The sequence below is a fragment of the Pseudomonas sp. B21-054 genome (assembly GCF_026016345.1).
Classification (GTDB): Bacteria; Pseudomonadota; Gammaproteobacteria; order Pseudomonadales; family Pseudomonadaceae; genus Aquipseudomonas.
Genome location: NZ_CP087204.1, coordinates 6,346,442 through 6,803,122, shown reverse-complemented (window position 1 = coordinate 6,803,122; position 456,681 = coordinate 6,346,442). Strand labels below are relative to the sequence as shown.

Sequence of the window (456,681 nt, the reverse complement as noted above, 5' to 3'; positions counted from 1 at the left end):
TCGAATGGCATCGGGTAGGGGGCCAGCTCGATGTGCGCGCTGTGGGCACCGAACTGGGTAATGGTGCCCGAATGGCGGGTTTCACCCGTGACGGTAAATTCGAAATTATAGATACGCGCCAAGCGTCGTCGTCCGTTTGCATCTTTCACGAAGCCGATCTTTTTCAGCGCCACGTTCCCGTCCAGCAGCTCGATCTTGAGGTTGGCGCAATGCTGCATGACCCTCGCCAAGGCCCGTTCGCGCAAGCCATGGTTATGCCACAGCCAGGCGCCGCCGGTAGCCAGCAGCATCAGCACGAAAATATTTCCAAGGGTCAGCATGAACGAAGTGCTCCAACAAGTTGCGGTCAGCTTAACTGTGTCGCCGGTCTGTCGTATAGGCTGCGTTTAGTCGCATACTGCGCGGCTCGAATTTCAATCGTTTTACGGAAACTTCCCGCATGAAACGTACACCTCATCTGCTTGCCATCCAGTCTCACGTGGTATTCGGTCACGCCGGCAACAGCGCTGCCGTGTTTCCGATGCAGCGGATTGGGGTGAATGTATGGCCGCTTAATACCGTGCAGTTCTCCAATCACACTCAATACGGGCAATGGACTGGGGAAGTGCTTGCACCGCATCAGATACCGGCCTTGGTGGAGGGCATCGCGGCGATCGGTGAGCTGGGTAATTGCGATGCGGTGCTGTCCGGTTACCTGGGCAGCGCCGCCCAGGGGCGGGCGATCCTGACGGGGGTAGCGCGGATCAAGGTTGCCAACCCCAAGGCCCTGTACCTGTGCGACCCCGTCATGGGGCATCCAGAGAAAGGCTGCATCGTGGCGCCCGAAGTGAGTGAGTTTCTGCTGGAAGAAGCCGCTGCCGTGGCGGACCTTATGTGCCCGAACCAGCTGGAGCTGGACAGTTTTTCGGGGCGCAAGGCGCAATCACTGCTGGACTGCCTGGCCATGGCCCGTGCATTGCTCGCTCGTGGGCCCAAAGCGGTGTTGGTCAAGCATCTGGCCTATCCCGGCAAGCCCGATGACAGCTTCGAAATGCTGCTGGTGACCGCCGACGGCAACTGGCATCTCCGCCGTCCGCTGCTGGCTTTCCCTCGCCAGCCGGTGGGCGTGGGTGACCTGACGTCGGGGTTGTTCCTGGCGCGGATACTGTTGGGGGATAGCCTGGTGGCGGCGTTCGAGTTCGCCGCCGCAGCGGTGCATGAGGTGCTGCTGGAAACCCAGGCCTGCGCCAGCTACGAGCTGCAACTGATCCGAGCCCAGGATCGGATTGCCCATCCACGAGTGCGTTTCGAGGCGGTGCCGATCAGCCTCTGATCGGCACCGTGGAAATGCTGCAAATCCTGTGGGAGCGAGCTTGCTCGCGATGAGGGCATCACATTCAACATAGATGTTGGCTGTGACATCGCCATCGCGAGCAAGCGCGCGCCCACATTGATCTTTGTCGATCCGTTAAGGCCCGTCCGCCTTGATCTCCTGATACCGCTTTTCCAGCTCCTGGCGGATCTGCCGGCGTTGCTGGGCTTGTTCATAACGGCGCTTTTCTTCGCCGTTCTGCGGTTGCAACGGAGGGACAACAGCCGGCTTGCGCTGGTCATCCACCGCAACCATGGTGAAAAAACAGCTATTGGTGTGGCGTACCGAGCGTTCGCGAATGTTTTCGGTCACGACTTTGATCCCCACTTCCATCGACGTGTTGCCGGTGTAGTTCACCGACGCCAGGAAGGTCACCAGCTCGCCGACATGAATCGGCTCACGAAAGATCACCTGGTCGACCGAGAGGGTCACCACGTAGCGTCCGGCGTAGCGGCTGGCGCAGGCATAGGCGACTTCGTCGAGGTATTTGAGCAGGGTGCCGCCATGGACATTGCCAGAGAAGTTGGCCATATCGGGGGTCATCAACACCGTCATCGACAGTTGGGCGTTTCCGGGTTCCATAACGTTCTCACGGTTCAAGGCAGCAATTCGGGGAGTGCACCTCTGCGGGTGCTGGTGAGTGGCCGAACAGGCCACCAGGTTTTCAAAACCACCGATATCGGGACGCTGCGCCTGTGGTTGCCGTCACGCGCCGATGGATCTGTTTCCATATATTGCACCGTCTTTTTGTCGGAAGTCGCGGTGTTACCCTTCAAAAGCCCGTTGCGAGGGCAATTCCTACAAGGGAAACGGACTTATCTGGCTCTGGGATGAGTCACTTTTTGAACAGGGAGCCCCGACATGCATGCCATCAGCTTCATCCAAGACTTGGCGATCATCATGATGGCTGCGGGGCTGGTGACCGTACTCTTTCATCGCTTCAAACAACCGGTGGTACTGGGCTACATCGTGGCCGGCTTCATCATCGGCCCGCATACACCACCGTTCGGCTTCATTCACGATGAAGACACGATCAAGACATTGGCCGAACTCGGGGTGATTTTCCTGATGTTTTGCCTGGGCCTGGAATTCAGCCTGCGCAAGTTGTTCCAGGTCGGGGCCACAGCGTTTATCGCAGCGTTCCTCGAAATCGTGCTGATGATCTGGATCGGCTACGAAATTGGTCGCTGGTTCGACTGGAGCACCATGGACTCGCTGTTCCTCGGCGCCATCCTGGCGATCTCCTCGACCACCATCATCGTCAAGGCCCTCAACGACCTGAAGATGAAGAACGAGCGCTTCGCGCAGCTGATTTTCGGGGTGTTGATCGTCGAGGACATCCTGGGTATCGGCATCATCGCCTTGTTGTCGAGCATTGCCGTCAGCGGCACAGTGAGTTCCGGCGAGGTGTTTTCCACCGTCGGCAAGCTGTCGCTGTTCATGATCGTCGCGTTGGTCATCGGCATCCTGTTGGTGCCGAGGGTGCTGGCCTACGTGGCGAAGTTCGACAGCAATGAAATGCTGCTGATTACTGTGCTAGGCCTGTGTTTCGGTTTCTGCCTGCTGGTGGTGAAGCTGGAATACAGCATGGTGCTGGGAGCGTTCCTGATCGGTGCGATCATGGCCGAATCCCGGCAACTGCTGAAAATCGAGCGGCTGGTGGAGCCGGTGCGTGATCTGTTCAGCGCGATTTTCTTTGTCGCCATCGGGCTGATGCTCGATCCGGCCATATTGCTGCAATACGCCTGGCCGATTGCCGTGATCACTGGCGCCGTGGTGCTCGGCAAGATGCTGTCCTGCGGCCTCGGTGCCTTTATCGCGGGCAACGACGGACGCACCTCACTGCGCGTTGGGATGGGGCTTTCACAGATCGGCGAGTTTTCCTTCATCATCGCCTCGCTGGGGATGACCTTGCAGGTGACCAGCGACTTCCTCTATCCGGTAGCGGTGGCCGTCTCGGTGTTGACCACACTGATGACGCCGTACCTGATCCGGGCTGCCGATCCGTTGTCCGTCAAGTTGGCAACGGTCATGCCGCAACGGCTGACGCGGGTGCTGGGGATGTATGGCGAGTGGCTGCGCAGCATCCAGCCCCAAGGTGAGGGGGCGGTGGTAGCCTCGATCATCAGACGGATTTTGTTGCAGGTCGGGATCAACCTGGCCCTGGTCATCGCGATTTTTGTCTCGGGTGGCTATTTTGCCGAACGGATGTCGGCCTATCTGCAAGCGTGGATCAGTGATCCGAGCTGGCAGAAAGCATTGATCTGGGGCGGGGCTTTGTTGCTGTCGCTACCGTTTTTGATTGCCGCGTACCGCAAACTCAAGGCGCTGTCGATGTTGCTGGCGGAGATGGGCGTGAAGCCGGAGATGGCGGGCCGCCACACCCAGCGCGTGCGCCGGGTGATCGCCGAGGTGATCCCGCTGCTCTCGCTGCTGGTGATCTTCCTGCTATTGGCCGCCTTGTCGGCCAGCATCCTGCCGACCAACAAGTTGCTGGTATTGATCGCCGTGGTGGCGACTGCCGTGGCGGCACTGCTCTGGCGCTGGTTCGTCCGCCTGCATACGCGGATGCAGGTGGCCTTGCTCGACACCCTGGACAATCACAAGGACTCGTCCGGGCATTGAACGGCGGCGGGCGCCCGGCGGATCAGCTTTCCAGCCAGACGTCCCGGGCCCAGTGCCAAACCGATTCCCAGGTCTCCTCGGCGATCAGTTCTTCTTCGGCCTGCCACAGCACGACGGTGCCATCTTCTTCGACGCAATAATAATCGTCGCCGTCCTGGCAGATCGGGATCAGGCTGCGGTCGACACCGGCATCCCAGGCATTGGCGGCCACGTCCGGCAGGTAGGTGTGGGATTGTGGATCGGTGACGGTCACCGGTTCCAGGCTGCCGTAGACCACATCGCTGACGGTCAGCAAAAACTCCCGGAAGACGAATGGGATATCGATGAACAACTGCTCTTCGATCTCTACCAGCAAGTCTTCGTCGGGCAACTCCAGCGGGACCGGTACGGGCTCGTTGGCTTCACGCAATTGTTCGATGATTTCTTCCACGTCCGGGGATCCTCTTTCTCGATGGCGCGGTTTGTATGGAGCGGTTTATACAGTAGCTCGCCATAGATGCAACCGCGAAATAGAAAACCCCGGCCAGAGCCGGGGTTCTTTTATTTCAACATGCGAAATGCGAAAAGGTTCAACCGTTCTGGCGGATACCGGCCACCAGCCAAGGCTGGTCATCGCCCTGGGCACGTTCCATGTTCCAGCTTTCGCTGAACGCTTCGCCCTTGTCGAAGCGAGAGTCCTTCGACAAGCCGCTGAAGGTCAGGGTGGCGATGGTCTTGTCGGCGCGATCGTCGACACCGTCCAGTTGCACCTGCAGATTGTCGATGTAGGTGGACTGGAAGCCATCACCCAGTTCGCTGCGCTCGCGCTTGAGGAACTCCAGCAATTGCGGGGTCACGAATTCGGCGATCTTGTCCATTTCGTTCGCGTCCCAATGCTGCTGCAAGGACATGAAGTGGCTGCGCGCGGCTTCGATGAAGCGTTGTTCGTTGAACCAGGCCGGCGCGTTGATGACCGGACGAGCGGCCACAGGCGCCGCCGAACCACCGAAGATGGAACCACTGGCAGGCTGCTGGTTGAACACTTCACGTTGCATCGGCGCATGGCCAGCCGGAGCGAGCTGCTCTTGCTGCTTGCGGCGACGGGCGGCAATGAAGCGGAAGACCAGGAAGGCGATGACCGCCATGATCAGGATGTCGAAGATCTGCATGCCCTGGAAGCCGTCGCCCATGAACATGGAGGCGAGCAGGCCACCGGCGGCGATGCCGGCCAGGGGGCCGAGCCAGCGCGAAGCACCGCTGGCCTTGGTGGCTGCGCCAGCGGCACCGGCCGCACCTGCGGTGGCAGCGGTAGAACCGGCGGCAGAGGACGGCGCCATCTGGCTGGTCTGGTGAGTCGGGGCTGCCCCCGAGCTTTTACCACCGCCAAAGCGCTTGGCGGCATTGGCGTCGATGGCCATTGTCAGGCCGATGCACAACGCCATGGCGACGCTAAGAAAACGTTTCATATAAAGGCATTCCCATTTGTGGATAGCACGCGCGCCATGTTGCACAGCTGAACTGTTGCTGGCTAGCGACAGAGTGTTTCGGGCTTTTGCGTGACAGCTGAGGTTCAGCTTCAGCTATGCAAGAGGGCTTGTTCGCTTTGGGCTGTAGGAAAGGGGAACAAGTTCTATCGGAAATTCCTTGGAGTCCCTAGAACAACTGTGGGAGCGAGCTTGCTCGCGATAGCGGTGTGTCAGTCAGCATCAATAATGACTGATCGACCGCTATCGCGAGCAAGCTCGCTCCCACAGGGCCTACACAAATCTCTAGATCGCCTCGAGCTTGGCATACCCAAGCATCAGCCACTTGCTGCCTTCGCTGAAGTTCACCTGCACCCGGGCTTGGGCGCCGGCGCCTTCGAAGTTGAGGATTACGCCGTCACCGAATACCGAATGCCGAACGGTCTGGCCGAGGCTGAAGCCGGTTTCCGGGATATCGCTGCCGCCGAACAGGCTGCTGGTGCTTTGCTGCTGGCCACCGCCGAACGGACGGCTGACGCTGTTGGACAGCCGGACTTCCTGGATAAGACCCTTTGGCACTTCGCGTACGAAGCGCGACACCTTGTTGTAGGTCTCGCTGCCATACAAGCGTCGGGTTTCGGCGTAAGTCAGCACCAGGTTCTGCATGGCGCGAGTGATGCCGACGTAGGCCAGGCGGCGTTCCTCTTCCAGGCGTCCCGGCTCTTCCAGGCTCATCTTGTGGGGGAACAGGCCTTCTTCCATGCCTACGAGGAACACGTAGGGGAATTCCAGGCCCTTGGCGCTGTGCAAGGTCATCAGTTGGATGCTGTCTTCATGCTCGTCGGCCTGGGTGTCGCCGGCCTCCAGGGACGCGTGACCGAGGAACGCCGACAGCGGCGTCAGGTCGGCGTCTTCTTCGGTGGTCTCGAAGTTGCGTGCGGCGCTGACCAGTTCCTCAAGGTTTTCTACCCGTGCCTGGCCTTTCTCGCCTTTTTCCGCTTCGTGATAGGCGATCAGGCCGGACTGCTCGATGACCGTCTGGGTCATCAAGTGCAGCGGCATCTCCCCACACTTGGCGGCCAGGTCTTCGATCAGGTCCATGAAGGCCTTCAGGGCACCCGCGGCGCGTCCGGTCACGCCTTTATTGGCCACCAGTTGACGCATGGCTTCCCACATCGACACATGGCTGTGGCGTGCATGATCGCGAATCGCTTCGACGGTCTTCTCGCCGATGCCCCGCGTCGGTACGTTGATCACCCGCTCCAGGGCGGCGTCGTTGCCGCGCCCTTCGAGCAGGCGGAGATAGGCCATGGCGTTCTTGATTTCGGCGCGCTCGAAAAAGCGCTGGCCGCCATAGATGCGGTACGGGATCCGTTCGCGCAACAAGGCTTCTTCCAGCACCCGCGACTGGGCGTTGGAGCGATACAGAATGGCGATGTCGCTGCGGGCCAGACCGGTTTTCAGCGCGCTCTCGATGGTTTCCACCACGTAGCGGGCTTCATCGTGTTCGTTGAAGGCCGCGTAGAGATTGATCGCTTCGCCTTCGCCGCCATCAGTCCACAGTTCCTTGCCCAGACGCCCGGTATTGTTGGCGATCAGGGCGTTGGCGGCCTTGAGGATGCCGGCGGTAGAGCGGTAGTTCTGTTCCAGGCGGATGACTTCGGCGTCAGGAAAATCCGCCGAGTACTGGTGGATGTTCTCGATCTTGGCGCCGCGCCAGCCGTAGATCGACTGGTCGTCATCGCCCACGACCATCAGGCTGTCGCCGCCTTTGGCCAATAGGCGCAACCAGGCGTATTGCACGGCGTTGGTGTCCTGGAACTCGTCCACCAAGACATGCCGGAAGCGCTTTTGATAATGAGCCAGCAGGCCTGGGTGATCGCGCCACAGGTCCAATGCTCGCAGCAGCAGTTCGGAAAAATCGATGACCCCGGCACGTTGGCACGCCGCCTCGTAGGCTTCGTAGATGCTGCGCATGGTCGCCAGGAACAGGTCGCCGCTGGCCTGGATGTGTTGTGGGCGCAGGCCTTCGTCTTTCTGGCCGTTGATGAACCACTGGGCCTGACGGGCCGGCCAGCGCTGCTCGTCCAGGCCCAGCTCGCGGATCACCCGCTTGACCAGCCGCTGCTGGTCATCGCTGTCCAGGATCTGGAAGGTCTGGCTCAGGCCGGCTTCCTGCCAGTGCGCCCGCAGCAGGCGATGCGCCAGGCCGTGGAACGTACCGACCCACATGCCGGCCGGGTTGATGCCCATCAACTGCTCGATGCGATGACGCATCTCGGCAGCGGCCTTGTTGGTGAAAGTCACCGACAGGATCGAATGAGGCGAGGCGTTTTCGACCTGGATCAACCAGGCGATACGGTGCACCAGCACTCGGGTTTTACCGGAGCCGGCACCGGCCAGGACCAACTGACGGCCCACGGAGGCGGCTACGGCCTGGCGTTGGGCATCGTTGAGGGAGTTCAGCAGAAGGGAGAGATCATCGCGCATCGGGGCATTCTAGGGTGCGGCGTCACCCCGGGCAAACCGAGCTTTGCCTTTGCCGATAAAAGACCGGTCGATGATGACCGGTTGGTCATGGGCTACAGGCACTGGCGGGGCTCGCTTGAGGGCCGTTACGCCCAATAAAATAGCGACTTTTTCAGCACTTTTATGAGCTGGGGCAGTGTGGGATGGCGTTTGGCTTGTGTATGCTCGGTGCACGTTTCAGGTTCTCCATGCTTCACTGAATAAGAACAAAAACAGTGCCTATGACCCTCAATTCCGATCTGGCGGGCCCCTGTGTGGAGCCGCGGGTCATTCGCAAGCAGTACGCCATGGAAATGGCGGTCGAACGCACGCGTCTGCTTTACCAGGGTTCACTGCTGCCCACGCTGTTCATGCTGGTCAACGGTCTGGTCTGCGCCGCTCTGCTATGGGGGCCGGCGCACTACTTTCTGGTCAGTGTCTGGCTGGTCTGGTTGCTGTCATTGGTCGCGTTACGGGTGATTCAGGTGGCCGCCTTCGATTCGGCGATGCCAAGCCGTCAGGCGCACCCGGTCTGGTTGCGGATGTTTTTGCTGGGCTCGGCGATGACCGGTCTTACGCTGGCTGGGGCTGGTATCGCCCTGGTCCCGGCTGACAGCTTCCAGCAACAGGCCTGGGTCTTCGGCCTGATTGGTGCGGCCACGCTGTCGGCCAGCGTGGCTTATGCCGTGAGCCTTCCGGCGTTCCTGTCCTTTACCTTGCCGTGTCTGTTACCGGCCATCGGCTATCTCTTCTGGGGCGGTGATGAGCAGCAGCGCGGGTGGGGCTGGCTCGGGCTGGTTGTGCTGGTCTCGCTGAGCGTGGTGGCCTGGCAGGTCAACCGATTGATACAAAATGGCCTGTTGCGACGGTTTCAGAACCAGGCATTGATCGAGCATTTACAGCAGGCGCAAACCCGCAGCGCACAGCTCAACGATGCGCTGGCCCGGGAAGTCGAGCAACGTCGCTGCGCCGAGGACAAATTGCGGTTAGCCCAGGTGGGTCTTGAAGCGCGGGTCGCGCAGCGCAGCCTCGAGCTGGAGGTGGCCAGCCAGGCCCTGGGCAAGAGTGAGACGCGCTTGGCCCTGGCCCTCAAGGCCAGTGAGCTGGGGTTGTGGGACTGGAACCTGCAGACCGACGAAGTTCATCACACTCAGCTCAAGGAGCTGTTTGGCCTGGAGCCCGAGTACGTCACGGCGATGCTCAGCCATCTCACCCCGCGCCTCCATCCTCAAGACCTGCCGGCCCTCAAGCGCGCCCTCGTTGAACACCTCAAGGGCCGCAGCGAGGATTACCAGATCGAATACCGCGTGCGCCACGGCGATGGTCATTGGGTCTGGATCGAGGACCGCGGTCGGGCCGTGGAGCGCAGCGCGAGCGGGCGGGTGCTGCGCATGGTCGGCACCCGACGAAACATCAGCGCCAGTAAGGAGCTCAAGCAACAGCAACAACTGGCTGCCACGGTGTTCGAGGCCGCCAGTGAAGGCATCGTGATTTTCGATCCAGGTTTCGTGCTGCTTGCCGCTAACCAGGCGTTCACGCGGGTCACCGGCTTCAACATCGAGGACATGCTCGGGCACAACGTGGTCGACCTGCCTTGCAGTCGCGATGCTCGCCGGCATTACCCCGTCATTCGCCAAGCCCTCAAGCAGCATGGCTCCTGGCAGGGCGAGCTGGTGGAGGCGCGGGCCAATGGCGAACTGTATCCGCAGTGGCTGCAACTGAACGCGGTGCGCGATACCCGGGGAAATGTCAGTCATATAGTGGGCTTCTTCGCCGATCTGTCGGCGCGGCGTGAATCCGAAGAGCGGATGCGCTACCTCACCCATTACGACGAACTGACCGGATTGGCGAATCGCTCGCTGTTCCGTGAGCGCCTGAACGAGGCACACCAGCGGGTGCGTCAGGGCGGACGGCGCAGCCTGGCGTTGCTGCATATCAACCTGGATCGCTTCAAATTGCTCAACGACAGCCTCGGCCACGATATTGCCGACCAGCTGTTGCAGAAAATGGCGCGGCGCCTGGTCAATGCGCTGCCCGAGGCTGACACCATCGCCCGATTGTCCGGCGATGAGTTCGCGGTGCTGTTCGATGCCTATGGCAATCTATCCAGCCTGGCGCGGGTCGCGACCCGATTGTCCGCCAAGCTGCGCGTGCCGCTGACCATCGGAGGCCATGAGCTGGTGGTCAGTGCCTCCATCGGCATCAGTATGTTGCCTGACAACGCGCGCGAGATTTCCACGCTGATCAGCCAGGCGAACATGGCCATGCAACATGCCAAGCACCTGGGCGGCAACAACTTCCAGTTCTACACGGACAGCCTCCAGGCCAGCACGCTGGAGCGCCTGCAGCTGGAGAATCAGCTGCGCAAGGCCCTTGAAGAGCATCAATTGAAGGTCTTCTATCAACCCAAGTTGTGCCTGGCGACCGGACGCCTGAACGCCGCCGAGGCGTTGGTGCGCTGGGATCATCCGGTCATGGGCCGGGTTCCGCCGGTGGATTTCATTGGCCTGGCCGAGGAGACCGGGCTGATCGGGCCGATTGGCGAGTTCGTGTTGCGCCAAGCCTGCTGGCAGGCGTGCGAATGGCAGCGCCAGGGGCTCGCGCCGATCCGGGTGTCGGTCAACCTGTCAGTGCATCAGTTGCGTCAGGGCAAGCTGGTCAGCCTCGTGCGGCAAGTGTTGGAGGAAACCGGGCTGGAGCCTCAATACCTGGAATTGGAGCTGACCGAGAGCCAGTTGCTCGACAGCGTTGAACACATCATCGCCACGTTCCAGCAATTGCGCGACCTTGGGGTCAAGTTGGCGATCGACGATTTTGGCACCGGTTATTCATCCCTGAGTTACCTCAAGCGTATCCCAGTGGACTACGTGAAGATCGACCAGGCGTTCATTCGCGGGTTGGAGGAGGGGGGCGAGGATGCGGCAATTACCCGGGCGATCATTGCCATGGCTCATGGGTTATCGCTCAAGGTCGTGGCGGAAGGTGTGGAGCGGCGGGAGCAGCTTGAGTTCCTGGAGGCCGAGCGATGCGACGAGGTCCAGGGCTACCTCATCAGCCGACCGGTGGAAGCCGAGGGCCTGGCTCAACTGCTGCGGGAACAACGCCAGGAGTGAAACGCCCCGCCGAAGTGGCACGCGTGGTGTCGCTCCGACGGGAAGATTATGAGGTATTAATGCGTAATCCTGACTCGCTACATGGCGCGCTCTCCGGGAAAACAAGGGGTGGAAAGCTCATTCGGTTACGTATTGGAGCAGGCAAAAAGCCAATTCTTGTAGTATAACTACAAGCTTGCTACATCCCGGCACCTGCCAATAACAAGAGTCCAGCCCCTTGAACCTGTTGCAACACATCGCCCAATCACGCCACCTGCTGCGCAAATCGGAGCTGAAAGTCGCCGATCACGTGCTGCTTGATCCTGCGGCCGTGATGCACAGTTCCATGGCTGATCTTGCCCACAGTGTCGGCATCAGCGAGCCGACCATCGTGCGTTTCTGCCGGGCCATCGGTTGCTCGGGGTTCCAGGACCTGAAACTCAAATTGGCGCAAAGCCTGGCCGCCGGTGCGAGCTTCGGCCAGTTTGCGATCCATGAAGACGATTCGGTCGCCGACTACAGCCTGAAAATCTTCGACACGACCCTGCACACCCTGATGGAGGTTCGCGAGAAGCTCGACCCGGTGGCGTTGCAAAAAGCCGTCACGGCCATGTCCCAGGCCCAGCGTGTCGAGTTCTATGGCTTTGGTGCATCGGGCGCAGTGGCGGCCGATGCCCAGCACAAGTTTTTCCGCTTGCTGCTCACGGCGGCGGCCTATTCCGACCCGCACATGCAGGCGATGTCGGCGGTTACGTTGAAACCCTCTGATGTGGCGATCTGTATCTCCCAGTCAGGGCGTTCCAAAGACCTGTTGATCACCGCGAACCTGGTGCGCGAAAGCGGTGCCTCGCTGATTACCCTGTGCCCAAGCCAGACGCCATTGGCCGAGCTTTCGACGGTGAACCTGGCGATTGACGTGCACGAAGACACCGAAATCTATACGCCGCTGACCTCGCGCATTGCCCATCTGGTGGTGATCGACGTGTTGGCGATGGGCGTCGCCATGGCGCGCGGCCCGAGCCTGGTCAACCATCTCAAGAGCGTGAAGCGCAGCCTGCGCAGCTTGCGGCTGTCGCCCAAGTCGGTGAAAGCGCTGGATGACTAATCGGGTCTCTCCGATTCTTTGTCGAGGACGCTTTTGTGGCGAGGGGATTTATCCCCGCTGGGGCGCGCAGCGGCCCCGTTTTTTGCGGTTGCTGCGCAACCGAACGGGGATAAATCCCCTCGCCACAAAACTGCATTTGCCCGAATTCATCGTTCTGTAACGTTTGCGCCGCCAAACCGTCATCCCGCGCCTTCATCGTAAAGCTCCCGTATACGTCTTGGGAGACTCGACATGACCCAGTCCTACGAAGAACGCAGCGCCGTGAAAACCCGTCGTCAGCAGGAAGACCAACGCCGCATGGCATTCCGTCGTGCCATCGAAGACCGCTGTGAGCAGCGCCAGCTCCTGGCTGAGATCAGCGAATTTCCTGACGCAGTAGAGTTCAATTACTGGCAGGCACCGGCGGCTTCCCGTCGAAACGTTCAACCAGGCCAATGATCTGAGCGCGCTCGCCGCGAACGAACGCCAGGAAGGCGTGGGCCACGGGTGACAGTCGCTTCGCCCTGGCCTGTACCAGGCACCAACTGCGGTACAGCGGCAGTTCCTCAACCGGCAACTCGATGAGTGCGCCGGACGACAGCTCCCGGCTCACGGCGTGGCGCGTCAACAGCGCCACGCCCAGCCCGGCCACCACGCATTCGCGCTGGGCCTCCGCCGACGCCACTTCAAGCGTCTGGGTGAAATGCACCCGTTTCTCCTTGAAGTATTCCTCGCAAGCCAGTCGCGTGCCTGAGCCTGGCTCACGCAGCAGCAGCGTATACGGCTCCAGGTCCTGCAGGCGCAGCGGGCCCATGTGGCACAGCGGATGATCCGGCGGCGCCACCGCTACGATCGGATTGTTGAGAAACGGTAGGAATTCCAGCCCCATGTCCTGGGGCACCATGGACATGATCACCAGGTCATCACGGTTGTCGGAGAGTCGTCGAATGACTTGCCCGCGATTGACCACCGTGAGGTTGAGGTTGACCTCCGGGTGTTGGCGCTTGAACGCGGCGAACAGGTGTGGGACGAAGTACTTGGCGCTGGATTCCACCGCCAGCTTCAATTGCCCTTGCAGCGAGCCCTGCATGTCCGAGAGCTGCATATCGAGGTTTTCCAGGCGTCCGAAGATGTCCCGGCTGGCGCGTTGCAGCGCTTCGGCGGCCTCGGTCATGTAGAGTTTTTTGCCTACATATTCAAACAACGGCTGGCCGATCAGTTCTTCAAGGGATCGAATCTGTAGGCTAACGGCCGGTTGTGTGAGAGACATTTCGTCGGCAGCACGGCTGTAGGACCTCAGGTCGCACACCTCGTTGAAAATCTGCAATTGACGCAATGTCATACGCATCAATGACTTACGCATTTTCTAAGTACTCAGGGCCGAGACGGATAGCTCAACTATAAGTCTTTGCTTATGCATGACCCAATAATTATTCATTTTTGTTAATCAACAGCCAGGACTAGTGTGGAGCTGCGACCGATTGTTACATCTGGTCACGCGTCGGCCTGGACCCCAGGCCGTGGTATCACCGGCTCAAGGGAACCTCCAATTGATAACAAAGATCCTGATCGCCAACCGTGGTGAAATTGCCGTTCGAATCGTGCGCGCCTGCGCCGAGATGGGCATTCGCTCGGTCGCGGTCTACTCCGACGCGGACCGCCATGCGTTGCATGTCAAGCGTGCGGACGAGGCCCACAGCATCGGCGCCGATCCGCTGGCCGGCTACCTCAACCCGCGCAAGTTGGTGAACCTGGCCGTGGAGACCGGTTGCGATGCGTTGCATCCCGGCTACGGCTTTCTTTCGGAAAACGCCGAGCTGGCGGACATCTGCGCCGAACGCGGTATCAAATTCATTGGCCCCTCGGCGGAAGTCATTCGCCGCATGGGCGACAAGACCGAAGCGCGCCGCAGCATGATCAAGGCCGGTGTGCCGGTCACACCGGGCACCGAAGGCAATGTGTCGGGCATCGAAGAAGCCCTGACCGAGGGTGATCGGATCGGTTATCCGGTGATGCTCAAGGCCACGTCCGGTGGCGGTGGTCGTGGTATCCGTCGCTGCAACAGCCGTGAAGAACTCGAACAGGCCTTCCCCCGGGTCATCTCCGAAGCCACCAAGGCGTTCGGTTCGGCGGAAGTGTTCCTGGAAAAATGCATCGTCAATCCCAAGCACATCGAAGCGCAGATCCTCGGTGACAGTTTCGGCAACGTGGTGCACCTGTTCGAGCGCGACTGCTCGATCCAGCGCCGCAACCAGAAGCTGATCGAGATCGCCCCGAGCCCGCAATTGACGCCTGAGCAGCGCGCCTACATCGGCGACCTGTCGGTGCGCGCCGCCAAGGCCGTGGGCTACGAGAATGCCGGCACCGTGGAGTTCCTGCTCGCCGAGGGCGAGGTGTACTTCATGGAGATGAACACCCGGGTGCAGGTGGAACACACCATTACCGAAGAAATCACCGGCATCGACATCGTTCGCGAGCAGATCCGCATCGCCTCCGGGCTGCCGCTGTCGGTCAAGCAGGAGGACATTCTGCACCGCGGGTTTGCGTTGCAGTTCCGGATCAACGCCGAGGATCCGAAAAATAATTTCCTGCCCAGCTTCGGCAAAATCACGCGCTACTACGCCCCCGGCGGCCCTGGTGTGCGCACCGACACGGCGATCTATACCGGCTACACCATTCCGCCGTTCTACGATTCGATGTGCCTGAAACTGGTGGTCTGGGCATTGACCTGGGAAGAGGCGATGGACCGTGGCCTGCGGGCCCTGGATGACATGCGCCTGCAGGGGGTCAAGACCACCGCCGCGTATTACCAGGAAATCCTGCGCAACCCGGAATTCCGTAGCGGCCAGTTCAATACCAGCTTCGTGGAAAGCCATCCGGAACTGACCAACTACTCGATCAAGCGCAAACCCGAAGAGCTGGCCCTGGCCATCGCCGCCGCCATTGCCGCCCACGCAGGCCTGTAAGGAAAGTATGACCATGTCCAAGAAGATCTTTGTTACCGACACAATCCTGCGCGACGCCCACCAATCGCTGCTCGCCACCCGCATGCGCACCGAAGACATGCTGCCGATCTGCGACAAGCTCGACAAAGTCGGCTATTGGTCGCTGGAAGTCTGGGGCGGCGCAACATTCGATGCCTGCGTACGCTTCCTGAAGGAAGACCCGTGGGAACGCCTGCGCCAACTGCGCGCGGCACTGCCCAACACCCGTCTGCAAATGCTGCTGCGCGGCCAGAACCTGCTGGGCTATCGCCACTACAGCGATGACGTGGTCAAGGCGTTCGTGGCAAAAGCCGCGGTCAACGGCATTGATGTGTTCCGTATTTTCGATGCGATGAACGACGTGCGTAACCTGAAAGTCGCCATCGAAGCGGTGAAGGCTGCCGGCAAGCACGCCCAAGGCACTATCGCCTACACCACGAGCCCGGTGCACACCATCGAGGCGTTCGTGGCCCAGGCCAAACAGATGGAAGCCATGGGTTGCGACTCGGTGGCGATCAAGGACATGGCCGGTCTGCTGACGCCGTATGCCACTGGCGAGCTGGTCAAGGCGCTGAAGAGCGAGCAGTCGCTGCCAGTTTTTATCCACTCCCACGACACCGCTGGCCTGGCTGCGATGTGCCAGCTCAAGGCTATCGAAAACGGCGCCGATCACATCGACACCGCGATCTCCAGCTTCGCCTGGGGCACCAGCCATCCTGGCACCGAATCGATGGTCGCCGCCCTCAAGGGCAGTGAGTTCGACACCGGCTTGAGTCTGGAATTGCTCCAGGAAATCGGCCTGTACTTCTATGCGGTGCGCAAGAAGTATCACCAGTTCGAAAGCGAGTTCACGGCGGTGGATACCCGAGTCCAAGTCAACCAGGTACCGGGCGGGATGATCTCCAACCTGGCCAACCAGTTGAAAGAGCAGGGCGCGCTGAACCGGATGAACGAAGTGCTGGCGGAAATCCCGCGGGTGCGCGAGGACCTCGGCTTCCCGCCGTTGGTGACCCCGACCTCGCAGATCGTCGGTACCCAGGCGTTTTTCAACGTATTGGCCGGTGAGCGCTACAAGACCATCACCAACGAAGTGAAGCTTTATCTGCAAGGCGGTTACGGCAAGGCGCCGGGTTCGGTAAATGAGAAGCTGCGTCGCCAGGCTATCGGCAGCGAGGACGTGATCGATGTGCGTCCAGCCGACCTGCTCAAGCCGGAAATGACCAAGCTGCGCGGCGAAATCGGTGCGCTGGCCAAATCCGAAGAGGACGTGCTGACCTACGCCATGTTCCCGGACATCGGTCGCAAGTTCCTCGAAGAGCGCGAAGCCGGCACCCTGACCCCGGAAGTGCTGTTGCCGATTCCAGAGGCCGGCAGCGTGAGCTCGGCGGGCGGCGAAGGGGTGCCGACCGAGTTCGTCATCGACGTTCACGGCGAAACCTACCGCGTCGACATCACTGGGGTGGGCGTCAAGGCTGAAGGCAAGCGTCACTTCTACCTGTCCATCGACGGCATGCCCGAAGAGGTCGTGTTCGAACCGCTCAATGAGTTTGTCAGCGGTGGCAGCAGCAAGCGTAAGCAAGCCACTGCGCCGGGCCACGTCAGCACCACCATGCCGGGCAACATCGTCGATGTGCTGGTCAAGGAGGGCGATGTGGTGAAGGCCGGTCAAGCCGTACTGATCACCGAAGCCATGAAAATGGAAACCGAAGTGCAGGCGGCCATCGCCGGCAAGGTCACCGCGATTCATGTGGCCAAGGGCGACCGGGTCAATCCGGGCGAGATCCTGATCGAGATCGAAGGCTGAGTTAACAGCCTCGATACACCGTTTTAACCTCGGGGGGGCATGTGCTCCCCTTTTTTTTGCCTGCAAGAAGCTCAGAACATCATTCGCCATTGACCCATCAACGCACTGTTGCGGTTGTCTTGGCCGGTTTCACCGTTGTAACTGACCCCCAGGGTATGCCGGGGCGAAACGGCCAGGTCCAACCCCGCCTTCAGAAACAGGCTGTCACGGTCCAGTTCGATTCCTTCGATGGTGTACGTAGTGCCTCCGCTGGCCAGGCGTTGACGGGAACTGCCCCTGACGTCGCCGTATAGGTGTTTCCAGCCAAGATTCAAGCGGGGAGTCAGTCGCACGCCTTGGTCAAGAGCGAAGGACCGGGCGAGGCGCAGGCCCAGGTTGCTGCTGTAATGGTCCTGAGCCTGGCTATTGAACCGCAGCGCCGCGTCACCACCTTTCTCTGCATAGCGATCGCGTTGATAGCGTTGGTAGCCCAAGTGGACATAGGGCTCGACATTGAAATGACCGAGGTTCAGGTTGTAGCCGACTTGCCCAAAGACCTGCTGCGTGCTGGCATCGTAACGACCCTTGGGGCGATCCCGGAAGCCGTTGAAAGCTACGTGGCGCTTGGTGCTGCCGTCATGTTCGCCGTAAATGGCGCCAAGACGCAGGGCCAGCGGCCCGTCCTGACGCAAGGCATAAGCGCCCAAATGCCAACTGTCGAGCCCTCCGTCGAAGTGATGACCGTCCAGCCGGGTTCGCGTCTTGCTGCCGATTACCCCCAAACGCCAATCTGGGCTGACGGCCCAGTCAGTTCCCAGCAGCAAACCCTCTGTCGAGTGTTTCAGGGCATCGTTGCCCAGTTGTTTTCCAATGCTGCCGCTGTTGCCGATGGCCTGGACCCAGACTTGGCCGTCGGTATGCACGCTTTCTGAATTTCTCTGGTCCATGGCCGAGAGCATTCCGGTGCCGATTGGCGCGATGCTGCTCAAGGTGGCATTGCCCAGATCGGCGGTGTCATAGCCGGCCAACCGGTCGATGGCGTTGGTGGCGGTGGCCATGTTGGTGCCGAGCAGGGCACTGATGGCGGCGTTGGGTTTTGCGACGGCTGTTGCGGTTTTCAATGGACTGGTGTTTTTTTCTGCGGTCTCGATAGGTTTTGACTCTATAGATTCGACTGGTTGCGGCTCTTGGATACTGGCGACAAATTCCCGTGCGTTATCGGACTTCGCTGCGGCCTCGAGCGGGATGTCGTTGCGCGCATAGGTCAGGCCAACCTCCGTCCCGCTGTAGTGCGGGGTCGCCGTCATGAAGGTGAGATTGCTAATGACCGTGCCGAACTCACCCTCAATGGCCCCCGCTCGGATCACCGTGTGCTCGCTTGTGCCCATGTCCTCAACCTGTACAGCGTCGATTCTCAGGGTCGCATCATTCAGCCTAGCCGTGCCTGCGACATTGACCGTGGCGCTGGCGCCCGCAGCATCGATGCCGTAGATCAATTCAGCGCCTTTCAATAGTTCAAGGTCTCCGCTGATCGAGGGTGCACCGACTTCAGGACCGACCTTCAGCTGGCCCGCCACGCTCAGGAACCCTACAGATCCGTTGCCGCTGAAGCTGGCCTTCTCAAGTACATGGGCTGCCCCATTTACGGCACCTGAGTTGCTCATGCTTGCGCCTTGCTCGACGATCACGTTATTGGCGACAACGCCCTTGTTATCGAACATACCGAGCACACCGATTTGTCCGTTGATATGGCCGGTGTTGGTCAACGTGGTCTCCGGCTCGATCACTCCCCAGCCAGCGAAATTCCCGGTGTGTTCCCATTCGCCTTTTGTGACGTGCAAAGCCTGGAAATTGCGGGTTTGCGCCAACGTCGGATGATTGGCTGCGTCCAATTGCAGAATGTTGGTTCCACCGCCGCCATCAACGGAGCCGGGGAATTTCCCGTTTTGGCTGACGATGACCAGGTCGTTTTTGCCGGTCCATTTCACGTTGCCTTTACGGGGAGCGTCCACATTATGCCTCTTGGTATCCGCAGCTTCGGCGAACGCCTTGAGGCGCTCTTGCTGCTCGGCGGTTGTGGAGATATCGGCCGGTTGTTCAGCCAGCGAAATGTCGGCGCAGCCAAGCACCAAAGCAATTGCCAGGGCTAGGCGTTGGGGTGGGTAAAAGTGTTGGATAGACATCGAATGCGACCTCCCGTGAGTGAGGTCGAACTTTAAAAATCTTACCCAGGGCGACGATGCCAGCCTTCTTCTCTCCGAGGGCAAGATTCGGCAGATGGAATTTGTAGGCTGCTTGTGCTGCGATCAGCGTGTCGTCATGTCGACTTTCACGGTTCTAGGCTTTGCCCTACAGCGCGTACGGACCTTTCAATTTTGTCCGGCATCTACTCCGCGAACGGCAGTAGCTCCTATGCCTAGCGATTCGCTACACGTCGGGCAGATATTTCCGCTTGACCATTGAGCGGGGTGGGATTTTTGCGGGTGGTGTGTATATCCGTTTCTGCGGTAACGGCCACTTAGGGTTCCGCCCTGACGGCGGCTCACTTTTGAAAAGCGCAAAAGTAAGCAAAACGCTTTTGCCCCACCACTCGGTGCCTCGCCTAGGCTCGGCATGCCTGAACGAAGGCATTGCTCCGTGGGCCGCCGCGAAGGGCCATCCATGGCCCAGCGCGGCTAACCCGGCATCCATGCCGGGTTGCCCACTGCGCAACACCTTCGTTCAGCCAGCGTGGTTAATGGGGCGCCGAGATCAACGTCCATTGCGAGGCGGCCTGATAGCCGACCTGGTTCTTGATGGGGATCGCGTTTCTCCTGTGGGAGCGAGCTTGCTCGCGAAAGCGGTGGGGCAGTTTGCGGTGATGTTGGCTGTGCCGACGTCATCGCGAGCAAGCTCGCTCCCACATGTTTTTGCGTCGTATGAGCGCCCGTAAGCCCATTGGGAGTGAGCTTGCCAGTTAAAAACTGTTACCTATGTGCGTGAACTGATTTGTCACCCATGTGGGTGAGTCATGTCGGCAACGCTGGCAACGGCTCAGCGGTTATTCAGATACGCCTTCCCATAATGCCGCTCCATCCGCGCCTGGATCAGTTCCAGCGCAATGGACATCAACCAGTAAATGATCGCCGCCGTGGTAAGCATTTCGATGTAGCGATAGCTGGAACGACCATAGGATTGCGCCAGGAACATCACTTCCCAGACCCCCATCACCGAGATTAGCGAGGAATCCTTGAGCATCGAGATGAACTGGTTGGTGGTTGGCGGGATGATGGTGCGCATGGCCTGGGGCAGGGTGACGCGCCAGAAGATCACGGTTTCGCTCAGGCCCAGGGCGAGGGAGGCTTCGCGTTGGCCGTGGGGGACGCCGAGGATGCCGGCGCGGAAGATTTCGCTCAGGTAAGCGCCGTAGTTCAGCGACAGCGCGATGATCCCGGCGGCGATGGCGCCCGGGACCACGCCCAGTTGGGGCAGGCCCAGGTAGATCAGCAGGATCTGGATCAGCAGCGGCGTGCCGCGAAAGAACGATGCGTAGAAACTGGCGATGCCGAACGCCACCGCGCTGCTGGACAGCCGCGCCAGGGCGGTGATGAAGCCCAGCAGTGACGACGCGACGATCGAGCACAGGCACAGGAACAGCGTCAGCACCGCGCCCTGCAAAAAGCCGTTGGGCGCCAGGTGCACGCCCAGCAGGTTCGGCAGTTTGTCGAGGATGATGGAGAACTTCAGGTCGAAGCTCAGGAAGAAACTCGCGAACAGCACCAGCATCGCCGCCCAGGTCAGGTACAACCGGGTGCGAAAACCGAAGATTTTCTGCAGGCGTGACTCAGCCACCGGTGGCGGTGGCTGAGGGGGTGGAAAAGAAGTCATTGGGTAATGTCGGCGCCGATCCATTTCTGCGAGAGTTTGCTCAAGGTGCCGTCCTGTTTCAACTGGGCGAAGACTTCTCGCACCTTGCTGTCCCACTGGGCGTCGCCTTTTTCGATGGCCACCGAGTTCGGTTCGGAGTAGAGCGACTCGCCCGCCAGTTTGAAGCGCTTGTCTTCGGTCAGGCGCGGCTGTGCGGTCACCAGGTTGGTCAACACCGCGTCCAGGCGCACCCCGGCGCCGAGGCCCAGGTCTTGGAACGCCACGTTGTCGGTGTCGTACGGGGCAATCTGGACGTTCTCGAAGGGGTAGCTCAGCCGGGTGTCTTCGGCGCCTTCGATCACCAGGTTCTTGTTCAGGTAACTTTCATAGCTGGAGGCGCTGGTGAGGCCGACTTTCTTGCCGCTCAAGTCCTTGGCGCCGTGGATACGGTCGTCCTTGGCGTTGACGACGATGACGGCTGGGGAGGCGTAATACTGCACCGGGAAATCGAAGACTTCGGCGCGGGCCTTGCTCGGGGTCATGGAGCAGATGCAGATGTCATAGCGCCCGCTCCAGTGCCCGGCCGCGATCACGTCCCAGGAAGGGGTTTCCAGGCGCAGCTTCACGCCCAGTTTCTGCGCCACGGCCTTGGCCACGTCGACGTCAAAACCGTCGAGCTGGTTCTGATCGTTGAGGAACGAGAAGGGCGGATAGCTTTCCATCAACACGCCGACCAGTTCTTTTTTCTGTTCGATGCGATCCAGCGTGGCGCCGGCGAACGCTTGCGACGAGGCGGCCAGTAGAGTGAGGCCCAGGGCCAGCAATGGTTGTCGTTTCACGTGAGGTCCCTGGTAGAAAAATAAGTTGTAGTTAATCGGTTGCTGCGTATTAAATAGTTATAAGAATAACTCCGGTAGTGAGTATTTTTTCATAAGCTTATGAGTGAATCGCATATGGGCGCAGCAACGACAGTCATTCTCGATGGCGGCATGGGCCGCGAACTGCAACGCCGTGGCGCGCCGTTCCGGCAACCCGAGTGGTCGGCCCTGGCCTTGAGCGAAGCGCCCCAGGCGGTAGAGGCGGTGCACGCGGCTTACATCGCCAGCGGCGCCAACGTGATCACCAGCAACAGCTATGCGGTCGTGCCATTCCATATCGGCGAAGCGCGTTTCGCCGCGGAAGGCCAGGCACTGGCCGCCCTCGCTGGAGAGCTGGCGCAGCGGGCGGTGCAGGCTTCAGGCAAAGCGGTACGGGTGGCCGGGTCGCTGCCACCGTTATTCGGTTCCTATCGCCCCGACCTGTTCGACGCTTCCCGCGCCAGTGAACTGTTGACGCCCCTGGTGACCGGCCTGGCGCCCCATGTCGACCTGTGGCTGGCCGAGACTCAAAGCTCTACCGTCGAAGCGCGAGCGATTCACGCCGGGTTGCCGCAGGACGGCAAGCCGTTCTGGCTGTCGTTCACCCTGAAAGATGAAGACACTGACGAAGTGCCGCGCCTGCGCTCCGGCGAACCAGTGGCGGACGCGGCGGCGATCGCGGCCGAGCTGGGCGTCGAGACACTGCTGTTCAACTGCAGCCAGCCGGAAGTGATCGGTGCGGCCATTGATGCGGCGCGAGACACCTTCGAGCGTCTGGGGGTGAAGATCCACATCGGTGCCTACGCCAACGCCTTTCCGCCGCAACCCAAAGAAGCGACCGCCAACGACGGGTTGGACCCGCTACGCGAAGACCTCGACCCACCGGGTTACCTGCAATGGGCGGCGGACTGGCGCAAGCGCGGGGCCAGCCATTTGGGCGGCTGCTGCGGGATCGGGCCGGAGCATATTGCGGTGTTGGCGCAACAGCTGGCCTGAACCGTTGGGATAACCTGTTTTGATCGGGGACACGGTACCCCTGTGGCGAGGGGATTTATCCCCGTTGGGCTGCGCAGCAGCCCTGAAACCTACCGCTGAGGTGTGTCAGGTTGATTGCATTCAGCGTCTTTGGGGCTGCTGCGCAGCCCAGCGGGGATGAATCCCCTCGCCACAAAAGTAGACGCTGCCGCCTGTATCCATTGAGACGCACTGGACTGCCTTTGTGACGAGGACATCCCGGCTTACGCTTTTCTCCGAGCCCGCCAGCCATCCCTATACATATGTATGTCATTTCCGGTCGAACGGCGCGATAGGGTCCCAGCCCTCATCACAACCGGGACACCTCAATGTCTGTCTTTTCTGAACATGAACCTGGCGCGTCGTCGCCTCTTCCTGCCGCGCGCCTGAAGCCCATCAGCCTGCTAGCCAACGGCGCTCGCTTTCAACCGCATGTATTCGCCGATCAATGGCTAGGTCAATGGGGCCTGACCGGCGATGCGCAGGTCAACGTCACGTATCAAGAAGTCGAGACCATCGACTCGGCCGCCGCCACCCAGAGCACCTCGGTGCCTTTGCGTGACGCCGTGACCCGAGGCTTTCTGATCGCTCATCAAAGCCGCGGGTCTTCCTCTGGCCATTCGCCGCGCGAAGGTTGGATTTACCCCCACATCAGTCACATGTCCCTGGACTTCTCGGCACTGCGGGTCAACGGCAAGGCCCTTGCGCCAGACGTTTTGCAGCAATTGCGCGCCGGCATTGCGCCCGGCTATCAGGGCATCGGCCAGCCCGTCATGACTGAGGTGGATGCCCAGGGCAATGTGCTCAGTGCCCGTGAAAAAGAACAGGTCAGGCAATTGGCGTTGCTGGACACCAATCAGGTGAAACTGGCGCGCTTGTTTGCCGCTCTTCCAACGTTCGACTCGGTGCTCAAGAATCTGCTGGCCAGCCGGATCAAGGCGAAGATCCCGGAGAAAAAATTCCGTGGATCGCTGCTTCAAGACATCGACCCGGATCACTGGTATGTGAATCACTTTACCGTGGACGCGGCGGGCGGCCGTTCATTGACCTCGTCGCAGCGTTTTTCCGACGTGATGTTGGACTGCCTGGTGACGGATACACCGCCCACTTACTCGGTCGGTAGCGTGGGGTTTTTCAGTCGCCCAGACTCGGTGGAGGAGGTCGACAGCATTTTTGCCGGCCCGCTGGATGCGAAAACGGCAGCGACCCTGGAGGCCGTGTTCTATATCGCCCAGCCCACCGGCAATGAAGAATTGAAACAGCAGTGGCGCGACGATCTCATCCGCTTTCGTAACAGCAGCGGCGCAGACGTTCTCGATACGCCAACCCCGGCGTCCACCACGCACGCGGCACTCGCTCATCTGCTGTCCCGACGTTTTTTGCACTTGTTCGACCTGTACAGGATCGATCGCGATCCAGGCACCCAATCAAGCCCGGACGCCCGAACCCGGCAGGCTGAGGAAGATCGCCTGTTGGACCTCATCACCACCCACCCTTCCATGGCCGATAGAAACCGCTTGCTGCGGGCCCCCATTCCCCATGTCTACGCCGTCATGCTCGATATGGGCAGCGCCGCGCCCCGGAAATGGCCGGCGGCGATGGTGATCAAACGGACCGATCAACCCTATCTGTTCCTGTACTCCCTGGAAGGCGGAATACAGCGATTCAGTTCCGTCCAAGACCTGATCAATAAAGTGAGTCCGATCTACGAAGGGCAGAAGCGTGCGATCCGGGATATCTCCTCTGAATTGTCCGGGCCTGTGTTTGAAGTGGCGGCAGACGACTTGCTGCAGGCCCAAAGCGCTGCCCTGGAAAGGTATTTGAAGGCTGCGCAAAACGAGACGGTGGCTTTGACGGCGTTTGCCCTGAGTGCTGAAGATGCGTTGGACTTGCCCATGTTGTCGCTGGCCGGGCCGCTGGCGGTCCGCCAGGAAATCCTGGTTGAAAACAGTCGCGGTGATTTCTATAAAACCGCCACGCGTTCGGAGAAGTCGACCTATCGCAGCCTGGAAACGCAGGTCTTGGAGGCGGCCTATCAATTAGGCCGTAGCGATATCCAGACCTTGTTGCAGTTCACCCGCCAGAAGGTCAAAGAGTACCTGCAAAAAACCGTGCACCCCGGCATCGATGCCGATCCGGACCAGAGCCTGGTCACTTTCTTCTATGGCAAACGCGCCAACCCAAGGCAGTCCCGCAGCGCCAGCCTGACCCAACTGTTGCTCGACAACCTGCGCCCGGCTCAATACCCGAACGGCATGCGCGAAGTGTTGAGCGCTTACCTGGTCGATGAGGACGGCCAACGCATCCGGAATCCGGCCAACGGCTATTTCATCACGTTGACGGGACGTGAACTGGCCCGAATGGTGACGAGCATCGATGCCGGCGGCAGCTATCAAGCCATGCTCAAGGAGGCGATGAATAAACCGGACTACAAAAAGACCTGGCAGACCGCCTATCTGGCCAATTTGAAATTCAAAGGCTACGAGGCCTCGCTCAAGGGCGACGAGGTGTTCAAGGCCAGCCTGATCGATAAGGCCTTCAATCCGCCGAAACCGACAAAGAAACTAGGGCTTTGGTTAGACGCGGTCCTGCGCTCGCCATCAGCCAGGCACCGCACGCCGGTCATGGGGCGCACGGTGCACGTCTACGGTCTTTTGCTGGGCGGCAGCATGGCGGCAGGCGGGCAGCAGGCCAGGCAGAGCAATGCGATCAGCATCGATGGCGCGCTGATTTTTTCCGATCGGGCGGGGCCGGATATCAAGGGCACCGTTGGCGTTTATTTCCCGGATGCGCCCGAGGGGGAAGACTTTCATGAGTTTGCCGATCTGAGCGATGGCATTGCGCAGTTGTTGCCCCGTGAGGACTGGCAGGCATATTTCCGGGCGCGCATTTCCACCAGCAACCCGGCAGAGATCAAGCGGACACTGGGGCAGCAGGGTGGTCGTCCGCTGATTCGCGGCGCGTTGATCGCCGGTGACCTGCTTGAGGAGCTGCATCGAGCGCATGTGCACTTTCACAGCGCCCATGCTGATCACCGCTCCAACAGCAACCGGGATGTTCGCCATCAAACCTATGGCCGGTTCGGGCAGATGGTGATCGAGATTGTCCTGGAACTGGCCGGGCTGTTCCTGGCGCCCGGTATCCAGATGCTCAAGAGCGCCATCAAGACCGGTTTGCTGATATTCAGGACCGGGGCTATTCCGCTGAACTTGAGAACCCTGGCGCTGGTGCACACCATAGCGAACCACGGTGGATGGCGCCTGTCCGCAGGCGTGGCGGTGCCCACGCGAAGCCAGTCGTTTTTCCGCGCGGTGACGGCACGCCAGAGTCCGGAGGAGGCGCTGACCGGATTGCCGTTGGACAGCGCGATCTACGGCCGTTATGCCGTGGCGGATACCTCGGTTATACGAGGCCTGGCAGCCGACACGCGGGGCTTCTATCGTGCGACGGTCAGCGACGCCGCCACCGGTAGTGTCACGGCTCGTCCGGTGTACGTACGCCAGCCCGACGGGACGGTGTTCCGGGTCCACGACCAGACGAAGCTGAACGCCACCGAGGCTGTGTTGGTCGATCCGCTGACAGGGTTGAACATCCGCTCCAGCGGCGTCATGAGAAGTACGGTGGCGCGAATGTCGGACGGAGAATGGCGCACCGTGGGATTCGGTCGGGGAGGCGGTAAACGACCGGCGGACTCATCGCCTCAGCCCGGGCCATCCAAGCCCAAGATCCCGACCATGGCGCTCTCTACCGTTGCCGCTTCGATTCGGACCCCGGGTACCTGGAACACCCAGGTCATGGACCTGGTCCCGTCGATCATGACGCGTCTGGCGAGTTGGCCACAGAACCGTAGCCTGTTGATCATCGATGAGTTGACGCCTGAGCGTGTCTGGTCGGTGCGCTATAGCCCTGGGCAGGACGAAACCATTTTTCCAATGGATGGCCATCCGGATCGAGCAGACACCGATGTGGTGTTGCGTCGAACGGCGCAGAATCATTACAGCGTGGTGCTGGGCGAAGAGATCGTCGAGATTCCTGCCGACGGCGATTGTTTCTTCAATGCTATGACGCGTGGCTTGAATGAAGGGCAAGCGCAGGAAACGTTTTCGATGCAAGGTTTGCGAAACGAAGTGGCCGATTATGTCGATCAGCATCCGCAGCTAGGCCATTACCTGCCGCCGCAAGCCACCCGGATCCAGGAAGCGCTTTTTGAAAATGCGCCTTCGCTGGTCAACCTGATGGGGCAGGCGGCGATGCTCGATCTCACTCGGATTGTTTATGGCGCGCCCAATCCGCTTCGCCTGTTTCAACCGGTCCTGCGTTATCTGGACTTGTATGCGAACAGTTCGGTGCGCACGGCGATCACTGCACACCCTGGAACCAGGTTGCCGCCAGAAATCCTCGAGCAAGTCGGGCGTATATTGTCTGATCGGCCTCCGGCCAGATTGGTGCCAAGCATCAACGCTCCCTTCACAGGGCAGGAAAGACAATCCATGGACCAACTGTTCCAGGACATCCTGGAGGGGCCCTTTGAGCCTGAACTGATCCAGGCGCTGCTTGATGACCAGTTCCTCCTGATCACTCCTGACGTGGCCCATATCCTGCTGGAGTACGGCGTGACCGCAAGGCAACTGGTCAATCACCATCCCAATAACAGTTCGGCTTATATCCTGTATGACGAAGCGCTGCACGGTCATCTGGACGAAGACCAGCTTGAAGCCCTGCTCGATGGGGCCTACCTGGTCAATAGCGATGATCTGGATGATGCCAAGAGTCTGTTGGTGGCCGATTCTGGCAAGTACGTCAGTGATACTTCGGAGCTGTTCGATCATTTCATTTACACGGACAGGGCCGATAGGACTGTCAACTTGTTCAAGACCGCTCTCGGGCGTTTTCCCGTCTTGCTGAGACGGGCGAATTTTCTGTTCAGGTCGCCGATCATCGCGCATAACCTGGGCGGTTTGTTGCGGGTCGGCGAAGTGGCCCGGTGGCTACGTAACCCGACCTTGTCCGATAGGCGTTTCCAGCTTCTTGCGGAGTATGCGAGTACCCGCTACAGCGAATTGCAGCGCACCGAAAGCATCGATGTCGACTGGATGCAGTTGTTTGACGACCGGAACCTGGAGAATATCGTCACGCGTCATGAAGAACTGGCGGATTTCCTGGTGTTCCTGGGGGGCGCGTGGGGCAACATCATGGACAACGACATTCCCGCGGTCGCAAAACTGTTTAGCTTTGCGGGGCAGCCGCCGTCCAACGCCAGGGTTGCCCTGTTGTTCGAGACCCCGAATCTGTGGAGCTCTCTGCAGAAACTCCGAAAGGAGTACGCCAGCCAGATCTGGGCCGACCTGATCGGGCCGCACTTCAGCGACGCCACCATCCGAAAGACACTGGCCGAACCCCGGGCACTGAATTCCGAGTTGCATCTTGCCCTGGCCTTGAGAGGCAGCCTTGCACCGGAAGAATTCCGCGCGAACCAGATTATCCAGCGTCTGCTGTCCATCGGCCAACGGCGGGCCCAGCAGTATCTGTATAACTTCGATTTCCCGACCGATCGCCTGGGCCATAGCCGCCTGGATTTTGCCGTGTACGTGGAAAGCCATCTGGCCATTCCGGACTGGGCCTGGCAGTACGCAAGGCGAGGTGTGACCCCGGATTCACTCAAGAAGATTGGTGAGGTGAAGCCTAAACCTGAGTGACACCGCCAAGCCCTGTGGGAGCGGGCTTGCTCGCGAATGCGGTGGGTCAGTTGGCAATAATGTTGACTGTAACGCCGTCTTCGCGAGCAAGCTCGCTCCCACAGGGATTCTTCAGTGTGCACAGATCCAGTGCTCACCGCAGATCCCTTGTGGGAGCGAGCTTGCTCGCGATCGGACCCTCAGTCACCCACAACCGATGAACGACACTCCACCAACCCCAGCACCTGCCCACCCTCGCGCTGGTTCTCCTCACTCAGCCACCGCTCGAATCCCGCCCCAATCGCCGGCCATTCCGAGTCGAGCATCGAATACCACGCGGTGTCGCGGTTCTGCCCCTTGACCACCATGTGCTGGCGGAACACGCCTTCAAAGGTGAACCCCAACCGTTCGGCGGCGTATTTGGAGCGGGCGTTGCCGTTGTTGCACTTCCATTCCAGGCGGCGATAACCCAGGGCGAAAGACTCCTTGGCCAACAAGTACACCGCCTCGGTGCTTTTCGGCGAACGTTGCATCGGCGCGCCGAAGGTCACATGGCCGATCTCGATGCGACCCTGGGCCGGGACGATGGACATCAGGCTGAGAATGCCTTGCACGTCACCACTGGTGCGGTCGATCACGCTGAAGAAGTACGGGTCGGTATTGGCTGCATGATTCGCCAGCCAGGCATCGAAAGCGTCGCGGTCCTTGAACGGGCCGTAAGGCAAGTAATCCCAGAGCTTCGGGTCGGCCCCGGGACCTTCGAGGGCTTGCCACAGACCGTCGGCATGCCGTGCCGGGTCGAGTTTTTCCAGGCGGATGAAACGCCCTTCGATCAGTTGCGTAGAGGGCGCCGGGACACCTTTCCAAGCGGCGAGTGAAGTCGACATGCTGCGCTCCTTACAGGGCTTTGCGAAATTGGATGAAGCCTGGCCGCTCGGCGATGCGCTCGTAGAGCTGGATCGCGGTCGCGTTGGTTTCGTGGGTCAACCAGTGCACCTTGCAGCAACCCTCGGCCTTGGCTGTTCGGTAGACGAACTCGATGAGCTGGCGACCGACGCCGGTGCCACGGCTCTGCTCCGTCACCAGCAAGTCTTGCAGGTAGCAGGAGTTTTCAATGCTCCAGTTCGAACGGTGATAAATGAAATGCACCAGGCCCACTGCCGTGTCGCCGTTCCAGGCGAGGGCGCCGTGGGTTGGCTCGCGGTCATCGAGCAAGCGTTGCCAGGTGCTTTGGCTGACCGCGTCCGGCAATTCGGTGTTGTAGAAACGCAAGTAGGCCTGCCACAACGGCAGCCACGCGGCGTGATCGTCAGCGCTGACGAGGCGGATTTCGATCTGGCTCATATTCACTCCTTGGACGATGGGTCAGGCATCAGCCGCGCGAGCGTCTGGTCCTGTGGGTCGAGGCTGGCGGCGAGGCCGTTGCGCACGCCGGCGGCGTCGGCTGGGCTGCGGTTCTGGCTGAGCTTGCGCTTGCCTTCCAGGCGCTGGATCGGCAGGGCGAAGCCGACGATGGCCTTGAGCATGCTGTCGATGTACTCGGCCGGTGCGTCATCGATTGTCCACGGTTGGGCGCGGCCGCTTTCGTGGCGATCGGTGAGGGCGCCGACCAGGTCGCGCAGACGATGAGGGTCGCTGAACACCTCGGCCGTGCCGTAGGCGTGTACCGCCACGTAGTTCCAGGTCGGCACGACTTTGCCGTGTTCGGCCTTGCTGGGGTAGAAACCCGGGCTCACATAGGCATCGGCTCCGGCGAAGATCACCAAGGCTTCGGCGCCGGCCTGCAAGTCGCGCCATTGTGGATTGGCCCGGGCCATGTGCCCGTAAAGGCTGCCATTGGGGCCTTGCTGGGTGTCCAGCAACAGCGGCAAGTGGCTGGCCTGCAAGCCGTGTTCACCGTGAGTGATCAATACGGCCAGACGGCAATCATTCATCATGCCATGCAGTTGGGGCAGGTCTTCGACGGCAAAGGCTTTCGGGTTGTACATGACGATTTTCCTTGGCGAATGCGAGCATCCTAGGCAGGCTATTGGTCTGTTGTAAGAGCCACTTATGATCAATTCGATAGGTCCATTTGCGAGGATTGTCATGAACAACGCCGTGCCGCCACTGTCGTTCAATCCCGCCGGAATCGAGTTGGACCGCCGTCAGGGGCTCAGTCGTCAGCTTTACCAGGCTTTACGCACGCGGGTGTTGGACGGGCGCCTGGCCAGCGGCACGCGTCTGCCCGCCAGCCGTGACCTGGCGGCGGCCTTGTCGATCTCGCGCAACAGCGTGGTACGGGCCTACGACCAGCTCTACGCCGAGGGCTTCATCGAAGGGCGCGTGGGCGATGGGACTTATGTGGCAAAACTGTCTTCGACGGCGCTGCCGCTGAAAAACATATCCACAAAAATATCCACAGGGTTTTCAACAGGCTTACCCACAGCCTTATCCACAGATTGGCTCGATTTACCTGTGGGCCCATCCAGTAAAGTTATCCACAGCGATGCCTTGAACCGCGTCGAAAAACACCATTTACCCCAGCCGCCCAGTGGTCCGCCCAAGGCGTTCCGGGTCGGCGTTCCGGCGTTCGATCTATTCCCGTTCGACGTCTGGGCCAAGCTGAATGCGGCTTTTTGGCGCAAGCCGGATCTGCAACAGCTGTGCTACGGCGATTCCCAAGGCGACGCACGTCTGCGCGGTCTGATTGCCGCTTATTTGCGCAGCTCCCGTGGCCTGCACTGCACCGCTGAACAAATTGTGATCACCAGCGGCGCGCAGCAGGGCATCAGCCTTTGTGCACAGCTGTTGGTGGACCCCGGCGACGTCGTGGCGGTGGAAAATCCCGGCTACCGCGCCGCCGGGCATGCGTTTGCCGTGGCCGGTGCCGAGGTGAGGGGTGTACCGGTCGATAGCGATGGCCTTGATTGCACGGCGCTTGGTGCGTTGAGCCACTGCCGGCTGGCCTACGTCACGCCGTCCCATCAATACCCGACCGGCGTGGTCATGAGCCTCGCGCGGCGGCTGGAGCTGCTGGCCTGGGCTGAACGCAACGATGGTTGGATCGTCGAGGATGACTACGATGGCGAGTACCGCTACAGCGGCGCGCCCCTGGCGCCCTTGGCGGCACTGGATCGCCAGGGCCGTGTGCTCTATGTCGGCACGTTCGGCAAAGTGGCGTTTCCGGCCCTGCGCCTGGGCTACCTGGTGTTGCCGCCCGGCCTGGTCAATGCGTTCGCCCGCCGCCGCGCGGTAGATGTGCGCCATTCGGAAGTCAGCACCCAGGCCGTGATGGCCGAGTTCATGGCCGCCGGGCATTTCCAACGGCACATCCGGCGCATGCGGCGGGCCGCCCTGACGCGGCGTGATGCGCTGCTGGTCGGTTGGCCGAAGGGCGTTGCGGGCGTCGGTGCCATGCCCACGGTCGTGGCCGGGTTGCATGTCACCGTACCGGTGGACAGCCTTGAGCGTGAGCGCGAACTGATCGCCCGGGCCACCGAAGCCGGCGTCGAGGTCAATGGCTTGAGCAGCTACTGGTTGCCTGCCACTACCCCGACGCAGGTACGGGCGGGGCTGGTGCTGGGGTTCGCGGCGGTCCCGCCAGCGGCGATCGATGCCGCGCTGGCGCGTCTGGCGAAGGCTTGGCAGACATGAGTGCCGGGCCTTCGCCAGACGCCTGGCTTTGTCCGTCACGACAGTCGTTTTGGAAAGAACACCTCCCTGGCTTGGTCCACGGCAATTTCGCTGCGGTAAAGATCGATCAGTTGCCGCTGGGTCAATTCCTTGGTCGAGTCGGCGGCCCGGCCCAGGCTGACTTGTTCCGGTGTTTTCAAACGCGCCGAAAGATAAGCATGGGCAGGCGCCCAGTCAGTGGAATAACGGAAGTCGGCGAACCACAGCGTTTTGTTCTCTTTCAGGTCCTTGATCTCGTACCGGTCCAGATAGCCATAAACAGGACCTCTGAGGCGTTGCCGGTTCTTTTGCCGAGTGATGGAAATCTGGTTCCGGCTTTTAAGCCATATCAGGCCACTCATGGTCGGTGGCCGTTGTTTGATGACCTTGAGGATGCCTTCGAACCCTTCCTCATAAAGGGTCTTGGACGCCTGCTTGAGTGTTTTGCGGGTGGACTCGGCCAACTGCCGGTCTTGGGCCGACACACCCACCGTTTCGTTAGAGGCATTGTCCAGCGCCTTGGTGATCGCCACGGCGACTTTCTCCATGCGGCCTGCGTGTGCATTCAGAATCATCCCGATGCCGGTGGGTGATCGACTGGGTTTGTTGGCGTATTCCTGGATTTGCGTCTTGAACGCTGCCAGCCCGTCAATCAGGGCCTTGCCCTTGGTGATGCTGGTTGCCAACGCAGGAACGGGCGCCGGCGCTTCGGCGATGACGTGAGGCACCCATTCACCGGTTTCCTTGCGATGAAATGTGGCAATGATTTTTTCTGAAAGCGGGTTTTTCACATCGACCCAGCCCGTCTCTTCCTTGGTCTTCGAGAGCCGGGGTTCGCCACTGACCAGACCCCAGAAACGCGCCCTGATGAACTTTTTCCGAGGCCGGGGGCGCTGCTCGTACGGGTTGCCGACGCTGCGCCGGTTGCTTCGCTCATCGAGGGTCCAGGCCAGGTGACGGACTGCGCGTTTCTTGATCTGGCCAATCTGCTTTATCAGTCGATTGAGTTCTGCCGGGCGCACACTGGCCTTATATTCATCGCCCAGGTATTCGAGATGTTCTTCGATGGCGGTGAACTGTTCCGTCAGGCTGCCGAATGCATCGATCTGTTCGTCCAGCCTGATCACACTTCGCTCCTCGATAGCGTCGTGCAGGCTTTGGAACGCAACCGTGATGTTATCGACCACTTGGTTGAGATCTACCCACCCCTCAGGCACGGTGTGGATGCTGTCGAGCGACAGGCAGAGGTGGCGATACATGTCCAACTGGATCAGGCGGATCGCATCGCTTTTGTAGGCCGGCATTTTCCCGCGGTGCTGGCGCAGGAATTCAAAGCCTTCGCGCCCCTGCTTCTTGAGTCGGTAGAAGCGGGTTTCCATGTAATCCAGGCGCTCGATCATGTCGTCACCGACCCGGATCATGGCATCGGCAGCATCGACGTGTTGCTGCTCGACTTCCTCGATAGTCGAAGTGGCCATGTCCAGGGCTTCTCTCAGGGCGGGGGTGAAGCGAGCCTTCAGTGCGTCTATTTCCTCGAACGTAAAATTGATCTGCGCGTTCAAGTAGCCGAGTCGGAGTTGAGGCGCGTCAGGCCTTGATTGAAAGACCGGCCATTCGGTCAGGATCTTCAACGCTTCTTCGTAGCTTTCCCGTTGGGTCTTCAACGTACTCAAATAGACGATGCGTTTGAGCTCCTTGGCAGAGCCGGACGCCTTACCCAGCTCCTTGGCATCCATGGTCAGCAACTTCTGGCCTTCGATTTTCTTTTCTTCGAAGCGAGTCAACTGCGCCAGCAACTGAGTGCCACGGCGCCTGGCATCGGCGATGACCTCCTGCCGGGCACCTTTCGATCCTCTACCGTGCAGACGCAGGCGCGTGTCGACATGCCATTCGCCGTGGGCATGGCGCATCAGCGCCGGCCCTGGGTGGGAGGGGTCTTTTTCGTCGACGATGGACACATGGTCCCCTTCCACCTTTACCTTGAACCACTTGTCGGCCATTTTGGCGAACCAGTCATCGCCCTGTTGGTAGAGGCCCTTGAGCGGGCCTTCGCTCTTGAGCTGTTCGGCGTGCTCGGGCTTGTTGACGCTCAAGGGCCTGAGCAGCTTGGCATGCTCGCCGGACTTGCCCGCCAAGGCGCCACTGGAATGAATAGTGTCGTAGTGCTCGGCGGGCAGTCTGGTGTCCTTGGGCGGTATGAATTGCTCGATGATGGGCGCAGGCTTGGCCAGTTTTTCCAGCTCGGGCACGACCGGGGGGGCTTCTGTCAGGCGGCTGCCAGTATTCTCCCGGGCGCGCTCGATGGCGTGTGCGGTAATCGCCATGGCCATGTTCAGCAACAGGTCGACAAATGCTTCCCACGTGGCCTGGCTGTCGGTTTCTTCGTCGCCTTGTGTCATCGTTTCAACGTCGTCGAGGATTTGCCAAAGCCAGATGGCGGTGCCTACCGCAGCCCCGAGGTAGGGCAGGGCCAGGTTGAAAATCAACCAACTGGCCTGTTTGAAGGTTTCCCAGCGGTTCTCGTTATTGGACACAGACTGACGGTCAGCGAGGGCGGTCAGGGCCTCGGCATTGGACCTGAACAACCGCGGCAGAAAATCCGCCCCCAGAGTCTGGTTGCTCAAGCTGACGGGGGCGCTGTTGGTCCACGAAGAGAAGGGGTCGGTGGCGAATTCGACGATCATCCAGGGCGAGGGGATCGGCCCGGAAAAGAGGTATCGGCTGTAGTTCTCGCGTACTCCGTCGGGCAGCCAGGCCAGCACCGATTGACGCAAGGAGGGTGTCTGCCGGATGGCGTAGATCAGATTGCTCGGCGTCGGATACTGGCACAGCTGCGGTTCCAGCAGCGGGCGATAGAGCACGCAGGGACCTGCATCGAAATCCAGCGGACCGATCACGAACATGTTGGTCACGACGTCCCCCGCAGTGCCCTGGGACTGGCCGGAGACGAAAGCCAGCTCGCGCACGACGATCGTCTGCCCGTCGACCTTGCGCTCGGCTTCGTCGGTCTCCATCACGGCGGCGATGTAACGGTAGCCGCGCTCGTCGATGTTGCAATCGCCGCGAATCTTGCTCTCCAGCGCCAGCATGGGTAACTGGATGCGTAGCTGAGCAGTGTAGAGATTTTCCCGGCGGGTCGATTCGACGGTATCGCCCAGTAGCTTGCTCTTGACCAGTTCGGGATAAACGCGACCGACGTCGACCTTGGTCACCAGATTTTCGACGTAATCGACCGTCATCCATCCGGGCAGCTTGTCGCCGTCGAGAGACCGGACCACTTTGTCGCCAAGGGGCAGCGCAATCAGGTTCTGTAGCGCCAGGTCGACGAGGTTGAGCCGCGTGATCTCGATTTTGCCGGGAACAACGAAGGTGCCCCAGACGACGGGGCTGCGGATTTGCAGTTCGATCCGTTGCGGGTCGAGCGTCGCGGCGTCGGCATGCTCCGCTTGCATCTGCTGTTTCAACGCGTTCAGCGCATAGTGTTTGATGGGGGGAATATCGTCCAGGTAGGTCTTGCCGGCATGGGAGCTGCTCAGCGCGGACAGGTTCTTCATGTGTTGGGCGAACAGGATCTGGTCGGACGTCGATGCTTGCTGGAGCCAGTCAGGCATCTGCTTCTCGTACCAGGCCGCATCAGGACCGGTGTCGGTCTGTGTTCCATTGAGCGCGGGCTGCTCGCTGTCGTCGGCCATGAACCCTTTCAGGATTTCGGGAGAGCCCAGGATCTGTACCTGGGTGGCAATCAAACCGCAGGCCTTGTGATCGAAAATGTTGCCTTCGGGCTCAAAGAAGCGCCACTGGATCTTCTTGCCCTCCACGTTGCCCAGATGATCAGGCAGGGTCTGCTCCAATGCTTGCAGCGAGTCGAACTTCTCGTAGCTGCGACGCAGCGAGTAGGCGAGGATGGTCTGTTTTTTGTCGACGGTTCCGATCAGCACCACCAGGGAGTTGTCGACCATGCGTGTCAACTTGTCGCCATTCACTTCATCGATGTCGATCAGGTACGCATGGGTGTCATAAGGGTCGTTGGCCTTGCGGTCCTGCAGGTCGGGGTACAGGAACAGTTGCCTGGCCATGGCACAGTCGGAGTCCGTCCAGCCCTTGACCTGCTTAACGTCCCAGAGTCTGTGCAGCAGACTGGAGAGCTCATGCCAGCGCGGCGGCGCGGTGCCGATCGTGGCGTTCCAGTACACCAGTTGCTGTTCCTGGCAGGCGGACACCATGACGGGCGCGAGTTCATTGATCAGGCTGCCGATCTGAGCGATGCGCACCGGCAGGTGCACCTCGGGGGTCGTCAATGGCAGGTGGGTCAGAAAGTGAAAGCCCTCTATCAGCAGCGTCGCATAGTCCTCATTCATCCGTGCCGCCAGCATGTTGCTGAGTGTCTGGTAACGCGTGGGCCGCTCAACGATCTGGCCGTCGACGATTTCCCAGTCCGGCTCAGCGACCACAGTATTGTTCGGGTCCAGATGCAAATGGGGATAGAGCTTCTTGAGCGCACTGCGCAGAAGGGCGGCGGCTACCTCCGGCGAGGTCGGGCCGGCGAGTAACTGGTTGAGCACCGCGTCGCCAAGGCTGGCGTCGGGTGCGGCGGGTGTAGGGGTTAAGGGTTGGGTCATCTGAGTCTCCCTGTCTCGCGATACATGGCATGCCCAAAGCCGAACGCTTCGGGAACGCCATGCTAGGGCGCGGCAAAACAGGGATGGTGGTAACTATGTATAGGGCGCAGTGTCAGCCCGGGTGAGAGGCCACCCTATCCCCGGGCCAGACAAACGCCTTGCTACAGGCTGAGCTACTGGCCGGACTTGATCCGCGTCCAGGCCCGAGTACGCGCCCGTTCGGCGTCCCTGGGCAAGGGTTGCAAGGTGTAGAGCGTGGTCATCGCCGCCTCGGTCGGATACAGGTTGGGGTTGTTGCGGATCGCCGGGTCGACCATGTCCGTGGCGTCCTTGTTCGGGTTCGGATAGCCGACAAAATCACTGACCGGCGCGATCACCTGCGGTTGCAGCAAGTAATTGATGAAGGCGTAGGCGTCGCCTGGATTGGCGGCCCCTTTGGGAATGGCGAGCATGTCGAACCAGATCGGCGCGCCTTCCTTGGGCAGGCGCATGTCGACCGTCACACCGTTCTTGGCCTCTTTGGCGCGGTTGGCCGCCTGGGAGAAGCTGCCGGAGTAACCCACCGCCACGCAGATGTCGCCGTTGGCGATGTCGGCCATGTACTTGGAGGAGTGGAAGTAGGTGATGTGTGGGCGAATCTTCATCATCAGCGCTTCGGCCTTGGCGTAGTCCGCCGGCTTCTTGCTGTTGGGGTCCAGGCCCAGGTGCTGCAAGGCCAGGGGCAGGATTTCCGAAGGTGAGTCGAGCAGCGCCACGCCGCACTGCTTGAGCTTGCTGATGTTCTCTTCCTTGAAGATCAGGTCCCAGCTGTCCACCGGCGCGTTGTCACCCAGGGCCGCCTTGACCTTGTCCGGGTTGAAGCCGATCAGGATGGTGCCGTACATGTAGGGCACGGCGAATTTGTTGCCTGGGTCATTGGCTTCGATCAGCTTCATCAGCTTGGGGTCGAGGTGGTTCCAGTTCGGCAGTTTGCTGCGGTCCAGGGGCTGGAACACGCCGGCCTCGATCTGCTTGGCCAGGAACACGTTGGACGGCACCACCACGTCGTAGCCGGAATTACCCGTCAGCAACTTGGCCTCCAGGGCCTCGTTGGTGTCGAAGATATCGTAGACCAGCTTGACCTGGCTGTTCTGCGCCTTGAAATCATCCAAGGCCTTTGGCGTGATGTAGTCGAACCAGTTGTAGACACGCAAGGTGCGCTCTTCGGCCTGGACAGCGCCGCAAAGCAGCGCGGCGCATAGGGCCGGAGCCATTAAACGCTTGAGTCTTTTCATGCTTTATTCCTCATTGGGCGCTTTGAAAACCTTCGAGAACGTTCACCGCATTGATGCCGATTTCTGCCACCGCGTAGCCGCCTTCCATCACGAACAGGGTCGGCTTGCCGAGCGCCGCGATGCGCTTGCCCATCGCCAGGTAATCCGGGCTGTCGAGCTTGAACTGGGAGATCGGGTCGTCCTTGAAGGTGTCCACGCCCAGGGACACGACGATGACATCGGCGTCGTAGCCTTGGGTTTCGCCGCAGGCTTGCTCCAGCGCGGCGCTCCAGGTGTCCCAACCTGAACCTGCGGGCAAAGGGTAGTTGAAATTGAAACCCTCGCCGGCGCCTTCACCGCGCTCGTCGGCGTAACCGAGGAAGAATGGAAATTCGAATTCCGGGTGGCCATGGATCGAGGTGAACAATACGTCGCTGCGCTCGTAGAAAATCGATTGGGTGCCGTTGCCGTGGTGGTAATCGACATCAAGGATCGCGACCCTTTTATGGCCCTGGTCAAGGAACGCCTGAGCGGCGATGGCGGCGTTGTTCAGGTAGCAATAACCGCCCATCAAGTCGCTGGCGGCGTGGTGCCCTGGCGGCCGGCACAGCGCAAAGGCACTGCGGGCACCGCGCTGGATTTCAGCCTGGGCGGTGAGGGCAACCTGGGCGGCGCTGTACGCCGCTTGCCAGGTACCCGCGGTAATCGGCGCGCCGCCGTCGAAGCTGTAATAACCGAGCTGACCGTGCAAGCTTTTCGGAATGACCGCGCGCAGGGTCCGCGCCGGCCAGGTGAAGGGCAGCAAATCGCCGTCGCGGTGGTGTTCCGCCCAGCGATCCCAAGCCCCTTTGAAGAATTCCAGGTACGCCGCGCTGTGGATACGCTGGATCGGCGCGAGGCCGAAATCCTGCGGCGCCTGCACCGGGCCCAGTGCCTGAGCCTTGACCCGATCCAGCACATGGTCGGCCCGGGACGGCATTTCGAAGCAAGGCATCAACTGCCCGTCCATCAACTCGCAACGTCCGTGGTGCAGGTGGTGATCGTCTGAGTAGATCGTCAGCATTGTTGTTCTCCGCAGGGCTGATTCGTTGAATCACAGTCTTGCGGCGCAGGGCGTTTCAGAGAACGGCAGGAGAGGCCAAAAGGGGATCAAAATGGCCAAAAGGTTTGACCGTAAATCGCCCCTTGTTGGCGCGGGTGTGCGCGGGGTTGGGGCATAGACGATGCTTGCATGGCTGCCGGCAACCTGTGGCGAGGGCGCTTGCTCCCGTCGCAAACCGGTCGACGCGGTGTGCCTGGAAGCATGCGTTTTGATCGTTCCCACGCTCCCGCGTGGAAACGCCGCCAGGGACGCTCCGCGTTCCGCTCTGGAGGTGACGCAGAGCGTCACGGGATGCATTCCCACGCAGAGCGTGGGGAACGATCAATCCGCGTTTGCCGGTCCACACACTTTGTTCCATGAGCGCTTGCTCCCTCGCCACAGGGGTTGGAGGGGGCGCGGTTAGCGTGGGTCGACGTTATCCAGCGCTCGGTTCGCCAGCAATGAACTGAGTTCGATCAGTTGCTGGATGCCGAGAGCGATGTGGCGGCGGGAACCTTCCAGTTCGAAGGCCAGGTCGCCGACCATCGCATCAGCTGAAGCCAGGGTTTCGCTGAGGTTGGCCAGGAGGGATTCATTGTCGATGTCTTTTACGACGGTGAATAGCTGCCCGGGTTGAATGGTTTCCGCAGGTTTTACGGGTTTGGGCGCCAGGTAATAGTCCAGTGCGCGCTTGGAGGCTTCGTCGAGCTTTTTTGCGTTGAGGCCATCCAAATAGGGGGAGTTGGGATCTGTTTCTGCTGGGTTTGGTTTGCTCTTGAACATAGTGAAGCTCCTTTCACATGAGGAACTTTCGTCAACCGGGCCGCCAAACCCGTTCGCTGGTGTCAGCGACAGGGAGACGATAGGTGGTGAGAGCAAGGCGCACAAGCCGGCGGATTCTGGCGTAGTTGTAGGCAATGACGCAGGAATGCGTGGGTTGGGAGAAGGGTGGCGGAAGGGGAATAAACAAGCCATTCGTAACGCCCTGAGACTTGTGGCGAGGGTGTAGCGGCTATCGTGGGTAGACGTTATCCAGTGCATGGTTCGCCAGTAATGAACTCAGTTCGATCATTTGCTGGATGCCGAGGGCGATGGGCCAACGGGAGCCTTCCGGCGCGGAGGCAGTTCGTTGACCACCACATCGGCAGAAGCCGGGATTTCGCTGAGATTGGCGGGCAATGCTATTCGCTGTCACAGGATAAACACAAAAAAGGCGACCAAGGTCGCCCAGTTCTCACTCTGTCGTGGTTTACGCACTGGCAGAAAGCTTGGTCTGACGCGAACCAGCGAGCGCACCCTCTGGCTCATCGGATGAACCACGACGGATGCGGTCGAGCATCCGCAGATCCATCGAGCTAGTGACACGAGCTTTGCGCAAGCCGCGCGCGTACAAGTAGCCAAAGGTGTCTTGCCCTTTGTGCTTGCCGGCCTTACCGCTTTGGGTTGCTTTCAATTTGCTCATTTTTCGATCACCTCTGAAATGATGCTATTGCTCATCAAGAGTCAACGCAAGGGCGCCGTTGGTCCCACAGGGGTTAGGTGTTGTACATGAAAATGGCGGTTACCGGGGGGAGGTCAAGACCTGAACTGACTCGGCGCCACCCCACTCCAGCGCACGAACGCATGGCGAAAGCTGGCCGTTTCACTGAAGCCGAGCCTTTCGGCAATCCGATAGATCGGCAATTGATCCTCGCAGAGCATCTGCTTGGCCCGCTCGAAGCGCAGTTCGTCGAGCAGCTCCTGATAACTGCAACCCTGCTCCTTGAGGTGCCGGCGCAAGGTGCGCGCCGAGCAGTTCATTTGCGCGGCCAGGCCTTCCAGGCCGGGGGCGGCGTCCAGTTGTGCGCTGAGCAACTGGCGAATCCGCCCCAGCCAGGCCTGGCGCCCGGTGAATTCGGTGTTCTGTCGGCGGCAGCGTTCGGCCATGGCGTGGTGGGTGATGGGATCGGCCAGGGGCAGGGGCTGTTCGAGCCAGTGGCGGTCGAAGGCGAAGGCGTTATCGACGCTGTCGAAGCGCATCGGGCAATTGAATAGCGCTCCGTAGCGCGCCTGGTAATCGGGCGCCGGATGTTCGAAACGCGCCGCGCGTAACGGCAGCACATGGCCGAGCAGGTCATTGCAGATGACTTTCAACGAAACCATGCAGAACTCGGCGTTGAATACCGCCAGGGTCGGGTTCTCTCGATAATCGCTGGCGCTGAGCCAGACCACCTCATCGTCTTCTTCCAGGTTCAGCTCGAAGAGTGTTCCCAATAGCGCCGGATAGCGCAGCGCCAGGCGTAAAGCGTCACCTAAGGTGGCACTGGTGAGCAGGGCATAGCCGAGCATGCCGTAGGACGATACGTGCATGCGCAGGCCCAGTTCCAGGCCGATGTCACGCTTGAGGGCCACGGCGTTGGCGCAGACCTGCATTTCCTGGTTGGTGGTGATGCGCGTGTCGGCCCGGCTCAGATCCGCCGCGCTGATGCCGCTGCCGGCCAGCAGTGCGTCACTGGACAGGCCTTCGTTTTTGAAGGCGTTGAGCACCAGGGAGACGGCGTTGAGAGTGGTGAGGTGGGAATGAAGCATGTCCGTTTCCAGCCTGGGGAGGCTGGAAACGGAGCAAGTTGTATGCCGGATGAAAATCGGAAGTTCAACACAACACCCAATGTGGGAGCGAGCTTGCTCGCGATGGCGGTGTGTCAGTCGACGCTGATGTTGACTATAAATCCGCTATCGCGAGCAAGCTCGCTCCCACAGGGTTTGTCGGGTGTCAGATAAGCTCACCGCACAGGTCCAGCTCAACCAGCCGCCGCACCTCTTCCACCGGCAACCCTGCGCCAATCAACGCCTGCAGCTTGCCGAACGCCGCCTCGCGGGTCATGCCGCCGCCGGACAACACGCCGACGCCACGCAAGCGACTGCCGGCCTCGTACACGTCCAGTTCCACGCCACCTTCATGGCATTGGGTTACCGCCACGACCACCACGCCGCTGTCCCGCGCCCGCTCGAGGCTGGCGAGGAAGGCTGGGTTGTCGCTCGGCCCGGTGCCGCTACCGTAGCACTCCAGCACCAGGCCCCGGATACCGCTGCCAAGCAAGCCATCCAGGATTTCTGCGCTGATGCCGGGGAACAGCGGCAACGCGGCGACATTCGCCACTTGCTTGGGCTGGTTGTAATTCAACTGTGCCGGCAGCGAAGCGGCTTTGGCGCCGCCACCTTGGCGCTCCAGGCGCTTGAACGGGTGACGACCGAAGCTGCGCACCTTGGCGCAACGGGTCGGCTCCAGCAGCTCGCCGTGGAAATACAGATGCACCCCCGGAGCCAGGCCCTGGCCGAGGGCGACCAGCGCGCCGCTGAGGTTTTCCCAGGCGTCGCTGTCGGTCACGCCGGCGGGCAGCATGGAGCCGGTGAAACACACCCGCGCATGCAGGCCGAGCAATTGAAAGCTCATCGCCGCCGCGCTGTAGGCCAGCGTGTCGGTGCCGTGCAGGATCAACACGCTGTCGCAGCCTTGCACATCCACGGCATCGACCACCGCTTCGCGCAGTTGCTGCCAATAGGCCGGGGTCATGTTGGCGCTGTCGATCAGCGGCGACATTTCCCGGAAACGCCATGACGGGATGACGAGTTCCGGTTGGCTGTGCAGGTAGTCGCGCATCCGCGCTTCGAAACCGGATGCCGGGGCCAGGCCGTGGGCGCTGGCCTGCATGCCGATGGTACCGCCGGTGTAGAGCACCATGACGTGCTGGGCGGCAGGGTAGGTCGAGGGGTTCATGGTTGTTCTCCGAGGACGAAAACGGCAGCTTTACTTCGCCGCCACAACATAAGGCCGAGCATGACGCCGACCTTAGGTTGTGTCACGCCGGACGCAGGGGATGCGTCCGGTTTTTTCCAGACAGCTTGTTACCGATCAGCGTTGCGCTGCGGTCACGCCAGCCGTAGCGGCGTCAGGCTGGGCAACCGGTGCCGACGGATTGGCAGGCCAGGCCTTGCGGTCCAGATCCAGGTCCGGGAACTTGCTGGAGTCGAAGACCGGAACCTTGATGCCGGCCGAACGCTGGTCATCGTAGTCACGCAGGATGCGCATGCCGACCTTGAACAGCAGGAACAGCGCGATCAGGTTCACGAACGCCAGCAGCGTCATGGTGATGTCGGCGAAGGCGAACACGGTGCCAAGGTTTTCGATGGCGCCCCAGAAAATCAGGACCAGCACCAGCGCGCGGTAACCCATCAGCGCCTTGCGGTTGTCGCCGATCATGAAGCGCAGGTTGTTCTCGCCCAGATAGTAGTTGTAGAGGATCGAGGTAAACACGAACAACGACAGCGCCACGGAGATGAAAATCCGGCCCCAGTCACCCACTACCGCCGCCAGGGAGTTCTGGGTCAGGGCAATGCCGTCGCCTTCGAAGCCAGGGGTGTAGAAACCCGACAGCAGGATCAACAGCGCGGTGCAGGTGCAGATCACGAAGGTGTCCAGGAATACGCTGAACGCCTGAACCACACCCTGTGCCACCGGGTGCTCGACCGACGCCACGGCGGCGACGTTAGGCGCACTGCCCAGGCCGGCTTCGTTGGCGAACACGCCACGCTTGACGCCCATGACGATGGCGCTGCCGATCAGGCCGCCGAAAGCCTGGTCCAGACCGAAGGCGCTCTTGACGATGGTCGCCAGCATGCCCGGTACGTGGTCGAATTGCAGCACGATCACGTAGAGGGTCACGGCGATATACGCCAGGGTCTTGACCGGTACCAGCAGGTCGGCAACTTTGGCGATGCGCTTGATTCCGCCGATGAACACCAGACCCAGCAGCACCGCCAGGCCGAGGCCAGTGTAGGTGGTGTCGAAGCCGAAGGCGTTGTTCAGGGAATGGGTAACCGCGTGGGCTTGCAGGCCGTTGAAGGCGAAGCCGAAGGTGACCAGCAACAAGAACGCCATGATCATGCCCAACCAGCGTTTCTGCAGGCCGTGCTGGATGTAATAGGACGGGCCGCCACGGTACTGGCCTTCGGAGTCGCAGCGCTTATAGAGCTGGCCGAGGGAGCATTCGAAGAAGCTGCTGGACATACCGACCAGTGCGGTCACCCACATCCAGAACACCGCACCAGGCCCACCGAGAGTCACGGCGATGCCGACGCCCGCGATGTTGCCCGCGCCAACACGACCGGCCAGGCTGAGCATCAAGGCCTGGAACGAGCTGAGCTGGTCAGTGCTGCTTTTTAGGCTGTCACGAAACACCGTGAACATATGGAAGAAATGACGGAACTGGACGAAACGCGAGCGGATCGTGAAGTAGCCACCGAGCCCGACAATGAGCACGATCAGCACTTTCCCTGAAAGGAAGTCGTTGATGACTTCAAGCATGAGTATTCCTCGCTATTTTTTGTTTAAGCAAATGCTGGCCATTTGGAAACATCGCGTTACATCGGCCCTTGGGCGGTTCGACAGGTAAGGCGATATTTCGTCCCGGTCCATTTTCGCGGGTTTGTTATTAGTTCGGTTTTCGCATGTTTAGGGTCTCGCTACTGACGACCGCTCACGCGAAGAGGGGCGGCACTATACCCATCAGTGCGGCACTCGTCTGCACGATTGTGGTGCGTCCGACGAAACGGACCCTTTGAAGCTCCTGGCCGTCCGGTCAGGTTTCCGTGGGGGCGAACTGGCTCGCGATGGCTGACGATGCGGTATATAACGGGCAGCGCACCGTCGTTTATCGCGAGCAGGTTCCCTCCTACAGGTTCGGTCATCCTTTGTGGCTATCAATTAAAAAAAGGGCTTGGGGAAGAACCCCAAGCCCTCAAAAGGTGAGAGGTGTCTAGTCCCTCGACCTGGTGAGCAATGGTCGCGTCGATCACGCTTTCAGCGGGACCAGACGCGGAGCAATCATGTTTTCCGGGCGCAGGATGTCGTCGAGCATGGCGTCGTCGAGCAAGCCTTCTTCGCGCACCAGTTCCAGCACGCCACGGCCACTTTCCAGGGCGACGCGGGCGATGCGGGTGGCGTTTTCATAACCGATGTACGGGTTCAGGGCGGTGACCAGGCCGATCGAGTGCTCGACCAGTTCGCGGCAGCGTGCTTCGTTGGCGGTGATGCCCACGATGCAATGCTCGCGCAGCATGTCCATGGCCCGTTGCAGCAAGCGGATCGAGTCGAAGATCTTGAAGGCGATCAGCGGTTCCATCACGTTCAACTGCAGTTGGCCGCCTTCGGCCGCGATGGTCAGGGCCAAGTCGTTGCCGATGATCTGGAACGCAACCTGGTTGACCGCTTCCGGGATGACCGGGTTGACCTTGCCGGGCATGATCGAACTGCCTGGCTGGCGAGCGGGCAGGTTGATTTCGTTGATGCCGGTGCGCGGGCCGCTGGACAGCAGGCGCAGGTCGTTGCAGATCTTCGACAGCTTGACCGCGGTGCGCTTGAGCATGCCGGAGAACAGCACGAAGGCGCCCATGTCGGAAGTGGCTTCGATCAGGTCGGCGGCTGGAACCAGCGGCTGGCCACTGATGGTCGCCAGGCGCTGTACGGCCAGGGCTTGGTAGCGCGGGTCGGCGTTGATGCCGGTGCCGATGGCGGTGCCGCCCAGGTTCACTTCGGTGAGCAGTTCAGGCGCCAGGGTTTTCAGGCGCGCCAGGTCTTCGCTCAGGGTGGTGGCGAAGGCGCGGAATTCCTGGCCGAGGGTCATCGGCACAGCGTCCTGCAGCTGGGTGCGGCCCATTTTCAGGACGTGGCTGAATTCTTCACCCTTGGCGGCGAACGCTTGGATCAGGCTGTCGAGGCTGGCCAGCAACGCGTCGTGACCCAGCAGCAGACCCAGGCGGATCGCGGTCGGGTAGGCGTCGTTGGTGGACTGCGCCATGTTCACGTCGTTGTTCGGGTGCAGGTACTGGTACTCGCCTTTCTGGTGACCCATGGCCTCCAGCGCGATGTTGGCGATGACTTCGTTGGCATTCATGTTGGTCGACGTACCGGCGCCGCCCTGGATCATGTCCACCACGAACTCTTCGTGGAAATCGCCGCGGATCAATCGTGCACAGGCTTCGCTGATGGCGGCGTGCTTGGCTTCGCTGAGCTGGCCCAGCTCGCGGTTGGCGTCAGCGGCGGCCTGTTTGACCATTGCCAGACCGACCACCAATTTAGGGTAATGCGAGATCGGGACGCCGGAGAGACGGAAGTTGTTTACCGCTCGTAGGGTCTGGATGCCGTAATACGCTTGCGCCGGTACTTCGAGTACGCCAAGCAGGTCTTTTTCTGTGCGGAATGATGCAGCGGAGGACATGATAGAAATCATCTCGATAAGGACCCGGTCTGAGCCGGAACGCTGTGAATCCTAGGCTTTCGAAAAAATTAGGGCCAATGCTGTTAAACACTGGCCTATGCATATTCGGCATAATGCCGGTGTGACGTTGGCAGTGCGGCGAACGTGTGACCTGTTTTGGTGCGTGTAACGGGAGGACGTGATGAATCTTGAAAGCAAGTGGCTCGAGGATTTCAGTGCCCTGGCCGCGACCCGCAGTTTCTCCCAGGCGGCCGAGCGGCGCTTCGTGACGCAGCCGGCTTTCAGCCGGCGAATCCGCAGCCTCGAGGCGGCGCTCGGGCTGACCCTGGTCAACCGCTCCCGTACGCCTGTCGAGCTGACGGCGGCGGGGCAGTTGTTCCTGGTGACGGCGCGTACGGTGGTGGAGCAATTGGGTGAAGTGCTGCGTCATTTGCATCATCTGGAGGGCGGGCAGGGCGAAGTCATTCAGGTGGCGGCGGCCCACTCCCTGGCGCTGGGCTTCTTCCCGCGCTGGATCGCGCAATTGCGCAACGAGGGGATGAACATCGCCACGCGGCTGGTGGCGACCAACGTCGGTGATGCGGTCCATGCATTGCGCGAAGGCGGCTGCGACCTGATGCTGGCCTTCTACGATCCGGATTCGGCGATGCAGATGGATCCGGAGATCTTTCCGTCGTTGCACCTGGGCCAGACCGAAATGCTCCCGGTGTGCGCCGCCGATGCCAACGGCAACCCGCTGTTCGACCCGGAAGGCGAGGCCAGCGTGCCGCTGCTGGCCTACAGCGCCGGCGCGTTTCTCGGCCGCTCGGTCAACCAGTTGTTGCGCCAGCGGGCGTTGCGTTTCACCACGGTCTACGAGACTGCCATGGCCGACAGCCTGAAAAGCATGGCCCTGGAAGGCCTGGGCATCGCCTGGGTGCCGCACCTGAGCGTGCGCGCTGAATTGGCCCGGGGCGAACTGGTGATCTGTGGCGGCCCGCAATGGCACGTCCCCCTGGAAATCCGCCTGTACCGCTGCGCCCTGGTGCGCAAGGCCAATGTGCGGTTGTTGTGGCGCAAGCTCGAAGGCGGTGCGGCGCAAGGTGTGGGCGGGGCCTGAAGACAACATAGGACCCCTGGTGGGAGCGGGCTTGCTCGCGAATGCGGAGTGTCAGTCATGTAGGTGGCGACTGACACTCCGCATTCGCGAGCAAGCCCGCTCCCACAGGGGTTCATGCTTTCCCACGCTGACCTGCGAGTCAATAAAACCGCCACTTCACCCCAAATGACAGATGGTCGGCGAAAGTGCGTTTAACGCACCATTTTCGGTATACTGCCCGGCCTTCGGTCGGTTCGCCCGGCCATTATTCGTACAACAAGCCACGCCGGTTTCCTGCGTGGCTTGTTGTTTTTTGACGCGCCTGCGGGCGCCCAGAGAGAAGAGGCACGACGATGAGTGCACTGGTTGGCGTGATCATGGGCTCCAAGTCCGATTGGTCCACCCTTAGCCACACCGCCGATATGCTGGAAAAGCTCGGCATCCCTTACGAGGTGAAAGTGGTTTCCGCCCACCGTACCCCGGACCTGCTGTTCCAGTACGCCGAAGAGGCCGAGTCCCGTGGCATCGAGGTGATTATCGCCGGTGCCGGTGGCGCGGCCCACCTGCCAGGCATGTGCGCGGCCAAGACCCACCTGCCGGTGCTGGGCGTGCCGGTCCAGTCGTCGATGCTCTCGGGCGTCGATTCGCTGCTGTCGATCGTGCAGATGCCGGCGGGCATTCCAGTGGCGACCCTGGCCATCGGCAAGGCCGGCGCGATCAACGCGGCCCTGCTCTCGGCGAGCATCTTGGGCGCCAAGCATCCACAGTTTCATACCGTGTTGAAAAAATTCCGCGCTGAGCAGACAGACAGCGTCCTGGACAATCCAGACCCACGCATTGCCTGAGGTTGTTGACGAATGAAGATCGGTGTAATCGGTGGCGGCCAGTTGGGTCGCATGTTGGCCCTGGCGGGTACGCCGCTGGGGATGAACTTCGCTTTCCTGGACCCGGCACCGGACGCCTGCGCCAGCGCGCTGGGTGAACACCTGCGGGCCGACTATGGCGACCAGGATCACCTGCGCCAATTGGCCGACGAAGTCGACCTGGTGACCTTCGAATTCGAAAGCGTTCCGGCCGAAACCGTGGCGTTCCTGTCCCAGTTCGTCCCGGTCTACCCGAGCGCCGAAGCCTTGCGCATCGCCCGTGACCGCTGGTTCGAAAAGAACATGTTCAAGGACCTGGGCATCCCCACCCCGGCCTTCGCCGACATTCAGTCCCAGGCCGACCTGGACGCCGCCGTAGCCGCCATCGGCCTGCCCGCCGTGCTCAAGACCCGCACCCTGGGCTACGACGGCAAGGGCCAGAAAGTCCTGCGCAAACCAGAAGACGTGGTCGGCACGTTTGCCGAGTTGGGTAGCGTGGCCTGCCTGCTGGAAGGTTTCGTGCCGTTCACCGGGGAAGTCTCGCTGATCGCCGTGCGTGCCCGCGATGGTGAAATCCGCTTCTATCCGCTGGTGCACAACACCCACAAGGACGGCATCCTCAAGCTGTCCGTCGCCAGCACCGATCATCCGTTGCAGGCCCTGGCCGAGGACTATTCCAGCCGGGTGCTCAAGCAACTGGACTATGTCGGCGTGATGGCGTTCGAGTTCTTCGAAGTGGACGGCGGCCTCAAGGCCAACGAAATCGCCCCGCGGGTACACAACTCCGGGCACTGGACCACCGAAGGCGCCGAGTGCAGCCAGTTCGAAAACCACCTGCGGGCGGTGGCCGGGCTGCCGCTGGGGTCGACCGCCAAGGTGGGTGAAAGCGCGATGCTCAACTTCATCGGCAAGGTCCCGGACACCGAGAAAGTCCTGGCCATTGCCGACTGCCACTTGCATCACTATGGCAAGGCGTTCAAGGCCGGGCGCAAGGTCGGTCACGCCAACCTGCGTTGTGCTGACCGGGCCACGCTGGCCCAGCAGATCATCAAGGTCGAGACGCTGATCGCCGAGCAATAATCTGGAACGACGGTGGAACCATTCGTCGGCTAATCTCTCTCATGGCTAAGTGCCAAAGCCTGAACGGGCTTTGGCTTAGCGACTCAATGAGAGAGGAAATGCCATGGGAATCATCGGAACCATCTTTATCGGCTTGATCGTTGGCCTGCTGGCGCGCTTCCTGAAACCGGGCGATGACAGCATGGGCTGGATCATGACCATCCTGCTCGGTATCGGCGGTTCGTTGGCAGCCACTTACGGCGGCCAGGCCTTGGGCATCTACCAGGCTGGCCAAGGCGCTGGCTTCATCGGTGCCTTGGTGGGCGCGGTGGTGCTGCTGGTGATCTACGGCCTGATCAAAAGAAACTGATCCAAATGCGTCAAAGCCCTCTCTGCGGGCGCGCAGAGAGGGCTAAAATGCCCGGCGTTTTACCTTTCCTCCATTGCCGAGCTCTTTCATGCGCCGTCTAGTGTTGACCCTTATTCTTCTGGGCAGCGGCCTGGCCCATGCCGCCGAACTGCCGGAAACCGACTGGCTCGAATTGATGCCCAAGTCGGACCAGAAAGCCCTCGAAGCCATGCCCGAGATCGACCACGACTCCCCCGAGGCCAGCGGCACCTTCACCGAAAAAGGTGGCCTGAAACAAAGCAAAGGCTTGCCGGCGGTGATGTATTCGACCAAGACCGTGGCGTCGATGAACGACAAACACATTCGTATCGGCGGTTACCCCGTGCCATTGGAAACCGACGCCAAGGGCCGCAGCACGCTGTTTTTCCTGGTGCCTTACCCCGGCGCCTGCATCCACGTCCCGCCACCGCCGCCGAATCAACTGGTGCTGGTGCGCTACCCCAAGGGCCTGAAGCTGGACGACATCTACACGCCGCTGTGGGTGACCGGCATGCTGAAGATCGAAAAGGTCGACAATGACCTGGCCAGCGCGGCGTATGCGCTGGAGGCGGAGAAGGTGAGGGTGGTGCAGGAGGCGGATTTGTAGGTGTCAGTAAATTTGGCATGGATCTAATGTGGGAGCGAGCTTGCTCGCGATAGCGGACCGACAGACAACATCTGCGTTGACTGATACACCGCTATCGCGAGCAAGCTCGCTCCCACAATGGTTTTATGTGTGGCTCAGAGCGGCTTGCTGCGGATGCTCACGCCAAGGGTATGGCTGGCCTCGGGTAACAACGTCACCACATCGTCCATCACATTCGCCGTCTCGATGCACAGCATGCGCTGCCAGCCGTCGTCGGCCATGTCGCTGAAGGCCTTGGCGCGTTCGGTCCACGGGTTCCAGATCACCGCCGTGCGCGAACCGCTGCTGGTCAGTTCGATCCGTCGTTCCCAGTGCGGGTCGATGATGCTCAGCGTCGGCGGGGTATCGAGGTAGATGCGGTCGGTCTCGCTGGCAAATGTCAGGTCGCCGGCCTGGGTGTGGGTATTCCAGTCGTCCAGGGTCTCGATGTAGCTCAAGCCATCCACCCCTTCGACCTGCACGTTGCGCACATCGCTCACGGCGAAGTAACTGTGCAGCGCCTGGCTGAGGCTGACGGTTTCGCTACCACGGTTATGGCTGGTGAGGCGGATATGCAGCTGCTCGTCCATCACGATGGTCAGCGTCAGGTCCACCTGATGAGGCCAGCCCGAGAGGCCGTTTTCAGGGTAGGGCAGCACGAACTCCACCTTGAGGCTTTCGCCTTCGGCTTCGATGCCCTTCAATTCCCAATCCATCGCCCGCACCAGGCCGTGGGCCGTGGCTGCGTCGTTGGTCACGCGCATGGCCTGCACGCTGTCGGGGTTGCGCGTCAGGTTGCCGAACCACGGCCAGCACACTGGCACGCCGGCGCGGATGCTCTTGCCGGCCTTGAATGTGGCCTGGTCGTTGAGCCAGATCAGCGGCGGCTGGCCGTCCACTTGATAGCTGAGGATGTGCGCGCCTTGCTGGGTCACCAGTAACTCGGCCTGACCGTGGCGGATACGCCAGCCGTTCAGTTCATCCAGTTTAACGGCTTCGACATGGGGCGTTGGCATGTTGCAAATCTCGCTCAGGAACAGGAACTGCAATGGACCGCAAAACGGCCGCCGTGTTTAACGGGCGCGCGGCGGAACCGAGCGGGTACGACCACTGCCGTCGATGGCGACGAAGACAAATACCGCCTCGGTCACCTTGCGCCATTCACTGGACAGCGGATCGTCGCTCCAGACCTCGACCATCATCTGGATCGAACTACGGCCGATTTCCAGGGCTTGGGTATAAAAGGACAGCTGCGCACCCACCGCCACCGGCACCAGGAAGGCCATGCGATCGATCGCCACGGTGGCCACGCGTCCGCCAGCCACTTTGCTGGCCATGGCGGTGCCGGCCAGGTCCATCTGGGACACCAGCCAGCCGCCGAAAATATCGCCGAAGCCGTTGGTCTCGCGAGGGAGCGCGGTGATTTGCAGGGCCAGGTCGCCTTGCGGGATTGGATCTTCTTGTTCGAGCTCTATCATGCCGAGGGGCCTCTGACCCGTAACGCTGTCTTGTGCTTCAGGTGAATAGCCGTCCTTGAAAAAAACGATTCAGCCCGAACTGACTACGTTCGTCACGTTTTTCGTAAAGGCGTGCCAAAGGGATACTCTGCGAAACCGGCTGGTTCTATTACTTCGTCACCAACGACGTTTTCGCACAGCAACCCCTTACAGAGTGGTGCAACGTTGCGAGTATATCGGGCGATAGACGTCGAGACGACCACTGGGTTCTGATTTCGACCGTCAATTACGCACCTCTATGTGCTTTTTCGAACAATTTGTTATCGTGCCGAACCTGCCCAGGCCCCAACCCGTGTTGTCAGGGTTGCAGAACCGACTAATAAGAGAAGCCCTTGCCATGACCTCTGCGCCTTCGAGCACAGCGACGCCCGCACAACCCGCACGTCCACTGACCCGCAACGATTACAAGACCCTGTCGCTTTCAGCCTTGGGCGGTGCGCTGGAGTTCTACGATTTCATCATTTTCGTATTCTTTGCCACCGTGGTCGGCAAATTATTCTTCCCGGCCGAAATGCCCGAGTGGCTACGTTTGATGCAGACCTTCGGTATTTTTGCCGCCGGCTACCTGGCCCGGCCGCTGGGCGGGATCATCATGGCCCACTTCGGCGACCTGCTGGGGCGCAAGAAAATGTTCACCTTGAGCATTTTCATGATGGCTGTGCCGACCCTGATCATGGGCCTGTTGCCCACCTATGCCCAGATCGGCATGTGGGCACCGATCCTGCTGTTGCTGATGCGGGTGATCCAGGGCGCGGCCATTGGCGGCGAAGTGCCGGGGGCTTGGGTCTTCGTTTCCGAACACGTTCCGGCGCGCCACATCGGCTATGCCTGCGGCACGCTGACCTGCGGCCTGACCGCGGGGATTCTCCTGGGGTCGCTGGTGGCCACAGCCATCAACAGCATTTATACGCCGGTGGAAGTGACGGATTACGCCTGGCGGATTCCGTTCCTGCTGGGCGGTGTGTTCGGTCTGTTTTCGGTGTACCTGCGCCGCTGGCTCCACGAAACCCCAGTGTTCGCCGAGCTGCAACTGCGCAAGGCCCTGGCCGAGGAAATACCGCTGCGAGCCGTGCTGCGCGACCATCGCGGCGCCATCGCGATTTCGATGCTGCTGACCTGGCTGCTGTCGGCCGGCATCATCGTGATCATCCTGATGACCCCGACGGTATTGCAGACCGTTTACCACTTCAGTCCGACCACCGCGTTGCAGGCCAACAGCCTGGCGATCGTATTCCTGAGCTTTGGTTGCATTGGCTCTGGTGTGCTGGCTGACCGTTTCGGCGCCGGGCGGGTATTTGTCTTCGGTAGCACGTTGCTGTTGATCACCTCGTGGACCTTCTACCACAGCCTGTTCGACCACCCCGAGTGGCTGTTTCCGCTCTACGCCCTGAGCGGGCTGTTGGTGGGTACCATCGGCGCAGTGCCTTATGTCATGGTCAAGGCCTTCCCGGCCGTGGTGCGCTTCAGCGGCCTGTCGTTCTCCTACAACCTGGCGTATGCGATCTTCGGCGGCCTCACCCCGATGATCGTCACCCTGCTGCTCAAGGAAAGCCCGCTGGGGCCGGCCTATTATGTGGCGGTGATCTGCGGTATCGGGATTGCGGTGGGTGGTTATCTCTGGAAGAAGGGGCGCTAGGGGGCGCTGAACAGGCTTCTGTGGTGAGGGGATTTATCCCCGTTGGGCTGCGAAGCGGCCCTCAAGCCAGCGCGCCTCGGTGTTTCAGATTGATTGCGTCCAGCCATTGGGGCTGCTTTGCAGCCCAGCGGGGATAAATCCCCTCGCCACAACATCTTGTAAGCTCAATGCTGGCCTTTCATCCAATTGTCATATTTCAGCCATAGAGTGTTCACACGGCCTACCGATACTTGGCCGACTTAACACACCCTATCTGCTAGGAGTAAGGCATGAAACTGAAGCGTTTGATGGCGGCAATGACTTTTGTCGCTGCTGGCGTTGCGACTGCCAACGCGGTTGCCGCTGTTGACCCTGCGATCCCGAGCTACACCAAGACCACTGGTGTGTCGGGGAACCTGTCCAGCGTCGGCTCCGATACCCTGGCCAACCTGATGACCTTGTGGGCTGAGAACTACAAGAAAGAATACCCGAACGTAAACATCCAGATTCAAGCCGCCGGTTCCTCCACCGCGCCGCCCGCACTCACCGAAGGTACCGCCAACCTGGGCCCGATGAGCCGCAAGATGAAGGACAACGAACTGCAAGCCTTCGAGCAGAAGTATGGCTACAAGCCAACCGCTATCCCGGTGGCCGTGGATGCCCTGGCTGTATTCGTGCACAAGGACAACCCGATCCAGCACCTGACCATGGAACAGGTCGACGCGATCTTCTCGTCCACTCGCCTGTGCGGCGCTAAAGCCGACGTGAAAACCTGGGGTGACTTGGGCGTGACCGGCGACCTGGCCAACAAGCCGGTGCAACTGTTCGGTCGTAACTCGGTATCCGGCACTTACGGCTACTTCAAGGAAGAAGCCCTGTGCAAAGGCGACTACAAGCCCAACGTCAACGAACAACCCGGCTCGGCTTCGGTCGTGCAGTCGATCAGCAGCTCGCTGAACGGTGTGGGTTACTCGGGCATCGGCTACAAGACCGCCAGCGTGAAGACCGTGGCCCTGGCCAAGAAAGGCAGCACTGACTTCATCGAAGACACCGAAGAAAACGCCCTGAACGGCAAGTACCCGCTGTCGCGTTTCCTCTACGTGTACGTCAACAAAGCGCCGAACAAGCCTCTGGCCCCGCTGGAAGCCGAGTTCGTGAAGCTGATCCTGTCCAAGCAAGGCCAGGAAGTCGTGGTCAAGGACGGCTACATCCCAGTGCCAGCCAAAGTAGCCGCCAAGGCCCTGGCTGACCTGGGGCTGTCGGAAGGCGGCAACGTCGCCAAGAAGTAACACCTGAGCCCGGGCCAACGCCCGGACTCTCTGTGGGAGCGGGCTTGCTCGCGAATGCGGTGGATCAGTCGGCATCCATGTCGAATGTGCTGGCCCCTTCGCGAGCAAGCCCGCTCCCACAGACACGAATTTTCCGTCCGCTGCCGCTTCTAGCTGGCGGCGGATTTGTTGCGTCACTTCACTGTCATCTTTCTGTCATACAGGATCGCTAGGGTGTGCGCATGAATGATCTGGCCAACTCCACAATGACTACGACTTCCCCTCCCAAGCGCATTGACTTCAATACGCCTGAGCTTCAACGCAAGCGCCGTATGCGCGCGCTCAAGGATCGCCTGACCCGCTGGTACGTGCTGGTCGGCGGCCTCGCCGTCCTGGCCGCCATTACACTGATTTTCTTCTTCCTGGCCTACGTGGTGCTGCCCCTGTTCCAGGGTGCGGACCTGACCGCCAAGGACTCGATCACCCCGGCCTGGATGCAAGACGCCGGCAAACCCCTGATGATCTCCATCGAAGAGCAGAACCAGGTGGCCATGCGGGTTTCCGACAAGGGCCAGGCGCTGTTTTTTGACCTCAGCAGTGGCGCCGAGCTGCGCCGTGTCGACCTGCCGATTCCCGCCGGTGCCAGCGTGACTTCCATTGGCGAAGATCAGCCCGGCCATCCGCTGGTGGCAATCGGTCTGTCCAACGGCCAGGCCCTGGTATTCCGTCACACCTATAACGTCACCTACCCGGACGGCAAGAAAACCATCTCGCCGGCCATCGAATACCCCTACGGTGAGACGCCCATCGCGTTGAACGAGCAGGGTGCGCCTCTGGAACATGTCAGCCTCAACGCCACCGATTCGACCCTGCTGCTGGCCGGTTCCAGCGGTGCCCAGCTGCAAGTGCTGTCCCTCAGCAGCGAAGAAAACATGATGACCGGTGAAGTCACCAGTGAGCAGACGCGTATCGATCTGCCGCAGATGACTGAACCGGTGAAAAACATCTTCGTCGACCCGCGCCAGCAATGGCTGTATGTGGTCAACGGCCGGGCCCAGGCTGACGTGTTCAGCCTGCGGGACAAGAGCCTCAACGGTCGTTACAAGTTGCTGGAAAACGGCGAAGCCCAAGTCACCGCCGCGACCCAGCTGGTGGGCGGGATCTCATTGATCGTTGGTGATTCCAAGGGTGGCCTGGCCCAGTGGTTCATGGCCCGCGATCCAGACGGCGAAATGCGCTTCAAACAGATTCGTACCTTCCAGATGGGCAGTGCGCCCATCGTCGAGATCAGCGCCGAAGAACGTCGCAAAGGCTTCGTCGCCCTCGACGCGGCCGGCAAGCTTGGCGTGTTCCACAGCACCGCTCATCGCACCCTGTTGGTAGACCAGGTGGTCGATGGCCAAGGCCTGTTCGGCATGTCGCCTCGGGCCAACCGCCTGATCGTCGAGCAAGGCGGCAAGCTGCAACCGCTGACGCTGGACAACCCGCACCCGGAAGTGTCGTGGAGCGCGCTGTGGAGCAAGGTCTGGTACGAAAACTACGACGAGCCTAAATACGTCTGGCAATCGACCGCCGCCAACACCGACTTCGAACCCAAGCTGAGTCTTTCGCCGCTGACCTTCGGCACCCTGAAAGCCGCGTTCTACGCGATGCTGCTGGCTGCGCCGCTGGCGGTTGCCGCAGCGATCTACACCGCCTACTTCATGGCGCCGGGCATGCGCCGCAAGGTCAAGCCGGTGATCGAGCTGATGGAAGCGATGCCGACGGTGATTCTCGGCTTCTTCGCCGGCCTGTTCCTGGCGCCGTACGTCGAAGGGCATCTGCCGGGCATTTTCAGCCTGCTGATGTTGCTGCCGATTGGCATCCTGGTGGCGGGTTTCGTGTTCAGCCGCTTGCCTGAAGCCATCCGCCTGAAGGTGCCGGAGGGCTGGGAAAGCGCGATGCTGATCCCGGTGATCCTGTTCGTCGGCTGGCTGTCGCTGTACATGAGTCCGTACATGGAGGCCTGGTTCTTCGGCGGCGACATGCGCATGTGGATCTCCCACGACCTGGGCATCACCTACGACCAGCGCAACGCCCTGGTGGTCGGCCTGGCGATGGGCTTCGCGGTCATCCCGAACATCTATTCCATCGCCGAAGACGCCGTGTTCAGCGTGCCGCGCGGCCTGACCCTGGGTTCCCTGGCCCTCGGTGCCACGCCGTGGCAGACCATGACCCGCGTGGTGATCCTCACCGCCAGCCCCGGCATCTTCTCGGCGCTGATGATCGGCATGGGCCGTGCGGTGGGTGAAACCATGATCGTGCTGATGGCCACCGGTAACACGCCGGTCATGGAGATGAACCTGTTCGAAGGCTTGCGCACCCTGGCGGCCAACGTGGCGGTGGAAATGCCCGAATCGGAAGTCGGCGGCAGCCATTACCGCGTGCTGTTCCTCTCGGCGCTGGTGCTGCTGTTGTTCACCTTTGTCATGAACACCCTCGCTGAGCTGATCCGTCAGCGTCTGCGCAAGAAATATTCGTCGCTTTAAGAAAGGTAGAAGTCTGTGAAACAGAACTCCCTGAAAGGATGGTTCAAGAGCGGCGCCCCCGGCGTCTGGATCAGCGGTGGCGCGGTGTCCATCGCAGTCATCATGACCATTGGCCTGCTGGCGGTGATCGCTGTGCGCGGCCTGGGTCACTTCTGGCCGGCGGACCTGATCCACGCCAACTACAACGTGCCGGGCATGCCTGCGCACCTGGTGGTCGGCGAAGTTGTGCAGAAAGAAGAAGTACCTCGCGAGCGCCTGAAGAGCGCCGGCCTGCCGGTGCCGGACGAAGGCCCCGAGTTCATGACCCGCGAGCTGGTCAAGGTCGGTAACCGAGACCTGAACGGCACCGACTTCACCTGGATCGTCGGCGATTGGCTGACCAACCAGACCACGCCGCCAGAGCTGATGGCCATCGAGCGTCGTGAGTGGGGCAACTTCTACGGCTACCTGGTCAACGTCAAGGAAGACGGCAAGGTCATCGCCGAAGGCGAGGCCGCCTGGCCGCAACTGCAGGCCCGCGTAGAGCGCGTCAACCAGTTGGCCGCCCAACTCAAGACCCTGGAAAAAGTCGACATCGGCGCGATCAACGCCGGCCTGGAGCGCATCCGTCTGCACGGTCGCAAACTGGAGCTGGAGGGCAGGCTCGATGCGACCGCCCAAGCCGACCTGGAAAGCGAGCGCGCCGAACTCAATGCCCGTTACAAAGACATCGAGGCGCGCCTGTCCGACCTGCACGCACAGTTCAACCGTGACAGCCTGACCGCCCGCGACGCCAACGGCAAGGAAGTGGAAATCGGCATCGGCAAAGTGGTGCACGCCTACCAGCCGAATGGCATGGGCACCTTCACCAAGATCGGTTTCTATTTCAGCAAGGTCTGGGAATTCCTCAGCGACGACCCTCGTGAAGCCAACACCGAAGGCGGGATCTTCCCGGCGATCTTCGGCACAGTGATGATGACCCTGATCATGGCCATGATCGTGACCCCGTTCGGCGTGCTGGCGGCGGTGTACCTGCGTGAATACGCTCGCCAAGGACCGATGACCCGCTTGATCCGCATTGCGGTGAACAACCTGGCGGGGGTGCCGGCCATCGTTTACGGGGTGTTCGGCCTGGGCTTTTTTGTCTATGTGCTGGGTGGTTCGGTCGACCGTCTATTCTTTCCCGAAGCCTTGCCTGCACCGACCTTCGGTACCCCGGGCCTGCTTTGGGCGTCCCTGACCCTGGCGCTGCTGGCGGTGCCGGTGGTGATCGTGGCCACAGAAGAAGGCCTTGCGCGGATCCCGCGGACCGTGCGCGAAGGCTCCCTGGCCCTCGGTGCGACCAAAGCCGAGACACTGTGGAAGATCGTGCTGCCCATGGCGAGCCCGGCAATGATGACCGGCATGATCCTCGCCGTGGCCCGCGCTGCCGGTGAAGTGGCACCGCTGATGCTGGTGGGCGTGGTGAAACTGGCCCCGTCGCTGCCGCTGGACGGGAACTACCCGTACCTGCACCTGGACCAGAAAATCATGCACTTGGGCTTCCACATCTATGACGTGGGCTTCCAGAGCCCCAACGTCGAAGCGGCGCGACCGCTGGTATACGCCACGGCGCTGCTGCTGGTGCTGGTGATCGCTACGCTCAACTTGTCGGCGGTGTGGATCCGTAACCACCTGCGCGAGAAGTACAAGGCACTGGATAGTTAATGGTCCACGCGGATCCTGTGGGAGCGAGCTTGCTCGCGAAGCTTTTGGCGGCCTTGGTGGTCCCTTCGCGAGCAAGCTCGCTCCCACACTGATCGGCGTTCACTGGAATTTTATGGAGCCGCCGTAACGGCGTTCCGAACCGAATTTGTTAGCACAGGGAGCCTCCCATGCAACACGAAGTACAAGCACGCGGCATCAACATGTCGGCCCTGGGCCGCGACAAGCAAAGCCTGGACCTGGCCCAGGAAACCGTCGCCATCGAAGTGCCCGGCCTGAGCCTGTTCTATGGCCAGAAGCAGGCGCTGTATGACGTCAGCCTGAACATCCCGAAACAGCGCGTCACCGCGTTCATCGGTCCGTCGGGTTGCGGCAAGTCGACCTTGCTGCGCACCTTCAACCGCATGAACGACCTGGTGGACGGTTGCCGCGTCGAGGGTGAAATCAACCTCTACGGCCACAACATCTACCGCAAGGGCGAGGACGTGGCCGAGCTGCGCCGCCGGGTAGGCATGGTGTTCCAGAAGCCCAACCCGTTCCCGAAAACCATTTACGAGAACGTGGTCTACGGCCTGCGGATCCAGGGCATCAACAAGAAACGCATCCTCGACGAAGCGGTGGAGTGGGCGCTCAAGGGCGCGGCGTTGTGGGATGAGGTCAAGGATCGCCTGCATGAGTCGGCACTGGGTTTGTCCGGTGGTCAGCAGCAGCGTCTGGTGATTGCCCGCACCATCGCCGTGGAACCGGAAGTGTTGCTGCTCGACGAACCTTGCTCGGCCCTGGACCCGATCTCGACGCTGAAAGTCGAAGAGCTGATCTACGAGCTCAAGTCCAAGTTCACCATCGTCATCGTCACCCACAACATGCAACAGGCGGCCCGGGTTTCGGACTACACCGCGTTCATGTACATGGGCAAACTGGTGGAATTCGGCGACACCGACACCCTGTTCACCAATCCGGCCAAGAAGCAGACCGAAGACTACATCACTGGTCGCTACGGCTAGTCGAGGCAACTGCATAGCCGCACTGCGCTATCAGGATCAACATTTAACTGCTTGAAGCTTGCAGCTTGAAGCTTGCAACTTTCGCGGAGCGAACAAGATGATTTCGAAGGAAGGCCTTACTCACCACATTTCCGCACAGTTCAACGCCGAGCTGGAGGAAGTGCGCAGTCACTTGCTGGCCATGGGCGGGCTGGTGGAAAAGCAGGTCAACGACGCGGTGACCGCACTGATCGAGGCCGATTCGGGCCTGGCCCAGCAAGTGCGCGAGATCGACGACCAGATCAACCAGATGGAGCGCAACATCGACGAGGAATGCCTGCGCATCCTGGCCCGCCGTCAGCCGGCCGCGTCCGACCTGCGCTTGATCATCAGCATTTCCAAGTCGGTGATCGACCTGGAGCGGATCGGCGACGAAGCCACCAAGATCGCCCGTCGCGCCATCCAGTTATGCGAAGAAGGTGAAGCGCCGCGCGGCTACGTCGAGGTTCGCCACATTGGCGACCAGGTGCGCAACATGGTCCGCGATGCCCTGGACGCCTTCGCCCGCTTCGACGCCGACCTGGCGCTCTCGGTGGCCCAGTACGACAAAATCATCGACCGCGAATACAAGACGGCCCTGCGCGAGCTGGCGACCTACATGATGGAAGACCCGCGCTCCATCTCCCGGGTGCTGAGTATCATCTGGGTGCTGCGTTCCCTGGAGCGTATCGGCGATCATGCGCGCAACATCTCGGAACTTGTGATCTATCTGGTGCGCGGTACCGATGTACGGCACTTGGGACTCAAGCGAATGAAGGAAGAAGTTGAGGGCACGCTGTCCGAAACTGCTAATGTTCCGGGCGAAACTGACGATAAGTAAGATTGCCCGAGAAAAGCGCCCGGCCTTCTGGCCGGGCTTTTTTTTGTGGCCTTTTTAATCGACAGCAGCACCCCGCGAACGAAGAGTCCCGGCGTGACTGAAGGTTTTTTGGCAATGTGCCATCAGTAAAAGCGGTATGCTTGCCGGGATTTTTTAGAGGTGTATCTGGATGAGTAAGGTCAGTGTGTTGGTCGTGGACGATGCTTCGTTCATTCGTGACCTGGTGAAGAAGTGCCTGCGCAACTACTTCCCGGGCATCCGCATCGAAGACGCCGTGAACGGCAAGAAAGCCCAGTCCATGCTGGCCCGTGAGGCGTTCGACCTGGTGCTGTGCGATTGGGAAATGCCGGAAATGTCCGGCCTGGAACTGCTGACCTGGTGCCGTCAGCAGGACAACCTCAAGGGCATGCCGTTCGTGATGGTCACCAGCCGGGGTGACAAGGAAAACGTCGTCCAGGCGATTCAGGCCGGCGTTTCCGGCTATGTCAGCAAGCCGTTCACCAACGAGCAACTGCTGGGCAAGGTCAAGCAAGCGCTGCACAAGGTCGGCAAGCTCGACACCCTGATGAACAGCGCCCCGACCAAAATGAATTCGGCATTTGGCAATGACTCCCTCAGCGCCCTGACCGGCGGTAAGGCGGCTCCGGTTGCCGCAGTGGCGTCGGCGCCCGCGGTGAACCCTTTTGCCAAACCCGCCGTGGTTGCAGCTGCCGCTCCCGCCGCCGCTGCGCCGGCCCGCGGCTTGCTCAACAGCCCGCCCGTCAAAGCCCCGGCCGCCTCCGCGCCGACCGCCAATCGTGGCCAGGGCCAGTTGCGCCTGTCCAGCGGCACCCAGCCATGCGTGATCAAGGCCCTGAGCCTCAAGGAAGCGCTGTTGGTGGTCAAACGCACCGACACCCTGCCGCAAGTGCTCGAAAGCGCAGTGCTGGACATGGAGCAGGGCGACAACGCTGAAACCGCTCGCCTCAATGGTTACCTGCACGCCATCGTCGCCCATGAACAGACCCCCGATAGCGAATGGCTGCAGCTGACTTTCCGCTTCGTCGACAAAGACCCGCAGAAGCTCGACTACATCTCCCGCCTGATCGCCCGCGGCACGGCGCAGAAACACTTCGTACCTGGCGCCTGATCCGGCGGCGCCTTCGAGGCCGCTATCGCGAGCAAGCTCGCTCCCACACTCGATCCAGTGAATACTGAAGATTCCGTGTGGGAGCGAGCTTGCTCGCGATGGGGCCATAAGATCCAACACCGATCGCTGATCCAATTTTGAAACATCCGTCGACTACGCTGGTCCATCCCAGCTGCTAGGCTGCTGTGCAGGCCTTCATTTTCGACAGAACCTTTGCCCATGCTCGTGCCCCTGCTGTTTGCCTGTGGTCTTGTCCTGGCCTCCACTTCGGCCGTGGCCATGACGATCTACAAATCCACCGATGCCAATGGCGTGGTGTCCTATAGCGACCGCCCCAGCAAGGGCGCCCAGGTGTTCGTGTTTCGCGATCGCATGGTCGAACGGCTGGAGCGGCAGGTGTTTCTCGATATCAAGAAGCAGAACGGCGCCGATGCGGTGTTCGTGCGCAATGACTTGTACGCGCCGGTGGAGATCGAGTTGAGCTTCGCCGGGCTCAGGAACGTGAGCGGCGCGCCGAGCCGGCCGATTCGTCGGGTGCTGCCGGCGCGCAGCAACCTGCGCCTGGCGCTGCTCACGGCCACCCGGCCCGGCAGGCCGCTGGTGTATACCCCACGGTTCGAATATTCACTGGGCGACCCTGCAGGCGCCGCCGAGGCCTATCGGTACCCGCTGCCTTGGCGCGGCGGGCCGTTCCGGCTGAGCCAGGGGGCCAACGGCCAATACAGTCATTACGGCCCGAAGAACCGCTACGCCATGGACATCGCCATGCCCGTGGGTACGCCGATCATCGCCGCGCGGGGCGGCGTGGTCATCAAGACCGAAAATGAGCAGACCGGTCGGGGGGATGACCCCTCAGGCAACTTCGTGCGGGTGCTGCACGATGACGGGACCATGGGCGTGTACCTGCACTTGCAGAAGGGCTCGGTGAGCGTGCAGGAAGGGCAGCGGGTCGTGGTGGGCACGCCGTTGGCGCTGTCGGGCAACACCGGCAACAGCTCCGGCCCGCACCTGCATTTCGTGGTGCAGCGCAATACCGGGTTGGGGTTGGTGTCGATTCCCTACCAGTTCAATCAACCGGTGGGTGACTTGCCCAACTTTGCGTTGGGCAAGCAGTAGCCTCTGCACAAGCGAAGAAGCTTTTGTGGCGAGGGGATTTATCCCCGCTGGGTCGCGAAGCGGCCCCGACACTGCCGACTCAATTCACCAGGCAAACTGGAATTTCAGGTTTTAGGGCTGCTGCGCAGCCCAGCGGGGATAAATCCCCTCGCCACTGGAGGCCAGTCGCCGGAAAGCGGCTGACACTCAATCGAGCATCAACACCTTCGCCAGAATGATCTTCGGTCCTTTCATCTTCTTGATAATGATCCGCAGGCCTTCGACTTCCAGCACTTCTTCCTCTTCCGGTACCCGCTTGAGGGTTTCATAGACCAGCCCGGCGAGGGTTTCGGCTTCGATATGGTCCAGGTCGATTCCCAGCAGGCGCTCGACCTTGAACAGTGGCGTGTCGCCGCGCACCAGCAGCTTGCCCGGCTGGTAGGCCAGGATGCCGCGCTCGGCCTTGCGGTGTTCGTCCTGGATATCGCCCACCAGCACTTCCAGCACGTCTTCCATGGTCAGGTAGCCGATGATGTTGCCGTCGGCTTCCTCGACCAGGGCGAAGTGCGAGCCACCCTTGCGGAACTGTTCCAGCAACTGTGACAGCGGCATGTGCCGCGACACGCGCTCCAGCGGCCGGGTCAGTTCGGCCAGGTTGAACGACTCGGGAATGTGATCCAGGGCCGCCAGCTCCAGCAGCAGATCCTTGATGTGCAGCAGGCCGACGAACTCCTGGCGCTCGCTGTCATACACCGGATAACGGCTGAACTTGTGGCGACGGAACATCGCCAGGATTTCCTTGAGCGGCGCGTTGAACTCCAGCGTCACCAGGTCTTCCCGGGAGTTGGCCCAGTCCACCACTTCCAGCTCGCCCATCTCCACGGCCGAGGCCAATACGCGCATGCCTTGGTCGCTGGGGTCCTGGCCACGGCTGGAGTGCAGGATCAACTTCAGTTCTTCACGGCTGTAATGGTGCTCGTGATGCGGACCGGGCTCGCCTTGACCGGCGATGCGCAGGATGGCGTTGGCGCTGGCGTTGAGCAGGTAGATCGCCGGGTACATGGCCCAATAGAACATGTACAGCGGCACGGCGGTCCACAGCGACAGCAGCTCGGGCTTGCGGATCGCCCAGGACTTGGGCGCCAGCTCACCGACCACGATGTGCAGGTACGAAATGATGAAAAACGCCGTGAAGAACGACACGCCCTTGATCACTTCCGGCGACTCGACGCCGACCGCGCCCAGCAGCGGTTCGAGGACATGGGCGAACGCCGGCTCACCGACCCAGCCCAGGCCCAGGGAGGCGAGGGTGATACCCAGCTGGCAAGCCGACAGATAAGCGTCGAGCTGGCTGTGGACGGTGCGCAGGATGTGCCCGCGCCAGCCGTTCTGTTCGGCGATGGCCTCGACCCGGGTCGAGCGTAGCTTGACCATGGCAAATTCCGCCGCAACGAAAAAACCGTTGAGCAAAACCAGGATCAGAGCAAAAAGAATCATGCCGAATTCGGCGAAGAGTGTTGCGAGGGACAAGCCAGGGGAAGGGTCCATGATGGAGTTTTGCGGGTTCCGTATGTTCGTAAAGGTTAGAAATGAGTACCTGAAAAGGCAGGCACAAGTCAGCCAATGTAGCGGCTGACTCGACGGTTGCCTAGTGGTGAGTGCCGGTTGGTATCAATCGGCACGGCTGGCCAGACGCGCGCGAACCACCTGCGCCGGGGCGAAATGGCAGGTAAACGTGCTGCCGTGGCCGGGCACGCTGCTGATTTCCATGCGTCCGCGATGACGTAACAAAACGTGTTTCACGATGGCCAGGCCCAACCCGGTGCCGCCGGTATTGGAGTTGCGGCTGGAGTCGACGCGATAGAAGCGTTCGGTCAGGCGCGGCAGGTGTTTGCTGTCGATGCCGATGCCGGAATCCTGCACGCTCAGGTGCGCGCCTTGCTCATCGCCCCACCAGCGCACGCGGATCCGGCCCTGCTCGGGGGTGTACTTGACCGCGTTGAACACCAGGTTGGAAAACGCGCTGCGCAGTTCCGCTTCGCTGCCTTTGAGTTGCACGGCCGAGTCGGCTTCCAGCGTGATGCTCTGCTGTTTGGCGCCGGACAGTTCCTGCGCATCTTCAGCGATGGTTTGCAGCAGATCGTCGATGGGCACCGGTTGGTTGTCCGACGGATAATCGGTGGCTTCCAGCTTCGCCAGCAGCAGCAAGTCGTTGAGCAGGGTTTGCATGCGCCCGCTTTGCTGGTGCATCTGCTGCAAGGCCCGGCTCCAGCGCGGGTTCACTTCCTCGACGTTGTCGAGCAGGGTTTCCAGGTAACCGCAGATCACCGTCAACGGCGTGCGCAGTTCGTGGGAAACGTTGGCGATGAAGTCTTTGCGCATCTGCTCCAGCTGATGGATGCGCGTGACGTCCCGCACCAGCATCAAATGCTCGTTATTGCCATAGCGGGTGATGTAGAGCTGGATGCGCAGCCGATCATTAGTGGGCGAAGGAATCTCCAAGGGTTCGGCGTAATTGTCCTGCTCGAAATACTCCTTGAAGCGTGGATGACGCACCAGGTTCGTCACCGGCTGGCCGCTGTCCTGTGGTGTCTTGAGGCCCAGCAGGGTCTCGGCGGCGCGGTTCCACCATTCCAGGTTGCCATCGCTGTCGAGCATGATCACGGCGTCTTTCAGCGCCGCAGTGGATTCCTGGACCCGATCGATCACTGCTTGCAGACGTCCGCGCACGCGCTGGTCGCGCCGTTGCAGGTGGTAAATGCTGTCGAACACCTCACCCCACAGGCCATAGCCGTCGGGCGGGGCTTCGTCGGGTTGGTGCAGGCGTAGCCATTCATGCAGGCGCAGCAATTGCTTGAGGGTCCAGGCCAGGTAAAGCGCCAGGCCCGCGGCCAGGCTCCAGCCGTAGTAGCCGCTGATCAAGCCGACCACCAGACAGCCGGTCACCAGCAGCAACATGTGGCGAATCAGGGTGCCATGCCAGTTTTGATTCACGTGACGCGCGTCCTTGTCAGCTTGTCGGGCGGTAAGGGCTCGGATCAGGCCTTGGTAGAAAAACGATAACCGGTGCCGCGCACGGTTTGTACCAGATTCTCATAGGCATCGCCGAGGGCCTTGCGCAGGCGCCGGATGTGCACGTCCACGGTGCGTTCTTCCACATAGACGTTGCCGCCCCAGACCTGGTCCAGCAGTTGGCCTCGGGTGTAGGCGCGCTCTTGGTGGGTCATGAAAAATTGCAGCAGGCGGTATTCGGTCGGGCCCATCTCGGCGGGTTTGCCGTCGATGGTCACGCGGTGGCTGATGGGGTCCAGCAGCAGGCCGCCGACTTCAATCGGCGCTTCGCCATCGGTCGGCCCGGCGCGGCGCAGCACGGCTTTCAGGCGCGCCACCAGTTCCCGTGGGGAGAACGGCTTGGTGATGTAATCGTCGGCGCCCACTTCCAGGCCCTGGATCTTGTTGTCCTCTTCACCTTTGGCGGTGAGCATGATGATTGGAATATCACCGGTCAGCTCATCGCGCTTTAGGCGTCGCGCCAATTCGATGCCTGACGTGCCGGGCAGCATCCAGTCCAGCAAAATCAGGTCGGGCTTGCGGTCGACGATGATGGCATGGGCCTGTTGAGAGTTTTCCGCTTCCATGCAGTCATAGCCGGCCATCTCCAACGCAACGGCAATCATCTCGCGGATGGGCGCCTCGTCATCGACGATCAGAATGCTCCTGCCAACCATGGGGTAATCCTCTTGTCATTTAACTGTCTTGCGCCGCATTAGATAACGGAATTATTGCAGTCGTGTGACAGTTATTTCGTGAGTCGGCAGCGAAGGGGATCCTGAGCTACGCTTTTCAGTCCGAATCCTGACAACCACACAAGAAGGTTTCCATGACTTACCTTACCCAATCCATCCGGGCACTGGCGGTAACGGCTGCACTGGCGCTGCCGGCATGGGCGTTCGCGGCTGAGCCGGCGATGGTCGATAAAGAGAAAGGCATACTGACGGACCACCAAAACATGACGTTGTATACGTTTGCCAAAGACTCGGGCGGCAAGTCGATGTGCAACGACAAGTGCGCCGCCAACTGGCCGCCGCTCATGGCCGAAGAAAGCGACAAGCCCATGGGCAAATGGACCGTGATCACCCGTGACGACGACAAGAAGCAATGGGCCTACAATGGCAAGCCGCTGTACACCTTTGTGAAGGACACAAAGGCCGGTGCCATGACCGGTGACGGCTTGATGGACGGCGCCTGGAAGGTCGCCAAGCCCGACTGACCTACTGTGGCGAGGGAGCTTGCTCCCTCGCCACAAAGCCTTTCATGACCCAAGGTTCAGTGCTGGGTCAGCGGCCTCAACGCAACGCGTAATCCAGCACAATCCCGACGAAAATCGCCAATCCGGCCCAGTGGTTGTGCAGGAACGCCTGGAAGCAACGTATCCGGTCCTTGCTGCGGGTGTACCAGAACTCCCAGGCAAAGCACGCGGCAGCGGCCACCAGCCCCAGGTGGAACCAGCCGCCCAGTTGGAACTTCGACCCGGCCAGCAGCAGGCAAGCCAGCGCCAGGCCTTGTAGCGTCAGGATGATCACCCGGTCAGCATCGCCAAACAGAATCGCCGTGGACTTCACGCCGATCCTCAAGTCATCGTCCCGGTCGGTCATCGCGTAATAGGTGTCGTAGCCCACCGTCCACAGCAAATTGGCGATATACAACAGCCATGCGGCCGCCGGCAGATGGCCGGTTTCGGCGGTGAACGCCATCGGCATGCCCCAGGAAAACGCCGCGCCCAGCACCACTTGCGGGTAGTAGGTATAGCGCTTCATGAATGGGTAACTGAACGCCAGTGCCAGCCCGCCAAGGGACAGCAAAATGGTCGGCGCATTGGTGCACAGCACCAGCAGGAAACTCACACCCATCAGCACCGCAAAGAACACCAGCGCCTCTTTCGAACTGATCTTGCCGCTCACCAGCGGGCGTTGTTCGGTGCGTTTGACGTGGCCGTCGACCTTGCGGTCGGCCCAATCGTTGATGACACAACCGCCGGCGCGGGTCAGCACCACGCCGAGGACAAAAATCACGATGTTGGCCAGAGACGGCGAACCTTCGCCGGCAACCCACAAGGCCCACAGGGTCGGCCACAGCAGCAGGTAAATACCGATGGGCTTGTCCATGCGGGTCAGTTGCAGGAAGTCCCAGGCCCGCGGGTTCAGGCGGTTCAAGGACTTGAGCAGTTGCGTGTACATCAGCAATTCTCCGAATAGGCGCGGGCGACGGTCCACAAGCGCGGCAGGAAGATTTCCGCCACCAGCACGCTCAACGCACCGCGATCGAAACGCGAACGGCGACCCCACAGTTGCGTGGTGCGAACCTCGTCCGGCAACCAAGGCGCGGGGTAATGGCACACCTCGATGGCTCGGCGCTGGAACGCCTGGTCGCAAAACAGCAGCTCCCCCAGGGAACGGCTGCCCAGCTCATCCATCTGCAACCCATCGCCCTGCAACGCGCTGCGCGCCGCCACACTGCGAGCAAACACCCAAGGCTGGCCGTGGCCGCGCAGGTACACCTCGCGCACCCAGCCCTCGCTGCCTTCGGCCAGATCCAGCGCGGTACATTCATCGGCGCGCAACGGCTGCCAGCCCTCGAACAACGGCGTCACGCTGAAGTGGTCGTCCGACAGGCGCGTCAGGCGTCGGGTCAGCGAGCCTTCGTCAAACAGCCAGTCGAGCACACAAGCGTCGGGGCGCGGCGACAGCAGGGGCTGGGGCAGCCATTGGAGTGTAGGAAATATCGAATTTGTCTGCGGCACGAGAGTCTTGATAGGCAACAAATGAGGTCGCGAGCTTATCATGACGATCGCCGATTTGACGGCGCCGGCCTGCTGCGCTGCCGATCATGCTTGCATCTGCGGCGACCGATCAGTACAAAACGCCCTGAGCCGGAAAACAGCCTTGAGCGACCCCATACCGGCAAACGCCTGACACCTGAGGAAGTACCTGAATGAAGAAGTGGCAATGTATCGTCTGCGGCCTGATCTACAACGAAGCCGATGGTTGGCCGGATGATGGCATCGCCCCCGGCACTCGCTGGGAAGACGTCCCGGCAGACTGGCTGTGCCCGGACTGCGGCGTCGGCAAAATGGATTTCGAAATGATCGAAATCAACTGATCGTTTCCCACACGCATGGAAAGCCCCCCATGGAGAGCAGCATGAGCGCACCTGTCATCATCGTCGGTACTGGCCTTGCCGGTTACAACCTGGCCCGGGAGTTTCGCAAGCTCGACAGCGAAACCCCGTTGCTGCTGATCACCGCCGATGACGGCCGCTCGTACTCCAAACCCATGCTCTCCACCGGTTTTGGCAAAAACAAGGACGCCGACGGCCTGAGCATGGCCGAGCCGGGGACCATGGCCGAGCAACTGAAGGCCGAAGTGCGCACCCACACCCGCATCAGTGGTATCGACCCGGGCCACAAACGGCTGTGGATTGGCGAAGAAGCGGTGAACTACCGCGACCTGATCCTGGCCTGGGGCGCCGAAACCGTGCGCGTACCGGTGCAGGGCGATGCCTCGGACCTGATCTTCCCCATCAACGACCTGGAAGACTACGCACGCTTTCGCGCCGCCGCTGCCGGTAAACGCCGGGTGCTGCTGCTCGGCGCCGGCCTGATTGGCTGCGAATTCGCCAACGACCTCATCCTCGGTGGCTACGAAGTGCAACTGGTGGCGCCGTGCGAGCAAGTCATGCCGACCTTGCTGCACCCGGCCGCCGCCGCTGCGGTGCAGGCCGGGTTGGAAAGCCTCGGCGCGCGCTTCCACCTGGGGCCGGTGCTCAACCGCCTGCAACGGGTCGCCGACGGGTTGGAAGCCCACCTGTCCGACGGCCAGGTGATTGCCTGCGACCTGGTAGTCTCGGCCATCGGCCTACGCCCCCGCATCGACTTGGCCGCCGCCGCTGGCCTGGTGGTCAATCGCGGCTTGGTGGTCGACCGCCACCTGAAAACCTCCCACGCCAACATCTACGCCCTGGGCGATTGCGCCGAGGTCGATGGCTTGAACCTGCTGTATGTCATGCCGCTGATGAGCTGCGCCCGCGCCCTGGCGCAGACCCTGGCCGGCAACCCGACCGCTGTCAGCTACGGCGCCATGCCGATCACCGTGAAGACACCGGTCTGCCCACTGGTGGTTTCGCCACCACCGCGGGGCCGCGAAGGCGAGTGGAGCGTCGAAGGGCAGGGCGGCGACATCAAGGCCCTGTGTCGCGACACCCAAGGCAACCTGCTGGGCTACGCCCTGACGGGGGCTGCGGTGATGGAAAAACTGGCTTTGAACAAAGAGCTTCCGGCCCTGCTGGCGTAAATACTGGTCGTTCTGTCGCAAAAACCCTACTTTTGGTCCCACAAAGGTCGTTGGGACACTGGCGCCGCCTGCGGCCCCGTGCCATCCTCACTCCCGTCTGCCGCAGAGTAGAGCCTGCGGCGCCTTAGGGGCTGTTCCAAAGAGAACAGCACGGACATAACAACAAAAAAACCGTCAAAGGGGCTTCATTCATGCGTAAACCAGACCTCGCTGCCGCCATCGCGGAAAAAGCGGACCTCACCAAAGAACAAGCCAACCGCGTGCTCAACGCCGTTCTCGAAGAAATCACCGGCGCCCTGCACCGCAAGGACAGCGTCACGCTGGTAGGCTTCGGCACCTTCCTACAGCGCCACCGCGGCGCCCGCACCGGCAAAAACCCACAAACTGGCGAGCCTGTAAAAATCAAGGCCAGCAATACCGTTGCGTTCAAGCCCGGTAAGTCTTTGAAGGACAGTGTTAATCCGTAATTGCTGCGAACTCCTCAGAGAGAGGGAAAAGCGGTAACAAAAAAGGCACGTCGATGGAGTCGGGTGCCTTTTTTATTGCGCATGAAATGCTTGGTGGTTGATGTCTGCGGTCTGGTTTTGTGGCGCAGTGCATCAAGGCAACTCCAGCCCTCCACCCGCTTTGTGCAGTTTGCGCAGATGCTCGCCGATCTCTTTGACGTTGGCTTCACTCGCGGCAATTTCAGCGGCGCGGCTCGGCTCAAGCAAGGCCCGGACTTCCTTATCCAGATCGCCTGTCAGCGTTTGAAGCTGTTTCTGACGCAAGCTGCTTTCCGACTCCAGTCGTTGCCACTCGCTAGGTTGCGGCAGCCCGTAACCGCTACTGCCCAGCAATTCCGCGGGACGGCTCAGGAAACCGCTATTGGCGAGAATCTGCTGCAGCGTCGCGTTGGCTCTTTCCATGCCGCCATTCTGCAATTCACGGGCACCGAGGTAGCGCTGCTTGACTTCATCTTGAGCCAGCAGCAACTGCCGGCGATAACTGGCCTGTTCCAGCAGCAACAACGCGGCGCTGGTGCGCAGGTCGGCTCGTTCGAACCAGACGCGGCGTTCGGCGGCGTCCAGGGCCAGCCAGTCTTCCACCGTTTGTTGCTTGATTGGCAGGTACTTCTTCAGCACGTTGAACATGGCCTGATACCGATCGCGGAATGAGTCGAAGCGGTAGCCCAGGCGCAAGGCTTCCTTGGGGTCATCGAGTACGCTGGTATCGGCCAGGCCCCGTCCCTTGAGCACTTCCAGCAAGCCGTTGGGCATGATGCTGTCCAGGCCCTTGAGCTGCTGGTTATTGCTGCCGCTGCGCAGCAGTTTCAGGCTTTCCACCGCGCAGTTATTGGACAGGAAATAGTAGTTGCCGTCGTAGCTCCAGTGCATTTCGGCGGCGTGTTCGACGGTTTCCTCGATTTCGGTCCGCGACAGGTTCAGCGGCACCGACGCCAGGCTGCGCAGTTCAGTCTTGGTGTACTCATCAATCACCTGGGCCAACGGCAGTACGAACAGGCGCGACGGGTATTTTCCCACCAGCCCGTCCCAGCTCGACAACTGCACATCGCCCACGAAGGCGCGATACGACAGCACCAGGTGTTGATCCAGATCCAATCGACAATCCGGGCCACGCGGGCGACCTGGCGCGCAGATCACCAGCCGCAGCATGCTATGGCCCCAGCGGCTGACCCAATTCTGGTTGGCTTCGGCCAGCAGATAATCGACGGCATAGACGCGTTCCGGATCGACCTTGCCCAGGGGCGTCTTGGCGAAGTCGTTGCCAGCGTTGAGAAAGGCGAATGACTTGGCGCAGGTATCCTTGGCGGCAGGTGCCCAGCCGAAGTGTTCCTGATAATAGCGATACAGTGCGGGCCGCCGGCAGGCGTAGCTGGGGTCCAGGAGAAAGTACTCCATGTTGACCGCGACAAACTCCTTGGGGCTGCTCGTCTCGTAGATGTCCGGGCTGCGGGCGACCTGGCGGTTGTGCTGTTCCCGTTCACCGCGACGGCCGACGTATTGCGGCCAGCCGGCGAGGTCCAGCAACCGTGGATCATCGCTGAGAGTGAAGCGGCGGTCGTTCTCACCTCGGCATTCATCCGGAAGGCCGATCAGGCCGGCGCTGCTGTTGCGTCGGGTACAGCGCTGGATCAGTGCGCGTTCGGCGTCCGGCCATAGGCGCGAGCGGTCATAAATGTGGGTCAGTTCATGCAGGACCGTGGCGAGCATTTCCCGCCGCACCGTGCCGTGGGGACGATGGGTCTTTTGCGTGGCGGCGCTGCCGTCGGTGAGGCTGTCGAGCAGATTGCGATTGAGGTCCAGCTGCGACACCAGCGAGGCTTGGCCGTAGGCGTTGGCGGGCATCTGGTCGGTCCAGCCGACATCGATGCGCCGGTCCAGTCGCTCGATGAAGCGCGGTGGCAGCGCCTGCAAGGCTTCATCGAGTAATGCCTGGCTGGCCTGCTGTTGCGCCGGGCTCAAGCCGTCGCCGTTGAGGTGTAGTTGCAGGCCGGCCTGGGCGTTGCTGCCCATGAGCAGCAACGCCCCGACCGTCAGCCAGGCGGCGAGCCGCCTCACAATGCGAGGATGGCTTCGGCGAGAACCTGATCACTGGCGTCGCGGGCTTCCGGCACGCGAGCGCGCAAGGTGTCGAAGGCGGCCTCGAGATGAGCGCCACGAATTTCACCATTGCTGGCGACAAAACTGGCCGCATCGTCATGGGCTTCACGGACAATTTTCGAATCACGGATGGACGTGGTGGTGTCGGATGTGAAATCGATCGTGCGCTGGGAAGCACGGACAATGATGTTACTGGTGGCTACCAGGGTATGTGCCTGGGCCACATCGGCCAACAACAGCAGGCCTAGGGTGGCAGCAATCAGCGGGCTACGCATGGAACGACTCCGAAGAATAAAGATAACTATTGGACGAGAATTGCTTGTGCCAGTTCAAGGTCGCTGACGTGAAGTTTTGGCTGGGTCCGGCGTAGGTAAACCAAGGCCGACTCCAGTTGTGCCCCTCGTAACTGCCCGTCACTGGCGATAAATGCCGCAGCGTCATCGTGAGCGGCGACGATCAGTTTATGGTCGAAGGGCGCGGAGGTCACCATGCTCGTGGCATAGCCGCTGACCACCACTTGCTGGGTGGACACATCGAAGGCATGGGCCGGAACGGACCAGCAGAAAACGCTTAAGAAAGATGCGATGAACAGATTTGAGTAGAAACGCATGGGACTCGACATTTGATGGCGAGTCCAAAGGCTAGCGCAAACGCCCGGCCCAGAGCCAGCGCTGAAACATCGGAACACCATTGGCGACCCGATGTTTCATGTTGGATCAGATAACCAGGATGGCCTGGGCCAGCTGCGCGTCGGTGGCGTTGAGCTGCGGCGCCTGCTGGCGGATGTAATCCAGGGCACTTTCCAGTTTCACACCACGGATGGCGCCTTCGCTGGCCACGAAGCTGGCAGCGTCATCACGGGCGGCCTGGACGATTTTATTGTCCCGCAGCGACGAGGTTGCATCGGAGGTGACGTCGGACGTGGCCTTGAGTGCACCCACGATGGAATCGGTGGTCACGATAAAGCTGCTGGCATTGGATTGGGCGGCTACGGCCAGCAAGGCGGCAGCGCTGAGCAGACGAAGACGGATCATGATGAAACTCCTTAAATAGAGAAGGGAGGCTGGTGCGTGTAGCTGAAAGAGGAGACGCATGCTCGACTCGCTTCGCCACGTTCGGTTCGATATTAGGTCAGAACGCGTCTGGTGACAGCCTCGGAAAGTCCGGCCGCCATTTATAGAGGCTCTGGAATCAAACTGTACTGGTCAATTTTTTGTTTGTTTAAACTGTTTTTTTCTTGCTGCGGCCATCAAGGCCAGGCCTGAAAACGACAAGACCCGTCGTGGTTTCCCACGACGGGTCTTGTTTGTTCAATTCGGTGCTGGCGGTGGACCCGGTGGGTCAGGGCCAGCGACGCTGAGTTAGCGCCAGAACGGCTTGCTCAGCTCTTCGTAGCGTTGTGCTTCGCTGATACCGGCGTCAGCCAGCAGGCGCGAATCAAGACGAGCCAGTTGGTGACGGCTGGCGATGCGGCGCTGCCACAACATCAGGTTAGCGATAACGCGAAGAGGCAGGGAAGCCTGGTTTTTTTCAGCTTTGTCTTCGAAGAACAGCTCGGAACTGAGTGTACGTTCCATGGTGAACATCCTTCCGCTTATGGCGGGATTAGGTAGTGGTTTACTGGTGCCCATATTCCTCTCGTTTGGCCAGTCTCTGTAGATACAGTTCACCTGTATTGTGAGAGACCAGTTAACTGTTAAAAGGCAGTGTACTGGTCAATTTTGAGGCAACTGTACCTGCGTGCACATAAATGGTGCGTTTTTAGGTCTTTGTCGGTGTTTTGTGGGAAAAGACTGTAAGAAAGCACCGGTACAGCAGTACAGTTTTTGTCATGATCGACTCGAATGGCGGAGTCTGATCAAAACTGTTTTTGCCATAGCGGTGTTTCGGCTGTATCAGACCGCCAACATGCGTCCGGTTTCTTCCAGGTTCAGGTGCCAACTCAGTGCATCGCGCAGGATGTGCGGGGTGTGTCCACCCAAGAGGCAAGCCGCTTCAAAATATTCATTCAAGGCTTGGCGGTAGGACGGGTGCACGCAGTTATCGATGACCACTCGAGCACGTTCCCGCGGTGCCAGGCCTCGCAGGTCGGCCAGGCCGATCTCGGTCACCAGAATGTCGACATCGTGCTCGGTATGGTCCACGTGGCTGACCATCGGCACGACACTGGAAATCGCGCCGCCCTTGGCGATCGATTTGGTGACAAAAATTGCCAAGTGCGCATTCCGGGCGAAATCCCCCGAGCCGCCGATGCCATTCATCATCCGCGTACCACAGACATGGGTGGAGTTGACATTGCCATACAGGTCGAACTCCAGCGCCGTATTGATGGCAATGATGCCTAGTCGACGCACCACCTCTGGATGGTTGGAAATCTCCTGCGGACGCAGGACCAATTTATCCTTGTACCGTTCCAGACTTCCGAAGACATCGGTATTGCGCCGAGCAGACAACGTGATGGAGCTGCCCGAAGCAAAGCTCAGTTTGCCGGCGTCGATCAGATCGAACGTGGAATCCTGTAGCACCTCGGAGTACATGGTCAGGTCTTCGAACGGAGAGTCGATCAGCCCGCACATCACGGCGTTGGCGATATTGCCGATGCCGGCCTGCAACGGTCCGAGCTTGTTGGTCATACGCCCCGCAGCGACTTCCTGCTTGAAGAAATCGATTAAATGATTGGCGATGGCCTGAGTATCGTTGTCCGGCGGCAAAACGGTCGAAGGCGAGTCGGCTTGGTTGGTGATGACGATAGCGGCTATTTTTTCCGGTGGGATCGGGATCGCGGAACTGCCGATACGGTCGTCGACTTTCACCAAGGGGATCGGTGTGCGGGTCGGTCGATAGGAGGGGATATAAATGTCGTGCAACCCTTCCAGGTTCGGGTTGTGCGCCAGGTTGATTTCAACGATCACCTGCTTGGCGAAGATGGCAAAGCTGGCCGAATTACCCACCGAAGTGGTCGGTACGATGTGCCCTTGTTCGGTGATGGCCACCGCTTCGATCACCGCAATGTCGGGCAGCTTGAGCTGGGCGTTGCGCATTTGCTCGACGGTTTCCGAGAGATGCTGGTCAATGAACATCACCTCGCCTGCGTTGATCGCCTTGCGCAGCGTGCTGTCGACCTGGAAGGGCATGCGTCGCGCCAGCACGCCGGCTTCGGTGAGCTCCTTGTCCAGATCGTTACCCAGACTTGCGCCGGTCATCAGGCTGATTTTCAGCGGAGTGACCTTGGCGCGCTCGGCCAGGGCGTGGGGGACCGCTTTCGCTTCACCGGCGCGGGTAAAGCCACTCATGCCGACGGTCATGCCGTCCTGAATCAACAAGGCTGCTTCGGCAGCGCTCATCACTTTATTCAACAACGAAGGCAAGCGGATGCGATCACGGTACATGGGAGGTTATCTCGGGCTGGAAGCAGGATGCGCAGTCTAGTGAATTCGCGCTGTGCCCGACCCGCTACAAAAGTCGCATTTTGGGCGTCTATTACGGGCGTCTCAGGCAAAACATTATTACTGGATCGGTAACGTTGGCCCTTGATACAAATCAAAACGCCCCGACAAGTCGGGGCGTTAGTGGTGAAGCGGTGAGCGTTATTCCACCGCTTTGACCATGTCTTCGATGACCTTCTTGGCGTCACCGAACACCATCATGGTCTTGTCGAGATAGAACAACTCGTTGTCCAGACCGGCATAGCCGCTGGCCATCGAGCGCTTGTTGACGATGATGGTCTTGGCCTTGAAGGCCTCGAGGATCGGCATACCGGCAATCGGCGACTTCGGATCGTTCTTCGCCGCCGGGTTCACCACGTCGTTGGCGCCGAGCACCAGCACCACATCGGCCTGACCGAACTCGGAGTTGATGTCCTCCATCTCGAACACCTGGTCGTAAGGCACTTCGGCTTCGGCCAGCAGCACGTTCATGTGTCCAGGCATGCGACCCGCTACCGGGTGGATCGCGTATTTAACGGTCACGCCGCGATGGGTCAGCTTCTCGGTCAGCTCTTTCAGTGCGTGTTGCGCACGGGCCACCGCAAGGCCATAGCCTGGGACGATGATGACCGTGTCGGCGTTGGTCAGCAGGAAGGTGGCGTCGTCTGCCGAGCCGGACTTCACCGGGCGGGCTTCTTTGGAGCCTGCCGGGCCAGCAGCATCTGCTGTGTTGCCGAAACCGCCGAGCAACACGTTGAAGAACGAACGGTTCATCGCCTTGCACATGATGTACGACAGGATCGCACCGCTCGAACCCACCAGCGAACCGGCAATGATCAGCATCGAGTTGTTCAGCGAGAAGCCGATACCCGCCGCGGCCCAACCGGAATAACTGTTGAGCATCGACACCACCACCGGCATGTCCGCGCCGCCGATCGGGATGATGATCAGCACGCCCAGCACAAAGGCCAGGGCCAGCATCAAGGCGAACGCGCCGAGGTTGCCGGTGAACATGAACATCAGGCCCAGGCCCAGCGTGGCAAGGCCCAGGATCAGGTTGAGCTTGTGCTGGCCGCCAAACTGTACCGGTGCGCCTTGGAACAGGCGGAACTTGTACTTGCCCGAGAGCTTGCCGAACGCGATCACCGAACCGGAGAAGGTGATTGCACCAATGGCTGCGCCGAGGAACAGCTCCAGGCGGTTACCGGCCGGGATCGAATCACCCAACTGCTTGACGATACCCAGGGACTGCGGCTCGACGACGGCGGCGATGGCAATGAACACCGCTGCGAGGCCGATCATGCTGTGCATGAACGCCACCAGCTCGGGCATCTTGGTCATCTCGACGCGCTTGGCCATGATCGAACCGGCGGTACCGCCAACCAGCAGGCCGACGATGACGTAGCCGATACCGGCGGTAGCCAGCTCAGCACCGAGCTTATAAATGAGGCCCACGGTAGTGAGCACCGCCAACGCCATGCCGAGCATGCCGAACAGGTTGCCACGGCGTGACGTGGTGGGGTGCGACAGGCCTTTGAGGGCCTGGATGAAGCAGATCGACGCGATCAGGTAGAGCGTCGTTACCAGGTTCATGCTCATTACTTGGGCGCCTCTTCTTTTACGGCTTTCGGGGCTTTTTTCTTGAACATTTCAAGCATGCGGCGCGTCACCAGGAAGCCACCGAACACGTTCACGGCGGCCAGGGCTACGGCGAGGGTGCCCATGGTCTTGCCCAGCGGCGTCACGGTCAGCGCGGCGGCGAGCATGGCGCCGACGATCACGATCGCCGAAATGGCGTTGGTCACCGCCATCAACGGCGTGTGCAGTGCAGGTGTCACGTTCCAGACCACGTGGTAACCGACATAAATCGCCAGCACGAAGATGATCAGGTTGTAGATACCGGGGGAGATGAGCTCTTCCATTGTCTGAATCCCTGCTTAGGCGTTTTTGCGGATGACTTGGCCGTCGCGGCACATCAGGCACGCGGCGACGATGTCGTCTTCTAGGTTCACGTCGAACTGACCTTCCTTGGTGAAAACCAGCTTCAGGAAGTCCAGCAGGTTGCGCGCGTACAGCGCCGAAGCGTCAGCCGCGACTTCACCGGCCAAGTTGGTCGGGCCGCAAATGGTCACGCCATTCTCGACCACGACCTGATCAGCCACGGTCAGCGGGCAGTTACCGCCCTGGGCGGCCGCGAGGTCAATGACCACCGAGCCAGGCTTCATCTGCGCGACGGTTTCGGCGCTCAGCAGCGTCGGTGCCTTGCGGCCCGGAATCAACGCCGTGGTGATGACGATGTCAGCCTGTTTGGCGCGCTCATGCACGGCCTGGGCCTGACGCTGCATCCAGCTGGCGGGCATGGGCCGGGCGTAACCGCCGACGCCGACAGCGCATTCACGCTCTTCATCGGTTTCATAAGGCACATCGACGAACTTGGCGCCGAGGGATTCGATTTGCTCCTTCACCGCCGGACGCACGTCCGAAGCCTCGATCACAGCGCCCAGGCGCTTGGCCGTGGCAATCGCCTGCAGCCCGGCCACACCGGCACCGAGAATCAGCACGCGCGCCGCTTTTACGGTGCCCGCGGCGGTCATCAGCATCGGCATGAAGCGTGGATAGTAGTGAGCGGCCAGCAACACGGCTTTATAGCCGGCGATGTTCGCTTGGGACGACAGCACATCCAGGCTCTGGGCGCGGGAGGTACGTGGCGCAGCCTCAAGGGCGAAAGCGGTAATGCCGCATTCGGCCAGCTTGGCAATGGTTTCGTTGTTGAACGGATTGAGCATGCCCACCAGCACGGTGCCGCTCTTGATCAACGCCAGCTCGCTGTCGCTGGGGGCGACCACCTTGAGGATCAGTTCGGCGCCGAACGCATCATTGGCGCTGCCAATGGTTGCGCCCGCCGCTTCATAAGCACTGTCGATGACGCTGGCCTTGATGCCGGCGCCGCTCTGAACAGTGACCTTATGGCCTTGGCCGATCAGTTTCTTGATGGTTTCCGGGGTAGCAGCAACCCGTGTTTCACCCGTTTGGGTTTCGAGGGGAACACCAATGTGCACGTCAAATCTCCTGCGTGATCTTATTGAGTAAACCCAGGCACTTCGGATGGTGCGGTTGGGGCGGCCGATCAGCACGATCCCGCCAAACCAGGCGGGGCGCGGCATTTTGCAGGCGAAAATTCAGCCCTTCAAGGGATTATGACGGGTGACGGAAAATTAACTACAAGTCACCCTGTGACCGAATGTCGCAATTATTGATCGGCGTCCCTTGCGGGCCGTGCTTTTCAAGGGTTCAGGCTTAAATTGACAAATTTTCCCATCGGCCAGATGAATAAGCCCTGATGCGCTGCGCGATGTGGCTCAAAGCCATGTATTTAAACGCTTTAGAGACTACTGTACTGACTTCATAACAGAATGACTGAATGCGACATATAGTTATATCTGTAGCGACTTTGCTTAGTTGACTACCTAAGTCGGTTAAATGTTTTCCCTTATTAATCAAGGTGATAGTTGATTGCCTGTTTCACAAGCCAGTCACGAAAAGCCCGAAGAGAGGCGGATTCCACTTTTCGCTCGGGAATCATCAGGTAGTAGGCCTTGATACTCGACAGTGCGTTGCGGTTGGCAACGACCAGTCGTTTCTCTGCCAGCTCGCGCTGAATCAAAAAGGGCGGGATCAACGCTACCCCCATGTCATGCATGGCCGCTTGGGCAAGCATGGAGAATAGTTCATAACGCGGGCCTGTCAGGTCGCGTGCAATGTTCAGGTTCTGCGAGCTGAACCATTGGCGCCAGGCATACGGGCGAGTGGTTTGTTGCAGCAAGGGCAGTTCGGCGATGGCTTGCGCTGTCAGGCTGTTCTGATTGCCGAGTAAGGCGGGGCTGCACACCGGCATTGGGTTTTCGCCCATCAGCTTGTGGGATTCGGTACCGGACCAGTCCGCATCCCCGAAATAGATGGCAGCGTCAAACTCCGTATCCGCAAAAAGAAAGGGGCGCGTGCGGTTGGTCAGGTTTACGGTGACTTCCGGATGCTGCTGCTGGAAATCCTTGAGGCGTGGTAACAGCCATTGAGTGCCGAACGTCGGGACCACGGCCAGTTCGATCACATTCGCGCCGGTGTGTCCCATCACCGAAAGCGTATCGCGCTCCACGGCGTCGAGTTGGGTGGCAATCCGACGGCTGTAGGAAAGGCCTGCTTCGGTCAGTTTGACTCCGCGTCGCGAGCGTCGGAACAGCTCCACGCTGAGGAAATCCTCCAGGCTGGCAATCTGTCGGCAAATAGCCCCTTGTGTCAGAGAAAGCTCTTGCGCGGCCTTGGTAAAGCTCTCGTGGCGTGCAGCGGCCTCAAAACTGATCAGGGCGGCGGTGCTGGGGATTTTACGGCGCATATACGCAAGTCTCACTCAAGATGGGCATAAACGGGGTTTATGACGTTTACGGAGTGAGAAATTAGCACAAGACTATGCGGAATCCTCGTTTGCCCTTGTAGGCAACCGCGCCTAGGATCAATCCACGATTTTCATTTAATTGGCGAGGACTCTTTCATGGCCGGTAAAGCGAGCTTCAACTGGATCGATCCATTGTTGCTGGACCAGCAGCTCACCGAAGAAGAACGCATGATTCGTGACACTGCCGAACAGTTCGCCCAGCAAAAGCTCGCGCCGCGGGTGCTGGAAGCGTTCCGTCATGAGAAAACCGATCCGGCGATCTTCCGTGAGATGGGTGAGGTGGGGCTGCTGGGAGCAACCATCCCCGAACAATACGGCGGCAGTGGGCTGAACTATGTCAGCTATGGCTTGATCGCCCGCGAAGTGGAGCGTGTCGATTCCGGCTATCGCTCGATGATGAGCGTGCAATCTTCGCTGGTCATGGTGCCGATCAATGAATTCGGTACCGAGGCGCAAAAACAGAAGTACCTGCCGAAGCTGGCCTCCGGTGAATGGATCGGCTGCTTTGGTCTGACCGAGCCGAACCACGGTTCCGACCCGGGCGCGATGATTACTCGGGCGCGCAAAGTGGAAGGCGGCTACAGCCTGACAGGCAGCAAGATGTGGATCACCAACAGTCCGATTGCCGATGTTTTTGTCGTCTGGGGCAAGGACGACGCGGGTGATATCCGCGGCTTCGTCCTCGAGAAGGGCTGGAAAGGCCTGAGTGCGCCGGCCATTCATGGCAAGGTCGGCCTGCGTGCGTCGATCACGGGCGAGATCGTCATGGACAACGTGTTCGTTCCGGAAGAAAACATCTTCCCGGATGTGCGTGGCCTGAAGGGGCCGTTTACTTGTCTGAACTCGGCACGCTACGGCATCTCCTGGGGCGCCCTGGGGGCCGCCGAGTTCTGCTGGCACACCGCTCGCCAATACACGTTGGATCGGCAGCAGTTCGGTCGTCCTCTGGCTGCCACTCAGCTGATCCAGAAGAAACTGGCCGACATGCAGACTGAAATCACCCTTGCCTTGCAAGGATGTCTGCGTCTGGGGCGAATGAAAGATGAAGGCACGGCTGCGGTTGAAATTACTTCGATCATGAAGCGCAACTCCTGCGGCAAATCCCTGGATATCGCACGCATGGCCCGGGACATGCTGGGCGGCAACGGTATCTCCGATGAGTTCGGCATCGCTCGTCATCTCGTGAACCTGGAAGTGGTGAACACCTACGAAGGCACGCACGACGTTCATGCGCTCATTCTTGGGCGTGCGCAAACCGGTATCCAGGCGTTCTATTAATAGGAGGACGGTATGGGCGCGCTTTCGCACCTGCGGGTATTGGATTTATCGAGGGTGTTGGCTGGGCCTTGGGCTGGACAGATCCTGGCTGACCTTGGGGCTGAGGTGATCAAGGTTGAGCGTCCTGGCAATGGTGACGATACGCGCGCCTGGGGCCCGCCCTTCCTGAAGGATGCGTATGGCGAGAATACGACCGAGGCGGCGTATTACTTATCGGCCAATCGCAACAAGCAATCGGTCACCATTGATTTCACACGTCCTGAGGGGCAGAGGCTGGTGCGGGAATTGGCGGCCAAGTCCGACATCCTGATCGAGAACTTCAAGGTGGGTGGGTTGGCGGCCTATGGCCTGGACTACGAATCGCTAAAGGCGGCCAACCCGCAATTGATCTATTGCTCGATTACCGGGTTCGGTCAGACCGGTCCTTACGCCAAGCGTGCCGGGTATGACTTCATGATCCAGGGGCTGGGGGGCTTGATGAGCCTTACGGGTCGGCCTGAAGGCGATGAAGGGGCGGGGCCCGTGAAGGTTGGGGTTGCGCTGACGGATATCCTTACGGGTGTCTATTCGACGGTTGCCATTCTGGCGGCACTGGCGCACCGCGAGCATGCGGGTGGTGGGCAGCATATCGATATGGCCTTGCTGGATGTTCAAGTCGCTTGCCTGGCCAATCAGGCGATGAATTACCTGACCACGGGCAATGCACCGAAGCGGCTGGGCAATGCTCATCCAAACATCGTGCCCTATCAGGATTTTCCTACGGCTGATGGTGACTTCATCCTTACTGTGGGGAATGACGGTCAGTTTCGAAAATTCGCCGAGGTGGCTGGCCAGCCGCAGTGGGCTGATGATCCGCGTTTCGCCACAAACAAATTGCGGGTGGCGAACCGTGCGGCCTTGATTCCGTTGATTCGCCAGGCGACGGTGTTCAAGACCACTGCCGAGTGGGTGGCTCAGTTGGAGCAGGCCGGGGTGCCCTGTGGACCGATCAACGATCTGGCTCAGGTGTTTGCTGACCCTCAGGTTCAGGCTCGTGGATTGGCGATGGAGTTGCCCCACGCGCTGGCAGGTACAGTGCCGCAGGTGGCCAACCCTATCCGGCTGTCGGAGACGCCGGTGGAGTATCGCAGTGCGCCTCCTTTATTAGGGGAGCACACGCTGGAGGTGCTGCAGCGTGTGTTGGGGTTGGATGTGGCTGCGGTGACGGCGCTCAGGGGGGCAGGGGTTCTTTGAGCCTCTCTTCTATATAGAGATAGGCTTTGAGAAGGCGCGGGTTTCCAATGTTTCGCAACTTATTGATAGAAAAGCGAAATTAAGGGTTGACGGCAGATTCTGGATGTCTATAATTCGCCCCACTTCCGGCGCAGTAGAAACGGAAAACTCCTTGAGATTCAATGAGTTATCCTTGTTTTGAAAGTGCCAGGCTTCAGTTCATCGAAGCCTGGGAAGCAGTTGATAAGGTGGTTTGTTTGGCCTTGTTGGCGATTCGATCTTCTCGGTCGAAAGCGGTGAAAAAGAGGTGTTGACAGCAGCGAGTAACGCTGTAGAATTCGCCTCCCGCTAACGAGAGATCGGAAGCGCAAGTGGTTGAAGTTGTTGAAAATAACCGCTTGACAGATACACCAGGCGCTGTAGAATGCGCGCCTCGGTTGAGACGAAAGGCTCAATCCACCGCTCTTTAACAACTGAATCAAGCAATTCGTGTGGGTGCTTGTGGAGTCAGACTGCTAGTCAACAGATTATCAGCATCACAAGTTACTCCGCGAGAAATCAAAGATGTAACCAACGATTGCTGAGCCAAGTTTAGGGTTTTCTCAAAACCCAAAGATGTTTGAACTGAAGAGTTTGATCATGGCTCAGATTGAACGCTGGCGGCAGGCCTAACACATGCAAGTCGAGCGGTAGAGAGAAGCTTGCTTCTCTTGAGAGCGGCGGACGGGTGAGTAATGCCTAGGAATCTGCCTGGTAGTGGGGGATAACGCTCGGAAACGGACGCTAATACCGCATACGTCCTACGGGAGAAAGCAGGGGACCTTCGGGCCTTGCGCTATCAGATGAGCCTAGGTCGGATTAGCTAGTTGGTGGGGTAATGGCTCACCAAGGCGACGATCCGTAACTGGTCTGAGAGGATGATCAGTCACACTGGAACTGAGACACGGTCCAGACTCCTACGGGAGGCAGCAGTGGGGAATATTGGACAATGGGCGAAAGCCTGATCCAGCCATGCCGCGTGTGTGAAGAAGGTCTTCGGATTGTAAAGCACTTTAAGTTGGGAGGAAGGGCAGTTGCTTAATACGTAACTGTCTTGACGTTACCGACAGAATAAGCACCGGCTAACTCTGTGCCAGCAGCCGCGGTAATACAGAGGGTGCAAGCGTTAATCGGAATTACTGGGCGTAAAGCGCGCGTAGGTGGTTTGTTAAGTTGGATGTGAAATCCCCGGGCTCAACCTGGGAACTGCATTCAAAACTGACAAGCTAGAGTATGGTAGAGGGTGGTGGAATTTCCTGTGTAGCGGTGAAATGCGTAGATATAGGAAGGAACACCAGTGGCGAAGGCGACCACCTGGACTGATACTGACACTGAGGTGCGAAAGCGTGGGGAGCAAACAGGATTAGATACCCTGGTAGTCCACGCCGTAAACGATGTCAACTAGCCGTTGGGAGCCTTGAGCTCTTAGTGGCGCAGCTAACGCATTAAGTTGACCGCCTGGGGAGTACGGCCGCAAGGTTAAAACTCAAATGAATTGACGGGGGCCCGCACAAGCGGTGGAGCATGTGGTTTAATTCGAAGCAACGCGAAGAACCTTACCAGGCCTTGACATCCAATGAACTTTCTAGAGATAGATTGGTGCCTTCGGGAACATTGAGACAGGTGCTGCATGGCTGTCGTCAGCTCGTGTCGTGAGATGTTGGGTTAAGTCCCGTAACGAGCGCAACCCTTGTCCTTAGTTACCAGCACGTTATGGTGGGCACTCTAAGGAGACTGCCGGTGACAAACCGGAGGAAGGTGGGGATGACGTCAAGTCATCATGGCCCTTACGGCCTGGGCTACACACGTGCTACAATGGTCGGTACAGAGGGTTGCCAAGCCGCGAGGTGGAGCTAATCCCACAAAACCGATCGTAGTCCGGATCGCAGTCTGCAACTCGACTGCGTGAAGTCGGAATCGCTAGTAATCGCGAATCAGAATGTCGCGGTGAATACGTTCCCGGGCCTTGTACACACCGCCCGTCACACCATGGGAGTGGGTTGCACCAGAAGTAGCTAGTCTAACCTTCGGGAGGACGGTTACCACGGTGTGATTCATGACTGGGGTGAAGTCGTAACAAGGTAGCCGTAGGGGAACCTGCGGCTGGATCACCTCCTTAATCGACGACCGCAGCTGCTCCATGAGCTCCCACACGAATTGCTTGATTCATTGAAGAAGACGATTGGGTCTGTAGCTCAGTTGGTTAGAGCGCACCCCTGATAAGGGTGAGGTCGGCAGTTCGAATCTGCCCAGACCCACCAATTTCATGGTGTCCCCTGTAGCGATACGGGGCCATAGCTCAGCTGGGAGAGCGCCTGCCTTGCACGCAGGAGGTCAGCGGTTCGATCCCGCTTGGCTCCACCATAAACTGCTTCTGAAAGCTTAGAAATGAGCATTCCATCAAGGTGATGGTGAATGTTGATTTCTAGTCTTTTGATTAGATCGTTCTTTAAAAATTTGGGTATGTGATAGAAAGATAGACTGGACGTTGCTTTCACTGGTAACGGCTCAGGCTAAGGTAAAATTTGTGAGTTGCTCTTAAGTGAGCAAGCGTACGAATTTTCGGCGAATGTCGTCTTCACAGTATAACCAGATTGCTTGGGGTTATATGGTCAAGTGAAGAAGCGCATACGGTGGATGCCTTGGCAGTCAGAGGCGATGAAAGACGTGGTAGCCTGCGAAAAGCTTCGGGGAGTCGGCAAACAGACTTTGATCCGGAGATGTCTGAATGGGGGAACCCAGCCATCATAAGATGGTTATCTTGTACTGAATACATAGGTGCAAGAGGCGAACCAGGGGAACTGAAACATCTAAGTACCCTGAGGAAAAGAAATCAACCGAGATTCCCTTAGTAGTGGCGAGCGAACGGGGACTAGCCCTTAAGCTTCTTTGATTTTAGCGGAACGCTCTGGAAAGTGCGGCCATAGTGGGTGATAGCCCTGTACGCGAAAGGATCTTAGAAGTGAAATCGAGTAGGACGGAGCACGAGAAACTTTGTCTGAATATGGGGGGACCATCCTCCAAGGCTAAATACTACTGACTGACCGATAGTGAACTAGTACCGTGAGGGAAAGGCGAAAAGAACCCCGGAGAGGGGAGTGAAATAGATCCTGAAACCGTATGCGTACAAGCAGTGGGAGCCCACTTTGTTGGGTGACTGCGTACCTTTTGTATAATGGGTCAGCGACTTATTTTCAGTGGCGAGCTTAACCGAATAGGGGAGGCGTAGCGAAAGCGAGTCTTAATAGGGCGTCTAGTCGCTGGGAATAGACCCGAAACCGGGCGATCTATCCATGGGCAGGTTGAAGGTTGGGTAACACTAACTGGAGGACCGAACCGACTACCGTTGAAAAGTTAGCGGATGACCTGTGGATCGGAGTGAAAGGCTAATCAAGCTCGGAGATAGCTGGTTCTCCTCGAAAGCTATTTAGGTAGCGCCTCATGTATCACTGTAGGGGGTAGAGCACTGTTTCGGCTAGGGGGTCATCCCGACTTACCAAACCGATGCAAACTCCGAATACCTACAAGTGCCGAGCATGGGAGACACACGGCGGGTGCTAACGTCCGTCGTGAAAAGGGAAACAACCCAGACCGTCAGCTAAGGTCCCAAAGTTATGGTTAAGTGGGAAACGATGTGGGAAGGCTTAGACAGCTAGGAGGTTGGCTTAGAAGCAGCCACCCTTTAAAGAAAGCGTAATAGCTCACTAGTCGAGTCGGCCTGCGCGGAAGATGTAACGGGGCTCAAACCATACACCGAAGCTACGGGTATCACTTAGGTGATGCGGTAGAGGAGCGTTCTGTAAGCCTGTGAAGGTGAGTTGAGAAGCTTGCTGGAGGTATCAGAAGTGCGAATGCTGACATGAGTAACGACAATGGGTGTGAAAAACACCCACGCCGAAAGACCAAGGTTTCCTGCGCAACGTTAATCGACGCAGGGTTAGTCGGTCCCTAAGGCGAGGCTGAAAAGCGTAGTCGATGGAAAACAGGTTAATATTCCTGTACTTCTGGTTATTGCGATGGAGGGACGGAGAAGGCTAGGCCAGCTTGGCGTTGGTTGTCCAAGTTTAAGGTGGTAGGCTGGAATCTTAGGTAAATCCGGGATTCTAAGGCCGAGAGCTGATGACGAGTTACCCTTTGGGTGACGAAGTGGTTGATGCCATGCTTCCAAGAAAAGCTTCTAAGCTTCAGGTAACCAGGAACCGTACCCCAAACCGACACAGGTGGTTGGGTAGAGAATACCAAGGCGCTTGAGAGAACTCGGGTGAAGGAACTAGGCAAAATGGCACCGTAACTTCGGGAGAAGGTGCGCCGGTGAGGGTGAAGGACTTGCTCCGTAAGCTCATGCCGGTCGAAGATACCAGGCCGCTGCGACTGTTTATTAAAAACACAGCACTCTGCAAACACGAAAGTGGACGTATAGGGTGTGACGCCTGCCCGGTGCCGGAAGGTTAATTGATGGGGTTAGCTAACGCGAAGCTCTTGATCGAAGCCCCGGTAAACGGCGGCCGTAACTATAACGGTCCTAAGGTAGCGAAATTCCTTGTCGGGTAAGTTCCGACCTGCACGAATGGCGTAACGATGGCGGCGCTGTCTCCACCCGAGACTCAGTGAAATTGAAATCGCTGTGAAGATGCAGTGTATCCGCGGCTAGACGGAAAGACCCCGTGAACCTTTACTATAGCTTTGCACTGGACTTTGAATTTGCTTGTGTAGGATAGGTGGGAGGCTTTGAAGCGTGGACGCCAGTTCGCGTGGAGCCAACCTTGAAATACCACCCTGGCAACTTTGAGGTTCTAACTCAGGTCCGTTATCCGGATCGAGGACAGTGTATGGTGGGTAGTTTGACTGGGGCGGTCTCCTCCTAAAGAGTAACGGAGGAGTACGAAGGTGCGCTCAGACCGGTCGGAAATCGGTCGTAGAGTATAAAGGCAAAAGCGCGCTTGACTGCGAGACAGACACGTCGAGCAGGTACGAAAGTAGGTCTTAGTGATCCGGTGGTTCTGTATGGAAGGGCCATCGCTCAACGGATAAAAGGTACTCCGGGGATAACAGGCTGATACCGCCCAAGAGTTCATATCGACGGCGGTGTTTGGCACCTCGATGTCGGCTCATCACATCCTGGGGCTGAAGCCGGTCCCAAGGGTATGGCTGTTCGCCATTTAAAGTGGTACGCGAGCTGGGTTTAGAACGTCGTGAGACAGTTCGGTCCCTATCTGCCGTGGACGTTTGAGATTTGAGAGGGGCTGCTCCTAGTACGAGAGGACCGGAGTGGACGAACCTCTGGTGTTCCGGTTGTCACGCCAGTGGCATTGCCGGGTAGCTATGTTCGGGAAAGATAACCGCTGAAAGCATCTAAGCGGGAAACTTGCCTCAAGATGAGATCTCACTGGGACCTTGAGTCCCCTGAAGGGCCGTCGAAGACTACGACGTTGATAGGCAGGGTGTGTAAGCGCTGTGAGGCGTTGAGCTAACCTGTACTAATTGCCCGTGAGGCTTGACCATATAACACCCAAGCAATTTGAGTCGAAAGGCCAGATTGCGGTGTGTGAAGACGAGATGAACCGAAAGTTCGACGCTGCTCACAAAGCAACACACAAACTATCGCATACCCATTCGCTGGAACGTGACCGCAAGGCACGCGCTGGCTACCGAATTTCTTGACGACCATAGAGCATTGGAACCACCTGATCCCATCCCGAACTCAGAAGTGAAACGATGCATCGCCGATGGTAGTGTGGGGTTTCCCCATGTGAGAGTAGGTCATCGTCAAGATTAAATTCCGAAACCCCTATCTGCTGATGCAGGTAGGGGTTTTGTTTTAAGTAGAAGTTATCGATTTTCACTGACTCGTTGCTGTTGAACGGGTCGGTCACAGAATTTCTTGACGACCATAGAGCATTGGAACCACCTGATCCCATCCCGAACTCAGCAGTGAAACGATGCATCGCCGATGGTAGTGTGGGGTTTCCCCATGTGAGAGTAGGTCATCGTCAAGATTGAATTCCCAGAACCCCTATCTGCTGACGCAGACAGGGGTTCTGTCGTTTTGGGCCGGTAATCGGATCGCCCCCTCTGATTGCTGTCGACGCCCGGCAAACCCCGAGGTCGTTGCTATGCTGAGAGAGTCGGGGCACTGGCGAAAATGGAGCCCGCGACGTCACTGGTCATGGGGATTCCAATAATGAAAAACCCTTATGCTCCCGGCTTCTGGTGCGCTATTGCGGCGTTGTTGCTGCTTTCGGCCACTTATTTCTATGGCGTCATGCTCACCCACCAGATCGACAAGGCACTGCTCTTCCTGGATAGCGCGGCGGCGTTGATCGCTGTGATATCCATTGCAATCGTGGCCTGGGCATCGCTTCAGGGTCAGCGCATCAAGAAAAAACACCTTGAGCAGGGCAAGACGCTGGTCCTGATCTGGGACACCAAGGTTGCGCTCCGGCGGGTCGAAACGGTATTCGATCGTTACTTCTGGGGCAGCTACTGGCAGCCAGGCCGCACGTTCCAGGAAGTCATGGGGGAACTCACCGGTACCCCGCTGGAAAAGAGCCTCGAGGCGCTCAAGACCCAATGCGCCGCTTTGGACAAGCAAGTCACCCAGGATGGCTGGCATTGGCTCAACAACGCCCGTGAGCTCTGTGACGTCGCTAACGCCATGGCGCGGGAGCGTTATCAGCTGGACTTCTGCGATTCGCGCGCAGAGTCATCAGGCGCGCCTGTAATCAATCGCGATTTTGAAGTGCTGGTGTACACCTGGACGGCACGCCTTAAGACATTCGACCATCAACTCGACGAGATTGAAGTCCAATATTCGTAGACCACCTCGCAAGAATATTCTTTTCCCCCTTTAAACATTGGGCCCGCAGGGGTGCCTGATGGTAATCTCCCTCCACTTTACGGCGTCGAGCCACCCCCTTTGCGGGTCAGGGAAGACGACGGCTTTCTTCAACCATGGACATCGATCGGGTTACTCATGAATAAATCAGCAAGCGTACTTCTTGGCATCGTTGTGGTTATCGGTGCAGTCAGCGCAGGCGGCGCCTGGTATACCGGCACGAAGCTCGAAGGCGTACTGAACACCGCTATTGCCGATAGTAACAAGCAGATGCAAACGGCTTTGGCCGGGTCCAATAGCTCCGCTTCGATCGAACTGGTTTCCCTCGACCGTGGGACTTTCAGCAGCACCGCCCACTATCGCCTCAAGGGTGAGGGCGAGATATTTGGCGCAGAGCCGGTTGAGTTGCTGTTCGTCGACAACATCGAACACGGCCCACTGCCATTTTCGCGCCTGATGACACTCAAATGGCTGCCGGTCATGGCCACCAGTCACACTGCCCTTGAAAGAACCCCACTGACCGAAAAATGGTTTGTCGCCGCCAAGGACCAATCGCCGCTCAAAGGCGTGGTCAACCTGGGTTACGACCAATCCACCAACGGTACGTTCGAGCTGCTGCCCCTGGACACCAAGCTGGATGAACAGACCCAGCTCATCTTTTCCGGCCTGAAAATCGACGTGGCCGCCAGCGCCCAGGCGCAGAAGATCAAGGCCGACGGTTACATGGACAGCTTCAAGCTGACCACTGTCGCCGAAGACCAGACGCCGGTACAGGTTGAAGTGAACGGCCTGACGCTGGCCAGCAACCTGAGCAAAAGCCCTTACGGTTACTACATGGGTGACAACACCCTGCTGCTGAGCAGCACCAAGGCCACCTTCGGTGAGCCGAAGTCGGTGGTGGGCATGAAGAACTTCGAGATGAAGAACAACAGCACCGAGACCGGCACCAGCGCTTCGGGGCGTGCTGATTACAAGATCGGTGAATTGTCGTACAACGATAAGACCATCGGCTCGGCACAGATGGCAGTCAGCCTGAAGAACCTCGATATCCCGGCCACCATGTCGCTGATGCAGGTTTACCAGACCAAGCTTCAACCCTACGAAAAAGCGGCTGCCGAAGCGGCTGAAGCGGGTGAGCCGACTCCAGAGTTGAACCTGACCGAAGCTGAAGAAGCGCAAGTCAAAGCCGATCTGGAAAAACTCCTGGCTGGCGGCCCACAAGTGGCACTGGAAAACCTGTCGTTCACAACCACCAACGGTGAAAGCCGTGCGAGCCTGGTCGTCGATTTCGCCAAGCCGCAATCCATGGACCTGCCACCCGATGAACTGGGCCGTCAGTTGCTCGCCCTGCTGGACTTCAACCTGAAAGTGTCCAAGCCAATGCTGGTGGACCTGATGACCGTGCAGGCGCAGATGGAAGGTCAAACCGACGCTAAACTGATCGCCGATCAGGCCACCGCTACCAGCGACATGTTCGGTGCCATGGCAGTCGGCACGGAACTGGCGAAACTTGAAGGCAGCGATGTGGTAACCAAGCTTCACTACGCCAACAATCAAGTCGATTTCAACGGCCAGAAAATGACCGTTGAGCAATTCACGGCGTTCGTCATGAGCAAGCTTGGCGGTGGCGTCGCTGTTCAGTAACTGCTTAAGTAATGCCCAAACCCGGCCCGTGCGTTACGCATGGGGCGGGTTTTTTTATGACTTTTTTATCATTTAGATCTGTTCTCGACCTCAAAAAATTCGGCGTTCCTTGAGCAAATCTACAACCGTCGAATTTCTGAAGAATATTCGCAGAATGGTGATGTAAGTAATGTGTAGCTTGGCGTGAGCACGGTCGTCAGGACACGAGCCCCCTGTATTGGGCACCCCTGGTCGACTTGTCGGTAATGGCAACGCGACATACCATCTGGTATCCATTGGCGTGATAAACGAAATGGACTGGGCAGTTCCAGACAAAGGAAGGTGAGCAATGGCGATTCAGAGCGGCAGTGAGCGCGGTTCAGAGTGGCGGCAGTGGGATTTACATATTCACACTCCAGCGTCATTCGAATGGAGCGGGACGAAGTTTGATCGGAAGAACCTGGGTTCGCCTGCTAACAATGCCCTTGTGGATGAGATGATTAAGGCGCTGAATGAGGCGGAGCCGGGTGTTTTTGCGCTGATGGATTATTGGACGTTTGACGGGTGGTTTGCGCTGAAACGCAGATTGAGTGAGGCGGACGCCCCGAAGTTGACGAAAACGGTCTTTCCTGGGATTGAGCTAAGGCTTGCTGCTCCTATGAAGGGGCGCCTTAACGCCCATGTTCTGTTCTCCAACGAGCTTGATGATCAGATCCTCAAAGACTTTTTATCCCACCTCCGACTAGCCGAAAACAGCAGGCCATTGTCAGATGGGGCTCTCATTGATTTCGCCAAGCAAGCCCCGGACGCACTCCTCAGGCATCACGGTTTCAAGCCTGAGCAGGTGGCAGCAGATGATGCGCAGGCCTACATAGCTGGCGCTAAAATCGCCGAGTTGACTTGTGACAGCTACAAAGAGGCGATAGCCAAAGTTCCTGATGAGCAAGCTATTGGGTTCATGCCATACGATACGAACGATGGCCTGAGCGATGTGAGATGGACAGATCACTACGCTTATTTCATTGGGCTGGTGCGATGTTCTCCGATTTTCGAAAGTCGAAATCTAGATGTCCGTGCTGCTTTTGTCGGAGAAGAAACACCCGGTAATGCCAAGTTTTATGCTGGTATCAGAGAGGGATTGAAAGATGTCTCTCGCCTAGTGGTGGCCGGGAGTGATGCGCACTGCTTTGTTGGCATTCCTGGAAGCAATGATCGTCGTGGATACGGCGACTTTCCGTCAGACAAGAAAACTTGGATCAAGGCTGACCCCACATTCCGTGGGTTGCAGCAAGCAATACTAGAGCCCGCAAAGCGCTCATTCATAGGGATCTCACCTCCCAAGCTAGATCATATCGCGGCCAACAAAACGTATTTCATCGACCATGTGATGATCAGCAAGGTGCAGGGATCTGCACTGGCCTCGCACTGGCTGGACGATGTCCAGATTCCGTTGAACTCCGATCTTGTCGCCATAATTGGCAACAAGGGGAGTGGCAAAAGCGCTCTGGCTGACGTCCTGGCTCTGTTGGGCCATTCGCGCCAGACCAATCACTTCTCCTTCCTTCGAAAGGAGCGGTTCCGGGGGAAGGCTGGAGAGCCTGCTCGACAGTTCGAGGGTTTCATCATCTGGCATGATGGAACCATTAACACCTGCAATCTCAACGCGGACCCGCCCGCCGAGATGGTTGAGATGGTGAGGTACATCCCTCAAGGACACTTCGAAGATCTCTGCAACGCACATGTTACTGGCCAATCTCACGCTTTTGAAAATGAGCTTAGGGCGGTCATTTTCTCTCATACCGATGATGCAATCCGTTTAGGTGCACTGGATTTTGACCAACTAATTGAGCAGCAGGAAAGCACGTACCGCCTTCAGCTGAACGAGTTCCGTAAGGATCTGAAACGGGTCAATCTTGAGATCGCTACCTACGAAAACCAACTCCATCCTTTAGTTAAGAAAAGCCTAACGGAACAACTGACCCTCAAACGACGGCAGCTTGCAGAGCATGAGGCTGTGAGGCCAGCGGCGATTGAAAGGCCTTCTGCTGAGCTGTCACCTGAGCAAAAAAAGACGGCCGAGGCCCTTGAGGCAATCGCTGCTAATCTCAAACGCTTGGAAGATGAACACAACAAAGCTAATGAGAAGGCCTCACAGCTAGCGGCCAAGAGCAAGGCCGTCAAGGACGTGAAAGAGCAAGTCCGGTTGCTCCAGCGCACCTACGACCAGTTCGTGAACGACACCAGTAAAGATCTCAAGCTATTGGGATTGGCTGTCACCGACGTGGCGAAAATCGACTTAAATCTTGGTACGTTGGGCCGGCTCGAAGAGGCGTTTCTAGGTGAGCAAACGACCATTGGCATTAGAGCCACCGCAGCGGAAGGTGAGCGCAAGGAACTCATAGGGAAGCAAGTCGAAGCTAAAGCGAAGTTGGATCAACCTCAGCTGTTTTATCAGAATCATCTGCTCGCAGTCCAAGAGTGGCAGAGGAAGTATCTGGACCTTGTTGGTGCTAGTGACTCTCCAGAAACGGTGAAAGGACTGGAGACTAGGATCGCTCAAATAGATGCTCTACCAGAGCTGTTGAAGGCGCATCGAAGCGTTCGACTGGCGTTGGCAGGGGAGGTCTACGACATCCTCGATGCTCAGCGACGAGCTAGGGAGGCACTGTTCAAGCCGGTTCAAGAACTAATTCAGGGGAACAGTCTGATTCGCGAGGAGTACAAGCTCCAATTCAAGGCGAAGCTCGGCGGCTCAATTGACGCTTTTGCCACCAGCCTTTTCACCCTGCTGAAGCAGAACGTCGGAGAGTTCCGAGGCGACGACGAGAGCCTCAACACAGTGCGCCGACTGGGCGAAGCTGCTGATTTCGACAATCGTGGAGAGGCTGTGGCCTTTGCTCAGGCGCTGCACGACAGGATCTCAGCTGCGGCCGCTACGATTGGCGACAAGGTTGAATACGGCATCGACTCAATGCTGCGTAAGGACAAGAGTGCGAATGAGGTTTATGACCTCCTGTTTGATCTTTCCTACCTGGAACCCCGGTATTCACTGACGTTCCAAGATGCTGAGATCGAGCAGCTCTCGCCCGGTCAACGGGGTGCTCTGCTCTTGATCTTCTATCTGCTGGTGGACAGGGGGCGCAACCCAATCATTCTGGATCAGCCGGAAGAAAACCTCGACAACGAAACTGTGGTGAGTCTTCTTGTGCCAGTGCTCACCGAGGCTAAGAAGCGTCGGCAGATCATCATGGTTACGCACAACCCGAACCTTGCGGTTGTCTGCGATGCGGAGCAAATCATCTGGTCTCATTTTGTTCGAGCGAACAGCCAAAAAATCTCCTATACCGCAGGAGCCATCGAGAGCCCTGCTATCAACGGGCATGTGGTGAAGGTGCTTGAGGGGACGAAGCCTGCCTTCGATAACCGCAGGTTCAAATATCATTGATGAGCGCCCTGCCCAATTTATCAGTACCGATGCAAAACCGTGCCGGGTGTTTCCTTGCTGGAGTTCAGCCGAGCGTTACTTCCGACTCAGCGAGGTAATGCTCGATGGCATGTTTTAATCGACGGCGGAGGCTCTAGCTGCATTGCCCCTTTGAGGCATCTGAACCTCAGGCCATAGATCCGCAAACAATGCTGGTGGGAGGCAAATTTGTAGCTGCTGGGTAGTTGCGAGTTTGGAGGCTAGACATTCACCAACTCCACGCGTGCTAGTGACAGGCTGTCTGGTGCCAAGGCTCCTTGAGTTAGCATTTGCCCTTTCGTATCGGCTGGAAGTCGGAAGGGACAACGCTGAGCCTTCTTTAACACTCGGGACACACAGGAGCGTCAATTGCGGACTCGGCCTTTGTAGGCAATGCAGGAAGTGGTGGAGGAGTGGCAGGGATGGCCAAACGGCGCTTAGCATCTCGATCTTTCCTGCGCTGTTTCCGTCTCTTTTCGGCCTCGAATTCCTGCATAGGATGTTTCACAAAATGTTGTTCGTATGTCTTTAGCAGCCCGACTTCTTTGCTCGCCTTTGCTTCGGCGAGAACGTATTCAGCGTCGCGAAGTTGAATTACCAACTTACTGCTTTCTTCCTGTCTGGCACTGACGAGGGCTATTGCTTCTTCTGAAAACCCGCCACTAGTCCACAGCTCATAGCGCTGGCTCAGAGTTGCCCAATCCGAATGAATTTTCGCGGCTCCCCTCAGGACAGGGATTCGTTTATCCAGCCATTTGATCACCTCTTCGTCGTCAAGGGTGCTGGCCGGATGGATACCTTTGCACTCAATGAAGATGACCTCATGATTTTTGCGTACAGCGAGAACGTCGATCTCCGCCTGTTTCCCCATCACGTCTTTCACGATGCGGTTCATCTGTTGATCGTATCCGGCGAACGTAGACCTAGCGATCTGCGCCACTGCAAATTCGAAAAGGCTTCCACGTAACGAATAGGACGCTCCCTCTATACGGGATAGGTCGTTGAAGACTTTATCAAGTGCAGCTGGGCTTTCTGTGAGCTTGGCTGTGTCGTTCAGAACGTTGCATAAGTTTTTCAGCGCAAGAGCTACGTCGTGGCCAAATAGGCTTTCGGTAGTTGCCGGGATAACGCCTTCACCTTTCAGCAGCGCAAATGCCTCAGTTTGATAGGCCTCAGCAACGAACACCTGAAGGCATTTGCCGACTTTCGGTAAGCTGCGCAGGGTGACGCATTTGTGCAGGAACGCGCCTACATCATCCGGGGAAATCCATCCGTTCAAGGCTATATCGCAAACGAAAAAGCCAGGTTTTAAGGTTGTGCTGTCGTAAGTCCGCATTGGATACAGGTAGGAGGGACCTGCGAGGTCCCAGTTGAATGTGCCGACCTTAGGCAACGATTCGCGATCCTCGTCCTCTCTCGTCTCAACTGACTCATAGCTCACCATCCCAAGGTTTCTCGCCCAGTCTTTGACAGCCAGGAGCGTAACCTTCTCTGCGATTAGGCGGCCTTTCATTTTTCCCCACATCGTTGGAATATCCGACAATTGCTCCCTATCGCATCGCATGATGGAAATCTGTCCAGCGGGAAGATCAACTTCCTTCACCAGACCAGCTTTGCTCAGCCGTTCGAGCAGGCTTTCGGCTGAGATGTGTCTCTTCTGCGCGATGGGGGCGCCGCACGCGATGAGGAAATGTGCCCGAGGCATTATATTGTCGCGCAGCTCTAGCGCCCTCAAAGCCAGGTAGTACGCACTACGTGTTCTCTTCAGAGCTTCCATCAGGTTGTGAAAAAAGTACGGGGAGCCGTAGCTTTGTTCTAGATACACAAAGCGAGCCCGGTGTGGGAAAACGATCTGGCTCAGCTTGTTAATTCCATCACCGCAGCGCTCAACGCGTTTTCTAGCAGCTGTTGGATTCAGGCCGTACCGCTGCTCCAGCAGTTTCGACAGATCACTGCTCAGCATCGGTCCTTCACGCTTGAGGATATCCGCAATGGGGTTGTCGCTCATGATGGTCACCCGAAATGTCACACAGCGCTATTTATACTACTTGTAAACAAGTCAGGGTCGCTATTTCGCGATTCTGTACGAAGGGCTCGAAAAATAAGGCGCGTAGAGCATCGAAATACCGCTTTCCATGAAAATGTCACAATAGGATATTTCCCAAATGCATGGGTGGGTCTAGGAGGCTGGTCTACTGGGTTGCGCCAAAGTAAATTTTGTTCGTGTTACTGCTCAAATTGCCGGCATGACCGGAAAGCGATGGTCGCGGTGTTGGTACGAGCGTTTTTGCCGCGACATATGATCTTGGCTGCTTATCTCCAGGCCAAGGTTGTCATCACGCCCCCGGGCCATCGTCTTGCTTCAACGCCTTAAGGAACCAGGTAGGTGGATTCAAATCATCATGATCAAATATGTTCTCAGGAACCTCGCTCCAGAATGCAACGATGGCGTCAGAGATACCTTCTATCTGATCATCGCTCACAGTCAAATGGGTATGGTCTAGCCAATCCAAGGTAGCAGCAGGTAGGCCATGCTCTGACCGGATTGGATCAGATAGATACTCCGGACATTGCTGCTTAAGATCTGCAAGAGCTTTTCCATCCCCATGTTTGTAGACGTTCACAAGGCACCGGCAGCCATTCAAGGTCTGCCAGTATCTTTGGGTGGAAACCGGCCACCCTAGGCTTTCTAATAACAACATGATCGATGGGAAGTCCGCAGACCATACCTTCGCCGGAGCGGCTGGGCCGCGATGCCAGTGCCGCATCTCATCGGTGATCCAGCCTCGGAGTTTCTTCTCCCAATTATGGAACATACCGGCGACGACGCTCAGCCGCGTCTGCATGCGCATTTCATCAAGGAGAAGGTAAAACTCCGTGCCTGCCTCTTCGGAAGCCTCATAGATTGCGCCGACATCATCTCTATCAGGATCGAAATTCTTTGAGCGCTCATCTAGCCACGCATCCGCCGCTCGGTCGGCGTCTTGCGTCATGTCTGCAAATTGGCTAAGGAGGCGTTCACGTGCCTGCTGAATGTAGAAATTGTGCTGACCTATGAGCGACTGCCGATACGGTTCCCACATTTGAAACAAAACTTGAGCACTAGACATAATGTGACATCCGTCTAAATGGTAGGCCCGCGACTTCGAACGCTCTAGTGAAGCATCGGAGCCGCACGTTTCGCACTGCCGTTGCGAGGTCTGGCGCCATGCCGTTGCGGTACGGCGTCCCGCCTAATAGCTTATGATTGCAGCGACTTAAGATCTTGGTTGAGGTCGATGGTATGGTTTTCTGTAGGGATGCGTCGGCCTTTTTTGGGGCGGCTTCGCCGCCCAGCGGAAGCGGCTCCCTCGCCACGGAGGTTGGCGCTGTGGCGGCTATCAAAAACATGGCGTGCAAACACCGTTTGAGTTTGAATCCAGCATTCCCGATAGGAATGCAGCACATAAAATTAATGAATTTTTCTTATCGAAACGGCTGGCGTAGCTTGATTCAAGGACACGGAGAACCGCCTTGAAATCATCCTCTAGCACTTCAGCTGAAAAATTCGATACCGCCCGAGCCAATGAGTACGGACGCCAGAGCCGTATCGCCCTGGCCGGGTATGACGCCTGCCAAGACCTGGCTGCGTGCATGTTGGCGGCAAGCCTCGGCCCGGCACGCTCGGCGAAAATCCTGGTGGTGGGCGCCGGCGGTACCGCGCAGGAGATCATTGCGATGGCCTCGCTGGAGCCCGGTTGGCGCTTTACGGCGGTTGATCCCTCCGGGCCGATGCTGGAGGCCGCGAAGCAGCAGTTGGAGGCCCACCATTTGCTCGAAAGAACGAGCCTGCACCTTGGGACTGTCGAGGACTTGGCGGCAGATGCGTCATACGACGCCGCCACTTTGATCGGTGTCTTCCATCACCTCGAAGGCGATGAGGCCAAGCGGCAGATTTTTCGAGCCATTGGGGCTCATCTCAAACCCGGTGCACCGCTGATCGTGGCAGGCAATCAATACGCTTATAGCAGCCAGCCGTTATTGCTCGCCGCCTGGGGGCAACGCTGGCGGCAGCATGGCGCTAGCGCGGATGAGGTGAAGGCCAAGCTTGGGAAAATCCTGCAGGGCGCTGACCCGCCACACTCCGAGGCAGCGGTTCAACAGTTGTTGCATAAGGCCGGGTTCGGCGATGCCACGCGGTTCTTCAGCAGCCTGTTCTGGAGTGCTTGGTTGACGTGTAAAACGGGCTGAAGCGACAGCGCTATGCACTGACCAACAATCCCCTGTGGGAGCGAGCTTGCTCGCGAAGGCGGCAGTGCATAGATACCTGGCCTCAAGGTGTACGAAGGTCTGTGGCGAGGGGGCTCCCGCTCGGTGGTGCTGCGGTTTTTCTGTAGGAATGCGCCGGTCTTTTTTGGGGTGGCTTTGCCGCCCAGCGGGGATAAATCCCCTCGCCACAGGTTGGTGGTGTAGCGGCTAGCGTGGGTCGACGTTATCCAGTGCTCGGTTTGCCAGCAATGAGCTCAATTCGATCAGTTGCTGGATACCAAGAGCGATGTGGCGGCGAGAGCCTTCCAGTTCGAAGGCCAGGTCGCCAACCATCGCATCGGCTGAAGCCAGGGTTTCGCTGAGGTTGGCCAGTAGGCTTTCGTTGTCGATGTCTTTTATGACGGTGAATAGCTGGCCTGGTTTGGGCGCGTCTTCAGATTTTGTCTTTGGCGACAGGTAGAAGTCCAAAGCACGCTCGGCAGCTTCGTCGAGCTTTTTGGTTTTGGATTTGGTGCGCGGGGGAGCTTGGTCCGCCTGTGGCGGATTGGGCGTAGGTTTGAACATGTGCTGATTACTCCATGGTTAAGCCGCAACCTCTTCCCTACTAAAAGAAGGGTGGCGGCTGTACGCAGGTTAGTAGACCGGGGAGATCAGCATTGCCGGCGCGCCGAAGCGCCCTGCGCACAGCCACCATCAAGGGCAAGGTAAGAACCTACCTGGATGGAGAGCTCATGCAACTTACTGACACAACCCCGGGCTACTAAACCCGACCACTGATGGGCAGTGGCAGGGAAACGATAGAGGCCGGAGACAAGGCGCACAAGCGGGCGGATTCTGGCGTAGTTGTAGGCAACGGCGCAAGGATGCGTAGCTCGGTTCAAGGGGCGGCAATCAGGATGTAGGCACGCTCTGAAGGTCGCTCCGGGGGGGGGGCAGTACCTGTTAGTTCTTACAGGTGACGCTCAATCATTCCGGCTGTTAAATCAACGTCTCGAAGGGCGCTATTTTGCGCGCTTTCTCAAACTGATTGAGGACGCCGGCAATGGACATCAAAAGAGGGGTCTATCTCGTAGTCTTGGTCTTTGCGTTTACCCTGCAACCCACGAACGCCGATACAACGGCTGCCGCCTCCAAGGTGGCCACGGACGCCGTTAAGGCTCAAGACACAACGCCTGCGGCTCCCGTCACGGCAGAGATTCGGAATAACACCACGACTACCATTACCGTCACAGAAAGTGGCGGCTCCCCGGCCCAATCGCTTGAGGAAAAACAAAATTTTGGAAGCCAGCGCTTTCCTGGATCCGATATCACGATCCAGATTCCGGCAAACGCTGAGGCCAGACTCATAAAGGTCTACGGGCAGGGCAGTTCTGAGTGTGGTTTCTCCGTTTGCGTAATGGTCCAGTAAGCCAAGCACCGGGCCGTGACGAAGTGAGGGCGGGCTACATTGAGGGGGTAGCGGCCAGCGCGGGGTGATGTTATCCAGCAGCGGTTCTTCTGCTGGTGGGTTACGGCATGCTCATCAAGGCCATTCTCAGGCGCTTGATCAGGTTCGGGGCCTTGAGGCAATCGGCCGGGCGTTTGTTACCCAGGGCGGGCACGGACTGTTCCAGCCACCAGAACCCTTCCTTGAGCCCTCTTTTTCCGTAGAGCACGACGGCCATGTCGAGGTTGCCATCCATGGCCTTGGCCAGCTCGCGGGCGTTGTCGTCGAGGTAGTCCTCTTCGTACAACCGTACGAACTGCTGCCAGTCGGCATCGCCGACGTATTCGTCTTCCAGTCCCATTTTAAAAACCTGCAAAGGAAATCAAGTTGCTGCTGGTGATATGACTCACCCACATCTGCTCTTCGCCACCCCCCTCGACAGCCCATACAGGACACTAGAGCGATAACGCTCGCCTCATAATGAAGTGTGTTACTCGAGGGAGAAAAGCCCGGATCTTGATTGTTCCCAGGCATTACTTGAATATTCATTCCTTCGCGCCCCACCTAACGTCTATGGAAAGCGATTACTGTGGCCTCCTACCGCATTCAAGAAGCCGATCTCGACATCCCCGATACCTGGCAGGACCCGCGCATCAATAGTTTCAAGCTGCCGGCAGTGGGTCCCGCTAAAGAAGCCAGGTAGAGGCACGCAATGGATGCACAGGCAGCAGCACGTCTGGGTGACGAAATAGCCCACGGCTTCGGGCTTGCCGCGATGGTCGCCGGTGCCGTGGCCGGCGCCTTGATCGGCGCGGCGGTCGTTGCCGCGACGGTTGCCACGGGCGGCGTGGCGCTGGCCATCATGGCGGGCTCGATTGCCGCCGGCGGCTTGTCGATGTTCCAGATCGTCAAAGGCCTCTCCACCATTTTCAACCTGCCCGAGCCCACCACGGGGGCGTTGATAATGGGCAGCTTCAACGTCTACATCAACAGCCGCAATGCCATGAGGGCGGGTGAAGACACTTCATCTTCCTGCACCGGGCTGCCGATGAACCATCCGATCTGGCCCTTTCCGGTGCTGATCGCCGAAGGCAGCGCCACGGTCTTCATCAACGGCAAACCCGCCGCACGTTTGCACAGCAAAATGGTGTGCGGCGCGCACATCAAGACCGGCAGCCCCAATACGTTTATTGGTGGGCCGACGGTGTCGGTGGCGTTTGTCCTGGACCTCGAAGGTTGGTTGCATACTGGCCTGGAAGCGCTGGGGATCGTGGCTGCGGGGGCTGCGCTGGTACTGGCCGCCATGGCCGGTGTCGCCGTCCTTGCTGCTGCCGTCACCCTCGGCGTTGCCACGATTGCAGGCATGGCCCTGCTGGGCGACCTGGGCGACCGCTTGGGGCCGGGTTACCGGGATTTACTGCAGGGCGTGGCGGGAATGGCATTGCTGGGCCTAGGGCCGAAGTTGGCGAAGCTGGGCAAGCCAGCCAGCACCCCCAAGACGCCCAAGACCTTCGAAGAGGTTTACGCAAAGGCCCCCGCCGCCAAAGCAGAAATCGACACCATCGCCGATGACATCGCCGCCCAGTATGGGGGCAAGGTCGCCAAGGCGCCGATCAAATCCGAGGCGCGTGCCCGAGAGAAAATCGATAACGACTACGGCGGGGATGCGACCCGGATCAAGGACCTGGCCAGGAACACCATCATTGTGGAGTCCGATCAGATCAGTTCCGTTGCGGCAGAGCTCGGCAAGCGGGGCGCGAACGTGAAAGTGATTGAGGGTGCCGCTAACGAAATGGGCTATAGCGGCGTCAATTCCACGATGCAAACCCGCGCTGGAATACCGGGAGAAATCCAAGTGAACTCACCCGAGATGATTTACGCCAAAGAGCCAGAGCCGCTGGCTCGGGTACTGTTAGGGGACGACACCTACAATGCCGTCGCCGCTAAAACCCAGGTGCCTGGCGGGCTGGGCCATAAGTATTACGAGGACTTCCGGGTTTTGGACAAGGCCAGTCCAGAGGCGCAAGCTATCGCGGACAAGAGCAAGGCCTATTACGAAGCAGTCAGGGGGAACGGTGGGAATTAAAGATTTAAGTGCCTTCGCTAGCCGGGATGTGTTTCTGGACTACGACTTCGAAGAGGTCACCTACCGTTGGGACCATCGCACCCGGACCGTATTCGTGAAATTTTACGGTGCTGCGGAAAGCGATCGACCGGTTCCGGCGGATAACAGGCTGTACAACGACGCCATCTTGTATGGTCGTGAGATTTCCAAAGAAGAATACGAGAAAGGCTTTGATCGCCGATGAGCATTCTGGACGCTGCAATTGCCCTGGCCTCAAGGGTCCACGCGGGCCAGGTGGATAAAGCAGGCAAGCCCTACATCCTCCATCCCTTGCGCCTGATGATGAAGTTCGACGGCCTTGAAGAGCAGCTGGTCAGCTTGCTTCATGATGTGGTCGAAGATGGCGACGTCACGCTTGATGAGCTGCGCGAGCTCGGCATTCCGGAGACGGCGGTGACGGCGATCGACTGCCTGACCAAGCGCCAAGGCGAGTCTTATGATCAGTTTATTGCCCGGATTCGTCCCAACTCACTGGCGACCAAAGTGAAGATAGCGGACATTCACGACAATCTTGACCTCACTCGGCTTCCTGTCCTGCGAGACAAGGATCTGGAGCGCGCGGCGAAATATCATCGGGCATTGCTTTACCTGCAAAAGCAGCCTGAGTTGTAGCGTTGCAGGATTGTTTCAAACGGCTGATGTACAGCCAGGCATGAGAGCATCACGCCGATGCGACCCCCCCTCGACCGCTCGTACAGAGGCGTGTAATCGCCAGAGTGGTGACGCTGATCGCATAATGCAGTTTGTTACTTGAGGGAGAAGAACCTGGTTCTTGATTGTTCCCAGGCATTACTTGAATATTCGATCCTTCGCGCCCCACCCCACGTCTATGGAAAGCGATTACTGTGACCTCTTACCGCATTCAAGAAGCCGATCTCGACATCCCCGATACCTGGCAGGACCAGAGCATCAATATTTTCAAGCTGCCGGCAGTGGGGCCCGCTAAAGAAGCCAGCTTCGTGATCAGCCGTGATGCCTCCCAGGGCAACGCCCCCTTTGCAGAGTACGTGGACCGCCAACTCAAGAGTGCGGAGCAGCAACTGCCGGGCTTCAAGCTGGTTCAGCGCTGGGACACCGTACTGCATGGGCACACCGCTACATTGCTGGACTACACCTGGCAACGCGAGGGGCGCGACCTGATGCTGCGCCAGGTGTTCATCGAGCGTAAGCCGGCCGTGGTGATCACCACCTTGACCACCACACCGAACGACTTCGCCTATCACGAGCCGGCCTGGAAGGTGGCGATGCATTCGTTCACGCCACAGCCTCCCATCATCTGAGCATCCACACGTCCCACTGAGCAGTCATACACATCAGTCAGGTAGATGCGCGCAATGGATGCACAGGCAGCAGCCCGTTTGGGTGACGAAATAGCCCACGGGTTCGGACTTGCCGCGATGGTCGCCGGTGCCGTGGCCGGGGCCTTGATCGGTGCGGCGGTCGTGGCCGCGACGGTTGCCACGGGCGGCGTGGCGCTGGCGATCATGGCGGGCTCGATTGCCGCCGGCGGCTTGTCGATGTTCCAGATCGTCAAAGGCCTCTCCACCATTTTCAACCTGCCCGAGCCCACCACGGGGGCGTTGATAATGGGCAGCTTCAACGTCTACATCAACAGCCGCAATGCCATGAGGGCGGGTGAAGACACTTCATCTTCCTGCACCGGGCTGCCGATGAACCATCCGATCTGGCCCTTTCCGGTGCTGATCGCCGAAGGCAGCGCCACGGTCTTCATCAACGGCAAACCCGCCGCACGTTTGCACAGCAAAATGGTGTGCGGCGCGCACATCAAGACCGGCAGCCCCAATACGTTTATTGGTGGGCCGACGGTTGCGGTGGCGTTTGTCCTGGATCTTGAAGGATGGATGCATACCGGGTTGGAAGCGTTGGGGTTGTTGGCGGCGGGTGGAGCCTTGTTGCTTGCGGCTTTTGCCGGAGCCGCCGCTTTCTTCGGCGCCCTGGCCGTCGGTGGTGCGCTGTATGCCGGCATGGAACTGCTGGGGGATTTGGGCGATCGTCTCGGCCCCGGATATCGGGACTTGTTCCAAGGCGTGGCAGGGATGGCCCTGCTCGGTGCCGGACCGAAGCTGGCACGCAGGCCCATGACTGCGGCCGAGCGGACGATCTTGGCTCGCCAGCGACAGGAACAGATGCTCAAGGACAATCGAGGGTTCAACATTAGCCCGACGGCGTGGGACGCCTATCCGACGATTGGCCGGGCCGGTACTTTTGTCTCTGATAAGAAAGGCATCACCGATGTTATCGGCAATTTCTCGGGGCGTTCCAAGGTGACCATCAGTGGCAAAAAAGCGGCGGAACTGGAACGCGCCTTTGGTTTGGAAAAAGATGCGCTTAAAGGCGGCTTCAAGATCAGGCAGGTCGATGATCTCGTGGGGCGGATGCCGAGAAGCCCGATGGAAGGAAACCAGTATTTCCTGGGGCCAGGTAAACACTTGCCGGGTGGCGCCCCGGAAATGGTCGTCGAGTCGATTCCGACAAAGGATGCGAACGGCATTAAAACTTTAACCGAGGTATTTGTCAGTGATTAATGATGTGCTGAAAGCGTACGTGGAAAAAGCGGACGGCGACGTGATTCGTGTTCAAGTCATCGATAACGCGTTGGATTCGCCCCTGCGCGCTATCGGGTTTTCGAATGCGGCAGAGAAAGATGTCTACGTTTTGCAGGTCGCGGACAACACGCAGAAGGCTAAGGTATTCGATGCACTCCGCTCATTGGGTGTAGCCTTTTCGGCGGGCAAGGAGTGGTGTCCCTCCGAAGTCTTTGAGTATCTTCGTGACGAGCAATTGCTGAGCGGTAAATATTTGCGAGTCGCGTGGACGCAGCCCGGTCAATACCGGCTTACGAACGAGTGAAATTTCAAGATGCCTTGGTCCACCGCGAACATAGGTTCTGCGTGGGGACCGAACAGGACTCGGGTCGCTTCTACGTCTCCGTACCGGTCAGCAACGGCATGGTCGATTACGAGCAATACTACGAAATCGATCATGCGACCTTTGAGCTGTTCAGGCGTGACCCGGACGCGGCGGTGCCGTTTGTGGCGCGTTGCAGAAAGCGCGAGCTGGACGAGCTGTTGATTGTTCCGCCGGGAACGAGCCGCGGAACGGCCATCTGATCGTCGCAAGGGCTGGTGAGGCCGCAATGCTGTTCAGTTAAGGATGGCTTGAATCATTGTGGCGAGGGGATTTATCCCCGTTGGGCTGCGCAGCAGCCCCAAAAAGGCTGAATGTAACCAACCCGGCATACTGCGTTGGCTGGGTTAAGGGCCGCTTCGCAGCCCAACGGGGATAAATCCCCTCGCCATAGATTCATCGACTGCCTTCAGCCCTTGGCTTTTGCCGGAAAAAAAGCTTTCACCGCCGCATCGATCACTCCCTTGATGCCTTTGCCCTTGGGGTCTACGGCGCTTGCGCCACCGGAGTTGAGGTCCAAACGGCCGCCGGTGTCGATGTTGCCATTGCCGCTGGCGTAGATATTGAACGCCGTGCCCGAGATGTTGATCTCGCCACTGGCATTGAACTCCAGCACGCTTTTGCCACAGACCAGTCGAATTTGCGATCCCGCCTCCACGAGGTATTGGGTGCTTATGCTGTCGCTCTTGGTTCCACCGACAAGCAATGCATCGTTGCGTTGCACGGCGCGCAGGCGGTCTTCGCCAATACGTACTGTTTCGTTGTGGCCGATGCTCTTGTTACGGTCATGGCCCACCGAATGGCTCTCATCCACCTCGACCACGATGTCCTGGTTGCGCTCGGCGTGGATGTACAGCTGCTCGGCACCCTTTTTGTCTTCCATGCGGATTTCATTGAAATTCGCCGGCGTGCCGCCCTTGCTGGAGCGGCTTTTGGTACCGCTTTGGGTCGCATTGGCCGGCAATGCGTACGGTACGGTTTGCTCGGCGTTGTAGACACGGCCGGTGACGATGGGTCTATCGGGATCACCTTCAAGGAAGCTGACGATCACTTCCTGGCCAATGCGCGGGATCTGCACCGAGCCCCAGTTTTTCCCGGCCCAAGCCTGGGACACGCGAATCCAGCACGAGCTGTTTTCGTTGGACTGGTCGTGACGGTCCCAATAGAAATGCACCTTCACCCGGCCGAACTGATCGGTCCAGATTTCCTCGCCTTTCGGGCCGACCACCAACGCAGTCTGCGGGCCCTTGACGATGGGCCGATGGGTGATGGGCAACGGGCGATAGCTTTGCTGGGCGTCGATGCAGGTCAGGCTGCTTTCGAACTGGGCCGACGGCGCGCCGCCGCTGGTTTCGCCGCTTTCCTGGGAAATGTAATAGCGGGCGCCGACGATCAGGTATTCGCGATTCTGATCCTGGCGGCTGAAGCCGGTGAGGCTGAACAGATGCCCCGAACCAAGGCCCCGGGCGTTGCCGGCCAGTTCGACCTGTTCGTGCTGGGTCTGCAAGGCTTCGATGCGGGTGCGGGCGTAGTGTTCGCCGTCCTGGCTCTGCACATAGGCGCCGGGGTAGTCGTACAGCGGATAGTCGCCAGCGGCGTGCGGGCGAGGCATGGCCGAGCGCACATCGATGCGTGCGCTGGGGCGCTGGAAATCGTAGTCGTTGAGTTCCAGCGAGCCCGGCTGGACTTCCTGGGCCAGGTGCCAATCGTGAATGTGGTCACGCTCGCGCTGCTGCTCATTCTTCGGGTAGTAGGGCACCGAGCCGTAGCCGGGGGCCTTGGTGTGGGCGCCGTAGGCGTCGGCCAGCACCAGCACATGACGGCCCTGCTCGTGACGGAAGAAGTAGTAGATGCCTTCCTGCTCCATCAGCCGGCTGACGAAATCGAAGCTGGTTTCGCGATACTGCACGCAGTATTCCCACTCGCGATAGGAGCGGCTCAAGGCGTCTTCGAAATCGGAAAAGCCCAGGTCGCGGAACACCTGCTTGATGATCTGCGGGATGGTCAGGTTCTGGAAAATCCGGCAATCGGAGGTGCGAGTCAGCAGCCAGAACCACGGCCGCAACGTCGCCTGGTAACTGGCGAACTGACCCTGGTCGACGTTCTGGCTGCAGCGGGCCACGATGCCATGGAAGTAGCGCTCGCCACCGCCGTCCAATTGCAGGCTCACACACATGGGCTTGCCGAGCAGTTGGTTGAGGTCGATGGCGTTGTCCAGCGAGTGCAGCTGCAACTCATAGTTGAACAGCCGCCCCAGCTCTTCGCCGCCACCCATGTCTTTGAGCAACAGCACCTCGGGGCCCAGGGGGCTGGTGATCTTGGCCAGGCGTGAGGCTTGGTTGAATAACATCGAGTGTCTCGTGCAAGTTGTAGTAACTGAAGGAACGCAAACCCCTGTGGGAGCGAGCTTGCTCGCGATGGCGTCGTCACATTCAACAGGGATGCTGAATGTCAGGACCTCATCGCGAGCAAGCTCGCTCCCACAGGGTTATCGCGGTTCCTGTCAGGTCAGGCCGCGTCGCTGAAATCGTACTGCAATTCGTTATCCACGGCGCTGATCCGCACGCCCGCCAGTGCCTTGCCTTCGAGCATGCGGGTCAGGAACTCGCGGCTCATGTCCGGTAGCAGGCTGTTGGTCAGGATGGTGTCGATCATGCGCCCGCCGCTTTCGGTTTCGGTGCAGCGCGAGACGATCAGGTCGATCACCGCGTCGTCGTAGTCGAAGGCCACTTTGTGGGTGCTCTCCACGCGCTTCTTGATGCGGTTGAGTTGCAGGCGGGTGATGGCCTTGAGCATCTCGTCGCTGAGCGGATAGTACGGAATCGTCACCAGGCGACCCAGCAGGGCCGGTGGGAAAATTTCCAGCAGCGGCTGGCGCAGGGCCTTGGCGATTTCTTCCGGCTCCGGCACGTTCTGCGGGTCTTTGCAGACCTGGGCGATCAGCTCGGTGCCGGCGTTGGTGGTCAGCAGGATCAAGGTGTTCTTGAAGTCGATCACCCGGCCTTCGCCGTCCTCCATCACGCCCTTGTCGAACACCTGGAAGAAGATTTCATGCACGTCCGGGTGAGCTTTTTCCACCTCGTCCAGCAGCACCACGCTGTACGGTTTGCGCCGCACGGCTTCGGTCAACACGCCGCCTTCGCCATAGCCGATATAACCCGGTGGCGCGCCCTTGAGGGTGGACACGGTGTGGGCTTCCTGGAACTCGCTCATGTTGATGGTGATGACGTTCTGCTCGCCGCCGTACATGGCTTCGGCCAGGGCCAGGGCGGTTTCGGTCTTGCCCACGCCGGAGGTGCCGGCGAGCATGAACACCCCAATCGGCTTGCTCGGGTTGTCGAGGCCGGCGCGGGAGGTCTGGATCCGCTTGGCGATCATCTGCAGGGCATGGTCCTGGCCGATGATGCGTTTTTTCAGGTGCTGGTCGAGGTTGAGCACGGTTTCCAGTTCGTTGCGGGCCATGCGGCCCACCGGGATACCGGTCCAGTCGGCGACCACCGAGGCCACGGCCTGGTAATCCACAGTCGGCAGGATCAGCGGGGTTTCGCCTTGCAGGGCCGTCAGGCGCTGTTGCAGGTCCACCAGTTTCTCGCGCAGGGCGTGGCTTTCGTTGTCGGACGCTTCGCTGGCGTCTTCGCTGTCTACCACGCCGACGCGCTCGCGCAAGGTGGCGCGGGTGGCGAGCAGCTCGTCCACCAGGGTTTTCTCTTCGGCCCAGCGGCTTTCCAGCTCGGCCAAGCGCTCGCGCTCGGCGCTCAGCAGGGTCTCGCTCTGGGTCTGGCGGGTGCCGATGGCGATGCCGATGGCGTGCTCACGGGCGATGATTTGCAGCTCGGTTTCCAGCGCTTCGATGCGCCGACGGCTGTCGTCTACTTCGGCCGGCACGGCGTGCAGGCTGATGGCGACGCGGGCGCAGGCGGTGTCCAGCAGGCTCACGGATTTGTCCGGCAACTGGCGCGCAGGAATGTAGCGGTGGGACAGCTTGACCGAGGCTTCCAGGGCTTCGTCGAGGATCTGCACCTGGTGGTGTTTTTCCATGGTCGAGGCCACGCCGCGCATCATCAGCAGGGCTTTGTCTTCCGACGGCTCGGCCACTTGCACCACTTGGAAACGCCGGGTCAGGGCCGGGTCTTTTTCGATGTGTTTCTTGTACTCGGCCCAGGTCGTGGCGGCCACGGTGCGCAAGGTGCCACGGGCCAGGGCCGGCTTGAGCAGGTTGGCTGCGTCGCCTGTGCCGGCGGCGCCACCGGCACCCACCAGGGTGTGGGCTTCGTCGATGAATAGAATGATCGGCTTGGGCGAGGCCTGGACGTCTTCGATGACCTGGCGCAGGCGCTGTTCGAATTCGCCTTTCATGCTCGCGCCGGCCTGCAACAGGCCCACGTCGAGGCTGCGCAGTTCCACGTCCTTGAGGGCCGGCGGTACGTCGCCGGCGACGATGCGCAGGGCGAAACCTTCGACCACGGCAGTCTTGCCCACGCCGGCTTCACCGGTGAGGATCGGGTTGTTCTGCCGGCGACGCATGAGGATGTCCACCAGTTGGCGGATTTCTTCGTCACGGCCGACGATCGGGTCGAGCTTGCCGCTGCGGGCCTGTTCGGTGAGGTCGACGGTAAAGCGCTTGAGGGCTTCCTGCTTGCCCATGGCGCTGGGGGCCATGGCGCCGCTGGCTTCGCCCGGCACCGCGCCAGCATTGAAGCCGTCGCTGGCGGTCAGGGCGTTTTCCGGCGAATCGCCGACGTATTCGTCAAAGCGCTCGCTCAGGGCTTCGACCTTGACCTTGTCGAACTCCGACGACAGGCCCAGCAACGCGTGGCGCAGGCTCGGCGTCTTGAGGATGCCCAGCACCAGGTAACCGGTGCGTACCTGGCTTTCGCCGAACATCAGGCTGCCGTAGACCCAGCCACGCTCCACCGCTTCTTCCACGTGGGAAGACAGGTCGGTGATCGACGTCGAACCCCGTGGCAGGCGGTCCAGGGCTTCGGTCAGGTCACGGGCCAGGCGCGCCGGCTCGATGTTGAACTGGCGGATGATGCGGTGCAGGTCCGAGTCCTGCAGTTGCAGCAACTGATGAAACCAGTGGGCCAGTTCCACATAGGGGTTACCGCGCAACTTGCAGAACACGGTGGCGGCTTCGATGGCTTTGTAGGCCACGCTGTTGAGTTTGCCGAACAACGCGGCGCGACTGATTTCACCCATGCTCATGGCTCCTTGAGGTCTGTGAGGTGTTGGCCTGTTCGGCGTAATGCCGGGCCAGTATTAGATCGTTGGCATCGGTTTCCGGGCGCCCCAGCCAGGTATTGAACCCCAGGCGGAAACGACCGTTGAGTTGCAGTGCCGGGACTTCGGGCTGCTCCAGGACCAGGTTCAGGTCCCAGTCCAGTTCGTGGCCCAGGTATTCGGCGACCCAGGCCACCAGCTCGTTGAACGGTTGGCTGCCGGGTAACATGCCCATGTAGTCGACGAGCTTGAGCGGCCCCAGGCGAATGCGGAATTTGTGCTGGCGATCCCACACGTAGCGGCCCAGGCAGAAGTCCACGCCCAGTCGGGCGTTGACACCGACGCGGCTGCGTTCGGGCAATTCCAGCCATTGGCCGACGTATTCTTCGATCTCCACCGGCAGCCCGAAATACTCGCCGAGGATCGCCTTCAAGCCATCCGGGTAGCGGGTTTGCGCCGACAGGTGACCGCTGTAGTGCAGCTTCGCCGTGTCGGGAATCAGCCCGTGTTTCAGCAGGCTCGGCATGCCCCGGCCGCTGAATGCAGCCAGGCGCGCCGACCAGTAGTCATCGTCCGGGCGGTCATGGCTGATCGTCGGCCGCGCTTCGGCCCAGGCCCGATAGAACAGGCTGAGCAAGCGGTGGTGAAACACATCGAGAAAGCGTTTGCTGGTGCTGTCGCCGTTGTTGCGCTGGCGTTCACGCACGTATTCGGTGATGTGCAGCGGCATCGGGCCGTTGGGGCCGCCGAGGCCGAAGAAGAACTGCTCCAGGCGTGCCGGTGCACCGTCAATGCCCGGTTGCACCGAGGCCAGGGTCGCCGGGGCGAAGGTGCAGTCGGCCTGTTGTCCGAGGCGCAGCGGGTCATCGGCCAGGCGCAGGGAATGGCCCAGGCGCGGCAGCTCGGGGGATTCGCACTCGATGCGCCGCAGCGCCTGGAAGAAGTCGTATTCCCAGGGCTCCTGGTGCATCGCGTCCAGGGTACTCACAGGGTCGGACGACGTCCGGGCTTGGCTTTCCATCGCATGATCTCGCCGCGTTCGGTGGTACGGATCACCGTCTCGGTAAAACTGTTGATCGACACGTAGCGTGCCAGGAAGCGCTCGAACACGGCGCCGAGCAGGAACACGCCGGTGCCGCGAAACGCGTTTTCATCGAATTCCAGGGTGATTTCCAGGCCCCGGCCAAACACGATCGGGCCGGGCATCGGCAAGCGTCGGGTGCAGGCTTTGCTGCTGACTTCCCGCAGGCCTTCGATCTGCAACTGCAACGCCGCGTCGTTGCTGTCGCCATACAGGCGCAGCAGTTCACGCAGGGCGGCGGCGCCTTGGCCTTGCTCGCTGAGGGACAAGTAATTCAGCGAGAGCTGGCTGATCAGGCGCCAGGCCTTGGCGTCGTGGGCATGGCTGGCCCGTGGCCGACTCGGCCCGGCCACGCAGCGCACCGCGCCCACCGGGGCACTGTCGGCCAGGGTGAAGTCGGTCTTGCCGTTGCCCACGCTCATGAACAGCGGCAGGTCGCGGTTGGTGCACAACGCCGTCACGCCCAGTTGGCGCAGGTCATGGCGATAGGGCGCCTGCTGGCTGTCCACCAGGCTGACGAAGGTTTCGCTGCCGATGTAGGTCGAGCGCGGGCCGTTGCGACGCTGGCCGCTGGACAACACCCGCGGCTCACGCCGTACGGTGTAGTAGGCCAGGTCGCGCCCGTAGCGGGAGGGATCGCGCACGGCATAGAACGGCAGGAAGGGTTGCTCGGGCCCGGTGCCGTGGCCGGTAAGGCCGGTCAGCGAATGCACTTCGAAATCCATCGGCCGGGTGCGGTCGGCGATCACATGGTGTTCGTTGACCCGCTCCGACAAGTGAATACGATCCAGGCGCTTGGGAAACAGGTTGATGGCCGGGGTGCAGAACGGCAGGAATTGCGCGGCACCGACACTGCCTTCCAGGCTGGGGTCGTGACGGTCGAACAGCACGATCAACTCCAGCTCCTGGCCAGCGCAGCGCTTGACCGCCCGGCTCAGTTGAGTGAAGTCGACAAACAGGAAGCGGTGGGGTAGGGCGAAGTATTCCTGCAACAGGCGATAGCCCTGGAAGGCCCGCGGGACCACCGGCAGCGCGGCGTCGGCATCATCGAAACCTCGCGAACGCAGTGCGTCTTGTGGCAGGCGTTCCACCCAATTGCCGCCGGGTTGGCGGGCGAACACCGCGCAAGCGTTGCTCAGCAGTTGTTCGTAGAGGCGGAAGGGCTGTTCGTCGGCACCGCTGAGGTACAGCGGCAGATTGTCTAGGGCCAGGCTGCTGAACGGCAGTTCGGCACCGGTGCGCAGGGTCAGGCGCAGGCCGGCCTTGGCCTTGGGCTCACTGGCGGCCAGGCGTCCGAGCACGGCGGAGGGGTTGCCGAAGTACTCGGCCTGGCTGACCTGCAACGGCCACAACGTCACCTCATGGGCGGTGCGGTACTCGCAACAGGTCTGGCTTTCACGCCCGAGGGCGGCCCGCAGGATCGTGTCCCGGGGCAGCGGGAAACCGCCGCTCAACGAGCCCTCGTCGGGATCGGCCTGCATTTGCACCACGGTCATCGACGGCGTTGGCGCCAGGTAATGGGGATAGGCGATTTCCAGCAGGTTATGGGTGAAGGTCGGGTATTCGGCATCGAGCTTGAGCTGCACCCGCGCCGTCAGGTAGGCGAACCCTTCCAGCAAACGCTCGACGTAGGGGTCGGCGCAGTCCATGCCGGACAATGACAGCCGACTGGCAATCTTGGGATATTCCTTGGCGAACTCCGCCGCGCTTTCGCGCACGTGGTGCAGTTCCTGGTTGTACAGCTCCAGCAGGCGCGGGTTCATGGGCGTCTCCGCTGGTCGGCATTGACCACGCGCACATGCCCGGACTCCAGGTCCAGGTCGGTTTGCAACATCAGGCGCAGTGGCACAGGCTGGGCCCACAGATCGCCTTCGATCTCGAAACTCAAGGCGTTGTGGTTCATCTCGGCCGTCGCCCGGGCGCGCACGCGCAGGGTGTGGCGCAGGATCCGCGGTTCGAACGTGGCGATGGCCTGGTGGATCAGCGTTTCCAGGGCCGAGACATCGACGTTCGACGCGCTGTTGCCGGCCAATGCGGGTAGGCCGAAATTCACCACCGACGTGCCCGCCGGGGTGTGCAACGTGGCATCGGCGCCTAGCAACGACGTGGTGTTGAGCAGCCACGCCAGGTCACGCAGCACCGAGGCTTTCAGTTGGGTCAGGGACAGCACGCGTTTGTCGGCGCTTTCCTTGGGATTGGTCGGATCGTCGTCGGTCAACCGGTCCAGCAGGGACGGTTGCAGGCGATCGCGTGCGGCGATTTCGGTTACCACGTAAAAGGTGCCACGTACATTTTCTGGTCTCCGCCGGAGCCGCAAGCTGCATACAGGCTGACCGTTCCCGCCTCAAAACCTTCCGGCATCTGACGAATAGCCTGCATTTTGCTCAGACAATCGCGGCTGGGGGCGGGCATGTGTTCGCTGCGCCAAACCGCAAATATCGGGATGTTGTTGAACATTTCGACGCGCAGTTTCTGCTGTTTATCCAGGCTGAAGCCGCACGGCCATTCCATGTCCAGCTTCATGCGGCTCTGGTCGGGTTTGACCAGCGTGCATTGGCCCTGATCGTCAACCAGGCTGAGTGGCTGACCCACGAAAACGGCCTGGGTCGTCGGTGTCCCGGTATGCTCGGCGCATGCGCTCAGGCTGGTCAGGCTGGTCGCCAGGCATAGGGCGAGCAGGGGCTTGTTCATTAAATGAGCTCCCAGAACCAGACCTTCTTGGATCGATAGAAAAGGTCGCTGGTTTGGGTCAGGCCACGATTCCACAGGTCGATATGGTCGCCGCTACGACCTTCGGCAGTCTCTCCGGATTGCTGAAAGCAATCCTTGAAGAAAATCAGCCCGGTCTTGCCCATCAATGTCTTTCGGTCTTCGGGGCTGTTAGTGAGAATCGTTGGACGGCCCAGGTGATGTTTCCACAACCAGTTCGCCAACGATTCGGCGCCTCTGGCGTGTTCATGCGCACACTTGGGTTCGGTGTAGGTGGATTTGTTGACCTTGATGGTCTTCTCCGCATTGAGCGTCAGGCTCATGCGTATGGCGCATTGGTTTGCCCAGGGACCTTCACAAGGTTTTGCGTCAGGATGGGCAATCAGCAAATCGGAATACGCTTTCCACAAATTGATAAACGAAGGCTTGGCCATGACTCAGACACCGAAAGGGAAAAGATTGGATTCGAGCAAGCACCAAACACCCCCGGCGCGTGGCACCGGGGGTGTGTTCGATTACACCTTGACGTTCTGACGGATGTTCCAGCCGAACTTGACCGGACCGCCTTCCTTGGTGCCGTCGGCTTTCTGTGGCTGGTAGTCCACCAGCACCTTGGCGAAGTTCAGGGTGACGTTTTCAGTCAGGCGATCATCGCCGCCCGAGCCGCCGGTGCTCAGGGAAGTGACCAGCACTTCTTCCAGGTTGATGATCATGTACTCGACCTGGCTTTCACCGCCAGCCTTGCGCACGGTCAGCTTGACCTTGTCGATGTGCTTGCCGCTGGCGCAGTGCATCATCAGGTTCGGCGAAGCCTTGTCGACGAACTTGGTCAGCGACAGGTCCTGGACGTTGACCTTGCCGGCACCACCGCCGCTGCCCACGTGCATGTTGCCGGACTGGGACATGCCCCAGCTCCAGTTCAGGACGTCGATCTCGTCCTTGTGGGCCTTGTCCATGGACTCGCCCTTGATGTCGCCGATCTTGATGAAAATATCAACAGCCATGTTTTCTCCCTGTGTGGTTTCTAACCACATTGTTTGGTTGACGCTGACCTTGCGAAATTACGGGTGCTGAACGGGGTGGAAGACGATCTCCAGCCTGCTGGAGATCCCCTGTGGGAGCGAGCTTGCTCGCGATGGCGGCGTCACATCCGACATCAATGCAAGCTGATCCACCGCTATCGCGAGCAAGCTCGCTCCCACAGGGTTACCGCCACCCGTTTCAATAAGTTTTTACGCGCCCTTGGCCGACGGCAGTTTCGATACCAGGCGCAGCGACACAGTCAGCCCTTCGAGCTGGTAGTGCGGACGCAGGTAGAACTTGGAGCTGTAATACCCCGGGTTGCCTTCGACTTCTTCGACGATCACCTCGGCCGCTGCCAATGGGTGCTGGGCCTTGGTGGTCTCGGTGGAGTGCGCCGGGTCACCGTCGACGTAGTTGAGGATCCAGTCCTGCAACCAGCGCTGCATCTCGTCGCGCTCTTTGAAGGAGCCGATCTTGTCGCGCACGATGCACTTCAGGTAATGGGCGAAACGGCAGGTGGCGAACAGGTACGGCAGGCGCGCGGCCAGGTTGGCGTTGGCGGTGGCGTCCGGGTCGTCGTATTCGGCCGGTTTCTGCAACGACTGGGCGCCGATGAAGGCGGCGAAGTCGGTGTTTTTCTTGTGCAGCAGCGGCATGAAACCGTTCTTCGCCAGTTCCGCTTCACGGCGGTCCGAAATGGCGATTTCGGTCGGGCACTTCATGTCCACGCCACCGTCATCGGTCGGGAACGTGTGGGCCGGCAGGTTTTCCACTTCGCCGCCAGATTCAACGCCACGGATGCGCGAGCACCAGCCGAAGTGTTTGAACGAACGGTTGATGTTCACCGCCATCGCATAGGCGGCGTTGGCCCAGGTGTACTTGGAGCTGTCGGCGCCGTCGGTGTTCTCTTCGAAGGCGAAGGCTTCCACCGGGTCGGTCTTGGCGCCGTACGGCAGGCGCGCCAGGAAGCGCGGCATGGTCAGGCCGATGTAGCGCGAGTCTTCCGATTCACGCAGCGAACGCCAGCCGGCGTATTCCGGGGTGGTGAAGATTTTGGTCAGGTCGCGCGGGTTCGACAGTTCCTGCCACGAGCCCATGCCCATCACGGTCGGCGATGCCGCGGCGATGAACGGGGAGTGCATGGCCGCGCAGACTTTCGACAGCTCGCCCAGCAACTCGACATCCGGTGGCGACTGGTCGAAGTAGTAGTCGCCCACCAGACAACCGTAAGGTTCGCCGCCGAACTGGCCGTATTCTTCTTCGTACATCTTCTTGAAGATCGGGCTCTGGTCCCACGCGGTGCCCTTGAATTTCTTCAGGGTCTTGTGCAGGTCGGTCTTGGAGATGTTGAGCACGCGGATCTTGAGCTGCTCGTCGCTCTCGGTGTTGTTGACCAGGTAGTGCAGGCCACGCCAGGCGCTTTCCAGTTGCTGGAAATCGGGGTGGTGGATGACCTGGTTGACCTGGGCGGTGAGCTTGGCGTCAATGGCGGCGATGATCGATTCGATCGACTTGATGGCGTCGTTGGACACCAGGTCAGTCTGCGCCAGGGCCTGCTCGGCCAGGGTCCGCACGGCCGTCTCGACGGCTTCGCGAGCGCGCTCGGTCTTGGGTTTGAATTCTTGCATCAGCAGCGAGGCGAACTCGCTGGGTACTTCGGCAGTGCCCAGGGGCTGGGACTGATTTTCACGTACTGATTCGGTCATGATCGGGGTCCTGATTAAGCCTTAGGCTCTGCATCGGCGGGCTTTGGCGCACTGGCCAGGGCCTGCAACAGGGCAGGGTCCTTGATCGCTTTCATGATGATTTCTTCGGCGCCGGTCTTGCCGTCCATGTAGGTCAGCAGGTTGGCCAGCTGGGTGCGCGCTTCGAGCAATTTGTTCAGCGAGTCGACCTTGCGGGCCACGGCTGCCGGGCTGAAGTCGTCCATGCTTTCGAAGGTCAGGTCCAGGCTCAGGTTGCCTTCGCCGGTCAGTTCGTTGGGCACATGGAACGCCACGCGAGGCTGCATGGCCTTGAGGCGCGAGTCGAAATTGTCGACATCGATCTCGAGGAACTTGCGATCGGCCACCGGGGCCAGAGGCTCGGCGGGCTTGCCGGCGAGGTCAGCCATTACCCCCATGACGAAGGGCAACTGGACCTTTTTCTCGGCGCCGTAGAGCTCGACGTCGTACTCGATCTGCACTCGAGGCGCGCGGTTGCGCGCGATGAACTTCTGAGAACTTTGCTTCGCCACGTTGCTGCTCCTGGTCGCTTGAGCGACGGTGTTGGCGTCATCGGGGGTGCCGGTGACGTGACTGCGTGATCCGCTCGCTTTTTATTCGCTGTCTGGGCCGCGCAGGTTTTCAAATTGACTCATGCCGTCGGGAATCAGGTTGCGCACGATGGCCGCGAAATCGGCATGCACCAGATTCTTGGCCCGATTCAACAGCACCGGCAGCGGGCTGGAGGGCTCATGACGGGTGTAGTAGGCAAGAATTCGGTCCAGGCTGCGCAGCACGTCGTCGCGGTTGTTGATTTCGCCGCTGACGGTGCTGGTGCCGGTGTTGCGCGGCGCGCTTGGCGCGCTGGCATATTCAGTTGGCGCGGCGTTGTCGTCGCCGCTGGCGTCGGGCAGTTCGCTGTCGCCGCTCTGCGGGGCGAATTGGCCGAGAATCTGCAAAGCCATCTTGAGCGGTTGCTTCAACGGACCAAGGTCCACGCCCTGGGCGGAACCGACTTGATCGCTGACTTGTTGTTCGATGGCTTCGGCGGCGCCGCGCGCTTCCAACAGGGCGGCGCGGGTGAGCTCCAACTGCTCGGGATCGCTGTCGAGCAAGGCCCCGGCGAGCTGTTCGGCGCCAAGGCTTTCATCGGGAAAACTTTGCAGGCCGCTGGCGTTGGCGGCGGCGCGCAGGCTGACGGCACCGAAGGTCCGCGAACGGGCCAGGATGCTTTCGCGCAGCAGGCGAATGGTGACGTCGGATGTCAGGCCGGCGAGGGCATTGATGCGCACGGTGGGGTCGTTGTCGTCATCGGCGTCCAGGCGCGGATGCAGCTCGGCCCAGTATTGCTTGAGCAATTCGCTGATCAGCGTCAGTACACGGGCCAGGCCCGTGATGCCTTCGAGGGCCAGGGAGCTTTGCAACAGGAAATGGGTGATGCGCAGGTCTTTGCTGCGTTGCAGCAAGTCCAGGCTCTGTTGCTGGATGCTGCGCCACTCAGGTGGTTCGGCAGGCAAAATCGAATCGCCCATGCTGCGCTCGGGCTGGCCTCGAGAATCGCGTTCCAGGCGCAAGAAATCCGCGTCATATTCCAGATCTTCACCGCAGGGCGAAGTCGCGGAAACGGCGGCGAGCAACAAAGGCACATCCACTTGGATCGATCTCCCTATCACCCGCTGAAGAAGTCGGGCAGTTCACACGCAAGTTTCGGATGAAACTTTGCATGTCCCTTGACGGTAATGGCGCTTTAATCGCTGTGTGATTTTAAAGTGCCATCATCTATATTCAAGAAGTTGTGCATTTTTGGTGTAGTACTTATCGCTTGTCAAGGTAAGCTATTTCGCCTGTGTGACAGTTGTGAGGCGCTTAACAACCCGCGCGACCAGTAGGTCGAAGCAGGCACCGATGCAGGTTTTTTTGTCACGCAAGCCGGTTAAGATCAGCATTCATGCTGGCAAAAAGCCGTTTCGAGGTTGTTTGCAGAGGTTTGTTGGCGAGACACCAAGGCGTAGACCCCATAACCGCCTGCGTGCGACGACGCGACAAGAAGTATTCAGCAAGGAGGCGAGATGCCGCTGTGTTTGACTATCACTAGTTATCACAAAATTACCCCGGGCCAGTGTTCTGAAAAGTCCATGGATCAGGGGGTGATGGCAATTGGCCGCAATTCCGATAATGACTGGGTATTGCCTGACCCTGAGCGTCTGGTTTCCGGCAAACATTGCGTTATTCAATACAAAGACGGGCGCTATTACTTGACCGATAACAGCACTAATGGTGTGGAATTGGTCAAGGCCGGTATTCGTTTGCGCAAGGGCAACAGTGAGCCGCTGCAAGATGGCGAAGTTATCCGTATCGGCGATTATGAAATCCAGGCGCGCGTCGATTTCAACCTGCCGGTCACCGACAGCAACCCGTTCGCCGAATCGCCCAGCAGCTTTGAAGCCTTGATGGGGCAGCAGAGCGCCGCGGTGAACACGCCAGCGTCGATACAAGTGGCCCCGCCGGCGCACTTCCAGGGCGTGTCGTCCATGGACACCCTGCCGGATCTGTTCGATTTTCTCAGCCCGAGCAGCGTTCCGCCGGCCACCCAGCCTGACCATGTCCCGGCCGAACAGCATGATTTCCGTCCGCCCACGCCGATTCCCCGTCCGAGCCCGCCGCCCGTGGTCGAACCCGTGGCGATAACGCCGGCGCCGTTGATTCCGGACGATTGGGACCTGTTCAGCGACAAGCCTGCGCCCGTGGCGGTTGCCCCGATCGCGCCGCTGCCTGTTCCACCACCTGTAGCGCCGCCGGTGATTGAACCGGTGCCGACGCCCGTCCCTCAAGCGCCGGTCGCTGAAGTCCGCGTACCGACCGAGCCTGCGCCCTTGCGTGAGGCGCCGGTCACCCGCGTCGAGCCCCCGATCACGCCAGTCGACACTTCACAACCCGACCTGCTGCAGGCTTTCCTGCGCGGTGCCGGGCTGGATCAGTTGCGTCTGGACAAGGCCCAGGCCGAAGCGCAGATGGAAAGCATCGGGCGCAGCTATCGGCTGATGGTCGAAGGCCTGATCGATGTCTTGCGCGCCCGCAGCAGCCTCAAGGGTGAATTCCGCATCCAGCAGACGATGATCCAGCCGGTGGAAAACAACCCGCTGAAGTTCGCCCCCAATGTCGATGAAGCCTTGCTCTTGCTATTGCGCCACGGCAACCAGGCGTTCATGGCCCCGGACGCGGCGGTGCGTGACAGCTTTGATGATCTGCGGGCCCACCAACTGGCGGTGATGGCCGGCGTGGAAGCGGCGATCAAGCATTTGCTGGCGCGCTTCGAACCGGCGCAACTGGAAGAGCGCATGGCCAAGCCCGGCGGGCTGTCGGGTATTTTCAGTGGCTCGCGACAGGCCCAGTACTGGCAACAATTTACCGAGCTCTACAGCAATATTTCCCGGGAGGCCCAGGAGGATTTCCAAGACCTGTTCGGTCGTGAATTCAGTCGCGCCTACGAAGAACACAGCACACGACAGCGACGCCGTTGAGCGTCGCCGTCTTATAACAATACCGATAAGCCAACAACGGATAGCTCAAACGTCATTGAGGACGCAGGATGATTCCCAGGTTTTTACTCGCAGTCGCCACCGCGCTTCTGCTGACGGCGTGCGCCAAGGATGCGGCCAGTCCCCAGGCCGAAGACGCTGAGGCCGACACCGCCGCCGTCGAGCTGCACTTTCATGCCATCTCCGGGCTCAACCCCGGCGCCACCGGCCAGCCGGCCCCGGTCCGGGTGCGCATTTTCGAGCTGAAGAATGCCGCCACCTTTAGCCGCTCCGATTATTTCGCCCTGGCTGAACGGGCCCAGGCGACGCTGGGCGCCGACCTGATCGACCAGGACGAAGTGCTGATCCAGCCCGGCCAGCAATTGAGCCTGCAACGCGACCTCGACCCAGCCACGCGGCACATCGGCCTATTGGTGGGCTATCGCGAGCTGGACCAGTCGCTGTGGCGCACGGTGATCAATGTCCCGGCCCGCGAATACACCGAATACCAGATCAGCCTCGATGTGCGCGCCGTGCGCAGCGCCGTCGTCGTTCCCCCATCCAGCCCTGCCCAATAAGCAATCGGAGCCCCCATGTCCTGGAACAATCGCGTGGTCTGGTCGGAAGGCATGTTCATTGGAACGCAGCACTTCCAGCAGCATGACCGTTACCTGGAAAACCTCATCGACGCTCGCAGCCGCCCGTTGTCGGCCGGCGCCTGGGGTTTTTCCGAATTGCTGATCGACCAGGGCCTGCTGGCCCAGGGCAAACTGGCGATCATCTCGGCGCGTGGCCTGTTGCCGGACGGCACGCCCTTCAACATTCCCCAGGATGACCTGGCGCCCACGCCGCTGAACGTCGACGACAACCTGCGCGATGGCCTGGTGTACCTGGCCTTGCCGCTCAAGCGCGCCGGCGCCCGTGACACCGTGGATGAAGGTGAAGACCTGGGTGCGGCGCGTTACGTGAGCCAGGTGTGCGAAGTGCGCGACGACAATGCACCGTTCGAAAACCGCGCGCCGGTGGCCCTGGGTTCTCGGGCCCTGCGCTTGTTGACCGAACAGGATGGTATCGGTGACTACGCCGCCATCGGTGTGGTGCGCATCAAGGAAAAACGTGCCGACCGTGCGCTGGTGCTCGACGACGCCTACATCCCACCACTGTTGGATGTCATCGCCTCCAAACCGCTGGCGGCGTTTCGCAGCGAACTGCTGGGCCTGCTCCATCAACGCGGCGAAGCCTTGGCCGGGCGGGTGGTGGCTTCCGGGGCCGGTGGCGCTTCGGAAATCGCCGATTTCATGCTGCTGCAACTGGTCAACCGCGCCCAGCCGTTGATCCAGCACCTGAGCCAGTTGAGCCCCTTGCACCCCGAACGGTTCTACAGCGAGCTGGTGAGCCTGGCCGGAGAGTTCTCCACCTTCACCGCTTCCGGGCGACGACCGCAGGAGTACCCGCAATACCAGCACGATGACCTGGCGTTGAGTTACGCGCCGGTGATGCAGGCCCTGCGCGAAGCCTTGTCGATGCTGATCGACAGCCGCGCCACGCCGATTCCGATTGTCGAGAAAGCCTACGGCGTCCACGTGGCGATGCTGGCCGACAAGACCCTGCTCGACAGCGCCAGCTTCATCCTGGTGGTGCGCGCCGATGTACCGGCCGAAACCCTGCGCAGCCGTTTCGGCCAGCAGAGCAAGGTCGGTTCGGTGGAACACATCCGCGACCTGGTCAACCTGCAACTGCCAGGCATCGGCCTGCTGCCATTGCCGGTGGCGCCACGGCAGCTGCCGTACCACGCCGGCTCCACCTACTACGAACTCGACCGGGGCAGCGAGCACTGGCAGCAACTGGGCAATTCCGGCGGCTTTGCATTCCACATCGCCGGCCAGTTCCCAGGGTTGAACCTGGCTTTCTGGGCGATCCGAGGATAAACCGCGATGAGCAACGACGATCGTACCCAGTTCATGCCGACGCCCGGTGGCCGTGGCGCAGATCCTTTTCGCCCGGACGCTGGCCGCCCTCAACCGACACCTTCGCCGACACCGCTGTCGATGCCGGCCGCACCGGTCCTGACCGGTAAGGCCCAAGGCCTCAACCCGTTGGAGAGTGCGGCCGGTCCGCTGCTGGCCTTGCTGACGCGCCTGCGCAGCACCATCGCCCACCCGGCGCCGGCCAGTTTGCGCGCGCAACTGCTGGCCTACCTGCGCCAGTTCGAAGAGCGCGCCGAGGCCGCCGGCGTGGTGCGCAACGAGGTGCTGCTGGCCCGTTACGCCTTGTGCACCGCGCTGGACGAAGCGGTGTTGAGCACCCCGTGGGGCGGCACCAGCGACTGGGGCAAGCAGAGCCTGTTGATCACCGTGCATAACGAAGCCTGGGGCGGCGAAAAAGTCTTCCAGTTGCTGGAACATTGCCTGCAAAGCCCGCGGGAACGCCTGTACCTGCTGGAGCTGTTGTACCTGTGCATGTGCCTCGGTTTCGAGGGGCGCTACCGGGTGATGAACGACGGGCGCAGCCAATTGGAAGCGTTGCGCGAGCGCACCAGCGCGGTGATCCGTAGCGCCCGTGGCGACTACGAGCGTGAGCTGTCGCCCCATTGGCGCGGTGTCACCGTGGCCCGTGATCGCCTGGCGCAATTCATGCCGCCGTGGATCGCCGTGGCCATCGGCGCTGCCTTGTTGCTGGCGTTGCTGTTCGGCCTGCGCATGAAATTGGCCTCCGACGCCGAGCCGGTGTTCAAGAACATTCATTTCCTCGGCGAAATCCCGGTGCAGGCCATCGACCGTCCCGTGGTGCAGCCGAAGGTGATCGAACGCCCACGCCTGGCCGGTTTCCTGGCCGATGAAATCAGGGCCGGTCGGATCGCCGTGGAAGACGCCGTGGATCGCTCGGTGGTGACCATTCGTGGCGACGAGCTGTTCGCCTCCGGCAGCGCCAGCATCAAGGACGATTTCCAGCCGTTGATGCTGCGCATCGCCGATGCCGTGCGCAAGGTCAAGGGCCAGGTCCTGGTGACCGGCCACAGCGACAATCGTCCGATCGCCACCCTCAGGTTCCCGTCCAACTGGGCGTTGTCCGAGGCACGGGCCAGGTCGGTGCTGGAGATTCTCTCGGCCAAGACCGGCCAGCCCGAGCGCTTCAGTGCCGAAGGCCGCAGCGACACCGAGCCGCTGGCGTCCAACGCCACGACCGAGGGACGCGCGCGCAATCGTCGGGTTGAAATCACAGTATTGGCGGAGGGGGTCGAGTGAAGGCGTTTTTCAGTTTTATGACCCGTTGGGTCATCCCATTGCTGGGGCTGATCGCCCTGAGCCTGATCATTTGGTTCGTGGGCCCGCTGCTGGAGTGGCTGGTGCCCGAAGGCCGGCGCTGGGCGTTGATCATCCTGGTGTTCGCGGTGTGGATCGCCTTCCGGGTGTTTCGCATCATCCAGGCCCGCCGTCAGGCAGCCGAAGTCATGCGCAGCCTCGCCGCGCAGACCCCGCCCGACCCCACCAGCATCGCCACCGCCGAAGAACTCGAAACCCTGCGCCAGCGCATGGACGAAGCCCTGGCCCTGCTCAAGAAAGCCAAGCTGGGCGGTGACGAACGGCGCAACCTCTATGAACTGCCGTGGTACGTGATCATCGGCCCGCCGGGTTCGGGCAAGACCACCGCGCTGGTCAACTCCGGGCTGCATTTCCCCCTGGCCGCGCAACTGGGCGCCGGGGCGGTACGCGGCGTGGGCGGTACGCGCAATTGCGATTGGTGGTTCACCGACCAGGCGGTCCTGCTCGACACCGCCGGCCGCTACACCACCCAGGACAGCGACGCGACCGTCGACAAGGCCGCCTGGCTAGGCTTCCTTGGACTGTTGAAAAAACAGCGGGCCCGTCGTCCGATTGACGGTGCCTTCATCGCCATCAGCCTGTCTGACCTGCTGCTGGGTAGCGACGCCGAGCGCGCCGCCCATGCCGCCGCGATACGGCTGCGGATCCAGGAGCTGTACACCCAACTGGGCGTGCGCTTCCCGATCTACCTGATGCTCACCAAGCTTGACCTGGTGCCCGGGTTCATGGAGTTTTTCGACACCCTGAGCAAAGAAGAACGCGCCCAGGTCTGGGGCATGACCTTCGCCCTGGACGATGGCAAGAGCAACGACAGCCCGCTGGCGCACCTGCAAAGCGAATTCACCGGCCTTGAGCAACGCCTCAACGACCGCTTGGTGGAACGCTTGCAGCAAGAGCGCGACCCGGCGCGGCGCGACCTGATCTATGGCTTTCCGCAGCAGTTCGGCGCCTTGAAAGATTGTCTGCAAAGTTTCCTCGAAGGCGTGTTCAAGCCCAACGCCTTCGAAGAGCGCGTGTTGCTGCGCGGTGTGTATTTCACCAGCGGCACCCAGGAAGGCAGCCCGATCGACCGCCTGATCGGCTCCATGGCCCAGAGCATGAACCTGGACCGTCAACACCTGGCGCGCCAGACCGGCACCGGACGCAGCTACTTCATCGAAAAGCTCTTCACCGCTGTGGCGTTTGCCGAGCGTGGATTGGTGGGCGTAGACCCCAAGGTCGAGCGACGACGCAAGTGGATCGCCCGCGGTGTTCTGGCCTCCACGGTGGTACTGGTGTTGGTGGTCAGCACGTTGTGGTGGGTCAGCTACCGCGCCAACCAGGCCTACATCACCCAGGTCGACCAAAAGGTCGCGCCATTGGGGCAGACCGTGCAGAACCTCAGCCCAGCACAACGGGATGTGCTCGCGGTATTGCCGTTGCTCAACGCCGTGAAGCACCTGGCCGACGACGCCCCCGATTGGGCCGAAGGCCTGGGCCTGTACCAGGGCGACATGCTCGAAGCCGAGTCCGGCAGCGTCTATCGCAAGTTGCTGATCGCCGTATTCGCGCCTCGCTTGCTGACGCGGGTCGAAGAACAACTGCACGGCGGCGGCAATTCGGATTTCCTCTACGAGGGTCTGAAGGCCTACCTGATGCTCGCCGATACCGAGCACTACGATGCCGACTTCATCAAGGCCTGGATCGCCCTGGATTGGGATCGCAGCCTGCCGCGTGACCTGCCGGCCGAGCAACGCCTGGCCTTGAGCGAGCATTTGCAGGCGTTGTTCGAGCGCCGTCCGCCAACCGCGCGTCTGGACCCGCGCCTGATCGAAGACCTGCGCCGGCAATTGCAACAATTGCCGGTGGCCCAGCGCGTCTATGACCGCATCAAGCGGCAGAAACTGCCCGAGGGCGTACCGGACTTCCGCATCAATGAAGCGGCCGGGCGTGACGCCGCGCTGGTGTTCAGTCGCAAGAGCGGCAAGCCGTTGGGCGAACCCCTGAGCGGGTTCTTCACCGTCAAGGGCTACCGCCAAGGCTTCTTGCTCACCAGCTTGAGCCAGACCGGCACCCTGGCTGAAGAACAATGGGTGCTGGGCCATGAACAGGCCGATCAGCAGAACGTCGCCAGCCTGGCCGCCGACGTCCGTCGCCTGTACTTCCAGGACTACCTGCGCCAATGGGACGCCTTGCTGGCCGACATCGACTTCGTGCCGATCACCAGCGTGGCCCAGGCGGCCGATGTGCTGCGGGTGATTTCCGGGCCGACCTCGCCGTTGAAAAAACTGTTGGTGGCGGTGGCCAAGGAAACCGACCTGCAACAGGACGAACGCCTGCTGGCCGCCCAAGGCGCGCCGGCGGGAGGCAGTGTGGACAAGCTCAAGGAGCGCCTGGGCAGCTTGCTCGGCCAGGAGCAGGCGACGCAAGACGCACCGCAGGCCATCGATGACCCGATCACCGCGCACTTCGCCGAGCTCAACAGCATCGTCAATAAAAACGAAGGCGAACCGGCGGCCATCGACGGCCTGCTGGCCGACATGAACGCCCTGTACGTGCAGGTCAGCGCCATGGTCGGTGCCAGCGGCGACGCCTTGCTCGGCGAAGCCAAGAACCAGGCCAGCGCCGCCGCCACCCGGGTCAGCCTCAACGCTGAGCGCCAGCCGCCGCTGGTGCAGGGCTTGGTCAAGTCGGTGGTCAACTCCACCACCAACAGCATGATGGGCGGGGTGCGCAATCAACTGAATGCCGCCTGGACCAGCGAAGTGGTGAACATTTACCGCCAGTCCCTGGCCGGGCGTTACCCGATGTCGCCGGGCAGTGCGCGGGACGCGACCCTGGATGACTTTGGCCAGTTCTTCGGCGTAGGCGGGGTGATGGACAACTACTTCCGCAAGTACCTGCAGCCCTACGTCGACACCTCCACACCGACCTGGCGCTGGCAGCCGGGCGCTGCACAGAAACTCGGCATCGCCCCGGGTGTGCTGCAAACCTTCCAGCGGGCGGCGACCATTCGCGATGCGTTCTTCCGTTCCGGCGGCACCCAGCCGATGGTGCGCTTCGAGCTCAAACCGGTGGCGATGGATTCGACCATCACCCAGTTCCTGCTTGACCTTGACGGCCAACAGTTGAGCTACGACCACGGCCCGAGTCGCCCGACCGCCATGCAATGGCCGAACCCGGGCAGCATCGGCGTGGTGCGGATCTCGATCATGCCGCCGTCCGCCAACGGTCGCTCCGGCATCACCCTGGATGGGCCATGGGCCTGGTTCCGGTTGCTGGAGCAATCGGACCTGACCGCCGGCAATTCGCCGGATCGCTTCAACTTGCGGCTGCGGGTCGATGGCGCCAGCGCTTCTTACGAGCTGCGGGCCAACAGCGCCTTCAACCCGTTCAAGAGCCGGGTGCTCAGCGGCTTCAGCCTGCCGGAGCGGCTATGAGTACACCGGGCTTCTATGGAAAGTTGGCCAGCCGCGGCGACTTCGTCAGCCGTGGCTTGCCCCAGAGCTTTATCAGCCCCTGGGATTCGTGGCTGGCGGCGGGTTTGCTCGCCAGCCAGACCAACCTTGGCGAGCGTTGGTTGGATGCCTATCTGGTCAGCCCGCTGTGGCGCTTCATGGTCGCACCCGGCGTGTGCGGGCCGGACGCCGCGGTCGGGGTGGTGATGCCGAGTATCGACCGGGTCGGCCGTTATTTTCCGCTGACCGTCGCGGTGCTGCTGGAGCCCGACGCGGACCCGGCGTCCGTGGTGGGCGGTGCGGACGAGTGGTTTGAGCGGGTCGAGAACCTGTTGCTGAGCACGTTGAGCGTGGAGGCCAGTTTCGAGACGTTCAACGAACAGCTGGAAACCCTCGGTAGCCCGATGTACCTGCCGCGCACCCCGAGCAGCCGTTTCGCTAGCCTGCATCGCTTCGATGCCACTGACCCGCAGCGGCGCACGAGTGCCCTGGCCGAGTCGGCCTGTGAGGGCGCGAGCCTGTGGTGGGGCCAGGGTTCGGAGCGCATCGTGCCCGGTTTGATGCGTTGTCAGGGGCTGCCGGCCGCTGCCGATTTTGCTCAATTTTTGCTCGGCCAAGAGGGTGTTGTGTAGATGCGTCCAAGTGCCGGAAAAGCATTCAAGTCTGCAAGCAAGAGCCATGTCGGCATGGTCCGCCAGGTCAACGAAGACGCCTGCCTGGACCTGCCGGAAAACGGCCTGTGGGTCGTGGCCGATGGCATGGGCGGGCACGCGGCGGGCGACTATGTCAGCAGCCTGATCGTCGACAGCCTGCGCGGCATCGCCGTGGGTCGCTCGCTGGACGAATACGTCGCGGCGCTGCAAAGCGACCTGCTGCGGGTCAACGCCGCCGTGCGTGAAGAAACCGCCAACCGTGGCGTGACCATGATGGGCAGCACCGTGGTGGTGTTGGCCACCCGCGACCTGCGCGGCATGTGCCTGTGGGCCGGTGACAGTCGCCTGTATCGCCTGCGCGACGGCGTGCTCGAAGGCATCTCCCGGGACCACAGCTACGTCCAGGATCTGCAGGACAGCGGCCTGCTCAGTGAAGCCGAGGCCCGGGTACATCCACGGGCCAACATCGTCACCCGGGCCATTGGCGTCGAGGCGCAACTGAACCTGGCGCTGACCGAATTGCTGCTGGTGCCTGGCGACAGCTACCTGTTGTGCAGCGACGGGCTGAACAAGACCGTCGAAGACGAGGAAATCCGCGAAGTGCTGAGCCACGACGAGCCCGGCGAAATCGCCAGCAGCCTGGTGTCCCTGGGCCTGATGCGCGGCGCGCCGGACAACATCACCGTGGTTGTCGTGAAGGTGCCGTCATGAGCTTGACCCTGAACATTGTCATCCCCGGCTACGACATTGAAGGGCCGATCGGTGAAGGCGCGATGGCCAGCGTGTACCTGGCGACCCAGCGTTCGCTGGAGCGCAAGGTGGCGTTGAAAGTCATGGCCGCCGCGCTGGCCGCTGACCCAACGTTCTGCGAGCGCTTCCTGCGCGAAGGCAAGACCCTGGCGCGCCTGTCGCACCCACACACCGTCACCATCCATGACATCGGCAATGTCGGTGAGCTGTACTACATGGCGATGGAGTACCTGCCCAACGGCACGCTCAAGGAACGCATCGCCGCGGGCCTGACGCCGGAGCAGGGCCTGACCTACATCCGCCAGATCGCCTCGGCATTGGGTTATGCCCATGGGCTCGGGCTGGTGCACCGCGACGTCAAGCCGGCCAACATCCTGTTCCGCGCCGATGGCACGGCGGTGCTCTCGGACTTCGGCATCGCCAAGTCCCTGGACGACCGCACCCAGTTCACCCAGGCCGGCTTTGCCGTCGGTACGCCCAGCTACATGAGCCCGGAACAGGCCCGAGGGCAAGACATCGACGGCCGCGCCGACCTGTACGCCCTGGGCGTGGTGCTCTACGAAATCCTCGTCGGCAAATTGCCGTATACTGGCAACGACGCGCTGTCCACGGCCCTGGCCCACCTGACCGAACCGTTGCCGGAATTGCCGGTGCACCATGGTCGTTATCAGGACGTGTTGCGCAAACTGTTGGCCAAGGATCCGGCGGAACGCTTCCCGGATGCGGCGGCGCTGCTGCGGGCGCTGGATAACCTGCCTCAAGAATCTGAAGCGACGCTGATCCGGCCGTTGTCGTTGCAACTGCCGACCACGCCGCCTGCGGTGGATGACTTGGCGGGCTTGACGCCCATGTCCATCGACATTCCCAGCGGCCCGGCTTATTCGCAACCACAGTCGCAGTCAAAGCCCGTTCCGCCGCCGATAAAACCGACGGTTCAATCCTCGGTGTCGGAGCAACGCAAGGGACCGGTGTTCGCCCTGGCCGCTGTCGCGGTGGCCGTGGCGCTGGCGCTAGGCGGCGCGGGTTATTGGTGGTTGGCCGGTGACGATGGCAAAGAAGTGAAGACGCCGGTGGCCACGACCAATTCGGTCAAGCCATCGGAAGTGAAGCCGCCGAAAGCCCCGGACGTGCCGGCGGTCAAGCCTCCCGTCATCCCCGCGGGCCAGCCTCCCGTGGCGACCGAGGCCGACGGCGGACAGCGGCCGTTGCTGATGGCCGGTAAGAAAACCCTGTTCCAGCGGGTGCTCAGCAAGCCGGGGGCCACGCTCGCCGATGAACCGGGCGCCAAGCCTGGCAAGGCACTGCCGGCGTTTTCCGTGCTGTACGTGTATCAGCGCAAAGACGTCGATGGCAGCCCGTGGGTACGGGTCGGCGCGGCCACCGACGGGCGCAGCGACGGCTGGCTGCCCGCCGCCCAGGTCAGCGACTGGAAGCAAAGCCTGGTGCTCAAGTTCACCGAACGTTCCGGCCGTGCGCCGGTGATGTTCCTGCGCCAGCCGGGCGAAGTGGAAAAGCTCCTGGCCAACCCTTCAGCGGCCAAGAACGTGCTGCTCAAGGCCCAGCAGAACCCGACCAGCGACCAGCAAGTGCTGGCCCTGGAACCGGCCGCCAGCGCCGTGCCGCAGAACCAGTTCTACCTGCTGCCGATCTTCGATTCCCGCGAGAGCATCGACGAGAACGGCCAGCCGGTGCAGTTGCTCAACGTGGCGTCCATCGACCCTGGCAACACCCCGCGCGCCTCGACCAACACGCCGATCACCACCGCCAACGCCGACGCGTTCCGCACCGCCGTGGTGCTGGTGGTGGACACCACCGTGTCCATGCAGCCCTACATCGATCAGGTCCGCGACGTGGTTCACCAGTTGCAGAGCCGCATCGCCGAGCGTGGCGAGTTGGACAGCGTCAGCTTCGGCATGGTGGGTTTCCGCAGCAGCATCAAGAAAACCCCGGGCCTGGAATACGTCGCCAAGACCCTCATCACCCTCGAGCAGGGCCGCGATCCGCAGCGCTTCATGGACCTGGCGCGGCAGGTCAAGGCATCCACGGTGTCGAGCCATTCGTTCAACGAAGATGCGTTCGCCGGGGTCATGGAAGCCGTCGAAGGCATGGACTGGTCCGGTTACGGTGGGCGCTTGATCCTGCTGGTCACCGATGCCGGCGCCCTGCGCAAGAACGACCCGTTTGCCGCCACGCAAATGAACGAGGCCGAAGTGCGCCAGGCCGCGCTGGGCAAACAGATCAAGATCTATGCCCTGCACCTGCTCAGCGACGCCGGCAAGAAAACCCACGCGGGTGCCCAGAGCCAGTACCGCATCCTCACCGCCGACGCCAACCCGCAGATCGGCGACTTGTACATTCCGGTGCCGGGCGCCGACGTGCGCAAGTTCGGCGAGCGTGTCGACGAAATCGGTTCGGTATTCGCCGACCTGGTGCACCAGGTGCGCAGCAACAAACCGCAAGCCGTGCCGCTGTTGAGCGCCGCGCCGAGCCTGGCGGATAAATCGGCGGCGGTCGGCTACGCGATGCACATGGACTTCCTGGGGCGTAAATCCGCCAGCCAGGCGCCGCAACTGGTCAGCGCCTGGACTGCCGACCGCGACCTGACCAACCCGGCGCTGCCGGCGTTCCAGGTCTGCGTGATGCTGACCAAGCTGCAACTCAACGACCTGCAGCAATCGCTGAAGCTGATCGTCGACGCGGCCCGCAAGACCCAGAGTTCGCCCAAGGATTTCTTCCAGGAAATCGCCAGCGCCAGCGCCTACATGAGCCGCGACCCATCGGCCCTGCGCAAGGGCGGCAACCTGGCCGACGGCGGGATTCTGGGCGAGTACCTGGAAGGGCTGCCGTACCGCAGCAAGTCGCTGAACATGACCCAGGATTTGTGGCTGTCGTTGAGCGTGGCCGAGCAGGAAGACTTCATCGACGAGCTGGATTCGAAAATCCGCCTCTACGAAACCTTCCACAACGACCTGGCGAACTGGGTGCGTTTCGGCGATGCCGAGCCGGGTGATGCCTTGTACCGCGTTCCGTTGTCGACGCTGCCGTGATGCTGAACATGAGCGCGGTGCACAAAAGCCGGGGCGCTGGTAGCCAGCGCTACAGCCTGGTGATTCCACGGCTGCAACTGCGTGCTGGTGAACAACTGGCGGTGGTCGGCCCCAGCGGCTGCGGCAAAAGCACTTTGCTCGACTTGCTCGCGCTGGTGCTGGCGCCGGATCAGGCCGGGCGGTTCGACTTCAGCCCTGCCAATGCGCCGCTGGACATCGCCAAATTGTGGCGTGGGTCGCAACAAGGCACCTTGGCCGAGCTGCGCAGCCGTCACCTGGGTTATGTTCTGCAAACCGGCGGCCTGTTGGGCTTCCTGGACGTGCGCGGCAACATCGAGTTGTCGCGAAAACTGTTGGGTTTGAAGGATGACGGCAGCGTGACGCGCCTGGCTGGGCAGTTAGATATTGCCGATCAACTGGACAAGAAGCCGGCGGACTTGTCCGTCGGCCAGCGCCAGCGAGTCAGTTGCGCCCGCGCCCTGGCCCATGGTCCGCGCCTGCTGCTGGCGGATGAACCGACCGCCGCCCTCGACCCGCTGAACGCCGAGCGCGTCATGCAGTTGCTGGTGGCCCAGGCCCGCGAACACGGTGTGTGTTGTGTGGTCGCCACCCACGACGAAACGCTGGCCCGCGCCAGCGGTTTGCAGGTGCGGCGCATCAGTTGCCGTCGCGACGACGACGGTGGTGTCACCGCCACCCTCGGGGAGGCTTGCTGATGCGCAGCGCGCTGGTGGCTTCCCTGGCCTGGCAGGATTACCGCAACGATGCCTGGCTGTCGGCCTGCTCGGTGCTTGCTCTGGTGGCCGTTGTGGCGCCGTTGCTGGTGTTGTTCGGCCTGAAGTTCGGCCTGGTCAGCAGCCTCACCGAACGCCTGCAGAACGACCCGGCCACTCGGGAAATCATCCCCTTGGGCGGCGGTCGCTTCAGTGCCGAATTCATCGAACAATTGGCCCAGCGCAGCGACGTGGCCTTTGCCTTGCCGCGCACCCGACAAATTGCCGCGACCGCCGATTTGAGCGGCGACGCAGCCGCCGTCACCGTAGAAATGATCCCCACGGCGGCCAACGATCCCTTGCTCGACCGCTTGCCCGTGCCCCAAGGCCTGGATCAAGTGGTGCTCAGCCAGACCGCCGCCGAAAAGCTCGGCGCCAAGGCCGGCGATTGGTTGCAGGCCAGTTTCGGTCGGCAGGTGGCCGGTCGCAGCGAGGCGCAGCGCACGCGGGTTCAGGTGTCGCACGTGCTGCCGCTGGAAGCCTTTGCCCGGGACGGTTTGTTCGCGCCACTGGCTTTGCTGGAAGCGGCGGAGGATTACCGCGACGGTCGTGCCGTGCCCGCGTTCGGCTGGCCGGGTGATGCGGTGGGCGTGAGTGGGCAGCGGGTGTATCCGGCGTTTCGCCTGTACGCGCGCCGCCTCAGTGATGTCGAGCCGCTGCGGCAGTATTTCGCTGGGCAGAACTTGTTGGTGTCGACCCAGGCCCAGACCATCGCACAAGTGCAATCGCTGAGCCGCAATCTGTCGATCGTGTTCTGGATCATCGCCGGGTTGGCCTTGGCCGGCGCGTTCGCGGCGATTTTTGCCGGTGCCCTGGCGGCGGTCGAGCGTAAGCGCCGGGAGCTGTCGGTGTTGCGCCTGCTGGGGGTTTCCACCGCGGCACTGTTGTTGTTTGTGGTGTTGCAGGCGCTCTACAGCGCCACCTTTGCGGCCCTGCTGAGTGTCGGGCTGTATGGCCTGGCGCAGTCGGGCCTGAACCATTTATTTGCGCAGATGCCGGGCGAGTACGCCAGCCATCTGCTGGTGCGTCACTACACCTTGGCCCTGCTGGCCGTGCTCGGCGTCAGTGCCGTCGCGGCGGCGTGTGGCGGCTGGCGGGTGGCGCGCATCCAGGCGTGTGAAGGAATTCGCGATGTATAAGTTATTGGGCGCCGCCGTGGCGTTGAGCCTGGCCAGTTTGGCCTGGGCCGATGAAGGCACCGACAAGTTGGACAACCCCAAGCCGTTGCCCGATGACGTCAGCCTGCCGCTGCCGTGCGAAGGGCAGATGGTGTTCCGTTACGTCTACATCCTCGCCCAGGGCACCCTGGACGACCGTGAGATCAGCCTCGGTTACCCGTTCAGTGAAGGTGAGGCCGGTTACCAGCAGTCGTTCATTTCCGGCTACCGGCGCGACTTCATCAACGGTCAGTTCACCCTCAAGGACCTGCCCAAGGCCTGGAACACAAGCATCACGCCGTTGATGCCCAAGACCGACGCCAAGACGCCGCTCAAGCCGATGCTGTACTTCATCGGCAAGTACGAGGTCACCGCGCGCCAGTACGCCCAGGTCATGGCCCAGGCGCAATCGCTGGCCAGCGGCGAACCGGCGCCGGCCTGTGAGGCCTTGCAAGCCGATTTGCCCCAAGGCATGGCCGGGCGCTTGCCCAAGGTGAAGCTGTCGAAGTTCGAGGCTGAGCGCTTCGCGGCGGTGTACAGCGCCTGGCTGATGAAATACCACAAGGACTTGCTGCCAGTGAGCGGTCGCGGCACCTCTGCCGAAGATGGCGGGTTGGGTTTCGTGCGCTTGCCGACGGAAGTCGAGTGGGAATTCGCCGCCCGTGGCGGGCAGGCCGTCAGTCGTCAGGACCTGGAAGGACGCCTGTTCCCCCGGCGCCTGGAAGGCAGTGAAAGCGACGGGCCGCTGGCCGATTGGGCGGTGTTCAACCAGGTCGCCGGTGGCACCGGGCAAGCGGCGCGGCTGATGCCCATCGGCACCAAGTTGCCGAACCCCATTGGCCTGTTCGACGTGGTCGGCAACGCCGCGGAAATGGTCCAGGAATCCTTCCAGTTGGTGCACGCCGGTCGCCGCCAGGGCGCCTACGGCGGCTTCGTGGTCAAGGGCGGCAACTACCTGGAAGGCGAGGGCACGCTGTTCACCGGGATGCGCCGCGAATACCCGTTGTTCGCCGCCGACGGTACCGAGCAGAGCAACGAAACCACCGGCTTTCGCGTGGCCGTCGGGGCGTTGTCGGCGCCGCGTTCGCGCTACAAGGAATTGTTCGCCCAATGGCAGAAAGAGGGCCGCCTCGCGTCCCTGACCGACGCTATCGACGACGCCGACGACCCGACCAAGCGCCTGGACAGCATCATCGCCGCCAGCGCCGACCCGCGCCTGCAAGCCGAACTCGGGCTGGTCAACGAAGAGCTCAAGCGCAACGTCTCGCTCATCGCCCAGCAACGCGAGGAAGCGGCGGGCAACCTGATTCAGTCGTCGGCCCTGGTGGCCGAGACCGTCAACAACTACAACATTCGCCTGACCAATTTGCAGAACAGTCGGCAAGCCGCGCTGGACGCCAAGGACGAGGCCAGCGCTACGCTGTTCGCCACTGCCATCGACAACGGCCGCAGTGCACTGGATGGTGCGGTGGCGATCTACATCGACAACCTGGCCACCGGCACGCGCTACACCGATGCCGTGATCCAGGCGCAGTTTCAACGCGTCAAGGAAGAGTTGGAGCGCAAGCCGGTACTGGGCAAGAGCCTGGTGGCACGCGCAACGTTATTCGTTCGTCATGTCGGGGACTATCGTCAGCAAAAACGAGCCGACCCGGCGGCGATCTTGAAGGAATTGCTCGCATCGAGCGCTCAGCGGTCTTGAGCGTTCGTTGTCAGCGAGCTTGGAAGGGACTCAGGCGGCAATGGGGCTGCGCTGAGCTGGTCAAAACTTAAACGAGAACACAACTATGCTTTTCTCCCGTAAACCTTTTGCTTCGGTTTCCAAGCGTCACTTGCTGATGGTCGCTGTTGGCTTCAGCACCGTACTGACCGGCTGCGCCACGTCGCCGACTTCCAAAGTCGCCTCGAGCACCAAGGTCGAGTACTACCCTAACTGCTACGAGCCTGTGCAGCACCTGCGCTCCACCGAAGGCAACATGACCAAGTCGGTTGTCACCGGTGCGGCCGTTGGCGCGGTCGGCGGTGCGCTGCTGGGCGCCCTGACCGCCGACAAGGAAGACCGTGGTCGCAACGCCGCCATCGGTGCCGCGGGCGGCGCCCTGGCCGGTGGTGCCGCCGGCTACTACACCGAGCGCCAGAAGCAGATCGCCGATGACAACCAGCGCATCGCCTCCTACGCTGCCGACGTCAACAAAAGCGTCTCCGACATCGACCGCAGCACCGCTTACGCGAAGACTTCGCAGCAGTGCTACCAGAATGCGTTCAGCAAACTGGTTGCCGACCGCAAGGCCAAGACCGTCAACGACACCGAAGGCCGCAAGCGCCTGGCGGAAATCGTTTCCGGCCTGAAAGAGTCGAATGACCTGATCGTCGCGGTCAATGGCAAGGCCTCGGAAGACCTGAATAACTACACCCAGGCTTATGAGAAAGACTTGCAGCAGGTGGGTGTGCAGCGTACTGATGTGGTGACTGTGGCCACTGCTGATACCCCGGCGGTCGTGGCTCAGACCACCAACAAGAAAAAGAACAAGATCGTGCAGCCGGCCAAGAAGAAAGACTTGCCAGTCGTGCCGAAAGAAGCGGTGACCACTGAGAAAACCCTGCAGACCGCCAAGGCCAAGCAGGATGAGAGCAAGCAGGTTGCCAGTGCGGGTACCACTCAGGTCAACAGCATGTGCAAGAACCCGGACCTGGGTGACTGGGCGCCGGTTCCTTGCCCGAATGTTTGATTGAGTGAGGGCTGCTGATCATTCCCTCGGGGAGTGATCGCTGCGTTAAACCTGTGGGAGCGAGCTTGCTCGCGATAGCGTCCGTTCAGTTGGCATCCATGTCGACTGACCCGCCGCCATCGCGAGCAAGCTCGCTCCCACAGTGTTTTGTGTTGCCGGTGATATCTGCGACACCTTCAATCCCCTGTGGGAGCGGGCTTGCCCGCGAAGGCGGCCTGACAGCCGGCCAGGATGTTGTTGACTGAGTACATATCCGTTGCTGCGGTAACGGCGGCTTATGGTTCCGCCCTGACGGCGGGTCACTTTCGAAAAGCGCGAAAGTAACCAAAGCGCTTGTGCCCCACCACTCGGCACCTCGCCTAGGCTCGGTGTGCCCGAACGCAGGCATTGCTCCGTGGGCCGCCGCGAAGGGCCATCCATGGCCCAGCGCGGCTAACCCGGCATCCATGCCGGGTTGCCCGCTGCGCAATACCTACGTTCGGCCATCGTGGTTAACGGGGCGCCGAGATCAACGTCCACCGCGAGGCGGCCTGATAGCCGGCCTGTCTCTTTTGTCGTACTCCGATCCAATTGTGGGAGCGGGCTTGCTCGCGAAGGCGGCCTTACAGCCGGCCTGTCTCTCCCGGCTGTACCCCAATCCAATTGTGGGAGCGAGCTTGCTCGCGAAGGCGGCCTGGTAGCCGGCCTATCTCCTGCGGTTGTACCCAATCCAATTGTGGGAGCGAGCTTGCTCGCGAAGACGGCCTGGTAGCCGGCCTATCTCTTGCGGTTGTACCCAATCCAATTGTGGGAGCGGGCTTGCCCGCGAAGACGGCCTAATAGCCGGCCTATCTCTTGCGGTTGTACCCAATCCAATTGTGGGAGCGAGCTTGCTCGCGATGGCGTCGGCTCAGCTTGCATCAATGCCAGCGCTACCCCTTGGCGTCAGGCGCCGCCATTCCCTTGTTTTCCAGATCATCCAACGCCCGCTCGACCAACAATTGAACCCCATCGGCCATGCGACTGATCGCCAGGGCGACGCAGCGGCGTGAGTCCTCGACGTCGTCAGCCAGGTCGGCGGCGATGGTGCTGATGGACAGCAGGTCTTCGGAGGCGTTGGCCAGCAGGGTTTCGGTGTCGATGTGGGGGGAGACGATGAAGAGCTGGTTTTTGTCAGGTTCGGGCGGGGAGGGTTGGGGTTTGAGGTAGTAGTCGAGGGCGCGGGTGGCGGCGTCTTCGAGCTTTTTTTCTTCCTGCGCTTGGACGCGGGATTTGTGGCCGCTTTGTGGCGGATTGGGAGTTACTTTGAACATATTATTTTTCCGGGTAATGGGGCTGGCATCCTCTCGCTTGCATTCGAAAAGGGTGGCAACTGTGCGTAAGTGTGCAAGACCGGCCCGGAGTATCCGGCAGACCCGAAGGTCTCCCACGCACAATTGCCATAACGGGGCGCGAGCATAAAAAAATGCTCGTTCAATAGCTATAACCAATTGTGCTCCAGGTCGGACTTGCACGTCCGTGTCACCGTTTTTGCGATGACGAATAGAGGTTAGCCGCGCTTTAGAGCCCTGCCTAGTTCATGAACAGCCCGACGTTTTGAAGGAAATCTCCGAGGAACCTGAAGGACAATGAAAGCCGCAATCACCCGCCGCTAAAACGTGACTTGGCAGTCATCATGCAAGAAAACTAATCCATCTTCCGCTAAAGCGATCCGATGATGGCGTTCCGTCGCGGAATCGCTAAACTGCCAGCCATTCATCTTTCTTCACGAGGCGGTGCCCATGAAATTTCGTTTTCTACTGTGGATGCTGGGGCTGTTGATGGGCAAGGCCAGCCGGAGCAATCCGGCGTTCCAACAGCAGTTGGGCGATAAGGAATTGGTGTTCCAATTGCAAACCCTGGACGGCAAAGTCGCCCGGCATTTCACGGTGAAAAACCAGCGCATCACCAGCCAGTCCGGCACCTACCCGACGCCGGCATTCTCCATCGCCTTCAAGGACGCCGCCTATGGCTTCGCCACGATGCAGGCCAGGAACAAGCAACTGGCATTCATGACGGGGATCCAGGACCAGTCGATCCAGATCAAGGGCAACCCGGCGCTGGTGATCTGGTTCCAGGGGCTGACCAAGTACTTGAAGCCGAAGAAAGCCAAAGCGAAGATCTGAGGTGCTGCGATACTTGTGGCGAGGGGATTTATCCCCGCTGGACTGCGCAGCAGGCCCAAAAAGGTTGACTGTGTTTAGCCTGCCTGAGTGGGGAGGTTGGTTTTAGGGCCGCTTCGCAGCCCAGCGGGGATAAATCCCCTCGCCACAAGAGCTTCACTTACCTGCACAAGCCAGGTGAGTCTATTCAGCCGTGGCTGAACTGCGAAGCCAGTTCACGCAGCAGCGCTTCGGCCTCGAGCACTTTACTGACCACGTCATTGACCTTGTCCCGAGACAGTCCTACGCGCTCCAGCAGTGCGTCGGGGATTTCTTCATCCGGGCCGGTGCCGATGCCCCGGGAGCGCAGCAGGCGTACGGCCAGGCACACCAGGTTCGGGTAAGCGGCGTATTCGCCGTCGTAGTGCGGGTCGTGTTGGAAGCGCAGGGCGGTGGCCAGTTCGTCGGGCATGTCCCAGTAGCGCATCAGCCATGAGCCGATCTGCTCGCGGCTGATCCCCAGCAGGTGCTGTTCCACGTAGCTGTGGCACAGGTGCGGGTTGACCTCCAGGTGCCGGCAGATCAGCGAGAAGTGCGGCGGGAAGACGTGGGCCAGCAGCAGGTAGCCGAAGTTATGCAGCAGGCCGGACAGGTAGGTCAGGCCGCCTTCGGGGCGCTGGGGGCGCGGCATGGCGCGGGTCAGGCCTTCGATGACGGCGGCGGTGTAGATCGACTGGTGCCAGTACGGCGTGGTGTGTTGCGGGTGGTCCTTGGGCAGGCTCAGCGTCTTGCCCAGGGCCAGGCCGAGCGCCAGGTTGATCACCAGGTCGAAGCCCAGCACCCGTACGATGGCGTCTTCCACCGAGCGAATCTTGCCCGGTGAGGCGTAGTACGGCGAGGCGGCCCAGCTCACCACTTGTGCAGCCAGGGCCGGGTCGGTTTCGACGACGCCGGTGATGTCGTCGATGGTGGCGTCCGGGTCGACCCGCAGCTTGATGATTTTCTGGGCGGTTTCGGCCAGGGGCGGAATCTCGATGGTTTCTTCCAGCCGTTGCTGGATGCGCCGGGCGGTAAACGCCTGCACGGCCTGGGTGATTTCCGCGCGGTCGTCGTGCGGGCGGTCCAGGTTGGGGGTGATGTTGCTCACGGCTTCGCCGAACGTCGCGGCGCTGGCCTTGGTGAGCATGCTCTTGAACGCTTCGCTGGTGACTTCCAGCAGCAGCCCCGGCTCGCCCGAGTTGATCAGCAGCTTCGGCTCACGCAGCAGGCTTTCTTCGTACAGGCAGGGGGAGCTGGTCAGCGCCGGCAGGCCGGGCAGCAGGCTCAGGCTGTGCTTGCCGAGCATGCGTTCCAGGCGGTCGGTCGGCACCGCCGTGAGTTTTCGTCCAGTGAGTTCGGCCAGGCGGTTGAGGTCCAGCAACTGGCTTTGTGGAAACAGCACCATGAGCGCGCCAACGGCATCGTGCAGCAGGACAGCTTGCACTTTGCGAGCGGGGTTCAGGCCTGGTCGCTCGAGCACTTCGTCAAAGGCGATGCCCAGTTTTTCGAGCAGCAGCCGAATAACAGACGGAGCGTGCGGGGATTCTGGGACGAGGGCAGCTTCAGTCATGGTCTGTATCCGTTTTCCTACAAGTTCAGCAGTATAACCAGCTTGCCGGGCAGGTGCGTCCGGAAACTGAGAGCGTGCTCACACTTGGCCATATTGCTGCCCATGACGCAGCCAGCGGTCCAGCAGCGGGCTGACGTGGTCGGGCCAGCGTTCCAGCAAAGCCTGGGCGGCGTCGCGTACGGCAGGGAGCAGATCGGCGTCGCGCATCAGGTCGGCTACCTTGAATTGAAGCAGACCGGTCTGGCGCGTGCCGAGCATTTCACCGGGGCCGCGCAGTTCGAGGTCTTTTTCGGCGATGACAAAGCCGTCGTTGGTTTCGCGCATGATGCCCAGCCGCTGGCGACCGATCTGGGACAGCGGCGGGTGATACAGCAACACGCAATGGCTGGCGGCGCTCCCCCGGCCGACACGCCCGCGCAACTGGTGCAACTGCGCCAGGCCCAGGCGCTCGGGGTTCTCGATGATCATCAAGCTGGCGTTGGGCACATCGACCCCCACCTCGATCACCGTGGTGGCGACCAGCAATTGCAGGGCCCCTGCCTTGAATTCGGCCATGACGGCGGCTTTCTCGGCCGGTTTCATCCGCCCATGGATCAGCCCGACTTTTAACTCGCCGAGGGCGGCGGTGAGGTCCTCAAAGGTGGTTTCGGCGGCCTGGCACGTCAATTCTTCCGACTCTTCGATCAGCGTGCACACCCAATAGGCCTGCCGCCCTTCGGCACAGGCGCTGCGCACGCGCTCGATCACTTCGACCCGGCGGGTGTCGGTGACCAGCACGGTGTTGACCGGAGTGCGGCCGGGGGGCAGTTCGTCGAGGATCGAGGTGTCGAGGTCGGCGTAGGCGCTCATGGCCAGGGTCCGCGGGATCGGCGTGGCGGTCATGATCAACTGATGCGGACACATCCGTCCGCCCACGCCTTTCTGCCGCAGGGCCAGGCGCTGTTGCACGCCGAAGCGGTGTTGTTCGTCGATGATCACCAGCGCCAGGTTCTTGAATTGCACTTCGTCCTGGAACAACGCGTGGGTACCGACCACCATCGGTGCGCCTTCGGCGATCTGCGCCAGTGCGGCTGCACGGTTCTTGCCCTTGAGCTTGCCGGCCAGCCAGGCGACTTCGATGCCCAGCGGTTCGAGCCAGCGCTGGAAGGTGATGAAGTGCTGTTCGGCGAGGATCTCGGTGGGCGCCATCAACGCCACTTGGTACCCCGCTTCCAGGGCCTGGAGCGCGGCGAGGGCGGCGACCACGGTCTTGCCGGCACCGACATCGCCCTGGATCAGGCGCAGCATCGGCTCGGGCTGGCTCAAGTCGTAGGCAATTTCGTTACCGACCCGTTGTTGGGCGCCGGTGGGCGTGAAGCCCAGGTTGGCCAGGTATCGAGCGGGCAGGTCGCGGGCCTTGGGCATGGCCGGCGCGCGCAGGGAGCGCAGGCTTTCGCGCAGGCGTTGTTGCGACAGCTGATGGGTCAGCAGTTCTTCGAACGCCAGGCGGTGCTGGGCCCAGTGATGGCCGAGGGCAAGCTCGTCGACATCGGCATCGGCCGGCGGATGGTGCAGGTAGCGGATCGCATCGGCCAGCGGCGCCAGGTGGTAGTCCCGGGCCAGCTCCGTGGGCAGCCAGTCGGGCAGGCTGCTGGGGCCGAGCAGGGTCAGGGTTTGTTGGCAGAGCTGGCGCAGGCGTTGTTGGGTCAGGCCTTCGGTGAGTGGATAGACCGGGGTCAGGGTTTCATCCACGGGCGGCGGCTCGTCACCGGTGATGCTGCGGTATTCCGGATGATAGATCTCCAGCCCCGACGCCCCGGGCCGCGCCTCCCCGTAGCAGCGCACGCGGGTGCCCCGCTTGAGGCCTTCCTTTTGTGCATTGCTGAAGTGATAGAAGCGCAGGCTGAGCCCGCCAGTGCCGTCTTGCAGCCGCACCACCAGGCTGCGGCGGCGGCCCATGACCACGTCGGCGCCGCTGACGGTGCCTTCGATCACCGCGTCCTGCCCGGGCCGCAAATGGCCGATGGGCACCACGCGGGTGCGGTCCTGGTAGCGCAGCGGCAGGTGGAACAGCAGGTCCTGGAGATTTTCCAGGCCAACCTTGGCCAATTTCTCGGCCATGGCTTCACCGACACCCTTGAGTGTCGTGACCGGCACCTTCGACAGCTCAGTCATGACAGCGGCTTACTTGCCAGCGGGCGGCTTGGCCACGGAGCACAGGCGGATCGAGTCAGCGAGGATCTCGATGGCCTTGGGCCGCGGGAAGCTGGCGCGCCAGGCGATGGCGACGGTGCGGAACGGCGCGGGTGGCGTCAGCGGACGGACTTCGATCACACCGGGGGCGTAGTGATGGCTGTCCACCGCCGACAGCGGCAGGATCGAAATACCCAGGCCCGAGGCAACCATGTGACGGATGGTTTCCAGGGAGCTGGATTCCACCGTGGTGTGCTTGGCGCCTTCGCTGCCCTTGGTCAGGGTCGGACAGGCTTCGAGCACCTGGTCGCGGAAGCAATGGCCTTCGCCGAGCAGCAGCAGGCTCTTGTCGTTGAGCAGGGCGGCGTCGATGGTTTTTTTCTGGGTCCAGGAGTGCTGGGCCGGCATCAAGACGTAGAACGGCTCGTCGTAGAGCGGCAGGGTCAGGACGTCGGCTTCGTTGAACGGCAAGGCGATGATGATCGCGTCCAGCTCGCCGTTGCGCAGTTTGTCGCGCAGCACGTGGGTGAAGTTTTCTTCGATGTACAACGGCATCTGCGGGGCAACCCGGTGCAGTTGCGGAATCAGGTGCGGGAACAGATACGGGCCGACGGTGTAGATCGCACCGACCTTCAGTGGGGCGGTCAGCTGGTTCTTGCCAGCCTGGGCCAGCTCACGGATGCCTTGGGCCTGCTCCAGGACTTTTTGCGCCTGGGCCACGATGCCTTCGCCGACCGGCGTCAGGCGCACGGCGCTTTTGCTGCGCTCGAAAATCAGCACACCGAGCTCGTCTTCAAGCTTTTTCACACCCACCGACAGCGTCGGCTGGCTGACATGACAACGCTCGGCCGCATGGCCGAAATGCTGCTCTTGGGCGAGGGTGACGATGTAGCGTAATTCTGTGAGGGTCATAGCAAGCGTCCATGAAGTTGCGAGCCAAGCATACCGGCTGCAATCGATAGACGCACGTTATCAGAGTGGAGGCGCGCTGTGACACTGTCCAATGTCTGTGTGGCGAGGGGATTTATCTGTGGCGAGGGGATTTATCCCCGTTGGGGTGCGAAGCACCCCTTAAACCAGACACCTAGACCTATCAGGCTGGACTGCATCGATCAGGTTGGGGACGCTACGCGCCCCAGCGGGGATAAATCCCCTCGCCACAGATAAAGCCCCCACCCGGATAAATCTCCACAAAAATAAGAAGCCCCTGTTACAGGGGCTTTCAAATTTGAGGTCAGCGTCGGCGCTTTTCGATGGAATACACAAACGGTGCCGTCAGTTCGATGGTGCCGTTGGTCAGCAGCTCCGCCGGTGGCTTGGGCAGCGGTTGGGCTTTGCGGATCATTTCCAGGGTGGCCCGGTCCAGCGAGTCGGTGCCGGAGCTGCCCACCAGTTCGTATGACAGCACGTTACCTTCGGCATCCACCACGAAACGCAGGCGGTTCATGCCTTCCTTGTTCATCTGCTGGGCCCGGGGCGGGTACTTTTTGTACTTGCCCAGGTGCGCCAGCAGCGTGCCCTGCCAATTGGCCTTGGCTGCCGATTGAGCGGGCGAAGGGCCTGGGGCCGGCTGCGCGGATTTCTCGGTCGGTGCCGGGGTGGGCGGGGTATCGCTGGGCTTTTGCTCCGACGGTGTTTCCTTCGGCGGCTCCGGTTTTTTCTCCACGGGCTTGGGCTTGGGCGGTTGAGGCTTCGGCTTGGGCTTGACCGGTTTGGGTATGGAGATCTCCGGCTTCGCCGCTTCGGCGAGCTTAGGCAGCGGCAGTTCTTCGACCGGCTCAGGAGGCTGCGGCGGTGTGACGACTTTCGGCGGTGCAGGCGGTGGTGGGGCCGGAACCGGCGCCAGCTCGACCATCATGGCCTGGGGGGGCAATTCGATGGGCGGGCGTGACGTCCAGTTCAGTGCCAGCGCGATGGCGAGCGCATGCACGCCCAGCACCACGGCCAGGCTACCGCTGTAACGCGTCAGCTTTTGGCGCGTCGTGATCATTTCTTCGGCGCCGTCTCGAGTCCGACCAGGCCGACCTTCAAGTAACCGGCGGCGCGCAGGGCGTCCATCACGTTCATCAAGTCGCCGTAGTCCACGCCTTTATCGGCCTGGAAGAAGATCGTCGTGTCCTTCTTGCCCTGGGTCTTGGCGTCGAGGGTCGCGCCGAGGCTTTCGGTCTTGACCTCGTCTTCGCCGAGGAACAGGCGCTGGTCGGCCTTGACGCTCAGGAACACCGGTTTCTCCGGCCGTGGCGATGGCTTGGCCGTCGAGGCCGGGAGATCGACCTTGATGTCCACGGTGGCGAGCGGGGCGGCCACCATGAAGATGATCAACAGCACCAGCATCACGTCGATGAACGGTGTGACGTTGATTTCGTGGTTCTCGGCCAGATCGTCGTCTGCGCCTTCTTTCAAATGCAGGCCCATGGCCGATTACCCCACTTTCACCATGTGCGGTTGCGAGCCGCGCTCGGGCGGAAGGTGGTCGAGGTCGCGGCTGACCAACAGCAGGACTTCAGCCGAGGCGTCGGAGACCTGGGCCTTGTAGCCGGCGATGGAGCGGGCGAAGACGTTGTAGATGACCACGGCCGGGATCGCTGCGACCAGGCCGAGTGCGGTCGCCAGCAGGGCTTCGGCGATGCCGGGCGCCACGACGGCGAGGTTGGTGGTCTGGGTCTTGGCGATGCCGATGAAGCTGTTCATGATGCCCCATACGGTGCCGAACAGACCGACGAACGGCGCGGTGGAACCAATGGTGGCAAGTACGCCGGTGCCGCTGCTCATGTTGCGGCCACAGGCGGCGACCAGGCGTTCGAGGCGGAAGCTCACGCGTTCCTTGATGCCTTCTTTCTCACGGCTGTTGGCCGACAGGCGCATCTCTTCGAGCGCGTCGTGCACCAGCAGGTTGGCGAGGGTGCCTTCTTTCGCGGCGCTGGCGCTGGCCTCCTTCAGGGTGGTGGCTTTTTTCAGGGCGGCGATTTCACCCCGCAAGCGACGCTTGGCGCCCAGCAGCTCGAAGCCTTTGGCGATCCAGATGGTCCAAGTGATGATCGAGGCGATGGCCAGGCCGATCATCACGATTTTCACGATGATGTCGGCGTTCTGGTACATGCCCCAGGGCGACAGGTCGTGGGCCATGCCCAGGGAGTTGTCGGCTTCGAGCACTGGCGGCGCGTCTGCGGCGCCGGCTTCGACGGCCTGGGCTGGATCGGTGGCCACCGGTGTGGCAACGGGAGCCGCTGCGTTGGCTGGCGCCGGGGCCGTTGCGGCAGGGGCGGTGGCCGGTGCCGTGGCGGGTGTCTGTGCATCGGCGAACGCGGCGGCGGGCGCCAGCAGCAGGCTGAGCAGCAGGGCTGCCATGGCACTCCAGACGCGAGGTCGGTTGGTTGGCGAAGCGGAGGATTGAGAGCGTTTCATGCTGGCCGGACCTGAGAGGAAAAGAAGGTTGATGTTCTTCCAGGCCTCGTGGGCCGAGAACAAAAGTGGCGGGCATTATTGCAAGTAATTCTTGTTAACAAAAGTAATAGAGTATCTTTTTTTCCTGCATTGCTAGCCGTTCATCCCTGGGGAAGGCTAGTCTGCGGCTTTACGAGAGGAGATTTTGATGTCCGCGCCTTCTGTTTTAATCGCCGGCTGCGGTGATATCGGCGGCCGCCTGGCCAGTCAGTTGTTGGCCGACCATTGGCAGGTCTACGGGCTACGGCGCACGGTTTCGCGCCTGCCGGCCGGGGTTGTCGGGGTGACGGGCGACTTGTTCAACGAGCAATGTCCGGCCGATTGGCCCGCCGGCCCCCTGGATTACCTGGTGTACAGCGCGGCCGCCACCGAGCATGACGAAGCGGGTTATCGCGCGGCTTATATAGAAGGGTTGCAGCATGTGTTGGGCTGGTTGAAGCAGCATGGCCAACAGCCAAAACGTTTGCTTTTTGTGTCCAGCAGCAGTGTTTACGGGCAGCAGAAGGGCGAATGGGTCGATGAAACCTCGCCCACTGAGGCCGGTGGTTATTCCGGACGGCTGATGCTCGAAGCCGAGCAAGTGGCGCTGGACAGCGGCATTGCGGCCAGCCGCGTGCGCTTGACCGGCATCTACGGCCCGGGTCGTGAATGGCTGTTGAGCCAAGTGCGCCAGGGCTATAGCGTGGTGGAAGACCCACCCCTGTATGCCAACCGCATCCATGCCGACGATGCGGCGGGCCTGCTGGCATTCCTGCTGGAAGCCGATCGCCAGGGCAAAAACCTGGAAGACTGTTACATCGGCGTCGACGACGCCCCCGCCGCGCTGGCCGACGTGGTGGGCTGGCTGCGCGACTACATGGGCGTCACCCAATGGGCCGAAAACGCCAGCGTACGCCGCGCCGGCAGCAAACGCTGCAGCAATGCCCGGGCCAAGGCCTTGGGTTGGACGCCGCGTTATCCGAGTTTTCGTGAGGGGTATGCGGCGATTCTGGAAGGGCTCTGCTGACTTCCAATCGCCTCAAAACACCTGTGGGAGCGAGCTTGCTCGCGATGAGGCCCTAACAGTCAACATCAAGGTTGGCTGTTACACCGCTATCGCGAGCAAGCTCGCTCCCACAGGGTGTTGTGCTATTGCTTTTCCAGCAGCCACTGCCGAGTACCCGGCGTGAACGAAGGCATTTCATCGGCCAATGCCGCATTGACGGTCTGGAAAATTTCCAGCTTCTTGCCGTCGCGGGCAAAGATCCAGGTGTTGCCCTGGCCGTTCTGTTGCAGCCAGATGTTGTCGTTGCCGCCGCTCATGGAGGCGCAGTCGCCGGCCAGGCACAGGGCGTAACGATCGGCGCCCGGCAGGCCGCTGACCTGGCCGTCGGGCTGGAATTGCACGCTGGCGCCTTGGCCGGGGCCGTTGACGATGTTCCAGGTGCCACCCAGGTAGGCGGCATACAGTGCTCGCTCGAAACTGGCGCCGATTGGCGCGCCTTCTGGTACCTGGACCGATGCCCGGTCGAACACCTGCTGCGGTTCGTTCTCGGTGGCGGCCTGGCTCAACTGGTTGCCGTCGCGCTTCAGTTCACTGGCGGAGCTGCCGTAGAAATCGACTTTCCACGTACCGTCTTTTTCGCCCAGTAACTTGCCTTCGACGTTCTCAAAGCCGTTGGTGTAGCGCGCCTGGCCAGCCCGGGTGTTGACGTCCCATTCCAGGTTCGGGCCATAACCCTGCAGTGCCTCGCGAAGCGGGCCACCTTTGGCGGCAGCGTCGATGGCTGCCTGGTTGATCCAGGTGCCGCTGATGTCACGGTCGGCAGGGTCGCTGGCGCAGCCGCCCAGAAACAGGGCGACCAGCGAGAGAGCAAGCGCTTTGCGCATGGTGGAATCCTTTCAGAACGAAAACGGCGCAGCAGGGGTGGGCTGCGCCGGCCTTTTTACTCGATGACCAGGATGGCATCCATCTCAACCTGCGCACCCTTTGGCAGGGCTGCCACGCCAATGGCGGCGCGGGCAGGGTAAGGCTGGTCGAAGTACTTGCCCATGATCTCGTTGACCTTGGCGAAGTGGCTCAGGTCGGTGAGGAAGATGTTGAGCTTGACGATGTCCTTGAACGAACCACCGGCAGCCTCGGCCACGGCCTTGAGGTTTTCGAACACCTGCACGGTCTGGGCTTCGAAGCCTTCCACCAGCTCCATGGTTTTCGGGTCCAGTGGGATCTGGCCCGACATGTACACGGTGTTGCCCGCCTTGATCGCCTGGGAATAAGTACCGATGGCGGCTGGGGCCTTGTCGCTGGTGATAACGGTTTTGGTCATGAATGACTCCTTGTAATGGGTGGGCCTGATTGCGCCGCTATGCGCGCATCCGGGTGATGCGGATGACGCCGGTCAGGGCGCGCAGTTTCTTGATCACGCGGGCCAGGTGCACGCGGTCGTGCACGCTGACCACCAGTTGGACGACGCTGATGCGGCCATCGCGTTCGTCCATGCTGATTTTCTCGATATTGCCGTCGGCGGCGTTGACGCTGCTGGCCAGCAGGGCGATCAGACCACGCTGGTGCTCCAGCTCGACCCGCAGCTCGACGTTGAATTCGCCGGTGACATCCTTGGCCCAGGAGAGCTGGATGCATTTTTCCGGGTTATGGCGGATTTCGCTGATGTTGCGGCAGTTGTCCAGGTGCACCACCATCCCTTTGCCGGCGGACAGATGGCCGACAATCGGGTCGCCCGGGATCGGTGTGCAGCACTTGGCATAGCTGAGCACCAGGCCTTCGGTGCCGCGAATCGCCAGCGGGCCTTCGGGGCTTGGCAATTGCTCGCCTTCGCCGAGCAGGCGGCGGGCGACGACGTAGGCCATGCGATTGCCCAGGCCGATGTCTTCGAGCAGGTCTTCGATCAGTTCGAGGCGGTATTCGTGGAGCATGAGCTGCACGCGCTCGACCGGGATCTTGTCCAGGGAGCTGTCGAAACCGTTCAGCACTTTGTTCAGCAGGCGTTCGCCCAGGCTGATGGATTCGGAGCGGCGTTGCAGTTTCAAGGCGTGGCGGATATGGGTACGGGCCTTGCCGGTGACCACGAAATTAAGCCACGCCGGATTCGGCCGGGCACCGGGAGCGCTGACGATTTCCACCGTGGAGCCGCTTTGCAGCGGCTCGGACAACGGCGCCAGGCGGCGGTTGATCCGACACGCGATGCAGCTGTTGCCGACGTCGGTGTGCACCGCGTAGGCAAAGTCCACGGCCGTGGAGCCTTTGGGCAGCTCCATGATCCGGCCCTTGGGCGTGAAGACATAGACCTCGTCCGGAAACAGGTCGATCTTGACGCTTTCGATGAATTCCAGGGAGTTGCCGGCCCGCTGCTGCATTTCCAGCACACCCTTGACCCACTGCCGGGCACGGGCGTGGGTGTTCTTGGGTTGTTCGTCGCCGCTGGATTTGTAGAGCCAGTGGGCGGCGATGCCGTTGTTGGCCATCTCTTCCATTTCACGGGTGCGGATCTGGATTTCGATCGGGACGCCGTGCATGCCGAACAACGTGGTGTGCAGCGACTGGTAGCCGTTGGCCTTGGGGATCGCGATGTAATCCTTGAAGCGCCCCGGCAACGGTTTGTACAAATTATGTACAGCACCCAGCACGCGATAGCAGGTGTCGACCTTGTCGACGATGATCCGGAACGCGTAGACGTCCATGATCTCGTTGAAGGCCCGACGCTTGCCGCGCATTTTCTTGTAGATGCCGTAGAGGTGTTTCTGCCGGCCGCTGACTTCGCCTTCGATGCCGTCGATGGCCAGGCAGTGGCTCAGGGACTCTTCGATCTTGTTGACGATTTCCTTGCGATTGCCCCGGGCGCGCTTGACGGCCTGGTTGATCCGTGCCGAACGCATCGGGTGCATGGCCTTGAAGCCGAGGTCTTCGAACTCGATGCGAATCGCGTGCATACCCAGGCGATTGGCGATGGGCGCGTAGATCTCCAGGGTTTCCTTGGCGATCCGTCGGCGTTTTTCGCCGGACAGCACTTCCAGGGTGCGCATGTTGTGCAAGCGGTCGGCGAGCTTGACCAGGATCACGCGGATGTCGCGCGCCATGGCCATGGCCATTTTCTGGAAATTTTCGGCCTGGGCCTCGGCCTTGGTCTCGAAGTTCATCTGGGTCAGTTTGCTGACCCCGTCGACCAGTTCGGCCACGGTTTCGCCGAACTGCGCTTGCAGCGCTTCCTTGGCAATGCCGGTGTCTTCGATCACGTCATGCAGCATCGCCGCCATCAGGCTCTGATGGTCCATGTGCATGTCGGCAAGAATGTTCGCCACCGCAAGCGGGTGCGTGACGTACGCCTCGCCGCTGCGGCGGCGTTGGCCGTCGTGGGCTTGTTCGGCGTAGAAATAGGCTCGGCGGACCAGGTTGACCTGGTCCTTGCCGAGGTAGGCCGATAAGCGATCGGCGAGGGCGTCTATGCTCGGCATGATGATGACTCCTGCCGTTTGCTGTGACCCCGCGCCGTGCTACGTCGACCAGGCATAGGCTTAGACCGCCTCGTTGGACTCGTCCTCGAACGCTGCGAACAGCGGTTCGTCTTCAACGATTTCAGCGTTGGCGATGAACTCGTAGCTCATCAGGCCTTCGGCGATTTCACGCAGCGCTACCACGGTAGGCTTGTCGTTTTCCCACTGGACCAACGGCTCTTTGCCACCGGTGGCCAGTTGACGGGCACGCTTGGTAGAGAGCATGACCAGCTCAAAGCGGTTTTCCACGTGTTCTAGGCAGTCTTCAACGGTTACGCGGGCCATGGTATTCCTCGGAGCGAATGCAATATGCGCGCTGCCCGGTTGGGCGAGCGGACTCGACAGTTTAAAAAAACACCAGCGTTTAGGGAAGCGCTGATTTTTTAACCAAACCCCTCGGCGCGCTGCGAGTACCAATGTAAAGCCGTCGCAGCGGTTTTGGGAAGGGCCCTTCAGCCCAACAATTCGGCCAATAATTTACCGAAACGTTGCTGCTGGCGTTTCTGCTGAAGTTGGCTGGCGCGGAAAATCGCCTTCAGATCGTCCAATGCGTGGGCGAAATCGTCGTTGATGATCAGGTAATCGTAGTCGACGTAGTGGCTCATTTCGCTGACCGCTTCGCGCATCCGGCCTTCGATGATGTCGTCGCTGTCCTGGCCACGGTTGGTCAGGCGCTGGCGCAAGGCCTGCTGGCTCGGTGGCAGGATAAAGATCGAGCGAGCCTGGGGCATCAGCTTGCGCACCTGCTCGGCACCTTGCCAGTCGATTTCCAGGATCAGGTCATGGCCTTCGTCCAGGGTCTGCTGCAGGTAGCTTTGCGAGGTGCCGTAAAGGTTGCCGAAGACTTCGGCACGCTCCAGGAAGTCGCCGTGTTCGGCCATCCTCACGAACTCTTCGCGGTCGACGAAGTGATAGTTCACACCGTTCACTTCGCCCGGACGCATGGCGCGGGTGGTGTGCGAGACCGAGACGCGGATCTGCGGTTCAGCGTCGATCAGGGCCTTGACCAGGCTGGTCTTGCCGGCGCCCGAGGGCGCGGAAATGATGTAGAGGGTGCCGGTGCTGTGGGTCATGTCGTTAGCCTTACTCAATGTTTTGCACTTGTTCGCGCATTTGCTCGATCAACACCTTGAGGTTGACCGCAGCCTGGGTGCTGCGCGGGTCGAAGGCTTTGGAGCCCAGTGTATTGGCTTCGCGGTTGAGCTCCTGCATCAGGAAGTCCAGGCGGCGACCGGCCGCACCGCCGGACTTGAGCACCCGGCGAACTTCGATGATGTGGGTGCTCAGGCGATCCAGTTCTTCGGCCACGTCGCTCTTTTGCGCGAGCATGACCATTTCCTGTTCCAGGCGCTGCGGGTCCAGTTCGGCCTTCATGTCAGTGAAGCGATCGAGCACTTTCTGGCGCTGGGTGGCGAGCATCTGCGGGACCAGCTCGCGCAGGGTGCTGACGTCTTCTTCAATGGACGTCAGGCGCTCGTTGATCAGTCGGGCCAATTCCGCACCTTCACGCTCGCGGCCGGCCTTGAGTTCCTTGAGCCCTTCGTTGAACAGCGCCATTGCCTCGGCGTTCAGCGCTTGCGGGTCGCTGGCATCGCCCACCAGCACACCCGGCCAGGCCAGGACTTCCAGTGGATTCAGGGCGGCGGGGTTTTTGATCAGGCTGGCGATGGTTTCGGCGGCGGCCACCAGTTGCGCGGCGCGCTCGCGGTCCACCTGGAGTGTCTTGCCGGCGCTTTCTTCGGTGAAGCGCAGGGTGCATTCCAGCTTGCCCCGGGACAGGCCCTGGCGCAGCGCCTCGCGCACGCCGCCTTCCAGGTCGCGGAAGGACTCGGGCAGGCGCAGGTGTGGCTCCAGGTAGCGGCTGTTGACCGAGCGCAGTTCCCAGCTCAGCGTGCCTTGGGCCCCGGCTTTTTCGACGCGGGCGAAGGCGGTCATGCTGTGCACCATGGAGGTTCCTCGCAATGAGGCGGCCACGACCGGCGGTCGTGGAGCCTGATATCTGTGAATAAAAGCCCAAGGGCAGCAAAGGCGCAGGATTGTAGCGCAGTGCGACGCATGCCCCAAACCGCGCGTGTGACAAAGCGCTGCAACCTGTCGGCCGGGGCTTCGGGAGGCTTGGCTCGCGTCGGCTTTTTAGAACGGCGCTACGTTTAACTGCCCTATGACGATTCACGGCTCTATAATGCTCGGCAGTTTTCCGTCCTCTGTACAGGTGTTCCCTATGAAACGTCCAAGTGGTCGCGCTGCCGATCAGCTTCGCTCGATCCGCATTACCCGCAACTACACCAAACACGCCGAGGGATCTGTACTGGTCGAATTCGGTGATACCAAAGTCATCTGCACGGTCAGCGTCGAAAACGGTGTGCCACGCTTCCTCAAGGGCCAGGGCCAAGGCTGGTTGACGGCCGAATACGGCATGCTGCCGCGCGCCACCGGTGAGCGGAACCAGCGCGAAGCCAGCCGTGGCAAGCAGGGCGGCCGGACCCTGGAAATCCAGCGCCTGATCGGCCGTTCGCTGCGGGCTGCGCTGGACATGTCCAAGTTGGGCGATGTGACGCTGTATGTCGACTGCGACGTGATCCAGGCCGATGGCGGTACGCGCACGGCGTCCATCACCGGCGCCATGGTCGCGTTGGTCGATGCCTTGAAAGTGATCAAGAAGCGTGGCGGCCTCAAGGGCGGCGATCCGCTCAAGCAGATGATTGCCGCGGTGTCGGTGGGCATGTACCAGGGCGAGCCGGTGCTGGACCTGGACTACCTGGAAGACTCCGCCGCCGAGACCGACCTGAACGTGGTCATGACCAGCGCTGGCGGCTTCATTGAAGTCCAGGGCACTGCTGAAGGCGCGCCGTTCCAGCCGGAAGAATTGAACGCTATGCTGGAGTTGGCGAAGAAAGGCATGAACGAAATTTTCGAACTGCAAAAGGCCGCATTGGCTGACTGAATTGTTTCGCGCTTCAGACAAGGAGAATGTCATGAGTGATGAGCAAGTCCTACTGCCCCAGCCCAGCAAGGAGGCGCGTCAATGGGCGATGTTCTGTCACCTGTCCGCCTTGCTGGGGATCTGGATTCCGTTCGGTACGCTGATCGGGCCGCTGGTGATCTGGCAGCTCAAGCGCGAATCCGACCCGTTCATCGATGCCCAGGGCAAGGAAGCGCTGAACTTCCAGATCACCGTGGCGATTGCCTCGGCGATCAGTCTGCTGCTGATGGTCGTGGTGATTGGCTTCTTCTTGTTCGGCCTGGTGGCCATTGGTGCGCTGGTGCTGACCATCATTGGCGGCGTGAAGGCGAATGAAGGGCAGCCGTATCGGTATCCGTTTACCTGGCGGTTGGTCAAATAACGATCAATCAGGTTCCTTTGTGGGAGCGAGCTTGCTCGCGATAGCGGCTGTTCATTCAATATTGATGTTGGCTGATCCACCGTCATCGCGAGCAAGCTCGCTCCCACAGTTGATTTTCAGTGGCCACAAAAAAACCGACATCTCTGTCGGTTTTTTTGTGGCTGCGCAAACGACACTCAGATCGTCAGCGTCCAGTCGTAATCCACGATCAACGGCGCATGCTGCGAGAACCGTGGTTGGCGCGGCAGGCGGGCGCTGCGTACGAAGCGGCGCAGGCCGGGCGTCAGCAACTGATAGTCGAAGCGCCAGCCGAGGTTGAGCATCTCGGCCTGTTCATTGTCTGGCCACCAGCTGTACTGGTCGCCTTCACGGCTGACTTCGCGCAGGGCATCGACATAACCCATGTTGCCAATGATCTCGTCCATCCAGGCCCGTTCCGGCGCCAGGAAACCTGGGGATTGTTGGCTGTCGCGCCAGTTCTTGATATCCAGCTTCTGTTGCGCCACGTACAGCGAGCCACAATAAATGTACTCGCGACGTTTGCGTCGCTGTTTATCCAGATAACGGGCGAAGTCGTCCATTAACTTGAATTTCTGATTCAAATCTTCATCGCCGTTCTGTCCCGAAGGGAGCAGTAAGGTCGCGATGCTGACCTTGTCAAAATCGGCTTGCAGGTAGCGCCCGTAGCGGTCCGCCGTCTCGAAACCGAGACCGTTGATGACAGCCTTCGGTTGCAGCCGCGAGTACAAAGCCACGCCACCCTGGGCGGGGACTTCGGCATCGCAGGCATAAAGGAAGTAACCATCCAGTTGGAAGGCTGCATCGTCCAGTTCAAAGGCGGAGGCGCGGGTGTCCTGCAGGCAGATGACGTCGGCATTCTGTGCTTGCAGCCAACTGAGCAAACCTCGCTCCACTGCAGCCTGAATACCATTGACGTTCACACTGATGATCCGCATAAATGGCCCCAAAAATCACGTGCGTGTATGATACACGGCGTGTACCTATTTAGCTAAATCCGTGGTATTTGGGGCTTTTTTCATGCAGGCGTATCAGCGCGATTTCATTCGTTTTGCCATCGATCGCGGCGTTTTGCGCTTCGGTGAGTTCACCCTCAAGTCCGGTCGCACCAGCCCGTACTTCTTCAATGCCGGCCTGTTCAACAGCGGTGCCGCCCTGGCGCAGCTGGGCCGTTTCTATGCGGCGGCCATCGTCGAGAGCGGCATCCCGTTCGACGTATTGTTCGGCCCGGCCTACAAAGGCATCCCGCTGGCCGCCACCACCGCCGTCGCCCTGGCCGAACACCACGACCGCGACCTGCCTTGGTGTTTCAACCGCAAGGAAGCCAAGGCCCACGGCGAAGGCGGCAGCCTGGTCGGCGCGCCGCTGACCGGCGATGTGCTGATCATCGACGACGTGATCACCGCCGGCACTGCCATCCGCGAAGTGATGCAGATCATCGCTTCCCAGGAAGGCGCCAAGGCAGCCGGTGTGCTGATCGCCCTGAACCGCCAGGAGCGTGGCAACGGTGAATTGTCGGCGATCCAGGAAGTGGAGCGCGACTTCGGCATTCCGGTGATCAGCATCGTGTCGCTGAACCAGGTGCTGGAATTTTTGGCCGACGACCCGCAGCTCAAGCAGCATTTGCCGGCGGTTGAGGCTTATCGGGCGCAGTTCGGCGTTTAAAAGACTAACTAGGAGGCCCTGCGAGACAGGGCCTTTTGTCCAGTGGTGCTCACTCCCGAAGGCGAAGAGCGCGCAGTAAAGCATCCACTTGTCCGAACGCATCCTGTTGCCACTGGTCCGGAGTCCTATCCTCAAGGATTTGGCTGTCTTCGACGAAACGCCTTACAGAGGTCGGGCCATAGCCTTCGGCCACATCAAATTTTTGGCAGATGTGTAGAAAGCCTTGCTCGCCACTTCCGGTTTCAATGACGGGGCGGCATTCTTCAGCGAGTGCCGCTATGCCACCTGGATAATTACGGACGCAATAGTAGATGTCGTAGGCGTCTTTTTGCTTATGTCGTCCGTTAAGGGCATAACCCTTCATCGCGAGCAGTGCCGGGATAGAGCAAACGGCAACCTCGACGCGATTTGTGCCTCCAGTTGGCATGGGGCCTTCAATGGCGACCATCTGATAGAACCGCGTTGCCAAATCGGCGCCATCGGCGCGTTGAACCGCAAAGTCATTGAGGATGGGTGGTTTATTTTGGATGATCTCGGCATCGCGAGGCATCAAGAAATCCACGATCACATTTATCGGGGCACCCCCATCATCCACGGGAACCTGGCGAACAAGTTGGAAACGTCGTAGTTCTCCTCTTTGCTCATACCCATTGCCCATCAGGGCCTCGACCAGTGTTGCGTACTCGCCATCGCCAAGTGCTTCTGCATCTAGGCTCAAGTCGACGTCGAGCGTACCCACATGTTGCATGTCATTATGGGCAAGGAGCAGCCATGGCACCGCTCCCCCGATCACTGCGAACTTACCTTTGAAACTTCCCAGAATCTGGCCCATTTCGACGAGCACCGCCTTCACTGCGGCCGTGGTCCTATCCTCATAGTCCGAGGCAGATTGAGGTTCTTGCGGCACTAACGGGGCCATGTCAATTTTTCCTGACGTAAATACTCAGCTGCTTCTTTTGCGCGTTCTCCGGCCACCGTCAAATCCAGATAAGTCTGAACCGGGCTGGTGCACAGCACGCCGGGTGCTGCCTCGACAGTATCCAGTAAAAGTCCTTCGTCCCTGGGAACGGTGATCACCACGTTTTCGCCCTTGGATGCAGGGACAAGCTGTAAAGCCTCGATCAGTCTATCCAGCCCTTCACTGTCCGCATAAAAGTATTGCGTGTTCACGCGGGCGTAGGGCGCGAGCCATTGCGCGGCGGAAAACGAGGAGAAAAGCATGCGCCCATTGCTTTGTTCGCCAATAACGCTCCGTGCCGCATTTTCCAGGGCGCTGCCATGTAAGGTGGTATAGAACTTTTTACGCTCCCCCGATGGAGGTTCGTAGGCCTCGACCCATGCATCCAGAAGGGCCTGGGGATCGCATAGGAATAATCCATTGCTTGTTACCCGCCCCCATTCTCGATCAAGCAGGGCGGTACGCACATTGCTGACTTGGCCCAAGCTTGCGCTGGCCGCTTCGGAGAGTTCAATTACCCGCCAGGCATGGGCCGGTTCGCGCAGCATTGCACGAAGGATCTGTGCTGATTTCGGCTTGAAGAGCGACTTCAGCTCCCTATGTTCTGCAGGCGGTTTGTCTGCAACTTGATGGTCGATGAATATGCCATCGAATGAAATCCAGGCATTACCCTCCAGATCCAAGTAACCGACACCTTTTTTCCGACATGCCTGCCTGGCAGCTGGTGAGAGATAGGGGGCGATTAAGATAGCGGTGACATCAATGTCCCACGCACTTACGTAGTCACGAAGCTGGAGGATGGCTGCGTTTACAAATCTGGGCTGCCCACTGGCTTTAACCTCGCAGACCAGAGAGCGAGATTTACCCGATATGGCTATTTCAACGATGAAGTCGGGGCTCCAGGCTTTTGTCTGCGGCGCGGCTTCCAGGCTTTTTATTTCGATGATTGGCACTTTGCGCAGGAGATTGCACAAAGCCTCTCTGGAGCTTTCTTCGAAGTGTTTCATTGGCAGAGCCCTTTTCAACGAATGTTGAAAATAAGCTTATTGGTGAAATTCGTCCATTATTTTCAATGCATCTGATTGTTTCAGCATTCGTTGAAATGGGTATTTATGATGAAAACATAACGCCTCTCGACATTTTCTGCGCGCAAAAAAATCGCGAGCCTCGCCAGCTCCAATTGGATATCGCAGATCCGAAAATCCAATTGGAGCTGTAAAGGTCGCGATCTGTTGCGTTTGCGGTATTAAGGACGCTTGCGATTGCTGATCAACGTACCCACACCCGTATCGGTGAAGATCTCCAGCAGGATCGCGTTCGGTACCCGGCCGTCGATGATCAGCGAGCTGCCGACGCCGCCCTGTACCGCTTCCAGCGCGCAGCGAATCTTCGGCAGCATGCCGCCGTAGATGGTGCCATCGGCGATCAGGTCGTCGACCTGTTGCGTCGACAGCCCGGTCAGGACCTTGCCGGTCTTGTCCATCAGGCCGGCGATGTTGGTCAGCAGCATCAGCTTTTCAGCTTTCAGTGCTTCGGCAACCTTGCCCGCCACCAGGTCGGCGTTGATGTTGTACGACTCGCCGTTGGCGCCCACGCCGATGGGCGCGATCACCGGGATGAAGTCGCCCTTGACCAGCAGGTTCAGCAGGTCGGTGTTGATGCCGACCACTTCGCCCACGTGGCCGATGTCGATGATTTCCGGCTGGGTCATCTCCGGCGTCTGGCGGGTGACGGTGAGTTTCTTCGCCCGGATCAGCTCGGCATCCTTGCCCGTCAGGCCGATGGCGCTGCCGCCATGGCGATTGATCAGGTTGACGATGTCTTTGTTGACCTGGCCGCCGAGGACCATCTCCACCACATCCATGGTCTGCGCGTCGGTGACGCGCATGCCGTCGATGAAATGGCTTTCGATCGACAGGCGCTTGAGCAGGTCACCGATTTGCGGGCCGCCGCCATGCACCACCACCGGGTTGATGCCCACGGCCTTCATCAGCACGATGTCGCGGGCGAAGCCGGTTTTCAGCTCCTCGCTTTCCATCGCGTTGCCGCCGTATTTGATCACCAGGGTCTTGCCGACGTAGCGTCGGATATAAGGCAACGCTTCGGACAGGACCTTGGCGGTATTGGCGGCGGCTTCGCGTTCGAGGGTCATTCAGGGCTCCGGTAGTGCTTCAAAAAATCAAAACGGTAGTTGGAGATCAGGTGCAACACGTTTGAGCTGGGTGTGGAACACGTCCTTGATGCGCTGCAGTTCGGCCTCGTTGTCGGCCTCGAAACGCAGCACCAGCACCGGCGTGGTGTTGGACGCGCGAACCAGGCCCCAGCCTTGTGGGTAGTCGACCCGTACACCGTCGATGGTGGTCAGTTCGGCGCCTTCGCCCCATTGGGCGTCGTGCAGTGCATCAATGATGCTGAATTTGCTCTCTTCGGTCACATGGATATTGATTTCTGGCGTAGAAATATCGTTCGGGAAGGTCGCAAACAGCTCTTCAGCACTGGATTTCTCCTTGCTGAGGATTTCCAGCAGGCGTGCGGCGCTGTAGATGCCGTCGTCGAAACCGAACCAACGCTCCTTGAAGAAGATGTGGCCGCTCATCTCGCCGGCCAGCAGGGCGCCGCTTTGTTTCATTTTTTTCTTGATCAGCGAATGGCCGGTTTTCCACATCAGCGGACGACCGCCGTATTCCTTGATCAACGGCACCAGGCGACGGGTGCACTTAACGTCGAAAATGATTTCGGCGTTCGGATTGCGTGCCACCACGTCGCGAGCGAACAGCATCAGCAGGCGGTCCGGGAATACCACGCTGCCGGTATTGGTCACCACGCCCACGCGGTCGCCATCACCGTCGAAGGCCAGGCCCAGGTCAGCGTTGGTTTCCTTGACCTTGGCGATCAGGTCTTGCAGGTTTTCCAGCTTGCCCGGGTCCGGGTGATGGTTGGGGAAGTTGCCGTCTACGTCGCAGAACAGCGGAATGACTTCGCAGTTCAGGGCTTCGATCAGTTGTGGGGCAATGACGCCGGCCGCACCGTTGCCGCAGTCGACCACCACTTTCAGGCGACGGGCGAGTTTGACGTCTTTGACGATCTCGTCGTTGTAGCGCTCGAGGATATCGACCTTGGTGATACTGCCTTGGCCGCTGCTCAGGTCGTTGGTCTTGAGGCGGGTGTGCAGGGCCTGGATCTGCTCGTTGGCGAGGGTGTCGCCGGCGATGACGATCTTGAAGCCGTTGTAGTTCGACGGGTTGTGGCTGCCGGTGAGCATCACGCCGGATTTACCAGCCAGCACGTTGGCGGCGTAGTACAGCGCCGGGGTCGGCACCAGGCCCACGTCGCTGACGTGGCAGCCGCTGTCGGCAACGCCTTTGATCAACTGCTCGACCAATTCCGGGCCCGACAAGCGGCCATCGCGGCCGACGGACACGTTCGGTTCGCCCTGGGCCAGGCTCTGGGAGCCAATGGCGCGGCCGATCCAGTAGGCGGTTTCGGCGGTGAGGGTTTCCGGTACCACGCCACGGATGTCGTAGGCGCGGAAGATGCTGTCAGGGAAGATCGGGGCGATTGCAGCTGGGGTGTTCATGGGCGGGGCGCTCTATCAGGAAAGTGACTGGACAGGCCGACGGGTAGCGTCGGCAGGCTCAAGCTGAAGGGTATGACGGCGTTTTTGACAGAGAGTTCGCGGTGGGAAAGTGCCATGAGACAGCGTTACCTCGAACACAGCGGCCTAATACGTTGATTCCGGATGGGAAAACCTTGCTCAGAGCTCTTGCGCATTCTTTGTCCTGAAACAGAAGCTTAACAAACGAGCCGGGCAGGACGCCCGGCTTGAAACAGCCGGATCAGTGGCTGCCCGAATGCCCGAAACCGCCGGCGCCGCGCTGGCTTTCGTCGAACTCTTCCACCAGTTCGAAGTGAGCCTGGACCACCGGCACCAGCACCAGCTGGGCGATGCGCTCGCCCACGGCAATGTTGAACGCCGTTTGACCGCGGTTCCAGCACGACACCATCAGTTCGCCCTGGTAATCGGAGTCGATCAGGCCGACCAGGTTACCCAGCACGATACCGTGCTTATGGCCCAGCCCGGAACGCGGCAGGATCAGCGCGGCCAGGCCCGGGTCTCCGATGTACACCGACAGGCCGGTAGGGATCAGCAAGGTCTGGCCCGGCTCCAGGATCGTGTCCTGCGTGAGCATTGCCCGCAGGTCGAGGCCGGCGGAACCCGGTGTGGCGTATTGCGGTAGCGGGAATTCGTTGCCGATGCGTGGATCGAGAATCTTGGCTTGTAAGGCGTGCATGAAAATTAAACCTGGTTTAGACGTTCGGCGATAAAAGTGACCAACTGGCGGGCAATCTTGCTCTTGCTGGTCTGGGCGAAAAGCGTGGCGTGCAACTGGCGGTCGATCACGCTGCAGGCGTTTTCTTCGCTGTTGAAGCCGATGCTCGGGTTGGCGACGTCGTTGGCAACGATCAAGTCCAGATTCTTGTCCTTGAGTTTGCGCGCGGCGTAGTCGAGCAGGTGTTCGGTCTCGGCGGCGAAGCCGACGCTGAAAGGGCGATCCGGGCGAGTGGCGATGGTGGCAAGGATATCCGGGTTGCGCACCATTTGTAGTAGCAGGCCGTCGCCGCTCGTAGGGTCTTTCTTCAATTTTTGTGGGGCGACGACTTCAGGGCGGTAATCCGCTACCGCCGCCGAGGCGATGAACAGGTCGCACGGGATGGCGGCTTCGCAGGCCGCGAGCATGTCCCGGGCGCTGACCACGTCGATGCGGGTGACCCGATCCGGGGTCGGCAGGTGCACGGGGCCGGTGATCAGCGTCACCCGGGCACCAGCCTCCACCGCCGCTTCGGCCAGGGCGAAACCCATTTTCCCGGAGCTGTGGTTGGTGATGTAGCGCACCGGATCGATGTTTTCCTGGGTCGGTCCGGCGGTGATCAGCACGTGTTTGCCGGTCAAGGCCTGGCGCTGGAAGCAGTCGGCGGCGCACTGGGCAAGGTCAGTGGCTTCAAGCATGCGACCCATGCCGACGTCGCCGCAGGCCTGGCTGCCGGAGGCTGGGCCGAAGACTTTCAGGTCACGGCTTTCGAGCAATTGCAGGTTGGCCTGGGTAGCGGGGTCGCGCCACATGGCCTGGTTCATGGCCGGGGCGACGGCGACCACGGCGTCGGTGGCGAGCACCAGCGTGGTCAGCAAATCATCGGCGATGCCCTGGGCCAGGCGAGCGATCAGGTCCGCCGTGGCTGGGGCGATCAACACCAGGTCGGCCCACTTGGCCAGTTCGATATGGCCCATGGCGGCTTCGGCCGCGGGGTCGAGCAAGTCCAGGTGAACCGGGTGCCCGGACAGTGCCTGCATGGTCAGCGGGGTGATGAACTCACTGCCGCCGCGGGTCATGACAACCCGTACTTCCGCGCCCTGGTCGATGAGTCGGCGAACCAGCTCGGCGCTCTTGTAGGCGGCAATGCCGCCGCCGACGCCCAGAACGATGCGTTTCCGATACAGCCGCTGCATAGGCCTGCCTTTCGAGTTCAATGGTCAGTGCAAGGCGAACCCCCATGGCAGCAGCTGCCAGGGTGCAAATCGCCTGCAAAAAAGATGGGCTACGATATCACAGCGACCGCTACGGAACAGCGGCGCCCAATTCACACGGAGGTGCTATGAGCATTCGCGATTGGCCTGCGGCGGAACGCCCGCGGGAGAAACTGCTGGACCAGGGCCCTGCAAGCCTGTCTGACGCCGAGTTGCTGGCGATTTTCCTGCGCACGGGCGTATCCGGCAAAAGCGCGGTGGACCTGGCGCGACACCTGCTGCATCAATTCGGCAGCCTGCGGGTTTTGCTGGAGGCCGACCTGCGTACCTTCAGCGCGCAACTGGGCCTGGGCCCGGCGAAGTTTGCGCAGTTGCAGGCGGTGCTGGAAATGGGCCGACGGCATCTGGCCGAAGACCTGCGCCGAGATTCGGTACTGGAGAGCCCGTTGGCGGTGCGCGACTACCTCAAGGCCATGTTGCGCCACGAACCGCATGAGGTATTCGGTTGCCTGTTCCTGGATTCACGTCACCGGGTATTGGCGTATGAGGCGCTGTTTCGCGGCTCTATCGACAGCGCCAGTGTCTACCCGCGGCAGGTGGTCAAGCGTGCCCTGGCCCACAACGCCGCTGCGCTGATCCTGTGCCACAACCACCCCTCCGGCAATACCGAGCCCAGCCAGGCCGACCGGCTGCTCACTGATCGACTGCAAGAGGCGCTGGAGTTGATCGATGTGCGGGTGCTCGACCATTTCATCGTGGGCGACGGGCAGCCGCTGTCGATGGCTGAGTATGGGTGGATGTAGGCGATATCGGGTGCTCAAAGATTCCTTTGTGGGAGCGAGCTTGCTCGCGATAGCGGTCGGTCAGTCAACATCGATGTCATCTGACATGACGCCATCGCGAGCAAGCTCGCTCCCACAGGGGTCACTGCAGTTTCAAACCATGCACACAACAGTCACTTGAGGCTGACCTTGGAATAATCCTGCCGCCCAAACGGGCTCACCGCATAACCCTGGACATCCTTGCGGGTCAGGGCGAAGGCAGTCGGGTGCGCCAACGGCAGCCACAGGGCCTGTTGCTGGATCTGCGCCTGGGCCTGTTCGTAGAGCTTGGTGCGCACGCCTTGTTCGCTGGTGGTCTTGCCGGCGCTGATCAGTTTGTCCAGGTCTGGGTTGCAGTAGCGGGCGAAGTTGGTGCCCGCCTTGACCGCCGCGCAGGAAAACTGCGGCGTGAGGAAGTTGTCCGGATCGCCGTTGTCGCCGGCCCAGCCCATGAACAGCAAGTCATGTTCGCCGGCCTTGGCGCGACGGATCAGTTCGCCCCATTCGATCACCCGGATTTCCGCCTGAATGCCGATTTCCGCCAGGTCGGACTGCAGCAATTGCGCGCCAAGGCTGGGGTTGGGGTTCAGCAGGCTGCCGGAAGGGCGGGTCCAGATAGTGGTCTGGAAGCCTTCTTTCAAACCGGCCTTGGCCAGCAGGTCTCGGGCCTTGGCTGGGTCATGGGCGTAGCCGGGCAAACTTTTGGCGTAGCTCCAGGTGTTCGGCGGGTAAGGGCCGTTGGCCGCTTCGGCGGTGCCTTCGAAGACGCTCTTGAGGTAGCTGGCCTTGTCGAAGGCGAGGTTGATGGCCTGGCGCACCTCGGGTTTGTCCAGCGGCGGATGCTGGCTGTTGATCGCCACGAACGCGGTCATGAAGGCGTCGGTGTGAGCCACATTCAGCGTAGGCTCTTGCTTGGCGGCTTGTACGTCCAGCGGCTTGGGCGACAGGGCGATCTGGCATTCGTTGCGGCGCAATTTCTGCAGGCGCACGTTGGCGTCCGGCGTGATGGCGAAGATCAGGGGATCTACTTGGGGCTTGCCGCCGAAGTAATCGCCGTTGGCCTTGTAGCGAATCGAAGCGTCTTTCTGGAAACGGTTGAAGACGAACGGGCCGGTGCCGATCGGCTGGCTGTTGAGTTTTTCCGGCGTGCCGGCCTTCATCAGCTGATCGGCGTATTCGGCCGAATAAATGGAGGCAAACCCCATGCTCAACGTCGCCAGGAAGGTCGAGTCGGCGTGATCGAGGGTGAAGCGCACGGTCAACGGGTCCAGTGCATCGATTTTCTTGATCAGCGCCGGCAGCTGCATGGACTGGGCATGGGGGAAACCGCTCTGCGCCACCTTGTGCCAAGGGTTCGCCGGGTCGAGCATGCGCTCGAAGCTGAATTTCACATCCTCGGCGGTCAGGTCGCGGCGCGGCGTGAAGTATTCGGTGTGGTGGAACTTGATCTGTGGGCGCAGCTTGAACACATAGGTCAGGCCGTCGGTCGAGACTTCCCAGTGGTCGGCCAGGCTGGGGACCACTTTGCCGCTGGCGGTGTCGAAATCCACCAGGCGATTCATCAGCACATCGGCGGAGGCGTTGGTGGTGGTCAGTGAGTTGTACTGGACGACATCGAACCCTTCCGGGCTGGCTTCGGTGCAGACGCTCAGGGCGGCGGCGAAGGCCTGCGGGGTGATCAGCAGAGGGGCGAGCAACAACGGTAGGGCAGCGAGGCGCATGGTCGGTTTCCTGTGCAAGTCGAAGGCCCATCTGCGAGTGCAGTCTGGAAAAGGCCTACCCTAGTGGGCTCGCTGGCAAATGACTATCCCCTTTTTACATTTTCCGGCACTCTGCGGCGACGGGATGGGTGGCCGGAACCTGCCGCACGTGAAAAAAACCTGCGTGCAGCGACGAGCGGTCAGGGGCCGTGCCAGCCTCTGCCCCAGCCGTCCGGGGCGGTGAGCCGATGTTTCTCCAGGAAGACAAATCACATCGGCTGTTGTTGCACTGTGGTCTTTCTGGTATAAAGCAGCGCTCTTTTCTAGGGGCCCGGTTCCTTCACTGTAGGTGTAGCCGGTAAGACCCTTAAAGAAACGCGGCGCCTGGCGCCAAATGACTGAGAGATTAAGCGGCCAACCCATGCCGGGTTGGGCATGTGGTTTTAGAGGGCTGAGGCATGTCGAGAGTCTGTCAAGTTACCGGTAAGGGTCCGGTGACTGGGAATAACATTTCCCACGCAAACAACAAAACCCGTCGTCGTTTCCTGCCGAACCTGCAGCATCACCGCTTCTGGGTTGAAGAAGAGAAACGTTTTGTGCGTCTGCGCGTATCTGCCAAGGGCATGCGTATCATCGACAAGCGTGGCATCAGTGTCGTGCTGGCCGAACTTCGTCGCGATGGCAAGGTTTAAGGGAGCTAATCATGCGTGAATTGATTCGTTTGATCTCGAGCGCCGGTACTGGTCACTTCTACACTACCGACAAGAACAAGCGTACTACCCCGGACAAAATCGAGATCAAGAAATATGATCCGGTTGTTCGCAAGCACGTGATCTACAAGGAAGGCAAAATCAAGTAATTGATTTTTCCTTCTTACGAAAAAGGCCCGTATCGCGAGATACGGGCCTTTTTTGTTGTTTTTTGGCCGACCAGGCGCTCATGGGAGCAGGCCTGAGGGGCAGCAAAGTCTCAGGCTTTGTGCTCGAACACCACATAAATCTTGCGGCATGGCTCCAGCACTTCCCAAGTGCCCTGGAAACCCGCCGGGATCACAAACCGGTCGCCGGCCCGCAGGGTCTTGGCATTGCCATCTTCGTCGCGCAGTACGGAAACGCCCTGGACGATTTCGCAGTATTCATGTTCGGTGTAATTGACCGTCCATTGGCCAACGGCGCCTTCCCATACGCCAGCGTTCATTTGCCCACAGGGGCTGCTGTAGTGGTTGAACACGGTTTGCTCGGGATCGCCCTTGAACACTTTGGCCGGGTCCGGGCGATAACGCTCGGCGGTGGTATTGGCCTGGCTGAAGTCGACGATGTCCTGAATGCTCATGCGGTTGATCCCCAGTGATCGCTTGGAAGGCCTCGAGTCTATGTTTATTAAAACGAACATCGCAAGGCTGTTTGCCGCGGTTGTGTCAAATATATTGAAACATGACCGGCCGCTGGTTTAGGGTGGCGGGTGCCCCATGCCAAAAAAAGCGCCCAACCAGGCTGGCCGGGAATTCTTGAAACGCTGCGCATTGCGTGGCGTTCGTACTCAATAAGAGGAGGACACACGCATGACCACCCTGACTCGTGCCGACTGGGAGCAACGCGCCCGCGACCTGAAGATCGAAGGCCGCGCCTTCATCAACGGTGAATACACCGATGCGGTGTCCGGCGAAACCTTTGATTGCCTCAGCCCGGTCGATGGCCGCCTGCTGGGCAAGATTGCCAGTTGCGACGTCGCCGACGCCCAGCGTGCTGTCGAAAACGCCCGGGCGACGTTCAATTCCGGCGTCTGGTCGCGCCTGGCGCCGAGCAAACGCAAAGCCACCATGATCCGTTTCGCCGGCCTGCTCAAGCAGAACGCCGAGGAATTGGCCCTGCTCGAAACCCTGGACATGGGCAAACCGATCAGCGACTCCCTGAACATCGACGTTCCTGGCGCGGCGCAAGCGTTGAGCTGGAGCGGTGAAGCCATCGACAAGATCTACGATGAAGTGGCCGCGACCCCGCACGACCAATTGGGCTTGGTGACACGCGAGCCGGTGGGCGTCGTGGGCGCTGTCGTACCGTGGAACTTCCCGTTGATGATGGCCTGCTGGAAGCTTGGCCCGGCGCTGTCCACCGGTAACTCGGTGGTGCTCAAGCCGTCGGAAAAATCCCCGCTGACCGCCATCCGTATCGCTGCCCTGGCGGTCGAGGCCGGCATTCCGAAAGGCGTGCTGAACGTGCTGCCTGGCTACGGCCACACCGTCGGCAAGGCCCTGGCCCTGCACATGGACGTCGATACGCTGGTGTTCACCGGCTCCACCAAGATCGCCAAGCAACTGATGATTTACTCCGGTGAATCCAACATGAAGCGCATCTGGCTGGAGGCCGGCGGCAAGAGCCCGAACATCGTGTTCGCCGATGCCCCGGACCTGCAAGCCGCCGCTGAATCCGCCGCCAGCGCCATCGCGTTCAACCAGGGCGAAGTCTGCACCGCCGGCTCGCGTTTGTTGGTGGAGCGCTCCATCAAGGACACGTTCCTGCCCCTGGTGATTGAAGCCCTCAAGGGCTGGAAACCGGGCAATCCCCTGGACCCGGCAACCAATGTCGGTGCCTTGGTGGATACCCAGCAGATGAACACCGTGTTGTCCTACATCGAGGCCGGTCACAATGACGGCGCCAAACTGGTGGCCGGTGGCAAGCGGATTCTCGAGGAAACCGGTGGCACCTATGTTGAGCCGACGATTTTCGACGGTGTGAGCAACGCGATGAAAATCGCCCAGGAAGAGATTTTCGGTCCGGTGTTGTCCGTCATCGCCTTCGACACCGCTGAAGAAGCCATCCAGATTGCCAACGACACGCCGTACGGCCTGGCCGCGGCCGTATGGACCAAGGACATCTCCAAGGCTCACCTGACCGCCAAGGCCCTGCGTGCCGGCAGCGTTTGGGTCAACCAATATGATGGCGGCGACATGACCGCGCCGTTCGGTGGTTTCAAGCAATCGGGCAATGGTCGCGACAAGTCGCTGCATGCATTCGACAAGTACACCGAGCTGAAGTCGACCTGGATCAAGCTCTGACAGTGGCGGCCCCGGATCCAGTCCGGGGCTACATGTCACGCAGGTCATTGTGGGAGCGGGCTTGCTCGCGAAAGCGGAGTGTCAGTCAACTTAGCTGTTGAATGTGAAACCGCCTTCGCGAGCAAGCCCGCTCCCACATTTGCTTTGCGCAGGACTGAAAGATAACTGTCCACAGGAGCGTGGAAATGCGTTGGGCGACCTATTTCGCCGTGCTGGCGTCTGTCCTGAGTGTCGGCCTGGCCCTGGGCGTGAGCATGCCGCTGGTATCGCTGCGTCTAGAGAGCTGGGGCTATGGCTCGTTTGCCATTGGGGTGATGGCCGCCATGCCGGCGGTTGGGGTGTTGGTCGGGGCCAAGGTGTCGAGCCGGCTGGCGGCACGGTTCGGCACGGCGGCGTTGATGCGCCTGTGCCTGTGGGGCGGTGCGGTGTCCATCGGGTTGCTGGCGTTGTTGCCCAGTTATCCGGTCTGGCTGGTGCTACGGCTGGTGATTGGCGTGGTCCTGACCCTGGTTTTCATCCTCGGTGAAAGCTGGATCAATCAACTGGTCATCGAACGGTGGCGTGGGCGACTGGTGGCGCTGTATGGCAGCAGCTACGCCCTGAGCCAACTGTCGGGTCCGTTGCTGCTCGGTGCGCTGGGGACCGGTCATGATTACGGTTTCTGGGTGGGTGTCGGTTTGCTGCTGGTCTCGCCATTGCTGTTGCTGGGGCGTGGCGGGGCGCCCGCCAGCGAGGCCAGCAGCGTTACTTTCGCAGATTTGTGGACGTTTTGCCGAGGCTTGCCGGCCATTGCCTGGGCCGTGTCGTTGTTCGCGGCGTTCGAAGCGATGATCCTGACTCTGTTGCCGATTTATTGCCTGCGCCAAGGCTTCAGCGCCGACATCGCGTTGGCGATGGTCAGTACGGTGGTGGTCGGTGACGCCTTGCTGCAGTTGCCCATCGGCGCCCTGGCCGATCGCCTGTCTCGCCGGTCGTTGTTCACCGGCTGTGCAGTGGCACTGACGTTATCGAGCCTGGCGGTGCCATTGCTGATCGATACGGTGCTGATCTGGCCACTGTGGGTGCTGTTTGGCGCCAGCGCAGGCGGTTTGTTTACCTTGTCGCTGATCCTGATCGGCGAGCGTTACCGCGACGATGCGCTGGTGCGGGCCAACGCCCATGTGGCGCAGCTGTGGGGGATTGGCTGCCTGGTCGGCCCGCTGGTGGCGGGGGCGGGCAGTCAGTGGATCAGTGGGCATGCGCTGCCGTTGTTCATGGCGGCGGGGGCGTTCGGGTTGGTGATCCTGTTGTTGCGCCAAGGGGCATTTGGGGCGACCCAACCTGCCTGAGCAGCACCCGGTTTGTGCAGGCCTACAGCATCTGTTCCAGTCCGATGGTCGTGCTGAACCAGGCATTGAACCGGCGCCACCAGCTGCCCGGTTCGCGGTCCAGGTCATGCAATTTGCCGTTGTCTTCGGTCGTCCACACCAGCCTTCCATTTTCCAGGCGGGCCTGATAACTCAAGGCCGGCGCCATGCCTTGCAAGGCCAGTTCACGCACTTGACCGGCGAGTTCCGGGCTGTCCACCAGTACGCCGACTTCGGTGTTCCACAGCACTGAGCGTGGGTCGAAATTGAACGAGCCAATGAAGGATTTCTGGCGGTCAAAAATGATCGCCTTGCTGTGCAGGCTCGAGTCCGATTCGCCGTAGGACTTGCTGTAGAACAGGTGAGGGCTGCTGCCTGTGTCGCCCGGTTGCCGTCGCAACTCGAACAGGTGTACGCCATGTTGCAGCAGCGCCTTGCGATAGGGCGCATAGCCGCCATGCACCGCCGGCACGTCAGTGGCCTCCAGGGCGTTGGTCAGAAGGCTCACCGACACTCCGGCATCGGCGCGGCTGGTCAGGTACACCAGGCCTGTCTGGCCAGGCACGAAATAGGCCGAAATCATGATCAGTTCTTTACTGACACCCGTCAGCTCCGGGGCCAGTTGCGTGGTCAGCAACAGGTGTGGATCCGGCTCACCTTTGGCCAGCACCTTGCTGGGCGCGTCCCACAGGGCCTTGTTCCAGGCCCAGACCAACTCATTGCGCCAGATGTCCAGGCGTGGCTGGGTTTTGTAGCGGGTCAACTGCTGATAGAGCGCGTGGTTCTCTTTGTGCGTCTGCTCCATCGACTCTTGCAGGCGCAAGCGGCTGTTGGCCAGGTCCTTGGGGGTTGGGCGGTGGGACAGGAATTGCTCGATGGGTTTGCTCAGGGCGCTGTTCCAGTATTGGTCGAAGCCGTGCCCCAGTTGTTCGGCCACCGGCCCGACGCTGAGCAGATCGATGTCGGTGAAGTTCAGGTTGGGTTCGGCGTCGAAATACTCGTCCCCCAGGTTGCGACCGCCGACAATGGCCATGCTGTTGTCCGCCAGCCATAGCTTGTTGTGCATCCGGCGATGTTGCTGCGACAGATTCAGCAGGCGCCCGAGACCACGCGTCACGCCGGTGGCGCGTCCCAGGTGCAGTGGATTGAACAGGCGAATCTGGATTTGCGGATGAGCGGCGAGGGTGGCGATGATCTGGTCCTGGCCATCGCTGGTGGTGTCATCCAGCAGGATTCGCACGCGTACGCCCCGGTCGGCGGCCTTGAGCAGTTCATCCACCAGCATCCGCGTGCTGATGCCGTCGTGAACGATGTAGTACTGCAAGTCCAGGCTGCTTTGGGCGTTGCGAATCAGCTCCGCCCGGGCGGTAAAGGCATCGGTGCTGTCCGAGAGCAGGCGAAAACCCGACTGCCCTTCATGGGGCGCGGCCTGGGCCTGGACCGAGCGACCGAATGAAGATTCGGAGGCCGGTAACGCCTGGGAGGGCTCGCGGGTGACATCAAAGCTGGCGCAGCCGCTCAGTAGCGCGGCGACAAACAGAAGCACATGCAGGATCGGGCTGGATCTCACGTAGGATCGTTCCGCTTGTTTGCGTTGATCGGCTATTGGGTGCTGCTTCTTTGCGTACAGTTCAGACGGTGTCGCACCGGGTTTCGTTCAACAGCGCGATAGCGGCGGCACCGACTTTGCGGACAGCCTCTTCGATCTGTGCCGTTGGCTTGGCAGCGTAGTTCATGCGCAGGCAATTGCGGTACTTGCCTGAGGCCGAAAAAATACTGCCGACGGCCACCTGCACGCCTTGGTCGAGGAGGACTCGATTGAGCTTGAGCGTATCGAAGCCATCCGGCAATTCGACCCACAGCATGAAGCTGCCTCGCGGGCGACTGGCGCGGGTTCCCAGCGGAAAATAGCGGCTGACCCAGTCGATCATCACGTCACGATTGCGCTGGTATTGTGTGCGCATCCGCCGTAAATGCGGTTCGAAATGCCCGCCTTTCAGGAATTCGGCAATGGCGATCTGCGGTTGTGGCGCGGTGGAGCCCGTGCTGATGTATTTCATATGCAGAACCCGCTCCAGGTAGCGGCCCGGTGCGACCCAGCCAATTCGCAGGCCCGGTGCCAGGGTCTTGGAGAAAGAGCTGCAGAGCAGGACGCGGCCGTCTTCGTCGAAGGACTTGATCGTGCGTGGTCGTGGGTAGGTGTAGGCCAATTCGCCATACACATCGTCTTCGATAATTGCCACGTCGAAGCGCTGCGCCAGGGTCAGCAGGGCGCGCTTGTTGGCCTCGGGCATGATGTAGCCCAGCGGATTATTGCAACTGGGGGTCAACTGTATGGCCTTGATTGGCCATTGCTCCAGTGCCAGTTCCAGTGCGTCCAGGCTGATGCCGGTCAGCGGATCGGTGGGGATTTCCAGGGCCTTCATGCCCAGGCCCTTGAGGGTTTGCATGGCCCCGTGAAAGCTGGGCGAATCCACCGCGACGATGTCGCCTTGTTCGCAGGTGGCGCGGATGCTGACGGACAGCGCTTCGTGACAGCCTGTGGTGACGATCAGGTCGCCGGGGTCCAGCTGGCAGCCGGAGTCCAGTGACAGGCGGGCGATCTGCTCCCGCAGCGCGAGGTTGCCGTAGATGTTGTCGTAATACAGGCCGGGCATGTCTTGCCGACGACTGATCTGCGCCAGGCTGCGCAGCAGCGGTTTCATGGTCGGCGAATGAATGTCCGGCATGCCGCGCCCCAGTTGCACCACATCCGCACGCGGCACAGCGCGTATCAGCTCCAGCACTTGGTCCCATTGGGAAATATCCACTGGTCGCTGGGCCGGCCGGCCTACCGCTGGCAGGTCTGGCAGTTCGCGGCTGGCCGGTACGAAATAGCCGGATTTGGGTTTCGGCATCGCCAGCCCGCTGTCCTCCAGCACGCGATAGGCCTGCTGCACCGTACTCAGGCTGACCCCATGTTCCGTGCTCAAGGCGCGCACGGATGGCAGCCGGTCGCCGGGGCGGTAGAAGCCCTGTTCGATGCGGGTACCGAGTAATTCGGCGAGGTTCACGTACAGGGTCATTGTGTGCTCCCAATGAGATGGACAACGGCAACCAATACAGTTGAGCCAGAAAAAGATGATTCAGTCGCGAAAAAGCTAAATCTGTATGTTTATAAAATATACCGGTTGAATCTGTATTGCTTTAGACCGTCCGCGCATCATGAAACCTCTGGCAACCCAAGTAAACAGGAGCGATCAAAATGAACGGCTTGAGCGATGTGCGGCTGACGTTACACAGTCAGGAACTGGCGGCAGGGCGGGAGAAGGAGCTGCGCGATGCGATGTTGCGCAACGCGCCGTCCTGCCTGGGTCGCTGGGGCCTGTTCTGGCATCGCCTGCATACACGCAAAGCCTTGCTGGAGCTGACACCCGAACAGTTGCGTGATATCGGGCTGAGCCCGGAGCTGGCGCGGGAGGAGGGGCTCAAGCCGTTCTGGCGGCTTTGAAGCGTGATTCGTTGGACGCAGAAACCTTGTGGCGAGGGGATTTATCCCCGTTGGGGCGCGAAGCGGCCCTGGAACCTGATAACTCGGTGTATCAGATTCGCTTTGGGGGCCGCTTCGCAGCCCAGCGGGGATAAATCCCCTCGCCACAGACAGTAGGTGCCCGGCTCCATTGGCGGGTACCCGCAGGATTAAACCAACTCTTTGAACCTATGCCACAACATCCCCAGCGCCAACAGCGGCGAACGCAGGTGCCTGCCGCCAGGGAAGGTCATGTGCGGCACCCGGTCGAACAGATCGAACCCACCGCTTTGCTGGCCGCTGATGGCCTCGGCCAACAGCTTGCCCGCCAGGTGCGTGGCGTTCACGCCATGGCCGGAGTAGGCCTGGGCGTAATACACATTGGGTTGGTCCTTGAGCCGGCCGATCTGCGGCAAGCGGTTGGCGCCGATGCCGATCATCCCGCCCCATTGATAGTCGATCTTCACATCCGCCAGTTGAGGGAAAACCTTGAGCATCTTCGGACGCATGTAGGCGCCGATGTCCTGCGGGTCGCGGCCCGAGTAATGACAGGCGCCGCCGAACAGCAAGCGTCGATCCGCCGAAAGCCGGTAATAGTCCAGCGCCACCCGCTGATCACAGACGGCCATGTTCTGCGGCAACAAGGCCTGTGCCTGGTCCTGGCTCAAGGGTTCGGTGGCGATGATGTAGCTGCCGGCGGGTAGCACTTTGCCGCTGAGCTGCGCATTGAGCCCACTGAGGTAGGCGTTGCAGCCCAGCACCAGGGTCTTGGCACGGACGGAACCCTGTTGGGTATGCGCCTTCACTTCGGGGCCGTAATCGATGCGCGTGACCGCCGATTGCTCGAACAGCCTGACGCCCAGTTGCTGCGCGGCGGCGGCTTCCCCCAGGGCCAGGTTCAATGGGTGCAAATGGCCCGAACCCATGTCGATCAGGCCGCCGACGTAGCGATCCGAACCCACGACGCTGTGCATTTCATGGGCTTGCAGCAGCCGGGTCTGATGGCGATAACCCAGGCTGCGCAGCTCTTCGGCCTCCTGCGCGAAGCCTTCCAGGTCGCCGGGCTTGTTGGCGAGGTCGCAGTAACCCCAGGTCAGGTCGCAGGGGATCTGAAAACGCTCGACGCGTTGTCGGACGATTTCCACGGCTTCCAGCCCCATGAGTTTCATCTGGCGTACGCCGTCGGCACCGATGATCGGGGTGAACTGATCGAGGCCATGGCCGACGCCGCGAATCAACTGGCCGCCGTTACGCCCGCTGGCGCCCCAGCCAATTTTGTGCGCTTCGAGCAGCACCACGCGCATGCCGCGCTCGGCCAGTTCAATCGCCGTGTTCAGCCCGGAAAACCCGCCGCCGACCACGCAGACATCCGCTACCAGATCACCTTGCAGCGCCGGATGGTCCGGTTGCGGCAGGCTGCTGGCAGCGTAATAAGAGGCGGCGTGCGCGTGGTTCGGGACAGGTTGCTGAACACGGGCGTTCATGTGCGTAATCCTGATTATTGTGTTTGAGAAATTTTACGGAGCATAAGCCGTGGCTTCATGGGTGGGCAACACCGGTCGGCTGGCGCTGTCTGGGCTAAGGCTTTTAGGGCAGAATCGTGAACTGTCCCACCTCGGTAACCGCCTCGATGAGCTGCAACAGTCAAAAAATTCGTACGCTGCGCCAACAGATTCCCTCGTTCGAGTGCGTACCGGGTTGCCATGACTGCTGTGGTCCGGTGACCACTTCTCCCGAAGAAATGGCCCGCTTGCCGCGTAAAAGTCGTGCCGAACAGGACGCGGCCATGGAGTCACTCGATTGCGTGCACCTGGGGCCGAACGGCTGCACGGTGTATGACGAGCGGCCGCTGATCTGCCGGCTGTTCGGCACCACTGCAACGCTGCCGTGCCCCAACGGACGGCGGCCGGTGGAGCTGATCCATCCGCGGGTCGAAAAGCAGATTCATGAATACATGGCTGCTAATCGCCAGGTCCTGGTCTAGCGCTCTCCCACGCTCTGCGTGGAATGATCGATGCCAGGCTCAATCGGGAATCGGCAGGTTCAAGCTCTCCTTCACCTCTTCCATCACGATGTAGCTCTTGGATTCGCGCACGTGGGGCAGCTTGAGCAGGATGTCGCCCAGTAGCTTGCGGTACGAAGCCATCTCGGAAATCCGCGCTTTCACCAGGTAGTCAAAATCCCCCGACACCAGGTGGCATTCCAAGACATGGGGCAATTTCAGCACTGCGCGTCGGAATTCTTCGAAAGTGTCGCCGGACTTGTAGTCGAGGCTGATCTCGACGAACACCAGCAGGCTGCCCTTCAAGTGTTGCGGGTTGAGCCGGGCGTTGTAGCCCATGATGATCCCTTCACGCTCCAGGCGCCGCACCCGCTCGGTGCAGGGCGTCGTGGAGAGGCCGACCTTTTCCCCCAGCTCGGTAAAGGAAATCCGCCCGTCCGCCTGGAGGATGCGCAGGATGTTGCGGTCGATCTTATCCAGCTCGCGTTTGGTCTGGGTATTGGTACGCACAGGTGATGCGCCTCCATGAAAAGGGTTTTTGCCGAGAATTCTCGCCAAATATAGGCAGTTATATAGTGAAAAGCACTGGCTAATCTTTTTTACACTGCGTTCATCAAAGCTTTGTATAACAAACGTCAGCGGTTATCCGCGATGAGGGCATCAACATGCGCGTTCTGGTCTTGGGTAGCGGCGTCATCGGTACCGTCAGTGCTTATTACTTGGCCCGGGCCGGGTTTGAAGTCGTCGTGGTCGATCGGCAACCGGCGCCAGCCATGGAAACCAGCTTCGCCAACGCTGGCCAGGTGTCGCCGGGTTACGCCTCGCCGTGGGCCGCGCCGGGTGTGCCGCTCAAGGCCATCAAGTGGCTGTTGCAGCGCCACGCACCGCTGGCAATCAAGGCCACCGCCGACATCGACCAGTACCTGTGGATGGCGCAGATGCTGCGCAACTGCACCGCCAGCCGCTATGCAATCAACAAGGAGCGCATGGTCCGCTTGTCCGAGTACAGCCGTGATTGCCTCGACGAGTTGCGCGCCGAAACGGGGATTGCCTACGAAGGCCGCAGCCTGGGGACTACCCAACTGTTCCGCACCCAGGCACAGCTCGACGGCGCGGCAAAAGATATCGCGGTGCTCAAAGAGTCCGGTGTGCCGTTCGAAGTGCTCGATCGCGCGGGCATTGCCCGGGTCGAGCCGGCCCTGGCCAATGTCACCGACATTCTGGCCGGTGCCTTGCGCCTGCCTAACGACCAGACCGGTGACTGTCAGATGTTTACCACGCGCCTGGCGGAAATGGCCGTGAAGCTCGGTGTGCAGTTCCGCTTTAACCAGGATATCCAGCGCCTGGACTTCGCCGGTGACCGCATCAACGGCGTCTGGATCGACGGCAAGCTGGAAACCGCCGACCGTTACGTCCTGGCCCTGGGCAGCTACTCGCCGCAGTTGCTCAAGCCCCTTGGAATCCGCGCACCGGTCTATCCGCTCAAGGGCTATTCCCTGACCGTGCCGATCACCAACCCGGCGATGGCACCGACCTCGACGATTCTCGACGAAACCTACAAGGTTGCGATCACCCGGTTCGACAACCGTATTCGCGTGGGCGGGATGGCGGAAATCGCCGGTTTTGACCTGTCTCTCAACCCACGGCGACGCGAAACCCTGGAGATGATCGTCAACGACCTTTATCCTCAGGGCGGCAATCTGGCCGAGGCCAGTTTCTGGACCGGCTTGCGCCCGACCACCCCGGACGGCACGCCAATCGTGGGTGCGACACCTTTCAAGAACCTGTACCTGAACACCGGCCACGGCACCCTCGGATGGACCATGGCCTGTGGTTCCGGTCGCTTGTTGGCGGACCTGATGGCGAAGAAAAAGCCGCAGATCAGCGCCGAAGGCCTCGATATTTCCCGTTATGGCAGCAAACACCAGGAGTCCGCAAAACATGTCAATCCAGCGCCAGCTCACCAATGACCGCATGAGCCAGGTTGTCGTGCACAACGGCACCGTTTACCTGGCGGGGCAGGTCGGCGACGACATGAGCGCCGGTATCGAGCAGCAGACCCGCGAATGCCTGGCCAATATCGAGCGTTTGCTGGACCTGGCCGGGACTGACAAGAATCGTCTGCTGTCGGTGACGATTTACCTGAAGGACATTGAGGCCCATTTCGAAGGCATGAATTCGATCTGGGACCAGTGGCTGCCCAAAGGCGTTGCCCCGGCCCGTGCCACAGTGGAAGCCAAGCTATGCGAACCGGAGATTCTGGTGGAGCTGTCCGTTGTGGCCGCGCTGCCTTAATACCTGGCAAAAAGATCCCTCTCCCGGTGCTGTTGGTGGTCAAGCCCATCAGCCAGCACCGGTTTTTTATCCCATGACCGCCTAGAAGCCTGCCGCCATGCGTCCTGCCCGTGCCCTGATCGACCTTCAAGCCTTGCGTCACAACTACCAATTGGCCCGCGATGTCACAAGAGCCAAGGCCCTTGCGGTGATCAAGGCCGACGCTTATGGACACGGCGCGGTGCGCTGCGCCGAGGCTTTGCAGGACACGGCCGATGGGTTCGCCGTGGCGTGTATCGAAGAGGCGTTGGAACTGCGGGCCGGCGGGATTCGTGGGCCGGTCCTGCTGCTGGAGGGTTTCTTCGAGGCCGATGAGCTGCCGTTGATCGTCGAGCATGATTTCTGGTGCGTGGTGCATTCGTTGTGGCAGCTCGAAGCGATTGAAAACGCGACGCTGAGCAAGCCGATCACGGTCTGGCTCAAGCTCGATTCGGGGATGCACCGGGTCGGGTTGCACCCGGCGGACTACCAGGCGGCCTATCGTCGACTGCTGGCCAGCGGCAAAGTGGCGAAGATTGTGCTGATGAGCCACTTCGCCCGCGCCGATGAACTGCACGATCCCAGCAGCACCGAGCAACTGGCCGTGTTCGAGGCGGCTCGCCAGGGGCTGGCGGCAGAGATCAGCCTGCGCAATTCCCCGGCGGTGCTGGGCTGGCCGCAGATGCCCAGCGACTGGGTGCGACCGGGCATCATGCTCTACGGTGCAACCCCCTTCGACGAGCCCAACACCGTCGCCGCGCGCCTGCAACCGGTGATGACCCTGGAATCGAAGATCATCTGTGTGCGTGAATTGCCCGCCGGCGAGCCGGTGGGCTACGGTGCTCGCTTCGTGACCACGCAACCGACCCGGGTCGGGGTGGTGGCCATGGGTTATGCCGACGGCTACCCGCGTCAGGCGCCGAACGGCACGCCGGTGCTGGTGGATGGGCAGCGCAGCCAACTGGTCGGGCGGGTGTCAATGGACATGCTGTGTGTCGACTTGACCTCTATTCCCCAGGCTGGGCTCGGTTCGACCGTGGAGTTATGGGGCAAGAACATCCTCGCCAGCGACGTCGCCAAGGCTGCCGACACGATTCCTTACCAGATTTTCTGCAACCTGCGCCGGGTGCCAAGGCTCTATTCCGGGCGCTGAGGCAACGCGCAAGCTACCGAAAGTCGCTTCACCGCACAGGATTCGGGCCAAAGTGTTGTAAATACTGAACGCTGTCGCCATGATAACGCTCACTTTCCACACAACCTGATTCCCTGGAGGCTCCAGCATTGGACGTCGGTGAACGACTGCAATCCATTCGTAAACTCAAAGGCCTTTCCCAGCGTGAACTCGCCAAGCGCGCGGGCGTCACCAACAGCACTATTTCGATGATCGAGAAGAACAGCGTCAGCCCCTCGATCAGCTCGCTGCGTAAGGTCCTTGGCGGGATTCCCATGTCCATGGTCGAGTTTTTCTCCGAGGAAATCCTTCAGGAGAAACCCACTCAGATCGTCTACAAAGCCAACGAACTGATCGACATCTCCGACGGCGCCGTGACCATGAAGTTGGTGGGCAGGGCACACCCGAGCCGGGCGATTGCCTTCCTGAACGAAATCTATCCGCCTGGCGCCGACACCGGTGACGAGATGCTCACCCATGAGGGCGAGGAAACCGGGATTTTGGTGGAAGGGCGGCTGGAGCTGGTGGTCGGCGCCGAAACTTTCGTGCTCGAAGCGGGCGACAGCTACTATTTCGAGAGCACCAAGCCACACCGTTTCCGTAATCCGTTCGATGTGCCGGCGCGACTGATCAGCGCAGCTACACCGGCCAATTTCTAGAAAAAGAGGCGCCGAGCCGTACGGCAACGGCGCCCAAGGAATGAGCCGTCATTGCAAACAAGACCCTTGCGACTTTGGGGTTGTTTCAGTGTGACGGGCTTACCGCTATACTTGCGCCCGCCTGCAAACCGTGGCCGCAGGCGTGACTAGCCACCATTGAGGGTGTACGCGTGAACCTAATTATGAAAATGCTGGCTGCACCAGCAACCGTATTGGCCCTATGGGCTGCGAGCGCTCAAGCGGCGCCCAACGACGAAATCGCCAAGCGCCTAGAACCCGTCGGCCAGGTTTGCGTTCAGGGGAAGGAATGCAAAGGCATGGAAGTCGCCGCTACCGCGGGTGGCGCTGGCGGAGCCAAGGAGCCGGCCGATGTCATTGCAAAACACTGCAATGCTTGCCACGGCACTGGCCTGCTGGGCGCCCCGAAAGTGGGTGACGCAGCCGCTTGGGGCGAAAGGGCGAAAAAAGAAGGTGGTGTTGATGGCCTGCTGGCCAAAGCTATCTCTGGCATCAATGCCATGCCGCCTAAAGGCACTTGTGCCGACTGCTCGAATGACGAGCTCAAGGGCGCCATTAAAAAGATGTCTGGCCTGTAACAGCCTGCATCTATCCAAAAAAGCCGCTTTCGAGCGGCTTTTTTGCGCCTGGGATTTTTCAGGGCTGTTCAGCGCAACCAACTCCCGGCAAGCTCGGTCCAACCCACATTCATGGAATGTCCTGGAGGGTCGGATGGTGCAGTTGTGTTCAATCGAACAGGTGGTGGACGACGTGCTCGAGCGCCTGCCCGCGCATATTCACCTCGGCATGCCCTTGGGGCTGGGCAAGCCCAACCTGTTCGCCAACGCGTTGTACCGGCGTATCGCACAATTGCCTGAACGCCAACTGACCATTTACACGGCCTTGAGCCTGGGCCGGCCGAAGCTGGGCGATGGTTTGCAGAAGCGCTTTCTCGAGCCCTTCGTCGAGCGCGTCTTCGGCGACTACCCCGAACTGGATTACCTCGCTGACCTGCATCAGGACAGCCTGCCGGCCAACATCCGGGTCGAACAGTTCTTCATGCAGCCCGGCAGCCTGCTGCACAGCGCCTCGGCCCAGCAGAGCTATGTCAGCAGCAACTACAGCCACGCCGCCCGGGACATCAACGCCGCCGGCTTGAACCTGGTGGCGCAACTGGTGGCGAGTGACCCCGAACATCCAGATCGCCTGAGCCTGAGCTGCAACCCGGACATCACCCTCGACCTGTTGCCGATGATCGCCAAGCGGCGCGCAGCCGGGGAGACCATCCTGATGGTGGGCCAGGTTCACAGCGATTTGCCCTATATGCCGGGGGACGCGGAGATCGGCATCGACGGTTTCGACCTGTTGATCGATGAGAAGGACAGCCACACATTGTTTTCCACACCGAACATGCCGGTGGGGTTCCAGGATCATCTGATCGGCCTGCACGCCAGCACCCTGGTGCGCGACGGTGGGACGCTGCAGATCGGCATCGGCGCCATGGGCGACGCGTTGACGGCGGCGCTGCTGGCGCGCCAGGCCGATAACGCCGGCTACCAGGCCTTGCTGGCCGACCTGAATCTCAGTCAGTGGGCACAATTGATCGAGCGCGAAGGCGGGGTCGAGCCGTTTGCCAAGGGGCTTTACGGCTGCAGTGAGATGTTCGTCAACGGCCTGTTGGTGCTGGCGGACGCCGGGATCATCCGACGCAAGGTCTACCCCGATGTTCCGACCCAGGAGCAGGCCAACGCCGGAACCCTCGACGAGGCGGCGCAACCCGACGGCATCTGCGTACACGGTGGGTTTTTCCTCGGCCCGCGCAGCTTTTACGAGCGCCTGCGCGAGCTACCACAGAGCCGGCGCCTCGAATTCAACATGACCCGTATCAGTTACATCAACGAACTGTACGGCCAGGAACCACTCAAGCGCTTGCAGCGACTCGATGCCCGCTTCATCAACACGGTCTTCACCATGACCCTGTTGGGGGCCGGCGTGGCTGACCAGTTGGAAGATGGGCGAGTCCTCAGCGGCGTGGGCGGACAGTACAACTTCGTCGCCCAGGGCCATGCGCTGGAAGGCGGGCGCTCGATTCTGCTCTTGCGCAGTTGGCGTGAGGCGGGCGGCGATATCAGCTCGAACATCGTCTGGGAGTACGGGCACTGCACGATTCCCCGGCACCTGCGCGACATCGTGGTGACCGAGTACGGCATCGCTGATCTGCGAGGCAAGACCGACGCCGCGGTGATCGAGGCGTTGCTGAACATCAGCGACTCACGCTTCCAGCCCGGGCTGATCGAGCAGGCGCAAAAAGCCGGTAAGTTGCCGAAGGATTTTCGCCTCGATCCGCGCTTCGCCGACAACACCTCGGAGCGTTTGCAGGCGATCCAGGCGCGGCATCCGAACCTGTTTCCGGAGTACCCGCTGGGCTGCGATTTTGACGACTTAGAGCGAGACCTGTTGCGGGCGCTGAACTGGCTCAAGAGCAAGTTCAAGCTCACCGAGATCCTGGAACTGGGCAAAGCCGCCCTCGATGCTCCGGAACCCTGGGAATATGCCGGGCATTTGGAGCGGATGCAGCTGACCAACCCTGAAGGGTTGAAGGAGGAGTTGTTTCAGCGGCTGTTGTTGGCCGGCCTCAAGGCCACTGCGCTATCGCGAACAACCTAAAACCCCTGTGGGAGCGAGCTTGCTCGCGATAGCGGCCTGTCAGACACATTTTATGTAACAGATACACCGCTATCGCGAGCAAGCTCGCTCCCACAGGGGCACTGGGTTAGTCGATGAAGGTCACGACCCCACCCGCCAGCGACTTCACCCGGGCCAAGGATTCAACGCGATAGCCCTGGGCATCCAGTTCGGCGCGACCACCCTGGAACGACTTCTCGATCACGATCCCCAGCCCGGCGACAGTGGCACCGGCCTGCTTGATGATCGAGATCAGCGCCTGGGACGCCTTGCCGTTGGCCAGGAAGTCATCAATGATCAGCACCCGATCGCTGCTGGTCAGGTGGCGCGGGCTGATGGCCACGGTGCTTTCGGTCTTCTTGGTGAACGAATACACAGTCGCCGACAGCAGGTTTTCCGTCAGGGTCAGGGACTGTTGCTTGCGGGCGAAAATCACCGGTACGCCAAGGATCAGGCCGGTCATGATCGCCGGGGCAATGCCCGAAGCCTCGATGGTGACGATCTTGGTAATGCCCGAATCCTTGAACAGCGCGGCGAATTCGTCGCCGATCAGCTTCATCAACTGCGGGTCGATCTGGTGGTTGAGAAATGCGTCGACTTTCAGAACCTGGTCGGAAAGCACGATGCCTTGCTCGCGGATTTTCTGGTGCAGGGCTTCCATGAAGCCTCCTCTAATGACGCCTTCAGCGCCTGAAGTCGGTGAAAAAAGTAGTCGATTCTAGCGCTTTAACATCGCGCGTATGTCAGCCAGGGCGCTGTTTCCCCGGACGACTTTGACTTCCGTCGGTGTGTCGTCGTTGCCTTCCCAGGCCAGGTCGTCCGGCGGCAGCTCATCGAGAAAGCGACTCGGGGCGCAGTCGATCACTTCGCCGTATTGCTTGCGCTTGGCGGCGAAGGTGAAGGCCAGTGTCTGACGTGCGCGGGTAATACCGACGTAGGCCAGGCGTCGCTCCTCTTCGATGGTGTCGGCCTCGATGCTGGAGCGGTGCGGCAGGATTTCCTCTTCCATGCCCATGATGAACACGTAAGGGAATTCCAGGCCCTTGGAGGCGTGCAGCGTCATCATCTGCACGCCTTCGGCGCCGTCTTCCTCTTCCTGCTGGCGTTCAAGCATGTCCCGCAGCACGAGTTTGCCGATGGCGTCCTCGACGGTCATCTCGCCGTCTTCGTCCTTTTCCAGGGTGTTTTTCAACGCCTCGATCAGGAACCAGACGTTGCCCATGCGGTAATCGGCGGCCTTGTCGCTGGAACTGTTGGTGCGCAGCCAGTTCTCGTAGTCGATGTCCATGACCATGCTGCGCAACGCCGAGATCGGATCTTCGCCGGCGCACTGTTCACGGACCTTGTCCATGAAACGCTTGAAGCGCGCCAGGCGATCGGTGAAGCGGCTGTCCAGGTGCTCGCCCAGGCCGATTTCGTCGGTGGCGGCGTACATCGAGATCTTGCGCTCGGTGGCGTAGTTACCGAGTTTTTCCAGGGTGGTCGAACCGATTTCCCGGCGCGGGACGTTGATCACCCGCAGGAAGGCGTTGTCGTCGTCCGGGTTCACGATCAGGCGGAAGTAGGCCATCAGGTCCTTCACTTCCTGGCGGCCGAAAAAGCTGTTGCCCCCTGACAGGCGATAGGGGATCTGGTGATGCTGCAATTTCAGTTCGATCAGCTTGGCCTGGTAGTTGCCGCGGTACAGGATCGCAAAGTCGCTGTACGGCCGGTCGGTGCGCAGGTGCAGGCTGAGGATTTCCATGGCCACGCGCTCGGCTTCGGCGTCTTCGTTGCGGCAACGGATCACGCGGATTTCGTCGCCGTGACCCATCTCGCTCCACAGCTGCTTTTCGAACTCGTGGGGGTTGTTGGAAATCAGCACGTTGGCGCAGCGCAGGATGCGGCTGGTGGAGCGGTAGTTCTGCTCCAGCATCACCACTTTGAGCGACGGATAGTCGTCCTTGAGCAGCATCAGGTTTTCCGGCCGCGCGCCGCGCCAGGCGTAGATCGACTGGTCATCGTCGCCCACCACGGTGAACTGGTTGCGTTTGCCGATCAGCAGCTTCACCAGCAGATACTGGCTGGCGTTGGTGTCCTGGTATTCGTCCACCAGCAGGTAGCGGACCTTGTTCTGCCATTTTTCGAGAATGTCGGCGTGGTCCTGGAACAGCTTGACCGGCAGCAGGATCAGGTCGTCGAAATCCACCGCGTTGAACGCCTTGAGGGTGCGCTGGTAGTGGGTGTAGACGATGGCGGCGGTTTGTTCCTTGGGGTTGCGGGCGTTTTCCAGGGCTTCGGCGGGCAGGATCAGGTCGTTTTTCCACGAACCGATCATGTTCTTGATCTCGTCCACGCCGTCGTCGCCCGAGTACTCCTTCTGCATGATGTCGGTCATCAAGGCCTTGACGTCGGTCTCGTCGAAAATCGAGAAGCCCGGCTTGTAGCCCAGCCGCGCATGTTCCTTGCGGATGATGTTCAGGCCCAGGTTGTGGAAGGTGCAGACCGTCAGGCCGCGACCTTCACCGGCGCGCAGCAGGCCGCCGACCCGCTCCTTCATTTCCCGGGCGGCTTTGTTGGTAAAGGTCATGGCGACGATGTACTGGGCGCGGATGCCGCAATTCTGGATCAGGTGCGCGATCTTGCGGGTGATCACGCTGGTCTTGCCGGAGCCTGCACCGGCGAGCACCAAAAGAGGGCCGCCGACATAGTTCACGGCTTCTTGCTGCCGGGGATTGAGTCGGGACATGACAGAGTCAGGGAGTCGTTTGCGAAATGGGCCGGCATTTTAACAGGCTCTGAGAATTGTGCTGCCCTGTCCGACTTGTGACCCATCACATCATTGTCATTTGCCGCTTTTGCTACTTTCACGCAGGATGTCGGGCGGACTGGCGTTTAACGTCGACTTCGCATGGAAAAAACCGCCGAAAGCAGGTGTTTGAGAACCGTTTCCATTGGTCATTGCTGATCGGCAGGTCATAATGCCCAGCGCCTACCACCTTGCAGAGTCTAGGGAGTCAGCTTGTCTACGCCTGTCGAACCCTTGCGTTTGCTATTACTGGCCGAAACGCCTGAGTGGTCAGTGATATTGCGCGAGTGCCTGGTGCCCATGGGGCCGTCGGTCGTGCTGATCAGTGCCCCAAACTGGGACTCGGTCAGCAGCCTGTTCGAAGACAACCGTAACGCGGTATTGCTGACCATTGCGGCGTTGCAGCCGGCGCCCGGCCGCTGCCGCTTGCCGACGGTCCTGCTGCTTGAGCATGAACCCGCGACTGCACCCGATGGCGTCAGTGACTGGCTGGTGCGCGATGTACTCGATAGAGCCACCCTGCGCCGTTGCCTGCGGCATGTGCGTGAGCGTGGCGTGCTGGAAAACACCCTGCAGCGCCTCGCCGAACAGGACCCGCTGACCGGCATCGCCAATCGCCAGGGTTTCCAGACTTTGCTGGCGGCGCGCCTGGCTGAAAACGAAGGTCGCGGCCTGGCACTCGGTCACCTCGACCTGGACAACTTCCGCCACGCCAACGATGCCCTGGGTCACCAGGCCGGTGACCGCTTGATCTTGCAAGTGGTGTCGCGGCTCAAGGGGGCACTCGAGGCCGGCGACCAACTGGCGCGGCTGGGCAGCGACGAATTCGCCTTGCTGATCGACACCCGCCGTGCCCCGCAGCGGGCCGAGTGGATGGCCGAGCGCATCACCGAAGCCATGGCTGAACCTTACTGGGTGGACGGCGAAAGCCTGCTGATCGGTTGCAGCCTGGGCATCGCTCACGCCCGCGCCCAGGCCGGCGCGGACCCCTTGATGTGGCACGCCCACATCGCCATGCAGCAGGCCAAGAGCACTCAAGGCTGCACTTTTCATATCTTCAATGAGCGCATCAACCGCAATGCCCGCAGCCTCGCCGACCTGGAAAGCGAACTGCGCCGGGCGCTGCGTCGCGACGAGTTGGAGCTGCATTATCAGCCTCGGCTGAACCTCGAGGACGGCAACATCGTCGGCCTCGAAGCCCTGGTGCGCTGGCGCCACGGCGAACGCGGGCTGCTGCCACCGAGTGAATTCGTGCCGCTGGCCGAGCAGAGTGGCCTGATCGTACCGCTGGGCTACTGGGTGATTTCCCGGGCCCTGCGCGACATGCAGGCCCTGCGTGAACGGGGGCTGGCGCCCTTGCACATGGCGGTCAACCTGTCGTTCCGGCAGTTCCAGGACAGCCAGTTGCTGCCGACCCTGAGCCGGCTGATTGCCGAACGGGGCGTCGAGGCCCAGTGGCTGGAATTCGAACTCACCGAAACCGCGGTCATGCGCCGCAGCGAACTGGTCAAGCAGACCATGGATGCCTTGGGCCGCCTGGGGGTGCGTTTCTCCCTGGACGACTTCGGCACCGGGTTCTCCTCGTTCGTGCACCTCAACAGCCTGCCCATCGCCCTGCTCAAGATCGACAAGAGCTTCGTCGGCGGCATGGAGCAACGGGAAGAAAACCGCAAATTGGTGCATGCCATGATCAACCTCGCTCACAACCTCAACCTGGAGGTGGTGGCCGAAGGTGTGGAAACCCAGGAGCAACTGGACCTGCTGCGCGGTTTTGGTTGCGATCAGGTGCAGGGCTTCTTGATCAGCAAACCGTTGCCACTGCCTGAATTGGTTGAATACCTGACGTTTGATGGCAACCAATCGACGCAGGAAGTCGTGGTCTGACACCAAACCTTGTGGGAGCGAGCTTGCGATGACGGCGTGTCAGCCACCCCAACTGTAATGGATACACCGCTATCGCGAGCAAGCTCGCTCCCACAGGGGCCTCACTCGGCTTGAATGCTCTCGAAACGCCGCAGCCCAGGCTCACTGCGAATCATCCGTTTCATTTTCCATTCAAACGCCGCCGTCAGGCTCACCGCCGCGCAGGCCAGCCCCAGGGCCAAGCCCCACCAGACGCCGGTCGACCCCCAGTTGAAGTGGAAGGCCATCCACCATGCCGCCGGTGCACCGATCAGCCAATAGCACCCCAGGCCGACCAGGAAGGTGGTCTTGGCATCCTTGAGCCCGCGAATGCAACCCATCGCGATGGTTTGCGCGCCATCGAAGAGTTCGAACCACGCGGCCACGGCCAACAGGCTTACGGCCAAGTCGATCACCGGACGGAAGGCCGGGTCGTTGTGGTCCAGGAACAAGCCGATCAGTTGGTTGGGCAACAACCAGAAGACCATGGCGAACGCCAGCATCACCGCCGCACCAAAACCAATACCGACCCGCCCGGCCAGCCGCGCCATCAGCAGTTGCCCGGCGCCGTAGTGCTGGCCGATGCGCATGGTGATTGCATACGACATCCCCGCTGGAACCATGAACGCCACCGAGACGATTTGCAGGGCGATCTGGTGTGCCGCCAGTGGCGTGCTGCCCATGGTGCCTATGCACAGCGCGGCGAACGCGAACAGCCCGACCTCCACCGCGTAGGTGCCGCCAATCGGCAGGCCCAGGCGCCACAGTTCCTTGAGGTATTGGCGATTCGGCCGCGACAACCCTTCAAGCAGCGGATAGGCCCGGTAGGCCGGATGCCGATGAATATGCCAGGCCAGTGCCAGGGCCATGCAGTTGGCGACGATGGCGGTGACCAGGCCAATACCCATCAAGCCGAGTTTCGGCAGGCCGAACAGGCCGGTGATGAGTGCGTAGTTGAGCAGAAAGTTGGCCACGGTGCCGCCGAGGCTGATCACCATCACTGGCGTGGCCCGGCCGATGGCGCTGGTGAAGCCGCGCAGGGCCATGAAGCTCAAATAGCCGGGCAGGGCGAACGGCAGCGCCAGGAGGAACTGGCCGGCGGACAGCACGTTGGTTTCGGTCTGGCCAAACAGCAGCAGCACAGGCTTGAGGTTCCACAACAGCAGCCCGGCCATCAACGCCATCAGCCACGCCAGCCACAATCCGGCCTGGGTCAGTCGAGTGGCCCCTTCGACGTCGCCGGCGCCCTGACGGATCGCCACCAGCGTGCCTACCGCTGCGATCACGCCGATGCAGAAAATCGACACGAACGAATAGGTGGCCGCCCCGAGCCCGCCGCCGGCCAGGGCTTCGGGGCTCAGGCGCGCCATCATCACGGTGTCAGTGAGCACCATCAGCATGTGTGCCAACTGCGAGGCAATCAACGGCCCCGCCAGCCGCAGGATGGCCCAGAGTTCGGTACGCACCGGATGCCGCATGATCATCACACTCCATGTCCAGACTAGGCAGTAAAGCGATGATTCTCGGCGCTTGTGGCCGTTTGCACAAAAGGATAAAAAAGATCGCTGGCATGATTAAAACTCATACTAAAGAACTTTCTGGTAGGGTTCGTCAAAGGCTATAGGAGCTTGCCAATGTCTCGTCGTCTCCCTCCTCTTTATGCGTTGCGAGCCTTTGAAGCGGCGGCGCGATACAGCTCGTTTACCCGGGCCGCTGAAGAACTGTCGATTACGCAAAGTGCGGTCAGCCGGCATATTCGTACGCTGGAAGAGCACTTTGCCTGTCGGTTGTTTCAGCGCAGTGGCCGCAATCTGCAGTTGACCGAAGCGGCGCGGTTGCTGCTGCCGGGCGTGCGTGAAGGATTCATGGCCCTGGAGCGGGCCTGTCATACCTTGCATGGTGAGGACGATATCCTGCGCATGAAAGCGCCCTCGACCCTGACCATGCGCTGGCTGCTGGCGCGACTGAGTCGGTTCCGGCATCTGCAACCCGGCAACGAGGTGCAACTGACCAGCGCCTGGATGGACATCGATGCAGTCGACTTCAACACCGAACCCTTCGATTGCGCTGTGCTGCTGGGCAACGGGCATTTTCCCGCGGACTGGGAGGCCAGTTTGTTGTTTCCCGAGGAACTGATCCCGGTGGGCGCGCCGAACCTGTTGAACGATCAGCCCTGGGATGTGGCGCGGTTGGCCAGCGCCGAACTGCTGCACCCCACGCCGGATCGCCGGGACTGGCGCAACTGGTTGCAACGCATGGGGTTGTCGGACAAGGTCTCGCTCAAGGGCGGGCAGGTGTTCGATACACTGGAGCTGGGCATGATCGCGGCGGCGCGGGGTTACGGCGTCTCCATGGGTGACCTGCTGATGGTGGCCGAGGATGTCGCCCAGGGGCGCTTGAGCTTGCCGTGGCCGACCGCCGTAGCCAGTGGTGAGCACTATTACCTCGTCTGGCCGAAAACCCGGCCCGGCGGTGAACGTCTGCGCCGGCTCAGTGATTTTCTCCAAGGAGAAGTGAAGGCCATGCAATTACCCGCCGTGGAACGTCTAGGCTGAAACGTTGCAGTGTCCGTGCTAGCCACTTGGCAGTATTCCTTCCAAACCGCTCAAGTATTCGCCATCGCTGCCGAATCCGTGAACATGGAACCCTCGTTCAGAAAGGGCTAAACACACCTTATCCTTGAATAAAATGCCGAGCGTGCGACGTGATCAGGATGATCCGGTCTCTCGGCCAGGAGTCGTCATGTCTCAACCCCGTGCCCGAATCGCCTCACAGCTAGGCCTTGCCCTTGCCGTGATACTGGCGGTCGTGATCTCCGGCAGTACCGTCTTTGCCTTGCGTTCGCTGGATTCCGCCAACCTCTCGACCCGTGAAGAACACCTGGCCAGCGAAGCGCGCCTGATGGCCGACCAGCTCAATACGTTCCACAGCACCTTGCGCGAGAGCACTCAGCGATTGGCAGGTTTGTTCGAAAAGCGCTTCAGCGCGGGCCTGAGCGTGCATCCGGACCAGCCGGTAACCGTGGCGGGTGTACAGACCCCTGGCTTGAGCCTGGGTGGCGAAGTGTTGAACAACAATTTCAAGGAAGTCGATGACTTCAAGGCGATGACCGCCGGGGTTGCCACGCTATTCGTGCGCAGCGGCGATGATTTCATTCGTGTCAGTACCTCAGTCAGTAAACAGGACGGTACGCGGGCCATCGGTACCGTGCTCGACCGTACCGGGCCAGCCTACGGCCCGGTGATCAGCGGGCAGAGCTACATCGGTCGGGCCCTGCTTTTCGGGCGTTTCTACATGTCGCAGTACACGCCCGTACGCGACAGCAGCGGCAAGATCATTGCCGTGTTGTACGTGGGATTCGATTACACCGACGCGCAGAACGCGCAGTTCGAGAACCTCAAGCGCTTCCGCATCGGCCAGACCGGTTCGCTGGCCTTGCTGGACGAACAAAACAAATGGCTGGTGCCGCCGGCGGGCGTGCAAGCGCTGGACCAGGCGGTCACGACCATCAATGGCTTGGTCAAGACGCCGGGTAAGGGTGCGTTCTGGAGTGACACCGCCGAAGATTTCTACAGTGTTGCCGTGCCGTTCGAGGGCGGGCCGTGGGCGGTGGTGGCGAGCATGCCGAAAACCGAAATTCGCGCCGTGACCTGGAGCGTCGGTACGCAACTGGCCATTGGCAGCCTGTTGGCCATGTTGCTGGCGGTTGGCGCGGCCATGTGGCTGCTGCGCAGCAAGCTGGCACCGTTGGGTGACCTGGTGCGTCAGGCCGAAGCGTTGGGCGCCGGCGACCTGAGCGTGCGCCTGAACGTGTCGAGCCACGATGAGATCGGCCAACTGGCCCGCGCCTTCAACCAGATGAGCCAAGCCCTGTCGACCATGGTCGAGCACATCCGCAAAGCCTCGCAAGAGGTCAACAGCCGGGCGCAGGCCCTGTCCGGGTTGTCCAACGGCGCATACGAAGGGATGGAGCAGCAGTCCGGGGAAATCACCAGCATGGCGGGTGCGGTGGAAGAGTTCAGCGCTACCTCGCTGGATATCGCCGATAACATGGGCAACACCCAGCGCCTGGCTCAGGAGAACGCCCAGCAAACTCAGATCGGTCGTACCTCGATGGGTGAAGCGTCGTCGTCCCTGGAGCAAATTTCCAGCGCGTTGAACAGCACCGCTACGGTCATCAACACCTTGGGCCAGCGTTCCCAGGAAATCGGCGGTATCGTCGGGGTCATCACCTCGATCGCCGAACAGACCAACCTGCTGGCCTTGAACGCCGCCATCGAAGCCGCGCGTGCAGGGGAGCAGGGTCGTGGTTTCGCCGTGGTGGCTGACGAAGTTCGCAGCTTGGCGTCCCGTACCCGTCAGGCCACTGACGAAATTTCCGGCATGATCAGCAGCATCCAGCAGGAAACCGGCAACGCCATCAGCACGATGGAGCAAGGCAAAGTGTTGATGCAGGAAGGCTTGTCGCGCAACGCCAATGTGGCCTCGGCCTTGGAGCGTATCGACGAACAGAGCCGCTCCGCCGGCCAGCAATTCGCGGCAATCACCACCGCCACCCAAGAGCAAAGCAGCACCGCGACCTTGCTCAGCAGCAACCTGCAAAGCATCGCCATGGCCAACAGTGAACAGCGCCAGGTGGTCTCGAACCTGGCGGTCACCGCCAAGGAACTGGAAAAATTGGCCCAGGACCTGCGCCAAGAGGTTGATCGGTTCCGCTGAGGCACTGCACACAGTTTGGCGGTGAACATCAAGCTCGCAACTACCGGATAACCCTGTGGGAGCGAGCTTGCCCGCGAAGGCGATCTCACCGCCAACATCATCGAAACTGATCCGGCGCTTTCGCGAGCACGCCCGCTCCCACAGTTTTTGCTCACGGATGTTCGCGCATTTGGCGGGCACTCCAAATCCCTGTGGGAGCGAGCTTGCTCGCGAAGGCGCCGGCATAGCCACTTCTTTACCCGCTGACCCACCGCTTTCGCGAGCACGCTCTCGCAAAGTCCCTGCCTAGGATTCTTCCTTCTTTTACGGAATTTGCTGTTTTTAGGCTTGCTGAAACGTTTCTTCAAGTCTATAAAAACCGCACAACTCCAATAAAAGGCCGTGTCCATGACTTCGCTCAAACTCCTCGTTGCCCTTAGCGCCCTGGGCGCTGCTTCCCATGCCATGGCTTGGGATTATGTCCTGCTCGATACCGATAAAGCGGCGCAGCCCTGGCAAATCACCAGCCAGCAGCTCGGCGTGAAAACCGATAAGCCCTTTTCCGTGACGATGCGCACCCTGCACGGTGGCCGGCAAGAGGGTGTCAGTGTCGTCGATATCGACAACGGCACCCTGAAGCTTTCGGTCGTCCCGACCCGTGGCATGAATGTGCTGCAGGCGTCGGTCGGGAATGTGCGCATGGGTTGGGATTCGCCGGTCAAGGAAGTGGTCAATCCGGCTTTCATCGAACTCAATGGTCGCGGTGGGTTGGGCTGGCTTGAAGGTTTCAATGAGTTGGTGACCCGCTGTGGTTACGAATGGGTCGGCCATCCCGGCATGGACAACGGTGAACTGCTGACCCTGCATGGTCGTGCGGCCAACATACCGGCCAACAAGGTCACCGTGCACATCGATGAAAAGCCTCCATACGCCATCACCCTGCGGGGCGAGTTGAAGGAGCAGGCCTTCAAGAAGGTCGACTTCTCGGTGCAGACTGAACTGGTTACCGAGCCGGGTAGCGTGACGTTCGCCCTCAGCGACACGTTGACCAACAACGGCGACTATCCGAAGGAATACCAGGCGCTCTATCACAGCAACTTCAGCACGCCATTCCTGGAGCAGGGCGCGCGTTTCGTGGCGCCGGTCAAGCAGGTCTCGCCGTTCAACGACAAGGCCAAGGGCGATTTGCCGGATTGGCAAACTTACCGGGCCCCCACCAAGGATTACGACGAAACCGTTTATAACGTCGTGCCCTACGCTGACGCCAAGGGCGACACGCTCACCGTCCTGCACAACAAGGCCGGTAGCCTCGGCGTGTCGGTGGGCTTCAACACCGGCACGCTTCCGGTGTTCTCCCTGTGGAAAAACACCGATACGCAAGGCCAGGGCTACGTGACCGGGTTGGAACCCGGCACCAGTTTTTCCTATAACCGCCGGTATCAGCGGCCACTGGGCCTGGTGCCCACGATCGGACCGAAAGAGCACAAGCAATTCCAGATTCACTACAGCCTGTTGGCGGACAAAGGCGCTGTGGATAAAGCGCTCAAGCGCATCGACGCCATCCAGAACGGTCAAAAAACCGAGGTACGGGAAACGCCGCTGGTTGACCTGAGCAAGCCATGACGCAGTTCAAGACGTGGCGGGCCGATACTGCAGCGCTTCGGCCAGGTGGTCCCGACTGATTCGATCTGTGCGCTCAAGGTCCGCCAGCGTACGGGCAACCTTGAGCAGGCGGTGGGCGGCTCGCAGTGACAAGGTGAGCCGTTCGCAAGCGGTTTCCAGCCACGTTTCATCGGTTGTGGATAACTTGCAATGCCGACGCAAACCCGGCAGGTCCAGGAAAGCGTTGGCACAACCCTGGCGTTTTTGCTGGCGTTCCCGGGCTGCGGCCACCTGCTCGGCAACGGTGGCCGTGTCATCGCCGGGTTCGCTTCGGGGATTCAACGCCGTGGCCTCCCGGGCGACGGTCAGGTGCAGGTCGATGCGGTCCAGCAGGGGACCGGAGAGTTTATTGCGGTAGCGCTGCACCATGTCCGGCGTACACGAGCAACGGCCGCTGGGCTCGCCAAGATATCCACAGGGACAGGGATTCATCGCCGCCACCAATTGGAAGCGTGCCGGAAAGCGTACACGGTCACGGGCACGAGAAACCACAATGTGGCCCGACTCCAGCGGCTCCCTCAGGACCTCCAGTACCTTGCGGTCGAACTCCGGCAGTTCATCCAGAAACAGCACGCCGTGGTGGGCGAGGGTGATTTCCCCAGGTTGCGGTTTTGATCCGCCACCCACCAGCGCCGGGCCGGAGGCCGAGTGGTGTGGCTGGCGAAAGGGACGTTGCGGCCAGTGGCTCAACGGTACACAACTGGCGACTGACTGAATGGCCGCCACTTCCAGCGCCTCACTTTCCGCCAACGGCGGCAACAGCCCCGGCAAACGGCTCGCCAGCAATGTCTTGCCGGTGCCCGGTGGCCCGCTGAACAACAGGTTATGCGCCCCCGCGGCGGCGATCAGGAGTGCACGCTTGGCCCCGGCCTGGCCCTGTACTTCACTCAGGTCGGGGTAGGGCTTGCTGGCGCAAAGCAGCCCATTGGAAACATAAGCGTCGATCGGAGTATGCCCATTCAAATGAGCCACGGCTTCGAGCAGATGATTCACGGCAATCACCTTCAGTCCCGACGCCAGGCAGGCTTCCTCGGCATTTGCCCAGGGCACCACCAGTGTGCGCCCGGCCTTGCGCGCCGCCAGCGCTGCGGGCAATACCCCGCGTACCGGTCGCACGGCACCGGATAGCGCCAACTCGCCGAGGCACTCCACATCGTCCAGGGTCAAGGTGGGCACCTGCACGCTGGCGGCCAGGATTCCCAAGGCGATGGCCAGGTCAAACCGCCCGCCATCCTTCGGCAGATCCGCCGGCGCCAGGTTCAAGGTGATGCGCCTGGCCGGGAAATTCAGTCCCGAATTGATGATCGCGCTGCGTACCCGATCCTTGCTTTCCTTCACTGCCGCCTCCGGCAAGCCAACCATCGTCAGCGACGGCAAGCCATTGGCCAGATGGACCTCAACAGTAACGGCAGGAGCCTCCACCCCCACCTGGGCGCGGCTATGGATAATGGCAAGCGACATGAATCGTTCCTTGAGTGAATAGGGAGCCGCGTCCTGCGGCTCTTGAAGGTTAGTCGTGGGGGCATGCAGTGGCGTGGTAATTGATGGGGAAATTTTCGCAGAATGTTGCGGGGTGACGCTCGTTTGCACCCTGATCCATTGCACGCGCTTGGCCGCTTGCGTCCATTTGCTCGCTCAAAAATGACCGAGCCAGGCCTCTGCTAGACTGCGATTTGCCCCATCGGCACTTGGCGGCATCAATGGCGCAGGGAGGAAGTGGCCATGAACGATCTGCTGGCTCTGTTAACCGATAAACGCTTCATGCCCCATGGGCATTGCTATATGTGGCGCCCTGATCTGCTGTGGACCAATGTCATCGCCGATGGCTTGATCACCCTCTCCTACGTCACCATTCCCTTTACGCTCATCTACTTTATCCACAAGCGCAAGGACGTGCCTTTCGACTGGATGCTGGCGGCCTTTGGCGTGTTTATCCTGGCCTGTGGGACCAGCCATGTGATGGAGATCCTGACCATCTGGCAGCCCTATTACTGGCTGTCGGCGCTGGTCAAGGTAATCACTGCGATAGCGTCGGTGATTACCGCCATCCTCCTGGTCCGGCTGGTGCCGGCAGCCCTGAAGATCCCCAGCCCGCAGCAATTGGCCAAGGTCAACGACGAGTTGCGTGAGGCACAGGCCGAGCTGGTCACCACCGCGCGCCGGGCCGGTATGGCAGAGATCGCCACCAATGTGCTGCATAACGTGGGCAATGTGCTCAATAGCGTCAACGTGTCAGCCCAGGTCCTCTACGAGAAGGTGCACACCTCCAAGGGGCCCGGGGTGGCCAAGGTCGTCCAGTTGATGAAGGAGCATCCCGACGACCTCGGCGACTTCATCAGCAGTGATCCGAAAGGGCGCGCACTACCGGACTATCTCGACAAGCTGGCCGACGCGCTGGCCATCGAGCAGCAAGGCATGATCGCCGAGTTGGCGCAGTTGACCCGCCGAATCGACCACATCAAGGAAATCGTCGCCACCCAGCAATCCTATGCCGGCAATGCCAGCGTTCTGGAGCCGGGCTCGTTGCGAGAGCTGGTCGAGGATGTCGTGCGCATTTGCGATGTGTCCCTGGCCCGCCACCACATCTCGCTGATCAAGGAGTTCAGCGATGTCCCGCAGATGCCACTGGACAAGCACCGAGTGCTGCAGATCCTGGTCAATCTGATCAACAACGCCAAGCAGGCGCTGGACGCGGGTGTGAACCGGCCGCCGCAGATCGTCCTGCGCCTGAAGGTCGTTGACGATAGGCGCGTGCGGGTCGAGGTCGAGGACAATGGCGAGGGGATTTCGCCGGACAATCTTGCGCGGGTGTTCGAGCACGGTTTCACTACGCGCGCCAACGGCCACGGCTTTGGCCTGCACAGCTGTATCCTCGCCGCGCACGAGATGGGTGGCGAGCTGACCGCGCAGAGCGCGGGGCCGGGCAAGGGGGCGCTCTTTATCCTGGAGCTACCACTCGCGCTTGTTCAAGACCCATCGCCGAGGGTCGCGAGTGGTTGAACGGCCCCGATAACCTTGCCTACACCTCCCTCAGCAACTGATCGGCGATACGAATGCTCAGGGCGGCGCCTGTCAGTGTGGGGTTCACGCAAGATGATGACGGCATCACGCTGGTCCCGGCGATAAACAGGTTGGCGTGGTCGTGGCTACGGCAGTCGCGGTCGACCACCGAGTTCTTCGGATCGTCGCCCATGATGGTAGTACCCATGATGTGCTGACGGTTCTGGAAGTTGACGTCGGTGCTGATGATGTCGGCGTCGAGCAGGTGGGCGAACTGCTTGAGGTCCTCCAAGGCCTTTTCCTTGCCCGCGTGCCAGTAGTCGGGAACGCTGTAGTAGATCTCCGGTACCGGCAGGCCAATCGCGTCGAAGCGAGTCTTGCTCGGGGTGACACGGTTTTCCGGCAGTGGCAGGGTTTCGAAGTCCACCGCCCAGTTCAGGGAGCGTGCCGACTGCAGGCGGATCTGCTCGTCGAGCTTGGAGCCCAGCACGCCCTTGGCGATCAGATTGGTGGTGATCTGCGAGGTGGGCACCGTGTTGCGGACCTTGATCTTGTAGCTCGGGTAGTCCTTGCGGAACGCGCCGTCGCGGCTGTTCAGGTAGACCAGCAACTGGGTCGGCCCCTCGCCGGGCCACATGTCCTCCTTGGTCATCACGTTCATGCTCACGCCGGTGTGGTCCATCAGGTTGCGACCGACCTGATCGGAAGTGTTGGCGATGCCGTTGGGGTATTTCTCGGACGTGGACATCAACAACAGCTTCGGCGATTCGATGCCATAGGCCGCCAGCACGAAGTACCGGGCGGTCAGGCGATGCTGGGTCTTGTCGGGGCGCATGTACCAGATTGCGCTGATCTTACCGTTGTCGCCGGCCTCGATCCGGTACACCACCGAGTTGTCCAGGACCTTGGCGCCATGGCGCTCGGCCTCGTCGATATGCATCGAACCGTCGTACTTGGCGGCAATCGGGCAAACCGGGTTGCAGTTGTTGTTGCCCGCGCACGGTGGGCGTTTGCCATAGGGGCGGGTGGCGCGCCCGTTGGGTTCGAGGATCGGGTTGTAGCCGCCCTTGCTTAACAGGCTCGAGAGTCGCTTGAACATGTAGCTGGGCTTCAGGCCTTCCATCGGGTAGGGAATCGAGCGCGGCGGATAAGCCGCACCACCCTGGCCGCTTTCATCCTGGCCGTCGACCCCGGACACGCCCAGCTCGGTTTCGGCGCGGGCGTAGAAGGGTTCGAGTTCGTCATAGCTGATTGGCCAGTCGCGCCCGCGTCCGTAGAGGGAGTTGAGGCGGAAGTCGTTGGGCAGCATGCGCCACAGCGAGGAGCCGAAGTGCCAAGTGGTGCCGCCGACCACCCGCAGGTAGGAGGTGTTGTATTTCACCGGGCCGACCTGCTGCAGGTAGTCACCATAAGTGGAGGGCGCATGGGGCAGGCTCGGATAGGGTGAGCCGGCGCCCTGCAGCTTGGCATTGGCCAGCGAGAGCTTGACCGGCGCATTGCGGAAGGTCTCGACGATGTCGCGGCGATTCACCCGTGGGCCTGCTTCGAGGACGATCACGGATTTTTTCGCCTTGGCCAGCTCGCTGGCAATCAGGCCACCCATTACGCCGGAGCCGATGACGACCACGTCGGCGTCATAAACAACGCTGCTCATAGTTTGAAATCCTGCGTGTCGGCTGGCTTGTCACCCCAGGAGTCGGGGCCACCACCGTAGGTTGGAATGATGAGAATGCCGTGGGTCGGGCGATACATCAGCGCCTCGGAGTAACTGATCAGTTCGGCGTCGGCGAGCTCGCCGACGATGCCCAAGTACCAGGCCGAGATGATGCTGGTGGCCGTCGCTTTCAACGATGGGTCCGGGTTGGCCTGGGCCAGGTATTCATCCACATGCTTGAAGCCCTGCCCGTCGACCAGTTGCCTGAGGGCGCCGACATTGCCGCTGAAGTTCGGTGCGCGCTGGCTCAGGGCGCGGTAGTAGCGTGCCGCCAGGATCGGGTTGACTGGACGGCTGACGAGGAATTGCGACAGGACGATAAAGTCCTGGTCGCCCTCGGCCAGCACCGATTGCCAGGGGCCAAGGCCACCGACCAGGGCCGCCAGGCCCAGGGTGATCGACCCGCGCAGCAGGCTGCGGCGGGACAGCTTGCCGGAGGGTGTGGATGAAACGGGCATGTGTCTGTTTGTCATTGAAGTATCCATTGCTCAGGCCTCCTGCAGCCGGCGACGAGCCTTGAGTCTGTAAAGCCCCAGGAGGATCAGCAGGCCGAGCACAACCAGTGCCGGTACGCTGTAGCGTGCCAGCACGGCGATAGGGGCCTTGGGTCCGCCTTCGCGCACCTGTGCCACATCGGCGGCAGTCACGCTCAAGCCGGCATTGCCGTAGCGGGACAGAACGTAGTTGCTGACATCGGCGATCTGCTGGTCGTCGAGGCGATCGGTGAACAGCGCACCGGGACCGAAGGCCGGCATGTCGATTGCCACGCCGTCGACTTCGCGATGCACGCCGTGGACGATGGTCGCGATCAGGTTGTCGCGGCGGCTGGTCGCGGTGTTGTGGAACAGCGATGGGTACTCGCGGGTGCCCTGGCCGTTGGCCTGGTGACAGTTGGCGCAGGTGCCGCTGAAGATGTGCCAGCCCGGATTGTCCTGCGGCTTGCCGCCGCGCAGGTTGAGTTCGTCGTTCGAGGCCTGGCCGAAGGTATGACGGGCCTGGCGTTCTCCGGTGGCGATTGGCTGAGTCTGCAGCAAGTAGGCGGCGATGGCCTTGAGGTCATCCTCGCCGAGGTATTGCAGGCTGTTCTCGACCGCCTCGGCCATGGGCCCGGCAGCCTGCGCCTTGCCCTCCACATGACCGCTGCGCAGATAGGCCACGAGCTCATCGCTCGACCAGGCACCGATCCCGCTGATCTTGTCCGAGGTGATGTTCGGGGCGTACCAGGCCCCCAGCGAACCACCGGAAAGCGCCTTGCTGTTATCCGCGGCCATCAGGAGGTTGCGTGGGGTATGGCAGGTGTCGCAGTGGGCCAGTGCATTGACCAGGTAGTCGCCGCGATTGACCACTGCGGACTTGCCCGGATCCGCTTCGAAGCGTTTCTGGCTATGGAACAGCGCGTTCCAGCCGAGCATCGAGGCGCGGATATTGAACGGGAAGTCGAGTTCGGTCTTGGGGCTGGGCGTATCCACCGGCGCGACTTCATTCATGAAGTACTGGTACAGGTCGGCGATATCGCTGTCGGTCATCTTCGTGTAGGCGGTGTAGGGCATTGCCGGGTACAGGTGAGTACCGTCCGGGGTCACGCCGTCGCGCACGGCGCGGGCGAAATCGGCCTGGCTGTAATGACCGATACCGGCGCTTCTGGAAGGGGTGATGTTCGTCGAGTAGATGACGCCCATCGGCGAGTTGATCGGGTACCCGCCGGCAAAGGGCTTGCCGTCGGTGGTGCTATGGCAGGCCACGCAATCGGCGGCTACCGCCAGCCGTTTGCCGGGCGAGGCGCTGGTGTCGAGCGTCTCGCCGTGGATCGCGAGGCTGATCATCATCAGGGCCAGGCCGCCCGCAAGCATATTTCTCATGGGCTTCGCCTTGCGCACGCCGGGCAATGGCTGACCCCTCCTCTGCGGATGCATGTGTCACTCCTCACGGTTGGGCTTCGACGCGTGACCTTCGGTTCGTCAAGAATTGCATCAGTTATACGATGTCGTATATTGCGATCAATATTTCACATGCTGTAACATTTCTCAACGAATATAGCTAAGGGCCACTATTTATTTTTTTAAACAAATGGCTCTAGTTCGTGTGTTTTAGAAGGTGTGAGTCAAAATTGTTGTCAATGCAACCGGCAGGAGAGGCAGGAATCGTCGTTACCTAACTTAAGGGTGAGCAGGGGGTTTGGCTTGTATTTTTGCCTAGTTGTACGACGACATGACGAAAAACCATCAAGCGTCGTGCCAGCAGTGCCCTGTAGATGGGCGGACTCGAGCGGCGATGGAATCCGGACACAGGCCCTTTACCTGGCGTTACGCGGGGCAGGGAAATGCACACATAACAGGGCTGCTGGACCAGCACCCATGAGGATCCACCGATGAACTGGCTCCATGATGCAAAACTCTCGACCAAACTGATTACCTCGTTTTTCCTCTGTGCCTTGATCACGCTGGCCGTGGGCCTGCTTGGGGTCAGTGGTGTTTCCGCGCTTTCGGCACGCCTGCAGGCGGTGTTCAACAACAACCTGGTCTCGGTTGCCAATACGTCGCAGACCAAGACCAAGGCGGTCGGCCAGACGCGCGACATGTACCGGCTGTATGTCGCTACCGCCGGCAATGCTCCGCAGAGCATGAAGGATGAGTTTCTCGCTTCGATGAAAGCCAATCAGTTGGCCAGCGAAAAGGCTTTCGCCGATTACCGCAAAGGCAATCTGGCTGAAGACGAGCGCATCGCCGGCGACCAGATGGCCCGCGATTGGCCTGTCTACCAGGCCATGGTGCAGCAGTACGTGGCGATGATGGCGGCTGGCGACCTGGAGAACGGCCGCACCCTGTTGCTCGGTGACTTGCAGAAGGCTTATCGCAAGGTGATGGACCAGTTGACCATCATGATCGACTCCAATGACCGTCAGATCAGCGAAGACGCCAAGGCCGCCACGCGGCAGGAGGCGACGGCCAAGACCGTGTTGTACAGCGGCATCGTCGTGGCGTTTATCGCCGCGCTGCTGTTGGGCATGTTTATCAGCCGCCTGATTAGTCGACCGATTACCACGGCGGTCGATTGCGCACAGCGCATCGCCCAGGGCGACCTGACCCAGCACATCACCAGCCGCAGTCGCGACGAGGCCGGCCAGTTGCTCAAGGCCTTGGGGGACATGCAGGCGAGCTTGAAGACCACCATCCAGCAGATTGCCAGCGCTTCGGACCAGTTGGCTTCCGCCGCCGAGGAACTGACGGCAGTCACCGATGACGGCAGTCGTGCCTTGACCCGGCAGAATGACGAAATCCAGCAGGCGGCCACCGCTGTGACTGAGATGACGTCGGCGGTCGAGGAAGTGGCCCGTAACGCGGTCTCCACTTCGCAGGCGTCGCAATCGACCAGTTCGCAGGCCAGCAGCGGCCGTGATCAGGCCCGTAGCGCGGTGCAGGCGATCAACACCGCAACCCAGGAAATCACCGCGTCCACCGGGCTGGTCAGGGATCTTGCCGTGCAGGTTCGTGATATCGGCAAAGTGTTGGATGTGATCCGCGGGATCGCTGAGCAGACCAATCTGTTGGCGCTCAACGCGGCCATCGAGGCTGCCCGCGCCGGGGAGCAGGGCCGGGGCTTTGCCGTGGTGGCCGATGAGGTTCGCGCCCTGGCGGCGCGCACCCAGGCGTCCACCGGTGAAATCGAGAGCATGATCCACGCGGTACAGGATCGTGCCGACAGCGCGGTCGACGCCATGGGCAAGAGCCAGGCGCTGGTGACCGAGACCCAGAGCCTGGCCCGGGCCACTGGCGAGGCACTGGAGCAGATCGCCGACGGTATTTCGCAGATCAATGACCGTAACCTGGTGATTGCCACGGCGTCCGAGGAGCAGGCCCATGTGGCCCGCGAGGTTGATCGCAACCTGGTGAACATCCAGGATCTCTCCACCCAGACTGCGGCTGGAGCGAACCAGACCAATGCTTCGAGCCAGGAACTGTCCAACCTGGCTCTGTCATTCAATACCCTGGTCGGTCGTTTCCGTCTCTGACCCCATGGGTTGAATACGCCTGGGCCGCCAGGCGTGTCGCGCCGGCGGCGGCTCAGTGTCCGTGGTCCGCCGGGCGGTGGCCCGAGGCGGGTTATTCCTGTGCTGGGGCCAGTCGCGCTTCCAGCTCCGCGACCTTGGTTTCCAGACTCTCGAGCCGTGCCCGGGTTCGGGCCAGCACGACCATCTGGCTATCGAATTCTTCCCGACTCACCAGGTCCAGCTTGCTGAATCCGCTTTGCAGCAGGGCCTTGAACTGGCTTTCGATTTCGCTTTTGGGCAGAGGGGTATCGCCGCTCAAGAGGCGGGAAGCATGGCCGCTCAGGGCGTCGAGGAGGTCTTTGGGCGCAAGCATGGCAGGTGTCCTGGAAACAATGGCAGGCAGTGTATCACGCAGTGTCTATAGTCAATTCGCGAGCAACGGATGCACGCTTTTCGCGCACGAGGCCGGGCGTCGTCGCACTGTTGTTGTGCGTAACGCTGCGGTTTGTGGCGCAGCGCAGGCCGGCAGACGCTTGAAAGGATTGAAATCAGTGGGGTTGGGCACAGATGGCAAGCTTTCTGCTTAGAGGCTGATGACCCATGCACTGATGCAGTCGTTGTGACGAATGCAGTGCAACAGGCGGAGCGGGGAGTTTCGTCAGGAGCGGTTAACTGGCACCAGTCGGGCAACTTGGGCCGACGATGCGTTACAAAGCCAGGCACTGCGCTTAGACTTGAGTCGGGTTTGTTTTCCTGGGGCAAGTCCACCAATTCGGGAGAAAGTTTCATGAAGCTAGTCACTGCCATCATCAAGCCGTTCAAGTTGGACGACGTGCGCGAGTCGTTGTCCGAGATCGGCGTGCAGGGCATTACCGTTACTGAGGTCAAAGGCTTCGGTCGGCAAAAAGGTCATACCGAGCTGTATCGCGGCGCGGAATACGTGGTCGATTTCCTGCCGAAAGTGAAGATCGATGTCGCCATTGACGACAAGGATCTTGACCGGGTGATCGAGGCAATCACCAAGGCCGCCAACACCGGCAAGATTGGTGACGGAAAGATCTTTGTGGTCAATCTGGAACAGGCTATTCGCATCCGTACCGGCGAAACCGATACCGACGCTATCTAAGCCGCCAAACCCAACGCCCCAGGAGAAAACAATATGACTCTGCGTAAATTCGCAGGGCTAGGAGCCCTGTTGTCCTTCGCAATGCCTGGCCTGGCCATGGCAGAAGAAGCGGCAGCCCCAGTCCTGAATTCCGGCGACACCGCCTGGATGCTGACTGCCACGATTCTTGTACTGTTTATGACCATTCCCGGTCTGGCGCTGTTCTACGGCGGCATGGTTCGGTCGAAAAACCTTCTTTCCGTGATGATGCAGTGCTTCGCCATTACCGGTCTGATCAGCGTCCTGTGGGTCATTTATGGCTACAGCATCGCGTTCGATACCACGGGCATGGAGCAGGGCGTCGTCAATTTCAATTCCTTCGTGGGTGGCCTGGGCAAAGCGTTCCTGGCGGGCGTTACCCCGTCCAGCCTGACCGGTCCGGCGGCGCTGTTCCCTGAAGCGGTGTTCATCACCTTCCAAATGACCTTCGCCATCATCACCCCGGCGCTGATTGTCGGTGCGTTTGCCGAGCGGATGAAGTTCTCCGCCATGCTGGTCTTCATGGGCGTGTGGTTCACCCTGGTGTATGCACCGATTGCACACATGGTCTGGTCCGGTAACGGCGGCCTGCTGTGGGACTGGGGCGTGCTGGACTTCGCTGGCGGCACCGTGGTGCACATCAACGCCGGTATCGCCGGCCTGGTGGCGTGCCTGGTACTGGGCAAGCGCAAAGGCTTCCCGACCACGCCAATGGCACCGCATAACCTGGGTTACACCCTGATGGGCGCCGCCATGCTGTGGGTCGGCTGGTTCGGCTTCAACGCCGGTTCCGCCGTCGCCGCCAACGGCACCGCCGGCATGGCGATGCTGGTCACCCAGATTGCCACCGCCGCTGCCGCGCTGGGCTGGATGTTTGCCGAGTGGATCACCCATGGCAAGCCAAGCGCACTGGGCATTGCCTCGGGCGTAGTGGCGGGTCTGGTCGCGATTACCCCGGCTGCCGGCACCGTGGGCCCGATGGGCGCCCTGGTCATCGGCCTGGCAGCAGGCGTGGTGTGCTTCTTCTGCGCCACCACCCTCAAGCGCAAACTCGGTTATGACGATTCCCTGGACGCCTTCGGCGTGCATGGCATTGGCGGTATCCTCGGCGCGATCCTGACCGGCGTGTTCGCAGCACCGGCCCTGGGTGGCTTCGGCACTGTGACCGATATCGGTGCGCAAGTGTGGATTCAATTCAAGGGTGTGGCTTTCACGGTGGTCTACACCGCGATCGTCACTTTCATCATCCTCAAGGTGCTGGACGCCGTCATGGGTCTGCGTGTCTCCGAGGAAGAAGAAGCCGTGGGCCTGGACCTGGCCCAGCACAACGAGCGTGGTTACAACCTGTAAACACGCGCGATAAAAAAATGCCCGGTTCGCCGGGCATTTTTTTGTCCGGGATTTGTCAGTGCTCACATAGCGCGCTGGTTTTCCCGACGTCTTTTGTTGTGGATGCGACATCGGTTTTTCTACGGCCAAAGGCTTACGTAGAGGCAGGCGCATTAGGCCCTTTGTTTTTTCCCAGAGCGCGCTAGAATGCGCGCCGAACGTGCGGAGATCTGTATGTGGCAACAGACGCTGATAACCCTGCGGGCAAGGCCCCGGGGCTTTCATCTGGTAACGGACGAGTTGCTCGCCGGCCTGCCTGAACTCCAGGCGTGTCGTGTCGGTCTGTTGCATCTGTGGCTGCAGCATACCTCGGCCTCGTTGACCATCAACGAGAACGCCGATCCGGCGGTGCGTCGAGACTTCGAACGATTTTTCAATCGGCTGATCCCACAAGGAACCGCCGATTATGAGCACAACGACGAAGGCCTGGACGACCTCCCGGCGCACTTCAAGGCCAGCGTGCTGGGTTGTCAGCTCAGTCTGCCGGTCACGGCAGGACGGTTGGCGCTGGGTACCTGGCAAGGTGTCTATCTGGGCGAGCACCGTGATCATGGCGGTGCTCGTAAAGTCCTCGCCACCTTGTACGGTGAAGGGGCATAACCGCTGTTTGCTGGCGGATGTTGAATTTTTTCTGGCAGCCTTCGACAGATGGCGAAGCTGGGCTATAACTAATCTGCTTTTCGCAAGTCATGAGGTAGAACATGAGCGACGATGATCTGGAAAACGACGACCTCGAAGTAGGTGACGAAGACGAGGCCGAAGAAGGCCTGGAAGCAGCGGCTGAAGACGTTGCCGACGATGATGAAGGGGCCGATGTACCGGCACCGACCGCCAAAGGCAAGGCCAAGGCGGCGGTATCGGTCGACGAGTTGCCGAGCGTAGAGGCCAAGAACAAGGAGCGTGATGCGCTCGCCAAGGCCATGGAGGAATTCCTGGCCAGGGGTGGAAAGGTGCAGGAAGTGGAGGCCAACGTGGTCGCTGATCCGCCCAAGAAGCCTGATAACAAGTACGGCAGCCGCCCTATCTGAGCTTTTGCTTCTTGCTTGCTGAAAAAGCCCGCCGTCGCTGCGGGCTTTTTCATGGGCGCAGTTCCCAGGCCAGACGCAGTCCCTGTGGGAGCGGGCTTGCTCGCGAAGGCGGCGCTACATTCAACAACTGTGCAAGCTGACCCACCGCTTTCGCGAGCAAGCCCGCTCCCACAGGATTTGTATCCGGCATAGCGCCGCAGTACACCGCTTCAAAGGGTTCAGGGCTGGCTATGCCACCCCGCCAGCAGCCCTGGCAATTCAGTCAGGCTGCGAATCTCCGCATCCGGCGCGTGATCGGCGTCCCAGGCCTTGCCCGCCGGGTTGAACCACACGGCGCGCAGGCCGGCCTGTTGGGCGCCGGCGATGTCATCGCCCGGATGATCACCGATGTGCACGGCGGTCTGCGCCGTGGCACCGCCCCGTTGCAAGGCCTCGTGGAACAGTCGCGCGTCCGGCTTGGCGATGCCGATGTCTTCGGCGCACAGGGCGAATTTGAAATAATCTGCCAGCCCCAGGCGACGCACATCGGCGTTGCCATTGGTGACCACGCCGAGGGCGAAATGATTGGCCAGGATTTCCAGGGTGGGCTGCACCTCGGGGAAAATGTCCAGTTGATGACGGGCCTGCAGGAACGTCTCGAATGCCTGGTCCGCCAGCTCGGACGCTTGCCACTGGTCATAGCCGGCTTCCTGCAAGGCCCGAAACAGCACGCGCCGGCGCAATGCACTGATGCGATGCTTCAAGCCTGGCTCTTCGCGCAGTACTTGCTCGCGAATTGCCCAAAGGTGCTCCACCGGCAAGCCACCCAGATTGGGGGCGTTGTCGGTCAGCCACTGGCGTAATACGGCTTCGGCGCTGGCGATCACCGGGGCGGTGTCCCACAGGGTGTCGTCGAGGTCGAAAGTGATGAGCTCGATGGTCATGATGCGTCGCCCTTGATGCGTTTGGCCCTGGGATGGGCACTGTCATAGACCGTCGCCAGATGCTGGAAATCCAGGTGGGTATAGATCTGTGTGGTCTTGATGTCCGAATGGCCGAGCAACTCCTGGACGGCGCGCAGGTCCTGGGAGGACTCCAGCAAATGGCTGGCGAAGGAATGCCTGAGCATGTGCGGGTGCAGGTTCTGTCCCAACTCACGTTCGCCGGCCGCCTTGACCCGCACCTGGATCGCTCGCGGGCCGAGGCGTCGACCCTGTTGGCTGACGAACACCGCGTCGTCGGCGGGGTTGGTCAACGCCCGCAGCGGCAGCCATAGAGCCAGGGCTTCGCGGGCCTTGCGGCCGATGGGTAGCAAGCGTGTCTTGCTGCCTTTGCCGAGCACCTGGACCATGCCGTCGGCCAGGTCCAATTGATCCAGGTTCAGCCCTGTCAGCTCCGAAAGCCGCAGGCCGGAAGAATAGAACAGCTCGAGAATCGCCTGGTCCCGTCGCGCCAGGAAGTCATCCTCAACGGCACCTTCAAGCAGTTGCAGGGCGCGATCGGTGTCGAGGGTTTTCGGCAGCCGGCGTTCGCCCTTGGGCGGCGCCAGGCCGGTGGCCGGGTCGTGATCGCACAGGCCTTCGCGATTGAGGTAGTGGTACAAGCCGCGCACCGCCGACAACAGGCGCGCCAGGCTGCGGGAAGATTGCCCCTGTTGATGCAAGCGCGCGATCAGGCTGCGCAAACGCTGGATATCCAGGGCCGTCCAACTGCTGATGTTCTGTTTCTGGCACCAGCCCAGCACTTTTTCCAGGTCGCGGCGATAAGCCGACAACGTATGGGGCGACACCTGGCGCTCACTGCGCAGGTGTTCGCAGTAGGCGTCCAGTTGTCGTTCCATCATCAGCGTACCGAGCGCAGCGAGCCGGCAACCCGTGGCAGTACCCGGCCGGTGACTTCGGCGATGTAGCTCAGGAACAGCGTACCCACCGAGCTCTTATAATGCTGCGGATCGCGGCTGGCGATGGCCAGCACGCCATGCACGCCTTGATGGGCAATGGCGACGACGGCAGTGGAGCCGATCTGCTTGCGCTGTTCTTCGCCGAACAGGAAGTCCAGCTCATGCTCGCGCAGGCTGCCACTGACGCTTTTGTTTTCCGTCAGCAGGCCGCCGATGGCGGTCTGTGCATCGGCGTGGGTCACCCAGCGGCCCACCGGCATGGCGCTGTCGCCGAACAGGATCAGGCTGACAAAAGGCACCTGGAAATCCTGGCGCAGGCTGTCTTCGACGCTCATGACCAGGTCTTCTAGGGTGCTGGCGTCCATCAGGGCCAGGATCAGCCGACGGGTCTTGTCGAAGAGCCGGTCGTTGTCCCGGGCCACGTCCATCAGGTGCGAAAGACGATGGCGCATTTCGATGTTGCGCTCGCGCAGGATTTTCATCTGGTGCTCCACCAGCGACACGGTGTCGCCGCGCCGGTGGGGGATGCGCATCGTCGCAAGCAGTTCTTCATGCTCGACGAAGAAGTCCGGATGAGCCTCCAGGTAAGCGGCCACGGCCGCGACTTCTGGAAGGCTGGGAGATTCGTCGGGCTGTGGGGCTGGAACCTGTGGCTGATCGGTCATGGGTTTGGCTCACTCAAAGACGAACTTGTCCTTCGTATACGCGCACTGCCGGGCCGGTCATCATCACCGGTTGGCCAGGGCCTGCCCATTCGATGGACAGGCGCCCGCCGGGCAGGTCGATCAACAATGGCGAATCCATCCACCCCTGGCTGATCGCAGCGACGGCAGCGGCACAGGCGCCGGTACCGCAGGCTTGGGTTTCCCCGGCGCCGCGTTCCCAGACGCGCAATTGTGCGCGGTGACGGTCGATGACCTGCAGGAAACCGACATTCACCCGCGCGGGGAAGCGCGGATGGTGTTCGATTTTAGGCCCCAGCTCATGCACCGGGGCGCTGTTGATATCGGCCACTCGCAGCACGGCATGGGGGTTGCCCATGGAAACCGCCGCCAGTTCCACCGTGTTGCCATCGACTTCCAACGGATAGCTCAGAGCCTGGGCCGGCGCTTCGAATGGAATGTCCGCCGGTACCAGGCGCGGAGCACCCATGTTGACGCCGATCTGGCCGTCGCTGCGCACATCCAGTTCGATGATGCCGCTCTTGGTCTCGACGCGGATCTGCCGCTTGGCCGTCAGGCGCTTGTCCAGCACGAAGCGGGCGAAGCAGCGCGCGCCGTTGCCGCATTGCTCCACTTCCGAGCCGTCGGCGTTGAAGATCCGATAACGGAAATCCACGTCCGGGTTGTTGGGCGCCTCGACGATCAGCAATTGGTCGAAACCGATACCGGTGTGCCGGTCTCCCCATTGCTTGGCATGCTTGGGCAGGATATGCGCGTGCTGGCTGACCAGGTCGAGGACCATGAAGTCATTGCCCAGGCCGTGCATCTTGGTAAAACGCAGCAGCATGGTTCTACTCCGGCAGCAGGCTTTCGCCGGCAAACAACTCGGCTACCGTCTCGCGGCGACGCACTTCGAATGCCTGATCACCGTCCACCAGCACCTCGGCGCAACGGCCGCGGGTGTTGTAGTTGGAACTCATGACAAACCCGTAGGCCCCGGCCGAATGCACGGCCAGCAAATCGCCTTCTTCCAGCGCCAGTTCCCGGCCCTTGGCCAGGAAGTCGCCGGTTTCGCAGATCGGCCCGACGATGTCGTAGGGGCGGGCGGCTGTATCGCGAGGGCGCACGGCGGTGACGTCCATCCACGCCTGGTACAGCGCCGGGCGGATCAGGTCGTTCATGGCCGCATCGACGATGGCGAAATTCTTGTGCTCGGTGTGCTTGAGGTATTCGACCTGGGTCAGCAGCACGCCGGCGTTGGCCACGATGTAGCGGCCCGGCTCGAACATCAGCGCCAGGTCACGGCCTTCGAGGCGCTCGCGCACCGTCTTGATGTAGTCGGCCACCAGGGGCGGCTCTTCATCGCGATAGCGCACGCCGACACCGCCACCGAGGTCGATGTGACGCAGGTAGATGCCGCAGTCGCCGAGGCGGTCGACCAGCGCCAGCAGGCGGTCGAGGGCATCGATGAACGGTTCGAGGGTGGTCAGCTGCGAGCCGATGTGGCAATCGACGCCGAGCACTTCCAGGTTCGGCAGTTGGGCGGCGCGCACGTACACGTCTTCGGCGTCGGCAATGGCGATGCCGAACTTGTTTTCCTTGAGACCGGTGGAGATGTATGGGTGGGTGCCGGCGTCGACGTCCGGGTTCACGCGCAGGGAGATCGGAGCGCGGACGCCCAGCTCGGCGGCGACGATTTGCAGGCGCTCGAGCTCGTCGGTGGATTCGATGTTGAAGCAATGCACGCCAACTTCCAGGGCGCGGCGCATGTCTTCACGGGTCTTGCCGACGCCGGAAAACACGATCTTGTCGGCGCTGCCGCCGGCCGCCAGGACGCGTTCGAGCTCTCCGCCGGAGACGATGTCGAAACCGGCGCCCAGGCGCGCCAGGACATTGAGCACACCCAGGTTGGAGTTGGCTTTTACGGCGAAACACACCAGGTGCGGCATGCCGGCAAGGGCATCGGCAAAGGCCAGGTATTGGGCTTCGATGTGGGCGCGGGAATAGACGTAGGTCGGCGTGCCGAAACGTTCGGCGATGGCGGACAGGGCAACCCCTTCCGCGAACAGCTCCCCGCCACGGTAGTTAAAAGCGTCCATGGCGTTCCCTTAGTAAGTGGTGTGGGTGTCGTGCGCGTGGGATTTGGCTTGCGACGACTTGGCCTGCTCTTCAGGGGACTTGCTGTCGTCAGGCAGGTACAGCGGACCTTTTTGACCACAGGCCGTCACAAGGCAGGCAACCGCGACGAGCGCAGCAAGGGAAGAGATCAGGCGCTTCATGGCGAAATCCTTGAAAATGCGTTAATTGCGCCGGAGTATACCGGCCACCCGGCGGCTTGCCTATGCAACGGGGCTCCCGTCCGACAGGCCACCGGGCATTTCCCGGCGCGGGCTGTCGCCGGTCGGTATATCCTTTGCAATCGCCGGGAAGCGTCCGTATCTTTGCGGCGCTTGAGCATGAGCAGACATTTTCGAGGTTGCCGCAATGAGTTTGACTGAAGCCCGTTTCCACGATCTGGTCGATACCACCCAGCAAACGCTGGAGGATGTGTTTGACGACAGTGACCTGGATGTCGACCTGGAAAGCTCCGCCGGCGTGTTGACCGTCAAGTTCGAGAACGGCACCCAGTTGATCTTCAGTCGCCAGGAGCCGTTGCGGCAGTTATGGCTGGCGGCGGTGTCTGGCGGGTTCCACTTCGACTACAACGAGGAAAGCGAGCGCTGGCAGTGCGACAAGAGCGAGGAGCAGTTGGGCGAGATGCTCGAGCGCATCGTCAAGCAGCAGGCGGGCGTGGAACTCGAGTTCGAAGGCCTGTGACGGCGTGAGCCAGATCGCCCCGCCACGGCCCCCCAAGCCGCTCTACAGCAACGTCAGCCCCACCGTGCCGTCACCCTGTACCAGCGTGTGCAAACTGGATGAACAGAAGGTCTGCCTCGGCTGTTTCCGTCATGTGGAAGACATCCGCGAATGGCGCTCGGCCGACGATGAGCGCCGCCGGGTTATCTGTGCCGAGGCGCTTGAGCGCCAGTCGCTGAGGTAATTTGTGGCGAGGTGATGTTGCTTCCCATGACAATGAGTAGACCCCGCCCGGGTTGTTTATTTATTGAGCTGTGATAGTGTCCGGCTACGCCTCAACTCATCGAGGCCCGTGAAAACCCCGTCTTCTTGTGGCGGGGTTTTGCTTTTTTTGTGCAGAAGAAAGGAGTCTGCCAGGATCATGACCGCACCTTCCATCACCCTTACCCGTCTGGACGTACAGCGTCTGGAACGCCTGATCGACAGCCTCGATGAAACGCTGCCGGGCGTGATTGCGTTGCAAACCGAACTGGATCGCGCCGATAACCTGGTGGGCCACGATGAAGTGCCCGCCGATGTCGTGACCATGAACTCACGCGTGCACTGCCGCGAAGAAAGCAGTGGCAAGGACTATCACCTGACCCTGGTCTACCCCCAGGACGCGAATGCCGACGAAGGCAAGATTTCGATCCTCGCCCCGGTGGGCAGCGCATTGCTGGGGCTGAAGGTCGGCCAGCACATCGACTGGCCGGCCCCAGGTGGCAAGACGCTGAAACTGACGTTGCTGGCCGTGGAATATCAGCCTGAAGCGGGCGGTGATTTCCACCTCTGAGGGCGTCAGACCGAGGCCAGCGCCTCGTTCAGCGCGCGTTCCAGGTCGGCCTTGTAGCGCAGGTACAAATTACTTGAACAGGCGCCATCGCCCACCAGGCCCGAGAGGTCCAGGTCGGTGATGTAGCAACGGTAGCGCTTGGCCTCGCGGCGTTGCTCGACGATCTCCCTGGCGACCACGCTGAACAACTGGTCGCCATGTTCCAACTCCGAAAACTCCTGCTGATCGCAATACAGGGTGACGTGCACCTGCCCGTGCGCGGCTTTGCCGATGATGGCCTGCACGTCGTAGAACGGCTTGTTTTCTGGCGTCTGCGGCGTTTGTCGCGCCTCGATCCGCCGTGCTCGTCCGGGGCCTGAGGGCAGGAGCTGGTAGTACAGGGTTTCCAGGGTCAACGGCTGGGCGGCATCCATCGGCAGCAGGGCGTCGCGGCGGTACAGCACCGATTGCAGGAAGCGTTGCAGTGGCACCAGCAGGCTGTGCTCGTCGTGGTACGGCAGGCGTTGTTGCCACAAGGCGTTGAATTCATCGAGCACGTACAGCTCGGCGTCGTCCTCGTTGATCCGGTAGAACACCTGAATGCACTCGGGCTGGCCCATGGGCAGGACCAGCGCCAGGTCGTGGTCTTCCAGGGCCATCGAGTCCAGATGCAGCGGGCTGTAGGCCGTCAGTTCCTCGCCCAGGTAATCCATCAGTGCCGACAGGCTGCCCAGCGCCACATGGTTGACATGGCCGGGCACCAGCTCCAGTACGTGATAGTGCTGCTGGACCTGAAGCAGATAGCGATGGTTGAGCCGGCTCAACAGCAGGGTCTGGGCCGTTTCGATGACGTCCTCGACCCGTCGTGCGATGAACTGCGCGCGGTTGTGGCAGAAGCAGCGTACCTGCAAGCGCGGCTGGCGCTGCGTGACGGGCAGGTCGTTGAGGTAGTCGCGCAGGCAGTCGAGCAGGGCGTGCTCGCCGTCGAAGCGGTTGACCAGCACTTCATTCCAGCTGTTGAGCGTGATCTGGTCGAGGGTCAGCACCAGGTTCTCCCGCACCCCGGCGTAGCTCAGGGAGTCGGTGCGCTCGGTGGTCATCAGGATATTCAGGTCGCGGTGATGCTTGAGCGGGTCGACGCCGACGTTCACCAGGATCAACACTTCGCTGGGTACGCTGGCGCGCAGCAATTGCTCTTCATCCACGGTGGTCAGGGGCAGGGCGATGGACTGTTGCAGGCTGCCCAGCAGGTTGAACAATTCGAACTCGCTCAGGTCGCTGTCCCCTGGGTGCAGCGCCAGGCGCGTGCTGCTGTCGATCACGCCGTTGCGATGACACCAGGTCAGCAGTTCCAGCAACTCGCGGCTGCGTTTGATCGGCGCGAAGTTTTCCCACTCCAGGGCGTTGAGGCTGCCGTTGTACAGGCCCCACTGATTCTGTCCCGGTTCTTTCTTGTTGGGTGACTGCACCAGCGTCAGGGTGTCTTCGGCCAAGTCCGGGGCAATGCCAGGGTTGATGAACTCGACCTTGTCGGCCTTGCGTTCGAAAGCGGCGTACAACCGCCTGCCAAGGACGTTAAGGTCGCGCCTGTTGATCAGGCTGACGGTTTTCTCGGTGCGGGCGAACTGGGTCAGGAAGCGATAGCTGTGGGTGAGCTCGTTGACCAGCGCTCGTCGCTCGTGGCTGACCTGGCGCACCTTCCATTGGCTGCGACTGTCCAGCAGCGCCAGTTGACGCTGGTCCCAGCCCCATTCCTGGGCCAGTCGTTCGAGCAGCACCCGTTGCCAGCCGCTGCTGCGCCCCTGGCCGGTTAGCTTGCGATTGACCTTCAGGTACAGCGCCCGTCGGATCAACTCCAGGCGTTCGGGTTCGCCACGGGCATTGAGGTATTCCTCCAGGCGGCGGTAGACCACCATGTACGGGTCGAGCTCTTCCAGGTCCAGGCGATTGGCAAACACAGCCTGCTTGAAGCGCAGGCTCAGGCAGCGCACGTTCGGGTGCTCGCTGGCATAAACCTCGGTCAGCAGTAGCTTGAGCACAGACTTGTACGGCGATTCGATGCCTTTGAATAATTGCCAGAGCCCGGCGCCGATGAATTCTCCCGCGGGGATGTAGGCCAGATGCCCGAGATCCAGGGTTTCATCCGCGCGGATGAAGCGCTTGGAAATCAGCGTATGGGTGTACTGCTCATAATTGTCTTCTTCATAGACCGGCACCAGCCACCAGATCGGTGTGCGCCCGGCCAGCCAGATCGCGGTGCGGTAGAACTCGTCCAGCAGCAGATAGTGCTGGGTCGTGCCGCAATCGTCGGAACTGAGCTGATTGTCCCGGTCTCCTCGCACGAAACGCGCTGGGTCGATCAGAAAAAAGTGGGCTTCGGCGCCCTGGGTCGCGGCCCAGGCCTCCAGCAGCTGGCATTTCTTGCGCAACTCGGCCAGTTCGTCGTCGCTCAGGTCCGGCCCGTGGCAGACCCACACATCCATGTCGCTCTGATCGGCCTGGGCCAGCGTGCCCAGGCTGCCCATCAAAAACAGGCCAAGAATCGGGCGCGGCGGATTGCTGCCGTGGCGCGGCTTGTAGGAGAACGAACGGGTCAGCCGCTGGGCCTCGGCCAGGACGCTGGCGTCGGGCTCATAGTTCGACAGCCCGGCAGGCGTACCGCCCGAGACGTAGCCAGGCAGCAGTGGATGGTTGACGTGGAAAAACAGCGGCAGCAACGTCAACACGCCTTGCTGGCGGGTCGACAGGCCTTCCAGGGCGCGCTCCATCCGGACGCTGTTGAGCTTGAGAAAACGTGCGCGCAACTGGCTCAGGACCTTGCGGTCGATTCCCTCGTCCAGATCGGGGCGTATTTCGTGATTGCGGGTCATGTCGGCTCAAACCGGCTCGCGGCGTCGAACGTGGGAGATCACAGCTAATGGCAGTTTAGCGCCCGACCTTGGGAATTCTTAAGCTGAAAATGGGTTTTTGACGTCAGATTTTTTACACGGGGTGCCAGTGCGCCTGCGGAAATCTCGCTGAAGGAGATTTCCGTGGGCGGCAGGGGGAGTCAGGCGGCTTCTTGAACAACGTTAAGAATGGTCAACAGGCTTTGCACATGCTCGGCGGCATCTCGGCCCAGGCTGGTCAGGTAACCGCCATCGGACAGGGTGATCAGGTCTTTTTCGTACAGGCGTTTGGCAGCAGCGATGGCAGAGGGGGCAGCGGTCTGATGGATTTTCAGGCCTTCCTGGGAACTGTCCAGGTTGAAGAGTGCAAGGATTTCCAGTTCGGCAACCAGCTCAGGGGTAAGCGACATAAGGACTCCAGACTTTCTAGGAATGTGGACGACAGCGTTACTAAGGTGAGCGTAGTCGGCCGGGCTGTCCAGTGTCAGCGTCATGGTTTTTTTGTTTCGGGTGACGGAACACCGCTGTTCTGCAGGTGGAACACCCTGTGGCGAGGGGATTTATCCCCGCTGGACTGCGAAGCAGGCCCAAGGAAACAGGCGCGCTCGTTGTTGGGGCCGCTTCGCGACCCAGCGGGGCGGTGCGACGTTTCGCTAAATCCCCTCGCCACAGGAGCAACTTTGCCTCACGGTTTATTTCTTTTCCGGCGGCAACTCGGGAAGGGCGCGCAGCGCCGTTTCGTACCATTGGGTATCGAACGGGCGGTCTTCTTCGAGAATGGCATCGATCTCATACGCCAATACATGGGCCATGAGGTTGAGGATTTCTTCGCGCTCGTAACCGACCAGGGTCAGCTTGTTGAAGGTGGCCTTGGCCGCTGGTGGGTTGTCGCTTTCGATCTGGTTTTCGATGGCTTCGATCAGCGTGTTCTCGACGAATTCTTCTTCGTCGCTGTCGATGTCGGTTGGCTCGCTCATGGCAGGCTCCTTGGAGAAAGGTCGCCAGTTTACCTGCATTCAGCGCGGTGATGCGCCTGGCGGAACGCACCTTGGCAGTCTATAACGCAAGGCTGCCAACCCCGCACGGCCTGGAGGCTTTGTAATGCTTAAGCTTTATGGTTTCTCTGTCAGTAATTATTACAACATGGTCAAGCTGGCACTGTTGGAGAAGGGCCTGCCCTTCGAAGAAGTGCAGTTCTTTGGCAACCAGACCCCGCAAGCCCTGGCCATCAGCCCGCGCGGCAAGGTCCCGGTGTTGAAGACCGAACAAGGGTTTATCAACGAAACCAGCGTGATTCTCGAATACATCGAGCAAACCCAGCCAGGCAAGGCGCTGCTGCCCAGCGACCCGTTCGAGCGTGCCCAGGTGTTGGCCTTGTGCAGGGAGATCGAGTTGTACATCGAGCTGCCGGGGCGAGCCTGTTATGGCGAGGCGTTTTTCGGCGTGCCGGTGCCTGATGCCATCAAGGAAAAGGCCAAGGCCGAATTGCTGCTGGGGTTCGCCTCGCTCGGCAGGCACGGCAAGTTCTCGCCCTACGTGGCGGGCGATAGCATGAGCCTCGCCGATCTGTATTTCTTCTACAGCTTATCCCTGGCCTTGCAGGTGGGCAGGAAGGTCTTCGATCTCGATTTGCTGGTGGACATGCCGGCGGCCAAGACGCTGATGGAGCGCTTGGAGCAAAATCCGAACGTGCGGCGTATCGCTGCGGACAGGGAGACAGAGATGCCGGCGTTTTTGGCGATGATCGCTGCCAAGAAGTGAGCTTTTCGGTGATTTGAAGTCAGCTATCGCGAGCAAGCTCGCTCCCACATTTGAATCTCCGAATGTTCACAACAGTGTGTTCACGGGAGATTGACTGTGGGAGCGGGCTTGCTCGCGAAGCTTTTCAGCTTTTAGCGGCTGGCGAGCAACGCCTGGCCGCGCACCACGGCCGCCTTGACCTGCGCCGGTGCGGTACCGCCGATGTGATCACGGGCGTTGACCGAGCCTTCCAGGGTCAACACCGCGAACACGTCCTGCTCGATCTGGTCGCTGAACTTGCGCAGTTCATCCAGGCTCATCTCCGCCAGGTCTTTGCCGCTGTCCACGCCATACTTCACGGCGTGCCCGACGATTTCGTGGCAGTCACGGAACGGCAAGCCACGGCGTACCAGGTAGTCGGCCAGGTCAGTGGCGGTGGAAAAGCCGCGCAGGGCTGCTTCGCGCATCACCGCATGCTTGGGCTTGATGGCCGGGATCATGTCGGCAAAGGCCCGCAGTGAATCGCGCAGGGTGTCGGCGGCGTCGAACAGCGGTTCCTTGTCTTCCTGGTTGTCCTTGTTGTAGGCCAGCGGCTGGCCTTTCATCAGGGTCAACAGGCCCATCAGCGCACCGAACACGCGGCCACTCTTGCCCCGTACCAGTTCCGGCACGTCGGGGTTTTTCTTTTGCGGCATGATCGAGCTGCCGGTGCAGAAGCGGTCTGGCAGGTCAATGAATTGGAATTGCGCGCTGGTCCACAGCACCAGCTCTTCGGAGAAGCGCGACAGGTGCATCATCGCGATGCTCGCGGCGGCGCAGAATTCGATGGCGAAATCGCGGTCAGAAACGTTATCCAGCGAGTTGCCACCCACGGCGTCGAAGCCCAGCAGTTGTGCGGTGTATTCGCGATCGATCGGGTAGGTGGTACCGGCCAGCGCCGCGCTGCCCAGGGGCATGCGGTTGGTGCGTTTGCGGCAATCGACCAGGCGCTCGTAGTCGCGGCTGAGCATTTCGAACCAGGCCAGCATGTGATGCCCGAACGTTACAGGTTGGGCGGTTTGCAGGTGGGTGAAGCCCGGCATGATGCTCTCGGCCTCACGCTCGGCCTGTTCCAGCAGGCCTTTTTGCAAGCGCGTGATCTCGGCCAGGATCAGGTCGATTTCATCGCGCAGCCACAGGCGGATGTCAGTGGCTACCTGGTCGTTGCGGCTGCGACCGGTGTGCAGCTTCTTGCCGGTCACGCCGATGCGATCGGTCAGGCGCGCTTCGATGTTCATGTGCACGTCTTCAAGGTCGATGCGCCAGTCGAACTGGCCGGCCTCGATTTCACCCTGGATGGTCTTCAGGCCATCAATGATGCTGTCGCGCTCGGCATCGGTCAGCACACCGACCTTGGCCAGCATGGTGGCGTGGGCGATCGAACCCATGATGTCGTGGCGATACAGGCGCTGGTCGAAGTTGACGGAGGCGGTGAAGCGGGCGACGAAGGCGTCGACGGGTTCACTGAAGCGGCCGCCCCAGGACTGATTGGTCTTGTCAGTGCTCATGAATTCGCTCGTGATCGGCTGAAGAAAAAATAGCGGTTAAAGGCTGCGGCGGATGATAGCAGGGTTGCCGGGGCTGGCGCTGGCACTGGTCGGCAGGTTTTTTGCGCACAACCTGAGCATTTAATGAGGCTTTTTGCGCAACGATATTTTCCGATTGAGCAATATCGTCGCGGCAACCGTCTACAGTGGACGGTAGGACTTTTGCTTTTTCCATCCATGGCGCAGCGGACGAATAGAAAAAGGGGGAGCTCATATTGATCAGATCGAGTGTTAACAATCCCTATGGCGACGCCGTGCGACAACGGGCCTCGAGCATCTATCGGCAAGCGTTGGTAAAGATAGGCAACTGCCTCGCGGCACTTTTTGGCCCTCGAGCGAGTCTTAGCGTGGATCGCGGTGACGGATGTCACTTCCCCTGTCTACGCTATCCTTGTGCGAGACTCACGCAGGAATCCAGCGCAATATGAATGTCCTGATCGTTGATGACGAACCACTGGCCCGTGAGCGCCTGAGCCGAATGATTGGCGAACTCGAGGGTTACAGTGTCCTGGAGCCGAGCGCCACCAATGGCGAAGAGGCGTTGGCCCTTATTGAAAGCCACAAGCCGGATATTGTGCTGCTCGACATCCGCATGCCTGGCCTGGACGGCTTGCAGGTCGCGGCGAAGCTGTGCGAGCGAGAGTCTCCGCCCGCGGTGGTGTTTTGCACCACGCGGGACGACTTTCCGCCGGAGGTGCTGCAGGCCGGCGCCGTGGGCTATCTGATCAAGCCGATCTCCGCCGAGGCGTTGGTTGAGGCCTTGCGCAAGGCCGAGCGACCGAACCGGGTGCAACTGGCGGCGCTGACCCGCCCGGCCGCCGAAAGTGGCAGCGGCCCGCGCAGCCACATCAGTGCTCGAACCCGCAAGGGGATCGAGCTGATTCCGTTGAACCAGGTGGTCTACTTTATCGCCGACCATAAATACGTGACCTTGCGCCATGAGAGTGGCGAGGTGCTGCTGGACGAGCCGCTCAAGGCCCTTGAAGACGAGTTCGGCGAACGGTTTGTGCGCATCCACCGCAATGCCCTCGTGGCTCGTGAGCGAATCGAGCGTTTGCAACGCACTCCGCTTGGACACTTCCAGCTGTTTCTCAAAGGCCTCAATGGTGATGCGTTGATTGTCAGTCGGCGACACGTGGCCGGTGTCCGCAAGATGATGCAGCAGCTCTAGTGCCGTGCGGCAAGACATTCCATTTCCAGGACATTGACGGCCAGGGAGGCTTTGGGGTCGTGATTCAAATCAAAGCGGTTTTGGCTGAGCTGTTATTATCCGCCGTATCTTTTAAGTACGGATTGATCCATGTCCCCTCGCGAGATTCGCATCGCCACCCGTAAAAGTGCCCTGGCTCTCTGGCAGGCCGAATACGTTAAAGCCCGTCTGGAAGCCGCCCACCCCGGCCTTAACGTGACGCTGGTGCCCATGGTCAGCCGCGGTGACAAGCTGCTCGACTCGCCGCTGTCGAAAATCGGCGGCAAGGGTCTGTTCGTCAAGGAGCTGGAAACCGCGCTGCTGGACAACGAAGCCGACATCGCCGTGCATTCGATGAAAGACGTGCCCATGGACTTCCCTGAAGGCCTGGGCCTGTTTTGTATCTGCGAGCGGGAAGATCCGCGCGATGCCTTCGTCTCCAACACTTTCTCCAGTCTCGATGCGCTGCCTGCCGGGAGCGTGGTGGGCACGTCCAGCCTGCGTCGCCAGGCGCAGTTGCTGACTCGCCGCCCTGACCTGCAGATCCGTTTCCTGCGCGGTAACGTCAACACTCGCCTGGCCAAGCTCGACGCCGGTGAGTACGACGCGATCATCCTCGCCGCCGCGGGCCTGATCCGCCTGGGTTTCGAAGATCGCATCACCTCGGCCATCAGTGTCGACGACAGCCTGCCAGCCGGTGGGCAGGGGGCGGTGGGCATCGAATGCCGCAGCGCCGATAGTGACATTCACGCCCTGCTGGCATCGTTGCACCACGAAGACACGGCCACTCGGGTTTTCGCCGAGCGAGCCCTCAACAAACACCTCAATGGCGGTTGCCAAGTGCCCATCGCCTGTTACGCCGTGTTGGAAGGCGAACAGGTCTGGTTGCGTGGCCTGGTGGGTGATCCGAACGGTGGCCGGCTGATCAGCGCAGAGGCCCGGGCGCCGCGCCACGATGCCGAGGCGTTGGGTGTGCGAGTGGCTGAAGATCTGCTCAGCCAGGGCGCCGATGACATTCTCAAGGCAGTCTACGGCGAGGCAGGCCACGCGTGACAGGCTGGCGTCTGCTACTCACCCGGCCCGCAGACGAGTCGTCGGCGCTGGCGGCTGTCCTGGCCGAAGCGGGTGTATTCAGCAGCAGCCTGCCGTTGCTGGATATCGAGCCGATCCCCGTGTCTGATGCCGGGCAAGCGATCCTTCAAAACCTGGACCGGTACTGCGCCGTGATTGTGGTCAGCAAGCCTGCCGCTCGTTTGTGCATGGAGCTGCTGCGCCAATACTGGCCCCAGCCGCCAGACCAGCCATGGTTCAGCGTGGGGGCGGCCACCGGGCAGATTCTGACCGACGCTGGCCTCACCGTGTTTTATCCCGATAACGGCGACGACAGCGAAGCCTTGCTGGAGCACCTGGTGTTACGCCAGGCTATCACCCGTCCCGATCCCAAGGTTTTGATCGTGCGTGGCGAGGGCGGGCGCGGTCTGCTGGCAGAGCGTTTGCGCGAGCAAGGTGCTAGGGTCGATTATCTGGAATTGTACCGGCGCGGCCTGCCGCACTACCGCGAAGGTGAGTTGCCAGCGAAGGTTGAAGCGGAACGCTTGAACGCGCTGGTGGTCAGCAGTGGGCAGAGCTTCGAGCATCTGCAGCGGCTCGCTGGCGATGCGTGGCCCGCCCTGGCGCGGCTACCGCTGTTTGTTCCAAGCCCGAGGGTTGCCGAGATGGCGCGTGCCGCCGGGGCCCGAACAGTTGTGGATTGCCGTGGCGCCAGTGCCGCGGCTTTGCTGGCGGCGTTACGGGAACAGTCCGTGCCGTTTTCTATTGCAAAGGATGGATACGTGAACGAAACAGCCTTGCCAAAAGATCAAGACCAGCCAGCGATCGATGCGCCGGTTGAAACCCCGGCCCCGATGGCGCCGCGTCGCGGCAACGGACTGGCCATTGTCGCGTTGTTACTGGGAGCTGCCGGCGTGGCCGTTGGCGGCTGGGGCGTGTGGCAGGTGCGTCATCTGCAAGCCAATAACCAGCAGCAGTCCACCCAGGTCCAGGCGCTGAATGACCAGGCCCAGACCCTCAAGCTCAATGAGCAGCGCCTCAGTGAGCGTCTGGCGCAGTTGCCACCGGCTGAAGAGTTGGAGGAACGGCGGCGTCAGGTCGCCCAACTGCAAGGCGATCAGCAACGCCTGAACCAGCGCCTGGAAACCGTGCTGGGTGCCAGCCGCAAGGACTGGCGCCTGGCTGAAGCCGAGCATTTGTTACGCCTGGCCAGCCTGCGTCTTTCCGCCTTGCAAGACATCAGCAGTGCCCAGGCATTGGTCCAGGGGGCTGACGAGATCCTGCGCGAGCAGAACGACCCTGGCTCGTTCGCCGCCCGCGAGCAGTTGGCCAAGACGCTCGCGGCGTTGCGCAGCACCGAACAACCGGATCGCACCGGGCTCTTCCTGCAACTGGGTGCCCTGCGTGACCAGGTGTTGCAACTCACCGAGCTGGCGCCCGAATACAAGGACCGTGGTGAATCCCTGCTGGGCCTGACCGCCGATGGCGATGGTGCCAGCCGCTGGGCACAGTGGTGGGACCAGATCTCGCGCTACATCCGCATCGATTTCAACGCGGACGAGAACGTCCGTCCACTCCTGGCCGGGCAGAGCCTGGTGCAGGTGCGCCTGGCCTTGAGCCTGGCGCTGGAGCAGGCGCAATGGGCTGCCCTCAATGGCCAGGCGCCGGTGTACACCCAGGCGCTGACCGAAGCGCGGGACGTGCTGAAGAGCAACTTCAACCAGGACAATCCGCAAAGCAAAATAATGCTTGAGCGCGTGGTCGAGCTGTCCAAACAGCCGGTGACGGTGGTCACGCCGGACCTGACGGGTACCCTGAGCAGCGTCCAGGCCTACCTTGAGCGTCGCAACCTGAATGCCGAGGATTCGGTCAAGCCGCTGCCCAAGCCTGGCGAGCAGGAGACCGCGCCATGAAGCGCCTCTACGTGATTCTGTTCGTGGTCATCGCTGCCGCTGCGTTGCTGGGTGTGGCGATCGCCGAGCATTCAGGTTACGTGCTGGTGGCGTACAAGAACTTTCGTTACGAGGCCGGCCTGTGGGTCACCCTGGCGCTGGTGGCGGTGCTCTGGCTGTTGTGGCGGGGCGTGAGGGCCTTGATCGGGCTGGTGACCACGTCCAGTGACGTGGTCAACCCATGGTCGCGGCGCAACCGCAGTCGCCGTGTGCAGGTGGCAATCGAGCACGGCCAACTGGACCTGGCCGAAGGTCGTTGGGCCAGCGCCCAGCGTCATTTGCACCGTGCCGCCGAAGCCGAGCGCCAACCGTTGCTCTACTACCTCGGAGCCGCCCGCGCGGCCAATGAGCAGGGGCTCTACGAGCAGAGCGACAGTTTGCTGGAGCGTGCCCTGGAACGTCAGCCCCAGGCGGAATTGGCCATCGCCCTGACTCACGCGCAATTGCAGACCGACCGAGGTGACACCGACGGCGCGTTGAGCACGCTACAAGCCATGCATGAACGTCATCCACATAACGCCCAGACCTTGCGCCAGTTGCAGCGACTGCATCAGCAACGGGGTGACTGGTCGGCGGTGATTCGGTTGTTGCCGGAGCTGCGCAAGGACAAAGTCCTGCCGCCCAGTGAACTGGCTGAGCTGGAGCGCCGGGCGTGGGGCGAGAATCTCACCCTGGCGGCCCATCGTGAAGAGGACGGCAGCGTCGGTTTGCAATCGCTCAACCGCGCTTGGCAGCAACTGACCTCCGCGCAGCGTCAGGAGTCGGCGCTGGTGCTGGCCTATGCCGAGCAGCTGCGGCAACTGGGGGCCCAGGTCGAGGCCGAAGAAGTGTTGCGGGTTGCGCTCAAGCGTCACTATGACAGTCACCTGGCACGCCTGTACGGGTTGGTTCGGGGCAATGATCCGATTCGCCAGCTGCAAACGGCCGAAGGCTGGCTCAAGGATCATCCGGCCGATCCAAGTCTGCTGCTGACACTCGGGCGCCTGTGCCTTCAGGGCAGCTTGTGGGGCAAGGCGCGGGACTATCTGGAAAGCAGTTTGCGGGTTCAGCGCAATCCCGAAGCCTGCGCTGAATTGGCGCGGTTGTTGGCGCAGCTGGGGGATGCCGAGCGCAGCAATCAGTTGTTCCAGGAAGGGTTGGGGCTGCTGGATGAGCGTCTGCTGGCCGCGCCTTTGCCGGTCCCGGCTCAGGTCCTGTCCACTTGATCTGCGTTTGAGTCGTTTTGGCGGGGGAGCGTGCTCCCTCGCCGCAAATACAGGGGTTTAATCGTGACCACGGGAAAGTCCTACAAAGGATTGCGCTGAATCCGCTCGTGCCTGTCGGGAATTCCCTACACCCCTGGTGAAGTGTCTGCACGGACCTGCCTTGAAAGGCCCGAGGGCTTTCCTCTACCGTAACTGCTTGTCTCTTTTGTTACGGAACCGCCATGTCTTTGGCCAGCTCACGCTTCTTGTTTCTCATGGCTTCCATTGCCGCTGCCCTGGCTTTGGGCATCTCCAATTATCTGGAATATGCGGTCGGCCTGACGCCTTGCAGCCTGTGTGTTTTGCAGCGGTTGTGCCTGATGCTGTTTCTGGTGAATGGCCTCGTAGCCTGTGTACACGGTCCAGGTGAAAAGGGCAGCATCTTCTATGGGGCGATAGGGTTGGTTTTTGCATCGGCGGGAATGACCCTCGCGTGGCGTCAAGTCCTGATGCAAAGCATTTCGTTCGAGCAGTTGCCCGATTGTATTGTGCAGATGCAGAGATCCGATTCCTGGTGGTGTGCCTTGCATCGCGTCCTCGAGGGTGCGGTCGACTGCGCGAACCTCACTTGGACGCTGTTCGACCTGAGCATCCCCGAATGGAGCCTGTTGTTTTTTCTCGCGGTGTCCAGCGTGATGAGCTATTTGCTGTTGCGCCTTGTCTGGAGTGCTCTGGTACGACCGCTCAGCGGCGATACGTCGCACCTGGTCCGGGTGTTGGATTAAACACTTGTATGAACTTTATCTCCTGCGTACCTTGAAGCGGTTGTCGTGCGGGCATAATCTGGCCCGCACGTGTTATTGGAATTGTGCCGCTCGATCATGTTATGTCTGGCTTGTCCCTGATCATTCAGGCGTGTGCAGACTGCGAGGGGGCATGACTCACAAGGGAAGAAATCACCATGCTCGAAAGTTGTCAGAATGCTCAGGAACGCTGGGGTGGGGTGCATCTGCTGATCGACCGCTGGTTGCAGGAGCGTCACGAACTGGTTCGGGCCTATGATGCTCTCGGCGACAAGCCTGAAGCGCTGAGCGAAAGCCGCAAACCGTTGCAGGAATTCTGCGGTGTGCTGGTCGACTATGTGTCTGCCGGTCATTTCGAGATCTACGAACAGCTGACAGGCGAGGCCAAGGCCTTCAACGACAAGCGTGGCCTGGAGCTCGCCGAGCAGATTTACCCGCGTATCGACGTCATCACCGAAAAACTGCTGGCGTTCAACGACCTTTGTGATGAAGGCAAGTGCGTAGCGGAAAAATTCAAAGAGCTGGGCGGCTTGCTGCACGAGCGCTTCGAACTGGAAGACTGCCTGATCGAAGTGCTGCACAACGCCCACAAGGAAGAGGCTGCGGTCCAGGCCTGAAGGGCTCGCGGTCATAAAAAACGGTGCGCATTGCGCACCGTTTTTCGTTTGGGACAGTGTCAGGTTGTCGCGCCCAGTAACTCGATTTCAAACACCAGAGGCGTGAATGGCGGGATCAAATCCCCGGCACCTTCGGCGCCATAGGCCTGGGTCGATGGAATCACCAATCGCCACTTCGCGCCGACCGGCATTTGCGGCAATGCACTGCGCCAACCGTCAATCACGCTGTCGAGGCTGAACCACTGAGCTTGCCGGTTGGAGTCGAATACGGTGCCGTCCGGCAACCGGCCGATGTACAACACTTGGACCTTGCCGTGGGGACCGGCTTTCGCGCCGTGGCCTGGCTTGAGTTCGGTCAGCAGGATGCCGTCTGCCAGCTGTTGGACGCCGGGGCGGTTTTTTTCTTCATCGAGAAATTTCTGTTCGGTCTTCAGTGCGACTTCGATCTGCGGAGTCGTGGATTGCGCCGTCAGTTGCGCCTGGTGCGCCGCCAGGATCTGTTCGATGCGTTCATCCTTGAGGGCCAGTGGCTTGCCCAGATAGGCCTGTTGCAGACCTTCCACCAGGGCCTGGATCTGCAAGTCGGGTACGTCCTGGCGCAGACGTTCACCCAGGCTCGCACCCAAGCTGTACGCCAGATCGCGAGCCTCGTTTGCGTTGGTTTTTTCAACGGCCTGAGTCATGGAGCAAACCATGCACAGGCTTAAAAACAGGTGACGCGACATGTGTGCTCTCCGGCCTCGAATCGAGGAATTATGCCAGTGTCGATATCTGTAGCGGTGGATTGCCCAGGCACGGATGTAGAAGATTTTTCGTCTCTTGCAACGCAACGTCTTGTGTACTGTCAACATGCCCTAGCGGCGGTTGCAGCAGAGGTCTAGTATGAGCCGCACTCACGTCAGTCAGGAGGTAAACCATGTCGGCCACCAAGAAGCCAGTAAACACTCCGTTGCACCTGCTCCAACAACTTTCGGGCAGCTTGCTCGAGCATCTGGAAAATGCCTGCTCCCAAGCCCTGGCTGATGCTGAAAAACTGCTCGCCAAGCTGGAAAAACAACGCGGCAAAGCCCAGGAGAAACTGCACAAGTCGCGCACCAAGTTGCAAGATGCAGCCACCGCTGGCAAGGCCAAGGCACAAGCCAAGGCCAAGGACGTTGTGAAAGAACTCGAAGACCTGCTCGATGCCTTGAAGGATCGTCAGTCCGAAACCCGCACCTACATTCTGCAACTCAAGCGTGATGCCCAGGAAAGCCTGAAACTGGCCCAGGGCGTCGGTCGCGTGCAAGAGGCTGCGGGCAAGGCGCTGTCGCTTCGTGCTGCCAAGCCTGCTGCTGTATCGGCCAAGAAGCCGGCAGCTAAACCCGTCGCGGCAAAAGCACCCGCTAAAGTGGCTGCCAAGCCAGCTGCGAAAGCACCGGCCAAAGCAGCAAGCAAGCCGGCTGCCAAATCGGTCGCTGCCAGCGCTGCAAAACCAGCGGCAAAAAAACCAGCTGCTAAAGTTGCCGCCAAACCCGCTGCAAAAACGGCCGCCGCTAAGCCTGTAGCCGCCGCTAAGCCTGCTGCAAAAGCTGTCGCTAAACCTGCCGCTAAAACCGCCGCCGCCAAACCTGTTGCAAAAGCTGCTGCCAAACCTGCCGCTGCGAAACCAGCTGCCAAACCTGCGGCAACAAAAACTGCTGCGGCCAAGCCAGCTGTGAAACCGGCTGCCAAGCCAGCTGTTGCCAAAGCACCTGCCAAAGCGACGGCTAAACCCGCTGCCAAACCCGCTGCGGCAAAACCTGCGGCCAAGCCAGCCGCCGCGAAACCTGCCGCTGCAAAACCTGCAGCCAAGCCAGCCGCCGCGAAACCTGCCGCTGCAAAACCTGCAGCCAAGCCAGTCGCCGCGAAACCTGCCGCTGCAAAACCTGCCGCTGCAAAACCTGCGGCCAAGCCAGCTGCCGCGAAGCCAGCTGCTGCAAAACCTGCGGCTAAGCCAGCGGCGAAACCCGCCGTGAAAAAGCCAGCCACCGCAAAAGCCTCGACTGCGCCAGCAGCCAAGCCTGCGACATCGGCACCGGCTTCGACCACGACCGCGACACCTGCTCCAACCGCCAGCACTCCGGCCCCGGCGATCAGCCCATCCGCTGCCGTAGCGCCGAGCTCCAGCAACCCAACCAGCGCTTCCTAAGTGCCGGACACCGCGACGCGCAGCTGATGCAGCGCGTCGCGGTTCGCTGGGTCGGCATTCGCCGCCAGCCCTTGCAGCCATTGCGCTGAATCGCTCCGTTGTCCCTCAGGCCAATCCTCGGTCGTTGCCTGCAATCGCTCCAGCAATCGCCGTTCGGCTTCCAACTCCAGTCCCTTGAGCTGTTCGCGCAGGCTATTGAGTGCTGTGTCTTGCAAGGCGCTGGTTTTCCATTGGCTGCGCAGCGAGCGCAAGGGCCTTACCACCTCAGCATCCCAAGGCTCGGTCAATTGCCGAAGCTGTTGCAGCCGTTGTTCATTGCAGGTTACGCCGCGCCGTTCCAGCCAAAGTCCGCAAAGCAGCAGGCACACATTGGCGCCAGCGTTCTGTAGCGCCAGGCAGGCTGGCTCTACGCCAGGCTTGGCATAGAGGTCGAGGGAAAAGCTCCACAGGTCAGGGGACATCGTGCTACTCGCGCCAGTTGTGAGCGAAGCTGGTAGACTCCGCCGCCATTATGATCCGACTTCAGAACCTGACTTTACAGCGTGGCCCGCAACGTCTGCTAGAAGACGCCGAGCTGACCCTGCACGCCGGCCACAAAGCTGGCCTCATCGGTGCCAACGGCGCCGGCAAATCGAGCCTGTTCGCCTTGCTGAGGGGCGAGCTGCACCCGGACTCGGGCGACTGCTTGCTGCCGGCCGATTGGCGTATCGCCCACATGCGCCAGGAGGTCGACACCCTCGAGCGCCTGGCAGTGGACTACGTGCTCGACGGCGACCTGCGCCTGCGCCAGGTTCAACGCGACCTGGCGGCGGCCGAGGCGGCCCACGACGGCGCCGCCCAAGCCCGTTTGCATTCGGAACTCGACAGTGCCGACGGCTACACCGCCGATGCCCGCGCGCGCAAATTGCTGGCAGGCCTGGGGTTTACCAATGAGCAGATGGACCGTCAGGTCGGGGATTTCTCCGGTGGCTGGCGGATGCGCCTGAACCTGGCGCAGGCCTTGATGTGCCCCTCGGACTTGCTGCTGCTCGATGAGCCCACCAACCACTTGGACCTCGACGCCATCATCTGGCTCGAAGATTGGCTCAAGAATTACCCCGGCACGCTGCTGTTGATTTCCCATGACAGGGACTTCCTCGACGCCGTGGTCGATCACGTAGCCCATGTCGATCAACGCAAGCTCACCTTGTACCGCGGCGGCTACAGTGCTTTCGAGCGAGCCCGTGCCGAACGCCTGGCCCAGCAACAGCAGGCATACGAGAAGCAGCAGGCGCAGCGTGCGCACATGGAAAGCTACATCGCCCGCTTCAAGGCCCAGGCCACCAAGGCCCGCCAGGCCCAGAGCCGGATCAAGGCGCTGGAGCGGATGGAGGAGCTGTCCGCGGCCCACGTCGATTCACCGTTTGATTTCGTCTTCCGCGAGTCGACCAAGATTTCCAGCCCGCTGATCGACCTGTCCGACGCGCGCCTGGGCTATGGCGACAAGACTGTGCTGGAGAAGGTCAAGCTGCAACTGACCCCGGGTGCGCGGATCGGTCTGCTGGGCCCTAACGGTGCCGGTAAGTCGACCCTGATCAAAAACCTTTCCGGTGAACTCGAACCTCTGGCCGGGCGCCTGACCCGGGGCGAGAACACCGTGGTTGGCTACTTCGCCCAGCATCAGCTCGACTCCCTGGATTCCAAGGCCAGCCCGCTCCTGCATTTGCAGCGTCTGGCGCCGACCGAGCGCGAGCAGGTCCTGCGGGATTTCCTCGGTGGTTTCGACTTCCGTGGCGCGCGTATCGACGAGCCGGTGCTGAATTTCTCCGGTGGCGAAAAGGCTCGCCTGGCGCTGGCGTTGATCGCCTGGGGTCGGCCGAACCTGCTGCTGCTCGACGAACCGACCAACCACCTCGACCTGGAAATGCGCCTGGCCCTGACCATGGCCTTGCAGGAGTTCAGTGGGGCCGTGCTGGTGGTGTCCCACGATCGACATTTGCTCAAGAGCACCACGGATAATTTCTTCCTGGTGGCCGACGGCAAGGTCGAGGAGTTCGACGGCGATCTGGAAGACTACGCGCGCTGGCTGGTGGAGTACCGTCAGCGCAATGCCCCGGTCAGCACCACGCCCGTCAACCCGGACAAGACCGACAAGAAAGCCCAGCGCCAGGCCGCAGCGGCCCTGCGTCAGCAGTTGGCACCTCACAAGCGCGAAGCCGATAAGCTCGAAGTCGAACTGGGCAAGCTCCATGAAAAGCTGCAGAAAATCGAAACCAGCCTCGGCGACAGCGGTCTTTACGAAGCGGCGCGCAAGGATGAGCTGCGTGATCTGCTGGCCGAACAGGCCAGGCTGAAGGTTCGGGAAGCGGAGCTTGAGGAGGCGTGGATGCAAGCCTTGGAGCTGCTGGAAAACTTGCAAGCGGAGCTGGAGGCTTTGTCCTGATGGAAGCGTTGGCGTTGCCTGTCCCTGTCATGTGGATCGAGCCGATCTGGCTCGGTGTGCAAATCCTGCTGATCCTGTTGGTGGGATATATCGCCCAGCGCTTCGTTGCGCGTGCGCTCACGGGGCTCGGCGAGCGCTACCCACTGCCGACGCAATTGGTGATCATCCTGCGCGGTGTGCTGCGCTGGCTGATCATGGGCAGCGCCGTACTGGTGGCGCTGGAGCGCCTGGGTGTCTCGGCCACGGTACTCTGGACGGCGATCTCGGGTTTCGTGGCGGTGGCAGCGGTGGCGTTCTTCGCCATCTGGAGCGTGCTGTCTAACCTGTTCTGCGCCGTGTTGATCTACACCGTTGGACCGTTTCGCCTGGGGGATGTGGTCGAGCTGGTGGACACCACCGACAAGCCTGGCATCAAGGGTCGCGTGGTGGCGATCAACCTGCTGTACACCACATTGATCGAACCCGAGGAGCTCGGCACCGGCAGCGCCATGGTGCAAGTGCCCAACAGCCTGTTTTTCCAGCGTTCGGTTCGGCGCTGGCGTGGCAGCGAGGCGTTTCCGGTTGGCGGTTTCGTCGAATGACCGGGCCGTGCCGATTGGCTGTTTTTTGCGAAAAAGCGATGGTCAATCCTGCGGCGGCGGATTAGCTTAGTCGTTTTCGACTAATCCGAGCCGAGGTGTGCAATGTTGCTGGAAACATGGCTGGCGTTTTTCGCTGCCTGTTGGGTGATCAGTCTTTCCCCGGGTGCCGGTGCCATTGCATCGATGTCCAGTGGCTTGCGCTACGGTTTTTGGCGCGGTTACTGGAACGCCCTCGGCCTGCAGCTGGGCCTGGCGTTGCAAATCGTGATCGTCGCCGCCGGTGTTGGCGCGATCCTCACCGCATCAGCCACCGCGTTCTACGCGATCAAATGGTTCGGTGTGGCCTATCTGGTTTACCTGGGTATCAAACAGTGGCGAGCCATCCCCGGCGATATCAGTGATGACTCCGTCGTGCGGCCTATCGGCAACCCTTTGGCCCTGGTGTTTCGCGGCTTTCTGGTCAACATCAGCAACCCCAAGGCGCTGGTGTTCATGCTGGCGGTGCTGCCGCAGTTCATCGACCCCCATGCCCCCTTGCTCAAGCAGTACCTGATCCTGGGCGTGACGATGATCTGCGTCGACCTCATCGTCATGGCCGGGTACACCGGGCTGGCGTCCAAAGTCCTGCGCCTGTTGCGCACACCGAAGCAGCAACGGCGGATGAACCGCACGTTTGCTGGCCTGTTCATCGGGGCGGCGGGCTTGCTCGCGACGATTCGCAAGGCTGCGGTGTAACCGGCTTATAAACAACACCTGTGGCGAGGGAGCTCCCTCGCCACAAAAGCACCTACCTATCCCTTTGATCGTTCCACGCTCCGCGTGGGAACGCCGCCAGGGACGCTCCGCGTTCCGCTTCTGGAAGGTGACGCAGAGCGTCACGGGCTGCATGCCCACGCAGAGCGTGGGAACGATCATTGCGCCCTATCCCGCGGTGTGGCTCAGCGCAGGATTACCGGCGCGGTATCCCGGGGCAGATTATTGCGCTGCATCGGCTCGCCGGGCTGTTGGTGGCTCGGGCCACCGAGTTGTTCGCTCATTTGCCGCGCCACGTCTTCACCCAGGGCCTTGGACACGTCGCGCACCACCCGCGGACGGTTGAGGCTGATGTGGACGTCCCGGTGGTTCAACAGCTTGGTGTCCTGGCCTTCACCCATGGCGGTGAAGGCCGAGGTGATTTCGAAGGTCTTGGTGTTGATCAGGCTGAAGTCCGCCACCAGTGTCAGTGCAAGCACTGCCGAGTAGCTGTCGGTGTTGGCCAGTTCGTTGATGTCGCGGGTGAAGTCGATGTCGGACACGGTGCCGAACAGCACGTAATCGGCGCCCTTGAAGTGGCCGCCCTTGATGCGCTTGATGACGTCATAGACATCGCCGGTGGACGACGCGGTGTACGGTGTGCCCTGCACCAGCTGGAACATCCCGCTGCGCAGGATCTCGCCCTTGATGTCACCGGTGAACTTGCGCAGCTCGCCCTGCTCGATGTAGCTGCTGGTGGCTTCCATCTCGTCGTAGCTCGACGACGCGCTGGCGCTATAGGCATTGGCCTGGAAGTTACTCTGGGCGGAAACGGTGTGGATGTACTCTTCCACCCGCGCCTGGTACGCCAGGTCAGTGACCGCGACTTTTGGGGCCGCCTGCGCGCCGAACGCGCAGGCCAGGGCCATGATGCCGATCCATGTGCGCATGGCTTAACGCTCCGTGGTCTTGCGGATTTCTTTTTCGTCCATCCACTCGGCCAGACCGCTTTCGACGTCGATCAACTGCAGGCTGAATTTATAGAAGACGTCCTTGTAGTCGCTGCTGCGCTTGACGATCGAGCTGATGGAACCCTCGATGCGGTATTTGGCGGCGATCATGTTGCCGGTCTTGGCCACGGTGCTTTTCTTGTACAGGCCGCTCTGGTTCTGCAGCTTGAGCTGGTCGACCTGGCTGTCCATGGCGGTGTTGTCGCTGGCGAAACGGGCGGCGCCGGTCTTCATCAGCTGGGTCTTGATGCTGGTGGTGATTTCGCGGGTGTCGATGTACTCGCTGGTCTTGTTCTTCACGTCATAGACCTGGACCACCGGACGGCCCTGCAAAACGCCGGACTGGGCCAGGGAGCGGGTCATGGATTCGGCGATCATCTGCAGGTCGGTGGAACCGAACTCGTTGGTCACGGTTTCCACGGCCTTGGTATCGCCGTAGCTGATGTTCTTGTTGCCCAGGACCGGGGAGTTGTTGGCACAGCCGCTGACCAGCAGGGCGGCGAGGGCGATGGAGGAAATGCGTACAAACATGGGGATGCTCTCGAAAACTGAAAAAGGGATAACGCGTAATACCTGTCACTCGGTCGCTTTCTGTGGGAGCGAGCTTGCTCGCGATAGCGGTGTGTCAGTCAGCATCATTGCTGGCTGATCCAATGCCATCGCGAGCAAGCTCGCTCCCACAGGTTGTGCGGCTCAAGGGGTATTGATTTCCAAACGGAAATCCACAGCCTTGGGCGTCGGCGCGATGGCCGGCAGGAAGCGGGTCTGTTCGCCGTACAGCGTCAGGGTTTTCCAGGTTTCTTCCTCGGCGATCGGAAAGCCTTCCGGCCCCAGCCAGGCAAAACGGTAATACATCGTCTTGTTGTTGAAGCTGGTGTTGCTCAGCTGCACGTTGACGGTCAGGTAGCCGTTTTCCCGGGCGACGCGCATGGCGCCCACCACGATGTTTTTCGTCTTGCCCATCGCCACGACCTTGCTGGCGGCACTGCCCGGCTCCGGTGGTGGCGGGGTGGCGCAACCGGCCAGCAAGGCCAGGGCGCCGACGGCGATCAGTTTTAAACGCATGTGAACAAGACTCCGTTCTTAAGGTTGCTTAAGGGCAATGGCGGTCGGGTTGGCGCTGGGCATCACCTGGGCAGCCAGGCCACCAGCGAACACTTGGTTGCCCACCGCCCGCAGGCTGATGACCTGGTAACGCTGGTCGACGGTAACCTTGACCACCGAGCCACCCACGGCGCTCGGCAAGGTGACCTGGTGCTCGCCTTTCTTCAGGCGCAGGCGCACCACCTGGGTGTAGTCCGGCAAGGTGCGCCAGGTCCGGGTGTCAGCACCTTCGAGCACGGCCGAGGTGATGCCCACGGCCAGGCCGGCCAGGGGATTGGTGTCATTGATCTGCTTTTGTGCCACACCACGGGTGATCGCCCGCACGGTCGTGCGCAGGATGATGCCTGGCATGTCATCGCGCAGGGCCCGGCGGGACATGGCGGTGGTGCTGTTGAGCTGGGTCAGGTCGAGCTGACGGCCGTCGACGCCGATCTGGGCGAAGGTGGCGGTAGAGGTGTCAGGCTTGATCAGCGGGAACGACAGTGGCGTGATGACCAGGTTGCCGCTGATAGGCAAGGGCAGGGGAATGCGGATCGAGTCCCGGGACGGCGCCAGGCCGCTCTGGACGACGATCAGGATGTCGCTGTCGTCGTTCTTGGCTGGTTTGTCGAGGTTGAGCAGCGCCTGTTCCAGCAACGGGGTGTTCGGGCGCAGTTCGGCGGCCTTGCGGTAGCCCGGTGCGGCCAGGTCCTTTTCCCCCAGGGCTTCGTAGACGAAACCGGCCAGGTAGTGGCTGAACGCACTCTGGTAACTGTTTTTCAGGCTGACCACTTCCGGCGCGTCGAGGCTGGCCACCGGGTAGCCCTTGAGGTCTTTGTACTCGGTCTTGACCCCTTGCTTCTCGGCATCCTCTTCGCGCTTGAGGTATTCCTTGTCCCGCAGGTCGGCAATTACCGCTTCGCGTTCGTGGGTCTTCTTGATTTGCGTCCGCGCACCGTCGAAGTCATTCACCGCCAGCAGATTCAGGGCCATCTGCGTGGTCAGCATGACCTTCTCGTAGTCGTAGCCCTCGTAGCGCCGGACTTTATCGTTGACCAGGAAGCTGCCGAACTGCGCCAGGTACTTGGCCGTGTCGAGCTTGACAGCGTCTTCCCACTGGCCGACCTGCTGGTCGGCGCTGGTCCAGGCGGTCTGGCTGCCGGACAGATCGCCCTTGGCGCGTAGCAGCTCGCCTTTCTCGAAGAAATACAGCAGGTCTTTGTCCTGGCTGCTGTTGTTCTTTTCCAGCAGGGTCAACGCGGCGTCGACGTTGCCGGAAGCCAGCTGCTGGTTGGTCTGGGCCAACTCACTGTCGTAGTTGCGAAAGGCCGAACAGCCGGACACCAAGATGATTGCACCGAGGACGAGCGAAAAAGCGGCACGGGAGGCCATGTCTACATCTTCCCTGAGGTATCAGCCGGGTATGCGGGTCGGGCTGGAGCGATCCCACGGACAAGCGTCGAGACGCCGTCAGTTCCTCATAAAGCGAGGAGCTTTTATGCCATCTGACCATAAGAAGGCGGCGCGATTATAAACAGGGCTCGGGGTTATGTAATGGCTTTTCAATGTCTAAGTGCTGTTTTTGTGACATCACCTCCAAAGCATGAAAGTCCGATGAAAATGTGCTGCCAATGCACATCAGCCCTTGAGCCAAAGTCATTGGAAGTGAACAATGTGTTACTTCTTATTTCCAATCGAGAGTCATTCATGACTGCGCCGTTCCGTTTTCTGGCCTGGCTTGCACTACCGTTGCTTGCACTGTGCAGCCCCCATCTGCTGGCCGACACCGTTGAGGGTGCCCCTCAGGCACTGCATCTGCTGGATTACATCGGGGCGGATTATCCGGAGACGGTCGACGCGGGCAAGGTCATCGACGACGCCGAATACCGCGAGCAACTTGAATTCACCCAGGTGCTGGAAGGGTTGATCGCCGGGCTACCGGCCAAGCCGGAAAAGGCTGAGCTGGCCCAAGGCGTCGGCGCCTTGCGCAGCGCGATCAGCCAGCATCAGGACGGCGGTGAGGTGGCCCGTCAGGCACGGCAACTGGGTGCCAGATTGGCGGTGGCTTACGAAGTGAGCCAGGCGCCGATCATCACTCCGGACCCCACACGCGGCGCGCCGCTGTATGCCCAGAATTGCTCGGTGTGCCACGGTGACAGCGGTGCCGGCGACGGTCCCGCCGGTGTCGGCCTGGAGCCACCGCCTGCCAATCTGCGCGACGGTCAGCGCCTGGATCGCCTGAGCCTCTACGCGATCTACAACACCCTCGGCATGGGGGTCGAAGGCACCGATATGCCGGCCTTCGCCGATCAGCTCGATGATCGTCAACGTTGGGACCTGGCGACCTACATCGCCAGTTTCAGCGCCGACCCGGCCGCCGCCAAAAGTGCGCAGACCTTCAACCTTGCCGACCTCGCGCGTCAGACACCGGCCGAAGTCCTCGCCGCGCAGGGCCCAGAGGCGGCCGCCACCTTCCGTGCCCAGCGCGCCCAGCCGCCGCAGGTGCAGCGCGGTCCGGCGCAGTTGCTCGACTACACCGCCGCCACCCTGGACAAAAGCATCGCGGCGTATCGCGCCGGTGACCACGACCAAGCCTATGACTTGTCGGTAGCGGCCTATCTGGAAGGGTTCGAGCTGGTAGAAAGCTCGCTGGACAATGTCGATGCCAACGTGCGCAAAGACACTGAAAAGGCCTTGATGGCTTACCGTCAATCGCTGCAGGACGGGTTACCGGTCGAGCAGGCCGCACAGCGTCTGGACGCGGCCAAGGCTAAATTGAAGGAGTCCGCCGGCCTACTGGGCGGTGACGGCTTGAGCTGGTCACTGAGCTACATCTCCGGGTTGCTGATCCTGTTGCGCGAAGGGCTGGAGGCGATCCTGGTGCTGGCGGCGATCCTGGCGTTCCTGCGCAACACCGGCCAGCAGTCGGCGGTTCGCAGTGTCAACGTGGGGTGGGGCCTGGCGCTGTTGGCCGGCCTGGCGACCTGGGGCCTGGCGGCGTATGTGATCGACGTCAGTGGTGCCCAGCGCGAATTGCTCGAAGGCGCGACGGCGTTGTTCGCCAGTGTGATGGTGCTGTGGCTGGGGGTATGGATGCATGACCGGCGCCATGCGGCGGCCTGGCAGGATTACATCAAGAGCAGCCTGGTGGGCGGCGGCGGCCGTTTCGGTTTCGCGATCCTGGCGTTCTTCTCGGTCTATCGCGAGCTGTTCGAAGTGATCCTGTTCTATGAAACCCTGTGGTTGCAGGCCGGCCCCGCCGGGCACAACGCCGTGTTGGCGGGCGGCGCGACGGCGCTGGTGCTGCTGGTCGGCCTGGCCTGGGTGATTCTGCGCGGTTCGGCGAAACTGCCGCTGGCGCTGTTCTTCAGTATCAACGCCGCGTTGCTGTGCGCGCTGTCGGTGGTGTTCGCCGGTCATGGCGTGAAGGCGTTGCAGGAAGCCGGGATCTTCGGTACCCATCCGGTGGCGTTCTTCGACTTCGACTGGTTGGGCATTCACGCCGATGCCTATTCGCTGACCGCTCAAGTGGTCGCGATCCTGGCGATTGTGGTGCTGTATGGGCGCAGTTGGGTGGCGGAGAAGCGCAAGGTTCAGGTTTCCTAAAAACATTCGCTGCGCTCACAATCGCGCCGTGCTTTTAACGAGGAACAACCCATGCGCGTATGGATCGACGCCGATGCCTGTCCCAAGGCGGCGAAGGAACTGGTGGTCAAGTTTGCCTTGAAGCGCCAGTTCGAAGTGGTGCTGGTGGCTGGCCAGCCGCAGATCAAGCCGGGCCTGGCCTGTGTGAAGCTGATCGTGGTGCCCAGCGGCCCCGATGCGGCGGACGATTACCTGGTGGAACACGCCGTGCCGGGCGAGCTGGTGATCTGCAGCGATGTGCCCTTGGCTGACCGGTTGGTGAAGAAAGGCGTCGCCGCCCTGGACCCTCGGGGCAAGGAGTTCGATGCCCAAAACATGGGGGATCGGCTGGCGGTGCGCAACCTGTTCACCGATCTGCGCGAACAGGGCCACGTGGGCGGTGGCCCAGCGGCGTACAGCGAGCGGGACAAGCAGGGATTTGCCAATGCCTTGGATCGGATACTGACGCGCTTGGCCCGAATGGCTTGAGCCCGGTGTAAAAAACCTGTGGGAGCGAGCTTGCTCGCGAAGGCGGTGTATCGGCCGATAGATTGGCCAACTGATCCGCCGCTATCGCGAGCAAGCTCGCTCCCACAGGGGCTCGGCGTGTTGCTAGGCGTCGTTCTCGTGCGTCAATTCCAACACCCGGTCCACCAGTTTATTGATGCCCGAGGCCGCTTCGCTGATGTTCTGCGCCAGCATGTAGGCCGGGGTGCTGACCAGTTTGCGCGCGGTGTCTTCGACGATATCGGTGACGGTGCAGTCTTCGTGGGTGCCGCCCATCTTGACCACGGCGGCGGCGGTGTCGACGTCGTTGCCGATGGTGCAGACCACGCCAGGACCATAGATCTTGGCCGCCAGGGCTGGGGAAATGCAGATCAGCCCCACTGGTTTACCGGCCTCGGCAAAGGCTTCGGTCAGCGCCAGGACCTCTGGCTGCACGGTGCAACCCGGGCCTTCGACGGCAAAGTTGGAGAGGTTTTTTGCCGAGCCAAAACCGCCGGGCACGATCAAGGCGTCGAAATCCTCGGCCCTGGCTTCGCGCAAGTCCTTCACGTTGCCCCGGGCGATCCGCGCCGACTCCACCAGTACATTGCGGCTCTCGGGCATTTCCTCACCGGTCAGGTGATTGATCACATGCAGTTGGGCGATGTTGGGGGCGAAACATTGCACCTGCGCGCCGCGCTGATCGAGACGCAGCAAGGTGATCACGCTTTCATGGATCTCGGCGCCGTCATACACGCCACAGCCGGAAAGGATCACTGCAATTTTTTTGCTCATGGGATTTTCTCCAGATTCATGGCGTTAAATGTCCACTAATTTGTCACTCGTTGCCATAGGGTTCTCCAGCGGCTACACCTAATCTGCCGGTTACCTCCAAGCTGGGGCGGGTCATGAATTTCATTCTGTATGCCGTGCCGTTCTTCTTCGTGCTGATCGCCGTCGAGTTGCTGGCTGATCGCTGGCGTGGTGTGAGTCACTACCGTGTGGCAGACGCGATCAATAGCCTGAGCACCGGTGTGTTGTCGACCACCACCGGTTTGCTGACCAAGGGCGTGGGGCTGGTGACCTACGCCTTTGCATTGAAACATCTGGCCGTCACTCAACTGCCTGCCGACCGGGCCTGGGCCTGGGTGTTTGCCTTTGTGTTCTACGACTTTTGCTATTACTGGCTGCACCGCATGGGCCATGAACGCAATATCCTCTGGGCGGCCCATTCAGTGCATCACCAGAGCGAGGACTACAACCTGTCCACCGCGTTGCGCCAGACCAGCACCGGATTTGTGTTGAGCTGGATCTTCTACCTGCCGCTGGCCGTGCTGGGCGTGCCGCTGGTCGTGTTCGTCAGCGTGGCGGCGTTGAATCTGCTGTACCAGTTCTGGGTCCACACCCAGCACATCCCCAAGCTCGGCTGGCTGGAGTGGTGCTTCGTTACGCCGTCCAATCATCGTGCCCACCATGCACAGAACCCTCTCTACATGGATCGCAACTACGGCGGGGTGTTCATTATTTGGGACCGTCTGTTTGGCACCTTCCAGGAAGAAGACGACAACGAGCCGGTGATTTTCGGTGTGACCACGCCGCTGGCCAGCTGGAATCCGTTGTGGGCCAACCTGCAGTTCTATGCACAGCTATGGGCAGATGCCCGTCGGGCCGAGCGCTGGAGGGACAAGCTGCGGATCTGGTTCATGCCCACCGGTTGGCGGCCAGCGGACGTTGCCGCCAGATACCCGCTGAACAAGCCGCAGCTCAGCCAGTTCCGCAAGTTCGAGGTGCCACTGGACGGGCGCCAGCAGGGGTATGTGGCGCTGCAGTTCTGTGTCTACATTGCGCTGGGCAGTTACTTGATGAACTTGGAGAACAGCCTGCCGGTCGCCGCCCTGGTGCTCGGTTGGGGAGTGGTGGCATGGGGGTTGTTCGTGCTGGGCGTGGCCCTGGAGAATCGCCCGTGGGCGTTGAGGCTGGAGCTGTTGCGGCTGGCTTCGAACCTGCCGCTGGTGTGGCTGGCGCCGCTGGTCGGCTTGTGGTCGGCCGGCCCAGCGGCCTGGGTCGGGTTGCTCAGCTACAGTTTGCTCAGTGGTATTGGCCTGTATTGCTGCCGCAACCGGTTTACTCGGTTGGCGTCGTAGGTTCGCCGGTCTTGGCTTGTTCCAGGCGCTCGGCTTCGAGGACCTTCCTGGCCTGCCGCGCGGTCTTGAAGCGCCGACGCAGCCACAGGCACAGGCCCAGCAGCAACAGGGCACCAAGCACCCATAGCTCGTATTTCTTGATGCTGCCCAGCATGCCTTCGAGCACCGCGCCGAAGTGGTAGGCGGCGGCCGCCAGCGCCGTGGCCCAGATCGCCGCACCGATGCCGTTGAGCAACAGGTAACGGCCCGGCGGGTAGCCTGACAGGCCGATAGCCACCGGCATCACCGTACGCAGGCCATAGACGAAGCGAAAGCTCAGGACCCAGATGTCCGGATGCTTGCGGATATGCTCCAGCGCGCGATCCCCCATCAATTGCCAGCGTGGCTTGCGCGCCAGTAGCTTGCGCCCATGCTTGCGGCCCAGGAAATACCACAGCTGATCGCCCGCATAGCTGCCGCAGAACGCCACGACCACCACGAGATTGATATCCATATAGCCACGGAACGCCAGGAAGCCTGCGAGCACGAGGATGGTTTCGCCTTCGAAGAACGTGCCGATAAACAGGGCCAAGTAGCCGAAGTCATGCAGAAATTGTTGGAGCATTGTCTGGGTGCTGGCGAAATGAACGCGCAGCCTAACCCTTCGAGCACATTCAGGAAAGTATCGAAATGTGTCTCGACGTGAACAATTCCTACAATGACAATAACTGCGACGACAGGTCACAGCTGCGCACAACTGTAATGCTTTGGTCATAATGGCCGCTTATAACTGTCACGCTCGCCCGTCAGCACGGGCTCAGGAGTCCGCCGTGAGCTTTACCCCCGCCAATCGTCTGTTCCCTGCTACCCGCCTGCGTCGCAATCGCCGTGATGAGTTCTCTCGTCGGCTGGTGCGTGAAAACGTACTGACCACCAACGACCTGATCTTGCCGGTGTTCGTGCTGGACGGTGAGAACCGTCGCGAAGCGGTGGCGTCAATGCCTGGCGTGGAGCGCCTGACCATCGATCTGTTGCTCGAAGAAGCGGCCCAGTGGGTCGAGCTGGGCATTCCGGCGCTGGCGCTGTTCCCGGTGACCCCGCCGGCCCTCAAGTCCCTGGACGCTGCCGAGGCCTGGAACCCGGAGGGCATTGCCCAGCGTGCCACCCGTGCCCTGCGCGAGCGCTTCCCGGAGCTGGGGGTGATCACCGACGTGGCGCTGGACCCGTTCACCACCCATGGCCAGGACGGCATTCTTGATGAAGAAGGCTATGTGCAGAACGACATCACCGTCGATGCACTGGTGAGGCAGGCCCTGTCCCACGCCGAGGCCGGCGCCCAGGTGGTGGCACCGTCGGACATGATGGACGGGCGCATCCAGGCGATCCGCGAAGCCCTCGAAGTGGCCGGCCACGTCAACGTGCGGATCATGGCTTATTCGGCCAAGTACGCCAGCGCCTATTACGGCCCGTTCCGCGACGCGGTCGGCTCGGCCCTGAACCTGGGCAAGGCCAACAAGGCCTCTTATCAGATGGACCCGGCCAACAGCCACGAAGCCTTGCACGAAGTCGCGGCTGACTTGTCAGAAGGGGCAGATATGGTCATGGTCAAGCCGGGCATGCCTTACCTCGACATTCTTTGCCGGGTCAAGGATGAATTCAAAGTGCCGACCTTTGTTTATCAAGTCAGCGGCGAGTACGCCATGCACATGGCGGCGATCCAGAACGGTTGGTTGAGCGAAGGCGTGATCCTCGAGTCCTTGACCGCTTTTAAACGTGCAGGAGCTGATGGCATCCTGACTTACTTTGCCGTGCGCGCTGCCCAATTGTTACGAGAGCAGAAATAGCCTCCCAGGAACTTGCGATGAATACCGAAGGACTCTCTGAAGTTGCCGTAAAAGATGCTCAACCCGTGGTCGAGCAAGTCGCTGAGACACCGCCGGAGTTGGAGCCCGCTCCCCCGGCTGTCATCGAGCCTGCCCCGGCCCCGGTGATTGCCGTTCCCAACCTGGATGACAGCAGCCTATACATCCATCGGGAGCTGTCGCAACTGCAGTTCAACATCCGCGTGCTGGAGCAGGCGCTGGACGAGTCCTATCCGTTGCTCGAGCGCTTGAAGTTCCTGCTGATCTTTTCCAGCAACCTGGATGAGTTCTTCGAAATCCGCGTCGCCGGGCTGAAGAAGCAGATCACCTTTGCCCGTGAGCAGGCCGGTGCCGACGGCCTGCAACCGCATCAGGCCCTGGCGCGCATCAGCGAACTGGTCCACGGCCACGTTGACCGCCAGTACGCGATCCTCAACGACATCCTGTTGCCGGAGCTGGAAAAACATCATGTCCGCTTCATCCGTCGCCGCAACTGGAACACCAAGATCAAGACCTGGGTGCGTCGCTATTTCCGCGATGAGATCGCGCCGATCATTACGCCGATCGGCCTCGACCCGACACACCCGTTCCCGCTGCTGGTCAACAAGAGCCTGAACTTCATCGTCGAACTGGAGGGCATCGATGCCTTCGGCCGCGACTCCGGCCTGGCGATCATCCCGGCACCGCGCCTGCTGCCACGCGTCATCCGCGTACCGGAAGATGTGGGCGGCACTGGCGACAACTACGTGTTCCTGTCGTCGATGATCCACGCCCATGCCGATGACCTGTTCCAGGGCATGAAGGTCAAGGGCTGCTACCAGTTCCGTCTGACCCGAAACGCCGACTTGTCGGTGGACACCGAGGACGTCGAAGACCTGGCCCGCGCCCTGCGCGGCGAGCTGTTCTCCCGCCGCTACGGCGATGCGGTGCGCCTGGAAGTGGCCGATACCTGCCCGAAACACCTGTCCGATTACCTGCTCAAGCAGTTCAACCTGCATGAGACCGAGCTGTATCAGGTCAACGGTCCGGTCAACCTGACCCGACTGTTCAGCATCACCGGCCTGGACAGTCACCCTGAGCTGCAATATTTGCCGTTCACGCCGCAGATCCCGAAACTGCTGCAGAACAGCGAGAACATTTTCAGCGTGATCAGCAAGCAGGACATCCTGCTGTTGCACCCGTTCGAGTCGTTCACCCCTGTGGTCGACCTGCTGCGCCAGGCAGCCAAGGATCCTCACGTATTGGCGGTGCGCCAGACCCTGTATCGCAGCGGCGCCAACTCGGAAATCGTCGATGCCCTGGTGGACGCGGCGCGAAACGGCAAGGAAGTCACGGCGGTGATCGAATTGCGCGCGCGCTTCGATGAGGAATCCAACCTGCAACTGGCCAGCCGTCTGCAAGCGGCCGGTGCGGTGGTGATCTACGGTGTGGTCGGCTTCAAGACTCACGCCAAGATGATGCTCATCCTGCGGCGCGAAGCCGGTGAGATCGTGCGTTACGCCCACTTGGGCACCGGCAACTATCACGCCGCCAACGCCCGTCTCTACACCGACTACAGCCTGCTGACCTCTGACGATGCCTTGTGCGAAGACGTCGGCAAGCTGTTCAGCCAGTTGATCGGCATGGGCAAGACCCTGCGCATGAAAAAACTGCTGCATGCGCCCTTTACCCTGAAAAAGGGCATGCTCGACATGATCGCCCGGGAAACCCAGTTCGCCCTGGAAGGCAAGCCGGCGCACATCATCGCCAAATTCAACTCGCTGACCGATCCGAAAATCATCCGCGCGTTGTACAAGGCCAGCCAGTCGGGCGTGCGCATCGACCTGGTGGTACGTGGCATGTGCTGCCTGCGGCCGGGCATTCCGGGGGTGTCCCATAACATCCACGTGCGCTCGATCATCGGGCGCTTTCTGGAACATACCCGGGTGTTCTACTTCCTCAACGGCGGCGAGGAGCAGATGTTCCTGTCCAGTGCCGACTGGATGGAGCGCAACCTCGACAAGCGGGTCGAGACTTGCTTCCCGGTGGAAGGCAAGAAGTTGATCCTGCGGGTCAAGAAGGAGCTGGAAAGCTACCTCACCGACAACACCCACAGCTGGAGCCTGCAGTCGGATGGCCGTTACATCCGCAACACGCCGACCGGCAACCAGAACCCGCGCAGTGCCCAGGCGACGTTGCTGGAGCGCTTGAGCAGCCCGGTGTTGGCGGTTCGTTAAACGTGCTCCGGGAGGGGGGCGCTTTTGTGGCGAGGGGATTTATCCCCGCTGGGCTGCGAAGCGGCCCTAAAATCTGCCAGCCCATTGTGCCAGGCTGATTACCTTTCAACTCTTTGGGGCCGCTTCGCGGCCCAGCGGGGATAAATCCCCTCGCCACAGAGATCTGTGTTGTGGCGGGGCTTAGTGGATGTTCAGCACAATCCCGACCCGGGTCAGCCAGTCGGCTTCCTGGGCGAAGTCGGCCTGGGTCAATTGGTTCTCTTCCAGCCAGTTTTCAGGAAATAGCACATCCAGATGATCGCCATCGGCGCGCAGGACCACCTGGGGCATTTCCTGGGTGCCACGGATGTGGTGGAACAGGATCGCGAAGCGCAGCAGCACGCACAGGCGAATCAGCTTGATGCCGTCATCGCCGAATTCGGCAAATTTATCCTTGGGAATGTTGCGACGGTGTCCACGCACCAGGAGCGCGAGCATCTGCTGGTCTTCCCGGGAGAAACCCGCCAGGTCCGAGTGCTCGATCAGGTAGGCGCCATGCTTGTGGTAGTGGTAGTGGGCGATGTCCAGGCCCACCTCATGCACCTTGGCGGCCCAGCCCAGCAGCTCGCGCCAGACGCCGTCGTTCAGGTCCCAGTCATCGGCCACCTGGTCGAAGGCATGCAGCGCCTTGCGCTCGACCCGAGCGGCTTGTTCCTGATCGACGTGATAACGCTCCATCAGCGAGCCCAGGGTGCGTTCCCGCACGTCTTCGTGATGATGACGCCCCAGTAAGTCATACAGCACGCCTTCGCGCAGGGCGCCCTCACAGTGGTCCATGCGCTGCAATTCGAGGGCGTCGAAGATGGCTTCCAGAATCGCCAGGCCCGCCGGGAAAATCGCCCGGCGGTCGGGCTTGATGCCTTCGAAATCGATCTTATCGGTATCGCCGAGCTTGAACACCCGGCGCTTGAGCCAGGCCAGGCCCTCGGCGTTGACTTCGCCGGTGCCATGCCCGCCGGCCTTGAGCGCCAGGCCAATGGCGCGAATGGTGCCCGAGGAGCCGATGGCTTCATCCCAGGTCAGGCGGTGCAGGGCATGTTCGATGCTCATGATTTCCAGGCGCGCCGCCGTATAGGCCTGGGCATAGCGGGCCGGGGTAATCTTGCCGTCGCGGAAATAGCGCTGGGTGTAACTGACGCAACCCATCTGCAGGCTTTCGCGCAGCAGCGGTTCGAAGCGCTGGCCGATGATGAACTCCGTACTGCCGCCGCCGATGTCCGCCACCAGGCGCTTGCCCGGTGTGTCGGCCAGGGTGTGGGAGACGCCTAGGTAGATCAGGCGGGCTTCTTCACGGCCAGAGATGACCTCCACCGGATGGCCGAGGATCTCTTCGGCACGGTGGATGAATTCACCCCGGTTGCGCGCCTCGCGCAGGGCGTTGGTGCCGACGATCCGCACCGCGCCCAGGGGCATGCCGTTGATCAGTTGGGCAAAGCGCTTGAGGCAATCGAGCCCGCGCTGGATGGATTCTTCGCTGAGCTTGCGCTCTTCGTCGATCCCGGCGGCCAGTTGGACCTTCTCGCCGAGCCGCTCAAGAATGCGGATTTCCCCGTTCTGGGCCTTGGCGACGACCATGTGGAAGCTGTTGGAGCCCAGGTCTATGGCAGCGATCAGGGACAGATTCTTGGCTTGGGATGGCGGCATGGTCAAAAAGTCTCGGTCGATAACCTCGCCATCCTGCCACGATCAACCGCTTACGCCAACGCACCTGAACCAAACCCTTGAGCCAGAGCAGCTTGCAGGGTGCTCTTGTGGCGAGGGGATTTATCCCCGCTGGGCGGCGCAGCAGCCCTAAAGCTGTGAACTCAATCATCCTGGCACGCCGAGTTGCCTGGTTTGGGGGCCGCTTCGCAGCCCAACGGGGATAAATCCCCTCGCCACAGAGTGTTCCTTGGCTGAGAAAATCAGGCCGGCTCGACGGTCCCGATAAAGTTTGCCAGCTCCGCCGTCTGCGGAGCGGCGAACAACACCTTGGGATCCCCCACCTCATGCACCTTGCCCTGGTGCATGAACACCAATTTATCCCCGACTTCCCGGGCGAAGCGCATTTCGTGGGTGACCATGATCAGGGTCATGCCTTCCTTGGCCAGTTGCCGCACCACGCTGAGCACTTCATTGACCAGCTCCGGGTCCAGGGCCGAGGTGATTTCGTCACACAGCAGCACTTTCGGCGACATCGCCAGGGCCCGGGCAATGGCGACCCGTTGCTGCTGGCCACCGGACAAACGGTCGGGGAAGGCATCGAATTTCTCGCCGAGGCCGACTCGTTCCAGCATCTGCCGCGCCAGTTCGGCCGCCTTGGCCTTGGTGACTTTCTGTACAACCTGCGGCGCGAGCATCACGTTCTCACCGACCGTCAGGTGCGGGAACAGGTTGAACTGCTGGAACACCATCCCGACTTTCTGCCGCAGGCTGCGCAGGTCGGCACGAGCGGCGTCGAGGTATTCGCCATCCACTTCGATCACGCCGTCGTTGATCGACTCCAGGCCGTTGAGGGTGCGCAGCAAAGTGGATTTGCCCGAGCCGCTACGGCCGATGATCGCCACCACCTGACCCTCCTCGACGGTCAGGTCGATGCCTTTGAGCACGTGGTGATCGCCGTAGTATTTATGCAGGGCGGAAATTCTAAGCAGAGGCATGCAGTCTCCTTTCCAGGTAGCGCGCACTGAGGGACAAGGGGTAGCAGAGCAGGAAATAACCGAGGGCCACCAGGCCATACACCATGAACGGCTCGAACGTGGCGTTGGCGAGCATGCCGCCGGTCTTGGTCAGTTCGGTAAAGCCAATGATCGAGGTCACCGCCGTGCCTTTGACCACTTGCACGGAAAAGCCCACGGTCGGCGCCACGGCGATACGCAGGGCCTGGGGCAGGATGACGTAGCGCAACTGCTCCAGCGGGTTGAGGGCCAGGCTGGCGGAGGCTTCCCATTGGCCGTTGGAGATCGCCTCGACGCAACCGCGCCAGATCTCCGCCAGATAAGCGCTGGTAAACAGCGTCAGGGCAATCGCCGCGGCCATCCACGGCGAAATCTCCACTCCGGCCAGGGCCACGCCGAAGAACACCAGGAACAACTGCATCAACAGCGGCGTGCCCTGGAACAACTCGATGTAGGTGCGGGCGACGTTGCGCGGCAGGGCGTTTTTGGAAATGCGCAGCACCATCACCAGTAAGCCGATCACGCCGCCGCCGATAAACGCCACCAGCGACAGCGCCAGGGTCCATTGCAGGCCCGTGAGCAGGTTGCGCACCACGTCCCAGAAAGTGAAATCGCTCATGGACGGCTCCTGGCAATGTAACGGCGACCCACCCAGTTCAAGAACTGACGGATCAACAGCGCCATGCACAAGTAGATCAGCGTGGTCAGCGCGTAGGTTTCAAAGGCGCGGAAATTGCGCGATTGAATGAAGTTCGCGGCGAAGCTCAACTCTTCGGTGGCGATCTGCGAACAGACCGCCGAGCCGAGCATCACGATGATGATCTGGCTGCTCAGGGCCGGCCAGACCTTGCCCAATGCCGGCAGCAGCACCACGTGGCGGAAGGCCTCGAAGCGGCTCATCGCCAGGGCTGCGGCCGCTTCCAGTTGCCCCCGCGGGATCGCCTGGATACCGGCGCGGATGATCTCGGTGGAGTAGGCGCCGAGGTTGATCACCATTGCCAGCACCGCCGCCTGCCATTCGGAAATCTGCAGGCCCAGGGACGGCAAACCGAAGAAGATGAAAAACAGCTGCACCAGGAACGGCGTGTTGCGGATCAGCTCCACATACACGCCGAAGATCGCCGCGAACGGACGAATGTTCCACGCCCGCACCACAGCCCCGACGATGCCCAGGCTGACGCCGAGCAACGCGCCGATGGCGGTGAGTTCCAAGGTGAACAAGGCGCCGCGCAGCAGCAGCTCGGTGTTTTGCACCACCGGCAGAAAATCGAACTGGTAAGCCATGCTCAGCCTCTCACGCGACGATCAGAGGTCGGCTGGCAGTGGCTGCTTGAGCCAGGTCTGGGAGTTTTTTTCCAGGCTGCCATCAGTCTTGGCGGTCGCCAGGATCTGGTTGACCTTATCCAGCAAGGCCGGCTCGTTCTTGTTCACGCCCACGTACACCGGCGAATCCTTGAGTTTCACTTTCAGGGCCGGGACGCGCTTGGGGTTGCGCTCGCTGATGGCGACCATCACCACGTTGCCGCTGGCGATCAGGTCCACTTGGCCGGCGAGGTAGGCGGCAATGGTCGAGTTGTTGTCTTCGAAGCGCTTGATGGTGACGCCTTCGGGCGCGACCTTGGTCAGCTCGATGTCTTCGATGGCGCCACGGGTGACGCTGATGGTCTTGCCCTTGAGGTCATCCAGGCCATTGATGGCTGCATCGGGCGGGCCGAACACCGCCAGGTAGAACGGCGCGTAGGCACTGGAGAAGTCGATGACTTTTTCCCGCTCCGGGTTCTTGCCCAGGCTGGAGATGACCAGGTCGACCTTGCCGGTGGTCAGGAATGGGATGCGGTTGGTGCTGTTGACTGGCGTCAGTTCAAGCTTGACCTTGAGCTGGTCGGCCAGCAGTTTTGCGGTGTCGATGTCCAGGCCGCGGGGCTTCATGTCCGGGCCCACTGAGCCGAACGGAGGGAAGTCCTGAGGCACTGCGACCTTGAGCGTGCCACGCTTGACCACGTCTTCCAGGCCATCGGCGTGGGCGGGTAGTTGACAGAGCATCAGGCTGGCAAACAGGGCAGTGAGCAGGGCGCTGCAACGCTGAATCATGGCGAATCTCCGCAGTCGGTGATGTGATTTCTGCGTTCGGACAGAGCACAGGCCATGCCAAGGCGGGATTTCATCTGCCAAAGCCACGGTTTTACTGGTGGGGCGTGGTCTTACTGGTCTGAACAGTTAGGCCGCGTTTCGCACCGTTATCGGGCATCGGCAAGGACCGCCGAACCCTGCTGGGGCACGACTTGCCGGGCGCGGCGAATAGCTTTACAACTAGCTGCTCACTGGTCCGGTTCGTCTGAAAAAATCATGAATTCCATCGCTCGCGCCGTTCCTGAAGTGGCCCTGCAAGCCATCCGCAAACTGATCGCCGATGAAGGCTTCGGTCCCGGGGATGCGTTGCCGTCGCAACGGGACCTGGCGCTGCAGCTGGGGGTGAGTCGGGCGTCGTTGCGCGAGGCGCTTTCATCGTTGAGCGCCTTGGGCATGATCAGCGTGCAGCCGGGCAAAGGGGTTTTCGTACAATCGCTGACGGAGGTGTTGCGCACCGAGTCGGCGCTGGGCTGGCCGTTCGCGGCCCAGGCTTCGCCGGTGGATATTTTCCAGTTGCGTTATGCCCTGGAGGGTTTCGCGGCCGGGTTGGCGGCGGTGACGCTGAGCGCCGATGAGCTCGACACGCTGCAAGACAACGTCGAGGCCATGCGCAGGGAGTTGAAGCTTGGGGATTTCGACGCTGCGGCGCGCCTGGATTTCGAATTTCATCGGCGCATCCTCCTGGCCAGTGGCAATCAGGCGATGCTGAGCATTCTCACCGCCAGCGCCGACATCTTCCTGGAGAGCCAGAAACTACCGTTCATCAGGGCGGAGCGGGCGATGGAAACCTGGCAGGAACATCGCAAGATCCTGCGCGCCTTGGCTCGCCGCGCTTCGGGCGCCGCGCAAAAAGCCATGCAGGAACATGTACGTAACGCGGCGTTGCGTACCGGGATTGCCTTCGTCGCCCCCGCCGCTTCGTGAGTTGAGCTATACCCAAATACGTCTTTCGTCATAGCGAGACTCAATCAACTGCGGCTTCCTGAACCCGGGAAGGGCCGCTATGATGGGCCACGTTTTTTTGCTGACAACCCCGGAGATTTCCATGAGCAGCGATCTGATCAAACACGTTAGCGACGCTAGCTTCGAGGCTGACGTACTCAAGGCCGAAGGCGCGGTACTGGTCGACTATTGGGCTGAGTGGTGCGGCCCGTGCAAAATGATCGCGCCGGTCCTGGACGAGATTGCCGAGACCTACAAGGACAAGCTGACCGTTGCCAAGCTGAACATCGATGAAAACCAGGAGACTCCGGCCAAGCACGGCGTGCGTGGTATCCCGACCCTGATGCTGTTCAAGAACGGCAACGTCGAAGCCACCAAGGTCGGTGCGCTGTCGAAGTCGCAACTGGCCGCTTTCCTCGACGCCAACATCTAAGCGCCGAATGCCATTGAAAAAGCCCCGCAAATCGCGGGGCTTTTTCGTTATCCGGGGCTAGACGCTTGCAAACCCAGGTGTTACATTCGGCCCCGCACTGGTTTCTCCATTGCCCCCTGCAAGCCGTCGCCGACGCTCTCCTTTCGAATAAGTACGCGATCCTGTCGCCTTCTCCGCGGCGCGGCCTCATTAAGCCAAAAGCTTAATTTCCCCCCTCCATAAATGATTACGTCATTCCTATATGAATCTGACTGAACTCAAGCAAAAGCCGATTACCGAACTGCTCGAATTGGCCGAACAGATGGGCATAGAAAATATGGCCCGTTCGCGCAAGCAGGACGTGATTTTCTCCCTGCTCAAAAAGCACGCGAAAAGCGGCGAGGAAATCTCCGGTGATGGCGTGCTGGAGATTCTCCAGGACGGCTTCGGCTTTCTCCGCTCTGCAGACGCTTCCTATCTCGCCGGCCCAGACGATATCTACGTCTCGCCGAGCCAGATCCGTCGCTTCAACTTGCGCACCGGTGACACCATCGTTGGCAAGATCCGTCCTCCGAAGGAAGGCGAGCGTTACTTCGCGCTGCTCAAGGTCGACACCATCAACTTCGACCGTCCGGAAAACGCGAAAAACAAGATTCTCTTCGAGAACCTGACCCCGCTATTCCCGACCGTGCGCATGAAGATGGAAGCCGGCAACGGTTCCACCGAAGACCTCACCGGTCGAGTCATCGACCTGTGCGCACCCATCGGCAAAGGCCAGCGTGGCCTGATCGTGGCGCCGCCGAAGGCGGGCAAGACGATCATGCTGCAGAACATCGCGGCCAACATCGCCCGTAACAACCCTGAAGTTCATCTGATCGTGCTGCTGATCGACGAGCGTCCGGAAGAAGTGACCGAGATGCAGCGCACCGTGCGCGGCGAAGTGGTCGCCTCGACGTTCGACGAACCACCGACCCGCCACGTGCAGGTGGCCGAAATGGTGATCGAGAAGGCCAAGCGCCTGGTTGAGCACAAGAAAGACGTGGTGATCCTGCTGGACTCCATCACCCGTCTGGCCCGGGCCTACAACACCGTCATCCCGAGCTCCGGCAAGGTCCTGACCGGTGGTGTCGATGCCCACGCCCTGGAAAAACCCAAGCGTTTCTTCGGCGCGGCGCGCAACATCGAAGAAGGCGGCTCGTTGACCATCATCGCCACCGCGCTGGTTGAAACCGGCTCGAAGATGGATGAAGTGATCTACGAGGAATTCAAAGGCACCGGCAACATGGAACTGCCTCTGGATCGCAAGATCGCCGAAAAGCGTGTCTTCCCGGCCATCAACATCAACCGTTCCGGCACCCGCCGCGAAGAGTTGCTGACCGCCGACGACGAGCTGCAGCGCATGTGGATCCTGCGCAAGCTGCTGCATCCGATGGACGAAGTCGCTGCCATCGAGTTCCTGGTCGACAAGCTGAAACAGACCAAGACCAACGATGAGTTCTTCCTGTCGATGAAACGCAAGTAACACCCAGCACGCTTCAAGAAAGGGCGCCCTGAACAGGGGCGCTCTTTTTTTTCGTGGCTTTGTATCAAAAAAGACAACTTTCCCAAGCCGGTAGTGTCCGTGCTTGCATCAGCTCGTAAACGACAAGGATTGTTATGCACACATTCGGCAGCCGCCGTGACATCGACGGCCTGAGGGCGCTGGCTGTTATTCCTGTGGTGCTGTTTCACTTCGGTTTCAGCACGTTCAGTGGTGGCTTTGTCGGTGTTGACGTTTTTTTCGTCATTTCCGGTTTCTTGATAACCAGCATCCTGTTTCGCGAGATCAGTGCGCAGCGTTTCAGCTTCGTCGATTTCTGGGCGCGGCGTGCGCGACGCATCATTCCAGCCTTGAGCGTGGTGCTGGTGGCAACGCTGGCCCTGGGCTGGTTGCTGCTGACACCCAAGGATTTTTCGGAGCTGGGCAGGACGGTTCGTTATCAGGCGCTGTTCATTTCCAACATCTTGTTCATGCGCCAGGACGGTTACTTCGAGCCCGCATCGGACCTCAAGCCCTTGCTCCACACTTGGTCCCTGGCGGTTGAAGAGCAGTACTACATCTTCTTTCCACTGCTGATGGTGTTGTTGATGCGCCATATTCGCCATTGGCGCTGGATGCTGTTTGCCGTGTTGCTGGTTTCTTTCGGATTGAATGTCACCTCTATCGATCGCAAACCTGACTTCGTGTTCTTTTCGCTGCCGACACGGGCCTGGGAGTTGTTGTGCGGGGCAATGCTCGCGGTGTTGCCGACATCAAAATACGTCGTGAAGCCATGGTTCTATCAATGTGCAGGCGCGCTCGGCTTGGCCGCTGTCCTGGTGGCGGTTTTCACCTTTGACGAGAACACGGTTTTTCCGGGTTGGACGGCCTTGCTGCCTGTCCTTGGTACCACCGCGCTGATCTGGTCTGGTGCACAGGGTTCGACCTGGGTCGCCCAGTTGCTGAGTGCCAGGGCACTGGTCTGGATTGGCCTGCTGTCCTATTCCTTTTATCTGTGGCATTGGCCGGTCTACGTGTATGCCAATACCATCTCGATCGACGGTATTCAGTCTTGGGAAGCTGTAGGCTGGATACTGCTGGCGCTGGGCCTTGCCTGGTTGAGCTGGCGTTTTGTCGAGCTTCCGTTTCGTGAAAAGCGCCTGCTGGCTGCACGCAAGCCGGTGCTGGCCGCAGGTTTGCTGGCCATGGTTGCCCTGGCGGTGACGGGGTCAGTGGTGCGCTCGGCCGATGGCTTTCCCCAGCGCCTTACCGGCAAGGCCCTGGAATATGCACAGGCGCGAGAGTGGCGGGCTGGGCAGATGAAATGCATGTTGATGACCTCGGACAAGAGTCTGGACAAGGCGTGCCTGATTGGCAGGAACAAGGAGGCGCCGGCGACTCAACTGGTCTGGGGCGACAGTCATGCCGCCGCATTGTTGCCGGCGATTGAAGCGGGGGCCGCCCGTGAGGGGCGGCCGGTATGGCTTTACACTATGAGTGGTTGCCCGTCGATCCTGAGCGAAGGACCTCGCCAGCGGTGCAGGGACTTTAACGAACGAACGATGGAACAGGTTCGCCGCCTGCAGATCAGGGACGTGGTGCTGGCGTCCAGCTGGAGTCTTTACGTCTACGGCCGGGAGGACGGCAATAAGACATTGTTGCTCAATACTCGCGACAGTACCGCCGAGGCCGAGGCCCGTATGGCCGCGGCGCTCAAGGCGCAAGTGGCGGCGATAAGGGCGGCGGGGGCGCAAGTCTGGTTGTTCAAGGAGGTGCCGCTGCAGCGCAAGGGTACTATTAGCCGATTGACGAGCTTGGCCCGGGTCGGTCGTTCGGCCGAAGGATTGGGGCGCCCGCTCCAGGAACATTTGGCCCGCCAGCGTTTCCTGAGTGACTTGTTCGACTCGATGAGCGCCGCCGACCCGGGCGTGCATGTCATCGACCCGACCCCGCTGATGTGTGCGGACGAGGTCTGCAGCATAGAGGTCAATGGTCATTCGCAGTACAAGGACGAGGATCATTTGTCTGACATCGGCAGCACCCGGCTCAGCCCATTGTTTGCTCCGGTGCTGTTGGGTACAACCGACAATTGATCATTGCCGCGCACGTGCGGGCTGCTGTTTGGGCGTTAGAGCAGGTAGGATGTACGCCTATTTTCGGGGTGGCATCTCAATGAAATTCAAGGATCTTCGGGATTTCGTGCAGCAACTGGAGCAGCGCGGCGAGTTGAAACGCATCCAGGTTCCCATCTCTCCGGTGCTGGAGATGACGGAAGTCTGCGACCGCACGCTTCGGGCCAAGGGCCCGGCGTTATTGTTCGAGAATCCTACGGGCTACGATATTCCGGTGCTGGGCAACCTGTTCGGCACGCCTGAGCGCGTGGCGCTGGGCATGGGCGCCGAGGCGGTTAGCGAACTGCGCGAGATCGGCAAGTTGCTGGCGTTTCTCAAGGAGCCCGAGCCGCCGAAAGGCCTGAAGGATGCGTGGTCCAAGCTGCCGATTTTCCGCAAGATCATTGCCATGGCGCCGAAAGTCGTCAAGGACGCCATTTGCCAGGAAGTGGTGATCGAGGGTGACGATGTCGACCTGGCGATGCTGCCGGTGCAGACCTGCTGGCCGGGCGACGTAGGGCCGCTGATTACCTGGGGCCTGACCGTCACCAAAGGCCCGAACAAGGAGCGCCAGAACCTCGGCATCTATCGTCAGCAAGTGATTGGCCGCAACAAGGTGATCATGCGCTGGCTGAGCCACCGCGGCGGGGCGCTGGACTACCGCGAGTGGTGTGAAAAACATCCCGGCCAGCCGTTCCCGGTATCGGTTGCCCTGGGGGCGGACCCGGCGACCATCCTCGGCGCCGTCACGCCTGTGCCTGACAGCCTTTCCGAATATGCCTTCGCCGGTCTGTTGCGCGGCAATCGCACCGAGCTGGTGAAATGCCGTGGCAACGACCTGCAAGTGCCGGCCACTGCCGAGATTATCCTTGAGGGCGTGATCCATCCCGGTGAAATGGCCGATGAAGGGCCGTATGGCGACCACACCGGTTACTACAACGAAGTCGATAGCTTCCCGGTGTTCACCGTCGAGCGCATCACCCATCGGATCAAGCCGATCTACCACAGCACCTACACTGGCCGTCCACCGGACGAGCCGGCCATTCTCGGGGTGGCGCTGAACGAAGTGTTCGTGCCGATCCTGCAGAAGCAGTTTCCGGAAATCACCGACTTCTATCTGCCGCCGGAAGGCTGTTCGTACCGAATGGCCGTGGTGACCATGAAGAAGTCGTATCCGGGGCACGCCAAGCGGGTCATGCTCGGTGTCTGGTCGTTTTTGCGACAGTTCATGTATACCAAGTTCGTTATCGTCACTGACGACGATATCAACGCACGGGACTGGAACGATGTGATCTGGGCCATCACCACGCGCATGGATCCCAAGCGCGACACAGTGATGATCGAGAACACGCCGATCGACTACCTTGACTTCGCCTCGCCAGTGTCTGGCCTGGGGTCGAAGATGGGGCTCGACGCCACGCATAAGTGGCCCGGTGAAACCTCCCGTGAGTGGGGCCGGGTTATCGTCAAGGATGAAGCCGTTACCCAACGGATCGATGCCATCTGGAATCAGTTAGGAATAGATTGATGCGTGTAACCTTGCAGCCTTCCGGGGCGGTGCTGGACATCCGGCCCGCTGAGCGGATTCTCGATGGCGCGCGGCGCCTGGGCTATGAATGCCCGCAAAGCTGCCGCAACGGCAACTGCCATGTGTGTGGCGCGTTGTTAGTGGAGGGCCGCGTCGAGCAGGCTGGCGAAGTGCGTGATCACGGTGAGATTTTCACCTGCATCGCCGAACCTCTGGAGGATTGCGTGGTGTTGTGGGATGGCGTGCTGTCGCCGGGTGAGTTGCCGGTACGCAACCTGGCCTGCCAGGTCATCGAGTGCGCCGACGTGGGCGGCGATGTCTGGCGAGTGCGCCTGCGGGCGCCAGCGGGCAAGCCACCGCGCTATCACGCCGGACAGTACCTGATGATCGAACGGGAAAACGGCGAAAAATCGGCGTTCTCCCTGGCCTCGGCACCGCATTCGGGGCGCGACCTGCAATTGCACGTATTAGTGCGCGAAAGCAGTGCGCAGGCGCTGCTGGAGCAACTGCGGCGCAACCCCAGCGTGCGCGTCGAAATGCCCTTCGGTGACACCCACCTGTCAGAGCTGCCCGACGGCCCATTGGTGCTGATCGCCGCAGGTACCGGCATGGCGCAGATGCACAGCCTGATCGAACATTGCCGCGCAGCGGGGTTCAAGCACCCGGTGCATCTGTATTGGGGAGTGCGTCGTCCCGAGGATTTCTATGAGATCGAGCATTGGGACGAGTGGAAAAAGCTGCCGAATCTGTTCCTGCACAAAGTCGTCAGTGACGTGTGTGGCTGGGAAGGGCGCTGCGGGATGCTCCACGAAGCGGTGTGCCAGGACATCGACGATCTCTCCGGTGTGTATGTCTACGCCAGCGGTTCGCCGGCCATGATCTACGCCACGCTCGATGCGTTGGTCGATGCCGGAATGGACGCCCATCAAATGCGTGCCGATGTCTTTGCCTACGCGCCTCGGGCTTGAGTAGAGCTCATTTAGCCCAGGCTAAGGTGCTTTTGTGGCGAGGGGATTTATCCCCGTTGGGCTGCGAAGCGGCCCTCGAAATTAGAAATCAATTGATCTGACACACCGAGTGCTCGGATTTTTGGGCCGCTTCGCGCCCCAGCGGGGATAAATCCCCTCGCCACCGAAGTATAGAACTGCACATATGCCTATTCGATATTTAGCTCCTGAGCTAGATGCCGTTAAGGTATATGCCAGCGCCCCCCACCCTTAATGGCATCCAATTTGCCTGGGTTCTGCCAAGCGTCAGTGTCATGACGGCGCGCCACCCAGCTTTTTTGAATCGCGAGGAGCCCTACGCTACCGGCCATGACCGTTATCGAATCCGCCATTACCTGTGCGCCGTACCCGCCACGACTCGACTTGGGACCACAGTTGACCCGTGAGCAATTGCTCGCCTCGATGCAATCGACCATGCGCCTTCACCTGGGCGGTCCGGTCTGGCTGTTCGCCTATGGTTCGTTGATCTGGCGGCCGGAATGCACGGCGGTGGAGCGGATGCGTGGCCGGGTTCATGGTTATCATCGTGGCTTGTATTTGTGGTCCCACGAACACCGTGGTACCCCGGAGTTGCCGGGATTGGTGTTCGGGCTGGATCGCGGCGGCTCCTGCAGCGGTTTCGCTTATCGTTTGCCGCAAGAGAATCTCGAGGACTCGCTGTTTGCCTTATGGCAACGCGAGATGCCGTTCCCGTCCTATCGTCCACACTGGCTCAGTTGCCGTCTCGAGGATGGCAGCCAGGTGCAAGCCTTGGGGTTTGTGCTGGAGCGGCACCTGCCCAGCTATGCCGGTAATTTGCCGGACCATGTGCTGAGCCAGGTGTTCGAAAGCGCTTGCGGGCGCTATGGCACCACCCGCGATTATGTCGAGCAGACCATCCACGCCCTGCGCAGCCACGCCATGCCAGACCGGAATCTGGAGGCGCGACTCAAGCGCTGCCAATCAGCGCTGGATCAGGCCACCGCTTCGCGGCTCTGACTGGCGACTTGCTTGTGCCACAGGGTTGGCGCGAGGAACGCCATTGCCAGCAGGCAGGCGCCGATCAACAGCACAAAACCACCGTCCCAGCCGAAATGGTCCACGGTGTAGCCCATGGCGGCGCTGGCCGCGACTGAGCCACCCAGGTAACCAAACAGGCCGGTGAAGCCGGCAGCTGTACCGGCAGCTTTCTTCGGTGCCAGTTCCAATGCTTGCAAACCGATCAACATCACCGGGCCGTAGATCAGGAAGCCGATGGAAACCAGGGCGATCATGTCGACGGTCGGGTTGCCGGCCGGGTTCAGCCAGTACACCAGCGTGGCCACGGTCACCAGGGCCATGAACACCATGCCGGTCAGGCCACGGTTGCCACGGAAGATCTTGTCCGACATCCAGCCACACAGCAGCGTGCCGGGAATGCCCGCCCACTCGTAGAAGAAATAGGCCCAGGAACTCTTGTCCACCGTGAAGCCCTTGGCTTCCTTGAGGTAGGTCGGCGCCCAGTCCAGCACGCCGTAGCGCAGCAGGTAAACGAAGACGTTGGCCATGGCGATGTACCAGAGCATTTTGTTGCGCAGCACGTATTTGACGAAAATTTCCTTGGCGCTGAATTCGTTCTCGTGGCTCGCGTCGTAGCCTTCGGGGTAGTCGTTCTTGTATTTCTCGATGGGCGGCAGGCCCACGGATTGCGGTGTGTCGCGCATGGTCACGAAGGCAAACACCGCAACGACGAGCGCTACGGCAGCGGGCACATAGAATGCCGCGTGCCAGTCGTTGAACCAGCCCATACCCAGCAGGAACAGCGGGCCGATCAGGCCGCCGCCGACGTTGTGCGCCACGTTCCACACCGACACCACGCCGCCACGTTCCTTCTGCGACCACCAGTGCACCATGGTCCGTCCGCTTGGCGGCCAACCCATGCCTTGGGCCCAGCCGTTGATGAACAGCAGGATGAACATCATGGTCACGCTGGAGGTTGCCCAAGGCGCGAAACCGAACACGAACATCACCCCCGCCGATACCAACAAGCCGAAGGGCAGGAAGTAGCGCGGATTGGAACGGTCGGACACCAGGCCCATCAGGAACTTCGACAGCCCGTAGGCGATGGCGATGGCCGACATGGCCAGGCCCAACTGGCCACGGGTATAGCCCTCGTCGATCAGGTACGGCATAGCCAGGGAGAAGTTCTTGCGCAGCAAGTAATACCCGGCGTAGCCAATGAATATCCCGGCGAAGATCTGCCAGCGAAGGCGTCGATAGGTGCTGTCTATTTTTTCTTCAGGCAGAGCTGCCTGGTGTACGGCAGGTCGAAAGAAAGCAAACATTCAAGAGCTCCAGATTTCTTGTTTTGACTGCGGATGCGAATGTTACAGTTTCGTTACCGAAAATAGCATCGGTTCGCATCAACAAAAAGCAGGAATGTTGGCGATAACGTGTTCTTTTATGAACACGTCGCTCAGGTATAAATGAAGGGCGGTTTGGGGATGGCGGAACCGGGTCGTAGGGTTACGGCCCGGTATAAACAGTTGGGGTAAGCAATCAGCGCACCTGAACCACTACTTTTCCGACCGCCTTGCGTTGGCCAAGATCATTGATGGCTTGTGCCGCGTTGCTCAGCGGGTACACCTGCGACACCAGCGGCTTGAGCTTGCCCTCGGCGAACCAACCGAACAATTGCTGAAAGTTGGCGGCGTTGTCCTCGGGTTGGCGTTGGGCGAAGGAGCCCCAGAATACGCCCACCACGGCGGCGCCCTTGAGCAGGGCCAGGTTCACCGGCAGTTCGGGGATGCGTCCGCTGGCGAAGCCCACCACCAGCAGCCGGCCGTTCCAGGCGATGGCGCGGATGGCCTGGTCGAACAGGTCGCCACCCACCGGGTCGTAGATCACATCGGCGCCCTGGCCGTCGGTGAGGCGCTTGATTTCATCCTTCAGGCTGGTTTCGCTGTAGTTGATCAATTCATCGGCGCCGGCTGCCTTGGCCACGGCGAGTTTTTCCGCGCTGCTGGCAGCAGCGATGACCCGGGCGCCCATGGCCTTGCCGATTTCCACGGCCGCCAGGCCAACGCCACCGGAGGCGCCGAGCACCAGCAAGGTTTCGCCGGGTTGCAGGTTGGCCCGCTGCTTGAGGGCATGCATCGAGGTGCCGTAGGTCATGCTGAAGGCGGCAGCGGTGTTGAAGTCCATGGACGCGGGAATCGGCAACACGTTGTAGCCCGGCACCGCCACTTGTTCGGCAAAGCTGCCCCAGCCGGTCAATGCCATCACCCGGTCACCGACCTTCAGGTGGCTGACTTTTTCACCCACCGCGCTGACAACACCCGCCGCTTCACCGCCAGGGGAAAACGGGAACGGTGGCTTGAATTGATATTTGCCCTCGATGATCAGCGTGTCAGGGAAATTTACCCCGGCGGCGTGCACGTCCAGCAGCACTTCGTTCTTCTTGGCGACGGGGCTGGTGACGTCTTCCAGCACCAGCGATTCGGCGGGGCCGAATTCTTTGCACAGCACGGCTTTCATCAGGGCTATTCCTTTGGGAGTGATGGCCGATAAGTGTAGGTGTGAGAGTCAATGGGTCAACGAGCATGCCCTGTCCTGATAGCCGGCTATAAGCTTGTGCTTGAACGGCGGGGCGGTATGCTGGGCCGCAAACCGGATGAGGAGTCAATTGTGAAAGCGCGGATCATGTTGATGCTGGCCCTGTCGTTGCCTGTGGCGGCGATGGCCGAAGAGGCCAAGGAAGCGAAGGAAGGCGAGGCACCGAAAGTCAGTTACATCACCCTCAGCCCGCCATTCGTGGGCAATTATGGCTTGGACGGTACAGCGAAGCTGAAGGTCTACAAGGCCGACGTGGCCCTGCGCGTCACCGGCGATGCCGCTGCTGCTGCGGTGAAGGCCAACGAACCGTTGATTCGCAACCAGTTGGTGGCGCTGTTCGCCCAGCAGACCACCGAGGCCATGAATAATCTGGAGGCCAAGGAAAAGCTGCGCCAGGAAGCGTTGAAGCAGACCCAGCAGGTCATGAACGACGAAACCGGCAAGCCGATGGTGGATGATCTGTTGTTCAACAACCTGATCATTCAATAAATCGCCAACATCGCAGCCTCCGGCAGCGCCACGACTTTGTAGGCGCTGCCGGAGGCTGTTTTTTTTCGTCAAGATGCCAGGCTTTTACGAAACCGTCCCAGGGCGATGGCAAAGAACAAAAGCCCGATGATCGCCAGCGCCAGCATGTCCGGCCAGACCACCTCAACGCCTGCGTCACGGAACAGAATCGCCGCGCTGAGGCTGACGAAATGGGTCGACGGCGAGCCTTGCATCACCCATTGCAGCCATTGCGGCATGCTGTCCAGCGGTGTGCTGCCGCCGGACAACAGCAGCATCGGGATGATGACCGGGATCGCCAGTAAACCGAACTGTGGCGTCGAGCGGGCCAGGGTGGCGAGAAAGATACCCAGGGCGGTGCTGGCGAACAGGTAGAGCGCCGTCACCAGCAGGAACAGGAACATGGAGCCGGCCAGCGGCACACCCAGGGCGAACTTGACGATGATCTCCAGCGACGCCCAGGTGCACAGCACGACCACCAGCATGTTGCTCCAGATTTTTGCCAGCATGATCTCCAGCGCCGTCAGTGGCAGCACCAGCAAGTGATCGAGGGTGCCGTGCTCGCGCTCGCGCAGCAGTGCGGTTCCCGTCAGGATGATGGCCAGGATCGTAATGTTGTTGACGATCTGGATCACCGCCAGAAACCACCCGCCCTCAAGGTTGGTGTTGAACAGCGCGCGGGTGGTCAGCTTCACGGGCGTTTGTTCGCTCGCTTGCGCCTGGCCGCTGTAGGCCAGCAGTTCCTGTTGGAAAATCTGCCCGATGTAGCCAGCGCCCATGAATGCCTGGCTCATCGCCGTGGCATCGACGTTGAGCTGCAACGCCGGTTCGCGTCCGGCGAGGAGGTCGGCCTGGAAGTTGGCGGGCACGTTGATGACAAAGGTGTAGCGCCCACTGTCCATGACCTTGTCCAGTTCGGCATAGGGCAGCGCGACCGGGGTTTGAAATTCCGGCGGTTGCAGCACCTGGGCCAGCTGGCGCGAGAGATGGCTCTGGTCTTCATCCACCACCGCCACGCTGGCGTTGTGAACGCCAATCACCGAGCCTGCGGCCGGCATGTAGATCGCCACGGTGAAGGCGTAAGCCAGAAACAGCAGCAGGACGGAGTCGTACCGCAGGCTGGTCAGCTCCTTGAGCCCCAGGCGCCAGATATGTGAAAGCGTGGATATCAGCATCAGGCCTCCTGCTTCTTCAGCATGACCAGGCTGAGCCCGGTGAACCCCAGGAAGAACCCGAACAACGCCAGGCATTGCGGCCATAGCTGGCGCAGATCCAGGGCCTTGGTGAAGGTGCCGACGGCGATGTCCAGGAAGTAACCGGCAGGAAACAATTGGCCCATCATCGACGCGGCGCCTTCCAGGGATGAGCGCGGCACGATCAGCCCAGAGAACTGGATCGTCGGCAGGCTGGTGAGGATCATGGTGCCGAGGATCGCCGCGATCTGGGTGCGGGTGAACGCCGAAATCAGCAAGCCCATGCTGGTGGTCGCCAGCACGTAGAGCAGGCCGCCCAATGCCAGCGTCAGGCCGCTGCCCTTGAACGGCACGCCGAATAGCCAGCGATTCATGGCCGTCAGCAGGGCCAGGTTGACCAGGCTGATGACCAGGTAGGGGGCCTGTTTACCCAGCAGGAACTCCAGGCGGGTCAGCGGCGTGGCATAGAAGTTGGTGATCGAGCCCAGCTCCTTCTCCCGCACGATGCCCAGGGCCGTCAACATGGCGGGAATGAACGCGAGGATCAGTGCCATGACCCCTGGCCCGATGGCGTTCACGCTGACCACGTCCTGGTTGTAGCGAAACCGCGTTTCCAGCTTGGCCGCGACTAGCGGGTTTCGCGCCGGGCTGCCCTGTTCGACCAGTTGCTCGAGGTTGGCCTGATGCACCGCCTGCACATAGTTGCGGCTGGTCTCGGCGCGAAACGGCATGCCGCCGTCCAGCCAGGCACCGACGGTGGGTTGCCGGCCGGCGTACAGGTCACGACCGAAACCGGGTGGTATTTCCAAGGCCAGCTTGATGTCCGAGCGTTGCAGGCGCCGATGCAGCGCCTTCGCGTCTTGAATGCCCGGCTGCTCCTCGAAATAGCGCGAGCTGCGAAACGCTTCCAGATAGGCGCGACTTTGCGGGCTTTGATCCTGGTCGAACACAGCGAACGCGAGTTTTTCCACGTCCAGGGAGATGCCGTAGCCGAAGATCACCATCATGAACAGGGCGCCGAGCAGGGCGAAGGCCATGCGTACTTTGTCGCGCAACAGTTCCTTGCCTTCGCGGCTGGCAACGGCCAACAGGCGACCGAGGCTGAGACCGTGGCGGCCCTGCGGGACGTCGGTGTTGTCGAGGGTCACGGGTGTGGTGTCTTGCGGCGACTCACCCTGGGCCTGCTCCAGGCAGGTGACGAACGCCGCTTCCAGGGTCTGGCCGTTGAACTGTGCCTGCAAGGCCGCGGGGGTGTCGCAGGCCAGGACCTTGCCGGCGTGCATCAGCGAAATGCGATCGCAGCGTTGGGCTTCGTTCATGAAGTGCGTGGAGAGAAAAATCGTCACGCCTTGTTCGCGAGACAGCTCGATCAGCAACCGCCAGAAGTCATCCCGCGCTGCCGGATCAACCCCTGAAGTCGGTTCGTCGAGAATCAGCACTTCCGGGCGATGCAGCACCGCCACCGCCAGGGACAAACGCTGGCGCAGGCCCAGGGGGAGTGCGCCGCAAGGTTGGTCGGCGAGGCCCTGGAGGTTGAAGCGCTGGATCAGTTCTTCGATTCGGCTACTGCTTTCGGCCTTGGGCAGGTCGAACAGTCTCGCGTGCAGGGCCAGGTTCTGGCGCACGCTCAATTCGCCATACAGCGAAAAGCTCTGGGACATGAACCCTACGCGCTTGCGGGTGGCGAGGTCCTTGGCGTTGACCGGATTGCCCAGCAGGCGGGCGCTGCCTTCGCTGGCGGGCATCAACCCGGTCAGCACTTTCATGGTGGTGGTCTTGCCGCAACCGTTGGAGCCCAGGAAACCAAAGATCTCACCACGACCAATCGCAAAACTGACCTTGTCGACGGCGGTGAAGTCACCGAAGCGCAGGGTCAGGTCGTGGGCTTCAATGGCGATGTCGGTGGTGTCTTGGGACCTGGGCGGTATCGTCAGTGGCTCGGTGTTGCGGCCGCTGTCACCCTGGAAATGGGTGAACGCCGCGTCGAGCTTGCCGTCGGGTGTGGCAGCGGCCAGTTCAGCGCTTAAACCTTGGGCGATCAAGCGACCGTTATCGAGCATCAGGCAATGCTCGAATTGTTCCGCCTCTTCCATATAAGCCGTGGCAACCAGCAGCGTCAGTTGCGGCCGTTGTCGACGTACGTCGGCTATCAACTCCCAGAAGCGTCGCCGGGACAACGGGTCCACGCCGGTGGTGGGTTCGTCGAGAATCAGCAGGTCTGGTTCGTGAATCAACGCGCAACACAGGCCGAGCTTTTGTTTCATGCCGCCGGAGAGTTTGCCCGCCGGCCGGTCGGCAAAACGCTGCAGGTCGGTCGCCAACAACAGCTGGCCCATGCGTTGTTCACACTCGGAGCGCGATAACCCGAACAGCGTGCCGAAAAAACGGATGTTCTCGCGTATCGACAAGTCAGGATAAAGGTTGCCTCCGAGCCCTTGAGGCATGAAGGCGATACGTCGATAGAGGGTGTTGCGATGGTTTCGGTCCTCGATCGAGGCGCCGAGTACGTCCAGTTGGCCACGTTGAAGCTTCTTCACTCCGGCAATCAGCCCCAGCAGGCTCGATTTGCCTGCCCCGTCCGGGCCGATCAGGCCGCAACGAGTGCCCACCGGCAGGCTGAAGGCGATATCGCTCAGGGCAACATGCTGGCCGTAGCGATGCTCGAGGCCCGAAGCCCGTAGTGCCGGTGCGCTGAGGGTGGCGCTCATTGCAAGTTGGCCGGCCAGTCGACGGGGCCGGTACGCACGTAACCCGCGCCGGGCATGCCAGGTTTGGCCTGGGGGACTTCCCCGGGAGAGGTCAGGCGCACTTTGACGCGGAACACCAGCTTCTGGCGTTCATCACGGGTTTCGACTTCCTTGGGGTGAATTGGGATTTGGCCGCGACGAAGCTGACGCTTGCCGGCAACGGTCGCTCGGGCAGGGCGTCAAGCAGCACTCGTGCTTCGTCGCCTATCGCCAGTTTCCCGGCTACGGACGCTGGCAGGTAGAGGTTCATGTACTGGTCGTTCGGATCGATCATCAGCAGCACCCGTCCGCCAGCGCCCAGCACTTCGCCCGGCTCGGCCAGGCGCAGCTGGATCACGCCATCGATGGGCGCACGCAAACTGCTGTCGTCTATTTCGCTGGTCAGTTGGGCCACTTGGGCCTGGGTCGCGCCGATGGCGGCGGTCGCCGCTGACACTTGGGCCCGGGCCGCGTTGACCGCTGCGTTGGCGGTGTCGACACGGGCTTGCTGCTGGTCGATGACCTGGGCGCTGGCGTAACCGCGCTTGAACAGTTCCTGGCTCCGTTTGAGTTCCTGATGGGCGAGCAGTTGTTCGCTCTGGCGCAATTGCACATTGGCCTCGGTGGCGGCGAGGTTTTCCCGGGCGCGCACGACCTCGGCTTCAGCCTGGTTGCGCTGGGCCTCCAGGGTGCGGGTGTCCATGCGCGCCAGCAATTGACCCTTGAGAACGTGGTCGCCTTCATCGACATGAACGTCGGCCAGGCGCCCAGGTGTCTTGCTGGCGATCTGGATTTCGGTGGCCTCAAGGCGGCCGTTGCCCATGCTCAGGCCTTCTGGCAGGCGATCATGCCGGGACTTCCAATAGCCGAACCCGCCAGCGGCGAGCAGCACAGCCATCAAGGCAAGGGCAAAAAAGCGAGAGGTACGAAGGTTCGTCGACATGTCCGGCATCCTGCGGCTGTAGCATTGCAGTCTGCCGGGTCCGCGACTGCCCCGGCTTGATATCCATCAACACATGGATGATCAACGCAAGGCAATCACCGCCGCCCATTGCTCGGCCGTCACCGGCATCACCGACAGTCGCGAGCCTTTCTGCACCAGCGGCATTTCGGCCAGGGCGGCCTGTTGCTTGAGATAGTCGAGCTTCAGCACCCGGGAAAAGGTTTCGGCATGGGCCACATCGATTGCAGTCCAAGGGTTTTTATCCGGACTGGCCTTGGGATCGAAGTAATGGCTGTCAGGCTCCAGCGCCGTTGGATCGGGGTAGGCGGCCTTGATGATTTTGCCGATCCCGGCAATGCCTGGCTCCGGGCAACTGGAATGGTAGAAAAAGAACGCGTCGCCCACCGCCATGGCCCGCAGGAAATTGCGCGCCTGGTAGTTGCGCACCCCGTCCCAGCGCGCCTGGCCGAGTTTTTCCAGGCCTTGGATGGACAATTCGTCGGGCTCGGATTTCATCAGCCAATAGGCCATGATTTCTACTCCTGGGCGGTATGGATAAAAATAGTTCAGCGATTTTATGACAAACCGACAGTCGGTTGACGCCAGCGTTTGCGTGTCGGGTCAGGTTGCCGCAAAATGCCGGCCTTCCAAGCTTGACGCTGCTGCACGGCCAATAAGAAAACCGCTGCTGTCATCGTGTGTGATCTGCCTTGAGGGGGGCAATCGATGAAACGCAAACCGGATTTGTTGTGGATCTTAGTCATTCTGTTTGGCCTCGGGGTTGTGACCACGGGTTACGCTCAAAGCTTGTGGGCCAACAAGATCGACGCGCCGGTGGATGTCACCCAGCCCGCGCCATCGCTTAAACGCTGAACCTGTCTTCCAGACGCCGCTGATTTTCGCGGCGTCTGTCTATTGCGCCAAATACCAATGCCTGTCGCTGACCGTTCCCTGTAGCGGTACATCCCAGCTGGCCTGCGCCAATCGCTCGACCTTCTGACACTCATGGGCCAGCCCCAGCAGCGTTGGCTTGTGCCATTGCTTGCGTCGTCCCAGGTACGCCAGGCTCCGGTCATAGAAGCCACCCCCCATGCCCAGCCGGCCTCCGGCATCATCGAACCCGACCAACGGCAACAACACCAGGTCCAGTGTCCAGACCTTGCGTTGCCGGGCGATGTTCTTGCGCGGTTCAGGAATACGAAAGCGGTTGGGCTGCATTTTTTCGCCTGGGTGAATACGTTGAAAAACCATCTTGGTCTGCGGCCACGGGCTGAGCACCGGCAGATAAGTGGCCTTGCCTCGGCGCTGGGCGGCGCGCAGCAACAGGCGTGGGTCGATCTCGCCATCGTTGGGCAGGTACAGGGCGATGTGTCGGGCGCGGCGAAACAGCGGGTGCTGGGCCAATTGCTTGTAGAGCCCGCGAGCGGCTTGCCGTTGCTGGGCGGGTGTCAGGGCGCGACGGGCCTGGCGCAGCAGGCGGCGAAGTTGTGGGCGGGGCAGCAGCGCGGGTTCGGTCATGTCGAGGCTTCACGCAGTGGCGATGGCAGCACAGCGTAACCGCAAAACCGGGCGCTCAGAAATGCCGGCGCCACAAACAACAATGCCAATCCACTTGGACTGGCATTGTTTGAAATCAGGCTCCCCGGATGAACCGCTGTCGGCTTAGCCCTTGAACCCGAAAGTTCAAGGTGGAAGTTGCAGGGGGCGTTAAGGCTTTCCGTCAAGCGGACATGCACACCGGCCCCAACGTGCAACCCCCATGGTTGTGCGTATCGGCTCAGGGACATCACCAACTGGCAAGCACCCCAGGGAGTGAAGCGAGTATACCCCAGGCAGCCTCGCGAATCAGCCCTTGCTGACGTCTGGATCGGTGGCCAGCACCAGATCCACCCGATCGAGCAGGTCGCGCACCTGTTCACGGGTCGAGCCGCTGACCTGCAAGTCAGGCGTATCCTGGCGATGCAGCAGATCGTGGGTAATGTTCAAGGCAGCCATCACGGCGATGCGGTCGGCACCGATGACTTTGCCGCTGCTACGGATCTCGCGCATCTTGCCGTCCAGGTAGCGGGCGGCGCTCACCAGGTTGCTACGCTCTTCCTGGGGGCAGATGATCGAATATTCTTTATCGAGGATCTGCACGGTAACGCTATTGCTTGAACTCATGAGTCTTGCTCCAGGGCCTTGAGGCGCGAAATCATCGATTCGACCTTACGCCGGGCGATTTCGTTTTTTTCAATGAGGTGCGCGCGTTCCTCGCGCCAGGTCTTTTCCTGAGCTAATAGGAGTCCGTTTTGGCTCTTAAGTTGCTCGACCCGGTCAATTAGCAATTCGAGTCTGGCCATCAGCGCTTGCAGGTCGTTGTCTTCCATTGTGTCCACTGAAGATTGTGTCTGATGGGGGATCGGGGGTCGCACAGCCTTTAATGGTCTTGGCGAGTCTGTCGATGTAGGATACAAGGCCTCCATTCTAGACATAGCGCCGTCTGGCGCCTAGCTGCCCATGCCCATTCAGAATTCTCCGTATCAAGCATTCGCCACCCTGCTGAGCACCAGTGGCCATCCTGTCTCGCCTGCTGAACTGCATGGCCTGTTGCTCGGCCGCAGTTGCGCCGGTGCCGGTTTCGATGCCGACGGCTGGTTGGCCGACGCCGCCGAGCTGCTTGAAGGCGAGCCGGCGGACAATGTTCGCAATGCCCTGATCGGGCTGCAGGAAATGGTCAAGGGCGAATTGACCAGCGACGACATGACCGTCGTTCTGCTGTTGCCCACCGACGACGCACCGTTGGCCGACCGCGCTGCCGCGCTGGGCCAGTGGTGCCAGGGCTTCCTCGCTGGCTTCGGCCTGACCCGCCGTGAATACGCGTTGAGCGACGAGGCCAAGGAAGTGTTGCAAGACTTGGCTGCGATCTCTCAGGTCCAGGATGCCCTGGAAGAGTCCGATGACGGCGAAAGCGACTACATGGAAGTGATGGAGTACCTGCGGGTCGCACCATTGCTGCTGTTCACCGAGACCAAGAAAACCGATGCAGCGGCCGCCAAGCCGTCCTTGCACTGATCGCTTGAAAGGGAACACCGTCTGCCTATGATTCATATCCCGAAATCGGAATACAGCCGTCGCCGCAAGGCCTTGATGGCGCAGATGGAACCCAACAGCATCGCAATCCTGCCCGCCGCCGCCGTTGCGATCCGCAACCGCGACGTCGAGCATGTGTACCGCCAGGACAGCGACTTCCAATACCTCAGCGGCTTTCCCGAGCCGCAAGCGGTGTTGGTGCTGATGCCCGGCCGGGCCCACGGCGAATACATCCTGTTCTGTCGCGAGCGCAACGCCGAGCGCGAACTGTGGGACGGCCTGCGGGCCGGCCAGGAAGGGGCGATCCGTGACTACGGCGCCGACGACGCGTTTCCCATCACCGACATCGACGACATCCTGCCGGGCCTGATCGAGGGCCGTGACCGGGTGTATTCGGCCATGGGCAGCAACCCGGAATTCGATCGGCACCTGATGGAGTGGATCAACGTGATTCGCTCCAAGGCCCACCTTGGCGCGCAGCCGCCGAACGAATTCGTTGCCCTGGATCACTTGCTGCACGACATGCGCCTGTATAAATCGGCGGCAGAGGTGAAAGTGATGCGCGAAGCGGCACGGATTTCCGCCCAGGCGCATATCCGGGCGATGCAGGCGGCGCGTCCGGGGCTGCATGAGTTCAGCCTGGAAGCCGAGCTGGATTACGAGTTCCGCAAGGGCGGAGCGAAAATGCCGGCCTATGGCTCAATCGTCGCGGCGGGGCGCAACAGCTGCATCCTGCACTACCAGCAGAACGACGCGCTGCTCAAGGACGGCGACCTGGTGTTGATCGACGCCGGTTGTGAAATCGACTGCTACGCCAGTGACATCACCCGTACCTGGCCGGTCAGCGGCAAGTATTCGCCGGAACAGAAAGCGATCTACGAAGTGGTTCTGGCGGCTCAGGAAGCCGCTTTTGCCGAAATCGCGCCGAACAAACACTGGAACCAGGCCCATGAAGCGACGGTCCGGGTCATTACCGAAGGCCTGGTGCGCCTGGGCTTGCTGCAAGGCGAGGTAGACGCGCTGATCGCCAGCGAAGCCTACCGGGCCTTTTACATGCACCGCGCCGGCCACTGGCTGGGCATGGATGTGCATGACGTAGGCGAATACCGGGTCGGCGGCGAGTGGCGGGTCCTGGAGGTCGGCATGACGCTGACGGTTGAGCCGGGCATCTACATCAGCCCGAACGACCGCAGCGTCGCGAAAAAATGGCGCGGCATTGGCGTGCGCATCGAGGATGACGTGGTAGTGACCAAAACCGGTTGTGAAATCTTGAGCCACGGCGTGCCGAAAACGGTCGCCGACATCGAGGCCCTGATGGCCGCCGCACGGACTCAAGCGGCATGAGCCGGGTCAACCTGGCGATCATCGGCGGCGGCCTGGTCGGCGCCAGCCTGGCGCTGGCCTTGCAGGCCGGCGCCAAGGCCCGGGGCTGGAAGATCATGCTGATCGAGCCCTTCGCTCCCGGCGACGCCTGGCAGCCAAGCTACGATGCTCGATCCTCGGCGTTGTCCTACGGTGCCCGGCAGATTTATCAACGCTTGGGTGTCTGGCAGGAAATTTCCCGTCGCGCCGAACCGATCAAGCAAATTCACGTGTCTGATCGCGGACGGTTTTCCACGGCGCGCTTGTCGGCGATGGAAGAGGGGGTGCCGGCCCTGGGCTACGTGGTGGAAAACGCCTGGCTCGGCCAGTGCCTGTGGCAAGGCTTGGACAAAGAAGTGGTCAGTTGGCGCTGCCCGGCGCAGGTCACTCGGATGGAGCCACTGGTCGACGGTTATCGCCTGACCCTCGACGATGAAACCCTCCTGGAATGCGACCTTGCCGTGCTGGCGGATGGGGGCCGCTCCGGCCTGCGCGAGCAACTAGGCATCGGTGTGCGCAATCGACCTTATGACCAGAGCGCGTTGATCGCCAACGTCACGCCCAGCGAAGCCCACAATGGCGTGGCCTTCGAACGCTTTACCGATGACGGCCCAATGGCCTTGTTGCCCCTGCCGGAAAATCGTTGCGCGCTGGTCTGGACCCGCCAGGGCATGGACGCGCAACGGCTGGCGGCCCTCGACGAGCGCAGTTTCCTCAATGAGTTGCAAGGCGTGTTCGGTTATCGCCTGGGCACCCTGAAACAGGTGGGGGCGCGGCATCTGTATCCGTTGGCGCTGATAGAGGCCGAAGAACAGGTACGCCCGCACCTGGCGATCCTGGGCAATGCCGCCCACAGCCTGCATCCGATTGCCGGGCAAGGATTCAACCTGTCCCTGCGCGACGCCCAGGCCCTGGCCGATGCCTTGCTCGACAGTGAGAGTGAACTTGGCGATTTTGCCGTGCTGCAAGCCTATCGCGAGCGTCAGCGCATGGATCAGGCCCTGACCGTGGGGTTTTCCGACCAGGTCACGCGCCTGTTCAGCAGCAACCTGCCACTGGTGTCCCTGGGCCGCAACCTCGGCTTGTTGGGCCTCGACCTGCTGCCGCCAGCCAAGCGCTGGTTCGCCCGCCAGGCCATGGGCTTGGGGACGCGTCCGGATGTGTGAGGTTGATCATTCTTTTCACGGGCGGCTCACGTCGCCAGCAAAACAGGCTTGAAGCATGGAATTACGTGCAGATCTGCTGATTGTCGGCGCCGGAATGGTCGGCAGCGCCCTGGCGCTGGCGTTGCAGGGCAGTGGCCTGCAAGTGCTGTTGCTCGACGGCAGCCCCATGAGTGTCAAACCCTTCGATCCCCAGGCCGCGTTCGAGCCGCGGGTCAGTGCCTTGTCGACGGCCAGCCAGCGGATCCTCGATCGCCTGGGTGTCTGGGATGGTATTACCGCCCGGCGCGCCAGCCCCTATGCCGACATGCACGTCTGGGACGGCAGCGGCACCGGGCAGATCCATTTCTCGGCCGCCAGCCTGCATGCCGAGGTGCTTGGGCACATCGTCGAGAATCGCGTCGTGCAGGACGCCTTGCTAGACCGACTGCATGACTGCGACCTCGGTTTGCTGGCCAACGCACGACTGGAGCAGATGCGTCGCTCCGGCGATGACTGGCTGCTGACCCTGGCCGATGGCCGCACGTTGCGAGCGCCTTTGGTCATTGCCGCCGACGGTGCGAATTCCGCCGTGCGCCGCCTGACAGGCGTCGCCACGCGGGAATGGGATTATCTGCATCACGCCATCGTCACCAGCGTGCGCAGCGCACGGCCGCACCGAATGACGGCATGGCAGCGCTTTACCGATAACGGTCCGCTGGCGTTCCTGCCGCTGGACCGCGACGGTCAGCACGACTGGTGCTCGATCGTCTGGTCCACCACCCCGGGCGAGGCGCAGCGCTTGATGGCGCTCGATGACAGTGAGTTCTGCAGCGAACTGGAACGGGCATTCGAAGGCCAGCTCGGCACGGTGCTCAGCGTCGATCCGCGCCTGTGCGTACCGCTGCGCCAACGTCACGCCAAGCGCTACGTGGCCGAAGGGCTGGCGCTGATCGGCGATGCAGCCCATACCATTCATCCGTTGGCCGGGCAGGGAGTCAACCTGGGTTTCCTCGACGCCGCCGTGCTGGCCGAAGTGCTGTTGCAGGCGGCCGGGCGCGGCGAGCGACTGGCGGACGTAAAGGTGTTGAGCCGTTATGAGCGGCGACGCATGCCCCATAACCTGGCGTTGATGGCGGCTATGGAAGGTTTCGAGCGCTTGTTCCAGGCCGATCCGTTGCCGGTGCGTTGGTTGCGTAATACCGGGCTGAAACTGGTGGACCGCCTGCCCGAGGCCAAGGCGTTGTTCGTGCGCGAGGCGCTGGGGTTGATTGGGGATTTGCCAGCGTTGGCCAAGGCCTGATTTCTTTGTGCAACATTTGGAAATGTGTCCGGCAACTGTTCGATTGTGATGCCAAATGTGAGTCCTTATCATTTGCACTCCTTTCCAATCGAGAGACCGCTCCCATGTTGGCTTCCAAGCGCCTGCTGTCCGCCCTCGCCTTGACCGTGATCGGCACCACCGCCGCCCAGGCCGCCGATGAGGTGGTGGTCTACTCTTCGCGCATCGATGAGTTGATCAAACCGGTCTTCGATGCCTACACCAAGAAAACCGGTGTAACGGTGAAGTTCATCACCGACAAGGAAGCGCCGCTGATGCAGCGGATCAAGGCCGAAGGCGAAAACGCCACCGCCGACCTGCTGCTCACCGTCGACGCCGGCAACCTCTGGCAGGCCGAGCAGATGGGCATTCTCCAGCCGTTCACCTCCCCGGTGATCGATGCCAACATCCCGGCCCAGTACCGTGCCGCTTCCCACGCCTGGACCGGTTTGAGCCTGCGGGCGCGGACCATTGTCTACTCCACCGACCGAGTCAAACCGACCGAGCTGACGACTTACGAAGCCCTGGCAGGCAAGGAATGGGAAGGCCGTCTCTGCCTGCGCACCTCGAAGAAGGTTTACAACCAGTCCTTGACCGCGACCCTGATCGAAACCCACGGCGCGGAAAAAACCGAGGAAATCGTCAAGGGCTGGGTCAGGAACCTGTCCACCGACGTGTTCTCCGACGACACCGCGTTGCTTGAGGCGATCAACGCCGGGCAGTGTGACGTTGGCATCGTCAACACTTACTACTACGGCCGCCTGCACCAGCAGAAGCCGGACCTGAAGGTCAAACTGTTCTGGCCGAACCAGGCTGACCGTGGCGTGCACATCAACCTCTCGGGTATCGGCTTGACCCAGCACGCACCGCATCCGGACGCCGCGAAGAAATTGGTGGAATGGATGACCACGCCCGAAGCCCAAAGTATTTTCGCCGACGTGAACCAGGAGTTCCCGGCCAATCCGAAGGTGGAGCCCTCCAAGGAAGTGGCGGCCTGGGGCAAGTTCAAGGCCGACACCTTGCCGGTGGAGGTGGCGGGTAAACGCCAGGCTGAAGCGATTCGCTTGATGGATCGGGCTGGCTGGAATTAATCCCAAGTCAGACACGATTCCCTGTGGCGAGGGGATTTATCCCCGCTGGGTTGCGAAGCAGCCCCCAAGCGGAGAACGCGGCGTTGCAGACGGGTTGAGTTGTCTTTAATTGGGCTTGCTCCGCAAGCCAGCGGGGATAAATCCCCTCGCCACAGGTTTTCTGCGGCGGGTTATAAAGTAGGTGCCCGCGCCAATGCGCGGGCATCATCATTTAAACGAGAGCTCCCTTGACCCACCCCGTCCAACGCCGCTGGTACCCCCTGGTCTTCGCCGTCGCCGCGCTGGTCTTGTTGCCCCTGAGCGTCCTGCTGTTGTCCTGGCAGAGCATCGACCAGCAGATCTGGTCCCACTTGTGGGACACCCAGATGCCGCGTCTGCTGGGTAACACCCTGACGCTGATCCTCGGTGTGGGGATGGGGGTGACGTTGTTGGGGGTCAGCCTGGCCTGGCTCACCAGTCTTTGTGAGTTCCCCGGTCGACGTTGGCTCGACTGGGCGTTGATGCTGCCGTTTGCGATTCCCGCTTACGTATTGGCGTTTGTTTTCGTTGGCCTGCTGGATTTTGCCGGGCCGGTGCAAACGCTGATGCGTGAATGGTTCGGCAGCGGCCTGCGCCTGCCTCGGGTCCGCTCCACCGGCGGGGTGATCCTGGTCCTGGTCCTGGTCTTTTACCCTTACGTTTATCTGCTGGCGCGAAGTGCTTTCCTGGCCCAGGGCAAGGGCTTGATGGAGGCGGCCCGGGTGCTCGGGCAATCGCCGTGGCAGGCATTCTGGCGAGTGGCGCTGCCGATGGCCCGGCCAGCCGTCGGTGCGGGCGTGGCGCTGGCGCTGATGGAAACCCTGGCGGATTTCGGCGCGGTATCGGTGTTCAACTTCGACACGTTCACCACGGCAATCTACAAGACCTGGTACGGCTTCTTCAGCCTCTCCAGTGCCGCCCAGCTGGCCAGCCTGCTCTTGCTGGCGGTGATGCTGGTGCTCTACGGCGAACGCCGCGCCCGAGGCGCCCAGCGGACCGGCAACGAGCGACCTCGAGTCAAGGCGTTGTACCGGTTGCGTGGTTTCAAGGCGGTGGCGGCCAGCGGCTGGTGCTTTTTGGTGTTCGCCTGCGCGTTTGTCATTCCGATGCTGCAGTTGCTGGTGTGGTTCTGGCAGCGCGGGCGGTTTGATCTGGACGAGCGTTATGCCGGGCTGATCGTCCACACCCTCTATTTGGGCAGCCTGGCGGCGCTGGTCACCGTTTGCGTCGCTTTACTGCTGGCGTTCGCCCGACGACTGGCACCCACCCGTACCATTCGCGCCGGTGTCGGCCTGGCGAATCTTGGCTATGCCTTGCCCGGTTCGGTGTTGGCGGTGTCGATCATGCTCGCGTTCAGCTATCTGGACCGCGAACTGGTCATCCCACTGTCAACCGCACTCGGCGGTGCCGGCAAGCCGTTGCTGCTGGGTAGCCTGTCGGCGCTGTTGCTGGCGTATCTGGTGCGCTTTCTGGCCGTGGCGTACGGTCCGTTGGAAAGCAGTCTGGCGCGGATCCGCCCGTCGTTACCCGAAGCGGCACGCAGTCTTGGCGTCAGTGGGCCACGACTGTTTTTCAAAGTGTATCTGCCGTTGCTGTTGCCCGGCACCTTGAGCGCGGCGTTGCTGGTGTTCGTCGATGTGCTCAAGGAAATGCCCGCGACCCTGCTGATGCGCCCGTTCGGCTGGGACACGCTGGCGGTGCGGATCTTCGAAATGACCAGTGAAGGAGAGTGGGCACGGGCCGCATTGCCGGCGCTGACCCTGGTGCTGGTGGGGCTATTGCCGGTCATCGGATTGATACGACGTTCGGCCCATCGAAACAGCTAGGTGCCAGTCCTACATCATGCGGCTACAATGCGCGGCATTCGGTGCGGTCCGTCTGTCGGACCGGGTAGCTGAGAGCGGCTGAAAACTCCTTTTTTCAAGGTGCTACGCTGTGCAGTGCCCGTCCGCACCTTCGCCAAGCCCGGAAGGAGAAACCCATGGGACAGCGTACGCCTCTGTATGACCTTCATCTCGCCCTTGGCGCGAAGATGGTCGATTTTGGCGGTTGGGATATGCCTTTGCATTATGGCTCGCAGGTTGAGGAGCACCACCAGGTGCGTCGCGACTGCGGGGTGTTCGATGTATCCCACATGACCGTGATCGATGTCGCCGGTCCCCAGGCCAAGGCCTGGCTGCAGCGCTTGCTGGCCAATGACGTCGATCGCTTGCAGGACACAGGACGTGCCTTGTACAGCACCATGCTCAATGAGCGCGGCGGCATCGTCGACGACATGATCATCTACCGGGTCGAGGACGGTTATCGTCTGGTCTTCAATGCCTCGACCCGCGATCAGGACCTGGCCTGGATGCAGGCGCAGTTGGGTGAGTACGATGTGCAACTGCGCGAACGTCCCGAACTGGCGATGCTGGCAATCCAGGGGCCCCAGGCCCGGCACAAGATCGCCGAGCTGGTCACGCAAGCGCGCGGCCAGTTGATCCAGCAGCTTAAACCCTTCGAAGGCCGTGCCGACGGTGACTGGTTCATCGCCCGTACCGGTTACACCGGTGAAGACGGGTTGGAAATTGTCCTGCCCGCCCACGAAGCCCCGAGTTTTTTCAACGACCTGGTGGGGGCCGGCATTTCCCCCATCGGCCTCGGCGCCCGCGATACCTTGCGCCTGGAGGCCGGCATGAACCTTTATGGCCAGGACATCCACCAGGATGTTTCCCCGCTGGCCTCCAACATGGCCTGGAGCATCGCCTGGGAACCGGCGAGCCGTCAGTTCATCGGTCGCAGTGCGCTGGAAGCCGAGCTTGCGGGTGGCGTGCAACAAAAACTGGTGGGCCTGGTGCTGGAGGAACGCGGCGTTTTGCGCGCCCACCAGGTGGTTCGCATCGCCAATGTTGGCGAAGGGGAGATCACCAGTGGTAGTTTTTCTCCTACGCTTAGCAAGTCGATCGCCCTGGCACGTGTTCCGATGGCAACCGCCGACCGTGCCGAGGTAGAAATTCGTGGCAAGTGGTACCCGGTACGGGTGGTCAAACCGACCTTCGTCCGCCATGGCAAAACCCTGATCTAACCCTTTGCGGCAGGCCGCTGGCCGCTGACACTTTCTCTTGAGGACACAGAATATGAGTGATATCCCTGCCGAACTGCGTTTTGCCGAAAGCCACGAGTGGGCGCGTCTGGAAGCCGACGGTACCGTCACCGTGGGCATCAGCGACCATGCGCAGGAAGCCTTGGGCGATGTGGTCTTTGTCGAGCTGACTGAGGTCGGTACGGTTTTTTCCGCAAATGACCAGGCCGGTGTGGTTGAGTCGGTCAAAGCCGCTTCCGATATCTATTCTCCTATTGCAGGTGAAGTGATTGCGGTCAATGAAGAGCTGAGCGGTTCGCCTGAGTCGCTGAACTCAGATCCGTACGGAGCCTGGATCTTCAAGCTCAAGCCGAGCAACACAGCTGATTTGGACAAGTTGCTTGATGCGGCAGGCTACAAGGCTGCTATCGGCGAATAAGGACGACTGCACCTGTGGGAGCGAGCTTGCTCGCGATAGCGGTGGATCAGCGGCATTGATGTGGGCTGACACTCCGCCATCGCGAGCAAGCTCGCTCCCACAGGGGGGGACAGCCTTGGGATTTTCACCGGGCAAAAAAATGCCGCTCAATCGAGCGGCATTTTCATGGGGCTGGGATTACTCCTGGGCGACGGCGTTTTTCGCCAGGATCGCATTGGCCAGCTCCATGTCGGTGGCCTGCAGGCCTGGGTTGTCGGCGCGGACTTTCTGCATCGCTGCTTCCAGGTAAGGGCCGCGGATACCGCCGTCACTGGCGACGAAGCTGCCGGCGTCGTCCTGGGCGGCGACGATCAGCTTATGATCCTTGAAGGTCAGGTAGGTGGAACCGGTGGTCGCACCGGATGAAATGACGTTACGCCAAAACGTGTCGGCCATCGCCGAGCCAACAGGAAGAGACAGCAAGGCTAGGGTAGCGACAGCAAGTTTGAGACGCATGATAGGTGACTCCACTGGGTTAACTATGACGTTGGATAGCCTGCGCCTCTATTCAGTTCCATGACTGATCAGTCAGCCCGTTCCACCAGCAGCACTGCACCTTCCTGCGCCACCACCCTGACCCGTGTGCCCACGGCCGACTCGGGCCCTTTGGCCAACCACACACCGTCGGCCACCTTGATCTTGCCGCGTCCATCCACAATGGCTTCATGAACTTGGAATACCTTGCCGATCAGCTCCTGCCCGCGCAGGTTCAGGTGCGGCTGATCGCTTTCGCGAACGGCGCTGCGCTGGCGTCGCCACCAGTACAGCGCTGTCGCGATGGCGAACAGACCGAACAACAGGAACTGCATCTCCCACGACATCTGCGGCAGGATGAAGGTCAAGACACCCACCGCAGCAGCGGCCATGCCGATCCACAGCAAGTAGCCGCCGGCGCCGAACACTTCCAGGATCAGCAGGATGACGCCCAACGCCAGCCAGTCCCAGTACGACATTTGTTGCAGGAACATCCACATACAGGCGCCTCAGGCTTTCTTGCTGTCGAAAGTGGCCTTGACGATCTCTCCGATGCCACCAACGGCACCGATGACCTGGCTGGCTTCCAACGGCATGAGGATCACCTTGCTATTGTTGGCCGAGGCCAGGCGGCCCAGGGCATCGATGTACTTTTGCGCAACGAAATAGTTCACGGCCTGGACGTTACCGTCGGCAATCGCCTGGGACACCACCTTGGTGGCCAGGGCCTCGGCCTCTGCCTGGCGCTCACGGGCTTCGGACTCGAGGAATGCGGCCTGGCGGCTGCCCTCGGCCTCAAGGATTTGCGCCTGCTTCTTGCCTTCGGCGGTGAGAATCGCCGACGCTCGCAGGCCCTCGGCTTCCAGGATCTGGGCGCGCTTGATGCGTTCGGCTTTCATCTGCCCCGACATGGCGGCCATCAGGTCGGCCGGCGGGCTGATGTCCTTGATCTCGATCCGGGTGATCTTGATGCCCCACGGTGCTGTGGCCTCATCGACCGTGCGCAGCAGCTTTTCATTGATACCGTCGCGTTGGCTCAGCATCGCGTCCAGCTCCATGGACCCCAGTACGGTGCGGATGTTGGTCTGCAGCAGGTTGCGGATGGCGTGCTCGAGGTTGTTGACCTCGTAGGCCGCCTGGGCCGTATTGACCACTTGGAAGAAGCACACGGCATCGATCTGCACCGTGGCATTGTCGGCGGTGATGACTTCCTGGGGCGGGATGTCCAGCACGCTTTCCATGACGTTGATCTTGCGACCGATACGATCCATCACCGGGATGATGATGTTCAGGCCCGGCTTGAGCGTGTTGGTGTAGCGGCCGAACCGTTCGACGGTCCATTGGTAACCCTGGGGCACGACCTTGAAACCCATGAACAGAATGGCGACCACGAGGCCGACAAAAAGCAAAAGTACGCTACCGATCTGCATGACTGTTCCCTGTTCGAATTGAAATGGCTGGCGAGCCCTGAGTGTAGGGCAAGCGGCCGTTATCTTCGCTATGGTCCTTTCCGGTTTATTTGTGGGAGTTTTCCGGCCTCCAGGCTGCTATTTCTGTTCGCTTTGCGGGGTCACGCGCAGGACTTCCTCAACGGTGGTCAAGCCCGCCGACACCTTTTGTGCCCCCGAAAGCCGCAGGCTGCGCATGCCTTCCTTGAACGCCTGGCGGCGCACCGCCAGCAGATCGGTGTCGGGATGGATCAAGGCCTTGACGCTGTCGGTCAGTTGCATGATTTCGTAGACCCCGGCCCGACCGCGGTAGCCGGTGTCGCGGCACTCCAGGCAGCCGACGGCTTGTTGGGCATTGCCTGGCAACGGGGCCTGCCAGGGCCGGGTCAGGGTCTGCCAGTCGTCTTCGTCCAGGGTCAGGGGCGCCTTGCAGTGTGGGCACAGTGTGCGCACCAGACGCTGGGCCATGACCCCGAGTACCGTGGCCTTGATCAAGTAATGGGGCACGCCGAGTTCCAGCAGGCGACTGATGGCGCTCGGCGCATCGTTGGTGTGCAGGGTCGAGAGCACCAGGTGCCCGGTGAGTGCTGCCTGGATTGCCATTTCGGCGGTTTCCAGGTCGCGGATCTCACCGATCATGATGATGTCCGGGTCTTGTCGCATCAGCGCGCGTACGCCGGCGGCGAAGGTCAGGTCGATGTTGTGCTGGACCTGCATCTGGTTGAAGGAGCCTTCGACCATTTCAATCGGGTCTTCGATGGTGCAGAGGTTCACCTCCGGCGTCGCCAGCTTCTTGAGGGTGGTGTAGAGGGTGGTGGTCTTGCCGGAACCGGTCGGCCCGGTCACCAGGATGATGCCGTTGGGCTGGCGGGTCATGTCCTGCCAGCGGCGCAAGTCGTCGGCGGAGAAGCCGAGTTGGTCGAAGTCCTTGAGCAGCACTTCCGGATCGAAGATCCGCATGACCATTTTTTCGCCGAACGCCGTGGGCAAGGTCGACAAGCGCAATTCCACTTCGCCACCGTCCGGAGTCTTGGTCTTGACCCGGCCGTCCTGAGGCTTGCGCTTTTCCGCCACGTTCATCCGCCCCAGGCTCTTGAGGCGGCTGATGATCGCCATCGTCACCTGCGGCGGGAACTGATAGACGGTGTGCAGCACCCCGTCGATGCGAAACCGTACCGTGCCCTGTTCGCGACGCGGTTCGATGTGGATATCGCTGGCGCGCTGCTGGAAGGCGTACTGGAATAGCCAGTCGACGATATTGACGATGTGCGCGTCGTTGGCGTCCGGCTCCTGGTCGCTGGCGCCCAGATTGAGCAACTGTTCGAAATTGCTCAGGTTGCTCGGTTGCTGGTCGGCCGTATTGGCGCCGCTGACCGATTTGGCCAGGCGATAGAATTCCACGCTCAGGCGCTGGATATCCACCGGGTTGGCGACCACCCGCTGGATGGGCAGCTTGAGTACGTGGGTCAGGTCTGCTTCCCAACTGCTGACATAGGGTTGGGCGCTGGCGACGGTGACGGCGTCGCGGTCGACTGCCACCGCGAGAATCTTGTGCCGCTGCGCAAAGGCATAGGACATCAGTGGCGTGATGGCCGCTACGTTGATCTTCAGCGGGTCGATACGCATGTAGGGTTGCCCGGCCTGCTGGGACAGCCACAGGGTCAGGCTCTCCAGATCCAGGCGTTTGCCGGGGCGGCTGAGGTCGTCCAGATGCTGGTTGGCGATAAACTCCAACGGATGCAATTGGGCATTGGTGCTGTGGCGTCGGCGGGCATTGAGCGCGGTTTCGGCGCTGTCCTGGCTGATGAAGCCCTGGGCGACCAATTGGCGCAGCAGATCGTTGAGGTCCAGCCAGCGGTCCTGAGTGGCGTGTTTGGTGGACATGCGGGTTTCCTATTGGACAATTGCAGCAAAGCCGCGATACAGACGCTTCGGCGTCTTGGCTTGGTCTGCAAAAGAATAGTCCCGACCATATGGATCGTTGGGCCACTACCCGACCAATGCGTTTCGAATTCTTGCCTTGCGCCCCTCAGCCCGCCGCCTGGGCTGGCTCAACCCGCGCAATATCAGGGTCTTGCAGGTTCACCGAACACACGCTGACCAGGTTACGCAATTTTTCAGCGATGACCTGGGCACGGTGCCAGCTTAGCCGGTCCACGACGATCTCCATCGACAGCAGATCATGCTGACGTTCGACGTGCACCTGTTGCGGTGTCAGTCCTTGAAGGGCAAACAGGTTCAGCGCCCGGCACAGCAGATCCGGTTCGGCTTCGGCCAGTAAATGGTACTGGGCGCGGCAATGGGTATTTGCGCTGTGCCAGACGTCGGCGCGGCTCGGGGCAGTGGCGACGGCTTCGAATGGGGGCATGTTCGATCTCCTGGGGTTCGGGAGAAATATTTACATGCGGTACGGGGTATTTCTTATCTAAGATGAACGCTTTGGCCGGTCTGGCGAATTGTATGATTCCGTCATCGGGCTATTTGAGGTTTATCAATGCAGAGCGAACTGGATCACTACGACCGCAAGATACTGGCGCTGCTGCAAGAGGACGCTTCGTTGTCCAGCGCGCAGATCGCCGAACAGGTGGGGTTGTCCCAATCGCCGTGCTGGCGACGGATTCAGCGGATGAAGGAGGAGGGCATCATTCGCGGCCAGGTGACGTTGCTGGACCGCAAGAAAATCGGCCTCAATACGCAGATCTTCGCCGAAATCAAACTCAACGCCCACGGCCGGTCGAACTTCACCGAATTCACCGAGGCGATTCGTGGTTTCCCCGAAGTGTTGGAGTGTTACGTGCTGATGGGGTCGGTGGATTTTTTGTTGCGCATTGTCACGGCGGACATCGAGGCTTATGAGCGGTTTTTTTTCGAAAAGCTGTCGATGGTGCCGGGGATTCAGGAAGTGAACTCAATCGTGGCGCTTTCGGAGATCAAGTCGACGACGAGTTTGCCGGTGGTGCGTTGAGTTCTGTGGAGGATGTGCTGGCCCCATCGCGAGCAAGCTCGCTCCCACAGTTGATCTTCAGCGGTCACAAGATGTGATTACAACGCTGAACCCCTGTGGGGGCGAGCTTGCTCGCGATGGCGGCATCACAGGCGCAGCAAAGTCTTCCAGGCCCGATTCTGATACACCGCAATCGCCTGCTGCTTGCGCGCATCCAGGATTTCGTCGGTGATCGGTGCGTTCGCCAGGTGCGTCAGTTTGTTCAGCTCGCCATAGAGGCGATCCATTTCCGGGATCTCCAGCACATGGCGGGCATGGTGCAGCCAGGCCTGGATGCGTTCGATGCGCGGCAGTTGCTCGGCCAGGTCTTCCGGCTGTTGCTGATAGCGCTGCAATTGCAGGGACGAGGATTCTTCGCCCAGCAGGCGCGGCAGCCAGCTGCCCAGTTGCGCTGCGCCCTGGCGGTTGCCACGGGTGTTGCGCTCGGTGGCCCAGCTACGGGCCAGCAGCCAGCGTGAAGTATTGAGGGAGAACAGGCCCCAGCGCGGGTCCTGCAGTTCCTCGAGAAACTGTTCCGGCGCCGCCTTGCGCACGTCTTCGTCGTCCAGGCCAGCCTGGACCAGCGGGCGCCAGTCTTCCAGCAATGCGTCCAGGGCGATGCGCAAGTCATGGGTCGATTGGCGCGGTGCGGCCTGGCCGAGGCTGCTGAGCAGGGCGCGCAGTTCGGCGAGGTTCTCCACCCAATCCTGCAGCAGGCGCCAGTGGCCGTTGAAACGATATTGTTCGGCCAGGCGTTGGCTGCTGCCGAGCAAATGCCAGCTCAGCGCGGCGAAGGCGTCATCCAGCGGCGTTTCGGCGGTCAACTGCGGGGCCGGCAGGCTCAAGGCATAACTGCCCGCGTCGTGCAGGCGATAGCCGCGTTCGGCCTTGCTGATGTCGCAAGGCATTAAAGGCAGGGTTACGGCCAGTTCGGCGGCCAATTCCAGCAGGGCGGCGGGCTCGCCTTCACGCAGCTCCAGCTCCAGTTCGCAGATTTCTTCCTTCTGCTTGCCGACCACGACATAGCCCAGGTCCAGCGCGGCTTCGATCACCACCTTGCTCTTGCCACGACCCCAGGCGATTTCGGCGCGTTCGCGGACGAAATCGGTGGTGAAGATGGCCTTGAGGGTTTTCTTGTCCAGGTCGGCCAATGCCTCGGGCCAGCATTCGCCGTCGAGTTTTTTCAGGTCGAGCTTGGCTTTGGGCAGGTGCCAGTCGTACTCGTTGCGCTCGGACAGGCCGGCGATGCTCTGGCCGCGGGTCTTGAGGGTCTGGATCACCTCTTCACCGTCGCGACGCAGGCGCAGGGCGACCTTGGCCCGGGCCAGGTCACGCTCTGGGGTGTCGAAATACTGGTTCATCAGTTCATGGCGTTCCCAGCCACTTTTGTTGCGTTTTTTCAGCAGCGGGTGCTCGCGCAGGGCTGCCAGGGTCTCGCGGCTGACGCGGAGTTTGATTTCGGTTTCTTTCTGCATGGCCGGAAAATCCAGGGATCGGGTGTGCAGCCGGGGGAAGGTGTGGCTGCCAAGGCCGTGCAGTGTACAGGACTCGCTCATCCTACGCGCCGCGACGGTTTATTCCTTGCGCCGGATGGTTCTATGATGGACGTCAATTTGTAAGCCCGGAGTCAGCGATGCCTTTGCCGTCCATGAAAGATCAGTTCGCTGCCCTGATCGCCGCGCCTTCGGTCAGCTGTACCCAGCCTGGGCTGGACCAATCCAACAGTGCCGTGATCGAACTGCTGGCGGGTTGGCTCGGCGACCTTGGGTTCTCCTGCGATATCCAGCAGGTCAGCCCCGGAAAATTCAACCTGCTGGCCAGTTTCGGCAGCGGTCCCGGTGGCCTGGTGTTGGCCGGGCACAGCGACACGGTGCCGTTCGACGGTGCGTTGTGGCAGACCGATCCGCTGAAACTCACCGAGGTTGATGGCCGCTGGGTGGGCCTGGGCAGTTGCGACATGAAAGGTTTTTTCGCCTTGGCCATCGAAGCGGTCAAGCCCTTGCTGGACCAGCCGTTCAAGCAGCCGCTGCTGATCCTCGCCACTTGCGACGAAGAGAGCTCCATGGCCGGCGCCCGGGCCCTGGCCGATGCCGGACGGCCATTGGGGCGCGCCGCCGTCATTGGCGAGCCGACCGGCCTCAGGCCGATTCGCCTGCATAAAGGCGTGATGATGGAGCGCATTGATATTCTCGGGCGCAGCGGCCATTCCTCTGATCCGAGCCTGGGCCACAGCGCCCTCGAAGCCATGCACGATGCCATGGGCGAACTGCGCGGCCTGCGCCTGCAATGGCAGCGTGAATTCCGCAACCCGCAGTTCACCGTGCCACAACCGACCCTGAACTTCGGCTGCATCCACGGTGGTGACAATCCCAATCGGATCTGCGGCCAGTGCTCCATGGAATTCGACCTGCGCCCCCTGCCGGGCATGGACCCGCAAGTGCTGCGGGCGGCGATCCAGCAAAAGCTCAACCCCATCGCCGAGCGGCACAAGGTCAAGATTGACTATGCGCCGCTGTTCCCCGAGGTGCCGCCGTTCGAGCAGGCCGAGGACTGTGAACTGGTGCGCGTGGCCGAGCGACTCACGGGGCATCGTGCCGAAGCAGTGGCGTTCGGCACCGAAGCGCCTTATCTTCAGCGCCTTGGCTGCGAAACCCTGGTACTCGGTCCTGGCGATATCGCCTGCGCCCACCAACCGGGCGAGTACCTTGAAATGTCACGTTTGCAACCTACCGTGCAATTACTGCGGCAGTTGATCGGGCATTACTGCCTGACGCCGGCCACGGCCGGTTAAATTGCCCCCGTCCGGGCCCGTATTCATGAGGAGAGCGCGCGTGTCGCCAAGCCTGTTCCGACGATAACCACCAGCCTGCTGTGCGTTCTGTGTCGTCTTTATTTCGGCTGTTATTTATTACAGGTCCAGGTTCATGCCCGAATACGTCAATTGGCTTCGTCACGCTTCGCCCTACATCAACGCCCACCGCGACTGCACCTTTATCGTCATGCTGCCCGGCGACGGGGTGGAGCATCCTAACTTCGGCAACATCGTCCATGACCTGGTGCTCTTGCACAGCCTTGGCGTGCGCCTGGTGCTGGTCCATGGCTCGCGCCCGCAGATCGAAACACGCCTCGCCGCGCGGGGCCTGACGCCGCATTACCACCACGGTATGCGCATCACCGATGCCGCGACCCTCGAGTGCGTGATCGATGCGGTCGGCCAGTTGCGCATCGCCATCGAGGCCCGCCTGTCCATGGACATGGCGTCCTCTCCGATGCAGGGTTCGCGGCTGCGCGTCGCCAGTGGCAACCTCGTCACCGCGCGGCCCATTGGCGTGCTGGAAGGCGTGGATTATCACCACACCGGCGAAGTCCGCCGGGTCGATCGCAAAGGCATCAATCGGCTGCTGGATGAGCGTTCCATCGTGCTGCTGTCGCCATTGGGTTATTCGCCCACCGGGGAGATTTTCAACCTCGCCTGCGAAGACGTCGCCACCCGGGCGGCCATCGACCTGGCCGCCGACAAGCTGCTGCTGTTCGGCAGCGAGCAAGGGTTGATCGGCGAAGACGGCAGGCTGGTGCGCGAGTTGCGCCCGCAACAGGTGCCGGCCCATATACAGCGCCTGGGCAACGACTATCAGGCTGAGCTGCTGGATGCGGCGGCCCAGGCCTGTCGTGGCGGTGTGGCCCGCAGCCATATCGTCAGTTACGTCGAAAACGGTGCGCTGTTGGCCGAGCTGTTCACCCGCGATGGCAGCGGTACGCTGGTGGCCCAGGAACAATTCGAAGTCGTACGCGAAGCGGCCATCGAAGACGTCGGCGGTTTGCTCGACCTGATCAGCCCGCTGGAAGAGCAGGGAATTCTGGTGCGTCGCTCCCGCGAAGTGCTGGAACGCGAGATCGAACAGTTCAGCGTGGTCGAGCGCGAGGGCATGATCATCGCCTGCGCGGCGCTGTACCAGATCGCCGATTCGGATGCCGGCGAGCTGGCCTGCCTGGCGGTGAATCCGGAATACCGCCACGGCGGGCGCGGCGACGAACTGCTGGAGCGGATCGAAACCCGGGCCCGCGCCCAAGGGCTCAAGACGCTGTTCGTACTGACGACTCGGACTGCCCACTGGTTCCGCGAACGCGGTTTCGAGCCCAGCAGCGTCGACCGTCTGCCGGCAGCGCGGGCGTCGCTCTACAACTATCAGCGTAATTCGAAGATCTTCGAAAAAGCCCTGTAGAGCCCGGCCTGAACCTTTGCATGGACCGCGACCTTCTTGATTTCAGACAATGAGTAGCTAGTCTGGAACGCTCAAGATCGCGGCATGCGCGAGCCGTCGTGATCAGGATCGAAGCCATTGGAGGCGCCGGAGCCTATTTCGCCGCAGGATGAGCGGACCTCGCAAAGCCCGACAAAATACCATTCAGTAATCCTCGACATCGCCGATAAGCCTTGTCACGGCTTGATGACGCTTTGATGGCAACCATATGTCAAAATGAGCTGAAAACTAATGAAACAATTCTTTTTGGATTTATAGAGAATCCATTATCCTGCGGGCCGATGTAGCGGAGTTAGACCTTGGTCGTAGTCACAAATGGTTACGATTGACTTGTCAGTCACGGTCTGGCGCTAATCGCGCATCTGCGGATTCCGGACGATCGATCCAGGAACCAAAGAACACAAGAATTAGAAAACGAGAGGAGCGAAGCATGAACAAGTCCACCTTGGCACTGGCCGTGGCCGTTGGGGTTTTGGCGCAGCAAGCAGGCGCCGCCGGTTTTATTGAAGACAGCAAGGCTACCTTGGGTCTGCGTAACTTCTACATCAATACGGATAACCGTGATTCCGACACCAATGCGCCTCGTAACAAGGCTAACGGCGTACAAGGCAAGACCGAAGAATGGGGCCAGGGTTTTGATCTGCGCTTCACTTCCGGCTACACCCAGGGCACCGTTGGTTTCGGTATCGATGCCATTGGCTTGCTGGGTATCAAGCTGGATTCGGGTGGTGGTACCAACGGCGCCACTTCGACTTCCTACGGTGGCACGGTTTTCCCAAGCGAATCCAACGGCAAGGCAGTGGATAACTTCTCCAGCCTGGGCTTGACCGCCAAGGCCAAGATTTCCCAGACCGAACTGAAATTGGGCACCCTGCAGCCAAAACTGCCTGTAATCGTGACCAACGATGGTCGTCTGTTGCCACAAACTTTCCAGGGCGGCCAGATCACCTCGGGTGAGATCAAGGACCTGACACTGGTAGGTGGCCAGATCGAGCACGCCAAGGGCCGTAACTCCAGCAACAACGAGGAGTTGTCGATCGCTGGTGCCAACGCTCACACCTCTGCCGGTCGTGACAGCAACAAGTTCATCTACGGTGGTGGTGACTATAAGATCACCAAGGACCTGACTGCCCAGTACTACTACGGTAACCTGGAAGACTTCTACAAGCAGCACTTCCTGGGTCTGGTCCATAGCTGGGCCATCGGTCCTGGTGTTCTGAAGTCCGACCTGCGTTACTTCCACAGCACCAATGATGGCGCCAATGGTCACGATTCGGCGTACTACACCACAGGTGACTACGGTACTGGCATCACCCGCGGTAAAGTCGACAACGACCTCTATAGCGGCCTGTTCCTCTACACTGTGGCCGGTCACACCTTCGGTGGTGGCTATCAGGTCAGTAACGGCGACAGCGATTTCCCTTGGCTGAATCAGGGTGACGGTTCTTCGGCGTACCTGACCACCGACATGCAGATCGCCAAGTTCGCCCGTGCCGGTGAACGTACTTGGCAGGCTCGCTACTCGTATGACTTCGCCAAGCTGGGCGTGCCTGGCCTGACCGCCGGTGTCATCTATCTGCGTGGCGACAATGTCGACACCACCGGCCGTGTAGGCGTGGCCCAGACCAACCTGTCGGCTACTGGCCGCTCGGAATGGGAACGTGACATCACCGTCGGCTACGTCGTACCGGAAGGTCCGCTGAAGAACGTTGGCGTGATGTGGAAAAACGCCACCTGGCGCAACGACATCCCAGGTCAGCGCGACCAGGATGAAAACCGCCTGATCGTCAGCTACTCGCTGCCGCTGCTGTAAGCAACGCGCTCGCGTGACGAAAAAAAGCCCCGCCCGGCAACACGCCGGGCGGGGCTTTTGCGTTTTCGAGTCAGGCCCACCCCTGTAGCCCTCCCCGAAACTCCTCCTCTTTCAGCAACTCGAGGCCTTCTCGAACCTCGCTGACGATCTTGGGCCGGTATGCGAAATGGCGCCAGTGAACAGTTTTTTATATTCGTTAAAGATATAGATAAATGGATATTTATTCTTTTTAAAACAGCCGAAACCGGTGCAAAGTTGGGCTCACAACAACCCCATCCAGGAGCTGCACCATGAGCCTCAGACTCGGCGACATCGCCCCCGACTTCGAACAGGATTCCAGCGCGGGCAAGATCCGCTTCCACGAATGGCTCGGTGACAGCTGGGGCGTGTTGTTTTCCCACCCGGCGGACTTCACTCCGGTGTGCACTACCGAACTGGGGTTCACCGCCAAGCTCAAGGATGAGTTCGCCAAGCGCGGGGTCAAGGCCATTGCGCTTTCGGTGGACCCGGTGGATTCGCACCACAAATGGATCGAGGACATCAACGAGACCCAGGGCACCGTCGTCAATTTCCCGATCCTGGCCGACGCCGACCGCAAGGTTTCTGATCTGTACGACCTGATCCACCCTAACGCCAGCGACACCTTGACTGTGCGCTCGTTGTTCGTGATTGACCCGAACAAGAAGGTTCGCCTGACCATCACGTACCCGGCCAGCACCGGGCGCAATTTCAACGAAATCCTGCGGGTGATCGATTCCTTGCAATTGACCGATAACTACAAAGTTGCCACCCCGGCCAACTGGCAGGACGGTGATGAAGTGGTGATCGTGCCGTCGCTCAAGGATGAAGAGGAACTCAAACAGCGCTTCCCCAAAGGCTATCGCGCCGTGAAGCCCTACCTGCGCCTCACCCCGCAGCCCAACCGCTGACACAACACCTGAACCTGTGGGAGCGAGCTAGCTCGCGATAGCGTCGGATCTGCCAGCGTCGATGTCGACGGATACACCGCTATCGCGAGCAAGCTCGCTCCCACAGGTTGGGCTTTCTGTGCACCAAGGGTTTTGGCCGTTCCGACGGCCTTTTTTTTGCCTTGGAAAAGCCAATCACATATCTCTGTATCGTATAAGTAAATGAATAAATATGATTTAAAGATATATAAATCCCCTGTTATGGTTGGCCCCATACAGCGAGATCGCCCACCGCGAATCGCACGTGACATTAAGGAATGCTTGGCATGTTGGTCGTCTCACTCGGTGGCAGTCCCAGCCAACGCTCCCGTTCCGGAGTGCTACTGGAGCGCTCGCAGCGCTGGTTGCAGCAGCAAGGTGTGGAAGTGGTGAGCTATCAGGTGCGCGATTTCCCGGCCGAGGATCTGCTCCATGCTCGCTTCGACAGCCCGAAGGTGGTCGACCTGCTCCAGCAGATCGAAAATGCCGACGGCCTGCTGATCGCCACACCGGTCTACAAGGCGTCTTTTTCCGGTGCGCTGAAGACCGTGCTGGATTTGCTGCCCGAACGCGCCTTGGCCCACAAGGTGGTACTGCCCATGGCCACCGGCGGCAGCATCGCCCACATGCTGGCGGTGGATTACGCCCTCAAGCCGGTGCTGTCGGCGCTCAAGGCCCAGGAAATGCTCCACGGTATTTTTGCCGAGGACAGTCAGATCGCTTACGGCGAAGGCAACGCCCAAGCGCAATTGGCGCCGGCCCTGCAACAACGCCTGGACGAAGCCCTGGAGCAGTTTTTCAGCGCCATGGCTCGTCGCCCAAGGCCATTGGATCCTGGCCTGTTGAACGAACGTTTGTTGAGTGCTCGCTGGAGCATTTGAACCCGCTAATCCCTGATTCAACTCACCTTACTCAGCCGCCAACGGCCAAGCAGGTGCAGCCAAAACCCCACAGCAAAAAGGAGAGGCGCCATGCGCACTGTCATTTTGCGTCGCGGGCTGGTCGCTCTGTTTGCTGCGGCTGTGTCCTTCGGCGTCGTTACCCAGGCTCAAGCCGAAACCTTGCGGATCGGTTATCAGAAATACGGCACCCTGGTGCTGCTCAAGGCCAAGGGCACCCTGGAAAAACGCCTGGCTGCCCAAGGCGTGGACGTGCAATGGACCGAATTCCCCGGTGGCCCGCAACTGCTTGAAGGCCTGAACGTCGGTTCCATCGACTTCGGTGTGACCGGTGAAACCCCGCCGGTGTTCGCCCAGGCGGCGGGTGCCGATCTGCTCTACGTTGCCTACGAACCGCCAGCGCCCGCCAGCGAGGCCATCCTGGTGCCCAAGGGTTCGCCCATCCAGTCGGTGCAAGACCTCAAAGGCAAGAAAGTCGTGCTGAACAAAGGCTCCAACGTTCACTACCTACTGGTGCGAGCGCTGGAAGATGCCGGCCTGAAATACTCCGATATCCAGACGGTTTTCCTGCCGCCGGCCGACGCCCGCGCCGCGTTCGAGCGTGGCAGTGTCGATGCCTGGGTGATCTGGGATCCGTACCAGGCTGCCGCCGAACAGCAATTGCAGGCGCGCACCCTGCGTGACGGCAAGGGCATCGTCGACAACCACCAGTTCTACCTCGCGACCAAACCCTATGCGCAAAAAAATCCCCAGGTCATCACGACGCTGGTGGAGGAAGTGCGCGCGGTGGGCGAGTGGTCCAAGGCCAACCCTGACGACGTGACCAAACAGGTCTCGCCGCTGCTCGGCTTGCCCGCCGACATCACCCTGACGTCGGTGAAACGCCAAGGCTACGGGGCGTTGTTCCTCACGCCGGAAGTGGTGGCGGCGCAGCAGAAAATCGCCGACAGCTTCTACCAGCTCAAATTGATTCCCAAGCCCTTGAGCATCAAGGACGTGATATGGACACCGCCGGCGGCCGTTGCGACCGCGCAGTAATTCGATTCCTTAGGAGACCACTCCATGAGCCTCAATATTTTCTGGTTCCTGCCCACCCACGGTGACGGCCATTACCTTGGCACCGCCGAAGGCGCCCGCGCCGTCGACCACGGCTACTTGCAGCAGATCGCCCAGGCGGCGGATCGACTGGGTTTTGGTGGCGTGCTGATCCCCACCGGGCGTTCTTGCGAGGACTCCTGGCTGGTGGCCGCTTCGTTGATTCCCGTGACCCAGCGCCTGAAGTTTCTCGTCGCTCTGCGCCCCGGGATCATTTCCCCGACGGTGGCGGCGCGTCAGGCCGCGACTCTCGACCGGTTGTCCGGCGGGCGGGCGTTGTTCAACCTGGTGACCGGCGGTGACCCGGATGAACTGGCCGGCGATGGCCTGTTTCTCGACCACGAGCAACGCTATCAGGCATCGGTGGAATTCACCCGCATCTGGCGCCGGGTGTTGGAAGGCGAAACCGTGGATTACGACGGTGAACACATCAGTGTGAAGGGCGCCAAACTGCTCTATCCGCCGATCCAGCAACCGCGTCCGCCGCTGTATTTCGGCGGCTCGTCGGAAGCTGCCCAGGACTTGGCGGCCGAACAGGTGGAAATGGTATTGACCTGGGGCGAGCCGCCCGCGGCCGTTGCGGAAAAAATCGCCCAGGTGCGGGCCAAGGCGGCGAAGCTCGGGCGTACCGTGCGCTTCGGCATCCGCCTGCATGTGATCGTGCGTGAAACCAACGCCGAAGCCTGGCAAGCGGCCAACCGGCTGATCTCCCATCTGGACGACGAAACCATTGCCCGGGCCCAGGCCTCCCTGGCCCGCTTCGATTCGGTGGGCCAGCAGCGCATGGCCGCCTTGCACGGCGGCAGTCGTGACAAGCTGGAAGTCAGCCCCAACCTTTGGGCCGGTGTCGGCCTGGTTCGTGGTGGTGCCGGTACGGCGCTGGTGGGCGATGGGCCGACCGTGGCGGCGCGGGTCAAGGAATACGCTGAACTGGGGATCGACACTTTTATCTTCTCCGGTTATCCACACCTGGAAGAGTCTTACCGTGTGGCGGAGCTGCTGTTTCCGCACCTGGACGTGGAGCGCCCGGAACTGCCGAAAAGCCAGGGTTATGTGAGCCCGTTCGGTGAAATGGTCGCCAACGACATCCTGCCCAAAGCCGCGTCCCAGAGCTGAGGCGGCCATGAAGAAAATCATCCACAACCTCGCGCCCTGGGCGGTGCCGCTGCTGTTGCTGGCGGTCTGGCAACTGTCGGTGTCGGCGGGCTGGTTATCCACGCGGATCCTGCCGGCGCCCGTGGCGGTGATCGAAGCCGGGGTGAGCCTGGTGCGCAGCGGCGAGATCTGGACGCACCTGGCCATCAGCGGCTGGCGGGCAGCGGTCGGCTTTCTGATCGGCGGCGGCATCGGCCTGGCCTTGGGCTTTATCACCGGCCTGTCGAAATGGGGTGAGCGCCTGCTGGACAGTTCGGTGCAAATGGTCCGCAACGTCCCGCACCTGGCGTTGATTCCGCTGGTGATCCTGTGGTTCGGCATCGACGAGTCGGCGAAGATTTTCCTGGTGGCGCTGGGCACGTTGTTCCCGATCTACCTCAACACCTACCACGGGATCCGCAACGTCGACCCGGCACTGGTGGAAATGTCCCGCAGCTACGGCTTGTCCGGTTTCAGCCTGTTTCGCCAAGTGATCCTGCCGGGCGCCTTGCCTTCGATCCTGGTGGGCGTGCGCTTTGCCCTGGGCTTCATGTGGCTGACGCTGATCGTCGCGGAAACCATTTCCGCCAGCTCCGGCATCGGTTACCTGGCAATGAATGCCCGGGAGTTTTTGCAGACCGATGTGGTGGTGCTGGCGATTCTTCTCTATGCCGTACTGGGCAAATTGGCCGATCTTGCCGCCCGTGGACTTGAGCGGGTGTGGCTGCGCTGGCATCCGGCGTATCAAGTGAACAAGGGAGGTGCCGCATGACCGCCCAACAACCTCCGCGCCTGCTGCGAGGCATTCCGCTGGCGGTGCGCAAGCTGCAAAAGACCTTCGGCTCGCGCCAGGTGCTGCGGGAGATCGACCTGCATATCCCGGCCGGGCAGTTCGTGGCCGTGGTCGGTCGCAGCGGCTGCGGCAAAAGTACTTTGCTGCGCTTGTTGGCTGGCCTCGACCAGCCCACCGGCGGCCAGCTGTTGGCCGGCTCGGCGTCATTGAGCGATGCACGGGAAGACACGCGGCTGATGTTCCAGGAAGCACGTTTGCTGCCCTGGAAAAAAAACATCGACAACGTCGGCCTCGGCCTCAAGGGCAACTGGCGGCCGCAAGCGTTGCAGGCACTGGAAGCGGTGGGCCTGGCCGAGCGTGCCCATGAGTGGCCGGCGGCGCTGTCCGGCGGACAGAAACAACGGGTGGCCCTGGCTCGTGCCTTGATCCATCAACCGCGCCTGCTGTTGCTCGACGAGCCCTTGGGAGCGCTGGACGCCCTGACCCGCATCGAGATGCAGCAATTGATCGAACGCCTATGGCAGCAACACGGTTTTACCGTGCTGCTGGTAACCCATGACGTCAGCGAAGCCGTGGCGATCGCCGATAGGGTAATCCTGATCGAGGACGGCCAGATCGGCCTCGACCTGTCCATCGACCTGCCACGTCCACGGATTCGCGGCTCTCATCGCCTGGCGACCCTGGAAACCGAAGTCCTCAACCGCGTGCTGTCCTTGCCCGGCCAACCGCCGGAACCCGAACCCGTTTCACCCTTGCCTACGCAATTGCGCTGGGCTCAATAATTTCATCCAGACAGGAATCAACACCATGACTATCAAAGCCATCAACGTACGTAACCAGTTCAAAGGCACCATCAAGGAAATCGTCGAAGGCGACGTGCTGTCGGAAATCGACGTGCAAACCGCCTCCGGCATCGTCACCTCGGTCATCACCACCCGCTCGGTGAAGGAGCTGGAGCTGGCCATTGGCAGCGAAGTGATCGCCTTCGTGAAATCCACCGAAGTGTCTATCGCCAAGTTGTGAGCGATGGTTCACCCACAGCCCCGGACGGCGTAAGCCTTTCGGGGCTTTTTTTGGTTGTTAAGCGGTATTTAAATGCGCTTTATTTAATTTAAGGCGCTTTATAGTGCTGCTTATGTGCGATTTATTTATTGAGGTTTCATATTTAAGGGGTGCTATAGTGCGTTTTATCTAAGCCTTAGCAGCCTCAGAACGCCTCTTATGAACGAGTTTTTTCCTATCGAATGCGCCGACAGTCTCCTGGCGATTGGCTCTCTCGTCAAAAATCGGCGCCTGCAAAATCGGCAACGACAAAAGGATCTGGCGGCCTCGCTGGCCATTTCCGAAAGAACCGTGCGCAAGATCGAGGCTGGGGACCCTTCCGTGGAACTGCGTTCGTTCATGCTGGTTCTATGGCAACTAGGGCTGACCCAAGAAGTTTTCCAGAGCCGCCAACAGATTGAAGTGTCGTCCCTCGCTTCGGCTCAAGCATCACGAAACGCTCGTGTGCGATTGGCCAGCGCCAAAGGGGATTTCTGATGTCACGCGCCTACATCTATATGGAAGACCCCGAAAGTACAGAAATTCTCACATTAGGCCGATTGAGCATCGACAACGGTCGAGGTGAGTTTGTTTATGATCCCGATTATGTGGCCAGCCACAAATGGGTGCCTGATCCCATCCGCTATCCGTTGCGTGCGCAACCTTTTACGGGTATCACCACTAATCGTGGAGTGCCCGGCTTCATCCACGACGCAATGCCCGATGGTTGGGGCGAGCGGGTTCTGCAAGATCTTCATCGTACGGATCTGAGCGCTGTCGATTACTTGCTCAAATCACCTAACAATGATCGCGCCGGTAACCTGATGGCGGGAGCGACCCGGCATCCGCCCCCAGGCATCGGCCAGGAAGCACTGCCTTCCCTGAAAGGTCTGGCTGCATTTATTGAAGCCACTGAAGCCATTTTCGATAACCAACTCGATGATGAGGCGATCAGAACCCTCAAGTTGCGCAGGCAGCGGTCCTCCCTTGGTGGGGCCAGACCCAAGCGGACGTTGCAGGATGAAGGCGTGTTGATTCTCGCCAAGCCGCGTGACCGCTACGACAGTTGCGATATTCCGGCATTGGAGCATGCGTGCATGACATTTGCGGCGCTCAAAGGGCTGAACGTTGCGAAAACTGCGCTATATGTCGGCACGCCATCGACACTGCTGGTGAAACGTTTCGATCGGTTTCCGTTGGCCGAGGCCGCTCGTCGCATACCGATGCTGAGCGCGCTGACATTGCTGGATGCCGATTGGCGTTCCAATGATCACAGCGCCTGGGTATATGCCGGGATCGCCAACGAGATGAAGCGACGCGGGGTTCCGGACGAAGACCTGCATGAACTGTTCAAGCGCATGTGTTTTAACGCTTTGGTGGGTAATGACGATGATCATCCCAAAAATCACGCCATCCTCTGGCTCAAAGGGCGCTGGCGACTGGCGCCGATGTATGACGTAGTGCCGGGCCTCGACGGGTCGTCACCGCCTAATCTCTCAATGGCGGTCGGCAGGCATGGGCGAATGATCACGCGAGAAAACCTGCTGAGTCACTGCGCACACTTTGCCTTGACGCTTGAGCAGGCGGCCGATGCTTTGGATGAAGTGATCAGTTGGGAGGCCGAGCTCGGCGAGCACTACGCAAGCCTGCTGGGAGGCGTCGAGTTGGAGTTGGCCATTGCCGCCATGGGAGCCTATCGCATGAAGAGCTGATCAGCCCATCAGACGACTTCACGCTTGGGCAAATACGGCGGCAGGTACAATCCCAGGTAGGCATCGAACACCCGCATGCCTTCTTCGGCCATGCGTGGGGTGATCTGGCCGTGCTGCTGTATCGAGCGGGCGTAGACGCGGTCACCCAGTTCCATGGCCAGGGCGAACACATCGACGTCGCCAGGCAGGGGCGGCAGGGCGAAATGGTGGTCGAACACCTTGTGCATCAAGTCACTCAGCTCGAGGTCGTGTTGGCGGTCGGCCTGGGTGACTTCGGTCAGGCCGTGCTGGGCCAGGATCAGTTGGCGAGCGGCGGCATCCTGGTTGTAGACGGCGAGCATGCGCTGTTCCACCAGCCGTGACAGGTCGTGCCAATGGTTCAGCGCTGCATGATCGATCGGTGCTTGCAGGCCAGCGCGAAAGGCGGCGTGGACGTCGGCGGTCAGGGCTTCGAGCAGGGCCGGGACGCTGGCGAAGAAGTGGTACACGGAGGAGGGCGGGATCCCGGCGCGCTCGGCGACACTGTAGATCGACAGGCTGGCCACGCCTTCGGCCGCAAGCAGCGTACGGGCGGCATCGAGAATGGTGTCGATCCGGGCCTGGCTGCGTGCGCGGGGTTTGCGAGGGGTGGCGATGCGCGTCATGGATGTCTCCTGCGGGGCTGGCGGGCATTGTACGCAGAGCGGGCGGATGGTCCATAGCCAGGTCTTGTGGTGAGGATTTCCTGTGGCGAGGGGATTTATCCCCGCTGGGGTGCGTAGCGCCCCTGAAACCAGCCGCCTCGTTGTGTCAGGCAGGACTCCATTTGGTCGGGTTGGGGCTGCTACGCAGCCCAGCGGGGATAAATCCCCTCGCCACAATGGTCAGTGAGCGCCCATAAAAAACGCCGCAGCCCTTTAGGGCCGCGGCGTTTTTCTTTACAGCAACCGCTTACACGGTATGCAGGTACCAGTTGTACTCAAGGTCGGAGATGGAGTGTTCGAACTCCTCCAGCTCACTTTCCTTGCAGGCCACGAAGATATCGATGTATTTCGGATCGATGTACTTGGCCATGACTTCGCTGTCGTCCAATTCACGCAGGGCATCGCGCAAGTTGTTCGGCAGGCTTTGCTCGTTCTGCTCGTAGCTGTTGCCTTCCACCGGCGCACCGGGCTCGATCTTGTTGACCAGGCCATGGTGCACGCCCGCCAGCACTGCTGCCATCAGCAGGTACGGGTTGGCGTCGGCGCCGGCCACACGGTGTTCCAGGCGTACGGCATCGGCGGAGCCGGTGGGCACGCGCAGGGCCACGGTGCGGTTGTCCAGGCCCCAGGTCGGCGAGTTCGGCACGTAGAACTGAGCGCCGAAACGACGGTAGGAGTTGACGTTCGGGCAGAGGAAAGCCATCTGCGCCGGTAGGGTCTCGAGCACACCGCCGATCGCGTGACGCAGTGCGGCGTTCTGCTCGGGATCCTCGCTGGCAAAGATATTCTTGCCTTCTTTATCCAGAATCGAAATGTGGACGTGCAACCCATTGCCCGCCTGGCCCGGATACGGCTTGGCCATGAAGGTGGTGTCCATTTCATGGTCGTAGGCGATGTTCTTGATCAGGCGCTTGAGCAGTACCGCGTAGTCGCAGGCCTTGATCGGGTCGGCCACGTGGTGCAGGTTCACTTCGAACTGCGCCGGGGCACTTTCCTTGACGATGGCATCGGCGGGAATGCCTTGCTCCTTGGCCCCTTCCAGAATGTCCTGGAGGCAATCGACATATTCGTCGAGGTCGTCGATCAGGTAGACCTGGGTCGAGTGTGGGCGTTTGCCGGAGATCGGCGAGCGGGGCGGTTGTGGGCGTCCATTCACGTTCTCCTGGTCGATCAGGTAGAACTCAAGCTCGAACGCGGCGCAGATGGTCAGGCCCAGTTCATCGAACTTGGTCACGACTTGGCGTAGGACTTCGCGAGGATCGGCGAAGAAAGGTTCACCTTCGAGTTCGTGCATGGTCATCAACAGTTGCGCAGTGGGGCGCTTCTGCCAGGGTTCATTGCACAGGGTGTCAGGGATTGGATAACAGATTCGGTCTGCGTCGCCGATGTCCAGGCCCAGGCCGGTGCTTTCCACCGTCGAGCCATTGATATCCAGAGCAAATAAAGAGGCCGGCAGGTTGATGCCTTTCTCGTAAACCTTGTGGAGGCTGGTGCGTTCGATGCGCTTGCCGCGCACCACACCATTCATATCCGCAATTAGAAGGTCAACGTACAGAACCTCAGGATGTTCCTTAAGGAACGCGTTCGCTTCGTTAAGCTGAACGGCACGCGGGGGTACCGACATGATGCAACACCTTTGTTGTTAAAAATATCAATCATTGAACTCTTCGAAAGCCAGTCAACCCGAACGGCATGCCGAAGTCAAGCAGGGCCTTTTTTGCCCTAAAAAAGCACCTGCAGGGCTTTTTTGAGGCAATTTAGGGCGTTTTTTCCCCTTTGGCGGGCTTGGCGCCCGCAGGCTTGAGCGGGCCGTGTTGTATTTTTTACGGGGGTGTTGTGTAAAAAAATGAACAAGGCTAAGCTCGATTAAAACCCATAACAGCAATAATACCGGGGTGCTTCATGTCTCGCCTGCCGTTAATCGGCGTCACCACCTGCTCCAAGCAGATCGGTCTGCATGCTTATCACATCAGTGGCGATAAATATTCCCGGGCTGTCGCAACAGCCGCCAAGGGCTTGCCAATGATGATCCCGTCCCTGGCGGATCTGTTCTCGCCGTCCGATATTCTGGACGCCCTGGACGGCATTCTCTTTACCGGCTCTCCTTCTAATGTAGAACCTTTTCACTACCAGGGCCCCGCCAGCGCGCCGGGCACTGCCCATGATCCTGCACGGGACGCCACCACCCTGCCGCTGATCCGCGCCGCTGTCGAGGCGGGCGTGCCGGTGCTGGGCATCTGCCGGGGGTTCCAGGAAATGAACGTAGCCTTTGGCGGCAGCCTTCACCAAAAAGTTCATGAAGTCGGAACCTTCATCGACCATCGTGAAGACGACACACAATCAGTGGACATTCAGTACGGCCCGGCTCACCCCATGCATATCCAGCCGGGCGGCGTCCTCGCGAGCCTGGGCTTGCCGCCGGTGATTGACGTCAACTCGATCCACGGCCAGGGTATCGAGCGCCTGGCGCCCGGCCTGCGGGCCGAAGCACTGGCACCGGACGGCCTGATCGAGGCGGTCTCGGTGATACAAGGCAAGGCTTTTGCTTTAGGTGTGCAGTGGCACCCTGAATGGGAGGTAAGCTCGAATCCGTACTACCTTGCGATTTTCCAGGCATTTGGCGATGCCTGCCGAGCAAGGGCAACACAACGCGACGCCGATGCGTCAACTAACGCCTGACTACTAATAGCAGCCAGGAAACTCACGCCTAGAGGCATTTATGAGTAACAACCTCGACCAGCTCACCGATTGGTTGAAAGACCATAAGATCACAGAAGTCGAATGCATGATTGGCGACCTGACCGGCATTACCCGGGGCAAGATCTCGCCGACCAACAAGTTCATTGCCGAAAAAGGCATGCGGCTGCCCGAGAGCGTTCTGCTCCAGACCGTTACGGGCGATTACGTCGAAGACGACATCTATTACGAACTGCTCGATCCGGCCGACATCGACATGATCTGCCGCCCGGACGAAAACGCCGTGTTCCTTGTGCCCTGGGCCATCGAGCCCACGGCTCAGGTTATCCACGACGCCTACGACAAGCAGGGCAACCCCATCGAGCTGTCGCCGCGCAACGTGCTCAAGAAGGTGCTCAAGCTCTACGCCGACAAGGGCTGGCAGCCGATCGTCGCGCCGGAAATGGAGTTCTACCTGACCAAACGCAGCGACGACCCCGATTTCCCGCTGCAACCGCCCATTGGTCGCTCCGGCCGCCCGGAAACCGGTCGCCAGTCTTTCTCGATCGAAGCGGCCAACGAATTCGACCCGCTGTTCGAAGACGTCTATGACTGGTGCGAATTGCAGGAACTGGACCTCGATACCTTGATCCACGAGGACGGCACGGCGCAGATGGAAATCAACTTCCGTCACGGCGACGCCTTGTCCCTGGCCGACCAGATCCTGGTGTTCAAGCGCACCATGCGCGAGGCGGCGCTCAAGCACAACGTGGCCGCCACCTTCATGGCCAAGCCCATGACCGGCGAGCCCGGCAGCGCCATGCACCTGCACCAGAGCATCATCGACAAAGAAACCGGCAAGAACGTCTTCTCCAACGAAGACGGGACCATGAGCGAGCTGTTCCTGCACCATATCGGCGGTTTGCAGAAATTCATCCCCGAGCTGTTGCCGCTGTTCGCTCCCAACGTCAACTCGTTCCGCCGCTTCCTGCCCGACACCTCGGCGCCGGTGAACGTGGAGTGGGGCGAAGAGAACCGCACCGTGGGCCTGCGGGTTCCGGATGCCGGACCGCAGAACCGCCGGGTGGAAAACCGCCTGCCGGGCGCCGACGCCAACCCGTACCTGGCGATTGCCGCCAGCCTGTTGTGCGGCTACATCGGCATGGTCGAAGGCATCAACCCGAGCGCCCCTGTCGTGGGCCGAGGCTATGAGCGCCGCAACCTGCGCCTGCCGTTGACCATCGAAGATGCCCTCGAGCGCATGGAAAACAGCGCCACCATCGAGAAATACCTGGGCAAGAAATTCATCACGGGCTACGTCGCGGTCAAGCGGGCCGAGCATGAAAACTTCAAGCGCGTCATCAGTTCGTGGGAGCGGGAATTCCTGCTCTTTGCCGTCTGATGCGCCGGGCGACGCTGCTCCGGACAGCGTCGCCTCCACCGATATAAAGGAGAATTCGCATGACCCGCAACAACCCGAAAACCCGTGAATGGCAAGCCCTGAGCAACGATCATCACCTGGCGCCGTTCAGCGACTTCAAACAGCTCAAAGAGAAAGGCCCGCGCATCATCACCCACGCCAAGGGTGTCTACCTGTGGGACAGCGAAGGCAACAAGATCCTCGACGGCATGGCCGGCCTCTGGTGCGTGGCGGTCGGCTACGGCCGCGATGAGCTGGCCGATGCGGCCAGTCAACAGATGCGCGAACTGCCCTATTACAACCTGTTCTTCCAGACGGCCCACCCGCCGGTACTGGAACTGTCCAAAGCCATCGCCGATATCGCCCCTGAAGGCATGAACCATGTGTTCTTCACCGGTTCCGGCTCCGAGGGCAACGACACCATGTTGCGCATGGTCCGCCACTATTGGGCGATCAAGGGCCAGCCGAACAAGAAAGTCATCATCAGCCGCAAGAACGGTTATCACGGTTCGACCGTGGCCGGCGCGAGCCTGGGCGGCATGACTTACATGCACGAACAGGGTGACCTGCCGATCCCGGGCATTGTCCACATCGCCCAGCCTTACTGGTTCGGCGAAGGCGGCGACATGAGCCCCGAAGAGTTCGGCGTATGGGCGGCCAACCAGCTGGAAGAGAAAATCCTGGAGATCGGCGTGGACAACGTCGGTGCTTTCATCGCCGAGCCGATCCAGGGGGCGGGCGGGGTGATCGTGCCGCCGGACAGCTACTGGCCGCGCATGAAGGAAATCCTCGCCAAGTACGACATTCTGTTCGTGGCCGACGAAGTGATCTGTGGCTTCGGCCGCACCGGTGAGTGGTTCGGTACCGACCATTACGGGTTGAAACCGCACATGATGACCATCGCCAAGGGCCTGACTTCCGGCTACATCCCCATGGGTGGCCTGATTGTGCGCGACGACGTGGTCGCGGTGCTCAATGAGGGCGGTGATTTCAACCACGGCTTTACCTACTCCGGCCACCCGGTGGCTGCTGCGGTGGCCCTGGAAAACATCCGTATCCTGCGCGACGAGAAGATCATCGAGCGCGTCCACGGCGAAACGGCACCCTATTTGCAACAGCGTCTGCGGGAACTGAACGATCATCCGCTGGTGGGTGAAGTGCGCGGTGTCGGTTTGCTGGGGGCAATCGAACTGGTCCAGGACAAGGCCACGCGCAAACGCTACGAAGGCAAGGGCGTGGGCATGATCTGCCGGCAGTTCTGCTTCGATAACGGGCTGATCATGCGCGCGGTGGGTGACACCATGATCATTGCGCCGCCGCTGGTGATCAGCAAGGCCGAGATCGATGAATTGGTGACCAAGGCGCGTCAGTGCCTGGACCTGACCCTCAGTGCGTTGCAAGGCTAAGTGCTAGGCTCTGGACGAGGTACCTGCAAGGGCCTCGCCCAGTGCCAACAAAAGGCTGGGCTTGTGTTGAAAGCCTGCCCTGTAACTTGCCAGACTACCGGCTGTTCAAGTTGCCCGCGAGCCGGCTACTGAACGTGGCTAAAAAGAATAACTGGAGCATCAATCCATGAAGGCATTAGGTATGAAGATAGCTGGCAAGACCCTCCTCGCCATGTCCCTGATGGGCGTGATGGCGGGCGCCGTCCAGGCGGACGATAAAGTGCTGCACGTCTATAACTGGTCCGACTACATTGCGCCGGACACCGTCGCCAAGTTCGAGAAAGAAACGGGGATCAAAGTCGTCTACGACGTGTTCGACAGCAACGAAACCCTGGAAGCCAAGTTGCTGGCCGGCAAGTCCGGCTATGACATCGTAGTGCCGTCGAACAACTTCCTGGCCAAGCAGATCAAGGCCGGGGTCTACCGGGAACTGGACAAGTCCAAGCTGCCGAACTGGAAGAACCTGGACACCGATCTGCTCAAGGCTGTCGGCGATGCCAGCGACCAGGGCAACAAACACGCCTTCCCTTACATGTGGGGCACCATCGGCATCGGTTACAACCCCGAGAAGGTCAAGGCCGCATTGGGCGTCGACAAGATCGATTCCTGGGACACCCTGCTCAAGCCTGAGAACATCGCCAAGCTCAAGAGCTGCGGCGTGAGCTTCCTCGATTCGCCAACCGAAATGATTCCGGTGGCCCTGCATTACCTTGGCTACCCGACCGACAGCCAGGACAAGAAGCAACTGGCCGAGGCCGAAGCACTGTTCCTCAAGTTGCGTCCATCGATCGGTTACTTCCACTCTTCCAAATACATTTCCGACCTGGCCAACGGCAACATCTGCGTCGCCGTGGGCTACTCGGGTGATATCGAGCAATCCAAGAGCCGTGCTGCCGAGGCTGGCGGCAAAGTGAAAGTGGCCTACACCATTCCCAAGGAAGGTGCCGGTTCGTTCTATGACATGGTCGCCATTCCCAAGGATGCCGAAAATGTCGAGGCCGCTTATAAATGGATGAACTTCATCATGCAGCCGGAGATCATGGCGGAGATCACCGACAACGTGCGTTTCCCTAACGGCAACAAGGCCGCCACCGCATTGGTGGACAAGGAAATCTCCGGTGACCCGAGCATTTATCCATCGGACGAAGTGAAGGCCAAGCTGTACGCCATCGCCGACCTGCCGTCGGCAACCCAGCGGATCCTGACTCGCAGCTGGACCAAGATCAAATCCGGTAAGTAAGCCGGCCTGAAGTGCCTTCCTGTTGTCGCTGTCATCGCGGCGGCGGCAACAGGAGCAATTAAATAATTAAAAGTTTTGCTGGATCGGTTTATCGAGGGTAAGTTGCGCGCCGGTTTTGTTGCAGGGCCCATTGTGGCCAGGTAACGGGGGCAACTTGGGCCCAACTATTTAAGAGGACCTCCACGTGCCAGTCTTTTCTTTGTTACGCAACGCCTTGCTGGTGGGTGCCGGCCTGACGCTCGCCGTCAGTGTCCAGGCTGCCTCCACCGTGCATATTTATAACTGGTCGGACTACATCGGCGAGACCACCCTGGCGGACTTCGAAAAAGCCACGGGCATCAAGCCGGTGTACGACGTATTCGATTCCAACGAAACACTGGAAGGCAAGCTGCTGGCCGGGCGTACCGGCTACGACGTGGTCGTGCCGTCCAACCACTTCCTGGGCAAGCAGATCAAGGCCGGGGCATTCCAGAAGCTCGACAAGTCGCAATTGCCCAACTACGCCAACCTCGACCCTGCGCTGCTCAAGCGCCTGGAAAAGAACGACCCGGGCAACCAGTACGCCGTGCCTTACCTGTGGGGCACCAACGGCATCGGTTATAACGTCGAGAAGATCAAGGCGGTCCTGGGCGTCGAGAAGATCGATTCCTGGGCCATGCTGTTCGAACCGGAAAACATCAAGAAACTCTCCAGCTGTGGTGTGTCGTTCCTCGACTCGGGCGACGAGATGATCCCGGCGATGCTCAATTACCTGGGGCTGAACCCCAACAGCGAAAACCCTGAAGACTATAAGAAGGCCGAGGCCCAGCTCCTCAAGATCCGGCCTTACGTGACCTATTTCAATTCCTCCAAATACATCTCCGATCTGGCCAATGGCGAGATCTGCGTGGCCGCCGGTTTCTCCGGCGACATCTTCCAGGCCCGTGCGCGTGCCAGCGAAGCCGGCAAAGGCGTCGACATCGCCTACGTGATCCCCAAGGAAGGCGGCAACCTCTGGTTCGACATGCTGGCGATCCCGCGCGACGCCACCAACGTCAAGCAAGCTCACGCGTTCATCAACTATGTACTCAAGCCTGAGGTGATCGCCCAGGTCAGCGACGTCGTCGGTTATGCCAACCCGAACCCGAAGGCTGGCGAACTGATGGACCAGAAAGTACGTACCGACGAAGCGGTTTACCCACCGCAAGCGGTCGTCGACAAGCTTTACGTCAACTCCGAGTTGCCGCCCAAGATCCAACGACTCATGACCCGCAGCTGGACCAAGGTCAAGTCGGGTAAATAATCTCAACACTCTTGTTCGTCCGCGTAGGGCGAACTGCAAATTCTGTGGGAGTTTCGTAAATGGCAGTTGCCTCCGGCGCCTATAAGAAAGCCCTCGAGGGCGACCAGACACCCAAACAGGTGCTGGTCAAAATCGACCGGGTCACGAAGAAGTTCGACGAGACGATTGCCGTGGACGATGTGTCCCTGGAAATCAAGAAAGGCGAGATCTTCGCCTTGCTCGGCGGTTCGGGATCGGGCAAATCCACCTTGCTGCGCATGCTGGCCGGTTTCGAGCGGCCCACCGAGGGGCGGATTTTCCTCGACGGTGTGGACATCACCGACATGCCGCCGTATGAGCGGCCGATCAACATGATGTTCCAGTCCTACGCCTTGTTCCCCCACATGACCGTGGCGCAGAACATCGCCTTCGGCCTGCAACAGGACAAGATCCCGAAAGCCGAGGTCGACGCCCGTGTGGCGGAAATGCTCAAGCTGGTGCAGATGAGCCAGTACGCCAAGCGCAAGCCGCACCAGCTCTCCGGTGGCCAGCGCCAGCGCGTGGCCCTGGCCCGTTCCCTGGCCAAGCGGCCAAAGCTGTTGCTGCTCGACGAACCGATGGGTGCCCTGGACAAGAAGCTGCGTTCGCAAATGCAGCTGGAGCTGGTCGAGATCATCGAGCGGGTCGGGGTGACCTGCGTCATGGTGACCCACGACCAGGAAGAGGCCATGACCATGGCCGAACGTATCGCGATCATGCACCTGGGCTGGATCGCCCAGATCGGCAGCCCGATCGACATTTACGAAACCCCGACCAGCCGGCTGGTCTGCGAGTTCATCGGCAACGTCAACATCTTCGAGACCGAGGTGGTGGAGGACGCCGAAGGCCACGCCGTGCTGACCTGCAAGGACCTGGACCGCAACATCTACGTGGGCCACGGCATCAGCACCTCGGTGCAGGACAAGTCCGTGACCTACGCCATTCGCCCGGAAAAACTGCTGGTCACCGCCGAGCAGCCGACTTGCGATAACAACTGGTCCAGCGGCAAGGTCCATGACATCGCCTACCTGGGCGGCCACTCGGTGTTCTACGTCGAGTTGCCAAGCGGCAAGGTGGTGCAGTCCTTCGTCGCCAACGCCGAACGCCGTGGCCAGCGCCCGACTTGGGGCGACCAGGTGTTCGTCTGGTGGGAAGACGACAGCGGCGTGGTACTTCGCTCATGAACATGCGCAAATTCAAACGCCGACTCGACCGAATAACGCCCGGTGGCCGTCAATTGGTCATCGGGGTGCCCTTCATCTGGCTGTTCCTGTTCTTCATGCTGCCGTTCTTCATCGTCCTGAAGATCAGTTTCGCTGAAGCCGATGTGGCCATTCCGCCGTACACCGAGATCTACAGCTACGTCGACCAGAAGCTGCAAGTACTGCTCAACCTCGCCAACTACGCGATGCTGAGTGAGGACGAGCTGTACATCGCCGCCTACCTCGGCTCGCTGAAGATGGCGCTGATCAGCACGGTGCTGTGCCTGCTCATCGGCTATCCGATGGCCTACGGCATCGCCAACGCCCGCAAAGAGCTGCAGACGGTGCTGGTGCTGCTGATCATGATGCCGACCTGGACCGCGATCCTGATCCGCGTCTACGCGTGGATGGGCATCCTCAGCAACAACGGCCTGCTCAACGGCTTTTTGCTGAGCATGGGCTGGATCAGCGAACCGCTGCAGATCCTCAACACTAACCTGGCGGTGTATATCGGGGTCGTTTACTCCTACCTGCCGTTCATGATCCTGCCGCTGTACGCCAACCTGGTGAAGCATGACGCCAGCCTGCTGGAAGCCGCATCCGACCTGGGTTCGAGTACGTTCAACAGTTTCTGGAAAATCACCGTGCCGCTGTCCAAGAACGGCATCGTCGCAGGCGCAATGCTGGTGTTCATCCCCGTGGTCGGCGAGTTCGTGATCCCGGAACTGCTGGGCGGCCCGGAAACCCTGATGATCGGTAAAGTGCTGTGGCAGGAATTCTTCAACAACCGTGACTGGCCGGTGGCATCCGCCCTGGCGGTGGTGATGCTGGCGATCCTGATTGTGCCCATCATCCTGTTCAACCGCAGTCAGGCCAAAGAAATGGAGGGCAAGGAATGAAGCGCTTCAGTTTTTCAAGCCTGATGCTGGTGCTGGGTTTGCTGTTCATCTACGCACCGATGCTGATCCTGGTGATCTTCTCGTTCAACGCCTCGAAACTGGTGACGGTGTGGGGCGGCTGGTCGATCAAGTGGTACGTCGGCCTGCTGGACAACACTCAGCTGATGGGGTCGGTGCTGCGCTCGCTGGAGATCGCCTGCTACACGGCGGTCGCTGCGGTAGCCTTGGGTACGCTGGCGGCCTTCGTGCTGACCCGCATCACCCACTTCAAGGGGCGCACGCTGTTTGGCGGCCTGGTCACCGCGCCGCTGGTGATGCCGGAAGTGATCACTGGCCTGTCGCTGTTGCTGCTGTTCGTGGCCATGGCGCAGATGATCGGCTGGCCCCAGGAGCGTGGCATCGTCACGATCTGGATCGCCCACACCACGTTCTGCGCGGCTTATGTGGCGGTGGTGGTCTCGGCGCGCTTGCGTGAGCTGGACCTGTCCATCGAAGAGGCGGCCATGGACCTCGGTGCGCGGCCGTGGAAGGTGTTCTTCCTGATCACCATCCCGATGATCGCGCCATCGCTGGCGGCGGGGGGCATGATGTCGTTCGCGTTGTCCCTGGACGACCTGGTGCTGGCGAGCTTCGTCTCCGGCCCTGGCTCGACGACCTTGCCGATGGAAGTGTTCTCGGCGGTGCGACTGGGCGTGAAGCCGGAGATCAACGCCGTGGCGAGCCTGATCCTGCTGGCCGTGTCGCTGGTGACCTTCCTGGTCTGGTACTTCAGCCGCCGCGCCGAAGAAAACCGCAAGCGGGCGATCCAGCAAGCCATCGAAGAAAGCGCCGCGGACTCCTGGAAGCAACCGGAAATACGCCGGGCCGAGACCGCACCGGTCTAACCCGAAGCGGCTCTACCTGTGGGAGCGAGCTTGCTCGCGATAGCGGCGGGACAGTCGGCGAAAATGTTGAATGTCAGTCCGTCATCGCGAGCAAGCTCGCTCCCACAGTTTTTTGGGGCGGCTACAAATCTGCAGTCGAACGCAGATCCTATTGTGGGAGCGAGCTTGCTCGCGATAGCGGTGTGACAGTCGACGAAGATGTTGAATGTCAGTCCGTCATCGCGAGCAAGCTCGCTCCCACAGTTTTTTGGGGCGGCTACAAATCTGCAGTCGAACGCAGACCCCATTGTGGGAGCGAGCTTGCTCGCGATAGCGGTTCAGTTATCGCCGCTCACTTCTTCAATGCGTCATGGGCCTCCAGGGCTCGCAGGGAATAGATGTACGCCGCGCCGGCATTCAATGACACCGCCGTGGCGAGAGTGGCGGCGATTTCTTCACGGGTGGCGCCGGCCTTGATGGCCGCGTCGGTGTGCACGCCGATGCAGCCGTCGCAACGGGTGGTGATGGCCACGGCGATGGAAATCAGTTCACGGGTCTTGGCATCGAGCACGTCGTTTTCAGCCGCGGCTTCATCCAGGGCCATGTAGGCCTTGACCATCTTCGGGTTGCTCTTGCCCAGGGCACCAAAGGCACTTTTGATGGTGGGAAGCAGTTCGGACCAGTTATTGAACATTGCATTGACTCCTGTGAGGGGGGACGGGGTGTTGAACCCTTGTAGTCTTGACCATCAATGACGATTGAGCCCGTTGGTGATGAAAAATTACACCCGTCAGAATCAGGGCGAGCTCCTCGCCGGTAACAGTTTCAGGGTCGCGCGGGTATTGGCCACCACTTCTTCCTCGGCCAGGTGCGCCTGGTAATAGACCCCCTCGATGTACGCCTCGGCCTGATCCTCGTAATGCTTGTCGAACAGTACGCCGCTCTGGCCGACCGGATTGATGGTGACGCTGTGGGCTGGATCGGCGAAGTCGATGATGCGTCGGGTGGAAGGACCATAAGTCACCGGCCAGGGAGCCGGACCGATTCTGGCCGAGAGATTGTTGGGCACTTCATGGGTGCCGGGGGCCGCAAACGGGCCGACGTTGAAGATCCGGTCCAGCGGCTTTTGCTGGCCCAGCGGATGACCATGGGTCAGGGTGTGAGTCTTGCCCCATTGCCATTGCGTGGCATCGTCACCCAAGGTGGCTCGCAGGTGCGCCAGGCTTTTCTTCCAGGCGACGTTCACCGTGTCGGCACGGGTTTCCACGCCCAGCGTCGTGCGGTCATCCCACCACGGTGAATCCTTCGAGGCCGCCAGGCGTGGCAGGGCCGCGTCGATCACCCGGGTCGACAGCGCGGTGTCGAAGAACCCATCGCCCAATTCATCGTGCAGGGCGGCGTCGGCCAGGTTGAACAGGAACTGGTTGAATAGCGTGGCACTGATGGAGTCCAGCGGGTAATCGCCCTGCCATTGGCCCAGTTGCTCCACCCACTTGCGTTCCTGCGGGTCGCTGACCACTTCGCGCAACACCGGCAACAACGGCGCGAGCAGGCGCGGGCCGTAGGCGGTGGCCGTGCCCAGTTGCAGCTTCTGGGTGGTTTGGAGGTCCCATTTCGCTTGCTTGTCGCTGAGCTGGAGATTGAGTTGTTGGCCGCGGTCGGCGAGGTTGTAGTAGCCCGGTATCTCGATGCCGCTGGCCGGCACCGGCTGGAAGTTGGCCGAGAGGATGTAGCCCCGCGCCGGGTTCTCTTCCTGGGGATTGCTGCTGAACGGATAGAAACTTTCCTTTTCCGACTCCGGGCTGCTGCCATCGAGGATGAACCTGGGCTTCACGCCGGCCGGTCGCTTGGGCAATTGCGCGGCGGCCCACCAACCGATATCGCCCTTGGCGTTGGCCCATACGACGTTCAGCCCTGGTGCATGGATCTTGGCCGAGGCACCACGGGCCTTGGCCAGGGTATCGGCGCGGTTGAGCTGGTAGAAGGCCTCGAGGATCGGGTTGCGACTTTCCAGGAAACCCCACCACATGGCGATCGGCGTCTTGCCGGCGTTCGCACCGAGGGCATCGTTGACGATCGGGCCGTGGGGCGACTGACGCAGCACCAGCGTCACCGGCGCCTGGCCCTTGACCGCGATCTGCTGTTCGCTGCGGGTCATGTCTACCCATTGGCCGCGATACCAGACCTGCTCGGGATTGTCCGGGTTGACCTTCTCGGCGACCAGGTCCAGGTCGTCGTTCTGGAACATCGTGATGCTCCAGCCGAAATCCTTGTTCATGCCCAGCGTCGCAAACGGCATCAATGCCTGGTAGTGCCCGTAGAGTTCGAAACCCGGCGCGGACAGGTGCGCCTCGTACCACACCGATGGCGTGGAAAAACGGATGTGCGGGTCGCCTGCCAGTAAAGGTTTGCCACTGTGGGTGCGGTTGCCGGAAACCGCCCAGGCGTTACTGCCCTCGAACTGCGGCAGGCCGTTTTCCCCCAGGGCCTGTTCGCTCAGGCGGGCGAGGGCGTTGAGGTCTTTCCAGTCGGCTGCGACCAATGGCAGACCGCGCTTGGGACCATCGACCAACACGCCCTGGGGCTGCCAGTCGAGGTCGAAGATGTCCAGGTAGTTGGCGCCCACCTGATCACGCACGTAGGTCAGCAGGGGTTCGGTACGAAAGGCCGCGGCGAAGCTGTAGGCCATGTAGCCGGTAATGCTCACGGTGTCTTCGGCGGTGAAAGGGCGCTTGGGAATGCCCAGCACATCGAACTCCACCGGCCGGGTATGGCTGTCCTGGTAGGCGTTGATGCCATCCAGGTAGGCCTGCATCGCGATCCAGGCCGGCGACTGTGGGTCTTGTTCGGTGACATAGGTCGCGGCGCGCTCGCGGATACGCAGGCTGCGCATCAGTTTGTCGGTGTCGAGCAGCTTCGGCCCCAGTACCTCGGCCAGCTCGCCCCGGGCGAGGCGACGCATCATCTCCATTTGAAACAACCGGTCCTGGGCATGGACATAGCCGAGGGCGCGGTACAGGTCGGTTTCGTTCTCGGCGCGGATATGCGGCACACCGCGTTCGTCGTAGCGCACGGTCACCGACCCGTGCAGCCCTTGCAGCTGTACCGTGCCCTGGCGGGTGGGCTGCTTGCTGTAGAGGTAGCCGCCCGCGACGATGATGGCGGTGACGACCAGTGACAGGAAGGCGATGAGGGTGCGTTTCATGGTGATTCCTTATTCTGATGACAGCGGTCCCATGGTCTCGCTGTTGATTCCCTGTTTAGCATGCCACTGCTTTGTTGCGCATCGCCCTCGGAGGGATTCCTTATTCTTTGGCAGATGTGTCCTCGCCCCACGGACAATAACAACCCACCGCCAGCGTATGAGTCGCATCCACCGCCCGGCCAACGCTCAACGCCTCGAGAATCGGCTCGATGAAGCTGTTGCTCGAATTGCAGGTCAGGCCTTCGCTGTAGGGGCCGAAATACGCCAATTTGCCGCTGCGGTCCCAGATCGCCACGGCGGGGCTGGCGGGAATCTGGCTTGAACCGGGGAGTGCCGAGAGGGCTTTGAGATCGCTTAACGTGGTCGGTAACTGCCCTTGGCTACCGGTCTTTTGTACCGCATAGAACTCGACGCCTTGTGGTCCGTATTTATCGACCAGCTCGGCCAGGTGTTGCTGATTGCCGACGTTGCACGGGCAGGCCGGGTCCCAGAAATGCACCAGGCGGATCGCACCAGGGCCGGCCAGGTCGGCAGGCAGGCTCAGTGGGTCGCCGGAAAACACCGCCGTGTGTTGGCTGAATGTGCGCAGAAAACGTCCCTGGAACCAGTCATAGGCGAACCACAACACGGCGGCGCACGCGAGGACAAGCAGGCTGGCAAGCAAGGTCGTGCGGTGGGACGGGCGCATGAAGTCGATCCTCTGAGGCCGGCTAGCTTGCCATGCCTGCCGCGACAGATGAATATCGCAGGCTTATAAAGTCTGTTTCGCGCGATGCGCTTCTGCCTGGGAATCTTGATGCCTGCCACTTTCGACCCCGATCACCTGCGTGCCAGCCTGCAGCCCCTGGCCCAGTGGCAGCCCCTCTCGGAGCAAGCACAGGCTTATCAGCGCTTTTATGGGCTGGATTTCCCCCAATACCCGTTGCGCAAGGGACTGGGGCGTTTCGAGATCGCCGGGTATGAGGTGGTTGCCCAGGTCTGGTGGCCGGAAAAAGCCGTGGCGACGTTGTTTGTGTTCCACGGTTACTACGATCACATGGGCCTGTATCGACACTTGATCGAGTGGGCCCTGACGCAGAAGTTCGCAGTGATTGCCTGTGACCTGCCGGGCCATGGCCTGTCCAGCGGCGAGCGGGCCAGCATTGGCGATTTCGCCGAGTACCAGGCCACGTTGCAGGGCCTGTTGGCCGAGGCCGGGACACTGGACCTGCCGCAACCCTGGCATCTGTGTGGGCAAAGCACCGGCGGGGCCATCGTGGTGGATCATGTGCTCAACCACGGCGCCACTAGCCCGGCCCAGGGCCAGGTGATCCTGTTGTCGCCGCTGGTGCGACCGCGGGCCTGGGGTTGGTCGCGCCTGAGTTACTACCTGCTCAAACCTTTCGTGACCGGCATCGCCCGGCGCTTCAGCGAGAACTCCACCGACCCGCAGTTCCTGCCCTTCCTGCAGGCCGACCCGCTGCAACCGCTGCGCCTGCCCACCGCGTGGGTGGGGGCTTTGGGGCAATGGATCAAACGCATCGAAGCCGCCCCGAGCAGCCCACGCCAGCCATTGATCGTGCAAGGGCAGGCGGACATGACGGTGGACTGGGTACACAATCTGCAAGTGTTGCGCAGCAAGTTCGACCGGCCCCAAGTGTTGATGCTGCCGGAGGGCCGGCATCATCTGGCCAATGAGGCCTTGGCGATGCGGCAGGAGATGTTTGGGTTTCTGAGCAAGCGGATGAGCCGGTTTCGGCGGTGACTTTGTGATCGCTATCGCGAGCTAGCTCGCTCCCACACAGGACCTTTGACGCTAGTGAAACCTGAGTTCACTCAACCCCCTGTGGGAGCGAGCTTGCTCGCGATAGCGGTGCCTTGGACGCTGAGGGAACTACTGCCCGAGCGTCTGCCCCACCGCCAACCCCGCCCGAATCGCCGCCAAAGCCGCCTGGTAATAAGCCTGGCCCTCGGCCGATTCGGCGAAGGTGGCGAATTCTTCCAGCTCGGTATCCGACAGGTCGCGGTAGACGTACAGCAACGTGTTGTTCAGGTCCGCGCCGATCTGCTCCATCAGCCGCTGGCGCTGGCCATTGAGCATGCCCTGGGCCTGGCCGCCACCCAGCAGGCCGGGGATCATCGAACTCAGGCTGTCGGCCGCCACGCCGGCGATCGCCAGACTGACCTCGGCGCCAGCCTCGCGGGCGGGCAGGGCCTTGGCCAGGTGACCGATGGTCAACAGGCGGTTGTCGCTGGCTTGCATCTTCGGCAGGCCCTTGGCGTTTTTCGCCAATTGATCGCGGCGGGTCGCCAGCAGTTCGGCCGCCACGACTTTGCGCCCCAAAGGCGATTGAAAAAACGCCAGGGCCGGCTGAGGGTCACGCAGGTTCTTGCGCATTTGCGCCTCGGCCCGCTGGTCCATGGCCTGGGGGGCGAAACGTTGATTGCTATTGTTCACCAACGCCTGGAACACCGCTGGTGGCAGGCTGTTCTGGTAACGCTGTTGCGTGGCGCTCAAGGCGTCATTGAAATGCGCCCGCTGTTCCGGCCAGCCGGCGACCTTGTACAACTGGTCGTAGCTGTCTGCCCAGGCAGGCAATACGCAGAACATCAACAGTGAGAAAAGCAAACGACGCATAGGGACTCCTGTCAGCAGCCGACTATTCTCCGTGGGGTGTGGGAACTTGTCGAGAATTCGTATCAAGTTCCTACGGCGAGGTTATCTGGCCTTAAAAACCTGCCGGGCATCGCTGTCGGTTTTGCAGGCACAGGAATACTATGCGCGCCATGCCAATATCTTCTGATCACCCGCTGCTGTTACGTATCGTGGACGACCTGGCCGAGCGCGGCTGGTCGCAGCAGAACATCTTCCTGCCGGATGCGCTGACCCGCGCCCTGGCGGCCGAGTGCCGCCAGCGTGCCGCTGAAGGCGAACTGGCCCCGGCGGCGGTCGGGCGCGGGCCGTTCTCGGAGATTCGCGAAGGCATTCGGGGTGATCGCATCCAATGGATCGAACCCGGCCAGGCGTCAGCCTGCGACCGTTACCTGGGGTTGATGGACAGCCTGCGGGAGGCGATGAATCGCGGGCTTTTCCTGGGCCTGGAGGATTTCGAAAGCCACTTCGCCCTGTACCCGCCCGGTGCGTTCTACCTCAAGCATGTCGACCGCTTCCGCGATGACGACCGACGGATGGTGTCGGCGGTACTCTATCTTAACGACGCCTGGTTGCCGGAACATGGCGGCCAGTTGCGCATGTACCTGGACGACGGCGCGGAACATGACGTGGTGCCCACCGGCGGCTGCCTGGTGGTGTTCCTGTCGGGGGAAATTCCCCATGAAGTCCTGCCCGCCACGCGGGATCGCCTGTCCTTGACGGGGTGGTTCCGGCGCCGCGGCAACGAGTTGTTCTGAGGATGGAAAAGGTCCTGGTCAGTCGCTGCCTGCTCGGGCACCGCGTGCGCTACGACGGCGGTGCCAGCGGGTCGTTCGATCAGCTCCGGCACTGGCTCGACGAAGGCCGGGTCGTGGCGCTGTGCCCGGAAGTCGCCGGCGGCCTGCCCACGCCCCGGGCGGCGGCGGAGATTCCCGGCGGGCAGGGTGGGCAAGTGCTCGATGGCCACGCAGCAGTGATCACTACCGACGGTGAAGATGTCAGTGCGCAGTTTTTGTCAGGTGCCTATCAAGCGCTGGCGTTGGTGCGTGAACACGGTATCCGGATCGCCGTGCTCAAGGCCAACAGCCCGTCGTGCGGCAATCTGCTGACCTATGACGGGACGTTCAGTGGCGTGAAAGTCGGTGGCGAAGGCGTGACGGCAGCCCTGCTCAAGCGCCATGGCGTGAAGGTGTTCAGCGAACTGGAACTGCCTGAAGCGGCTTTGGCGCTCAAGGCATTGATCGGCGATTGACCCTGAGCGGGCGCCGCGGCTCTTGTGGTGAGGGGATTTATCCCCGTTGGGGTGCGAAGCGCCCCCAAAATGGTTGAACGCTATTGACTTGAGAAAGCGAGGTGTCAGGTTTTGGGGCTGCTGCGCAGCCCAGCGGGGATAAATCCCCTCGCCACAAACTGTGTCCACCCTATTCTCGGTTCAGGCAGGAGGTGTCTAGAGCTCCTCGGCCAACTGCTCGATCCGCTCCTGCCGCTCTGCCTGGCTCAACCGTGCCTGAGGGTTCAGCGACGACCATTGCGGATACGCCCGGGCCTTGCTCAAGGCGTCGGGCAACTTGCCTTCGCGCCAGGTCTTGTCCTGGGGCGTGGCGATGCGGATGCTGTCCATCGCCGCGTGACCGCGCTCGTTGAGGGCTTGCAGCAGTTGTCGTTGGCGCAGGGCCAGCAGGCGCAGCACGCTGTCGTCCACCGTCAGTTCCCGCTGGCCCTTGAGTTTGCCCATCAGCCGGTTGCCATAGCTGCGCGCGGTTTGCAGGGTGCCGCCGACAATGGCCCCGGCCAGGGCGGCGGCACCGAGGGTCAGGCCGCCCACCAGCAAGTCCACCCCGGCGCCGGCCGCCGCGCCCGCCGCGATCCCTCCGCCCACGCGTACGCCCAGTTGCTTGAGGGTTTCGGGGTTGAACAGGTCATCGCCCCAGCGCCCGTCCAGCAACGGCAGATCGCTGGCGGCAGCGTCCTGGGGGCGGAAGGCGTAGAGCTTGAGCAGGGCCTCGACACAGCGCTGTTCGCGTTGACGTACTGCGTTGCGCAGCTCAGCGATGGCCTGGCGCTCCAGTTCGGCATCGCTGGCCACGCTGCGTCGGCAGGCGGCGCAGTCGATCAGCAATTCGGCGATCAATCGCGCCGCGCTTCGCTGACGGGCAAGGCGCTGGGCCTGTTGATCGGCGACCAGTCGTTCCAGTTGCCCGCGGGCGCTTTCCAGCAACAGCGCGAGGCTTTCATACAGACGTCGTTCGCCGTCTTCGGGCGGAGCGACGCTGTCAAAGCGCACCAGGGCGTGCAGTCCCAGTCGAGCCAGGGCTTCACGCCAGTCGGGCTCGCGATGGTGGGCGCTGCTGACGAAATTCAACACCGGCAGCAGCGGTTTGCCACAACTGGCGAGGACTTCCAGTTCATCACGGTATTTGGCCAAGACCGGTTCCCGGGCATCGATCACATAGAGTCCGGCGTCGCTGGCGAGCAGCTGCCGCAGCACCTTGGCTTCCTGCTCGAAGCGTTGCCGCGCCTCGCTGCCCTCGAGGAACCGGGCCAGGCGCGCCGGGCCATCCAGGCGTTCACCGGGACGCTCCAGGCGCTCGAGGTAATCGAGCAGGGCGATGGCGTCCTCCAGGCCCGGCGTGTCGTACAGTTCCAGCAACGCTTCGCCGTCCACTGACAAGCGTGCGCCCTCGACGTGCCGGGTGGTGCTCGGGCGGTGGGACACCTCGCCGAAGCCGACGTCTCGGGTCAGCGTCCGCAGCAGGGAGGTCTTGCCAACGTTGGTATGGCCGACCACGGCCAGCTTCAACGGCTTCATGGGTTCAGTCATGGCCGGTCTCCAGCCAGTTCAAGGGCATGCAGTCGGCGAAGGGTAGCTGCAACTGCTGCAGCGCGTTGTGCCAGTCGCCCAGGCGTTCGGCGTCCAGGGCTTCGCCGGGCGGGGCCTGCAATAACCAGACGCGGGTGGCGCTGGCGTTGCGGGCCAGCTCGGCGATCAACGCCAGGCTGCCGCGATCCGGTGAGCGGCGTGGGTCGCAGGCAATCGCCAGTCGCGCCGGGGGAAAGCGCGACAGTTGTTCGAGGAGCCGGTGGCGGGATTCGCGACTGTCGAGGATGCCGGCATTTTTCACGGTGTCTGGCAGTTTCGGTGGCCAGGGCCGCTCGTCCAGTTCGATCGCCACCAGCAAGGCTCCGTCGCTTTCCTGCGCACTGACTGCACTTTCGATCTGATGCAGCTGCGCGGGTGCGGAATCGTTGACGCCCAGGCGTTCGCTGCTGGGCATCAGGCGTTCGCGCAGTTGGGCGTAGCCCGGCAGGTTCAAGTCCAGGCGCAACGAGGCCCGGCCGCGCCGCCAGCGCCACAGGCACAGCAGCGCCAGGCCCAGGCGCGGCAGCACACCATAGACCAGCAGCACGCCGACCAGCCAGGCGGCCCAGGCCTGGCGGGCGCTCTCGATGGCCAGGGCGCCGTCGCCGCTGGCGCGGATCATCTCCACGGTCGGCACGCTGAAGCCCAACAGGGCAGGCAGCGCGCCGAGGCCTCGGGTCATGGCGACGAAGGTCTCGCTACCGAGGATTGTCGTTTCCCAGACAAAGCCATAGCGCCGGGTCGCCATCAGTATCAGCACGATGACCAGCGCGCTGAACATCGCCAGCAGCCACAAACCATTGACCAGCGCACCGAGGGCCCAGCGATTGAGCTTGTGCCGTTGCAGCAACAGCAACAGGGCCGGCGCCAGTTGGGCGGCCTTGGCATCGCGGGCGAGTTTTTCGCTGAGCCACAGCCACAGGCGCCCCAGCGCGGCACCGTGCTCGCCCGCGAATATCAGCCCCAGGACCCAACCGACGAGCAGGATCAGGTTCAGCCCCAGAAGACTGCCCAGGGCCCAGAACACATTGACCGGTGTTTGCCCATCGCCGAGCGCGGCGAACCCGAGGCCGGCGCCGCTGATGATGGCGAGCACCGCCAGCACGATCAGCGCCAGGCGCGCCCCTTGCAACCAATGGCGCAGGGCGTCGGTGAGACCATCGCGCTCGGCCAGCCAGCGGGCGCGGTGGCGGATACGGGTGGATAAATCGCCGCCTGCCGCTCGGGCCAGGCGATTGGCTTCCTGGTCTTCGAGCGGGCCGGCGTGTTCTTCACGCAGGCGGACCGTCTCGGTCAACCAGAGGTTCTGCAGTTCAGTCACGGGCGCTCCCGTCGCTCGAATGAGGGGTGAGCATAACCGCTGTAGCGCCCGTCGGGGTACGTTGCCAGGCGCCAAGCCTCTGGTATCCTCGCCGCCATGAAAAAAACTCTCCCCTTAAGCCTGATCGCAGCCCTCGGTGAAAACCGCGTGATCGGCGTCGACAACAGCATGCCCTGGCACCTGCCGGGGGATTTCAAATATTTCAAGGCCACCACCTTGGGCAAGCCGATCATCATGGGGCGCAAGACCTGGGATTCCCTCGGCCGACCGCTGCCGGGGCGCCTGAACATCGTGGTCAGCCGTCAGCCGGGGCTGGTGCTGGAGGGCGCGGAGGTTTTTTCCACCCTGGAGGCAGCGGTCGAGCGGGCCGAGGCCTGGGCCTTGGCGCAGGGCGTCGCTGAGCTGATGTTGATCGGCGGTGCGCAGCTGTACGCCCAGGCGCTGGCCCAGGCGGATCGGCTGTACCTGACTCGCGTGGCCTTGAGCCCTGAGGGGGATGCTTGGTTTCCGGAATTTGATTCGAGCCAGTGGAAGTTGGTTTCGAACCAACCGAACCCGGCTGAAGGGGACAAGCCTGCCTACAGCTTTGAGGTGTGGGAAAAGCTTTAAAAGCATCGCGAGCAAGCTCGCGATAGCGATCGATCAGGTGCCACCCATCAAGCCTGCACCAACGCCCCATGCCCCTCGGCATCCAGCAATGCCTTGTCGGTCTGTTGCATCACCTGGCTGGTAATCGCCCCGGCGGTGATCGAACCGCTGACGTTCAACGCCGTGCGGCCCATGTCGATCAGTGGTTCGACGGAAATCAGCAACGCCACCAGCGAGACCGGCAAGCCCATGGCCGGCAGTACGATCAGTGCGGCAAATGTCGCGCCTCCACCGACCCCGGCCACACCGGCCGAGCTCAGGGTCACAATCGCCACGAGTGTCGCGATCCATACTGGATCCAACGGGTTGATGCCCACCGTCGGCGCAACCATGACGGCCAACATGGCCGGATAGAGCCCGGCGCAACCGTTCTGGCCGATGGTGGCGCCGAACGAGGCGCTGAAGCTGGCAATGGAACGCGGAATGCCAAGGCGGCTGGTCTGGGCCTCGATACTCAGCGGGATGGTTGCCGCGCTGGAGCGGCTGGTGAAGGCGAAGGTCAGCACCGGCCAAATTTTGCGGAAGAAGCGCAACGGGTTGATTCCGGCGGCTGACACCAACAGGCCGTGGACCACGAACATCAGGCCCAGTCCCAGGTACGACACCACGACGAAACTGCCGAGCTTGATGATGTCCTGCAGATTGGAACCGGCCACCACTTTGGTCATCAGTGCCAGCACGCCGTACGGGGTCAGTTTCATCACCAGGCGTACCAGGCGCGTCACCCAGCTTTGCAGGGTGTCGATGGCGTTGATCACTTTCTGACCTTTCTCCACGTCATCCTTGAGCAACTGCAACGCCGCGACACCGAGGAACGCGGCGAAAATCACCACGCTGATGATCGAAGTCGGCTTGGCCCGGGCCAGGTCGGCAAAGGGGTTCTGTGGAATGAACGAGAGCAGCAGTTGCGGGATGTTCAGGTCGGCGACCTTGCCGGCGTAGTCGCTCTGGATCACCTGCAGGCGCGCCATTTCTTGAGTGCCGGCCACCAGGCCTTCGGCGGTGAGGCCGAACAGGTTGGTCAGGCCGATACCGATCAGGGCGGCAATGGCGGTGGTGAACAGCAGCGTGCCGATGGTCAGGAAGCTGATCTTGCCCAAGGACGAAGCGTTGTGCAGGCGGGCCACGGCGCTGAGGATCGAGGCGAAGACCAGCGGGATCACGATCATTTGCAGCAACTGCACGTAACCGTTGCCCACCAGGTCGAACCAACCGATCGAAGCTTTGAGCACCGGGTGGCCGGCGCCATAAATCGTGTGCAGGGCAATGCCGAACACCACGCCCAGCACCAGTGCCAACAGCACTTTCTTGGCCAGGCTCCAGGTACTGTGACGGGTTTTCGCCAGGCCAAACAGCAAGGCGAGGAATACCAGCAGATTGAGGATCAGCGGCAGGTTCATCAAAAGAGCTCCATCAGACTTGTGCCAGTCGCCTGAAGCCGCGACTGCGAACCGCGGAGCCTAACAGCCTGATAACTAATGAATTAATACTAAAAAAGCATGTAGATTGTCGTTTATGGAATAAGGCAATGGCGTTTACGGATACGCCGCTGGCGCTATCACGATGTAAGCGGTCGCCCACAGGCGAGGACTGTCACACGCATTTGTTAGCGTCGGGTTCTTTGAACCTGGGAGAAATGCCGATGAAGCTCGTACCTCACCTTCTCGCTGTTGCCTTGGGCCTGGGCCTCGTCGGTCAGGCATTTGCCACTGATCTCAAACACTGGCCCGCCGAACAGGCCAAGGCACTGGACGCGATGATCGCGGCCAACGCCAACAAAGGTAACTACGCGGTGTTCGACATGGACAACACCAGTTACCGCTACGACCTTGAAGAGTCGCTGTTGCCGTTCATGGAGAACAAGGGCCTCATCACCCGTGAAACCCTGGATCCTTCCTTGAAGCTGATGCCGTTCAAGGACACCGCCGATCACAAGGAAAGCTTGTTCAGTTATTACTACCGTCTGTGTGAAGTGGACGACATGGTCTGCTACCCGTGGGTCGCCCAGGTGTTCTCCGGTTTTACCCTCAAGGAACTCAAGGGCTACGTCGATGAGCTGATGGCTTCCGGCAAGCCGGTGCCGACCACCTATTACGATGGCGACAAGGTGGTCCAGTACAACGTCAACCCGCCGAAAGTCTTCACCGGTCAGGCCGAGCTGTACAACAAGCTGATGGAAAACGGCATCGAGGTCTATGTCATGACCGCAGCGTCGGAAGAGCTGGTGCGCATGGTCGCGTCCGATCCGAAGTACGGCTACAACCTCAAGCCGCAGAACGTGATTGGCGTGACCACGCTGCTGAAGGACCGCAAGACCGGCGAACTGACCACCGCCCGCAAGCAGATCACCGCGGGTAAGTATGACGAGAAGGCCAACCTCGGCCTGGAATACACACCTTACCTGTGGACCCCGGCGACCTGGATGGCCGGTAAGCACGCGGCGATCCTGACCTATATCGATGAATGGAAAAAACCGGTGCTCGTGGCCGGCGACACGCCGAGCAGCGATGGCTACATGCTGTTCCACGATGTGGACGTGGCCAAGGGCGGCATCCACCTGTGGGTCAACCGCAAGGACAAATACATGACCCAGATTAACGGCATGATGGCCAAGCACGCCGCGGCCCAGGCCAAGGAAGGACTGCCGGTCACGGCGGACAAGAACTGGGTGATCGTCAAGCCGGAAGATATCCAGTAAGACCCATCCCCTGTGGGAGCGAGCTTGCTCGCGATGGCGTCGGATCAGTAGCATCCTTGTTGGCTGACACACCGCCATCGCGAGCAAGCTCGCTCCCACATTCGGTTGTCGGTGTTCTCAGGATTTGCGTTCATCGCAAAAAAATGCCCCGCACTTGGCGGGGCTTTTTTTATGGGCGGTTATCGCGTTTACAGGCCGTCGAGCATCGCCTTGTTCCGCACCGCGCCCTTGTCGGCGCTGGTGGCGAGCAGGGCGTAGGCCTTGAGCGCCGTGGTGACTTTGCGCGGACGCACTTCCACTGGCTTCCAGCCTTTCTTGTCCTGTTCAGCGCGACGTCCGGCCAATTCTTCGTCGCTGACCAACAGGTTGATCGAGCGGTTCGGAATGTCGATCAGCACCTTGTCGCCGTCCCGCACCAGGCCGATGGCACCGCCAGCAGCAGCCTCCGGCGAAGCGTGGCCAATGGACAGGCCCGAGGTACCGCCGGAGAACCGGCCATCGGTCAGCAAGGCGCAGGCTTTGCCCAGGCCCTTGGACTTCAGGTAGGAGGTGGGGTAGAGCATTTCCTGCATGCCCGGACCGCCTTTCGGGCCTTCGTAGCGGATGATCACGATATCGCCGGCCTTCACTTCGTCGGCGAGGATCCCGCGCACCGCGCTGTCCTGGCTTTCGAAAATCTTGGCGTTGCCTTCGAACACATGGATCGACTCATCGACGCCGGCGGTTTTCACCACGCAGCCGTCCAGGGCGATGTTGCCGTAGAGCACGGCCAGGCCGCCTTCCTTGGAGTACGCGTGCTCGACGCTGCGAATACAGCCGTTTTCACGGTCGTCGTCCAGGGTTTCCCAACGGGTCGACTGGCTGAACGCGGTTTGCGTCGGAATGCCCGCTGGGCCGGCCTTGAAGAAATGATGCACGGCTTCGTCAGTGGTCTGGGTGATGTCCCACTTGGCGATGCCCTCGGCCATGGTCTTGCTGTGTACGGTCGGCAGATCGGTGTGCAACAAGCCACCACGGGCCAGGGAGCCGAGGATGCTGAAGATCCCGCCAGCACGGTGCACGTCTTCCATGTGGTACTTCTGGATGTTCGGCGCGACCTTGCACAGTTGCGGCACGTGACGGGACAGGCGGTCGATGTCGCGCAGGTCGAAATCGATTTCGGCTTCCTGGGCGGCGGCCAGCAAATGCAGGATGGTGTTGGTGGAACCGCCCATGGCGATGTCCAGGGTCATGGCGTTTTCGAATGCCTTGAAGTTGGCGATATTGCGTGGCAACACCGACTCGTCGTTCTCGCCATAGTAGCGCTTGCACAGTTCGACGATGGTCCGGCCGGCCTGCAGGAACAGCTGTTCGCGGTCGCTGTGGGTGGCCAGGGTGGAACCGTTGCCTGGCAGGGCCAGGCCCAAGGCTTCGGTCAGGCAGTTCATCGAGTTGGCGGTGAACATGCCGGAGCACGAACCGCAGGTCGGGCAGGCGCTACGCTCGTACTCGGCGACTTTCTCGTCAGAAGCGCTGGAGTCGGCGGCAATCACCATGGCATCCACCAGGTCGAGACCATGGCTGGCAAGCTTGGTCTTGCCCGCTTCCATCGGCCCGCCGGAAACGAAGATCACCGGGATGTTCAGGCGCAGGGCGGCCATGAGCATGCCAGGGGTGATCTTGTCGCAGTTGGAGATGCACACGATGGCGTCGGCACAGTGGGCATTGACCATGTATTCGACGGAGTCGGCGATGATCTCGCGACTCGGCAGCGAATAGAGCATGCCGTCATGGCCCATGGCGATGCCGTCGTCCACGGCGATGGTGTTGAATTCCTTGGCAACGCCGCCAGCGCGTTCGATTTCCCGGGCAACCAGTTGACCCAGGTCCTTGAGGTGCACGTGGCCGGGTACAAATTGGGTGAAGGAGTTGGCAATGGCGATGATCGGCTTCTTGAAGTCGTCATCCTTCATCCCCGTGGCGCGCCACAATGCGCGGGCACCGGCCATGTTGCGGCCATGGGTGGATGTTTTCGAGCGGTAATCAGGCATGGAGCACTCCGGGCGGCTAATCAGATATCAAAGGGGAAGTGAGCTTCTGTTGACGTTCGGGAACACCGGGGATTGGCCGAGTGTCCGGAAGTGGCCGATGACTTTGCAGGATCACTGCGCGCCTCAGCATGAGCTCATAAACCCGCCGGGGATGAATGGCGATGAATGTCGCGATTCTACACCGCTGGCGCCAGGATGAAATGACGCAAAGTGCTGATCGGACGCCAATGTCGTGCTTGGGATGACGACTGGCGGCGCTCAGCCTGCCAACAGTCCCCTGTGGCGATGCCGGACCAGGGTGTTGAGCAGCAGCCCGAGGAGGCTGAGCAACATCAGGCACAGCGCCAGCGTGATCTGCATATCCAGCGGTGTAAGGCTGATCGCGGCACTGGTCAGCCCGCCGACGATGAAGATCAGCACGCTGCCGGCCGAGGCGGATGTACCGGCTTGCCCCGGGAATCTATTCATTGCCAGAGTGTGGGCCGCCGCCCGGGCAATGGTTGTTCCGGCGGTGCATACGATCATGGGCAGCAGCAGGGTAGTGACCGACAAGCCCAGTTGGCTGGAGAGTCCGAGCATCAAGACGCCCGCTACCAGGATCAGGCCCAGGCCCGTGATGATTTGCGTCTGTGGGTCTATTCGATTGCTCAGCACGGTCGCTACCGCTCCGCCGCCGATATAAGCCAGTCCGTAGCCCAGCAATGCCCACGAAAAGGCCTCGGGCGAGAGTTGCAACTGATCGATGAGCACCAGTGGTGAGATGACGATAAACGAGAAATGACAGGAAAAGGCCAGTGCCGACGTCAACCAATAGGCCATGAAGCTGAAGTCACCGCAGACCTTTCGATAAGACGCAATGAAGTCCAGGCGCTTGCGTGGGTGGCCCGCCGGGGACGGTTTGAGTAACAGGCTGGCGCCGACAAACACGCCGACTGCCAGGGCCACGAACACCAGGAAACTGCCACGCCAGCCCATCCAGCTTTGTAGCCCGGTGCCGGCCAGGGGCGAAACGGAAATGAAGATGCCACCGCAGGTGACCAGGAAAATACGCAGTCGCTGCTGTTCCCTGCCTGTGAACAGGTCCTGGATCAACGCCTGGGACAGGACGAAGCAACCGCACCCCAAGGCCTGGGCGACACGGAAAAACAGAAAGGACCAGTAGCCATCGGCGAGCACGCAACCTGTTGCCCCGACGGCTGAAACGCTGATCCCGATCAGCAGCAGGTTCTTGCGCCCCATGGCGTCGGAGAGTGGGCCGATCAGCAGCTGCGAAAGAGCGATGCCTACTGCGAACAGGCTGACAGAGAGGGCGATATCAGACGACGGCCTCTGAAAATGCTCGGACAACGCCGGGAACGAGGGCAGCACCACATCGATCGGAAACACGCCGAGCAAGGTCAGCGTCAGCAACAGCCCGACGGTGGCTGGTTTGCGAGTGCCTGGAAGGTCTTGGGTGTCAGCCATCGATAAACCCCGCCTGAGAGAAAAGCTGCCGGTTGTGTTCGTTGTCGAAAAAACCCGCCTTTTCCATGGCCGCGAAGGTCGAGATCGCCCCTGAGCGCACCCGTCGGGCATGGGCACCTGGTTGCAGGAGGTCGGCGATGATCTGCTGGGATGACGGCTCGTCGAAACCGACGCTGGCGAGGCTGCCCAGCAGCCTGGGCACGTCAGGCTCGAAATAAAGGCCGATGATCTCCAGCAGCATGCTTGCGGCCAGGTCGCGTTGTGTCGGGGCCAGGGCGGACCACAAGTACTGGAACACCTCGCTGAAGTAGCGACTGTGGCGTGCCTCGTCCTCGAGATGACTCCTGAGCATCCTGTACACCGTGGAAACCAACCCTTCGCGGGTGATGGCCAGCAGCTCTTTGGCGATGATCGTTTCGGAGACGAACCCCAGCAGGAACCACGCCAGGGGCCGATCCGCGGGGCACGTGATGTCGATTACAGCCAATAGCCGGGCGATACGCCTGGGGGGCGGACGATCGCGGATGTCATACAGGGCGGCGATCTGTTCGGCCACTTCATTGGAAAACAGTGCGTGGTAGCCCTCGTCGGTATAGAGCTGCAGGGCAGCGGTTTTCATCTGCCTGGGGATCGGCACGGTGAGTTCGCCATGAACGAGGGTTTCCACGGCACGATTGACGACTCGGTGTTCGAGCAAGGTGGTGTAGTCGAGGAAATACACCAGGTGATTGGCCGCCAGGCGCTGGGCAATGGAGCGTCCTGCCCTGTCGATCAGCGGATGTTCGATATAGGGAATGAAGGTGGGGGGAAACCAGTCTCGAATCGACAGTTGCTGCTCCAGATCATCGGGCAACCGGTAGTCGTTTTTCCCCACGCGTACCGTGGCCTTGTTATCCCAGTCGCCCAGGGTGTAGCGAGGTACCTGGGTAAAGGTAGAACCGGTCATGAGACAGTGTCCTGGCCATTGACCAGGGCCATCAGCTCATTGCAATGCACCTGTCCGTCGCCATGCCCGCAGCCGACAAAAAACAACGGTTGCTCCGGGGCTTCCTCAAGGCCAAGCAGCTGTTCCACCTGGCGGTCGGCCAGCGCCCCGGTCAACCAGCTATTGAGGCCAAGTGCAGTCGCAACCATCAGGAAGACCTGGGACACGTGACCCGTTTCAACAAATGCCATCCGGTAGGCGCGGGAGTGCTCGTACTTCCACCACAGTCTGTCGAAGCGTGAAGTGATGAACAGCCCGAATGGCAGAGGATTAATGAAGTGCTGACCACATAACAATTGGCCCAGGGGAGCATCCGGTATTGGTCGGATCAGGCTCAAGGCGTGTTCGTCGGGGTGATAGGTGTACATCCCCGGTGCCAGCCCTGTGACGTTGCGCACGTAAAGATAACCCTCGCAGGCATTCAGGCCGCCACCCGAGGGGCTGCTGCGGCGTGCGTTCAGCGTATCGGGGGGGCTGACCTGAACGCACGAGCGTTCGTTCAAGTAACCCAGGGTCAGGTATAGGAGGGTGCTGACCTGCTCGACTGAAATGGCGTGTTCGCTGAATGAGCGAGAAGTGCTCCGGTTGACCAGCGTCTGCGCCAGCGAAACGTGCTGTAGATCCACCAGCGAGCACGGAGCAAGGGCAATCCGGTCGACCGGGCATGGCTTCGTCCTGGTGGTGGGTGTCGGTGAGGCAAGTACTTCATTGCAATGTTGCAGATACAGCGTCGCCCATTCATTCACATCTTGGGGGACACTCTCGCAGGGAATGTTCTTTGTGCCGATATGAAAGATTTTCGACAGTTCATCCCATTTCCAGTTAATCGGTTTTCTGGGTTCGGTAATCAGTATGTCGGCCTTGACGAACTCAATGTCTATTGGGTTGCAGGTGTCGAATTGTGACGGATCGCTGATAAGTTGCGCCAAACGTATCGAATGTTCAAGTTCAAGTTCGAATTGAGTGTGGTACTCATAGTTCCATACAATTTGGTGCGGCGGTCGCGCAAGTATGAAAAGGCACGGGTTTATATGCATGAAAATGGATTCCGCTGGAACGAAGAGTCTGGATGGAGCGGGGCGCCGGCACTCCCCAGCTCCATCTTTTACTTACTTAGCGGCTTTTTGGAACAATCAGGCCTGCCAGGTTTGCGATTTTATTAGCTTCCAGATTGATTGCTTTCATCGTACAGCTCCTTTGTTTGAGATGAGTGTTGTGTTTTTTAATAGTTGTCACTTGCGCTGTGACAGTTCAATCATAGTTTGTGATGAGTGCTTGGCAAGTGGATATTGAGTAGGAAAGCTCCAGTAATTATGTGGGAGGGTTCATACAGAATGTATAGATAGTGATATTGACTTCAGTGCTCGGTAACTTTTCATACGCGCAAAAAAATTCGCAGCCAAGGCTGCGAATCAGGCATCGATCAAATATCACGGTGCGGGGCCCGGCAGCCATGACTGCGGCCCCATCCGAGACTCAGCTGTTGGGCAATAACCGGCAGGTAATGCTTTTGATGTAGCGGGTTTCGGCAATGGCCGGGTGCACCGGATGGTCCGGCCCTTGGCCGCCGCGTTCGAGCAGCTGAATGTTGCGGTCCAGGTGGCGGGCACTGGTCAGGAGGATATTCTGCAGGTCGTCTTCGGGCAGGTGCATCGAGCACGAAGCGCTGACCAGGATGCCGTCCTTGCTGAGCAGGCGCATGGCCTGTTCGTTGAGACGGCGATAGGCGCCTTCACCGTTTTTCAGGTCTTTCTTGCGTTTGATGAAGGCCGGCGGGTCGGCCACGATCACGTCGAAACGCTCTTCGCTGGCCTTGAGCTCCTTCAGGGCTTCGAACACGTCGCCTTCGATGCAGGTCAGTTTCTCGGCGAAGCCATTGAGCGCCGCATTGCGCTCGACACCGTCGAGGGCGAAGGCGGAGGCGTCGACACAGAACACTTCACTGGCACCGAACGCCGCCGCTTGCACGCCCCAGCCGCCGATGTAGCTGAACAGGTCCAGGACACGCTTGCCCTTGGCGTATGGCGCCAGGCGTGCGCGGTTCATGCGGTGGTCGTAGAACCAGCCGGTTTTCTGACCTTCCATGACCGGTGCCTCGAACTTCACGCCGTTCTCTTCCAGGGCGACCCATTCCGGCACGAGGCCGAACACGGTCTCGACGTAGCGGTTCAGGCCTTCGGCATCACGGGCGGCGGAGTCGTTCTTGAACAGAATGCCGCTGGGCTTGAGCACCTGGGTGAGGGCGGCGATCACGTCGTCTTTATGGGCTTCCATGGTGGCGGAAGCGATCTGCACCACCAGAATGTCGCCGAAACGGTCGACCACCAGGCCCGGCAGCAAGTCGGAATCGCCGTAGACCAGGCGATAGAACGGCTTGTCGAACAGCCGTTCGCGCAACGACAAGGCCACGTTGAGGCGATGCACCAGCAAGGATTTGTCCAGCGGCAGCTTGACGTCACGGGACAGCAGGCGGGCGCAGATCAGGTTGTTGGGGCTCATCGCGACGATGCCCAGCGGCTTGCCACCGGCGGCCTCGAGGATGGCCTGGTCGCCGGCCTTGAAACCGTGCAGCGGGGTGGCGGCTACGTCGATTTCGTTACTGTAGACCCACAGGTGGCCGGCGCGCAGGCGACGGTCGGCGTTGGCTTTGAGGCGCAGGCTAGGCAGGGACATGACGTCGCTCCGGAAAAAAGAGCGGGAGTATACCGTGTTGCGGTGATTGGCGTGCTTGAAGGACGATCGGTGGCCCAGCGGTGTATCGGATCCATCTTTAAGGGTTAGAATCCCCGCCTGACCCAGAGTGTGCACTCATGTCCAAAGAGCTTACCGCTGAACAGATCCAACAGTCCCTGCAAGGCATCAGCGTGCCGCCCCAGCCGCAGATCATGGTGGATCTGCAGATGGAGCAGTACATGCCCGATCCGGACCTGGAGACCATTGCCAAGTTGATCTCCCAGGACCCGGGTCTCTCGGGGGCCTTGCTCAAGATCGTCAACTCGCCGTACTACGGCCTGCGCAACAAGATCACGTCGATCCAGCGTGCGGTGAATCTGTTGGGCAGCCGCTCGATCATCAACCTGATCAATGCGCAGTCGATCAAGGGCGAGCTGCACGACGATGCCATCGTCACCTTGAACCGCTTCTGGGATACGGCCCAGGACGTGGCGATGACCTGCCTGACCCTGGCCAAGCGCGTCGGCCTGGAGAATGGCGACGAAGCCTACGCATTGGGTTTGTTCCACGATTGCGGCGTGCCGTTGATGCTCAAGCAGTTTCCCAGCTACATGGGCGTGCTGGAGGAGGCCTACGCCAATGCCAGCGCCGAGTGCCGGGTGGTGGACACCGAGAACCGCGTGTTCAATACCAACCATGCGGTGGTCGGTTACTACACCTCCAAATCCTGGCGCCTGCCGGACCACGTCAGCCAGGCCATCGCCAACCACCACAATGCCCTGGCGGTTTTCAGCGACGACTCTTCACGCAACAACAGTCAGCTGAAAAACCTGCTGGCGATCCTGAAAATGTCCGAGAACATCTGTGCCTCCCATCGGGTGCTGGGCAATCAGGCCGAAGACCATGAGTGGGAGTGCGTCGGGGCGCTGGTGCTCGATTACATCGGTTTGTCGGAATACGACTTCCAGACCCAGAAACAGGAAATCCGCGACCTCGCTACTCGCTAAGCGCTGAAGATAAGCGCCGAGCCTTCGCCTGACTCGAGAGCCCTATGCCAGAACTGCCGGAAGTCGAAACCACCCGTCGCGGAATCGCGCCCCACCTTGAAGGCCAGCGGGTCAGTCGCGTGGTGGTCCGCGACCGCCGCCTGCGCTGGCCGATTCCGGAAGACCTCGATGTGCGGCTTTCGGGGCAACGCATTGTGCTGGTGGAGCGACGGGCCAAGTACCTGCTGATCAATGCCGAAGTCGGCACCTTGATCAGCCATTTGGGCATGTCCGGCAATCTGCGGTTGGTGGAGGTCGGCATGCCCGCCGCCAAGCACGAGCACGTGGACATCGAGCTGGAGTCCGGCCTGGCCTTGCGCTACACCGACCCGCGGCGCTTCGGGGCGATGCTCTGGAGCCTCGACCCGCTCAATCATGAACTGCTGATCCGCCTCGGGCCGGAACCGTTGACCGACCTGTTCGACGGCGAACGCTTGTTCCAGCTCTCGCGTGGTCGCTCCATGGCGGTCAAGCCGTTCATCATGGACAACGCGGTGGTGGTGGGCGTGGGCAACATTTATGCGACCGAGGCGTTGTTTGCCGCCGGCATCGACCCGCGTCGGGCGGCCGGAGGTATTTCCCGGGCGCGTTACCTGAAGCTGGCAATCGAGATCAAGCGCATCCTCGCCCACGCTATCGAGCGCGGCGGTACCACGCTGCGTGATTTCATCGGTGGCGATGGCCAGCCCGGCTACTTCCAGCAGGAATTGTTCGTCTACGGCCGAGGCGGTGAGCTGTGTAAGGTCTGCGGCACGGGGCTGCGGGAAATCCGCCTGGGACAGCGCGCCAGTGTCTGGTGTCCACGCTGTCAGGGCTGATCCGTCTATAGTCAGTAGTCATACTGCTTAGCCGAAGGATCGCCCCATGAATCTGCTTCGACCTGTTGTTCTTGCGCTGCTGCTGAGTGTCGGTTTGCCTGCCTTGGCGAACGAAGGCAGCGGCGACCCGCGCTACACCATCCAGAATCCGCCTGCCTTCGCCATGATCGGCGACCTGCTGATCGCCCGCCCGCTGTTGCTGGTCGCCACGGTGATCGGTGCCGGGGCGTTTGTGGTGTCGTTGCCCTTTACCGCGCTGGGCGGTGGGGTTGGTGATGCGGGGAAGGCGTTGGTGGTGGACCCGGCGAAGGCCACATTCGTGCGATGCCTGGGGTGTATTGGGGAGGGGTTTGAGCGGCAGGAGTGAGGCGGGCAGTTGGATCTTGGGTGTTGCTGCTCGCGATGAGGCCCGCAAAGACCCTACACAATAATCTGGCTCAATCCTTACCCGTAATCTTGCGATATTTCGCCATCAACTGTTCTTCAGTTTCCGGATGAGCTTCATCCAGGGGGATGCAATCCACCGGGCAGACCTGCTGGCACTGGGGTTCGTCGTAGTGGCCGACGCATTGGGTGCACAGGTTCGGGTCGATGACGTAGATCTCTTCGCCTTGGGAAATGGCTTCGTTCGGGCACTCGGGTTCGCAGACGTCGCAATTGATGCAGTCGTCGGTGATGATCAGGGACATGCAGGCTCCTGCCGGGGCGTTGGGCCCGGGCATCTGAAAACGTATGGGCGCAATTGTGCCCCATTGGCGAGCGCAGTGCACGCGGGCGCGATGGACTGCGCTGTGTCGGGCTGCGAAGTGGATCGCAGCCAGCGGGTTATTTCTTGAAGCGCAGGGTCAGTGCATCGGCCACGGCCGGGTGGACGAACTTGGTGATATCACCGCCCAGGGCCGCGATTTCCCGCACCAAGGTCGAAGAAATAAAGGAATAGCGCTCCGACGGCGTCAGGAAAAGGCTCTCGACGTCCGGTGCCAACTGACGGTTCATGTTGGCCAGCTGGAACTCGTACTCGAAGTCCGAGACCGCCCGCAGGCCGCGCAGGAACACATTGGCGTTCTTTTCCTTGGCGAAGTGCGCCAACAGCGTCGAGAAGCCAACCACTTCCACGTTGGGCAGATGTTTGGTGACCTCGCGAGCCAGATCCACACGTTGTTCCAGCGGGAACAGCGGGTTTTTCTTCGGGCTGGCGGCGACGGCAATGATCACATGGTCGAACAGGCGCGCGGCGCGTTCGACCAGATCGCCATGGCCCTTGGTAATAGGGTCGAAGGTACCTGGGTACAACACTCGGTTCATCGCGTCGTCCTGGCGGGTGTCCGTTGGGGAGTCGGATGGTATCGCAGCCTTCTCGGTCGGCCAAGTCGGCTGTTGGGTAAGAAAGCACTATAGACGCTGCGAATAATCCCTATATTCATGATTTTTTCAGACGTTCGGCCAGGGAAGTCGCCAATTGAGCGGTTAGCCCGTACACCGATAATTGTGGATTGGCGCCGATGCTGGTGGGGAACAACGAGCCGTCATGGATCGAAAGATTGTTCAGTTGATGATGACGGCCGAGGCTGTCGGTGACGGCGGTTTTCGGATCTTCGCCCATGGCACAGCCACCCATCACGTGGGCACTGCCCAGGCGCGTGCGGTACAAGGCGAGGTCCAGGCCGTCGATCAGCGAGCGGGCTTCGGCCAAGGTCTTCACGTAGCGGGCATCGCTGTGCATTGGCATGACCGTCCGGGCGCCGCCGGCGAACTGAATCTCGGCCATGCTGTGGAATGCCCGGCGCAAACCGTCCCAGGCGTAGGGCGACACCGCGTAGTCGAGCACGGGCGTGCCGTCGCTGCGCAACTCGACGCTGCCGCCGGGGCTGTCCGGATGAAACCCGTCGCGCAACAGCGCCAGCATGGCGTGGGTGTGGGGCAGTTGCGCCATGTGCAGGGCGTTCTCGGTGCCAAACCCGCCCAATAGCGTGGCGGCGAGGGCCGGATGCAAGGGCGGGACCTCCAGCTTGTAGGACATCTGGCCAGCGGTACCGTCCTGCCATTGGAAGTGATCCGAATAAATCGACTGCGGCGCGCCATAGAACGGGTTGATGACCTCGTCGAATTGCCCGGCGGACATGTTCACCAGATGCAGGAAAGTCCGCTTGCCCAGGCGTTCATACGGGTCTGGCGCGTCGGAGCGCAGCAGCAGGGCCGGGCTGTTGATGCCACCACCGGCCAGTACGTAGTGTCGCGCCTTGACCGTGATGCGCCGCCCGGTCGGCGCCACGCAGCGCTCATCCATGGCCAGGCACTCAAGCCCGGTAATCGTATCGTTCTTGAGGATCAGGCGCTCGGCCCGTGCCAGGTAAAGCAGCGCCCCACCCTTGTCCAGCGTGGCCGGGATGGTGGTGACCAGCATCGACTGCTTGGCGTTGGTCGGGCAGCCCATGCCGCAATAGCCCAGGTTCCAGCAGCCGCGCACATTGCGCGGGATCACGTGCCAGCTGTAGCCCAGTTTTTCACAGCCTTTGCGGATCACATCGTTGTTGGCGTTGGGTGGAATCAGCCAGGGCGCCACACCCAGGCGTTGTTCCATCTGTTCAAACCAAGGCGCCATTTCAGCGGGGCTGTGGCCCTTGACGTTGTGCTCGGCGGCCCAGTGGTCGAGGGTCTGGCCGGGCGTACGGAAGCTGGAGGTCCAGTTGATCAGCGTTGTGCCACCGACCGCCCGGCCCTGGAGAATGGTGATGGCGCCATCCTTGCTCATGCGCCCGAGGCCTTCCTGGTAGAGGCTGGTGTAGGCCTGGTCCTCGAGCAGCTTGAAGTCATGGCTGGTCTTGAGTGGGCCCTCCTCGATCAACAGCACGTTGTAGCCGGCAGCACTGAGGATTTCGGCCGTGGTGCCGCCACCTGCGCCGCTGCCGATAATCGCCACGTCCGCTTCCAGCGTCAGGTCCTGGGCCAGTTGCGCGCCGTTGTAGGTGGTCCAGCCACGGGCCAGGCCTTCGCGGAAGGGATCGGGTACGGGCATGTTCAGGCGCTCTTATTGTTATGAGTATGTGATGTAGACCCCTGTGGGAGCGGGCTTGCTCGCGATGGCGTCAGATCAGGCGCAACTGTATTGACTGACACACCGCCATCGCGAGCAAGCTCGCTCCCACAGGATTTCACTTGGTTTTCAAATCTTGGGCGGTCCCGGGTACCCGCAATGCGCCCAGGCCTCGGCCCGGCTGTACCACGCCATCATCACCATTTGCAGCAACGAGCTGTGGCCTTGTCGCAGCAAATCCAGCAAGCTGTTTTCCCATCGATCGAGGAACTGGCGGATGTCATCGGCGCTGGCGTTTTCCCACGAGCCCCAGACCCCGGTCAGCGGCCCGCGAGTCACGCCCAGCGTGAGCACGTCGAACAGTTGGCGCGTGAGCTTGAGCATGGTCGGGGACAGATGAGCCAGGCCGCTGTCGAGGCTTTGCAGGGTGGCTTCAGTGGCGGCGGGAATCTGTTCAATGGCCACGGCGCCGTCCAGCAGCACCGGGATGACGGCACGCAAGAACGGCAGATCGCTGTCACGCAAGGCCGCCAGGCCGCGGGCCGGCTGGCTGGACGAGCAACCGCTCAGGCTGGTTCCCAGCCCGACGGTGGCCAGGAACATGCTGGCGCCGAGGCTGAATTTCAGCAGGCCGCGCCGCGACAGGGCGGGTGTAGCGGTGAGGCTTGGATTCATTCTTGTGATTACCCAGGCAGACGCGCGTTAGCGGACAAACAGCTTCTGGATCAGTTTCTGCAGAGGTTTGCCGTAAGGCGGATAAATCAGCCTTGCGGCGTTGAAACGCTGCTTGGTCAGCACGCCTTTGGCTTTGCTGAACGTCAGGAAACCTTCGTGCCCGTGGTAGTGCCCCATTCCCGAGGCACCGATGCCGCCGAACGGCAAGTCGTCCTGGGCCACGTGCAACAACGTGTCGTTCAGGCAGACACCGCCGGAATGGGTTTCGTTGAGCACACGGTTCTGTTCGGCCTTGTTGTAGCCAAAGTAGTAGAGCGCCAGCGGACGAGGTCTCTGATTGATGTAGGCAAATGCCTGGTCCAGGCTCTCATAAGGCACGATGGGCAACAGCGGGCCGAAGATTTCGTCCTGCATGACGGTCATGTCATCGCTGACATTGAGCAACAGGCTGTGGGCCATGCGCCGGCCCTGGCCTTGGTCGAACAGTTCAATCAGCAGCGCCCCCTTGGCGGTGGCATCGCTGATGTAGCCGTTGAGCCGCGCCAGCTGTCGTTCGTTGATGATTGCGGTGTAGTCCGGGTTATCAGCCAAGGTCGGATAAAACCCGCGAACCGCCTGGCGATACGCTTCAACGAATTCGCCGACACGGTTTTGCGGGACCAGCACGTAGTCCGGTGCGACACAGGTTTGTCCGGCATTCATGGTTTTGCCGAAGGCAATGCGCTCGGCGGCGTCCTTGAGCGGCACATCGACAGAGACGATGGCTGGGGATTTTCCACCGAGTTCGAGGGTGACCGGGGTCAGGTTTTCGGCGGCGGCACGCATCACATGCTTGCCAATGCTGGTGGCGCCGGTGAACAACAGGTGGTCGAACGGGAGTTTGGAAAACGCCATGCCGACCTCAGAGTCACCGAGTACCACGCCTACCAGGTCCTGGGGAAAGATCCTGGCCAGCAATTGCTTGAGCAGCAAGCCGGTCGCAGGGGTCGATTCGCTGAGCTTGAGCATGACCCGGTTGCCTGCCGACAACGCCCCCACTAACGGGCCAATGGCCAAAAACAATGGGTAGTTCCAAGGCACGATGACCCCGACCACGCCCAGCGGCTGATACATCACTTTGGCCGATGCCGGCTGGAACGCCATGCCTACCTTGCGTCGGACGGGTTTCATCCAGCCCTTGAGGTGTCGGCTGGCGTAATGGATGCCGTGCAGGCTCGGCATCAACTCGGCCAACAGTGTTTCGTCGGCGCTGCGATGACTGAAATCCTGGCTGATGGCGTCGACCAACGCTTGTCGCTCGTTGCTCAACAGCTCCTGCAATGCCTTGAGCCATTGTTGGCGTTGTTCGGCCGGTGGCATCGAATGGGCGGCGTAGGCTTGGCGCTGGGCATCGAAGAGCGACCGCAGTGCGCCCAGTTGCTGTTGAGACTCGTGCAGGTAAGCAACGTCGGCAGGCATTGTCGGGCACCGGATATTATTAGAATGGGTGTTTTCTAGAGCTTGTACTCTAGAAAGTCAATGGCATCCGCAACGGCTTTGGGTTTTGCCTATCATCGATAGGTCGTAAGATGCCATTCAATGCCTTCGTCGAATTAAAGCCCAAACCATGGTCCCACGAATGAAAACCAGCGAGCGCATCGTGCAAAACAGCCTCGAACTGTTCAATCAGCAGGGCGAGCGCAGTGTCAGCACCAATCACATTGCCGCCCACATGGACATGTCCCCAGGCAACCTCTACTACCACTTTCCCAACAAGCAGGCGATCATTGCCGTGCTGTTCAGTGAATACGAAAACCTGGTGGACAGCTTCCTGCGTCCGCCCAAAGGTCGCGCATCTACGGTGGACGACAAGCGTTTCTACCTGCAGGAACTGCTGTCGGCGATGTGGCGCTACCGCTTCTTGCACCGGGACCTGGAGCATCTGCTCGACAGCGACCCAGACCTCGCGGCCCGCTATCGTCGGTTTTCCCAGCGCTGCCTGATCCACGGTACGGCGATCTACGAGGGCTTCGTGGCGGCCGGTATCCTGAAGATGGACCGGGTGCAGATCGAGTCCCTGACCCTCAATGCCTGGATCATCCTCACGTCCTGGGTGCGATTTCTGTGCACGACGCGAGAAAACTCCAGCCATCTGAGTGAACAGGCCATCAAGCGTGGCGTCTACCAGGTGCTGGTGCTGGAGGCCGGCTTCGTGACCGACCAGGCCCGCGAAGCGGTGGATGCACTGTTCAAAGAGTATTACGTCCCCCTGGCCCGGACCCTGGAAGAAGGGCTGTAGGCATCGAACCCTCGACTTAACCACAGGAGCCCAGCATGCCCATCGCGCAACTCATCAGCCCTCAAGCCCTCGAGCAGCAAAGGTCACGACCCGGGTTGGTGATCCTCGATTGTCGTTTTGCCCTGGAAGACCCCGATTACGGCCAGCGCAGCTACGCCGAGGGCCATATCGCCGGGGCGTCGTTCGCGGACCTCGAGCGAGATTTGAGCGGGCCGGTGATCAAGGGCGTGACCGGACGTCATCCGCTCCCGGAGCCCGAGACCTTGGTAGAGCGCCTGCAAGCCTGGGGCATCAGCAACGACAGCGACATCGTGCTGTATGACGACGGCCCGGGGGCCTATGCGGCCCGAGCCTGGTGGTTGCTGGCCTGGCTGGGTAAGCGTGATGGCGTGTTCATCCTCGACGGCGGGCTCAAGGCCTGGCATGCCGCCGGCCTGCCGCTGAGTCTCGACCCGCCGCTGGGCCGTCGCGGGACCTTCAGCGGTTCGCCGGATGCGACCTTGCTGCTCAGTGCTCAAGCGCTGCAACAGCGCCTCGGCCAACCGGATATGACCCTGCTGGACGCCCGGGCGTTGCCACGCTTCAAGGGCGAGGTCGAGCCGATCGATCCCGTGGCCGGGCACATTCCTGGCGCCCAATGCGCGGCGTTCACCGACAACTTGGCCGCAGATGGGCGCTTTTTGCCGGCGGATCAACTCAAGCAACGTTTCGCCGAAAAACTGCGGGAGCGTTCGCCGACTGAGCTGGTGGCCTATTGCGGCTCTGGCGTGACGGCGTGCCATAACCTGTTTGCCTTGTGCCTGGCCGGCTATCCGTTGGGAAGGTTGTACGCGGGCTCATGGAGTGAGTGGATCACCGATCCGCAGCGGGGCGTGGCGAAGGGCGAATAGTGCTCACACCCTAAACGACTGTGGGAGCGAGCTTGCTCGCGATGGCGCTGGCACAGTCAGCGTCATTGCAAGCTGATCCACCGCTATCGCGAGCAAGCTCGCTCCCACAGGGGATGCTCATCCGCGGCCGAGGCTGGCCAGCCAGCGGGGAATCCGCCGCTCCAGGTAATACCCCGGGCGCCGCAAGGTCCCGTCGACAAACCCCACATGCCCACCCTGGGCGTGCAGCTCAAGTTGGGTCGAGGTAGACAGCTCGCCGGGTTCGGGCAAGCTGTGGGGGAAGACAAAGGGATCGTCGGCGGCTTGGATGACCAGGGTCGGTGTCTTGATCCCACCCATGAAATAACGACTGGAGGCGCGCCGATAATAATCCGCCGCATCGGAGAATCCATGTAGCGGCGCGGTTATCCGGCCATCGAAGTCCCAGAAGGTGCGCATGTTTTCCAGTGGGCCCAGCGCCGCCAGGGTCGCCAGCCCTTCGTGGCGTCCGTCGTGCTGGAACTGGCGTTGCTTGTTACGCACGTAGGCCACCAGTTGACGCATGAAGTGCGCCTGGTAGAACTTGGAAAATCCCTGGCCGATGCGATCGGCGCACTGGTCGAGACGGAACGGTACCGAGACCGCCACCGCGCCCTGCAGCTGGCTGTCGCCGCCGGTTTCCCCCAGGTGCTTGAGCAGCACATTACCCCCCAGTGAATAACCCACCGCAAACAGCGGCGCCAAGGGCCGTCGGGCCCGAAGATGGGTGATCGTGGCGGCCAGGTCTTCGCTGACGCCGGAGTGGTAGCTGCGGGGCAACAGGTTCGGCTCGCCGGAACAGCCGCGCCAATTCAGCGCGACACTGGCCCAACCCTGGCCGCCGAGGGCTTGTTGCAGGCCGGCGACGTAAGGCGAGTTGGAAGAGCCCGTCAGCCCGTGCAGCACCAGCACCAAGGGGGCATCGGCGCGGTGGGGGCCATGCCAGTCGAGGTCGAGGAAATCGCCGTCATCGAGCCACAGGCGCTCACGTTCGCGATCGATGTGAGTGGTCTTGCGCCACAACGGCCCCCACAAGGTTTGCAAGTGCGGGTTGCCAAGGCCCAGGGCGGGGACGAAACGTTCAGATGCAGCGGACATCATTATTATTATTCTCGATGCACTGGCCAGCCGTTCAACTAACGGTCTCTGCCATACGTTGCCACAACGCGTAATACACCCGTCCAGACCTCTGCTCGCGATGCAGGCGCCAATTGCCCGGCAAGCCCAGGGTGGACGGGGCGGTCTCGCTTTCAGTGTAGACCCAGGCATCCTCGGCCAGCCAATGCCGTTCCTCGAGCAAGGCACAGACCGCGGGCAGCAGATTCTGATTGAACGGTGGGTCCAGAAACACCAGGTCGAAGGGGCTCGCCGGTTGCCCATCCAGGTAGCGCAGCGCGTCAGCCGTTTGCACTTGGCCGACGGTGCAGCGCAGGGTACCCAGGTGTTCTTTCAGGCTGGAGACCGCCAGGCTGCTGGCGTCCAATGCCTGGCCCATGGCCGCGCCACGGGACAGCGCTTCGAGAAACAGCGCACCGCTGCCGGCGAATGGGTCAAGCACCCGGGCGCCCGCTACGTAAGGCGCGAGCCAGTTGAACAGGGTTTCGCGCACCCGGTCCGGGGTCGGTCGAAGGCCTGGTGCGTCAGGGAAGCTCAGGCGGCGGCTGCGCCATTCGCCGCCGATGATGCGCAATTGATTCACCCCGTTGTGAACGGGTTTCTTGCTGGAATTCGATGAGCGGGCCATTAGTGCTCCGGAACCCCGAGCGGCTGCTCGGCGGGTTTGTCAGTAGGGGCCGGTAGCGGCTTTTGCGGCACGGTCGGGCCGGCGGTGACGATGATCATTTTGTCGGTGCTCAGGTGTTTGTTCAGCGCGGCCCGGACCTGTTCGACCGTCAGTGCCTGGGACTGGCGCATGAAGTCTTCCAGGTAGCTCAGCGGCAAGTCATAGAAGCCCATCGCGCCGAGTTGGCCGACAATATCGGCGTTGCTGGCGGTGGACAGCGGGAAGCTGCCGGCCAGCTCACGCTTGGCGTCATCGAGTTCTTTCTGGGTGGGGCCGTTCTTGAGGTAGTCGGCGAACACCTCCTGCACCAATTTCAACGTGCCTTCGCTCATCTCGGCCCGGGTTTGCAGGTTGATCATGAACGGGCCTCGGCCTTGCATCGGCGTGAAGCCGGAATACACGCCATAGGTCAGGCCGCGCTTTTCCCGCACTTCGGTCATCAGCCGCGTGCCAAAACCACTGCCACCGAGAATCTGGTTGCCCAAGGATACCGCTGCATAGTCCGGATCGTCCCGGTCGATGCCCAGTTGCGCGAGCATCAGGTTGGTCTGCTTGGACGGAAACTCGATATGCGTCACGCTCGCCTTCGGTTCCACCGGCGGTGGCGTTTTCGCCAGGGCCGGGCCCATGGGCAGCGCGGCGGACACCTGATTGGCAATCGCTTCGGCCTCGGCGCGGGACAAGTCGCCCACCAGGGCAATCACCGTGTTGCTGGCGGCATAAGCCTTGGCATGGAAAGCCTGGGCTTGAGCCAGTGTGATCGGTGGAATGCTTTCTGCGGTGCCGTCACTGGAATGGGCATAAGGATGATCGCCGTACAGGCGTTTCATCAATTCCAGGCCTGCGAGTTTGCCGGGGTTCTGTTTCTGATATTCAAAACCGGCGAGCATCTGGTTCTTGATGCGGGCGAAGGAGTCGGCGGGGAAGGTCGGTTTACCGACCACTTCGGCGAACAGCTTCAGCGCTGGCTCACGCTTGTCCACCGCGCTGAGGCTGCGCAGCGATGCCAGGGCCATGTCCCGGTAGGCACCGTTGCCGAAATCCGCGCCAAGGCTTTCGAAACCCTGGGCGATGGCGCCAACGTCTTTGCCGGCCACACCTTCGTTGAGCATGGCATTGGTCAGCAGGGCGAGGCCGGGAGCGTCGCCGTCCTGGCTGCTGCCAGCGGCAAAGGTCAGGCGCAGGTCGAACATCGGCAGCTCCCGGGCTTCGACGAACAACACCTTGGCGCCGTCAGTGGTTGTCCAGGTCTGTACGTCGAGCTGGCGGTGGCTGGGGGCTTTACCGTCCAGTTCCGCCAGTGATTGCAGCTTGTTGCCAGACTTGGCTTTATCCAGGGCCTGGCTCGCGGTGACGCCCCTGGTGGGGGACAGATAGAAGGCCAGGGCGCCGATCAGGGCGATAGACACCAGGCCGATCAGCACCAGGCGCGATGATTTGCGCTCACTCATGAGCTTTCTCCTCGGGCAGGACGTGCGCAACGCTCAGGCGCGAGCGGGTGAAATACAGCTGGGCTGCCTTCTGGATATCTTGCGGGGTCACGCTTTGCAGTTCGGCGAGTTCGGTGTCCATTAGCTTCCAGGACAAACCGACGGTTTCCAACTGGCCGATGGCGGTGGCCTGGCTGGTGATCGAATCGCGCTCATACACCAGGCCGGCAATGACCTGGGCGCGCACGCGTTCCAGTTCTTCAGCGGTCGGGGCGGTGGTTTTCAACTGCTCGAGCAGCCGCCACAGACCGGCTTCGGCCTGGGCGAGGGTTTTGTTTTTCTGCGTGTTGGGCGTCGCCGACAACGTGAACAGCGTATCGCCACGGGTGTAGGCGTCGTAGCTCGACGATCCGCCGGACACCAGCTCTTCGCCGCGCTCCAGCTGGGTCGGGATCCGGCCGCTGTAGCCACCGTCCAGCAGGGCCGAGATCAGTCGCAGGGCGTTGACCGAGGTTTTGTCCGTGGCGGTGGCGATGCTCGGCACATTAAAGGCCAGCATCAGGCTTGGCAATTGGGTCTGCACATGCAGGGTGATCTGGCGCTCGCCGGGTTCGGCCAGCTCCAGGGGGATTTTCGCCACCGGCACGTCGCGCCGGGCAATCGGGCCGAAGTAACGCTGGGCCAGGGTCTTGACCTCGTCCGGCGTCACGTCGCCGACCACCACCAGGGTTGCGTTGTTCGGGGTGTACCAGGATTCATACCAGTGACGCAGCTCTTCGACGGTCATGCGCTCAAGGTCGGCCATCCAGCCGATGGTCGGCGTGTGATAACCGCTGGCCGGGTAAGCCATGGCCTGGAAGCGCTCGTAGGCCTTGGACATGGGCTTGTCGTCGGTGCGCATGCGGCGCTCTTCCTTGATCACCTCGATCTCGCGGCTGAACTCCTCCGGTGGCAGGCGCAGGCTCGCCATGCGGTCGGCTTCCAGTTCGAAGGCCACGCCCAGGCGATCCCGGGCCAGCACTTGGTAATAAGCGGTGAAATCATCGCTGGTGAAGGCGTTTTCTTCGGCGCCCAGATCCCGCAGGATCAGCGACGCTTCGCCAGGGCCGACTTTCTCGCTGCCCTTGAACATCATGTGTTCCAGGGCGTGGGACAAACCGGTCTGGCCGGGGGTTTCATAACTGGAGCCAACCTTGTACCAGACCTGGGATACCACCACTGGCGCGCGATGGTCTTCGCGCACCACGACCTTCAGGCCGTTGTCGAGGGTAAATTCGTGGGTGGGTTGTGGATCGGCAGCCAGGACTGAAAAGGGCAGAAAAACTGTGCTGAGCAGCAGGCCTGCAGCACGGCGGGCAAGAGCATTCATTCGTGTTTAAACCTGTTGGGCTGCCCGCTAGGTCTTAGCGTCGGCGGGCGAGAGGGTGCTAGGATAACGGTCCGTTTTACTGGCGGCCACGCCTATTGGGCCTTTTATCGGCCCCGGGCTATTTGGATTCCCCGGAGAAACCCTGGGTTTGTTCGTTGATCCCTGCGTTTTCGCCGATGATGCCCTGCCAGTCCTTCGAAAACATCGACGATGAGGTGTCCCTGGGACATTTCGACAATCTGTTGCGCGTGAACAAGCTGGATGAAACGCAGTCTGTTCAGCATCGAATATTTATCACCGAAGCGCCCTCGTGGCGCTTCGCTACCGTGAGATAGCCGTCCTCCATGTTTGGTTCCAACGACGACAAGAAGACCCCAGCTGCGGCTGGCGAGAAAAAAGGCCTGTTCGGATGGCTGCGCAAGAAGCCGCAGGAAACCGTCGTCGAACAGCCACAAGTGCTGCCTGAGCCTGACGCCAAGGCCGTGGTCGAAGAACCGCCGCCCATCGTCCTGCCGCTGGCCGAGCCGGTGCTGCAACCGGTCGAGCCTGAGGCTGCTGCCGAGCCAGTGGTCGAGCAGCCGCTGACCCCGCCCGCCGAGCACACGCCGTGGCTGACCTTGCCGGTGGCGGAAGAGCCGGTCGCGCTGGTCGAGGACGCACAGGTACCCCATGTCACCCCACCGATTCCGGCTCCGACACACGTTGTCGAGGCACCGGTCGTCGAACCGGTCATTGAGCCGCCGGTCACCGCTGTTGCCCCCGTGATTGCGCAAGCGGCACCCGAGCCAGCGCCAGCGCTGCTGGAAACGATTGCTCCCGCCAAGCCCGTACGCTCCACCGAGGAAAGCAAGGTGGGTTTCTTCGCCCGCCTCAAGCAAGGCTTGTCCAAGACCAGCGCCAGTATTGGCGAAGGCATGGCCAGCCTGTTCCTGGGCAAGAAAGTCATCGATGACGAATTGCTCGAAGACATCGAAACCCGCCTGCTGACCGCCGATGTAGGCGTCGAGGCCACCTCGGTGATCATCCGGAGCCTGACCCAGAAGGTCGCGCGCAAGCAGCTGACCGATGCCGACGCGCTGTACAAGTCCCTGCAAGGCGAGTTGACCAGCCTGCTCAAGCCGGTGGAGCAGCCACTGGTGATCGCCTCGCAGAACAAGCCTTTCGTGATCCTGGTGGTGGGCGTCAACGGCGCCGGCAAGACCACCACCATCGGCAAGCTGGCGAAGAAGCTGCAGCTTGATGGCAAGAAAGTCATGCTCGCCGCCGGTGATACCTTCCGCGCCGCCGCCGTCGAACAACTGCAAGTGTGGGGCGAGCGCAACAAGATCCCGGTGATCGCCCAGCACACCGGCGCCGACTCCGCGTCGGTGATCTTCGACGCCGTGCAGGCCGCCAAGGCCCGTGGCATCGACGTGTTGATCGCCGACACGGCCGGTCGCCTGCACACCAAAGACAACCTGATGGAAGAGCTGAAGAAGGTTCGTCGGGTAATCGGCAAGCTCGATGCCGACGCACCCCACGAAGTGCTGCTGGTGTTGGACGCCGGTACCGGCCAGAACGCCATCAACCAGGCCAAGCAGTTCAACCAGACCGTCGAGCTGACCGGGCTGGCCCTGACCAAGCTCGACGGCACCGCCAAGGGCGGGGTGATTTTCGCCCTGGCCAAGCAATTCGGCCTGCCCATTCGCTACATCGGCGTGGGCGAAGGCATCGACGATTTGCGCACCTTTGAAGCCGAGCCCTTTGTCCAGGCACTGTTTGCCGAGCGGGAGCATTCATGATTCGTTTCGAACAGGTCGGTAAACGCTATCCGAACGGTCACGTCGGCTTGCATGAGCTGAGCTTTCGGGTCCGTCGGGGCGAGTTTCTGTTTGTCACCGGCCATTCCGGCGCCGGTAAAAGTACCTTGCTGCGCCTGCTGCTGGCGATGGAGCGGCCCTCCACCGGCAAACTGCTGCTGGCCGGCCAGGACCTGAGCACCATCAGCAATGCCCAGATCCCTTACCTGCGGCGGCAGATCGGCGTGGTGTTCCAGAATCACCAGTTGCTGTTCGATCGCACGGTGTTCAACAACGTGGCGTTGCCGTTGCAGATCCTTGGCCTGTCCAAGGCCGAGATCATCAAGCGTGTGGACTCGGCCCTGGAGCGCGTGGCCCTGTCGGACAAGACCGACCTGTACCCGGGCGACCTGTCCACCGGCCAGCAACAGCGGGTCGGCATCGCCCGCGCCATCGTCCACCGCCCGGCCTTGCTGCTGGCGGACGAACCCACCGGTAACCTCGACCCGCGTCTGGCGGCGGAAATCATGGGCGTGTTCGAAGACATCAACCGCCTGGGCACCAGTGTGCTGATCGCCAGTCACGACCTGGCGCTGATCGCGCGCATGCGTCACCGCATGCTCACCTTGCAACGTGGTCGATTGATCGGTGACGGGGAGGCCGGCGTATGAGTGCGACTCGCAGCCCGAAAGTGGCCGAACGGGTGGCCCCGAAAGCCTCCGACCCGCAGCCGCAAAAGAAAAAACGCGACGATGACGACGGTCCGGACTTCGCCACGCTGTTGCGCGCCTGGATCGAAAGCCATCGCGCCAGCCTGCTGGACAGCCTGCGGCGCTTGGGCAAGCAACCCATCGGCAGTTTCTTTACCTGCATGGTGATGGCGGTGGCCCTGAGTTTGCCCATGGGCCTGTCATTATTGCTAAGTAATGTGGAGCGCCTGGGGGGCTCCTGGCAGCGTGCGGCGCAGATTTCCCTTTACCTTCAACTGGAGGCGACCCCGGGCGAAGGCCAGGCGCTGCGCGAGCAGATCAAAGCCATGCCGGGCGTGGCCGATGCCGAATACATCAGCCGCGAGCAGGCGTTGGAAGAGTTCCAGCAGCAGTCCGGCCTGGGCGAAGCCCTCAAGGAGCTGCCGGAAAACCCGCTGCCAGGCGTGGTGCTAGTGACACCGAATGAAGTCGACAAGCCGACCCTTGAAGCATTAAGACAAAGACTTTCCGAATTGCCGAAGGTACAACAGGCACAACTTGATCTAGTCTGGGTCGAGCGTCTGGCGGCGATACTCAAGCTCGGTGACCGGTTTGTCTTCGGCCTGACGGTGCTTCTGGTGTCTGCATTACTTTTGGTGATAGGCAATACCATTCGTCTTCATATTGAAAACCGCCGCACCGAGATAGAAGTGATTAAACTCGTCGGCGGCACGGACAGTTATGTACGCAGGCCCTTCCTTTATATGGGGGCGCTGTATGGCTTCGGTGCCGGGATTCTGTCCTGGGGCGTATTGGCGTTTGGCCTGGACTGGCTGAACGATGCGGTAGTGGGGCTGGCCGGTTTGTACGGCAGTGATTTCGCGCTGGCCGGAGTGCCAGTCGCCGACGGTCTGTCGCTCTTGCTTGGCGCGGTGCTGTTGGGTTATATCGGTGCATGGATTGCGGTCGCACGCCACTTGCGTGAGCTTGCGCCAAAATAGTGTTTTTTGCGCGTATTGACCTTTCGGTTTTTGTGGGAACTTGTCTTTGGGTTCCCGGTCAATTTTCGCAGTGCTGAACTGCACGAGTTATGTGAGTCGGAGGTTTTTTCGTATGACCACTTCTTTGCAACCTGCTTATGCTCTGGTCCCGGGTGCGAACCTGGAGGCCTATGTGCACACGGTGAACAGCATCCCCTTGCTGACGCCCGAGCAGGAGCGTGAACTGGCCGAGAGTCTCTATTATGAGCAGGATCTTGAGGCGGCTCGGCAGATGGTGCTCGCCCACCTGCGTTTTGTCGTACATATCGCCCGCAGCTATTCCGGCTACGGGCTGGCCCAGGCCGACCTGATCCAGGAAGGCAACGTCGGCCTGATGAAGGCGGTCAAGCGTTTCAACCCGGAAATGGGTGTACGCCTGGTGTCGTTTGCCGTGCACTGGATCAAGGCGGAAATCCACGAGTTCATCCTGCGCAACTGGCGCATTGTGAAAGTCGCGACCACCAAGGCCCAGCGCAAGCTGTTCTTCAACCTGCGCAGCCAGAAGAAGCGTCTGGCCTGGCTGAACAACGAAGAAGTCCATCGCGTGGCTGAAAGCCTGGGCGTAGAGCCTCGGGAAGTGCGCGAGATGGAAAGTCGCCTGACCGGCCATGACATGGCTTTCGACCCGGCCGCGGAAGCGGACGACGACAGCGCTTTCCAATCGCCGGCCAACTACCTGGAAGACCACCGGTACGACCCGGCGCGTCAACTGGAAGACGCCGACTGGAGCGACAACTCCAACACCAACCTGCACGAAGCCCTGGAAGTGCTGGATGAACGCAGCCGCGACATCCTCTACCAGCGCTGGCTGGCCGAGGAAAAAGCCACGCTGCATGACCTGGCGCAGAAGTACAACGTATCGGCCGAGCGGATTCGTCAGCTTGAGAAAAGCGCGATGAACAAGCTCAAGGTGTCGATTGCGGCTTGACCTGCGATAGCAGCCCATAAAAAACGCCCCGATCAGTGATGATCGGGGCGTTTTTGTTCGGGCTTGATAATTTGAATTCACTGCTGATCCTGTGGGAGCGAGCTTGCTCGCGATGAGGCCATTACATTCAACATCAATGTTGGCTGTCGAACCGTCATCGCGAGCAAGCTCGCTCCCACAGGGATTTTCAGTGTCTGGGCTACTGCGCCCAGGGCGCCCGCCGCGAATCATTGAGCCCCAGCAAATAACTGTCGCCCCCCAACTGGCTCATCTGCTGGCGAATCCAGCTCGCCCGCCTTAGCACGTAAGGGCTCGGTCGACCGGCGTTCCAGACCCGCGGGTTAGGTAATACCGCCGCCAGCAAGCTGGCCTGTTGCCGGGACAAGGCGTCGGCGCTGATGCGAAAATGATGGCGTGCCGCGGCTTCAGCCCCGAACACGCCTTTATCCCACTCGACGCTGTTGAGATACACCTCGAGGATCCGCTGCTTGGGCCAGAGCACTTCGATCAGTGCGGTGAACCAGGCCTCCAGCCCCTTGCGCAGCCAACTGCGGCCCGACCACAGGAACAGGTTCTTGGACACTTGCTGGCTGAGGGTACTGGCGCCGCGAATCGAACCGCCGCGCCCATTGTGGGCAAACGCGGCCTGGATCGCACCGATGTCGAAGCCCCAGTGTTCGGGGAATTTCTGGTCTTCGCCGGCGATCACCGCGACCTTGAGGCTGTCGGAGATCTTGTCCCAAGGCTGCCAGGTGCGTTGCAGGTCGATCGGCTCGCCGCCGAACCAGGATTCGACCTTGCGCTCGATCATCAGCGCCGTGAACGGCGGCGGCACCACGCGAAACAGCAACACCAGTACAACGCTGCCGACGGCGAACCAGAGCAGGGCTTTAACGAATCGTCGAAACAATAAACGCAGCATAGAGATGGCTTGGCCGAACCCGTCGAGCGGGCCATTATACAGACCCTGTCCACCGAGTCTGATTGGAGTTCTCATGCTGCGTAGCTTTCTGATGCTGGCTGCTTTTTTCGGCTTCACTGGCGTGGCACTGGGGGCGTTTGCCGCCCACGGCCTGAAAAATCGCTTGAGCGCCGATTACCTGGCGATTTTCCACACCGGCGTCACCTATCAACTGGTGCACGCCCTGGCGCTTTTCGGCGTTGCGCTGCTGGCCACGCACATTCCCGGTCGCATCGTCACCTGGGCCGGGATTTCGTTTGTCATCGGCATCCTGCTGTTCTCCGGCAGCCTGTACCTGTTGACGCTTACGGGCATCAGCAAGCTGGGCATCATCACACCGTTTGGCGGCGTGGCGTTCCTGATCGGCTGGCTGTGCCTGGGGCTCGCGGCGTGGCGCTTGCAGCTTGCCGCTTGACGCTCGTCGCTTATAGCTGACCAAGGGACTTGGGTCGCCCTGACTGATCGGGCTAGAATGCCAGCCCCTAAAAATGATGGCGGCTTCCGGCATGCGCATTCAGTTGAACGGCGACCCTCTTGACCTGCCCGACGGCGAAACCGTTGCGGCCCTGCTGACCCGTCTGGAACTCACCGGACGCCGTGTGGCGGTGGAACTCAATCTGGATATCGTCCCGCGCAGCCAGCACGCCGAAACCACGCTGAACGACGGTGATCGTGTCGAAGTGGTCCATGCCATTGGCGGCGGCTAAGTCCCCAGCGGCTTCACAGCATTTCGCAAGAACCTCACCCCAACAGAGGATTTCCCATGAGCATCGTTCGTAGCGACAAGCCCTTCGTCCTGGCCGGTCGTACCTACCAGTCGCGCTTGCTGGTAGGCACCGGCAAATACCGCGACATGGAAGAAACCCGCCTGGCCATCGAAGCCTCGGGCGCCGAAATCGTGACCGTCGCCGTGCGCCGGACCAATATCGGCCAGAACCCGGGCGAACCGAACCTGCTGGATATCCTGCCGCCGGATCGCTACACCATCCTGCCGAACACCGCCGGTTGCTTCGACGCCATCGAGGCCGTGCGCACCTGTCGCCTGGCCCGTGAGCTGCTCGATGGCCACAACCTGGTGAAGCTGGAAGTGCTGGCGGACCAGAAAACCCTGTTCCCCAACGTGATCGAAACCCTCAAGGCCGCTGAAACCCTGGTCAAGGAAGGTTTCGACGTGATGGTGTACACCAGCGATGACCCGATCATCGCCCGTCAGTTGGCGGAAATCGGCTGCATCGCGGTCATGCCGCTGGCCGGCTTGATCGGCACGGGCCTGGGGATCTGCAACCCGTACAACCTGCAGATCATCCTCGAAGAAGCCAAGATCCCGGTGCTGGTGGATGCCGGTGTCGGTACCGCCTCCGACGCCACGATCGCCATGGAACTGGGTTGCGAAGCGGTGTTGATGAACTCCGCCATTGCCCACGCCCAGCAACCGATCCTGATGGCCGAAGCGATGAAACACGCGATTGTCGCCGGGCGCCTGGCGTACCTTGCCGGTCGCATGCCGAAAAAACTCTACGCCAGCGCCTCCTCGCCGCTGGATGGTCTGATCAAGTAAGAGCCATTGATGACTGAATCGAACGACACGCCTGTCCTGCCGGAAGAGGGCGAAGAGCGCCAACACCGCCGCATCAAGAGTTTCGTGATGCGCGCCGGACGCATGACCGAAGGCCAGCAACGCGGCCTGGACCAGGGCACACCGCTGTTTGTCCTGCCCCTGGCCGATGCGCCGGTGGACTTTGACCAGGTGTTCGGTCGTTCGGCCCCGCGCTCGCTGGAAATCGGCTTTGGCATGGGCCACTCGCTGCTGGAAATGGCCGCCGCTTCGCCGGAGCAGGATTTTATCGGTGTGGAAGTGCACCGGCCCGGCGTCGGTGCGCTGCTCAACGGCGTACTGACCCAGGGGCTGACCAACCTGCGGGTCTACGATTGCGACGCTATCGAAGTGCTCAACCGCTGCGTGGCTGACAACAGTCTTGATCGGCTGATGCTGTTCTTCCCAGATCCATGGCACAAAAGCCGTCACCACAAGCGCCGTATCGTCCAGGCGTCGTTCGCTGAACTGGTGCGCAGCAAGTTGAAGGTCGGCGGTGTGCTGCACATGGCCACCGACTGGGAACCCTATGCCGAATACATGCTGGAAGTGATGAGCGTCGCCCCTGGCTATCGCAACCTGGCCGAAGACGGCAAGTGCGTGCCACGCCCGGCCGAACGGCCGATCACCAAGTTCGAGCGCCGTGGCGAACGGCTGGGGCATGGGGTTTGGGATTTGAAGTTCGAGAAGGTGGCGTAAACATCACGCGGTAAACACTGTGGGAGCGGGCTTGCTCGCGAAGAGGGCGTGTCAGACAACATTTTTGTCGACTGATACACCGCATTCGCGAGCAAGCCCGCTCCCACATTTGTTTTCTGGCGTGCTCTGGATCAGCGCCGATCCGCCACCACGCCAATCAACACCAGCACCACCAACAACACCGGCGCCAGGCTGTAGTTGTTGAACTGGCTCAAACCCCTGACGATCCATGGCGTGGCATAGATCAGCGCGGCACCGCTGCCGATCATGCACAGCAGGGCGATCAGCGGGACGCGCAGGGCGCCGGCGATGCTGCCCAGGCGTTGTTCGACCCAGCCCTTGATGTCGGCGCCAAACAGCACCAGCAGGCAGCCCACCAAGGCCAGGGAGATTTCCGACAGGTTGCTGCGGCTCCAACGGGACACGGTGGCGAGCAGGTCGAGTACCAGATCCATTCGATTTCCTTGTTTGGGTAATTAGCTCAAAAATGTCTGCAGCAAGTCATTGAGAAACAGCTGTCCACGCTCGGTGGCCGCCAGACGTGTCGGTTCGACCTGCAACAACCCGCTTTGTTCGGCCTCGCGTCGGCCTTCGGCCAGGCTTTGCAGGGACAGGCCGGTGCGCTCCGGATACAACCGCGCGTCAACGCCTTCGGTCAGGCGCAGGGCGTTCATCAGGAACTCGAAGGGCAACTCTTCGTTGGCCAGGATTTTCTCGCCGGCGAGGAAGCGCTTGGCCGGGTTGAGGTAGTCCTTGGGCAGGCGGGTCTTCCAAGTGCGTACGATGCGCCCGTCCGGGTGGCTGAGCTTGCCGTGGGCGCCGGCGCCGATGCCGATGAAGTCGCCGAAACTCCAATAATTGAGGTTATGCCGCGCCGCCCGGCCGGGTTGGGCGTAGGCCGAGACTTCGTATTGGGCGTAGCCGTGCTCGGCCAGCAGCGCTTGCCCGGCTTCCTGGATGTCCCACAGCGTGTCGTCTTCCGGCAAGGTCGGCGGCTGGTTCCAGAACACCGTGTTCGGTTCCAGCGTCAGTTGGTACCAGGACAGGTGGGTCGGCTTCAAGGCGATGGCCTGGCGCAGGTCGCCCAGGGCGTCGTCGAGGGACTGGTCGGGCAGGCCATGCATCAGGTCCAGGTTGAAGTTATCGAACCCGGCCTGACGGGCCATGCCGGCGGCGCGTACCGCCTCGTCACCGTTGTGGATCCGCCCCAGGGCCTCGAGCTTGGCCTGCTGGAAGCTCTGGATACCGATGGACAGGCGATTGATGCCCAGCGCCCGGTACGCGACGAACTTCTCTTGCTCGAAAGTGCCGGGGTTGGCTTCCAGGGTGATTTCAATGTCAGGGGCGAAGGGTATCCGCGCCTCGACACCCTTGAGCAGGCGGCCCAAAGCTTGGGCACTGAACAGGCTTGGCGTACCGCCACCGAAGAAGATCGAGCTCAATTCGCGATCATGCACCCCGTGCAGGTCCTGATCGAGATCGGCCAGCAAGGCGTCGACGTATTCCTCTTCCGGCAGCTGCGGGCTGGCGGTGTGGGAGTTGAAATCGCAATAGGGGCATTTGCGTACACACCACGGGATGTGGATGTACAACGCCAGGGGCGGCAGCACTGGCAGCGGCGCCCGAGGTGTCTGTGCACCGCCGTGAATCAGCGGTGCGGGAGAATCCATGGTCATTGCAGGCCCAGGCGTTGACGCAGCAGGGCCATGGCGCGGGCGCGGTGGCTCAGCTGGTTTTTTTCCACCGGGCCCAGTTCGGCGCTGGAGCAGTTGCGCTCCGGCACCCAGAACAGCGGGTCGTAGCCGAAACCGTGTTCGCCGCTCGCCTCGGTGAGGATGCGCCCGTGCCACAAGCCTTCGCACAGGATCGGCAACGGATCATCGGCATGCCGGACCAGGGCCAGCACGCACACGAACTGCGCGCCGCGCTCGGCTTCCGGCACGTCCTTGAGGGCCTCGAGCAGCTTGGCGTTGTTCGCCGCGTCACCTTGGCCGTCGGCGTAACGGGCCGAGTAGATGCCCGGCGCGCCGCCGAGGAAGTCCACCGCCAGCCCGGAATCGTCGGCCAATGCCGGCAGGCCCGAGATGCGTGCGGCATTGCGGGCCTTGAGGATGGCGTTCTCGACGAACGACAGGCCGGTTTCTTCAGGTTCCACCTGGCTGAACTCGCCAATCGAGCGCAACTGCACCGATCCACCGAGCATGGCCTGGAGTTCCTTGAGCTTGCCGGCGTTGTGGCTGGCCAGTACGAGTTGGGTGAGGTTCATCATTGGCCCGGGAACAGTTCCTGGTTGAAGTTGAGGGTGTTGATCTTGTCGCCGGTTTGCACCTTGATTTCAAAGGTGCGGGTTTCCTGTTGGTCCACTGGATACTGGGCGATGTAATAGATCGCGCCTTGTTCGGCAATTTCTTTGAAGTTCAGCGTGACACTGCTGCTGGTAAGGTCTTTGACCGACCCGCTGACCTGGGCCTTCAAAGGCTGGCCGCCCTTTACTACCGAGACGTTGATCACGCCCTGGTTCTTGTCGCGAGCCAGCCCGGCAGCTTTGGCGATATTCGGCGTCAGGAAGGTGGAGTTGAACGTGTTGTAGTGCACGGTGACGTCACCGAACACTTCCTTGCGCTCAGCCTTGATGACATCGGCGGCCATGGCGCCAACGCTCAGGCAAGCGGTGATGAGAAACAACGCTAGACGTTTCATGTCGTGCTCCTGGGTACGGCCGGGGATTACACCGCGACCTGGTAATCGGCAAGGCCTGGGCTGCTGACCCGATAGATGCCTATTTCACCTAACAGATTAGGCCATAGCTTGCTGGCCCACCCGTGGCGGTGCTGCTGGTCCACCGCCAGGCGATCGAGGACCTTGGCTTCACGTTCGCGGCACAGCGCTTCGAAATCCTTGAAGGTGCAGAAGTGGATGTTCGGCGTGTTGTACCAGGTGTAGGGCAGGAACTCCGACACCGGCATGCGGCCCTTGCTCGCCAGGTACCAGCGGCAACGCCAATGCCCGAAGTTGGGGAAGGTGATGATGCACTGGCGTCCGACCCGCAGCATTTCGTCGAGGATCTTGTCCGGGTAGTGCACCGCTTGCAGTGCCTGGGTCATGACCACGATGTCGAAGCTGTTGCTGGCGAAGTTGCCCAGGCCCTTGTCCAGGTCCTGCTCGATCACGTTGATGCCCTTGGCCACGCACTCGGCAATGTTGTCCGGGTCGTTTTCCAGGCCATAGCCGGTTACTTGCTTGTTGTCCCGCAGCCAGGTCAGCAGTTCGCCGTTGCCGCAGCCCAGGTCGAGCACGCGGCTGCCGGCGGGGATCCATTCCTGGATGATGTCCAGATCGGCTCTCATGGCGTCCTCACAGCGTTATACGGTTCATGTAGTTGCCGAACGCCTGCAGGTAGCGCGGGATCGGGATCAAGAAGGCGTCGTGGCCCTGGGGCGCGTCGATTTCCAGGTAGCAGACGTCCTTGCGCGCGGCCATCAGCGCATCCACCAGCTCCCGGGAGCGCGCCGGGGAGAAGCGCCAGTCGGTGGTGAACGACATCACGCAGAACTTGGCCGTGGCGCCGGCGAAGGTTTTCGCCAGGTCGTCGTCGAAGTTCGCCGCTGGATCGAAGTAGTCCAGTGCCTTGGTCATCAACAGGTAGGTGTTGGCGTCGAAGCGCCCGGAGAACTCCTCGCCCTGATAGCGCAGATAGCTTTCCACCTGGAACTCGACGCTGTGGAAGTCGTAGTTGAGCTTTTCGCTCTTGAGGCCACGGCCGAATTTTTCGCCCATGGAGTCATCGGACAGGTAGGTGATATGCCCGACCATCCGCGCCAGCATCAAGCCACGCTTGGGGATCACGCCGTGTTCCTGGAACGAGCCACCGTGGAATTCGGGGTCGGTGAGGATCGCCTGGCGCGCCACTTCGTTGAAGGCGATGTTCTGCGCCGACAGCTTGGGGGCCGAGGCGATTGCCAGGCAGTGGCGCACGCGGTCCGGGTAGGTGATGGTCCATTGCAGGGCTTGCATGCCCCCGAGGCTGCCACCGATGACCGCTGCCCACTGGGCGATGCCGAGGCGATCGGCCAGGCGTGCCTGGCTGTGGACCCAGTCTTCGACGGTGAGCACCGGGAAGTCGGCGCCGAAGGGCTTGCCGGTGTCCGGGTTGAGGCTGCTGGGACCGGTGGAGCCGTTGCAGCCACCGAGGTTGTTCAGGCTGACCACGAAGAATTTGCTGGTATCGATGGGCTTGCCCGGGCCGATGCAACTGTCCCACCAACCGGGCTTGCGGTCGTCGGTGCTGTGGTAGCCGGCGGCGTGGTGATGCCCCGACAAGGCGTGGCAAATCAGCACGGCGTTGCTCGCCGTGGCATTGAGCGTGCCGTAAGTCTCGAAAATCAGGTCATAGGCTGGCAACGAACGGCCGCAAGCCAGGGCCAGGGGCTCGCTGAAATGCGCCATTTGCGGCGTCACCAGACCAACGGAATCGGGGGGAAAGGCAGCTGGCATCGACCCTGCTCGCGTTGAAATGAGGCGTAAGTCTAAAGACCGCTGTGGCAAGCGGCAAGCAAAGGCGCGGGACGGATTTTTTGGCCCACCGCAAACCAGTCGCCGGAAAATTTATTTGTGGTGAGGATATTTCTCTGTGGCCAGGTGGGATTTCTCTGTGGCGAGGGGATTTATCCCCGTTGGGCTGCACAGCAGCCCCTGAAGCTGGCATCTCGGTGTGTCAGGTTGATTGAGTCGCTGCTTTTAGGGCCGCTTCGCAGCCCAGCGGGGATAAATCCCCCTCGCCACAAGGTTCCGGCGCTAACCGATCAAGTGCGTGTTAGCCCAGGCAACTCCGGCAGCTTCTTCGGCGCATGAATCCGCACCCGCTTCTGCCGGTTCAATTCGCCGCTGATCAGGCTGACCTGACTCTTGGACACGCCAAACGCCTTGGCAAGGAACGCCTTCAGGTACGCGTTGGCCTTGCCCTCGACCGGCGGGGCGGTGAGGCGGATCTTGAGGCGGTCACCGTGCAGCCCGGCGAAATCATCGCTGCGGGCGGCCGGTTGCAGGTGACACTCCAGGATCAGGTCGTCGCCGTCCCAGCGAAAGTAGCTCACGTGGGTCAGATCAGCAGGCGCAGGATTTCCGGCATCATGGTCATTGCCGCCAGGTTGTTGATCACCAGCATGTCGATCAGCTTGAGCACCATGAACGCCAGGATCGGCGAGATATCCAGGCCGCCGAGGTTCGGCAGGATGCGGCGGAACGGCGCCAGGGCCGGCTCGCAGATCTGGTTCACCAGCTCGGCGCCCGGGTTATGGCTGCTTGGAGCGACCCACGACAGGATCACGCTGATGATCATGGCGAAGAAGAAAATCTTCAGGAACAGCGCGGTCACGCCAATGAGCGACCAGATCAGCAATTGCAGCGGGTTACCGGTGGTACCGTAGGTCAGCAGCAGGGTCAGGGCCATCAGCGCCAGTTGCACCAGGATCGCCAGCACCAGCGAGGACATGTCCAGGCCGAACAGGCTCGGAATGATCCGACGCAGGGGCTTGAGCAGCGGCTGGGTGGCCTTGACGATGAACTGGCACAGCGGGTTGTAGAAGTTGGCGCGCACCAGTTGCAGCACGAAACGCAGCAGCACGATCAGCAAGTACAGGCTGCCGAGGGTTTGCAGCACGTAGACCGCTGCAGTGTTCAATCCAATCATGAATGGCTCCTTATTGGCCCAGTTGTTCGGCCAGTTCGGCCGAGCGGTGCGCGGCGGCGCCGAGTGCTTTTTCCACCAGGGCTTCGAAGCCCCCGGCCTGGAACGATTTGATGGCCGCTTCGGTGGTGCCGGCCGGAGAGGTGACGCGGCGACGCAACTCGGCCGCGTCGACATCGCTGGCGACGGCCATGTGCGCGGCGCCCAAGGCGGTTTGCAAGGTCAGTTGGGCGGCGACTTCCCGTGGCAGGCCGAGTTTCTCGCCGGCGGCGGTCATGGCTTCGATCAGCAGGAAGAAGTACGCCGGGCCCGAGCCGGAGACGGCGGTGACGGCGTCCAGTTGTTGCTCGGTTTCCAGCCACAGCGCCAGGCCGACGGCCGACAGCAGTTCTTCGGCCTGCTGACGTTGTGCTGCGGTCACTTGTGCCGTGGCGAACAACCCGCTGACGCCCTGGCGCAACAGCGCCGGGGTGTTGGGCATGCAGCGCACAATCGGTTGGGCACCCAGCCAGTTGTTCATGCTGGCGCAGGTGATACCCGCGGCAATCGACACCACCAGTTGATGGGGCTTGAGGCTGGGGCGCAGGGCTTCGCACACGGTTTTCATGGCTTGCGGCTTGACCGCCAGGACGATGACGTCCACGCCGTCGATGGCCTGGGCGTTGTCGGCGAAGGTTTCGATGCCATGCTCGGCGCTCACGCGGGCGCGGGTTTCGTCACCCGGATCGCTGGCGCGGATCCGCGAAGCATCCAGGCCCTTGGCCCGCAGGCCGCCGATCAGGCTGGCCGCCATGTTGCCGGCGCCGATGAAGGCAATACGCGTGTTGCTCATGACAGGTCCTTATTAAAGAAATGAGTGGGTCATGCTTCAGGATTGACCGTAGTCGCGGGCACCAAACAGCGCGGTACCGACGCGCACCCAAGTGGCACCCTGGGCGATGGCCGACTCGAGGTCATGGCTCATGCCCATGGACAGGGTGTCCAATGGCAGGTCCAGGCTGGCTTGCAAACGTTGCACGGCGGCGAACGCCGCATCCTGGGCGCCGCGATCATCGGTCGGCTCGGGAATCGCCATCAACCCACGCAGCTTCAGGCGTGGCAAGGCACTGATGGCGTTCGCCAGCGCGGGCAGGTCGGCGGGGGTGCAGCCGGACTTGCTGGCTTCACCGCTGACATTGACCTGGATACAGATGTTCAGCGGCGGCAGCTCGGCGGGACGCTGCTCGGACAGGCGTTGTGCAACTTTCAAGCGATCCACGGAATGCACCCAGTCGAAGTGTTCGGCAATAGCGCGCGTCTTGTTCGATTGAATGGGGCCGATGAAGTGCCAGATCAAGGGCAGGTCGGTCAGTTCGGCCTGTTTGCCCAGTGCTTCTTGCAGATAGTTCTCGCCGAAGTCCCGCAGGCCGGCGGCATGGGCTTCGCGCAGGGCCTGGGCGGGCTTGGTCTTGCTCACGGCCAGCAGTTGAACGCTGTGTTCGGTACGGTGGGCGGCTTGCTCCGCAGCGCGGATACGCGAACTAACCTGAGCAATGTTGTCTGCTATCGTGGACATAAGGAAGCGCCAGCGGTGAGGTTCGCGGCATTCTACTGGAATTGAGGAGCGCTATGGATATCACTGAGTTACTGGCGTTCAGCGCCAAACAGGGCGCGTCGGACCTGCACCTGTCCGCTGGGTTGCCGCCGATGATCCGCGTCGATGGCGATGTGCGACGCATCAACCTGCCAGCGCTGGACCACAAGCAGGTTCATGAGCTGATCTACGACATCATGAACGACCGGCAACGGGTAGATTACGAAAAGTTTCTGGAAACCGATTTTTCCTTCGACGTGCCAGGCGTCGCCCGGTTTCGGGTCAACGCTTTCAATCAGAATCGCGGCGCGGGGGCGGTGTTCCGCACCATTCCGTCGAAAGTGCTGACCATGGAAGACCTGGGGATGGGCGAGGTGTTTCGCAAAGTGACCGAATCGCCGCGGGGGCTGGTGTTGGTGACCGGACCGACCGGCTCGGGCAAATCCACCACCCTGGCGGCGATGATCGACTACCTCAACAGCCACAAGCACCATCACATCCTCACCATCGAGGATCCCATCGAATTCGTTCACGAACCGCGCAAATGCCTGATCAACCAGCGCGAAGTGCACCGCGACACCCAGGGCTTTTCCACGGCCCTGCGCTCGGCGCTGCGGGAAGACCCGGACGTGATCCTGGTGGGAGAGATGCGTGACCTGGAGACCATCCGCCTGGCGCTGACCGCCGCCGAAACCGGGCACCTGGTGTTCGGCACCCTGCACACCACGTCGGCGGCCAAGACCATCGACCGGGTGGTCGACGTGTTCCCGGGCGACGAGAAGTCCATGGTTCGCTCGATGCTGTCGGAGTCACTGCAGGCGGTGATTTCCCAGACATTGATCAAGAAGATCGGTGGCGGCCGGATCGCCGCGCACGAGATCATGCTGGGCACCTCGGCCATTCGGAACCTGATCCGCGAAGACAAGATCGCGCAGATGTACTCGTCGATCCAGACCGGTGGTTCGCTGGGGATGCAGACGCTGGATATGTGTTTGAAGGATTTGGTGAGCAAAGGCGTGATCAGCCGCGAGCATGCGCGGGAGAAGGCGCGTACGCCGGATAATTTCTAGGGGATCGGCCAGGGGATTTGCAGCGCTTCTGCAGGCCCCATCGCGAGCAAGCTCGCTCCCACATTTGATTTGCGGCGGACACAATCTCTGTGAACACTGAAAATCAAGTGTGGGAGCGAGCTTGCTCGCGATGGGGACATCAGCTGTGACACAAATGCTTGATCAGCGCTGAACCACCCGCAACCCACCCGGTTCTTTCGGCAAGACCCGCTTGGCCACCACGTAATGGGTATCCCAGTACGGTTTGTTCAAGGTGTCGATGCTCACCGACTTGCCGCGGCGCGGGGCGTGGATGAAGCGGTCGTTGCCCAGGTAAATGGCCACGTGATTGACCCGGCGGCTCTTGAGCTTGAAGAAAATCAGGTCGCCGGGCTTGAGATCCTTGCGATCGACTTTCTCGCCGTGACCGGAGGCCATCGCATTGGAGGTGCGTGGCAGGTCGAACGTGGCGTCGTTGAAGGCATATTTCACCAAACCGCTGCAATCGAAGCCTTTACTTGGGCTGCTGCCGCCCCAACGGTAAGGTGTGCCGAGTACATTCACGGCGCGGCTCAATACGTTGCTGCTCGCCTTGGTCGCCATGGGCGGAACCAGCTTGCTGTTGGCATTGCTCACGCGCTGGGTGCTTGGCTTGTTCTTGCTCAAGGAAGCAGAAACATGGGATTTCGGGGTGTAGCCGTTGACGTTGGGAAGACGTTGCTCACGATTGGTGGCGTGGGCGGCCAGTGGCAATAATAGGCAAAGGGTCAGCCATGTCTTGAAAAATGGACGCATTAGGCAAGGCTCTTAAAGGTTAGCGCGCAACTTTATAACAGCTTTTTTCGCGTTCCTGAGGCCGTTTGTCGATTCGAAAGTCGCTACGAACCCCGCACAATTGCGACAAATTGACCCGATTGTCCGACAGAACCCCGACACCACGGGGGTTTGCTTGGTTCAGGTCGCTCAAGACCGCTTGTCGGCGAGACACAAAAAAGTCACAAAAAATCCGAAAAAATTTATCTATCGAGGCAAAGAGGCCATTCATGAACAGCTATCAACAGGACGCCATCCGGGATACCCACAGCAAAGTCATTGGCTATCTGCTGTGGATTTTCGGTTTCACGGGCGCCCACCGCTTCTATTACGGCAAGCCGGTCACCGGCACGATCTGGTTCTTCACCTTTGGCCTGTTGGGCATCGGCTGGTTGATCGACCTGTTCCTGATCCCGGCCATGGATCGCGAAGCGGACCTGCGGTTTACCCCGGGGCCTATCGAATACACCGTGGCGTGGATCCTGCTGACGTTTCTCGGGGTGCTGGGCGTACACCGGATGTATCAGGGCAAGTGGATCAGCGGGATTATTTACCTGCTGACCGGCGGGGTGTTTTTTCTCGGGGTGCTGTATGACTTCTGGACGCTGAACGATCAGGTGTCGATTCGTAATGCGCAGAAGCGGGGGGCTTTTCAGTAAGACCGAGTCGCCTGTATCGCGAGCAAGCTCGCTCCCACATTGGATCGAGGTGTTCACACATCATGTGTTCACCGAAGATCCCCCTGTGGGAGCGAGCTTGCTCGCGATAGGAACGGCGCGGTATCAGGCCTGGTGGGTTATCCGCCCATCCATCAAGGTGTAGCGCACCACCCCCGGCAGGCTGTGACCGAGGAACGGGCAGTTGTCGCCCTTGGAGCGCCAGGTTTCCCCCGCCACGGTGGACGCGGCTGGGTCGAACAGCACCAGGTCCGCCGCTGCGCCTGCCGTCAGTTTGCCAGCTGGCAATTGCAGCGCCTGGGCCGGGCCGGCGCTCAGGCGGGCCAGCAAGGTCGGCAGGTCCAGCAAGCCGTCTTCCACCAGGGTCAGGGCCAGCGGCAGCAGCAGTTCGACGCTGCTGATGCCCGGCTCGGTGGCGCCGAACGGTGCCAGCTTGGCATCGCGTTCGTGGGGTTGGTGATGGCTGGAGATGGCCGAGATTACCCCGGATTTCACCGCCTCGCGCAAGCCATCGCGGTCGGCACGGGTGCGCAGCGGTGGCTGGACGTGATAGACGCTGTTGAAGTCGATCAGCGCTTCATCGGTCAGGATCAGCTGGTACAGCGCCACATCGGCGGTGACCGGCAGGCCACGGGCCTGGGCCTGGGCGATCAACGCCGCGCCGCGGGCGCTGGTCAGTTGGCTGAAGTGCGCGCGTACGCCGCTTTGCTCCACCAACAGCAGGTCCCGAGCCAGGGCCACGGTCTCGGCGGTTTCCGGAATGCCCGGCAGGCCGAGGAAACTGGCGGTCGGGCCTTCGTGGGCCAGGCCACCTTCGGCCAGGTCATGGTCCTGTGAGTTGAAGATCACCGTCAGGCCGAAGGTCGCCGCGTATTCCAGGGCGCGGCACAGGGTACGGGTGTTGCGAAAACTGTTCAGGCCGTTGCCGAACGCCACGCAACCGGCGTCGCGCAGGGCGATGAGTTCGGCCAGTTGCTCGCCGTCGAGGCCTTTGCTCAGTGCGCCGATGGGGAAGACCTTGGTGTTGCCGGCTTCGCGGGCGCGATCGAGGATCAGTTCGGCCACGGCCGAGGTGTCCAGTACCGGTTTGGTCTGTGGCGGACAGCACAGGCTGGTCACGCCACCGGCGGCGGCGGCCCGGGTTTCGCTGACGATGCTGCCTTTACGGCTGTAGCCGGGTTCGCGCAGGGCGACGTTCAGGTCCACCAGGCCAGGGGCGGCCACCAGGCCATGGGCGTCGAGGACCTCGACGGCCACGAAGCCGACCGGAGCGGCGCCGAGGGCGACGATCTTGCAGGCATCGATATGGATGTCGGTCACTTGATCCAGGCCACTGGCTGGATCGATCACGCGTGCGCCGAGAATGCTGAGCTTCACTGGGCGTTCTCCTGGTCGAATTGGCGCTGGGCCGTTTGCCCGCTCATGGCCATGGACAGCACGGCCATGCGGATGGCGATGCCGTAGGTCACCTGGTTGAGGATCACCGAGTGCGGACCGTCGGCCACCGCCGACTCGATTTCCACGCCGCGGTTGATCGGCCCCGGGTGCATGACGATGGCGTCCGGCTTGGCCCCGGCCAGGCGGGCGGTGGTCAGGCCGAACAGGCGGTAGAACTCGCCTTCGCTGGGCAGCAGGCCGCCGGTCATGCGCTCGCGTTGCAGGCGCAGCATGATCACCACGTCCACATCCTTGAGGCCTTCGGTCATGTCGGTGTAGACCTTCACGCCGTATTGCTCGACGCCGATGGGCAGCAGGGTTTTTGGCGCGATCACGCGGATGTCCGGGCAACCGAGGGTCTTGAGGGCCAGCATGTTCGAGCGGGCCACGCGCGAGTGCAGGATGTCGCCGACGATGGCCACCGACAGGTTCTCGAAGCTGCCCTTGTGCCGACGGATAGTCAGCATGTCCAGCATGCCCTGGGTCGGGTGGGCGTGACGGCCGTCGCCGCCGTTGATGATCGCCACCTGTGGGCACACATGTTCGGCGATGAAGTGCGCGGCGCCGGAATCACCGTGACGCACGACGAACATGTCGGCGGCCATGGCTTCGAGGTTGCGCAGGGTGTCGAGCAGGGTTTCGCCCTTGCTCGCCGAGGATGTCGACACGTTGAGGGTGATCACGTCCGCCGACAGCCGCTGGGCCGCCAGTTCGAAGGTGGTACGGGTGCGGGTGGAGTTTTCGAAGAACACGTTGCACACGGTCTTGCCGCGCAGCAACGGGACTTTCTTCACCGCCCGGGCACCGACCTCGAGGAACGAGTCGGCGGTGTCGAGGATTTCCGTCAGCAGCTCGCGGCGCAGGCCGTCGAGGGACAGGAAGTGCCGCAGCTGGCCCTGATCGTTGAGCTGCAGCGGGCGCTTGGTTTCGAGAGGCGTCATCGCGATGGACTCTTACAAGGGCAGTTAAAGGGCAAGGTCTTGCAGTTCGAGTTGCAGCGGCGACGGGCCGGAGAGCTTGACTCGCTCATGGGCGGCCAGCGTCAACGTCGCGCCGACCACGTTCGGACGGATCGGCAGCTCGGCGGCGTCCAGGTCCAGCAGGCACACCAGCGTCACGCTGGCCGGTCGGCCATAGTCAAACAATTCGTTCATGGCGGCGCGGATGGTCCGGCCGCTCATCAGCACGTCGTCGATCAAGACCAGGTGCTGGCCTTCGATCTCGAAGGGCAGGGCCGAGGGGCGTACTTGCGGGTGCAGGCCGTTCTGGCTGAAGTCGTCGCGGTAGAAAGACACGTCCAATGTGCCCAGCGGCGAGGGATTACCCAGTTGTTCGAGCAAGGCCTGGGCGACCCAGACGCCGCCGGTGCGAATACCGATGTAGCGCGGTTCGCTGATGCCGCGTTGTTCCAGGTGTGCCGTGAGACGAATCGCCATCTGGCTGATCAGTTCGGCAGGATTGGGCAGGCTCATGCTGGCTCCTTCAGGTTCCCGGGCCGGTGGTGAGTGGCGCGGCTTATCGCTAAAAGAAAGCGCCTTGGCGGCGCTTTCAAAAATCAGGTTTCAAACAAGGCGGCGTTGGCATCGAGCCAGCCTTGCAACAGCAGGGCGGCGGCGATGGCGTCCACCGGGTTGTCGCGGTAACTGCCTTTCTGCCCGCCGCGCACCAGGCGCTCGCCCTTGGCCTCGAAGGTGGTCAGGCGCTCGTCATGGGTATAGAAGGGCAGGTTGTAGCGACCATTGAGCCGGCGGGCGAACTTTTCGGCGCGCAGGCACATGTCGCTGGGCGTGCCGTCCATGTTCAGCGGCAGGCCGACCACCACGGCGTCGGGTTTCCATTCCTTGATCAGCGCTTCGACCTGGTTCCAGTCGGGAATGCCGTTCTGCGCCTTCAATGTGCACAGCTCGCGGGCCTGGCCGGTGATGACCTGGCCGACCGCGACGCCGATCTGTTTGGTGCCGTAGTCGAAACCCAGCAGCAAGCGCAGGGCCATCAGGCGTGTCCCGCCTGGCTGGTGAGCAGGCTGAGGTTGACCCCGAGCCGACTGGCCGCCGCTTCCAGGCGCAGTTCGCTGCTGGTGTTGAACAGGATATCGGCGTCGAACGGGCAGGTCAGCCAGGCATTGTCGGCCAGCTCGGCTTCCAGTTGCCCGGCTTCCCAACCAGCATAGCCGAGGGCGATCAGGCTTTTTTCCGGGCCTACACCGTCGGCGATGGCGAACAGCACGTCCTGGGACGTGGACAGCGACACGCCATTCAGGTCCACGGTGGCCTGGTAGGTCGGTCCCGACGGATGGAGCACGAAACCGCGATCGGTCTGCACCGGGCCACCGATGAAAATCGGCACGTGCTGGCACAGGATTGGCGGTTCGATGTCGGGACGCAACTGCTCAAGAATGTCCGCCAGGTTCAGTTCCTGCGGGCGATTGATCACCAGCCCCATGGCGCCATTGGCCGTGTGCTCGACGATGTAGGTCAAGGTATGGGCAAAGTGCGGATCAGCCATGTGCGGCATGGCAATCAGGAAATGATGCTTGAGGTAGGTGGGGCTGACGTTTTTCATAGGCGCTAGTGTGGCGGCCGAGGGGCGAACTGACAAGCTGGGGATGTGCAAGAAGTCCCCCGATCTGGCTGGCGACACCGATCAAATGTGGGAGCGGGCTTGCTCGCGAAGGGGCCCGTGCAACCGACAGATCTATTGCGGCAGGACCGCCGTCTTCGCGGGCAAGCCCGCTCCCACAAGGGATCTGCGGCGGGCGCAGAGGTTATGTCCGGCACAAACCCGTGATCAATTGCTCGAAAGCCTATCGCCACGGGCAAACTTCCAGGTGCGGATGATTTCCAGCCGGTCGATGTCCGACAAATCCCCGGTAAACGGCGCGAACGGCGCAGCCAGGCGCACGATCCGCTGGGCGGCCTGGTCCAGCAGCGGCTGGCCGGAGGACTCCAGCACCAGCACTTCATACAGCGAGCCGTCGCGGTTGATCGAGACCATCAGCCGCAGGTTGCCGTAGATCTGTTTGCGCCGGGCTTCGTCGGGGTAGTTGAGGTTGCCGATACGCTCGACCTTCTTGCGCCACTCGTCCTTGTACCAGGCGCCCTTGTCGCGCATGGTCGAGGCGGCGCTCAGGCGATGGATGCGCGGGCGTTTGGCATACAGCTGTTGCTCCTGGGCCAGTTCGGCTTCCAGGCTGGCGATGTCGCTGGACAGCTGGGAACTGTCGAAAGTGGGCGCCGGGGCCTTGGGCTTGGGATCGGGCTTGACCTCTTCCTTGACCGGGGCTTTCTTCGGTTTCGGCGCCACGGTGGTCACGGCGGCCTTGGGCGCCGTTTCCTGCACTTCGGGCTTGGCGGCCGGCGGCGGGGTGACTTTCTGTACCGTATTGTCCTGGAACGGCGCGATCTCGGTGGTCTTGGGAATCGCCTTCTTTTCCAGGGTGCCACTGCCTTGCTGGTTTTCCTGGGCCAGGAAATCCGCCTTCGCCGGCTTCGTTTCGCTCTTGAAGGTGGCCAGGGTGATTTCCAGTGTCTGGCTGATCTGCTTGGGTTCGACCGTGGCAAACCCGACGCCCAGCAGTAGGGCCAGGTGGATCAGCGCCGCCAGGAACAGGGTAAAACCGAGGCGATCGGCCGGGCGCACGCCACGATGGGCGAGCTCTTGGGGCAGATCGGACGGGAGTGTCATGGCAGCAAAACCAACATCGCGTTTTTCAGGCCCGGCATGATAACGCAATGTTGGTTTTTAGCTGCAAGCTTCAAGCTGCAAGCGACAAGCTGTACGTCGCCCGTATCAAACTTGCCGCTTGAAGCTTATCGCTTGCAGCTGCTTCTCTATCGCCTCCATCAGCATCCCGCCGATGTCGGTGCCAAAGGCGTTGTCGATTTCGCGGATGCAGGTCGGGCTGGTGACGTTGATTTCCGTCAGGTGCTCGCCGATCACGTCCAGGCCCACGAACAGCAGGCCTTTCTCGCGCAGGGTCGGGCCAACCTGGGCGGCGATCCAGCGGTCCTTCTCGGTCAACGGACGGGCTTCGCCACGACCGCCGGCCGCCAGGTTGCCCCGGGTTTCACCGGCGGCCGGGATGCGCGCCAGGCAATAATCCACCGGTTCGCCGTCGATCATCAGGATGCGCTTGTCGCCATCGACGATGGCCGGCAGGTAACCCTGGATCATGATCTGCTGCTTGCCGTGCAAGGTCAGGGTTTCCAGGATCACCGACAGGTTCGGGTGGCCGGCGGTGTGCCGGAAGATCGAGGAGCCGCCCATGCCGTCCAGGGGCTTGAGGATCACGTCGCCGTGGTGGTCGGCGAATTCGCGCAACACGTCCGGGCGACGGCTGACGATGGTCGGCGGCGTGCACTGCGGGAACAGCGTGGCGAACAGCTTTTCGTTGCAGTCGCGCAGGCTCTGGGGCTTGTTGACCACCAGTACGCCAGCGTTTTCAGCCTGCTCCAGCAGGTAGGTGGAGTACACGAACTCCATGTCGAACGGCGGATCCTTGCGCATCAGGATCACATCCAGGTCGCTCAGCAGCGCATCGCTTTCATCGCCCAGCTCAAACCACTTCTCGGGGTTGGCGAAGACTTTCAGCGGTTTCATCCGCGCCCGCGCCTGGCCTTCGGCCTGGTAGAGGTCGCGCTGCTCCATATAGAACAGGTCCCAGCCGCGCTTTTGAGCGGCCAGCAGCATGGCCAGCGAGCTATCCTTTTTATAGGAAATGCTGGCGATAGGGTCCATGACAATGCCAACGCGTACGCTCATGGCTTGGTTCCTCGAAAATTTGATAGGCACAAATGGCGTGAAAAAGTGGCGTCAGAGTGGCGCCCGGAAGATTGGCGGTCAAGGAAAAACCACCGCGCCGAGTGGCCGATAGATCGGCGATGGAGACTGTGCTAAAAAGGCTGCCATGTGACGTGCGGGCCTTGAACATCAAGGGTTTGCGCTGTCGTTCACTCTTAAGCGTTAAAAACCGGTCCGCAGTGGCAATGGCAGAGCATCTTACGCAGCAGCAACCCAGCACCTTGAAGGTCATGGTCATCGACGATTCGAAGACCATCCGCCGCACCGCCGAAACCTTGTTGCGCAACGTGGGGTGCGAGGTGATCACGGCCGTGGACGGTTTCGATGCCCTGGCCAAGATTGCCGATCATCATCCGGGCATTATCTTTGTCGACATCATGATGCCGCGCCTGGACGGTTACCAGACCTGCGCCCTGATCAAGAACAACAGCGCGTTCAAGGCGACACCGGTGATCATGCTGTCGTCCCGGGACGGGCTGTTCGACAAGGCCAAGGGGCGCATCGTCGGCTCCGATCAGTTTTTGACCAAGCCGTTCAGCAAGGAAGAACTGCTGGGTGCGATACAGGCCCATGTCCCGGGCTTTGCCGCTGTCCAGCCGCACCAGGCACATTAATGACGCTCGGCCAACGGGCCTGGGGTCAACAAAAAAATGGGGAACACCATGGCACGTATCCTGATCGTCGATGATTCGCCGACCGAAATGTACAAACTGACCGGCATGCTGGAAAAGCACGGCCACGAGGTCCTGAAGGCTGAAAACGGCGCCGACGGTGTGGCCCTGGCCCGCCAGGAACGACCCGATGCCGTGTTGATGGACATCGTCATGCCCGGCCTCAACGGTTTCCAGGCCACGCGCCAGTTGACCAAGGACCCGGACACTGGCCACATCCCGGTCATCATCATCACCACCAAGGACCAGGAAACCGACAAGGTCTGGGGCACGCGCCAGGGCGCGAAGGACTACCTGACCAAACCGGTGGACGAAGAAACCCTGATCGCGACCCTGAACAAAGTGCTGGCGGGTTGACGGCGCGGCCATGAGCCCATCCCTGACCGCCTTCGAGCTGCTGCTGCAGATCGATCGGCGCTGCCGGTTGCTGGGGGCCGACCTGCCATCCCAGCCGACCCATCGCGCCGGTTGGAGCGGCATCGGTTTTCGCCTGGGCGAACACTGGTACGTGGCGCCCATGGGCGAAGTCAGCGAAGTGCTGCACGAGCCGCGTTACACGCATTTGCCCGGGGTCAAGCCATGGGTGCGTGGCGTGGCTAACCTGCGTGGGCGCTTGTTGCCGTTGATGGACCTGAGCGGCTTCTTCGGTCACGAGCTGTCGACCGTGCGCAAACAGCGCCGGGTACTGGTGGTGGATCACGACGAGGTGTTCACCGGGTTGCTGGTGGACGAGGTCCTCGGGTTGCAACATTTCGCCCAGGACAGCCTGGAGCCGACCCCGGTGGACGCCCTCGGCGGCCCGGAGTCGGCGTTCGTCAAGGGGCGCTTTCGCGGCGAGCGACAGTGGCAGGTGTTCAGCCCGTTTGCGTTGACGCGATCACCGGGGTTCATGGATGTGGCGATTTAACAGGCCGTAAATGCGGCCCCTGTGGGAGCGAGCTTGCTCGCGATGGCGCCAGTGCAGTCAACATTGATGCAAGCTGTACCGTCGCTATCGCGAGCAAGCTCGCTCCCACATTGGAATGGCGGTGGGTTGGGGTTTTGGGCAGCACAGGCGAGGACCGATGATCAAAGCAAAAACAGGCAAGCCACTGGAAGCGTCGCGCAGTCGTTCGCAGATCATCGTGCTGTTCGTCGCGTTGATTGTCTTCATCATGCTGCTGTTCGCCAATTTCGCTTACCTCAACACCCAGTCCACCTACGATAAGCAGTACATTGGCCACGCCGGTGAACTGCGGGTGTTGTCCCAGCGTATCGCCAAGAACGCCACCGAAGCTGCCGCCGGCAAGGCTGCGGCGTTCAAGTTGTTGAGCGATGCGCGCAATGATTTTGCCCAGCGCTGGGGCTACCTGAAGCAGGGCGACCCGGTGACCGGCCTGCCGCCGGCCCCCGCCACCCTGCGTCCGCAGATGCGTGCCGTGCAGTTGGACTGGGAGCGCCTGCTGCAGAACACCGACGCCATCCTCTCCAGCGAGCAGACCGTGTTGTCGCTGCATCAGGTGGCGGCAACCCTGGCTGAAACCGTGCCGCAGTTGCAGGTCGAGTACGAAAAAGTCGTCGAGATTCTGCTGCAGCGTGGCGCGCCCGCCGCCCAGGTGGCCATGGCCCAGCGTCAGTCGCTGCTGGCCGAGCGGATTCTCGGCGCGGTGAACACCGTGCTGGCCGGGGACGAGAACGCCAGCCAGGCCGCCGACACCTTTGGCCGCGACGCCGCGCGTTTCGGCCAGGTGCTCAATGGCATGCTGCAAGGTGACCCGGCCTTGAAGATCTCCCAGGTCCAGGACCGCGACGCCCGGGCACGCCTGGCCGAGATCAGCGAGCTGTTCGAGTTTGTCTCGGGGTCGGTGGACGAAATCCTCGAAACCTCCCCGGAGCTGTTCAAGGTCCGCGAATCGGCCGGCAACATCTTCAACCTGTCGCAAACCCTGCTCGACGAGGCCTCGCACTTGGCCACGGCCTTCGAGAACCTGGCCGGTGGGCGCGCGGTCAACAGCATCGGCGGCTATGTGCTGGGCCTGCTGGCGCTGATGTCGATCATCCTGATCGGGCTGGTGATGGTCCGCGAAACCAACCGCCAGCTGCGGGAGACGGCGGAAAAGAACGAGCGTAACCAGAACGCGATCATGCGTTTGCTGGACGAAATCGAAGACCTGGCCGACGGCGACTTGACCGTCACCGCTTCGGTGACCGAAGACTTCACCGGCACCATCGCCGATTCCATCAATTACTCGGTGGATCAACTGCGCGATCTGGTCGCCACCATCAACCTCACCGCCGGCCAGGTCGCCGCCGCCGTGCAGGAAACCCAGGCCACGGCGATGCACCTGGCCCAGGCTTCCGAGCACCAGGCCCAGCAAATTTCCGAAGCTTCGACTTCAATTAATGAAATGGCCCAGTCTATCGACCAGGTGTCGGCCAATGCCGCCGAGTCGTCCGCAGTGGCCGAGCGTTCGGTGGAAATTGCCAACAAGGGCAACGAGGTGGTGCACAACACCATTCATGGCATGGACAACATTCGCGAGCAGATCCAGGACACCGCCAAGCGCATCAAGCGCCTGGGTGAGTCGTCCCAGGAAATTGGCGACATTGTCAGCCTGATCGACGACATCGCCGACCAGACCAACATCCTGGCCCTCAACGCCGCCATCCAGGCGTCCATGGCCGGTGATGCCGGGCGCGGGTTCGCGGTGGTGGCCGATGAAGTGCAACGCCTGGCCGAGCGGTCTTCGGCGGCGACCCGGCAAATCGAAACCCTGGTACGGGCGATCCAGGCCGACACCAACGAAGCGGTGATTTCCATGGAACAGACCACCACCGAAGTGGTGCGCGGTGCGCGACTGGCCCAGGACGCCGGCGTCGCCCTGGAAGAGATCGAAGGTGTGTCCAAGACCCTGGCGGCGCTGATCCAGAGCATTTCCAACGCGGCGCAGCAACAGACCACCTCGGCGGGGCAGATTTCCTTGACCATGAACGTGATCCAGCAGATCACCACGCAGACCTCATCCGGCTCTACCGCCACCGCCGAAAGCATCGGCAACCTGGCGAAAATGGCCAGCCAACTGCGCCGCTCGGTGTCGGGTTTTACCTTGCCGGCCGCACCTGTGGCGGATGAAGACAAAGTGTGATGGTGGTGAAGATCATCTGTGGCGAGGGGATTTATCCCCGCTGGGGCGCGAAGCGGCCTCCGACAATACACAGGCCAGCATTTATGTCCCAGACTGGCTATTTTGGGACTGCTAAGCAGTCCAACGGGGATGAATCCCCTCGCCACAGGGTGGATTTGTACCCTTGGCATGTCACAGTTGATTTGGAGTGGTTATGGGTGATCGGCACGACTATGTGGCCCTGGAATGGGTCAAGGGCGAGATTGCCGAAACGCTGAAGCAGGCCCATCTGGCCCTCAACCGCCTGGTGGACGATCCGCAGGCGTCGGATGCCCTCGGGCAATGCCTGGCCTGCATTCATCAGGTCCACGGCGGCTTGCAGATGGTCGAATTCTACGGCGCGGCATTGCTGGCCGAGGAGATGGAACAGCTGTGCGCCGCCCTGCAGGACAACCGCATCGTTCATCGCGACGAAGCCATCAGCCTGTTGAGCCAGGCCTTGGGGCAGTTGCCGATTTACCTGGACCGTATCCAAAGCGCCCGTCGCGACCTGCCGCTGGTGGTGCTGCCGCTGATCAACGACCTGCGCAGCGCCCGCGGCGAGAGCCTGTTGTCGGAAACCAGCCTGTTCAGCCCCGAGCTGCCGGATATCGCGCCGCTCAGCGACGAGGCCTTGAAGCGCCTCAAACCGGCGGACCTGCCAGGCACCTTGCGTAAGTTGCGCCAGACCCTGCAAGTGGCCCTGGTCGGCCTGCTGCGTGAACAGGATGACACCACCCATCTCGGTTACCTGGCCAAAGTCTTCCTGCGCCTGGAGGGCTTGTGCGCCGGGGCGCCGCTCAATGCCCTGTGGCAGGTGGCTTCGGCGCTGGTCGAGGGCATGCGCGACGGGCGCATCGCCAACAGCCCGGCGTTGCGCAGCCTGTTCAAGGAAGCCGACAAGGAACTCAAGCGCCTGCTGGACCAAGGCATGCCCGGCATCAATCAACCGGCACCGCCACACCTGCTCAAGAGCTTGTTGTTCTATATTGCCAAGGCCGAACAACCCAGCGGGCAGATGCAGATCATGAAAGAACGCTACTCACTGGACGACGCGCTGCCTGACAGCGCCATGGTCGACGAAGAGCGGGCACGCCTGGCCGGGCCCGACCGCGATGCCATGCGCTCGGTACTCGCCGCGCTCTGCGAAGAGCTGGTGCGGGTCAAGGAGCGCCTCGACCTGTTCGTGCGCAGCGACCGTCAGCACGCTTCGGAGCTGGACAGCCTGCTGGCGCCCCTGCGGCAGATCGCCGACACCCTGGCGGTGCTCGGTTTCGGCCAGCCGCGCAAGGTCATCATCGATCAACTGGCGGTGGTGCTGAGCCTCGCCCAGGGGCAGCGCGAGCCGGATGACGCGACCCTCATGGACGTCGCCGGGGCCTTGCTCTATGTCGAGGCGACCCTGGCCGGCATGGTCGGCACCGTCGAGCCCGAGAGCCGCGAAGACACCCACCTGCCCACCACCGACCTGACCCAGATCCACCAGATCGTCATCAAAGAGGCCCACACCTGCCTGCAACAGGCCAAGGACATGATCGTCGACTACATCGACGCCGACTGGAACAGCGAGCAACTGCAAGCCTTGCCGGCGCTGTTGACCCAGGTCCGTGGCGCGCTGGCGATGATCCCCCTGAGCCGTGCCGCCAGCCTGGTGGAGGCCTGCAACGGGTTCATCCGCGAGCATTTGTTACTGGAGCACGCCCAGCCGGGTTGGGAAGAACTCGACCACCTGGCCGACGTGATCACCGGCCTCGAATACTACCTGGAGCGTTTGAGCGAAGACCCGGAAACCCCCGGCGAACCTCTGCTGGACGTGGTGGAGCGGAGCCTGGCCGCGCTCGGCTATTTCCCCGACGAAGCTCGGGTGCCCTTGCTCGACGATGTGCTGAGCCCCAACGAAGCCCAGCTGATGCAGGACTTGCAGGAGCTGGATGACCCACAGACCGTGCAGTCCCTGGCCCAAGTGCTGGCCAGTCCGGTCTCGGCGGTCAACCCTCCCGCCAGGAACACCCCGGGCAGCCTGCTGCCGCCGCCGGTGGATGAGCATCCGGTGGATGATGAGTTGCGCGAGGTCTTTCTCGAAGAAACCGGCGAGGTGCTGGATGTCCTGCGTGAGTACCTGCCGCGCTGGACGGCTCACCCTGACGACCAGGGTGCCCTGAGTGAACTGCGCCGGGCCTTCCATACCCTCAAGGGCAGCGGCCGGATGGTCCGGGCGCTGGTGCTGGGTGAGCTGGCCTGGGCCGTGGAAAACCTGCTCAATCGGGTGCTGGAACGCAGCGTCGAACCCGATGCGTCGGTCCGACAGTTGATCGACGAAACGGTGCAGTTGCTCCCTGATCTGGTAACTGAATTCGCCGCCCATCGCCAGCGCCAGCGTGACGATGTCGACCGTCTGGCCGTCCGCGCCCATGCCCTTGCCAGGGGACGCGATGAAGACGAAGACGTACAGGACGTGGCGGCCCTCGATCCGCTGCTGCTGAAGATCTTCGACAACGAAGCCCAGGGTCACCTCACCAGCCTCAATCGCTTCCTCGACCAGGCCGCCGACCACCTGCCATTACAGGCTAGCGACGAATTGCAGCGGGCCTTGCACACCCTCAAGGGCAGCGCCTCGATGGCCGGTGTTTTGCCCATCGCCGAGCTGGCCGGTGCGCTGGACGAGCTGGCCCGGGAATACAAAGCACACCTGATCGCCCTCGACCTGGATGAGGTCGAACTGCTGCTGGAGGCCGGAGGCCTGCTACGCCGGGGCCTGCGCCAGTTGCACAGCGCGCCGCTGGCGCCAATCCCCGGCGCCGAGGAGCTGATCCAGCGCGCCCAAGCGCTGTTGGCCGAACGTCTGCAAGCGGCCCTCAGCGCACCCAACAAAGGGCTGCGGACCAAGCGCGACCCACAACTGATCAACAACTTCCTGGCCCAGGGCATGGACATCCTGCTGGACGCCGAAAGCCTGTTGCAGCGTTGGCAGCAGCACCCGGGCGAAGGCCAGGAACTGAGTGCGCTGCTGGATGAGCTGACCACCCTCGGCGAAGGCGCACACCTGGCCGACCTGCACCCGGTGGACGAACTCTGCGAAGCCCTGCTTGACCTCTACGGCGCGGTGGAAGAAAGCAGCCTGACGGTCAGCGACACGTTTTTCCAGGAAGCGCAGCGCGCCCATGAAGCCCTGATCGACATGCTCGATGAGCTGGCGGCCGGGCAACATGTGCATGCGCAACCCGAACGGGTGCAGGCCCTGCGCAACCTGCTCGAGACCAGTCTCGACCCAGCGGCCACCGGCCTGATCCGCAGCGACGGCAGCCGCACCCTGAGCATCCGCGAACTGGGCAATGCGACGGCTGAACTCGAACGCAGCGCCCCCGCCGCGACCTCGGTGGACGACGACATCGCTTCGATCTTTCTCGAAGAAGCCCAGGACATCCTCGAAAGCGCCGCCCAGGCCCTGCAACGCTGGCTGGCCGACCCGGACAATGGCGCGCCGCTGTCCTCGTTGCAGCGTGACCTGCACACCCTCAAGGGCGGTGCGAAGATGGCGGACGTGCGGCCGGTGAGCGATCTGGCCCAGGAGCTGGAAAACCTTTATGAAGGGTTGGTGGACCGCCGCTACAGCCATAGCGAAGAACTGGCGCAACTGCTCAACAGCAGCCACGAACGCCTCGACCTGTTGCTCGGGCAGTTGCAGCAGGGCCAGCCGTTGGGCGATCCCGTTGCCCTGATCGACGCCATTCGCCGGTTCCGTCAGGACAAGACGAACACAACGGAGGCGAACGGGACGGCCCAGGCCGATGCGGCCGGGCATGATCCCGAACTGCTGGAGATCTTCCTCGAAGAAGGTTTCGACATCCTCGACAGCTCTGGCGCGGCGCTGCTGCGTTGGCAGGAAGAACCGTCGAACCGCCAGGCCGTGGAAACCCTGTTGCGGGATTTGCACACCCTCAAGGGCGGCGCGCGGATGGTGGAAATCGTGCCCATCGGCGACCTGGCCCATGAGTTGGAAAACCTTTATGAAGGGTTGGCGGCGGGCCTGCTTCAGCCGACCCCGGCGCTGTTCAGTTTGTTGCAAAGCAGCCATGACCGAATCGCCCAGATGCTCGACGCAGTGCGCGCTGGCCAGCCGTGCCCGTTGGCGGACCGGCTGATCGCGCAGATCCAGGCGGTGAATCATCCGCAGGCGCGCGAGATACCCCCAGCTGTCGCTGCCCCGGAACTTGCTCCGCCTGCGGCCCCGACGCCCGCGCCCGCCAAAACCGAGCCCACCGCACCGAGCGACGGTGCGGACATGGTCAAGGTTTCCGCCGAATTGCTTGATGACCTGGTGAACCTGGCCGGGGAAACGTCGATCTTCCGCGGACGCATCGAGCAGCAGGTCAACGATGCGCGGGTGGCGTTGGGCGAGATGGAAACCACCATCGAACGGATGCGTGACCAGTTGCGCCGCCTGGATACCGAAACCCAGGGGCGGATTCTCAGTCGCCAGCAGGTGGAGGCCGAGCGCCTGGGCTATGAAGAATTCGACCCGCTGGAAATGGACCGCCATTCCCAGTTGCAGCAGTTGTCCCGGGCACTGTTCGAATCCGCCTCGGACCTGCTCGACCTCAAGGAAACCCTCGACCGCAGCAACCACGATGCAGAGAATCTGCTGCAACAGCAGGGGCGCATCAACACCGAACTGCAGGAAGGCCTGATGCGTACGCGCATGGTGCCGTTCGAGCGCATGTTGCCGCGCCTCAAGCGCATCGTGCGGCAAGTGGCGCAGGAACTGGGCAAGGACGTGGAGTTCGTGGTCGACAATGCCGAAGGCGAGATGGACCGCAACGTGCTCGAACGCATGGCCGCGCCGCTGGAACACATGCTGCGCAACGCCGTCGACCACGGCCTGGAACCGGCCGACGTGCGCATCGCCGCTGGCAAGCCGGCCCGGGGACGCATCAGCCTCGACCTGTCCCGGGAAGGTGGCGACATCATTTTCGACATCCGCGACGACGGTGCCGGGGTCCCGCTGGACGCAGTGCGGCGCAAGGCGATCAAGCGTGGCTTGCTGTCACCGGACAGCGACATGAATGATCGTGACGTGCTGCAGTTCATCCTGCAGCCGGGGTTCTCCACCGCCGAAAAAATCACCCAGATCTCCGGGCGTGGTGTCGGCATGGACGTGGTCCATGAAGAAGTGCGGCAACTGGGCGGCAGCATGGTCATCGATTCCACGCCGGGGCAAGGCGTGCATTTCCGCATCCGCCTGCCATTTACCGTGGCAGTCAACCGCGCGCTGATGGTGCAGTGTCATGACGACCAGTACGCGATTCCGCTGAACACCATCGAAAGCATCGTCCGGGTATTGCCGGCCGAGCTGGACGGCTATTACCAGATCGATCCGCCGACCTATACCTACGCCGGGCAGCGTTATGAGCTGTGCTACCTGGGTGAGCTGCTGAAAACCGGTGCCCGCCCTAAACTGCTGGGCCAGAGCCAACCGTTGCCGGTGCTGCTGATGCAGTGCAACGAGCGGCATATCGCGGTGCAGGTGGACGCCACCGCCGGGACCCGGGAAATCGTGGTCAAGAGCCTCGGCCCGCAGTTCTCGGCGGTGCAAGGCCTGTCCGGGGCGACCATCCTGGGGGACGGCCGGGTGGTATTGATCCTCGACCTGCTGGCGCCGATCCGCGCCATGCCCAGCCACGCACCGCGCCGCCCGACGACGGAAGGCGAGGGTGAGCATCAGCGACCGTTGCTGGTGCTGGTAGTGGACGATTCGGTGACGGTGCGCAAAGTCACCAGCCGCCTGTTGGAGCGCCATGGCATGCACGTCCTCACCGCCAAGGACGGCGTGGACGCCATGGCGCTGCTGGCCGAACACGCCCCGGACCTGATGCTGCTGGACATCGAAATGCCGCGCATGGACGGCTTCGAAGTGGCCACCCAAGTGCGCAACGACCCGCGCCTGGCGCACCTGCCGATCATCATGATCACCTCCCGCACCGGCCAGAAACATCGCGACCGGGCCATGGCCATCGGCGTCAATGACTACCTGGGCAAGCCGTACCAGGAATCGGTGCTGCTCGACAGCATCGCCCACTGGAGCAAGACCCATGCATGAATATCGCACCCACCACCTCACCGGGTTGCTGCTGCCCCTGGCTGACCGGCACCTGGTGCTGCCCAACGTGGCTGTGGCCGAGTTGATCGACTACCAGAGCAGCGCCTTCGACATGGACACCCCGCCGTGGTTTCTCGGCTGGGTGAGCTGGCGTGAACGGCAAATCCCGCTGCTGAGCTTCGAATCGGCCTGCGGTCAGAAAACCGTGATCGGCGAGCGAGTGCGCATCGTCGTCCTCAACGCCCTGGGCGGACGGCCGGAGCTGAGGTTCATTGCGCTGTTGGTGCAGGGCATCCCGCGGTCCTACAAGCTCGACACCCAGTTGAGCTACGTCGACGTGCCGCTGTGCGGGTTGGAGCAGGCGGCGGTGCAGGTGGGGGAACATGTGGCGAAGGTGCCGGATTTGTTGGCGTTGGAGGAGTTGGTGGTGGCTGCGGGATTGGTTCGGCGGCACAAATCCTGAAGCCTATGCAGCGCCAATGTGGGAGCGAGCTGGCCTGGCAGCGGGCCAGGATTTTGTTGGTCGAGTACATATCTATTGCTGCGGTAACGGCGGCTTATGGTTCCGCCCTGACGGCGGGTCACTTTCGAAAAAGCGCGAAAGTAACCAAAGCGCTTTTGCCCCACCACTCGGTGCCTCGCCTAGGCTCGGCATGCCCGAACGCAGGCATTGCTCCGTGGGCCCGCCGCGAAGGGCCATCCATGGCCCAGCGCGGCTATCCCGGCATCCATGCCGGGATGCCCACTCCACAATGCCTGCGTTCGGCCAGCGTGGTTAACGGGGCGCCGAGATCAACGTCCGGCGCGAGGCGGCCTTATAGCCGGCCTGGCTCTTGCGGGCGGTGTTTACCAATCAGACCTGTTTGGGCTGGACCTGTGGGAGCAAAGCTTGCTCGCGAGGCGGCCTTATAGCCGACCTGTTCGCCCGGGTGTACTCAATTCCAACCAATGTGGGAGCGGGCTTGCCCGCGAAGGCGGCGGCACATTCAGTATTGATGCAAGTAGAGCCACCGCCATCGCGAGCAAGCTTTGCTCCCGCAAGATTGGCGGTGGACACTGATCTTATAAACGACCAAAAACCTGTGTGGGAGCGAGCTTGCTCGCGATGGCGGCCTGACAGCCGACCAAGGTTGTGGGAATGGTCGGACAAACTTCCTGACTCAAGCAGATTTTTCCGACGAACTCTGGCGGTTGCCGGGTGGGAAGGGCTGTCGCTAACCTTTTCCTGTCGCTGCAAATTCAGCGATCGGGCTTGGAAACCCGAAGTAGACGGCGCAAAAGCGCCCTTCATAACGTATGCTGACGGTCGTTTTTTGACCTTGCTTTCGTTATGGCGGCTGTGCGCGGGAGGCCTTCGGGTCTGCCGGGCTCGTTTACCCCGGTTTTCCAACCTGCGTACGGCTGCCACCCATTCGCTTGGAAACGAACGTGGCAGCTCCAACCAGTAAACGGAGTGTCACCCCTATGTTCAAGGTCACCCCCAATCCTCCCGAAACCGACTCCTCATCAGGCCACGCCGGCCTTGATCCGCAAAAGCTTGATGAAGCCGCCGAACGTGCCCTGAGCTTCTATCTCGACCCCAAACCTCAAACCCAAAAGAAACAACCTCCAGGCCAACTGTTCACTGTCGTGGATGACCTCGACAGCGAATGCCTCCTGGCCAACCTCAGCGAAACCCTCGCCTCCGCCAATGTCATGATTAACGAGCTGGCTTTCGACCTTGAGGGTTCGCCCCGGCATTTTGCCCTGGGCATCCAGCAGATGATCGAACTCAGTCAGTTGCTGGCCAATCGGGCGCTGGATATTGTCGACCCGCGCTAAAGTTGAACGCGTTCTTGTGGCGAGGGGATTTATCCCCGTTGGGCCGCGCAGCGGCCTCCAAGCCTGAGTTCTCGGAATGTCAGACTGCTCAGGTTACGGCTGCTGCGCAGCCCAGCAGGGACAAATCCCCTCGCTACAGAACTCGAACCCAACCACATACCCCTGTCTCTCCCAAAAAGGCCGGGCGCTACGTTAAATGCCAATCCCAACTTAATAAGTCCCAAAAAGGGACCTATCGTTCCCTTTTTGGGACTTATAGCCTTTACCATGAATCACCTCTCTCTAAGCGATGCGTTGTTCACGGCCACTCAGCAACGGGTCCTGGGCCTGTTGTTCGGTAAACCGGATCAAAGCTTCTATGCCAATGAAATTGCTCGCTGGGCTCAAGTCGGCAAGGGCAGTCTCATGCGGGAGCTGGAGCGTTTGCAAAACTCAGGGATTTTGCTGATGACTCGTCAGGGCAATCAAACCCATTACCAAGCCAATGTGCATTGCCCGATCTACGCGGAACTGTTGGGCATCGTTCAAAAAACCATGGGGATAGCCGAGCCGTTGCGCCAAGCCTTGGAGCCGTTTTCCAGGCAGTTGAGTTGGGCGTTCGTCTACGGCTCCATCGCCAAAGGCCAGGCGAATGCATCCAGTGACATAGATCTCATGCTGATCGGTGAAGGCCTGCACTACAGTGAAGTGATGGAGCGGCTTATGCCTCTGGAGGAGCAACTGGGCCGTCCTCTTAACCCTACGCTCTACACGCCCCAGGACTGGGCTGCAAAATTTGCGGCGGGTAACAGCTTCGTGGTGCGGGTAGCGCAGCAGGACAAGATCAACTTGCTGGGTGAAGACCCTTTGGAGTCCAAGGATGGGCAAGCAGGAAAGCCTGGAAAATCTGTTACGTAGCGGCAGCCTCAAAGCAGAACCGCCGGATCGCCAGGAATGCGAGGGCTTGATGCGTTCTGCAATGGACCGCCTGACAGATGCGCAAACAGTGTCTCTTTCGTTTGCCAGTCGATTCGACCTGGCGTACAACGCCGCCCATGCCGCCGCCCTTACGGCGCTACGGATGAGCGGCTATCGTTCGGACAAGCGTTATCTGGTCTTTCAGTGTCTGGTTCATACGGCGGATGTCACCAAAGTGCAGGTCCGGCTATTCGCCCATGCCATAAGCGGCGCAACCTTGCCGAGTACGAAGGCTGCATGGATGAAGATGATGCGCTTCTTACGCAACTGATTGAGAGTGCTGCAGAACTGCTCGAACGGGTTCGGCAATTGATGAGTATGAGTTGACCCTTGGCGGTCGCCGCAAATTTCCAATCCAACCCATTCCCCTGTGGGAGCGAGCTTGCTCGCGATGGCAGAGTATCAGCCGGCTCAAAGTCGACTGATCCACCGCTATCGCGAGCAAGCTCGCTCCCACAGGGGGCTGGGTCCGTTTTCCCCACCGTTACTCCAACCGTAACGATCCGCCGCTGAGCTTGATTGATGCCCTCGCCACAACACTCCTAAGGTAACCCCCACGACAGCGAACCCGTGGAGTGGTCATGACAACAACAATATCCCCCGACTCGCGCTGGACGCGGCGGCGCAGCGAAAAGCAGCGGCGTCTCGGGCTGGTGAAGGGGCTTGCCGACGGTGTGGTGTTGCCCACCGACAAGATCGTTGCAGCACTGGAAGCGTTGATCCTGCCCGGCGACCGCGTGGTGCTGGAGGGCAATAACCAGAAGCAGGCGGACTTTCTGTCGCGCTCGCTGGCGAAAGTCGATCCTTCGAAGCTGCACGATTTGCACATGATCATGCCCAGTGTCGGCCGGTCCGAGCACCTGGACCTGTTCGAACGCGGCATTGCCCGCAAGCTGGATTTTTCCTTCGCCGGCACCCAGAGCCTGCGCATCAGCCAGTTGCTGGAAGACGGCCTGTTGGAAATCGGTGCGATCCACACCTACATCGAGCTCTACGCCCGACTGGTGGTGGACCTGATTCCCAATGTGGTGCTCTCGGCTGGTTTCATGGCCGACCGCGCCGGCAATATCTACACCGGCCCCAGCACCGAAGACACGCCGGCGCTGATCGAGCCGGCGGCGTTCAGCGACGGGATTGTCATTGTCCAGGTCAACCAGTTGGTGGATGACGTCAGTGACCTGCCACGGGTGGACATCCCGGCGTCCTGGGTCGATTTCGTGGTGGTGGCCGACAAGCCGTTCTACATCGAGCCGCTGTTTACCCGCGACCCGCGCCACATCAAGCCTGTGCATGTGCTGATGGCGATGATGGCGATCCGCGGAATCTACGAAAAGCACAACGTCCAGTCCCTCAATCACGGCATCGGTTTCAACACCGCCGCCATCGAACTGATCCTGCCGACCTACGGCGAATCCCTCGGTTTGAAGGGCAAGATCTGCCGTAACTGGACCCTCAATCCTCACCCGACCTTGATCCCGGCCATTGAAAGCGGCTGGGTCGAAAGTGTGCATTGCTTTGGCACTGAGTTGGGCATGGAAAACTACATCGCTGCCCGCCCCGACGTGTTTTTCACCGGACGCGATGGCTCGCTGCGTTCCAACCGCATGGTTTGCCAATTGGCTGGACAGTACGCGGTGGACCTGTTCATCGGCGCTACCCTGCAAGTGGACGGCGACGGCCATTCCTCTACGGTGACGCGCGGCCGCTTGGCCGGTTTCGGCGGTGCGCCGAACATGGGCCACGATCCGCGGGGGCGCCGTCACGGCACGCCGGCCTGGCTCGACATGCGCCACGGCGACGGCGAGGCACCGTTGCTCGAGCGTGGCAAGAAACTGGTGGTGCAGATGGTCGAGACGTTCCAGGAGGGCGGCAAACCGACCTTCGTCGAGACCCTCGACGCGGTGGACGTGGCGAAGAAAGCCGGCATGCCCCTTGCGCCGATCATGATCTACGGCGACGACGTCACCCATTTGCTCACCGAAGAAGGCATCGCCTACCTGTACAAGGCTCGGTCCCTGGAAGAACGCCAGGCGATGATCGCCGCCGTGGCCGGGGTCACCGCCATCGGTTTGCGCCATGATCCGAAAGACACTGCGCGCATGCGCCGCGAAGGGCTGATCGCCTTGCCCGAAGACCTCGGCATCCGTCGCACCGACGCCACCCGCGAGCTGCTTGCGGCCAAGAGCGTGGCCGACCTGGTGGAATGGTCAGGTGGCCTCTACAACCCGCCCGACAAGTTCAGGAGCTGGTAAATGCACGCCTTCAACCTGCAACCGAAAAAACTGTCCTTGGCCGAACGTCTGGCGGACATGGCGGTGGATGCGCTGATCGACGAAGCCGACCTGTCGCCCAAACCTGCCCTGGTGGACCGGCGCGGCAACGGCGCCCATACCGATTTGCACCTGAGCCTGATGCACGCCTCGGCGCTGTCGCTATGGCCTGCCTTCAAGGAAATGGCCGAAGCCGCCCTCGATTGCGGCGAAATCGGCCTGCCATTGCGCGAAGCCCTCGGCCGGATCGGCCGTGAGGGCGAAGCCGCGATGCTCGTCACCACGGGCGGCGTGAACACTCACCGTGGCGCGATCTGGGCCTTGGGCTTGCTCGTGGCCGCTGCGGCACTGGAACCTGAATCCAGCGTTGCGAGCGAGGTCACTTTACGCGCCGCACGCCTGGCTTTGCTCAACGACCGTTATGCGCCCCAACCCTTGAGCCACGGCGCCCAGGTCGCCCAGCGCTACGGCGTGCGCGGTGCCCGGGAAGAGGCGCAACTGGCGTTCCCGGCGGTGACCGGCCTCGGCCTGCCGCAACTCAAGCGCAGCCGCGCGGCGGGGGCGGGTGAGCAGAACGCCCGGCTCGATGCCTTGCTGGCGATCATGACCACCCTGGCCGACACCTGCGTGCTCTACCGTGCAGGCGAACCCGGTTTGCAGGCCATGCAACAGGGTGCCAAAGCGGTGCTCGAGGCCGGTGGCAGTGCCAGCCTGGGCGGACGCCGCCAGTTGCACGCGCTGGATCAACAACTGATTGCCTTGAATGCCTCGCCCGGCGGCGCCGCCGACCTGCTCGCCGCCTGCCTGTTCCTTGATCGTATCGAGCGCGGCGCTGGCCTCTTCCCTGGAGTGTACTGATGGAAACCTTATCCTTTGAATTCCCCGCCGGGCAGCCGCCACGGGGCCGGGCGCTGGTGGGCTGCGTCGGCTCGGGCGACCTGGAAGTGCTGCTCGAACCCGGGCTGGCGGGCAAGCTGATCATTCAGGTGCAGACCTCGGTCAATGGCAGTGAACAACGCTGGCGGCATCTGTTCGCCCGCATGTTCGAAGGCCAGACGCCGCCGGCCTTGTCTATCGACATCCACGATTTCGGCGCCACCCCCGGCGTGGTGCGTCTGCGCCTGGAACAAGGCTTCGAGGAGATCGGCCATGACTGACAGTGCAGCGCTGCTCAACAAGCACAGCTTTGTCGAACTCGGCGCCCGGCAACGGGCCAAGGCCTTGCTCGATGACGGTACGTTCCGCGAATTGCTCGATCCCTTCCAGCGCATCATGTCGCCCTGGCTGCTGCGCCAGGGCGTGGTGCCGCAAAGCGACGACGGCGTGGTGATTGCCAAGGGCAGCATTGATGGCCTGCCGGTGGTGATCGCCGCCATCGAAGGCGCGTTCCAGGGCGGCAGCCTCGGTGAAGTCGGCGGGGCGAAGATTGCCGGTGCGTTGGAGCTGGCCGCCGAGGACAACCGCAAAGGCATCCCGACCCGTGCCGTACTGCTGCTGGAAACCGGTGGCGTGCGTTTGCAGGAAGCCAACCTCGGGCTGGCGGCGATTGCCGAGATTCATTCGGCGATTGTCGATTTGCGCCAATACCAGCCGGTGGTCGGCGTGGTGGCCGGCAGTGTCGGCTGCTTCGGCGGCATGTCCATCGCCGCCGGGCTGTGCAGTTATCTGCTGGTGACCCAGGAAGCCCGGCTGGGCCTGAATGGCCCACAAGTGATCGAACAGGAGGCCGGGATCGACGAATACGATTCCCGCGACCGACCCTTCATTTGGAGCCTGACCGGCGGCGAACAGCGTTTCGCTACTGGCCTGGTGGACCGTTACGTCGCCGATGACGTGGCGCGGATCCGCCAGCAGGTCAGCCAACTGCTGCACCTGGGCGTTCCCGTCGAACACCGCAGCGGCCAGGCCGAACTGTTCCTGCAACGCCTGGCGCGGTTGGACACCGGCGTGCAAATCGAACCGGCCACGGTTCGTCAGCTGTATCAGGGAGAACGTTCATGAGCTCGTATTCATTGAGAGGCTTGCGCTGGTTCGAGGCCTTGAGCTGCGGCGCCAAACCGTTGGAAAGCTTGCCTGCTTCGTTGAAAGTCGCTGACGTCGCGCTGGGCGGGCAACACGTGCGCCTGCTGGCGGTGGTAGCGGATCCCGACAGTCGCTTTCCCCGGGCGCGCAATGGCGAAGTCGGTTTGCTCGAGGGTTGGGGCCTGGCCAAAGCCGTGGACGATGCCATCGACGCCGACCGTGATGCCTCCCACAAGCGTGCGTTGATCGCCATTGTCGATGTGCCGAGCCAAGCCTATGGCCGGCGCGAAGAGGCCCTCGGTATTCATCAGGCCTTGGCTGGTGCAGCGGACAGCTATGCCCGCGCACGACTGGCCGGGCATTCGGTGATCGGCTTGTTGGTGGGCAAGGCGATGTCCGGGGCGTTCCTCGCCCACGGCTACCAGGCCAACCGACTGATTGCACTGCGTGATCCGGGGGTGATGGTCCACGCCATGGGCAAGGCCTCGGCGGCGCGGGTGACCCTGCGCAGCGTCGAGGAGCTTGAAGCCCTGGCCGCCAGCGTGCCGCCGATGGCCTATGACATCGACAGCTTTGCCAGTCTGGGCCTGCTGTGGGAAACGCTGTCGGTCGAGCAGATCGAACAACCGACGGCGGCTGATCTGGCGCGGGTCACCGATTGCCTGCAACAGGCGATCGACGACGTTGCCGGGGCGCCTCGGGACTTGAGCAGCCGTCTGGGCGCGCCCCATCGGTCGGCCTCCAGCACGGTTCGCCAGTTGTTGAGAGCGCAGTGGTGAACAACCTCATGGCCCACGACCTGCTCTGGGGGCTGGCTCCAGAGCGGTTGCCTGCGGATGCGCCGGTCTGGGCCGTTGAAGCCTTGAGTGTTGGGCAACCGGTGGTGGTGCGAAGGGCGATGACCGTTGCGGGATACGTTGCGGTGGGCGTGCGCGGGCAATCGCGGGAACAACGTTACGCCACGTCGATGCCGGTGGCGGCGATCAAACGCCGGGTGCGCCCCGAGGACCTGTGTCACGTCGAATCCCGTCGCGACATGCCGGCCCTGCACGCGCTGTCCCGACTGCGTCCGTTGCTCGACGCCAGCGGCTGGACCTGGGGCGTCAGTGGCAGCGCCGGGTTCGAACTCGCCAGCGGCATCGAGGCGCTGCACGAGCGCAGCGACCTGGACCTGATCCTGCGCACGCCGCAACCGTTGGATCGTCTCCAGGCCAGGGATCTGCTGGCGCAGCTGGATGGCTCGGGATGCGCCGTGGACATGCAATTGCAAACGCCTTGCGGCGCTATCGCCCTGCGCGAGTGGGCGGGATCGGCGCGCCGGGTCTTGCTCAAGGATGACGTGCAGGCCCGGCTGGTGAGTGATCCCTGGCAGTCGTCGCGGGAGCAGGTCGCATGAGCAGCCTGTTGGTGTTCCCCGGCCAGGGTGCGCAACGAGTCGGCATGCTCCATGGGTTGTCGCCACAGGTCTTGGGCGAAGCGAGTGATGTGCTTGGCGCAGACGTGCTGCAACTGGACAGCGCCGAGGCATTGCAATCGACCCGCGCCGTGCAGTTGTGCCTGTTGATCGCCGGTGTGGCGGCGTCCCTTCGCTTACTGGAGCAGGCGTCTGCGCCGGATTATGTGGCGGGGCTGTCCGTCGGGGCCTATCCGGCGGCGGTGGTGGCCGGGGCGCTGGGGTTCGCGGACGCATTGCGGCTGGTCAGCCTGCGCGGTGAGTTGATGCAACAAGCGTATCCGCGAGGCTATGGCATGACCGCGATCATCGGCCTGGACCTGGCGGCGGTGGAAGCATTGCTGGCCCAGGTGCACGGTGAAACGACGCCGGTCTACCTGGCCAATATCAATGCCGATAACCAGGTGGTCATTGCCGGCAGTGACGAAGCCATGCGCCTCGTCGCTGAGCAGGCCCGCCGCCAGGGCGCCGCCAAGGCCTGCCGGTTGGCGGTGAGCGTGCCGTCCCACTGCCCGTTGCTGGAGGTCCCGGCGCGGACATTGGCCCAGGCATTCCTCGATGTGCCGTTGAAAACACCGACGCTGGGCTATCTCAGTGGCAGCCGCGCCCGACCGGTGACCAAGACCGATGCTCTGCGCGACGACCTGGCCTTTAACATGTGCCGCGTGGTCGATTGGCGCGGCACCGTGCAAAGCGCCTACGAACGTGGCGTGCGGCTACAGATCGAACTGCCACCCGGCGCGGTGCTGACCGGGCTGGCGCGCCGGGTGTTCGAGCAGGGCACCGTCATTGCCTTCGACGGCGCCCGGCTCGATACCTTGCAGGCGCTGTTGCGTGAGGAGGGAAGCCGCCAACCCTAGACACCGACTCAAGCTGGCGAAGCACAAAAACAACAACTTCGACGATGCACTCTGAGGACTACAACAATGATTATTTACGGTGTGGCGCTGTTGGCGATCTGTACGCTGACAGGGGTGATCCTGGGCGACATGCTCGGCGTGTTGCTGGGCGTCAAATCCAACGTGGGCGGGGTCGGCATTGCCATGATCCTGCTGATCTGCGCACGGTTATGGACACAAAAGCGCGGCGGCATGACCAAGGACTGCGAGATGGGCGTCGCCTTCTGGGGCGCCATGTACATTCCGGTGGTGGTGGCGATGGCCGCGCAGCAGAACGTTGTCACGGCCCTGCACGGTGGCCCGGTGGCGGTGCTGGCGGCGATTGGTTCGGTGGTGCTCTGCGGCTGCACCATTGCGCTGATCAGCCGGACCCACAAAGGCGAACCCTTGCCCGATGAACCGGCTGAGCTCACGCCGCTCGGCACTCCTGTAGGAGGTCGCTGATATGTGGGATCTCATCGAGAAAGGCCTGGAGCATAACGGTCTGATCACGGCGTTCGCGTTCGTGGGCGTGATCATGTGGGTGTCGGTGGTGGTGTCCAAGCGCTTGACCTATGGCCGGATCCACGGTTCGGCGATTGCCATTGTGATCGGCCTGGTACTGGCCTGGGTCGGCGGAACCATGACCGGCGGGCAAAAAGGCCTGGCGGATCTGTCGCTGTTTTCCGGTATCGGTTTGATGGGCGGGGCCATGCTGCGGGACTTCGCCATCGTTGCCACGGCGTTCGAAGTGCAGGCCACCGAAGCGAAGAAGGCCGGGATGATTGGCGTCATCGCGCTGCTGCTGGGCACGGTGCTGCCGTTCATTGTCGGTGCGAGCATCGCCTGGGTGTTCGGTTACCGCGACGCGGTGAGCATGACCACCATTGGCGCGGGGGCGGTGACGTACATCGTCGGGCCAGTGACCGGGGCCGCGATTGGCGCGACGTCGGATGTCATGGCGCTGTCGATTGCCACTGGGTTGATCAAAGCGATCATCGTGATGGTCGGCACGCCCATGGCGGCACGCTGGATGGGCCTGGATAATCCGCGCTCGGCCATGGTGTTTGGCGGCCTGGCCGGGACGGTGAGTGGGGTGACGGCAGGCCTGGCCGCGACGGATCGGCGGCTGGTGCCCTATGGCGCGTTGACGGCGACCTTCCACACCGGGCTAGGGTGTTTGCTCGGGCCTTCGTTGTTGTATTTCATTGTTCGCGGGATTGTCGGTTAAGTCTCAAGATCGGCTCTGAGCAGGCCGACGCCATCGCGAGCTTGCTCGCGATGGGTGCGGCGCGATTTCAAGCCTGGCGATTGGCATACATCCGGCACTCGGCCAACAGCGCCAGCAGATTCGGATCACGCTCCTTGGCCTTCAAAAACACCACGCCAATGTGCTGCTGCAACCGGTACTTTTCCTGCAACGGGATCAGTTTCACACGGTTTTCATACACCGCCGCGATCCGGCCCGGCAACAACGCATAGCCCACCCCGGAACTGACCATGCTCAGCAGGGTGAAGATGTCGTTGACCTGCATCGCCACCTTCGGCTCGAACCCCGCTTGCTTGAACACCCGAATCCCGTCCTGGTGCGTGGCGAAGCCCTGGGTCAAGGTGATGAAGGTTTCGTCGCGCACTTCGGCCAAGTCGACTTCGCTGCGTTGTGCAAAGGGTGAATCAGCTGGCGTGGCGAGGAAGATGTCATCGGAAAACAGCTCGATATGCTCGCAGTCCGGGTCGTTCACGCTGTCATCCAGGGAGATCAGGATCGCGTCCACCTCCATGTTCTTGAGCTTGTACAGCAGGTCGATGTTCGAGCCCAGGATCAGGTCGATATTGAGTTCGCTGCGGCGGATCTTCAGGCCCATGATCAACTGCGGCACGGTCTTGACCGTCAACGAATACAGCGAGCCGAGCTTGAAGCGCTCGGCGGAGAACCCGGCGGCCTCACGGGTCAGGCGCACACTTTCGACCACGTCCTGGATCAGCTTCTGCGCCCGTTCTTCCAGGACATAGGCGCTTTCCAGCGGCGTGAGGTTGCGGCCTTCATGCTTGAACAGCGGACAACGCAAGGCGCTCTCCAGCGAGTGAATGGCCCGGTGCACGCTGACGTTGCTGGTCTGCAATTCCGCGGCCGCCCGCGCCAGGTTGCCGGTGCGCATGAAGGCCAGGAACACCTCGAGTTTCTTCAGGGTCAATTCTTCGTCGATCAGCATGGGGCGGGCTCTTATTCGTATCGCCCGATTGTGCCCCAATCGACTCTTTTTGGAGGGGTTAATCTGTGGCGAGGGGATTTATCCCCGCCGGGCTGCGCAGCAGCCCCAATTCTGCCGCATCACCGTGTCAGGCAAATTGCATTCAACTGTATTGGGGCCGCTTCGCAGCCCAGCGGGGATAAATCCCCTCGCCGCAGGGTGTCGTGTGCCCTGAGGACTACAGCAAACCATTGCACTTTGCAGCGCCAAGCCTGAGCCTTGGCGTCTGTTTTGGAATGTGAGGGGGATTGGATGTATCACGGGGAACGACTCAACGCCTGGACGCACCTGGTCGGGGCGGTCGCGGCTTTTATCGGGGCGGTGTGGCTGCTGGTGATTGCCGGGATGGCCGGCGATCCGTGGAAGATCGTCAGCGTGGCCATCTATGGGTTCACCTTGCTGGTGCTCTACAGCGCTTCGACGGTCTACCACAGCGTGCGCGGGCGCAAAAAGGAAATCATGCAGAAGGTCGATCACTTTTCGATCTACCTGCTGATCGCCGGCAGCTATACGCCGTTTTGCCTGGTGACCCTGCGCGGGCCGTGGGGCTGGACCTTGTTCGGCATCGTCTGGGGCCTGGCGGTGATCGGGATCTTGCAAGAGATCAAGCCGCGTTCCGAAGCGCGGATCCTGTCGATCGTGATCTACGCCGTGATGGGCTGGATCGTGCTGGTGGCGGTCAAACCGTTGTTGGCGGCCCTGGGCAGCACCGGGTTTGCCTGGCTGGCCTCGGGCGGCGTGTTGTACACCGTGGGCATTATCTTTTTTGCCCTCGACCACCGTTTGCGCCACGCCCATGGCATCTGGCACCTGTTCGTGATCGCCGGCAGCCTGCTGCATTTCGTGGCGATTCTGTTTTATGTGCTCTAACCCCTGAGCAACCTGGATTCAATGTGGGAGCGAGCTTGCTCGCGATAGCGTCGGATCAGTCAGCATCGATGTTGACTGGCCCACCGTCATCGCGAGCAAGCTCGCTCCCACAGGGGGGGCTGACTTCAGAAATCCCCCCACAGTTGCTGTGCCACGGCCAAGGCCACCACTGGCGCGGTTTCGGTGCGCAGTACGCGGGGGCCGAGGCGGGCGGCGTGGTAGCCGGCGGTCTTGGCCTGTTCGACTTCGGCGTCCGACAGGCCGCCCTCGGGGCCGATCAGGAAGGCCAGTGCCTGCGGCCTGGCGTGGCTGACCAGCGGCTCGGCCACCGGGTGCAGCACCAGTTTCAGCTCGGCTTCGGTCTGCTTCAGCCAATCGGCCAGCAACATTGGTGGATGGATCAGCGGCACGGTGGAGCGCCCGCACTGCTCGCATGCGCTGATCGCCACCTGGCGCCAGTGCAGCAGGCGCTTGTCGGCGCGTTCGTCCTTGAGGCGCACTTCGCAGCGTTCGCTGAAAATCGGCGTGATCTCGCTGACCCCCAGTTCCGTGGCTTTCTGGATCGCCCAATCCATGCGCTCGCCCCGGGACAGACCCTGGCCGAGGTGGATACGCAACGGCGATTCAAGTTGTCCGGCGAATTGTTCGTCCAACTGCACCCGTACGCGTTTCTTGCCGACTTCGGCCAATGTGCCGCGAAACTCCTGGCCAGAGCCGTCGAATACCTGCACCGCATCGCCCTCGGCCATGCGCAGCACCCGGCCGATGTAATGGGCCTGGGCTTCGGGCAATTCGTGATCGCCGAGGCTCAGGGGCGCGTCGATGAAGAAGCGGGACAGTCTCATGTCGAATCTCTGAAAAGTTAACGGTGCTATGGATGCTCCCGGCACCTGTGGCGAGGGGATTTATCCCCGCTGGGCTGCGAAGCAGCCCCCAAAACATCCAACGCTATTTGCCTGAAACACCCGGGTGTCCGGTTTTAGGGCTGCTGCGCAGCCCAGCGGGGATAAATCCCCTCGCCACAATAGTGTTCCAACAAGAAGACCGAGGTTCAGCCCGGATCACGGAACCCAGGATGAAAATCCTTCGGCACCGCCACGCTGACCTTGTCCCGCGTGGCAATGTCGATGCCTTCGCTGGCGACTTCTGCCAGGAAGTCGATCTGCTCCGGGGTGATGACATACGGCGGCAGGAAATACACCACGCTACCCAGCGGACGCAGCAACGCGCCGCGCTCCAGGGCATGCTGGAACACCGTCAAGCCACGTCGTTCCTGCCACGGATAGGCGGTTTTGCTGGCCTTGTCCTTGACCATCTCGATGGCCAGCACCATGCCGGTCTGGCGCACTTCGGCCACGTTCGGATGGTCAGCCAGGTGCGCGGTGGCGCTGGCCATGCGCTGGGCCAGGGCTTTGTTGTTTTCGATGACGTTGTCGTCCTCGAAGATATCCAGCGTCGCCAGGGCCGCCGCGCAGGCCAGTGGATTGCCCGTATAACTGTGGGAATGCAGGAAGGCCCGCAGGGTCGGGTAGTCGTCGTAAAAGGCGCTGTAGACCTCATCGGTGGTCACGCAGGCCGCCAGCGGCAGGTAACCGCCGGTCAGGGCCTTGGACAGGCAGAGGAAGTCCGGCGTGATACCGGCCTGCTCACAGGCGAACATGGTCCCGGTGCGACCGAAGCCGACGGCAATTTCGTCGTGGATCAAGTGCACGCCGTAGCGGTCGCAGGCCTCGCGCAGCAGTTTCAGGTACACCGGGTGATACATGCGCATGCCGCCGGCGCCCTGGATCAGCGGCTCGACGATCACCGCCGCCACCGTGGCGTGGTGCTCGGCGAGGGTCTGTTCCATGGCGGCGAACATCGTGCGCGAGTGTTCTTCCCAGCCCATGCCGTCGGGGCGGTGGTAGCAGTCGGGGCTCGGTACCTTGATCGTGTCCAGCAATAGCGCCTTGTAGGTCTCGGTAAACAACGGCACGTCGCCCACCGACATCGCCGCGATGGTTTCGCCGTGGTAGCTGTTGCTCAGGGTGACGAAGCGCTTTTTATCCGGCCGGCCGCGGTTGATCCAGTAATGAAAGCTCATCTTCATCGCCACTTCGATGCAGGACGAGCCATTATCGGCGTAGAAGCACCGGGTCAGGCCGTCAGGTGTCATCTTCACCAGGCGCTCGGACAGTTCGATCACCGGTTGATGGCTGAATCCAGCCAGGATCACGTGTTCCAGCTGATCGACCTGATCCTTGATGCGCTGGTTGATGCGCGGGTTGGCGTGGCCGAACACGTTGACCCACCAGGAGCTGACGGCATCGAGGTAGCGCTTGCCTTCGAAGTCTTCCAGCCACACGCCTTCACCGCGCTTGATGGGGATCAGCGGCAGCTGTTCGTGGTCTTTCATCTGGGTGCAGGGATGCCACAGCACCGCGAGGTCGCGTTGCATCCACTGGTTATTCAGGCCCATTAACAGTCTCCTCGAGGCGGCTCGCGGCGGGCGCGGGCAAAACAATCGCGCAAGCCTATGCAATGGCGGCCCGGGGACAACCCATTGTGTCGTTCCCGCTACTTTGAACGAGGCGATAGACGCCGCTGGCGGCGCTTTGATGGCTGACGTATTCTTCGCGGCTCTTCTGAGCTTTCTGGCTCGAAAAACTGAAATTACCTACGTTTACTCCGGAGTTCGTTGAATGTCTGCTGGTTGGCTGCGCGCCTGTGCGCTGGTGATGATGGGGCTGTTCAGCGTTTCGGCGCTGGCCAAGGATAAGCAACCGACGGCCATCGTCATCGGCGGCGGCCTGGCGGGACTCACGGCGGCCTATGAGCTGCAGAATAAAGGCTGGGCCGTGACCCTGCTGGAAGCCAAGCCGAGCCTGGGCGGTCGTTCGGGCATGGCCACCAGTGAGTGGATCGGCAATGAGAAGACGCAGCCGGTGCTGAACAAGTACGTCTCGACCTTCAAACTGAGCACCACGCCAGCCCCGGAATTCGTGCGCACCCCCAGCTACCTGATCGACGGCACCTACTACACGGCCGCTGACCTGGCGACCAAACAGCCGGCAACGGCCGAAGCCCTCAAGCGCTACGAAACCACCCTGGACGACCTGGCACGCTCCATTGAAGACCCACAAAATCCGGCGGCCACCAACACCTTGCACTCGCTGGACCAGATCACCGTGTCCAACTGGCTCGACCGCCTGCAACTGCCAGCCACTGCCCGTCAGTTGGTGAACCAGGAGATTCGCACCCGCTACGACGAACCTTCGCGCCTGTCGCTGCTGTATTTCGCACAACAGAACCGCGTCTACCGTGGCGTGTCCGATCGCGACCTGCGGGCTTCGCGCCTTCTGGGTGGCAGCCCGACCCTGGCCCAGGCGTTCGTCAAGCAACTGAAAGTCATCAAGACCAGTTCCCCTGTATCGGCCATCTCACAAGACAAGGACGGCGTAACCGTCAAGGTCGGCAGCGTCGGTTACCAGGCTGACTACGTGGTGCTGGCCGTGCCATTGCGGGCGCTGAGCAAAATCCAGCTGACCCCGGCCCTGGACGCCCAGCATCAAGGCGCGATCAAGGGCACCAACTACGGCTGGCGCGACCAGATCATGCTCAAGTTCAAGACGCCGGTCTGGGACAGCAAGGCGCGCATGTCGGGCGAAATCTACAGCAACGCCGGCCTGGGCATGATGTGGATCGAGCCGGCCATGAAGGGCGGCGCCAACGTGGTCATCAACCTGTCGGGAGACAACGCCCGGGTGATGCAGGCGTTCGGCGACAAGCAAATGGTCGACCAGGTGTTGATCCGCCTGCACGCGTTTTATCCCCAGGCCCGTGGCTCGTTCACCGGTTATGAGATTCGTCGCTACAGCACCGACCCATCCACGGGCGGCGCGTACCTGGCCTTTGGCCCGGGCCAGATCAGCAAATACTGGCGCCTGTGGGAAAAGCCGTTGCAGCGCGTAGCCTTTGCCGGTGAACACACCGACACCCTGTATCCGGGCACCCTGGAAGGCGCATTGCGCAGCGGCCAGCGGGCCGCCAGCCAGGTTGAAGACCTGGCGGCGGGCAAGTCGTTCGAACCGCCAAAGGTCGCGCCGGCTGCAACGGCGGCAGCTGCCGGTGCCGTGGCGGCGAAGAAGGGCAACTTCTTCAGCAACCTGTTTGGTGGCTCGGATGACGAGAAGAAGCCGGAGCCGGTCAAGGCACCAGAGCCAGTAGCGCCGCCAGCACCGACGCCAGCGCCAACCCCGGCACCTGCGCCGGTAGAAGCGCCGAAGGCTGCAGTCCCGGTAAAAGCCGAGCCGACCAAAAAGGCCGCGGCCAAAGCTACGCCGAAGAAGCCGGCAGCCAAGGCCCCGGCGAAAAAGGTCCCAGCCAAGGCGCCGGTGAAAAAGGCCGAGCCGGTGAAGAAGCCAGCGGCCAAACCGGCGGCGACCACTGAGACTCAGGCTCAGTAACGTCTATGCGTAAAAAAAGCGCGGCCCTAGGGTCGCGCTTTTTTTTGCTCATTTATCAAGCGTGAAATGCCCAGCTTGCTTGCGTGGTGCCGTGGAATCGCACAGTCTACGATCGCGGTCCTACACGTCTCAGCGATATATCGGATGCTTCCCACAAAAGAGTCGGAAGGGAGCGATAGATTACGGCAAGCGTTGCGTTCTAGTCTCTGCAAAATCAAAAGGCTGGGGTGTTTATGAGACTATTAACGGCGGCAATAACGGTGATTGTACTTTCTGGTTGTGTGTATGGTGAATGTAGAGATCCCCTTTTGATTCCGATGATTCCAAAAAATGATCCGCAGTTAGCCCACAAATGCTCCATCGATCCATATAGGCCTGAGTGCTCGGTAAACTAATAATTCACAATTTCACCTCGTAAAAGCTGGAGTTAATATGAGGTTGATAGCGGTTTTAATGCTATTGGCAGTATTCGGTGTCAGTGGTTGCACTGCTGATGGTCGTATGGTGCTGAAAAAGCACGATCCTCAATTAGTTTATAGATGCGACATGGATCCTTACAGGCCTGAGTGCGTCAATAAGTGACTCTAGAGAGGCGGCAGTGAAAACGACCAAGTTTTAATTTCCAAGTCCTCAAATAAAATTTTGACCTGCTTTGCCTTGGACATACGTCCCGGAACGAAGCCAAAGCGAGCCCAGCATAGCTTTCCCGTTCGCCCGTCATGGATGACTAGGTTGCCGTCATCCTGAATGACCATACAAGCGTTGTACCAAAGCGACTTGTCAGTACTATGGCTACTTTCAGCAATCCATAAGCGTCTTCTGGATGGGTCATAGAGAAAGCCACTATTACTAATTACGAACTGTAGAGGCTCACGCATTCTTTTGGGGTGCAAGGTTTTGCTATATCGCTGGCTGCCATCTGCAACCCAGACTACAGCCTCACCATCTTTGATGATCAAATTCCCATTAGCCTGCAATACCAATCGAAATCGTCCATTTGGAGAGTGGAGGTACTGCCCCGGTGACATTGTTTGATTGGGAGGCAGCAACGGTGAGCCACTTTTTTGAAATGGAGTATAAGGAAGAGCCAGTTTTTTGCCTTGTTCAATGAGTGTTGGAGCTTTCATTTAATCAAGGGTAAAAACGGAAACGGCGATACATATATATTGCAGGGGCAAAAAATTTTGGATCATGGTGACGGCCCCGGGGCACGGCTTCCTGTGGGCGCGAGCTTGCTCGCGATGAGATCCGTGCGGCCATCCCATGGCTGCCTGCCCTCTTGCCATCACCCCCGCCATTTCTCTTTAATCTTTCCTTAACCCACCCCTCTCAGACTGATGATCGTATTTCTCGATATTTCAAAGCGAAAATTTCCGCTTTAAATCGATAGATAACTCGCTAGGCTTGGACGCAGTTTTTACAGGATATGAGCAATGCAGCTACGCAACTCTTCTTCTCGTTATGGCTGGGTCAGTATCGTCCTGCACTGGGGCATTGCGCTGGTGGTGTACGGGTTGTTCGCCCTGGGCCTGTGGATGGTCGGCCTGGACTACTACAGCACCTGGCGCAAAGACGCGCCGGACCTGCACAAGAGCATTGGCCTGGTTCTGCTGGCGGTGATGTTGGTGCGAGTGATCTGGCGTTTCGTCAGCCCGCCGCCACCCACCCTGCAAAGCTATGGGCGCCTCACCCGTGTCGGTGCCAAGCTTGGCCATAGCGCCCTGTATCTCGGGCTGTTCGCCGTGATGATCGCCGGTTACCTGATTTCCACCGCAGACGGTGTCGGGATCCCGGTGTTTGGTTTGTTCGAAGTACCCGCGCTGGTGTCCGGACTGCCCGATCAGGCAGACGTCGCTGGCGAGATTCACCTGTACCTGGCATGGGCGCTGGTTATTTTTTCCGGCCTTCATGCGTTGGCAGCATTGAAACACCACTTTATCGACCGTGACGCGACCCTCAAGCGCATGCTGGGACGCCAAGCCTGATGTTCAACCTCGACTCCAAAGGAATAGAAAGCATGTTGAAAAAGACGCTCGCCGCCCTGGCAATTGGTTCCGCCCTGCTGTCGGCCGGCCAGGCCATGGCTGCCGACTACGTGGTCGACAAGGAAGGCCAGCACGCCTTCGTCGACTTCAAGATCAGCCACTTGGGCTATAGCTACATCACCGGTACCTTCAAGGACATCGATGGCAAGTTCAGCTTCGACGCCGCCAAGCCTGAAGCCAGCAAGATCGAGTTCAACGTGAATACCGCCAGTGTGTTCACCAACCACGCCGAGCGCGACAAGCACATCGCCAGCGCTGACTTCCTGAACGTGAGCAAATTCGGCAAGGCCACCTTCGTTTCCACAAGCGTCAAATCCACCGGTAAAAACGCCGATGGCAAAGAAACCGCCGATGTGACCGGTGACCTGACTCTGCTGGGCGTGACCAAGCCGGTCGTGGTCAAGGCCACCTTCCTGGGTGAAGGCAAGGATCCATGGGGCGGTTACCGTGCTGGCTTCGAAGGCACCACCAGCATCAAGCGTTCGGACTTCGGCAAGCAGAAGGACCTGGGTCCAACCTCCGACGCGGTCGAACTGTACGTCTCGTTTGAAGGTGTCAAAGCGAAGTAACCTTCGCGCCTGACAAAAAAACGCCCCTGGTCTTGGGATCAGGGGCGTTTTTTATTGGGCTATGAAAATCGAGCAGACAGTGCAGAACCCCTGTGGGAGCGGGCTTGCCCGCGAAGGCGGTGTGTCAGTTGATAGATGTGCTGCTGACACGCCGACTTCGCGAGCAAGCTCACTCCCACATTTGGAATTGTGGCGGGCTAAAAAAAGCCCCGAGTCGCGAGACCCGGGGCTTTTTCACGGCTTGAAAAAACTCAGCGATTGCGTGTCAGCAATGCCGGTTTCTCGCCCCGTGGACGGCTTGGCAGTTGATCCAGCTGTTCAGGTGTCGGGAAGCGGTCGGCTTTCGACTCCTTGTGCATGATCTTAGGCTGGTTGCCACGCGGGGCCTGCACGGCGGGTTCCTGGCGAGGCTGGTCGTCACGGGCCGGGCGGCGCGGGCGGGTGTCTTCGCGGCGGGCCTGGCCGTCACGAGGGGCACCATTGCGTGGGCCGCTGCGCTTGGCCGGCGGAGTGCCGGTGGACGAGCCGTTGCTGTTGCGTGGACCGTTCTGGCGACCCTGTGGCTGGCCGCCGCGCGGCGCACCTGTAGTTGCACCCGTACCTTGTGCCGGGGCACCTGGGCGACGGCCGCGACCCTGGGCCGGTTTCTGCTGTGGCACGTAGTCGACACGGTTACCGAAGTTATCGACATCGTCGTCCAGGAACTCGTCCGGAGCGCGATCAGCGGCGGCGCGAGGTGCCGGACGCTGTTGTTCACGGGCCGGCGTACCTTCGCGAGGCTTCTGCTCACGGGCTGGGCGTTCGCCACGGCCAGTGCTATTGCTGGCCGATTTTTCCTTGCCCTTATCCTTGCCTTTGTCCTTGCGCCCGCCGCCACCACCGCCGCCATTCGGGCCGTCGCCGCGTGGGCCACGGGCATTGCGTGGGTTGCGCACATCCGGACGCTCACGCACTTCAGGCTTCTCGGCCTCGATCGTGCTGGCATCGAAGCCCATCAGGTCGCCGTCGGAGATTTTCTGCTTGGTCATGCGCTCGATGCTTTTGAGCAGCTTCTCTTCGTCCGGCGCAACCAGCGAGATCGCTTCGCCCGAACGACCGGCCCGGCCAGTACGGCCGATACGGTGGACGTAGTCTTCATCGACGTTAGGCAGTTCGAAGTTGACCACGTGGGGCAACTGGTCGATGTCCAGGCCGCGGGCGGCGATGTCGGTGGCTACCAGGATGCGCACTTCGCCGGCCTTGAAGTCGGCCAGGGCCTTGGTGCGGGCGTTCTGGCTCTTGTTACCGTGGATCGCCACGGCCGGCAGGCCGTGTTTGTCCAGGTACTCGGCCAGGCGATTGGCGCCGTGCTTGGTGCGGGTGAACACCAGGACCTGTTCCCAGGCACCGGCGGTGATCAGGTGCGCCAGCAAGGCGCGCTTGTGGCTGGCCGGCAGGCGGAACACGCGCTGTTCGATGCGCTCGACCGTGGTGTTCGGCGGCGTGACTTCGATGCGTTCCGGGTTGTGCAGCAGCTTGCCCGCCAGGTCGGTGATGTCCTTGGAGAACGTTGCCGAAAACAGCAGGTTCTGGCGTTTGGCAGGCAGGCGGGCCAGCACTTTTTTCACGTCATGGACAAAGCCCATGTCGAGCATGCGGTCGGCTTCGTCCAGCACGAGGATTTCAACGTGGGACAGATCGACGCTGCCCTGGCCGGCCAGGTCCAGCAAGCGACCGGGGCACGCCACCAACACGTCGACGCCACGGGACATGGCCTGGACCTGAGGGTTCATGCCGACCCCGCCGAAAATGCAGGCGCTGACGAACTTCAGGTCGCGAGCGTAGACCTTGAAGCTCTCGTGCACCTGGGCGGCCAGTTCGCGGGTAGGGGTCAGGACCAGTACGCGCGGTTGGCGCGGGCCGTGACGCTGGGATTTGTCTGGGTGACCGTTGGGGAACAACCGCTCCAGGATCGGGAGGGCGAAACCACCGGTTTTACCAGTGCCTGTCTGCGCCGCAACCATCAGGTCGCGACCTTGCAACACGGCGGGAATGGCCCGCTGTTGCACCGGGGTAGGCTGGGTGTAGCCGGCGGCCTCGATGGCGCGGACTAAAGCCTCGGAGAGACCGAGGGAAGCAAAGGACATGAGTAATCCTGTTTTAGTGAGGGCCTGGCCCAATGGGATAGTCTTGCCGGGCGCGAATGACGTTCAACAAAAAGACGTCACCCCGTCCGGTCCTGCCGAGTCTGAAAGACGGGTCCGGACAGGGCTCGCGCGGGCTGAAAGCTGCGCTGTAGCGGTGTCGGGATGCCTTTTGCAAGACCGGGCGTCCGGGCGTGAGCCTGGCGGGAAGGTCGGAGTATAACAGAGCAAACGCCGTGCGCCGCTTTCCTGCTGCTCAACGGTTTATTTCAATGTAGCGCCGGCTGGGGCGCCGCCGCTTTGGTAACAAGGTCGGCCCCGTAGCGGGCACTGAGTTCGGCATAGGCCGGTTCGCGCTTGAAACGCTTGAGTTCGGCGCCGAAACGGCGCACCAGCAAATCCATCCCGGCGTTGCGCCGTACTGCCAGGTATTGGTTTTGGCGGCTTACGACCATCGGGTTTTCGGTGATCTGGTCGCCCAACTGCATTTGCTTGAGCACATGCCGGCCCACCCGGCGGTCGGTGATGAGCAGGTCGATCCGGCCCAGCTGCAACTTGCCGAAGTTGGCTTCGTGGGTCGGCGCCGTTTCACGCTTGAACAGGGACGATTCCCTGAAAGCCTGGCTGTACAGGTAGCCGGGGGATGTGCCGACGGTCAAGCCGCCCAGGTCATCGAGCGTGCGAAACGGATAGGGCCGGGCGTTGGCGTAGAACATCACGAACTCCACCTCCGACAGCGGTTCGCTGGGATAGAGCAGCAGGGCGTCGCGTTCGTCGCTGTGAAAAATGTCCAGCGCTCCGTCCGCCAGCCCCTGTTCCAGCATCACCAGGCAACGCTTCCATGGCAGGAACTGCCATTCCACGTCGATACCCAGGCGTTTGAACACAATGGCCGTGGTTTCGTAGTCCAGGCCCAGCATCTTGCCGTTTTCTTCGTAGACATAAGGTGCCCAGGGTTCGGTGACAATGCGCAACTTCTCGGCCCGGGCAGCCATGCTCAGGCAGACGAGAAGAAGGGCAGTGAGTAACTGGGCAATAACGGGCATGGCCTGAGGTTACGACGAGAGCTCATCAAATAGCTAGAGTGCTCTGGCTCGGGCCTTGGTTGCCTTTTACCTGCATCAGGGGCGGGGGCCGGCGCAGCAACCGAATAAAAAGGCCCGGGTTTTCACCCAGGCCTTGTGTAACGGCCGCATTAGCGGTTAACGCGGCAACTTGAGGTTGTTCCATACCGCCAGGCTGGCTTCGGCCTGGTTCAAGGTGTAGAAATGCAATCCCGGTGCACCGCCTTGCAATAGACGCTCACACATTTGCGTGATGACGTCCTGGCCGAAGCTTTGGATGCTGGACGTATCGTCGCCGTAGGCTTCCAGTTGCTTGCGGATCCAGCGTGGGATTTCCGCCCCGCAGGCGTCGGAAAAACGCGCCAGCTTGCTGTAGTTGGTGATCGGCATGATCCCCGGCACGACAGGAATGTCGACGCCCAGCTTGCGTATGCGCTCGACGAAGTAGAAATAGCTGTCGGCGTTGAAGAAGTACTGGGTGATCGCACTGTTGGCGCCGGCGTTGGCCTTGCGTACGAAGTTGCGCAGGTCGTCTTCGAAATTGCGTGCCTGGGGGTGCATTTCCGGGTATGCCGCCACTTCGATGTGGAAGTGATCGCCGGTTTCTTCACGAATGAATTCAACCAGATCGTTGGCGTGGCGCAGCTCGCCGCTGGCCATGCCCATGCCCGAGGGCAGGTCACCGCGCAAGGCAACGATGCGCTTGATGCCTGCCGCCTTGTACTGGGTCAGCAGGCCGCGCAGGTCGTCCTTGCTGTCTCCCACGCAAGACAGGTGGGGGGCGGCGGGGATTTTGACTTCGCTTTCGAGCTGCAACACGGTGTTCATCGTGCGGTCACGGGTCGAACCGCCGGCGCCATAGGTGCAGGAGAAGAAATCGGGGTTGTAGCTGGCCAGCTGACGGGCAGTGGCGATCAGTTTTTCATGCCCAGCATCGGTCTTCGTCGGGAAGAACTCGAAGCTGTAGCGACGGTCTTGGGACATGGTCATATCCTTAGAAACTCGTAGGGCTGAAAGCCTGGCGCATCCCAATGTGGGAGCGGGCTTGCTCGCGAAGGCGGTTCATCATCCAACATTGATGTCGCCTGATCCTCCGCCTTCGCGAGCAAGCCCGCTCCCACAGGGAGAGCAGGCAATAGAGCCGATCAGTAGCGGTAAGCGTGCGGCTTGAACGGGCCTTCGACGGTCACGCCGATGTAGTCAGCCTGTTGCTTGGTCAACTTGGTGACCACGCCGCCGAAACCACGGACCATTTCCAGGGCCACTTCTTCGTCGAGTTTCTTGGGCAGTACTTCCACGGTCAGGCGCTCGGCTTTCTGGGCCGGCGACAGGTCGGCGTATTTCTGGCCGAACAGGAAGATCTGGGCCAGGACCTGGTTGGCGAACGAGCCGTCCATGATGCGGCTTGGGTGGCCGGTGGCGTTGCCCAGGTTAACCAGGCGGCCTTCGGCCAGCAGGATCAGGTAGTCGTCGTTCTGCGGGTCGAAGGTGCCGGTGCCGGTGCGGTGAACCTTGTGGACCTGTGGCTTCACTTCTTCCCATGCCCAGTTCTTGCGCATGAAAGCGGTGTCGATTTCATTGTCGAAGTGACCAATGTTGCAGACCACGGCGCGCTTCTTCAGGGCCTTGAGCATGTTGGCATCACAGACATTGACGTTGCCGGTGGTGGTCACGATCAGGTCGATCTTGCCCAGCAGTGCTTTGTCGATGCTGGCTTCGGTGCCGTCGTTGATCCCGTCGATGAACGGCGAAACCAGCTCGAAACCGTCCATGCAAGCCTGCATGGCGCAGATCGGGTCGACTTCCGACACCTTGACGATCATGCCTTCCTGGCGCAGGGACTGGGCCGAGCCCTTGCCCACGTCACCGTAGCCGATCACCAGCGCCTGCTTGCCCGACAACAGGTGGTCGGTGCCGCGCTTGATGGCGTCGTTGAGGCTGTGACGGCAGCCGTACTTGTTGTCGTTCTTGCTCTTGGTCACCGAGTCGTTGACGTTGATGGCCGGGATTTTCAGCTCGCCCTTGGCCAGCATGTCCAACAGGCGGTGGACGCCGGTGGTGGTTTCTTCGGTCACGCCGTGGACTTTTTCCAACACGGCTGGGTATTTTTTGTGCAGCAGCTCGGTCAGGTCGCCGCCGTCGTCGAGGATCATGTTGGTGTCCCATGGCTGGCCATCCTTGAGGATGGTCTGCTCCAGGCACCACTCGTACTCTTGTTCAGTCTCGCCTTTCCAGGCGAATACCGGGATGCCGGCAGCGGCAATGGCGGCAGCGGCCTGGTCCTGGGTCGAGAAAATGTTGCAGGACGACCAACGCACTTCGGCACCCAGGGCAATCAGGGTCTCGATCAGCACGGCGGTCTGGATGGTCATGTGGATGCAGCCGAGGATCTTAGCGCCCTTGAGCGGTTGCTCGCCGGCATACTTGCGACGCAGGCCCATCAGGGCTGGCATTTCGGATTCGGCGATGATGATTTCGCGACGGCCCCAGGCGGCCAGGGACATATCGGCGACTTTGTAGTCAGTAAAAGCGGCAGGCGTGATAACAGCGCTCATGAAGAGCCTCCATTCGTAATGTATGCGAATGGGCGCCGTTGTGCGTTTAGTGTCCGTGCGGGGAGCCCCCGTACAAACAACGCCCCATCCGAGCCTGACAGGTCGAGCCTGCTGCAGCGCCCCTCGGACAGGTGGCGGGAACGGTCCAAAGCGTGGACCGGGTAAAACGGGGGCGATTATAACGGGCTAATCGGATCTTCCAAAAGGGTTTCTGTCGGCAAATCAAAATTGCCGATGACCGTCATAGGGCCCGCGACGTAGAGCCGGGCGGTCCGGTCTGCCATGATGCAGGCATTCATCGGCCAGACGCTCAGGAGTGAACATGAATTTCCACACCCGCAAATGGGTCAAGCCCGAAGACCTCAACCCCAACGGCACGCTGTTCGGCGGCAGCCTGTTGCGCTGGATCGACGAAGAAGCGGCGATCTATGCCATCGTCCAGCTCGGCAACCAGCGCGTGGTTACCAAGTACATCTCGGAAATCAACTTTGTCAGCGCCTCGCGCCAGGGCGACATCATCGAGCTGGGCATCACTGCCACCGAGTTTGGTCGTACCTCCATTACCCTGACTTGCGAGGTACGCAACAAAATCACCCGCAAGAGCATCCTGACCGTGGAAAAAATGGTCTTCGTCAATCTCGGCGAAGACGGCTTGCCGGCGCCCCATGGGCGGACCGAGATCAAGTACGTCAAGGATCAGTTCAAGGATGATGTCGTCGAGTGAGATCGGCGGCGCCGTCATCGCGAGCTCGCTCCCACAAGGGAGCTGCGGTGAGGGTCGGGATTCAGGTTTGCCGCCCCCCCTGTGGGAGCGAGCTTGCTCGCGATGACGTTTGCACATTCAACACTGATGCAAACCGACCCACCGCTATCGCGAGCAAGCTCGCTCCCACATTTTGTATTTGGGGCACCACTGAACAGCTCTGAACGCCACGTGTCGTAGTTACATCACGCCACCGGTTCAGGAGCTGTATGGACACCCACGAAGAAGGCAAGACCCCTGACCTTTCGGCCCAGGAGCAACACGAAGTCGACCGCAACCAGCCGCCGCGCGCTGCGGTGCTGCATGAAATCATCCGGACCCAGGGCAATCAGGAACTGGAGCGCAGTATCGCCGCGCTCTGGTGGTCGGCCCTGGCCGCCGGCTTGACCATGGGCCTGTCGCTGATGGCGATGGGTTTGCTCAACTCCCGGCTGCCCGACCACGAAGGCTTCAAGGTGATCGCCAGTTTCGGTTATTGCGCCGGCTTTCTCGCGGTGATCCTCGCCCGCCAGCAGCTATTCACCGAAAACACCCTGACCGCCGTGCTGCCGATCATGAGCAAACCCACCCTGGGCAACTTCGGTCGGCTGTTGCGGCTTTGGGGCGTGGTGCTGGTAGGTAACCTGTGCGGCACCTTGTTGGTGGCCTACGTGATGCTGCACCTGCCGATTTTTGACCAGCGCACTGACCAGGCCTTCCTGGAAATCGGCCGCAAGGTCATGGAAAACGATACCGGCCAGATGTTCGCCAAGGGCATCATTTCCGGCTGGATGATCGCCACCATGGTCTGGATGATCCCGTCCATGGAAAGCGCCAAGATGTGGATCATCATCCTGATCACCTACTTGATGGCGCTTGGGGATTTCACCCACATTGTCGTCGGCTCGGCCGAAGTGTCGTATCTGGTCTTTGCCGGGCAGTTGTCGTGGGAGGACTTCTGGATGGTGTTCGCTGGGCCGACGTTGGCGGGCAATATTGTCGGCGGGAGCTTTATCTTTGCCTTGATCAGTCATGCGCAGATTCGCAGCGAAGTAGGCCTGCCCAAGGATAATCCTGCCAAAGCGGCAAGGCAGCGCATCGACGCGGAGTAGGTGGGAGCCTGAACGCAGGTGCTTCAGGCGATGACTGAAAGCGTTCCTTAAACAGCGACTGCCGCCAAGCGCCGTTGTCGGTAGATATAGAACAACGCCGTCAACGTCGTCAGGCCGCCGACAGCTGCCCCAGCCCATGGTAAGTCCGCCAGGTCAGCCCCACTGGCCACCACCAACCCACCCATCCAAGCGCCAGCCGCGTTGCCGAGGTTGAAGGCGCTCTGGTTCAGGGTCGAGCCAAGGTTCGGCGCTTCATGGGCCTGATCGATGATCAGCAGTTGCAGGATCGGGCACAAGGCAAAGGCGAAAATACCCCATAACACCAGGGTGATCGCCGCCGGAATCACCGATTGGCTGGTTTGGCTGAACGCGGCGAGTACCAGCACCACGGCCAAGGCCATGCCCACCAGCGAGGGCAGCAGGCGCCCGTCGGCCAGGCGTCCGCCGAGGAAGCTACCCGCCGTCAGGCCGACACCGAACAACAGCAGCATGACGGTGATGCCGTGGGGGCTGACGCCGGTGATGTCTTGCAGGATCGGCGCGATGTAGGTGAACACGCTGAACAGGCTGGTGGAGGCCAGTACGCTCATGCCCAGGGCCAGCAACACGTTGACCTTGCCCAGGACCTTGAACTCGCTGGCCAGGTTGGCTTTTTCCATGGGGATGTCCTTGGGCAGCCAGACCCATTGGGCAATGGCCGCGATCACGCCGATCACCGACACCGCCCAGAAGGTCGAGCGCCAGCCGGCATATTGGCCCAGGGCCGTGCCCAACGGTACGCCCAACACGTTGGCCAGGGTCAGGCCGGTGAACATCATTGCAATCGCCTGGGCCCGTTTGTTTGGCGCTACCAGACCGGCCGCCACCACCGAGCCGATGCCAAAGAAGGCACCGTGACACAGGGCTGTGATGACCCGGGCGGCCATCAGCGTGGCGTAGTTCGGTGCCAGGGCACAGAGCACGTTGCCGAGGATGAACATCAGCGTCATGCCCAGCAGCGTTGCCTTGCGCGGCATGTTGGCCGTGCCGATGGCCAGGATCGGCGCGCCGAACACCACGCCCAGGGCGTAGCCGGTGATCAGCAGTCCGGCCTGGGGAATGCTTACCGCCAAGTCGCGGGCGACATCGGGCAGCAGGCCCATGATGACGAATTCAGTCGTGCCGATGCCGAAAGCGGCAACGGCCAAAGCAAGCAAGGCGAGTGGCATGCGCAGGGTCTCTGTCTGTAGTCTTGACGCTCTGATCAGGCATACGCATGCCGGCGCCCTGGTTCGAACGAACAGGGCAGCAGCGGAATTATTGGAATTGGCTTATGCGCAACTGAGTGCGGCGTGGTCGCCAGCAGTATAAACGGCTGCTGATGGATGGCGAATCAATTCTCTGAATGGATAAGGAGCGTGCCGTGCTTGCGACGGCCTTGGTGTTGTTGGCGGCGCTGTTGCATGCGGCGTGGAATACGCTGATCAAGTTCAGCGGCGAGCGTTTGCTGGTGGTGGCCTGCATGGACAGCGTGGCGTTGCTGTTCGTCGCCTTGGCCCTGGGCTTCGTTGCGCTGCCACCATTGGAGCTCTGGCCGTGGATCCTGGCCTCGGCGGCGTTTGAGCTGCTGTATCGCTATTTGCTGATCCAGGCCTATCGAGTCGGTGACTTGGGGCTGGTCTATCCGTTGATGCGTGGCCTGTCGCCGTTAGTCGTGCTGGCCCTGACCTTTATTTTTGCCGGCGAAGCGCTGACGACCCAGCAGATCATCGGCATCTTGCTGATCCCGTTCGGCATGCTCTGCCTGTTGTGGCAAGGCGGTGGTGGCGAGCGGCTGCCCTGGTCGATGCTGCCGGTGGTGGCGCTGATCGGTCTGTGCATCGGTTGCTACACCTTCATCGACGGCCATGCCCTGCGGCGTTGGTCCCATCCGCTGGATTACCTGGTCTGGGTCACGCTGCTCAGCGCCTGGCCATTTCCGTTGCTGGCGTTGGTGGGCAAGCGATCGGCGTTCATGGGGTTCTGGCGTGAGCAGTGGCGGCTGGGATTGGCGGTCGGATTCTGCGTATTGTTCAGCTACGCTCTGGTGCTGTGGGCCATGCAACTGGGGTCGATTGCCGAGGCGGCGGCGCTGCGGGAGATCAGTGTGATCCTGGTGGTGTTGTTCGGCATGCGCTACCTGAAAGAACCTTTCGGTCGGCCGCGGCTCTTAGCTTGCGCATTGGTGCTGGTTGGCATGCTGGTGATGAAGTTCTGACCGGCGCCCGGACTCTCGATTTTCCATAAAACTCAAAGAAGGAACTGCTTCATGACGGTTGCCCTGTGGTGTGTGTTGATCGCCTTTCTCCTGCCTTACCTGTGTATCGGGATCGCTAAGGCCGGTGGGAAATACCGGTTGCAAGATAACCACGATCCTCGGGATTTTCTGGACTCGCTCGAGGGCGCTCCCCGACGTGCCTACGCCGCGCAACTGAACAGCTTTGAAATCAGCCCGTTCTTTGCCGCCGCCGTGATCGTCGCGCACCTGGCCGGCAACGCCGAGCTGGTGACCATTAACGTGCTGGCGGTGTTGTTCATCACCAGTCGCCTGCTCTACATCATTTGCTACCTGGCGGACTGGGCGATCCTGCGTTCGCTGGTGTGGTTCGTGGGGGTGGGGTTGGTGCTGAGTTTCTTCTTTGTTTCGGTCTGAGCCGGCCTGATTTTCACTGTGTCTGTCCCGGCCTCTTCGCGGGCAAGCCCGCTCCCACCCTGATATCAGGGGCTCACAGATTTTGTGGCCACTGGAGATCAACTGTGGGAGCGGGCTTGCCCGCGAAGGCGCCCGACCAGCCAACCCATTACTTTAGGGGTTGGCGCTGACCGCATCCGCCACCTGCGGCACTTGCGGCAGCGCCACGCCCTTGGGCCACAGCATCCAGATCTGGCCCTGTTGCTTCATGTCCCCGGCCAGTTGTCCCGCCGCCTCGCCCGTACCCCAGAATAGATCCGCCCGGACTTCGCCGGTAATCGCACCGCCGGTGTCCTGGGCGGCGACCGGCCGGTTCAATGCGCTGCCATCGGGGCGCGTCGTGGATAGCCACAGCAGGCTGCCCAGCGGAACCACCTTGCGGTCCACCGCCACGCTGTAGCCGGCGGTCAGCGGCACATTCAGCGAACCTCGCGGGCCTTCGTTGCTGTCAGGGTTGCGGTTGAAAAACACGTAGCTGGGGTTGCTGCCCAGCAGCTCGGGAATCCGATTCGGGTTGGCCTTGGCCCAGGCGCTGATGGTGCCCATGGTCACGTCTTCTTTCTTCAATTCGCCCTGTTCCACCAGCCAGCGCCCGATGGGCCGGTAAGGATGGCCATTCTGGTCGGCATAGCCGATGCGCAGCAGGCGGCCGTCATCGAGCCGGATGCGCCCCGAGCCCTGGATCTGCAAGAACTGCAGGTTCATCGGATCGGTCAGCCAGGCAATCACCGGTGCCTTCACCCCGTTGGTTTCGATGGTGGCCGCGTCGTCGTAGGGCTTGAGCACCCGGCCTTCGAGGCGACCGCGCAGGCGTTTGCCCTTGAGTTCGGGGTAGATACTGTCCAGCGCCACGATGATCATGTCGTCCGGCACGCCGTACACCGGGACGTTCGCGGTGGAGGTCTGTTTGAGGCTGCCAGGGTAGACCGGCTCGTAGTAGCCGGTAATCAGCCCGTTGGGGCTGTTGTCCCCCGAGCGCAGGCCATAGACGTCCAGGTTCTGTTTGAGGAAATCGCGTACGGCTGCTGCGGTCTGCGGCACATTGGCCGCAGCGGCGCAGGTGGGGCCCCAAGTCGCGTCGGCCTTGAGCCGGGTGCAAGCACTGCGCCAGGAGCCGAAACCGGCCAGCAGGTCTTCATCGGATACCGACGGCAAGGCTTCCCACGGCGCGCTGACATAAGTGGCGAGGGCGTGTGTCTGTGGCTTTTCGACCTTGTCGCCGCGATTGCAGCCGGCCAGCACCGCGATCAACGGTAGGGTCAATGCCAAGCCTTTGTGCCAGGTCTTGAAGCGGCTGTTCATGAAGATTTCCTTTGCAGTCATTCGAACGCTGTCAGGCACTCAAACGACCCGTATTGTTGATAGGGCCATTGGTCTTTACCGATGACCCGAGGATACTAACTGCCGTTTCCTGTCCCGAGGCCAAGATGTTTGTAAAACGATTTTCCATGGCCGTGCTGGCCTGCTTGCTGTTGTCCGCCTGTGGCGGCGTCGATCCCAATTCTCCCCTGGGCCAGCGCAAGGCCATTTTCAAACAGATGCTCAAGATCAACGAAGAGTTGGGTGGCATGTTGCGTGGCCGAGTCCCGTTCGATGGCGCGCGATTTGCTGAAGGCGCGGTGAAACTGGATCAACTGTCCCACGAACCGTGGAAGCACTTTCCGCCAGTGCGCGAGCAAGATCACACCAGCGCCCTGGATGAGGTCTGGCAAAAGCAGGCGCGCTTCCAGGACCTGGCCCGTAGCCTTGAAGCGGCCACCGGTGAGTTGGTGACCGCCAGCAACGTCCAGCCCTACAAGGCCAGTTACCTGCGGCCGGCGGTGCAGAAGGTCGAGGATGCGTGCAGCGCCTGCCATAAAGAGTTTCGGGATCATTGAATAAAAGCAGCTGCGAGCGTCAAGCTTCGAGCGGCAAGCTCGAAGCTTTTCACTTATCCAACTCATCCACCGCTTCCTGCAGTTCCTTGCGTGAGGCTGCCAGCTTGTCCTTGCGCTTGTTGATTCGCTCGGCGTCGCCTTTTTTCATGGCCTTTTCCAGGTCGGCCTGACGCCGACTGACCTCATGCTTGGCGTCGAGCACCTTGTTTTCACGCTCCTTGCGCAAGGACGCGTCAGTGCAATGGGTAGTGACTTCGCTCAACGCGGTTTCCAGGCCTGCCTGCTGGTCCTGGTTGCCGCGGGACTTGGCCAATTCGATCTGGTTGATGATGCCCTGGCGCTTGGCTGCGCAGCCAGTGAGCTCCGGTGTTTGCGGTGCTTGCTCGTCCGCCATCAAAGGGGCGGCCATGGCGCTGCATAAGACCAGCAGGGCAACGGGGGACAGGAAATTCATAGCAACTCCGTAAAAAACTCGCGAGCGGTCGGTACAGATGCGCTGTTGGAACGCACGTTTGCCCCTTGGGTTCAACTGCTCGGGCTTGCGTCAAAAACCATCGACCCCGGCAGTGCGTAATATTTCACTCAAGGCCAGCACCTGCGGGTCGCGGAAAAAAGCGCTCAATTGCGCGGCGCGTCCCGGTCCGATGCCAGCTTCGGCTTGCCATTGTTCGGTGTCGCGCTCGGCCAACGCCTGCCACGGTCCTTCTAGCCGGGCCTCGCCGGTCGGCGGCAGGCCGAGGGCCTTGAGCCATTGCTCGAACGGACGCTGCCGGGCACTGTGCAAACTGGCGAGCAGGCGGGCGCTGCTGTAGTCACCGAAGCCGGCAATGTTAGCAAGCTCGGCGGCATCGAGGGTCAACCAATCCAGTAATCCGTCGAGTCGACCGGCGGCCAGGAGTTTTTTCCAGGTGCCAGGGCCGACATGGGGCAGGGCGAGCCCGTGTTTGCCGCTGAGCCAATCCAGGCGCGCGAGAAACTGGCTTTCGCAGCCGGGAGTCGGTTGCCAGCAACTCAAGAAGTGATAATCGGCTGCCTTGGGGGCATTGAGGTCCTGCCGTTCGATGCTGCGCAGTACGACGCTGTCGAGGCGTGGAATGGTCAGCCCGGCCAGGCTGATGGCGACCTGGTCGCCCGGGCGGATGTCCATCTCCTCCCAGCGCTTGAGGGAGCTGACGCTCACCCGACGGATTCGCCGGTCATCGAGCATGACCGGTTCGAGTTCCAATACGGGGGTGATGCGCCCGGTACGGCCGATCTTGAAGCGCACCTTGCGCACCTCGGCCAAGGCTTGGGCATAGGGGTATTTCCAGGCCACGCTCCAGAACGGTGCCCTGGCCTGCCAGCGGTCGGCGGGTGGGCGGCGGCTCTGGCGCAGGACAATACCGTCGCTGGCGAATGGCAGCGGCGTGCGATACCAGTGGTCGCGCCAGTGCTCGGCATCGGCCAGAACCTGGACAGGCTGGTTGTAGAGGAGGGTGTCAGCGAAGCCCAGTTCATTCAGCGCGGCCATCCGTTCGGGCAGGGTGGCCGGCCCTTCAGGCCAGTCCCAGACAAACAGGCCGATGTCCGCCGCCTCCTGCGCCGTCATATTCGTGCGCGCCATCAGGCCCGCCACGGTTCCCCGGGCGTTGAGGCTGCCGCTGCTGGCCTGGACATGGGTGAGCAAGCGCCAATACAGCTCGCCCTGGACGACCAGGTCCAGAGGTTGGCGCAACCGTTGGGGGATGGCGCCGATTTTGCGCGCATTCGGGGTCCAGTCATGTCCTTGCATGCCATCGCCGCGGCTGATTGCCTGCTGCAGGTGACCTGCGCGATAGATCAAGGTCACCGCCACGCCATCGACTTTCGGTTGCGCCCAGACGTCCTTGCGATTTTGCAACCAGGCCTCCACGGCGTCGGCATCCTTGAGTTTATCCAGGCCGGTATGGACAACCGGGTGCGGTATCTTCCCGCCTGCCGTGCGCAAGGGATCGCCGGGCGCCTCGAGGCTGAAGCAGCGGCGCCATCGGCCCAGTTGTGTGCGGGACTGATCATAAAGTTCATCGGCGACCAGGGAGCGACCAAGGCGGTGATAACTGTCGTCCCAGCTGTCGATTTGCCGTTGCAGGGCGGTGATCTCTACTTGGGCGCGTTCAGTGGGCCAATCGGGGCAGGTCTCTGCGAAGACAGGAGGGGTAATGAGGATAAAACAGCTGAGGGCACGCAATAACGGCAGCATCTAAGCATCCTTGCTTGGGTGGTGTACTGGAAGGCTAGTCACTGTGGTGGAAGCTGTGAGGCTTGGACCGTTACTGGATTTTGCAGGGCCTGATGGCGAAGTCGCGGCGGTACAGTGCGGTGTGATTTAACCGCACAACTGTCTCTTGAACCCATCGATGGCCGGCGCAGAATGAGCCCTCGACCTGCCTCTGCCTGGAGCGCCCACGATGGACTTGACGACCCTCGCTGTTTTCATTCCGGCCTGCTTCGCGCTGAACATGGCACCGGGGCCGAATAACCTGCTGTCCATCAGCAACGCTTCGCGCTATGGCTTCGTCCGGGCGTGCAGCGGCGGCATCGGTCGGCTGGTGGCATTTGCAATCATGATCGCCCTGGCGGCGGTAGGGCTCACCGCTGTGCTGCACACCTCGGAATTGCTGTTCCTGGGGATCAAGCTTGTGGGTGCCGGTTATCTGTTCTACCTCGCCGTGCAGTTGTGGCGCGCTCAGCCTGAGGCCGGAAGCGAAGCCGCGATCACGACGATGAGTATGACCAGCCTGGCGCGCCAGGAATTCCTGGTAGCGATCGGCAATCCGAAGGCGATCCTGTTGTTTACCGCGTTCCTGCCGCAGTTCGTCGACCGGGCGGGCACCGTCACCCAACAGTTCGCCGTGCTGGGCGGTTTGTTCCTGGCGCTGGAGTGCATCGCCATCGGTTTGTATTGCTACATGGGCATTTATGCGCGGCGGCTGTTTGCCCGGCCCAGTGGCAAGCGTCTGTTCAATCGGATGTGTGCGGGGTTGCTGGCCAGTGCGGCGTCGTTTTTGCTGGTGGCGCGCAGGACTTAGATCTTCTGGAGGGGCCTGTTTCACTGGGGACTTGTCCCCCTGTGGCGAGGGGATTTATCCCCGCTGGGCTGCGCAGCAGCCCCCAAATCAGCGACCTCGGTGTGTCAGGTTAACCATGCTTGACCTTTTTGGGGCCGCTTCGCAGCCCAGCGGGGATAAATCCCCTCGCCACAGGAGCGGTGCCTGACTTTGATTTTTTGATAAAAAAAAGCCCCTGGCGACCGAGTCGCCAGGGGCTTTTTCGTGACGGCAGGTCTTACAGGCCGGCAGCGGCGCGCAGGGCGTCGGCGCGGTCGGTTTTTTCCCAGGTGAAGGTGGTGAAGGTATCGTCACCGACCGTCTTGGTTTGCGGCGTGCGGCCGAAGTGACCGTAGGCTGCGGTTTCCTGGTACATCGGGTGCAGCAGGTCGAGCATGGTGGTGATGGCGTATGGACGCAGGTCGAACACATCACGCACCAGCTTGATGATCTTGTCATCGCTGATCTTGCCGGTACCGAAGGTGTTCAGCGAGATCGACGTAGGCTGGGCGACGCCGATGGCGTAGGACACCTGGATCTCGCAGCGCTCGGCCAGGCCGGCGGCGACGATGTTCTTGGCAACGTAACGACCGGCATAGGCCGCGGAACGGTCAACCTTCGATGGATCCTTGCCGGAGAACGCGCCGCCGCCGTGACGGGCCATGCCGCCGTAGCTGTCGACGATGATCTTGCGACCGGTCAGGCCGCAGTCGCCCACCGGGCCGCCAATGATGAACTGGCCGGTCGGGTTGATGTGAAACTGGGTGTCCTTGGACAGCAACTCGGCAGGCAGCACGTGCTTGACGATCAGTTCCATCACGCCTTCGCGCAAGTCTTTGTAGGAGACTTCCGGGTTGTGCTGGGTCGACAGCACGACGGCGTCGATACCGACAACCTTGCCGCCTTCGTAACGGCACGTCACTTGGGACTTGGCGTCCGGGCGCAGCCAAGGCAGCAGGCCGGACTTACGCGCTTCGGCCTGACGCTGGACCAGCTGGTGCGAGAAGGTGATCGGTGCCGGCATCAGCACGTCGGTTTCATTGCTGGCATAGCCGAACATCAGGCCTTGGTCGCCGGCGCCCTGATCTTCAGGCTTGGCACGGTCAACGCCTTGGTTGATGTCGGGGGACTGCTTACCGATGATGTTCATCACACCGCAGGTCGCGCCGTCGAAACCGACGTCGGAGCTGTTGTAGCCGATGCCCAGGATGACGTCGCGAACGATCTGTTCCAGGTCGACCCAGGCCGAGGTGGTGACTTCGCCAGCGATGATCGCCACGCCCGTTTTCACCAGAGTCTCGCACGCCACGCGGGCGAACTTGTCTTCAGCAATGATGGCGTCCAGCACCGCATCAGAAATCTGGTCGGCGATTTTGTCCGGATGCCCTTCAGACACGGACTCGGAGGTGAAAAGGGAGTATTCGCTCATCTCGATGTTTTCCTACAAGTTACCGATGGTGAGTGTCGCCAGCCGGTCGCTGAAAATGGCGGACCTGGATCTGGAAACCATTACGTAAGCCTACATAGAGGCTTTCCCCGGGCACGAGGCCCGCAGCGGTGGCCCAACGGGCCAGATCGTCCTGTTCAAACCCCAACCAGAGATCACCGCAGGCCTCCCTGGCCCAACTCTGGTTGTGGCTGCATAACTCTGTCACCAACAGGCTACCGCCTGGTTGCAGCAGGCCGGCCATGTGCCGGAGTGCGTCGGCCGGCGCGGCGAAATGGTGCAGCACCATGTTCAATACCACGCAATCGGCCTGCAGGCTCACGCCATCCAAGGCATCGGCCAACTGCAGGCTGACATTAGTCAATGTTTCGCGCTCGCACACCTGGCGCGCCAATTCAAGCATGGCCGGGCTGTTGTCCAGCGCCGTCACCTGGCTGAAGCGCCGCGCCAGTTCCGGCAAGAAGGCGCCGTCGCCAGGGCCGACTTCGATGACGGTGGCGGTGGGCTCGAAGCTCAGTTTATCGAGCAGCGCCACGACGCTTTCACGGTATTGCGGCAATCCTGCGATCAGGTCTTGCTGGGCACGAAACTTCTCGGCCACCCGTGCGAAAAAGTCCTGGCTGGCGGCAGCCCGTTGTCTGTGTACCTGGGCGATGCGGGCCCGCACCTCGGTGGGCAGGTCCAGTTCGTCCACTTCCTCTAATAACGCCGCGTGCAGCTTGCCCCCCAAAAGATCGGTGTGGGGCAGGGCGCGGCGGTAAAAAATGGCGTTGCCTTCACGGCGGGTCGCCACCAGGTCGGCCTGGGCCAGGACCTTGAGGTGGTGGCTCATGCCGGACTGGCCGATGCCGAAGATCTGCGCCAGTTCCAGCACACCGAACGAATCGTTGGCCAGGGCGCGCAATACATTGAGCCGCAACGGATCGCCGCCGGCCTTGCAAAGGGCCGCCAGCTCATCGCAATCGTCATGGCGAATGGAAGGCACGCGTAAGTTCATAGGGCGGCAGTCTAGAGAGGGGGCTGGATCATCGCAAGGGCAATATCAAAAAGTTTTGATATTGCTCGATAAATGGCACTTCCCAGAAGGTGCTTGACTCTACAGCCCATCAGCGGAAAGGTTTCACCTGGAGAAAGGGACTTTATCCACCGGAAAAACGCCTTTGCATGACTATCTGTCATTGCCCCGAGGCGGGTGGGTGAGGGAAAATGCTCGCCTTTTTCAGTTTCGTTTTATTCATTCTCGATTCAATTCCCGCAGGAGATCAGCGATGCCCAGCCGTCGTGAGCGTGCCAATGCCATTCGTGCCCTCAGCATGGATGCCGTGCAAAAAGCCAACAGCGGCCATCCGGGTGCCCCTATGGGTATGGCGGATATCGCCGAGGTGCTTTGGCGCGACTACCTCAAGCACAGTCCGAGCAACCCAGCTTTCGCCGACCGTGACCGCTTCGTGCTGTCCAACGGCCACGGCTCGATGTTGATTTATTCGCTGCTGCACCTGACCGGCTACGACCTGTCGATCGATGACCTGAAGAATTTCCGCCAACTGCACAGCCGCACCCCGGGCCACCCGGAATACGGCTACACCCCAGGCGTGGAGACCACCACCGGTCCATTGGGCCAAGGCCTGGCCAACGCAGTGGGTTTTGCCCTGGCGGAAAAAGTCCTGGCGGCGCAGTTCAATCGCCCGGGCCATAACGTCGTTGATCACCACACCTACGTGTTCCTGGGTGATGGCTGCATGATGGAAGGCATTTCCCATGAAGTCGCGTCCCTGGCCGGCACCTTGGGGCTGGACAAGCTGATTGCTTTCTACGACGACAACGGCATTTCCATCGACGGTGAAGTCGAAGGCTGGTTCACCGACGACACCCCCAAGCGCTTCGAAGCCTACAACTGGCTGGTGATCCGCAATGTCGACGGTCACGATCCGGAAGAGATCAAGACCGCCATCGAGACGGCCCGCAAGAGCGCCCAGCCGACCCTGATCTGCTGCAAGACCACCATCGGTTTCGGTTCGCCCAACAAGCAGGGCAAGGAAGACTGCCACGGCGCGCCACTGGGTGCCGAGGAAATCGCCCTGACTCGCGCCGCGTTGAAGTGGAACCACGGCCCGTTCGAAATCCCGGCCGACATCTATGCCGAGTGGGATGCCAAGGAAAAAGGTCGCGCGCTTGAAGCCGAGTGGGACCAGCGTTTCGCCGCCTATTCCGCTGAATTCCCTGAGCTGGCCAACGAACTGGTCCGTCGCCTCAGCGGCGAGCTGCCCGCCGATTTCGCCGAAAAAGCCTCGGCCTACATCGCTGAAGTGGCCGCCAAGGGCGAGACCATCGCCAGCCGTAAAGCCAGCCAGAACACCCTGAACGCCTTTGGCCCACTGCTGCCGGAACTGCTGGGCGGTTCGGCCGACCTGGCCGGTTCCAACCTGACCCTGTGGAAAGGCTGCAAGGGCGTCAGCGCCGAAGACGCCAGTGGCAACTACATGTACTACGGCGTTCGCGAGTTCGGCATGAGCGCGATCATGAACGGCGTCGCGTTGCATGGCGGTCTGGTGCCTTACGGTGCGACCTTCCTGATGTTCATGGAATACGCCCGCAACGCTGTGCGCATGTCGGCCCTGATGAAAAAACGCATCCTGTATGTGTTCACCCACGACTCCATCGGCCTGGGCGAAGACGGCCCGACTCACCAGCCGATCGAGCAACTGGCAAGCCTGCGCTGCACCCCGAACCTGGATACCTGGCGCCCTTGCGATGCCGTGGAATCGGCAGTGGCCTGGAAATACGCCCTCGAGCGTAAAGACGGCCCTTCGGCGCTGATCTTCTCCCGCCAGAACCTGCAGCACCAAACCCGCGATGCCGGCCAGATCGGCGACATCACCCGCGGCGGCTACGTGCTCAAGGACTGCATCGGCGAGCCTGAACTGATCCTGATCGCCACCGGCTCCGAAGTCGGCCTGGCCGTGCAGGCCTACGACAAGCTTACCGAGCAAGGCCGCAACGTGCGCGTGGTGTCCATGCCATGCACCAGCGTGTTCGACGCCCAGGACGCCGGCTACAAGCAGGCGGTGTTGCCGCTGCAAGTCAGCGCCCGGATTGCCATCGAAGCTGCTCACGCCGATTACTGGTACAAGTACGTGGGCCTGGAAGGCCGCGTGATCGGCATGACCACCTACGGCGAATCGGCGCCCGCGCCGGCGTTGTTCGAGGAATTCGGCTTCACCCTGGAGAACATCCTGGGTCAGGCTGAAGAGCTGCTGGAAGACTGATCCGCAAACAGGTTGCCTGTTCTGACGCCATCGCGAGCAAGCTCGCTCCCACAAGGATTTCACCGACCCTGTGGGAGCGAGCTTGCTCGCGATAGCGATGGCTCAGACGACACTGCCTCAATGGATTCAATCAGGTCAGAGAACCCCATGCCCCAACCGCGTCCCTACAAAGTTGCACTCAACGGCTACGGCCGGATTGGTCGTTGCGTCTTGCGTGCGTTGTTCGAGCGAGGAGCCAAGGCCGGGTTCGAGATTGTGGCCATCAACGATCTGGCCGACATGGCCAGCATCGAATACCTGACACGCTTTGACTCCACCCACGGCCGGTTTCCCGGCGAAGTTCGGGTCGAAGGCGATTGTCTGCATATTAATGGCGACTGCGTGAAGGTCCTGCGCAGTGCCACCCCCGAAGGCATCGACTGGGCGTCCCTGGACGTCGATCTGGTGCTCGAATGCTCCGGTGCCTACCACACCCGCGAAGACGGCCAGCGTTTTCTCGCGGCCGGTGCGCCACGGGTGCTGTTCTCCCAGCCGATGGCCAGCGAAGCGGATGTGGACGCGACCATCGTCTACGGCGTGAACCAGGATTGCCTGACCGGCGATGAACTGTTGGTGTCCAACGCGTCCTGCACCACCAATTGCGGCGTGCCGTTGTTGCGCCTGCTGGACCAGGCCATTGGCCTGGAGTACGTGTCGATCACCACCATCCACTCGGCGATGAACGATCAGCCGGTGATCGACGCCTATCACCATGAAGACTTGCGCCGCACCCGTTCGGCGTTCCAGTCGGTGATTCCGGTGTCCACTGGTCTGGCGAGAGGCATCGAGCGGCTGCTCCCGGAACTTGCAGGGCGAATTCAGGCCAAAGCCGTGCGGGTGCCGACCGTCAACGTGTCCTGCCTCGATATAACGATGCAGACCGTGAGCGATACCGACGCCACCGAGGTCAACCGGATCCTGCGCGAAGCCGCCACCAACGGCCCGCTCAAAGGCCTGCTGGCCTACACCGAGTTGCCTCACGCCAGTTGTGATTTTAATCACGACCCCCATTCGGCCATTGTCGATGCCAGCCAGACCCGTGTTTCCGGGCCACGGCTCGTGAACATCCTGGCTTGGTTCGACAACGAATGGGGTTTTGCCAACCGAATGCTGGACGTTGCTGAACATTATCTGCAAACAGCGACTGCGCTTGCTGCTTCCAACAAACCTGCTCTCTAAACAGTTATCCAGGAATTGCGACCCATGACCGTGTTGAAGATGTCCGACCTCGATCTGCAAGGTAAGCGCGTACTGATCCGCGAAGACCTCAACGTTCCCGTCAAGGACGGTGTTGTCACCAGCGACGCGCGCATCCTGGCTTCGCTGCCGACCATCAAGCTGGCCCTGGAAAAAGGCGCGGCCGTGATGGTCTGCTCGCACCTGGGCCGTCCGACCGAAGGCGAATTCTCCGCCGAGAACAGCCTCAAGCCGGTAGCCGATTACCTGAGCAAGGCCTTGGGCCGTGACGTGCCGCTGGTGGCCGACTACCTGGGCGGCGTTGACGTGAAGGCCGGCGACGTCGTGCTGTTCGAAAACGTGCGCTTCAACAAGGGCGAGAAAAAGAACGCTGACGAACTGGCCCAGCAATACGCGGCCCTGTGCGACGTATTCGTGATGGACGCCTTTGGCACCGCCCACCGCGCCGAGGGTTCGACCCACGGCGTGGCGAAGTTCGCCAAAGTGGCCGCCGCCGGCCCGCTGCTGGCCGCCGAACTGGACGCGCTGGGCAAGGCCCTGGGCTCCCCGGCCCAGCCGATGGCCGCCATCGTGGCCGGTTCCAAGGTGTCCACCAAACTCGACGTGCTCAACAGCCTGAGCCAGGTGTGCAACCAGTTGATCGTTGGCGGCGGCATCGCCAACACGTTCCTGGCCGCGGCCGGTCATCCGGTCGGCAAGTCCCTGTACGAGCCAGACCTGCTGGACACCGCTCGGGAAATCGCCGCCAAGGTCAGCGTGCCGTTGCCGGTGGATGTTGTGGTGGCCAAGGAATTCGCCGAAAGCGCCACCGCTACCGTCAAGCTGATCGCTGACGTGGCCGAGGACGACATGATTCTCGACATCGGTCCGCAGACCGCCGCCCATTTCGCCGAACTGTTGAAATCTTCCCAGACTATCCTCTGGAACGGTCCGGTCGGTGTGTTCGAGTTCGACCAGTTCGGCAACGGCACCAAGGTGCTGGCCCAGGCCATTGCCGAAAGCTCCGCGTTCTCTATCGCGGGTGGCGGCGACACCCTGGCGGCCATCGATAAATATGGCGTGGCCGATCAGATCTCCTACATTTCCACCGGTGGTGGCGCGTTCCTCGAATTCGTCGAAGGCAAGGTACTGCCGGCCGTGGAAGTCCTGGAAAGCCGGGCCAAGGCCTGAGGCTTCGTTGACCAGGCAAAGGAGTGTGGTAATGGTCAAGACGTTCACGTTGCTGATGGCTGTGACGATGTTGGTGGCCTGCTCGAGCAGCCCGAAGGCGCCGTCGGCCCCGGAAACCGGGACGCCGGCGGCTGAAGAGGGTTGCTACCAGGCCGACTGGCAGGCCGAGACCAACCCGGTGCTGAACAAGCGTTCCGGGCCCGATGGCCTGGATAAATACGAGACGCAAACCCCCGCCAAGGAACATGGTTGTCCTTGACGGGTCTGACTCTTAACTCATGGCTGGCGGCGTGTGCGGTCAGTCGAGGAACACGGATGAAAGGCTTGATCGCCGTTGTGGCGTTGGCAATGTTGGCCGGTTGTGCGCAGTTGGGCTTGTCGCTCTCATCCGAGCCTGCGGACAACTGGACGACCTGGACCTGTGACAGCGAGGCCAAAGTGCTCTGGCGCTACACCGATACCGCCCACAAGGAAGTCGATGTACGCCTGGGCGGCGCCGATAAGGTTTATCGCCTGAAGCTTGAGCCGGGTGCTGAAGGTTCGCTGTACAGCGACGACATGCTGGCGTTTCACGTCAAGGGTGAGGAAGGCCTGGTGTATTGGGTCGCCACCAATGACTTGATTGGCCGTGGTTGCAAGGCCAATTGATCCACAGAGGTCCAATGTGGGAGCGGGCTTGCTCGCGAATGCGGCGGGTCAGCTTGCATATCTGCTGAATGTGAAACCGCATTCGCGAGCAAGCCCGCTCCCACAGGGGCTTCTATAGTTTTGAGATTTTGTTTCACCGAACACGCAGGCCGGGGCCGCCCCCCGATCCGCAATGACTTGAATAGCCGCCGCCGCTCCGGCAGGCTGGCACGATTAACGACCCTCGACCGGGAGAGACACACTAATGGCACTTATCAGCATGCGTCAGATGCTGGACCACGCAGCCGAGTTCGGCTACGGCGTTCCAGCCTTTAACGTCAACAACCTTGAGCAGATGCGCGCCATCATGGAAGCCGCTGACAAGACTGACTCTCCGGTGATCGTCCAGGCTTCGGCCGGCGCCCGCAAATATGCCGGTGCACCGTTCCTGCGTCACCTGATCCTGGCGGCGATCGAAGAATTCCCGCACATCCCGGTGTGCATGCACCAGGACCACGGCACCAGCCCTGACGTCTGCCAGCGCTCCATCCAACTGGGCTTCAGCTCGGTGATGATGGACGGCTCCCTGGGCGAAGACGGCAAGACCCCGACCGACTACGAATACAACGTACGCGTTACCCAGCAGACCGTGGCCATGGCCCACGCCTGCGGTGTGTCGGTGGAAGGTGAGCTGGGTTGCCTGGGTTCGCTGGAAACCGGCATGGCCGGTGAAGAAGACGGCATCGGCGCTGAAGGCGTGCTGGATCACAGCCAGATGCTGACCGACCCGGAAGAAGCCGCCGACTTCGTCAAGAAAACCCAGGTCGACGCCCTGGCCATCGCCATCGGCACCAGCCACGGCGCCTACAAGTTCACCAAGCCGCCTACCGGCGACGTGCTGGCCATCGACCGCATCAAGGAAATCCACAAGCGCATCCCCAACACCCACCTGGTGATGCACGGTTCTTCCTCGGTACCGCAAGAGTGGCTGGCGATCATTAACCAGTACGGCGGCGACATCAAGGAAACCTACGGCGTGCCGGTTGAGGAAATCGTCGAAGGCATCAAGTACGGCGTGCGCAAGGTCAACATCGACACCGACCTGCGCCTGGCCTCTACCGGTGCCATGCGTCGTTTGATGGCGACCAATCCGAGCGAGTTTGATCCGCGTAAGTTCTTTGGCGCTACTGTGACGGCCATGCGTGATGTGTGCATTGCGCGTTATGAGGCGTTTGGGACGGCGGGGAATGCTTCGAAGATCAAGCCGATTTCGTTGGAAGCGATGTATCAGCGGTATTTGAAGGGTGAGTTGAACGCTAAGGTCAACTGAGGCTTTAGTGGTGTGAGAAAACCCGCAGTGATGTGGGTTTAATGAGATGGTCAGCCAGACCGAGAAGCCCTGCAGGTTTACGCTTGCAGGGTTTTTCTCGTTTTCGGCGGAGGATCTCTCATGAACACGATGGCACATTCAACGTTTGAGTGATGAGATCAAAGACATCGAGCCCGAACTGAAGCAGCAACTGAAAGAAGACGATGCATGTGCTCTATGAACAAAATAGGAATTTAGAGCTTTCAGTTCGGAGCGCCCTAAACTCGAAGGGCCCGTCACCGTGACGGTTGAATCTACGGTGATGTCCATGATGTAAAAAGCCCATCGTAAGATGGGCGCTTTACATCGATTGCCCTGACTATTCTGAGTAATTAATAGAGAGCAGTAAATATTATTTCTGGGTAAAGGGTTACTGTATGTTGAGTCTTAAACTATGGCTCCATTCTGAATACTCGTTAGCCAAGCGGCATTGAGCCGTAAAACTTACAGTTTCGGGGTGTCCTAACGTTATGCGCGCAGAAAAATGACCATTTTCATCGCAGAAAACACTTGCAAATTCATGCCCAACCCCCGTCTCGGCGATTGATACATTTGTTCGTGGTTCACCCACGCCCGTTATGGTGAAACCATCCTTACTCTGAATGGAGCCTTCACTTGGGCTTGTAAAAACGGGAGTTCTGAGTGCCATTTCTTTTTCTCCGGAATCAATATGTTTGGTACCCATCTGGGTGATTAAAGTATTAGAAGGGGGCGTGCCTTTAGGCTACTGTAGGAAATGACAGTTTTTTATAACTTTTTCAGATGGATTGATTCTTCTTGTTCCAAATTTGCAGCGTATCGTCGCTCCAGCTTTACTTTGGACGTTAATCTCGGTGCCCGTTAACCGTTAACCAAGGTCGACGCGAGGCGGCCTTATAGCCGGCCTGGTTGGATGGGGCTGCGGTCTTCTTGTGGGAGCTGGCTTGCTCGCGAAAGCGAAGGGGTGGTTTGCGGTAATGTGGGATGTGCCGGCGAAATGGGTTCGCAGGAAGTGTCCACTATGTCCCCGCACACCCGTCAACCATGTGTTCGGTCCCGGTGCTCGGCTGACAACCGGGAACGCACCTGATCGACGCTCAGCGTACGCGCGGGGTCGGCTTTCAAGACGTCGTAAGCTGGGGCTACTTGGCTTACGAGCCAGTTTTTCAAAGCGTTATCACGTCCCCGCAGCGCTTGGAGAGCTTCACGAGTGACTTCGCTTTCAGTGGCGCACTCACCGGCAGCCACGTTGGCTTTCACCCTTTCGGTCAACTGGTTAGGCAGGGTGATGCTGAGCTGTTGGGTGCTGTGCATGATGAATCCCCTGGATTTAATTCTTCGATTTCAAAATGGGCGAGCTTGCTCGTGATAGCGCCGTGTCGGTCAAATCCCTGCGGATGATCCAACGCTATCGCGAGCAAGCTCGCTCCCACCAGAGGAGCTTTATTGCCCTTCGAGCCCGCGCTGTTCAATCACTCCAAAAACATCCGCTACATCCTGGACCATGATCCGGGCGATGTTGGTGATGGTGTTGATGTCGGTCTCGGCTGAATCGCGCGGTGTGGTGCAGGCCATGAGCGTCAGGTAGTCGAGGGTGGCGTGCAGGCGTTCGCTAGCGCAGGCGTGGAGTTCGGTCAGTGGGGCGGTTTTATCGATGAACAGGACCGGGTGGGTGGTGGCGGTTGGGGTAAGCGGGGTGAAGCTGTTGGACGATTGATTTGTCGACATAAGGTTGAAGTCCTCGAAGAAAAAGAAATGCCATGTATTCCTCGATAGGGCTGCGAAACCCTCCGCTAACCAAAGCCAGCAGGTGAACCGAACTATAGAGGGGAATTTTTGACGCAACAACCGACCTGTAGGACGCCCACAACCCCCGGTGGCGAGGGAGCTTGCTCCCGTTCGGTGGCGCAGCCGCCGTAAACCCTGGGTGTGGGGTTGGTCTGACGAAAAGAGGGGGCTGCTTCGCAGTCCAGCGGGGATAAATCCCCTCGCCACAAAGGGGGATTCCTACGAGATTTTCAGAAGCACAGGTTAAGCGTTGTGACCGTCCCCACAGGGTGAACGCGTTCCTCCTGTGGGAGCGAGCCTGCTCGCGGAGTCGGCAGCACATCCAGAATCTATCCAGATGATCCACCGCTTTCGGGAACAGTTTATCTAGCGCCATCCACATATGCTTTTGGAACAGCTTCGTATCCGGGAACAGGTTACATATCTGTCAACTTTGACAGTAGACCCCATTGCAACCGTGAGTAACGCTTAACACTCCGCTCGAAAGGTCATTCAACAGGTTGCAAGCCTAGGAGGATATGGCCATGAACAAGCGTGAACCTTTGCATCCCGGCAGTCCGTATGAAGCCTTCGCTAACCACGGTCTACTGGTTTTTCCGCCCCCAAGCGGTGTCGAGACCGAACGCTTCCCCGGTCCGGCCGTCCAGTTGCCGGATGGAAAGGTTTTCATGGCATTTATGGCTCCAGGCTTGCGGTTGGAACTATGGCGCTTCACGGCGGAGGGGGTGCCCGATCAAGGCTATGGAGATGGTGGTGGTTTGCAAATACTTGATTCGGGTTTCTTCAGTGTCACAGATGTCGCGATTCTGGCGGATGGCAAAGTTTTGCTCTACGGCTTGGACCGGGAGCAGACCGCCGTACGCTTGATGCGTGTCACATCGCAAGGCAAGCTCGATATTGGCTATGGTGACGGTGGCTTTGCCTGGGCACCGATACCCAGCGGCATGGTTACGACCACAAGGATCGCCCTTCTGCCCGATGGCGGGGTGATCGGCTCTGGCCATGGTTCATCATACTCAAGCGGAACATCGTGGCTCATGCGCTTCACTGTCAATGGTGAAATTGATCATTCATTCGGTGAGCAGGGCGTCGTACTTCTGGCACCAGTGGGTCTACGTGGGCCTCTGATTATCATGGAGAGTGAGCACATCCTCGCTACAGGTGTTATTGACGGGGGAAGAGCACTAGTCGCCAAGTACCGGTTCGATGGGAGCCCGGAGCCAACATTCGGAACTGGGGGGTATGTCACTTTTGTGCGTATTGACGAACGCCAATCGGTGCTACATGCCCTCGCGTTGCAGCCCGATGGAAAACTGGTAGTGGTCGGAAGAATTGGCATCGATGGGGTGCACACTACCGATGCTGTTGTTCTGCGCCTCAACAGCGATGGGACCCTGGATGGCACATTCAACGAGGGCCAACCGCTTTTGGCGATAGAGCGGGGCATCGACAGTGGAGAGGCAAGCGCTGTCGCCATTCAAGCAGACGGCAGGATCGTGATAGGCGGACAAACGGCGGGATTAGAAGCGGCGGTACTGTTTCGTTTGGAGAAGAGCGGTTCCGTTGACCACAGCTTCGGCTTGCCAAACTTCGACGCAAGCCCCGGGCACGTGGGCTGGATACACACTCTCGACGGCGGTGTTTTTGAGCGAGTCAGTCGTTTAGCACTGACCTCGGAAGGTCATCTCCTGGTGCTTGGAACCACTCGTTTATACGAAGTGCCATTCGAACGTCAGTACATCTCTAAATATTGGCTCTAGGAGCTGCCGCGGCTATGTAACGATGCGTCCGGATAACTCTCAACGGTTTGTGGTACCGCTTGCTCGCAAGGCGACGTTACAAACGACCCATACTTTTGATCGTATCCGCATCCAATTCAACAACCGAGCTGTAGGACGCCAGCAGCCCCGTAAACATTGGGCATCGGGTAGGTCTGACGAAAAGAAGGGGCCGCTTTGCAGCCCAGCGGGAGCAAGCTCCCTCGCCACGGTGCGAGTTTTCCTACGAGATTTTCAGAAGGGCAGGTGCGCAGTATTTGCTGTCGCTGCGCCTGAGGGAATGGCAGATGCTGTGGTTGATCGGAGGGCAACCGGGAGGGACTGGCCGGCTGTCAGGCCGTCTCGCGAGCAGGCTAGCTCCCACAGTTGGGATCGGGTGCAACCGGTAGAGATTGGTCGGCTGTCAGGCCGCCATCGCGAGCAAGCTCGCTCCCACAATTGGATCGGAGTACGACCGTGAGAGCCAGGCCGGCTGGCAGGCCGCCTCGCGGTGGACGTTGATCTCGGCGCCCCGTTAACCACGCTGGCCGAACGCAGGCATTGCGCAGTGGGCATCCCGGCATGGATGCCGGGATAGCTGCGCTGGGCCATGGATGGCCCTTCGCAGCGGGCCCACGGAGCAATGCCGGAGTGAGGGCATGCCGAGCCTAGGCGAGGCACCGAGTGGTGGGGCAAGAGCGTTTTGCTTACTTTTGCGCTTCTCAAAAGTGAGCCGCTGTAAGAGCGGAACCGTCAGCAGCCGTTACCGCAGAAACGGATATACACACGATATCTCTCTATCGAAAGCACACAATCAAGTGTTGTGATCGATATCCAACTTACTGAACGTCACCTTCCCACCTTCGCTGGTATACCCACTGTTGTCCTGCACATACACGCCAGCCTTGAAATACAACGGCTTGACCCGCCACGTAGAGCTGATAGTGGTGTACCAGCTACGACCCGCCGCAGTAATACCCAAGTCGCCGGTTCGATCAAGGTGAAGCCGGTAACTGAAGGACTGAGAAAGCTTCACGCCGCTGGCCACGGTGATAACCCGACCCTCATCGTCATCGGGGCGCATGCGGACCTTGGCAACGATATCGCCAGTCTTGCCGTCATCCTTGTACTGGTACTCCAGTTTCACCATGGGTTTGCTGCTGTCCTTGGCATGAATCTGCCCAATCACGATCTTGCCGCTACTGGGCACCTGATTGACCACCAGGGTCGCGCTCAATTTATTGTCGGCATCGGGGTACAGCCAGTTGCGCAAGGTGCCGTCTTTATAGGTCTCTCGCAATTCACTGCGGGGGTAAATCGCGTTTTCAGTCTTGGTGCCGGTCACCGGTGACCAGAAATACACCGTGCTGCCTTCGGAATTGAAATATTTATCCCTGAACCCATCCACCAACCGAGGCGTTTCAATGGTTTTCGGCGGGCTGCCCTCGGGGATGCTCAAGTTCCAGGTTGCAAGATCGACCATGCTCGGATCCTTTCTGTACATAAGAAATGATTTACGCCACAGCCGAAGGCTCTAGGACGCGCTTTCACCGACGCCAGGAGGAAGCAGGAACTCACATTTTTCACGTGGATCCGGCGGAGGGTTGACGTCAGCAGACCGTCAGAGTGGCGTTTGCCGCTTTGGTGCCCGAGACAGGCGACCGTTAGTCGGTTAGAGCGGAAATTTTTTGAACGATGGCGATATGGCACTGGCAGCATGCCTTGGACTCGACTGAGCGTGGGGTGCGATTGCCGATGTGTTGGGGTGGGCCACGCAAGCAGCATCCGTGCTGCCATGGCGCCAGGAAAAGCGATCAGATGTTGTGATCAATGTCCAACAGGCTGAACGTCACTTTTCCGCCTTCGGTGGTGTAGCCGGTGTTGTCCTGCACATACACGCCTGCCTTGAAATACAGCGGCTTGACCTTCCAGGACGGGTCGATGGTGGTCCTCCAGTTGTAACCCGCCGCGCTGATGCCCAATGCGCCCTTCGGGCTGAGGTGGATCATGTAGGTAAAGCTGCGGTCGAGCTTCACGCCGGTGGCGATGGTGATGACCTGGCCGGTTTCGTCGTCGGGGCGCAAGCGCACCTTGGCGACGATGTTGCCGGTGGAGCTGTAGGTTTTGTACTGGTACTCCAGCTTCACCATGGGGCTGGTGCTGTCTTTGGTGTGGATCTGACCAATCACGATCTTGCCGCTGCTGGGCACCTGGTTAACGGTGACCGCAGCACGCAGGATGTTGTCCGCCGCCGGGTACAGCCAGTTGCGCAGGGTGCCGTCGCTGTAGGTTTCCCGCAGTTCGCTGCGCGGATAAATCGCATTTGCAGTCTTGGTGCCGGTCACCGGTGCCCAGAAAAACAGCGTGCCGGTGTCGGAGTGGAAGTATTCATCCTTGAACCCTTGGGCCAGCCGAGGTGTTTCGATGGTGGTGGCGGGGGTGCCTTCGGGGATGCTCAAGTTCCAAGTGTTGAGATCGATCATGGTCGGATCCTGCGTAACGGGCGTAAAAGTGCTGAGTACCAAAGCGGGAGGCTCTACTCCGAGCATTTGGAGTGTGTTGATCACGCAGGAAGGCGTTTTTTGAATAACCATCCGGCGGATGTTTGACGTCAATTGTCCGTCGAATAGGTTATTTGCAGCATCTGTGCCTGGGTGGATAACCGTTAGTCGGCAGTTTCGAACTCACCGTGAACTATTGCACATTGATAGGGTCGCCTGGCGGGCAGCACTGCGTTGCCGCCATGGCACCCTGCAAAGCGCCTAGATGTGATCGATATCCAGCAGGCTGAACGTCACGGTCCCGCCTTCGGTGGGATAACCGGTGTTGTCCTGCACGTACACGCCCGCCTTGAAGTACAGCGGCTTGTCGCTCCAAGTGGAACTGATGGGAGAGCTCCACTGGTAGCCAGCGCCATTGATGGTCAGGACGCCGGCGGGGCTGAGATGGATCAGGTAAGAGAAGGATTGATTCAGCTTGATGCCGGTGGCGATGGTGATGACCTGGCCGGTTTCGTCGTCCGGGCGCATGCGCACCTTGGCGACGATGTTGCCGGTGGAGCTGTAGGTTTTGTATTGGTATTCCAGTTTCACCATTGGGCTGGTGCTGTTCTTGGTATGGATCTGACCAATCACGACCTTGCCGGTGCTGGGCACCTGGCTGACGGCCAGGGTGGCAGCCAGTTTGTTGTCCGCCGCCGGGTACAGCCAATTGCGCAAGGTGCCGTCGCTGTAGGTTTCACGAAGTTCACTGCGCGGATAAATAGCATTAGCGGTTGTGGCGCCGGTCACCGGTGCCCAGAAAAAGACCGTGCCGGAGTCGGAGTGGAAATAGGGGTCCTGAAACCCTTGCACGAGTTGGGAGGTTTCGATGGTGGCCGGAGGGCTGCCTTCGGGAATGCTCAGGTTCCAGGTTGAGAGATCGATCATGGTGGGATCCTCTGTCACTCGATGAAAAAGTTGCGCGCCACAAAGCAAGGCTCTAGGCCGGTCTTTTCGGGCGTATTGGGCAAGCGACGGAAGAAACTGCCTGACAGCCGTTCGGCGGACGGCTGACGTCAATTGTCCGTCGAGGTTGGCTGTGCAGCTTTTGTGCCTGAGGTGGGTGACCGTTAGTCGGCTATTTCGGGCTTTGTCTGGATGATGGCGCGATGACACCTACTGCTTTCGGGATTCACGGTCTAGAGTGAGATCACAGTATTTGTCCGCGTTGCTACGTAAAAAACGGACGTGGCGCCCGATAAGAGAAGCAGCATGGAATGCGCGCAACCACCGCTTGGCGAAGACAGCTCTGTCCTTTTGATTGTTGATGATTACCCCGAAAACCTGCTTAGCATGCGAGCGTTGTTGCAGCGTCAGGATTGGAAGGTGATGACCGCGTCCTCGGGTATCGAGGCCCTTAATCTGCTGCTTGAACACGACATCGACTTGGTTCTGCTGGATGTACAGATGCCGGACATGGACGGCTTCGAGGTAGCGCGCTTGATGCGCGGCAGCCAGCGCACGCGGCTTACGCCGATCATTTTCCTGACCGCCAACGAACAATCCCAGGATGCGGTGATCAAGGGCTACGCCAGTGGCGCCGTGGATTACCTGTTCAAGCCTTTCGACCCGCAGATCCTCAAGCCCAAGGTCCAGGCGTTGCTGGAACACCAACGCAATCGCCGGGCCCTGCAGCGCCTGAGCCAGGATCTGGAGGCGGCCAGGGCGTTCAACGCCTCGGTGCTGGACAACGCCGCCGAAGGGATCCTGGTGGTGGATGAGAGCGGCTGTATCCGCTTCGCCAATCCGTCTACGTGCCGTTTGCTCAACGCCACCGTCGAGCAGTTACAGGGCATGCCATTCCTGGACTTCCTGCAGAAGCCTCATATCCCCGAATGGATCGGTTCCGATATCCACACTGCTTATGGCCGTGGCGAAACCTGGCGTTTGCACGATGCTGTCCTGCGCACCGCGCCTGGGCAGCAGGTGTCGGTGGCCTTGTCCTGTGCGCCGCTGCCCGCCGAGCAGAAGGCGATGGTGGTGACACTCCAGGACATGTCGGTGGTTCGCCACTTGCACCAGCAACTCGAGTTCCAGGCAGTCACTGACCCGCTGACCGGTTTGCTCAACCGCAGAGGGTTTTATCAGACGGCGGAAAACCTGTTGATGCGCAGCGAGCGGTCGGAAAGCAACTGGGTGTTGCTATACCTGGATCTGGACGGCTTCAAGCGCGTCAATGACTCGCTGGGCCATGACGCTGGTGACCGGGTATTGCGTTGGGTGTCGGAACAATTGAAGGCGTGCCTGCGCCCGTTCGACATTCTGGCGCGGCTCGGCGGGGACGAGTTCACGGCCCTGCTGGACCTGGAGCTCCCGGAGCACGCGGCCAAGATCGCGGAAAAACTCATCGAACGGGTCTCGATCTGTCAGCAGATCGAAGGCATGGACGTGACACTGGGGGCCAGTATCGGCATCGCCACCTACCCCGATTGCGGGTCCAATCTCGACGGCTTGCTGCGCGCGTCGGACATTGCCATGTACGAAGCCAAGCGCGCCGGCCGCCAGCAATACCGTTTTTATGACCACGAAATGAACGGTCGAGCCCGTTCAAGGCTGATGCTCGAGGAAAGCGTGCGCTCGGCCATCGAGAACCGTGACTTCAACATGGTCTATCAGCCTCAAGTGTCCATCGCCGACGGACGGATTCGTGGCTTCGAAGCGCTGTTGCGCTGGCAACACCCGAGCGTCGGCGATGTTCCGCCGGGGCTGTTCCTGCCGTTGCTGGAGGAGGCGCGGTTGATCAGTCGGCTGGGCAGTTGGATTTATCATCGCAGCGCAGCCCAGCGCAAAGTCTGGGAGCGGATGTTCGCTGATGACCTGGTGTTGGGGGTGAGTCTGAGCAGCACCCAGTTCGGCATGCCGAACCTGGTGACCGAGTTGCGCCAAGTCCTCGATCGCCATGCCTTGAAGCCCCGACAACTGGAGGTGGAGGTGACCGAGGACGCGCTGATGCGCAACCCCGACGACACCCATAAGCAACTGCGGCTGCTGCGGCATCTCGGCGTGCGGGTGGCGCTGGATGACTTCGGTTCGGGGCCGTGCTCGCTGACGCATCTGCGCGACCTTGAGCTCGATACCCTCAAGCTCGACCGGCACCTGATCGCCCGTTTGCCGGACTCGCCCCGGGACGCGGCACTGGCCGCTTCGGTGATCGATTTGTGTCGACAGTTGGGCTTGCGGGTGATCGCCGAAGGGGTCGAGACGCCGGAGCAATACCTGTGGCTCAAGGCCCATGGCTGCGAGTATGTGCAAGGCTTCCTTGTGGCGCGACCGCTGATGGCCGAAGACACCGATACCTTTGCCAAGCCTTTTGACTGGAGCGCGGTGCAGGCCTGAATTCGCTACACTGGCGGCCTTTTGTGACTGTGTTGCCACCGATGACTGCGCTCAAATACCTCCAGGCCTATCCCGCCGCCCTGCAAGCACAAGTGCAGCAATTGATTGCCCAGGATCGGCTGGGCGATTACCTGCACCAGCGCTATCCCGACCGGCATGCGGTCCAGAGCGACAAGGCCTTGTACGGTTATGCGCTGGAGCTCAAGCAGCAATACCTGCGTAACGCGCCGGCCATCGATAAGGTGCTGTTCGACAACCGTCTCGACTTGACCCACCGCGCCCTCGGCCTGCACACCGCCGTCTCACGGGTGCAGGGCGGCAAGCTCAAGGCCAAGAAGGAAATCCGCATCGCGTCGTTGTTCAAGGACGCGGCGCCTGAATTCCTGAAAATGATCGTGGTGCATGAGTTGGCCCACTTCAAGGAGTCGGACCACAACAAGGCGTTCTACCAGCTCTGCGAGCACATGCTGCCGGGGTATCACCAGTTGGAGTTCGACTTGCGGGTGTACCTGACCTGGCGTGACCTGCAACAAAACAAGGAATGACCGGATGGACGTCAGCAAGACCAAAAGCAGCTTCTATCGCCGTTTGTACGTGGCCTACCTGATCGACAGCGGCGTGGCCAGCAACATCCCCGCGCTCACCGACGTCACCGGCATGCCGCGGCGTACCGCCCAGGACACCGTTGCGGCGTTGGCGGACCTGGATATTGTGTGTGAGTTCGAACAGGAAGAAGGCGCCCGCAACCACGCCGGGCGTTATCGGATTCGCGATTGGGGAGCGATCGATCGGCGCTGGATCGAGGGGAATTTGCAGCGGATCAAGGCGGTGCTTGAGTATCCCTGAATGTAAGGGGTGTTTGGACTGGCCCTATCGCGAGCAAGCTCGCTCCCGCATTTGGAATGCGTATCCCTGTGGGAGCGAGCTTGCTCGCGATGGCGGCCTCAGGGGCGGTGCATTCCAATGTGTGGAATCCCATCCTCCAGATACTCCACCCCCACCGGTTCAAACCCATACCGCCCGTAATACCCCTGCAAATGCGCCTGGGCCGACAATGAGATCGACGTACCTGGCCAGTGCTTCTCGGCGTGCTTGAGTCCCTGTTCCATCAGTTGATGACCCAATCCCTTGCCCCGTGCTTCTGGCGCGATGATCACGCGCCCGATCACCACGTCACTGTTTTGCGAATGCGGATCGAGCAGGCGCAGATAGGCCACCAAGTGATTGCCTTGCCACGCCATCAAGTGACAGGTGTCGCCTTCCAGGTCCAGGCCGTCGACGTCCGGGTAGGCGCAATTCTGCTCGACGACGAACACTTCGGCACGCAACTTGAGGATGGCATACAGCTGTTCCTTGCTCAGGTCACTGTGGTGTTTGCAGACCCAATCGATATCCATTTTTTTGAATTTCCTTAAGAACCTGATGCCGATATTAAGCGCGCTGTCTTCGGAAGTCTCTGGCTCGATCCAGCAAAAAATCTGTGACAAAGACCAAAATGCCATCATTCCTTTGTCGCGGCGTTGTCTTCTTTGTGTAATCTTCGATCCAAGGCTGCGCAGCGGTCTCAATGAGCTAACGTTAGGAGCGGATATCCGAGGATATCCTTGGGATTTCGGCAAAAAACAAACCGGGTCTGAACCCGCCAAGGATGTTTGGCATGCCGCGATTGCATCGAGCTCTTGCTTTGATCGGGTTGCTGTTGCTGAGTCACAACGCCTGCGCACAGAGGTTGCGGTTGGTCGCCGATGCTTGGCCACCCTTCACTGATTCGACGTTGATCAACGGTGGCCTGGCGACCGATATCGTCAGCACGGCCCTGGCGCGGGCCGGTTATGCCACTGATTTCGAACAGGTGCCCTGGGCCCGGGCGATGCTGGGCATCGGTGAGGGCCGCTATGACGTGCTGATCAACGCCTGGTACAGCGAAGAGCGCACCCATATAGGCCAGTTCTCGGCGCAATACCTGCTCAACCGGGTGCGCTTCATCAAGCGCAAGGACGCCCCGATCGACTTCGACAATCTGCAACAACTGTATGCCTACCCCATCGCCGTGGTTCGCGGCTACGCCTACTCCAAGGCATTCGATGAAGACCAGCACGTGCAGAAAGTCCCTGTGCATAACTTCGCGATGGCCGTGCGCATGTTGGCGGCCGAGCGCGTGAAGTTGACCCTGGAAGACGAATACGTCGCCCGTTATTACCTGGCCCGCGAATCCGCCAAGGTGCGTAATGCCGTGGAGTTTTTGCCCAAGCCCTTGAGTGAAAACAGCCTGCATATCCTGGTCAGCCTGAAAAATCCGGAGCATGAGCAGATCGTGGCGGGGTTTGACCGGGAGATTGCGGCGATGAAGGCGGATGGGAGTTATGCGCGGTTACTGAAGCAACATGGGATGTGAGCTTAGGGTTGTGGTGTCAGTACTGGCCTCATCGCGAGCAAGCTCGCTCCCACAGTGGATCGCTGGTGTGCACAGACTTTGTGTTACAGCAGGGTTAATGTGGGAGCGAGCTTGCTCGCGATGAGGCGAGCATGAACACCACAACCCTCAAACCTCGCCCGTGTCCTTGATCAAATGCGCCGCCAAGGTCCGCAAGGGCCCCAGCTGACGACAGATCAACCCCAATTGCGTCTGGACCAACCGCTGCCCTTCGTCAATGTCATCGGGCATCTGCTCAAGCTCGTTGGCCAGGGTCTCTTCCTCGTCACTTTGAATCACAATCGGTGTTTTGCTCGCCAGGCCTTGGGCGATTTCGTCGATGCTCGCCGCCAGTTTCACCCCCGCGCCGTCGATCAGTTGCTCGCGCATGTCCGCCGGCAGTTCGGTGCCCCGGTGGGCGCCCAGGCCCGACAGGTAACTGAGCAGGGTGTGGGACAGCACCAGGAAACGGAACCCCACATCGGCTTCCTTACGGAAATGCCCAGGCTCCATCAGCATGTTGGCCAAGGTGGTGGACAGGGCGGCATCGGCGTTGTGGGCGTTGCGTCGGGCCAGGCGATAGGCCAGGTCGTCACTTTTGCCGGCGGCGTATTGCTGCATGATCTGGCGCAGGTAGATGCTGTTGCAGGTCAGTGTGTTGGCCAGCACTTTGTTCAGCCGCCGGCCCTGCCAGTCCGGCAGGAACAGGAACACCGCCAGCCCGGCGATCAGGCTGCCGAGCAGGGTATCGAATAGCCGCGGCAGCAACAGCCCGTAGCCGTCGCCCACCTGGTTGAAGCAGAACAGCACCATGACGGTGATCGCCGCCGTCGCCAAGGTGTAGCGGGTCGTACGGTTGGTAAAGAACACCACCCCGGCGGCAATGGCGAAGCACGATTGCACCAGCGGGTTGGGGAATAGATCGAACAGCGCCCAGGCCACGGTCAGGCCGATGGCGGTACCGATGATCCGCTGGCCGAGCTTGCGGCGGGTGGCACCGTAGTTGGGTTGGCAAACGAACAGCGTGGTGAGGATGATCCAGTAACCTTGAGACGGGTGGATCATATGCACCACGGCGTAGCCCACGCTCAAGGCCAGGGGCAGTCGCAGGGCATGGCGGAACAGCAGCGAGGTGGGCGTGAGCTGTGTGCGCAGGCGCAACCAGACGTCCTTGAGGTTGCGCGGCGAGCGGTCCAGCAGGCTGCTGTCGGTGGCGTCGGCCAGGGCGTCGGGGTTGCTCGCATCGCTGAGCAGGCGGTCCATGGTGCCCAGGTTCGCCGCCAGCGCCCGCAACGAACGCAGCAAACCGCGCCAGGCCGGGTTGCTCTGGATGCGCAGGTGTTCCAGCGACGCATGCAGATCGTCGAGGGCTTCAGCGAAGGTGTGGTCGTAGACGAACGGTTGGCGCAGTTGGATCGACTCGGCCAGCGCTTGGCAGGCCTTGCCTTGCTGGCGTAGCAGGCGTTGGCAGCGGAACAGCACGTCGCTGTGGAAGAACGCCTCGGCCAGTGCGTTGTAGGGGTAATGGGAGGAACTGGCGCGCTCGTGGATGTCCTGGGCGAGGAAATACAACTTCAGGTAGCGGCTGACTTTCGAGCCCGGCCGGCCATTGCCCACGCGGTGCAGGATGATTTCCTTCGCGCTGTTGAGCGCCGCGACCACCCGGCCGTTCTGTTGGGCCAGTTCCAGGCGACGGGCTTCGACGTCCAGCTGGCGGATCGGCTCCAGGAGCGACGATTTGAGTTTCAGGTAGCGTCCCAACTCGCGAAACAGCCGCGCCAGGCTTTGCTGCACCGGTTGATTGGAAAACAGCGCCTGCCACAGCACCGAGAGCAGGCCGTACCACGTAGCGCCGGCCACCAGCAGCAGAGGCTCGTGCCAGAAGTCGTTAACCGCGCCGCCGCGCTGGTCCACGCCGATCATGGTGTAGACCGACAGAATCAACGTGGCCGAGGCTATCGCGCCATAGCGTTCACCTAGGGCACCGAGCATGGTCAGGCCGAAGCTCGCCAGGGCCAGGGCGATGATGAACAGGATTGGGTAGGGGAACAGCAACTCCACCGACAGTGCCGCGACGGTGAAGCACACCAGGGTCACGGCCAGCGCAGTGAGGCGGCCCTGCCAACTGTCGTCGGTCTCGGCCAGGGCGCTGGCGATGATGCCCAGGAACAGGGGAATCAGCAGTGCCATCTCATCCAGGTACCAGCACAGCGCCATGCTGCCGGTCAGGGCGATGAACACCCGCACGCTATAACTGAACTTATCCAACGCCCAAAGGCGACGCAGAGACTGGCTAAACGAAGTCGATGACATGTAGTGCACGGGCCTGACGGGCAATGACGCTAAATTGAGGCAGTAATGACGCCGACGCAATGGCGGCGATCACATCTGACAGCAAAAAGTATTCCGGGATGCACCGCCGACCTACTGTGGGAGCGGGCTTGCTCGCGAATACGGTGTGTCAGTCAGCATCGAATTGATTGACTCACCGCATTCGCGAGCAAGCCCGCTCCCACATTCGATGTGTGTTGTGTCAGACGTACTGCGCAGCCGCATAACCCGAAGCCCAGGCCCACTGGAAGTTGAACCCGCCCAGGTGTCCGGTGACGTCCAGCACTTCGCCGATGAAATACAGGCCGGGGCTTTTCAGCGATTCCATGGTTTTGGACGAGACTTCCCGGGTGTCGACGCCGCCGAGGGTGACTTCGGCGGTGCGGTAGCCTTCGGTGCCAGCCGGAACGACATTCCAGCTCGCCAGTTTCTCGGCGATGTCCGCCAGCTCCGCGTGGGTGTATTGCTTCATGGGTTTGGAGACGAACCAGGTATCGGCCAGCAGGTTAGCCATTTTCTTGGTGAACAGCTCGCCCAGCAGGGTTTTCAGTTCGCTGTTGGGGCGTTCGGCCTGTTGCTGTTGCAGCCATTGCGGCACGTCGTGGTCTGGCAGCAGGTTGATCTGCACCGTGTCCCCGGGTTCCCAGAACGAGGAAATCTGCAGGATCGCCGGGCCGCTCAGGCCGCGGTGGGTGAACAGGATGTTCTCGCGAAAGCTCTGGTCGTTGCAGCTCACCAGGCAATCCACCGAGGTGCCCGACAGCTCGGTGCACAGCGCCTTGAGCTGATCGGTGATGGTGAACGGCACCAGGCCGGCGCGGGTCGGCAACAACTCATGTCCAAACTGTTTCGCCACTTGATAGCCGAAACCGGTCGCCCCCAGGGTCGGGATCGACAGTCCGCCCGTAGCGATCACCAAGGACTGGCAGGCGATGGCGTCGAGGGTGGTTTGCAGCAGGTAGCCGCCGGCGGTTTTTTCGATCTGGGTGATCGAGGTGTCCAGGTGCAGGCTGACGCCGGCTTGCTCGCATTCATCCAGCAGCAGGTCGAGGATGTCGCTGGACTTGTTATCACAGAACAACTGGCCGAGTTTTTTCTCGTGATAGGGCACGCCGTGCTTGGCCACCAGGGCAATGAAATCCCATTGGGTGTAGCGGGCCAGGGCCGATTTGCAGAAGTGCGGGTTTTGCGAGAGAAAATTGCCTGGCTCGGTGTACATGTTGGTGAAATTGCAGCGCCCACCGCCGGACATGAGGATTTTCTTGCCGGCCTTGTTGGCGTGGTCCAGCAACAGCACCTGCCGCCCGCGCGCGGCGGCGGTCAGCGCGCACATCAACCCCGCGGCGCCAGCGCCAATGATCACGACTTCGGTAGAGCGCAAAACGGTGTCCTCTCAACTTTCTCGCATACTGAATGTGGGAGCGAGCTTGCTCGCGATGGCGGCGTGTCAGACAGCATCAATGCCGCTGATCCACCGCTATCGCGAGCAAGCTCGCTCCCACAGTTTGATCTCTGTTGGGTTGCAGATCGCTTTACAGGATCCGCACCCGCAACGAGCGGCCCTTGATCTTGCCGTCGTTCAGGCGTTGCAGCGCCTGCTTGGCGATGCCGCGCTCCACGGCCACGTAGGCCTGGAAGTCGAAGATCGCGATCTTGCCGACCTGGGCACCGGGGATGCCGGCGTCGCCGGTCAGGGCGCCGAGGATGTCGCCGGGGCGGACTTTGTCCTTGCGCCCGGCACCGATACACAGGGTGCTCATGACCGGCAGCAGCGGAGCGCCGCCCTGGGACTTGAGGTTGTCCAGTTGATCCCAGCTCAGCGGTGACTTCTGCAGTTGCTCTATGGCCTGGGCGCGGTGGGCTTCGGACGGCGCTACCAGGCTGATGGCGATGCCTTTTTCCCCGGCCCGGCCAGTACGACCAACGCGGTGGATATGAATTTCCGAGTCCCGGGCCAGCTCGACGTTGATCACCATGTCCAGGGCGTCGATGTCCAGGCCGCGGGCCGCGACGTCGGTGGCCACCAGCACCGAGGTGCTGCGGTTGGCGAACATGGCCAGCACTTGGTCGCGGTCACGCTGTTCCAGGTCGCCGTGCAGGCCGACGGCGGAAATGCCTTTGGACGTCAGGTGATCGACGGTTTCCTGGACTTGTTGCTTGGTGAAGCAGAACGCCACGCAGGAGGCCGGACGGAAATGCGCCAGCACCTTGACCACCGCGTCCATGCGCTCCTCGGGGGAGATCTCATAGAAGCGCTGCTCGATCTGCGCGTCGGAGTGAAACGCCTCGGCCTTCACTTGCTGCGGGTTGCGCATGAATTTGGACGACAGTTGCTTGATGCCCACCGGGTACGTGGCCGAGAACAGCAGCGTCTGGCGGCGTTCCGGGGTCTGCTGGATGATGTCTTCGATGGCGTCGTAGAAGCCCATGTCGAGCATGCGGTCGGCTTCGTCGAGGATCAGCGTGTTGAGGCCGTCGAGCACCAGCGAGCCCTTGCGCAGGTGCTGCTGGATACGCCCGGGCGTGCCGACGATGATGTGGGCGCCGTGTTCAAGGGAGGCGATCTGCGGGCCGAAGGACACGCCACCGCACAGGGTCAGGACCTTGATGTTGTCTTCGGCGCGGGCCAGGCGGCGGATTTCCTTGGCCACCTGGTCGGCCAGTTCGCGGGTCGGGCACATTACCAGCGCCTGGCAACCGAAGAAGCGCGGGTTGATCGGGTTCAGCAGGCCGATGCCAAAAGCCGCGGTCTTGCCGCTGCCGGTCTTGGCCTGGGCGATCAGGTCCATGCCCTTGAGAATCACCGGCAAGCTCTGCGCCTGGATCGGCGTCATCTGGGCATAACCGAGTGATTCGAGGTTAGCCAGCATGGCGGCGGACAGCGGCAAAGTATTAAAAGCGGTGGCAATGGTGGTCACGGGACTGGCCTGCAAAACAAAATGTCGCGCAGTGTAGCAGCCTCGTGCCACTTTCTTCGAAAGTTCTGGACGAGCTGTGGTGCTCTCAGACGATCAAAACTGTGCTGAGGTGATTGTCTGTGGCGAGGGGATTTATCCCCGTTGGGCTGCGAAGCAGCCCCCCGATCTTTCAGCTCGGTGAGCCAGGCTGATCGTGTTCAACCTTTTTGGGGTTGCTTCGCAACCCAGCGGGGATAAATCCCCTCGCCACAAAAGCTCACCGAACCACTCAAACCCGGCTTAATGCTCGATATGCTCATCCGGCCGCTTGACGCGCCGCCCATCCTGCTTCGACAGCTGGGAAAAAATCGTCGCCGCCAGCATCGCCATGATCCCTACCGTCACGAATGTCAGCTGGAACGCGCCCAGCACCGTGTCCACCCCGTCGTTGCCCACCTGGGCGGTAAAGCCGCCGAGCAAGGCGCCGGCGCAGGCCACGCCGAGGCTCAGGGACAGTTGTGCCACCACCGACAGCAGGCTGTTGCCGCTGCTGGCGCTGGCGTCGTCCAGGTCGATCAGGGTCACGGTGTTCATCGCGGTGAATTGCAGCGAGTTGATCGCTCCCAACACCGCCAGTTGCGCCAGCAGCAGCCAATACGGCGTCTGTTCGCTGACCAGGCCCATGCTCGCCAGCATCACGCCCAGGGCCACGGTATTGCCGGTCAGGACGATGCGATAGCCCAGGCGTTCGATCAGTGGCCGGGCCAGGGATTTGGCAACCATGGCCGCCGCCGCCAGGGGCAGCATGCTCATCCCGGCTTGGGACGGCGAGTAACCCAGGGCCACTTGCAGCAGCAACGGCACCAGGAACGGCAGGGCGCCGCTGCCCAAGCGCGCGAACAGGTTGCCAAGGATGCCCACGGCGAAGGTCCGGGTCTTGAACAGCGACGGCGGGAACAGCGCGTTCTCGACGTGGCCGGCCCGCAGCCAATAGGCCGCCAGGCAGGCCATGCCGCCGAACAGCAACAGCATCACCCGCAGGTGCGGCAGGTGCAATTCGCCCAGGCCCTCCATGGCAATGGTGATCAGCACCATCGCCGCGCCGAACAGCAGGAACCCCAGGCCATCGAACCGGGTACGCTCGCTGCCGCGCAGGTCGGGGATGAACTTCCACACCGCATAACAACCGATCATGCCCACCGGCAGGTTGATGATGAAAATCCAGTGCCAGGTCAGGTACTCCACCATCCAGCCGCCCATGGTCGGGCCGATCAGCGGGCCCAGCAAGCCGGGAATGGTGATGAAGCCCATGATCCGCACCAGCTCCGAGCGCGGATAGGCCCGCAGCACCACCAGCCTGCCCACCGGCAACATCAGCGCACCGCCCAGGCCCTGGATGACCCGGGCGCCGATCAGCATGCTCAACGAACTGGACAGGGCGCACAGCAGCGAGCCGATGCTGAACAGCAGGATCGCGCCGAAGAAAATCTTCTTGGTGCCGAAGCGGTCGGCGATCCAGCCCGAGGCCGGGATCAGCAGCGCCACGGTGAGCATGTAGGCGATGATCACGCCCTGCATGCGCAGCGGGTTTTCCGCCAGGTCGCGGGCCATGGCGGGCAGGGCGGTGTTGAGGATGGTGCCGTCCAGGGACTGCATGAAGAAGGCGATTGCCACGACCCACGGAAGCCAGCGGGCGGTGACGGCGTCGAGTGGTGCGCGGTTGGGCATGGGACCTCTTGTATGGCGTGTTGATCAGGAACAGGTGCCGCTGTTGTGGCGAGGGGATTTATCCCCGCTGGGCTGCGAAGCAGCCCCAGAACTGTCGCCTCGGTGAGTCAGGCAGAACGCATTTACCCTTTGGGGGTCGCTTCGCAACCCAGCGGGGATAAATCCCCTCGCCACAGGTCCTGTGTTTGGTTGGTTACAGCGTCAAGGTCAACCGCTTCACCAGCGCCCCCGGTAATAGCATCGAGGCCGTGGCCCGCTGGCTGTAGGTGCTGGCCGAGAGCAGAAGTTCCCGCTCCCGGGTCAGGCTTTCGAGTTGTGAGCCAAGCAGGCTGTAGACACTGTCGTCGAAACGCATGGTGTTGACCGGTGCCACAATCTGGCCGTTTTCGACCCAGAACGTGGCAAAGCGGGTCATGCCGGTCAGGCGTGCGGCCGGCTGGTCCGAATAGTTCAGGTACCAGAGGTTGCTGATGTACAGCCCGGTGCCGAGGGCGTCGAGGATGTGCTTGTGCTCCAGCAGGCCCTCCTGCATGACCAGCGCCGTGGGGTATTCATAGCTGCTGGCGCCGTTGGCGGTGAGGCCGTACTCGGCAGCGCTGCGGGAGTTGACCAGTCGCGCATTGGCCGTGCCCTTGGCGATCAGCGCCAGGTCATCGCGGGGATAACCTTCGTCGGAAAACGCCGGGCTCAAGGAGCCGCTGACCTGCTCCGTCAGCCACACGCTGGGGCTGAAGTGGGCTTCGCCAGCGTAGAACTTCTGCAGCGGGCTTTGCTTGCTGGCGATTGCACGGGCCGAGAACCCGCCCCAACTGAGCATGCCCATGATCTCTTCCAGCGCGGCAGGCGCCAGGTAGGCGCGGTATTCGCCGGGCGGCAGCGTACGCAGCGGGCGGCCGAGAAATTCCAGTTGCTCGCGGGCCTGTTCGAAGCGTTGAGCGAACCCTTCACTGCTCCATTCATGCCCGGCGTAACTGGCTTTCACGGCCTGGCCGTTTTCATGGAACAGGCTGAAATCGAAGTTGAAGCTGTTGGCCTGATGCCAGCCGAACGCCCCCGAAGAACTGGCAAAGCCACGGCTGATGGGCCCGGCGGCGTAGAACCCCACCAGGTCCAGGCCTTCGGCGGCACGGGTGATTTCGGCCACGACCTGCTCGGTGTCCGGCAGCGGATGGTCCTGTACGTTGTGGCTCTGCCAGTGGTTGTGATTGAGCAGCAGGTATGGATCGCGGGGCAGCAACGGCAAGGTTTCGCGCAGCTGTTGCAGGCCTTCGGCCAGACGTTGCAGGTCCGTCTCGGTGTCGCCGGACAAGGTGATCTGCAGATCCGCATGGCGGCCGTCGTCGATCAGTTTGAAACTGACATTGGCCTGTTGCACCTGCCCGGCCTGGCGGACCTTGCCATGGTTGAAGCGCACGAAGGCCGAGGACTCGGCGGCATAGCCGAGGGTGAACTGTTCAGGCTCATGCAACGCATTGCGCAGCCAGTCGACCAACGCCTTGAACGCCTCGGCCTGATTATTGACAGTGCTCATCAGGCATCTCCCCCAAACACATCAACGTTGCTGAACACGCAGGCCGGCGAGGCATGGCCGACGCGAATGACCTGGTTCGGTTCGCCCTTGCCACAGTTCGGCGTGCCCAGGACCTGGAAGGTGCTGGCATCGCCCACGGCGCGCAGGCTTTTCCAGAATTGCGCGGAAATGCCCCGGTAGTTGGGGTTTTTCACCACGCCCTTGAGTTCGCCGTTTTCGATCAACTGGCCCCACTCGCAGCCGAACTGGAATTTGTTGCGGGCATCGTCGATGGACCAGGAGCGGTTGGTGCGCATCAGCACGCCGTGCTCGATGCCCTGGATCAGTTGCTCCAGGGGCTGGTCGCCGGCCTCGATGTTCAGGTTCGCCATGCGGTCGATGGGCGGGCGGTTCCAACCGCAGGCGCGGCTGTTGGCGACACCGTCCAGGCCAGCGCGAAACTGCGACAGTGCACCGCCCAGTGGACGCAGCAGCCGACCTTCACGAATCAGGAATTGTTTACTGGCGGCCGTACCGTCGTCGTCATGGCTGTAGCTCGCCAGTTCTTCGGGAATATTCGGATCGAACGTCACGTTCAACAGGTTGGAGCCGTATTGCAGGTGTCCGAAGTCGCTGGTCTTGACGAAGCTGGTGCCGGCGTAATTGCGTTCGTCCCCCAGGATGCGGTCCAGCTCCAGCGGATGGCCGATGGACTCGTGGATCTGCAGCATCATCTGGTCGGGCATCAGCAGCAGGTCGCGGGGGCCTTGCGGGGTGTTCGGTGCCATCAGCAATTGCAGGGCCTGGTCGGCGATCTTCGGCCCGGCGCCGATCAGGCCGCAGCGGCTGATCACATCGAAGCCACCTTGCTGGCCGAAGTTTTCCCGGCCCAGGGTGCGGGTCTGGCTGTCGTGGCCGTCGAAGGCGGTGACCTCCAGGGACGGGTAGATAAAGCGCTGGGCCTGGCGCAGTTCAGCGCCGGCGCTGTTGAGGTAGATCTGTTCGATCTGGGTCAGGCCGATGCTGACTTGCCAATTCACCAGGCGTTCGTCCTGGGGCACCGCGGCCGACTCGGCACCGAGCAACTGGTAGCAATCGCTCAGGGAGGGGAAGGCCTGGTCGAAATGGGGCGAGCAGTAATCGGCGCGGTCGCTGGACACCGGTTGCTCGCGCAAGTCGAGCAGGGCATGGGGCTTGAGCCGGCGGGCTTGTTGCTCGGCCCGCTCCAGCGCCGCTTGCAGGCCGGCCTGGGACAGATCGTTGGTGGCGGCATACGCCTCGACGCCATTGACCCGCGCGGTGAGCATCGCGCCTTCATCACGGCCCAGGCTGGGCGGTTCGGCGACATTCTTGCGCACCGACAAATGCTGGCCGGACTCGCGCACATAACGCACGGAAAAGAATTCAGCGCCCGTGCGCAAGGCAGCAAAACGCTGCTTGAGCTGGGGGTAGAAGTCGAACATGGAACCTCCTTGTCTGGAGCGAGGGTGCGGCGCATTGCGGTGATTTGACGCGGCGGCTCTAGATTAGGCCTGGGGTGGGGGTGGGATCAAGGTAGAAGGGAATACTGAGGAGTCAGGGCGGACGCTATCGCGAGCAAGCTCGCTCCCACATTGGCTCTTCGGCGAGCACAAGGTCTGTGCCGGCCTCCGTGCTCTTTGTGGGAGCGGGCTTGCCCGCGAAGACGGCGGTACATCCGACATTGATGCAAGCTGACCCACCGCTTTCGCGAGCAAGCTCGCTCCCACATTGGCTCTTCGGCGAGCACAAGGTCTGTGCCGGCCTCCGTGCTCTTTGTGGGAGCGAGCTTGCTCGCGATGGCGGTCCTGAGCCTTACTGAGCCATTGGCCCCACTTCCCGCATCGGCTTGCCGCGCACCGGCGCGTCGCCGGCCACGAAATACGGGGCGGTGCTGCGTGGCAGGGGCTTGCGGCCGCGGATCTTGTCGGCGATTTTCTCGGCGATCATGATCGTCGGCGCGTTCAGGTTGCCGGTGGTGATGATTGGCATGATCGAGGCATCCACCACGCGCAGGCCCTGCATGCCATGCACGCGACCTTCGCCATCCACCACCGCCATGTCGTCGCTGCCCATCTTGCACGAGCAGGACGGGTGGAACGCGGTTTCGGCGTGTTCGCGGATGAACTGGTCCAGCTGCTCGTCCGTCTGCACCTCGATACCCGGGCTGATTTCGCGACCACGGAACGGGTCGAGGGCCGGCTGTTGCATGATCTCGCGGGTCAAGCGGATGCCATCGCGGAATTCCTGCCAGTCTTGCTCGGTCGCCATGTAGTTGAACAGGATGCTCGGGTACTGGCGTGGATCCTTGGACTTGGCCTGGATCCGGCCACGGCTTGGCGAACGCATGGAGCCCATGTGTGCCTGGAAACCGTGCTCCTTCACACCGTTGCTGCCGTTGTAGTTAATCGCCACCGGTAGGAAGTGATATTGGATGTTCGGCCAATCGAATTCCGGGCGGGTGCGGATGAAACCGCCGGCTTCGAACTGGTTGCTGGCGCCGATGCCGGTGCCGTTGAACAGCCATTCGGCACCGATGGCCGGCTGGTTGTACCAGAGCAGCGACGGGTACAGCGAAACCGGTTGGGTGCAGGCGTATTGCAGGTACAGCTCAAGGTGATCCTGCAGGTTTTCACCGACGCCCGGCAGGTCGTGGACCACCGGAATGTCGAGGCTCTCCAGCAATTTGGCCGGACCCACGCCGGAGCGTTGCAGGATCTGTGGCGAGGCGATGGCGCCGGAGCACAGCAGCACTTCCTTGCGTGCCCGGGCTTCCACGCGCTCTTCGGCAGCGCCCACCAGGTAACGCACACCGACGGCGCGCTTGCCTTCGAACACGATCTTGTCGGTCAGGGCGTGGGTGACGATGGTCAGGGTCGAGCGCTTCTTGGCGATATCCAGGTACCCGCGCGCGGTGCTGGCGCGGCGGCCGTTGGGCGTGACGGTGCGGTCCATCGGGCCGAAGCCTTCCTGCTGGTAGCCGTTGAGGTCTTCGGTACGCGGGTAACCGGCCTGCACACCGGCCTCGACCATGGCGTGGAACAGCGGGTTGTTGCCGGGCTTGGGCGTGGTCACGCTGACCGGGCCGTCACCACCGTGGTAATCGTTCGGGCCGATGTCCCGGGTTTCGGCTTTGCGGAAATACGGCAGGCAGTCCAGGTAGGCCCAGTCTTCCAAACCGGGCAGCTTGGCCCAATTGTCGTAATCCAGGGCGTTGCCGCGGATGTAGCACATGCCGTTGATCAGCGAAGAACCGCCCAGGCCCTTGCCGCGACCGCACTCCATGCGGCGGCCGTTCATGTGCGGCTCCGGGTCGGTCTCATAGGCCCAGTTATAGCGCCGGCCTTGCAGCGGGAATGCCAGGGCGGCAGGCATTTGCGTGCGAAAGTCCAGGCGATAGTCCGGGCCGCCGGCTTCGAGCAGCAGGACGGTGACGCCTTCGTCTTCGGTCAGGCGGGTGGCCAGGGTGTTACCGGCCGAGCCGGCACCGATGATGATGTAGTCGAATACGTGGGACATGAAATGCACCCTCTTTTTGAATTGGGTTCAGGTCGCGTTTGCCTTGACGCCGCATAACCTGTGGCGAGGGGATTTATCCCCGTTCGGCTGCGCAGCAGTCGTAAATCAGCGACTGGGTTTGTCTGAAGAATGGGGGGCCTTGGGGAGGGGCTGCTACGCAGCCCCACGGGGATAAATCCCCTCGCCACAACAGCGTTCACTCAAGGCCTCATGTCCAATCAGAACACCGACGCGTAATCGCCCAACTCGACCTGTACCGATTTGATGCGGGTGAAGTTGTTCAGCGAGCTGATGCCGTTCTCACGGCCCACGCCCGATTGCTTGTAGCCACCGACCGGCATTTCAGCGGCCGATTCACCCCAAGCGTTGATCCAGCAAATGCCCGCTTCGAGCTGGTGGATCACACGGTGGGCGCGGTTCAGGTCGCGGGTCACGACGCCGGCGGCCAGGCCGAAATCGGTGTCGTTGGCGCGGCGGATCACTTCTTCTTCGGTGTCATAAGTCAGGATGCTCATCACCGGGCCGAAGATTTCCTCGCGCACGATGGTCATCTCATCGGTGCAGTCGGTGAACACGGTAGGAGCAACGAACGCGCCCTTGGCGAATTCGCCCTCGGTCAAACGAGCGCCGCCACACAGCAGGCGTGCGCCCTCGGCCTTGCCTTTCTCGATGTAGCCCAACACGCTCTCCATGTGGGCGAAGCTCACCAGCGGGCCGAAGTTAGTGTTTTCGTCCTCTGGATTGCCGATGCGGATACGCGCCACGCGCTCGGCGATCTTGGCTTCGAAGGCGGCCTTGAGGTGGCTCGGCACGAACACCCGGGTGCCGTTGGTGCAGACTTGGCCGGAGCTGTAGAAGTTGGCCATCATCGCGGTGTCGGCGGCGCGATCCAGGTCGGCGTCGTCGAAGATGATCAGCGGCGACTTGCCGCCCAGTTCCATGGTCACGTCCTTGAGCGAAGAACTCGAGGCACTGGCCATGACTTTCTTGCCGGTGTCAGTGCCGCCGGTGAAGGAAATTTTCTCGATACGCGGATGCTCGGTCAACCAGGTGCCGACTTCACGACCGCTGCCGGTCAGGACGTTGAACACACCCGCTGGAACGCCGGCTTCGGTGTAGATCTCGGCCAGTTTCAGGGTGGTCAGCGAGGTGACTTCGCTCGGTTTGAAAATCATCGCGTTACCGGCGGCCAGGGCCGGGGCGGATTTCCACAGGGCGATCTGGATCGGGTAGTTCCACGCGCCGATCCCGGCCACCACGCCCAGGGGCTCGCGGCGGGTGTAGACGAACGAAGTGGTGCGCAGCGGAACCTGCTCGCCTTCGATGGCAGGCACCAGGCCGGCGTAGTATTCCAGCACGTCGGCACCGGTGACGATGTCGACGTAGCGGGTTTCGGAGTAAGCCTTGCCGGTGTCCAGGGTTTCCAGGGCGGCCAGCTCATCGTTGCGCTCGCGCAGGATGTCCACGGCGCGGCGCAGGATGCGCGAACGCTGCATGGCGGTCATGGCAGCCCAGACTTTCTGGCCCTTTTCGGCGCTGACCACGGCGCGCTCGACGTCCTCGAACGTTGCACGCTGCACCAGGGCGAGCACTTCACCGTTGGCCGGGTTGATGGCTTCGAAAGTGGCGTCGCCGCAGGCATCGCTGTACGCGCCATCGATGTAGAGTTTTTGCAGTTCGAAACGGGCCATAAAGTCCTCGCAAGTGCATGAGTGGTTGGCTGACCACCGAGCGTGTCGTTTACAGCTGACTACGCGCTGCGGTGGGGGTTCAGGAGTCGAGCGGTTCTGTGTGCTCTGGCGCCCCTGCTTTGGCCAGTTGCAAATCCATGTATTCGTAAGCGATCCGGTGTGCCTGGGCGGTATCGAACGCGTCTCCCGACAGCGCCCCGCGCAACCACAAGCCGTCAATCAGGGCGGCCAGGCCCCGTGCCGCGCTGCGGGCCTCATCAAGGGGCAACACGCGGCGGAACTGACTGCACAGGTTGGAATACAGGCGGTGATCGTTGATCCGCTGCAACCTGTGCAATGACGGGTGATGCATGCTGGTGGCCCAGAAGGCCAGCCAGGTTTTCATTGCCGGGCCATTGACCTGGCTGGCGTCGAAGTTGCCCTCGATGATCACCTTCAAGTGCGCCCGCGGGCTCGCGTCCTCGAGCGCGCGACGGCGTGCGGTGACGTTCTCGCTCAGGACAGTCATCAGGTACTGGGCCGTGGCCGCGATCAGGCCATTCTTGTCCTGAAAGTAGTGACTGATGATGCCATTGGAGACACCGGCCAAACGGGCGATCAGCGCAATGCTGGCGTCCCCCATCCCGACCTGATCGACCGCTTGCAGCGTGGCTTCGATCAATTGTTGGCGGCGGATGGGTTGCATACCGACCTTGGGCATCTAGCACATCTCCTTAGGCCATCCGGCGGGCGAGTGTCGTCTGCCGGAATGAAAGCCAGTCTATTTTGTTTTGATTGAACGTTCAATCAACAAAAACAAAGTTCTATGACAAGTCGTCGCTGTTTGTCGGGATTTCATGTGTGAAAACCCGCGGTACAGGGGCGAGGACTTTTTCGGGATGTCTTTATAACACTCGTCGGTGGGTGTGAAGGCCTAACGCCGATTGATAGTAGGAATACTGTTGTGGCGAGGGGATTTATCCCCGCTGGGCTGCGAAGCAGCCCCAAAAAGCTGCGAACTCATTCTGTCTGACACACCGAGACACCTGGCTATGGGGCTGCTGCGCAGCCCAGCGGGGATAAATCCCCTCGCCACAGTTGTTTGCATTCCTCCAGGTCAAGCTTGTCAGCAGTCAGCAGTCAGCACTGCACAAACAAAAACGCCGCGATCATCTCGCGGCGTTTGTGTGCGTGGGCTTAGCCCAGGTTCTTGCCGAGCAGGGCGTGGTACAGCTCGCTGTCGCCCAGGATCCCGACGACTTTCTGGTTGTCATGCAGCACCAGTTTGTTGCCGGTCTGGTAGCGGATCTGCAACGCATCGCGCATGCCGATATTGGAATCCACCAGGGTCGGACGGCGGCCCAGGTCTTCGACGGATTGGCCCGGTACCCAGTTTTGCAGGTCCAGCGCCGCGCCGTTCTGGCGGGCGCCCTTGATGGTGTTGCCTTCGGCCAGGTCGAGCCAGGAATCGCCGCCCGGGTCCAGGCACACCGAACCGTTGATGCGCTTGCAGTTATCCAGGGTGCGCATCAGGCTGCGCCCGCACAGTACGTTGAGCGGGTTGGTGTGGGCAACGAAGGTGCGCACATAGTCGTCCGCCGGATTCAATACGATTTGTTCCGGCTTGCTGTACTGGATGATCCGGCCGTCTTTCATGATCGCGATGCGGCTGCCCAGCTTCAGGGCTTCGTCGAGGTCGTGGCTGACGAACACGATGGTCTTGCTCAACTTGCGTTGCAGCTCCAGCAGTTCGTCCTGCAGGCCTTGGCGGATCAGCGGGTCGAGGGCCGAGAAGGGTTCATCCATCAGCAAGATGTCGGCGTCCATCGCCAGGGCGCGAGCCAGGCCGACCCGTTGCTGCATGCCGCCGGACAACTCGTCGGGTTTCTTGTTGCGCCATTGGGTCAGGCCCACCAGCTCAAGCTTTTCATCCACCAGCTTGCGGCGTTCCTTTTCCGGGCGACCCTGCATTTCCAGGCCGAAGCTGATGTTCTCGCGCACCGTCAGCCACGGCATCAGAGCGAATTTCTGGAACACCATGGCGATGCGTTTGGTGCGCATCATCTTCAGTTCGGCGGGAGTGCAGGAGGCAATGTCGATCTGCCGGCCTTCGTGCTCGACGAAGAGCTTGCCACGACTCACGGTGTTCAAGCCGTTGATGCAGCGCAGCAGGCTGGACTTGCCGGAGCCGGAAAGGCCCATCAGCACGCAGATTTCGCCTTTCTCGATGTCCAGGCTGGCTTTCTCGACGCCAACGATTTGCCCGGTTTTCTTCAGGATTTCGTTGCGGGTCATGCCCTGGTCAAGCAGTTTCAGGGCTTCGCGTGGATCTCTGGAGAAGATCACGTCGACTTCTTCGAAGCGGATTATGCTCATGCGTCACCCCCTACTTTGGCGTCGGGTTGCTTGCAGATTCGGTCGAGCATGATCGCCAGCAGTACGATCGCCAGGCCAGCTTCGAAGCCCAGGGCGATATCGGCGGTGTTCAGTGCGTTGACCACGGGTTTGCCCAGGCCATCGGCACCCACCAGTGCGGCGATCACCACCATCGACAACGACAGCATGATGCACTGGGTGATACCGGCCGCGATGCTGGGCATCGCGTGGGGCAGTTCAATGCGCGACAGGAGCTGGCGACGGGAGCAGCCGAAGGCTTTGCCGGCGTCCATCAGTTCGTCCGGAACGTCGCGGATACCCAGGTAGGTCAAGCGGATGGGCGCGGCAATCGCGAACACCACCGTGGAGATCAGGCCTGGGACCACACCCAGACCAAAAAGGGTCAGGGTAGGAATGAGGTAGACGAAGGTCGGTACGGTCTGCATCAGATCGAGTACCGGACGCATCAATGTGTAGAACATCGGCTTGTGCGCGGCAACAATGCCCAGCGGCACGCCGATCAGGACGCAGACCAGGGTCGCGAAGAGTACCTGGGCGAGGGTTTCCATGGTTTCCTGCCAGTAACCCAGGTTGAGGATCAGCAGGAAGGAGGCGATGACGAAGACGGTCAGGCCCCATTTGCGCTGGATAAAGTGCGCCAGCAAGGCGATGAGACCGATCAAGGCCAACGGGTTGAACCAGGTCAGCGCGAACGTCACGCCGTGAATCATCGTTTCCAGGAACAGTGCGATCGCATCGAAGGTGCTGGCGCCGTGTTGCGTCAACCATTCGACGAAGCCCGCAATGTACTGGCCTAAGGGTATTTTCTGATCAATCAGCATGGTAGTGAACGTCCGCATGCAAGGGATAAACAGCCCGGGCGAGTAAACTCGCCCGGCATAAAAGCGTTACTGCGCGAGCTTGGCTTTCACGGCCTCCAGGCCTGGTTTACCGTCAATGGTGGTCACGCCAGCGAGCCAGGTATCGAGTACCTGTGGGTTTTTCTTCAGCCAGGCCTTGGCGGCGGCTTCAGGTTTCATCTTGTCGTCGAGCACGTTGCCCATCAGCGTGCTTTCCATGTCGACGGTGAACTCAAGGTTTTTCAACAGTTGCCCAACGTTGCTGCATTCCTGGCTGTAGCCCTTGCGGGTGTTGGTCGCCACGGTGGCGGCGCCGAAATCCGGGCCGAAGAAGTCGTCGCCGCCGGTCAGGTATTGAATCTTGAAACGGGTGTTCATCGGGTGTGGCGCCCAGCCGAGGAACACCACATCGGTGCCGCGTTTGGAGGCGCGGTCGACCTGCGAAAGCATGCCCGCTTCACTCGACTCGACGACCTTGAAACCTGCGTCCTTCAGGCCAAAGGCGTTCTTTTCGATCATGCTCTGGATCAGGCGGTTGCCGTCGTTGCCAGGCTCGATCCCGTAGATCTTGCCGTCCAGCTCTTTCTTGAATTTGGGAATGTCGGCGAAGTCATGCAGGCCTTTGTCGTACAGGGCCTGGGGCACGGCGAGGGTGTACTTGGCGCCCTTGAGGTTGGTGCGCACGGTTTCCACCGTGCCGGCTTCGCGGTAGGCCTTGATGTCGTTTTCCATGGTCGGCATCCAGTTGCCGAGGAACACGTCCATGTTCTTGCCATCGGCCAGGGACTTATAGGTCACCGGCACGGAAATCATGGTGGTCTTGGTCTTGTAGCCCAGGGCGTCGAGGACCACGCTGGTGGTGGCGGTGGTCACGGTGATGTCGGTCCAGCCGACGTCGGAGAAGTTGACGGTGCTGCACTGTGCGGGTTCTGCAGCGTTGGCCAGCATTGGAAGACTCAGCATGGCGGCCAACAACAACGGCTTGGAACCTTTCATGGGTGGACTCCTGGTGTTTTCTCGGCGGTGTCCGGTCAGGACAGCCGCGCGCTTATTTTGGATGTTGCGGTTGGTGGCGCGTGGGCACTCTCTGACACGCGGCCTTGCAAACGAGCCGTAACCGATCATGTACCAGTGCAAATCTGACGCCTACAGGGTGAGTCGTATCCAGTACAGGGAGGGTCGCATCCAGTGTCGGTGACGTCGTTTATAGATTTTTTCCGGCCTCGGAAGCCCTCTGATCTGCAAAAAAGCGGCGTAAAACCGGGGCAAAAGCCTGGCGGCGTTACTGGGCATGATTGCGTCGGTGTCAGACGTCGACCTCCCAGGCAAAAACCGGATGATGCGGGCATCCCGGCGTTGAGCGTAGCAGCTCCGTCACCGGGCGCTCTTGCGCCCGGATGTGCCCGTTCTGGAGGTTCTCTGCCATGGCAATCAGCGTTTTCGACCTGTTCAAAATCGGTATCGGCCCGTCTAGCTCACACACCGTCGGCCCAATGCGCGCCGCAGCGTTATTCGCGCAAGTCTTGCGTGAGCGGGGCCTTCTGGAACAAGTCACGCGCTTGGAAGTTCAGCTTTACGGCTCGCTTTCGGCCACCGGCATCGGCCATGGCAGCGACAACGCGGTGATCATGGGCCTGATGGGCGAATGGCCGGACGCAATCGACCCGTCGCAGATCGGCCCGCGCATCGAGTTGCTGCGTGAAACCCAGACTTTGTTGCTGGATGGTCGCCTACCGGTGCCTTTCATCTGGTCCCGGGACATGCGCCTGATCGACGAGAACCTGCCGTTCCACCCCAACGCGATGACGCTGGTGGCCGAGGGTGACCACGGCGAGTTGCACCGTGACACCTATTATTCAGTCGGCGGTGGTTTTGTCGTCGATCAGGCCCAGGCGTCCAGCGGCGTGGTCGACCTGGACCGTACCGAACTGCCTTACGATTTTTCCAGCGCCGAAGAGCTGCTCAATCTGTGCCGCACCCACAACCTGCGGGTGGCCGAGTTGATGATGGCCAACGAAAAGGTCTGGCGTTCGGAAGACGAGATTCGCAGCGGCCTGATGAAACTCTGGCGGGCCATGCAGGACTGCGTCGAGCAGGGCCTCAAGCATGAAGGCATCCTGCCTGGCGGTCTGAATGTGCGCCGGCGCGCGGCCAAGTTGCACCGCAGCCTGCAAGAGCTGAACAAGCCCAATGTGATCGGTTCGACCCTGAGCGCCATGGAGTGGGTCAATCTTTTCGCCCTGGCGGTCAACGAAGAAAACGCCGCTGGCGGGCGCATGGTCACGGCGCCGACCAATGGCGCGGCGGGGATCATTCCTGCGGTGTTGCATTACTTCATGAAATTCAGCGAAGCGGTCACCGACGCCAACGTGGTGGATTACTTCCTCGGCGCGGCGGCGGTAGGGATCCTGTGCAAGAAGAACGCCTCGATCTCCGGCGCCGAAGTGGGTTGCCAGGGCGAAGTGGGCTCGGCCTGCGCCATGGCGGCGGCGGGGCTGGCGGAGATCCTCGGCGCTACGCCGGAGCAACTGTGCAACGCGGCGGAAATCGGCCTGGAACACAACCTTGGCCTGACCTGCGACCCGGTGGGCGGCCTGGTGCAAGTGCCGTGCATCGAGCGCAACGCGATTGCTGCGGTTAAAGCCATCAATGCCGCGCAAATGGCGCTGCGTGGTGACGGCCAGCATTTCATCTCCCTGGACCGGGTGATCCGCACCATGCGCGATACCGGCGCCGACATGCATGACAAATACAAAGAAACCTCGCGCGGTGGCTTGGCCGTCAGTGCGGTGGAGTGCTGATCCGCAGTATCCACAGTCTTGTGGCAAGGGGATAAATCCCCTCGCCACAAAGAACTAGAACCGCTCATAAAATGCACACCCATCCTGAAACACGCCACCTTTTAGCGCGTCGCAAACAGACAAGAGACAAATGGTCGAGCCAGCCGTCGTACGCCGCTCAACCGTCCGTCGCTGCACTTGTGGTGATACCTGTTGCGCAAGCCCCGCAGCCCTGTTCCCACAAGTGCTACCGATCTGCTCACAGCCTGCTGTGACAGGCGCCTGCCGCCATTGATAGCACTTATAACCGGGACTCGACGCGGGCCTTATATAGACCGGTCGCGATGTCGTTTTCAGGATTTATTGAACGCGTATCCAATTTAGGCATGGCAATTGCTCTATCGCTGTAAAGCCCGTCTCCTTCATGGAGAACGATGGCAAACAACCAATAAAAAGAGCCTCCGCCTGAGGCCATCACCCGCTTTGTGTGAGGAGATACCGCGATGACGACGACCAACTCCGGGGCCCAACCCCAGAACCGTGCGCCTCAATCCATCGGCTTTTTGCTGCTGGACAATTTCACGCTGATTTCACTGGCGTCCGCGGTAGAACCGCTACGCATGGCCAACCAACTGTCCGGGCGCGAGCTGTATCGCTGGACCACGCTTACCGTCGACGGTGGGCAGGTCTGGGCCAGTGACGGATTGCAGATCACCCCGGACGCCTCCATGCACAAGGCGCCGGCATTGGACACCGTCATCGTGTGTGGCGGTATCGGCATCCAGCGCACCGTCACTCGCGAACACGTGTCATGGCTGCAAGGCCAGGCCCGTCAGTCCCGTCGTCTCGGTGCGGTCTGCACCGGCAGTTGGGCCTTGGCCTGTGCCGGCCTGCTGGACGGTTTCGATTGCAGCGTGCACTGGGAATGCCTGGCGGCGATGCAGGAAGCGTTCCCACGGGTATCGATGAGCACCCGTCTGTTCACCCTCGACCGCAACCGTTTCACCAGCTCCGGCGGCACCGCACCGTTGGACATGATGCTGCACCTGATCAGCCGCGATCACGGTCGCGAACTGTCGGCAGCGATCTCCGAAATGTTTGTCTATGAGCGCATCCGCAACGAGCAGGATCACCAGCGTGTGCCGCTCAAGCACATGCTCGGCACCAACCAGCCGAAGTTGCAGGAAATCGTGGCGCTGATGGAGGCCAACCTCGAAGAACCGATCGACCTGGACGAGTTGGCGGTGTACGTCGCCGTGTCCCGGCGTCAGCTGGAGCGGTTGTTCCAGAAATACCTGCATTGCTCGCCGTCGCGTTACTACCTCAAGCTGCGGCTGATCCGGGCGCGGCAACTGCTCAAGCAGACGCCGATGTCGATCATCGAGGTGGCGTCGGTGTGTGGCTTCGTCTCCACGCCGCACTTCTCCAAGTGCTACCGCGAGTACTTCGGCATTCCACCGCGCGACGAACGCGTAGGCTCCAATACCACGCAGCAGGTGGCGATGTTGCCGTTGCCACAGGCGTTGGTGCTGTCGCCGTTGTCCGGCCCGCTGTCGGCGTTGAGCCAGGCGCGTAATGAGTCGACGTTTGCCAGTGTAAGGCTCTAGACCGCAGCGCCTTCATCGCGAGCAAGCTCGCTTCCACAGGGGATCGTCTGGGTGCAATAGCGCGTGTGCACACCCGGGATCGCTGTGGGAGCGAGCTTGCTCGCGATTGGTTTGTCAGGCGCTGTGGTTCTGCTGGTATTGCGCCAATGCCGGCAGCAATTGCTTATCGATCGCCTGGCGCACGGCCGGCAGGATGGTCGCACTGCTGGTGTACATCCTCTTGACCATCAGGCGCAGTTCATTGGCACGGGCCTGGTCCAAACCCCGCACGGCGCACTCGCAGGCCTGCTCGGCGGTGGAGCCGCTGGGTATCTGCAGCCCGAGGGCCTTGAGGTGGCCCAACAGGTCTTCCTGGTCGATCAATTCGGCGTGCATCATGACGCTTTTCCTTATTCAGGGATTGGGGTCGTGCCTCGATTCTGGTAGCCACCCGAAGCGGCGGCAAGGGCAAACTGTCGCAATGGCCCGGATACCTATGAGCAGGTCGTTTTCGGCTAACTCCCGCTAATCCGGACTGGGCACACTGAACTCAAGCTGAATCACGATGGTTTGGTCACCCTCGCGCAACAGCTCCTCCAGTAACGCACCTGCCCCGATCCTGTCACGGCTTGATCGGGGATTTTTTTGCCTGGGTGAATCAGGGGTTGATGGGGTGTTCGACAGGGCGCTATCGCGAGCAAGCTCGCTCCCACATTAGGTTTTGTGAACGACACAGCCCCCTGTGGGAGCGAGCTTGCTCGCGATGAACGATGACGCGTTCTACCTCTGCAACACCAGAATCCGCGACAACAACTCATCCCGGTCCACATAACACCCCTGGAAATGCCGCGCGCCGGAAGCCGGATCGAAGGCGTTGCGGGCATGGAGCGTACGGCGGTTGTCGAAGCACCAGAGCTGGCCGGGTTTGAGCCGTTGCATCACACGAAATTGTGGCGCGCGGGTCAGGGCGATGAAGCGTCGGTAGGCTCGGTAAAGCCTGGGCATTTGCTCGACGGTGGTGTCGAACGGTCCGCGCAGGAAATTCGCCATGCGGATTTCCGCGACATGCCCCAGGGCATCCAGCGCAATGATGGGCGCCAGGCAGCGGTAGTCGCTGTGGCGATCCTTGTTGCGAAACTCCACCGGGATTTCGCACAGGGCGGCAAAGGCTTCGGGATCTTCCTGGCGCAGCGCCTCGGCGATGGCAAAACCGTCGACAAAAATGCTCTCGCCGCCGTCGGCGTCATTCGCCAGGCAATGTAAAAACTGCAGCCCTGGTTGCAACTCCCGGGTTGGCAGGTCGCTGTGCAGTGGCAGGTTGAAAGCGGTGTAGGCGTTGCTGTCGGCGTCGGCCTTGGATTGCACGTTGAACAGCACGCCGAAGTTGCTCTCGCGAATGAACGAAATGCGCTGGGCAATCTGTTTCAACGAACCGGGTTCGGTGGGCACGCCGCGCACTTGCGTCAGGCCGATGTCGCGCACCGCCAGCAGCCATTGCAACAGCGCATCGGCGTCGTCCATCAGGGCCTGGTAATCGAACACCGGCAGTTGCAGATCATGCCGCCATAACTGGCTTTTGGGCTTGCTTGCCAGGCGTTCGGCCCTGGATTGCTCATCATAGGCATGGGCCCGTAGCCAGCCCGGGTCGAAGCGGCTCTGGTGACCGTCCTGCCAATCGACGCACAGGCAGCCCTCGCCATCGAGGCGGATCGCACCGGGTGCGCTGTCTTCAGGCACGTCGACGATTTCCAGTACTTGTTCGCGGGTGACGGTGTAGACGCATCGAGGGCAAGGGCAGTTGTCCCGCAGCCACTGATGATGGAAAGGGCTGACCCGGCCGTCGACCCAGGTGACCTGCACCCGGTCGGCCAAGGACGTTACAGCACCCAGCGCGCAGATCAGGGGATAGCGGCGGAAGTCGGCAAACGCGGCGGCAGTGTTCATGGCGATCTCCTGTTCGAGGCTTATCGGGCAGGTGGCAGTGCGATGACCCGACCGATATAGGCCGGCGGCGGCAGGTCGGACTGTTCATCGAGCAGGGCGGTGAGTGTGCCCAGGGTCTGCTGCGTGAAGGGCGCCGAGCGCGGACCCGCCAGGTCGACGTGCAGCAGCATCTGCTCATTGCCGGCCAGCTCTTTATCCCCGCCGGCCAGGTGCAGGCTGTGGTAGAGGTGCAGGCGCTTGGCGTCGTGGCCGATGATCTGCGTGCGCACTTCCACGTCAGCGTCGAGCTTCACTTCGTGCAGGTAATTGAGGTGCAGTTCGAGGGTGAACAGCGAGTGGCCGCTGGCCTCGCGGTTCTGGCTGTCCATGCCGAGCCGGTCCATCAGCGCGTCGGTGGCATAGCTGAAAATCAGCAGGTAGAAGGCATCGCGCAGGTGGCCGTTGTAATCGACCCATTCGGGGCGGATGCGGGTTTGGTAGGTGGTGAGGGTGGGCATGATTCAGGTCCGACAATTGGGGTTACTGGGTTGGCGCTATCGCGAGCAAGCTCGCTCCCACAAGGATTTCGCGGTGTGAACGCTCATTATTTCCCCCAGAAGATCCCTGTGGGAGCGAGCTTGCTCGCGATGGGGCCAGGCCTGCTGGCCCCAAAACCAGGGTTTACTCTTCGAAAGCCATTCCATGCTTGGCCTTGGTGGTCTTCACCGCCTCCAGCACCGCCAACAGACAATCATCACGATAGCGCTCCAGGGCCGAAATGCTGTGGCTGCCCAGTTGCTCGCTCGTGCCGTCCACCACATCGTCGATCAGCTTCTCGGTCAGTTCCGGCGCCGGCAGGTAGGTCCATGGCAGTTGCAGCGCCGGGCCGAACTGGGCCATGAAATGGCGCATCCCGGCATCGCCGCCGGCCAGGGTGTAGGTCAGGAACGTGCCCATGAACGACCAGCGCAAGCCTGCACCGAAACGAATGGCGTCGTCGATTTCCCCGGTGGTGGCCACGCCGTCGTTGACCAGGTGCAATGCCTCGCGCCACAGCGCTTCGAGCAGGCGGTCGGCGATGAAGCCGGGCACTTCCTTGCGTACGTGCAGCGGCCGCATGCCGAGGGATTCATACACTTGCATGGCGGCTTGCACCGCTTCGGGCGCGGTGTTCCTGCCGCCCACCACTTCCACCAGCGGCAACAGGTAAACCGGGTTGAACGGGTGCCCGACCACGCAACGTTCCGGGTGCGTGCAACCTTCGTAGAACTCGCTGGGCAACAGCCCCGAAGTGCTGGAGCCGATCAGCGCGTTGGGTTTGGCGGCGGCGCTGATCTGACCGTGCAGTTCGAGTTTCAGCGCCAGGCGCTCGGGGGCGCTTTCCTGGATGAAGTCGGCGTCGCGCACGCATTCTTCGATGGTTGCGACAAAGCGCAGCCGATCCTGCGAGGCGCCGGGTGTCAGGCCCTGTTTTTCCAGTGCGCCCCAGGCATTGGCGACGCGCTTGCGCAACGCCGCTTCGGCCCCGGGCGCCGGGTCCCAGGCCACGACGTCCAGGCCATGGGCCAGGGCGCGGCTGACCCAGCCGCTGCCGATCACACCGCTGCCCAGGGCGGCGAAGGTCTTGATGTCGGTGATAAAGCTCATGGTGATTTTCCTGAGTAATTCGCTGATTGCTAATGTGGGAGCGGGCTTGCTCGCGAAGACGGAATTTCTTTCACAGAAGATCCATCGGATGTACCGGCCTCTTCGCGAGCAAGCCCGCTCCCACACTCGATCTGGGGTGGTCTTGAGATCTGCAATCACTGCAGATCCAATGTGCACGTTCGGTTTAGCCGCGCTGGACCAGGCCCATTTTCTTGCGGCCCTCGGCCGGCGTAAGTACTCGCGCCCCAAGGCGGCTGAGGATTTCGCCTGCGCGCTCCACCAGTTGGCCGTTGGTGGCGAGCACGCCTTTGTCCAGCCACAGGTTGTCTTCCAGCCCGACCCGCACGTTGCCGCCGAGCAGCACGGCCTGGGCGGCCATGGGCATTTGCATGCGGCCGATGCCGAAGCCGGCCCACACGGCGCCTGCCGGCAGGTTGTCGACCATGGCTTTCATGGTGGTGGTGTCGGCCGGTGCGCCCCAGGGGATGCCCAGGCAGAGCTGGAACAGCGGGTTGTCCAGCAGGCCTTCCTTGATCAGTTGCTTGGCGAACCACAGGTGACCGGTGTCGAAGATTTCCAGCTCGGCCTTGACCCCCAGTTCAGTGATGCGCTTGGCGCCGGCGCGCAGTTGCGCCGGGGTGGAGACGTAAATGGTGTCGCCATCGCCGAAGTTCAGGGTGCCGCAGTCCAGGGTGCAGATTTCCGGCAGCAGCTCCTCGACGTGGGCCAGGCGGGTCAGTGGGCCCACCAGGTCGGTGTTGGGACCGAACTCCATGGGTCGTTCGCCAGCGCCGATCTCCAAGTCACCGCCCATGCCGGCGGTGAGGTTGACGATGATGTCCACGTCCGCCTCACGGATGCGTTCCATCACCTCGCGGTACAGCGCCACGTCGCGGCTGAACTTGCCGGTCTGCGGATCGCGAACGTGGCAGTGGACCACCGTGGCCCCGGCCTTTGCGGCCTCGATGGCGGCTGCGGCGATCTGTTTCGGGGTGACCGGAACGTGAGGGCTCTTGGCGGTCGTGTCGCCAGCACCGGTGAGTGCGCAGGTGATGATGACGTCGTGGTTCATGGTGCGGATTCCTTCAGGCGTGGTGAGTCACCGCGCAGCCCTTTGGCGCTGCGCAGATGGAAAACGGTGGGTCAGTTACTGGTGAGTTTCAGGTTGTCGGCGGCCGGCTTGCCGTCGAAGGTGGTCACGCCTTCGAGCCAGCGCTGCTTGTCTTGCGGATGATCCTTGAGCCATTGCCGGGCCGATTCGAGCGGGTCCTTGTGATCGAGCAGCGGCTGCATCATCCGGCTCTCGTCCTCGGCGGTGAATGTCAGGTTGCTCAACAGGCGCCCGACGTTCGGGCACTGCTGGGCATAGTCCGGCGCGGTGACCGTCCACACGGTGGCCATGCCTTCGTTCGGGCCGAGAGCGTCTTCGCTGCCGGTGAGGTAGGTCATTTGCACGTTGACGTTCATCGGATGCGGCGCCCAGCCGAAGAACACCACGGCTTCCTTGCGCCGCACGGCGCGGTCCACGGCGGCGAGCATGCCGGCTTCGCTGGACTCCACCAGTTGGAATTTGCCCAGGCCGAACTGGTTCTTGGCGATCATCGCCTTGATCTGGGTGTTGGCGCCGGAGCCGGGTTCGATGCCGTAGATCTTGCCACCCAGCTCTTTTTCGAATTTGGCGATGTCGGCGAAGGTCTTCAGGCCCTTGTCGGCCAGGTAGGTCGGCACGGCCAGGGTGGCGCGGGCGTCCTTGAGGCTGGGTTGTTCCAGGACCTTGACTTGCTTGGCTTCGACGAATGGGGTGATGGTCTGGGTCATCAGCGGGTTCCAGTAGCCCAGGAACAGGTCCAGGCGCTGGTCGCGGATGCCGGCGAAGATGATTTGCTGGGAGGCGCTGGTCTGCTTGGTCTTGTAGCCGAGGCCATCGAGCATCACTTGGGTCAGGGCGCTGGTGGCGATGACGTCGGTCCAGTTGACCACACCCAGGCGCACGTTCTGGCACGCAGCGGGTTCGGCGGCCATGGCGGCGCCATTGAGTAAAGTGGTACCGCTGAGTGCAAGAACGCAGGAGCTGATCAGTCGTTTCATGTCGGGTTCCTCGGCAGCTTATTGTTATGGGTTCCGGCGTCTGCGCGCCGGTGATGTCAAGTTACGCAGCCCCGGGTCGTGCAAAACGCACAGCGGCGACGTGCTCTTGCACTGCAGCGACCTGGTGTCCTGTTTCACGAATACGCACCTGCAGCGCTTGAACAGCCCTTGCAACTGGCGTATCAAGATCCGCACGCTACCCGCCAACCGAGTGCGCTCCATGTCCCAGGATTTCTACTTCTTGTTGATGCCGGGCTTTTCAGCCATCGGCTTCATTTCGGCCATCGAGCCGTTGCGGGTCGCCAATCGTTTTCGCGGCGAGCTGTATCGTTGGCATGTGTTGAGTGTCGATGGTGGAGCGGTGCTGGCGAGCAATGGCATGTCGGTCAACGCCGATGCGGCGCTGGAGCCGTTAAAGAGAGGTGCGACCCTCTGGATAGTGGCGGGGTTCGAACCGCTGAAGTTCGCCACCCCGGCATTGGAGCGCTGGCTGCACCGGCTGGACCACGAAGGCGTGACCCTGGGCGGCATCGATACGGGCAGTGTGGTCCTGGCCGAAGCGGGTCTGCTGGAAGGGCATCGCGTGACCCTGCATTGGGAGGCGATCGAAGCGTTCAAGGAGTCTTATCCACAGCTCAGCGTGACCCAGGAACTGTTCGAAATCGACCGCCGCCGCATCACCTGCGCGGGCGGCACGGCTTCCATTGATCTGATGCTGGACTTGATCGGCCAGGCCCACGGCGCGGAGTTGGCGATCCAGGTCAGCGAGCAGTTCGTGCTCGGCCGCATCCGTCCGCGCAAAGATCACCAGCGCATGGAAATCGCCAGTCGCTACGGCATTCGCAACAAGAAACTGGTGCACGTCATCGGTGAGATGGAAACCCACAGCGAACCGCCCCTGAGCACCTTGGCCCTGGCCGAATCCATCGGCGTCACCCGGCGCCAGCTCGAACGCCTGTTCCGCCTGCACCTGAACGACACCCCGAGCAACTTCTACCTG

The 456,681-nt window shown here is 61.1% G+C and carries 402 protein-coding genes, 2 tRNA genes, 4 rRNA genes, 1 other RNA gene, 7 pseudogenes and 1 riboswitch (2 of these 417 only partly in view); of the genes and pseudogenes, 208 read left to right on the top strand and 208 right to left on the bottom strand.

Annotation, left to right across the window (positions count from 1 at the left end; translation table 11 throughout):
• Positions 1–320, bottom strand: partial view of a DUF3301 domain-containing protein gene (locus LOY70_RS29715; protein ID WP_265032197.1) — the 5' portion only. The gene continues 103 nt to the left of window position 1, outside the view; only the first 320 of its 423 coding nucleotides appear in the window; the start codon lies at positions 318–320; its stop codon lies beyond the left edge, outside the window.
• A 119-nt stretch (positions 321–439) separates the two neighbouring features.
• Between LOY70_RS29715 and pdxY the strand changes: the two genes are divergently transcribed.
• Positions 440–1,312, top strand: coding sequence for a pyridoxal kinase PdxY (gene pdxY, locus LOY70_RS29710; protein ID WP_265032195.1), 873 nt, complete (start codon positions 440–442; stop codon positions 1,310–1,312).
• 135 nt (positions 1,313–1,447) lie between these two features.
• Here pdxY and LOY70_RS29705 read toward each other — a convergent pair whose 3' ends face one another.
• On the bottom strand, positions 1,448–1,933 hold the full coding sequence (locus LOY70_RS29705; RefSeq protein ID WP_265032194.1) for an acyl-CoA thioesterase: 486 nt from the start codon (positions 1,931–1,933) through the stop codon (positions 1,448–1,450).
• 279 nt (positions 1,934–2,212) lie between these two features.
• Here LOY70_RS29705 and LOY70_RS29700 point away from each other — a divergent pair, with 279 nt between their 5' ends.
• Complete coding sequence (locus LOY70_RS29700) at positions 2,213–3,976, top strand: cation:proton antiporter (protein WP_265032192.1); 1,764 nt, start codon at positions 2,213–2,215, stop codon at positions 3,974–3,976.
• Positions 3,977–3,998: 22 nt separating this feature from the next.
• Here LOY70_RS29700 and LOY70_RS29695 read toward each other — a convergent pair whose 3' ends face one another.
• The 3 genes from LOY70_RS29695 to uvrD all read right to left on the bottom strand — a co-directional run bounded on the left by LOY70_RS29695 (position 3,999) and on the right by uvrD (position 7,908).
• On the bottom strand, positions 3,999–4,406 hold the full coding sequence (locus tag LOY70_RS29695) for an SMI1/KNR4 family protein (protein ID WP_003187120.1): 408 nt from the start codon (positions 4,404–4,406) through the stop codon (positions 3,999–4,001).
• A gap of 139 nt (positions 4,407–4,545) precedes the next feature.
• Entirely contained in the window at positions 4,546–5,421 is an 876-nt protein-coding gene (locus LOY70_RS29690) for a Tim44 domain-containing protein (protein ID WP_025216239.1), read from the bottom strand.
• Between the two features lie 303 nt (positions 5,422–5,724).
• A complete protein-coding gene (gene uvrD, locus LOY70_RS29685; protein WP_123344515.1) occupies positions 5,725–7,908 on the bottom strand; it encodes a DNA helicase II in 2,184 nt (727 codons plus the stop codon).
• A 260-nt stretch (positions 7,909–8,168) separates the two neighbouring features.
• Here uvrD and LOY70_RS29680 point away from each other — a divergent pair, with 260 nt between their 5' ends.
• From LOY70_RS29680 to LOY70_RS29670, 3 genes are all read left to right on the top strand, one after another.
• Positions 8,169–11,039: a putative bifunctional diguanylate cyclase/phosphodiesterase gene (locus LOY70_RS29680; RefSeq protein WP_265032184.1), complete on the top strand. Its 2,871-nt coding sequence runs from the start codon at positions 8,169–8,171 to the stop codon at positions 11,037–11,039.
• Between the two features lie 217 nt (positions 11,040–11,256).
• Complete coding sequence (gene hexR, locus LOY70_RS29675; RefSeq protein WP_025216236.1) at positions 11,257–12,123, top strand: transcriptional regulator HexR; 867 nt, start codon at positions 11,257–11,259, stop codon at positions 12,121–12,123.
• Positions 12,124–12,354: 231 nt separating this feature from the next.
• On the top strand, positions 12,355–12,561 hold the full coding sequence (locus LOY70_RS29670) for a PA3496 family putative envelope integrity protein (RefSeq protein ID WP_123344513.1): 207 nt from the start codon (positions 12,355–12,357) through the stop codon (positions 12,559–12,561).
• On the opposite strand, the gene LOY70_RS29665 is transcribed toward LOY70_RS29670, so the two are convergent.
• Positions 12,506–13,465 carry a LysR family transcriptional regulator gene (locus LOY70_RS29665; protein ID WP_123344512.1) on the bottom strand — a complete coding sequence of 320 codons (960 nt, stop codon included), beginning with the start codon at positions 13,463–13,465 and terminating at the stop codon, positions 12,506–12,508. The two genes, LOY70_RS29670 and LOY70_RS29665, sit on opposite strands and share 56 nt — an antisense overlap.
• A 187-nt stretch (positions 13,466–13,652) precedes the next feature.
• On the opposite strand from LOY70_RS29665, the gene LOY70_RS29660 reads away from it, so the two are divergent.
• Both LOY70_RS29660 and oadA read left to right on the top strand, forming a co-directional pair.
• On the top strand, positions 13,653–15,068 hold the full coding sequence (locus LOY70_RS29660) for an acetyl-CoA carboxylase biotin carboxylase subunit (RefSeq protein WP_025216234.1): 1,416 nt from the start codon (positions 13,653–13,655) through the stop codon (positions 15,066–15,068).
• 13 nt (positions 15,069–15,081) lie between these two features.
• A complete protein-coding gene (oadA, locus tag LOY70_RS29655) occupies positions 15,082–16,890 on the top strand; it encodes a sodium-extruding oxaloacetate decarboxylase subunit alpha (protein ID WP_265032180.1) in 1,809 nt (602 codons plus the stop codon).
• 71 nt (positions 16,891–16,961) lie between these two features.
• Here the strand turns inward: oadA and LOY70_RS29650 are convergent, their stop codons facing one another.
• From LOY70_RS29650 to LOY70_RS29640, 3 genes are all read right to left on the bottom strand, one after another.
• The gene (locus LOY70_RS29650; RefSeq protein ID WP_265038234.1) at positions 16,962–19,052 is read right to left on the bottom strand and encodes an autotransporter domain-containing protein; all 2,091 of its coding nucleotides are present in this window, start codon (positions 19,050–19,052) and stop codon (positions 16,962–16,964) included.
• A gap of 850 nt (positions 19,053–19,902) precedes the next feature.
• Positions 19,903–20,736, bottom strand: a complete 834-nt coding sequence (locus LOY70_RS29645) for an amino acid ABC transporter permease (protein WP_265032178.1) — start codon at positions 20,734–20,736, stop codon at positions 19,903–19,905.
• The gene (locus tag LOY70_RS29640; RefSeq protein ID WP_123414089.1) at positions 20,733–21,554 is read right to left on the bottom strand and encodes an ABC transporter substrate-binding protein; all 822 of its coding nucleotides are present in this window, start codon (positions 21,552–21,554) and stop codon (positions 20,733–20,735) included. Before LOY70_RS29640 ends, LOY70_RS29645 begins: the two co-directional genes overlap by 4 nt.
• A gap of 114 nt (positions 21,555–21,668) precedes the next feature.
• On the opposite strand from LOY70_RS29640, the gene LOY70_RS29635 reads away from it, so the two are divergent.
• The gene (locus tag LOY70_RS29635) at positions 21,669–22,568 is read left to right on the top strand and encodes a homocysteine S-methyltransferase family protein (protein ID WP_265032176.1); all 900 of its coding nucleotides are present in this window, start codon (positions 21,669–21,671) and stop codon (positions 22,566–22,568) included.
• A 347-nt stretch (positions 22,569–22,915) separates the two neighbouring features.
• Complete coding sequence (locus LOY70_RS29630) at positions 22,916–28,282, top strand: OTU domain-containing protein (RefSeq protein ID WP_265032175.1); 5,367 nt, start codon at positions 22,916–22,918, stop codon at positions 28,280–28,282.
• A 179-nt stretch (positions 28,283–28,461) separates the two neighbouring features.
• Here LOY70_RS29630 and LOY70_RS29625 read toward each other — a convergent pair whose 3' ends face one another.
• From LOY70_RS29625 to LOY70_RS29615, 3 genes are read right to left on the bottom strand one after another with little or no spacing between them, the layout of a single operon-like run.
• Complete coding sequence (locus LOY70_RS29625; RefSeq protein ID WP_265032173.1) at positions 28,462–29,148, bottom strand: GNAT family N-acetyltransferase; 687 nt, start codon at positions 29,146–29,148, stop codon at positions 28,462–28,464.
• A 10-nt stretch (positions 29,149–29,158) separates the two neighbouring features.
• Entirely contained in the window at positions 29,159–29,605 is a 447-nt protein-coding gene (locus LOY70_RS29620) for a GNAT family N-acetyltransferase (RefSeq protein WP_265032172.1), read from the bottom strand.
• Positions 29,606–29,607: 2 nt separating this feature from the next.
• Positions 29,608–30,249 (bottom strand): FMN-binding negative transcriptional regulator, encoded by a 642-nt coding sequence (locus LOY70_RS29615; RefSeq protein ID WP_265032171.1) that lies wholly within the window; start codon positions 30,247–30,249, stop codon positions 29,608–29,610.
• 100 nt (positions 30,250–30,349) lie between these two features.
• On the opposite strand from LOY70_RS29615, the gene LOY70_RS29610 reads away from it, so the two are divergent.
• A complete protein-coding gene (locus LOY70_RS29610) occupies positions 30,350–31,897 on the top strand; it encodes a PLP-dependent aminotransferase family protein (protein WP_265032169.1) in 1,548 nt (515 codons plus the stop codon).
• A gap of 35 nt (positions 31,898–31,932) precedes the next feature.
• Here LOY70_RS29610 and LOY70_RS29605 read toward each other — a convergent pair whose 3' ends face one another.
• The 10 genes and pseudogenes from LOY70_RS29605 to aspA form a co-directional block, all read right to left on the bottom strand.
• On the bottom strand, positions 31,933–36,534 hold the full coding sequence (locus tag LOY70_RS29605; RefSeq protein ID WP_265032167.1) for a dermonecrotic toxin domain-containing protein: 4,602 nt from the start codon (positions 36,532–36,534) through the stop codon (positions 31,933–31,935).
• Positions 36,535–36,707: 173 nt separating this feature from the next.
• Positions 36,708–37,808: a polyamine ABC transporter substrate-binding protein gene (locus LOY70_RS29600; RefSeq protein ID WP_265032165.1), complete on the bottom strand. Its 1,101-nt coding sequence runs from the start codon at positions 37,806–37,808 to the stop codon at positions 36,708–36,710.
• Between the two features lie 10 nt (positions 37,809–37,818).
• Complete coding sequence (locus LOY70_RS29595; RefSeq protein ID WP_265032164.1) at positions 37,819–38,850, bottom strand: histone deacetylase family protein; 1,032 nt, start codon at positions 38,848–38,850, stop codon at positions 37,819–37,821.
• Between the two features lie 438 nt (positions 38,851–39,288).
• Complete coding sequence (locus LOY70_RS29590) at positions 39,289–39,651, bottom strand: DUF6124 family protein (RefSeq protein ID WP_265032162.1); 363 nt, start codon at positions 39,649–39,651, stop codon at positions 39,289–39,291.
• Between the two features lie 229 nt (positions 39,652–39,880).
• Positions 39,881–40,047 (bottom strand): annotated as a pseudogene (locus LOY70_RS30330) (DUF6124 family protein); the annotation flags it as partial.
• A 70-nt stretch (positions 40,048–40,117) separates the two neighbouring features.
• The gene (locus LOY70_RS29585) at positions 40,118–40,330 is read right to left on the bottom strand and encodes a hypothetical protein (protein WP_123344497.1); all 213 of its coding nucleotides are present in this window, start codon (positions 40,328–40,330) and stop codon (positions 40,118–40,120) included.
• A 113-nt stretch (positions 40,331–40,443) separates the two neighbouring features.
• Positions 40,444–41,436, bottom strand: a complete 993-nt coding sequence (locus LOY70_RS29580; RefSeq protein ID WP_265032161.1) for an AraC family transcriptional regulator — start codon at positions 41,434–41,436, stop codon at positions 40,444–40,446.
• 184 nt (positions 41,437–41,620) lie between these two features.
• On the bottom strand, positions 41,621–42,625 hold the full coding sequence (locus LOY70_RS29575) for an asparaginase (protein WP_265032159.1): 1,005 nt from the start codon (positions 42,623–42,625) through the stop codon (positions 41,621–41,623).
• 135 nt (positions 42,626–42,760) lie between these two features.
• Positions 42,761–44,212 carry an alanine/glycine:cation symporter family protein gene (locus tag LOY70_RS29570; protein ID WP_265032158.1) on the bottom strand — a complete coding sequence of 484 codons (1,452 nt, stop codon included), beginning with the start codon at positions 44,210–44,212 and terminating at the stop codon, positions 42,761–42,763.
• 487 nt (positions 44,213–44,699) lie between these two features.
• Positions 44,700–46,124: an aspartate ammonia-lyase gene (aspA, locus tag LOY70_RS29565; RefSeq protein WP_003196363.1), complete on the bottom strand. Its 1,425-nt coding sequence runs from the start codon at positions 46,122–46,124 to the stop codon at positions 44,700–44,702.
• 181 nt (positions 46,125–46,305) lie between these two features.
• On the opposite strand from aspA, the gene LOY70_RS29560 reads away from it, so the two are divergent.
• The 5 genes from LOY70_RS29560 to LOY70_RS29540 all read left to right on the top strand — a co-directional run bounded on the left by LOY70_RS29560 (position 46,306) and on the right by LOY70_RS29540 (position 50,119).
• Entirely contained in the window at positions 46,306–47,223 is a 918-nt protein-coding gene (locus tag LOY70_RS29560; RefSeq protein ID WP_265032155.1) for a LysR substrate-binding domain-containing protein, read from the top strand.
• Between the two features lie 332 nt (positions 47,224–47,555).
• Positions 47,556–48,047, top strand: coding sequence for a 5-(carboxyamino)imidazole ribonucleotide mutase (purE, locus tag LOY70_RS29555; RefSeq protein WP_003187060.1), 492 nt, complete (start codon positions 47,556–47,558; stop codon positions 48,045–48,047).
• A 12-nt stretch (positions 48,048–48,059) separates the two neighbouring features.
• Positions 48,060–49,145 carry a 5-(carboxyamino)imidazole ribonucleotide synthase gene (locus LOY70_RS29550; protein WP_265032152.1) on the top strand — a complete coding sequence of 362 codons (1,086 nt, stop codon included), beginning with the start codon at positions 48,060–48,062 and terminating at the stop codon, positions 49,143–49,145.
• A gap of 103 nt (positions 49,146–49,248) precedes the next feature.
• Positions 49,249–49,494, top strand: a complete 246-nt coding sequence (locus LOY70_RS29545) for a GlsB/YeaQ/YmgE family stress response membrane protein (RefSeq protein ID WP_003196372.1) — start codon at positions 49,249–49,251, stop codon at positions 49,492–49,494.
• Between the two features lie 88 nt (positions 49,495–49,582).
• On the top strand, positions 49,583–50,119 hold the full coding sequence (locus LOY70_RS29540; RefSeq protein ID WP_265032149.1) for a DUF3299 domain-containing protein: 537 nt from the start codon (positions 49,583–49,585) through the stop codon (positions 50,117–50,119).
• A 134-nt stretch (positions 50,120–50,253) separates the two neighbouring features.
• Here LOY70_RS29540 and LOY70_RS29535 read toward each other — a convergent pair whose 3' ends face one another.
• A complete protein-coding gene (locus LOY70_RS29535) occupies positions 50,254–51,153 on the bottom strand; it encodes a D-hexose-6-phosphate mutarotase (RefSeq protein WP_265032147.1) in 900 nt (299 codons plus the stop codon).
• Positions 51,154–51,210: 57 nt separating this feature from the next.
• Positions 51,211–51,615: an acyl-CoA thioesterase gene (locus tag LOY70_RS29530; RefSeq protein WP_003177184.1), complete on the bottom strand. Its 405-nt coding sequence runs from the start codon at positions 51,613–51,615 to the stop codon at positions 51,211–51,213.
• Between the two features lie 376 nt (positions 51,616–51,991).
• Between LOY70_RS29530 and LOY70_RS29525 the strand changes: the two genes are divergently transcribed.
• From LOY70_RS29525 to LOY70_RS29490, 8 genes are all read left to right on the top strand, one after another.
• Positions 51,992–53,290 (top strand): MFS transporter, encoded by a 1,299-nt coding sequence (locus LOY70_RS29525; protein ID WP_265032142.1) that lies wholly within the window; start codon positions 51,992–51,994, stop codon positions 53,288–53,290.
• 269 nt (positions 53,291–53,559) lie between these two features.
• Positions 53,560–54,558, top strand: coding sequence for a phosphate ABC transporter substrate-binding protein PstS (locus LOY70_RS29520; RefSeq protein ID WP_265032140.1), 999 nt, complete (start codon positions 53,560–53,562; stop codon positions 54,556–54,558).
• A 473-nt stretch (positions 54,559–55,031) separates the two neighbouring features.
• A complete protein-coding gene (locus tag LOY70_RS29515; RefSeq protein WP_265038232.1) occupies positions 55,032–57,065 on the top strand; it encodes an ABC transporter permease subunit in 2,034 nt (677 codons plus the stop codon).
• Between the two features lie 15 nt (positions 57,066–57,080).
• Complete coding sequence (gene pstA / locus LOY70_RS29510) at positions 57,081–58,751, top strand: phosphate ABC transporter permease PstA (protein ID WP_123344982.1); 1,671 nt, start codon at positions 57,081–57,083, stop codon at positions 58,749–58,751.
• 167 nt (positions 58,752–58,918) lie between these two features.
• Positions 58,919–59,752 (top strand): phosphate ABC transporter ATP-binding protein PstB, encoded by an 834-nt coding sequence (gene pstB / locus LOY70_RS29505; RefSeq protein WP_025216205.1) that lies wholly within the window; start codon positions 58,919–58,921, stop codon positions 59,750–59,752.
• Positions 59,753–59,849: 97 nt separating this feature from the next.
• Positions 59,850–60,611 carry a phosphate signaling complex protein PhoU gene (gene phoU, locus LOY70_RS29500; protein ID WP_025216204.1) on the top strand — a complete coding sequence of 254 codons (762 nt, stop codon included), beginning with the start codon at positions 59,850–59,852 and terminating at the stop codon, positions 60,609–60,611.
• A gap of 169 nt (positions 60,612–60,780) precedes the next feature.
• Positions 60,781–61,740: a response regulator gene (locus LOY70_RS29495; protein ID WP_123414114.1), complete on the top strand. Its 960-nt coding sequence runs from the start codon at positions 60,781–60,783 to the stop codon at positions 61,738–61,740.
• A 219-nt stretch (positions 61,741–61,959) separates the two neighbouring features.
• Complete coding sequence (locus tag LOY70_RS29490) at positions 61,960–62,856, top strand: peptidoglycan DD-metalloendopeptidase family protein (RefSeq protein ID WP_265032137.1); 897 nt, start codon at positions 61,960–61,962, stop codon at positions 62,854–62,856.
• A gap of 186 nt (positions 62,857–63,042) precedes the next feature.
• Here the strand turns inward: LOY70_RS29490 and LOY70_RS29485 are convergent, their stop codons facing one another.
• From LOY70_RS29485 to phoB, 3 genes are all read right to left on the bottom strand, one after another.
• Positions 63,043–64,383, bottom strand: coding sequence for a hemolysin family protein (locus LOY70_RS29485; protein ID WP_025216201.1), 1,341 nt, complete (start codon positions 64,381–64,383; stop codon positions 63,043–63,045).
• A 123-nt stretch (positions 64,384–64,506) separates the two neighbouring features.
• The gene (phoR, locus tag LOY70_RS29480; protein WP_265038230.1) at positions 64,507–65,793 is read right to left on the bottom strand and encodes a phosphate regulon sensor histidine kinase PhoR; all 1,287 of its coding nucleotides are present in this window, start codon (positions 65,791–65,793) and stop codon (positions 64,507–64,509) included.
• Between the two features lie 80 nt (positions 65,794–65,873).
• Entirely contained in the window at positions 65,874–66,563 is a 690-nt protein-coding gene (gene phoB, locus LOY70_RS29475; protein WP_003177195.1) for a phosphate regulon transcriptional regulator PhoB, read from the bottom strand.
• Between the two features lie 152 nt (positions 66,564–66,715).
• On the opposite strand from phoB, the gene LOY70_RS29470 reads away from it, so the two are divergent.
• Entirely contained in the window at positions 66,716–67,105 is a 390-nt protein-coding gene (locus LOY70_RS29470) for a hypothetical protein (protein WP_265032136.1), read from the top strand.
• Between the two features lie 76 nt (positions 67,106–67,181).
• Here LOY70_RS29470 and ubiA read toward each other — a convergent pair whose 3' ends face one another.
• Together ubiA and LOY70_RS29460 are read right to left on the bottom strand one after the other, a co-directional pair.
• Positions 67,182–68,072, bottom strand: coding sequence for a 4-hydroxybenzoate octaprenyltransferase (gene ubiA, locus LOY70_RS29465; RefSeq protein ID WP_123344987.1), 891 nt, complete (start codon positions 68,070–68,072; stop codon positions 67,182–67,184).
• A complete protein-coding gene (locus tag LOY70_RS29460; protein ID WP_265032135.1) occupies positions 68,072–68,635 on the bottom strand; it encodes a chorismate--pyruvate lyase family protein in 564 nt (187 codons plus the stop codon). The genes ubiA and LOY70_RS29460 overlap by 1 nt, the downstream gene beginning before the upstream one ends.
• Positions 68,636–68,826: 191 nt before the next feature.
• On the opposite strand from LOY70_RS29460, the gene LOY70_RS29455 reads away from it, so the two are divergent.
• From LOY70_RS29455 to LOY70_RS29445, 3 genes are all read left to right on the top strand, one after another.
• Positions 68,827–68,994, top strand: coding sequence for a rubredoxin (locus tag LOY70_RS29455; RefSeq protein WP_003177199.1), 168 nt, complete (start codon positions 68,827–68,829; stop codon positions 68,992–68,994).
• Positions 68,995–69,035: 41 nt separating this feature from the next.
• Positions 69,036–70,184, top strand: coding sequence for an NAD(P)/FAD-dependent oxidoreductase (locus tag LOY70_RS29450; RefSeq protein ID WP_265032134.1), 1,149 nt, complete (start codon positions 69,036–69,038; stop codon positions 70,182–70,184).
• A gap of 191 nt (positions 70,185–70,375) precedes the next feature.
• Positions 70,376–70,651 (top strand): HU family DNA-binding protein, encoded by a 276-nt coding sequence (locus tag LOY70_RS29445; protein WP_003195589.1) that lies wholly within the window; start codon positions 70,376–70,378, stop codon positions 70,649–70,651.
• 132 nt (positions 70,652–70,783) lie between these two features.
• Here the strand turns inward: LOY70_RS29445 and LOY70_RS29440 are convergent, their stop codons facing one another.
• From LOY70_RS29440 to LOY70_RS29395, 10 genes are all read right to left on the bottom strand, one after another.
• Complete coding sequence (locus LOY70_RS29440) at positions 70,784–72,745, bottom strand: DUF4105 domain-containing protein (RefSeq protein ID WP_265032133.1); 1,962 nt, start codon at positions 72,743–72,745, stop codon at positions 70,784–70,786.
• On the bottom strand, positions 72,742–73,062 hold the full coding sequence (locus LOY70_RS29435; RefSeq protein WP_265032132.1) for a DUF2388 domain-containing protein: 321 nt from the start codon (positions 73,060–73,062) through the stop codon (positions 72,742–72,744). The genes LOY70_RS29440 and LOY70_RS29435 overlap by 4 nt, the downstream gene beginning before the upstream one ends.
• 26 nt (positions 73,063–73,088) lie before the next feature.
• A complete protein-coding gene (locus LOY70_RS29430) occupies positions 73,089–73,397 on the bottom strand; it encodes a DUF2388 domain-containing protein (protein ID WP_265032131.1) in 309 nt (102 codons plus the stop codon).
• A 106-nt stretch (positions 73,398–73,503) separates the two neighbouring features.
• On the bottom strand, positions 73,504–73,821 hold the full coding sequence (locus tag LOY70_RS29425) for a DUF2388 domain-containing protein (RefSeq protein WP_265032130.1): 318 nt from the start codon (positions 73,819–73,821) through the stop codon (positions 73,504–73,506).
• 327 nt (positions 73,822–74,148) lie between these two features.
• Complete coding sequence (locus LOY70_RS29420) at positions 74,149–74,364, bottom strand: DUF1127 domain-containing protein (RefSeq protein ID WP_003187014.1); 216 nt, start codon at positions 74,362–74,364, stop codon at positions 74,149–74,151.
• Positions 74,365–74,682: 318 nt separating this feature from the next.
• Positions 74,683–76,176: an acetyl-CoA hydrolase/transferase family protein gene (locus LOY70_RS29415; RefSeq protein WP_265032129.1), complete on the bottom strand. Its 1,494-nt coding sequence runs from the start codon at positions 76,174–76,176 to the stop codon at positions 74,683–74,685.
• A gap of 198 nt (positions 76,177–76,374) precedes the next feature.
• On the bottom strand, positions 76,375–77,811 hold the full coding sequence (locus tag LOY70_RS29410; RefSeq protein ID WP_025216189.1) for an NAD(P)(+) transhydrogenase (Re/Si-specific) subunit beta: 1,437 nt from the start codon (positions 77,809–77,811) through the stop codon (positions 76,375–76,377).
• Positions 77,811–78,134 (bottom strand): NAD(P) transhydrogenase subunit alpha, encoded by a 324-nt coding sequence (locus LOY70_RS29405; protein ID WP_003187010.1) that lies wholly within the window; start codon positions 78,132–78,134, stop codon positions 77,811–77,813. Before LOY70_RS29405 ends, LOY70_RS29410 begins: the two co-directional genes overlap by 1 nt.
• Positions 78,135–78,149: 15 nt before the next feature.
• The gene (locus tag LOY70_RS29400) at positions 78,150–79,271 is read right to left on the bottom strand and encodes a Re/Si-specific NAD(P)(+) transhydrogenase subunit alpha (RefSeq protein WP_123344991.1); all 1,122 of its coding nucleotides are present in this window, start codon (positions 79,269–79,271) and stop codon (positions 78,150–78,152) included.
• 434 nt (positions 79,272–79,705) lie between these two features.
• Entirely contained in the window at positions 79,706–80,602 is an 897-nt protein-coding gene (locus tag LOY70_RS29395) for a LysR family transcriptional regulator (protein WP_123344992.1), read from the bottom strand.
• A 156-nt stretch (positions 80,603–80,758) separates the two neighbouring features.
• On the opposite strand from LOY70_RS29395, the gene LOY70_RS29390 reads away from it, so the two are divergent.
• The 11 genes from LOY70_RS29390 to LOY70_RS29340 all read left to right on the top strand — a co-directional run bounded on the left by LOY70_RS29390 (position 80,759) and on the right by LOY70_RS29340 (position 95,094).
• Positions 80,759–81,940: an acyl-CoA dehydrogenase gene (locus tag LOY70_RS29390; RefSeq protein WP_025216186.1), complete on the top strand. Its 1,182-nt coding sequence runs from the start codon at positions 80,759–80,761 to the stop codon at positions 81,938–81,940.
• Positions 81,941–81,952: 12 nt separating this feature from the next.
• Positions 81,953–83,173 carry a CaiB/BaiF CoA transferase family protein gene (locus LOY70_RS29385; RefSeq protein WP_265032108.1) on the top strand — a complete coding sequence of 407 codons (1,221 nt, stop codon included), beginning with the start codon at positions 81,953–81,955 and terminating at the stop codon, positions 83,171–83,173.
• A gap of 600 nt (positions 83,174–83,773) precedes the next feature.
• Positions 83,774–85,310, top strand: a 16S ribosomal RNA gene (locus tag LOY70_RS29380).
• Positions 85,311–85,375: 65 nt separating this feature from the next.
• Positions 85,376–85,452 (top strand) — tRNA-Ile (locus tag LOY70_RS29375).
• A 27-nt stretch (positions 85,453–85,479) separates the two neighbouring features.
• Positions 85,480–85,555: transfer RNA gene (locus tag LOY70_RS29370), tRNA-Ala, on the top strand.
• A 246-nt stretch (positions 85,556–85,801) separates the two neighbouring features.
• Positions 85,802–88,693 (top strand): 23S ribosomal RNA (locus LOY70_RS29365).
• Between the two features lie 154 nt (positions 88,694–88,847).
• A 5S ribosomal RNA gene (gene rrf / locus LOY70_RS29360) occupies positions 88,848–88,963 on the top strand.
• 108 nt (positions 88,964–89,071) lie between these two features.
• Positions 89,072–89,187: ribosomal RNA gene (gene rrf, locus LOY70_RS29355) — 5S ribosomal RNA — on the top strand.
• Together the 16S, 23S and 5S rRNA genes with 2 tRNA genes alongside form the textbook arrangement of a ribosomal RNA operon.
• Before the next feature lie 185 nt (positions 89,188–89,372).
• Positions 89,373–90,008: an NADH:ubiquinone oxidoreductase subunit N gene (locus LOY70_RS29350; protein ID WP_265032106.1), complete on the top strand. Its 636-nt coding sequence runs from the start codon at positions 89,373–89,375 to the stop codon at positions 90,006–90,008.
• 156 nt (positions 90,009–90,164) lie between these two features.
• Positions 90,165–91,670: a YdgA family protein gene (locus LOY70_RS29345; RefSeq protein WP_265032104.1), complete on the top strand. Its 1,506-nt coding sequence runs from the start codon at positions 90,165–90,167 to the stop codon at positions 91,668–91,670.
• Between the two features lie 328 nt (positions 91,671–91,998).
• Positions 91,999–95,094: a TrlF family AAA-like ATPase gene (locus LOY70_RS29340; RefSeq protein ID WP_265032103.1), complete on the top strand. Its 3,096-nt coding sequence runs from the start codon at positions 91,999–92,001 to the stop codon at positions 95,092–95,094.
• A gap of 358 nt (positions 95,095–95,452) precedes the next feature.
• Here the strand turns inward: LOY70_RS29340 and LOY70_RS29335 are convergent, their stop codons facing one another.
• Positions 95,453–97,120: a hypothetical protein gene (locus LOY70_RS29335; RefSeq protein ID WP_265032102.1), complete on the bottom strand. Its 1,668-nt coding sequence runs from the start codon at positions 97,118–97,120 to the stop codon at positions 95,453–95,455.
• Between the two features lie 328 nt (positions 97,121–97,448).
• Entirely contained in the window at positions 97,449–98,222 is a 774-nt protein-coding gene (locus tag LOY70_RS29330) for a hypothetical protein (RefSeq protein WP_265032101.1), read from the bottom strand.
• A 403-nt stretch (positions 98,223–98,625) separates the two neighbouring features.
• Between LOY70_RS29330 and LOY70_RS29325 the strand changes: the two genes are divergently transcribed.
• The gene (locus LOY70_RS29325) at positions 98,626–99,342 is read left to right on the top strand and encodes a class I SAM-dependent methyltransferase (RefSeq protein ID WP_265032099.1); all 717 of its coding nucleotides are present in this window, start codon (positions 98,626–98,628) and stop codon (positions 99,340–99,342) included.
• Positions 99,343–99,567: 225 nt separating this feature from the next.
• Here LOY70_RS29325 and LOY70_RS29320 read toward each other — a convergent pair whose 3' ends face one another.
• Positions 99,568–99,924, bottom strand: coding sequence for a DUF6124 family protein (locus LOY70_RS29320; protein WP_265032097.1), 357 nt, complete (start codon positions 99,922–99,924; stop codon positions 99,568–99,570).
• A gap of 478 nt (positions 99,925–100,402) precedes the next feature.
• On the opposite strand from LOY70_RS29320, the gene LOY70_RS29315 reads away from it, so the two are divergent.
• The gene (locus LOY70_RS29315; protein ID WP_265032096.1) at positions 100,403–100,768 is read left to right on the top strand and encodes a hypothetical protein; all 366 of its coding nucleotides are present in this window, start codon (positions 100,403–100,405) and stop codon (positions 100,766–100,768) included.
• Positions 100,769–100,868: 100 nt separating this feature from the next.
• Here the strand turns inward: LOY70_RS29315 and LOY70_RS29310 are convergent, their stop codons facing one another.
• Positions 100,869–101,147 carry a hypothetical protein gene (locus LOY70_RS29310; RefSeq protein WP_265032095.1) on the bottom strand — a complete coding sequence of 93 codons (279 nt, stop codon included), beginning with the start codon at positions 101,145–101,147 and terminating at the stop codon, positions 100,869–100,871.
• Positions 101,148–101,498: 351 nt separating this feature from the next.
• On the opposite strand from LOY70_RS29310, the gene LOY70_RS29300 reads away from it, so the two are divergent.
• The 7 genes from LOY70_RS29300 to LOY70_RS29270 all read left to right on the top strand — a co-directional run bounded on the left by LOY70_RS29300 (position 101,499) and on the right by LOY70_RS29270 (position 106,042).
• A complete protein-coding gene (locus LOY70_RS29300) occupies positions 101,499–102,872 on the top strand; it encodes a PAAR domain-containing protein (RefSeq protein ID WP_265032094.1) in 1,374 nt (457 codons plus the stop codon).
• Positions 102,862–103,095 (top strand): hypothetical protein, encoded by a 234-nt coding sequence (locus LOY70_RS29295; protein WP_123343491.1) that lies wholly within the window; start codon positions 102,862–102,864, stop codon positions 103,093–103,095. The genes LOY70_RS29300 and LOY70_RS29295 overlap by 11 nt, the downstream gene beginning before the upstream one ends.
• Positions 103,092–103,523, top strand: coding sequence for a GTP pyrophosphokinase (locus tag LOY70_RS29290; RefSeq protein ID WP_265032093.1), 432 nt, complete (start codon positions 103,092–103,094; stop codon positions 103,521–103,523). The genes LOY70_RS29295 and LOY70_RS29290 overlap by 4 nt, the downstream gene beginning before the upstream one ends.
• Positions 103,524–103,756: 233 nt before the next feature.
• Positions 103,757–104,191: a DUF1795 domain-containing protein gene (locus LOY70_RS29285; protein ID WP_265032092.1), complete on the top strand. Its 435-nt coding sequence runs from the start codon at positions 103,757–103,759 to the stop codon at positions 104,189–104,191.
• Positions 104,192–104,245: 54 nt separating this feature from the next.
• Positions 104,246–105,457, top strand: a complete 1,212-nt coding sequence (locus LOY70_RS30035; protein ID WP_320110195.1) for a PAAR domain-containing protein — start codon at positions 104,246–104,248, stop codon at positions 105,455–105,457.
• Entirely contained in the window at positions 105,450–105,782 is a 333-nt protein-coding gene (locus LOY70_RS29275; RefSeq protein ID WP_265032091.1) for a hypothetical protein, read from the top strand. Before LOY70_RS30035 ends, LOY70_RS29275 begins: the two co-directional genes overlap by 8 nt.
• Positions 105,779–106,042, top strand: a complete 264-nt coding sequence (locus LOY70_RS29270) for a hypothetical protein (RefSeq protein ID WP_265032090.1) — start codon at positions 105,779–105,781, stop codon at positions 106,040–106,042. The genes LOY70_RS29275 and LOY70_RS29270 overlap by 4 nt, the downstream gene beginning before the upstream one ends.
• A gap of 206 nt (positions 106,043–106,248) precedes the next feature.
• On the opposite strand, the gene LOY70_RS29265 is transcribed toward LOY70_RS29270, so the two are convergent.
• The 11 genes from LOY70_RS29265 to tssA form a co-directional block, all read right to left on the bottom strand.
• The gene (locus LOY70_RS29265) at positions 106,249–108,189 is read right to left on the bottom strand and encodes a type VI secretion system tip protein VgrG (protein ID WP_123343497.1); all 1,941 of its coding nucleotides are present in this window, start codon (positions 108,187–108,189) and stop codon (positions 106,249–106,251) included.
• 158 nt (positions 108,190–108,347) lie between these two features.
• Complete coding sequence (tssH, locus tag LOY70_RS29260) at positions 108,348–111,038, bottom strand: type VI secretion system ATPase TssH (protein WP_265032088.1); 2,691 nt, start codon at positions 111,036–111,038, stop codon at positions 108,348–108,350.
• Complete coding sequence (tssG, locus tag LOY70_RS29255) at positions 111,031–112,080, bottom strand: type VI secretion system baseplate subunit TssG (RefSeq protein WP_123416318.1); 1,050 nt, start codon at positions 112,078–112,080, stop codon at positions 111,031–111,033. Before tssG ends, tssH begins: the two co-directional genes overlap by 8 nt.
• Positions 112,044–113,903 (bottom strand): type VI secretion system baseplate subunit TssF, encoded by a 1,860-nt coding sequence (gene tssF, locus LOY70_RS29250; protein WP_265032085.1) that lies wholly within the window; start codon positions 113,901–113,903, stop codon positions 112,044–112,046. The genes tssG and tssF overlap by 37 nt, the downstream gene beginning before the upstream one ends.
• The gene (gene tssE / locus LOY70_RS29245) at positions 113,900–114,412 is read right to left on the bottom strand and encodes a type VI secretion system baseplate subunit TssE (RefSeq protein WP_123416316.1); all 513 of its coding nucleotides are present in this window, start codon (positions 114,410–114,412) and stop codon (positions 113,900–113,902) included. Before tssE ends, tssF begins: the two co-directional genes overlap by 4 nt.
• Positions 114,406–114,831, bottom strand: a complete 426-nt coding sequence (locus LOY70_RS29240) for a hypothetical protein (RefSeq protein WP_265032083.1) — start codon at positions 114,829–114,831, stop codon at positions 114,406–114,408. Before LOY70_RS29240 ends, tssE begins: the two co-directional genes overlap by 7 nt.
• Positions 114,831–115,283: a type VI secretion system amidase effector protein Tae4 gene (locus LOY70_RS29235; protein WP_265032081.1), complete on the bottom strand. Its 453-nt coding sequence runs from the start codon at positions 115,281–115,283 to the stop codon at positions 114,831–114,833. The genes LOY70_RS29240 and LOY70_RS29235 overlap by 1 nt, the downstream gene beginning before the upstream one ends.
• A gap of 81 nt (positions 115,284–115,364) precedes the next feature.
• On the bottom strand, positions 115,365–115,853 hold the full coding sequence (locus LOY70_RS29230) for an Hcp family type VI secretion system effector (protein ID WP_025216165.1): 489 nt from the start codon (positions 115,851–115,853) through the stop codon (positions 115,365–115,367).
• A gap of 228 nt (positions 115,854–116,081) precedes the next feature.
• Positions 116,082–117,578 carry a type VI secretion system contractile sheath large subunit gene (gene tssC / locus LOY70_RS29225; RefSeq protein WP_025216164.1) on the bottom strand — a complete coding sequence of 499 codons (1,497 nt, stop codon included), beginning with the start codon at positions 117,576–117,578 and terminating at the stop codon, positions 116,082–116,084.
• Between the two features lie 14 nt (positions 117,579–117,592).
• A complete protein-coding gene (gene tssB / locus LOY70_RS29220; protein WP_025216163.1) occupies positions 117,593–118,108 on the bottom strand; it encodes a type VI secretion system contractile sheath small subunit in 516 nt (171 codons plus the stop codon).
• An 81-nt stretch (positions 118,109–118,189) separates the two neighbouring features.
• Positions 118,190–119,227, bottom strand: coding sequence for a type VI secretion system protein TssA (gene tssA / locus LOY70_RS29215; RefSeq protein WP_265032077.1), 1,038 nt, complete (start codon positions 119,225–119,227; stop codon positions 118,190–118,192).
• A 417-nt stretch (positions 119,228–119,644) separates the two neighbouring features.
• On the opposite strand from tssA, the gene tagH reads away from it, so the two are divergent.
• The 12 genes from tagH to tagQ all read left to right on the top strand — a co-directional run bounded on the left by tagH (position 119,645) and on the right by tagQ (position 136,962).
• Entirely contained in the window at positions 119,645–121,096 is a 1,452-nt protein-coding gene (gene tagH / locus LOY70_RS29210) for a type VI secretion system-associated FHA domain protein TagH (protein WP_265032076.1), read from the top strand.
• Between the two features lie 68 nt (positions 121,097–121,164).
• Positions 121,165–121,671, top strand: coding sequence for a type VI secretion system lipoprotein TssJ (tssJ, locus tag LOY70_RS29205; protein ID WP_123416310.1), 507 nt, complete (start codon positions 121,165–121,167; stop codon positions 121,669–121,671).
• 15 nt (positions 121,672–121,686) lie between these two features.
• Positions 121,687–123,021 (top strand): type VI secretion system baseplate subunit TssK, encoded by a 1,335-nt coding sequence (gene tssK / locus LOY70_RS29200; RefSeq protein WP_265032074.1) that lies wholly within the window; start codon positions 121,687–121,689, stop codon positions 123,019–123,021.
• A gap of 6 nt (positions 123,022–123,027) precedes the next feature.
• Positions 123,028–124,338: a DotU family type VI secretion system protein gene (locus LOY70_RS29195; RefSeq protein WP_265032073.1), complete on the top strand. Its 1,311-nt coding sequence runs from the start codon at positions 123,028–123,030 to the stop codon at positions 124,336–124,338.
• Positions 124,335–127,835 carry a type VI secretion system membrane subunit TssM gene (tssM, locus tag LOY70_RS29190; RefSeq protein WP_265032072.1) on the top strand — a complete coding sequence of 1,167 codons (3,501 nt, stop codon included), beginning with the start codon at positions 124,335–124,337 and terminating at the stop codon, positions 127,833–127,835. Before LOY70_RS29195 ends, tssM begins: the two co-directional genes overlap by 4 nt.
• The gene (gene tagF, locus LOY70_RS29185; RefSeq protein ID WP_265032071.1) at positions 127,832–128,485 is read left to right on the top strand and encodes a type VI secretion system-associated protein TagF; all 654 of its coding nucleotides are present in this window, start codon (positions 127,832–127,834) and stop codon (positions 128,483–128,485) included. Before tssM ends, tagF begins: the two co-directional genes overlap by 4 nt.
• Entirely contained in the window at positions 128,486–129,217 is a 732-nt protein-coding gene (locus LOY70_RS29180; protein ID WP_265032070.1) for a PP2C family protein-serine/threonine phosphatase, read from the top strand. It begins immediately after the preceding gene.
• Positions 129,214–132,303 carry a serine/threonine-protein kinase gene (locus LOY70_RS29175; RefSeq protein ID WP_320110194.1) on the top strand — a complete coding sequence of 1,030 codons (3,090 nt, stop codon included), beginning with the start codon at positions 129,214–129,216 and terminating at the stop codon, positions 132,301–132,303. Before LOY70_RS29180 ends, LOY70_RS29175 begins: the two co-directional genes overlap by 4 nt.
• A complete protein-coding gene (locus LOY70_RS29170) occupies positions 132,303–133,019 on the top strand; it encodes an ABC transporter ATP-binding protein (RefSeq protein ID WP_265032068.1) in 717 nt (238 codons plus the stop codon). The genes LOY70_RS29175 and LOY70_RS29170 overlap by 1 nt, the downstream gene beginning before the upstream one ends.
• Entirely contained in the window at positions 133,019–134,215 is a 1,197-nt protein-coding gene (locus LOY70_RS29165; RefSeq protein ID WP_265032067.1) for an ABC transporter permease, read from the top strand. The genes LOY70_RS29170 and LOY70_RS29165 overlap by 1 nt, the downstream gene beginning before the upstream one ends.
• Positions 134,208–135,935, top strand: coding sequence for a formylglycine-generating enzyme family protein (locus LOY70_RS29160; RefSeq protein ID WP_413776622.1), 1,728 nt, complete (start codon positions 134,208–134,210; stop codon positions 135,933–135,935). The genes LOY70_RS29165 and LOY70_RS29160 overlap by 8 nt, the downstream gene beginning before the upstream one ends.
• Positions 135,936–136,020: 85 nt before the next feature.
• Positions 136,021–136,962 (top strand): type VI secretion system-associated lipoprotein TagQ, encoded by a 942-nt coding sequence (gene tagQ / locus LOY70_RS29155; RefSeq protein WP_265032065.1) that lies wholly within the window; start codon positions 136,021–136,023, stop codon positions 136,960–136,962.
• 911 nt (positions 136,963–137,873) lie between these two features.
• Here tagQ and LOY70_RS29150 read toward each other — a convergent pair.
• The gene (locus LOY70_RS29150; RefSeq protein ID WP_265032064.1) at positions 137,874–138,254 is read right to left on the bottom strand and encodes a DUF6124 family protein; all 381 of its coding nucleotides are present in this window, start codon (positions 138,252–138,254) and stop codon (positions 137,874–137,876) included.
• 468 nt (positions 138,255–138,722) lie between these two features.
• Here LOY70_RS29150 and LOY70_RS29145 point away from each other — a divergent pair, with 468 nt between their 5' ends.
• Complete coding sequence (locus LOY70_RS29145) at positions 138,723–139,106, top strand: helicase (RefSeq protein WP_265032062.1); 384 nt, start codon at positions 138,723–138,725, stop codon at positions 139,104–139,106.
• Between the two features lie 184 nt (positions 139,107–139,290).
• Here the strand turns inward: LOY70_RS29145 and LOY70_RS29140 are convergent, their stop codons facing one another.
• From LOY70_RS29140 to exbB, 6 genes are all read right to left on the bottom strand, one after another.
• Positions 139,291–140,691, bottom strand: coding sequence for an aminoacyl-tRNA deacylase and HDOD domain-containing protein (locus tag LOY70_RS29140; protein WP_265032061.1), 1,401 nt, complete (start codon positions 140,689–140,691; stop codon positions 139,291–139,293).
• Between the two features lie 78 nt (positions 140,692–140,769).
• Positions 140,770–142,845 (bottom strand): ATP-dependent DNA helicase RecG, encoded by a 2,076-nt coding sequence (gene recG / locus LOY70_RS29135; RefSeq protein ID WP_060740038.1) that lies wholly within the window; start codon positions 142,843–142,845, stop codon positions 140,770–140,772.
• Positions 142,846–142,854: 9 nt separating this feature from the next.
• Positions 142,855–143,775: a hydrogen peroxide-inducible genes activator gene (locus LOY70_RS29130; protein WP_265032058.1), complete on the bottom strand. Its 921-nt coding sequence runs from the start codon at positions 143,773–143,775 to the stop codon at positions 142,855–142,857.
• A 322-nt stretch (positions 143,776–144,097) separates the two neighbouring features.
• Positions 144,098–144,853: an energy transducer TonB gene (locus LOY70_RS29125; RefSeq protein ID WP_123343521.1), complete on the bottom strand. Its 756-nt coding sequence runs from the start codon at positions 144,851–144,853 to the stop codon at positions 144,098–144,100.
• Positions 144,850–145,278: a TonB system transport protein ExbD gene (gene exbD, locus LOY70_RS29120; RefSeq protein WP_025216142.1), complete on the bottom strand. Its 429-nt coding sequence runs from the start codon at positions 145,276–145,278 to the stop codon at positions 144,850–144,852. Before exbD ends, LOY70_RS29125 begins: the two co-directional genes overlap by 4 nt.
• Positions 145,279–145,284: 6 nt before the next feature.
• On the bottom strand, positions 145,285–146,268 hold the full coding sequence (gene exbB, locus LOY70_RS29115; protein ID WP_265032056.1) for a tonB-system energizer ExbB: 984 nt from the start codon (positions 146,266–146,268) through the stop codon (positions 145,285–145,287).
• A 187-nt stretch (positions 146,269–146,455) separates the two neighbouring features.
• Here exbB and LOY70_RS29110 point away from each other — a divergent pair, with 187 nt between their 5' ends.
• A complete protein-coding gene (locus LOY70_RS29110) occupies positions 146,456–147,313 on the top strand; it encodes an SDR family oxidoreductase (RefSeq protein ID WP_265032054.1) in 858 nt (285 codons plus the stop codon).
• Positions 147,314–147,435: 122 nt separating this feature from the next.
• On the opposite strand, the gene LOY70_RS29105 is transcribed toward LOY70_RS29110, so the two are convergent.
• The 6 genes from LOY70_RS29105 to LOY70_RS29080 form a co-directional block, all read right to left on the bottom strand.
• Positions 147,436–148,176, bottom strand: a complete 741-nt coding sequence (locus LOY70_RS29105) for a hypothetical protein (protein ID WP_265032053.1) — start codon at positions 148,174–148,176, stop codon at positions 147,436–147,438.
• Positions 148,177–148,232: 56 nt separating this feature from the next.
• A complete protein-coding gene (locus tag LOY70_RS29100; RefSeq protein ID WP_014340863.1) occupies positions 148,233–148,613 on the bottom strand; it encodes a RidA family protein in 381 nt (126 codons plus the stop codon).
• A gap of 37 nt (positions 148,614–148,650) precedes the next feature.
• Positions 148,651–150,756, bottom strand: a complete 2,106-nt coding sequence (spoT, locus tag LOY70_RS29095; RefSeq protein WP_025216138.1) for a bifunctional GTP diphosphokinase/guanosine-3',5'-bis pyrophosphate 3'-pyrophosphohydrolase — start codon at positions 150,754–150,756, stop codon at positions 148,651–148,653.
• A gap of 60 nt (positions 150,757–150,816) precedes the next feature.
• A complete protein-coding gene (gene rpoZ, locus LOY70_RS29090) occupies positions 150,817–151,080 on the bottom strand; it encodes a DNA-directed RNA polymerase subunit omega (protein ID WP_003177259.1) in 264 nt (87 codons plus the stop codon).
• Between the two features lie 167 nt (positions 151,081–151,247).
• Positions 151,248–151,868 (bottom strand): guanylate kinase, encoded by a 621-nt coding sequence (gene gmk / locus LOY70_RS29085; protein WP_123343525.1) that lies wholly within the window; start codon positions 151,866–151,868, stop codon positions 151,248–151,250.
• A 10-nt stretch (positions 151,869–151,878) separates the two neighbouring features.
• Entirely contained in the window at positions 151,879–152,742 is an 864-nt protein-coding gene (locus LOY70_RS29080) for a YicC/YloC family endoribonuclease (protein ID WP_265032049.1), read from the bottom strand.
• A 274-nt stretch (positions 152,743–153,016) separates the two neighbouring features.
• Here LOY70_RS29080 and rph point away from each other — a divergent pair, with 274 nt between their 5' ends.
• Positions 153,017–153,739: a ribonuclease PH gene (gene rph, locus LOY70_RS29075; protein WP_003177262.1), complete on the top strand. Its 723-nt coding sequence runs from the start codon at positions 153,017–153,019 to the stop codon at positions 153,737–153,739.
• A gap of 31 nt (positions 153,740–153,770) precedes the next feature.
• Positions 153,771–154,139: a DUF4870 domain-containing protein gene (locus LOY70_RS29070; protein WP_265032047.1), complete on the top strand. Its 369-nt coding sequence runs from the start codon at positions 153,771–153,773 to the stop codon at positions 154,137–154,139.
• 176 nt (positions 154,140–154,315) lie between these two features.
• Here LOY70_RS29070 and LOY70_RS29065 read toward each other — a convergent pair whose 3' ends face one another.
• Positions 154,316–155,095, bottom strand: a complete 780-nt coding sequence (locus tag LOY70_RS29065) for an exodeoxyribonuclease III (protein WP_013694557.1) — start codon at positions 155,093–155,095, stop codon at positions 154,316–154,318.
• A gap of 82 nt (positions 155,096–155,177) precedes the next feature.
• Here LOY70_RS29065 and pyrE point away from each other — a divergent pair, with 82 nt between their 5' ends.
• Complete coding sequence (pyrE, locus tag LOY70_RS29060; RefSeq protein ID WP_123416291.1) at positions 155,178–155,822, top strand: orotate phosphoribosyltransferase; 645 nt, start codon at positions 155,178–155,180, stop codon at positions 155,820–155,822.
• Positions 155,823–155,871: 49 nt separating this feature from the next.
• Here the strand turns inward: pyrE and LOY70_RS29055 are convergent, their stop codons facing one another.
• The 6 genes and pseudogenes from LOY70_RS29055 to coaBC form a co-directional block, all read right to left on the bottom strand.
• On the bottom strand, positions 155,872–156,741 hold the full coding sequence (locus tag LOY70_RS29055) for a hypothetical protein (protein ID WP_265032046.1): 870 nt from the start codon (positions 156,739–156,741) through the stop codon (positions 155,872–155,874).
• Positions 156,729–157,787 carry a type IV toxin-antitoxin system AbiEi family antitoxin gene (locus tag LOY70_RS29050; protein ID WP_265032045.1) on the bottom strand — a complete coding sequence of 353 codons (1,059 nt, stop codon included), beginning with the start codon at positions 157,785–157,787 and terminating at the stop codon, positions 156,729–156,731. The genes LOY70_RS29055 and LOY70_RS29050 overlap by 13 nt, the downstream gene beginning before the upstream one ends.
• 239 nt (positions 157,788–158,026) lie before the next feature.
• Positions 158,027–158,932 (bottom strand): acetylglutamate kinase, encoded by a 906-nt coding sequence (argB, locus tag LOY70_RS29045; protein WP_025216133.1) that lies wholly within the window; start codon positions 158,930–158,932, stop codon positions 158,027–158,029.
• Between the two features lie 27 nt (positions 158,933–158,959).
• A pseudogene (locus LOY70_RS29040) lies at positions 158,960–160,363 on the bottom strand (phosphomannomutase/phosphoglucomutase); the annotation flags it as partial.
• 253 nt (positions 160,364–160,616) lie between these two features.
• A complete protein-coding gene (gene dut, locus LOY70_RS29035; RefSeq protein ID WP_265032043.1) occupies positions 160,617–161,072 on the bottom strand; it encodes a dUTP diphosphatase in 456 nt (151 codons plus the stop codon).
• A gap of 5 nt (positions 161,073–161,077) precedes the next feature.
• Positions 161,078–162,286 carry a bifunctional phosphopantothenoylcysteine decarboxylase/phosphopantothenate--cysteine ligase CoaBC gene (gene coaBC / locus LOY70_RS29030; protein ID WP_025216131.1) on the bottom strand — a complete coding sequence of 403 codons (1,209 nt, stop codon included), beginning with the start codon at positions 162,284–162,286 and terminating at the stop codon, positions 161,078–161,080.
• Positions 162,287–162,432: 146 nt separating this feature from the next.
• Here coaBC and radC point away from each other — a divergent pair, with 146 nt between their 5' ends.
• Positions 162,433–163,107 (top strand): RadC family protein, encoded by a 675-nt coding sequence (gene radC / locus LOY70_RS29025; protein WP_123343530.1) that lies wholly within the window; start codon positions 162,433–162,435, stop codon positions 163,105–163,107.
• A 152-nt stretch (positions 163,108–163,259) separates the two neighbouring features.
• Here the strand turns inward: radC and LOY70_RS29020 are convergent, their stop codons facing one another.
• Positions 163,260–164,846 carry an ABC transporter substrate-binding protein gene (locus tag LOY70_RS29020; RefSeq protein ID WP_265032042.1) on the bottom strand — a complete coding sequence of 529 codons (1,587 nt, stop codon included), beginning with the start codon at positions 164,844–164,846 and terminating at the stop codon, positions 163,260–163,262.
• Between the two features lie 437 nt (positions 164,847–165,283).
• On the opposite strand from LOY70_RS29020, the gene rpmB reads away from it, so the two are divergent.
• Both rpmB and rpmG read left to right on the top strand, forming a co-directional pair.
• On the top strand, positions 165,284–165,517 hold the full coding sequence (rpmB, locus tag LOY70_RS29015) for a 50S ribosomal protein L28 (RefSeq protein WP_003177273.1): 234 nt from the start codon (positions 165,284–165,286) through the stop codon (positions 165,515–165,517).
• A gap of 11 nt (positions 165,518–165,528) precedes the next feature.
• Positions 165,529–165,684 (top strand): 50S ribosomal protein L33, encoded by a 156-nt coding sequence (gene rpmG, locus LOY70_RS29010; protein ID WP_003177274.1) that lies wholly within the window; start codon positions 165,529–165,531, stop codon positions 165,682–165,684.
• Positions 165,685–165,794: 110 nt separating this feature from the next.
• Here rpmG and LOY70_RS29005 read toward each other — a convergent pair whose 3' ends face one another.
• Positions 165,795–166,157 (bottom strand): cupin domain-containing protein, encoded by a 363-nt coding sequence (locus LOY70_RS29005; protein ID WP_265032037.1) that lies wholly within the window; start codon positions 166,155–166,157, stop codon positions 165,795–165,797.
• Between the two features lie 229 nt (positions 166,158–166,386).
• Here LOY70_RS29005 and LOY70_RS29000 point away from each other — a divergent pair, with 229 nt between their 5' ends.
• Together LOY70_RS29000 and LOY70_RS28995 are read left to right on the top strand one after the other, a co-directional pair.
• Positions 166,387–167,880 (top strand): aldehyde dehydrogenase, encoded by a 1,494-nt coding sequence (locus tag LOY70_RS29000; protein WP_123343533.1) that lies wholly within the window; start codon positions 166,387–166,389, stop codon positions 167,878–167,880.
• A 185-nt stretch (positions 167,881–168,065) separates the two neighbouring features.
• On the top strand, positions 168,066–169,208 hold the full coding sequence (locus LOY70_RS28995; protein WP_265032035.1) for an MFS transporter: 1,143 nt from the start codon (positions 168,066–168,068) through the stop codon (positions 169,206–169,208).
• Between the two features lie 22 nt (positions 169,209–169,230).
• Here the strand turns inward: LOY70_RS28995 and LOY70_RS28990 are convergent, their stop codons facing one another.
• Together LOY70_RS28990 and LOY70_RS28985 are read right to left on the bottom strand one after the other, a co-directional pair.
• Positions 169,231–170,796 (bottom strand): phospholipase D family protein, encoded by a 1,566-nt coding sequence (locus LOY70_RS28990; protein WP_265032034.1) that lies wholly within the window; start codon positions 170,794–170,796, stop codon positions 169,231–169,233.
• Between the two features lie 61 nt (positions 170,797–170,857).
• Complete coding sequence (locus LOY70_RS28985; protein ID WP_265032033.1) at positions 170,858–172,291, bottom strand: PLP-dependent aminotransferase family protein; 1,434 nt, start codon at positions 172,289–172,291, stop codon at positions 170,858–170,860.
• A 179-nt stretch (positions 172,292–172,470) separates the two neighbouring features.
• On the opposite strand from LOY70_RS28985, the gene LOY70_RS28980 reads away from it, so the two are divergent.
• The gene (locus tag LOY70_RS28980) at positions 172,471–172,716 is read left to right on the top strand and encodes a DUF1127 domain-containing protein (protein WP_123416283.1); all 246 of its coding nucleotides are present in this window, start codon (positions 172,471–172,473) and stop codon (positions 172,714–172,716) included.
• Between the two features lie 188 nt (positions 172,717–172,904).
• Here LOY70_RS28980 and LOY70_RS28975 read toward each other — a convergent pair whose 3' ends face one another.
• Positions 172,905–174,218 carry an NAD(P)/FAD-dependent oxidoreductase gene (locus LOY70_RS28975; protein ID WP_265032030.1) on the bottom strand — a complete coding sequence of 438 codons (1,314 nt, stop codon included), beginning with the start codon at positions 174,216–174,218 and terminating at the stop codon, positions 172,905–172,907.
• A gap of 146 nt (positions 174,219–174,364) precedes the next feature.
• On the opposite strand from LOY70_RS28975, the gene LOY70_RS28970 reads away from it, so the two are divergent.
• On the top strand, positions 174,365–174,718 hold the full coding sequence (locus LOY70_RS28970) for a YkgJ family cysteine cluster protein (RefSeq protein WP_265032029.1): 354 nt from the start codon (positions 174,365–174,367) through the stop codon (positions 174,716–174,718).
• A gap of 39 nt (positions 174,719–174,757) precedes the next feature.
• Here LOY70_RS28970 and LOY70_RS28965 read toward each other — a convergent pair whose 3' ends face one another.
• A complete protein-coding gene (locus LOY70_RS28965; RefSeq protein ID WP_003206849.1) occupies positions 174,758–175,246 on the bottom strand; it encodes an Lrp/AsnC ligand binding domain-containing protein in 489 nt (162 codons plus the stop codon).
• A gap of 155 nt (positions 175,247–175,401) precedes the next feature.
• Between LOY70_RS28965 and dadA the strand changes: the two genes are divergently transcribed.
• The 6 genes from dadA to LOY70_RS28935 all read left to right on the top strand — a co-directional run bounded on the left by dadA (position 175,402) and on the right by LOY70_RS28935 (position 181,543).
• A complete protein-coding gene (gene dadA, locus LOY70_RS28960) occupies positions 175,402–176,706 on the top strand; it encodes a D-amino acid dehydrogenase (RefSeq protein ID WP_123343540.1) in 1,305 nt (434 codons plus the stop codon).
• Positions 176,678–177,031: a RidA family protein gene (locus LOY70_RS28955; protein WP_265032028.1), complete on the top strand. Its 354-nt coding sequence runs from the start codon at positions 176,678–176,680 to the stop codon at positions 177,029–177,031. The genes dadA and LOY70_RS28955 overlap by 29 nt, the downstream gene beginning before the upstream one ends.
• A 97-nt stretch (positions 177,032–177,128) precedes the next feature.
• Positions 177,129–178,202, top strand: coding sequence for an alanine racemase (gene alr / locus LOY70_RS28950; protein WP_265032027.1), 1,074 nt, complete (start codon positions 177,129–177,131; stop codon positions 178,200–178,202).
• A gap of 128 nt (positions 178,203–178,330) precedes the next feature.
• Positions 178,331–178,879 carry a cupin domain-containing protein gene (locus LOY70_RS28945; protein WP_030138196.1) on the top strand — a complete coding sequence of 183 codons (549 nt, stop codon included), beginning with the start codon at positions 178,331–178,333 and terminating at the stop codon, positions 178,877–178,879.
• A 182-nt stretch (positions 178,880–179,061) separates the two neighbouring features.
• Positions 179,062–179,475, top strand: coding sequence for a c-type cytochrome (locus LOY70_RS28940; protein WP_265038226.1), 414 nt, complete (start codon positions 179,062–179,064; stop codon positions 179,473–179,475).
• 133 nt (positions 179,476–179,608) lie between these two features.
• A complete protein-coding gene (locus tag LOY70_RS28935) occupies positions 179,609–181,543 on the top strand; it encodes an acetyl-CoA hydrolase/transferase C-terminal domain-containing protein (protein ID WP_265032026.1) in 1,935 nt (644 codons plus the stop codon).
• A 106-nt stretch (positions 181,544–181,649) separates the two neighbouring features.
• On the opposite strand, the gene LOY70_RS28930 is transcribed toward LOY70_RS28935, so the two are convergent.
• Both LOY70_RS28930 and rep read right to left on the bottom strand, forming a co-directional pair.
• Complete coding sequence (locus LOY70_RS28930; protein WP_025216115.1) at positions 181,650–182,222, bottom strand: xanthine phosphoribosyltransferase; 573 nt, start codon at positions 182,220–182,222, stop codon at positions 181,650–181,652.
• A 57-nt stretch (positions 182,223–182,279) separates the two neighbouring features.
• Positions 182,280–184,289, bottom strand: coding sequence for a DNA helicase Rep (rep, locus tag LOY70_RS28925; RefSeq protein ID WP_060740076.1), 2,010 nt, complete (start codon positions 184,287–184,289; stop codon positions 182,280–182,282).
• 273 nt (positions 184,290–184,562) lie between these two features.
• Here rep and LOY70_RS28920 point away from each other — a divergent pair, with 273 nt between their 5' ends.
• The gene (locus LOY70_RS28920) at positions 184,563–186,233 is read left to right on the top strand and encodes a putative bifunctional diguanylate cyclase/phosphodiesterase (protein WP_123416276.1); all 1,671 of its coding nucleotides are present in this window, start codon (positions 184,563–184,565) and stop codon (positions 186,231–186,233) included.
• 101 nt (positions 186,234–186,334) lie between these two features.
• Here LOY70_RS28920 and LOY70_RS28915 read toward each other — a convergent pair whose 3' ends face one another.
• Positions 186,335–187,735 carry a NorM family multidrug efflux MATE transporter gene (locus LOY70_RS28915; RefSeq protein WP_265032022.1) on the bottom strand — a complete coding sequence of 467 codons (1,401 nt, stop codon included), beginning with the start codon at positions 187,733–187,735 and terminating at the stop codon, positions 186,335–186,337.
• Positions 187,736–187,885: 150 nt separating this feature from the next.
• Here LOY70_RS28915 and LOY70_RS28910 point away from each other — a divergent pair, with 150 nt between their 5' ends.
• The 3 genes from LOY70_RS28910 (at position 187,886) to LOY70_RS28900 (ending at position 192,572) form a co-directional block, all read left to right on the top strand.
• Complete coding sequence (locus LOY70_RS28910) at positions 187,886–188,806, top strand: LysR substrate-binding domain-containing protein (RefSeq protein ID WP_025216112.1); 921 nt, start codon at positions 187,886–187,888, stop codon at positions 188,804–188,806.
• A gap of 187 nt (positions 188,807–188,993) precedes the next feature.
• Entirely contained in the window at positions 188,994–190,970 is a 1,977-nt protein-coding gene (locus LOY70_RS28905; RefSeq protein ID WP_265032021.1) for a methyl-accepting chemotaxis protein, read from the top strand.
• 387 nt (positions 190,971–191,357) lie between these two features.
• Complete coding sequence (locus tag LOY70_RS28900) at positions 191,358–192,572, top strand: aldose 1-epimerase family protein (protein WP_123343548.1); 1,215 nt, start codon at positions 191,358–191,360, stop codon at positions 192,570–192,572.
• Positions 192,573–192,578: 6 nt separating this feature from the next.
• On the opposite strand, the gene LOY70_RS28895 is transcribed toward LOY70_RS28900, so the two are convergent.
• Positions 192,579–194,072: a YifB family Mg chelatase-like AAA ATPase gene (locus LOY70_RS28895; RefSeq protein ID WP_265032020.1), complete on the bottom strand. Its 1,494-nt coding sequence runs from the start codon at positions 194,070–194,072 to the stop codon at positions 192,579–192,581.
• Positions 194,073–194,333: 261 nt separating this feature from the next.
• On the opposite strand from LOY70_RS28895, the gene LOY70_RS28890 reads away from it, so the two are divergent.
• Entirely contained in the window at positions 194,334–195,611 is a 1,278-nt protein-coding gene (locus tag LOY70_RS28890) for a sensor histidine kinase (protein WP_265032019.1), read from the top strand.
• A gap of 19 nt (positions 195,612–195,630) precedes the next feature.
• Here LOY70_RS28890 and LOY70_RS28885 read toward each other — a convergent pair whose 3' ends face one another.
• The 3 genes from LOY70_RS28885 to LOY70_RS28875 are packed head-to-tail and all read right to left on the bottom strand — an operon-like array spanning position 195,631 to position 199,184.
• On the bottom strand, positions 195,631–197,265 hold the full coding sequence (locus tag LOY70_RS28885; RefSeq protein ID WP_265032018.1) for a GMC family oxidoreductase: 1,635 nt from the start codon (positions 197,263–197,265) through the stop codon (positions 195,631–195,633).
• Positions 197,262–197,798: a sorbitol dehydrogenase family protein gene (locus tag LOY70_RS28880; RefSeq protein WP_265032016.1), complete on the bottom strand. Its 537-nt coding sequence runs from the start codon at positions 197,796–197,798 to the stop codon at positions 197,262–197,264. The genes LOY70_RS28885 and LOY70_RS28880 overlap by 4 nt, the downstream gene beginning before the upstream one ends.
• Positions 197,799–197,813: 15 nt before the next feature.
• Positions 197,814–199,184, bottom strand: coding sequence for a cytochrome c (locus tag LOY70_RS28875; protein WP_265032015.1), 1,371 nt, complete (start codon positions 199,182–199,184; stop codon positions 197,814–197,816).
• Between the two features lie 509 nt (positions 199,185–199,693).
• On the opposite strand from LOY70_RS28875, the pseudogene LOY70_RS30325 reads away from it, so the two are divergent.
• Together LOY70_RS30325 and LOY70_RS30320 are read left to right on the top strand one after the other, a co-directional pair.
• Positions 199,694–200,476 (top strand): annotated as a pseudogene (locus LOY70_RS30325) (MCP four helix bundle domain-containing protein); the annotation flags it as partial.
• The gene (locus tag LOY70_RS30320) at positions 200,471–201,334 is read left to right on the top strand and encodes a methyl-accepting chemotaxis protein (protein WP_413776661.1); all 864 of its coding nucleotides are present in this window, start codon (positions 200,471–200,473) and stop codon (positions 201,332–201,334) included. The pseudogene LOY70_RS30325 and the gene LOY70_RS30320, both read left to right, overlap by 6 nt.
• A gap of 91 nt (positions 201,335–201,425) precedes the next feature.
• On the opposite strand, the gene LOY70_RS28865 is transcribed toward LOY70_RS30320, so the two are convergent.
• Positions 201,426–201,686, bottom strand: a complete 261-nt coding sequence (locus tag LOY70_RS28865; RefSeq protein ID WP_025216106.1) for an accessory factor UbiK family protein — start codon at positions 201,684–201,686, stop codon at positions 201,426–201,428.
• Positions 201,687–202,100: 414 nt separating this feature from the next.
• Here LOY70_RS28865 and glnK point away from each other — a divergent pair, with 414 nt between their 5' ends.
• From glnK to sutA, 4 genes are all read left to right on the top strand, one after another.
• Positions 202,101–202,439, top strand: a complete 339-nt coding sequence (gene glnK, locus LOY70_RS28860; protein ID WP_002555808.1) for a P-II family nitrogen regulator — start codon at positions 202,101–202,103, stop codon at positions 202,437–202,439.
• A 33-nt stretch (positions 202,440–202,472) separates the two neighbouring features.
• Positions 202,473–203,807, top strand: a complete 1,335-nt coding sequence (locus LOY70_RS28855) for an ammonium transporter (protein ID WP_025216105.1) — start codon at positions 202,473–202,475, stop codon at positions 203,805–203,807.
• A gap of 213 nt (positions 203,808–204,020) precedes the next feature.
• Positions 204,021–204,446, top strand: a complete 426-nt coding sequence (locus LOY70_RS28850) for a secondary thiamine-phosphate synthase enzyme YjbQ (RefSeq protein WP_014340828.1) — start codon at positions 204,021–204,023, stop codon at positions 204,444–204,446.
• A gap of 101 nt (positions 204,447–204,547) precedes the next feature.
• Positions 204,548–204,874, top strand: a complete 327-nt coding sequence (gene sutA / locus LOY70_RS28845) for a transcriptional regulator SutA (protein WP_123343551.1) — start codon at positions 204,548–204,550, stop codon at positions 204,872–204,874.
• Positions 204,875–205,092: 218 nt separating this feature from the next.
• Here the strand turns inward: sutA and LOY70_RS28840 are convergent, their stop codons facing one another.
• Genes LOY70_RS28840 through lptM form a run of 6 tightly spaced genes read right to left on the bottom strand, consistent with a single transcriptional unit; the run spans position 205,093 to position 209,694 of the window.
• A complete protein-coding gene (locus tag LOY70_RS28840) occupies positions 205,093–205,797 on the bottom strand; it encodes an HAD family hydrolase (RefSeq protein ID WP_265032011.1) in 705 nt (234 codons plus the stop codon).
• On the bottom strand, positions 205,794–206,693 hold the full coding sequence (gene xerC / locus LOY70_RS28835) for a tyrosine recombinase XerC (RefSeq protein WP_265038225.1): 900 nt from the start codon (positions 206,691–206,693) through the stop codon (positions 205,794–205,796). The genes LOY70_RS28840 and xerC overlap by 4 nt, the downstream gene beginning before the upstream one ends.
• Before the next feature lie 2 nt (positions 206,694–206,695).
• Positions 206,696–207,418, bottom strand: a complete 723-nt coding sequence (locus LOY70_RS28830) for a DUF484 family protein (RefSeq protein WP_265032010.1) — start codon at positions 207,416–207,418, stop codon at positions 206,696–206,698.
• 13 nt (positions 207,419–207,431) lie between these two features.
• Positions 207,432–208,262, bottom strand: coding sequence for a diaminopimelate epimerase (gene dapF / locus LOY70_RS28825; RefSeq protein WP_060740090.1), 831 nt, complete (start codon positions 208,260–208,262; stop codon positions 207,432–207,434).
• Positions 208,263–208,266: 4 nt separating this feature from the next.
• The gene (gene lysA / locus LOY70_RS28820) at positions 208,267–209,514 is read right to left on the bottom strand and encodes a diaminopimelate decarboxylase (protein ID WP_265032008.1); all 1,248 of its coding nucleotides are present in this window, start codon (positions 209,512–209,514) and stop codon (positions 208,267–208,269) included.
• Positions 209,515–209,523: 9 nt separating this feature from the next.
• The gene (gene lptM / locus LOY70_RS28815) at positions 209,524–209,694 is read right to left on the bottom strand and encodes an LPS translocon maturation chaperone LptM (protein ID WP_109752655.1); all 171 of its coding nucleotides are present in this window, start codon (positions 209,692–209,694) and stop codon (positions 209,524–209,526) included.
• A 205-nt stretch (positions 209,695–209,899) separates the two neighbouring features.
• On the opposite strand from lptM, the gene cyaY reads away from it, so the two are divergent.
• From cyaY to rnk, 3 genes are all read left to right on the top strand, one after another.
• Positions 209,900–210,232, top strand: coding sequence for an iron donor protein CyaY (gene cyaY, locus LOY70_RS28810; protein ID WP_123343557.1), 333 nt, complete (start codon positions 209,900–209,902; stop codon positions 210,230–210,232).
• Between the two features lie 4 nt (positions 210,233–210,236).
• Positions 210,237–210,455, top strand: coding sequence for a DUF1289 domain-containing protein (locus LOY70_RS28805; RefSeq protein ID WP_265032005.1), 219 nt, complete (start codon positions 210,237–210,239; stop codon positions 210,453–210,455).
• Positions 210,456–210,632: 177 nt separating this feature from the next.
• Entirely contained in the window at positions 210,633–211,043 is a 411-nt protein-coding gene (rnk, locus tag LOY70_RS28800) for a nucleoside diphosphate kinase regulator (RefSeq protein ID WP_123343559.1), read from the top strand.
• Positions 211,044–211,048: 5 nt separating this feature from the next.
• On the opposite strand, the gene LOY70_RS28795 is transcribed toward rnk, so the two are convergent.
• The 3 genes from LOY70_RS28795 to LOY70_RS28785 form a co-directional block, all read right to left on the bottom strand.
• Positions 211,049–213,892, bottom strand: a complete 2,844-nt coding sequence (locus tag LOY70_RS28795; RefSeq protein ID WP_265032003.1) for a class I adenylate cyclase — start codon at positions 213,890–213,892, stop codon at positions 211,049–211,051.
• 179 nt (positions 213,893–214,071) lie between these two features.
• Positions 214,072–214,320: a TIGR02647 family protein gene (locus tag LOY70_RS28790; RefSeq protein ID WP_025216093.1), complete on the bottom strand. Its 249-nt coding sequence runs from the start codon at positions 214,318–214,320 to the stop codon at positions 214,072–214,074.
• A 282-nt stretch (positions 214,321–214,602) separates the two neighbouring features.
• Positions 214,603–214,887 carry a hypothetical protein gene (locus LOY70_RS28785; protein ID WP_265032001.1) on the bottom strand — a complete coding sequence of 95 codons (285 nt, stop codon included), beginning with the start codon at positions 214,885–214,887 and terminating at the stop codon, positions 214,603–214,605.
• Between the two features lie 124 nt (positions 214,888–215,011).
• Between LOY70_RS28785 and LOY70_RS28780 the strand changes: the two genes are divergently transcribed.
• On the top strand, positions 215,012–215,671 hold the full coding sequence (locus LOY70_RS28780) for a glutathione S-transferase family protein (RefSeq protein WP_265031999.1): 660 nt from the start codon (positions 215,012–215,014) through the stop codon (positions 215,669–215,671).
• 131 nt (positions 215,672–215,802) lie between these two features.
• Here LOY70_RS28780 and argH read toward each other — a convergent pair whose 3' ends face one another.
• Together argH and LOY70_RS28770 are read right to left on the bottom strand one after the other, a co-directional pair.
• Positions 215,803–217,197 (bottom strand): argininosuccinate lyase, encoded by a 1,395-nt coding sequence (gene argH, locus LOY70_RS28775; RefSeq protein WP_123343563.1) that lies wholly within the window; start codon positions 217,195–217,197, stop codon positions 215,803–215,805.
• Complete coding sequence (locus LOY70_RS28770) at positions 217,187–217,450, bottom strand: hypothetical protein (RefSeq protein WP_148051259.1); 264 nt, start codon at positions 217,448–217,450, stop codon at positions 217,187–217,189. The genes argH and LOY70_RS28770 overlap by 11 nt, the downstream gene beginning before the upstream one ends.
• 210 nt (positions 217,451–217,660) lie before the next feature.
• On the opposite strand from LOY70_RS28770, the gene LOY70_RS28765 reads away from it, so the two are divergent.
• The 7 genes and pseudogenes from LOY70_RS28765 to LOY70_RS28735 all read left to right on the top strand — a co-directional run bounded on the left by LOY70_RS28765 (position 217,661) and on the right by LOY70_RS28735 (position 224,031).
• Positions 217,661–218,407 carry a LytR/AlgR family response regulator transcription factor gene (locus LOY70_RS28765; RefSeq protein ID WP_123343564.1) on the top strand — a complete coding sequence of 249 codons (747 nt, stop codon included), beginning with the start codon at positions 217,661–217,663 and terminating at the stop codon, positions 218,405–218,407.
• Positions 218,408–218,536: 129 nt separating this feature from the next.
• On the top strand, positions 218,537–219,478 hold the full coding sequence (gene hemC / locus LOY70_RS28760) for a hydroxymethylbilane synthase (RefSeq protein ID WP_025216088.1): 942 nt from the start codon (positions 218,537–218,539) through the stop codon (positions 219,476–219,478).
• Positions 219,475–220,221, top strand: a pseudogene (locus tag LOY70_RS28755) (uroporphyrinogen-III synthase); the annotation flags it as partial. The gene hemC and the pseudogene LOY70_RS28755, both read left to right, overlap by 4 nt.
• Before the next feature lie 36 nt (positions 220,222–220,257).
• Positions 220,258–221,388, top strand: coding sequence for a uroporphyrinogen-III C-methyltransferase (locus LOY70_RS28750; RefSeq protein WP_259696050.1), 1,131 nt, complete (start codon positions 220,258–220,260; stop codon positions 221,386–221,388).
• Positions 221,385–222,632 (top strand): heme biosynthesis protein HemY, encoded by a 1,248-nt coding sequence (locus tag LOY70_RS28745; protein ID WP_265031998.1) that lies wholly within the window; start codon positions 221,385–221,387, stop codon positions 222,630–222,632. The genes LOY70_RS28750 and LOY70_RS28745 overlap by 4 nt, the downstream gene beginning before the upstream one ends.
• Before the next feature lie 221 nt (positions 222,633–222,853).
• Positions 222,854–223,396, top strand: coding sequence for a disulfide bond formation protein B (locus tag LOY70_RS28740; RefSeq protein WP_265031997.1), 543 nt, complete (start codon positions 222,854–222,856; stop codon positions 223,394–223,396).
• A gap of 176 nt (positions 223,397–223,572) precedes the next feature.
• The gene (locus LOY70_RS28735) at positions 223,573–224,031 is read left to right on the top strand and encodes an Rsd/AlgQ family anti-sigma factor (protein ID WP_003206770.1); all 459 of its coding nucleotides are present in this window, start codon (positions 223,573–223,575) and stop codon (positions 224,029–224,031) included.
• A gap of 59 nt (positions 224,032–224,090) precedes the next feature.
• Here LOY70_RS28735 and LOY70_RS28730 read toward each other — a convergent pair whose 3' ends face one another.
• Positions 224,091–224,756, bottom strand: coding sequence for an FKBP-type peptidyl-prolyl cis-trans isomerase (locus tag LOY70_RS28730; protein ID WP_265031996.1), 666 nt, complete (start codon positions 224,754–224,756; stop codon positions 224,091–224,093).
• Between the two features lie 191 nt (positions 224,757–224,947).
• Here LOY70_RS28730 and LOY70_RS28725 point away from each other — a divergent pair, with 191 nt between their 5' ends.
• Positions 224,948–226,198 carry an AlgP family protein gene (locus tag LOY70_RS28725; protein WP_265031995.1) on the top strand — a complete coding sequence of 417 codons (1,251 nt, stop codon included), beginning with the start codon at positions 224,948–224,950 and terminating at the stop codon, positions 226,196–226,198.
• Here the strand turns inward: LOY70_RS28725 and LOY70_RS28720 are convergent.
• Positions 226,195–226,659: a TIGR02444 family protein gene (locus tag LOY70_RS28720; protein ID WP_265031994.1), complete on the bottom strand. Its 465-nt coding sequence runs from the start codon at positions 226,657–226,659 to the stop codon at positions 226,195–226,197. The two genes, LOY70_RS28725 and LOY70_RS28720, sit on opposite strands and share 4 nt — an antisense overlap.
• 50 nt (positions 226,660–226,709) lie before the next feature.
• On the opposite strand from LOY70_RS28720, the gene LOY70_RS28715 reads away from it, so the two are divergent.
• The 3 genes from LOY70_RS28715 (at position 226,710) to rhtB (ending at position 229,936) form a co-directional block, all read left to right on the top strand.
• The gene (locus LOY70_RS28715; protein WP_025216081.1) at positions 226,710–228,620 is read left to right on the top strand and encodes an ATP-binding cassette domain-containing protein; all 1,911 of its coding nucleotides are present in this window, start codon (positions 226,710–226,712) and stop codon (positions 228,618–228,620) included.
• Positions 228,620–229,201: a mechanosensitive ion channel family protein gene (locus LOY70_RS28710; RefSeq protein WP_265031993.1), complete on the top strand. Its 582-nt coding sequence runs from the start codon at positions 228,620–228,622 to the stop codon at positions 229,199–229,201. The genes LOY70_RS28715 and LOY70_RS28710 overlap by 1 nt, the downstream gene beginning before the upstream one ends.
• A gap of 102 nt (positions 229,202–229,303) precedes the next feature.
• Complete coding sequence (gene rhtB / locus LOY70_RS28705) at positions 229,304–229,936, top strand: homoserine/homoserine lactone efflux protein (RefSeq protein WP_123416252.1); 633 nt, start codon at positions 229,304–229,306, stop codon at positions 229,934–229,936.
• A 203-nt stretch (positions 229,937–230,139) separates the two neighbouring features.
• On the opposite strand, the gene LOY70_RS28700 is transcribed toward rhtB, so the two are convergent.
• From LOY70_RS28700 to LOY70_RS28685, 4 genes are all read right to left on the bottom strand, one after another.
• Positions 230,140–230,883 (bottom strand): penicillin-binding protein activator LpoB, encoded by a 744-nt coding sequence (locus LOY70_RS28700; protein WP_265031992.1) that lies wholly within the window; start codon positions 230,881–230,883, stop codon positions 230,140–230,142.
• Between the two features lie 3 nt (positions 230,884–230,886).
• Positions 230,887–231,474, bottom strand: a complete 588-nt coding sequence (lpoB, locus tag LOY70_RS28695; protein ID WP_025216077.1) for a penicillin-binding protein activator LpoB — start codon at positions 231,472–231,474, stop codon at positions 230,887–230,889.
• 162 nt (positions 231,475–231,636) lie between these two features.
• Positions 231,637–232,008 (bottom strand): YcfL family protein, encoded by a 372-nt coding sequence (locus tag LOY70_RS28690; RefSeq protein ID WP_265031991.1) that lies wholly within the window; start codon positions 232,006–232,008, stop codon positions 231,637–231,639.
• An 18-nt stretch (positions 232,009–232,026) separates the two neighbouring features.
• On the bottom strand, positions 232,027–233,418 hold the full coding sequence (locus LOY70_RS28685) for a COG3014 family protein (RefSeq protein WP_265031990.1): 1,392 nt from the start codon (positions 233,416–233,418) through the stop codon (positions 232,027–232,029).
• A 315-nt stretch (positions 233,419–233,733) separates the two neighbouring features.
• Here LOY70_RS28685 and LOY70_RS28680 point away from each other — a divergent pair, with 315 nt between their 5' ends.
• Together LOY70_RS28680 and LOY70_RS28675 are read left to right on the top strand one after the other, a co-directional pair.
• Positions 233,734–235,632 (top strand): FTR1 family protein, encoded by a 1,899-nt coding sequence (locus tag LOY70_RS28680; RefSeq protein ID WP_265031989.1) that lies wholly within the window; start codon positions 233,734–233,736, stop codon positions 235,630–235,632.
• Positions 235,633–235,683: 51 nt separating this feature from the next.
• Complete coding sequence (locus LOY70_RS28675; protein WP_265031988.1) at positions 235,684–236,139, top strand: YaiI/YqxD family protein; 456 nt, start codon at positions 235,684–235,686, stop codon at positions 236,137–236,139.
• A 123-nt stretch (positions 236,140–236,262) separates the two neighbouring features.
• Here LOY70_RS28675 and elbB read toward each other — a convergent pair whose 3' ends face one another.
• The gene (elbB, locus tag LOY70_RS28670; protein ID WP_025216072.1) at positions 236,263–236,931 is read right to left on the bottom strand and encodes an isoprenoid biosynthesis glyoxalase ElbB; all 669 of its coding nucleotides are present in this window, start codon (positions 236,929–236,931) and stop codon (positions 236,263–236,265) included.
• 113 nt (positions 236,932–237,044) lie between these two features.
• On the opposite strand from elbB, the gene LOY70_RS28665 reads away from it, so the two are divergent.
• Entirely contained in the window at positions 237,045–238,280 is a 1,236-nt protein-coding gene (locus tag LOY70_RS28665) for a sterol desaturase family protein (RefSeq protein WP_265031987.1), read from the top strand.
• Here the strand turns inward: LOY70_RS28665 and LOY70_RS28660 are convergent.
• Positions 238,261–238,884 carry a DedA family protein gene (locus LOY70_RS28660; protein ID WP_265031986.1) on the bottom strand — a complete coding sequence of 208 codons (624 nt, stop codon included), beginning with the start codon at positions 238,882–238,884 and terminating at the stop codon, positions 238,261–238,263. The two genes, LOY70_RS28665 and LOY70_RS28660, sit on opposite strands and share 20 nt — an antisense overlap.
• 205 nt (positions 238,885–239,089) lie before the next feature.
• Here LOY70_RS28660 and hemB point away from each other — a divergent pair, with 205 nt between their 5' ends.
• Positions 239,090–240,103, top strand: coding sequence for a porphobilinogen synthase (gene hemB / locus LOY70_RS28655; protein WP_123416245.1), 1,014 nt, complete (start codon positions 239,090–239,092; stop codon positions 240,101–240,103).
• Between the two features lie 17 nt (positions 240,104–240,120).
• The gene (gene ppk1 / locus LOY70_RS28650) at positions 240,121–242,337 is read left to right on the top strand and encodes a polyphosphate kinase 1 (RefSeq protein WP_265031985.1); all 2,217 of its coding nucleotides are present in this window, start codon (positions 240,121–240,123) and stop codon (positions 242,335–242,337) included.
• 180 nt (positions 242,338–242,517) lie between these two features.
• On the opposite strand, the gene ppx is transcribed toward ppk1, so the two are convergent.
• The 5 genes from ppx to LOY70_RS28625 all read right to left on the bottom strand — a co-directional run bounded on the left by ppx (position 242,518) and on the right by LOY70_RS28625 (position 247,124).
• Complete coding sequence (gene ppx / locus LOY70_RS28645) at positions 242,518–244,020, bottom strand: exopolyphosphatase (RefSeq protein ID WP_265031983.1); 1,503 nt, start codon at positions 244,018–244,020, stop codon at positions 242,518–242,520.
• 260 nt (positions 244,021–244,280) lie between these two features.
• On the bottom strand, positions 244,281–245,015 hold the full coding sequence (locus LOY70_RS28640; protein WP_265031982.1) for an amino acid ABC transporter ATP-binding protein: 735 nt from the start codon (positions 245,013–245,015) through the stop codon (positions 244,281–244,283).
• On the bottom strand, positions 245,002–245,652 hold the full coding sequence (locus LOY70_RS28635) for an amino acid ABC transporter permease (protein WP_123416242.1): 651 nt from the start codon (positions 245,650–245,652) through the stop codon (positions 245,002–245,004). The genes LOY70_RS28640 and LOY70_RS28635 overlap by 14 nt, the downstream gene beginning before the upstream one ends.
• On the bottom strand, positions 245,649–246,317 hold the full coding sequence (locus tag LOY70_RS28630) for an amino acid ABC transporter permease (RefSeq protein ID WP_025216064.1): 669 nt from the start codon (positions 246,315–246,317) through the stop codon (positions 245,649–245,651). Before LOY70_RS28630 ends, LOY70_RS28635 begins: the two co-directional genes overlap by 4 nt.
• Positions 246,318–246,338: 21 nt before the next feature.
• Positions 246,339–247,124: a transporter substrate-binding domain-containing protein gene (locus LOY70_RS28625; RefSeq protein ID WP_265031981.1), complete on the bottom strand. Its 786-nt coding sequence runs from the start codon at positions 247,122–247,124 to the stop codon at positions 246,339–246,341.
• A gap of 255 nt (positions 247,125–247,379) precedes the next feature.
• On the opposite strand from LOY70_RS28625, the gene LOY70_RS28620 reads away from it, so the two are divergent.
• From LOY70_RS28620 to LOY70_RS28590, 7 genes are all read left to right on the top strand, one after another.
• Positions 247,380–248,087, top strand: coding sequence for a FadR/GntR family transcriptional regulator (locus LOY70_RS28620; RefSeq protein ID WP_265031980.1), 708 nt, complete (start codon positions 247,380–247,382; stop codon positions 248,085–248,087).
• Positions 248,088–248,208: 121 nt separating this feature from the next.
• A complete protein-coding gene (gene trxA / locus LOY70_RS28615; RefSeq protein WP_265031978.1) occupies positions 248,209–248,538 on the top strand; it encodes a thioredoxin TrxA in 330 nt (109 codons plus the stop codon).
• Between the two features lie 241 nt (positions 248,539–248,779).
• Complete coding sequence (rho, locus tag LOY70_RS28610; RefSeq protein ID WP_025216061.1) at positions 248,780–250,039, top strand: transcription termination factor Rho; 1,260 nt, start codon at positions 248,780–248,782, stop codon at positions 250,037–250,039.
• Positions 250,040–250,173: 134 nt separating this feature from the next.
• Entirely contained in the window at positions 250,174–252,129 is a 1,956-nt protein-coding gene (locus LOY70_RS28605; RefSeq protein ID WP_265031976.1) for an acyltransferase family protein, read from the top strand.
• A 79-nt stretch (positions 252,130–252,208) separates the two neighbouring features.
• Positions 252,209–253,675, top strand: a complete 1,467-nt coding sequence (ubiD, locus tag LOY70_RS28600) for a 4-hydroxy-3-polyprenylbenzoate decarboxylase (RefSeq protein ID WP_265031975.1) — start codon at positions 252,209–252,211, stop codon at positions 253,673–253,675.
• Entirely contained in the window at positions 253,675–254,643 is a 969-nt protein-coding gene (locus LOY70_RS28595) for a CDP-6-deoxy-delta-3,4-glucoseen reductase (protein WP_265031974.1), read from the top strand. Before ubiD ends, LOY70_RS28595 begins: the two co-directional genes overlap by 1 nt.
• A gap of 348 nt (positions 254,644–254,991) precedes the next feature.
• Entirely contained in the window at positions 254,992–255,660 is a 669-nt protein-coding gene (locus LOY70_RS28590; RefSeq protein WP_265031973.1) for a gamma-glutamylcyclotransferase, read from the top strand.
• Here LOY70_RS28590 and glpT read toward each other — a convergent pair.
• Both glpT and LOY70_RS28580 read right to left on the bottom strand, forming a co-directional pair.
• Entirely contained in the window at positions 255,636–256,985 is a 1,350-nt protein-coding gene (glpT, locus tag LOY70_RS28585; RefSeq protein ID WP_265031971.1) for a glycerol-3-phosphate transporter, read from the bottom strand. The two genes, LOY70_RS28590 and glpT, sit on opposite strands and share 25 nt — an antisense overlap.
• A gap of 214 nt (positions 256,986–257,199) precedes the next feature.
• The gene (locus LOY70_RS28580; RefSeq protein ID WP_265031970.1) at positions 257,200–258,177 is read right to left on the bottom strand and encodes an NADPH:quinone oxidoreductase family protein; all 978 of its coding nucleotides are present in this window, start codon (positions 258,175–258,177) and stop codon (positions 257,200–257,202) included.
• Positions 258,178–258,327: 150 nt separating this feature from the next.
• Here LOY70_RS28580 and LOY70_RS28575 point away from each other — a divergent pair, with 150 nt between their 5' ends.
• Positions 258,328–258,744, top strand: coding sequence for a flagellar basal body-associated protein FliL (locus LOY70_RS28575; RefSeq protein ID WP_025216054.1), 417 nt, complete (start codon positions 258,328–258,330; stop codon positions 258,742–258,744).
• 68 nt (positions 258,745–258,812) lie between these two features.
• Here the strand turns inward: LOY70_RS28575 and LOY70_RS28570 are convergent, their stop codons facing one another.
• The 4 genes and pseudogenes from LOY70_RS28570 to LOY70_RS28555 all read right to left on the bottom strand — a co-directional run bounded on the left by LOY70_RS28570 (position 258,813) and on the right by LOY70_RS28555 (position 264,155).
• Entirely contained in the window at positions 258,813–259,931 is a 1,119-nt protein-coding gene (locus LOY70_RS28570; protein ID WP_265038223.1) for an ABC transporter permease, read from the bottom strand.
• A 5-nt stretch (positions 259,932–259,936) separates the two neighbouring features.
• Entirely contained in the window at positions 259,937–262,663 is a 2,727-nt protein-coding gene (gene rbbA, locus LOY70_RS28565; protein WP_265031968.1) for a ribosome-associated ATPase/putative transporter RbbA, read from the bottom strand.
• Positions 262,660–263,624: pseudogene (locus LOY70_RS28560) on the bottom strand (HlyD family secretion protein). The gene rbbA and the pseudogene LOY70_RS28560 overlap by 4 nt, the downstream one beginning before the upstream one ends.
• A gap of 81 nt (positions 263,625–263,705) precedes the next feature.
• Positions 263,706–264,155, bottom strand: coding sequence for an EVE domain-containing protein (locus tag LOY70_RS28555; RefSeq protein ID WP_265031967.1), 450 nt, complete (start codon positions 264,153–264,155; stop codon positions 263,706–263,708).
• 195 nt (positions 264,156–264,350) lie between these two features.
• Between LOY70_RS28555 and LOY70_RS28550 the strand changes: the two genes are divergently transcribed.
• On the top strand, positions 264,351–264,497 hold the full coding sequence (locus LOY70_RS28550) for a hypothetical protein (protein WP_265031966.1): 147 nt from the start codon (positions 264,351–264,353) through the stop codon (positions 264,495–264,497).
• A gap of 39 nt (positions 264,498–264,536) precedes the next feature.
• Here LOY70_RS28550 and LOY70_RS28545 read toward each other — a convergent pair whose 3' ends face one another.
• From LOY70_RS28545 to LOY70_RS28530, 4 genes are all read right to left on the bottom strand, one after another.
• The gene (locus LOY70_RS28545) at positions 264,537–265,142 is read right to left on the bottom strand and encodes a 5-formyltetrahydrofolate cyclo-ligase (protein WP_123416233.1); all 606 of its coding nucleotides are present in this window, start codon (positions 265,140–265,142) and stop codon (positions 264,537–264,539) included.
• A gap of 117 nt (positions 265,143–265,259) precedes the next feature.
• Positions 265,260–265,439, bottom strand: a non-coding RNA gene (gene ssrS / locus LOY70_RS28540) — 6S RNA.
• A 30-nt stretch (positions 265,440–265,469) separates the two neighbouring features.
• Complete coding sequence (locus tag LOY70_RS28535) at positions 265,470–265,787, bottom strand: cell division protein ZapA (protein ID WP_003177364.1); 318 nt, start codon at positions 265,785–265,787, stop codon at positions 265,470–265,472.
• Positions 265,784–265,993 (bottom strand): TIGR02449 family protein, encoded by a 210-nt coding sequence (locus tag LOY70_RS28530; protein ID WP_025216048.1) that lies wholly within the window; start codon positions 265,991–265,993, stop codon positions 265,784–265,786. Before LOY70_RS28530 ends, LOY70_RS28535 begins: the two co-directional genes overlap by 4 nt.
• A gap of 130 nt (positions 265,994–266,123) precedes the next feature.
• Here LOY70_RS28530 and LOY70_RS28525 point away from each other — a divergent pair, with 130 nt between their 5' ends.
• The 8 genes from LOY70_RS28525 (at position 266,124) to gcvH (ending at position 275,130) form a co-directional block, all read left to right on the top strand.
• Positions 266,124–266,678 (top strand): YecA family protein, encoded by a 555-nt coding sequence (locus LOY70_RS28525; protein WP_123343597.1) that lies wholly within the window; start codon positions 266,124–266,126, stop codon positions 266,676–266,678.
• Positions 266,679–266,705: 27 nt separating this feature from the next.
• Positions 266,706–268,040 (top strand): Xaa-Pro aminopeptidase, encoded by a 1,335-nt coding sequence (gene pepP / locus LOY70_RS28520; RefSeq protein WP_265031963.1) that lies wholly within the window; start codon positions 266,706–266,708, stop codon positions 268,038–268,040.
• Positions 268,037–269,224 (top strand): 2-octaprenyl-6-methoxyphenyl hydroxylase, encoded by a 1,188-nt coding sequence (gene ubiH, locus LOY70_RS28515; RefSeq protein WP_265031962.1) that lies wholly within the window; start codon positions 268,037–268,039, stop codon positions 269,222–269,224. Before pepP ends, ubiH begins: the two co-directional genes overlap by 4 nt.
• Before the next feature lie 55 nt (positions 269,225–269,279).
• Positions 269,280–270,503 carry a 2-octaprenyl-3-methyl-6-methoxy-1,4-benzoquinol hydroxylase gene (locus LOY70_RS28510; protein ID WP_123343599.1) on the top strand — a complete coding sequence of 408 codons (1,224 nt, stop codon included), beginning with the start codon at positions 269,280–269,282 and terminating at the stop codon, positions 270,501–270,503.
• Positions 270,504–270,607: 104 nt separating this feature from the next.
• Positions 270,608–271,612: an extracellular solute-binding protein gene (locus LOY70_RS28505; protein ID WP_265031961.1), complete on the top strand. Its 1,005-nt coding sequence runs from the start codon at positions 270,608–270,610 to the stop codon at positions 271,610–271,612.
• Between the two features lie 227 nt (positions 271,613–271,839).
• Positions 271,840–273,456, top strand: a complete 1,617-nt coding sequence (locus LOY70_RS28500) for an ABC transporter permease (protein ID WP_265031960.1) — start codon at positions 271,840–271,842, stop codon at positions 273,454–273,456.
• 155 nt (positions 273,457–273,611) lie between these two features.
• Positions 273,612–274,694 (top strand): glycine cleavage system aminomethyltransferase GcvT, encoded by a 1,083-nt coding sequence (gcvT, locus tag LOY70_RS28495; RefSeq protein WP_265031959.1) that lies wholly within the window; start codon positions 273,612–273,614, stop codon positions 274,692–274,694.
• A gap of 52 nt (positions 274,695–274,746) precedes the next feature.
• Complete coding sequence (gene gcvH, locus LOY70_RS28490) at positions 274,747–275,130, top strand: glycine cleavage system protein GcvH (RefSeq protein WP_123343603.1); 384 nt, start codon at positions 274,747–274,749, stop codon at positions 275,128–275,130.
• Between the two features lie 177 nt (positions 275,131–275,307).
• Here the strand turns inward: gcvH and LOY70_RS28485 are convergent, their stop codons facing one another.
• The 5 genes from LOY70_RS28485 to LOY70_RS28465 all read right to left on the bottom strand — a co-directional run bounded on the left by LOY70_RS28485 (position 275,308) and on the right by LOY70_RS28465 (position 279,459).
• Positions 275,308–275,628, bottom strand: coding sequence for a DUF2388 domain-containing protein (locus LOY70_RS28485; protein WP_170867266.1), 321 nt, complete (start codon positions 275,626–275,628; stop codon positions 275,308–275,310).
• A 65-nt stretch (positions 275,629–275,693) separates the two neighbouring features.
• Positions 275,694–276,143 carry an NfeD family protein gene (locus LOY70_RS28480; protein ID WP_265031957.1) on the bottom strand — a complete coding sequence of 150 codons (450 nt, stop codon included), beginning with the start codon at positions 276,141–276,143 and terminating at the stop codon, positions 275,694–275,696.
• A gap of 9 nt (positions 276,144–276,152) precedes the next feature.
• The gene (locus LOY70_RS28475; protein WP_025216038.1) at positions 276,153–277,073 is read right to left on the bottom strand and encodes an SPFH domain-containing protein; all 921 of its coding nucleotides are present in this window, start codon (positions 277,071–277,073) and stop codon (positions 276,153–276,155) included.
• A gap of 117 nt (positions 277,074–277,190) precedes the next feature.
• A complete protein-coding gene (locus LOY70_RS28470; protein ID WP_265031955.1) occupies positions 277,191–278,975 on the bottom strand; it encodes a GspE/PulE family protein in 1,785 nt (594 codons plus the stop codon).
• A 145-nt stretch (positions 278,976–279,120) separates the two neighbouring features.
• On the bottom strand, positions 279,121–279,459 hold the full coding sequence (locus tag LOY70_RS28465) for a hypothetical protein (RefSeq protein WP_265031954.1): 339 nt from the start codon (positions 279,457–279,459) through the stop codon (positions 279,121–279,123).
• 126 nt (positions 279,460–279,585) lie between these two features.
• Here LOY70_RS28465 and LOY70_RS28460 point away from each other — a divergent pair, with 126 nt between their 5' ends.
• Positions 279,586–280,056, top strand: a complete 471-nt coding sequence (locus LOY70_RS28460) for an Lrp/AsnC family transcriptional regulator (protein WP_025216035.1) — start codon at positions 279,586–279,588, stop codon at positions 280,054–280,056.
• Between the two features lie 125 nt (positions 280,057–280,181).
• On the opposite strand, the gene LOY70_RS28455 is transcribed toward LOY70_RS28460, so the two are convergent.
• A complete protein-coding gene (locus LOY70_RS28455; RefSeq protein ID WP_265038221.1) occupies positions 280,182–281,549 on the bottom strand; it encodes an inorganic triphosphatase in 1,368 nt (455 codons plus the stop codon).
• Between the two features lie 158 nt (positions 281,550–281,707).
• On the opposite strand from LOY70_RS28455, the gene argE reads away from it, so the two are divergent.
• The 12 genes from argE (at position 281,708) to LOY70_RS28395 (ending at position 293,770) form a co-directional block, all read left to right on the top strand.
• Entirely contained in the window at positions 281,708–282,865 is a 1,158-nt protein-coding gene (gene argE / locus LOY70_RS28450) for an acetylornithine deacetylase (RefSeq protein ID WP_025216033.1), read from the top strand.
• A gap of 133 nt (positions 282,866–282,998) precedes the next feature.
• Positions 282,999–284,297 carry an amino-acid N-acetyltransferase gene (gene argA, locus LOY70_RS28445; protein ID WP_265031953.1) on the top strand — a complete coding sequence of 433 codons (1,299 nt, stop codon included), beginning with the start codon at positions 282,999–283,001 and terminating at the stop codon, positions 284,295–284,297.
• A gap of 469 nt (positions 284,298–284,766) precedes the next feature.
• Entirely contained in the window at positions 284,767–286,149 is a 1,383-nt protein-coding gene (locus LOY70_RS28440) for an OprD family porin (protein WP_265031952.1), read from the top strand.
• 290 nt (positions 286,150–286,439) lie between these two features.
• A complete protein-coding gene (locus LOY70_RS28435; protein ID WP_025216030.1) occupies positions 286,440–287,078 on the top strand; it encodes a peroxiredoxin in 639 nt (212 codons plus the stop codon).
• A gap of 305 nt (positions 287,079–287,383) precedes the next feature.
• Positions 287,384–287,977 carry an NADPH-dependent FMN reductase gene (ssuE, locus tag LOY70_RS28430; RefSeq protein ID WP_265031950.1) on the top strand — a complete coding sequence of 198 codons (594 nt, stop codon included), beginning with the start codon at positions 287,384–287,386 and terminating at the stop codon, positions 287,975–287,977.
• Between the two features lie 90 nt (positions 287,978–288,067).
• Positions 288,068–289,033, top strand: a complete 966-nt coding sequence (locus LOY70_RS28425; protein ID WP_265031949.1) for a sulfonate ABC transporter substrate-binding protein — start codon at positions 288,068–288,070, stop codon at positions 289,031–289,033.
• Positions 289,034–289,057: 24 nt separating this feature from the next.
• Entirely contained in the window at positions 289,058–290,206 is a 1,149-nt protein-coding gene (ssuD, locus tag LOY70_RS28420; RefSeq protein ID WP_025216027.1) for an FMNH2-dependent alkanesulfonate monooxygenase, read from the top strand.
• A gap of 7 nt (positions 290,207–290,213) precedes the next feature.
• Positions 290,214–290,996 (top strand): aliphatic sulfonate ABC transporter permease SsuC, encoded by a 783-nt coding sequence (ssuC, locus tag LOY70_RS28415; protein ID WP_053126375.1) that lies wholly within the window; start codon positions 290,214–290,216, stop codon positions 290,994–290,996.
• On the top strand, positions 290,993–291,799 hold the full coding sequence (gene ssuB, locus LOY70_RS28410) for an aliphatic sulfonates ABC transporter ATP-binding protein (RefSeq protein WP_265031945.1): 807 nt from the start codon (positions 290,993–290,995) through the stop codon (positions 291,797–291,799). Before ssuC ends, ssuB begins: the two co-directional genes overlap by 4 nt.
• Positions 291,800–291,824: 25 nt before the next feature.
• A complete protein-coding gene (locus tag LOY70_RS28405) occupies positions 291,825–292,040 on the top strand; it encodes a TOBE domain-containing protein (RefSeq protein WP_003177394.1) in 216 nt (71 codons plus the stop codon).
• A 198-nt stretch (positions 292,041–292,238) separates the two neighbouring features.
• The gene (locus LOY70_RS28400) at positions 292,239–292,556 is read left to right on the top strand and encodes a transcriptional regulator (protein WP_265031939.1); all 318 of its coding nucleotides are present in this window, start codon (positions 292,239–292,241) and stop codon (positions 292,554–292,556) included.
• Complete coding sequence (locus LOY70_RS28395) at positions 292,556–293,770, top strand: type II toxin-antitoxin system HipA family toxin (protein WP_265031937.1); 1,215 nt, start codon at positions 292,556–292,558, stop codon at positions 293,768–293,770. Before LOY70_RS28400 ends, LOY70_RS28395 begins: the two co-directional genes overlap by 1 nt.
• 8 nt (positions 293,771–293,778) lie before the next feature.
• On the opposite strand, the gene LOY70_RS28390 is transcribed toward LOY70_RS28395, so the two are convergent.
• Both LOY70_RS28390 and LOY70_RS28385 read right to left on the bottom strand, forming a co-directional pair.
• Positions 293,779–294,414, bottom strand: coding sequence for a TetR/AcrR family transcriptional regulator (locus LOY70_RS28390; protein WP_123343615.1), 636 nt, complete (start codon positions 294,412–294,414; stop codon positions 293,779–293,781).
• Between the two features lie 286 nt (positions 294,415–294,700).
• Entirely contained in the window at positions 294,701–296,077 is a 1,377-nt protein-coding gene (locus LOY70_RS28385; protein WP_265031936.1) for a glutamine synthetase family protein, read from the bottom strand.
• Between the two features lie 278 nt (positions 296,078–296,355).
• On the opposite strand from LOY70_RS28385, the gene LOY70_RS28380 reads away from it, so the two are divergent.
• From LOY70_RS28380 to LOY70_RS28345, 8 genes are all read left to right on the top strand, one after another.
• On the top strand, positions 296,356–297,132 hold the full coding sequence (locus tag LOY70_RS28380; protein WP_265031935.1) for a gamma-glutamyl-gamma-aminobutyrate hydrolase family protein: 777 nt from the start codon (positions 296,356–296,358) through the stop codon (positions 297,130–297,132).
• A 40-nt stretch (positions 297,133–297,172) separates the two neighbouring features.
• A complete protein-coding gene (locus LOY70_RS28375; RefSeq protein WP_265031933.1) occupies positions 297,173–298,531 on the top strand; it encodes a glutamine synthetase family protein in 1,359 nt (452 codons plus the stop codon).
• A 59-nt stretch (positions 298,532–298,590) separates the two neighbouring features.
• Positions 298,591–299,955, top strand: a complete 1,365-nt coding sequence (locus LOY70_RS28370) for an aspartate aminotransferase family protein (RefSeq protein WP_123343618.1) — start codon at positions 298,591–298,593, stop codon at positions 299,953–299,955.
• 181 nt (positions 299,956–300,136) lie between these two features.
• Positions 300,137–301,234: a polyamine ABC transporter substrate-binding protein gene (locus tag LOY70_RS28365; protein WP_265038220.1), complete on the top strand. Its 1,098-nt coding sequence runs from the start codon at positions 300,137–300,139 to the stop codon at positions 301,232–301,234.
• A gap of 184 nt (positions 301,235–301,418) precedes the next feature.
• Positions 301,419–302,516 carry a polyamine ABC transporter substrate-binding protein gene (locus LOY70_RS28360; protein WP_123416214.1) on the top strand — a complete coding sequence of 366 codons (1,098 nt, stop codon included), beginning with the start codon at positions 301,419–301,421 and terminating at the stop codon, positions 302,514–302,516.
• A 59-nt stretch (positions 302,517–302,575) separates the two neighbouring features.
• Entirely contained in the window at positions 302,576–303,718 is a 1,143-nt protein-coding gene (locus LOY70_RS28355; protein ID WP_265031932.1) for an ABC transporter ATP-binding protein, read from the top strand.
• A complete protein-coding gene (locus tag LOY70_RS28350; protein ID WP_265031931.1) occupies positions 303,715–304,635 on the top strand; it encodes an ABC transporter permease subunit in 921 nt (306 codons plus the stop codon). The genes LOY70_RS28355 and LOY70_RS28350 overlap by 4 nt, the downstream gene beginning before the upstream one ends.
• Positions 304,632–305,519, top strand: coding sequence for an ABC transporter permease subunit (locus tag LOY70_RS28345; RefSeq protein WP_265031930.1), 888 nt, complete (start codon positions 304,632–304,634; stop codon positions 305,517–305,519). The genes LOY70_RS28350 and LOY70_RS28345 overlap by 4 nt, the downstream gene beginning before the upstream one ends.
• A gap of 331 nt (positions 305,520–305,850) precedes the next feature.
• On the opposite strand, the gene LOY70_RS28340 is transcribed toward LOY70_RS28345, so the two are convergent.
• The 3 genes from LOY70_RS28340 to LOY70_RS28330 form a co-directional block, all read right to left on the bottom strand.
• The gene (locus LOY70_RS28340) at positions 305,851–306,192 is read right to left on the bottom strand and encodes a carboxymuconolactone decarboxylase family protein (RefSeq protein WP_003206631.1); all 342 of its coding nucleotides are present in this window, start codon (positions 306,190–306,192) and stop codon (positions 305,851–305,853) included.
• 102 nt (positions 306,193–306,294) lie between these two features.
• Positions 306,295–308,703, bottom strand: a complete 2,409-nt coding sequence (locus LOY70_RS28335; protein ID WP_265031927.1) for a penicillin acylase family protein — start codon at positions 308,701–308,703, stop codon at positions 306,295–306,297.
• Between the two features lie 100 nt (positions 308,704–308,803).
• A complete protein-coding gene (locus LOY70_RS28330) occupies positions 308,804–309,391 on the bottom strand; it encodes a DUF6436 domain-containing protein (RefSeq protein WP_265031925.1) in 588 nt (195 codons plus the stop codon).
• 108 nt (positions 309,392–309,499) lie between these two features.
• Here LOY70_RS28330 and LOY70_RS28325 point away from each other — a divergent pair, with 108 nt between their 5' ends.
• Positions 309,500–310,447 (top strand): alpha/beta hydrolase, encoded by a 948-nt coding sequence (locus LOY70_RS28325; RefSeq protein ID WP_265031924.1) that lies wholly within the window; start codon positions 309,500–309,502, stop codon positions 310,445–310,447.
• A 129-nt stretch (positions 310,448–310,576) separates the two neighbouring features.
• Here the strand turns inward: LOY70_RS28325 and LOY70_RS28320 are convergent, their stop codons facing one another.
• Positions 310,577–311,320: a DUF2059 domain-containing protein gene (locus LOY70_RS28320; protein ID WP_265031923.1), complete on the bottom strand. Its 744-nt coding sequence runs from the start codon at positions 311,318–311,320 to the stop codon at positions 310,577–310,579.
• Between the two features lie 140 nt (positions 311,321–311,460).
• Here LOY70_RS28320 and LOY70_RS28315 point away from each other — a divergent pair, with 140 nt between their 5' ends.
• Positions 311,461–312,093: a 2OG-Fe(II) oxygenase gene (locus LOY70_RS28315; protein ID WP_265031922.1), complete on the top strand. Its 633-nt coding sequence runs from the start codon at positions 311,461–311,463 to the stop codon at positions 312,091–312,093.
• Positions 312,094–312,095: 2 nt separating this feature from the next.
• Positions 312,096–312,587, top strand: coding sequence for a DUF523 domain-containing protein (locus LOY70_RS28310; RefSeq protein ID WP_265031921.1), 492 nt, complete (start codon positions 312,096–312,098; stop codon positions 312,585–312,587).
• Between the two features lie 195 nt (positions 312,588–312,782).
• Here the strand turns inward: LOY70_RS28310 and LOY70_RS28305 are convergent, their stop codons facing one another.
• A complete protein-coding gene (locus tag LOY70_RS28305) occupies positions 312,783–314,156 on the bottom strand; it encodes a GTPase/DUF3482 domain-containing protein (RefSeq protein WP_265031920.1) in 1,374 nt (457 codons plus the stop codon).
• The gene (locus LOY70_RS28300) at positions 314,149–315,516 is read right to left on the bottom strand and encodes a DUF2868 domain-containing protein (RefSeq protein ID WP_265031918.1); all 1,368 of its coding nucleotides are present in this window, start codon (positions 315,514–315,516) and stop codon (positions 314,149–314,151) included. Before LOY70_RS28300 ends, LOY70_RS28305 begins: the two co-directional genes overlap by 8 nt.
• A 96-nt stretch (positions 315,517–315,612) precedes the next feature.
• Here LOY70_RS28300 and LOY70_RS28295 point away from each other — a divergent pair, with 96 nt between their 5' ends.
• Positions 315,613–316,125 (top strand): dihydrofolate reductase, encoded by a 513-nt coding sequence (locus LOY70_RS28295; protein WP_265031917.1) that lies wholly within the window; start codon positions 315,613–315,615, stop codon positions 316,123–316,125.
• 47 nt (positions 316,126–316,172) lie between these two features.
• Here the strand turns inward: LOY70_RS28295 and LOY70_RS28290 are convergent, their stop codons facing one another.
• On the bottom strand, positions 316,173–317,564 hold the full coding sequence (locus tag LOY70_RS28290; RefSeq protein WP_265031916.1) for an L-cystine transporter: 1,392 nt from the start codon (positions 317,562–317,564) through the stop codon (positions 316,173–316,175).
• Between the two features lie 242 nt (positions 317,565–317,806).
• On the opposite strand from LOY70_RS28290, the gene LOY70_RS28285 reads away from it, so the two are divergent.
• Positions 317,807–318,862 (top strand): haloacid dehalogenase-like hydrolase, encoded by a 1,056-nt coding sequence (locus LOY70_RS28285; protein WP_265031914.1) that lies wholly within the window; start codon positions 317,807–317,809, stop codon positions 318,860–318,862.
• A 188-nt stretch (positions 318,863–319,050) separates the two neighbouring features.
• Here LOY70_RS28285 and ilvD read toward each other — a convergent pair whose 3' ends face one another.
• The 5 genes from ilvD to LOY70_RS28260 form a co-directional block, all read right to left on the bottom strand.
• Positions 319,051–320,892 (bottom strand): dihydroxy-acid dehydratase, encoded by a 1,842-nt coding sequence (gene ilvD / locus LOY70_RS28280; RefSeq protein WP_265031913.1) that lies wholly within the window; start codon positions 320,890–320,892, stop codon positions 319,051–319,053.
• A 258-nt stretch (positions 320,893–321,150) separates the two neighbouring features.
• Complete coding sequence (locus LOY70_RS28275) at positions 321,151–322,356, bottom strand: MFS transporter (protein WP_265031912.1); 1,206 nt, start codon at positions 322,354–322,356, stop codon at positions 321,151–321,153.
• On the bottom strand, positions 322,349–323,302 hold the full coding sequence (locus tag LOY70_RS28270) for a diiron oxygenase (RefSeq protein ID WP_265031911.1): 954 nt from the start codon (positions 323,300–323,302) through the stop codon (positions 322,349–322,351). Before LOY70_RS28270 ends, LOY70_RS28275 begins: the two co-directional genes overlap by 8 nt.
• Positions 323,299–324,378, bottom strand: a complete 1,080-nt coding sequence (locus LOY70_RS28265) for a SagB/ThcOx family dehydrogenase (RefSeq protein ID WP_265031910.1) — start codon at positions 324,376–324,378, stop codon at positions 323,299–323,301. The genes LOY70_RS28270 and LOY70_RS28265 overlap by 4 nt, the downstream gene beginning before the upstream one ends.
• A gap of 439 nt (positions 324,379–324,817) precedes the next feature.
• Positions 324,818–326,014 carry a class I SAM-dependent rRNA methyltransferase gene (locus tag LOY70_RS28260; protein ID WP_003206543.1) on the bottom strand — a complete coding sequence of 399 codons (1,197 nt, stop codon included), beginning with the start codon at positions 326,012–326,014 and terminating at the stop codon, positions 324,818–324,820.
• A 191-nt stretch (positions 326,015–326,205) separates the two neighbouring features.
• Between LOY70_RS28260 and LOY70_RS28255 the strand changes: the two genes are divergently transcribed.
• Genes LOY70_RS28255 through LOY70_RS28245 form a run of 3 tightly spaced genes read left to right on the top strand, consistent with a single transcriptional unit; the run spans position 326,206 to position 328,245 of the window.
• Complete coding sequence (locus LOY70_RS28255) at positions 326,206–327,021, top strand: HDOD domain-containing protein (protein ID WP_265038218.1); 816 nt, start codon at positions 326,206–326,208, stop codon at positions 327,019–327,021.
• Positions 327,022–327,065: 44 nt separating this feature from the next.
• Positions 327,066–327,878 carry a bifunctional DNA-formamidopyrimidine glycosylase/DNA-(apurinic or apyrimidinic site) lyase gene (gene mutM / locus LOY70_RS28250; protein ID WP_123343640.1) on the top strand — a complete coding sequence of 271 codons (813 nt, stop codon included), beginning with the start codon at positions 327,066–327,068 and terminating at the stop codon, positions 327,876–327,878.
• 46 nt (positions 327,879–327,924) lie between these two features.
• Complete coding sequence (locus LOY70_RS28245) at positions 327,925–328,245, top strand: multidrug transporter (protein WP_123416196.1); 321 nt, start codon at positions 327,925–327,927, stop codon at positions 328,243–328,245.
• 70 nt (positions 328,246–328,315) lie between these two features.
• Here the strand turns inward: LOY70_RS28245 and LOY70_RS28240 are convergent, their stop codons facing one another.
• The 5 genes from LOY70_RS28240 to LOY70_RS28220 all read right to left on the bottom strand — a co-directional run bounded on the left by LOY70_RS28240 (position 328,316) and on the right by LOY70_RS28220 (position 333,045).
• The gene (locus LOY70_RS28240) at positions 328,316–328,567 is read right to left on the bottom strand and encodes a YfhL family 4Fe-4S dicluster ferredoxin (RefSeq protein WP_060740180.1); all 252 of its coding nucleotides are present in this window, start codon (positions 328,565–328,567) and stop codon (positions 328,316–328,318) included.
• A 136-nt stretch (positions 328,568–328,703) separates the two neighbouring features.
• Positions 328,704–329,183, bottom strand: a complete 480-nt coding sequence (gene coaD / locus LOY70_RS28235; RefSeq protein WP_025215993.1) for a pantetheine-phosphate adenylyltransferase — start codon at positions 329,181–329,183, stop codon at positions 328,704–328,706.
• Positions 329,184–329,298: 115 nt separating this feature from the next.
• Positions 329,299–330,894: a GMC family oxidoreductase gene (locus LOY70_RS28230; protein WP_265031905.1), complete on the bottom strand. Its 1,596-nt coding sequence runs from the start codon at positions 330,892–330,894 to the stop codon at positions 329,299–329,301.
• Between the two features lie 147 nt (positions 330,895–331,041).
• Positions 331,042–331,587, bottom strand: coding sequence for a twin-arginine translocation pathway signal protein (locus LOY70_RS28225; RefSeq protein WP_265031903.1), 546 nt, complete (start codon positions 331,585–331,587; stop codon positions 331,042–331,044).
• 27 nt (positions 331,588–331,614) lie between these two features.
• Positions 331,615–333,045, bottom strand: coding sequence for a coniferyl aldehyde dehydrogenase (locus LOY70_RS28220; protein ID WP_265031902.1), 1,431 nt, complete (start codon positions 333,043–333,045; stop codon positions 331,615–331,617).
• Between the two features lie 148 nt (positions 333,046–333,193).
• On the opposite strand from LOY70_RS28220, the gene LOY70_RS28215 reads away from it, so the two are divergent.
• Positions 333,194–333,865, top strand: coding sequence for a TetR/AcrR family transcriptional regulator (locus LOY70_RS28215; RefSeq protein ID WP_123343645.1), 672 nt, complete (start codon positions 333,194–333,196; stop codon positions 333,863–333,865).
• Between the two features lie 35 nt (positions 333,866–333,900).
• Positions 333,901–334,755: a sulfurtransferase gene (locus LOY70_RS28210; RefSeq protein WP_123416192.1), complete on the top strand. Its 855-nt coding sequence runs from the start codon at positions 333,901–333,903 to the stop codon at positions 334,753–334,755.
• A gap of 117 nt (positions 334,756–334,872) precedes the next feature.
• On the opposite strand, the gene LOY70_RS28205 is transcribed toward LOY70_RS28210, so the two are convergent.
• Genes LOY70_RS28205 through LOY70_RS28190 form a run of 4 tightly spaced genes read right to left on the bottom strand, consistent with a single transcriptional unit; the run spans position 334,873 to position 339,355 of the window.
• Positions 334,873–335,871 (bottom strand): hydrolase, encoded by a 999-nt coding sequence (locus LOY70_RS28205; RefSeq protein ID WP_265031901.1) that lies wholly within the window; start codon positions 335,869–335,871, stop codon positions 334,873–334,875.
• A 34-nt stretch (positions 335,872–335,905) separates the two neighbouring features.
• Positions 335,906–336,517 (bottom strand): 16S rRNA (guanine(966)-N(2))-methyltransferase RsmD, encoded by a 612-nt coding sequence (gene rsmD, locus LOY70_RS28200; RefSeq protein ID WP_265031899.1) that lies wholly within the window; start codon positions 336,515–336,517, stop codon positions 335,906–335,908.
• Positions 336,517–338,007: a M16 family metallopeptidase gene (locus LOY70_RS28195; RefSeq protein ID WP_265031897.1), complete on the bottom strand. Its 1,491-nt coding sequence runs from the start codon at positions 338,005–338,007 to the stop codon at positions 336,517–336,519. Before LOY70_RS28195 ends, rsmD begins: the two co-directional genes overlap by 1 nt.
• On the bottom strand, positions 338,000–339,355 hold the full coding sequence (locus tag LOY70_RS28190) for a M16 family metallopeptidase (RefSeq protein WP_265031896.1): 1,356 nt from the start codon (positions 339,353–339,355) through the stop codon (positions 338,000–338,002). The genes LOY70_RS28195 and LOY70_RS28190 overlap by 8 nt, the downstream gene beginning before the upstream one ends.
• Positions 339,356–339,699: 344 nt before the next feature.
• On the opposite strand from LOY70_RS28190, the gene ftsY reads away from it, so the two are divergent.
• From ftsY to rpoH, 4 genes are all read left to right on the top strand, one after another.
• On the top strand, positions 339,700–341,136 hold the full coding sequence (ftsY, locus tag LOY70_RS28185) for a signal recognition particle-docking protein FtsY (RefSeq protein WP_265031895.1): 1,437 nt from the start codon (positions 339,700–339,702) through the stop codon (positions 341,134–341,136).
• Positions 341,133–341,804, top strand: coding sequence for a cell division ATP-binding protein FtsE (ftsE, locus tag LOY70_RS28180; RefSeq protein WP_003177474.1), 672 nt, complete (start codon positions 341,133–341,135; stop codon positions 341,802–341,804). Before ftsY ends, ftsE begins: the two co-directional genes overlap by 4 nt.
• Positions 341,801–342,823 (top strand): permease-like cell division protein FtsX, encoded by a 1,023-nt coding sequence (gene ftsX, locus LOY70_RS28175; protein WP_265031894.1) that lies wholly within the window; start codon positions 341,801–341,803, stop codon positions 342,821–342,823. The genes ftsE and ftsX overlap by 4 nt, the downstream gene beginning before the upstream one ends.
• A 112-nt stretch (positions 342,824–342,935) precedes the next feature.
• On the top strand, positions 342,936–343,790 hold the full coding sequence (gene rpoH / locus LOY70_RS28170) for an RNA polymerase sigma factor RpoH (protein ID WP_003177476.1): 855 nt from the start codon (positions 342,936–342,938) through the stop codon (positions 343,788–343,790).
• A 199-nt stretch (positions 343,791–343,989) separates the two neighbouring features.
• Here rpoH and mtgA read toward each other — a convergent pair whose 3' ends face one another.
• Positions 343,990–344,712 carry a monofunctional biosynthetic peptidoglycan transglycosylase gene (mtgA, locus tag LOY70_RS28165; protein ID WP_265031892.1) on the bottom strand — a complete coding sequence of 241 codons (723 nt, stop codon included), beginning with the start codon at positions 344,710–344,712 and terminating at the stop codon, positions 343,990–343,992.
• A gap of 73 nt (positions 344,713–344,785) precedes the next feature.
• Here mtgA and LOY70_RS28160 point away from each other — a divergent pair, with 73 nt between their 5' ends.
• The 4 genes from LOY70_RS28160 (at position 344,786) to trmB (ending at position 347,044) form a co-directional block, all read left to right on the top strand.
• A complete protein-coding gene (locus LOY70_RS28160) occupies positions 344,786–345,166 on the top strand; it encodes a DUF423 domain-containing protein (protein ID WP_025215979.1) in 381 nt (126 codons plus the stop codon).
• A 91-nt stretch (positions 345,167–345,257) separates the two neighbouring features.
• Entirely contained in the window at positions 345,258–345,458 is a 201-nt protein-coding gene (gene thiS / locus LOY70_RS28155) for a sulfur carrier protein ThiS (RefSeq protein WP_265031891.1), read from the top strand.
• Positions 345,459–345,514: 56 nt separating this feature from the next.
• The gene (locus tag LOY70_RS28150) at positions 345,515–346,309 is read left to right on the top strand and encodes a thiazole synthase (protein WP_003177480.1); all 795 of its coding nucleotides are present in this window, start codon (positions 345,515–345,517) and stop codon (positions 346,307–346,309) included.
• 9 nt (positions 346,310–346,318) lie between these two features.
• On the top strand, positions 346,319–347,044 hold the full coding sequence (trmB, locus tag LOY70_RS28145) for a tRNA (guanosine(46)-N7)-methyltransferase TrmB (protein ID WP_265031890.1): 726 nt from the start codon (positions 346,319–346,321) through the stop codon (positions 347,042–347,044).
• A gap of 131 nt (positions 347,045–347,175) precedes the next feature.
• On the opposite strand, the gene LOY70_RS28140 is transcribed toward trmB, so the two are convergent.
• The 10 genes from LOY70_RS28140 to LOY70_RS28095 form a co-directional block, all read right to left on the bottom strand.
• Complete coding sequence (locus LOY70_RS28140) at positions 347,176–347,499, bottom strand: DUF3392 domain-containing protein (protein ID WP_014340681.1); 324 nt, start codon at positions 347,497–347,499, stop codon at positions 347,176–347,178.
• 21 nt (positions 347,500–347,520) lie between these two features.
• Positions 347,521–348,720, bottom strand: a complete 1,200-nt coding sequence (gene hemW / locus LOY70_RS28135; RefSeq protein ID WP_265031887.1) for a radical SAM family heme chaperone HemW — start codon at positions 348,718–348,720, stop codon at positions 347,521–347,523.
• Positions 348,717–349,313: an RdgB/HAM1 family non-canonical purine NTP pyrophosphatase gene (gene rdgB / locus LOY70_RS28130; RefSeq protein WP_185045904.1), complete on the bottom strand. Its 597-nt coding sequence runs from the start codon at positions 349,311–349,313 to the stop codon at positions 348,717–348,719. Before rdgB ends, hemW begins: the two co-directional genes overlap by 4 nt.
• Positions 349,310–349,744 (bottom strand): DUF4426 domain-containing protein, encoded by a 435-nt coding sequence (locus tag LOY70_RS28125; RefSeq protein ID WP_265031886.1) that lies wholly within the window; start codon positions 349,742–349,744, stop codon positions 349,310–349,312. Before LOY70_RS28125 ends, rdgB begins: the two co-directional genes overlap by 4 nt.
• Before the next feature lie 26 nt (positions 349,745–349,770).
• Positions 349,771–350,391 (bottom strand): methionine biosynthesis protein MetW, encoded by a 621-nt coding sequence (gene metW / locus LOY70_RS28120; RefSeq protein WP_265031885.1) that lies wholly within the window; start codon positions 350,389–350,391, stop codon positions 349,771–349,773.
• 7 nt (positions 350,392–350,398) lie between these two features.
• On the bottom strand, positions 350,399–351,538 hold the full coding sequence (metX, locus tag LOY70_RS28115) for a homoserine O-succinyltransferase MetX (RefSeq protein WP_123343658.1): 1,140 nt from the start codon (positions 351,536–351,538) through the stop codon (positions 350,399–350,401).
• A gap of 308 nt (positions 351,539–351,846) precedes the next feature.
• Positions 351,847–352,137, bottom strand: coding sequence for a DUF167 domain-containing protein (locus LOY70_RS28110; RefSeq protein ID WP_265031883.1), 291 nt, complete (start codon positions 352,135–352,137; stop codon positions 351,847–351,849).
• A 5-nt stretch (positions 352,138–352,142) separates the two neighbouring features.
• Entirely contained in the window at positions 352,143–352,733 is a 591-nt protein-coding gene (locus LOY70_RS28105) for a YggT family protein (protein WP_122567400.1), read from the bottom strand.
• A gap of 10 nt (positions 352,734–352,743) precedes the next feature.
• Complete coding sequence (gene proC / locus LOY70_RS28100; protein WP_265031882.1) at positions 352,744–353,562, bottom strand: pyrroline-5-carboxylate reductase; 819 nt, start codon at positions 353,560–353,562, stop codon at positions 352,744–352,746.
• Positions 353,563–353,598: 36 nt separating this feature from the next.
• Positions 353,599–354,285: a YggS family pyridoxal phosphate-dependent enzyme gene (locus tag LOY70_RS28095; protein WP_123343660.1), complete on the bottom strand. Its 687-nt coding sequence runs from the start codon at positions 354,283–354,285 to the stop codon at positions 353,599–353,601.
• A gap of 53 nt (positions 354,286–354,338) precedes the next feature.
• Here LOY70_RS28095 and LOY70_RS28090 point away from each other — a divergent pair, with 53 nt between their 5' ends.
• Complete coding sequence (locus LOY70_RS28090; protein ID WP_123343661.1) at positions 354,339–355,373, top strand: type IV pilus twitching motility protein PilT; 1,035 nt, start codon at positions 354,339–354,341, stop codon at positions 355,371–355,373.
• A 162-nt stretch (positions 355,374–355,535) separates the two neighbouring features.
• On the opposite strand, the gene LOY70_RS28085 is transcribed toward LOY70_RS28090, so the two are convergent.
• Positions 355,536–356,147, bottom strand: a complete 612-nt coding sequence (locus LOY70_RS28085; RefSeq protein WP_123416178.1) for a C40 family peptidase — start codon at positions 356,145–356,147, stop codon at positions 355,536–355,538.
• Positions 356,148–356,395: 248 nt separating this feature from the next.
• Here LOY70_RS28085 and LOY70_RS28080 point away from each other — a divergent pair, with 248 nt between their 5' ends.
• Positions 356,396–356,824, top strand: a complete 429-nt coding sequence (locus LOY70_RS28080; protein ID WP_265031880.1) for an NINE protein — start codon at positions 356,396–356,398, stop codon at positions 356,822–356,824.
• Between the two features lie 123 nt (positions 356,825–356,947).
• On the opposite strand, the gene LOY70_RS28075 is transcribed toward LOY70_RS28080, so the two are convergent.
• The 7 genes from LOY70_RS28075 to gshB form a co-directional block, all read right to left on the bottom strand.
• The gene (locus tag LOY70_RS28075) at positions 356,948–358,219 is read right to left on the bottom strand and encodes a dihydroorotase (protein WP_265031879.1); all 1,272 of its coding nucleotides are present in this window, start codon (positions 358,217–358,219) and stop codon (positions 356,948–356,950) included.
• Positions 358,216–359,220 carry an aspartate carbamoyltransferase catalytic subunit gene (locus LOY70_RS28070; RefSeq protein ID WP_003177495.1) on the bottom strand — a complete coding sequence of 335 codons (1,005 nt, stop codon included), beginning with the start codon at positions 359,218–359,220 and terminating at the stop codon, positions 358,216–358,218. Before LOY70_RS28070 ends, LOY70_RS28075 begins: the two co-directional genes overlap by 4 nt.
• 24 nt (positions 359,221–359,244) lie before the next feature.
• Positions 359,245–359,751 carry a bifunctional pyr operon transcriptional regulator/uracil phosphoribosyltransferase PyrR gene (pyrR, locus tag LOY70_RS28065; protein WP_123343665.1) on the bottom strand — a complete coding sequence of 169 codons (507 nt, stop codon included), beginning with the start codon at positions 359,749–359,751 and terminating at the stop codon, positions 359,245–359,247.
• An 83-nt stretch (positions 359,752–359,834) separates the two neighbouring features.
• On the bottom strand, positions 359,835–360,272 hold the full coding sequence (gene ruvX, locus LOY70_RS28060) for a Holliday junction resolvase RuvX (protein WP_024618831.1): 438 nt from the start codon (positions 360,270–360,272) through the stop codon (positions 359,835–359,837).
• The gene (locus tag LOY70_RS28055; RefSeq protein WP_265031876.1) at positions 360,272–360,841 is read right to left on the bottom strand and encodes a YqgE/AlgH family protein; all 570 of its coding nucleotides are present in this window, start codon (positions 360,839–360,841) and stop codon (positions 360,272–360,274) included. Before LOY70_RS28055 ends, ruvX begins: the two co-directional genes overlap by 1 nt.
• A 225-nt stretch (positions 360,842–361,066) precedes the next feature.
• Positions 361,067–361,963, bottom strand: a complete 897-nt coding sequence (locus tag LOY70_RS28050) for an energy transducer TonB (protein WP_123343667.1) — start codon at positions 361,961–361,963, stop codon at positions 361,067–361,069.
• 105 nt (positions 361,964–362,068) lie between these two features.
• The gene (gshB, locus tag LOY70_RS28045) at positions 362,069–363,040 is read right to left on the bottom strand and encodes a glutathione synthase (RefSeq protein ID WP_265031874.1); all 972 of its coding nucleotides are present in this window, start codon (positions 363,038–363,040) and stop codon (positions 362,069–362,071) included.
• Positions 363,041–363,264: 224 nt separating this feature from the next.
• Here gshB and LOY70_RS28040 point away from each other — a divergent pair, with 224 nt between their 5' ends.
• The 18 genes and pseudogenes from LOY70_RS28040 (at position 363,265) to madM (ending at position 383,622) form a co-directional block, all read left to right on the top strand.
• Positions 363,265–363,693, top strand: a complete 429-nt coding sequence (locus LOY70_RS28040) for a response regulator (RefSeq protein WP_265031873.1) — start codon at positions 363,265–363,267, stop codon at positions 363,691–363,693.
• A gap of 48 nt (positions 363,694–363,741) precedes the next feature.
• Complete coding sequence (pilH, locus tag LOY70_RS28035) at positions 363,742–364,107, top strand: twitching motility response regulator PilH (RefSeq protein WP_025215959.1); 366 nt, start codon at positions 363,742–363,744, stop codon at positions 364,105–364,107.
• A gap of 10 nt (positions 364,108–364,117) precedes the next feature.
• Positions 364,118–364,657: a chemotaxis protein CheW gene (locus LOY70_RS28030; RefSeq protein WP_123343669.1), complete on the top strand. Its 540-nt coding sequence runs from the start codon at positions 364,118–364,120 to the stop codon at positions 364,655–364,657.
• Positions 364,658–364,814: 157 nt separating this feature from the next.
• The gene (locus tag LOY70_RS28025; RefSeq protein ID WP_265031871.1) at positions 364,815–366,875 is read left to right on the top strand and encodes a methyl-accepting chemotaxis protein; all 2,061 of its coding nucleotides are present in this window, start codon (positions 364,815–364,817) and stop codon (positions 366,873–366,875) included.
• 193 nt (positions 366,876–367,068) lie between these two features.
• Positions 367,069–372,990, top strand: a complete 5,922-nt coding sequence (locus tag LOY70_RS28020) for an Hpt domain-containing protein (RefSeq protein WP_265031870.1) — start codon at positions 367,069–367,071, stop codon at positions 372,988–372,990.
• Positions 372,983–373,453: a chemotaxis protein CheW gene (locus tag LOY70_RS28015; RefSeq protein WP_265031868.1), complete on the top strand. Its 471-nt coding sequence runs from the start codon at positions 372,983–372,985 to the stop codon at positions 373,451–373,453. Before LOY70_RS28020 ends, LOY70_RS28015 begins: the two co-directional genes overlap by 8 nt.
• Positions 373,454–374,454: 1,001 nt before the next feature.
• Positions 374,455–374,811 carry a DUF6124 family protein gene (locus tag LOY70_RS28010; protein WP_265031867.1) on the top strand — a complete coding sequence of 119 codons (357 nt, stop codon included), beginning with the start codon at positions 374,455–374,457 and terminating at the stop codon, positions 374,809–374,811.
• 267 nt (positions 374,812–375,078) lie between these two features.
• A complete protein-coding gene (locus tag LOY70_RS28005) occupies positions 375,079–375,708 on the top strand; it encodes a nucleotidyltransferase domain-containing protein (RefSeq protein ID WP_265038216.1) in 630 nt (209 codons plus the stop codon).
• A pseudogene (locus LOY70_RS28000) lies at positions 375,671–376,095 on the top strand (hypothetical protein). Before LOY70_RS28005 ends, LOY70_RS28000 begins: the two are co-directional and overlap by 38 nt.
• A 254-nt stretch (positions 376,096–376,349) precedes the next feature.
• On the top strand, positions 376,350–378,020 hold the full coding sequence (gene mdcA, locus LOY70_RS27995) for a malonate decarboxylase subunit alpha (protein ID WP_265031866.1): 1,671 nt from the start codon (positions 376,350–376,352) through the stop codon (positions 378,018–378,020).
• On the top strand, positions 378,021–378,896 hold the full coding sequence (locus LOY70_RS27990) for a triphosphoribosyl-dephospho-CoA synthase (RefSeq protein WP_265031864.1): 876 nt from the start codon (positions 378,021–378,023) through the stop codon (positions 378,894–378,896).
• Entirely contained in the window at positions 378,896–379,195 is a 300-nt protein-coding gene (locus LOY70_RS27985) for a malonate decarboxylase subunit delta (RefSeq protein ID WP_123416166.1), read from the top strand. Before LOY70_RS27990 ends, LOY70_RS27985 begins: the two co-directional genes overlap by 1 nt.
• Positions 379,188–380,039: a biotin-independent malonate decarboxylase subunit beta gene (locus LOY70_RS27980; protein ID WP_265031862.1), complete on the top strand. Its 852-nt coding sequence runs from the start codon at positions 379,188–379,190 to the stop codon at positions 380,037–380,039. The genes LOY70_RS27985 and LOY70_RS27980 overlap by 8 nt, the downstream gene beginning before the upstream one ends.
• Positions 380,036–380,839: a biotin-independent malonate decarboxylase subunit gamma gene (mdcE, locus tag LOY70_RS27975; protein WP_265031861.1), complete on the top strand. Its 804-nt coding sequence runs from the start codon at positions 380,036–380,038 to the stop codon at positions 380,837–380,839. The genes LOY70_RS27980 and mdcE overlap by 4 nt, the downstream gene beginning before the upstream one ends.
• Positions 380,833–381,456, top strand: a complete 624-nt coding sequence (locus LOY70_RS27970; RefSeq protein ID WP_265031860.1) for a malonate decarboxylase holo-ACP synthase — start codon at positions 380,833–380,835, stop codon at positions 381,454–381,456. The genes mdcE and LOY70_RS27970 overlap by 7 nt, the downstream gene beginning before the upstream one ends.
• Positions 381,453–382,373 carry a malonate decarboxylase subunit epsilon gene (gene mdcH, locus LOY70_RS27965; RefSeq protein ID WP_265031858.1) on the top strand — a complete coding sequence of 307 codons (921 nt, stop codon included), beginning with the start codon at positions 381,453–381,455 and terminating at the stop codon, positions 382,371–382,373. Before LOY70_RS27970 ends, mdcH begins: the two co-directional genes overlap by 4 nt.
• 66 nt (positions 382,374–382,439) lie before the next feature.
• Positions 382,440–382,856: a malonate transporter subunit MadL gene (madL, locus tag LOY70_RS27960; RefSeq protein WP_063323980.1), complete on the top strand. Its 417-nt coding sequence runs from the start codon at positions 382,440–382,442 to the stop codon at positions 382,854–382,856.
• A 1-nt stretch (position 382,857) separates the two neighbouring features.
• Positions 382,858–383,622, top strand: a complete 765-nt coding sequence (madM, locus tag LOY70_RS27955) for a malonate transporter subunit MadM (protein WP_123343684.1) — start codon at positions 382,858–382,860, stop codon at positions 383,620–383,622.
• Positions 383,623–383,689: 67 nt separating this feature from the next.
• On the opposite strand, the gene LOY70_RS27950 is transcribed toward madM, so the two are convergent.
• Positions 383,690–384,604 (bottom strand): LysR substrate-binding domain-containing protein, encoded by a 915-nt coding sequence (locus LOY70_RS27950; RefSeq protein WP_265031856.1) that lies wholly within the window; start codon positions 384,602–384,604, stop codon positions 383,690–383,692.
• A 291-nt stretch (positions 384,605–384,895) separates the two neighbouring features.
• Here LOY70_RS27950 and trhA point away from each other — a divergent pair, with 291 nt between their 5' ends.
• Complete coding sequence (trhA, locus tag LOY70_RS27945) at positions 384,896–385,513, top strand: PAQR family membrane homeostasis protein TrhA (RefSeq protein ID WP_060740225.1); 618 nt, start codon at positions 384,896–384,898, stop codon at positions 385,511–385,513.
• 125 nt (positions 385,514–385,638) lie between these two features.
• Here the strand turns inward: trhA and LOY70_RS27940 are convergent, their stop codons facing one another.
• Positions 385,639–386,358: a 16S rRNA (uracil(1498)-N(3))-methyltransferase gene (locus LOY70_RS27940; RefSeq protein ID WP_265031854.1), complete on the bottom strand. Its 720-nt coding sequence runs from the start codon at positions 386,356–386,358 to the stop codon at positions 385,639–385,641.
• Between the two features lie 206 nt (positions 386,359–386,564).
• Positions 386,565–387,971: an adenosylmethionine--8-amino-7-oxononanoate transaminase gene (locus LOY70_RS27935; RefSeq protein WP_265031853.1), complete on the bottom strand. Its 1,407-nt coding sequence runs from the start codon at positions 387,969–387,971 to the stop codon at positions 386,565–386,567.
• Positions 387,972–388,194: 223 nt separating this feature from the next.
• On the opposite strand from LOY70_RS27935, the gene LOY70_RS27930 reads away from it, so the two are divergent.
• Positions 388,195–389,958: a flavin monoamine oxidase family protein gene (locus LOY70_RS27930; protein ID WP_265031851.1), complete on the top strand. Its 1,764-nt coding sequence runs from the start codon at positions 388,195–388,197 to the stop codon at positions 389,956–389,958.
• 584 nt (positions 389,959–390,542) lie between these two features.
• Here the strand turns inward: LOY70_RS27930 and LOY70_RS27925 are convergent.
• Positions 390,543–391,085 (bottom strand): hypothetical protein, encoded by a 543-nt coding sequence (locus LOY70_RS27925; protein WP_265031849.1) that lies wholly within the window; start codon positions 391,083–391,085, stop codon positions 390,543–390,545.
• A 306-nt stretch (positions 391,086–391,391) separates the two neighbouring features.
• On the opposite strand from LOY70_RS27925, the gene LOY70_RS27920 reads away from it, so the two are divergent.
• Together LOY70_RS27920 and LOY70_RS27915 are read left to right on the top strand one after the other, a co-directional pair.
• The gene (locus LOY70_RS27920; RefSeq protein WP_265031847.1) at positions 391,392–391,943 is read left to right on the top strand and encodes a cytochrome b; all 552 of its coding nucleotides are present in this window, start codon (positions 391,392–391,394) and stop codon (positions 391,941–391,943) included.
• Positions 391,944–391,975: 32 nt separating this feature from the next.
• Positions 391,976–392,572, top strand: coding sequence for a YceI family protein (locus LOY70_RS27915; RefSeq protein WP_123416153.1), 597 nt, complete (start codon positions 391,976–391,978; stop codon positions 392,570–392,572).
• A 251-nt stretch (positions 392,573–392,823) separates the two neighbouring features.
• Here the strand turns inward: LOY70_RS27915 and LOY70_RS27910 are convergent, their stop codons facing one another.
• The 4 genes and pseudogenes from LOY70_RS27910 to ahcY all read right to left on the bottom strand — a co-directional run bounded on the left by LOY70_RS27910 (position 392,824) and on the right by ahcY (position 398,314).
• Entirely contained in the window at positions 392,824–394,698 is a 1,875-nt protein-coding gene (locus tag LOY70_RS27910) for a DEAD/DEAH box helicase (protein WP_265031846.1), read from the bottom strand.
• Positions 394,699–394,959: 261 nt separating this feature from the next.
• Positions 394,960–395,741, bottom strand: a pseudogene (locus tag LOY70_RS27905) (substrate-binding periplasmic protein).
• 156 nt (positions 395,742–395,897) lie between these two features.
• Complete coding sequence (gene metF, locus LOY70_RS27900) at positions 395,898–396,743, bottom strand: methylenetetrahydrofolate reductase [NAD(P)H] (RefSeq protein ID WP_123343695.1); 846 nt, start codon at positions 396,741–396,743, stop codon at positions 395,898–395,900.
• Between the two features lie 161 nt (positions 396,744–396,904).
• Entirely contained in the window at positions 396,905–398,314 is a 1,410-nt protein-coding gene (ahcY, locus tag LOY70_RS27895) for an adenosylhomocysteinase (RefSeq protein ID WP_265031844.1), read from the bottom strand.
• Between the two features lie 23 nt (positions 398,315–398,337).
• A riboswitch (S-adenosyl-L-homocysteine riboswitch) is annotated at positions 398,338–398,445 on the bottom strand.
• Between the two features lie 191 nt (positions 398,446–398,636).
• On the opposite strand from ahcY, the gene LOY70_RS27890 reads away from it, so the two are divergent.
• Positions 398,637–399,038 carry an acyl-CoA thioesterase gene (locus LOY70_RS27890; protein WP_072346269.1) on the top strand — a complete coding sequence of 134 codons (402 nt, stop codon included), beginning with the start codon at positions 398,637–398,639 and terminating at the stop codon, positions 399,036–399,038.
• 248 nt (positions 399,039–399,286) lie between these two features.
• The gene (locus LOY70_RS27885) at positions 399,287–400,168 is read left to right on the top strand and encodes a formate/nitrite transporter family protein (RefSeq protein ID WP_123343697.1); all 882 of its coding nucleotides are present in this window, start codon (positions 399,287–399,289) and stop codon (positions 400,166–400,168) included.
• 47 nt (positions 400,169–400,215) lie between these two features.
• Here the strand turns inward: LOY70_RS27885 and LOY70_RS27880 are convergent, their stop codons facing one another.
• Positions 400,216–401,376, bottom strand: a complete 1,161-nt coding sequence (locus tag LOY70_RS27880; RefSeq protein ID WP_265031843.1) for an MFS transporter — start codon at positions 401,374–401,376, stop codon at positions 400,216–400,218.
• Positions 401,377–401,570: 194 nt separating this feature from the next.
• On the opposite strand from LOY70_RS27880, the gene LOY70_RS27875 reads away from it, so the two are divergent.
• Complete coding sequence (locus tag LOY70_RS27875; protein ID WP_265031842.1) at positions 401,571–402,404, top strand: EamA family transporter; 834 nt, start codon at positions 401,571–401,573, stop codon at positions 402,402–402,404.
• 51 nt (positions 402,405–402,455) lie between these two features.
• Complete coding sequence (locus tag LOY70_RS27870; RefSeq protein WP_025215927.1) at positions 402,456–402,839, top strand: MAPEG family protein; 384 nt, start codon at positions 402,456–402,458, stop codon at positions 402,837–402,839.
• A gap of 153 nt (positions 402,840–402,992) precedes the next feature.
• Here LOY70_RS27870 and LOY70_RS27865 read toward each other — a convergent pair whose 3' ends face one another.
• Entirely contained in the window at positions 402,993–404,180 is a 1,188-nt protein-coding gene (locus LOY70_RS27865) for a murein transglycosylase A (RefSeq protein WP_265031841.1), read from the bottom strand.
• Between the two features lie 125 nt (positions 404,181–404,305).
• Between LOY70_RS27865 and LOY70_RS27860 the strand changes: the two genes are divergently transcribed.
• Positions 404,306–404,755 (top strand): c-type cytochrome, encoded by a 450-nt coding sequence (locus LOY70_RS27860; protein ID WP_265031840.1) that lies wholly within the window; start codon positions 404,306–404,308, stop codon positions 404,753–404,755.
• 49 nt (positions 404,756–404,804) lie between these two features.
• On the opposite strand, the gene LOY70_RS27855 is transcribed toward LOY70_RS27860, so the two are convergent.
• A complete protein-coding gene (locus LOY70_RS27855) occupies positions 404,805–405,209 on the bottom strand; it encodes a DUF1090 domain-containing protein (RefSeq protein ID WP_123343700.1) in 405 nt (134 codons plus the stop codon).
• Positions 405,210–405,299: 90 nt separating this feature from the next.
• Positions 405,300–406,973, bottom strand: a complete 1,674-nt coding sequence (gene ligB / locus LOY70_RS27850; protein WP_265031839.1) for an NAD-dependent DNA ligase LigB — start codon at positions 406,971–406,973, stop codon at positions 405,300–405,302.
• A gap of 208 nt (positions 406,974–407,181) precedes the next feature.
• Between ligB and LOY70_RS27845 the strand changes: the two genes are divergently transcribed.
• Positions 407,182–407,802 carry a LysE family translocator gene (locus LOY70_RS27845; protein ID WP_265031838.1) on the top strand — a complete coding sequence of 207 codons (621 nt, stop codon included), beginning with the start codon at positions 407,182–407,184 and terminating at the stop codon, positions 407,800–407,802.
• A 256-nt stretch (positions 407,803–408,058) separates the two neighbouring features.
• On the opposite strand, the gene metK is transcribed toward LOY70_RS27845, so the two are convergent.
• Positions 408,059–409,249, bottom strand: a complete 1,191-nt coding sequence (gene metK / locus LOY70_RS27840) for a methionine adenosyltransferase (RefSeq protein WP_025215921.1) — start codon at positions 409,247–409,249, stop codon at positions 408,059–408,061.
• A 19-nt stretch (positions 409,250–409,268) separates the two neighbouring features.
• Positions 409,269–410,264 carry an ArsR/SmtB family transcription factor gene (locus LOY70_RS27835; RefSeq protein WP_265031837.1) on the bottom strand — a complete coding sequence of 332 codons (996 nt, stop codon included), beginning with the start codon at positions 410,262–410,264 and terminating at the stop codon, positions 409,269–409,271.
• Between the two features lie 271 nt (positions 410,265–410,535).
• Between LOY70_RS27835 and tkt the strand changes: the two genes are divergently transcribed.
• The 6 genes from tkt (at position 410,536) to fba (ending at position 416,896) form a co-directional block, all read left to right on the top strand.
• Positions 410,536–412,533, top strand: coding sequence for a transketolase (tkt, locus tag LOY70_RS27830; RefSeq protein ID WP_123416142.1), 1,998 nt, complete (start codon positions 410,536–410,538; stop codon positions 412,531–412,533).
• A gap of 147 nt (positions 412,534–412,680) precedes the next feature.
• Positions 412,681–413,751: an erythrose-4-phosphate dehydrogenase gene (epd, locus tag LOY70_RS27825; protein WP_265031836.1), complete on the top strand. Its 1,071-nt coding sequence runs from the start codon at positions 412,681–412,683 to the stop codon at positions 413,749–413,751.
• Between the two features lie 24 nt (positions 413,752–413,775).
• Entirely contained in the window at positions 413,776–414,939 is a 1,164-nt protein-coding gene (locus LOY70_RS27820; protein WP_025215918.1) for a phosphoglycerate kinase, read from the top strand.
• A gap of 31 nt (positions 414,940–414,970) precedes the next feature.
• Positions 414,971–415,198: a hypothetical protein gene (locus LOY70_RS27815; protein WP_265031835.1), complete on the top strand. Its 228-nt coding sequence runs from the start codon at positions 414,971–414,973 to the stop codon at positions 415,196–415,198.
• Between the two features lie 56 nt (positions 415,199–415,254).
• Complete coding sequence (locus LOY70_RS27810; RefSeq protein WP_265031834.1) at positions 415,255–415,587, top strand: MliC family protein; 333 nt, start codon at positions 415,255–415,257, stop codon at positions 415,585–415,587.
• Positions 415,588–415,831: 244 nt separating this feature from the next.
• Positions 415,832–416,896 carry a class II fructose-bisphosphate aldolase gene (gene fba / locus LOY70_RS27805; protein WP_003177554.1) on the top strand — a complete coding sequence of 355 codons (1,065 nt, stop codon included), beginning with the start codon at positions 415,832–415,834 and terminating at the stop codon, positions 416,894–416,896.
• Between the two features lie 1,056 nt (positions 416,897–417,952).
• Here fba and LOY70_RS27800 read toward each other — a convergent pair.
• Positions 417,953–418,228 (bottom strand): type II toxin-antitoxin system ParD family antitoxin, encoded by a 276-nt coding sequence (locus tag LOY70_RS27800; RefSeq protein ID WP_265031751.1) that lies wholly within the window; start codon positions 418,226–418,228, stop codon positions 417,953–417,955.
• Positions 418,229–418,357: 129 nt separating this feature from the next.
• Positions 418,358–418,642: a fructose-bisphosphate aldolase gene (locus LOY70_RS27795; RefSeq protein WP_265031749.1), complete on the bottom strand. Its 285-nt coding sequence runs from the start codon at positions 418,640–418,642 to the stop codon at positions 418,358–418,360.
• A gap of 584 nt (positions 418,643–419,226) precedes the next feature.
• On the opposite strand from LOY70_RS27795, the gene LOY70_RS27790 reads away from it, so the two are divergent.
• Entirely contained in the window at positions 419,227–420,462 is a 1,236-nt protein-coding gene (locus tag LOY70_RS27790; RefSeq protein ID WP_265031747.1) for a delta-60 repeat domain-containing protein, read from the top strand.
• An 811-nt stretch (positions 420,463–421,273) separates the two neighbouring features.
• Here LOY70_RS27790 and LOY70_RS27785 read toward each other — a convergent pair.
• From LOY70_RS27785 to LOY70_RS27775, 3 genes are all read right to left on the bottom strand, one after another.
• The gene (locus LOY70_RS27785; protein WP_123416137.1) at positions 421,274–421,942 is read right to left on the bottom strand and encodes a polysaccharide lyase family 7 protein; all 669 of its coding nucleotides are present in this window, start codon (positions 421,940–421,942) and stop codon (positions 421,274–421,276) included.
• Positions 421,943–422,273: 331 nt separating this feature from the next.
• Positions 422,274–422,942 (bottom strand): polysaccharide lyase family 7 protein, encoded by a 669-nt coding sequence (locus LOY70_RS27780; RefSeq protein ID WP_265031745.1) that lies wholly within the window; start codon positions 422,940–422,942, stop codon positions 422,274–422,276.
• Positions 422,943–423,221: 279 nt separating this feature from the next.
• Positions 423,222–423,887, bottom strand: a complete 666-nt coding sequence (locus LOY70_RS27775; protein ID WP_265031743.1) for a polysaccharide lyase family 7 protein — start codon at positions 423,885–423,887, stop codon at positions 423,222–423,224.
• A gap of 324 nt (positions 423,888–424,211) precedes the next feature.
• Between LOY70_RS27775 and LOY70_RS27770 the strand changes: the two genes are divergently transcribed.
• Genes LOY70_RS27770 through LOY70_RS27760 form a run of 3 tightly spaced genes read left to right on the top strand, consistent with a single transcriptional unit; the run spans position 424,212 to position 427,181 of the window.
• Positions 424,212–426,335, top strand: a complete 2,124-nt coding sequence (locus tag LOY70_RS27770; protein ID WP_265031741.1) for a putative bifunctional diguanylate cyclase/phosphodiesterase — start codon at positions 424,212–424,214, stop codon at positions 426,333–426,335.
• Positions 426,336–426,376: 41 nt separating this feature from the next.
• Positions 426,377–426,880: a M48 family metallopeptidase gene (locus LOY70_RS27765; protein WP_123416355.1), complete on the top strand. Its 504-nt coding sequence runs from the start codon at positions 426,377–426,379 to the stop codon at positions 426,878–426,880.
• 4 nt (positions 426,881–426,884) lie between these two features.
• Positions 426,885–427,181 carry a winged helix-turn-helix domain-containing protein gene (locus LOY70_RS27760; RefSeq protein ID WP_265031738.1) on the top strand — a complete coding sequence of 99 codons (297 nt, stop codon included), beginning with the start codon at positions 426,885–426,887 and terminating at the stop codon, positions 427,179–427,181.
• Positions 427,182–427,279: 98 nt separating this feature from the next.
• Here LOY70_RS27760 and LOY70_RS27755 read toward each other — a convergent pair whose 3' ends face one another.
• Positions 427,280–427,732 (bottom strand): GNAT family N-acetyltransferase, encoded by a 453-nt coding sequence (locus LOY70_RS27755; RefSeq protein WP_123416132.1) that lies wholly within the window; start codon positions 427,730–427,732, stop codon positions 427,280–427,282.
• A 260-nt stretch (positions 427,733–427,992) separates the two neighbouring features.
• Between LOY70_RS27755 and LOY70_RS27750 the strand changes: the two genes are divergently transcribed.
• A complete protein-coding gene (locus tag LOY70_RS27750) occupies positions 427,993–428,730 on the top strand; it encodes a substrate-binding periplasmic protein (RefSeq protein WP_265031735.1) in 738 nt (245 codons plus the stop codon).
• Between the two features lie 147 nt (positions 428,731–428,877).
• Here LOY70_RS27750 and yccS read toward each other — a convergent pair whose 3' ends face one another.
• The 12 genes from yccS to LOY70_RS27690 all read right to left on the bottom strand — a co-directional run bounded on the left by yccS (position 428,878) and on the right by LOY70_RS27690 (position 446,653).
• Positions 428,878–431,061, bottom strand: coding sequence for a YccS family putative transporter (gene yccS, locus LOY70_RS27745; RefSeq protein WP_265031734.1), 2,184 nt, complete (start codon positions 431,059–431,061; stop codon positions 428,878–428,880).
• Positions 431,062–431,281: 220 nt separating this feature from the next.
• Positions 431,282–432,460 carry an NAD(P)/FAD-dependent oxidoreductase gene (locus tag LOY70_RS27740; protein WP_123416129.1) on the bottom strand — a complete coding sequence of 393 codons (1,179 nt, stop codon included), beginning with the start codon at positions 432,458–432,460 and terminating at the stop codon, positions 431,282–431,284.
• 151 nt (positions 432,461–432,611) lie between these two features.
• The gene (gene dbpA, locus LOY70_RS27735; protein ID WP_235195335.1) at positions 432,612–433,949 is read right to left on the bottom strand and encodes an ATP-dependent RNA helicase DbpA; all 1,338 of its coding nucleotides are present in this window, start codon (positions 433,947–433,949) and stop codon (positions 432,612–432,614) included.
• Between the two features lie 327 nt (positions 433,950–434,276).
• The gene (gene mdtD, locus LOY70_RS27730) at positions 434,277–435,704 is read right to left on the bottom strand and encodes a multidrug transporter subunit MdtD (protein WP_265031730.1); all 1,428 of its coding nucleotides are present in this window, start codon (positions 435,702–435,704) and stop codon (positions 434,277–434,279) included.
• 193 nt (positions 435,705–435,897) lie between these two features.
• A complete protein-coding gene (locus LOY70_RS27725) occupies positions 435,898–437,235 on the bottom strand; it encodes a TldD/PmbA family protein (protein WP_265031728.1) in 1,338 nt (445 codons plus the stop codon).
• Positions 437,235–438,677 (bottom strand): TldD/PmbA family protein, encoded by a 1,443-nt coding sequence (locus LOY70_RS27720; RefSeq protein WP_265031727.1) that lies wholly within the window; start codon positions 438,675–438,677, stop codon positions 437,235–437,237. Before LOY70_RS27720 ends, LOY70_RS27725 begins: the two co-directional genes overlap by 1 nt.
• A 370-nt stretch (positions 438,678–439,047) precedes the next feature.
• Positions 439,048–440,751: a choline dehydrogenase gene (betA, locus tag LOY70_RS27715; protein ID WP_265031725.1), complete on the bottom strand. Its 1,704-nt coding sequence runs from the start codon at positions 440,749–440,751 to the stop codon at positions 439,048–439,050.
• 218 nt (positions 440,752–440,969) lie between these two features.
• On the bottom strand, positions 440,970–442,442 hold the full coding sequence (gene betB, locus LOY70_RS27710) for a betaine-aldehyde dehydrogenase (protein ID WP_265031723.1): 1,473 nt from the start codon (positions 442,440–442,442) through the stop codon (positions 440,970–440,972).
• 79 nt (positions 442,443–442,521) lie between these two features.
• A complete protein-coding gene (betI, locus tag LOY70_RS27705; RefSeq protein WP_265031721.1) occupies positions 442,522–443,142 on the bottom strand; it encodes a transcriptional regulator BetI in 621 nt (206 codons plus the stop codon).
• Positions 443,143–443,618: 476 nt separating this feature from the next.
• On the bottom strand, positions 443,619–444,797 hold the full coding sequence (choV, locus tag LOY70_RS27700) for a choline ABC transporter ATP-binding protein (protein WP_265031719.1): 1,179 nt from the start codon (positions 444,795–444,797) through the stop codon (positions 443,619–443,621).
• Positions 444,794–445,639: a choline ABC transporter permease subunit gene (gene choW, locus LOY70_RS27695; protein ID WP_003206355.1), complete on the bottom strand. Its 846-nt coding sequence runs from the start codon at positions 445,637–445,639 to the stop codon at positions 444,794–444,796. Before choW ends, choV begins: the two co-directional genes overlap by 4 nt.
• Before the next feature lie 66 nt (positions 445,640–445,705).
• Positions 445,706–446,653 (bottom strand): choline ABC transporter substrate-binding protein, encoded by a 948-nt coding sequence (locus tag LOY70_RS27690; RefSeq protein ID WP_025215893.1) that lies wholly within the window; start codon positions 446,651–446,653, stop codon positions 445,706–445,708.
• Between the two features lie 428 nt (positions 446,654–447,081).
• Between LOY70_RS27690 and LOY70_RS27685 the strand changes: the two genes are divergently transcribed.
• Positions 447,082–448,458, top strand: a complete 1,377-nt coding sequence (locus tag LOY70_RS27685; RefSeq protein ID WP_265031712.1) for an L-serine ammonia-lyase — start codon at positions 447,082–447,084, stop codon at positions 448,456–448,458.
• 482 nt (positions 448,459–448,940) lie between these two features.
• The gene (locus LOY70_RS27680) at positions 448,941–450,044 is read left to right on the top strand and encodes a GlxA family transcriptional regulator (protein WP_025215891.1); all 1,104 of its coding nucleotides are present in this window, start codon (positions 448,941–448,943) and stop codon (positions 450,042–450,044) included.
• Positions 450,045–450,158: 114 nt separating this feature from the next.
• On the opposite strand, the gene LOY70_RS27675 is transcribed toward LOY70_RS27680, so the two are convergent.
• From LOY70_RS27675 to LOY70_RS27650, 6 genes are all read right to left on the bottom strand, one after another.
• Positions 450,159–450,422 (bottom strand): hypothetical protein, encoded by a 264-nt coding sequence (locus LOY70_RS27675; protein ID WP_123416121.1) that lies wholly within the window; start codon positions 450,420–450,422, stop codon positions 450,159–450,161.
• 381 nt (positions 450,423–450,803) lie between these two features.
• Complete coding sequence (locus LOY70_RS27670; protein ID WP_265031708.1) at positions 450,804–451,967, bottom strand: gamma-butyrobetaine dioxygenase; 1,164 nt, start codon at positions 451,965–451,967, stop codon at positions 450,804–450,806.
• 20 nt (positions 451,968–451,987) lie between these two features.
• A complete protein-coding gene (locus LOY70_RS27665; protein WP_123343734.1) occupies positions 451,988–452,464 on the bottom strand; it encodes a thioesterase family protein in 477 nt (158 codons plus the stop codon).
• A 163-nt stretch (positions 452,465–452,627) separates the two neighbouring features.
• Positions 452,628–453,593: an L-carnitine dehydrogenase gene (locus LOY70_RS27660; RefSeq protein WP_265031705.1), complete on the bottom strand. Its 966-nt coding sequence runs from the start codon at positions 453,591–453,593 to the stop codon at positions 452,628–452,630.
• A gap of 184 nt (positions 453,594–453,777) precedes the next feature.
• Entirely contained in the window at positions 453,778–454,665 is an 888-nt protein-coding gene (locus LOY70_RS27655) for a 3-keto-5-aminohexanoate cleavage protein (protein WP_265031703.1), read from the bottom strand.
• 71 nt (positions 454,666–454,736) lie between these two features.
• Entirely contained in the window at positions 454,737–455,681 is a 945-nt protein-coding gene (locus tag LOY70_RS27650; RefSeq protein ID WP_123343736.1) for a choline ABC transporter substrate-binding protein, read from the bottom strand.
• A 220-nt stretch (positions 455,682–455,901) separates the two neighbouring features.
• Between LOY70_RS27650 and LOY70_RS27645 the strand changes: the two genes are divergently transcribed.
• Positions 455,902–456,681, top strand: the 5' portion of a protein-coding gene (locus LOY70_RS27645) for a GlxA family transcriptional regulator (RefSeq protein WP_265031701.1). The gene runs 180 nt beyond the window's last position; only the first 780 of its 960 coding nucleotides appear in the window; its start codon is at positions 455,902–455,904; the stop codon falls past the right edge of the window.

What these genes read in the sequence shown, in the direction of transcription:
- pdxY (WP_265032195.1), top strand. Translation starts at nt 440, where the DNA reads ATGAAACGTACACCTCATCTGCTTGCCATCCAGTCTCACGTGGTATTC.
- LOY70_RS29705 (WP_265032194.1), bottom strand. Translation starts at nt 1,933, where the DNA reads ATGGAACCCGGAAACGCCCAACTGTCGATGACGGTGTTGATGACCCCC.
- LOY70_RS29700 (WP_265032192.1), top strand. Translation starts at nt 2,213, where the DNA reads ATGCATGCCATCAGCTTCATCCAAGACTTGGCGATCATCATGATGGCT.
- LOY70_RS29690 (WP_025216239.1), bottom strand. Translation starts at nt 5,421, where the DNA reads ATGAAACGTTTTCTTAGCGTCGCCATGGCGTTGTGCATCGGCCTGACA.
- uvrD (WP_123344515.1), bottom strand. Translation starts at nt 7,908, where the DNA reads ATGCGCGATGATCTCTCCCTTCTGCTGAACTCCCTCAACGATGCCCAA.
- LOY70_RS29680 (WP_265032184.1), top strand. Translation starts at nt 8,169, where the DNA reads ATGACCCTCAATTCCGATCTGGCGGGCCCCTGTGTGGAGCCGCGGGTC.
- LOY70_RS29670 (WP_123344513.1), top strand. Translation starts at nt 12,355, where the DNA reads ATGACCCAGTCCTACGAAGAACGCAGCGCCGTGAAAACCCGTCGTCAG.
- LOY70_RS29665 (WP_123344512.1), bottom strand. Translation starts at nt 13,465, where the DNA reads ATGCGTAAGTCATTGATGCGTATGACATTGCGTCAATTGCAGATTTTC.
- oadA (WP_265032180.1), top strand. Translation starts at nt 15,082, where the DNA reads ATGTCCAAGAAGATCTTTGTTACCGACACAATCCTGCGCGACGCCCAC.
- LOY70_RS29650 (WP_265038234.1), bottom strand. Translation starts at nt 19,052, where the DNA reads ATGTCTATCCAACACTTTTACCCACCCCAACGCCTAGCCCTGGCAATT.
- LOY70_RS29645 (WP_265032178.1), bottom strand. Translation starts at nt 20,736, where the DNA reads ATGACTTCTTTTCCACCCCCTCAGCCACCGCCACCGGTGGCTGAGTCA.
- LOY70_RS29635 (WP_265032176.1), top strand. Translation starts at nt 21,669, where the DNA reads ATGGGCGCAGCAACGACAGTCATTCTCGATGGCGGCATGGGCCGCGAA.
- LOY70_RS29630 (WP_265032175.1), top strand. Translation starts at nt 22,916, where the DNA reads ATGTCTGTCTTTTCTGAACATGAACCTGGCGCGTCGTCGCCTCTTCCT.
- LOY70_RS29625 (WP_265032173.1), bottom strand. Translation starts at nt 29,148, where the DNA reads ATGTCGACTTCACTCGCCGCTTGGAAAGGTGTCCCGGCGCCCTCTACG.
- LOY70_RS29620 (WP_265032172.1), bottom strand. Translation starts at nt 29,605, where the DNA reads ATGAGCCAGATCGAAATCCGCCTCGTCAGCGCTGACGATCACGCCGCG.
- LOY70_RS29615 (WP_265032171.1), bottom strand. Translation starts at nt 30,249, where the DNA reads ATGTACAACCCGAAAGCCTTTGCCGTCGAAGACCTGCCCCAACTGCAT.
- LOY70_RS29610 (WP_265032169.1), top strand. Translation starts at nt 30,350, where the DNA reads ATGAACAACGCCGTGCCGCCACTGTCGTTCAATCCCGCCGGAATCGAG.
- LOY70_RS29605 (WP_265032167.1), bottom strand. Translation starts at nt 36,534, where the DNA reads ATGACCCAACCCTTAACCCCTACACCCGCCGCACCCGACGCCAGCCTT.
- LOY70_RS29600 (WP_265032165.1), bottom strand. Translation starts at nt 37,808, where the DNA reads ATGAAAAGACTCAAGCGTTTAATGGCTCCGGCCCTATGCGCCGCGCTG.
- LOY70_RS29595 (WP_265032164.1), bottom strand. Translation starts at nt 38,850, where the DNA reads ATGCTGACGATCTACTCAGACGATCACCACCTGCACCACGGACGTTGC.
- LOY70_RS29590 (WP_265032162.1), bottom strand. Translation starts at nt 39,651, where the DNA reads ATGTTCAAGAGCAAACCAAACCCAGCAGAAACAGATCCCAACTCCCCC.
- LOY70_RS29585 (WP_123344497.1), bottom strand. Translation starts at nt 40,330, where the DNA reads ATGAGCAAATTGAAAGCAACCCAAAGCGGTAAGGCCGGCAAGCACAAA.
- LOY70_RS29580 (WP_265032161.1), bottom strand. Translation starts at nt 41,436, where the DNA reads ATGCTTCATTCCCACCTCACCACTCTCAACGCCGTCTCCCTGGTGCTC.
- LOY70_RS29575 (WP_265032159.1), bottom strand. Translation starts at nt 42,625, where the DNA reads ATGAACCCCTCGACCTACCCTGCCGCCCAGCACGTCATGGTGCTCTAC.
- LOY70_RS29570 (WP_265032158.1), bottom strand. Translation starts at nt 44,212, where the DNA reads ATGCTTGAAGTCATCAACGACTTCCTTTCAGGGAAAGTGCTGATCGTG.
- aspA (WP_003196363.1), bottom strand. Translation starts at nt 46,124, where the DNA reads ATGTCCTCCGCTGCATCATTCCGCACAGAAAAAGACCTGCTTGGCGTA.
- LOY70_RS29560 (WP_265032155.1), top strand. Translation starts at nt 46,306, where the DNA reads ATGAATCTTGAAAGCAAGTGGCTCGAGGATTTCAGTGCCCTGGCCGCG.
- purE (WP_003187060.1), top strand. Translation starts at nt 47,556, where the DNA reads ATGAGTGCACTGGTTGGCGTGATCATGGGCTCCAAGTCCGATTGGTCC.
- LOY70_RS29550 (WP_265032152.1), top strand. Translation starts at nt 48,060, where the DNA reads ATGAAGATCGGTGTAATCGGTGGCGGCCAGTTGGGTCGCATGTTGGCC.
- LOY70_RS29545 (WP_003196372.1), top strand. Translation starts at nt 49,249, where the DNA reads ATGGGAATCATCGGAACCATCTTTATCGGCTTGATCGTTGGCCTGCTG.
- LOY70_RS29540 (WP_265032149.1), top strand. Translation starts at nt 49,583, where the DNA reads ATGCGCCGTCTAGTGTTGACCCTTATTCTTCTGGGCAGCGGCCTGGCC.
- LOY70_RS29535 (WP_265032147.1), bottom strand. Translation starts at nt 51,153, where the DNA reads ATGCCAACGCCCCATGTCGAAGCCGTTAAACTGGATGAACTGAACGGC.
- LOY70_RS29530 (WP_003177184.1), bottom strand. Translation starts at nt 51,615, where the DNA reads ATGATAGAGCTCGAACAAGAAGATCCAATCCCGCAAGGCGACCTGGCC.
- LOY70_RS29525 (WP_265032142.1), top strand. Translation starts at nt 51,992, where the DNA reads ATGACCTCTGCGCCTTCGAGCACAGCGACGCCCGCACAACCCGCACGT.
- LOY70_RS29520 (WP_265032140.1), top strand. Translation starts at nt 53,560, where the DNA reads ATGAAACTGAAGCGTTTGATGGCGGCAATGACTTTTGTCGCTGCTGGC.
- LOY70_RS29515 (WP_265038232.1), top strand. Translation starts at nt 55,032, where the DNA reads ATGCAAGACGCCGGCAAACCCCTGATGATCTCCATCGAAGAGCAGAAC.
- pstB (WP_025216205.1), top strand. Translation starts at nt 58,919, where the DNA reads ATGCAACACGAAGTACAAGCACGCGGCATCAACATGTCGGCCCTGGGC.
- phoU (WP_025216204.1), top strand. Translation starts at nt 59,850, where the DNA reads ATGATTTCGAAGGAAGGCCTTACTCACCACATTTCCGCACAGTTCAAC.
- LOY70_RS29495 (WP_123414114.1), top strand. Translation starts at nt 60,781, where the DNA reads ATGAGTAAGGTCAGTGTGTTGGTCGTGGACGATGCTTCGTTCATTCGT.
- LOY70_RS29490 (WP_265032137.1), top strand. Translation starts at nt 61,960, where the DNA reads ATGCTCGTGCCCCTGCTGTTTGCCTGTGGTCTTGTCCTGGCCTCCACT.
- LOY70_RS29485 (WP_025216201.1), bottom strand. Translation starts at nt 64,383, where the DNA reads ATGGACCCTTCCCCTGGCTTGTCCCTCGCAACACTCTTCGCCGAATTC.
- phoR (WP_265038230.1), bottom strand. Translation starts at nt 65,793, where the DNA reads ATGTTGCTGCTGGTGACCGGCTGTCTGGTGGTCGGCTTGATCAGCGGC.
- phoB (WP_003177195.1), bottom strand. Translation starts at nt 66,563, where the DNA reads ATGGTTGGCAGGAGCATTCTGATCGTCGATGACGAGGCGCCCATCCGC.
- LOY70_RS29470 (WP_265032136.1), top strand. Translation starts at nt 66,716, where the DNA reads ATGACTTACCTTACCCAATCCATCCGGGCACTGGCGGTAACGGCTGCA.
- ubiA (WP_123344987.1), bottom strand. Translation starts at nt 68,072, where the DNA reads ATGTACACGCAACTGCTCAAGTCCTTGAACCGCCTGAACCCGCGGGCC.
- LOY70_RS29455 (WP_003177199.1), top strand. Translation starts at nt 68,827, where the DNA reads ATGAAGAAGTGGCAATGTATCGTCTGCGGCCTGATCTACAACGAAGCC.
- LOY70_RS29450 (WP_265032134.1), top strand. Translation starts at nt 69,036, where the DNA reads ATGAGCGCACCTGTCATCATCGTCGGTACTGGCCTTGCCGGTTACAAC.
- LOY70_RS29445 (WP_003195589.1), top strand. Translation starts at nt 70,376, where the DNA reads ATGCGTAAACCAGACCTCGCTGCCGCCATCGCGGAAAAAGCGGACCTC.
- LOY70_RS29435 (WP_265032132.1), bottom strand. Translation starts at nt 73,062, where the DNA reads ATGCGTAGCCCGCTGATTGCTGCCACCCTAGGCCTGCTGTTGTTGGCC.
- LOY70_RS29430 (WP_265032131.1), bottom strand. Translation starts at nt 73,397, where the DNA reads ATGCGTTTCTACTCAAATCTGTTCATCGCATCTTTCTTAAGCGTTTTC.
- LOY70_RS29425 (WP_265032130.1), bottom strand. Translation starts at nt 73,821, where the DNA reads ATGATCCGTCTTCGTCTGCTCAGCGCTGCCGCCTTGCTGGCCGTAGCC.
- LOY70_RS29420 (WP_003187014.1), bottom strand. Translation starts at nt 74,364, where the DNA reads ATGGAACGTACACTCAGTTCCGAGCTGTTCTTCGAAGACAAAGCTGAA.
- LOY70_RS29415 (WP_265032129.1), bottom strand. Translation starts at nt 76,176, where the DNA reads ATGTACCGTGATCGCATCCGCTTGCCTTCGTTGTTGAATAAAGTGATG.
- LOY70_RS29410 (WP_025216189.1), bottom strand. Translation starts at nt 77,811, where the DNA reads ATGAGCATGAACCTGGTAACGACGCTCTACCTGATCGCGTCGATCTGC.
- LOY70_RS29405 (WP_003187010.1), bottom strand. Translation starts at nt 78,134, where the DNA reads ATGGAAGAGCTCATCTCCCCCGGTATCTACAACCTGATCATCTTCGTG.
- LOY70_RS29395 (WP_123344992.1), bottom strand. Translation starts at nt 80,602, where the DNA reads ATGCGCCGTAAAATCCCCAGCACCGCCGCCCTGATCAGTTTTGAGGCC.
- LOY70_RS29390 (WP_025216186.1), top strand. Translation starts at nt 80,759, where the DNA reads ATGGCCGGTAAAGCGAGCTTCAACTGGATCGATCCATTGTTGCTGGAC.
- LOY70_RS29385 (WP_265032108.1), top strand. Translation starts at nt 81,953, where the DNA reads ATGGGCGCGCTTTCGCACCTGCGGGTATTGGATTTATCGAGGGTGTTG.
- LOY70_RS29350 (WP_265032106.1), top strand. Translation starts at nt 89,373, where the DNA reads ATGAAAAACCCTTATGCTCCCGGCTTCTGGTGCGCTATTGCGGCGTTG.
- LOY70_RS29345 (WP_265032104.1), top strand. Translation starts at nt 90,165, where the DNA reads ATGAATAAATCAGCAAGCGTACTTCTTGGCATCGTTGTGGTTATCGGT.
- LOY70_RS29340 (WP_265032103.1), top strand. Translation starts at nt 91,999, where the DNA reads ATGGCGATTCAGAGCGGCAGTGAGCGCGGTTCAGAGTGGCGGCAGTGG.
- LOY70_RS29335 (WP_265032102.1), bottom strand. Translation starts at nt 97,120, where the DNA reads ATGAGCGACAACCCCATTGCGGATATCCTCAAGCGTGAAGGACCGATG.
- LOY70_RS29330 (WP_265032101.1), bottom strand. Translation starts at nt 98,222, where the DNA reads ATGTCTAGTGCTCAAGTTTTGTTTCAAATGTGGGAACCGTATCGGCAG.
- LOY70_RS29320 (WP_265032097.1), bottom strand. Translation starts at nt 99,924, where the DNA reads ATGTTCAAACCTACGCCCAATCCGCCACAGGCGGACCAAGCTCCCCCG.
- LOY70_RS29315 (WP_265032096.1), top strand. Translation starts at nt 100,403, where the DNA reads ATGGACATCAAAAGAGGGGTCTATCTCGTAGTCTTGGTCTTTGCGTTT.
- LOY70_RS29310 (WP_265032095.1), bottom strand. Translation starts at nt 101,147, where the DNA reads ATGGGACTGGAAGACGAATACGTCGGCGATGCCGACTGGCAGCAGTTC.
- LOY70_RS29300 (WP_265032094.1), top strand. Translation starts at nt 101,499, where the DNA reads ATGGATGCACAGGCAGCAGCACGTCTGGGTGACGAAATAGCCCACGGC.
- LOY70_RS29290 (WP_265032093.1), top strand. Translation starts at nt 103,092, where the DNA reads ATGAGCATTCTGGACGCTGCAATTGCCCTGGCCTCAAGGGTCCACGCG.
- LOY70_RS30035 (WP_320110195.1), top strand. Translation starts at nt 104,246, where the DNA reads ATGGATGCACAGGCAGCAGCCCGTTTGGGTGACGAAATAGCCCACGGG.
- LOY70_RS29265 (WP_123343497.1), bottom strand. Translation starts at nt 108,189, where the DNA reads ATGTTATTCAACCAAGCCTCACGCCTGGCCAAGATCACCAGCCCCCTG.
- tssH (WP_265032088.1), bottom strand. Translation starts at nt 111,038, where the DNA reads ATGGGTGAAATCAGTCGCGCCGCGTTGTTCGGCAAACTCAACAGCGTG.
- tssG (WP_123416318.1), bottom strand. Translation starts at nt 112,080, where the DNA reads ATGGAAAGCCAAGCCCGGACGTCGTCCGACCCTGTGAGTACCCTGGAC.
- tssF (WP_265032085.1), bottom strand. Translation starts at nt 113,903, where the DNA reads ATGAACCCGCGCCTGCTGGAGCTGTACAACCAGGAACTGCACCACGTG.
- LOY70_RS29240 (WP_265032083.1), bottom strand. Translation starts at nt 114,831, where the DNA reads ATGAACAAGCCCCTGCTCGCCCTATGCCTGGCGACCAGCCTGACCAGC.
- LOY70_RS29235 (WP_265032081.1), bottom strand. Translation starts at nt 115,283, where the DNA reads ATGGCCAAGCCTTCGTTTATCAATTTGTGGAAAGCGTATTCCGATTTG.
- LOY70_RS29230 (WP_025216165.1), bottom strand. Translation starts at nt 115,853, where the DNA reads ATGGCTGTTGATATTTTCATCAAGATCGGCGACATCAAGGGCGAGTCC.
- tssC (WP_025216164.1), bottom strand. Translation starts at nt 117,578, where the DNA reads ATGACCGAATCAGTACGTGAAAATCAGTCCCAGCCCCTGGGCACTGCC.
- tagH (WP_265032076.1), top strand. Translation starts at nt 119,645, where the DNA reads ATGCCGCTGTGTTTGACTATCACTAGTTATCACAAAATTACCCCGGGC.
- tssJ (WP_123416310.1), top strand. Translation starts at nt 121,165, where the DNA reads ATGATTCCCAGGTTTTTACTCGCAGTCGCCACCGCGCTTCTGCTGACG.
- tssK (WP_265032074.1), top strand. Translation starts at nt 121,687, where the DNA reads ATGTCCTGGAACAATCGCGTGGTCTGGTCGGAAGGCATGTTCATTGGA.
- LOY70_RS29195 (WP_265032073.1), top strand. Translation starts at nt 123,028, where the DNA reads ATGAGCAACGACGATCGTACCCAGTTCATGCCGACGCCCGGTGGCCGT.
- tagF (WP_265032071.1), top strand. Translation starts at nt 127,832, where the DNA reads ATGAGTACACCGGGCTTCTATGGAAAGTTGGCCAGCCGCGGCGACTTC.
- LOY70_RS29180 (WP_265032070.1), top strand. Translation starts at nt 128,486, where the DNA reads ATGCGTCCAAGTGCCGGAAAAGCATTCAAGTCTGCAAGCAAGAGCCAT.
- LOY70_RS29175 (WP_320110194.1), top strand. Translation starts at nt 129,214, where the DNA reads ATGAGCTTGACCCTGAACATTGTCATCCCCGGCTACGACATTGAAGGG.
- LOY70_RS29170 (WP_265032068.1), top strand. Translation starts at nt 132,303, where the DNA reads ATGCTGAACATGAGCGCGGTGCACAAAAGCCGGGGCGCTGGTAGCCAG.
- LOY70_RS29165 (WP_265032067.1), top strand. Translation starts at nt 133,019, where the DNA reads ATGCGCAGCGCGCTGGTGGCTTCCCTGGCCTGGCAGGATTACCGCAAC.
- LOY70_RS29160 (WP_413776622.1), top strand. Translation starts at nt 134,208, where the DNA reads ATGTATAAGTTATTGGGCGCCGCCGTGGCGTTGAGCCTGGCCAGTTTG.
- tagQ (WP_265032065.1), top strand. Translation starts at nt 136,021, where the DNA reads ATGCTTTTCTCCCGTAAACCTTTTGCTTCGGTTTCCAAGCGTCACTTG.
- LOY70_RS29150 (WP_265032064.1), bottom strand. Translation starts at nt 138,254, where the DNA reads ATGTTCAAAGTAACTCCCAATCCGCCACAAAGCGGCCACAAATCCCGC.
- LOY70_RS29145 (WP_265032062.1), top strand. Translation starts at nt 138,723, where the DNA reads ATGAAATTTCGTTTTCTACTGTGGATGCTGGGGCTGTTGATGGGCAAG.
- LOY70_RS29140 (WP_265032061.1), bottom strand. Translation starts at nt 140,691, where the DNA reads ATGACTGAAGCTGCCCTCGTCCCAGAATCCCCGCACGCTCCGTCTGTT.
- recG (WP_060740038.1), bottom strand. Translation starts at nt 142,845, where the DNA reads ATGACTGAGCTGTCGAAGGTGCCGGTCACGACACTCAAGGGTGTCGGT.
- LOY70_RS29130 (WP_265032058.1), bottom strand. Translation starts at nt 143,775, where the DNA reads ATGACCCTCACAGAATTACGCTACATCGTCACCCTCGCCCAAGAGCAG.
- LOY70_RS29125 (WP_123343521.1), bottom strand. Translation starts at nt 144,853, where the DNA reads ATGATCACGACGCGCCAAAAGCTGACGCGTTACAGCGGTAGCCTGGCC.
- exbD (WP_025216142.1), bottom strand. Translation starts at nt 145,278, where the DNA reads ATGGGCCTGCATTTGAAAGAAGGCGCAGACGACGATCTGGCCGAGAAC.
- exbB (WP_265032056.1), bottom strand. Translation starts at nt 146,268, where the DNA reads ATGAAACGCTCTCAATCCTCCGCTTCGCCAACCAACCGACCTCGCGTC.
- LOY70_RS29110 (WP_265032054.1), top strand. Translation starts at nt 146,456, where the DNA reads ATGTCCGCGCCTTCTGTTTTAATCGCCGGCTGCGGTGATATCGGCGGC.
- LOY70_RS29105 (WP_265032053.1), bottom strand. Translation starts at nt 148,176, where the DNA reads ATGCGCAAAGCGCTTGCTCTCTCGCTGGTCGCCCTGTTTCTGGGCGGC.
- LOY70_RS29100 (WP_014340863.1), bottom strand. Translation starts at nt 148,613, where the DNA reads ATGACCAAAACCGTTATCACCAGCGACAAGGCCCCAGCCGCCATCGGT.
- spoT (WP_025216138.1), bottom strand. Translation starts at nt 150,756, where the DNA reads ATGCCGAGCATAGACGCCCTCGCCGATCGCTTATCGGCCTACCTCGGC.
- rpoZ (WP_003177259.1), bottom strand. Translation starts at nt 151,080, where the DNA reads ATGGCCCGCGTAACCGTTGAAGACTGCCTAGAACACGTGGAAAACCGC.
- gmk (WP_123343525.1), bottom strand. Translation starts at nt 151,868, where the DNA reads ATGACCCACAGCACCGGCACCCTCTACATCATTTCCGCGCCCTCGGGC.
- LOY70_RS29080 (WP_265032049.1), bottom strand. Translation starts at nt 152,742, where the DNA reads ATGGTGCACAGCATGACCGCCTTCGCCCGCGTCGAAAAAGCCGGGGCC.
- rph (WP_003177262.1), top strand. Translation starts at nt 153,017, where the DNA reads ATGAAACGTCCAAGTGGTCGCGCTGCCGATCAGCTTCGCTCGATCCGC.
- LOY70_RS29070 (WP_265032047.1), top strand. Translation starts at nt 153,771, where the DNA reads ATGAGTGATGAGCAAGTCCTACTGCCCCAGCCCAGCAAGGAGGCGCGT.
- LOY70_RS29065 (WP_013694557.1), bottom strand. Translation starts at nt 155,095, where the DNA reads ATGCGGATCATCAGTGTGAACGTCAATGGTATTCAGGCTGCAGTGGAG.
- pyrE (WP_123416291.1), top strand. Translation starts at nt 155,178, where the DNA reads ATGCAGGCGTATCAGCGCGATTTCATTCGTTTTGCCATCGATCGCGGC.
- LOY70_RS29055 (WP_265032046.1), bottom strand. Translation starts at nt 156,741, where the DNA reads ATGGCCCCGTTAGTGCCGCAAGAACCTCAATCTGCCTCGGACTATGAG.
- LOY70_RS29050 (WP_265032045.1), bottom strand. Translation starts at nt 157,787, where the DNA reads ATGAAACACTTCGAAGAAAGCTCCAGAGAGGCTTTGTGCAATCTCCTG.
- argB (WP_025216133.1), bottom strand. Translation starts at nt 158,932, where the DNA reads ATGACCCTCGAACGCGAAGCCGCCGCCAATACCGCCAAGGTCCTGTCC.
- dut (WP_265032043.1), bottom strand. Translation starts at nt 161,072, where the DNA reads ATGCACGCCTTACAAGCCAAGATTCTCGATCCACGCATCGGCAACGAA.
- coaBC (WP_025216131.1), bottom strand. Translation starts at nt 162,286, where the DNA reads ATGCAGCGGCTGTATCGGAAACGCATCGTTCTGGGCGTCGGCGGCGGC.
- radC (WP_123343530.1), top strand. Translation starts at nt 162,433, where the DNA reads ATGAGCATTCGCGATTGGCCTGCGGCGGAACGCCCGCGGGAGAAACTG.
- LOY70_RS29020 (WP_265032042.1), bottom strand. Translation starts at nt 164,846, where the DNA reads ATGCGCCTCGCTGCCCTACCGTTGTTGCTCGCCCCTCTGCTGATCACC.
- rpmB (WP_003177273.1), top strand. Translation starts at nt 165,284, where the DNA reads ATGTCGAGAGTCTGTCAAGTTACCGGTAAGGGTCCGGTGACTGGGAAT.
- rpmG (WP_003177274.1), top strand. Translation starts at nt 165,529, where the DNA reads ATGCGTGAATTGATTCGTTTGATCTCGAGCGCCGGTACTGGTCACTTC.
- LOY70_RS29005 (WP_265032037.1), bottom strand. Translation starts at nt 166,157, where the DNA reads ATGAGCATTCAGGACATCGTCGACTTCAGCCAGGCCAATACCACCGCC.
- LOY70_RS29000 (WP_123343533.1), top strand. Translation starts at nt 166,387, where the DNA reads ATGACCACCCTGACTCGTGCCGACTGGGAGCAACGCGCCCGCGACCTG.
- LOY70_RS28995 (WP_265032035.1), top strand. Translation starts at nt 168,066, where the DNA reads ATGCGTTGGGCGACCTATTTCGCCGTGCTGGCGTCTGTCCTGAGTGTC.
- LOY70_RS28985 (WP_265032033.1), bottom strand. Translation starts at nt 172,291, where the DNA reads ATGACCCTGTACGTGAACCTCGCCGAATTACTCGGTACCCGCATCGAA.
- LOY70_RS28980 (WP_123416283.1), top strand. Translation starts at nt 172,471, where the DNA reads ATGAACGGCTTGAGCGATGTGCGGCTGACGTTACACAGTCAGGAACTG.
- LOY70_RS28975 (WP_265032030.1), bottom strand. Translation starts at nt 174,218, where the DNA reads ATGAACGCCCGTGTTCAGCAACCTGTCCCGAACCACGCGCACGCCGCC.
- LOY70_RS28970 (WP_265032029.1), top strand. Translation starts at nt 174,365, where the DNA reads ATGAGCTGCAACAGTCAAAAAATTCGTACGCTGCGCCAACAGATTCCC.
- dadA (WP_123343540.1), top strand. Translation starts at nt 175,402, where the DNA reads ATGCGCGTTCTGGTCTTGGGTAGCGGCGTCATCGGTACCGTCAGTGCT.
- LOY70_RS28955 (WP_265032028.1), top strand. Translation starts at nt 176,678, where the DNA reads ATGTCAATCCAGCGCCAGCTCACCAATGACCGCATGAGCCAGGTTGTC.
- alr (WP_265032027.1), top strand. Translation starts at nt 177,129, where the DNA reads ATGCGTCCTGCCCGTGCCCTGATCGACCTTCAAGCCTTGCGTCACAAC.
- LOY70_RS28940 (WP_265038226.1), top strand. Translation starts at nt 179,062, where the DNA reads ATGAAAATGCTGGCTGCACCAGCAACCGTATTGGCCCTATGGGCTGCG.
- LOY70_RS28935 (WP_265032026.1), top strand. Translation starts at nt 179,609, where the DNA reads ATGGTGCAGTTGTGTTCAATCGAACAGGTGGTGGACGACGTGCTCGAG.
- LOY70_RS28930 (WP_025216115.1), bottom strand. Translation starts at nt 182,222, where the DNA reads ATGGAAGCCCTGCACCAGAAAATCCGCGAGCAAGGCATCGTGCTTTCC.
- rep (WP_060740076.1), bottom strand. Translation starts at nt 184,289, where the DNA reads ATGTCCCGACTCAATCCCCGGCAGCAAGAAGCCGTGAACTATGTCGGC.
- LOY70_RS28915 (WP_265032022.1), bottom strand. Translation starts at nt 187,735, where the DNA reads ATGATCATGCGGCATCCGGTGCGTACCGAACTCTGGGCCATCCTGCGG.
- LOY70_RS28910 (WP_025216112.1), top strand. Translation starts at nt 187,886, where the DNA reads ATGTCTCGTCGTCTCCCTCCTCTTTATGCGTTGCGAGCCTTTGAAGCG.
- LOY70_RS28905 (WP_265032021.1), top strand. Translation starts at nt 188,994, where the DNA reads ATGTCTCAACCCCGTGCCCGAATCGCCTCACAGCTAGGCCTTGCCCTT.
- LOY70_RS28900 (WP_123343548.1), top strand. Translation starts at nt 191,358, where the DNA reads ATGACTTCGCTCAAACTCCTCGTTGCCCTTAGCGCCCTGGGCGCTGCT.
- LOY70_RS28895 (WP_265032020.1), bottom strand. Translation starts at nt 194,072, where the DNA reads ATGTCGCTTGCCATTATCCATAGCCGCGCCCAGGTGGGGGTGGAGGCT.
- LOY70_RS28890 (WP_265032019.1), top strand. Translation starts at nt 194,334, where the DNA reads ATGAACGATCTGCTGGCTCTGTTAACCGATAAACGCTTCATGCCCCAT.
- LOY70_RS28885 (WP_265032018.1), bottom strand. Translation starts at nt 197,265, where the DNA reads ATGAGCAGCGTTGTTTATGACGCCGACGTGGTCGTCATCGGCTCCGGC.
- LOY70_RS28880 (WP_265032016.1), bottom strand. Translation starts at nt 197,798, where the DNA reads ATGACAAACAGACACATGCCCGTTTCATCCACACCCTCCGGCAAGCTG.
- LOY70_RS28875 (WP_265032015.1), bottom strand. Translation starts at nt 199,184, where the DNA reads ATGAGAAATATGCTTGCGGGCGGCCTGGCCCTGATGATGATCAGCCTC.
- LOY70_RS30320 (WP_413776661.1), top strand. Translation starts at nt 200,471, where the DNA reads ATGCAGGCGAGCTTGAAGACCACCATCCAGCAGATTGCCAGCGCTTCG.
- LOY70_RS28865 (WP_025216106.1), bottom strand. Translation starts at nt 201,686, where the DNA reads ATGCTTGCGCCCAAAGACCTCCTCGACGCCCTGAGCGGCCATGCTTCC.
- glnK (WP_002555808.1), top strand. Translation starts at nt 202,101, where the DNA reads ATGAAGCTAGTCACTGCCATCATCAAGCCGTTCAAGTTGGACGACGTG.
- LOY70_RS28855 (WP_025216105.1), top strand. Translation starts at nt 202,473, where the DNA reads ATGACTCTGCGTAAATTCGCAGGGCTAGGAGCCCTGTTGTCCTTCGCA.
- LOY70_RS28850 (WP_014340828.1), top strand. Translation starts at nt 204,021, where the DNA reads ATGTGGCAACAGACGCTGATAACCCTGCGGGCAAGGCCCCGGGGCTTT.
- sutA (WP_123343551.1), top strand. Translation starts at nt 204,548, where the DNA reads ATGAGCGACGATGATCTGGAAAACGACGACCTCGAAGTAGGTGACGAA.
- LOY70_RS28840 (WP_265032011.1), bottom strand. Translation starts at nt 205,797, where the DNA reads ATGACCATCGAGCTCATCACTTTCGACCTCGACGACACCCTGTGGGAC.
- xerC (WP_265038225.1), bottom strand. Translation starts at nt 206,693, where the DNA reads ATGGAACGACAACTGGACGCCTACTGCGAACACCTGCGCAGTGAGCGC.
- LOY70_RS28830 (WP_265032010.1), bottom strand. Translation starts at nt 207,418, where the DNA reads ATGACCGATCAGCCACAGGTTCCAGCCCCACAGCCCGACGAATCTCCC.
- dapF (WP_060740090.1), bottom strand. Translation starts at nt 208,262, where the DNA reads ATGCTGCTGCGTTTTACCAAGATGCACGGCCTGGGCAATGACTTCATG.
- lysA (WP_265032008.1), bottom strand. Translation starts at nt 209,514, where the DNA reads ATGGACGCTTTTAACTACCGTGGCGGGGAGCTGTTCGCGGAAGGGGTT.
- lptM (WP_109752655.1), bottom strand. Translation starts at nt 209,694, where the DNA reads ATGAAGCGCCTGATCTCTTCCCTTGCTGCGCTCGTCGCGGTTGCCTGC.
- cyaY (WP_123343557.1), top strand. Translation starts at nt 209,900, where the DNA reads ATGAGTTTGACTGAAGCCCGTTTCCACGATCTGGTCGATACCACCCAG.
- rnk (WP_123343559.1), top strand. Translation starts at nt 210,633, where the DNA reads ATGACCGCACCTTCCATCACCCTTACCCGTCTGGACGTACAGCGTCTG.
- LOY70_RS28795 (WP_265032003.1), bottom strand. Translation starts at nt 213,892, where the DNA reads ATGACCCGCAATCACGAAATACGCCCCGATCTGGACGAGGGAATCGAC.
- LOY70_RS28790 (WP_025216093.1), bottom strand. Translation starts at nt 214,320, where the DNA reads ATGTCGCTTACCCCTGAGCTGGTTGCCGAACTGGAAATCCTTGCACTC.
- LOY70_RS28785 (WP_265032001.1), bottom strand. Translation starts at nt 214,887, where the DNA reads ATGAGCGAGCCAACCGACATCGACAGCGACGAAGAAGAATTCGTCGAG.
- LOY70_RS28780 (WP_265031999.1), top strand. Translation starts at nt 215,012, where the DNA reads ATGCTTAAGCTTTATGGTTTCTCTGTCAGTAATTATTACAACATGGTC.
- argH (WP_123343563.1), bottom strand. Translation starts at nt 217,197, where the DNA reads ATGAGCACTGACAAGACCAATCAGTCCTGGGGCGGCCGCTTCAGTGAA.
- LOY70_RS28770 (WP_148051259.1), bottom strand. Translation starts at nt 217,450, where the DNA reads ATGAGCTCCCCCTTTTTCTATTCGTCCGCTGCGCCATGGATGGAAAAA.
- LOY70_RS28765 (WP_123343564.1), top strand. Translation starts at nt 217,661, where the DNA reads ATGAATGTCCTGATCGTTGATGACGAACCACTGGCCCGTGAGCGCCTG.
- hemC (WP_025216088.1), top strand. Translation starts at nt 218,537, where the DNA reads ATGTCCCCTCGCGAGATTCGCATCGCCACCCGTAAAAGTGCCCTGGCT.
- LOY70_RS28745 (WP_265031998.1), top strand. Translation starts at nt 221,385, where the DNA reads ATGAAGCGCCTCTACGTGATTCTGTTCGTGGTCATCGCTGCCGCTGCG.
- LOY70_RS28740 (WP_265031997.1), top strand. Translation starts at nt 222,854, where the DNA reads ATGTCTTTGGCCAGCTCACGCTTCTTGTTTCTCATGGCTTCCATTGCC.
- LOY70_RS28735 (WP_003206770.1), top strand. Translation starts at nt 223,573, where the DNA reads ATGCTCGAAAGTTGTCAGAATGCTCAGGAACGCTGGGGTGGGGTGCAT.
- LOY70_RS28730 (WP_265031996.1), bottom strand. Translation starts at nt 224,756, where the DNA reads ATGTCGCGTCACCTGTTTTTAAGCCTGTGCATGGTTTGCTCCATGACT.
- LOY70_RS28725 (WP_265031995.1), top strand. Translation starts at nt 224,948, where the DNA reads ATGTCGGCCACCAAGAAGCCAGTAAACACTCCGTTGCACCTGCTCCAA.
- LOY70_RS28720 (WP_265031994.1), bottom strand. Translation starts at nt 226,659, where the DNA reads ATGTCCCCTGACCTGTGGAGCTTTTCCCTCGACCTCTATGCCAAGCCT.
- LOY70_RS28715 (WP_025216081.1), top strand. Translation starts at nt 226,710, where the DNA reads ATGATCCGACTTCAGAACCTGACTTTACAGCGTGGCCCGCAACGTCTG.
- LOY70_RS28710 (WP_265031993.1), top strand. Translation starts at nt 228,620, where the DNA reads ATGGAAGCGTTGGCGTTGCCTGTCCCTGTCATGTGGATCGAGCCGATC.
- rhtB (WP_123416252.1), top strand. Translation starts at nt 229,304, where the DNA reads ATGTTGCTGGAAACATGGCTGGCGTTTTTCGCTGCCTGTTGGGTGATC.
- LOY70_RS28700 (WP_265031992.1), bottom strand. Translation starts at nt 230,883, where the DNA reads ATGCGCACATGGATCGGCATCATGGCCCTGGCCTGCGCGTTCGGCGCG.
- lpoB (WP_025216077.1), bottom strand. Translation starts at nt 231,474, where the DNA reads ATGTTTGTACGCATTTCCTCCATCGCCCTCGCCGCCCTGCTGGTCAGC.
- LOY70_RS28690 (WP_265031991.1), bottom strand. Translation starts at nt 232,008, where the DNA reads ATGCGTTTAAAACTGATCGCCGTCGGCGCCCTGGCCTTGCTGGCCGGT.
- LOY70_RS28685 (WP_265031990.1), bottom strand. Translation starts at nt 233,418, where the DNA reads ATGGCCTCCCGTGCCGCTTTTTCGCTCGTCCTCGGTGCAATCATCTTG.
- LOY70_RS28680 (WP_265031989.1), top strand. Translation starts at nt 233,734, where the DNA reads ATGACTGCGCCGTTCCGTTTTCTGGCCTGGCTTGCACTACCGTTGCTT.
- LOY70_RS28675 (WP_265031988.1), top strand. Translation starts at nt 235,684, where the DNA reads ATGCGCGTATGGATCGACGCCGATGCCTGTCCCAAGGCGGCGAAGGAA.
- elbB (WP_025216072.1), bottom strand. Translation starts at nt 236,931, where the DNA reads ATGAGCAAAAAAATTGCAGTGATCCTTTCCGGCTGTGGCGTGTATGAC.
- LOY70_RS28665 (WP_265031987.1), top strand. Translation starts at nt 237,045, where the DNA reads ATGAATTTCATTCTGTATGCCGTGCCGTTCTTCTTCGTGCTGATCGCC.
- LOY70_RS28660 (WP_265031986.1), bottom strand. Translation starts at nt 238,884, where the DNA reads ATGCTCCAACAATTTCTGCATGACTTCGGCTACTTGGCCCTGTTTATC.
- ppk1 (WP_265031985.1), top strand. Translation starts at nt 240,121, where the DNA reads ATGAATACCGAAGGACTCTCTGAAGTTGCCGTAAAAGATGCTCAACCC.
- ppx (WP_265031983.1), bottom strand. Translation starts at nt 244,020, where the DNA reads ATGCCGCCATCCCAAGCCAAGAATCTGTCCCTGATCGCTGCCATAGAC.
- LOY70_RS28640 (WP_265031982.1), bottom strand. Translation starts at nt 245,015, where the DNA reads ATGCCTCTGCTTAGAATTTCCGCCCTGCATAAATACTACGGCGATCAC.
- LOY70_RS28635 (WP_123416242.1), bottom strand. Translation starts at nt 245,652, where the DNA reads ATGAGCGATTTCACTTTCTGGGACGTGGTGCGCAACCTGCTCACGGGC.
- LOY70_RS28630 (WP_025216064.1), bottom strand. Translation starts at nt 246,317, where the DNA reads ATGGCTTACCAGTTCGATTTTCTGCCGGTGGTGCAAAACACCGAGCTG.
- LOY70_RS28625 (WP_265031981.1), bottom strand. Translation starts at nt 247,124, where the DNA reads ATGATTCAGCGTTGCAGCGCCCTGCTCACTGCCCTGTTTGCCAGCCTG.
- LOY70_RS28620 (WP_265031980.1), top strand. Translation starts at nt 247,380, where the DNA reads ATGAATTCCATCGCTCGCGCCGTTCCTGAAGTGGCCCTGCAAGCCATC.
- trxA (WP_265031978.1), top strand. Translation starts at nt 248,209, where the DNA reads ATGAGCAGCGATCTGATCAAACACGTTAGCGACGCTAGCTTCGAGGCT.
- rho (WP_025216061.1), top strand. Translation starts at nt 248,780, where the DNA reads ATGAATCTGACTGAACTCAAGCAAAAGCCGATTACCGAACTGCTCGAA.
- LOY70_RS28605 (WP_265031976.1), top strand. Translation starts at nt 250,174, where the DNA reads ATGCACACATTCGGCAGCCGCCGTGACATCGACGGCCTGAGGGCGCTG.
- ubiD (WP_265031975.1), top strand. Translation starts at nt 252,209, where the DNA reads ATGAAATTCAAGGATCTTCGGGATTTCGTGCAGCAACTGGAGCAGCGC.
- LOY70_RS28595 (WP_265031974.1), top strand. Translation starts at nt 253,675, where the DNA reads ATGCGTGTAACCTTGCAGCCTTCCGGGGCGGTGCTGGACATCCGGCCC.
- LOY70_RS28590 (WP_265031973.1), top strand. Translation starts at nt 254,992, where the DNA reads ATGACCGTTATCGAATCCGCCATTACCTGTGCGCCGTACCCGCCACGA.
- glpT (WP_265031971.1), bottom strand. Translation starts at nt 256,985, where the DNA reads ATGTTTGCTTTCTTTCGACCTGCCGTACACCAGGCAGCTCTGCCTGAA.
- LOY70_RS28580 (WP_265031970.1), bottom strand. Translation starts at nt 258,177, where the DNA reads ATGAAAGCCGTGCTGTGCAAAGAATTCGGCCCCGCCGAATCGCTGGTG.
- rbbA (WP_265031968.1), bottom strand. Translation starts at nt 262,663, where the DNA reads ATGAGCGCCACCCTCAGCGCACCGGCACTACGGGCTTCGGGCCTCGAG.
- LOY70_RS28555 (WP_265031967.1), bottom strand. Translation starts at nt 264,155, where the DNA reads ATGGCCTATTGGCTGATGAAATCCGAGCCCGACGAATTGTCCATCCAA.
- LOY70_RS28550 (WP_265031966.1), top strand. Translation starts at nt 264,351, where the DNA reads ATGAAACGCAAACCGGATTTGTTGTGGATCTTAGTCATTCTGTTTGGC.
- LOY70_RS28545 (WP_123416233.1), bottom strand. Translation starts at nt 265,142, where the DNA reads ATGACCGAACCCGCGCTGCTGCCCCGCCCACAACTTCGCCGCCTGCTG.
- LOY70_RS28535 (WP_003177364.1), bottom strand. Translation starts at nt 265,787, where the DNA reads ATGAGTTCAAGCAATAGCGTTACCGTGCAGATCCTCGATAAAGAATAT.
- LOY70_RS28530 (WP_025216048.1), bottom strand. Translation starts at nt 265,993, where the DNA reads ATGGAAGACAACGACCTGCAAGCGCTGATGGCCAGACTCGAATTGCTA.
- LOY70_RS28525 (WP_123343597.1), top strand. Translation starts at nt 266,124, where the DNA reads ATGCCCATTCAGAATTCTCCGTATCAAGCATTCGCCACCCTGCTGAGC.
- pepP (WP_265031963.1), top strand. Translation starts at nt 266,706, where the DNA reads ATGATTCATATCCCGAAATCGGAATACAGCCGTCGCCGCAAGGCCTTG.
- ubiH (WP_265031962.1), top strand. Translation starts at nt 268,037, where the DNA reads ATGAGCCGGGTCAACCTGGCGATCATCGGCGGCGGCCTGGTCGGCGCC.
- LOY70_RS28510 (WP_123343599.1), top strand. Translation starts at nt 269,280, where the DNA reads ATGGAATTACGTGCAGATCTGCTGATTGTCGGCGCCGGAATGGTCGGC.
- LOY70_RS28505 (WP_265031961.1), top strand. Translation starts at nt 270,608, where the DNA reads ATGTTGGCTTCCAAGCGCCTGCTGTCCGCCCTCGCCTTGACCGTGATC.
- gcvT (WP_265031959.1), top strand. Translation starts at nt 273,612, where the DNA reads ATGGGACAGCGTACGCCTCTGTATGACCTTCATCTCGCCCTTGGCGCG.
- gcvH (WP_123343603.1), top strand. Translation starts at nt 274,747, where the DNA reads ATGAGTGATATCCCTGCCGAACTGCGTTTTGCCGAAAGCCACGAGTGG.
- LOY70_RS28480 (WP_265031957.1), bottom strand. Translation starts at nt 276,143, where the DNA reads ATGTGGATGTTCCTGCAACAAATGTCGTACTGGGACTGGCTGGCGTTG.
- LOY70_RS28475 (WP_025216038.1), bottom strand. Translation starts at nt 277,073, where the DNA reads ATGCAGATCGGTAGCGTACTTTTGCTTTTTGTCGGCCTCGTGGTCGCC.
- LOY70_RS28470 (WP_265031955.1), bottom strand. Translation starts at nt 278,975, where the DNA reads ATGTCCACCAAACACGCCACTCAGGACCGCTGGCTGGACCTCAACGAT.
- LOY70_RS28465 (WP_265031954.1), bottom strand. Translation starts at nt 279,459, where the DNA reads ATGCCCCCATTCGAAGCCGTCGCCACTGCCCCGAGCCGCGCCGACGTC.
- LOY70_RS28460 (WP_025216035.1), top strand. Translation starts at nt 279,586, where the DNA reads ATGCAGAGCGAACTGGATCACTACGACCGCAAGATACTGGCGCTGCTG.
- LOY70_RS28455 (WP_265038221.1), bottom strand. Translation starts at nt 281,549, where the DNA reads ATGCAGAAAGAAACCGAAATCAAACTCCGCGTCAGCCGCGAGACCCTG.
- argE (WP_025216033.1), top strand. Translation starts at nt 281,708, where the DNA reads ATGCCTTTGCCGTCCATGAAAGATCAGTTCGCTGCCCTGATCGCCGCG.
- argA (WP_265031953.1), top strand. Translation starts at nt 282,999, where the DNA reads ATGCCCGAATACGTCAATTGGCTTCGTCACGCTTCGCCCTACATCAAC.
- LOY70_RS28440 (WP_265031952.1), top strand. Translation starts at nt 284,767, where the DNA reads ATGAACAAGTCCACCTTGGCACTGGCCGTGGCCGTTGGGGTTTTGGCG.
- LOY70_RS28435 (WP_025216030.1), top strand. Translation starts at nt 286,440, where the DNA reads ATGAGCCTCAGACTCGGCGACATCGCCCCCGACTTCGAACAGGATTCC.
- ssuE (WP_265031950.1), top strand. Translation starts at nt 287,384, where the DNA reads ATGTTGGTCGTCTCACTCGGTGGCAGTCCCAGCCAACGCTCCCGTTCC.
- LOY70_RS28425 (WP_265031949.1), top strand. Translation starts at nt 288,068, where the DNA reads ATGCGCACTGTCATTTTGCGTCGCGGGCTGGTCGCTCTGTTTGCTGCG.
- ssuD (WP_025216027.1), top strand. Translation starts at nt 289,058, where the DNA reads ATGAGCCTCAATATTTTCTGGTTCCTGCCCACCCACGGTGACGGCCAT.
- ssuC (WP_053126375.1), top strand. Translation starts at nt 290,214, where the DNA reads ATGAAGAAAATCATCCACAACCTCGCGCCCTGGGCGGTGCCGCTGCTG.
- ssuB (WP_265031945.1), top strand. Translation starts at nt 290,993, where the DNA reads ATGACCGCCCAACAACCTCCGCGCCTGCTGCGAGGCATTCCGCTGGCG.
- LOY70_RS28405 (WP_003177394.1), top strand. Translation starts at nt 291,825, where the DNA reads ATGACTATCAAAGCCATCAACGTACGTAACCAGTTCAAAGGCACCATC.
- LOY70_RS28400 (WP_265031939.1), top strand. Translation starts at nt 292,239, where the DNA reads ATGAACGAGTTTTTTCCTATCGAATGCGCCGACAGTCTCCTGGCGATT.
- LOY70_RS28395 (WP_265031937.1), top strand. Translation starts at nt 292,556, where the DNA reads ATGTCACGCGCCTACATCTATATGGAAGACCCCGAAAGTACAGAAATT.
- LOY70_RS28390 (WP_123343615.1), bottom strand. Translation starts at nt 294,414, where the DNA reads ATGACGCGCATCGCCACCCCTCGCAAACCCCGCGCACGCAGCCAGGCC.
- LOY70_RS28385 (WP_265031936.1), bottom strand. Translation starts at nt 296,077, where the DNA reads ATGTCGGTACCCCCGCGTGCCGTTCAGCTTAACGAAGCGAACGCGTTC.
- LOY70_RS28380 (WP_265031935.1), top strand. Translation starts at nt 296,356, where the DNA reads ATGTCTCGCCTGCCGTTAATCGGCGTCACCACCTGCTCCAAGCAGATC.
- LOY70_RS28375 (WP_265031933.1), top strand. Translation starts at nt 297,173, where the DNA reads ATGAGTAACAACCTCGACCAGCTCACCGATTGGTTGAAAGACCATAAG.
- LOY70_RS28370 (WP_123343618.1), top strand. Translation starts at nt 298,591, where the DNA reads ATGACCCGCAACAACCCGAAAACCCGTGAATGGCAAGCCCTGAGCAAC.
- LOY70_RS28365 (WP_265038220.1), top strand. Translation starts at nt 300,137, where the DNA reads ATGAAGATAGCTGGCAAGACCCTCCTCGCCATGTCCCTGATGGGCGTG.
- LOY70_RS28355 (WP_265031932.1), top strand. Translation starts at nt 302,576, where the DNA reads ATGGCAGTTGCCTCCGGCGCCTATAAGAAAGCCCTCGAGGGCGACCAG.
- LOY70_RS28350 (WP_265031931.1), top strand. Translation starts at nt 303,715, where the DNA reads ATGAACATGCGCAAATTCAAACGCCGACTCGACCGAATAACGCCCGGT.
- LOY70_RS28345 (WP_265031930.1), top strand. Translation starts at nt 304,632, where the DNA reads ATGAAGCGCTTCAGTTTTTCAAGCCTGATGCTGGTGCTGGGTTTGCTG.
- LOY70_RS28340 (WP_003206631.1), bottom strand. Translation starts at nt 306,192, where the DNA reads ATGTTCAATAACTGGTCCGAACTGCTTCCCACCATCAAAAGTGCCTTT.
- LOY70_RS28335 (WP_265031927.1), bottom strand. Translation starts at nt 308,703, where the DNA reads ATGAAACGCACCCTCATCGCCTTCCTGTCACTGGTCGTCACCGCCATC.
- LOY70_RS28330 (WP_265031925.1), bottom strand. Translation starts at nt 309,391, where the DNA reads ATGCGCCCGTCCCACCGCACGACCTTGCTTGCCAGCCTGCTTGTCCTC.
- LOY70_RS28325 (WP_265031924.1), top strand. Translation starts at nt 309,500, where the DNA reads ATGCCTGCCACTTTCGACCCCGATCACCTGCGTGCCAGCCTGCAGCCC.
- LOY70_RS28320 (WP_265031923.1), bottom strand. Translation starts at nt 311,320, where the DNA reads ATGCGTCGTTTGCTTTTCTCACTGTTGATGTTCTGCGTATTGCCTGCC.
- LOY70_RS28315 (WP_265031922.1), top strand. Translation starts at nt 311,461, where the DNA reads ATGCGCGCCATGCCAATATCTTCTGATCACCCGCTGCTGTTACGTATC.
- LOY70_RS28310 (WP_265031921.1), top strand. Translation starts at nt 312,096, where the DNA reads ATGGAAAAGGTCCTGGTCAGTCGCTGCCTGCTCGGGCACCGCGTGCGC.
- LOY70_RS28305 (WP_265031920.1), bottom strand. Translation starts at nt 314,156, where the DNA reads ATGACTGAACCCATGAAGCCGTTGAAGCTGGCCGTGGTCGGCCATACC.
- LOY70_RS28295 (WP_265031917.1), top strand. Translation starts at nt 315,613, where the DNA reads ATGAAAAAAACTCTCCCCTTAAGCCTGATCGCAGCCCTCGGTGAAAAC.
- LOY70_RS28290 (WP_265031916.1), bottom strand. Translation starts at nt 317,564, where the DNA reads ATGAACCTGCCGCTGATCCTCAATCTGCTGGTATTCCTCGCCTTGCTG.
- LOY70_RS28285 (WP_265031914.1), top strand. Translation starts at nt 317,807, where the DNA reads ATGAAGCTCGTACCTCACCTTCTCGCTGTTGCCTTGGGCCTGGGCCTC.
- ilvD (WP_265031913.1), bottom strand. Translation starts at nt 320,892, where the DNA reads ATGCCTGATTACCGCTCGAAAACATCCACCCATGGCCGCAACATGGCC.
- LOY70_RS28275 (WP_265031912.1), bottom strand. Translation starts at nt 322,356, where the DNA reads ATGGCTGACACCCAAGACCTTCCAGGCACTCGCAAACCAGCCACCGTC.
- LOY70_RS28270 (WP_265031911.1), bottom strand. Translation starts at nt 323,302, where the DNA reads ATGACCGGTTCTACCTTTACCCAGGTACCTCGCTACACCCTGGGCGAC.
- LOY70_RS28265 (WP_265031910.1), bottom strand. Translation starts at nt 324,378, where the DNA reads ATGCATATAAACCCGTGCCTTTTCATACTTGCGCGACCGCCGCACCAA.
- LOY70_RS28260 (WP_003206543.1), bottom strand. Translation starts at nt 326,014, where the DNA reads ATGTCCCTGCCTAGCCTGCGCCTCAAAGCCAACGCCGACCGTCGCCTG.
- mutM (WP_123343640.1), top strand. Translation starts at nt 327,066, where the DNA reads ATGCCAGAACTGCCGGAAGTCGAAACCACCCGTCGCGGAATCGCGCCC.
- LOY70_RS28245 (WP_123416196.1), top strand. Translation starts at nt 327,925, where the DNA reads ATGAATCTGCTTCGACCTGTTGTTCTTGCGCTGCTGCTGAGTGTCGGT.
- LOY70_RS28240 (WP_060740180.1), bottom strand. Translation starts at nt 328,567, where the DNA reads ATGTCCCTGATCATCACCGACGACTGCATCAATTGCGACGTCTGCGAA.
- coaD (WP_025215993.1), bottom strand. Translation starts at nt 329,183, where the DNA reads ATGAACCGAGTGTTGTACCCAGGTACCTTCGACCCTATTACCAAGGGC.
- LOY70_RS28230 (WP_265031905.1), bottom strand. Translation starts at nt 330,894, where the DNA reads ATGCCCGTACCCGATCCCTTCCGCGAAGGCCTGGCCCGTGGCTGGACC.
- LOY70_RS28225 (WP_265031903.1), bottom strand. Translation starts at nt 331,587, where the DNA reads ATGAATCCAAGCCTCACCGCTACACCCGCCCTGTCGCGGCGCGGCCTG.
- LOY70_RS28220 (WP_265031902.1), bottom strand. Translation starts at nt 333,045, where the DNA reads ATGCCTGCCGACGTTGCTTACCTGCACGAGTCTCAACAGCAACTGGGC.
- LOY70_RS28215 (WP_123343645.1), top strand. Translation starts at nt 333,194, where the DNA reads ATGGTCCCACGAATGAAAACCAGCGAGCGCATCGTGCAAAACAGCCTC.
- LOY70_RS28210 (WP_123416192.1), top strand. Translation starts at nt 333,901, where the DNA reads ATGCCCATCGCGCAACTCATCAGCCCTCAAGCCCTCGAGCAGCAAAGG.
- LOY70_RS28205 (WP_265031901.1), bottom strand. Translation starts at nt 335,871, where the DNA reads ATGTCCGCTGCATCTGAACGTTTCGTCCCCGCCCTGGGCCTTGGCAAC.
- rsmD (WP_265031899.1), bottom strand. Translation starts at nt 336,517, where the DNA reads ATGGCCCGCTCATCGAATTCCAGCAAGAAACCCGTTCACAACGGGGTG.
- LOY70_RS28195 (WP_265031897.1), bottom strand. Translation starts at nt 338,007, where the DNA reads ATGAGTGAGCGCAAATCATCGCGCCTGGTGCTGATCGGCCTGGTGTCT.
- LOY70_RS28190 (WP_265031896.1), bottom strand. Translation starts at nt 339,355, where the DNA reads ATGAATGCTCTTGCCCGCCGTGCTGCAGGCCTGCTGCTCAGCACAGTT.
- ftsY (WP_265031895.1), top strand. Translation starts at nt 339,700, where the DNA reads ATGTTTGGTTCCAACGACGACAAGAAGACCCCAGCTGCGGCTGGCGAG.
- ftsE (WP_003177474.1), top strand. Translation starts at nt 341,133, where the DNA reads ATGATTCGTTTCGAACAGGTCGGTAAACGCTATCCGAACGGTCACGTC.
- ftsX (WP_265031894.1), top strand. Translation starts at nt 341,801, where the DNA reads ATGAGTGCGACTCGCAGCCCGAAAGTGGCCGAACGGGTGGCCCCGAAA.
- rpoH (WP_003177476.1), top strand. Translation starts at nt 342,936, where the DNA reads ATGACCACTTCTTTGCAACCTGCTTATGCTCTGGTCCCGGGTGCGAAC.
- mtgA (WP_265031892.1), bottom strand. Translation starts at nt 344,712, where the DNA reads ATGCTGCGTTTATTGTTTCGACGATTCGTTAAAGCCCTGCTCTGGTTC.
- LOY70_RS28160 (WP_025215979.1), top strand. Translation starts at nt 344,786, where the DNA reads ATGCTGCGTAGCTTTCTGATGCTGGCTGCTTTTTTCGGCTTCACTGGC.
- thiS (WP_265031891.1), top strand. Translation starts at nt 345,258, where the DNA reads ATGCGCATTCAGTTGAACGGCGACCCTCTTGACCTGCCCGACGGCGAA.
- LOY70_RS28150 (WP_003177480.1), top strand. Translation starts at nt 345,515, where the DNA reads ATGAGCATCGTTCGTAGCGACAAGCCCTTCGTCCTGGCCGGTCGTACC.
- trmB (WP_265031890.1), top strand. Translation starts at nt 346,319, where the DNA reads ATGACTGAATCGAACGACACGCCTGTCCTGCCGGAAGAGGGCGAAGAG.
- LOY70_RS28140 (WP_014340681.1), bottom strand. Translation starts at nt 347,499, where the DNA reads ATGGATCTGGTACTCGACCTGCTCGCCACCGTGTCCCGTTGGAGCCGC.
- hemW (WP_265031887.1), bottom strand. Translation starts at nt 348,720, where the DNA reads ATGACCATGGATTCTCCCGCACCGCTGATTCACGGCGGTGCACAGACA.
- rdgB (WP_185045904.1), bottom strand. Translation starts at nt 349,313, where the DNA reads ATGATGAACCTCACCCAACTCGTACTGGCCAGCCACAACGCCGGCAAG.
- LOY70_RS28125 (WP_265031886.1), bottom strand. Translation starts at nt 349,744, where the DNA reads ATGAAACGTCTAGCGTTGTTTCTCATCACCGCTTGCCTGAGCGTTGGC.
- metW (WP_265031885.1), bottom strand. Translation starts at nt 350,391, where the DNA reads ATGAGAGCCGATCTGGACATCATCCAGGAATGGATCCCCGCCGGCAGC.
- metX (WP_123343658.1), bottom strand. Translation starts at nt 351,538, where the DNA reads ATGCCAGCTGCCTTTCCCCCCGATTCCGTTGGTCTGGTGACGCCGCAA.
- LOY70_RS28105 (WP_122567400.1), bottom strand. Translation starts at nt 352,733, where the DNA reads ATGATTGGATTGAACACTGCAGCGGTCTACGTGCTGCAAACCCTCGGC.
- proC (WP_265031882.1), bottom strand. Translation starts at nt 353,562, where the DNA reads ATGAGCAACACGCGTATTGCCTTCATCGGCGCCGGCAACATGGCGGCC.
- LOY70_RS28095 (WP_123343660.1), bottom strand. Translation starts at nt 354,285, where the DNA reads ATGTCCACGATAGCAGACAACATTGCTCAGGTTAGTTCGCGTATCCGC.
- LOY70_RS28090 (WP_123343661.1), top strand. Translation starts at nt 354,339, where the DNA reads ATGGATATCACTGAGTTACTGGCGTTCAGCGCCAAACAGGGCGCGTCG.
- LOY70_RS28085 (WP_123416178.1), bottom strand. Translation starts at nt 356,147, where the DNA reads ATGCGTCCATTTTTCAAGACATGGCTGACCCTTTGCCTATTATTGCCA.
- LOY70_RS28080 (WP_265031880.1), top strand. Translation starts at nt 356,396, where the DNA reads ATGAACAGCTATCAACAGGACGCCATCCGGGATACCCACAGCAAAGTC.
- LOY70_RS28070 (WP_003177495.1), bottom strand. Translation starts at nt 359,220, where the DNA reads ATGACGCCTCTCGAAACCAAGCGCCCGCTGCAGCTCAACGATCAGGGC.
- pyrR (WP_123343665.1), bottom strand. Translation starts at nt 359,751, where the DNA reads ATGAGCCTGCCCAATCCTGCCGAACTGATCAGCCAGATGGCGATTCGT.
- ruvX (WP_024618831.1), bottom strand. Translation starts at nt 360,272, where the DNA reads ATGGCCCTGCGCTTGCTGCTGGGTTTCGACTACGGCACCAAACAGATC.
- LOY70_RS28055 (WP_265031876.1), bottom strand. Translation starts at nt 360,841, where the DNA reads ATGAAAAACGTCAGCCCCACCTACCTCAAGCATCATTTCCTGATTGCC.
- LOY70_RS28050 (WP_123343667.1), bottom strand. Translation starts at nt 361,963, where the DNA reads ATGACACTCCCGTCCGATCTGCCCCAAGAGCTCGCCCATCGTGGCGTG.
- gshB (WP_265031874.1), bottom strand. Translation starts at nt 363,040, where the DNA reads ATGAGCGTACGCGTTGGCATTGTCATGGACCCTATCGCCAGCATTTCC.
- LOY70_RS28040 (WP_265031873.1), top strand. Translation starts at nt 363,265, where the DNA reads ATGGCAGAGCATCTTACGCAGCAGCAACCCAGCACCTTGAAGGTCATG.
- pilH (WP_025215959.1), top strand. Translation starts at nt 363,742, where the DNA reads ATGGCACGTATCCTGATCGTCGATGATTCGCCGACCGAAATGTACAAA.
- LOY70_RS28030 (WP_123343669.1), top strand. Translation starts at nt 364,118, where the DNA reads ATGAGCCCATCCCTGACCGCCTTCGAGCTGCTGCTGCAGATCGATCGG.
- LOY70_RS28025 (WP_265031871.1), top strand. Translation starts at nt 364,815, where the DNA reads ATGATCAAAGCAAAAACAGGCAAGCCACTGGAAGCGTCGCGCAGTCGT.
- LOY70_RS28020 (WP_265031870.1), top strand. Translation starts at nt 367,069, where the DNA reads ATGGGTGATCGGCACGACTATGTGGCCCTGGAATGGGTCAAGGGCGAG.
- LOY70_RS28015 (WP_265031868.1), top strand. Translation starts at nt 372,983, where the DNA reads ATGCATGAATATCGCACCCACCACCTCACCGGGTTGCTGCTGCCCCTG.
- LOY70_RS28010 (WP_265031867.1), top strand. Translation starts at nt 374,455, where the DNA reads ATGTTCAAGGTCACCCCCAATCCTCCCGAAACCGACTCCTCATCAGGC.
- LOY70_RS28005 (WP_265038216.1), top strand. Translation starts at nt 375,079, where the DNA reads ATGAATCACCTCTCTCTAAGCGATGCGTTGTTCACGGCCACTCAGCAA.
- mdcA (WP_265031866.1), top strand. Translation starts at nt 376,350, where the DNA reads ATGACAACAACAATATCCCCCGACTCGCGCTGGACGCGGCGGCGCAGC.
- LOY70_RS27990 (WP_265031864.1), top strand. Translation starts at nt 378,021, where the DNA reads ATGCACGCCTTCAACCTGCAACCGAAAAAACTGTCCTTGGCCGAACGT.
- LOY70_RS27985 (WP_123416166.1), top strand. Translation starts at nt 378,896, where the DNA reads ATGGAAACCTTATCCTTTGAATTCCCCGCCGGGCAGCCGCCACGGGGC.
- LOY70_RS27980 (WP_265031862.1), top strand. Translation starts at nt 379,188, where the DNA reads ATGACTGACAGTGCAGCGCTGCTCAACAAGCACAGCTTTGTCGAACTC.
- mdcE (WP_265031861.1), top strand. Translation starts at nt 380,036, where the DNA reads ATGAGCTCGTATTCATTGAGAGGCTTGCGCTGGTTCGAGGCCTTGAGC.
- mdcH (WP_265031858.1), top strand. Translation starts at nt 381,453, where the DNA reads ATGAGCAGCCTGTTGGTGTTCCCCGGCCAGGGTGCGCAACGAGTCGGC.
- madL (WP_063323980.1), top strand. Translation starts at nt 382,440, where the DNA reads ATGATTATTTACGGTGTGGCGCTGTTGGCGATCTGTACGCTGACAGGG.
- madM (WP_123343684.1), top strand. Translation starts at nt 382,858, where the DNA reads ATGTGGGATCTCATCGAGAAAGGCCTGGAGCATAACGGTCTGATCACG.
- LOY70_RS27950 (WP_265031856.1), bottom strand. Translation starts at nt 384,604, where the DNA reads ATGCTGATCGACGAAGAATTGACCCTGAAGAAACTCGAGGTGTTCCTG.
- trhA (WP_060740225.1), top strand. Translation starts at nt 384,896, where the DNA reads ATGTATCACGGGGAACGACTCAACGCCTGGACGCACCTGGTCGGGGCG.
- LOY70_RS27940 (WP_265031854.1), bottom strand. Translation starts at nt 386,358, where the DNA reads ATGAGACTGTCCCGCTTCTTCATCGACGCGCCCCTGAGCCTCGGCGAT.
- LOY70_RS27935 (WP_265031853.1), bottom strand. Translation starts at nt 387,971, where the DNA reads ATGGGCCTGAATAACCAGTGGATGCAACGCGACCTCGCGGTGCTGTGG.
- LOY70_RS27930 (WP_265031851.1), top strand. Translation starts at nt 388,195, where the DNA reads ATGTCTGCTGGTTGGCTGCGCGCCTGTGCGCTGGTGATGATGGGGCTG.
- LOY70_RS27925 (WP_265031849.1), bottom strand. Translation starts at nt 391,085, where the DNA reads ATGAAAGCTCCAACACTCATTGAACAAGGCAAAAAACTGGCTCTTCCT.
- LOY70_RS27920 (WP_265031847.1), top strand. Translation starts at nt 391,392, where the DNA reads ATGCAGCTACGCAACTCTTCTTCTCGTTATGGCTGGGTCAGTATCGTC.
- LOY70_RS27915 (WP_123416153.1), top strand. Translation starts at nt 391,976, where the DNA reads ATGTTGAAAAAGACGCTCGCCGCCCTGGCAATTGGTTCCGCCCTGCTG.
- LOY70_RS27910 (WP_265031846.1), bottom strand. Translation starts at nt 394,698, where the DNA reads ATGTCCTTTGCTTCCCTCGGTCTCTCCGAGGCTTTAGTCCGCGCCATC.
- metF (WP_123343695.1), bottom strand. Translation starts at nt 396,743, where the DNA reads ATGTCCCAAGACCGTCGCTACAGCTTCGAGTTCTTCCCGACGAAGACC.
- ahcY (WP_265031844.1), bottom strand. Translation starts at nt 398,314, where the DNA reads ATGAGCGCTGTTATCACGCCTGCCGCTTTTACTGACTACAAAGTCGCC.
- LOY70_RS27890 (WP_072346269.1), top strand. Translation starts at nt 398,637, where the DNA reads ATGAATTTCCACACCCGCAAATGGGTCAAGCCCGAAGACCTCAACCCC.
- LOY70_RS27885 (WP_123343697.1), top strand. Translation starts at nt 399,287, where the DNA reads ATGGACACCCACGAAGAAGGCAAGACCCCTGACCTTTCGGCCCAGGAG.
- LOY70_RS27880 (WP_265031843.1), bottom strand. Translation starts at nt 401,376, where the DNA reads ATGCCACTCGCCTTGCTTGCTTTGGCCGTTGCCGCTTTCGGCATCGGC.
- LOY70_RS27870 (WP_025215927.1), top strand. Translation starts at nt 402,456, where the DNA reads ATGACGGTTGCCCTGTGGTGTGTGTTGATCGCCTTTCTCCTGCCTTAC.
- LOY70_RS27865 (WP_265031841.1), bottom strand. Translation starts at nt 404,180, where the DNA reads ATGAACAGCCGCTTCAAGACCTGGCACAAAGGCTTGGCATTGACCCTA.
- LOY70_RS27860 (WP_265031840.1), top strand. Translation starts at nt 404,306, where the DNA reads ATGTTTGTAAAACGATTTTCCATGGCCGTGCTGGCCTGCTTGCTGTTG.
- LOY70_RS27855 (WP_123343700.1), bottom strand. Translation starts at nt 405,209, where the DNA reads ATGAATTTCCTGTCCCCCGTTGCCCTGCTGGTCTTATGCAGCGCCATG.
- ligB (WP_265031839.1), bottom strand. Translation starts at nt 406,973, where the DNA reads ATGCTGCCGTTATTGCGTGCCCTCAGCTGTTTTATCCTCATTACCCCT.
- LOY70_RS27845 (WP_265031838.1), top strand. Translation starts at nt 407,182, where the DNA reads ATGGACTTGACGACCCTCGCTGTTTTCATTCCGGCCTGCTTCGCGCTG.
- metK (WP_025215921.1), bottom strand. Translation starts at nt 409,249, where the DNA reads ATGAGCGAATACTCCCTTTTCACCTCCGAGTCCGTGTCTGAAGGGCAT.
- LOY70_RS27835 (WP_265031837.1), bottom strand. Translation starts at nt 410,264, where the DNA reads ATGAACTTACGCGTGCCTTCCATTCGCCATGACGATTGCGATGAGCTG.
- tkt (WP_123416142.1), top strand. Translation starts at nt 410,536, where the DNA reads ATGCCCAGCCGTCGTGAGCGTGCCAATGCCATTCGTGCCCTCAGCATG.
- epd (WP_265031836.1), top strand. Translation starts at nt 412,681, where the DNA reads ATGCCCCAACCGCGTCCCTACAAAGTTGCACTCAACGGCTACGGCCGG.
- LOY70_RS27820 (WP_025215918.1), top strand. Translation starts at nt 413,776, where the DNA reads ATGACCGTGTTGAAGATGTCCGACCTCGATCTGCAAGGTAAGCGCGTA.
- LOY70_RS27815 (WP_265031835.1), top strand. Translation starts at nt 414,971, where the DNA reads ATGGTCAAGACGTTCACGTTGCTGATGGCTGTGACGATGTTGGTGGCC.
- LOY70_RS27810 (WP_265031834.1), top strand. Translation starts at nt 415,255, where the DNA reads ATGAAAGGCTTGATCGCCGTTGTGGCGTTGGCAATGTTGGCCGGTTGT.
- fba (WP_003177554.1), top strand. Translation starts at nt 415,832, where the DNA reads ATGGCACTTATCAGCATGCGTCAGATGCTGGACCACGCAGCCGAGTTC.
- LOY70_RS27800 (WP_265031751.1), bottom strand. Translation starts at nt 418,228, where the DNA reads ATGCACAGCACCCAACAGCTCAGCATCACCCTGCCTAACCAGTTGACC.
- LOY70_RS27795 (WP_265031749.1), bottom strand. Translation starts at nt 418,642, where the DNA reads ATGTCGACAAATCAATCGTCCAACAGCTTCACCCCGCTTACCCCAACC.
- LOY70_RS27790 (WP_265031747.1), top strand. Translation starts at nt 419,227, where the DNA reads ATGAACAAGCGTGAACCTTTGCATCCCGGCAGTCCGTATGAAGCCTTC.
- LOY70_RS27785 (WP_123416137.1), bottom strand. Translation starts at nt 421,942, where the DNA reads ATGGTCGATCTTGCAACCTGGAACTTGAGCATCCCCGAGGGCAGCCCG.
- LOY70_RS27780 (WP_265031745.1), bottom strand. Translation starts at nt 422,942, where the DNA reads ATGATCGATCTCAACACTTGGAACTTGAGCATCCCCGAAGGCACCCCC.
- LOY70_RS27775 (WP_265031743.1), bottom strand. Translation starts at nt 423,887, where the DNA reads ATGATCGATCTCTCAACCTGGAACCTGAGCATTCCCGAAGGCAGCCCT.
- LOY70_RS27770 (WP_265031741.1), top strand. Translation starts at nt 424,212, where the DNA reads ATGGAATGCGCGCAACCACCGCTTGGCGAAGACAGCTCTGTCCTTTTG.
- LOY70_RS27765 (WP_123416355.1), top strand. Translation starts at nt 426,377, where the DNA reads ATGACTGCGCTCAAATACCTCCAGGCCTATCCCGCCGCCCTGCAAGCA.
- LOY70_RS27760 (WP_265031738.1), top strand. Translation starts at nt 426,885, where the DNA reads ATGGACGTCAGCAAGACCAAAAGCAGCTTCTATCGCCGTTTGTACGTG.
- LOY70_RS27755 (WP_123416132.1), bottom strand. Translation starts at nt 427,732, where the DNA reads ATGGATATCGATTGGGTCTGCAAACACCACAGTGACCTGAGCAAGGAA.
- LOY70_RS27750 (WP_265031735.1), top strand. Translation starts at nt 427,993, where the DNA reads ATGCCGCGATTGCATCGAGCTCTTGCTTTGATCGGGTTGCTGTTGCTG.
- yccS (WP_265031734.1), bottom strand. Translation starts at nt 431,061, where the DNA reads ATGTCATCGACTTCGTTTAGCCAGTCTCTGCGTCGCCTTTGGGCGTTG.
- dbpA (WP_235195335.1), bottom strand. Translation starts at nt 433,949, where the DNA reads ATGCTGGCTAACCTCGAATCACTCGGTTATGCCCAGATGACGCCGATC.
- mdtD (WP_265031730.1), bottom strand. Translation starts at nt 435,704, where the DNA reads ATGCCCAACCGCGCACCACTCGACGCCGTCACCGCCCGCTGGCTTCCG.
- LOY70_RS27725 (WP_265031728.1), bottom strand. Translation starts at nt 437,235, where the DNA reads ATGAGCACTGTCAATAATCAGGCCGAGGCGTTCAAGGCGTTGGTCGAC.
- LOY70_RS27720 (WP_265031727.1), bottom strand. Translation starts at nt 438,677, where the DNA reads ATGTTCGACTTCTACCCCCAGCTCAAGCAGCGTTTTGCTGCCTTGCGC.
- betA (WP_265031725.1), bottom strand. Translation starts at nt 440,751, where the DNA reads ATGTCCCACGTATTCGACTACATCATCATCGGTGCCGGCTCGGCCGGT.
- betB (WP_265031723.1), bottom strand. Translation starts at nt 442,442, where the DNA reads ATGGCCCGTTTCGAACTGCAAAAACTCTACATCGATGGCGCGTACAGC.
- betI (WP_265031721.1), bottom strand. Translation starts at nt 443,142, where the DNA reads ATGCCCAAGGTCGGTATGCAACCCATCCGCCGCCAACAATTGATCGAA.
- choV (WP_265031719.1), bottom strand. Translation starts at nt 444,797, where the DNA reads ATGAGCATAATCCGCTTCGAAGAAGTCGACGTGATCTTCTCCAGAGAT.
- choW (WP_003206355.1), bottom strand. Translation starts at nt 445,639, where the DNA reads ATGCTGATTGATCAGAAAATACCCTTAGGCCAGTACATTGCGGGCTTC.
- LOY70_RS27690 (WP_025215893.1), bottom strand. Translation starts at nt 446,653, where the DNA reads ATGAAAGGTTCCAAGCCGTTGTTGTTGGCCGCCATGCTGAGTCTTCCA.
- LOY70_RS27685 (WP_265031712.1), top strand. Translation starts at nt 447,082, where the DNA reads ATGGCAATCAGCGTTTTCGACCTGTTCAAAATCGGTATCGGCCCGTCT.
- LOY70_RS27680 (WP_025215891.1), top strand. Translation starts at nt 448,941, where the DNA reads ATGACGACGACCAACTCCGGGGCCCAACCCCAGAACCGTGCGCCTCAA.
- LOY70_RS27675 (WP_123416121.1), bottom strand. Translation starts at nt 450,422, where the DNA reads ATGATGCACGCCGAATTGATCGACCAGGAAGACCTGTTGGGCCACCTC.
- LOY70_RS27670 (WP_265031708.1), bottom strand. Translation starts at nt 451,967, where the DNA reads ATGAACACTGCCGCCGCGTTTGCCGACTTCCGCCGCTATCCCCTGATC.
- LOY70_RS27665 (WP_123343734.1), bottom strand. Translation starts at nt 452,464, where the DNA reads ATGCCCACCCTCACCACCTACCAAACCCGCATCCGCCCCGAATGGGTC.
- LOY70_RS27660 (WP_265031705.1), bottom strand. Translation starts at nt 453,593, where the DNA reads ATGAGCTTTATCACCGACATCAAGACCTTCGCCGCCCTGGGCAGCGGT.
- LOY70_RS27655 (WP_265031703.1), bottom strand. Translation starts at nt 454,665, where the DNA reads ATGAACCACGACGTCATCATCACCTGCGCACTCACCGGTGCTGGCGAC.
- LOY70_RS27650 (WP_123343736.1), bottom strand. Translation starts at nt 455,681, where the DNA reads ATGAAACGACTGATCAGCTCCTGCGTTCTTGCACTCAGCGGTACCACT.